Consider the following 461,373-nt stretch of genomic DNA (forward strand, 5'->3'; position numbering starts at 1 on the left):
GCTCTTTTTTAGCAGTCTCAACGTTCGCTTCAACTTTCTTTTGCATGGTCTGTGCTTGTTGCATTAATGCTTGGATATTCATAATGGCCTCTTATGTGATGAGATAATAAAAATTATTTGTCAGTGATATATAGGGTTTGACTCTACTGTTTTAAAGCACAATTATTTAAACCACTATTATTATGATGCGATTATAACGTTATCTTTACAAACTGTCCAAACCGCGTGCTAGATCCTTGATGATATCTTCAATATCCTCAAGCCCAACAGATAAACGAATCAGGCCATCTTTCACGCCAGCATCAGCACGATCTTTAGGCGTTAAGCGAAAGTGCGTCGTTGTGGCTGGGTGAGTGATCGTGGTTTTGGCATCGCCTAAGTTGTTAGTGATAGAGATCATATTGGTTGAGTCGATAACATGCCATGCTGCGGCTTTGGCATCGAGGTTATCAGTTGCGACAACTTCAAAGCCCATAATCGCCCCAAAGCCGTCTTTCATATGATGTTGAGATTTTGCCAACTCGTGCGCAGGATGACTTGGCAAACCTGAGAAATGCACGGTCGTCACCTTAGGGTGATTATCCAAAAACTGTGCCACTTGATTGGCATTAGCGCAGTGCGCTTGCATACGCAATTTGAGAGTCTCTAAACCTTTAGTAAATACCCAAGCGTTAAATGGACTCATGCTGATACCGCCTGAGCGTACTACGGTAAAGGCCTCTTGCATTAGCGCATCGTTACCGACCAATGCGCCGCCAAGCACTCGGCCCTGACCATCTAAGTATTTAGTTGCCGAATGAATCACCACATCCGCGCCCAAATCAAGCGGACGCTGAATAGCAGGCGAACCAAAGCAGTTATCGACGACTAACAGAATATCACTGGCTTTGCATAGCTTACTCAAAAATCTAATATCACAGATTTGTGCTAACGGATTACTCGGACTTTCGCAATAGATCAGCTTAGTATTAGGCTGAACGGCTTGCTCCCAAGCGTCATTATCGAAGCAATCAACGTAACTGACTTCAACGCCAAACTTAGCCATGTAATTGTTGAATAGACCAATGGACGAGCCAAATAGTTGATTTGCCGCGAGTAGATGATCACCAGATTTAAGATAAGCCAAGCACATCGTTAAGATCGCACCCATACCAGAGGCCGTTGCGACCGCGCGCTCGCCATTCTCAAGCGCAGCAAGGCGACGCTCAAAGGTGCGCACGCTAGGATTAGTATGACGTGAGTAGACATTACCCGTCTTAGTGCCATCAAAGTGTGCGGCAGCATCACTGGCTGAGGTATAAACATAGGAGCTGGTGGTAAATATCGCCTCTGAATGTTCGCCCTCATCAGTACGATGCTGGCCTGCACGTACCGCGATGGTTTGCATACCGTAGTCTAAGCTCAAATCTAGCGCATCAGAGCGCCAATTTGGATCTAAGTGGCTGGCATTATCTTGTTGGGTCGTATCTTGTTGGGCTGTGTTAGGCGTGTGTTTCGGTGTTGATTGACTCATAAATGTTCCAGTGCGGTTATAAGAAATGCCATTTATAGGTTAGGATTATTATTTTACAGAGGTCACTCGATATTTAATAGTTATAGGTCATACTCTTAGTCGATGTTGACTAAGGCGTATCTTTAATTTGACCGTAGCAGACTAAATGAGCTAAAAATGAGCAGCAAAAACAAGGTTTATCATATCATGGCACTGTGACTAACACAGCTGAATTTGATAGTCCCACTATTTGCAGTCCCACTAAAAGCCATATTGGAATAAAAGCTTAGATCTTAGCTATTTGGGCACGACATCCTCTAGTCAAATAGCTTGATTATATACTGGTTATAGTAAAAAATTAACGTATTTATTATAGGCATACCTTGCTGCACCTGTTAAGCTTGCGGGCATTGTCATCTACCCTATCAGCGGTGTTATTATAAGCGCTATATAACGTGAGTAATGATATCCATCTACAATAACGATAATAAGTTATAACCCGTTAAGCTCATCAAGGTAGACCCACTATGTTGACGTCCATCATATCAAACACAGTACCAAGTAAAGTACCAAACAAACTATCACTGAGTCTGGTACTTGGTATATCTTTAAGCTTGAGTGGCTGCCAAATTTTGCCAAAACAGCCGCACTTGCCAGATAGTAAAGCATTATCTGCGCGAGTCAATGCGTTGTATCAGACCAGCCAACCACAGCAGCCAAGCAATGGGCTAAGCTCGAGCGACAATACCGATTTGGTAACCGCTATCAGTGCACAAAACCAGATTCATCCTGATCTATCTGGCTACCATCCTATTGTCACAGGGGCTAATGCTTTTGCGGCGCGTAGCATCCTAACAGGGATGGCCAACCGTAATATCGATGTGCAATATTATATTTGGCATAACGATCAGGCAGGTCAGCTATTATTAAAAGATCTTTGGGAAGCTGCTGAACGTGGGGTTATTGTCCGTCTTTTATTAGACGATTTTAATAATACCGCCACATTTGATCAGCATCTCTTGCGTTTTGCCAGTCACCCTAATATCGCTGTGCGTATTATCAACCCACTTATGCATCGCAAATTTCAAGCGCTAAACTTTGTTACAGGCTTGCCACGTATCAACCGACGCATGCACAATAAAAGTATGACTTTTGATAAGCAAATCACTATTATTGGCGGCCGTAATATCGGCAATGAGTATTTGAGTAACGATCAAAGCAGTCAGTTTGCTGATCTTGATGTTCTGCTAATAGGCAAAGTGGTCGCGGATATTGATAATAGCTTTATAGATTATTGGTCATCGCCTATATCTTTTGATGTCCAGACTTTGGTGAATCTTGATAAAGACGCAAGTAGCGACTTTTTGAGCAATTTAGATCAGCTAGAGGATGATAAGAGTCAACCTCGCAGTAGTTTATCGATGTATCGATCTGCCATTGAGGACTCCTCTATTGATACCGATATTATTAATAAGCGTATCCCTTTTCGCTGGACAGATATGCAGTTCTTGAGTGACGATGTCGGCAAATTGACCAAAAGTGTATCTGCTGATACTAATTTAGTTGCGCAGCTACGCACGCTTCTAGGTCGTCCCTCAAAGCAGCTGACTATTATTTCTTCCTACTTTGTGCCAACCAAAGACGGAGTAAATACTTTAGTACAATTGGCTGAATCTGGTATCAAGATTAAGATTTTAACCAATTCATTCGATGCCACTGATGTTACCGCTGTGCATTCAGGCTACAGCCAGTGGCGACCTAAGATGCTGCGCGCTGGCATAAAAATATATGAGCTCAAGTCCACTGCCAGTGAAGAGAAGCGTGAGAATAAGCTGTGGCGCGCCCGTAGCCAGTCATCAACCAGTTTACATGCCAAAACCTTTGCTATTGACGACCATCAAGTCTTTATTGGCTCCTATAATGTAGACCCGCGCTCTGCTAATATCAACACCGAAATGGGCGTGATCATTAATGATGATGAGCTGGCACGACAACTGCACGAAGCGCTTGATGACGATCTGCTAAACCAAGCCTATGAGGTCAAGATATTAGAGGGCGGCGAGCTACAATGGCACACGATAGTAGATGGCAAACCGGTTATCTATGGCGCTGAGCCTAAAGTGGATATCGCCGATCACGCTTGGCTAACTATCATGTCTTGGCTACCTATTGATTGGCTTCTTTGAGCTTAAATTTTGAGGCTAACTTAACTTTAAATATTAAGACCTTAAAAGTTTAACATACCTTAAAATCATAACTTACTTTGCATCATAATTTTTTACAATAAACGCCCTCATTATTTCTATAATAGTGAGGGTATTATCATTCAACCTAGAGATATGTGACCTAATGCCCTCTCGTTCTGAATATGCGCTGATGTCCTCAAAGGATAGAAACATGATGTTATTCATCTGTTTTAGTAGCGCTATAGTATTTTTTGATTTTTTGATTTATTTATACATGGCAGACTTTATTTCATTGACCTTTTTTCCTGCTAATGTTGATCCTCGTATTACTAAGCTGCAAGGTTTAGGTCTTTTTGTCGTAGGCTATTTGGCTCGGCCTTTAGGCGGAGTAATCTTCGGTCGTTATGGTGATATTAAGGGTCGTAAACCCGTATTGTTATTTAGTTTATTGATTACTGCGGCTAGTATGCTTGCGATCAGCTGTCTGCCAACTTATGCTCAATGGGGCTTTATAGCACCCGTTTTATTTATTATATTGCGTCTGATACAAGGTATGGCTTTTGGTATCTTTGTTCCGGTCACTTGGATTTTCGTTGCTGAGCATGTGCCAAGACAGTATTTATCTATTGGTTGTAGCTACGTTTCAGCCAGTTTTTTTATTGGTGTGCTGTTGTGTAACGCTTTTTTTGCATGGTTTACTAGCTCTATGACGCCAGATCAGCTTATTAACTATGGCTGGCGTATTCCCTTTATAGTTGCCACAGTTTTGAGCTGTCTGCCCTTATTGGCATGGCGTTTTATCAAAGAGTCACCGTTTTTTATAGAGATGCAACGATCAACACCGCAAGGTTACGTGGCAAAACCACTTACTCTACTCTTTAAGCATTGTAAACACTCTATCTTTATAGGCCTAATGCTCACCTTAGTGATCTCTAGTGTTATTACCGTTATCGTCTTAATGTTGCCCGGTTTGATTGAGCTACGCTTTAGCTTAAATAACGATCTATTCGATTTTTCCCATAGCCTCGGTATAATTTTTCTGCTTTTTGGCTGTGTCTTTTATGGATTTATATCTAATTACGAGAACTTCGGTAAAATCTTAGTGATCGGTTGTCTATTACTAATCGCGCAAATGTTTGCTTTTTATTATCATCTGCAAGCAAGTGGCAATTATATTTTGATTATGTATGCCTTATTAGGATTTTGTGCGGGCATAATAGGCATGATCCCTGCTGTATTGTTACAGCTATTTCCAACCGATGTACGTCTGACAGGTTTTGCGTTTTCTTACAACGTTATGTATGGGATTGTTGGCGCTTTAGTTCCCTTTGGACTTACCTACGCTACGGTTTTTGTGAGCTTCTCACCAGCGCTTTATATTGCCTTTGTTGGTTTAATCGGCGTAATAATGGGACTGTACTTTTATCGTTTACCTGAGTTCAAGCGCATAAATGCGGTTTTACAGCAATAATTGTCTCTTACATAGAATTTATCAGTAAAAAACTATCAACAACATCTTTTAATTATAAAAATATAAAATTATAGAAGCATAGATAAGGACAATAATGATGAAAATAGATATGAGCAATAAGCGCCTGTCGGTCGCACCTATGATCGACTGGACAACGACAGACTATCGTTATTTTGCTCGACTATTTAATCCGCATGTCTATTTGTATACCGAAATGATTAGTACGGGTGCGCTGCTATATGGCAATCGCGCGCGGCACTTGCGTTTTGCCAAAGAGGAGCATCCTCTTGTCTTACAGTTAGGCGGCGCGGACACCACAGAGATGACGCAGTGTGCACAGTTTGCCCAGCAATATGGCTATGATGAAGTCAATATAAACGTCGGCTGCCCATCAGATCGCGTTCAGCATAATAAGATCGGTGCTTGCCTTATGGCTGAGCCAAATACAGTAGCTGAGCTAGTCCAGCATATGCAAGCGGCAGTCGATATTCCAGTGACAGTTAAGCATCGGATCGGTATCGATGACTTTGACAGCTACGAGTTTATGGCGCAGTTTGTCCAAACAGTCGCCGATAGTGGTTGCACGCGCTTTATTGTCCATGCGCGTACGGCTTGGCTACAAGGACTGAGCCCAAAACAAAATCGTGAAATCCCGCCCCTGCGTTACGACGACGTTTATCGCCTTAAGCAGGATTTCCCTGAGTTAACCATTGAGATCAACGGCGGTATCGAAACTGTTGAAGATATAAAGACGCATCTGCAATATATAGATGGCGTGATGATTGGTCGTGCGTTTTATCATAATCCTTATCTGCTAGCAGAGGCCAACAGCTTATGGAATCAGCCGATACCTAAGCGCTCAGAGATTTTGGCGCAACTGTATCCGCATTTGCAGAGTCAAATCGCTAAAGGTGAGCCGCTATCGACTATGGCAAGGCACTACCTAGGACTATTTCAAGGACTCAGTGGCGCGCGCAAATGGCGTCAAGCGCTCAGCGGTAAGCCAAGTTTGACCATTGCCGATATCGAAAAAGCTGCCAATGAGGTACTGCTGCTCAATCCTGATGCTTAGGCTATTTTAAAGGGCATCAAACACGCCCTAATATGTAAAATCAGAGCTTATCAGATAAATACAGCCACATTGCCGCACCATTATTGATGATATGCAAGAGTATTGGCAATAATAACGAGCCTGACTTATAGCGAGCATAACAAAATATTAAAGCCAGTACGACAATGGTACTAATCTCATAAAGACCATACTGCAAATGAATCATCGCAAAAATCAGACTAGTCACTATGCTTGCAATAATAGCGCCCCAAAACTTTATTAACTGCTTTTTAGGCGAAGTCGATGATTGCTCTAATACCTGCCCTGCAAACTGCTCGCTAATAGCACGCCATAACAACCCGCGAAAGATTAGCTCTTCATAAATAGGTGCAACTATGACTATTGCAAATACTAACAGCCATACTGAGCTTACCGACTGATATAACGGCTCAACAAAATCTGATGGCGCTTTATCCAGCCAATATGTCAACGCTTGACTGGCGATCATAAATAGCAACAACACCCCAAACATGGCTATGCCCAATGCTAGCGAGAACGGCTTAAGCGCTAAATAGTGACGGCTATTGCCGCCTTTTATGCTAATAATCGCTACACTTAGCAGTGATAGAATGAGCAAGCTGACTATGATAGATAAGCTAACTATCGTGCCATCACTACTGCCTATATAAAATATATCGCCAATGGTTAAGCTTTTACTATTCGCTAGTACTAACTTACCTGCTAAATAAACACCGACGAGTTGACTGGCAAAAAATGCAATCACTATGCCTACAATAAGGACCACTACCCCAAAGCGTGAGAATAAAGGCTCGGGGATTGCTTGCTTATTTAAAGCGTTTGGCCCGGGGCTGTTTTTTAAGGTATTTGGCATAGCAAGCTCATTCAAAAGATTACTTAATTAGTAAGAGGTTCTTATTATTAGTCATTTTTATCAAAGAAGCGGCACATAAATAGTAGTAAAAACGAATTACTCTAATTCTATACTTGCTGTGCGATAAGCGCTAAAACTTGCTCAGCTACTGACTCTGGATGCTCCAACGGGAACATATGGCCGCCCTTATGGGTTTGATAGTCTATCCCTAGACGAGACTTTATTTGTTGTGGGAAGCGACGTTTTAAAAAGATACTATCCTCGCCAATAATCAAAGTCACAGGTGGCTTTGGCGCTCGGTTCGGAGTGAGCCAGTACAGCGATGGATTAGTACGAAATACCGCAACTTCGCTAGACTTCGGAATAGCTAATGTCACTTTACCATCGGCACGCTCATCCAAACCATGCTCGATATAACCTACAAAGCTGCACTCATCAAAATGCTTAAAAAAGCCTTTGCCGCGTAAACTCTGGTAAGCGTCTGCCCGACTATCCCACACATCACGGCGATGCTTAGAGATACCCGCTGGCGAGAGTTTATCCATGAGCCGATGATTCATCAGGGGTAGTCTATCCGTGGTTTTGGCCAAATGCCATAGCAAACTTGTCTTGCCATACAGCCACGGCGGATCTAACAATACGGCTTGGCTAAAGTACTTGGGCGCACGATATAACGCCTGTAGCGTACACATGCCGCCGAGTGAATGGCCTACTGCAACTAGCTGCTCAACTCCGTGCTTGTCGCAAGCCGCTTGCACACTATCGACCACTTGCTGAGTTAAGCTGCGCCAATGATTATCAACGGGATAATCAGGATGATTGCCCAACATCGCAATATATTCGATAGTGAAAAAATCCGTTAAACCTATAAATAATGGCTCATAAACCGCACTTGGCATACCGTTGGCATGAGCAAAATGTAGCACAGGCTTATTGGTCAGTTTAGATTTAGGTAGCGCGGCAAAGCTCTGCGCGTCGATAGCACTCATAATTTATTCTCATTGAACTTTATTGGGGGCTGTCCGCTAGATAATAAAAAGCTGAGCCATAATTTATAGCCCAGCCTCATTGTTATGAATACTAACGCATCTGCGCGTTAGAATCCTCTTTAGGTAGAATATCAAAATTAATGCTAGAGCCTACTCCTGCGCCCATCTTAATAGCAAAGCGATCCATAAATAGCTGGAACGGATCTGCAGGCGTATAGTTGACAACATTATCAAGCTCTAATTGCTTCTCTAAAGTGCTGATACTGCCCGTCTTATCCGCTAAGCCTAACGCGATAGACTGCTCACCTGTCCAAAACAGCCCTGAAAACAGCTTATTTTCCTCGGCATTTTTGAGACGGTCGCCACGGCCTTCTTTTACTGCATCGATAAAGTGCTTATGAGTATTGGCCAACACATTTTCGACATGTTGCGCCTCATAATCTGTCAAGGGACGAGTCAAGCTTAAGATATCTTTATACTCGCCTGCGGTAATCGTGCGATCTTCGACGCCAACCTTATCCATAAGTCCTTCAATATTATAGCTTGGCATAATTACGCCAATGGAACCCACTAAGCTTGAAGGATTGACATAGATCTCATCCGCTGCTGAGGCGATATAATAAGCACCTGAGGCGCCAATATCACCGATTACTGCGTAGAGCTTCTTATCAGGATACTCAGCGCGCAGATCCATCATCGTCTGCCAAATCTCATCGGACTGTACAGGCGAGCCGCCAGGCGAATTGATATCGAGCGCTACTGCTTTGGAATTGGTGTTCTCAAAAGCACGAGTCAAAGCTTTATTAACATCATAAGCATTAGCTAAATCATTAGTACTGATGGTGCCTTGTAGCTCAACAACGGCTAAATGCGGCTGGCTGGTATTGACGCCTTCAATAGCAGAGGAATCATCGCTACTACAGCCACGACCAATGGTCAAAAACACCAATAGAATATAACCAAAGGTCAGGAGCTTAAAGAAGATACCCCAGCGCCGAGCTCGACGCTGCTCTTGGACACTAGCGAGTAAAGTGTTTTCAATAAGACGCCATTCTTGTCCCGTTGGCTGTTGCTGCATTGGTGCGGGCTGATTGACATTATCAGAACGTTTATTGGGATCTGGTGGCCAATTGGGCATATAACTTCCTAGGTTAGAGACAATATAAAACGCTGCAAATATAAGAGTATTAGCTGGCTAGATTTGAAGAGCTGCCAAAACAACCGTTAAAATTTTACTACTATTTTTATGCAGCTGGTTAGTTATGGTGTTATTTACCTTAAGGTTCAATAGCGCCAGCATAACAAAACTAAAAAAATCTAAAGTAGCTTTATTGTGCAAATTTATCATCATTTTTATTCTATGGTTTGCTCCTGATTGTTAGCATTGCTACCAGCATTATCATCAAGCGCAAATGCTGTCTCTAGCGTTTTGTTATCGTAGCTCAATACTTGCTGGACTTGCTGAGCTATTAATACAGTCTTAGGTACGTTTGAGCCACTATGCGCCAGCCACGTTGTCTGCATTGTATTGCTAATATTGTCAGTGCTATTTATCGCACCGCTTGCGCTAACTAATGATGTATCTACTGTACATAATAGTGACCATAATTGCCAAAGCCGCTGATGAGTGGATGCATCTAGCACTAGACGCGATTGATTCGTTACAGCTTGCGGATTTGCTAATGGACTAGCATCTGTTCGGCTATCAATGTTATCGGTATTTGACACACTAGCGTCCGTTAAGTGCTGACTTATTAGTACGGGCGATTGCAAAGGATCAGCCGCGTTGTATTGTAAGATACGAATAGGCTGGTCACTGTTTATAGCTAAGCTACAATCCCAAACGCTGGCATCATCTATAGTGCTCCAACCCGTTAGCGCTTGTATTTTTAATTTACTATCTCCTGACTGCCAAGTTTTATCTGCTATGCACTCCTGCATGCTAATCGAGGGCTTTTCGTCATTATTCAAACCATTTGCAACATGAGTTTTACCTGCTTGCCAATAGTGCTTAGTAGGTAGATTTTGGCTTAATTGCATAGCGGTTTCAGCCAACAATGTAGCGTCCGTTTGCACGACTATACCCTCTAAGCGTTTGATCGTTAGCGTGCCTAATTGCTGCTCCAATATAGCGGCAAGCTTATCTGAGCTTAGTGTACTTGCCATAGTACGCGTGTCTTTAGGTCTGTGATCGGCTAAAATTAGCCAACTGATACTTTGTGGCTTTGCTTTATTATCATTAGAAACGGTGTCGACAGGATATTGCATAACAGCAGCGCTTATATAACTATCGTTGGTCGGTAACACATATAACGTCGGCGTAAAGGTTATTGCTTGTTGATTGGCGTAGACGGTCATTATTAGCAAGCTAAGCGGTGGTAATGCCAGCCAACGACTGAGCAGTCCGCGTGGTAGCAGCCAAGGTATCAGCACTAGTCCTGCCATTATTAATATAGCGCTATTGACTGGGGTATAGAGCCAAGCTTTACTCAGCGCTGGCATACTGGTAAGCCAAATTATCAGCTCATGTAAGCTACTAACTAAGCTAATCACCAGCGCCCACAGACTTGTGGCAATACTAGGCGCTATCAGATAACACAGCCCTGCCAGTAGATTGAGTGGGACGATAACCCAGCCAAACAGCCCAATAGCGAACAGATTAATGACTAAGCCCCATAATGAAGCTTTGCCAAATAGCATTAAGGTAATCGGCAATAACGCTATAAATAACCAACATTGCAGCTTAAATAAGCGCTTAAAACTGACGTAAGCTTTAGCAAAATTACTATCTATCAAACCCTGCGGTTGCCTAGCTTTAAGGTCAGATCGCATATTACCCTGACTATCTTTATCGTTAAGACTAGCGTCATACTTTAAAATTAGCGCTACTGCGACAAAAGATAACCAATAGCCCGCTTGCCATAGCACGTAAGGATCAATCCATGCCATTATTACTGCAAGCGCTAGCAATACCCGCATAGTACTCACAGGTAATAGAGTCAAACGCATAGCACCAATAGCTAAGAGCATCCATGCAGTACGGGCGGCGGGTACATCAAAGCCTGTAAATAGTGCATAAACAAAAGCGGCGCTGATCATCACTACCCAACGCACTTGCCAGCGTGGTACATAACGATATAAGGTTGGAAAATATTTATCAAAAATCAATACCGCTAGCGCCGCCATGATAATCGCTAAAAATAAAACATGAGTACCCGAAATAGCCAGCAGATGCGAGATACCTGCCAGCTGATATAAGTCTTTAGTTTCGCGATTAATTAGGCTTCGATCACCAGTTAATAAGCTTAGAGTGACCGCACGAGCTTGCTGCTGATCAGGCGTAAATGATGACCAGTCTTGATAAAATGTCTGTCGTAATTGCCAGCGTCCTTGATCAATACGCGTGCGAATACGCTTAAGATAAGAGTCTGCAGAGGATAAGTTTTTAAGCACTGTGTTGCTTTCGTCAACACTATTACCAAATGGCTTACCAACACTTAGTATAGTGGCGGCCCCATCGATATGCCGAGCCCGTAGCCAGCGATAACTATCAAAGCCTGTTGGATTGTCAATAGCGTCCTGCGAGCTGGCAAGCGGTGCTAGAGCCATACTCATTAGTACTTGATCGCCTGGTTGTAGAGCATTGAGGGAGTCAAGGTTGCTAAAGTCAGTAGATTTTTTGGGATAAGCACTGAGTAAAATACGATGTTTTGACAGTGATGCGATATTGTTTTGGCTATTGCTATTTTGACTGCTATTACTATCATCGCTACTTCTAGCCAGCACTTGCTCAAGTGTTAGACGGTTCAAATCCTGCGCACTAAGTTCAGCTATTAGGGGCGCTATATAGCTAATGGTTGCAACCTGTCGATAGCCACTGTTATTAGCTGGGTCGTAAACACTATCGCTTATGCCCTCGATTGTGACTAGCGCTTGTACTCGCATAGCATTAGTCACTTTTGTATCTTCTGCTTGGCTATGGCTGTGCAGAACTTGCAAGCCGCTACCGACAACGAGTAGTAATGCCAGCAAAGCCATTAGTGGATAACGCAGAATACGAGACAGTGACTTTATGAGTGCTGGATTTTGAGAAGATGTTTTAGTTAAGATGGATTGCTTTTTGCCAGTTAATTGATCGACAGCTTGTACATTTATCTTGTCACTAGAAACTATACGCCATTTGCACCATTGACTGATGAATAGTAAAATCATAGCAATAACGATTAAAAAAGGCCAAATAGTAAAGTAAGCCGACGCCTCAGAGAATGGACTCATGGGCAATACTGAGTCGCCTGTAACAGCTAGTGTCGCCATCATCAGCACCAGAATAAGGATGCTCAGTAACCAGTACACTAGCGGCCCCCTTAACATAAGCTGTAGTCATAGCAATTGTATTTATATTACCCTATACTGATTAAGATTGTTGCCACGAATAAACCTTACAGTACCTCTATTTTTTTGTATACCCTATTCATTTCGACTATCTTTTTTAAATCATTTTAGACATGATCTACTTAGAGTAGTGCACTATGCACAATAATCAAAGGCAAGACTGTGCCCAAAAAACAGCTTAAAAATCTGCTGCCCACGCCTGAAAAGATTCTTGAGAGTCGTAGCCTAAAATTTTTTGCCCCGCATTTAAAAGATGCCAGATTATGGCAGTTCAATCGTCACAGCTTGAATAAAGCCGTCTATATTGGGGTACTCAGCGCTTTTTTCCCTTTGCCAGGACAGATGTTACTGGCCTTGATAGGTGCGTTGATTTTCCGAGCTAACGTGCCAATGGCACTTGGACTGACTTGGATTACCAATCCACTTACTACCCTGCCTATATTTTATGCAGGTTATTGTATAGGGGCAAAGATTCTAGATGTGCCGATGATCAGCCTGAGGCTGATTGGGCGGATGATTACTGACTTTAGCTTATGGATTATAGCAGGTGGCGCCAACCCTTTTGTCACTTATAAAGGTGTGGTATCGCTCGGCGCTTTTTGCTTGGGGCTGACGCTATTAGCTATTATCAGTAGTGTGATTTGCGGCTTAGCATTTAAGGCTATCTGGCGATATAAGACAGTGGTTAGCTGGCAAAAACGGCCACAAAATCTAGCCAAAAAGCGTAAGTTAGATCAATAAAAACCAGCCTCTTAGGAATATAAATTACTATTCCTAAGAGGCTGGTTTTATCTACAGAAAACATTTGGCATTAATCAAATTAAAAACTACTGATCAAACCTAATACTCTTCCCAATGACCATTACGTAGTAATAGCTGACGATCGGCCAAAGCGGCTAGACTACGATCGTGAGTGACCATGAGTAATGCTGTCTGCATCGTGCTTTGCAGCTCAGATAACATCCCAAATACACTTTGGGCATTATCATAATCCAAATTACCCGTAGGCTCGTCCGCTAATATAAGCGAGGGTTTTGTCACCAAAGCGCGTGCAATCGCCACCCGCTGACGCTCACCACCTGATAACTCACCTGGCCTGTGCTGCAAGCGATGACCTAATCCTACGTTTTCTAGAATCTCGACCGCCTGCGCACGTGCCTCAGTGGTCGACACTTTTGGGCGCATAAGCAGTGGCATTGCTACGTTTTCTATCGCTGTAAACTCAGCTAGTAGATGATGGAATTGATAAATAAAGCCTAAATGCTGGTTGCGCATTGCGCCGCGTTCAGTCTCATTCATATGATTGAGACATTTGCCATGTAGCCAGACCTCACCGCTCGTTGGTGTATCGAGTCCACCAAGTAAGTGCAACAAAGTACTCTTGCCTGAGCCACTAGTACCGACAATAGCAACACGCTCGCCAGGATTTATTGATAAATCTAGACCCGTCAATACTTGAGTGCGCACCGCACCTTCATCGTATATCTTACTAATATTAGTCGCTGTCAAAATAGCAGACATCGCGTTTCCCTTTTATTAATATTACTCGTTAACTTATTAGTGAACTATCTACTCACTCGCTACTTACCCACTACTTACTCGTAACGTAGCGTTTGCGCGGGTTGAATCTTAGCGGCCCTGCGTGCTGGATAAATGGTCGCCAAAAAGCTTAGTACGAATGAAGCACCCGTAATCAAGATCACATCAGTTAAACGTAGCTGTGAAGGTAGATAATTAATAAAGTAGGCATCAAATAGATTTAAACCAAAAGTTTGGTTAATAAAGCCCAAGATATCACTGACCGTTAGAGCAAAGATAATACCTAGAATAGTCCCTGCAATAGTACCGATAAATCCGATAACCACGCCTTGTACCATAAATATGTGAGTGATCAAGCGCGGAGAGGCACCAAAGGTCTTTAGGATAGCGATATCAGCTTTTTTATCCGTAACTAACATCACTAAGCTTGAAACAATGTTAAATGCCGCCACTAAAATAATTAAGAAAAGGAGCAGGCCAACCATCGCTTTCTCCATTTGTATCGCACCAAATAGATTGCCATGAGTTTGTGTCCAATCATTAGGATAAAGCTGGTCAGGTGCTATAGCTGCTGCTTTTTGCGCCGCTATTGGCGCAGTAAAAATATCATCTAGCTTGAGACGGATACCTTGTGCGCCTTCAGGTAGGCGTAATAATCTAGCAGCATCACCCATCGGAATAAAGGCCATTAGACTATCGACCTCTGGACTAATGCTAAATACACCCGTCAAAGTAAAACGCTTAAAGCGCGGAATAACGCCTGCGGGTGACGGTGATGCTTCTGGTAATACCAACGTCACTTTGTCACCGATACGAAGACCGAGCGACTGCACCATCTCTTCACCTAACACGATGCTAAAGTCGCCACTCTTTAAGGTATCAATGCTACCCTCAGTCATATGATTATTGATGATTGAGACATTTTTTTCATATTCAGGATCGACGCCGGTGACCATAATACCAGCGACTTGACCGTTGGATGTCAGCATACCCTGCAGTTGAATAAAAGGCGCAACTGCTACCACTTCTGGATCTTTTTTGATCTCATCCGCTAGCTGCTGCCAATCACCGATAACCTCAGTTGAGATAACCGTCGCTTGCGGCACCATACCCAAAATACGGGTTTTAAGCTCACGATCAAAGCCGTTCATCACTGACAATACTGTGATTAAAACCGCAACACCAAGGGTTAGGCCGATCATTGAGATTAAAGATATAAAGGAGATAAAACGGTTACTGCGCTCGGCTCGAGTATAACGTAAACCAATAAACAGGGCTAAAGGACGAAACATAGTTAAACTCTTTATCTTATCTAAGATTATCAATATAAAGCCATTAAGCTCTATTTGACTCTTAGATATGGTTTTGGACAGACTGATGACTAATACTGTTGTTTTTACCTTTTTATCATTGTTAGCTGAGAGCTAACTCTCATCGATAATGGCAAAAAAGGAGATAGTTTGACACAATTTAGTCAAAATGTACTATTGAATATGCTATTACCTTCTAAAAACCATGACTAATTTTTAAAAGGGTAACCAGCTTTGTTATTATTTTTTATGCAGGACTTGCTATTGCTGGTCACTATACCTATATATTATACGCAAAGGCGAATTGTCATTAACCCACCAGTATTGTTTGTTGAGCGTTTTGCATCCAGACGATACCGCTGACTTAATTTTGAGTATTTTCATGACTACCAATTATCATTATAAAATTCTACAGGCTCCAACCAAAATCACTTTAACCGATGCCCAAACGGCAGGTCACGCTGATCACTGGCGTATCTTAACTGATGATATGAGCCAAGATGTACCTGAATGGTTACAGCAGATGATCACCAAAGCCACAATGCCCAAAGGCCTTAATGATAACGTTACCGCGCAAGATAGTTGCCTGTTACTCTCTGAGGATCAGCCCTGTCATATCAATCAAGTATTGGCGATGAAAGATGGCAAGCCTGAGCGCTTCATCAATGCTTATCCCTGTGTTGACGGGCCTTATGGTCTCAATTGTAAGATTGAACGTATGATTGTCAATGACAATACTCATGATGCAGTACTGCGCCTGCGAACTGCGGATGGCAGCATTATTTATGCTTTTGATCAACTTCATACTGCTAACCGTCATCTTTATCAGCAAGGTCAATCCTACTTTGTCAATTTTAGTGCTTGGGCGCATGAGATTAGCATCAGTGAGCAAGATGAAGTCATCATGGTTGAGGATGCTGAAGCCATTCGCTATCATCGAGCCTTTAACGATATTGTAGCCGCTAATAACGGTCAAGTACCCACTGATATCCAAGAGCAAATCGCCAAATGGCAGCCAACAACTAAAGAGCAAATGGAGCCAGTAGAAATCAACTTAGGTCATATGTGCGCTTATTTATTTGGTGATACTTTAGGTCAAGAGGATGAGGCTTGGTGCCAAGGACAAGTATTAGGTAAGCAAGAAACGATGTTTAATGGTACGAATGTTATTTTGTTTGATGTGGTTATTCTGCGTGAGCAAGACTCTGATCCTTTCATTGTACGTATTGCTGCACCTAGTAATGCACAGACAAAAGCTATTAAAGTGCTCAATTACATACAAGCTAATATCTGGTTGCAAGCCGCTATCTATAAAGAAAACCAAAATAGCAGTAACACTAAAATCCAGATACAAACTCAACCGCAAGCCAGTTGATATGAATCTGCTGATATAAATCAGCCGACATAACCTTAATAGTTTATATCGCTATCACCTACAAAAAAGCCCTTAACTGAGTTAAGGGCTTTTGCTTATCTTGATATTATCTAAGCTAAATAATAGCTCACTAAGCCAGCGTTGTACCCGCTTTAATACGCTTAAATAGCTCTTTTTGCTCAGTGCTAGGACGTGCGGTTTGCAATGCCATCAACTGTGACATATCACCTTCAACACGAATTTTACCACTCATAAAGGCGCCCATAACTTCGTTCATATCAAAATCAGTAATGATAGACTGTAGGGTGCTACGATCTAATAATAATGTCGTCGTGGCTTTGTCATTTAAGCCTTTATGCAACAAACCATCAGCAAAATTGGCTTCGATATCTTGACCTTCATCAGCAACCTTTAGGTTAATTACCATATTCGCTAGCGCTGGTGGCAAGTTGAGCTCACCTGCTTCATTGCCAAATTGTTCCGCTTGTGCAAACCATGCATCTGTCAAAAAAACGGCCATACTCTAATCCCCTTAGAATAAAATAATGAACATAATAAAATAGTAAACGTCATGATTAAGGCTTGTAGATAAAACACCAAAAGCCTTAGTCATCTATAAGTATTATGGCTTGGAATCAGCAGAAGTAAAGACCATATATTGCAATATAGACTAAATTGTAACAAAACCTCTTCATTTAATTAAGACTATCTTCGTAAACTAGTCACAAAATAGCACCTACTTGTAGTGAGAAATTCTAATTCCTTACGATTCATATTGATATATTGATTTATTTTGTTATTATAGCTTCCTATAATCTTGCAACACGCTTTAGATAAGCTATTCGAATCTATTGATATGCATAATTCTAGATCAATGACAGTCAATTATTAAAAGCTATCAGTTAAAATATTTACCAAAGAGTTTGTATTTTCGCGCATGAGCTTGATGATATTTAATTATAATTGCGTTACAATACCTTAAACAGAATCATAAGTTTTAACTAAACATTACGTAACTATTTTTTATAGTATTTTGTTTTAATTTTTTTGTCAGCCGCCGCTAGCTTATCTTTTAACTAACAATTCTATCATCAGATTATATAGTGTTAGTTTTATAAAGATTAACGCACCTTATCAACTTGTTTTGATTCTCAGAGACGGCATTTTCTTATTATCCTAACCTTATTAATAATCCCACTATTTGCTAGCTATAGTCCTAGTTTGATAGCTAATAAGGTTACGATAATGATATTTGGCATTATTTTATACTGTGCATTTGTCGCTATAGAGCGTTTGTTATAAATTCTATCGAAAAGCGCTTATGTAAATACCTTATGTAAATTTTTGGTTATCACTGTTGATCATTCAGGCTGTAAAGGAATCATCCAATGAGTTTAAATAACACAGCAGTCGCCCCTGTTGACCGTGAGTATGAAATCACTATTGTTAGATTTTTTACTATCATGGCTGTCGTCTGGGGCATCGTCGGCATGAGTCTTGGTGTGTTCCTTGCCTCACAATTGGCATGGCCAGCACTTAACTTTGACATTCCATGGCTGACATTTAGTCGTTTAAGACCACTGCATACTAATGCGGTTATTTTTGCATTTGGTGGCTCTGCTCTATTCGCAACCTCTTATTACATCGTTCAGCGTACTTGTAAGACTCGGCTATTTGCCCCTTATCTTGCTTGGTTTACCTTTTGGGGTTGGCAAGCGGTTATCGTAGCAGCCGTCATTACCTTGCCATTAGGTTTAACATCAACCAAAGAATACGCTGAGCTTGAATGGCCTATCGATATTTTGATCGCTTTGGTTTGGATATCTTATGCCATTGTTTTCTTCGGTACTCTTATCAAGCGTAAGACCTCGCATATCTATGTGGCTAACTGGTTCTTTGCCGCCTTTATTATTACTATTGCGCTGCTGCATATTGTAAACAGTATGGCAATACCCGTTAGTGCTTTTAAATCTTACTCGTTATTTGGCGGTGCAACTGATGCGATGGTGCAGTGGTGGTACGGGCATAATGCAGTAGGTTTTTATCTGACTGCCGCTTTCTTAGGGATGATGTATTACTTCGTTCCAGTACAGATTGGTCGTCCGATCTACTCTTACCGCTTGTCTATTGTGCATTTTTGGGCATTAATTGCTTCATATATGTGGGCTGGTGGTCACCATTTGCATTATTCAGCGCTTCCTGATTGGACGCAGTCATTAGCAATGGTATTCTCTATTATTCTGTTTGCACCCTCTTGGGGTGGTATGATTAATGGCGTACTGACCTTGTCAGGTAGCTGGGACAAATTACGTACCGATCCGATCATTCGCTTTATGATTGTGGCTTTGTCATTCTATGCCATGTCTACTTTTGAAGGTCCAATGATGTCTATTAAGACAGTGAATGCCCTATCGCATAACACTGACTGGACGATTGGTCACGTACACTCAGGGGCACTTGGCTGGGTTGGTATGATTACTATTGGTTCGTTATACGTATTATTACCACGTATCTATAATAAGCCTAAGATGTATTCTATTAGCTTAATTACTACCCATTTTTGGTTAGCTACAGCTGGTACTATTTTCTACATCGTATCTATGTGGATCTCAGGTATTGGTCAAGGTATGATGTGGCTGGCGACTAATCCTGATGGTACTTTGGTATATAGTTTTGTTGATACCGTTGAGTTCTCACATTTCCCGTATATTGGACGTGCTTTTGGTGGTCTATTATATGTATCAGGTATGTTTGTTATGGCTTATAACGTTTATCGCACACTCAAAATGCCAGAGGGTAAGCCTGTAGATATCGCTGATCCAACGGATCATGAGCCTAGTGTTGATGAACCACGAACTGCTAACGTATAAGGAGCGATCATGGCTGGTACACCGCATGAGATTATTGAAAAAAATACAGGCTTGTTGGTCATCGGTATCGTAATCGCAATTAGCTTTGCAACCTTGGTTGAGATCGTACCATTGATTTATGATAACAAAGGACCTGAAGAAGGTGGAGTTAACGCTCCTCTTCCCGCCATGGAGCCATGGACAGCGCTTGAGTTTGAAGGTCGTGATGTCTATATCCGTGAAGGTTGTCACGTTTGCCATACGCAGATGGTACGACCATTACGCGCAGAAGTCGAACGTTATGGCCCTTATTCGCGCGCCGCTGAATCAACGTGGGATCACCCTTTTTTATGGGGATCTAAACGTACTGGTCCAGATTTGGCACGTGTAGGTGGACGTTATTCTGAGGATTGGCAAAAACAGCATCTAATCAATCCACGCTCATTAGTACCTGAGTCTGTTATGCCTGGATTCCCATGGCTTGCAGAAAATGAGATCAACGGTACTAACGTACAAGATAAAATGCGTTTATTCCGTGATCGTTTTGGTGTTCCCTATACTGAGGAAGACATTGACGGTGCTCCTGATGCCGTTCTTGGTGCAACTGAGCTTGACGCTTTGGTTGCCTATCTACAGCAGCTAGGTACAGCGATGGAAGGACAGCGCTAATGGGTATTGGTGAATTACAAACGATTGCAACCGTTTCTGCTTTTATTGCCTTTATAGGTGTTGCATGGTGGGCGTATTCCCCAAAAAACAAAAAACGCTTCGAAGAAGATGCACAGCTTGCGCTTGATGATGAGATGATTGATAACTTATCTGATAAGCCGCGCAATAAGGATAAAAAATGACATTTTTTTGGAGTTCTTGGATTACCATCATAAGTTTTGGGTGTTGGCTTTTCATCCTTGGTATTTTGCTGATGGTATTAAAATATAAGCCAGAGGTAGAAGAAGATGGTACTACTGGCCATGAATATGACGGTATTCGAGAATATGACAAGCCTTTACCTAAATGGTGGCTAGTAATATTTTTTGGCTCAATCGTTTGGGGCGTTGCTTATTGGGTATTTTTCCCAGCCATGTTTCCAGGATCGTGGGACGGTATTGCAACGGTAGAGGTCGATGGTGATGAAGTACCATGGACTTCACGCAATGAGTTATTTAGTGAGCTCGAAGCGAACGATAAAGTATTTACGGCCAACTTTGAAAAGAGCATATTAGTCAAGGCTGATGCTGCAAGCGCTGCTAAAACGCTCGGTCAATTGGATGAGCTACAGACGACTCTACGTCGTAGTGAATCGCCACCTGCTGATCTGCAAACTCAGATTGATGAGAAGATTGCAGCACTGGCTCCTGCTATCGAAAAACTGGCCGAAAGTCCAGAAGCACTAAAAGTTGGTAGCCGTTTATTCTTACAGAACTGTGCGGTTTGTCATGGCTCAAACGCCAAAGGTGCGATAGGATATCCTAATTTAACGGATAATGATTGGTTATATGGTGGTGAGGCTACTAACTTACTGACAACTCTACATAAAGGTCGGATCGGTGGGATGCCTGCATGGCGTGATCAGATCGGTGAAGAAGGCGTTCGCGCAGCATCTGAATATGTTTTATCGTTATCACCTAATAATGGTGATAAAGCCAACGGTGAGCTTGATAAGACTCTAGTGGCTCAGGGCAGTGCTATTTTTCAACAAAATTGTGCTTTATGTCACGACAAAAATGGCAAAGGTATGATCTCAGCAGGTGCACCAAATTTAACTGATAGTACTTGGTTATATGGTGGTGAGCGAGAAACGGTTCGTGATACGCTACGCTATGGTCGTGCAGGGGTTATGCCGCAGTGGGAAACTAAACTAGGTAATGAACGTATCATGCTAGTAGTCGCTTACGTTTACTCTTTATCGGATAAAAACCCGAAGCCTGTTACAGCTGCTGCATCAAACATTACTGCTAGCGCAAAAGCGCCAGTTGCTAATATTGAGGCTGCAAGCGCTAACTAAGCTCATAGTTTTATCTATTGAATAGTATTATACAACTGTAGAATCATTAAAAGGAGAGCTGTTAATGCAGCTCTCCTTTTTTATTATCTCAAAGAGATCAAAATCAGGCATGTGGTTCTGGACATAGATACTGTCTGGCTTTGAGCATAATATATATGAGAGTAATAATTGAATTATTGTAATATCTCCCCATCTATAGTAGGGAAAATGTTAAAATACTTATTGATTAATTGAATTTTATTTAGCGCAATTATTTTTACTTTATAAACCTAAAAATAGCGCATTCTGTCTCAACTATTTACTGACACTGATAACAGCACACGCTCATACATCTATACCTTGTATTAGAGATTCGTTACTCATGCCAGCAGACTTATTCTTTTTCTAAAGAGGCAAGTTTATGTCAGCACCATCATCTAATAAAATACCTGTACAGCAAATTGATCTTGATGCTACTAAGCATCGAATTCATCCTCGATTCGTTACAGGCTTTTATCAAAATATCCGCGTCGTCAGCATGTATTTTTTCTTGGCACTTTTTTTACTGTTGCCTTGGTTACGCTATGATGGCAGGCAGGCCATTTGGTTCGATGTGCCCTCTCAACATTATTATATCTTTGGCATGACCTTTTTGACCCAAGACTTTTATTTCATCGCCGCTTTTGCGCTCATTGCTGCGTTTACGCTGTTTATGGTGACTGTTTATGCAGGGCGGGTTTGGTGCGGTTATGCTTGTCCGCAAACGATTTGGACACATCTGTATCAGTATGTCGAAAAGTGGGTGATCGGTGATCGTAATAAGCGCATAAAGTTTGATAAGTCGCCTATGAGTGCGAGCAAAGCCTTCAAACGTGGTTTGATCTATTTTATTTGGTTTGTCTTGTCTGTTATCACTGCGTCGACTTTTGTTAGCTATGTTTCTGGAACTGAGTCTTTGTATAGCAGTTGGCAGATGATTGGGTTTATCCCTTTTCCTGATTGGCCAACATGGATATGGGTATCTATGTTTATCTTTACCTTTGCCACTTACGCTAATGCAGGCTACATGCGTGAGCAGATGTGTATTCAGATTTGCCCTTATGGTCGTTTTCAAAGCGTCATGTTCGATAAAGATACGTTGATCGTCTCATATGATTACGAACGCGGTGAGCCACGCGGTGCGCGCAAAAAAGGCACGAATCCTGAAGATTTAGGTGACTGTATTGAGTGCCAGATGTGTGTACAGGTCTGCCCTACTGGTATTGACATTCGTGATGGCTTACAGGTGGGTTGTATTCAGTGTGCTGCTTGTATTGATGCTTGTAATGAGATTATGGACAAAGTTGGCTATCCGCGCGGACTCATTCGCTATACTACCGAGCGTCAATTGGCTGAAAAAGAAGATACGCGCGTGTTTAGTAAACGTCTATTTGCTTATTTAGCGCTATTGCTAGTGTTATGTGGTGGTCTCGTTTATGCTTTGACCGATCGCGTACCATTAGAGATTGATATTCGCCGAGATCGTAACCAGCTGTCCTCTACTAATGCGCAAGGTATGATTGAAAACAGTTATGTGGTCAAGCTAACTAATAAGACTCAAGATGAGCATACTTATAAAATTACTCTAGCGCCGCAAGATGGATTGAGCTTACAGCTGCGTTTTAATGATGTGCCTTTAGCACCAGGTGAGAGCTTTGATATGTCAGTTAGTATCTATGGTGACCCAGCTATCATTGATAAGGGACAAACGCCTGTTACTCTCAATGTCGTTAGTGAAGATGGTCAGTATACCGTTAGTAAAGATAATGTCTTTACTACCCAAGGTCAATAAATGATCTTTACAAGTGCGTAGTTAATATCTCATCATTAACTGCGTCTATTTGCTTTAGTTTTGTAGATAATCAGTATAAAAGCTTATATCAAGTCTATATTTTATTATCTATCTTTTATTATTTATTATCTATCTTTTATTAATAGGTACTTTATGTCTACTTCAGCACCAGATTTTAAGCATCAAGACAGCCAGCCTTGGTACAAGAATTACATGGTTATTATCTTTGTAATTGGACTACCTGCTTTTGTCGTTGTGGCGTGTATTTATTTTGTTTATTACTCTTATCAGATTCGCGATAGCGTAGTGCGTGATGACTGGTATATGGATGGTAAGACTTTATATCATGATGTCTCACGCGATAAGCTCACTTATGATTTGGATCTACATGGTCAGATGCAGTTTGCTGATAATGGTGATATTACTTTTTACCTTAATTATCCTGAGCAAAGCCTGCAATCGGGTAAACTGCTCAACGGTACTCCTCTGACATATCCTGATGAATTGGCTTTATCCATCTCCCATGCTACGGATATCAAAAAAGATCGTGATGTTATATTGCAGCATAAAAGCGGTAATGAATATAGTGCTCAAGCACCTGATATCGATCCTCTAAAGGCTAAGTACTATCTGCAAGTTAGCCATGATGGGCAAGATGATTGGCGCATGCGTGATGTTGCTAAGCTACCTCGCGCTGAGGTAAGTTTTGATCCACTGCCTGTATTTGAAAAACAAAGCTAACTGTCCCCTTTAAAATAAAAGTTATAAATGGTTTGGTTATTATGCCTATTAATGAAAACGCCGTTGTACTATTATCAGGTGGCTTAGATTCTGTTACTTGTCTGTATTGGGCCAAAAAGCGCTATGCTGCTGTAACTGCGGTAAGCTTCGATTATGGTCAGCGCCATAATAGTGAGCTGATAGCTGCCAAAAGCATTGCTCAAAGTGCAGGCGTTGACCACCGTATTATTGATATCGATATTGCGCAGCTTGGCGGCTCCTCACTCACCGATCCTAGTATGCTCATTCCTGATGGTAATGCAGATAAATTCTCTACTAAAGATGATGAGCTAAGCGATAACGACGCTATTCCTAATACTTATGTCCCTGCACGTAATACTATCTTTTTATCTTATGCTCTAGCAGTGGCAGAGGTTACTGATGCTCGTCATATAGTCATTGGGGTCAGCTCCGTTGATTATTCAGGCTATCCTGATTGTCGCCCTGAATACATCAAAGCGTTTGAGCAGCTGGCTAATCTAGCAACCAAAGCTGGAGTAATGGGTCAGCATTTAGCCATTCAAACCCCTTTACAGCAGTTGTCTAAGGCAAAAACTATCGAGCTTGGTTTAAGCTTAGGTGTCGATTACGCTCAAACCATCTCTTGCTATAGTGCGGATAGCTATGGCTTGGCTTGTGGTATATGCGACAGCTGTACTTTGCGCCGTCAAGGCTTTGTACAAGCGGGTATCACTGACCCGACTCGCTATCAGTAATCTGACGCCATAAACATAGCGGTAACATTCGATTGCATCATCACAGCACAGGCAGAGTATTTTTTGCCGATTAAAATTGTTATGGTAGGAGCGATCATTTTAGTGTCTATACAAAATTTTTAGTTATTATTGATGAGAGAAAAGATATGAAGCTGTTGCAAATGATACCTCTAGTCGCTGTCGGCCTATTTGTTATACCACAAGCTAATGCTGTCGATATTAAGCAAGAAAATATAAATACTTGTATTGATGGCGCCGTCAAATACAAAGTTGCTGATAAAAATACAGCCTCTAAACTTTGCAATTGTACGATCGGTGTGCGTAGCAAAATGACTATCGGTCAGATGTGGGAAGTAGAAAGCTATGCTGCAAGCAACAAAAACCCATCAACCCTACCTTATGTCAAAAGCATGCAACAAGAATTGCAGCAATGTACTGTAGGACTTGATCTGAAAAAGCCGCAAAAAGTGGCTTAAGATAGATACCAATTCAACGTTAAAATACAAAGACTGGCTATTATTGTCAGTCTTTTTTTTGCTACTAGTTGCCAATGAAGACGCAAAGTGTAAGACTAACCAAGCTACCATTTGAACAAAAAAACAAACAGCACTTAATCGATTCATTATAAAAGGAATTTACTATGGCCAAGCCCACCACAGAAGTCATCGCGTTACCTACATTTCCAGTATCTTTGGTTCGCAAGCTCGATGGGCATTTTATCCAAGATGACATAAGCTTAAGCGAGCTGGTTTCTCATAAAAAGAAGGGTTTAATCCTTTACTTTTATCCCAAAGATAACACTCCTGGCTGCACCACCCAAGCGAATGATTTTACTCAGTACCTAAATGCTTTTGATGATCTTGAATACGATATCATTGGCGTCTCTCGTGATAGCGTAGAGTCACACAAAAAATTTATCGAAAAGTACGATTTACAGATTCCTTTAATTAGCGATACCAATGAACAGCTTTGCCAGTATTTTGAGGTGATTAAAGAAAAAAACATGTATGGCAAAACCACTATCGGTTTAGTACGCTCAGCATTCGTATTTGATAAAGAAGGCAAACTGACTCATGCCCAACGTAATCTGCGTGCCAAAGACTACGCTGAGCGTTTGCTGACGACCCTGACTCCTTAACCTTTGGTGAAGGGTTTTGACTGCTTTTGATTTAGCATTGATGCGCTAAACATTTTTGCAACAGCTCACTACGTTTATCTTGCTGCATGTCTATTCATCTTGATTTACTCTACTTATGCATATGCTCATCAAATAAACAGCACTGATGATATTTTACGGTGACTGGCAATACAATGACTAACTGTATACTAGCTCATAATGATGATTACTAATGTGCACTAAATACTTCTAATGCGAGAATAATAACTATGAGTAAATCTAAAAATAGCGCTGATACCGACCTATCCTCTGAGCAGTCCTCAATCCAAAAAATAACCCGTAGCGTAGATGTCGCGGTAATTGGTGCAGGTACAGCAGGTCAAAACGCCTTTCGTCAAGCGAGTAAAACCACCAAAAGCATCGTTATTATTAACGAAGGGTTTTGGACGACCACCTGTGTGACCGTAGGCTGCATGCCTAGCAAACTATTAATCGCGGCGGCTGATCGCGCGCATGACGCTAAGTACTCAGAGCAATTTGGTATTCATAGCGAGGTGACGATAAATGGCAAGCAAGTCATGGCTCGAGTACAAGCCGAACGTAGTCATTTTGAGAGCTACATCCATAAACAAGTCGATAGTTGGCCTGATGATAAAAAGATAGCCGGTCACGCCCATATTAATAAGCAAGGTTTAATCGAGGTCAATGACGAGCTGATTCAAGCGGATAGAATCATTATAGCTACAGGCAGCTCCCCTTTTATCCCTGATGGCTGGGATAAAAAGTTAGGCGATACCCTTTTCACCTCAGATACCATATTCGATATGTCTGATCTACCTGAGTCGATGGCGGTTGTCGGGACGGGCGCGATAGGCTTAGAGATGGCACAAGCTTTTACTCGTTTAGGGGTTGCCGTCACGGTATTCAATCGCGTAAACCGCGTCGGTGGACTCAAAGATAAAGACATTAATGCAAAGGCTATCGATTGCTTAAGTGCAGATTTGAAGATGCACCTTGATAGTGAAATAACAGAAGTAGGTACAGTTGTTGCTGATGACAGCTTAGTTGCCTTCATTGACTATACAGATAAAGACGGTAATCAGGTGCGCTGGGAAGGTAATCAGGTGTTAGTGGCTACTGGACGCCGCAATAATATCGATCAATTAGGCGTTGAAAACCTTGGTGTTGAGCTTGATGATAAAAACCGTCCCAAAAATCTGAAAATAGATACGGGTCAGATTGGTGATCTTGATGTCTATATCGTCGGTGATGCTAATGCCCATATCCCTCTATTACACGTCGCTAGTGATGAGGGTTATAGTGCCGGTAGTCGCGTCTGTGAGCAAGATGACGAGGTTTATATTCGTCCACCAGCTACCCCTTTCTCTATTATATTTACCTCACCACAAATCATTAATGTCGGTATGTCGCAGCAAGAGATTGAAGATGATCCTGATCTTGAGTACGTCATTGGTAAAGTAAGTTTCGATAATCAAGGACGCAGCCGTATCATGGGTGTCAACTGTGGTCTGCTGCATATTTATGCCTGTAAAGAGACGGATAAGATACTCGGGGCTAGTATGGTAGGTCCTGCTGCTGAGTACATTGGTCATATATTAGCGACTGCTATTACTAATGATATTTGTGTAAAGCAGCTGCTTGATACGCCTTTTTATCATCCTACTATACTGGAGGGATTGCGAACGGCATTACGTGATGTGCAACATAAAATGGCAATACCTTTTCAGTCTCTTGATACTCAAGAAGATGGCTTTTAACCAGCGCCTCAGTTAAACTTCTATGCTAAGTCTATTTTGAAACAGGCCTCTTCTAAAATAGGCCCCTTCTAAAACAAGCATGGATGATAAAATGGCAATCGCTACTGTTACTGATTTTTTTCAGGAAATCATTCATGATTTATATACCAGTCTTTATTTGGCGATTGGCGGTTCGATAGATGAAGATACCTTAGATTGGTCAGCTTATGCAGCAGAGCTAACCAGCACGGGTATCAAAATCCTAATCCTGCTCGGGATAATAGGATTTTTTTATTGGTTGGCGATATATTTTTTAAAACACAATAGCTCCCGCTTACATTTGAATGAACGTCGCGCGAAAATTGTTCGTTCTATACTGCGCTATGTTTGGGTAGTTGCCAGCTTGATTGCCGTTATGAGTCAGATTAATTTTGAGCCAGCCACTGTAAAGGCGACGGCTAAAGCCTGTATTTGGGCGGGTATCTACTACGTATTATGGGCCTCATCAGGACAGATCATTCACAAAGTATTGCAGCACTATGGTCTAAACGCCTCTATCGAACAGCTGCTCAAAAATATATTATCAGTGCTGTTATTAGTGCTGGGGCTTGCCAGCGTTATGGCGCAGTTTGGCTTTGATATTGTCTCTTTAGTCGCAGGTTTAGGTATCGCAGGTTTAGCCGTTGGTTTTGCTGCGCAGTCGACACTAGCTAACTTTATTGCAGGCATTACTATCTTGCTTGAGCAGTCGTTTCAAGTAGGCGACTGGGTGAATATCAATGGCAATGAGGGCCGAGTGGTCGTTATCGCCCTACGTACTACCCATGTACTCACTCGAGATAACATCACCGTCATTATTCCCAACTCTAATGTGGCCTCCTCTGAAGTCACTAATATTACCTCAAAAAACTTTATCCGCTTTGATATTCGTATGCGTATTGCATTTGAAGATGACATTGATACAGCGCGTAAAGAGATTTTGCAGATATTAGAGGATACTGAGGTCATTTTAAGTCGTCCTGAAACCTCGGCTACTGTCGCTGAGATTGGGGAGTATGGGGTGTTTTTTATTGTGCGTTTTTGGGTCAAGCCCGCCTCAGTCGCGCGTATACCTAAGATTAAAGAAAACCTGCAAGAGGCGATTAAGCTTGCCTTTGATAAGGCTAACATCTCAACCCCTTACCCCCATATGCGTTTGCTGATGCCTAAAGACGTTGACTATCCTATTCCCACAAAGCCGTTTGCTACGACTACTCAAATGCTACCTAATGATGAGCTGACCTCAGCCACAGCGACTAAAACTGATCAGTAATGTAAATACGTAGCACCTCTTTTAGAACCCGCTTAGTTTAATCATATTAAAACAAACCTAGCTCCTCATAAAATCAACTCCTATCTCCTGTACCTGTAGATATCTACAGGTACATTTTTGCTGAATCCTTGTTATGCTGAAACAGTAAGCAATAGGTCTAATCAACGTTCATTGATTACTGAAAGGGAGTTCTATTCATGAAAACTAAGTTAAAACTTATTCAAGCCATAAGTGCTATTGGCGTAGGTTTAATGCTTACGACAGGCGCATTTGCTAATGAGCTAGTCAATGGAGACTTTGAGCTAAATCCGCCTACCAGTGGGTTTGGTAACCATTTAGATCACTCGATTGCTCCTTGGGTGCTAGGCTCAGGTAATGGTTCTAACGTCATCAGAACCAATCAAGGGATTAACTCTACAGGACAAGGCCCTCGTAAAGATGCATCAGCGGCAGTATCGGGAACCATCAGACACTATCTTGATATTTATAATGGAAATAATGACTTCTATCAAACCTTTACAGCCACCTGTAATGGAGAAGCGACTTTTGGTGGTTATTTCTCTACCAGAGCCAATCAAGGTGGCACAGCTTCTGTCACCTTACGCAACGGAACAGGTACCAATGGATCAGTCGTTGGTCAGTCAAATCTTGTCAATCTGCCAGGTGGTACCTCTGCTACAGATCCTTGGACACGAGTATCCTACACTAGCCCAGTGGTGGCAGGTAGTACCTATTCATTGGTCATCAAAATGGATAATCAAATGAATTTTGATGAAGCCTTTGTTAAAGTTAAAGGTTGTAACTATGGACCAGGGCCAGTTAAGCCTGGTGAAGTTATTGGTCAAGTAGGACCCGTTATTATTGATTTTGAAGATGTGGTACTTCCAGTACCCGTGGATAATTGCTGCCCGCCTATCAATGAGCAATCTATCGCTCGCCAGTTAACTCCTGTTTTCCAGCCAGGTGGCGGATCAAACAGTAATTATCGACTGAATTTTTCAGCAACCTCGCAATTTAATAATCAAAATCAAAACTACCTAAACTACGTCAATAGCATGCAACCACCGATTAATGCGCTGATATCTACATGGCGTATTTACGATAAGGCACCTGGCGCTCTTGGCTCACCAGTTCCAACTTCAGGAGGTTGGGGAACTCAAATTGAAGAGTTTTTTACTACGTATCATATTACTAATCCAATAAGTCATGGTAATACTTCATCTAACTATTCAATGAAGCCAAATCATTGGTATCGTGTGCAAGTAGGCACCTACTTTAATGGTAATAATAAATTCTTTCCGAAAAAGTGTGAATCCTCTGATTATTGGGTTAATTGGCAAGTAGGCAATAAATCTGCAGGTTCATCAGGCAGCTTTGTCATCAGTGATGGTAAAAAAGAGCTTGCTCGTATCCAGTCAGAGCCTAGATCTATACCAATGAAGGCTGTACCAATGAAAAGAAGATAGACTCTAAAAATATTTAGAATTAGTTTGACCATGCTTCAAGAGCATTCGATAAGACAATGAAAACCCATAAAACCTTAGAGACGTTACTTTTAAAAACCAAAAAACCTGTCATTAGATGACGGGTTTTTTACGTCTATGCATTAATTTTTAGCTCACTAATATAAGTGAAAAGACGTTTTGTTAGCTCGATTATTCTTTTATAAAAGTCATATCGACAATGTACCTGTAGATATTTACAGGTACATTGTCGTTGAATAATTGTTATGCTGAATTCATAGGTCAAAAGTAGTTCATCAAAATGATTAATATAAAGGACGCTATCATCATGAAAAATTTAAAAATTTTATTTATTAGCCTAACTATTGCTCCGCTAGTTGTTTCTGTTGCTTATGCAGATGTTGGCGGTGGTGCTGGTAAGGCATACTTTCCAGATTTCTCTGTAAAACAAAAGCTCATTCCTCCACCTGCAATTTTAGAAGAACGGAGAGTTATTAGTCGGCAACGAGTAGATATACTAAAAGCTCAATCATTAGCTATAGCTACCACTAAAAACACCTCAGATGATCCTACAGCTCAAGAAAATAAGAAATTAAGAGATGACTAAATTGAAAAACCAGTAGATAAACGTATTTTTGAGACAATGCTCACTCAGATAAAAGGGTAATCCATATGATTAAACAGCTGATCTGCTTTATATGGTTTATTGTTTTGAGCTCAATCGCTTGGTCAAGCGACGAGCTTATCGCCATAGATGCAGATTGGCAGTTTTATCAGACCGATGATATTAGCCTTGATTACAACGCGATTCCTGCCAGCGACTGGCAAGCGGTTGAACCTTCACAATTACTCGCAACCAATGCCAATAATGGTATCTACGGCTGGTACAAAGTTAGCTTTGATTGGCAGTACAGCATGAGCGATGACTGGCTCTTGTATTTTGAGAACATTCGTTATGGTGATGAGACTTGGCTTAATGGGCAGCCAATAGGCGCGACAGGCAAGATTCTGACCCCTTGGGATTTTGTCACTCCTAATCCTCAGAACGTTGCCCGAAAATATCAGATTCCATCAAACCTACTCAAACCTCAAGACAATATCTTAGCTGTCAAAGTCAACCTCGGCATTGGCGAAGCTTGGGGCGCGATGTTCCCAGGTGGTGTTGGTATTGGTGGCGATACGATAGCTATCGGTATACCTGATGTCGTTCATGATATATACAATCAACAACTCATTAGTAATACTCGTTTTGATACGATATTAGTGACTTTAGGACTAATTGATCTATTTATTATTATCTTTTTATTTCGTACTTCTATTCATCATTTTCGAGAGTTTTGGTGGTTACTTATCAGTAGCTCAACCATGATGTGCGGCTCATTACTGTTAGATTATTGCTTTATGTTAGAAGAACGGCCTAACGGTCTTAGACTATTTTCTATATTTTTTATGTTAATTGTCCCTCTTACTAGCGCCTTGTATTTTCGAGCTATGTACCAAAACGTATCTGATCGTAAGGTTTATATACTAGTGACATGCTGGCTATTACTGGTCGCGTTTATAGTTACTCCCAATGTTGCTGTCATTATAAAAGAGATCAGTTGGTTACTATGGACAGCACTTGTGGCTATCGTTTATCTTTACTGCTTAATCTCAGTAATTAATGGTATCAGACAGCGTAGTAGTGGCGCGGTATTACAGCTGATCGGTCTGAGTATTTATATTGCCTCAATTCGTACTCAGTGGTTACCTTATGACTTTTATGAGCATCGCAATATTATTATAGGTACTTTAGTATTTCGTTATGCTCTACTGTTCTCTTACTTTCAACGTATTAGTCAGATGAGCAATAACTACAAAAAGCTCTCACAGCGTCTGTTAATAACGATTGAAAATCATAAAAAAGATATCGCCCGCGACTTACATGATGACTTAGGTCAACATTTATCAGCAGCCAAGCTACAGCTGCTATCGTATGACCAAGGTGAAACCAAACTATCTATGAGTTTTATTAAAGAAGAGATCAATGCCGCGATTTTGTCAACGCGCGAAATAATGGAGGGATTGCACCCTATGCTACTAGAGCGATATCGTTTCGATGAAGCGGTATTACAGGAAACTCGGCACTTGATGCGTTTGTATCCAGTAGAGATTGAACTCACTATAAGCAAAACAGGTTTTGATAAAGCTATAGAAAAACAGCTATTTCGCATCATTCAAGAGGCACTACACAACGCTATAAAGCATGGTAAAGCGAATCTACTTCATGTGCAATTGGCTGTTTATAAACATCAAATTCATTTAATCATAACGGACAATGGTGTCGGCTTTAATCCTAATGAGCTGCCTTTATCTTCAACCCATCAAGGTTTTGGTTTGATTAGTTTGCACGAGCGCGTTGCTCTAATTAATGGTAACTTGCAGCTGACTTCTATTAAAGGCGAAAGTACAACAATTAAAATAATACTACCTTATAAAAACAAAAGATTAGCTTTAAAATCTCTATAAAATAAACCGTTAGCTTTTGATGGTAACTCATAGCTATATAGTACTAATTGATATTAACCAAACCATAACTCACCGCTTTTACAATGGCTTGAGTGCGATTGGTTGCCTCTAGCTTTATAAAACAGTTCCTCATATGAAAACATACCGTACGCTGAGTAATACCTAGTTGATAAGCAATTTGTTTATTACTATTACCATCAACCGCGCAGATCAAAACCTCAACTTCGCGATCCGTTAGATGAGGTGCTATTGCTACCGTTTCTTGGGTTTGTATTTCGTCAAGTAATAAGGGCGATACAAAAATTTCGCCGATACTAACCTTTTCAATAGCAATTAATAAATCTTCAAATGCATTGTCTTTTAGTACATAGCCTGATAGCCCAAGAGATAGCAACTGCTGCGCTTTGTAGCCATCTTTCAACATAGTTAACGCAATCAATTGAGTAGGATAGTTTTGCGTCTTAACGGTGTCAATAATCTGCTCAATGCTCGCACCAGACATAGATAAGTCCATAAGAGCAATATCAGGCTGATAGCTGTTAATAATATCAAACGCCTCATCGCCATTCGTTGCACTTGCTAATAAATCAACCCAAGCCAGTTTATCAAACAGCATAATAAGACCTTCCAAAAATATTGGATGATCATCTGCAACAATCAATGTGATTAGGGTTTTCATTCATTCAGTATAGAGCATATAAAAAGCAGTATTAAGTTTTATTACTTAATACTGCTTTTTATTGATAATTTTTGTCAATAAAGATAATTATACTAGGGCGTCTTGATGACAATATAAGTGCTTTTATAATCAGTGCTTTTATAACTCAAGTAATTTTACTGTTTTAAACCTTTGAGCTTTAGACCTGAATCTCTAAAATTATGGTAAAATCGCGGGTTAACATTCCTGCTCAAATCTGCTTTATTTATTCAGCCTTATAGGTATCCGTATGACCGCACCAACCACACCTGCCTCTGTAGCACCCGCTTTATCATCAGACCTATCGCTTAACCTTGTTATCACTTGTGCTGATGGGCTTGAGATACCGCTACAGACTGAGCTGACCAGCTTCGGTATCCCCAGCGAAATCAAGAGTACTGGTCGCTTAACGGTTGTAGGGACACTAAAAGATCTATATACGATTTGTCTTTGGTCGCGGGTCGCCTCGCGGGTACTGATGCTGATTAAACGCAAAAACATCAATACCGAATACGATGTAGCAGAGCAGCTATATGGTCTGGCAAAGTCGATTAGTTGGACCGAAAAGTTCAATCTTGAGCAAACCTTTGCGATTCGCTTGTCTGTCGATAAACGCGTCGCTGTCAGTCAGCAGTTTGCTATGCTACGTATCAAAGACGCGATTGCCGATACCTTTAATGAAGTTTATGACAGTCGTCCCAATGTCGATAGTAAGAATCCAGACTTTGCTATTTTTGCGACAGTTAATGATAAGCAAGCTGAGCTATATTTAGACTTGTCTGGTACTAGCCTGCATCGCCGTGGTTATCGTGTAGCGATGACGGATGCACCACTCAAAGAAAACTTGGCAGCCGCCCTGCTTTATAGTGCTGGCTGGCATCTCCAAAACGCCTCTAATGATGCACCCTACTACAATGCACTGATCGATCCGATGTGTGGCTCGGGTACTTTTATCATCGAAGCCCTGCTCATGCATTGCGATTATGCGGTCGGTATCGATAAAGCCGCCAACCAGTTTGGTTTTTATCAGTGGCAGCATCATGATGACACGCTGTGGACAGCGATGATTGATGAGGCACAGACCCGATTCCGAGAGGGCTTAGCTATCGCTATTGAGCAGCCTGATACCCTACCGCTTATTCTAGGCTTTGATGCTGATAGCGGTGCTATATTAGCGACCCAAAAGAACCTAATAGCCGCAGGCCTGCAAGACTTGTTGCCGCTAATAGATCTTGAGACTCGCGCCCTTGATCAGCTCAAAGCTACTTTGCAGCCGATGGTTAAAGATGGCAGATTGAGCAATCCGCTAGTCATTACTAACCCGCCTTATGGTGAGCGCTTAGGCGATGAAGATTATATTCGTCCACTTTATCAAGCATTAGGACTGATCTTACAAGATAGTTTCGCAGGTAGTGGTGTTGATCCGATGATAGGTATCCTTGCCGCTAACGTTGAGCAAGTCGACATCTTACCTATTAGTGAGCCTAAGACTTTGCGCTGTCACAACGGTGCCATTACCGTTTATTTCCGCTATGGTCAGCTTATCGCTGGGCAAGTTGGCTCTCTGATGAGCCGCTTTGAAAAGCGTGAGATTGAGGTTGAAGAAGGCCTAGACTTTATCAATCGCTTGCAAAAGAACTTGGGTAAACTTAGAAAACAGGCGTCGAGAGAAAACGTCAGCAATATTCGTGTCTATGACGCTGATTTGCCTGATTTCAAAGTCGCCATCGACTTGTATGGCGATTACGTGCATGTGCAAGAATATGCGCCGCCCAAAACGATACCACCTGAGACCGCCAAAAAACGCTTTAATCTAGCGCTAATGGGTATCCGTGAAGTATTGGATATCAACCGCGAGCAAGTGTTTATCAAGACTCGTGCCCGTCAGTCGGGTAATGATCAATACAGCAAGCAAGGCAATACCGAGAAAAAAGGTAAATTTTATATCGCTCGTGAGGATGACGCTTACTTTTATGTCAATTTTACTGACTACTTAGATACGGGGTTGTTTATCGATCACCGTAATATGCGCGCACGTATCAAAGCCAATAGCCGCAACAAATCAGTGCTGAATTTATTTGCTTATACTTGTACTGCAAGCGTTCATTCGGCTTTAGCGGGTGCTAAAAAAGTCACTAGTGTTGACTTGTCACAGAATTATCTAGATTGGGGTAAGCAGAACTTTGTACTGAACGGTCTTGATGTCAGTCGCAATAACTATCAATTCGTCGCCGCTGATATATTTGAATGGATTAAAGATAATACTGAACAATTCGATATTATCTTTATCGATCCACCGACCTTTTCAAACTCCAAAAAGTTTCAAGGCACCTTTGACGTGCAGCGTGACCATGCTGCTCTAATCAACCGCGCTATGAATCGCTTGACGGCTGACGGCGTATTGTATTTCTCTAACAACTTTACTCGCTTTGAATTGGATGAGCAGTTAACTGAGCGCTACGATATCACTGATGTTACGCACCAAACCATAGGCTTTGACTTTAATATCAAAAAACCGATCCATCAGAGCTTTGAGATTCGTCATCGCTAAAGCAAGTTATTGCTAAGACGATTATAAGATGATCTGACTTTATTATTAGAAGGGTCATTTATATTAAAACAACATAAACGGGTACAATAATGACCTTATCGGCTTTGATTGGGTCATTTATTGTTGTTATGATAGAGCGCTATTACATAATATTATGTTAGTTAATTCTAAAATAATTTAATTCTAATAAAAAGGATAGTCCTATGGCTTTATCATTAAATAAAGGCGGTAATTTATCGCTAACCAAAACCGACCCAAATCTAACTAAGCTATTGATAGGGTTAGGTTGGGATGAGCGTGCAACCTCTGGTGCTGAATTTGATCTTGATGCTAGTGTGTTTTTATTAAGCACTGCGGGCAAAGTGCGCGGCGACCATGATTTTATCTTCTATAATCAATTAAAATCAGACAATGGCGCAGTCGAGCATACAGGTGACAACCGTACTGGCGAAGGTGATGGCGATGACGAGCTCGTAAAAGTTAATTTGACTCAAGTACCAGCCGATGTCGACAAAATCGTCGTTACAGTGACTATTCATGATGCTGCTGCGCGTAGTCAAAACTTTGGACAAGTTGCCAATGCGTTTATTCGTGTAGTGAACGAAGAGACAGGTACTGAAGTGGTACGCTTCGACTTAGCAGAGGACTATTCTGTAGAGACTGCTATGGTCTTTGGTGAAGTCTATCGCCATAATAATGAGTGGAAATTTCGTGCAGTAGGTCAAGGCTATTCAGGTGGCTTGCAAGCGATGTGTCAACAGTATGGCGTTGATATCTAATATTTTTTAGTGAATTTCATAAAGGGTTTAAGCTTATCATATAGGTTTAAGCCCTTTAATTTTGAGCGTTAATCCCTATAATAGGAGGGTTGATAATCAAGCGCTTATTTATTGGACATGAAGTTATTAGTAGTAAATTTTCCTACAATGCTTTATCTTCTTATTGTTTTTATAAATGGTATACAAAGCAAATTTTTATTATTCAATACTTTTTCAAAACCAGCTTACTTTGTGCTATTAGACAGGATATGTCATGAGACATTTTTATTTAGATTTTATCTTCACTGCTATCGCTTTAGCAGTAGCCGCATGGTGGGGATACTCTCACAGTGGCATAAGCGGGATGTTATCTACGCTATCGATTACTGCTATTTTGGCAGTAATGGAGATATCATTATCGTTCGATAACGCGGTAGTCAACGCTTCGGTATTGAAGCGCTGGGATGCCTTTTGGAAGATGATATTCTTAACCATCGGTATTTTAATCGCCGTATTCGGTATGCGTCTGGTGTTCCCTATTGTCATCGTCGCGGTCACCGCTGATCTTGGTATGATGGAAGTTATCACCCTTGCGCTAAACAACCCAGCAGAATACTCAGCGAAATTGCTGGCTCATCACGCTGAGATATCAGCGTTTGGTGGTATTTTCTTACTGCTTGTATTCTTGAACTTTGTCTTTGATGATAAAGAAGTCCATTGGTTTGATTGGCTTGAGAGCCGCTTGGCTAAATTCGGTCAAGTCGATGCGATGAGTGTATTTGTCGCGCTTATCGTGCTGATGGTTGCTGTCTCATTTGCCAATGAGACCCAAGCTGGTGCGGTGTTGATCGCAGGTATTTGGGGTATTTTGGTCTATCTTGGTGTGCAAGTGATATCAGGGTTGCTCGAAGGTGACTTGGAAGAAGAGCTGGACGAGCACGGTAATACTACTGGTCAGACCACTAGTGCTATCATGCGCGGTGGTATTATCGGCTTCTTATACTTAGAAGTACTCGATGCGTCGTTTAGTTTTGATGGCGTTATCGGTGCCTTTGCTATCACTAACGATGTTATCGTCATTATGCTAGGTCTAGCTATCGGTGCGATGTTCGTGCGTTCGATGACGATCTTTTTGGTCGACAAAGGCACGCTCGATGAGTTTATCTATCTTGAGCACGGTGCGCACTATGCTATCGGCGCATTAGCGGTTATTATGCTGCTATCGGTTAAGTTCCATGTACCGGAGCTGATCACAGGTCTTATCGGTATCGCCTTTATTGGTTGGGCGCTGTTAGCTTCGCTTAAACATCGTAAGATGGAAGCACTAAACGAGGCGAACAATCCTGAGCTAAAAACTCGGCAGTTAGACTAGTTCGTTAGTTTGAAATAGTTAGATAAGCAGGCCATAGCAATTAGTTGTTATGGCCTATTTTTATGCGGTAATTAATTTAGCTAATTCCTGCATATTATGCTGAGATTAACCTGAATATCGTAAGCTTCATTCAACCAAGCTCTACTTCCCTGCCAGCATCTTTTGCAACTTCGCTAATATCACACCGTACAAGGGTAAAAAGATAAGTATGCCCATTATCATCTTAAATAGATAATCTATAGTGCCGATCTCGATCCAATTGGCCGCCATAAAAGGGTCTGGACTTTTGTAGAAGGCAATGGCAAAAAAACAAAGACTATCGATTAAGTTACCAATAAGCGTCGATGCTAGAGGCGCAATCCACCAAGTTTTAAACTGGCGCAACTTATTAAAGACTCGAATGTCTAACAGCTGCCCAATGACATAAGCACTAAAGCTAGCTAAGACAATACGAAAGACAAATAAATTAAAATCTAGTAGCTGCTCATGACCGACGAATACCCCATTAGCAAACACTACTGAGAAATAATAAGAGATTATCAAAGCAGGCAACATAGCAAAGAGAATAATTCGTCTTGCTAATTGCTGACCAAACATACGCACGGTCAAATCCGTAATCAAAAAGATAAAGGGAAAGGTAACAGAGCCCCACGTAGTAATAAAGCCAAATAAGCTCACGGGTATCTGTACTAGATAATTACTAATAGCAATGACAAAAATGTGCAGGCCTACTAGCCAGAATAAAGCACGGCTGTAGCGAATGGATTGAATTGGAGTAGTTAAGATAGTACTGATGCTCATAGAAGAGTCCTTTTTTTAAATCAGGGTTGAGGGAACCTGAGCGCGCATATTATAAAGCAAAATGTTGATAATGGCTAACATGATTATGACGAAAGCGTTCAAATCATTTACGTTACAACTAAGATCCAAGTGTAATAGCGAGTGTAATATAGACACACAAAATACGACTTGCTTAGTCTGCACACGCTTAGTATAGTAAAGCTTGAAGATATATAGGGCTTAGGTTATGGTCAGTGTTACGACTGAATAATTTAAGCAAATATTTTATATATTTAACAGCTCAAATGCTTGAGTTTTTAAAATCCCAATTGACTTAATCGAACAATAAACTTATCTAATAAATCAAAGGACAATTTTATGGCTATTAGCTTATCGAAAGGCGGCAACGTAAACTTATCAAAAGAAGCACCAGGTCTGACTAACATTACTGTTGGTCTTGGCTGGGATCCACGTGCGACCGACGGTCAAGAGTTTGATTTAGATGCGATTGGCTTTTTGGTTAATGAAGGCGGTAAAGTGCGTAATGATCAAGACTTTATTTTCTTTAATAACTTAAAGTCAGATAATGGTGCTGTTGAGCACACAGGTGATAACCGTACTGGCGAAGGTGACGGCGATGATGAAGCTATCAAAGTCAATCTAGCAAGCATTCCAGCTGATGTGAATAAAGTCGCGCTTTGTGCCATTATTTATGAAGGTCAAGGTCGTAATCAGAACTTCGGTCAAGTAGGTGAAGCATACATTCGTATCGTCAATGATAATGGTGGTTCTGAGATTGCCCGTTATGACCTATCAGAAGATGGTAGTACAGAGACGGCTATGATCTTTGGTGAGCTATATCGTCATAGTGGTGATTGGAAATTCCGTGCCGTTGGTCAAGGCTTTAGTGGTGGATTGGGTCCATTAGCAGCATCATACGGTGTCAATGTATAAGTCTTACTAGACTACATAAAGGTAATAACTGAAATCTAAGCCTATTGGTTAATACCTATAAAGCTATCACGTGTGAGTTATTGACGCACCTGATAGCTTTAAAATTAATGACTACTTAATTTATAGAAGTATCTCACTTTATAAGAGCATCTCAATTATTAAACGATAGTATCATGAGGATCTATTCACTATGGCAGCGACTTTTAGCTTAATCGGTACAATTGAACCTTTTTTGCATTGTAATTTGCAAAAGGGCGATTCGATATATTGCGAAGCCAATGCGATGGTGATGATGGAGTCAAACCTTGAGCTCAAAGGTAAATTGCAAGGCGGACTTATGCAGTCGCTCATGCGCCGTTTTGCCAATGATGAATCGTTATTTCAGCAGCAGATTGAGGCGACGGGTGGCGAAGGCGATTGCTTGCTGGCCCCTACTCTCGATGGTGATATGCAGATACTGGACGTTGGCGCTCAGCAATATACTCTAAGCGACGGCGCCTTTGTTGCAGCGCAAACAGGTGTCGATATCAAGGCCAAGATTCAACGTAATCTTGGTGGTGCGGTATTTGGTGATACGGGCGGCTTTATGGTTATGCAAACTCAGGGCACTGGTCAAGTAGTGGTGTCAGGATTTGGCTCACTGTTTGAGATTGAAGTTACGCCAGGTAAAGATGTGGTTATCGATAACGGTCATGTGGTGTGCTGGGATTCCAACCTTGAATATAAGTTATCGGTATCAACTAGCAAGAAAAAAGGCTTTATGGGTAATATTATAAACTCTGTCACCAGCGGCGAAGGTATGGTATTGAACTTCTCGGGTAACGGCAAAGTGATTATCTGCTCACGTAATCGTGATAGCTATCAAGGCTGGCTACAAAGTATCCTCGGAACAAGCTCAGGAGGTCGCGGTGGCGGCGGTGGCTTTTTAGATAACATTTTATAATTATTAGCTATTTATAGTTATTGGCCGTAAGTACTCACTGCAACTCTAAACCTAGCAAAAATATTTTAAAGCTTTCATTATTTATAACTCATAAAAGGAATATAACATGGCAGTTAGTCTACAAAAAGGGCAGAAAATATCCCTGAGCAAAGAAGCAGGCGGTACGCTCACTCAGGTCAAGTTAGGTCTAGGCTGGGATGTTGCTCAAAATCCACAAGCACAAAAAGGTGGCGGTTTTTTAGGTAAACTGTTTGGCGGTGGTGGCGGTAGCGATGATTCTATCGATCTAGATGCCTCTTGCATTATGTTTGATAGCAATAAGCAGGCGGTTGATGCTATCTGGTTTAGCCAATTAAAATCAAAAGACGGTAGCATTGTGCATACGGGTGATAACCGTACCGGCGCAGGTGACGGCGATGACGAAGTCATCAATGTTGATCTCTCAAAAGTCCCAGCCAATGTAGTGTCGCTAGTCTTTACAGTGAATAGCTTTACGGGTCAAACTTTTGAAACTGTTGAAAATGCCTTTTGCCGTATTGTTAATGCCAATAATAACAGTGAAGTGGCACGTTATAACCTCTCCTCGCAAGGGACACACACCGCGATGATTATGGCAAAAGTATATCGTCATAATAATGAATGGAAAATGCATGCTATTGGCGAGACGGCCTCTGGTCGCACTTTTCATGACTTGATGCCTGCTATTGCTCCGCATGCTTAATTAAGCCGATACCATAACTCTATAAGACAAAAAAGCCCAGCTATTTAAATAGCTGGGCTTTTTCTTTTGAAAACATAAACCCTAGTTTTAAAATACCTATCTCTTTCATAAAAAACTAAAGTGGGTGTAGGGTGCGCCCCGCGCACCGATTACTTATCACAATATAGCTATTGGTGCGCATGGCACACTCTACAAAGGCTATCCCGTCCTGCAATAATTTTATGTAAAACAATCTACTTACGGCCACGCTTCCAGCTAAAACCCCAGTTAAAGGCTTTATCCATTTCTTGATGGCCTTTAAAATATTGGTTGATGCGCTCAACGTTGATACTGCCTTGTTGATTGACTAAACGTGCAATCGCACACATCGGCAGATTACCAGCGCCTTCGGTCAAGCGCGTCTCAATAGGTGGCTGCTCTGGGACATGCACCGTCACTACCCCATCAGTCTGCGCCCAGTTCGGTGCGCCCTCGTAGATAAAGGCAAAGATAAATACTTCTTCAATCTGTGCCCATTGCTGACCGTTAATATCGAGCCACTCACCGCCACTGACTTGACCTGTTCTATCATCAGCTCGCAAGCAAACAAAAGGCGCAGTCTGCAGGCTACCAAAGCGATTTCCCAAGGCTTGAATCAAGGTTTTTTCGCCATTTTTCAGGTGTATCATTGCGCCCACATCAAGATCAATACCGCTAGCACCATGTGACTTAAATAAATCGCCTAGCAAGCCTTTTTTCGGTGCGGCTTTGTCTACATTAGGACGCTGATTCCAGTTTAAGTTAACCGATATCTTGCCAAAATCATCACGTTTGGTCAGGTTGATACTGGTTTGGTTTTTGGTTAAAGTGATTTTGCTAAGATTAATATTTGAGGGTGTAGCAGTTGTCGAAGAATTAGTAGTAGGAATCGGTGGCGGTGTACTTGTCTGATTTGCATTGCCTGCTCTTGTAGTATTAATCAGCTGGGGCTTTTGCGTATTAATCGAATGATTGTTAACTGGTGGCGTGGTTGCTTCATCGGCAATCTCAACACCAAAGTGCTCAGATAATGGCTTCAGTCCGCCTGCAAAACCTTGGGCGATAAAACGGAACTTCCAACTGCCCTGACGACGATAACATTCGGCTAAGATAATAGCTTTTTCATCGCGTCCACTGCTACTCAGCTGACAGGTCAATAGCACTTGACTGCCCTGCAATACTTGAATATCGACATCGCCAAGCTGCGATAAGGTTTGATCACTTGAGAACGCTAAGGCAATTTTATCGATAGCAGCAGGCTGGCTCGATAAATTAATATCAAAAAATCCATCGCTGTCATGACCACGAAAGCTAACACTATTATCATCACTACTCTTTTGACCATAAAAAATCATATCGCCATCACCGCGCACTTTGCCATCAGCGGTTAAGCGATAGGCGGCGCAGTCGATAGCGTTTTGGCTTAATATACGAATGCTGATATTATCGGTTGGCAGTGGCGCATTGGCGCCAGCGATTAGGGTTTGACTCATAGTATTTGTCCTTAAATTTATAATAATTAATGCGGGTCTATTGATGCCTGTTTCACTATTGTCATATAGTAGCATGGATAAAGAGCTACTTTTATAGCGACTTCTAAGCTTTATAACTGCCTGTCAAACCTACATCCAAAAACGAGCTTTTAATCTTAGCAGGCTATAAACATTTATATTTTGCCGCAGTTGTATATAATGACGATGACTTATATTTAGGGTGTTTTGAGAATATTATGGATACTATTAATAATAGCGATATACAAGAAAAACCAGTTGCTGCATGGCTCGCCGAAGGTCAGTCCAGCCAGCGTGATATGCTCGCCAGCTTACAAAGCCTAAAAGCTGACGCTGCAACGCCTTTTTCTATTATCGCCTCACATCGTCATAATCGTGCTGAGATTTTTGAATATGCTGACGAGGTCTATTTAGAGCCTTATGTTAGCAATGATGGTAGTGAAGACGTGACAGCTGAGCCTATCGGACCACGCTGGCAGTTTGTACTAGAAAATGCTCGGCAGAATAATGTCAAAGTATTATTGACTGGTCGTAACGGTATCGACTATGAAATACATAGAGAGCAGTTCACTGCGGCCGGTATTCGGCTATTAACTGGTGCAACTAGCGTAGAGGCACTGGCCTCAATTGAAGACAAATTTGCCTTTATGCAGCATTGTCACCTACATGGTATTCCAGTGGCGCAGGCTTGGCGTTTTGATACTACTGATGAGCTCAAATCTTTATTGACCAAGCACGATTATCAGCCGCTATGTGTCAAGCCTGTCACGGGGATCTTTGCGCAAGGGTTTTGGCGACTTGATACAGGTAAAGAGACTGGTGAGCACTACGATAGCTTTGAGCACCTGTATTTTACAGAAGAGAAAAAGATTAATACTGCGCAGTTTATTGAAGCTTACGATAATAGTCAGATCATCAAAGAGCGCCCGATTCCGATGCTACTGATGCCTTATTTATCAGGACGTGAGTATTCTATAGATGTGGTCTGTGAATATGGCGAGGTACTTGCCGCTGTCACTCGCTATAAGACGGGAAAAATTCAGCATATCGGCTATGATGAGTCGGTCATGGCGGTAGTCATTCCCTTAATAAAAGCCTTTGGCTGTGATGGAATCGTCAGTGTGCAGACTAAACAAAATGATGACGGTCAGCACTGTGTGCTGGAGATAAACAGTCGGCCTGCTGGTGGGATCAGTTATACCACTCATAGCGGAGTTGACTTAACGCAAATAGCGTTTGGCTATTGGTTAGGCTTAACGGCTAAGCCCAGACTAGAAGACATTATTGAGCAAATTACACCCTGTCAGGTACGCTCAGTGATGACTAGTGTAAAGATTGAGGGAGAAATAGTTGAGTGAAATTTAAACTGTGTTAACTTCTAATACCTAATTTATACCCAAAACAACTTTTTAACCGATCACAAATAATTAATAAAATTAACTGGTTATGAACAGGTGATCTAGAAATCGTCCAATGTAAATAATGCAATTTGGGCATGCTTATTCACCGCACAGGTGACTTGTGAGAACCGTCTAAAAACTGCATGTTAATTTACTCTAAGTACAGCTTTTCGTCTTGCGCTTCGGGTAATGATCTCCCAGACACTTACTAATCCTAGCTCATTGCAAGGGAAATGCTTTATAGAGTGCTTTCACAGAATACAGAGGTTTATTTATATAGCCATAAAATATGAAGATAAACGTTTTATTTTACGAATACCGTTAATATGATTTATATTATTAATAATTAAGTTGATGTTCTATCATTTTTAGCTAAGGTAAATAAATTCATGAACCCACCCAAAAAACATCATTATGTACCACAGTTTTTTTTAAAGCCTTGGCTTACCAATGGAATGCTTAGTTGTTACATTATAAAAGAAGATAAGACTTTTAAAAGCCCAACTAGGAAAACTGCTCTTGAAAACAATTTATATATGTTTGATGGTGATGAGATAGAGTCTCAATTTCTTTCTCCTTTTATAGACAATCTTTTAGACAATGATGTAATAAAAGTTAGAAATAAAAGTTGGAAAGATTTATCTTCTCGTACCAAAAGTAACTTTTTCAAGTTTCTAGTTCTTCTTGATGCTAGAAATCCACAATCTTTAAAATCAATATCAAGTGGCTATGAAGAAATTAAAAACAAAGTAGAGTTGACAAAAATAGAAGATGGTTTTGAGGATTTGATAAATAATGAACATTATGTATTCCTATGCATAGCTATTCACGAACTCAACCTTAAAGTTAAAAAACCTTTGCCAGAAGAAAATAACGTTTTTAAGACTAGTTTATACAATATGTATATGAAAATTAGCAGTTTAATAGATGCTAATGAGTTGTTTCCAAGCTTTCAATCCATATTAATAAAAAAAAACTTACATTGTTTAGAAATAAATATAGAGCGAGATAGGTTTGTTACGTCAACAGTGCCTGTTAGAAAAATGGGTAACTATAATGGTAATTATTTAACAAATGTAAATATCAGTCCAAGAAAATCTTTAATCTTTAGCAACAATATAGATTATATAAATAAATTTGTAGATCTAACCACAGAACAAAAAATAAATGAAATAAATTATTTTAATATCAATAAAATGCCTAATTCTTTTCAACCAGAAAGAATTATACTGCCTAGCGATATAGAACTTAGCTACGTAAAAAACATGCTTAAACGTAAAGCATAGCTTCTATTGATATCGTTGAAGCTATCGTTATTAATTTACCCCATCGTAAAGGTTATCTATTAGAGCTCTAAAAACTGCATACAAATCTTAAGTTTTTAATTTCTACTTAAAGTATAGCTTTCTGACCTATAACTCAAGCAAAGCTATATTATCCATCTGTCTGCCCTCATTAAAGCTTTTTCCATATCTTAACTTTCAATTCAACTCATCAAAGCGTTTTATCATATAAATCATCAACAACAGCGCGACAAAGGCAATAGCTGCACCGACGAAACCGACGCTTGAAATTGAGATATAAGTAACCGCATATCCACCGAGCAAAGCTCCCATGCCTATGCCTAAATTGATAACAGCAGAGAACATCGCCATCACCATATCCTGCGCATTGATATCAATCTCAATGACTTTTGATTGAATGGTGAGCATCAGTAGTAGCATAGCAGTGCCCCAAATCACGGTAATGATACTGAACCACCAAATTGACGTCACCGTCCATAGCATCAGCAGCATAGATACCAATATCAGTATTGTAGAGACTAACATCATTATTACAGTGGATGTATCGCTCCAACGACTAAAGATATAGCTGCCGATAAGCCCTGCACAGCCGAATAATAGTAGTATAAAAGTGACTGAGTTTTCGCTAAGCGATCCGACCCGATTCATAAAGGGTTCGATATAAGAGTAAGCGGCATAATCAGCGGTAAATACGACGAAGCAAAATAGATATAAACACACCAACAAGGGGTTTTTTAATAGTTCTGGAAGCTTTTTAAACGACCCATCAAACATACTAGGCAAGTTTGGCAGTAGCTTTGCCTGTAAAACAAACACGATAAAAGCAATAATACCGATACCTGCAAAGGTGGTACGCCAACCAAACCATTGACCTAGTATCCGCCCAATAGGCACACCTAATACTAGCGCTAGTGACGTACCTGTCGCTAATATGCTCAGTGCTAAAGCCCTTTTACCTTCAGGTGCTACGCGCAAGGTTATAGCGGCGGTGATTGCCCAGAATATCGCATGAGAAAAAGCGATACCTACCCGACTAATAAGCAAGACCTGAAAGCTCCAGGCAAACACTGATAACGCGTGGCTGGCGATAAATACTACAAATAGCGCCAGTAGTAAGCGCTTACGCTCAAGTCTGCTAGTCAATAACATCAAGGGCAATGACATCGCAGCGACGACCCACGCATACAGAGTCAACATCCATCCTGTTTCAGCGGTAGTGATAGAAAAATCTTTGGCAATATCACTGAGTAATGCTACAGGAACAAACTCTGTGGTATTAATAACGAACGCGCTAATCCCCATTAAGATGACGCGAAAGTATTGGGTGCGTACAGAGACGGTATCCGCTTCAAATTGAGCTGTCATATGATCTACTCAAAAAATGCTAATTTAATAAAATTAGCTTGAGATTGGCGATAGGAGCTTAAACGAAACTTAATATTTGTACTCATTGATTTTTGATTATCTAACAGCTTAGTATGAATGGCAATGAATAAAATAGTGTTCAGAAGTCTTATGCCAAGCCCATAAAGAAAAGCATTAGAATAAGCCAATGTTATCGGTCTATAATAACGACAAAGACTCTACAAAATATCGATAACCGCTCCATAAGATATCGATAATAGTATAATTATGCAGTATATTTTGATTCGAGGCGCGCAATGACAGTACAGAATACTTTAGTATTAGGCGCTAATACCGTTATTGAGCAAGCGCAGTGCTCAGTTGCTTTTACTACGCCTGATAATCTTAGCTTTGGTCAGCAGCTAGGACTGTTATGGTTACCTTTAGATGCCAGTCGCAAAGCGGCTTGTAGTCCTGCTTATTTGCATGAGCCAAAAGACTGGGCGAAGTTGGATAGTACTGATACGCCAAGCGCGTGGCAACTTAACTTACAAGACTTATTTAACAACCAAAACGTCAGCTTTTTACAGCTCATCGCTTATGCTTATCATGAGCCAACGCTTAACTTGCCAGCCGTTGAGCTAAACAAAGTCAATTTGCGCTTAAATGATGGCGCTATCACGTACGACTTTGCTACCACCGAGCGCCATGTAAAAGCCGCTATCGTACTGGAGATCTACCAGCGCAACGGTCAGTATAAATGCCGTGCCTTAGGTGAGGCCTCTACTCAAGGGCTAAATAGTTTAGAGCAGCGGGTACAAGTCAGTCTCGATATCAGGCCGCCCAATGTTCATGAGCTCATTCAAGATGCTCAGCGCCAGCAAAACCAGCCTGTCAGTAATAATGATGCGCGTCCGCCAAGACAAGTTCAAACGGGCGAAACGTGGACGGGTACGGCATTTGCCATTGATGAATATCATTTATTAACTTGCTATCATGTGATCGAATCAGCCAATCTAGTCGGTATTCGTCAGCAGGGTCAGCCCGATCGCGAGGCGCAAGTGGTACTTAGTGATATCGGCAGCGACTCAGCGATCATTCGAGTCAATGAGTCACTTCCCCACTACCTTCCATTAGTACAGCGCTGTAGTGATATCTTGGGCGAGACAATTACGACATTAGGCTTTCCGCTGTCTGGACTTAGTAGTCAACTGCAAGTGACTCAAGGCTGTATCTCAGGCTTGACTGGCTCTGGCGATGATATTCGTTATATACAGTTTACCGCGCCGATTCAGCCTGGCTCTAGTGGCAGTCCACTGCTATTGCCAACGGGCGAAGTAGTCGGTATGGTGACGTCCAGCTTTGTCCATGAGCACGCGCAAAACTTAAACTATGCGGTAAAATTTCAGTTGTTATCAGCGCTATTGGCCAGCGCTGGTATTAGTTTGGATAATGCATCTACTAATAAAACAACTTTATCAAAAATGAGTGCATTATTATCAACGCCGCAGCTCAGTAAACAAAGTCGCAGTGCGCTATGGCTCGTCGGCTGTGAAGGTTAAGCAAGTTTTAAAACTATAAAATAGTCAAAGTTTCACTGAGGAATAAGATGTCAGATAAGCAAAAAAGTACAACCATTACCCTACCACGGGGTACGCTTGATTTAACCTATCAAACCAATAATGTGGCTGGTAGTGATAGCGCTTATGAGTTAGAAGACCTACTCGGTTTCGCTCAACGCATTAATCCTAAACGCGCATTTTTATTCGTCTCAAAAGTATTAGGCCGTCATATTCCCGTTGCGCCAAGTATCATGCGTCGTGCTTTTACCGATTTAGCTAATTTAGTACCTGGTGATTTACCTGAGCCAATTTTAGTGATTGGTATGGCAGAGACTGCTGTAGGACTATCCGCTGGTGTGCATCAAGCATTGCAAATGCGCTATCCCAATGCACTATTACTAAACTCTACTCGTCACGCACAGCATGATGATGCCAGCGATGGGAATAATACTGAAACACTGCTTACCACCTTTAGCGAAGACCACAGCCATGCCAGCCAGCATTTGATTTATCAAAGTGCTGATAAAGTGACCCAAGCGCAATTGCTCGCTAGTAAAACGGTCATCATGGTCGATGATGAGGCCTCAACAGGCAATACTTGTATCAACGTAGTCACTGCCTTACGCGATGCAGGACTGACGCAATTAGAGCAAGTGCATCTGACCACTTTGGTCGATTGGTCATTAGCTCAAACTGGTATGGATGATACTGTTTCTGATAAGATCGCTTCACGTTTGCCGAATATTAACTTTTATCGGCATCATCTATTATCTGGTGCTTGGCAATGGACTGATGCTCCCAATCCTGAGGCGATTACTATGCCATCGGTTGATACTACTGCAGCAGGCTCTCAACCTATATTATCGACTGGCAATTGGGGCCGCTTCCCGACTGTAGATAGTACTGATGGATTTGGTAATTATCTAAATCAATTTAAAAAGGCTTTTGCGCTTTTTCAAAATATAGACAGTGATTCGCAAGCCAGTTTCGACCAAGATCAGCTACCAAAGAGAATTTTAGTATTAGGCAGTAACGAATTTGTCTGGTTGCCATTTTTATTAGCAGAATGGTTAGAGCAGAATACAAACGCCAATCATGCAAAACATGATATCAAATTTAGTGCGCTTACTCGCTCCCCGATTGCGCTTGGTGGTGCGATTACGACTATGATGAGCTTTACCGATAATTACGGGCTAGGTATGACCAACTTTGTCTATAACGTAGACTCAAAGGATTGGGACTTGATTGTATTATGTGTGGAAACGTCAGCAGATAGTGTCGATGCGATGTGGCAGGATTTGGATAATGTGTTGGTGGTGAGTGCTGATATATGACTATCCCATTCTTCCAGCCAAACCCAAACATTATCAAACCCTACGCGCTAATGGATTTGGATGATACGCTGTTTCAGACCCAGCGTAAGATTGACGCTTGGGATTTAGTAGCTAACGATTCTGAGAGTTTAGTTTGCGCGACGGTTAATAAAAAAGATGAACCGCTTAGCTTTATGACTACTCGCCAAGCTAACTTTTTTAATTGGTTACTCGTCAGCACTGAATTGATAGTGGTAACCGCTCGTGATACTAGCGAAATTAAACGTGTAAAACTACCCTTTAGCAGCTGGCAAGTACTGACCCATGGCGCGATTGTTCTAATGCCAAATGGCGCGCGACTGGACGCTTGGCAACAGCATATTTATAATGAGCTTGAGCCATTACAGGACAAACTCAATCAGCTTAGCGAACTGTTTGCTAGTCATAGTAAAAACGATACTAGTCAGCTAGTATTTACGCCACATAAAGATACTTTTAATGGTGGTAATAGCAATAATAATGGCTCTAGCGAGCACGAATTAACGATTTATTTAGCAATTAAGCACGCGCAAAAAGATCATCAAGCGCTGATTGAGCTTGCTAATAAATTACCCTCGTTAATACGTGATTTTGATCAGCATTTTTATGTGCATGTAAATGCTAATAATTTAGCGATTCTGCCGCATGCTATTCATAAGCGCCATGCGGTACAATTCTTACTAGAGCATCATTTAGACAATACGCGACCCAGTTTTGGCTTTGGTGATAGCTTAGCAGATTTGCCATTTCTACAATTATTGGACTGGTATGGCATGCCCAATCATGGTCAGTTACATTCAGCTTTAAATAATTTTTAATACTTATACATAATTTTAGCATCTCTATCTTTAGCCCTACTGATCACAGAGCCTTCTATGACACATTCTAATTTGCCGCCTATCGAAAGCTTTGGTTCAGGCAGCTATCTGCCATCCGATGTCACTGTACTGCTAGACATAGTCGATAAAACGACAGTCGCTGATGTTCCTGTGAGTGAAAAAGAAGCCTTGATTCAAAGCGGTCAGCGCCATTATTCAGATATGTTGACCTTGGAGCAAGCGCCAAGCGCCATGCACGATCAGCTTTATAAGCAAGCATTGGATCAAGGAGCGCCACGTACTGCCACTGACATTGCAAATTTAGCTTTTACGCTACATCACATTTTTAATGATAAAGTTAATAGCGAGCATCCTCTAATATTAGTCAGTTTAGTCCGTGCAGGATTGCCCGTTGGGGTATTATTACAACGCGCCCTAAAAGATGCTAACCGCACTTATCATCTGCCAAGTCAGCATTATGGCATTAGCATTATTCGTGACCGCGGCCTCGATAGTATCGCGTTACAGCTTATTTTAGACAAGTATCCAGATAGTCCAATCGTATTCGTTGATGGTTGGACAGGCAAAGGAGCTATTTATCAGGAGTTAGCGCGTAGCCTTGAGCCGTTCAACGACTCTACTCATGCCAATTATAATAACTTTTTTCATCAGGGCACGGACATCATTCCCCTATTGACCCTTGCTGATCCTGCTGGCGTGGCTTGGCTTGCTGCCAGTACAGATGATTGGCTGATACCATCAGGATTATTAAATAGCACCGTATCAGGATTGATCTCGCGCAGTCTTTATACTGATCCTGAATCAGGTCTACATCGCAGCGTGTTTTATGACAACTTAGTAGAGAGTGATAATAGCTTAGCATTTATTGATACTATCGATACGCTAAGGCAGTCATTGGCTATGACCACTCGATTACTAGCGAGATTTGAGCATCCACGTTACCAAACGGCTGATTTAATTGATACTTTGGCTGATCAATATAAGATAACCAATCGCAATCGTATCAAGCCAACTATTGCAGAGGCAACAAGAGCGATATTACGCCGTGATCCTGAGCAAGTATTGTTAGCCTCTGCCGATCATCCTGACACCAGACTGTTACGTCATTTATGTGCCCAGCGTAATATTGAAATTACGGTATTAGGTGATAAAATACTGCCTTATCAAGCCATTACTATTATCAAACAACGTACGGCTCATATTTAAAATTCGGCTTTTATGCTAACTTTACCTTACTATTTATCACACTGATTATGGATGATATGACAGACAACGAATCCAACCTTTATAACTCTACTCAGTCTTACGCTACGCTTATCACTGAGCGTCATGCGATGATTAAGCCACACGCCCATCATCCTTATCAATTGGGTGCCAGCCTATATATGCCTGCTACTCGCCAAGATATCTGGCAGGTCATCAAGCGCGATAAGCTGCCAACGATCAATAGCATTATCATCTGCTTAGAGGATTCGGTGAGTCATAGTGATGTTGAGCTGGCGCTTACTCGGCTGCAAATCTTGCTCGATAATTGGGCATTGCATGTGCATAGTATTAATGAACCCTCAAGACAAGATGCCACTCATCTACAGCAGCAAAACAATCAGCCGACGCGACCTCTAGTATTTGTGCGCGCGCGAAACCCTATGATGCTACAAAAGCTGGCTGATTTTAGGCATATCGAGCTACTTGATGGTTTTGTACTGCCCAAAGTTGATATGTATAGCTTGTCAAATTGGCGTATGGCTTGTCAGAACTTGAGTGCTGAGCAATTATTAATGCCAACGCTTGAGACCGCCGCGTTGTTCAACCCGCATCATAATCAAGAGCTGGCGATTGGTTTTAAAGAAGCCTTTAGTCAGCCTATTTTTGCGCTACGCATCGGTGGCAATGACTTATTTGCCGCATTGCGTTTGCGTCGCCCCAAAAACAATATTATTTATGACACCCCCATCGGTACGCTGGCTTATCAGTTACTTGGCTGCTTTGTGCCCCATGGCTTTTATTTGAGTGCGCCTGTGTTTGAGTATTTGGATCAGCCAATGCTCTTTATGCAGGAGTTAAACCGTGATGTCAGCTTAGGACTCGTTGGCAAAACCGTCATTCATCCGAGTCAAATCGCTTTAGTTCAGCAAGCTTACTGTGTGCCGACTAGCATGCTTGATGAAGCGCAAGCAATACTACATAGCGAGGCCAAAGCCGTATTTAAGTATAATAATACTATGCTAGAGCCTGCCACTCATCGTGCATGGGCGGATGAAGTCATCAATCGAGCTCAAGTATTCGGCACGATCAATGATGGTAACAGTGACTATAAACCACTGCTTTGAGCTCATAGATTTCAGATAAAAAGCCGCTCTCAAATATTTGAGAGCGGCTTTTTATTTGCTTAGATTCAACTTATTAGCATAAATAATTAAACACAGCTGTTCAAGAATTTACTCATTACCGTATTCACTTGTTCAGGCTCTTCAACGGTTGAAGTATGACCTGAGCCTTTAATCACTGCCATCTTTGATCCTTTGATCGCAAAATGCATACGTTCAGCCTTAGTATAAGGGGTGGCAACATCTTCATCACCTACAATGACTAAAGTTGGCGTGGTAATCTCACCGAGCCGATCATAAATACCCTCTCGCTCTATAACGCCCATAGTCGCTTTGACGACCCCCTCTTTACGGTTGCTATTTAACAGAGACAGCCATTCTTTGTTATCGACCTTGCGGGCTTTATCTGCCAAAAAGGTACTACCAAACATAATAGGCATCACCTTTTTGCTCACCCGTTTCATGCCCAGCCACTTGATGGCCGTCACTAGTTTCTTATAATTTGGGATATTAGTAGGGTCTTCGGCATCAGCTGAGGTATCTATTAGAGTAAGCGAATTCAATAACTCTGGTCGTTTTATAGCGACACGTTGCCCGACAAAACCACCCATCGACAGACCTACATAATGACAGCTATCAATATCTAGCGCCTCAAGTAATCCAATGGCATCATCGGCTAAGGTGTCCATGTCATAGCCGTCTTTGGTAATCTGAGACTGCCCTTGCCCGCGAAAATCAAACGCGATACAGCGATAATCCTTGGCAAAATGCGCGACTTGCTTATCATAGATTTTGGTACTCCACAGCAAGCCATGGGCGAATAATATGACGGGCTTAGTAGTATCGCTTGGCGCACTGTCTTCGTAATATATAGTGGTGTTATTTAGCTGAATATTGGGCATGATGACTTCCTTGTTGTTATACATTGTAGATAAAATAATGGATTAATAAGTTGAGTGCTTATACTTGCATCAAGCTTTTAGCATAAGTTAGAAACTATCCATTTGATAGCAAAATTTTTGAATACCAAGTTCTAGGATCTGAGTTCTAGGATTTATATTGATACCCTAGAGGTTCATAGAATCCACTTTTATAATAATGCCAAACTGCTATAGTTGTTAGCACCAATCATCAGCATGACACCAGTTATTATAATCACTTAAACAAGGATACATTGTATGCCGCAGCCTACTGTCGATTATCAAATGAAAGATCATATCGCTACTATCACTATGAACGATCCTAAGACTTTAAATGCCTTTAGCACTACTCTAAAAGACGCCATGATGAATGCACTCAATAAAGCGGATGACGATAGCCAAGTCCGTGTGATTGTCTTGCAAGGCGCAGGCGGCAGTTTCTCCAGTGGCGGTCATATTGGTGAGATGCTTGAGAACGGTATGGAAGGTGACGCCTTATCTGACAAACTCAACTTTATGGTCGGCGAAGTTGGTCAAATTAGCCTAAAGCTACGCGCTATTCATAAGCCAATTATCGCCAAGTTAGAAGGTGCGGTCGCAGGTGCTGGCATGAACTTAGCGCTTACTTGCGACTTTCGTATTGCGGCTGATAATGCCAAATTCGTACAGGCATTCGTGAATATTGGTCTAGTACCTGATGCAGGTGGTATTTATTTATTAACTCAATTAATCGGTGTGGCAAAAACCACTGAAATGGTCATGCTCGGAGACAAGCTTAAAGCGGAAGATATGGCACGCTTAAACTTAGTCAATCAAGTAGTCAGCATGAATGAATTGGATGCCACCGTACTAGCATTGGCAACGCGTTTGAGTCAATTACCTGGTAAGGCGCTAGCCTCTATGAAGCATATGATTAATATCCACAGCTTTATGGGGCTGAATGAAGCACTGGATATGGAAGTGGAACAGCAGACTATGCTCGCCAAAACGGATGACTTTAAAGAAGGAATTAGCGCCTTTATGGAGAAGCGTAAGCCTGTTTATGTGGGTAGGTAGAATAGTATTTATGTCATACTGCTGCGTGTTAAGTACTGAATTATAATAAAACTCAAGAGGTTATTTTTGGCAAAATTAATAGCTCCTCCGTTTACCATTAGCGACGACACGCTCAACTATATCATTGAAATCTCTCAAAAAATTGGTCAACTGCAAGTGCAGTATGATCGGCAATTACACTTGAGAAAAAACAATCGATTGCGCTCTATTCAGTCATCGCTAGCGATTGAAAATAATAGTTTAAGTCTAGAACAAGTCACCGATATCATAAATGGTAAGCGAGTATTTGGCGCTCCAAAAGAGATTCAGGAAGTAAAGAACGCTTACGACGCTTATGAGCGTATAGATCAGTTTGATCCCTTTAGCGTTGATGATTTCTTATTAGCGCATCAATTAATGACTAATAAGCTTGTAGAAGAATCAGGACAGTTTCGCTATAGCGATGTCGGAATTTACGACTCTCAAGGTCGAGTCATTCACATGGGAGCACGCCCACAGTTTGTACCTAAATTAGTTAGTGATCTTCTAAAATGGGCACATCAAAGCAATACTCCTGCACTTATAAAAAGTGCTGTAGTACATTATGAAATAGAAGTTATTCACCCCTTTGCTGATGGTAACGGACGTATGGGGCGCTTATGGCAAACCATAATATTAAACTCTTGGAATCCTATTTTTGCATGGTTACCCATTGAAACTATGGTTTTTGAACACCAAAATGAATATTACGAGGTTTTAGGTAGGGCTGACAAAAATAATGATTCAACTGTGTTTATTGAATTTATACTTGAGATGATCATCAAAACGCTCAATAGCTATACTACAGATAAAGTGAGCGATAAAGTGAGCGATAAAGTGAGCGATAAAACTGAAATCAAACTTAATAAGACTGAACAGAAAGTTTATGATCTACTCTATCAACACCTTATTATCAATGGCGATATAGATAATCAACAGGCGCAAGACTTGTCAAACCGATCATCCGCTACCGTCAGACGTTATTTGACTAAGTTCGTTACCTTAGGATTGTTACAAGCCGAAGGTGAGAGAAAAACTCGTAAATATCGATTATTAAAAGATTAGAATTATCGTTCAACATTCTTAGCACATACATTTAGAGTTTCACCATAAATAAACCCCGCATCATTACGACACGGGGTTTATTTTTAAATATTCAAAATTTTCAAACCTAAAACTTAGGTCAACTGAGCAACGCTAATTTTATCAGCCTCTTCAGTGTATTCTTCCATACGGTCGAAGTTCATGTACTTATACACTTCATCGCCCATACTATTCAGCATACCAGCGTACTGCTGATACTCTTCGTTCGTTGGCAGTTTACCTAATACTGCTGCAACTGCTGCAACTTCAGCAGACGCTAGATAGACGTTAGCGCCTTGACCTAGACGATTCGGGAAGTTACGCGTAGAGGTAGATACGGCGGTAGACTTAGGAGCGATACGTGCTTGGTTACCCATGCATAATGAACAACCTGGCATCTCAGTACGAGCGCCCGCTTGCGCATAGATGTTGTAATAGCCTTCTTCCATCAACTGACGCGCATCCATCTTAGTCGGTGGCGCAATCCATAGACGAGTCTTGAGGCTACCTGCTGGCACGTCTTGCAGTAGTTTACCTGCAGCACGGAAGTGACCGATGTTAGTCATACAAGAACCAATGAACACTTCGTCAATGGTATCGCCTGCGACATCCGCTAAAGTCTTAGCATCATCAGGATCATTCGGGCAGCACAGGATCGGCTCTTTGATCGTGCTCATATCGATAGTCATATCAATAGTGTATTCAGCATCTTCGTCAGCACGCATTAGGCTTGGATTAGCCAGCCACTCTTGCATCTGCTCAACACGACGACTAATAGTACGTGCGTCGCCATAGCCTTCAGAGATCATCCACTTAAGCAGCGTCACGTTAGAGTTTAGATACTCAGTCAGAGACTCTTCAGACAAGGTAATTGTACAACCTGCGGCACTACGCTCAGCTGAGGCATCAGATAATTCAAACGCTTGCTCAAGAGTTAAGTCTTCTAGACCTTCAATCTCAAGGATACGACCGTTGAACTCGTTGATTTTGCCTTTTTTATCGACAGTCAATAAGCCATCTTTGATCGCTTGATAAGGAATAGCATGGACCAAATCACGTAGCGTGATACCAGGCTGACGCTCACCTACGAAACGCACACGTACTGATTCAGGCATATCAAGTGGCATAACACCCGTAGCCGCAGCAAAAGCCACTAGACCAGAACCTGCTGGGAATGAGATACCCATTGGGAAACGAGTATGCGAGTCACCACCAGTACCTACGGTATCTGGCAGTAGCATACGGTTCAACCATGAGTGAATAATACCATCGCCTGGACGTAAGCTGACACCGCCACGGTTCATGATAAAGTCAGGTAGCGTATGCTGAGTCTCGACGTCGACTGGCTTTGGATAAGCAGCCGTATGACAGAAAGACTGTAATACTAGATCTGCTTGGAAACCTAAACACGCTAAGTCTTTTAGCTCATCACGGGTCATAGGGCCAGTAGTATCTTGCGAGCCGACTGTGGTCATTTTTGGTTCACAGTACATGCCTGGGCGTACACCTGGTAGGCCACAAGCTTTACCGACCATTTTTTGTGCTAAGGTATAGCCTTTGCCCGTATCTACTGGCTCTTCTGGCTTGGCAAAGACGTCAGAATGCTCAAGACCCATATATTCGCGAGCACGATTGGTCAAACCGCGACCAACGATCAATGGAATACGGCCACCAGCACGGACTTCATCAAGCAATGTTGGTGAATTTAGCTTGAAGGTTGATAATACTTCATCAGAGTCATGGGTAGTGATTTTGCCTTCATACGGATAAATATCGAACACATCACCCATGTTTAGGTTATCAACGTTGATTTTTTCAATAGGTAGTGCGCCTGAATCTTCCATGGTGTTAAAGAAGATAGGAGCAATATTATTACCCAGTACTAGACCGCCACCACGTTTGTTTGGCACGTTAGGGATATCTTCACCCATTAGCCATAGTACTGAGTTAGTCGCAGATTTACGGCTAGAGCCTGTACCAACCACATCACCGACATAAGCTAATGGAAAGCCTTTTTCTTTTAGAATTTCAATCTGCTTCATTGAGCCGACCACACCCTCGTCATCAGCGACAATGCCATCACGAGAGTTTTTGTGCATAGCTAAGGCATGTAATGGAATATCAGGACGGCTCCACGCATCTTGCGCAGGAGATAAATCATCAGTATTGGTCTCGCCTGTGACTTTAAACGTCGTATACGTTGACTTCTCAGGTACTGCCGCGCGATTAGTGAACCACTCAGCATCAGCCCAAGACTGGACGACTTCTTTAGCGATAGTATTGCCCGCTTCAGATTTTTCAGTCACATCATTGAACGCATCAAATACTAGCAAGGTTTTCTTTAGTGCCTCAGCAGCCTCTTGTGCAACCTCTTGGTCATCTAAAGCGGCAACTAATGGCTGTACGTTGTAGCCACCCTGCATCGTACCTAAGATCTCAACCGCTTTTTTCTTATTAATAAGTGATGATGTCGCCTCGCCTTTCACGATAGCGGCCAAAAATGCAGCTTTGACATAAGCCGCTTGATCAACACCTGCTGGAATACGATTTTCAAGCAAGTTCATTAAGAACTCATCTTCGCCCGCTGGTGGGTTTTTTAGGAGTTCAACTAAATCAGCTACTTGATGCTCGTTAAGGGGAAGGGGTACAATTCCTAGCTCGGCACGTTCTGCGACATGTTTACGATAAGCTTCTAACACAATAGTCATCCTCGTCAATGAATTACTAGCGCAACACGTGGGTAGTCGGAATGACCGCCTGCGTCGATACGCTAAAGGGGATATTATGCCTGCTAATATAGCTCAAAACGCCCAAAATGTTAATGACCAATCTATAGTTAGCTTATATTAAAGGCCATATTGAACATTTATTAGAAAAATAGTGTCATAAATAATGTGATTACTACACCTTTAATAATAGTGCTTAACACCCTAACCAGCTGACGATGAGCGCTTAAATAAAGACAGAACGACTGCTATACTCTTTATCATTTAAGATTTATCTCGTTACATCTGATGGTTATATCGTTTTTTATACTATTTTTAGTAAGACTACTTTTTGACACGCCTAATTATAAACTCAAGGATAATCTCATGGAAAACAAGTCGATAAAAGAGAGTAATAATCTAAGCCATAATGAAAACTATGAAAATGGATTAAAGGTTCGTACTGACGTTATGGGAGCCGCCCATGTACAGCGCTCTCTTGATGCAGCAACACCATTCACCCAGCCCTTGCAAGATTGGATTATAGAACACGCTTGGGGTAGCACTTGGCAGGATGAGTCGATATTACCGCGCAAGTACCGCTCGCTGATTACTATTAGTTTTTTGATTGCGCAAAAAAGCCCTACTGAGCTTAAAGGACATATCCGCGGTGCTATTAATAATGGCGCTAGTGTCGCTGAGATCAGAGAGGTATTGATGCACAGTCTGCCCTACTGCGGTGCCCCTGCCACTCAAGAAGCATTCCGCGCCGCTATAGAGGTGCTCAATGAGATGGATATTGATATAAACAAATAGTAAAACGTTAATCGATAATAGCTTTAGCAAGAATGCTGAAAAATGATGTAATTTTTGTTATAATCAATCTATCAAAAACCCTTTCTTATTTTTTAAAAACAGTCAATAAAACCCCTATATTATAAAGGTTTAGATTATAAGGATTTAGGATAAGCCTATGAGTTCACTAGCCGTACAAACGCATGTTCCTGCTGCCAAAGCTAAACCCAAAAAAGCCATTCAAGGCGAAAAGTTACGTGGCTACGATAAGGTTGCGCGTATCCCAATTAAAGTCATCCCGACCGTCGAGGCGAAGAAAAAGCCAGACTGGATTCGGGTCAAGCTATCCTCTCCTGCTGAGGTGGCACGTATCAAAGCCAAACTGCGTGAGCAAAAGCTCTATACTGTCTGTGAAGAGGCTGCCTGCCCTAATCTAGCGCAGTGCTTCTCTGATGGTACGGCGACCTTTATGATTATGGGTGATATTTGTACTCGTCGTTGTCCGTTCTGTGACGTCGGTCATGGTCGCCCTAATGAGCTGGATAAAGATGAACCGCGCCATACTGCTGAGACTATCTTAGGTCTTGAGCTTAAGTATGCCGTTATTACCTCTGTTGATCGTGATGATCTAAAAGATGGTGGTGCTAATCATTTCGTTGAAGTGCTAAACGAGTCGCGTGCGCTAAGTCCGAATTGCTTAATTGAAATCTTAGTGCCTGATTTTCGCGGGCGTATGGATATCGCGCTTGATTTGCTAACAGAGACGGCGCCCGACGTGTTTAACCATAATATCGAAACTGTGCCGCGTCTGTATAAAGCCTTCCGTCCAGGCTCTGATTATCAGCATTCCTTAGATCTGCTTAAGTTATATAAAGAGCGTCGTCCTGATATCGCCACCAAATGCGGCTTCATGGTTGGTTTGGGTGAGACCGAAGAAGAGATTTATAAACTACTTGATGATTTAAAAGCGCACAATGTCGATATGATTACCGTTGGTCAGTACTTGCAACCTAGCAAAAACCATGCGCCTGTTGATCGTTACGTGCATCCTGATGAGTTCCAGCGTTATATGGACTACGGTAAAAAGATTGGCTTCTTTAATATTTGGGCAGGGCCTATGGTGCGCTCTAGCTACTTTGCCGATCGTCAGTACTATGGCGAAGATTGCCCAGCACCGATTCGCAGCAAAAAAGCGCTTGAGGCTGAAGGTAAATTGGGTTGTTAGTAAAGTAAAATATTTGTAATAAATAAGAGGTCAACTATGACCTCTTTTTATATAGTCTTTTTACTGACGTCTTAATTTTTTATTTATGCAACAAGTCCAATTGTCCAGAATGATTAAGAACCGATAGTTAGTAGCCTATACACAAAATAACCCCCTCTCAAGTCATCAAAAGAGGACTATTTTATAGTGCTTTATTCTTTTTCTCTCAAGACTCCTTAAATCTAAGGCGTACCCGCATGAGCTACTTTTACTTGGGTAGAGAGCATTCGTGCTTTGGTTTCAGCCTTACGTGAAGCTTCATCCCAATCAGGTGCAGCGCACATATATAGTGTTTTACCATCAGGCCCGCCAAGAGCCACTGCAAATACACCTTCAGATTCGGTATTGACAGTCTCTAAGATTTCGCCACCCTCCGCTATTCTCAGTGCTTGCTGATTGAGGGTATTAGCAATCCAAACCGCTCCTTCACTATCTAATGCTAGTCCATCAGGTAAAATTTTGGCATTGCCAATACGCACGCCAAGATCAGGCTCAGCGCCAAGCTCTCCATAGTTAGCAAAATCGCGTCTTTCACCTAGCGTGCCATCTTCTAATATATCGAATTGAGAGATTTTATTACCAAATAGCTCATTGACGATTAAAGTCTTTTCATCAGCAGAGATCACCATCCCGTTGGCAAACGCTAAGCCCTCTGCAACCACCTGTGAGCTACCGTCTGGCTTAACGAGTACTAGACCAGCAGCTTTATAACCAGCACCGCCCATTAAGTCAAAGCCAAAATTACCGACATAAGCATTGCCATTGGGAGCGACAACCATATCGTTAGCATGACCGCCACAATGATCCCAGATATCTGCATGCACTACCAACTCACCATCATTCTCTAAGCGCATTACTTTACGGTCTCTCATTGATACTATTAGCATACGTCCATCAGGTAACCAGCCTAATCCAGATGGCTGCTCATCAATGCGAACGATTTCTTCTGCGGCACCGTCATCGTTTACTCGATAAACGCCTTGAGTATAAAAATCAACGAACCACAAAGCGCCTTCATGCCAGCGCGGCCCTTCTAAATAATGAAAACCATCGACTACAACGTCGAGTTTATATTCTGATTGAGCATTTTGCATAGCGACTATCCTTAAGTGACTGTTTAACTTCCTTGTTATGATAAACACCAACAATAACGTCATCTAAACCGTCTTTATGGCGAAAAACCTTACATTATCTCCTTATAAATAGCGGTAACTTGTTCCAAATCTATATCTTTAGGGTTAGTTTCGATGAGACGCATATAAGTGTTGATGACGATATCTGCTAAAGCGGGAATATCATCCTCAAAGATATCCAGCTCACTAAGACGATATTTGAGACCGCTCATTTGTAAAAAGTATTTTAATTGATCAATAAGCTGATTCGCAGCGGCTAAATCGGATATATCGTTTGTTTGCACAGGCATAACTGCGCGAGCCAGCTCGGCATAAAGTGGCGCTGCTTCTGGCAAATTAAAAGCAAATACAGGGCACATAACTAAGGCATTACCATGACCGTGTGGAATATGAAAGGTGATACTAAGCGGGTACGAGAGACCATGTACGGCCGCAACAGACGAATTGACAAAGGCGATACCGGCAAGGGTCGAACCTAATAACATATCGGTACGAGCTCTGATATCATCGCCGTGGTTAAGCACTTGCTCAAAGTTATTCCATAGCAATTGTAGGCCTTTGATAGCAAGCGCATCAGATATAGGGTTCTTTTTGGTACGGCTAGTATAAGCTTCGATACAATGTACCATTGCATCTAAAGCGGTAGCCGCTGTGATATGACGAGGTAGCTTCAAGGTCAAGGTGGCGTCTAAGATTGCGACATCAGGTAGGATTTTGGGCGTATAAATAGCTTTTTTACTGCCATCTATAGCAGTAATTACTGAGACAAAGGTAGACTCTGCACCAGTACCAGCGGTAGTAGGAATGGCAACCAGAGGTACCTTTTTGAACTCACTCAAATCGGTATCTAAAATATCGCTAATTGAGTCAAAAGCATTGGCATGTAAAGCAACAATTTTGGCAGTATCGATGGAGCTGCCGCCCCCTAGACCGATAATTAAGTCGCATTGATGATATCTTGCCGAACTTATAGCTTCGTTAACCATATCAACGGGTGGATCTGCAATCACATTATCGAAAACAATCACCTTGATGCCAGCTTGTTGTAGCGACTGCTGCGCGATGTCAACATAGCCCAACTGCTTGATACCAGCGTCGGTGACGATCATCGCTGACGTAGCTGCATACTGTTTCGCCAAGTTGCCAAGCTTATCGCGCATGCTGTTGACTTCGCTAATAATATGACCATTGCTATAAAACTCAATCCCTGTCATTTTATATACCCTTATTCGCTAAACTTCAATCATCATATAAGTACTTAGTCTATTAATAATACAGCTTTCCAAGCTAATGGCTAGCAAGTTTTATAAATTTCTACTCACAAAAGACTTCAAGCAAATAACGACTTAAGATGACAACTATATTGTGTAGTGTCTACATTTGGTATTTTGAGTAGGCCGTTGATCTTTGAGCATTATTACTTTGCAACAAGTTAAGACTTTCGGGCAAACAATATAGGCTAGTTAAGATACAGTCACTAAAATTACCGCTAAGCTTTTGAGTACTGTCGTCATGAGATTGCTACACAAGGAAGCTGAGATGATGCTATATTTTCAACTAATAAATTATGATTACTTTTATATTAAGGATTGGTCAATGAGCAATAAATTTACTCCGCAACAAGGCTCGTGCTCCTGTTATAGCAACACTTACAATATTAAAAATAAGCCTGTTGCCCGCTTTATCTGTCACTGTACTATTTGCCAGGAGTTTACAGGCGAAGATTTTAATGATGTGACCGTTCTACTTAAATCTGATGTCGATGATTTGAATCTAATTAGAACTAAGTTTCGTCGCTGGAAGCTGCCACCAAACATCAAACGTGGCCTTTGCACTCGCTGTAACAAACCAAGCATAGAGATGGCGGTATCTGGTAACCTTATCTTAATACCGACAACTAATTATCCTGATGTAGCTGCCCTACCCAAGCCTAGTATGCATCTATTTTATAATCGCCGTGTCGAAGATATCGATGATGATTTGCCCAAGTATAAGGGCTTTTTGCAAAGTCAGACGATGATGGCTAAAGCACTGGCTAAGGGTATTTATAAAAGAGCTAAGCGCTAGTAATAATAGCTAAAAACCTAAAAAAAGAGGTCTTAATAGACCTCTTTTTTATTCAAAACTATATTTTAAATGCTTACTGTTGGCGTGGGCTCGCCACTGTTTTTAATATTTAGCACAGCAATGGCGATAACGATTGCCCCACCTGCTAATCCAGTCGTTAAGCCAGGGTAAATCAATAACAAGGCACCAACGGCCAAAATACCACGTATCATTGGACTCATCTCACTTTTAAAATAGCCTTCTAACGCTGCACTAAGCGCCAATACACCAGCAATCGATGTCAAAACGACGGTGATAATATCGATAATGGGAGGTAGCGGAAACTCTTTGACTGTGACTGCAAGTCCTGTAGGATCGATCATCAGCATCGCAGGGCTATAGATAAACATAAACGGTATAATAAATCCTGCTAGAGCTAGTTTTAGTGATAAGAATCCCGTCTTCATCGGATCACCACCTGAAATACCAGCACCAGCGAATGCCGCTAGACACACTGGCGGAGTAATATTGGCAAAGATACCAAAATAAAACACAAACATGTGCGCGGATAGAATAGGAATATCAAATCCTGCCAGTGCTGGCGCTGCCATAGTCGCAGTAATAATATAGGCTGGGATAGAAGGCAAGCCCATTCCTAACACCATTGATGCTAGCATAGTCAATATCAAGGTAAGAAATAGCGACCCTGCGCCAAGCGTCACAATCGATGAAGTCATCACTGTACCAAAGCTGGTCAAACTGACCACACCAATGATAATACCAACTACCGCACAAGCGGCCATGACGGCTAATGATTGACGCGCGCCATCTTCTAAAGCACCTAAAATATCAGCCAGCCCCATTCGGGTCTCTTTACGTAGCATGCTTATCACTACTGTAAAGCCAATAGTATAAGCTGCTGCATACCCTACTGGTACGTTTTGGATCAAAAGATAAATCAGAAATACGATAGGCAGTAGCATATGTCCACGCGCTTTTAATACTTCTTTTACTTGCGGTAGGTTTTCTTTAGCGATACCTTTTAGGTCGCGACGCCCTGCCCGAAAATGTACTTGGGCAATCACGCCCAAATAATAGAGTATTGCTGGTAATAACGCGGCTAATGCAATGGTACTATAAGGTAAGCCTGTAGTCTCCGCCATGATAAAAGCGCTAGCACCCATAATAGGCGGCAAAATTTGTCCACCGACTGATGCACTAGCTTCCACAGCACCAGCGAAATCTTTATGATAGCCAACCTTTTTCATTAGCGGAATAGTAAAAGCGCCAGTACTTACGACGTTTGATAAAGCTGAGCCATTAATACTGCCCATAAAGCCACTTGATATGACTGCAACTTTAGCTGGGCCACCCTTTTTATCGCCTGCCAGCGCTAAGGCTAAGTCATTGAATAACTGTCCCATACCAGAACGCGCTAAAAATGCACCAAATAGAATAAATAGAAAAATGAAAGTAACGGACGCACCAATCGCGACAGAATATAAACCTTCGGTTTTTAAAAAGAGCTGACCGAAAATATCGCCAAAATCATAAGGTCTTGTAAGTAGTCGATTCGGCATAAAGGCCATATGACTAATGAATGGATATAACAAAAATATAGACGCCAATATCGGCAAAATCCAACCTGTAATACGTCGGCTGCCTTCGAGTACACAAATCACAGTGATAATAGAGAATATAACATCGGCTTGATTGGCGATACCACCGCGCGAAGTCACGATGTCTTGGTATTCATAAATAAGATAAGTCATACCAGTTAAAGACAGTACAAACCAAATCCAGTCATACCAAGCGACTTTTTTGCGGCTGCTGGTTTTGTTGGCAGGAAAAATCAGAAAGATCAAAGCAAACCCAACACCGACGTGAACGGAGCGTTGTAGTAATGCTGGCATAGGATTGAAAGTTATGTATAAATGAAACAACGAATATAGAATGCAGATAAGCGCGATAAAATACTTTACAGGTCCATGAGTAATATGACGAGTAATAGATTCTCTATCATACTTTTCTAATATAACTTGAGTGACATTAGGATCAACATCATCACTACTATTACTAGCAGTATTGGGAGTGGTAGATACATCAGTTAAGCGCGCGTCTTCATTGAGTACAGAAGACTTGCCATTATTAGCCGTCACTTGAGAGGTCATGACAAAATTTCCTGTTTAGTCTGTCCATTAGATTATAGGCTTTGGGTGTAATCTTCACCTCAGAATAGTCAGGCACCCATTGATGAATCAATAATCGATGGTCTGCATAATTTAGTTCACCCTGAGTTAATCTTGAGACCACCCAGTTCAAATTGGGTAGGCTTTCATTAATCTGATAGCCTATATATCCTGATTTTTGTATTGATGAGAGCGCCTCAGTTGAAGGTGTACCTGCTCCAAATGCTTGGAAATAAGTATTAGTTAGCAGTAGCTCATCACGCTGACGACTATACTGCTCCTCCCACCATTGTTTTTCTACAGAGTGAATCCAGCGTAGCTGAAAGTCAGGTTCGATGAAATAACAAACCACTGCTTCAGCACTATCAGAGTCTCTAAATCTCTCAGATTCTCCAATGCTGATCTCAGTGACCCATTGCTTTGCTGTGAATACCCATATCATGAATAGACCTAGCGCAACAAATACTGCTGCGCCAATTAACCATTTAAGCATTTAGAAGATGATATCCAGTGCTTACTTAGCAGCTTGCTCATCATAATATCTTTGAGCACCAGGATGTATAGGCGCAACCATCCCATCTTGGGCTGTTGCTAAGCTGATATCATTAGCCGCTTGATGCGCAGTTTTTAAACCTTCTAAATTCTCAAATAAGGCTTTGGTTAATTTATAACCATCATCTTCAGAAATATCAGAACGTATTAATAAAGCATTCATGATAGCGGCAGTTGGAATAGCGGTTTCATTACCGTAAGTACCTGCTGGAATCTCAAAGTTTTTGAAATATGGTTTGGTTGCAATAATTTCATTTAATTTGTCTTGATTAATGGTGACTAGCTGCAGATCCAAGCCTTGCTCTAATTCTAGTAGCGACGAATTAGGTAACCCACTACTAAAAAATGCTGCTTCAATTTTACCCGCTTTCATAGCGTCAGCGGCATCAGCGAATCCTAGATAATCCACTGTAACATCATCATAAGTCAAACCAAAGCCTTCTAGTAGCGTGCGAGCATTGACCTCAGTACCAGAGCCTTGGTCACCAACGGCAATACGCTTCCCTCTCAAATCTTCGATATTCTTGATACCAGAGCTTTGGGTTGATACCAGTTGAACCACGTTTGGATACAGTACAGCGATTTGTTGGATATTGTTGATAGGAGTGTCAAAGTTGTTTTCACCATTGACAGCATCAGTAACTACGTCACTTAGCGCCAGTACCATATCGACTTTACCTTGCGTCAATAGATTGACATTTTCTACTGATGCACCCGTCGTCTGCGTTTTAGAATTAACCCCAAATGTTTGGGCATATATCTCTGCCAATGAGGTACCAATAATATTATAGGGACCCGATGCGCCACCCGTCGCTATAGTAACGAATTTAGTTTCAAGCGTATCAGCAGACACTGCAGCATCTACTGCCGTAGCATCCGTTTCTGAACTGGGCGATGAGCAAGCACTAAGCCCTAAAGTAACCCCTAGCATGACTGATAATAGTAATGGGGATTTGAGGTGAGTAAGCGTTGTCTGGAACATTGAATTCATCCTTGAGTAATATTGGCTCTGTATGATAATAAAACAGATTAAAGTGCACACTGCAATACTATAGCAATATTATCAATGAATAAATAGCATTGTAATTTGGATCAACATTGAAAATTAAAACTACGTTATGGCTAAGAAATATGGCGCGCTAGCTGTTATCATTGACAATCAAAATTTTATGCTCTTTAAATGGAAAACCTTATGACTACCCTCGAAAACCAAGACCACAATCAAGACTCAGCGCAGCACTCTGCCGACATCGCCATTATCGGCGGTAGTGGTCTGTATCAAATGCAGGACTTAACCAATAAGCGTAGCATTAGTATAGCGACGCCTTATGGCAAGCCCTCTGATGGCATCGTATTGGGTGAACTTAATGGCGTAACCATCGCTTTTTTGACTCGTCACGGTCATGAGCATAGATTGACCCCATCAACAGTGCCTTATCGTGCTAATATTTATGCGCTAAAAACGTTAGGCGTACGCTATATTCTCTCAGTATCTGCGGTGGGCTCATTGCAAGAGGAGCTTAAGCCGTTAGATATGGTCATTCCTGATCAAATGATTGATATGACCAAACAACGCGCTAGTAGCTTTTTTGGCAAAGGCGCTGTCGCCCACGTATCGATGGCTGATCCTGTGTGCCCTGCTCTCGCCGATATATTGACCCGTGCTTATAGCCAAGCCAATATTAGCGAAGGACAATGTCATGATAAGGCGACTTACGTCTGTATTGAAGGGCCGCAATTCTCAACTCGTGCGGAGTCAAACTGGTATCGTCAAATGAATGCCGATATTATTGGCATGACCAATATGCCAGAAGCCAAACTCGCTCGTGAAGCTAGCATCGCTTATGCCACCTTAGCTTTGGTGACGGACTTTGATAGTTGGCATCCAACCGAAGAAGATGTCAGCGCGGATTATGCCATCCGAAATCTGAAGAAAAATGCTAATAACGCGCAACAAGTGATTAAGCAAGCGGTCGCCTTAATTGCCGATGAGCAGCCAAAATCAATCGCCCATAACGCATTAGCGCAAGCATTAGTTACCCCTATTGACGCGATGAGTAGCGATGTCAAAATGAAGCTTGAAGCATTGTTATCTTAATTTCAAAATGATCTTTGTATAAAAAAAGCCAGCTTATACTTTGCTGGCTTTTTGCTATCGTACTTCATTAGTCTTAACAACAACCGCCTGCATTACTAGATTCGTTAACTATTGGCGTTATGCTTGTTTGCTGATTGGTTTGTTGGCCAGCTCCCTGCTGACCAAACGGTATTGTCTCACCGCAGTTTTTAAAAATACCAAAATGCTGGCTTTTATCACCGATAAATTCAAAATGAGGTGCAAACCGTGATTCTTTTAGCATCTGATAGGTATTAGCGCAAACGGGAAACACACGGCCTGTCTCTATACTATGATGCTTATCCAAGTCAAAGCGTTGTGGTAGCTGCTCAATGGTGCCTTTATAAATCACCGCTTGCCCATAATCCTCACAAGCATCCTCAAGCTCTGCACTTTTAAATAGACGATAGGTCGCAGAGAAAAACTGAATGTTACCCAGTTTAGCCGATAATGTAGGATCAGTAATCTCTAGAGGACGGTCTTCAACCAGCCTTGGATCTAGAAATTGCGCATCGCGTGCTAAACGCTCAAAGTCCTTCCAGTATAATGCCCCACTTAGGCACTCTCCATATAGCACAGGATCCTCTATCAAATGCTGTGGAATACGACGATCTGCGTAGACATCCGAGAAATAAAACTCGCCGCCAGGCTTTAGCAGACGCTGCACGCTCGCCATAACCGCCGCTTTATCAGTCGATAAATTAATCACACAATTAGAGACGATAATATCAAAACTGTTATCTGCTAGGTTTAGCTCATCTAAAGTTTCAAGATAGCCTTTTATAAAGGTGACATTATCATAGCCAAATTTATTGGCATGATACTCTTGATGCTCACGTGCAATGGCTAGTTGCTCATCTGTCATATCGATACCGACAACATGACCTGTGCTACCGACCAATTGCGCTAGCGCATAGACGTCACGCCCTGAGCCACTGCCTAAATCTAAAATACGACAGCCCTCTAATAACGCTGGACACACTAACCCACAGCCATAGTAACGACTGAGTACGTCATCATGAATATTGACCAATAAAGGTTTTAGCCAGCTTGGCATGTTACTGATATCGCAACAAGCCGACGTCTTTAGATCAGCGGTACTTTGTAGTTGCTTGCCATAATAATCTTGTACCACGTCCTGCATAATCGTTTTCCTTTAAATATAATAATGGTAGAAATAAAAACATCTTTAGCTTAGCATTCAATTAACCAACGTATAGTCTGCTAGCCAGCCTGTTGGTAAATACTGCAAGTCATCAGGCTCATCTATATCTGCTAATGGCTCTAACAACGCTAGCGACCAGCCCAAATCATTTATGCGCTGTTTGGTCACGGCTGCAACATCGCTCACGCTCCATGTCATATTTGAAAACAGGTGCGCATTAGCTTGCTGTAATCCAAGTAATACATAACCCCCATCGAAAGCTGGAATCATAGATATATCATATTGCTCTAATTGCTGGGCAGCACTTTGCATTCTTTGGGCAGTTAGATCAGGGCAGTCGCTACCCGTTAATAGGACTTTATCGAAATTGGTTAATGCATTCTGACTGGCGATTAGCATACGCAGACCCAGATCACCTTCTGCTTGCGCTGACCATCGTAAAGGCTTTGGCAAATCCAGCGCTTGCCAGCACGGATCCGTCGGCGCTGGGCTGACGCACATCTCAACGCTAAAACCTGTGGCTAGCGCTTGCTCAACACTGTGCAACAATAGTTGCCGTGCTATTTTTGCCGCACCATCGATACCAAGCGCAGGTTGCAAACGGGTCTTTGCCATTCCTTGAGATGGATATTTGGCAAAGATAATAATGCAAGTTTGTGATTTTTTATTCATGATAGGTTCAGGTTCTTTTATTTATAATACCGCTGCTTAATACTCTCAGCCGACTCTCCGCGCCAGTAATCAAAGCGTAGCTGCCACATTAGCAGTATTGTCTGCCATGTGCCATATTGCTGCCAACGCCGTGCCGAAGTAATGACTTTGCTTGTTAGACAAGCAGGCTTAGCGATACCTTTTAAGCTTTTGCATAGCTCAATGTCTTCCATCAACGACTGTTTAGGGAAACCACCTAATTGTTCAAACAGCGCTTTGCTTATAAAAATAGCTTGATCGCCTGTAGCGATACTTGTCAGTCTTGAGCGACCATTCATCATAGCACCCACTAACCAGAGCATCGGGTTGCGACTGTCTAGCCGCACATTAAAACGCCCCCACTCATAATTATTATCAGCTCTTTTCATTGCTAATGAAATATCATTGATAGCAGTCATAGGCAATTGAGTATCCGCATGCAGGAACAACAATATATCGCCAGTCGCTTGCGCGGCGCCTGCATTCATTTGTACTGCACGTCCAGAGGGTGACTCAATAATTTGCCATTTTATATTCGATTTCTCACTGCTAAGAAAATCATTTATCAACACTTTAGCGACTGTAATTGAGCGATCAGTTGAGCCACCATCGACCATTATTATTTGCTGTGGCGCTGGCTTTAAGCTAATAATGTTCTCAAACAAAAGAGGCAGATTGTCTGCCTCGTTGAGTATGGGAGTGATGATAGAAACGGTGTTCATATTTAGCGACATTGCCTCTATTTTTTATTACCATTATTTTTTATTTAAGTTCCAATCATAATTAGTATAGCTAATTTTGGTTTTGCCATCTTTTAGATCAGCCGTTTGGGACTTATTAAGACCTAGTGATGAGCTATAACGACCTAAAAAACCTTCTAAGTCTTTAGTACCGCGCCAATTGGTTTCAAAGTCCTCTTTATACCATTTGAATATTGGCGATACCTCAAGAGTACTGCCTTTGAGGCGGTTACGACTGCTATCAGCTAGGAACTTACTAGTGACTTGCTCTAGCTGCTTATCGAGCTTACTAGCTGTAAAGGCATCATCTAACAACGCTGGGCAACCGATGCTAGCGCAGTTGACGGCAAAGTGAATACGAGGTTCGTTATAGCGCTTAGAGCCACGAATGAGATTATGCTCGATATCATCAAGCGAGCGCGTTTTACCTAATAATGAAATGAAGTTCTGTTTCCAAGGTGAGCCAAATACCCCGCCGATATCCTTGATCGATTTGATACCTGGGTATTTAGTTAAGACCAGCTCAACGGTACCTGCGTTATAGACATTGATCAAAAATGCCAGTTGCTCATCCTTGCTCCATTTATTGAACTCAGACTGGCTGACTTTACTAGTGGCGGCCATATAGCTATCGAGCTTGGCTTGATCCGCTTTCATGCCAGCGTAATTGACTACAGAGGCCTTACCACCGTTAGTCATCGTGACGTTTTTATTAAGTAAACTATCCCAGCTGCTGTGGTTAAAGTCGGCAAAGGCAGCCGTACTGGATAACAAGATAGCGGCTGCAATAACAGGCTGTACTACTAAGCCTTTAATTGAGCGCTTAGCAAAACGTTGGGTTGATCTATTCGATATTGACATAATCTTAACTCCGTTTAAATTTATGGAATTTTTCTACCCAAGTTAAAAGCTTTTCGGGTGCATGATTGCGTTTCCACTCTCCTGCCACGTATTTATTAGCTTCACTCATAGTAGGATAGGTATGAATAGTGCCAAGGACTTTGTTGAGTCCAAGGTTATGCTTCATAGCGAGGACGTATTCGGCAAGTAACTCGCCAGCGTGATTACCGACGATAGTCACGCCTAATATTTTATCTTTATTGGGTACCGTTAATACTTTGACCCAACCTGTCGCTTGGCTTTCAGTAATCGCACGATCCAGATCGCTGATATCGTAGCGCGTGACTTCATATTTGATATTTTTCTTATTGGCATCGATCTCATTCAGGCCAACGCGCGCGACTTCGGGATCAATAAAAGTGACCCAAGGAATTACCCGATAGTCCGCTTTGAACTTTTTAAACGTGCCAAACAGCGCATTAACTGCCGCGTACCAAGCTTGATGCGCGGCGACATGAGTAAACTGATAAGGGCCTGCCACATCGCCTGCCGCTAAAATATTAGGAAATTTGGTCTCAAGGTAATCATTGGTGACGATGGTCTTTTCGGCATCGATGCCCAGATTATCCAGTCCATAGCCGGTCAGCCGCGACTGCCGACCCACTGCTATAATTATCTCATCAAACTCGATAGCAGACTCAATACCGTTGTGTTTAAGCGTTAAACGGTTACTGCTCTGTCCGTCAGCCTCAACACCAGTACTGACACGTTCGCAACGCACCGCATCATGTTCAAGTAGTACTCGTACCCCATCAGCTTCTAGACATGCCTTGGCGTACTCTGCTACCTCTAAGTCTTCTTTATTGAGCAGTTGCTCGCCACGCTGTACTTGAGTAACCTCTGAACCTAAGCGTGCAAACGCTTGCGACAACTCACAGCCGATAGGGCCACCACCGACAATCACTAAGCGCTTAGGTGGACTTGACTGATGGCTAAGCTTTTCCCATAAGTTATCACTGGTTAAATAGTCAATGTTTTCTAAGCCTTCAATAGGCGGAATAAACGGCTTACTACCTGCCGCAATAACGATACTACGAGTGCTTAGACGTTGAGTGCTGTTTGTGTCATTAGCATCATTACTAGCGATTTCTATCGTCCACGGATCGATAATCGTCGCATAACCTTTGATGACATCGACGCCAAGATCGGTATAGCGCTCCACACTATCATGCGGCTCGATAGTCTCGATAATTTTATGAATACGTGCCATAACTGATTTAAAATCATATTCAGCTTCTACATTTTGCAGACCGTACTTTTCACCATGGCGCATGCTATTGGCCACTTTGGCACTTTTGATTAGTGATTTACTGGGTACACAGCCATAATTCAGACAATCACCGCCCATTTTATGCGCTTCAACTAGTGTGACTTTGGCCTTAACCGTAGCCGCGATATAAGAGGAGACTAAACCTGCTGCACCTGCGCCTATCACGACCATATTGCGATCAAAAGATTTGGGCTTAATCCAGCCTTTATAGACTTGACGCGCTTTATACCAGTTGAGTGCTTTTTTGGCGATTAACGGGAAAACAGCTAGTAGCGCAAATGAGGCAAGCAATGTCGGTGAAATAATATCGCCAAGACTCTCAATCTGCGCCAGCTGCACGCCCGCATTGACGTAGACGAAAGTACCTGCCAGCATGCCGATCTGACTCACCCAGTAGTAAGTCCAAGTCTTAATGGTAGTCAAACCCATCAAGATATTGACAATAAAGAATGGAAATAGTGGCAGCAAGCGTAAGGTAAATAAATAGAAACCGCCGTCTTTTTCAATACCCGCATTGATGCTATCTAGCTTACTGGCAAACTTGCTTTGGAAGCTTTCTCGCAACAGGTACCGCGCTGCAAGAAAGGCAAATAACGCGCCAACACTAGAGGCAAATGAGGCTAGCAGCAGACCCCACCATAGCCCAAACAAAGCGCCTGCGAGCAAAGTCATTAATGCGGCACCAGGTAATGAAAACGCAGCAATAAGTACATATGCTAAGAAAAATAGTCCACCTACCAATAGTGGAGATTCATTGCGCCACTCGTAGAACTGCCCTAGACGTGCTTGAATACCTTCTAAGGTTAATAAATCGTTAAAGCCAAATAAGAAAAATCCAGCAACGACCAAAACGACCACTAGGACAATGAGTACCTTTTTCATGCGTTGTCCTTTATAAAAAACATAATTAAAATTTTGTGAACTCATTTAAATAGATTAAATGCTATTTTTTAAACTTGCGCTTGTGCCTCAACTTCATCGAGAGCGCCGCCACAGCTACTACCTTGCCCTGCGGTGCAGCCGTAACAGTGGTCACCAATAGCAATCTCATCACCACGCGGATTTTGAGTTAATAAATCGCTTAACTGTCGGCGTGATTTATTCGGTACGGCAATCTCTAACTGCTGATTAAAGTCGCAATCGAATAGCTCCCCGAGCCAATTAACGCTAATAGTCTCGCGGCACATCACGTCTTTTAGATTGGCAGCGACATAATTGTCCTTTAGCAAATCCATATAAGGATGAAACTCATTCTTGGCGAGCAATACCGCGCCAAAGCGTTGAATCGGCATATTGGTTAGCGCAAACAATTGATTAAACTCAATATCGAAGTGCTCTTTTAGCTCACTTTTATAATCGGCCTCTAGCTGTTGCTGATCAGGCGGTAAACTTGCGCCTTGCGGGTTATAAACTAGATTTAAGGTCAAACCGGAGCCTTCTCTGCCATAACCCTTTCCATAACCTAGGGCATTGAGCTTATGCAATCCTAAAATACTGTCATCAAACGCGCCTTTACCGCGCTGTTTATCGACGTTCTCTAGCGAATAGCAAGGCAATGAGGCGACTACTTCGACTTGATTGTCTGCCAAAAACTGCGCCATATCTTCATAACCTTCTTCCATAAGGATAGTAAGATTACAGCGGTCAATGACGGTGACACCCATATCGCGTGCAGATTTGACTAAATATTTAAAATCCTCATGCATCTCAGGCGCACCGCCCGTTAGATCTAACGTATCAATACCTTGCGCCTGCAGAACTTGTGGTATTAGCTCAACCAGCTCGCGTGACATCATCTCAGTACGGTACGGGCTAGCAGCCACATGACAATGAACACAGGACATATTACATAAATAGCCCATATTGACTTGCAGCGTCGTCAGCTCACGACGTTTGATAGCAGGAAAGTCGGTGAATTCAAGCAGCTCAATAGTAGATTTCATAATAATTTAGAATCCTTTCATTCGTTCATTTACTTTTTTATTTGGCTTGCTTATGGCTTATAAAATCTTGCTCTATATAGTTTATCTAATCAATAATACAGTATTGATTATAAATATTTATGATTAAAAACGTTACTTTTTCTATCTAGATGAATATATTTACCGATTAGCTGACTTAACAAAACGCTTATCAATGTGTCGTTTAAGAGTCCAAACCCAGCGCCCCTGAGTGCTGTATTTCCCCCAACTACCAATCGCATATTTATCACCGCAAGATAATAAATAAAGCGTACGATTTTTGGGTTTATATCTCTTTAAGGGCTTATCTGCCAAATACGCTAATAAGTTATCAGCCTCGACAGCACCACCGAATACCGCATGTACTCCTGAGTGTGCCATATCTTGATCGACACGAGTGGCTACATCACCAACGGCAAATACATTAGAATGAGAGACGCTTTGCTGCATCTCATTTACTGCAATAAAACCATCATCTACCGTTTGCAGATCGGTATAATCCGTCCAAGCCGAACCTGTCACACCAGTAGCTGCTATCACCGCATTCATAGACAAGGCATCGGTATTCGTATATAGCTGACCCTCGCTATAGCCTTTTGCTTTAGAATAAATGATTTTGACGTTGTGGCGCTCAAGCTGACCGATAAATTTTTGTCGAAAACGCTCATTAAAGCTCGGTAATAAATGATCACCACAAACTAAATAGGCTTGATGATTGTTATTGTTATTGCCATTGATTTGTTGCAACCTATATTGCGCCGCTAATACCAGCTCCACTGCTGCCGCGCCTGCCCCAACGATTGCCAAATGATACTGATCGGAACCCTTAGCGTCTACAATAATCTGCTGCCAACGCTCAACGAATGGATAGATTGGACGAATAGGGATAACTTTTTTAGAGATATCAGCTTGCTCTTGATCATTATTCAGCCAGCGTATATCCGTATCGGCACCGGTATTTAGGGATAACAAGTCATAATCAAAGGTATTGTTTTTAGTCGTGCTCAATAAAGAGGAATCAGCCTCTACTTTAGCTAATTTTTGCTGAATAAAGCGCACGCCAGCCCTTTTGCATAGTGACTTAGCATCAATACTGATATCGGCAAGACTATAATGACCCGCCATCCACCCAGGCAACATGCCTGAATAAATCGTTTGTGGCTGCTCAGTGACTAAGGTTATCTGTAAATTGTTCAAGCTATTTAAGCGATTCTTGGCATCAATAAGCTGACGTAGCAAACCGATATGAGCGTGACCTGCTCCTACTAGTAATAGTTTTCGTGGTAGCGACTTTTGTGATGGTGGCTTCGGTGATGGTGAGTTTTTCATAAATAATGCTTTTATTCGTTTAAAAGAGTGGTTCAATTCTGTTGAAAAATATAATCGGTTAAGATTAAACCATAAGTTAATATAATTTTGGGTCAGTCTATTGTACGATGCTAGGGCGTGTTTGATAATTTGGTTACTTGACAACCGTCTCAAGGATGAATCTGTGAGCTTTTTAGCAAATCAATCAGTAGCAAAAAACTTATTTAAACCCACCTTTTTGAGCGTGGCACTGCTCGCTATAGTCGGGTGCAGCCAGATCGCTGATACGACAGCAGAGACTCCCAAAATTACGGCATTAAGCGAACCTACAGAGGATTCAGACTCATCAGCCGTCGTTTATTACAATGGCGATATCATTACTATGGAAGGTGATAAGCCGCAAATGGTTGAAGCGGTAGTGACTAAAGGTGGCAAAATTGCTTACGTTGGTAGCCTAGATGAGGCGCAATCGAAATACGCTAATGCCGCGCAAGTCGATCTCAAAGATCAAACCTTATTGCCAGGCTTTATCGATCCGCACAGCCATTTTGGCATGGTGTCCAATACGGTAGGACAAGCTGACCTCAATCCGCCACCTGTCTGCAAAATCGATAGCATCGACAAGATTCTCGCGGCATTAAAGGCTTATAAAAAAGATAACAATATCGCAGATGGCGAATGGATATTTGGTTGGGGTTACGATGAGACGCAATTAGCGGAAGATCGTCATCCGACCAAGAATGAGATCGATAGCGTACTGCCTGACAATCCTGTCTATCTGCAACATACCAGCGGTCATATGGGCGTGGCAAACTCCAAAGGCTTAGCCGAAATGGACATCACAGCCGAGAGTAAAGCACCAGAAGGTGGCAATATTGCTCGAGTCAAAGGCTCAAATGAACCTAATGGTCTCGTGCAAGAAACTGCGATGTATCCCTTCGTGCGCAATTTGCTAGAAGTGCTAGCGCCCAAACAAGCCGAGTTTTTTGATCGAACGCAAGACTACTACGCTGAGAATGGGGTTACCACTGCGCAAGATGGCTCGACCACCCGTGATGCCATTAAGTTCTTTCAATCACAAGCAGATGCAGGCAAGCTCAAAATTGACTTAGTATCCCTAGCTGGCGTTAGCGACTTAGATGAGAATTTAGCCGATAATGACTTTGTCTGGAAAACCTATCAAAACGGCTTCAAAGTACAAGGGACTAAGATTATCGCTGACGGCTCACCGCAAGGTAAGACCGCCTACTTTAGTCAGCCGTATCTAGCACCAGTGCCTGATTGTGATAGTGACTGCAAAGGGTCTTTAACCGTAGGTAAACTCGCTGACTTGGTTATTTTGGACGCCAATCCATTAACGATTGAGCCAAGTAAGCTAAAAGACGTCAAAGTGATGCAGACCATTAAAGAAGGTAAAACGATTTATCAGCGCTAATACGATAGAATAGATAAAAACAGCTATAATCGTTTGAAAGATGGTTTATAGTCCTATCTATAGAGACGTAACTATAACTCTTTTTAAATTTTATTGATTGCAAGATTTTAGGAATCTTTTATGAGTACAACCGAGCAAATCACCTCCTCAGATAACAGTCATTATCTGCATCATACCTTTTTTGAGCCCGCTGCTAAGCCCGCGGATACTACAAAAGATAGCAAAGTAAAAGCAACACTGCTTATCGTGCATGGTATGGCAGAGCATAGTGGTCGCTATACTGAATTTGCCCAGTTTTTAGCAGACAATGGTATCGCTGTTGTTACCTATGACCAGCTAGGTCACGGGCAGACCGTCAAGTCAGAAGATGAGCTGGGGTTTTTCGGTCATGAGCATCCGATGCAGTCGTTATTAAAAGACGCTATCATCATGGCGGATAGCATCAAGTCGCGTCACCCTGATGTGCCACATTTTATTATGGGTCATTCAATGGGTTCGTTTATCGTGCGTACGGTGCTCAAGCACCATTCCCATGACTTTTCAGGGGCGATCCTTATGGGCACAGCGGATACTAACCCTCTCATCAAGCTCATATTACCTGTCAATAAAATACTGGCAAAGGCCGCTCCCAAAAAGCCTAATACGCTATTTGCTGAGACGATGAATAAGCTACTCAATAGTAAACTACTAGATCGCAGCTCATCATCATCTTTCGCTTGGTTAAGCAAAAACGAAGCTAATATCGCCGCGTACGAGGCCGATCCCCTTACGGGTTTTGAATTTACTAATAATGGCTTTTTGACTTTATTTTCATTGATGCAATCAGGGCTGAATAAAGGTTGGGCAACTACCTTTAACCAAGACTTTCCACTGCTATTTGTCAGCGGTAAAAACGATCCTATCGGTAATATGGCTCGCGGTATACGTGCTGTGGTTAAGCGCTTACAAAATCAAGGCTTTAGCAAAGTGAGCAGTCAGCTGTATCCTAATATGCGTCATGAGCCCTTACATGAGCAAGAAAAAACTATCGTTTATCAAGATATTTTAAACTGGTTAGACGAAGTAAGTCACTCAGAGTAAGCCCTTATTCTATGACGCAATTTGCTAAAGACGGCTAAATTAGCGACAATAAGCCTGCATTTAGTCAAAATTTTACTTAATAACTTTTCAAGGATTTTTATGTCATTACAACAGACCATCGAACAAGCTTTTGAAAACCGCAACGAGTATAGTCCAACTACCATGCCACAGGATGTACGTAGTGCTATCGAGCAAGTGCTTGAGCAGCTAGATAACGGTAGCTTGCGAGTCGCTGAAAAGAAAGATGGCGAATGGGTTGTCAATCAATGGGCCAAAAAAGCGGTTTTATTATCATTTCGCCTAAATGACAATTATGTTCAAGCCGCTGGTGACCACGTACAGTTCTATGACAAAGTACCGACTAAGTTTGCTGACTGGACTGAAGCACAGTTCAAAGAAGCTGGCGTGCGCGTCGTACCGCCAGCAGTCGCCCGCAAAGGCTCTTACATCGCAGCAGGCGCAGTACTAATGCCGTCTTATGTCAATATCGGTGCGTATGTCGATCAAGGCGCGATGGTAGATACTTGGGCGACGGTTGGCTCATGTGCGCAAATCGGTAAAAACGTCCATCTATCAGGCGGTGTCGGCATCGGTGGTGTATTAGAACCCTTACAAGCTAACCCTACTATTATTGAGGACAATTGCTTCATCGGCGCGCGCTCTGAGATCGTTGAAGGTGTGATCGTTGAAGAAGGCGCGGTCATCTCTATGGGCGTCTACATTGGTCAATCAACCAAAATTTACGACCGTGAGACGGGCGAGATTCATCGTGGTCGCGTGCCAGCAGGCTCAGTAGTAGTGCCTGGTAGCTTACCTTCAGAAGATGGCACACATAGTTTATATGCTGCTATCATCGTCAAAAAAGTCGATGCGCAAACTCGTGCAAAAACAGCGGTCAATGAGTTATTGCGTTTGGACTAGTTTGTATTAAAAGTTATTTATTGCTTATTAAAAGGTGCTTAGATTATTCTAAGTACCTTTTTTTTAGACGAGGACGCTGCTTTCATGTTATAAAGGCGAAATATCAGATTAAGAGCGCTAATCTGCAACAGTTTTACTTGGCTTAGAATAGGGTCTGTTGAACATTCACAAGAGGGCACTGCTGATAGCTAAAATGGTTCTAGTCTAAGTAAAAATTGCAGGTAATGCAGATGCCTTAGCTAGCTGATTTTAGTTAGACGGTTACAACGAATAGAGCGATTTTAGCATCAGCCCTGAGAACGGATCGAGCAAAGCACTGCTTTGCCCGTTCGCAAGACGAGAGCTGTGCTCGAGTGGGACAGGACTCTTTTTTGCCGCTTCATTGCTAAAAATAGACGCTTAGAATGACTAAACTTATAATTTTTATCTGCGAAGCGCCTAAAAAAATAGTCTCTGTCAGTGCCACGGTCGAATGATCAAACAGACCCTAAATAATTAAAAATCAAAAATACTTCAAAGCTACAAGCGCAAGGGTGCAGTAATGATCAAACTGATCTTATTAGGTTTATTAGCAGGAGCGCTGTTTAGTTCTACTTTTATCTTAAATGAAGCTATGAGCTCGGCTGGTGGTCATTGGTTTTGGTCAGCCAGTTTGCGTTACTTGTTTATGTGGTTGATGCTCACTGTCATTATTACGATGCAACACGGTTTTGGACGTATTAGAGCGCTAACCACTATCTTTTTTGCACACTGGAAGTTTTGGTGTATTACGGGCAGTATCGGTTTTGGTGTGTTCTATACGGGTATTTGCTACGCCGCTGATCATGTCGCAGGCTGGGTGGTTGCGGCAACTTTTATGTTCACTGTGGTTACCAGCTTGCTTGTGCTATTAGCCTTTGATCAACGCTTTGATAAAAAGTTTATTATCTATGCCTTCTTGGTATTCTTAGGCGTATTACTAGTTAACGTTAGTGAAGGTCTGCAAGCTGCTGAGGCCGTAGATATAGCTGCTACGGTATCGATGACAGATATGCTACTCTTTGGTGCCCTGCCTGCATTGCTGGCTGCTTTTTGCTACCCGATTGGCAATCAGCTGGTTTGGCAAGTGTCCTATAATACGCGTATGCAAAATGCCGAGCGCCGCAAAGCTCATGAAAACTCTGTTAATCAGAATGCTGATCATCAGGATTTTGGTGATGATCATTTGAGTAATTCAAGTATCACGCCTCGTAACAACGCTATTCACGCTGCTATACCAACTCAATCGCCATTACAAAAGCTGATTAGCCGTATTCCTGCTATCGACACTGACCTACTGCAAAACGCTTTTAATAAAGTGTGGCTGATGACCCTTGGTAGTTTGCCATTTTGGCTCATTTTAGGCATTATAGTGCATCCAAAACTGCCTGATAGCGCGCAACTATTTAATACCTTGCTGGTAGCATTATTAGCAGGGGTTGGTGCAACCAGTATATTTTTATACGCTCGCGAACGTGCTGTGACGTCGAGCGAAGTCGCTGGCGTAGACTCGACCCAAGCCAGTGAAGTGATATTTGCGCTGATCGGTGGGATGTTATTGCTGAACAATGCCTTACCATCAGCGATGGGACTGCTAGGTATTGCCCTGATTATCATAGGACTAATATTATTTGCTAAAGACGGCTGATTTGCATTAGCTCATTTAGATTGTTAACTATTGATTCAACACCCCTCATCTACGCAAAAAGCTACCAGAAAATCATTATGACCAATAATTTAATTTTTCCTGATATTTTGCTATATTTACTAGATATGATTGGTATTATTGCTTGTGCAGTTGCCGGCACCTTGCTGGCGCAGCATAAAGGTTTTGATATCGCAGGTTGCATCTTAGTGGCTATGGTCAACGCTATTGGTGGCGGCACACTACGCGATATGGCGCTGGATCGTCATCCGCTATTTTGGATGACCGATCTCAATTATGTGTTGGTGATCACCATTAGCTCACTTGTCGTACAAATATTCTTTCATCTTTCTCCTAAAATCGATAATATGCTCAATCTATTCGATGCGATTGGTCTGGCCGCTTTTAGCGTTATTGGCTTTAAGATTGCGCTCAATCAAGACTTATCGCCTGTTATTGCGATTATGATGGGTGTATGGACTGCTATTTTGGGTGGCCTCTTGCGCGATATTATCTGTAATGAGTTACCACTACTGTTGCAACGTGAGATCTATATCTCTGCTAGTATCGCAGGATCAGTGACCTACCTATTATTAGCGCATTACGGTATCAACTCCAGCTTGAACGAATTTATTATGCTTGGCGTCATCTTTGCGGTGCGGATACTTGCACTGCGCTTTGATTGGCATCTTCCCTCCATCCGCTTGGTCAACTGACATTAGCTTAATTGTCCTTGTGGGTTTCCTATGTGAACGCTTATGATCAGTATTATCAGTGTCAATCTTTATGCCTGGCTCAACGCTTGCTGCATCACTTTATTTGGTAAATCTTTTGATATATTATCTGCCCCAATCAGCACCACTTTAACCTCTGCTTCCGCTACTATTGCTCCAGCTGTCGATAAACTTGCTGAAATCCCGCTCGCTCTTACTCCTGAGTTTGTGACTCGCTTTGAGCCCACCTCATTTATGTTTTGGCTTGAGATGTTTGGTATTTTTGCCTGTAGCGTCTCGGGAACTATCTTAGCTAAATTCAAAAACTTCGATGTATTCGGCTGTATATTAGTGGCGATGATTGCCGCTATTAGTGGCCCTACCGCGCGTGATATTATTCTCGATCGCTATCCCCTATTTTGGATGGTGAATATGAATTACCTGTTGATTATCACTATTACTTCGGTGGGCTTTCAGATGTTTTGTAATCCAAAAGCGCGTCACGTCGATGGTTTACTGAAGCTGTTTGACGGATTAGCGCTAGCGATCTTTACCTTAATTGGTATTCAGGTGGCGCAAGAGATGGGCGCGAATATTCCTGTTTGTATTTTGCTTGGGGTACTCAATATTTTGTTTGGTACTGTGATTCGCGATATGCTCTGTAATGAGATTCCGCTGGTATTGCAGCGTGAGATTTATGTCACCGCAGCTATTATCGGCGGTATCGTTTATTTTATTATGGAAGGTATGGGCATCACCTCTTGGGTTACGGAGTCAACAACCATGCTAACCATCTTTGTGATACGTATGCTGGCAGTGCGTTATGATTGGCACTTTCCAGATATTGGCTTGATAAAAAAGCATAATTTATAGCCTTTAGAACGTGCCTAATGTTGTTTAAAAAATGTCGATCAAAAAAAGGGCGCTTTGATGATTCAAAACGCCCTAGTCATTATTCTAATACATCGTTAGCAGTGTGTAGACATAGATTGTCTAAGCATTATCATGCAGTGGTATAGCGTTCAATAATAACAAAATCTCAGAGAGACTGCTCTATGCCGACTATCGCATTAGACCCTATATTGATTACCACCTTTGATCCGCGCTCCTTATTATATTTATTCGATATGATAGGTATTGTGGCTTGTAGTGTTTCAGGTACCATACTAGCTAAGCATAAAAACTTTGATGTTTTTGGTTGTCTGCTAGTGTCTATTGTAACCGCTATTGGCGGTGGTACTGTGCGCGATGTCATCTTAGATCGGCATCCTCTGTTTTGGATGGTGGATATGAGTTACTTGCTGGTTATCACTATAGCCTCTTTGATAACACAAATATTCTTTCATGCTAATCTAAAACGCGTCGATACGTTTCTCAAGCTCACTGATACGATAGGTCTCTCTGCTTTTACTTTGATAGGTATTAAAGTTGCCGATAGTATGGGTGCTACCGTTCCAGTAGCGCTGCTGCTTGGTGTAATTACCATCATTGTAGGGGGTATCATTCGCGATATGATTTGCAATGAGATTCCGCTAGTGCTGCAACAAGAGATTTATATCAGTGCCGCATTAGCTGGCGGTATTTTATATTTTGCCTTATATAACTTAGGCGTGACTGAATGGGTAACAGATATCTCTACTATGGCGACTATTTTTATCATAAGGATGCTAGCCATTCGTTATGATTGGCAATTTCCAAAGATTTCATGGAAGTATTAAAAAAGCGCCACTTCTTTAAGAGGTGACGCTTTTTATAACATATTCTACTTAAGCTTATCAGCAGGGTTAGTCAGCAATAACCGCTAAATCCTTCACCATCAGCTGTAAGTTTTGTTTTCCATTCCACTCATTGATATCCAGCTCAAATAATATATGTACTTGCTCGGCTCGATAATCCCAAGCTTTGCTATCGTAATTGAAATAGATAGCATCGATAGGATATTGCACATCAGGATAGTGCAGCGATAATTTCAGATGCTTGTCTTTGAGTACTTTAAAGCTGAGCACTTCGAACACCCCGTCAAATATCGGCGGCGCAAAGCCATGACCCCAAACACTAGCATCCGCTAGACCATCGGCAAACCCTAAGCTAAAGTCCTGCGCTTGCAGTGGCCCATCGGTATATTTTTGCTCAGCAAATACCTCATTATCAAGGGTGCTCATGACCTCATTAAAGGCGCTAACAAAGCCCTCAAAGTTGCTACGCTTTAAGGTCAAGCCTGCTGCCATCGCATGACCGCCAAAGTGACTGATTAAATTCGGATGCTGCTCAGCAACTTGCTCAATAGCATCACGAATATGCACGCCTGCGATAGAACGCGCTGACCCTTTGATCGCATCGTTAGCGCCAGTACGCTCGACATTAGCAGGTGCAAAAACGATACTCGGTCGATAGTGCGACTCTTTTAAACGACCAGCGACAATACCAATAACGCCTTGATGCCAGTTGTCTTGATACAGCACAATACTACGCTTATCACTTGCGCTAGTATCGGGTACCTCTTGGTCAGCTTGTTCAACAATAATGCTATCAAAGTTACCGTTTAACAAATCATCTTGCTCATCATTAGACTGACTATGAACCCTACTATCAGCAGCTAAAGCGTCAATGATACTATCCGCTTGACTACGCATCTCACCTTCAACCTTACGTCGATTACGATTGAGTAGCTCCAGCTCGTGCGCGAGACGCTGAGCGGTGCCCCAATCATCGGTAAGCAGGCATTCAATACCGACGCGCATATTATCCATGCGCCCTGCGGCATTAATACGTGGCCCTAATACAAAACCAAAATCTTGCGCATGCAATTGCTTGGGATCACGTCCTGCTTGCTCTAGTAGCGCTAATATTCCTATACAGCAACGCCCTTGACGAATAGCAGCAAGCCCATGATGCACCAATATGCGGTTATTTTTATCGAGTACGCCTACATCCGCAATCGTACCCAGCGCGACTAAGTCCAAATAACGGCTGACTTGTACCGTAGACTTGTCCGCTTCGCGCCGTAGTTTTGCCAGCCGTCCAAGCACATAAAAAGCCACGCCTACCCCAACCAATGCTTTGCTACTAAAGGTACAATCAAGCTGATTCGGGTTTACCACAGCTTCAGCAGGGGGTACAGGTTTAGTCGTTAGATGATGATCGGTGATAATAACGGTGATGCCATCCGCTTGCGCCCGTGCGACACCCTCGGTACTTGAGATACCGTTGTCTACCGTGACAATCATTTGTGGCTGATAAATCTCAATACCCAGCTCAACAATCTCAGGAGTAAGACCATAGCCGTACTTAAAGCGATCAGGCACTAAGTAATCGACCGTTGCGCCCATAGCGGTCAAGGCACGCATCATCAACGCGGTACTGGTCGCCCCATCACAATCGAAGTCGCCTACGATTAAGATCCGCTGACCCTCATCGATAGCGACATCTAATAAGGCTACTGCGGTCTCAACACCATACAGCATCTCGGCCGACAGTAGACCTGATAGGCTTGTTTCTAACTCATCAGGTTGCAAGATACCACGCCCAGCATACAGGCGAGCAAGGGTAAATGAGTGAGTAGCAAGGGGTTGTAGCGCGGTGGGCAGCTCGTCGATGCGAGTGCCTGTATATCTAGAGGTTAAATTTAGCATGAAGCTATTCTACTGACTTTGGCAATGCGCCACAATACTAATTTATAGCGACTGTGTTCATTGAATCCTGTTGTAACACGTTTCAAAACAGCAGTCGGTAAAAGACAGCCAGCGATTAATAGCACTTATAAAAACCATAGTTTACAAAAACGGTGCATAGATAGCCAAATCTCCTATATCTTGATACAAAGCTATGATTGCATGATGCCCATAAATCCCTAGAATGAATAATAGTCAATGACCCTATTAAAATAACGTCATTATTAAATCACTTATAAAGGAAAAATTAATGAAGACTACTCCAGCTGCTGAAAAACTACCGAACACTATAGATCCAAGTCTAGATCTTGAACAAGTCAAAAAAGAATGTATCGCTCTAGTCAAAAAACGTGCTAAATACTCTGCTGGTGTTGCCGTTGTACCAGTGCCCTTCTTTGATGTTGCGGTTGATGCAGGCATGTTGACCCAATTACTTCCTGATATTAGTGAGCGCTTCGGATTACTCAAAGATCGTCAAGGCGCTGTAGATTTAGGATCGCGTGAAGTGCATTGGAAAGAGCTAAAAAATCGTACCGTTGATTTTGCAGGCTTAATGGCGACTCGCGGTATCGTTAAAAAGACCGTACAAGGCTTTGGTGGTCGTATCGCTGCCAAGCAAGTAACGAAATTTATTCCACTTGGTGGTCAGCTAGTCGCAGCGACTATGGGTTATATGATCTTTAAAAAGATTGCCACCGATCATGTTGAGGAGTGCTATAAATTAGCCAAAGAGATTCAACAAAGAGATCATGGCAAAAATGTATAAAATTTAGCAATGACTTTAGATAAAAAACCAGCTAGGACTACTTGTCTTAGCTGGTTTTATTTTGGTTACAGCAGAACCTTAAATTGAAAATATTATGACTCAGACACTTATGCATTACTTTTTGCATTTCGGCATGCCTTTGATTATTGCCTATGTGTTTTTCCGTAGTGATTATAAACGTGTGTACCTGATACTGTTAGCGACTATGTTAGTAGATTTGGATCACTTGCTAGCCACTCCTATATTCTCGCCCAATCGCTGTAGCATTAACTTTCATCCATTGCACACCTATTATGCGATGCTAGTCTATGTAGGCTTACTAATCTCCAAAAAACCTTATCATATAATAGGTTTGGGACTACTATTGCATATGCTAACTGATCTAAATGACTGTGTAATAACTTATCTTAGCTACCCACAATATTTGATTGACGCGCCTGCTAAAGAGTTAGTAGTCTGGCTGGCTGAGCTGTTTAGATATTAATAAATTAGCATTATTCCTTCTGCTTCATAGTCTGGGATATGCATTAGTGAGTTGATATAATCTAAATACCTATGCCACCATACATTAGACAATTTATACCCATAAAATGTATCATAAGCGCAAATTTTGCTAGTACATTAAAATGTTTAGTGTTATAAGCTTTAGAGTCAATATCCGATTTCACTGATCCAATTAACAGGAAAGAATTATGAAAAAATTATTAGTTTCAACCGCTATGCTTGCCACACTTACTCTAACGGGCTGCGCCACTTCTGGAGGAGCCAATACTAACGCAGGTACAGCTATCGGTACGGCTAACGAGATCGGCATGAATGTCTTTAAAGCGGCTATTGATAACCAGTGCCGCAGTCAGATCGAACAGCAAACGGCATGGCGCGTCGCTAGCGTCGCTATGACCGAGACGCAGCAAGAAGCGGTCAAAAGTAATGTCTGTGGCTGTGTAAGCGAACAAGCTCCTCAGCAAGTCACAATCGTTGAACTTGGCAACGCAGCAATAGATTCAAACTATCGCACGCAGCTCGTCGCCAAAGTAGTAGCAAAGTCGCTACAGACTTGCTATGCAAGTTTTACTAAATAGCTATTAAAATAAAAAGTTAAATAGCAAATAAAAATCCCAGTATGCTATTTAAATAACGTACTGGGGTTTTTTATATAAAAGTAGCATTACATCAGAAATAATTATTAAAAAATTTAGTATTTATCTGCATCTGTAATGACGTTATTGCTACCTAGAGCTGCGGCCATCGGTAATGTTTTATTGATACGGAAGTATTTGGAATGACTATTAATAATGTCATTCACGCTATCGACGATGTCTTCAATAACGTCATCATAAATACCGTGATGTAGCTCAGTATCAAAAGCGGTAAAAGGGTGCTTGCGAGCAGCAGCTCTGACGTCTGTGATGCCTGACTTAGTATAAAAAATATTGACACTGCCATCACTGTTTAGTACACAGCTTAGCTCGCCATCATCGACTTGCATATCTATACGTTCAGGCTTAAAGATATAGTCATCGACGTCCAGTAATTGTTTTTCTACGCCCTTTTTAAATAACGATGCGACATCCATTATAATTATATCCTTGTGGTTTAAACTTCGTAAATTTGATGAGCTAAAATCGCTCTAATTGACTTTATTTATCGTATAAGAAAGTTTAATAGCTTTTAAGATGAAATGTGTAAATGTGCGTTTATGGTTGGTAAGGGATAAATTTTATCTAAGCTAGTAAACCCTTAAAAATAGCTCATTTAAAATTCGACTAAGCATCTCTATATGGACACTTTTGAACTTAAAAATCTCAGTAAAAGTTCCTTATTATTTTAAACTTATAATCTATCTTAAATTTCATGTAATCATTTAATTTGAACAAATGGTAAGAAAATAATTTAGTTTTAGAACATTATTCGTGTATTATTAGATTTAGAATCAAATAACCAAATGAGTGGAAGGAAAATATATATAAATACTCTATCTTGTTACTTCTCGCATTTTCTACTTTTTCATTCAATGTTAATGCAAATGATGCTTTTATTGAGAAGGCTGCTGTTGAATACTCTAAAAGCTATAATGTTACGATACAGGAGGCAACTTACAGATTAAAAATCATGGCCGCTCAAGAAGAAATTATCGGCCTGATAAAAGAAAAGTTTGGAGATGACATTGCAGGAATATATTTCGATAACGAGGGTAATGAATTCAAACTTGTAGTTCGCACCTCTAAGAAAGGACGATTAGAAAAAGATATTCTAGCCTTGTCTAATCAACTTTCAGCAAAATATAAGCTACCTATAGATGTCGTTGCTAATTCTCCTAGAAACTTCAAATCAATTGAAAACATTTTGCAGAATCAAAGTTCAAGATTAATGAGGAGTATCGAAGGTATACAAGGTTTAGGTTATAACCCAAGAAAAGATATAATATCTATTTATGTGTATGAACCTGATGAATCAAAAAAGCAGTCCTGGTTGAACAACCAGCAATTAAGTAAATTATCAGGAATGGAAACAGAGATAGTATTCGATGATGGTCCTGTCAAAACAACAAGTCTTATTGGTGGGGGATTCTTAGAGACATCACCAGTTAGCTCTTCTTATCCGAACAAGCCTATGTGTACAGCTGGCTTTCCAGCTACAAAGAATGGTGTAGCTGGCGTCATCGCAGCTGCCCATTGTGGAACGCTTAATAAGGAACTTGGCACAAAATCACGTTATGTTGGTCGAAATAATGAGATATACCAGCTAACCTTGACAGGATACGATAAAAATCCTGATTCTGGTAAATATCATGATCTTGCATTTTTTGAGACAAATGATAAAACAGTAAAAGCATTGCCATACTATTATCCAGATATCAGTAGCTATACAGAAGAAGCTTATCCCTATAGAAGCGCCCAAGTTGGCACATATTTATGTCATTACGGTCGGACAACGGGGACTTCTTGTGGCAATGTAATAGATGTTGCCTATGCGAATGTTAATAATTCGGCATCTGGTGGCGCCAATAAAGGATGCGCATCATCTTTACCTTGTGGCAGTACTTTTGTTAGGATTGAAAGTAAGGGACTGAATTGTCTAGTAGGAGATAGTGGGGGACCAGTTTATGGCTCTGTGCCATATGGAATAGCAAGTGCATGCGTACTAAGCAATAGCGGCAATGCTGCTCTAATGTACTCACCTCTAAGGTTTGTTCATTATACGGGTGCTCAATTATTAACTACTCCATATTAAGATTTAGTAAAAGGATATTGATCAATGACTAAAACAATATACGTTGTACTGGTGTTATTTGCTTCAACATTATTGACTACAGGCTGCCAAACCACAAGTGTACCTAGTGCTTATAGCGAAGCTGAACTAGGAGCTGGTTTATTTTTTAGCTATCCTCCTCAAGATCCTCAAACACCTATAACAGCTTCTGCAACATCTGCAACATTATTGTATCAAGATGGCTGTCTACTGGCTTATAATGGTACTTATATAATGAACCCGATATTTGAACATGGCACTACAACCTTCGATTTAAATAATCATGAGTTAACTATAGATGGTAAAGTCTTTCAAATTGGAGATATAATAGAGGGCGGTGGCACTGTAGGAAAAATATTAAAGTCTGATGAAGCTTCTTTTTTCGTCACCAAACCCTTAAATAGATGCATACAAGAAAACATCATCTATTTTTTCAGTGTAGATGAATAAACACAGGTTTAGGCACAAGGTGCGCCCCGATTAAAACCCCTAAAGCAGATGCGCTTTCAACTCAAGCACTTTATCACGAGTCTTCGCCGCATCCTCAAACTTCAGATCACGAGAGAATTGCTTCATTAGCTTCTCAAGGCGATTGATCTCTTTTGCCAATAGATCAGGACTACGCAAGATACTGATATCGACGTTAGGCAGATTACTCTTAACGGGAATCGCTTGATTATCATTAGCATCCAGATCTTCACCCGTATCTATCTTATCCGTGACGTTTCGACGTGCACCTCTTGGAGTAATATTATGCTCAATATTGAACTCAATTTGCTTTTCACGGCGGCGATCGGTCTCCTCTATCGCGCGCTGCATACTGTTAGTAATACGATCCGCATAGAGTATGGCTTTACCATTTAAGTGACGCGCGGCACGACCGATAGTCTGAATCAAAGCACGTTCTGAGCGCAGAAAGCCCTCTTTATCGGCATCAAATATCGCCACTAGCGACACCTCAGGCATATCCAACCCTTCACGCAAGAGGTTAATGCCGACCAGCACATCATGCACGCCTGTACGCAATTCATGGATAATTTGCATGCGCTCAACGGTATCAATATCCGAATGTAAGTACGCAACCTTGACATCGTACTCTTTAAGATAGCTGGTCAAATCCTCTGACATACGCTTGGTCAAAGTGGTAATCAATACTCGCTCATCTTTGGCACTGCGCTTAGTAATCTCGGATAACACATCATCGACCTGCGTTAGAACTGGACGGATTTCAATCTCAGGGTCAATCAGACCCGTAGGACGTACGAGCTGCTCGACCACTTGCTCGCTGTGCTCCAGCTCATAAGCAGCAGGGGTCGCACTGACAAAGATAGTCGTCGGCTTAATACGTTCCCACTCTTCGAACTTCATCGGGCGATTGTCCATCGCACTTGGCAAACGAAAACCGTAATTAACTAAGTTTTCTTTACGGGATCTATCGCCTTTATACATCGCGCCCACTTGCGATACCGTCACGTGCGACTCATCGAGGAACAGCAAAGCATCATCTGGAATATAATCAAACAACGTTGGTGGCGCTTCCCCTGCTGGACGACCCGATAAATGCTGTGAGTAGTTTTCGATGCCGTTACAGTAGCCAAGCTGTTGAATCATCTCTAAATCATATTGCGTACGTTCTTTAAGGCGTTGCGCTTCAATCAGTTTATTATTCTCACGGAAATACTCTAAGCGCGGCTCCAGCTCTGCGCGAATCGTTTTGCTCGCAGCATCTAGCTTATTGCGCGGGGTCACATAATGCGACTTGGGATAAATCGTAATGCGCGGCACACCGCGAACCGTCTTGCCCGTTAAGGGATCAAACCAAGAAATCTTCTCGACTTCATTGTCAAATAAATGTACGCGCACCGCTAGCTGCTCAGACTCTGCAGGATAGATATCCAATATCTCACCGCGCAAACGATAAGTACCACGGCCAAAGTCCAGCTCGTTACGGGTATATTGCATCTCAACCAAACGCTTAATCATCGCGGTACGGTCAACCATATCACCCACTACGATATGCAGCAGCATTTTTAGATAGCTCTCAGGATCGCCTAGACCATAAATACAAGATACTGAGGCGACGATAATCGCATCGCGACGCTCAAGCAGCGCACGCGTAGCTGATAGACGCATCTGATCGATATGATCGTTAATTGCGCTGTCTTTTTCAATAAACGTATCACTGGCAGCCACATAAGCTTCAGGCTGATAGTAGTCGTAATAACTGACAAAATACTCAACCGCGTTATTCGGAAAGAATGCTTTAAATTCACCATAAAGCTGCGCGGCTAACGTTTTATTATGCGCCATAATAATAGTTGGACGCTGACATTCAGAGATAACCTTTGCCATGGTAAAAGTCTTACCAGAGCCGGTAACTCCCAATAAAAGCTGCTCTTTCATTCCAGCATCAATACCCTTTACGAGCTTTTCTATAGCCTGCGGCTGATCGCCTGCAGGCTCAAAGTCAGTCACCATCTCAAAAGCGCGACTCGATATTTGCGTACCTGACGCATTAACACCAACGATTTCAGCTTCGCCTTGCAGCTGAGTGGCCAACTGATTTAACTGACGCGATGAACGCGGTTCGGGCATACGCATAAGCAGTTTCTTCCTGACGTTTTTAATAGGATAAATATAGTGAAGCTTTTATCATTGAAGCTTATAACAATATGGGGTTAATGGGCGATTTTTAAAGGTCAATATCATCACCAAACGCTTGCAAAAACATGCAATAAATCTACAAAAACTTAGGTATAGTCCAAAGCAAGTAGTTAATAATAATCATTGAAGGAGTGCATTATGAAAGGTCATTGTCTGTGCGGTAATGTGACGATTGAACTAGAAGATATTAATACTTTTGAAGCTTGTCATTGCGGTATGTGCAGGCGTTGGGGCAGCGGTCCATTAATGGCTATACATAGTCATAGCAAACCTGATATTGCAGGTGAGGCGTCTATGACCATTTACCCTTCATCAGACTGGGCAGAGCGCGCGTTTTGTCATACTTGTGGCACTAACCTTTATTATCATCAGCTTGGCTCTGAGACTTACGTGCTCTCATTAGGCCTATTCCAAGATCAACCTAATTTAAAATTTGAGAGTCAGATATTTATTGATAAAAAGCCAAAGTATTATGAGTTTGCTAATGACACCGAGAATTTAACCCAGCAGCAGCTATTCGATAAATTTGAAGAGAAGGGAATTACTACACCCTCAAAGTAAAATCTATAAGCAAGGCTTAGTCAATATGCCCTATCTATTTACAAAGCTTTTCACGATTAACAAAGCTATTACATGACCACCTAATAAAGCCTAATAGTCTAGGGTTCAATCATCAATTCAAACTGCTATTATAAGTACTGAAATTAAGCAAAACCCAGATCAAAATAAGTTAAATCACATAAATATTTTAAATTTAAATTCTAATAAACAATGGAGTAAAATATGAGAGAACGTTACGCAAGTGGAATAGATGATGCTACTGCAACCAAAATGGTAGATCTATTGAACGCTAATCTAGCCAACTTAATCGACTTAAGCATGGATAGCAAACAGTGCCATTGGAACCTACAAGGTACAGGCTTTATTGGTGTGCATCAGTTATTAGACGATACTTATGACCGCTTAAACGAGTCATTTGACACTGTTGCTGAACGTATCGTCATTCTTGGTGGTAAGGCAAATGGTATCTCAAAGCGCGTTGTTGAAGATTCTATTTTAGAGACTTATCCAACTGATATTACTGAAGTTGAGCAGCATGTTCGTGAGCTGACCAATCGTTATAAAATAGTAGCAAAAACCTTACGTGAAGGTATAGATGTCGCTGGTGATGCTGGTGATGAAGACACTGCTGACTTATTAACAGAAGTTAGTCGCGTAGTAGACAAAGACGCTTGGTTTATCGGTGCTAATGCGCCAAAGAAATAAGCTGATTTCAGAAATAATAACTTAGAATAAAAAATAAAAAGTCACCTTAATGGGTGACTTTTTTTATATATGCTATTTCTTACTCTACTTGTTGAGTTCAAATAGTTGATTAAAACCTCTTGATCATTATAGTATTATTTTTCACTCATTATATCTTCAATATCTGTTTGCATACGCGGTATGATGCTCTGCATTTTTTCTATACTCGCTTGCATCATAACAGGCATAACTTGCGAAGTAATTTTCTTCATGTAGTCTGCCATCATAGCTGGCTGTTTATTAATAATACTCTGACCTATTTCACTGCTATAAAAAGTGACTTGCGCATCAACTTCTTGCTGATTAAAGTGCTGTTTTGCAGACTCTATATAAAGGTCGATAATTTGCTGGTTATAGCTTTGCACATTCATGCTACTAGATATCTCTTTACTATATTTGCTTATAATGGCATCGTACTGTTGCTGCTCGTTTTTATTTAGCTCTTTGTTTGGTAATGCCGCTAGCATACCTTGCATGACTTGTTCAGTCATCGCGCTACTGCTAGTCATATCATTCATCATCTCAAGCGTTTTTGTTACTTTGATGAGTTGCATTAATGAGCTATCAGTCGGTACAGCAGCTTGTGCAGATAAGGTTGGCACCGCTATCATTGCGCTTATACTCAAAGACATAGCAAACATAGTGTTTTTCAGTAGAGATTTCATATTTTCGCCTAACTTATAGTTCCAAAAGGTTTATTAATTGCTAATTTTTATCCATAAACTTTAAATACAAAAAATAAAAAAATCACTCCTGTATCTTATAATATATCTTTAATGATTTGCTTCATTCGTGGTATCAACTCATTCAACTGCTCTTTAGTCCCTTTCAAATCCATATCTTTAGGTAGCGACTGCTGCAAAAACGCAGCAGTGACTTGCGGCTGCTTATCCAAAATACTTTGCCCTATCGGTGTATCATAAAATGCAATCTGTGCATCGACCTCTGCCTGAGTATAGTACGTTTTTGCCACGCTAATGTAAGCCTGAGTCATTGTCTCAACGTCAGTTGCCTCATCAATGTCCCCTGTAATTATTTCTCCATACTGTCCTAAAATTTGTTGGATTTTGGTCTGTAGCTCACGTTGACGCTTATTTAACTTATCACCTGCGCTCTGCTTGTTAGCATTATTGGTTTGAGCAGTAATCACGTCAATAGCGGCTTGCTGACCGTTGATAATAGCGGTTATTTGCTCATCGATATGCAGCACTTGCATCAGCTTGATGATAGATGTCTCTGATGGCAATTGACTGTTAATAAATTGCGTATGATAAACTTGACTTTGTGAGCTAGTATTTTGCAATGCGCTACTAAAACTCTGATTTGGCTCGCTAATGACTAATTCAGCATGAGCTTGAGTTAGAGCTAGCGTCATTGCAGTCGATATGACAGCGACTGATAATGTAGTTTTAAAATGAAAATTCATATCCTACTCGCATTATTATAAGGTTGATATCTTAGCTAATTAAATAAAATCATCGATCAATGCTTTAAAACTATAATTTTGACATTATCAAAGCCATGTTTTTTCTTATTATCAGAACTAGCATTATCAGGATTTTTATCGAGCTTGACTCTACGAGCGCTATAGGCTGATGTGGTAGGTTTAGCATGCGAGTGCGGATTGGCGACGGATGGCTTTAGAGTCGTACTTGACTCAATAATAATAGGCAAAAATAACTTAGCCTAAAATAATGCATTCAAAATACCAGTAACATTTCAGTTAAACAATAATTATCGAGTGAGCTTTTGCAAGCATAAACGACTTAGATGCTATCTTTGTCAGTATTTTTTTCGTGGTCATTGACCAATTCACCAACCATAGTCGATATCTCGCAGCTAGTACGAGCTGAGCCTTCCATATGCATCTTTTTACGATCTAGAGCAGCATCAAAACGGCATTGCTGCATAGGGTTCTTTATTTCAAGTGGTGGAATAGGTGTTGGCTTGCCATTATCGTCGATTGCGACCATCGTCAAATAACAGCTATTGGTATGGCGAATAGTACGCGCGCGTACATCTTCTGACTCAACACGAATACCCACCTCCATCGAGGTTCTGCCGACATAATTGACACTAGCGGCAAAGGTCACCAGCTCACCCACATAGATAGGCTCGCGGAACATGACTTGATCGACTGATAATGTGACAACATAACTACCGCTATAACGACTAGCGCAAGCATATGCGACCTGATCGAGCATTTTGAGTAAATCACCACCATGAACATTACCAATGAAGTTAGCCATATCAGGCGTCATTAGTACTGACATATAGAGTTCATGATTGAGTGGCGCTTTTTTGGCACTGGTTGAAGTGTTAGCTTGTGACATAATGTTCCTTACCTGTTTTAGCTATATTTTGACTATGCTTAGCCAAATTATAGCTCTAGACCTAGAGTAGCTTGTTTTGAGTATTATTTATACAGTAGGACGCCATATTGCGCAAATGAAACTGCCATAAAAAACGGCTTAACCTAAGTTAAACCGCTCTTATTTATAGCTAAAACACTTAAGCTGAAGTAGGCTTCTGCAACCAGCGGAAACGGTATGCTAACCAAGCCGTGCCAGCACTAACTGTACCTGTTAAGATGCCACCCCAAGCAAAGTCTACCAAAGCAGTATCAAGGGTAAAGCCTTTATATAACGCCAAATTAGTAAAGTCGTAAGTACCATAGGCCATTAGGCCTAGTAAACCGCCCAATAGAAAAATATGCCCGATTGAAGCCTGTGCTTTTATCTGTGGATAGAGAACGATAATACATAGCGCTAAGATATAAAACATATAGAACACGGCAGCCGCCATCATATTAGGTTCATCCGCTAAAAGATGACCTATACGCTCTTCATAAAAAGCCCCTTTCATCGTCGACAGCCAGACGAAGTCGACGCCTAAAAACATAGCAACGGCAACAAGATAAACAAACGTATAGCCCATAACAATATCCTTTTATAATGACTAAACACGGGTTCCAACTATCTCTGTGCCTAGACTGTCTTATTAATGTTTTAACTGTACTTCAATATGATGAATTTATGCTTAGTAATCGTTATGACTTTAGGTAACTCGATTGTAAAGCTATTTAGCCATTGACTATAAGCATTTTATCCTTAGCCAAATGCAGCAGCACTGTTAGGCACACTACGCTTGTTAATGGCATTATCAATAGGCTTATCTGATATATCAGCAGCTGGTAAATCTGAAAAATGTAAGGTGTCTATATTATCTGGCTTAACTGCTGTGACCTGAACTACACCGATAGTACGCTCCAAAAACCCACCTTCACAATAGCAAAAGTAAAACTCCCATAGGCGGATAAAGGCATCATCATAGCCAAGCGCTTGAATCTCTATACGCTGCGCCATAAAGGCCTCGCGCCAATCGCGTAAGGTATAAGCATAATCAAAGCCATAATCATGCAATTGCTTGATGACCATATCGGTCTGCTCAGTGAACTGAGTATTCAGCTCTTGGTTAGATAGCAGGCAACCACCAGGGAAAATGTGGGTCTGAATAAAGTCAACAGAGCCTAGATATTCTTGATAATTTTGATCATTAAAGGTAATAGCTTGTAGTACCATTAGTCCTGTAGGCTTCAGCAGATCATTACATTTGGCAAAGAACGTCGGCAGATACTCATGACCGACCGCCTCAATCATCTCAATGCTCACCAGCTTGTCATAGTGTCCCGTCAGCTCACGATAATCTTGCTTGAGTAAAGTGATTTTATCTTCTAGCCCTGCAGCATTAACCCGTCGCTGTGCCTCTTGATACTGAGCATCTGAGATAGTAGTCGTAGTTACTTGACAGCCGTAATGCTGAGCGGCATAAATCGCAAAACCGCCCCAGCCTGTACCTATTTCGATCACATGATCGTCCGCTGTCAGTTGCAGGCGCTGACATATTAGCCCCAACTTATGCTGCTGGGCATCCCTAAGCGCAGTCTCTGGCGTTAAATAGACGGCAGATGAATACATCATAGTGGCGTCTAAAAACCGCTCGTACATCGCATTGCCCAAATCGTAATGCGCCAAGATATTAGATTTTGCATTGGTCTGATCATTATTGCGCAGTTGATGCTTGGCCTTCTCGAACGCTTTGCTAACCCCTGCAAAACGGTTCTCAAGTTTATTAAGCACGGCAAGGTTACGCGCGGCCAAACGGATAAGACCCGTCAAATCATCCGTATCCCATTCGCCATTGATATAGCTATCAGCAAGGGCAATTGAGCCACCAAACAACAGTTGACGATAGACACTGATATCATGAATAGTTAAGGTGACTTGCAGCGAATGTCGACCTACTGCTGAGCTGCTCTTATTATAGCTATCAACAGGATTTCCACTATCGATGCCAGCTTGATTGCCAAAGGTCTGTGTATTAGGCATCGCTTCATCGAAATCTTCGATTAGTGTTAAGCGGCCAAATTGCAGATGCTTTAATGCTTGAAATATCGCTTTTCGAGCCAAGTGATTAATACTAAGGCTGACAGGGGCTAACACAGCACTATTATTGATAGTTTTACTCAAGCGAGCATTCAATTTTGCAAGTTTCGAGCTGGGCTTACGATCGGTTGGGCGTGCTGGCATATAGATATGATCCTGTCTAAGTCTGGATAGGCATGAAAGTACAGTTTATAAACCTATTGTAGGTTAAAGACGACATCAAACAACTGCTATAAAATAAAGTAATCAATAAAATTATAATAGATAAAAATAAGTGGCAATTTCTCTAAATTATTAAAATATGGCTTATTTTTATGAGTTTGAATGTAACATTCAAGCTCATAAAAATGAGTCAAAAGCATACCTGATAACTGTTTAATTTTTATTATTAGAAATGTAAAGACTGTAAGTATAGCTAACAAATAAAGCTTTTATCTTACTGATGTCTTTCTATACCTTAATCTGTCTTACCTTATTCACTACCTGTTCACTGATTAGTGTTCTGTTTACTATCCGCCAGCTTTTCATCATAACCCACATAAGGTACTTTTTTGATAGCGTAGAGCTTAAAAGCATGCCAATAAATACGCGTTAATGAGGTTAGGTTCATGAGCGGGTTTGCTCTTAAGCTTTGACGTATCGTGTTGGCAGTCATCGGCACACCCGTCATCTTGATGCCAGTCTTCAGCACTTCACCGCGCGCATCACTAATATCGATAGCAATGCGTACATTCAAGCAATCTTGCAGTAAACTATCTTGCTGCCGATTCACCTTAACCTGCCAGCGATATAACTGATCGATAGGATTGAAAGGTGACACATGAAAGTTTTTATCGTGACAAAACTCGCTATCTGCACCATCTAATAAAAAACCATAATAATGGCGCTTATCCCAAGGTGTATTCGACACCTCAGCCAGTAGATGACTGGGATTCTGCTCGCTATCAAAGCCTAAATAAAAGTTTACGGGGCTAAAATACATCCCTGCGTTACGACAAACCAGCATCCCTATTATATCGCCTGTTGGTGCACTGTCTGTTTGCGCGATAAACACCTCATTTAAGCGCCCTAGTAATTGCTCGTTGGCTAACTGTAATGAGCCAGCTTTAGACTTATTACTACTGCTACCTTTGTCACCATTCTCCTTATACTTACTATCGTCTTTGTCAGGGGCTTGCAAATAGTCACTAGCGCAAAACTGTTGCACAGCCTTATGCTGCGCTGAGAATAAAGGCAGCTTTCGTAATAACTGATGGTTCAACATACGGCTATTTAATACTTTGGACTTTAAAGAGCTATTATTCTTAGTTGGCTTTTCTATTGATAAAGCGACCTCTGGCAATGCTTGTCCAGCAGCTAGAGCCGTAATATTGACACCCCAATAACGATACGGATAAGCAAACTTGTGCACGCTAGGCAACAGACGACTGTGCCACGTCGTCCCGTGAAACAGCTGATGTGGTAAAGCTTCTAAACTATTTAGTGATGAGTTATTAGGTGACTGGTCAAGCAAGGCGACATCAGATGAATCAGCAGGCATAAAGGTCTCTTATAACTATTTATAAAAACTAAATTAGGCGTAAAGTGCATTTTATGCACCGACGATTAGTGATAGCGGCATTATCGGTGCGATGGAGTACACCCTACAAAATCTATTTTAAAGATTAATGAGAACTTCAAAGTAGTAGCCGTTCTATTGTGCAGACTTCCTTAAGCTAAATCTTGATAACAGCCCTTGCTTTTTTTGCGCAATATATTTATCGGCAGTAGGCTGTAAAACTTTCACATAGTCATTTAGCTCTTGATTGGTGCTAGCCGTTATAACTTGGCGCTTATCGAGTTTACGATTGGATCTGTCCGCTTTTACGGGTAGATCACGATAGCGAAATGGCGTATGAGCACTATCAGCATCAGGCAGATGGCTGACGTCTACTTCATCTTCGATAGTGACTGTGCTTCCTAGTGCCTGACAAACCCGCAGCCCGCTACGCACACCGTCTTCATGAAAGCCATTAAACCAATACGCGCCACAAAAATGGGTGTGCAAGCTACTGCCTGATATTTGTGACCATTGCTTTTGCGCAGCGATCATTGGCTTATCAAAGACAGGATGACTATAATCAATACGCTTAATCACTTGAGCCTCATCAATATCAGTATTTAAGGTAACCAAATAATTATGCTGTTTGGTCAAACGCTGTAAGATATTCATATGATAAGTGAGCACGGGTTTTGCAATTTTATCTTTGTCTGTTTGCTCTTGCCCTGTGTTGTCTTTATTTGCTTGCTCGTCTATCAAGTAGTTCCAACTGGCCCATGCTAATGACTTCTTAGGCAATATGCTGGTATCAGTATGCAATATTGCCGTATTAGGCGTAAAACGGAAATGGCTCAATACTTCTGACTCTGTACTGCTGGCATCTTTTAACAAGCGTAGCGCAGTATCCGCATGACAAGCAAAGATAACCTCATCGAATTCTAATTGCTGCGCTTCGCTATCAGTACTTATATTGACAACTACTTTATCGTTTTGACGGATAACCGACTGTACAGGTGTATTAATCCGTACTGTGCCACCCGCTTTGATAAAGCGTGGGATCAACTTATTGACGTACTGTTTAGAGCCGCCTTTTATAGTAAACCACTGCGGACGGTTGACCACATCCAAAAGACCGTGATTATCAAAGAACTGGGCGAAGAATACTAACGGAAAGTCCTGCACCTCCTCCAAGCTCGTTGACCAAATAGCCGAGACCATAGGCAACAGGTAGTTATCGGTAAATAGCTTACCGTAGCGCTTACTATCTAAATAACCGCCTAGCGTCTGCTCTGTATACTGGCTGATGTCCTGCCCTGCTGCACGCGCTGCATCAAAGTCTTTACGCAGTTGTTGTATGTGCTTATTGAACTGCAAGATATCTTTTAAAAAGCGCCAGAATTTAGGATTCATTACATTTTTACGCTGCGATAACAGAGTATTAATCGTATGACCATTATATTCAAAATTTCGCGCGGTGTTCTTTACCGAAAAACTCATATCCGTTGCTTGAAACGGTACTTGTAGCTCATGTAGCAGACGAAAGAAGTTAGGATAAGTGCGCTCATTAAAGACAATAAAACCCGTGTCGATGGCGCTATTCTCTACAAACTTAGCTTTTGACTTTTTGCCCTGTTGCAAGGTGACATCGATCGTATTGACATGACCACCGATATAATCGTTAGCCTCAAATATCGTCACCTCATGCAGCTTAGCGAGATAATGCGCGCAAGTTAGTCCTGACACCCCTGAACCAACGATAGCAACACGTTTGCGAGCTACCGTATCACTGGTACGATGCGAATTGGCATCAGCGCTAGCCGTCGCTATATTATCAGGCTGGTTTGAATCATTGGACTTAGCAGATTTAGCTGCTGATTTACGACGGATAAATGCCATTAAAGCTTTCCTTTATTATTCTAAGAATGATTTTGTAATTTAGAATTGCGATTTTAAACTTATACCATTTTCAAAAAGCAACGTAACAGTAACGCGGCAAACTTGTGCAAGTACTACATTTAGTAGACTTAGCAAGTTCAAGAAGGTTAATCGTACTTTTTGAGTTTGATGTTATTTTTTATTCAGCTTTTGGCTCACCTGCTGCCAGACCATATCAGGCAGCGTGCCTAACGTTTTTAGCGGCAGGGTAAGCTTTTTGGGAAATTCAATGACTTCGTCACCATTTTCAATCCCATGACGTATAGCACGACTGGCCTGTTCAGGGGTCTGCAAAAACGGCATTGGGAAATCATTTTGCTTAGTCATCGGCGTCTCAACGAACCCTGGCACCACTAAGCTGACCGCGACATCATGCGGTGCTAAACTGATCTGCAAGGTCTTCATTAGATAATGAATCGCCGCCTTTGAGCTACCATAAGCCTCAGCACGCGCAAACGGCACATAGGCTGAGGCCGAACCGATACCGACTAGGCGACCTTTTGAGGCAATCAGCTTCGGTAATACGCCTTCAATGGCATGTGATAATGTACCCATATTTATTGACATAACCTTCATAAATACTTCGCTATCGAAGTTTGGCATATCCAAATACTCACAAGCACCCGCACCGCATATCGCCAAATCAATATGCTCAATCTTGGCAAAAGCCTCAATCACTTTGTCACGATCCATCAGGTCCAAATCAATCGGCGTCGCACCTAACGCTTTTAGCTCTTTTAACGCTTCATCGTCACGACCAACCGCATAAACATGATGATCTGCTGATAAATAATCTTGGGCGAGCTGCTTACCAATGCCCGAGGTCGCGCCAGTGATGACAATGTGCAGCTTTTTATTGAAATCAGCTTTATTTGAATTAGTCATACTAAATATCCTTAAATTATAATTTAAAGTTTGTTTTGATATAATTTATCATAACCAACTATTCTCATTTTAAGGTGACGATATTGTACTAACTTCGCAAGCGAATCGTAGCTATACTGTGGCGATAAAAGTCATATTTTAGATTGAGTCTTAAAATGTCCTAAGCAAAACTGACTTTATTAAGATAGAGGGACAGGCTAAATTACAGTTATTTCCTATGCATAGCGGCATAAGACAGCGCACTATCTACATGCTACAATATGGCGACCTAAAACTATAAAATGCTTAACTGAGATATCGCCTCGACTATAAATTCGATCTATTCTTAGCAAATAGTTAAGCTTACTATAGCTTTTACGGTCCTCTTCAAATAGCTACCGCTATGCAAGCCGTACCTGAACTATCCCAACTTATCTAACTCGTTTATAAAGGATTTCACATGAGCGAACTGCAACTATCTGACCGCGTTAATAGTATCAAACCATCACCAACCCTAACGATCTCTAATAAAGCCGCAGAGCTAAAAGCAGCAGGCAAGGACATTATCGGTCTAGGCGCGGGCGAGCCTGATTTTGATACGCCGCAGTATGTAAAGCGAGCGGCAATCGACGCCATCAACAGTGGTTTTACCAAATACACGGCGGTCGATGGTACTCCAGGGCTCAAAAAGGCCATTATCGACAAATTTAAAAACGATAATGATATCAGCTATGAGCCAAATGAGATCTTAGTATCGGTAGGCGGTAAGCAGTCATTTTTCAACTTATGCCAAGCGTTTATCAATGCTGGCGATGAAGTTATAATTCCAGCACCATACTGGGTCAGCTATCCTGACATGGTCATTATTGCCGAAGGCAAGCCTGTCATCGTAAAATGCCCTGAAGATCAAGATTTTAAGATCACCCCTGAGCAGTTAGAAGCAGCGATCACTGAAAAAACCAAGATGCTCGTGCTTAACAGTCCTTCTAACCCAACAGGTATGATCTACAGCTTAGATGAGCTAAAAGCGCTAGCTGAGGTGCTCAAAAAGCATCCGCAAGTCTATATTGCCTCTGATGACATGTACGAGCACATTCGCTGGACAGGCGAGAAGTTTTACAACATCTTAAATGCCGCGCCTGAACTCAAAGAGCGCGCTATCATCCTAAATGGGGTCTCAAAAGCCTATGCGATGACAGGCTGGCGTATCGGTTATGCGGGTGGCCCTGCCAAACTGATTGTCGCGATGAAAAAGGTGCAAGGACAGTCGACCTCATGCCCAACTTCTATCAGCCAAGTAGCAGCAGAAGCCGCTATCAATGGCGATCAAAGCGTCCTTGATCCTATGATTGAGGCGTTTGAGAAACGTTGTGACTTAGTGGTAAATGGCCTAAATGCTATCAAAGGCATCACCTGCTTGCGTCCAGACGGTGCGTTCTATGTCTATCCTAATATCAAACCGCTGATAAAAGCTGCTGGCCTATCGTCTTGTACTGAGTTCTCAGAATGGCTACTTGAAAAAGTTGGCGTTGCTGTAGTGCCTGGTGATGCATTCGGTCTTGGCGGCTTTATGCGTATCTCTTACGCTACTGATGAAGCCACGCTAAAGGATGCCTTACAGCGTATTGAAAGCGCAGTTGCAGAATTAGATGTAGCTGAATAACTTGAGCTGCTCATCATAAACGGCAAATAGTAGTCATAAAAAAGACGTCCAACTGCGAGCATAGCTCTTGTCTTGCGGACGGGCAAAGCAGTGCTCTGCTTGTACCGTCCTCAGGACGTTTTTTTATATCAGGGCAAAAAAAGAGCATAAATGAGCGAATTTAACTAAAAACAAAAATTTATCATCATAAATTTGCTAAAAACAGCAAAAAGGGCTTGACCTATTTTTTATCTTTGCTAGAATACGCCCCACTTAGCAACAACTCGTAAGAGTAATTGCCGGGCTAATTATAAAGTGCTTTTTATATCATTGTTTTATAAAGTCACTTTTATAATTTACTATTCCTCAATAGCTCAGTTGGTAGAGCGTCGGACTGTTAATCCGTGTGTCCCTGGTTCGAGCCCAGGTTGAGGAGCCAAATTTAGTCAGTTATTAATTAGCTGCATTGAATCATCTTTGATTCGATTATGGCATATGCCAAGACCCTCATCACTTTGATGAGGGTTTTTTTATGGCGGCTAGGATGCGTTATGAGTAAGCTATAGGTCTCAAAACCTTGGTAAATATGAACCCTTTATCGATAAATTTAAAAATTTAGCTTATATTGATAATTAATAGAGTATTAAGGTTGACAGGCTTAAGCGACTTGGCTAAAATGTGCCTCACATAACGCGGACTAGCTTAATGTTTTAAGCACATCTTTAGTTATAATCATCTATTCCTCAATAGCTCAGTTGGTAGAGCGTCGGACTGTTAATCCGTGTGTCCCTGGTTCGAGCCCAGGTTGAGGAGCCATATTGTAGTCATCGAAAAGGCCTTTATCAGTATTTGATAAGGGCTTTTTTGTGGGTGTTAAATAGTTTTTTGACTATTGAGTTATGTTCAGAACAACTGCCGCTGTATTTCTTATTGCACTACAGATAAGCGTTGGATAATGCTATCATGGCAAGGTGTCAGACATGTAAGAGTAGACACAGTTATCAATCACGCAGTTTATCTTATCCACTAAATTAATGGTTTGTTATGATACCTACTCGTATAAAAAATAAATTCTCTGATCACCCACAAAAGGTCACCCGCCCTATTAGTATCCGTCTGTCTGAGGAAATGATTGAGCTATTGAACGCTACGTCATCAGAGCTAGGGTTTAAGCGTATTCAAGGTCTGATTCGTCTATATATCCGTCAAGGTCTTGATCGTGATCATCAGGATTATACACTCGCGCATGATGAGCTGTTTATCGAGACGCTACGTAAGCGCGGTGTCAGCCAACGTATCATCGATGAGGCTATTATCAAGACCCATAATAACAGTATTAGTCATCCACTATCTGAGCTACAAGATAACTAATATAGTAGCTACTTAGCTGCTTATAAGTCCAGTAACTACTTATGACTGATATTTTTGTAGGCTAAGTTTGCTTAATAGCGCTTAGCCTTTTTATTGGCCTCATTTTCTCTCGTTCTTTTTTTAGCTGTTGGCTGACTGATCAACTTTTTAGTAACACCAGCTGCTAAAAATTATTATCTTGCAAAATTTAACACAATATTAATGATGGTTAACTTGCGCAAACACGGTATATTAAAGATTATTATTTCGATAAATGAACGATCTGATGTAGTTTTTATATATTTTGTATAGATGATAAGGGAGAGCAACAATGGTTGTAATAAGACAGCGTTTGAGTGCGACATTACTTTTAGCTTTTGCTTTAGGTACGACAGCTATTATCAGTGGCTGCTCTATGCCGCAAGACGACCCTGTTGAGCAAACCATTCCTACCGACTCAAATCAATGGCAAAAAAAGCTTGGTGATACTTTTGAGCAGCTGCCTGAGGCTGATAGAAGCTTGCTGAGTCGTTATATGCTACGTATGAAGCTGAGCGACGCTTATGAGTCAGGCGCGATGCCGCGCACGACAATCAAGCAAGCTTTGATACAGCAGCGCGAGTATGAACGCCTGCACCCTAATAATCCAACGGGCGAGAAAAGTCCTGTAGTGGCTAACCAGCAAAAAGGCACTATCAATGCGCAGACTTATCCTGTCGCCCTACTACCTGTCAAAACCAGCGATAGCGATAGTCTAAATCAAGTGAAAATGCAGTTTATATTATCTAATCATGGCACTGTCCCTATTGAGAGCTTTAAGGGTGATCTAATGATGAAAGATGCCAAGCTAACTAAGGGTAAGCGATTCAATGTGCCTTTGACCCAGTTTGACAACCCTATCGTCCCTGAACAGTCTGGCAAGTTAATCATCGAGAGTAGTATCGAAGATATCAACGTTATGCGAGCGATCAAAAACTCACAAAATGTGTCGGTTGAAATTCTTAAAGGCACGTTGACATTAACGGATGGTCAAAAGATAGAGTTTGCTGAGAAGCTGGTGAAGTGAGTTATAGTCATTGTTTGAAATTGATATATAAAGTGTCTCACATTAAAAAGCCCTAGTTATTTTAAACTAGGGCTTTTTAATACAAGGGTCGAATAATATCTACAGTCTATTAATACTAGCTACCAAAATACATGCCTCTACCTCCGCTACCATTAGTACCGAGAATCAATAGATCAGTATTACCGTCATCTAATATTGACACTCCAGTGAGTGTCTCTCCAGCAGCGACACATTTTATTTGGTTAAATGTTACACTGGTCGTATAGTATCGTTCTGAAACAGCTGGAGTAAATTTACCTGATATTTTGCAGCCTTTGCTATCCTCACCAGTGAAATTACCATCTGTAGTGAATTTAATCGTTGCTTCAGCTGCGCCTGTACCACTCGTCACATATAGAGGACCTGTAAATGTTTTACTATCAATAAGATTCAACGTATGTTTTTTAAAAGATGCCGTGTTGAAATTTAGCGTATATTTTATTGAGTTCGAAGCCACTTCAAGAATTGTTCCTGTAATGACATTTGATTTATAAGTACCATTAATAGTAGTCTCTTGAGAGCCGCGGTTATCATATGGGTAATTTCTAGCTGCTACCGAAAAGTTGCTATTATTGAGCAATACTGGGCCATTAGTAGTGAGAAAGCCTATTACTTCTTCTTCGGCATCTGCAATCTCTGCATAGGTGAACCACATCCTGCTATCATCATCAACTAAGCCCTCTAGCACTTCACCTTCATCTGTAGTACCTGTATAAAAACCTGGCATTAACTTGACACTAGTATTCGGATCAGGATTAGGGTTAGGATTAGAACTTGAGTTAGAATCAGAATCATCACCGCCACAGCCTAAAAGGGCAGCTCCCACTACTATATACAACGCTAGTTTTTTCATTGCATTATCCTCTTGTTGGCCTACAAAAAAATAAATCAGGTAGCATGAAGCTAATATCCGCCTTAACAGATATTTATGTCTAGTATTTTTTTGTTGTATTAGTGTTCAAAAGATAACTACATTAAGCTATACTACTGATCTCAAATAATATTTAGGATTATTTTTCACTTAATAATAATAATTAGCTAGAGTTATCATCAAAACATCGCGCATAAAAAAGCCCCAATCAATTATGATTGGGGCTTTTTATCAGTACTTAGTAGCACTTAAATTTGGAGGAGACGGAGAGATTCGAACTCTCGAAGGGCTACAAACCCTTGTCGGTTTTCAAGACCGGTGCATTCAACCACTCTGCCACGTCTCCATTTGTGCATCATTATAGCGATCTGAAATAAGAATGCAAGTACTTAACGAAAAAAAATTAAATTATTTTGCAAAGACACTATTTTGGATTTTTAGTGATCCGAAGACTGCCTATTTAGTAGCCTGTTGGTTAACAGATAAGTGTAGACACATATCTAATAAACGATTGGCATAGCCCCATTCATTGTCGTACCAAGCAAACACTTTATACTGATTACCAACTTGCATCAATTGTTGACCATCGATGATAAGTGACTCCGTTTGATGAATAAAGTCACTTGAGACCAGCGGCTCATCGGTATAAGCCATAATAGTGTCCAAATAGCCTTTACTGGCAGATTGCAGCACTTCACGCATGGCCTCAATACTAATGTCAGGTGTGTTAAATACAAAAGTCACATCGATAGCGGCCACATCGATAGTGGGTACTCGAATAGAGTGACCATTGATTTTACCTGTCATATTAGGCAGTACACGCTCAGTGGCAGCAATGCTGCTAGAAGTCGTCGGGATAATATTATAACCAGAAGCTCGGGCGCGTCTTAGATCACGATGCGCTTGATCGAGTACCGTTTGATCCGCAGTGACGGCATGAATCTCAGTCATCATCGCCGACTCTACCCCAAAGGCTTTATCCAAGCTATCTATCAGTGGCACTAGCGCTTGAGTAGTACAAGAGACACCAGAGATAATCGGTAGCTCACAAGTTAGCTCATCGCTATTGACGCCCATGACAATACAAGCGTCAACATCATCGAAGGGTGCAGCTCCTATGATAACCTGTTTGGCTCCTGCGGCAATATGTAAGCTTGCTTGGCCATAAGAGCGAAAATGTCCTGTACATTCAAGCACTACATCGACATTTAAATCCTCCCAAGGTAGATCTTTGGGGCTCTCTCGAGATAACAGGCGAATACAATATATTTTGTCTTTTTTAGTCAAGCACAGCTGAATATCAGATTTGGCACTGGCAGAAGATTTTTGCTGCTGATCGGTGATACCATCTTGCACAATATGGGCACTAACGCCTAACTGGCTCAAACGCCCGTGAGTGCTGTCAAACTTTAATAGATGTAGTAAGGTTTCGGCAGGTGCCAAGTCATTGATCGCAACGACATGTACCCCCCGACCAAGTACCTCAAAGCGCTCAAGTAATGATCTGAGTACATTGCGACCTATGCGACCAAAACCATTAATAGCGATGCGCAGAGGCTGAACATCATCACCCGAATTATGGACAATTAAGTTATCAAAGTCGCGATTTACAGGGTGATAAGTGGCATTGGCAAAATCAGACATAACAAGGTATCACTGTAGGTAGAAAAACGAAGTTTAGCAAAAGGTGAGAATCAGAGTTAAAACAGATAAAAGACTATTCGCTTATAAATTAAGGGCTAATAAAAATTAGCGCTAAACGTATAGTATTATAATCGACGTTTTGTTTGAGATAGTCGTAGATAGGGCGTAATTTAGCACTGCCATCATCATTGAAATCATTGGGATTATTAGCGACTTTTATGGCGACATAAGCCGTGCCAACCGCTGTCATTATTTCATCATCAGGGCGCAAGTGATCGCAAGCAAGGCTTGGATCTTGATGTTTGAGCTCACTAATATGGCGCATAATAGTCGATTGTGCAAGCTCGCGCGTCTGCGCAATCTCGGCAATCGTTAGGCTTTCCTCTAGTAATCGCTTAGTCTCTAGCAAGGTTGTGTCTGATTTATCAGCGACTTGGCTACCCTTTGACTGCTTTTTATCTTGTAGTATTTGCTGCTGCTCGCGGCGCTTTTTTTGTAGGGTCGCGTAAGCATCAATGATAGTTTTACTGTTGGTACCGCCTGACTGAGTCACAAATTTTTCATGAGCTTGCTGCATGCTTTTTGCGTCTAACATGGCATAGTTGGCATCTGCTTCTTCTGATAGCGCTAAAAAGCGCTTATCAGCACCGCGCGCGAGTGGATCAAGCTGTAAGCTCATAGTATTCATACCGAGTAGCTGTAGACCTGCCAGCGACTTCAGCCTCGATAGCGCGACATAGCCTTGTCCCAGCTCAAAGGTACGCGATAGATCAATCTCGGCCGCATCCAAGGTCATACCTTGCGACTTGTGAATCGTAATCGCCCATGCCAAACACAACGGCACTTGACTATAGCTTGCAAGCACGTCGCCCGTTTCATCTTCAATGATCCACTCTTCTGGCTCAGCAATGACTTCTCGCCCTGAATTAAGCCGTACTACGGGCATCTTTTGTGTGCTTGTTTTTTTGTCCTCAGCCTTAGCTTTTTCTTTTGACTTATCTTTTGTTTTAGCATTAATAGCTTTATCATCGTCAGCTTCATTTCCAAAAGCAATAGCTTCATCATCACTCATGTCTGCTTTGGCATCGCTCTTAGCTTTTGTCTTATTAGCGCTGTCATCGACTTTTACAGCGGCAAAACCAATCAGCTCACCCATCGTACCGTTTGAGACATTAAGCTCAGTGTTGTTTTTAATAAACATGACTTTTGCGCCGACTTTAAGGATCAGCTCATCTTGGGTTCGTACTGTTTTTTTGAGCGTATCGACCAGCTTATCCTCACCAATGGAGGTTGCATCAAAGCGCTTCATCTCACCATTTAGTTCAGCAAGCTCTTTATCATTGATTTTATTAACGTTCAAGTTATGGGTATAGAGTCGTGTACGCTTGATATCGACATCTTGATCATAAGTCGCCTCAAGTGCTGCAATAGCTTCAAAACTGACATCCTGACGACGGATTTGATTCAAAATATCATCTAAATCAAGACCACCCTCTGCCACCGCACTGACCTGTCTGTGCTGCTCACTCAAATAGCAGATATGAAACTCAGCATCTAGCCACGCCTCAGACATAAAAGCAAACTTATCGCGATTACTCTCTCCCTTACTACCAATAGGAGGCAGCTGAAAAAAGTCTCCCGCGACTACTACCTGAATACCACCAAAGGCTTTATCGCTCTTACGGACGTGCTTGAGCACTTGATTGACCAAATTGAGCTGCTTGGCATGCAACATCGATATCTCATCAATGATTAGCACAGCAGTATCTTTGAGCCTATCTGCCAAAAACTGCTTGCGTGACAAATTGGTCAAATCACGATCCGATAGCTCATCTTTTATACCGATGCCTGACCAGCTATGAATCGTTGTCCCATTCATATGCGTGGCAGCAATACCCGTACTGGCTGTCACTGCAACAGGCACCCGACGCGCACGCAAGTAATTGATATATTGATTAAGAGTATAAGTCTTACCAGAACCTGCAGAGCCTGTCAAAAATACATTTTGACCCGTTTGCAAAATATTAAGAGCAGAAGATTGACGCATAAACTTAAACCAATTTGTAGATTTTTGAATGAGCAGGTATTAACGCTATTAAGCGCTACTCCCTAAAATATTGGCAACAATTATAACAGCTACTCGCAGATTACAAACCTTTTAAACCGTTAAGCTTTACAAACTATCAATTATAGGCGAGCAATAAAAATATACTAAAAAATAACTATCAGTGTGGTCAAAAGTTCAGTATGATAGAACAGTCATCAGATCAAGAAGATCGGCTGGCTAGGTTAGCTAAGTTATAAGTCATTACTATTTTTAGTAAAACCGGCTTATGGCAAGACTAGCAAAAGTAAGTCCATAGCAAAAGTGCTTAAACAATAATCCGACAAGGAGTGTTTTATGTTATACCCGTATCCGAACACCAACGACAGCAGCGTTCAATTTAAAGAAAAATATGACAACTTTATCAATGGCGAATGGACAGCGCCCGTCGATGGTGAATACTTTGACAACACTAGCCCTATCGATGGCAAAGTCATCTGTCAAGTAGCACGCTCTAAAGAAGCCGACATCGAAAAGGCATTAGATGCCGCTCATGCCGCCAAAGACGCTTGGGGCAAAACCAGCGTGACTGAGCGCTCCAATATTTTGCTTAAGATCGCTGATAGTATGGAAGCCAACCTAGAAGCAATCGCTATCGCTGAATGCTACGAGAACGGTAAGCCCGTACGCGAAACCTTAGCCGCTGACATTCCACTCGCCATTGATCACTTCCGCTATTTTGCAGGTGCCATTCGCGCACAAGAAGGCAGCCTTAGTCAAATCGATAACGACACTGTCGCCTATCACTTTCATGAACCCCTTGGCGTCGTCGGTCAGATCATTCCCTGGAACTTCCCAATCTTGATGGCCGTATGGAAGCTTGCGCCAGCTCTTGCTGCAGGTAACTGTATCGTCCTAAAGCCTGCTGAACAAACGCCTGCCTCTATTCTATTTATGCTCGATATCATTGGTGCAGCAGATATTCTTCCCAAAGGCGTCCTTAACGTCGTCAATGGTTTTGGTGTTGAAGCCGGTAAGCCGCTCGCCTCTAACCCACGCATCAACAAAGTCGCCTTTACAGGTGAGACCACTACGGGTCGCTTGATCATGCAGTACGCTAGTGAGAATATCATTCCCGTCACCCTAGAGCTTGGTGGTAAGAGCCCGAATATCTTCTTTGCCGACGTTATGGATGAAGATGACGAATTCTTAGACAAAGCTATCGAAGGCCTCGTGATGTTTGCGCTTAACAGCGGCGAGATCTGTACTTGTCCATCACGCGCGCTCGTTCATGAGAGCATCTATGATGAGTTTATCAAACGTTGTGTCGAACGTGTCAAAGCGATCAAAATGGGTAATCCACTAGACACCGATACCATGATCGGCGCACAAGCGAGCTCAGATCAGCTAGAGAAAATCCTATCTTATCTCGATATTGGTAAAAAAGAAGGCGCTAAAGTGTTAGTTGGTGGTGAACGTGCCAAACATGATGGTAGCATTGCAGAGGGCTACTATGTACAGCCGACTATCTTTGAGGGCACGAATGATATGCGCGTGTTCCAAGAAGAGATCTTTGGACCTGTGCTCTCGGTCACAACCTTTAAAGACGATGATGAGGCGATGAGTATTGCCAATGATACGCTATATGGTCTAGGCGCAGGTGTTTGGACCCGCAGTGTACACAAGGCCTATCGCTTTGGACGGGGTATTCAAGCAGGTCGTGTCTGGACTAATTGTTATCACCTCTACCCTGCTCATTCTGCATTCGGTGGTTATAAGCAGTCTGGTATCGGGCGTGAGAATCATTTAATGATGCTCAATCATTATCAGCAAACTAAGAATATGCTGGTCTCTTATGATCCAAAAGCGATGGGCTTCTTTTAAGCCTATCACAAAGGCGCTGTGCCATTAACTAGGCGCGGCGCGTTAATGATGTTTATAGAACATCTAATCCCAAGATCGTTACAAGGAGAAAGTAACATGGCTAATAAAATGAAAGCGGCTGTACTACATGAGTTTAATCAGCCCTTGCAGATAGAAGAAGTCGACATCCCAACCGCAGGCCCAGGCGAGATCGTCGTCAAAATGCAAGCCTCAGGCGTCTGTCACACTGACTTACATGCCATCGAAGGTGATTGGCCTGTAAAACCTAGCCCGCCATTTATCCCAGGACATGAAGGGGTTGGACTAATAACAGAAGTTGGCGAAGGGGTTACTCATGTCAAAGAAGGTGACCGCGTTGGGGTGCCTTGGCTATACTCTGCCTGTGGTCACTGTACCCACTGCCTAGGCGGCTGGGAGACCTTGTGTGAGCGTCAACAGAACGCAGGCTATTCAGTCAATGGCAGCTTCTCAGAGTATGTACTCGCCAATGCCAACTATGTCGGTATCATCCCTGAAGGTGTTGACTCTATTGAGATTGCACCCGTGCTGTGTGCAGGCGTTACCGTATACAAAGGTCTAAAAATGACCGAAGCTAAGGCTGGCGATTGGGTGGTCATCTCAGGTATTGGTGGACTCGGTCACATGGCCGTACAGTACGCCATTGCGATGGGACTCAATGTCGCAGCGGTCGATATCGATGATGAAAAACTTGAGTTTGCCAAAAAGCTTGGTGCAACTATTACGGTCAATGCCAAAAACACTGATCCTGGTGAGTATCTAAAAGAGGAGATCGGCGGCGCTCATGGTGTCCTTGTAACCGCAGTATCTGCTATCGCCTTTGATCAAGCGCTAAGCATGGTGCGACGTGGTGGTACAGTGGTATTCAACGGCTTGCCAACAGGTGATTTCCCAGTCTCTATCTTTGATACGGTATTGAACGGTATTACCATCCGTGGCTCAATCGTCGGTACACGCCTCGACTTGCAAGAGTCATTAGATATGGCAGCCGCTGGCAAAGTCAAAGCCACCGTAACCGCTGAACCACTTGAGAACATCAATGATATCTTTGAGCGTATGCGTAAAGGACAAATCGAAGGACGCATCGTCATCGACTACGCTATGTAATCCATCGTTTGTTATTGAGGCATTGCTCCAAAGACGTCTCAGTAACGAGTTTGTTTAATAAACACTAGGTCGTATTATTTTCAGTAGCATGCTATAAATGGTGTCACTGGATATGATACGACCTTTTTATTTTTAGTAAAAATTCCATAAAAATCATTTTATGACAAGGAGATTATTATGAAACTTGAAGCCACCCAAGCTGGTATCGAATTAATCGAGCTATTAAAGTCTAAGCATGGCAAGCTGATGTTCCATCAATCAGGCGGCTGCTGTGATGGTAGCTCACCGATGTGTTATCCGCTCGGTGAATTCAAAGTTGGCGGGCAAGATGTCTTGATCGGTGAGCTGGCAGGGTGTCCGTTCTATATGGGCAAAGCGCAGCACAAGCTCTGGCAACATACGGATTTGACGATCGATGTGGTCGATGGGCGCGGCGCGAGCTTCTCACTTGAGATACCAGAGGGCAAACGCTTTATTGTGCGCTCTGATATCTGCGAGATTTAAGTCAAGTCATCAAAGCATTATCCGCGTTTTATCTTGCCGATTTTATTAGGTACTCAAAATCCGCTTAGTCAGATTTTGTACAGGTTGACCGATGATTAAAACGGCAAAGAAAGCAGCTGGTAACGCTATTTTCCAAGCATTAAAGAAATTTACAAAGAAGGTTTCTGACCATCCTAAGTTTATAAAGGTAATAAACATTGTCATCATAAATGACAATAACACGGACATAATCGCTGTATTAACGATTCTAAATTTGATATTCATAGTTAACCTACAAAGTGAGGTTCGTTGTATTTTATTAATAGGCTTAAATGATAACCCTACCAAAACTTCATATTTATTATATATAAAAGTATAATGTATATGAAGTTGATAAAACTAAACATGACCATTGATTGTTCCAGACAACTTGGTTTCGTACTTAGTCCTAGATGGTCGTCACCACCCCTGATAGTAGTAGCGCCATAATGGCCGTACTCGTAATACGAAACTTACGATTAACTTAATTCATAGGTAACTAAGTAATAGGTAACAATATTTTGCTTCATTAAGTATTTTAATGATATAAGTACATTTACAAATTATTCGCTAAATACAATAAGCATGGATGCTAAAAGGAAGACAAAATGGACTTTGATTATGTCATCGTTGGCGGTGGTTCAGCGGGCTGTGTCCTTGCCAGCCGCCTCACAGAAGACCCAGATATCAGTGTTTGCCTATTAGAATATGGCGGCGATGGCAAAGATTTAGCCGTTCGTGTCCCTGCTGGGCTGATTCTGCTCGTCCCTGGCAAGCCAGTTAAATTAAATAACTGGTGCTTTCATACTGAGCCACAAACTCATCTTAACGATCGACGTGGCTTTCAGCCGCGAGGTCAGTGCTTAGGCGGCTCCTCTGCCATTAATGCTATGGTCTATACTCGCGGTAGCCCACTCGATTATGAGCGCTGGGTTGATCGGGGATGTACAGGCTGGGGTTTTGACGATGTGCTGCCCTACTTTATTAAGTCTGAAAATAATGTACGTGGCGGCAACGAGTTGCATGGCGATAGCGGCCCGTTAAACGTTAGTGATTTGCTCAGCCCTCGTGATATCTCCAAAGCTTTTGTAGAGGCTGGCATCGCTAACGGACTTGATCATAATGCGGACTTTAACGGTACTAAACAAGATGGCGTAGGCTTGTATCAAGTCACCCATTTTCATGGTGAAAAACAAGGTCAGCGTTGCTCAGCTGCTGCGGCCTATTTGCATCCAGTAGAAGAGCGTCCGAACTTAACCATTATCACTCACGCACAAGCCAATAAAGTTATTTTTGATAACGACAACAATGATGATAACGGCTCTGATAATAAAAAAGCCACTGGCGTCATTTATGAAAGACATGGCGTTAAACAAACCGTTATAGCCCGTCACGAAGTAATTCTTTGTGGCGGTGCGTTTGGCTCTCCTAAAGTCTTGATGCTCTCCGGCATTGGCCCTAAAGATCAGCTGCAAGACTTAGATATTGAAGTCATCGTCGATGCGCCAGAGGTCGGTGAGAACTTGCAAGATCACTTAGATGTGGTGTTCGATTATGAGGTCAATACCACCGATGTATTCGGGGTTGGCGCCGTCGCTGGCTTTAACTTTTTTAAAGCTATGCGTCAATGGCGAAAGGATGGGACAGGTATATTATCGACAAATTATGCTGAGGGTGGCGCATTCTTCAGCGTAGGGAACGCGCCCAAAGAGTGGCCTAATACCCAGCTACACTTTGCTATTGCGCGCGTCATGAATCATGGTCGTGATCTAAAGCTCGGCTATGCCGTCTCCGTTCACTCATGCTATCTACGTCCTGAGAGTCGCGGCACGGTTAAGCTGGCATCAAATAATCCTGCAGCAGCTGTATTAATAGATCCAAACTATCTATCACATCCTAAAGATGTCGAGAACATGATCGCAGGCGCTGAACGTACTCGCGCTATCATGGCAGAGACGCCAATGGCGGATTACATAACTGAAGACTATCCAGCGCCTTATCTAGAAAAAGACGGTATGCTCGGCTTCATCCGCAATAGATCAGATACGATTTATCATCCTGTCGGCACTTGCCGTATGGGGCCTGATAAGCAATCGGTGGTTGATTTGGAGCTTAAGGTAAGAGGCGTAAAAGGGTTACGAGTGATCGACGCATCCATTATGCCAACGTTAATCAGCGCCAATACTAACGCACCGACGATTATGATTGCTGAAAAGTTGGCGGATATTATCAAGGCTGAGTTTGCGAGCAATCAAGCTGTTGATCAAACAGAATTGGCTTAGTTCTTTTTAGTTAATTCAGCTCTAAAATAAAAAAGGTTTGTCATAATATGGCAAGCCTCTTTTACTTCAAGATACGCTGTTCACAACGCCACGGCATTTGGGAAACTGGCTGCAACCGTAAAACGTTTGCCCTTGCCGTGCACCTTTTTTGGCGATACGTTGTATCATTTCGCTATGGCATTTAGGACAACTAGGCTCTGACGTAATACTGGCTATGTCATCGACTTTTTTAGAGCTAGTAGATCTATCTATAGGAGAACTTGCTTTAGCAGGCTCACTGATTTTGATTTTAATCTCACTACTCTCAGAATCTAAAACCTCAAACGGTGTCATAAAGACCGCGTTTTTGCTCGTAAATGGCATCGACAATACATCGTCTTGCTTCACTTGGCCTGACCACTGCTCATACTGTTTTGCAGTAGCTTTTATTTTTACTTGTTTATCTGGTTCAGCAGGTTTTTGTTCTTGATTTAAAATCACTTTATTGTCAGGTTTGCTATCTGGCTTGTTAGCTTTAGGCGCATGCTTGTCTTTTAAGTAGGCTTTATGCGCACGATTCGTACGCCATGACTTAGTAAAGCGCTTAGTTTCTATTTGCTCAACAATTGACGTGACTTCTTCAAGCGTTAATATCTCATCTTGCTTGCTCTTGATATAACTGACTATACCGCCTTTTAATACGTGTGCTGGTAGCTCATCGCGGGTCTTAAGCTCGCACTCGCCAATAAAGGCAATCATAGAATGAAAATAGTTTGTCTCTAATGCTAATAGCTCTGCTAGCGTCTTAATATGTAAATAATTCTGCCGTAGTGGGTTCTGAAATTTATATTTACTGCCATTAGCAAAAGCTTGCGTCCACTGTTTTTGCTTCTCACTACCGTATATCCAGCCTTTATAGTTCTTGGTCTCAATGACAAAGATACCGTACTTTGAGACGATAACATGATCAATTTGGGTACTACCGCCATTCGCTAACGGCAGTGTGATATTATTTAAGCGATGATAACTCTCTTTTTCAAGCTTGAGCCAAGTGGCAATATTGATGACACTCTCGCCTAAAAACCCCTTAAAACTGGACATCATGGACATTGATTTTATCTCTGAGATATGTAGGTAATAAAACTTTAAATGTACAAGGTAAAACGATAAACGAGGTATGCTACCGAATCTTTATATGTGGCAAAATATAGCGGAACTTTGTCCCCTTGTGAACTACTTTTTAATTTATACTCATTTTAGAACTGCTTTTTGGATTATAACTATGAATAGCTTTACCACTACTTTACTCAAAACCACCCTAAGCGCTAGTCTGCTACTGTCATTACCAATGCTGGCATCAGCTGCAACACCGCAAAAATGGCAACTAGATGTACCCAAAACTAACGTGGATTTTAAAGTAGCCTATCTCGGTAATGGCACCGTTGAAGGTCAGTTTCATAAGATGGATGGCTCTATCCATTATGATGTCAAAAACCCTACTAATACTAAGATCAATTTTACCGTGAATACTAACAGTATCGATGCAGGTGGCAATCTACGCAATGCCTTTTTGCGCCGTAAAGAGCTGCTCAACAGCGCACAGTATCCGACGATGACTTTTGTGTCTAAAAAGGTCAGTATGATTAATGCTAAAGAAGCCAACGTCACAGGTAATTTTACGGTACTAGGTCAAACCAAACCGCTCACAGTAAAGGTAAAGCTTAATAATGTCGAGACGGATCCTACCACGCGTCAGCCTATTATCAAATTTAAGGCAACGGGCACTATCAATAGATATACTTATGGGGTAACAGCCTTTCCAAGTATAGTGGGCACGATGATACCGCTGGAGATATCGGGAAATTTGGTTGCAGCTAATCAATTGAATAACCGGTTAACTGATTAACAAAAAACCCAACTAAGAATTGTAATTTCTCAGTTGGGCAAATCAATATGTTTTAAGACTTTCTTTATAAAAGCAATCAACTATCTAAAAAAGTATGGGCCAAAGACTATCAAAACAATAGCTCTTTGATGTTCTTAGTACTGCCACGGTTGATCTTGTGCGATACCAGCGGTATCTACTTTATTTCTTCTTTTTTGAATCTTAGTATCCATTTTTTCTTGCTTTTTTAGCGCTTTTTGGTTGATATCATCAACCATACCCTGAATCTTCTTATCTACTTTATCTTGCTCTTTTTGACGCTGCTTATCTACTTTATCTAACTCTTTTTGACGCACCTTGTCTATTTTACCCTGCTCTTTTTGACGCTTCATATTCAGCTTACTTAGCTTTTTTTGCACCTTTTTGCTCACAGTAATATCATCTTTTGCCTTGTTATCAACTGATTTATTTGACATAACAGCTCTCCTTAATTGGGTTTATAGAATGCCTAGGTACTTGATACTAAGCCAATATTCTTAGCTAAGCAATGTACTAGTACAAAAGCCGTACACATCTTAAAGTACCTGTAAAAATGTTGTGTGAGATTTATTAAATGATTCATGCTATCGTCTAATGTAGCCGATTTCCTGCTCTACTGTCTTTAGACTCTCTCATATTTTACACTAGCAAACTGGCATTAGTTTAACTAGGATTAAGACAGACTAAAACCTACTTTGGTCTTAAACTAGAAAGTGTCATTTTCAAAAAACAGGCAGGTATGAAGTGAAAGACAATTATAATAATATATTCAAAAGCTATTTTGTAATGAGCACTAAATTAGCTTGCACAGCGCTACTCATTGTAACTACAGCCCAAGCAAATGACTCTACAGGCTATGTCGCTACAGGTGGCGTTGAGTACATCAAGAATAAAAACATCAGTATGCACAGCGAAGACTTATATATATCTAAAGATAAAATCCGCGTTGATTACGAGTTTAAGAACTTAACTAATGAAGACATTACCGAGACTGTTTTATTCCCTATGCCAGCTGTCCCTAGCTTTCTAGAATCAGACTATGCCGATACCAATGCCACTTATAATAACTTTCAAGTGTGGATCAATGATCAATCCATTACGCCTGCTGAACACGTGCGCACCTTTATGTATCCGATTATCATAAAAGATGGCGATAAAACTTATGCGGACAACGCTGTTGATACTACTGAATTGTTCAAATCTTGTGGTCTTAGCGAGGCTGACATGATGGGGCCTTGGACTTATCAAGTAGATACTGAGTACGTTAATCAGAAGCTTTTAGATTGTAATAATAAGGCGCTAGATAAGTTTATCGATGATAGAGAAGACCCTTATATCTTCTGGGATTCGCAAGTCATCTATAGCTGGCAGCAAACCTTCAAGGCCAATACCATCACTAAAGTCAGACATGCGTATAAACCATTAGTCGGTGGCTCGGTACATTTAGATGAAGAAGAGTTTGCAAATTTCTGTGTAGATAAGTCAACCCAACAGGGCTTTAATAAGAATGGTGGTCGTCCCTATCAAGCTCTAAGCTATATCCTAACTACGGGCGCGAATTGGGCTAAGCCAATAGCCAACTTTAAACTCACCGTAGAGCGCGATCTTAATGAGCTAGTATCGTTTTGCTGGAAAGGCAAAGGTAAAGTCAAAAAAGTAGGACCGACGACGTTTGAAATTAAAGAAACTAACTTTGTGCCCACCCATGACTTTGATGTGGCTTTTATTTGGCGGTAAAGGTTGGTTTGCAAGCAAGAAGATAAAAAGATGAGCCTCTAGATGTGAGTTCTTTAATAGTCGTGAAATATGCGGAGTATGGGCTATTGATTTTTAATAGTTTTGCTCGCGCCTCGTCCCTCAGCAAAAGCCTACGTCTTGCACTCGTTTGAGGCAGTGCTTCGTTGTTTCCTCGCTCACCCTCGGCGAAAAATAGCGGGACGTCGATTGTGCACACCGATATGATGGTCAAGTCTGAATTCTGGTGCGCGGGGCGCACCCTACGGAAACTAGATTAGATTAGTTCATTTCAATATGATTATTTTATCAGCACAAGTTTACCTGTCTTATCAAACAGATACGTTTTATCTCCTTGTGTTGCTTTGATATAAGCTTGTGGTAACTCAAAGTCATAAAAATCAGTCCTCTGGAGAGTATCTTCAATGAATCTATAGTTTATTGGCACGATTAGTTTACCTGTGTTGTCAATCACCCCTACTTTATCCTGTTTACCGACTACCAATAAATTTGTAAAATAAATAGCCTTGATAGTATCATACTCAAAATCGGTGATCGTCTGATTGTCTTGGTCAATCAAAGCGTAATCATTTTTTAATTTTGCACTAAAAAGTAACGACTGATTTGTATCCTCTCTATTTAAGTTATTTAGTAGATCAATACCTTCATATTCAAAAGGAATTATCGTTTTGTTTTGACGATCAATTATTCCGAATTTACCTTCTTTACTCACGCTGACTAAACCTTCTTCGAAACTTTGAGCATAATCATATATCAAAGGTATGGCTACTCTGCCCTTAGTATCAATAAAGCCATACTTATCATTTTTAACCACGGTAAATAAGATTTTGTCTCCGTTGCTATAAGGCATTTTTATATCGTCATACGTACCAAGTGGCACGATGAATTCGCCCTTAGGGTTGACTAAACCGTACTGATCTTGCATGCCCAAATTCCCAAACATAGCGTTGTTTTGTAAATCGCGCTTCGACACTAAAATCAGTCCATCAGGTAGGTCATCTAAATAGCTGTCATGTTCCCATTGTAGTGGATAGTCGATTTTGTGATAGTCAACAGGCAGTATAATTTTACCGCTTGCATCAACCAATCCCAGTGGATATGGAAAATCACCTAATGCCGTTTGTACAATATTACCCACACGAGAAACGCCTTTTTTATTAATGCATTCAACGTAGTCAAATTTTTGCTGTGTGACAGGTTTGATGCAGTCATCATCAGCATGCGCAGTGAATATAAAAGTTATTAAAAGTATCCATCTATTCATTTTTTGTCCTTTTTATATTTTTTATACTTTAAAGCTTTAGTAACATGCTTTGGACTTATCAGCTATAGACAGCACTCTAATGCTAGGGCGTAAGCTCCAAAAGCGCTATCTACAAAAAAAGAGCTGCTAGATGATTCTAGCAGCTCTTTTAAAACTTAAAACAGATTATATAGCTCTCTTAGAAACTTAAGGCTTCGCATATAATTTTAGCTTGAATATCACCAATCGAACCTTTTGATATATTACTAAAATCTGACTGTTGAAGATTATTGCCAGTATTGAGTTCAGGTGCCATCACTACATTACCTTCACTATCATAATTATACATCGTGTAAACTGCACTTTGATAAGTGTCACAATTAACAACTAACTTATACTTATTAAAAGCTATAGCATTATTTTGATATTCATCAAGCGTATAAGGTATATAAGGTGAGGTATATAATACATAAACCCAAGCTGAATTATAGGTCTGCATCACTTTATCGACTGTATAAACCTCTTTAGCAATACTCTTTGAATCAATAACCATATAATAGTCACTATTATCATCGACTACTATTCGGTGCTCGATTGGAGGTAAGAAATCAATCATGTCAAACTCTGCACAGCCTCAACCACAGCATCAGAGGTAATACCAAACTCTTTATACAGATCCTCAGCAGGGGCCGACTCGCCATAAGTGGTCATACCGATGACTTTACCATCTAGGCCGACGAACTTATACCAGTAGTCCACATGGGCGGCTTCTACAGCGACACGAGCGCGGATATTGCTTGGTAATACCGACTCGCGATAATCGCTCTCTTGCTCTACAAATATCTCGGCACACGGCATAGACACGACTCGGACGCCAACGCCATTTGCGCTCAATGTTTCGTACGCTTGCATAGCTAGACCGACTTCTGAACCCGTAGCGATGATAATAGCTTGTAGCTCGCCTTGCTCTTTAGCTAAGACATAACCGCCTTTAGTAATGTTAGCAACTTGCTCACTATCACGGGCTTGATGTGGCAAGCTCTGACGGCTAAAGATTAATGCTGATGGATTATGTGCAGACTTGATAGCTTCGACCCAAGCGCTAGCTGATTCGGTGGCATCACACGGACGCCAAGTGCGCAAGTTTGGCGTCGTGCGTAAGCTGGTCAATTGCTCAACGGGCTGATGGGTTGGGCCATCTTCACCCAGACCAATTGAGTCATGCGTATAGACATGGATGATGCGCTGGCGCATTAAAGCGCCCATACGCACGGCGTTACGCGCGTATTCCATAAACATAAGGAAGGTTGCGACATAAGGGATAAAGCCGCCATGTAATGCGATACCATTGGCAATCGCGGTCATACCGAACTCGCGCACGCCATAATAGATATAATTACCATCAGCGTCGGTCTCGATGCCTTTAGCATCTTTAAATAGCGTAAGGTTTGAGCCTGCAAGATCCGCTGAACCGCCCATAAGTTCTGGTAATAATGGCTGCAAGGTATTGATGGCATTTTGACTGGCTTTACGGCTGGCAACATCACCGCCTTGCTCTTGAGTTTGCTGGATATAAGCTTGCGCTTGGGCATTAAAGTCTGCTGGTAGCTCGCCCTCTAAGCGACGTAATAATTCTGCCGCCAGCTCAGGATAGGACTTTTTATAATTCTCAAAGTCTGCTTGCCAGTTCTTTTGTAGCACATCGCCTTTTGGCTTGGCATCCCACGCTTCGTAGATCTCATCATCTAAATCAAATGGGCCATGTTTCCATGATAGCGCATCACGAGTTAGGGCGATTTCATCATCACCCAATGGCGCGCCATGGCTAGACGCTGAGCCTTGCTTATTGGGGCTACCTGCACCGATAGTAGTTTTGCAGATAATTAGGCTTGGCTGAGTCGTCTCTGCAATCGCTGCATTAGTGGCTTCGGTAATCGCACCGGTATCATGACCATCGACTTTGATAACTTGCCAGCCATAGGCTTCAAAACGTGCTTGGGTGTCATCAGTGAACCAACCATCGACGTCACCATCGATTGAGATACCATTATCGTCATAATAGAAGACTAATTTGCCTAGCTTAAGCGTGCCTGCTAATGAGCAAACTTCATGACTAATACCTTCCATCAAGCAACCATCACCCAAGAACGCATAGGTATGATGATCAACAATATTATGACCGTCACGGTTAAACTGGGCAGCTAGAGTCTTCTCTGCAATAGCAAAGCCTACCGCATTAGCGATACCTTGACCTAGTGGGCCAGTAGTCGTTTCAATACCTGGCGTATAGCCAAGCTCTGGATGGCCTGGGGTTTTTGAGTGCAGCTGACGAAAGCCTTTTAAATCATCAACGCTAACGTCATAACCTGTCAAATGCAATAGTGAGTAAATCAACATTGAGCCATGACCGTTGGATAAGACAAAGCGGTCGCGGTTATGCCAGCTTGGATCAGCAGGGTTATGCTGCAAAAACTTACGCCATAATACCTCGGCAATATCCGCCATACCCATCGGCGCGCCTGGATGTCCAGAATTGGCTTTTTGTACCGCATCAAACGATAAAACGCGAATAGCGTTGGCAAGTTTGCGTTCATTAATTGGGGTTGGCATAGCGTGTCCTAGTTTGGAATGAGAATTATGGCGATAAGAGAAATATTTGGTTGAAGTCAATTCTATGAAGATGTAGCGTCGTAATTACAAGATAAGCGGTAAATTTTAGGCGTTATATTAACATAGTTGATATAACGCCCGTTAAGAAATAGCTATACCTTATAGTTGACTATCAGTAACGATAGTTGGCTTATCAAATTCACCTGTTATATCTTTAAATTGGCCTACATCTATATATTGCTTGTTATAAAAATTAGAAAAGTATGTGATGACTTCAACAGCGTCATTAGTAGCTATATGATAGTGTTTAAACCCAACATCTACAGGTTATCTATAGAAGAACGAAAAAAATTTAATCGTTAAATTCAGCCGTTATATCTCTATACCAACTAGTATCTATCGGCTTACTTTTATAAAATCGGGAAAATTCATCGATAACCTTAAAGGCATCATCAGTAAAAGCTTGATAATGCCTAAAGCCATTGTCCGTAGGAATCCGTACTTCTAAGCAGTACGACCCTTCGGTTTGATCGGTTGCCTGATTAAAGCACGTTTGCATATAATCTTGTTCATTATCGCTATTCATCAAAACCATAAAATCTCTATCTTTAGCCACCAAGTCGACGATTTGATATTCTATAGATAACCACTCAGGGTTCGGTGTTTCTGAATGCTCAGTTATGATAGAAAACTTCTTCATGATAAATGCCCTTGAATGCTGCTACTTTTAGATCTTGACGCTTTTGAGGCTAGGACGGTCTAAGCCGAGATAGTATCCACACCACCCATGTACGGGCGCAACACTTCTGGAATAGTGATACTGCCATCCGCGTTTTGATAGTTCTCCATGATGGCTAGCAGCGTACGTCCAACCGCAAGTCCCGAGCCATTCAAGGTATGCGCAAGGCTGGTTTGTTTACCGTCTTTGACTCGCGTGCCCATACGTCGTGCTTGAAAGTCGCCACAGTTTGAGCAGCTAGAGATCTCACGATAGGTATCTTGGCTTGGCAGCCAGACTTCGATATCGTAGGTTTTTTGCGCGCTAAAGCCCATATCACCTGTGCATAACATCACCGTACGATACGGTAGATTAAGCTGCTGCAAAATGTACTCTGCTTGTCCTGTCATCGCCTCAAGTAACTCATCTGATTGATCGCTGGTTGCAATATTGACCATTTCAACTTTCTCAAACTGATGCTGGCGAATCAGACCACGGGTATCGCGACCGTGTGAGCCTGCCTCACTACGAAAGCATGGCGTATGGGCAGTGAATTTTAACGGTAATTCGCTAATATCCAGACGCTCGCCGCGGACCAGATTGGTCATCGGTACCTCAGCGGTTGGAATAAGATAAAAGTCGGTATCTTCATTATTAGTATGATTGGTCAATTTAAATAAATCGTCTTCAAACTTGGGTAGCTGGCCTGTGCCTCTTAGACTCTCAGCATTGACGATATAAGGCACATAAGTTTCAGTATAGCCGTACTTGATCGTATGGGTATTGAGCATAAATTGAATCAAAGCGCGGTGCATTTGTGCCAGCTGGCCTTTGAGTACGTTAAAGCGACTGCCTGTTAGTTTTATAGCCGCCTCAAAATCGAGCATACCTAAAGTCTCACCAACAAAGGTATGATCCTGAATATCAAAATCAAACTGACGCGGTGTGCCCCATTTGCGTACTTCTACATTATCATCCTCTGACTCGCCTACTGGTACGTCGCTTGCGGGAATATTAGGAATTTGCATCGCCGCCGTATTGATACGCTCCTGCAAGCTACGCAAATTATCTTCAGCAACTTTGATTTCGCTACTGATGCCTTGCATCTCGCTCATCAGCTCGCTGGCATCGCCACCTGATTTTTTGAGTGCGCCAATCTCTTTGGCTCCCGCATTACGCTTAGCTTGTAGCTCCTCGGTTTGCATCTGCAAGGATTTACGCTCAGTCTCGATAGCCTGCCAAAATTCCATATCTAATGTATAGCCGCGCGTGGCTAACTGCTGCTTTAAGTCAAGTAAGTCACCGCGTAAGCGTTTTGAATCGATCATAATAATGGCCTGTAGCACTAAATGTGGATAATCAAACGGCAAGAGAGCTGTCTAAAACTGCTGCTATGATACCAAGACCAAATAGATTTGACTATATTTAGCGCAGGTTTTCTAGTTTATAGCGCCTCATTACCTATTTATTACTTTTATTAAAAGCCTCAAGTAGGCTTATATGTTTCTTTTATAGACGCTTTTCGGTAAGATAAGCACACGTCAATTATAGGCAGTGTATTGTTTCACTGTCACCATCATATTTTATTCCAATATTTGAGCACTCTTTATGGCCTTGTACCCTTATACCTTGCAACCTGTCGCTCTAAATTTATCCGAGGCTGAGTTTCAACAAGCCCAGTACGAGCTCTTCACTAACGCCAGCCCCAGCTTTGGGCTCAAAAGCCTAAAGACCAAAGAGTGGATTATCATGGCGGTAGTCGTCATATTAGCCATTGCAGGATTAGTCTTTTTGACAGGTTACTCAACAATCATCTTTTGGTTAATGCTCGTGGCCGTCGTGATATATTTATTAGTGCGTACGCTGGGCTTTAAGTGGTATGTCAAAAAGCAATTTGAGAAACAAGTGGCTGAGCAGGAGATGCCTGACGAGATGCGCCAAATGAAGCTTGGTGTACAAAAGCATGGCTTAGTGATGGCAATGCCCGTTAATCAGCCTGATCTAATCGCTAATCCGCAGATGCGCGGCATGCAGATGCGGGCAGGTCAAACTCAACAAGCGGTTATTCCGTGGAATGCGGTAAAAAGCTGGGATGAGACGGACGACTATATCTTTATGATGTTTGAGGTAAAAGGTCAACAGGGTAGCCAAATTATTCCTAAGCGTTTGCAAGCGCAAAAATTCCCGATAGATACTATTCGTCAACATCTGACGGAGGTCGTGCCTATTCGCGGGCTTAATCCTGAGAGCTTGCAGCCACCAGCTTAATTTAACCGCTTGAAATCTTAACTTTTCATCTTCTCGGTAAATGGTGTTACTTTATTATATAAAACCTATCGTAATAGTTAGTTTAATTAATTTAACTTATCTACCAAGTTTTGTTATGATGGGTGTCATTAGAGGTAACACTGTTATTGACTAGTTTATATAAAAATAACGATGTAAAGCTAGCAGGTTGTCAATGCTAAGATCAGTGCTTAGCAAATCTACTATTAATTATTTTTAATTTAACACTCACTTAAAAGGATAATATTATGAGTAATACAGATACTACTATGAACCAAATTGGTTTAGAAAGAGCAGATATGAAAGCTGTTGTTGAAAAACTTAACCATTTGTTATCAAGCTATCATATATTTTATATTAACGTACGTGGCTACCATTGGAACGTAAAGGGCGAGCATTTTTTCTCACTACATGAGCAGTTTGAAGACTTGTATACCAACCTGCAAGTAGAGATTGACGAAATTGCTGAACGTATTTTGACACTAGGTAAAACTCCGCTGCACGCTTATAGTGACTTTGCTCAGCATACTAGCATTAAAGAGGATAAAAACGTCCATGATGGCAATGCTTGTGTAAAAGGGGTTGTCACAGGTCTGCAAGCTCTTATTGAAGAGCAACGTTTAGTATCAGCGCTAGCGGCCGAAGCGGAAGATCAAGGTACTGCTGACTTGCTTGATGAGTATGTACAACAGCAAGAAAAGCTAGTTTGGATGTACAATGCATTTTTAGGCTAGTACATTTTTAAATTAAACCATAAAAAAGCACTCTATATTGAGTGCTTTTTTTGTGTCTTTGCTTAAACTTAAATACTTAAATCAATTGACTATATTACTTTTCAGCCCACTGACGCATTTTTTCACGCTCAGCTGGGGTTGCTTGTAGCCATAACTGCATAAATTGATCTAGGGTTGATGTAGACTGAGTCGCAATAGTTTGACTTACACTGCTCACATTAGACGTAGGGATTGCACTATAAGTATTGGTGTTCGCGCTTACGATAGCAGGGCTTGTGTTGACAGTGTTGACTTGTGTGCTGGTCTGAGTATTGACTGTAGGCTGACCTAAAGCAGCAATAGCTTGTTGGTTCTGTAATTGCGCATCACCGCTACCGCCGAATACCCCACCAATTGCTTTGCCTAATCCTGAGAATATACCACCTTCATTGCCAGCTACACTCTGTTGGCTTGCGATAACCGTGTCATTTTGTTGTACTGCTAGTGTCGGCTGCTGGGCATATTCTTTCGCCGCGCCATAATCTTCTGGCTGACCCGGCATAGTCAAACGGTAGGTCTGATTATCCGTTAAGTCTGCGGCCACACTGATATTGCCTGAGCGCAGATAGTCGTGTTCATCACGCGGCAAATTGTAAAGACGATCATACTTTGCAGTGAGCACATGCTGCCCAGGTTGCAAAGTAAACTGCTTGGTTAGCGGCTGAAATATGCTTTGCTTAAGCTCTTGACCATTAATAGCGGTGACTTTGATATTGTCATCTACCAATAACGTTACCTCTGCATGCGATAGCACAGAGACTGATCCTACGCTCATTAATAGTGCGGCAGTAGTGAGTTTTTTTAGCTTAGAGGTAAAAAGGGTCATAAGATATCCTATCAATAGTAGAAGGTTTCGATATAGTTCAATGTAGGTATTGCTAGCATAGACTAATTTGCTAGCAATCAGTACATTCTTATTCTAAAAATCAAACGGCATAGTATGTTGATCCTGATTGGCAGCGTCATTATCAACTTGTGTCTCTATAGAGATATCAGCGAGCTCAGCGGCTAAAGTCTGCTCATCAATAGTCAATAGTGCATCACTGATCACCGCTTTGGAGATATTACTTCGGCCTAAGTTTGAGAACATCGGCTGAATATAATTTAGCACCTCCATCATCGCACCGATACGATGCGGACCTTCATTAAGCAAGTAACTCAATATACGCTCATCAAACTGCCAACCACGCCGACGCAAGATAGACTGCATAAGCGCTTGACGATCCGCTAAATTGTGACCGTTTGGCACTTTAAAGGCAGGTGCTTGCGCTAATCTAGTCAGCAGATCTCTCAGTTTAAAGGGCAAGCTACTGGCAGGCATATTCGCGGCGAATAGCAACTGACGTTGCCCTTCACGGCTACGATTTATTAGATGAAACAGAGCTTCTTGCCATTGGCTACTACGTTCAAGTACTTCTAAATCGTCGATAGCTATTAGATCAAAATTCTCAAGAGAGGATAAAACATCGACATCAGCATGTATCAGCTCATCTAAAGATAAGCAGATCGCTGTCTTGTCCATTTCAATAAAAGACTCACAAATAGCGGATAACAGATGCGACTTGCCAGTAGCAGGACTGCCGAACAGATACAGCTGACCGATTAGGCCGACATGTAACTGCCGTACGGCATCAATAATCGACATCCAACCAGGACCTGAAAAGTCGCTGAGACTTGCATCATGTTTAATATCCAGATTGAGACTTAGCTGTACTTTTGCCATGAATCGTCAACTTAGGTTGCACAGTGCAATCAAATATAAAATGCTAGATATTAGCGTTACTGATAAAGAGTAGGTTTTATGGCTATCAATAGCCAAAATATTAGCTACCACGCCTATATATACCATATTTGCAAAATGACTGACAAGTCCTTTACGGTTAGCAGAGCTTAAGTGGCTCTCAATAAACAAAATACTATCAAAGAACATAACACGCTATAACTGCTCTTATGGCGTGTTATAAAGTTTGCTTTTTATCTTATGTCTACTTTATTTGTTATACCTAGTCTAAGGCTCCAAACAAGCTACCGCTATTTTTTCTCGAACAGCTCTAGCTGCTTACGACCTCTATAAAAGTCGGTAGTCTGATAATAAGCATACAAGTGACGGAACAACACATTGAGTACCGCGGATACAGGTAGAGCGATAAGCATCCCGACAAAACCTAGCAAACTTGCTCCCGCTAATACGGCAAAGATAACCCACAGCGGCGATAGACCGATTTTATCACCTAATAGCAAGGGCTGTAACACATACCCTTCGGCCGCCTGACCCACCAGAAATGCCCCAGCTATCAAAGATAAATGAAACCAATCCAAGCCAAATTGAAACAAGCCTGCGATAATTGAGGCAATAAACCCTAGACCAAAACCCAAATAAGGGACAAAGCTGGCAATACCTGCGCCCATGCCAATAATCAGTCCAAGTTCAAGACCGATCAGCTGCAACTGAACCGCATAAATAACCCCTAAAAGCACCATAACCAGCAGCTGCCCTTTGACGAACTCCATCAAAGCCCGATCACACTCTTGTGCTACAGCAATAACCTTTTTACTATAAGCGGTAGGTATCGCCATTTTCCAACTGAGTAGACGCTTGTCCCAATTAAATAAAAAGTAGAAGGTGAGAATAGGCACGAGCACTATTAGGCCCGCATTATTGACAAAATTCATGCTTGAAGCTAATACTTGATTCATCCAGTTACTGGCATCTGAGAACTGATAATGCGTTTGCATGTACTCAACTAAGGTCTCAGACAACCCCTTAATCTCCAACTCAGGCATCTTAATACGGGTATTACTAGCCAGCCATTCGCGTCCGACCTCATTATACCAAATAAATATTTTTGGTAAATAATTCCAAGCGGCTTGCAATTGATACCACAAGGTTGGTACCAGCCACCATAATAATAATGCCATCCCTAAAGTGATAGTGGCATAAACGACAATAATCGCGATCCAGCGCCTAACATATCTTGATAGCTTTTTTACTAAGGGATTAAACAGGTAAGCCAGTACAAAAGCAAAAACAAAAGGCACGATTACAGGTAGCATCATGTTCAATAGCAGCAAAGCTATGACAACAGCTATGACGATAAACAACCGTCTGAAAAAAGGATCTATGGTTTGAGTAATCATTAAAAGTAATCCTAAGTTTGAGCTGATATTTGTATGACAATAATTGAAATAAAAAAATATTGAATATCTAGGGTCTGTGCAGTGTAAATTCCTCATTATCGCAGAGTAAATAAAAAAAGCAGTCTTTTTTTGTGTTTTAGTGCTTATTCATTCCTCTAATCTATATCGTCATTGTGAGTGAGCGGCTATATCACTGACAATCATGTAGATAATGACCCTGCTTTGCTTGCTATTATTGAGTGCCGTTATTGGTTATAATGCGCCCACTATTATGAATTATGAACTATTCATTACTAATTCCCTATGTAACCCAATTCATTATTTAACGGTGAGATGACCATGAGTGATAAGCCCTCTTTAAGCTACAAAGATGCTGGTGTCGATATTGATGCAGGCGACGCCTTAGTTCAGCGTATTAAGTCGGTAGCAAAAGCTACTAGCCGTCCTGAGGTGGTCGGTGGACTTGGCGGCTTTGGCGCTCTATGTCGTATCCCTACTGGCTACACTTCTCCCCTTCTAGTCTCTGGTACGGATGGCGTCGGTACTAAGCTCAAGCTGGCACTACAGTTAAACCGTCACGATACGATCGGTATTGATCTGGTCGCTATGTGCGTTAACGATTTATTAGTTTGCGGTGCTGAGCCGTTATTCTTCTTAGATTATTATGCCACAGGTAAACTTGACATCGACGTCGCAGCAACTGTAGTCACAGGTATAGGCGCGGGTTGCAAGCTTGCAAATTGTGCGCTTATCGGTGGTGAGACCGCTGAGATGCCAGGTATGTACCAAGATGACGATTATGATCTTGCAGGGTTCTGCGTTGGTGTCGTTGAAGAGGCAGAGGTCATCACTGGTGACAACGTCAGCGAAGGCGATGTGTTAATCGCCCTTGCCTCTAGTGGCGCACACTCTAATGGCTACTCGCTGGTGCGCAAGGTGATAGAGGTTAGTGGTATCGATGTAACCACTAGCACTGAGCAGCTGGATGGACAGCCTATACAAGACGCGCTAATGGCACCAACTCGCATCTACGTGAAAGCTATTAAAGCCCTGCAAGATAGCCTTGGTAGTTCTGCCCTTCATGCCATGTCACATATTACCGGTGGTGGCCTGACAGATAACTTGCCACGGGTATTACCGGATAATTTAGCCGCTAGCATTGATACCAACAGCTGGCAGTTTTCAGAGCTATTCACATGGCTAAAAACCCAGGGCAATATTGAGCGAAGTGAGATGTACCGCACCTTTAACTGTGGCGTCGGCTTTGTTATCGTCGTACCAAAAGATAAAGCAGAAGCTGCTATCCAAACCTTGAATGATGCTGGCGAAAAAGCATGGAAATTAGGTGAAATGGTTAGTCGCGAAGCGGATGCTGTGGTGTACCGTTAATGTCAGACAGCCATACAAAAATTCATAACAAGCCGTTACGCGTTGCCGTTTTGGTTTCAGGTAATGGCAGTAATCTACAAGTTCTGATAGATGCGATGCAAGCAGGTGCGCTACCGATTGAGATAGTCGGCGTCATTAGTAATCGTGATGATGCCTTTGCTATCACCCGTGCTCAAAGGGCGGATATTCCCGTTGCTGTTTTATCCCATACCGATAGTGGCAAGCGCATGACGATTAAAACTTTTGAGCGTCACGCCAGCACGCAGCTTGATGAGTGGCAGCCCGATTTGATTCTTTTGGCTGGGTTTATGCGCGTATTAAGTGCTGATTTTATCAATAGCAGTATTGCGCCGATGATTAATCTACACCCTTCCCTATTGCCTGTTTATAAGGGCTTGGATACTCATCAGCGTGTTATACAAGCAGGTGAGCGTCAGCACGGCTGTAGCATTCACATTGTCACCGCTGATCTCGACGCGGGCGCTGTCCTCACCCAAGCCCTGCTAGAAGTTCTTCAAAAAGATACTGCTAATAGCCTGCAAACGCGTGTGCAAAAGCTTGAACATCAGCTACTGCCTTGGACCATTTTGTTGTTAGCTAAAGGTGTATTGCCGTTGCACAACGAGCAATTATCTAATCAGCAACACACCTGTATGCCGACACTACCTTGGAAGCTATATTTAAACAGTTAAAGTAATGTCAAAGAGCAAAGAAAAGTAGTAACTATTTAAAACTATCGACCACAAAAAAGCCCAGTCACTCAATTTATGAATGACTGGGCTTTTCGGTATTCAATATTTAAAGCGTTTTAACTTTAAAATCTGTACGTGTTCTTAACTATTATGAACGTGTACACCTTTTATGTTTACAAACTCTTTAATACCGAAACCACCATGCTCGCGACCATGACCCGAGTTTTTCACACCACCAAAAGGTAATGCTGGATTTGCGAGGCCATAGCCATTGATATAGACCATACCCGTATCAAACTGCTCATTAGCTAGACGGATGGCTTTGTCTTCATCTTTAGAGAAGATAGCACCACCCAATCCATAACGGCTGTCGTTAGCAATACGCATAGCATCATCTTGATCTTTGGCACGTATTAGAGATGCTACTGGACCAAACAGCTCATCATCATAGGCTGGTTGACCTTTTTCAACATTCTCTAGAATAGTCGCTGGATAAAAGCTTCCTTTACCTTCTGGTAATTTACCACCAACTGATATAGTAGCGCCTTTACTTACGCTCTCTTCCACTTGCTCATGCAGTTTTTCTTGCAGATCTTTACGCGCTAGTGGGCCAAGATCAGAGCTGTCATCCATTGGGTCGCCTGCTTTTTTACTTGCAAACTCTTCAACGATACGCTTACGGAACTCATCATATAAGCTGTCAACGACGATAAAGCGCTTTGCAGCAACACAAGTCTCGCCATTATTGATCAGACGCGCTAGCGTACAAGTTTGTACTGCAAGCTCTAAGTCAGCATCTTCTAAAACAATAAATGCGTCATTCGAGCCCAACTCCAGAACTGCTTTTTTGATTGCTTTTGCTGCTTGCTGACCAACGATACTACCTGCACCATCACTACCAGTAAGCGTCACGCCGCGTACTTTATCATTACCAATTAATTTTTCTGACTGGTCGTGATCAATTAGAATAGTACGGAACAAATCATTCGGTAAGTCAGACTCATGGAATATTTTTTCAATTAATAAGCCAGAACCAGTCACGTTTGCTGCGTGCTTAAGCAGAACGCTGTTACCTGCCATTAGATTGGCAATCGTATAGCGGAACACTTGATAAGCTGGGAAGTTCCAAGGCTGCATACCATAGATAACGCCAATGGGCTGATAGGTAACAATACCTTTTTTCAAGCCTTCGATGTCACGTTCATCATCAGCAAGCGCGGCCACACCTTTCTCTGCAGTGTAATCACAAATCGCTTTACACAAATCAATCTCTTGTAGACTCTGACTGTAAAGTTTACCGCGCTCCTCAGTCATAAGACGAGATAGCTCCTCTTTGTACTTCATCAAAGTCTCGCCAATAGAGTTAAGAACCTTCGCACGCTCTTCATGGCTGGTAGTGCGCCACTGCAAAAATGCTTCATGAGAAGCGTCAACGATCTTACTGACCTCATCATTACTCATATAGTTATATTCTTTGATGTCTTCGCCTGTTGCTGGGTTTACAGTAGTAATATCTGCCATGGTTATTATCCTAATATTGTTTTGAATTAGTGTTATTTTAAATTAATTTCATTATTCACATGCATTTGTGCAGTTATCGAACACTGCTTATCAAAAGCGATATATGATCTGCGTTTTTATTTAACTAAGTAATCATAACAAAACATTGTCCTTACACTTTTACAAGATATTATAAAATGTGTGGAAGATGTTAACAATGTGACCCGATAATAAAGATTACCTAACTAATATTACTTATTAGTTAGGTTTTAAAGTCAAAAAAAACCAGCACTAAGGCTGGTCTCATACATTTTTAGAATACTCAAAAAATCTGATTAATGACTGGTATGTCTTCTTCTTTATTTTCTTCATCAGCAACGACTTGACGTGCGACATGCATGATAAGTTGTCTTAACCATCTATGCGCAGGATGATGTTGCAATAATGGAGACCACGCCATAGTCAGCTCAAACTCAGGTATAAAAAATGGCGGCTCTCTCATGATAATACTGTCATTAGTCGCTTGCATACGTGCCACACGCGTCGGCAAAGTTGCAATCAAGTCTTTATTAGCCGCGAGCATTGCAGGCATCTGATAGTGACGAGTAAATACACTAATCTGACGCTTTTGCCCTAAGCGTTGCAAGGCTTGATCAATTGAGCCAAGTCCGCCTGACTTTTCGGGATTGACCCCAAAGCCGACACCCATACCTGTCTTTGATACCCAAACATGCTGGCTTTTTAGATAATTCTTCAAATTAAAACGACTGGCATAAGAGTTATCAGCAGATAATAAACAGCTAAAAGTATCACGCCACACTAGTACTTGATGGAAGCTTTGCGGTATTTCATTAAAACGGTTGATAGCTAGATCGACTCGCCCCTGCTCCATATCACGATAAGAGACGTCTGATGGGGTCAAAAAATCTAATATTACATTGGGTGCCTCAGAGCGCAGTGCCTTGACTAACTTAGGTACCAGTGTTGCCTCGGCATAATCAGAAGTCATAATCCGAAATACGCGCGAGGTACTATAAGGACGAAATTCGGTACGCGGCTCAAGCACTTGCGTCAGATCAGCTAATATCTCACGAATACGCGGCTGTAGCTCAAGCGCACGTTCCGTTGGTGTCATACCCTCTGATGAGCGTACTAGCAAAGGGTCATTGAACAACTTTCGCAAGCGACGTAAAATATTACTCATCGCTGGTTGAGTGATGCCCAATTGCTCTGCGGCACGGGTCACGTTTTTTTCTCTGAGCAATACATCTAGATGTACCAATAAATTTAAATCAACGCGCTGCAAATTCATACGTATGTCTCTTTGCCTTAAAATAACTGCCATTTAAAGGTTTGGTGATGTAATTTATTACTAGAGCTACTATAGTTGCTAACTGCTTTACAACTACTAAATAGGTCATATAAAAAGGTATTCAAATAAATAAAGCTCATTATAAGTTGCATTATTAGCGGTAAGTCTTTGATATCTATCAACTATAGATAAAATAAATACTCAAGATAATTATCATAAACTAGATAAATCTCAATTGAGTGGTTATAGTGAGTCTTATAAATAAGCAACAGCAAATGAGTCAAAATTAAACCAACATTAGAATCGTCACTCAGCCATTTTGACTGACAACACGACAGCTCTTATTGTAGCATCTCTGACGAGTAAGTAGTGACACCTACTACTGATAACCTCTGAAATAGCTAAAATGTTATTAGCTCAATACTTGTCATATTTTTGTTCGTTTATCAATGTATTGTGATTTTTATGATAACTGGCAGCACTGATAGGCTCTAAGTACAGTTACTAGGCAATCACTAAGCAATAAGCGCTCTAAACTACTTTTTCTACATTTGATTGCTTAAAACGCTTGTATTTTTGCTCAACTTTGTTTAGGGTATTAAGCCTAAGAATTATGATGAGCAAATATCTTTTGTTTTAGCTCAAAAATTTTTAGCTCCAACTGCACCACATACTTAGAACATTATTTAATTTTTAAATTTATTCTGAGTTTCGATATCACTATTACCATCGCCGTTGCTACCCTTATTTATCTGTATCAAATTTTTGATACTTACTCGATAATGCAACAATGAAAGCCTAGCAATACCCAGTAAAACTTAGTCAGCAGCGATAAGTAATAAACTAAATAGTGCCTGTCTCTACGACGACAGTTACAACAGCATTTACAACGATAGTTTTTCGTTAGTCTTTTTACACCCACCAAGGAGAGTTTGGATGTCTAATTATACATCTGCGTTAGAATTAGTACGTAATCTAAAGAAACAACATGGAAACTGGAACAACATCAGTGAAAATGATGCTGCCCGTATGATGGTGCAAAACCGTTTTAAGACTGGTTTAGATATCGCAAAATACACCGCTGACATCATGCGTCAAGACATGGCAGAGTATGATAACGATACGTCTCAGTACACTCAGTCTTTAGGTGCTTGGCATGGTTTTATCGCTCAACAAACCATGTATGCTAACAAAAAATACTTCAATACTACCTCTAAAAAATACATCTACCTGTCAGGTTGGATGGTTGCAGCGCTACGTTCAGAGTTTGGTCCATTACCTGATCAATCAATGCACGAAAAAACATCAGTACCGAAACTAGTAGAAGAAATCTACACTTTCTTACGTCAAGCAGATGCTAAAGTATTAAACGATTATTTCCGTGAGCTAAACGCTGCTGAAGAAGCGGGCCAAGATACCAAAGCTATCGAAGACAAAATCGAAAACTTTGAATCACATGTTGTACCAATCATCGCTGATATCGATGCCGGTTTCGGTAACGAAGAAGCGACTTATTTGCTAGCCAAAAAGATGATCGAAGCAGGTGCTTGTGCCCTACAGATCGAAAACCAAGTATCTGATGCCAAGCAATGTGGTCACCAAGCCGGTAAAGTAACAGTACCGCATGAAGACTTCATCTCAAAAATCAATGCGCTTCGTTATGCATTCTTAGAGCTAGGCGTTGAAAACGGTGTTATCGTTGCCCGTACTGATTCTGAAGGCGCATCATTAACGCAAAAAATCCCAGTATCAAATGAGCCAGGCGATCTAGCTTCCAAATACATCGACTTCATCGAAATGGAAGAGATCACTCTTGACCAAGCCAATGAGAACGATAGCTTACTTAAGCATAACGGTAAGTTGGTTCGTCCTAAGCGTTTAGCTAACGGCCTATATAGCTTCCGTGAAGAGACTAACATCGACCGTGTTGTCCTTGACTGTGTAACCGCTCTAGAAAACGGTGCTGATCTACTTTGGATCGAAACCCCAACGCCAAACGTTGAGCACATCAAAATGATGGTTGATCGCATCAAAGAGCAACAGCCAAAAGCGAAGCTGGTTTATAACAACAGCCCATCATTCAACTGGACGTTGAACTTCCGTAAGCAAGTTATCGCTGAGTGGGAAAAATCTGGTAAAGACATCTCTAGCTACAACAAAGATGACTTAATGAGCGCAGATTACGACGGTACTGATTTGGATAAAGCAGCTGATGAAGCGGCTAAAAACTTCCAAAAAGATGCAGCGCGCGAAGCTGGTGTTTTCCATCACTTAATCACGCTACCTACGTATCACACTGCGGCTCTAGAAGTACATAATCTTGCAAAAGGTTACTTCGGTGAAGACGGTATGCTTGCTTATGCTGCTGGCGTACAACGTAAAGAGATCCGTGAAGGCATCGCTTGTGTTAAGCACCAAGCCATGGCAGGTTCTGACATCGGTGATGATCATAAAGAGATCTTCTCAGGTGACAACGCTCTAAAAGCTGGTGGTGGTAAAAACACTATGGATCAGTTCAAATAGGCTCAAGCCTTTAACTGATTTATTAATCGCTTTTAAATATTGAAAAACCGCCCTGCGTAATGTAGGGCGGTTTTTTTGTGGGCTGAAATATGATCATAGGCTTAGTTAGGGTGCGCCCCGCACACCACTATCAAGGTGACGATCAACCTAATGGTGCATAAAATGCATTCTACGCTTACTCACGCTAGTAGTTATTTTATATCGCCATCTTTATCTTTTTCATCCTTGCCAAACCATTCTTTACGTTTGGCAGCGCTCATAGGCGGTCTATTTTTAAAAAGCTTATGGTACAGCGCTTTGATAATTCTATAGATGAGGTAGAAAACACCAAATAGTACAACCAACCACCACAGCTGTATAATGCCAAGAGCTACTGCCCTGAGCATATTCCAGCCTTCTCTAAAGGACTCACCAACTTGCGCGCCAAAGCTTGGACGCTCAGCATCGATGATTACATCCAGATTTTGGGTGGTTTCTTTATAGCTGCTATTGGGCTGGCTAAAGGTTAAGTCTATCGTGCTATATTTTACCTTATCTGCGATATCCATCTTTTCAAGCTGGGCATATTCTTGTTGTTGACGCGCGGCATAAGTTGCGGCAATCGTATCGACATTACTATTTTGATCTTTGTCATTTTTACTATTGAGGCGCTCTTGTGCTAGATCAGCCGCCATATCGCTATTGAGTTTAGCTGCCAGCTGCTCACGGTAAATATCTAGCGTTACATCTTGCGCGCTAAATGATTGCTCATTTAAAAAGGCCACTTGCTGCTGAACTTGCTTTAAAAAGCTGCTGACTTTTTCGCGAGGAATACGTACAGTCATAGTCGCTTGACGATAGTAAGTGGTCAAAGTAACGTTCTGATCGCCTTTAATAAAGGTACGGCTGCCATTCTCAATATTAGTGGTTTGGCTTAGCGCTACGTAACCGCCCTGCTGACGGGTTAAGCTCTCAATAGCGTTAGTACTTTTGACTACATCTTCGACTTTGAAGTTAGCATTAGCGGTTATTAGCAGCTCTTTACCTTTAATTTGAATATCTGAGACTTGACTCCCGAGAGTCTGCTCGCTATCGCCTGCTTGGTTTTCGACCTTTAGTTTGATAGGTGAGTTAGCAACGTCTGACTCTAATGACTCGTCAACCGACTGCTCAATCTCTACAGCGTTACTCATATCCTCACTAGCGTATTCTGAGGAGTCACTACAACTACTGATTAATAATATAGACCCTAACACCGCAATAGTTAACGATGTCTGCAAATGACTTTTTTTAAATAAGTCATGCTCAGCTTTAAGTATCTCATTATTCATGCTCGTTACTCTTTTTGATATATTAGTCTAATTATAAAGACTCCTAAATAAAAGTACATCGTTTAGCAAGTGATTCGCTTATAAATCTGTAGAAGTTTTACTTGTTATTCACAGTGGCCTCTCATACGATAGTAGTACTATCACTTTTATTATAATAAAGGAGCTTACTGTGCAAGAGATTGAATTAAAGTTTTTGATACCAGAGTCACGACTAAAAGGTCTGATGCGTCAGGCAAAAGTTAAGTCCTCTCAAACCACTCAGTTAGCTGCTCATTATTACGATACCCCTAAGCAAACGCTGGCAAAGGCGGGCATTGGCTTACGTATTCGTCAAGAAGGTGACCAATGGGTACAGACTATCAAAGCGGGTGGCGACGGTATCGCAGCACGTTTAGAGCACAATGTGATACTGGATAGTGAGCAAGTGCAAACTATGCTTGATGAAGGTAAGCTGTTTCCTGATTTATCGGTTTATAAAGAGACGGCCATTGCCCCTGCATTGGCTGACTTTAAGCTAAAAAAACTAGCCAAAAATCTAACTCGGCAATATGTGACCGATGTACAGCGTGTTTCGCGTCTATTAGAAGATAAAGAAAGCAGTCAAAATGAAGAAACTAATAATACCATTGAGGTTGCTTACGACTGTGGCGAGATCATTCATGGTATCGATGCAACCCTACGCTACCCTATTCATGAGATCGAATTTGAGCTAGTCTCAGGTGAGCTTGAGTTTTTATTTGCGACCGCTAAAGTGTGGTGCAAACGCTATAAGTTATGTCTATCTACCGTGACTAAAGCTGAGCGCGGTGGCTTGCTCATTCAACAACAAGACTACAGCCCAGCAGTAAGCGCCAATCTTGCTCAACTCAATGTCAACCCTGACAGTAGCATGGCTGAATTCATCCGTGCCACTGTGCATAACTGTCTATTACAAATACTCCCTAATAGCAGTGCTATCGTCGCAGGTAGTACGGACAACGACCATGTTCTACAGTTACGTATCGGTATTCGTCGTCTACGTACTGCGCTTAACGTCCTCAAAAAATTCTCAGATGCGCCTAACCCTGATTGGCAGCCGATCCTCAAACAAACGGAGCGCTTGCTTGGTGACTACCGCACGCTTGCCTATCTAGCCTCAGATATTGAATGTAAGTTGCAGCAGCAAGGGGCACCTAAAGTCGACTGGAGCACAGAGCTTACCCGTTTGAAAGTTACCCCGACCAATGCAGTACGGGCTAATGACTTTCAGTTGACTCTACTTGAGCTGATTGAGTTTACTATGAGTGACGCTAGCAATGAGCCGCAAGCAAAAATGCTAGCCATCGATATACTGCCAAAACTACTTTCTAAAAAACATATCAAGCTACTCAAAGCTGAGCAAAAGCTTGCTGATCTTAAAAACCCTGACGCCATGCCTAATAAGCTCGCTAGTGATGAATTGTCTGGTGATGTCAACATTGATGATGCTGATAATGAAGCTGATAAAAGAGTTAAGCTTACAGATCAAAAGGCCTTGCACGATACCTTACAACATAAAGCACATCATAAAGTGCGCCAGCATCTCAAAGACTTACGTTATATCAGTGAGTTTGCAGCCCCACTATACAGCGATAAGAAAAACAGCAGTAAGAAAAGCCGACGTTTAATTGAACAGCTAGTCAAAGCACAACGAGCCTTAGGGCAGTATAATGACCATCAACAGTACCAACAGCATTATGAGAAAAAGGCTTTAACAGATACGAATGCGCTATATGGGGCTGGCTGGTTTGCCGCTTTAACAAAAAGTGACTTACAACGCTGCCAAAAACGCTTGGCTAAAGTGAATGACGTTACTATATTTTGGTAATTAAGGCTTAGTCGTTCAGCTACTTCGCTATAAACTTTGCATAAAAAAGACAGCTTATATACTTATGAATATATGAAGCTGTCTTTTAGTCTCAAATCGATTAGCTACTAGTGATTGGCTTTATTTTGACTCAAGCCCAAGCACCTTCATACGCTCGTTAAGCGGTTGATACGTCTTCTCGCCAGCAGGCTCTAAGATATTGCCAAACGGCATTTGTGCAATCAAATCCCAATCGTCATCGATCGAAAAAGCTTTGGCAATAGCCTCATTGATTAACGGATTATAATGTTGCAAACTAGCGCCAACTTCTAAAGTCCGTAGCTCTGTCCACAATGCATATTGATGCATCGCTGAGGTTTGCTCGGCCCAAATCGGAAACCTATCGGCATATAGCGCGAACTTATCTTGCATGGCTTTGATAACTTTCTTATCTTCATAGAATAATACGGTGCCTGCCGCTGCACGAAAGCCATCCATCTTTTGTTTAGAGCTAGTAAAATCGCCATCGCCCACTTCATCGCGTAACTTAAGCTCAGTAATATCCCAAAGCTGCTGGTGCTGATCACCAAACAAAACCACTAATCGTGACGACTGGGAATTAAAAGATGATGGTGTATGTAATAGTACACGCTCGGCCATATTGACGATAGCTTGTGGAGCTGTAGGTAACTCATTACCCAAGGCATAGATAGAGCGACGCTCATTAAAGGCTTGTTGTAGCGTTTCAAGTGTAGCTTTGGACATTGCATTTCTCTTTATAGTTTTGGTTAGAATTTTCGCTGTTAGATTTTTTTCGCACTCTTTATAAGTGTACATTTTATAAATGTGATACTTATAAATGTCTTATATTCGATAATATTATAACAACCAGCTTAACAATACATCGTTAATGTTGAGTTCGTTTTATCAATAGCCTTGTAACTATATCTTGTCGCTATATTTTTCAACTATGACTAATTCAAAATAAAAGAGATACATTATTTATTGAAGCGGAACTGATATAAATTTTTCTTGCTTGCTGTGTCTACGCTGACAGAGGCTGCGCAAAATTAATATCAGTTCCGCTGTATTTTTTATATTAGATTGACTATATAATTTGCAGCTATATTTTTGATATAAGAGTTAGATTAGCTGGCGATTATAGTGACAGCCACTCCTTCCTCTATTTTATCGTATAGCTCAACAATATCTTGATTACGCATGCGCACACAACCATGTGAGAGTGGTAAATCCATAGACTCATTATCAGGTGTACCATGAATATAGATATAGCGCTGATAAGTATCACAGCCACCTTTATCATTGCTGCCTTTATTGATGCCTTCTTCTAAGCCTTGTAGCCATAGAATGCGAGTTAATATCCAGTCGCGCTCAGGATAATTAGCACCAAATTCAGCGCTGTGTATCTCACCAGTAGGCACACGCCCGACAAACACGGCATTTATAGGCTCGTGGCCGCCAATTTTTTGTGCAATAATATGCCGACCTAACGGCGTACAACCACTATCTTGCTGACTGCCGATACCGTTTTTTGCTGTTGATACCCCATATTGGCAAATTTTAACATCATGCTTATATAAGCTTAAGCTTTGTTTAGCAATATTAATGATAATGTGTTTATCAAAGTCTTTCATGACACCCAACCCGTTATTTCTTTAGTCAGTCGTTAAAGGTTATTTTATCGATATCTCATTGTATTTAAATGTATTTTTATTAGAATCTTTAATAGTTGGTAAAAATATCTATCCTTAAAAGATTGTATCAAATGCACAGGCACCGTAAGATAAGAGCCATATTCTTTAATGCTAGCAAATTATGACTACTGTTTCACCAAAACGCGTGTCGATGTATGATTTTTTATCTCAAGACTTGCAGCCTACTGTTTCACTACTGGCGGATGCCACTCAGTTATCGCTACCACAAACGCGCTTAGGGCTATCTGCTAGTCTACAAGCTATCATCACCGCTTTACTCGCTTACGAGCAACGCAATCAGGCCTCGGTAGTCCATAAAAAGCTATTTACTCGTGGCTCAGTCAAAGAGCTACGTCAGTACAATGCGATGAACTTTGCTACTATCAGTGCCAGCTTATACCATCGCAATGATGTCACTGATGCTATTTTCGGTGATGTCGCAACCGTAATGAAAGCTTGTCACTATATAGCAGAGCAAATTTCGGCCAGACCGATGCAGGTAAAGACACTACTGACCTCTTTGTCTATTCTAGTGTTGCGTGAGCTTGCAGTCTTAGCCGATTATAGCCAACTTGATAGTGATGAGCTGGCTAAATGGTTTGAATTGCAGCCGCAGTTTTTATCGATAGCCTCTATTGATGATTATTGGTACACATTGACTCAATTTCAGGCGGTACAGACAGCACCTGTTCAGGGTACGCATCAAGCCACTCCCAAGTATATAAAGGCTATTGGACGTGCACCTGAAAATGTTCAACAGGGTCGTCATAATGATATGCTAGTGTTTGAACCGATGGCAAATATCGTCTTACCGCACCAACGCTGGTTACTACAGCTGGCAAAGATAGCTGATATATACTTGAGTCGCAATCGTTTGCGTATTACCTCGGAACCTGCTACAGCGCCTATCGCACCTTTAGTTAGTATAGGACTGCTCGGTGTCAGTAGCGATGACAACGACGATACGCAAGTCACGACTCGCGAGCAGCCTATCAAACATGACAAATCAGTACCACTATGGAAAAACCCTGTCATTCTTATTATTATTCTAGTGATCGGTGTTCTTGGCGGTCTAGCTATGCTCAAGTATCAACAGCAGCAGTCTGATGGCGTACTGACAGCGTCAGATGCGGTGTATGAGCATAATCACCCTAATGAGCGCCAGCAACAAGATATGGCGACTGTAAAAGTTGATGATAGTATTGATAATAATAACGGCGCAAGAGTTGCTGATTGAAGCTAGCTATTAAAGTGTACTAAGTATAATGATTTTTATATAAAGAAATTTAGACAATAAAAAACAGAGACTTAGCGCCTCTGTTTTTTATTGTCTAAAATAATTATGTTTAACTACTTTCATAGCTGACTATTTAGAGCTGACTATTTAGATAAGTCACGTCCACGACTGGCTTCGATAGCCAAACGTAGTCCGTTTAGGCGGATAAAGCCTTCAGCGTCTTTTTGATCATAAGCGCCCGCATCATCTTCAAAAGTGGCAATTTTTTCGTCAAACAGTGAGTCATCTGACTTACGACCGACTACGCTGACACTACCTTTATATAACTTCACGCGTACCGTGCCATTGACATACTCTTGCGACTTATCGATTAGCGCCTGCAACATAAGACGCTCAGGACTGAACCAATAGCCGTTATAGATAATCTTAGCATAGCGTGGCATCAGCTCATCTTTTAGATGTGCCGCTTCGCGATCTAGGGTCAGTGATTCAATACCGCGATGCGCTTTTAGCATAATCGTGCCTGCTGGCGTCTCATAACAGCCGCGTGACTTCATACCCACATAACGGTTTTCGACGATATCTAAACGACCGATACCATGGTTGCCACCAATTTCATTAAGCTTAATCATAATCTCGTACGGCTTAAGTGCTTCACCATCGATAGCAACGATATCCCCTTTTTTATACTCAAGATCCATATATTGCGGTGTATCTGGCGCTTCTTCTGGGCTGACTGACCAGCGCCACATATCATCTTCAGCCTCCATATACGGATCTTCTAAGATGCCGCCCTCATAAGAGATATGCAGTAGATTGGCATCCATAGAGTAAGGCGATTTGGTCTTATTACCGGCATAGTCGATAGCGATATTATGCTCTTCGGCATACTGCATTAGGCTTTCACGACTCGACAGATCCCATTCACGCCAAGGGGCGATAGTCACTACATCAGGCGACAAAGCGACAGCGCCTAGCTCAAAACGAACCTGATCGTTGCCTTTACCTGTTGCACCATGACTGATCGCATCGGCATTATGCTCAGCGGCAATCTCAACTAAGCGTTTGGCGATAAGTGGGCGCGCGATAGAAGTACCTAATAAGTACTCACCTTCATAAATGGCATTGGCACGAAACATTGGGAACACATAATCACGAGCAAACTCTTCACGCAGATCTTCGATATAAATATTTTTGATACCCATAGCTTCTGCTTTGGCACGGGCAGGCTCAACTTCTTCGCCTTGACCAAGATCAGCGGTAAAGGTAATGACTTCAGCATCATAAGTCTCAGTCAGCCATTTAGCGATGATTGAAGTATCAAGTCCGCCTGAATAGGCTAGAACAATTTTATTGATATTATTTTTATCCAGTTGTGCCATGAATAGCTCCTAGTTGATAGTTAGGGTTTTGGTTTTAAAAAATAAGATAGGAATATAGAGCAGAATAGATAGTAAAAATAGATTTTGCCTAGTTAGTGTACATCATATTTAGTCAGGCAACCAAATCTGTTATTATAGCAACAAAATAAATGCTTTGATTAGAGCATATCTTCTTATTATTGCCGCTGTTTAGTTGCCCTTTATTTATTAATTACTCTTACTTATCTGTCTTTTTCTCAATCTAACCCTATAGAGTGCTATAACGCTTATGACTGATTCTATTGCTCAGCTTACTATTATTCAGCCCGATGATTGGCACATTCATCTGCGAGATGATCAAGCATTAGCGACTACGGTTGCTCATGCAGCTACTAGTTTTAATCGGGTTATTTGTATGCCAAATTTAGTACCACCTGTCAAAACGACTACTGACGCACAGGCTTATCGAACGCGCATTATGCAGCATTTACAAGCTTGTGATATCCCAGCTGAGCGCAAGGCGACTTTTGATCCGCGTATGACCTTGTATATGACCGATCATACTAGTGCGCAAGATATCGAAGAGGCCGTAAAATCAGGCATCGTTCAAGCGGTCAAACTCTACCCTGCTGGTGCCACAACCAACTCAGCTGATGGCGTGACTAATATTAATGCGCTGGCTGATGTATTCGGCGCTATGGAAAAGTATCAATTGCCCTTATTATTGCATGGTGAAGTGACACAGGATCATGTCGATATTTTCGATCGTGAAAAGCGTTTTTTAGATGAAGTGTTAGTGCAAATTATAGCTAAATTCCCTGCATTAAAAATCGTTTTAGAGCATATTACTACTAGCGATGCCGCTGACTTTGTTTTAGCACAAGGTAATAACATTGCCGCAACTATTACCCCGCAGCACATGATGCTCAATCGTAATCATATGCTGTTAGGAGGCATTAAACCGCATCTATATTGCCTGCCTATTCTAAAGCGAGAGTCGCATCAAAAAGTGCTATTAGATGTCGCAACTAGTGGCAGTCCAAAGTTCTTTTTGGGCACAGACTCAGCACCGCATCCGACAGATAAGAAAGAAACGGCCTGTGGCTGTGCTGGCTGTTATAGCTCACCGACAGCGCTAGCTTTATACGCTACTGCCTTTGATAGTGTTGGCAAAATTGACAAGCTTGAAGGCTTTACCAGTCGCTTTGGTGCACAGTTCTATGGATTGCCTCTGAATACTAATACCGTAACTTTACTTAAATCACCTATGCAAATACCCACCTCTTATCCGTATTTTGATGGCTCAACACTTACTCCGTTGATGGCTGGTGAAACGCTACCTTGGTCGATTAAAGCGTAAGCGTTTTAGTTGAGTTTAACTTTAGCCAAGCTTGGTTGCTACTAAGCTTGGCTTAACTAAATTTGATAAGACGACTGGACTTGATAGTATGACTGGCATATCGACAGTCTTTATACTCTTGATCTTTGATGTGCTATCAAGCTTTAGTATACTATTAAGCTTTAAAATTTTGACCTTTAAAATTTTGATTTATTATTACCGACAAAGTGATTTAACTGTCTATGAGTACCCAAAACAACACTATTAAACCTGCTGAAGTAGGCTCCGACAAGGTGTCAGTTGATAACGACCAAACTGATAAACCTATGTCTTTAAAACAGCGCTTTCGTAAATTTTTGCCAGTCGTGGTTGATGTAGAAACCGCTGGTTTTAATGCACACACTGATGCACTGCTAGAGATTGCCTGTATTCCTATCCTACTCAATGAGCAAGGGGTGTTTTATCCAGGAGAGGCGCAAAATGCTCATATCGAACCTTTTGAAGGCGCTAATCTTGAACCGCGAGCTTTGGCATTCACAGGTATTGATCCTAATAATCCTATGCGTAAAGCGATTGCCGAAGATGAGAAGGTCGCACTACGACGCATCTTTAAAGGCTTAAAAGAAGTTCGAAAATCTGAAGAATGTCGTCAATGTGTGCTGATAGGTCATAATGCTCATTTTGATTTGGCATTTTTAAATGCCGCAGTAGTACGAACCAATAGCAAAAACCTTAACCCTTTTCACCAGTTCTCAGTATTTGATACCGTCACTTTATCTGCGTTAGCTTTTGGCCAAACTGTATTGGCACGCGCTTGTAAGGCTGCTGGGCTCGAATTTGATGGTAATGATGCACACTCAGCGCTTTATGATACGCAAAAAACAGCTGAATTATTTTGTCATATTCTAAATAACTATCCGATGCTGCCTAATGCGATGGTCGTTGAAGAAGCTGAAGCAGTAGTGACAGAGGACAACAACTCATAAACAGCAATTAGCTGAATATTACTTATAATAAAATGAAGTCGTTTATTATAATTGTTGTAGATTACTACGAGGGCTTCTCTAATGGAACTAGAACCACAACATATGTTATGGGGTACTATTATTGGTTATATGCTGCTTGCTATAACCATCAGTGCGTGCACTTCGCTATGGATTCGCCATCATTTAAAGAGTAAAAACTTACATCCACACCGGGCCTTGAAAAAAAGGTATTTATTGCTAAAAAAACGTAGAAAAAAGCTTGACAGTAAACACAGACGCTATTAGAATGTGCACCTCTTCAGCATAAATGGTGAAAGCAGCTGAAGCGCTACTACTTTATTTATAAAGTAAATAGCTCCTAGTCCCCATCGTCTAGAGGCCTAGGACACCGCCCTTTCACGGCGGTAACGGGGGTTCGAATCCCCCTGGGGACGCCACATATAAAAGTATTATTGGTTTCAATGGTAATATTTTAAAACTCTGCAAAGTCTAACTGATTTTGCAGAGTTTTTTTTGCAACTAAATAAAGTGTTTTACTACGGAACATTAAGAGTTACTGATTAATAAAAATTAATAAGCAATAAAAATCCAGCGTAATGCTGGATTTTTATTTTTCAACTTTAAATATTACAATATATCCACTCTCAACGATTTAGAACTTATCTGACAACATAAACCATAACAAGGTTAGGATTATAAGCGACCCTAATACAGTTTGAATCAAGAAAAAAGCTTGATGCTCGCCAACTACCTTGCTCAAAGTTAAACCCAAAGCATTATACTTTATAGGCTGACTATCATTATCACCGCTATCACCACTCATCTTTTGCTCTTCATAATAATCTTGTAAGACATCCAAAAATTGATGCCATTGATTGCTGGCCCACTCATAAGGCTTAAAAGGCATGAGTGCTTTTATCTTAGAGTCGCTAAGCATCCAGCGCTCAAGCGTCATTGAACGTAGCGACCACCCTGTAAATCGTCTTTTAGAAATTGCCGAAAAGCCTAGAGTCTGCATATCTTTATGGCGATCATCCATCAATATACGGTTTTTGAGATTCGTTAACGCCTGCTCTGAGCCTTCAATACACTGAAAAAAGTATCCATTGCCGTAGCAAAGTATTCCTGTTACGTCATCGGCTGTATTATTTTTTATAGCAGCCTTGGCGATATCATTAAGCGTACTCGCACCTGATAAGCCTATTGAGGTAATGCGACTTATATACACCAATTGATAAAGATCTGAGGTTTCTAAGATCGTCGGAGTAGTAGCTGATAACATTTGCCTCTCCTTAAAATAGTCAATGACCTATGCCAATGATATTGGAAATAATATAGAGACAAGATTAGTAAGATCTAATGATGGCTTTATAAATTATCAGTATTTATTGTTATAGTTAATTGTATTAACTTGGTTACAGAATAGGGTATATTGTTAGACATTGCAAACAAATAGTTATAAATAGCAGAATACATTGTAACCAACTGATATTTATGCCTATATTTGTATTTCAGCAATATTAAGGTAATAAAATAGTAATAATAGGAAGATAAAACAGAGAAAAAAAGATACTAGCTTTTAGACAAGCTAGTAATTGACTTGCATATTGATAATAGCAGTAATCAAGAGCGCATCATCAGGAAAGGTAAGTTTGATGTTTTGTCGACTGCCAGATATCAGTCGAATAGGAAGGTTGAGCTGTTCAAAAGCACTAGCCTCATCGGTAATATTAAAATTGTGTTTAGCGACTTGCGATAATACTTCTCGCAATTGGCCTAATCGAAATACCTGTGGTGTCTGTGCTTGCCATATACAACTACGATCGATAGTGGCTTGGGTGTAGTAGCTATCGTTTTTAGAATGATCTGAAATAGATCGATTTGTTGATGTTAAAAAATGATTGTTTAAGAGGTGATTGTTTAATAGATGGTTATCAAGCTTTTGCGATTGCTTAAGCGTATCTGCAGCTGGCACTGCTAATATAGCGCCATAAGGCTCACTCATAGCTGCTACTATAACTCGCTCAATATCTCTCGTTGGAACGCTGGGACGCGCAGCATCATGAATCAGAATCAGATCATCATCATCAGCGCCTTGCTTAATAATAGCGTCAACTCCCAAATGCACTGACTGCCAACGCTCAGCGCCACCTTGAGTGAAAGACACAGGCATAGCAAAATCTAAGGTTTGTGCGGTAGTGTCATCAGCAGCAATCACTAATAAGCAGTTGTTAACATAGGTACTGGTCGCCAACCTTGCCACACTGAGCTGTAATAAAGTCTGTCCACAAATATGCACATATTGCTTGGGTTTGGATGCACCAAAGCGACTGCCACGACCTGCTGCGACAATCATACTGTGTACTTTGGGGACAGATTTATTATTAATAATATAGCCTTATTAAGATGATTTCAGCACTCTTGCACTTATAAGAATACTGTTGGCTGAGAATGACTACTGACTACTGACTACTGTAGGTGAGGTAGATATTTGCACAAAAGTTTCATTAGGCTTGATAAGCCCTAAATCTAGACGAGCATGCTCCTCTACCGCCTCCAAGCCATTTTTGAGATCATGGACATCGGTACGTAACAAGTCATTGGCAGCTACTTGATTATCATTAGCGCGCTGCTGATCCTCAATCTGAGTTAACAGCTCACTATGCTCAAAGTGACCATTGCCACCTAGCCAGTACTGATATTGCAGTCCTAATAGCGCGGCAACTGCTAAGGCAAGTAACATAAACTGGCTAAAGTACTTCATAAGCGTAAAATATCAACCGAAATAGTTTTTAGAGTATAAATTTATAGTATAAATACAATAGGGTAAGCGATAAGAAACCACCTTATATTTGATAGTTTCTTATACCAGATCTTTCCTTACTCGTTAACCACGCAGACCGATAAACTCATCCGCACCGCGATAGCTGGCGCGTACTTGTTGCTCGATACGCAATAGCTGATTGTACTTTGCGACCCGATCTGAGCGGCATAATGAGCCTGTCTTAATTTGTCCAGCGGCAGTACCGACAGCTAAATCAGCAATAGTGCTATCTTCCGTCTCGCCTGAGCGGTGCGAGATAATAGTCGCATAGCCGTTATTTTTGGCTAAATAGATAGCATCCAAGGTCTCTGACAACGTACCGATTTGATTGAATTTAATCAAAATAGCATTAGCAATATGCTTGTCTATGCCTTCTTGCAAGATAGCAGGATTGGTCACAAATAAGTCATCACCGACGAGCTGCACTTTATCACCGATTTGCTCAGTCAAATACTTCCAGCCGTCCCAATCTGACTCATCAAGACCATCTTCGATAGAGATGATAGGATATTGACGAGCAAGGCCAACAAGATAGTCAGAGAAGCCTTGACTATCAAAGCTCTTATTGCCCTCGCCCGCTAAGATATATTTGCCGTCTTTATAAAACTCACTAGCGGCGCAATCAAGGGCTAAATGAATATCCTTGCCAGCTTTGTAACCGACTTGCTCAATGGCTTGCATGATAACCGTAATCGCTTCTTCGTTGCTACGCAGGTTGGGTGCAAAGCCACCTTCATCACCAACAGAGATACTTAATCCTTGTGATTTGAGTACTGACTTTAGACTATGGAAAATCTCAGTACCCGCACGTAACGCCTCTGAAAAGCTAGTAAAGCCAACCGGCTCAATCATAAACTCTTGGATATCAACCGTGTTATCCGCATGCTCGCCACCGTTTAAGATATTCATCATCGGTACAGGCATCGTCAGTGACGTCTGATTGCGCAGATTAGCAATATACTGATGCAGAGGCAGGTTTTGCGATTTTGCAGCCGCTTTAGCAGTCGCTAGTGACACCGCTAGCATCGCATTAGCACCTAAACTATCTTTATTATCTGTGCCATCGAGCTTGATCATAGCGTCATCAATTTGCTGCTGCTCAGTCACATCTCTATCCATGAGCGCGCTACGGATCTGACTGTTGACATTAGCAACGGCTTTTTTGACCCCTTTGCCCATGTAGCGAGCTTGGTCGCCATCGCGTAGCTCTAAGGCTTCACGCGAGCCTGTTGAAGCACCACTTGGCGCAGCGGCGCGGCCTAATGTGCCATCCGCTAAGATGACGTCAGCTTCGATGGTTGGATTACCGCGCGAATCTAGAATCTCACGAGCACGAATGTCTTTAATTGCGGTGACGTTGTTAGTTTCTTCAGCATACATAATGTGGATTAATTCCTTTGGTCATGCCAAGTTTGTGGGATAAAAAGAGGAAGATTAAAACTAAAATGATTATAAAATAAGCTTATAGCTTTACCCTTTTATAGTAGCTATTACTGACATCAAAAGTATCGATGCTAGCGGGTATAAAAAACGAGCTATAGTGCTTGGCATCATAGCATAATTTTGCTTAAGAATGACTATCAACTATGACACTTTTGCTAAGCCTTACTTTTCTATTACAGGATCAGATACCGTATTATTTAATTCTACATCTGTTTTAAATCGCGTTAGACGCAGGGCGTTCATCAATACAGAAATAGAGCTCAGCGCCATAGCAGCGGCGGCTATCATCGGGTTTAAAAAGCCAAAGGCTGCTAATGGTATGCCCAAACAGTTATAAATAAAGGCGAAGAACAAGTTTTGTTTGATATTGCGTACCGTGGCTTGCGCAATTTTTTGAGCCGCATCGATATGCATCAGCGACTCACCCATCAGACGTGCTGAGGCACTGTGCTGTGCTACATCCGTTCCTTCAAACATCGCAAAGCTGGCATCAGCGGTTGCCATAGCTGGTGCGTCATTAACCCCATCTCCTGCCATCGCCACTTTGTGTCCTGCAGTCTGCAGCTTGGCGATGGCACTGGCTTTATCTCGGGGACTCATTCTGCCATAAGCGGCTTCGATGTTTAATTGAGCCGCAACATGATCAACGACCGACTGCTTATCGCCACTCATTAAGATTACAGTAGTACCTGCTGCTTGTAGAGCACTGATCGCCTGCGGAGTATCGCTTTTTAGATCGTCCGCTAGAGCAAATGCACCCAACGGCTCATCATTGATACTGACTGCTACCGTGCTAGCAATTTGCCATACTTTTGGCATCATTTTAGGTAAATTTAAATTGGCAAATTCAGCGGTACCGACTTTTACCACGCCAAGGCCTTCAATAGTAGCTTGAATGCCTGCGCCTTTGATCACACTGATATCAGTGACATTCAGTAAAGGCAATCCGTGCTCATGAGCGGCATTAATTAGTGCCGTAGCTAACGGATGGCTAGCATGTGCCTCAACACTGGCGGCGATTTGTAGTACGTCATTAGCGGCTAGAGATTTATCGACCATGACTTGATCTACGATAGTCGGTTTACCGATGGTTAGCGTTCCTGTCTTGTCTAGTACTACCGTATCGATATCGCCTGCCGCCTCCAGACTTTGCGCGTCTTTAAACCAAACCCCGTGACGCGCCGCCACGCCCATACCCGCCATAATTGCCGCTGGTGTAGCCAGACCTAAGGCGCAAGGACAGGCAATAACTAATACTGAAACTGCGTGCATCAAAGCGGTATCGACCATGCCAGTCAACCACCAAGTGATGCTGAAGGTTAATAGTGCAATAGCGACGACCACAGGTACAAAAATAGCAGTGACTTTATCAGCCAAACGCGCCAGCTTGGCTTTTGAGCCTTGAGCATCGCTCAGCGCTTGTACCATATCACCAAGCTTGGTATCACTACCCTTAGCAGCGACGCGATATAATAGACTACCGTTTTCCACCAGAGCTCCTGCCAATAAAGTATCACCCGCTACTTTTTTGAGTGGTACGGACTCACCTGTTAAGTGACTCTCATCAGACCAGCCACTACCCTCGATAACTATACCATCGGTTGCGACCCGACTGCCTTGCTTGGCACGCAAAATATCGTCTATCTGTACCTGTTGTAGCGCAACGTTAATAAACTCACCGTTAGGTTGCTGCTGCTCGACTTCATCTGGGGTCAACGATAATAATAAATCGATACTGTTCAGGCTATGCTTTTTGGTGCGCTCTTCTAGATACTTACCCGTACGCACAAAGGCTATGACCATAACCCCTGCTTCAAAATAAACCTCAGGGCCATGGTTAGCCATGCCTTGCATCATAGCGTCTGCACTACTATCACCATGAGTGAGCCAGATATAAGTCGAATAAGCCCAAATGGTCACGGTACCCATGACCACCAATACGTCCATATTAGCAAGGCCACCTTTGATAGACGCCCACGCACTACTATAAAACGGTAGTGCTAGACCAAACTGTACAATAGTCGCGAGTACGAACTGTATCCAAACTGGTGGCATCCATGCCATGCCAAAACCCGTTAGCATGCCTGCCATACCGACTAAAAACGGTAGCAGACAGATCCAAAGTCCAATCAAGCGCCAAGGCCACTTAGTTGCTGTATCTTCATCCGTTTGAGCAAATAGACTATCCCCTGCCTGCAAATTAGCGACAAAGCCAGTCTTATCGACCCACTCCTTGATTTGCTCTGGACTGGCCTGATTTGGATCATAATCAACATTGGCAGTCTCACCTGCAAAGTTGACGCTCACTTCATAGATAGAGGGCTTTTTATTCAACACTTTCTCTATTCGCGAGGCACAGGCTTGACATGACATACCATCAATTGCCAGTTGCAGATGCGCGCGCTGCGGCGACAGCTGATCCTGCTGCTCAATACCAGTTTCAACATCATAAGAATGATCGGTTGCACGATTAGAAGTAGTCATAGGTGAAACTCGTTATTTATTATATAAAAGAATATATTAATATATATCTTAGATGGCTGTCATTGACATTAATTCAAGAGACAAGTATTTACTAAAATTTATCTGCTAAAAAACCAGCCATGACAGCTGGTTTTATCTTATTGATTTGACAAATCAACAATTTATATTAAGTATTAGCAACGCTAGCATCAAAGCCTGCCTCATCAATAGCGGCAGCAATTTTTTCAGCGCTGGTTTTACTGTCATCAAAAGTGACGGTCGCTTGATTATTTGCAAGCTCAATACTGATATTATCTAATCCATCGATATCAGCTGTCGCGGTATGTACACTGGCAACACAGCCACCACAGGTCATGCCTTCAATATTAATAATTTGTGTTTGATTGGCCATTGTGGGCTCCTTATGATCATTGGTTTAGTCAATAGTTAAAAGTCTAAGTTTTCTCGTTTTTTAAGAGGTTCGTTTTATCAGATATTGTCTCTGTGAATGTATAACGCGCCCTAATGATTATATGCATTAATCATAGCGTGGGTTTTGTGGCGCATCGATAGGAAACGGCTGGGTAACATAATCCACCATGCTAATCGCGGCGGTAAAAGCGTGGATACTCGTATCGGTATCGTCATAGCGAATTAGCGCGATATTAGTAGCAGCGTCAAGATCAATCGCTTTAACGCCAGTAATATTTTTGAGAGCGACCATCACGCTATCTAAACCTTCAGCATCATCGATATTTTCGATACTAACTTGAGCCACTTTAATCGCCATGATCCTATCCTTTTATGGTTACCTGATAAATCTCTAAGTTAGCAAGTATATAAGTTCTTAGCTATTTAAATTATTGCGTATCTAAAACCTCAAAGCCTTTTACTAGCTCATCAAGTTGCTTTAATTGCTGTAAAAACGGCTCTAACTGGCTCATACGTAGTGCGCAAGGGCCATCACACTTTGCAGTCTCAGGACTCGGATGCGCCTCTAAAAACAGCCCTGCAAGACCCGTTGCCATACCAGCGCGCGCAAGGGTGGTAATCTGCTCACGACGACCTCCAGCGCTATCGCTACGGCCACCTGGCTGCTGCAGACTATGCGTCACATCAAAGAATACAGGTACATCCATCTGCTTCATGGTATCAAAGCCGAGCATATCGACCACTAGATTATTATAACCAAAGCTACTTCCGCGCTCGCACAAGATAAGCTTATCATTGCCTGCTTCAAGGCACTTATTCATAATATGGCGCATCTCGTGCGGCGCTAAAAACTGTGCTTTTTTGATGTTAATAATTGCGCCTGTTTTGGCCATCGCCTCTACCAAATCTGTCTGACGGGATAAGAACGCAGGCAGTTGAATGATATCAGCAACTTCAGCAACAGGCTGTGCTTGATAGGGCTCATGGACATCGGTAATAATTGGCACGCCGTATTTTTCTTTGATTTGACCCAGCCAATCAATGCCTTTATCCAACCCAGGGCCACGAAATGAGGTCAGGCTTGAACGATTGGCTTTATCAAAACTGGCTTTGAACACATAGTCGATCTGTAGGCGCTCACAAATATCGATATACTGTTCAGCAATCTCAAAAGCCAGCTCCTTAGACTCCAGAACGTTCATCCCGCCAAATAACACAAAGGGCTGATCGTTACCAATAGTGATAGCACTATCGCCACTAGGAGTACTAAGCTGAATATGTGATTGTGCGGTTAATAAATTATCCATAAAAGTGATCCTGTTTATTGTTATTAGTGATTATTAGTTATTAGTCATTGTAGCTTATTCAATGCCTATAGCTATTGTAACGGATAGCATGATTAAAAAAAGGGGGTAGACGTAACTTTACGATAAACCATAACGTAAAAAAGACCGATCCGTAGATCAGTCTTTTTATTATTACTTAGCTTTGCTGAACTCTAAATCTGTTGCTTAAGCCTTACTTAGCAGCGCTATAATTTTTAGCCGCTTTTACAAAGCTGTTAAATAACGGATGACCACCACGTGGTGAGCTAGTGAATTCTGGGTGGAACTGCACCCCGATAAACCAAGGATGCTCGGCGATCTCAACCGACTCGACCAAATGCTGCTTGGCAGAATAACCAGAGATAGTCATACCCGCTTGCTCTAATGGCTCGATATAACGATTATTCATCTCATAACGATGGCGATGACGCTCAGTGATGTTGGTTGCGCCGTAGATCTGGCTCAGCTTACTACCAGCCACTAATTCTGCTTGCTGAGCGCCAAGACGCATCGTACCACCAAGGTCTGAATCATCAGAACGTATCTGCAACTCGCCGCGCTCATCTAACCACTCAGTAATCAGGCCAATAATAGGCTCAGCGGTCTTACGATCAAACTCAGAGGAGTTGGCATTGATGTTAAGCACATTACGCGCATATTCAATAACAGCCAATTGCATCCCTAGGCAGATACCTAGATACGGAACATTATTCTCGCGAGCATAAGTAATCGCTTTAATCTTACCTAGCGTACCGCGCTCACCAAAGCCGCCTGGTACTAAGATCGCATCGGCTTGCTGCAATCGCGCTAACAAGCTGTCATCATCCTCTAAATGCTCAGCATCGATATAATCGATAGTGACATCCGCTTTATGAGTGATACCCGCATGCAATAATGCTTCGTTGATAGACTTATAAGCGTCAGGCAACTCAACGTACTTACCGACCATAGCGACCGTAACCGTCGATTCAGGGTTAAGCTGAGCATCAACGACTTTATCCCAATCGCTCAAATCCGCCTCTGGCAAATCAAGACCAAAGCGCTCACAAATCAAATCGTCTAAGTCTTGCTCGTAGAGAGTGCGTGGAATTTGATAAATGCTCTTGGCATCCTCACACATGATGACTGCGCGCTCTTCGACATTAGTAAATAGTGAAATCTTACGACGGTTATCTAATGAGATTTTATGCTCAGAGCGACAGATTAAGATATCAGGTTGCAAGCCAATAGAGCGCAGCTCTTTGACAGAATGCTGAGTCGGCTTAGTTTTAGTCTCGCCAGCACTGGCGATGTAAGGAACCAGTGTCAAATGCATCAGCATGGCTTTATTGCGACCAAGCTCCACTTGCATCTGACGCACCGCCTCCATAAAGGGTAAAGATTCGATATCACCAACCGTACCACCAATCTCGATAATGGCCACATCATAGCCCTCACCACTGGCTAAAATTTTGCTTTTAATCTCATCCGTAATATGTGGGATAACTTGTACGGTACCGCCTAAATACTCACCACGACGCTCTTTGTTCAAGACGTTTTGATAAATACGGCCACTGGTAAAGTTATTGCTTTTACTCATCTTAGAGTGACGTAAAAAACGCTCGTAATAACCCAAGTCCAAATCGGTCTCAGCACCATCGGCCGTCACAAACACTTCACCATGCTGAAAAGGACTCATGGTGCCTGGATCGACGTTAATATACGGATCCATTTTGGTCATTGTGACATTGACGCCACGCGCTTCTAATATGGCAGCTAAGGAGGCTGCGGTAATACCTTTTCCTAGCGAGGACACTACCCCACCGGTCACAAATATAAACTTGGTCATAGCACTCTGTCAGTAATTGGTAAAGAAGGATTTTACTAAAAATACGCCATAAAATATAGAGCAAAACTCAAACTGGGCTAAATAGTTCAGGTTTAGTCACTGATAACGGTAATAAACTTGTCAATAAGCTATGCCCAGCTTAGCTGTAGACTCATTATAAATCAATAAGTCAAAAACTCACCTCGAAGGATGAGTTTTTGACTTAACCTTTGATGAGCATAATACTAAAACAAGTATTCTAACCCGCCACCGATAGCCATGACATCAGCATCAGTACCATTAAGGTCAGCTGAGTTATAGCCTGCGTAACCATGAGCAATGATATTGTCTTTGTAAGCGTATTTAGCACCTACTACCAGCTGATCTGAATCAAAATCTGTCATACCGCCAATATTTTTAGTAGTGTCATACTGCACGTAAGCAACGGTTGGATGATTGAAATTATCCAAATTCATCTGCGCACTTACTGCTAATCCTTTTTCTTTATCAAGACCTTGGTAGTCAGCCTGTTGGTATAAAACGCCCAAAGTAACAGGATAGCTAGTATAAGCATCAAGATTGACAGTTCCGCTACCACGCAATATATCACCATCAATACTCATGTCTTGATCATAAGCGATACCTACCGTCACGCCTAAGTCTGCATCAAACAACATTGAGGCGCCAAACCCGCTACTCTTATCATTATCAAAGCTCTCATCAGCGCCGTATTGCAGGGCTAGCTCTAATGGCAAGCTCTCATATTTGGGAGCAATCCAGACAATCGAATTATTAATACGATCACCATCTGTAAGGGTCAAAGCATTGGTGATCGAATCATCTTCATTGACGCCGCTGGCACCGATATTATCCCAGTAGCCTTCATTGACGCTGACATTATTGACATAGTCAGTAACGGAATAGTTACGGCCAAAACGAAACTCACCATACTTTTTATTGAGTAGACCTAGATAGGTGTCTCGACTTGTAAAAGCTGGCTCATTACTTTCATTACCATCAACAGCGATGCCGTACTCTAACTGATAGATCACATCAGTATTGATCGTTACTGCTTCAGATCCTCTAAAGCCGATACGTGACGTTGTTGAGTTGATCTGAACAGAGTCGCTGCTAGAGTCTGCACGACTATTAGCGACATTATTATCATAATCTAAATCAATATCGACATAATCAACAGTAACGAAAGCTTTGCCATATATTGTTGGTGCTGCTTGCACAGTAGCTATAGATGCTGCTGCAATGGCTGAGGCCAAAAATAATTTTTTCATAGATAGTCTCCCTAGTATAGTTTTGTGATAAAGACACTAACATTTGTTATTGCTTAGCATAAGCACATCATACAATTGCAAAAGTTAGCATCTAAATTTAGTACTAGATATTGAATTATTATATAAGACTTATACAAAAAAACTCACCTTGAGAGGTGAGTTTTTTATTTTGAATCTTAAATTCTAAAATCTAAATTAGAATTTATATTCTAGACCACCACCTGCTGCGAATAGATCATAATCTTCAGCACCCAATTCGGCTGAGTTTTGACCAACATAGGCATGAGCAATCATGTTGCTTCTGAACTGATACTCACCACCAACAACGATCTGGTCAGAATCAAAGCCATCAACACCTAGTACATCAGAGGTATTGTTGTATTGAACATATACAGCAGCTGGCTTAGCAAAGTTGTTTAGACCCATCTTCGCGCTAAGAACCATACCTTTTTCTTTTTCGTCGCCTCTAGCTGCAGCACCACTATCAAAGTCAGCGACTTGGTATAGTGCGCCTACAGTCACAGGATAAGCAATGAACTTGCTCATATCGACAGTAGCCGTACCACGGATAAGATCACCGTCTAAGTTAACATCGTTATCATAAGCAAGACCGAAAGTGATACCAGTACCAGCGTCAAACATCGCTGCTGCTGCAAAACCTGCATCGCTGTTAGTAGCACCATTTAGTGACTCATCAGCTTTATACATAAGCGCGACATCTAATGGTAGGCCATTGTACTTAGGCGCTTTCCAAACTACTGAGTTATTACGGCGACCGCTATCAGTCATATTAACGCCAGTCTCTTCTGACTCAAGACGGTTTGAACCTAAGTTATCCCAGTAACCACTACCAGAGGTGATAACGTTGTTGACATAGTCAAGAACTGAGGTGTTACGACCAAAACGGAATTCACCGTATTTGTCGTTATTTAGACCTAGGTAAGTATCACGGCTAGAAAAACCACTTGTCTCACCATCAACGCTGATACCTACTTCATACTGATAGATAACATCAGTATTAGCGCTCAATGCTTCAGCACCTTTAAAACCAAGACGTGAAGAATATGAGTTAATTTGTACTGAGTCTTCATCTGTATCAACAAGTCCGATCTCATTGTCTACATTAACATAGTCCATACCAACGAATGCTTTACCATAAATAGTCGGTGCGGCATTAGCTGCAGATACAGATAGAGCAGCAATGGCTGTAGCTAAAAGTAGTTTTTTCATGGGTATATCTCCACTTCACAATTTTAGTAATGAGCGCGCTATTATTAGCTGTTACTCACAATGGTATCGTCACAAATCCTCAAAGATATAATGTGTAACTGGCTACCGAGATTAGTCAGAAACAAGTATGGCAGAGGTTTATTACGGTAAGATGAAAAAACTAACCTTTACATAAACTGAATCAGAAACATTTAAGTCAATGTAATCAATATGTAAAATTTGGTATTAATCATTGTATCGCGTAACATCCGTTACCAAACTCATACTTCAGCTACAAGCATAACAACTTTGACATAATTTGCAATATATTTTTTGGTATTTATTATCATAAATAGCTTAGAGTCACTGCTAGTATTACTATCAACAAAAATCGCTATCCACAAAAACATCTCTACCTTATTAAAAAGATAGAGATGCAGTTTATCTAAACAACTAATTTAGTAATACAAACTAGTTATTAGCATTATTTATAGATTTTTGCCATAAATAGATGACCTAATTCATAGGTTGTCCTGTTTATAGACTACCTTTGAGCTCACGACGAGCATGGTGTAGCAGTGGCTCGGTATAGCCGCTTGGCTGTGTACGACCTTTGAATACTAAGTCGCAAGCCGCTTTGAAAGCGATAGAGCTCTCAAAATCTGGTGCCATAGGCTGATATTCAGGATCATCAGCATTTTGACCATCGACAACTTTTGCCATACGCTTCATGACTTCCATAACCTGCTCTTCGCTGACAATATTATGATGCAGCCAGTTGGCTATATGCTGACTTGAGATACGCAAAGTGGCGCGATCCTCCATTAAGCCAACATCATTGATATCTGGCACTTTTGAACAACCAACGCCTTGATTGACCCAACGCACAACATACCCTAAGATACCTTGTGCATTGTTCTCAACCTCTTGTTGCTTCTCTTCATCGCTCCAGTTACCGTCTGTCGTCAAGGGAATCGTCAAAATATCATCGACATTGGCGCGACTACGAGACTTGAGCTTGTCTTGGACATCTTTTACGTTCACTTGATGGTAGTGCATGGCGTGTAGCGTTGCCCCTGTTGGTGAGGGTACCCAAGCAGTACTAGCACCAGCTTGAGGATGCGCAGCTTTAGTATCCATCATTTCCTGCATTTCATCTGGTTTTGCCCACATACCTTTACCAATTTGAGCTCGACCTTGTAGACCGACTTCTAAACCAACATCGACGTTCCACTGCTCATAAGCGGGTTGCCATGCTTGTGACTTCATATCTCCTTTACGAACAAATGCCCCTGCATTCATGCTCGTGTGCATCTCATCACCAGTACGGTCCAAAAAGCCTGTATTAATGAAAATGACGCGATCTTTAGCTTGGCGAATGGCTTCTTTTAGGTTGACCGTCATGCGACGTTCTTCATCCATAATGCCAATTTTGATAGTATTGCGCTCAAGACCTAATAAGTCCTCTGATGCATTGAACAAATCATTAGCCATTTTGACTTCATCAGGACCATGCATTTTTGGCTTGACGATATACATAGAGCCTTTACGTGAATTTGATAGCGCACTCTTACCTTTGAGGTCATTGAGGCTCAATAACGGCGTTACTAGAGCATCCATCATGCCTTCAAATATCTCCTCAGAGCCATTACCCAAGTCGACTAAGATAGCTGGATTCTGCATCAAATGACCGACATTACGGATGAGTAATAGTGAACGACCAGGAAGAATCAACTCACTACCATCTGGAGCAGTATAAGTACGATCTGGGTTTTGCTTACGCGTACGAGTCTTGCCACCTTTTTCAAAGGTTTCTTGCAAGTCACCATTCATAAGACCAAACCAGTTGCGATAAACTTCAACTTTCTCCTCGGCGTCGACTGCTGCGATAGAGTCTTCGCAATCTTGAATGGCAGTAATGGCTGATTCGAGTAGGACGTCTTTGATACCAGCAGCATCGTCTTTGCCAATTGGGCTATTACTATCTATTTGAATCTCGGCATGCAAGTTATTATTTTTCAGCAATATGCCAGTTGGCTGACTCGCTTCACCAACGTAACCTGCAAATTTACTAGGATCTGCTAATTCAATGTGATTATCACCTTGGATAACCTCAAGCTTACCTTCTACTACTTTAAAGCCTGTAACGTCGTTGTATGAGCCTGACGCTAACGCGAAGTGCTCGTCTAAAAACTGCTTAGCGTAAGCGACTACTGCTGAACCGCGAGTCGGATTGTAACCGCCTTTAGCTTCTTGACCGTTTTCACTGCCAATCACATTAGTACCATACAGTGCATCGTACAGACTTCCCCAACGCGCATTGGTTGCATTTAAGGCGTAGCGAGCGTTGCGGACAGGTACGACTAACTGCGGACCTGCAATATGTGCAATTTCGTCATCGACGTTTTCAGTTGAGACTTGGAAAGCCTCGCCCTCAGGTAGCAAATAACCAATATCTTGCAAAAACTGCTTGTACGCCTCAAAATCAATTTTGCCGTTTTCAGTAGGGTTGTCCAGATGCCATTGATCAATCTGCTCCTGCATCTCGTCACGCGTCGCTAATAATGCTTTGTTACGTGGGGTGAACTCCTTGACGATCTTCTCAAAACCTGACCAATAGCTTTCTGAATCCATACCAACTTTTGGAAGTACCTCGTTTTCGATAAAGTCATACAGTTGTTGATCGATTGCAAGAATACCCTTTTGGATACGATTGTTTTGAGAAGTCTGGCTCATAGTGGTGTCCTTATCTATACATGAGAAGTATTAATAGTAATTTATAGCGCTAACGGTACAAACTTACCATTATCAAGAGCAATTATTGGTAACAATAATTAAGTAGTAATCAAACGATTATCAATAGTAAGACAATATTGCACAAAAGCAAAATGCATCCTACTATCAAATAAAGAAATAAACAATAAATAGGTATTCACTAGATAAATAGTGAAGTTTTATAAATTTTATAATTGAGAGTGCGTATACCTTTGATTCTATAGTAGCAGATCAATGAGCAAGTGACTTGGGCGTCTAGATAAACTGTAAGTAATCATTACGGTTTGCTGTTATCTGCACTTCACTTATACTTTGAAAAACTAACAGACCTTAGTCAAGGCTGATATAATTAATATAAATCACCTTTACCTTGTTAATAAAGCTTGGCCAAATTATGACTCAGAACCACGTTACAGCCGCAAAAATGTTAACTGATGATCTGCAATTACAGTCCATTGCTAAGACATCCATCGATAAAACGTCTGTCGATAAAATATCTATAAATAAAGCTCCTGATAAATCTTTTGACGATAGCGTTGACATTACTCAACTGCGCACACCGCTAAAAGTAGATCTGTCTGATATTTATGCGTTTTTGGGGTGCCGTACTAGCCAGTCTTGGGTAGAGCAAGCCCTAGCTAACTTACCACTGATCATTCAAGATCATGCAAATTGTGAAAAAAAGGCAGCAGGTACCGCAATGAACCTTATGTTTCGCTACGAGTTTGCCTATGACTTACAGTGCAAGCTTGCGCAATTGGTGCGTGAAGAGATGCTGCACTATGAGCAAGTGCTAGGGATTATGGCGGATCGCGGGCAGGAGTGGCAGTATTTGAGTGCGGGACGCTATGCCAAAGGTATGCTCAAACATAAACGCACCTTTGAGCCTGCGGCAATGGTAGATGTATTAATAATAGGGGCATTTATTGAGGCTCGCTCTTGTGAGCGTTTTGCTGCCTTAGCTGAGGTCATAGATGACGCGCGCTTAGAAAAATATTACCGGTATTTATTAAAGTCTGAGAGTCGTCATTTCAAGGACTATCTGGCACTAGCTCAGTCTTTATCTGAAGACAATATCGATGAGCGTGTGATCTTATTTAAAGAAGTAGAAAGTGAGCTGATATCGAGTCGTGATGATGAGTTACGTTTCCATAGTGGCACGCCAGCTTAAAACGCGTCAACTTTAGTCTTTGACGGCATAAAAAAAGCAATGAGTAAAAACCGATAAAAGCTCTACTCATTGCTTCTTTGTATCAATCACAAACCAATTGCAATTCGTTACTTACGCTGCGTTATTTGTCACGGGTCGCGTCGGTATCATACTGCTTATTATGCTTAGCAATATTATGCGGATCATGATCTTCGGTAACACGTTCGGCCGCTGCTGGGTTGACTTTCTGTAGGGCATCATCTGGGACAATACCTTTGTTATCATTAGCATCCCTTAACTTATAGCTCTCATCTGTCGTATTTAACTCTTTATCTTGGTCATCAGGGGTAGTCATAGCTTATCCTTACAAAAATTTGTTAGTCATAATCTTAGAGCCGTTGCTACTGATAGCAAGTACATATTAATCTTTTTGATCAGGATTCAAAATACGGGTTTGCGCATTATCGACACTGGCGTAGCGATTCATATTATTGATACCTTCGCTTTTAGGTGCTTCGCTACCGACTGTCTCATCATTAATGCCTTCATCAAACGCTGTACTGCCTTGTTGATCGCGACGATCAGGCTGACGTGCTGGGTTGTCGCCATCATTAACATGCTTGGTATCTAGCACTTCATCTTCAAAAGTATCTGTATAGTTGGTAACAGAGGTTTCAGATTCTAGTTCATCATGATTATAAGCAGGCATAGGCTTCTTGACCGCCTCGTTATGATTAATGACATCTCGCTGGGCCAGCTCTTCATCTACAACTGTCTTCTCTAATGGATCTTCATGAACAACGCTCTCACCAGCTATCTGTCTTTGAGTGCTTCTATTAGCCATACTAGCATCAATAGGATCATCTAAGTTTTTAAAATCATCAATCAAACTTGAGCCTATTACTGTCTCTTGCAACGTTTGCGTGCCCTTTCTTTCTTCTTCCGCATGAGCAGCAGATTTGTGAGTATGGTCATGATGTTCAGAGGTAGTATCAGTAATAATCTCTGCTATGGTGTCATGACTACTGATTGGCGTTTTGGTTAATGCAGGATCTTTGGTTTCCATTTTATTATCCTTAATAAGCTACAAATATTTAGTGGACGAGCAGTTAAAACAGTTAAGAACATAACGCTCTTTTTATATTTTATTACCATCTTGGCTCAAATCATGAGCGTTAAGATCAGCGACGTTTTTGCCACCTGCTGGTAAATCCTCACTTTTACGAGGGTCAGCATATACTTCGTCAGTCTCTTGGGAAGCCTGCTGAGGACCGTCAATTTCAGGATCGTGCTTACGACCTTCATAGCTGTCTTTTGGGTTTTCTGGCGTATTGGGAATAGGATTATTTACTGGTACTACCGCTTCATCATTAGGCTGCTCGTTATCTACAATAACTTTTTCACTACTACTGGTTATATTAGAATTAACTGTCATGGGTCATCCCTCTCATAATCATATCGGTTTATATTTGTCATTATTTATAAGTAGTAAGCCTACTTATCAGTACGTTGTTGCTCATCTATAAAAGGAGTCTTTTCTGCATCAGTCAAGTCTTCTGGTTTGTTCGCTGCTTTATCCTGCTGTAAGTTTTTATCGATCTGTTTAGCATCTACTTTTTTGATAGCTTCATTGATCTCTGATTTGACGTCTTGGTTATTGTTTGAGCTACTCATAAGGTCTCCTACACATAGTTGAGGGACATAATTTAGGTCGATGTCAATCATCGCTGTTTCACTAAGTATAGATAATTGCAAGATAAGCATACTAGTGTGCTGCGGTTTCAATGTGTGTATATATGTGAGCTAAAACCAACGTTTGTAACGGGTTATTTTTGACAAAAAAAACTAAGCACAGAATATATCTATGCTTAGCTGGCTGTTATCTATCTAATCTTATGCTACTTTTTAAGTATTGGCTTGTAAACGAGGTACTAGGACTCACCTACTCTGTTAATAGTTTTAAGTAAATAGTCTTGAGCGATGTGAGGCGTTTCATCGGCTTTTGGTTGCAACTGCTGCCAATTCCCTGCGCTATCCAAGGTCCATGCTTGCACATTGTCTTGTAGATAGTTTTGCAGCCCATCTTCAAAAATTTGCTTAAATATTTTTTTATCTTTTATAGGAAAGGCGACCTCTACTCGGTGAAATAGATTGCGATCCATCCAGTCGGCACTAGCACAGTACATACGCTCATTACCATTATTATGGAAATAATAAACTCGCGTATGCTCCAAAAAGCGACCAACGATAGAGCGTACCGTAATATTCTCAGACAGGCCTGCTACTTGCGGACGCAAACAACACATAGAGCGCAATATTAGTTCAATCTTTACCCCAGCTTGTGAGGCATCGTAGAGCTTGTCGATCAGACGACGCTCTGTCAAGGCATTGGCTTTGATAATAATATGTGCCCGCTTGCCCGCTTTGGCATAAGTGATTTCGTCATCGATAAACTGAATAAGCTGATCATGCAAGGTAAAAGGGGCATGAAGCAACTGTTTCAAGTTAGCAGGCTTACCCATACCCGTCAGCTCTTGAAATATATTATGCACATCCTCTGAGATATTAGGGTCAGCGGTAAATAATCCATAATCAGTATAGACTTTGGCATTGGCTGCATGATAGTTACCTGTGCCTAAATGCACATAACGGCGAATCTTGTCATCTTCACGACGGACGATAAGAATCAGCTTAGCGTGAGTCTTATAGCCAACGATGCCATAAACCACTACTGCCCCTGCTTCTTGCAAAAAGTTGGCTACTGCAATATTTGAAGCCTCATCAAAACGGGCTCGCAGCTCAATAACTGCGGTCACCTCTTTACCGTTACGCGCGGCTGCGGCCAGCGCTTGTACAATTTCAGAGTTGGTACCAGAGCGATACAAAGTCTGCTTGATGGCTAATACTTTGGGATCATTGGCAGCTTGCCAAAGCAGATTGACCACAGGCGAGAATGAATAAAAAGGATGATGAACTAGGACATCGCCTTTACGCATCGCACCAAACATACTAGTGCTGCGATCTAATTTATCAAACTCACGGCGAAAGGGCTTGGGCAGTATTTGAGTAAAAGGCTGATAGCGTAAGTTTGGAATATTGAAGTCAAAAAGCAGTCGCGTTAAGTTGACAGGACCATTGACGCGGTAAAGCTGATTGTCATGCAGCTCAAACTGATTCAGCAGATAATCACTGATAGGCGTTGGACAGTCCGTTGTCACCTCAAGTCGAACTTTATCACCAAAGCGACGGTTTTCAAGCTCACCCTCAAGCGCCTTGGCGATATCATCCACATCATCCGCTAAGTCAAGATCAGCATTACGAGTCAGTCTGAACTGATGACAGCCCGTAACATTCATCCCAGGGAATAGATCACCGATATGCTCATGGATCACCGCTGAGAGCATAACATGATGCTCTTTACCGCCCGTCAACTCATCTGGCAGGCGAATGACGCGGGGCAAGCTACGCGGGGCTGGCACGATTGCCAAATTAATATCGCGACCAAAGGCATCTTTGCCCTCTAAACTTGCGATAAAGTTTAAGCTTTTATTGACTAGACGAGGAAAAGGGTGCGCAGGATCAATACTGATCGGTGTCAGCACGGGTGAGACTTGCTCGATAAAATAACGCTTCATCCAAGCAGACTGCTTGGCATTTAGCTCATCGCGCTTTAGGTAGCGGATATCTTGCTTAGCCAATGCTGGCAGTATATCTTCGTTCAAGATACGATACTGTTCTTCAATCGCTTGGTGCGCAATCGTTGAGATTTCGTTCAAAGTCTCGCTTGGGCGCATACCATGGGGACTATGAGGCGCATCACCCAGATTAAGCTTTTGCATCAAGCCTGCGACACGAATCTCAAAAAACTCATCCAAATTAGATGAGAAAATTATTAAGAAAAACAAGCGCTCAAGCAGCGGATGTAACGGACTAGCGGCTTGGGATAAGACCCGCATGTGAAACTGTAAAAGAGATAAGTCACGATTGATATAACTGCTTGATGAATAACTGCCATCATCGAAGCGATGCCAGTTAATTTGGGTGATATTATTTTTTGTGGTATTCGAGGATTTAGTTGCTGTTGACACGGGTGTACTCTTTATAAGTTTGGTTTCAGGGGCGGCTGGGTTTTTACTTGCGCTAGTCGCTAATTTTGCGTGAGCAACTGATGTATCGTCAACACTTGGATTCGTTTTTATTGTTTTATCAGCATCATTACTTTGGGTCATGACCTAAGCTCCTCTTTATTAGGGTCTGTTGAGTCAGTTGATTGAGGTAATTATTGTATTTCTAGCTGTATTCCTAAACGCTACCATTAACCAATTAGCCGGCCAAGCCACTTATGGCAAAGCGGCATTTTTTAGGCGTTTTTTAATAATGCGTTGCTTGTTACGCAAGCGCTTGTCATTACGATTATCTTGATAATATTTTGGATTAGTTAAAGAGGCAATAAGCAGCGCTGACTCATCACGGTTGAGATCATTGGCTGATTTGTCAAAATAGTGCTGGGCAGCGGCTTCAACACCATAAATGCCATTGCCAAATTCAGCCACGTTAAGATAAGCGGTCAAGATACGTGGCTTATCCCAAAACGTTTCTATCATAAGAGTGATAACGGCCTCTTCACCTTTACGCACATAAGAGCGATGCGAGGTTAAAAATAGATTCTTAGCCAACTGTTGAGTAATCGTTGAGCCGCCAGCTGACATCTTACCCGTTGCTTCATTCTTTTTTTGCGCCGCTTTTATACCATCAAAATCAAAACCACCATGCTGACTAAAGGTTGAGTCTTCACTGACGATAGCGGCTTGTTTGGCTGACTTGGCAATCTGATCGTACTCAACCCAAGTCTGGGTGACATCGCCACCGGTCAGCCTATGAGTGAGCATAAACATACTATTATTGATAGGTTGAGACTTCCATAATAATAGTAGTCCTGCTACTAACACATGAAAAGCCACTATCAGTATAAGGACTGCCCATAATAGCCGTTTGATGAATCCGCCAAAACTTGTCATGTATCAGGTGTCCGATTGATGAATGGTGCTAAGTAGTAGGATATATTACCCAATCTCGCTATCGCTGTCACGGCTGCTGTTATTATTTACCTGATTTGTTTATGATATAAAGCTGATTTTTTATACAGTAAAACTACTTTTAATATAAGTCACTACTATGAAAAACCTTGACCTTGCTAATAATATTCGAGTCCTGCGAGCTGACATTATTGCTGCTATACCTAACTTAGCTCAGCATCATGAGCAGTGGTGGTTATTGGGTACCTCTGGCTGTCATTTGTGTGATATCGCCACACAGCTAATGGCGCGCTTGCAAGCAGTGCAGCCTCTCTCTTATCAGACCATTGATATTATTGAGTTCGATGAAGATTTGATGATGCTATTTGCCACTAATATTCCTGTACTGTTAACTCAAACTCAGCGTTTAGATTATCCTTTTTCAGTATTGGATTTGCAGCAACTATTATAATTTTTCGATTTTTTTCTCTTTTGTTTAAATCATTCTGTCTTACTTAAGATAAATATTAAGCCTAACTTCTTGCTCACACAAAAGGTTACATTTCATTTTATTGATTATTGATATACATGATTGTTGCTAAATCTTTGATCTTTGTTATATCCTATCATTTACCTATTTGTTAACATAATGACTGGTATCTTGTTAACAAAATGACTAACATCAGTTCAGTGAGAAAAAAGGAGAGCTAAATTGGAGCACAACTCAAAAATAGATAGAGCAACGCTAGTTCAGATGTTCCGTGAATTTATTGAATCTGAATATGTCATTGATGATCAAGAAACCCAAAAGCCTTTTGAGTGTGATGGCTTATCAGTATATTGTGATATGCCCCTTATCGTAGCCATACCCGAAACTGTTGAACAAGTTTGTAAAGTGATGCAGATTTGCTATCGCTATCAGATTCCAGTAGTGGCGCGCGGCGCAGGCACAGGCCTTTGTGCAGGGGCAATGCCTAATCCTGATGGTGTGTTACTGGTCATGTCAAGGTTTAAGCACATTCTTAATATCGATCCGCTTGCTCGTAGTGCTCGTCTGCAACCTGGCGTTCGTAACCTTGCCATCAGTGAAGCCGCGAGCTTTTATGGTCTTTATTACGGTCCCGATCCCTCCTCACAAATTGCCTGCTCAATCGGTGGTAACGTCGCTGAAAACTCAGGTGGTGTTCATTGTCTAAAATATGGTTTAACCACTCACAATTTACTCAAAGTTGAAATGGTGACGGTTGAGGGCGATCTGATCAGCATCGGTAGTGAAGGACTTGACAGTAACGGGTTTGATCTAATGGCTCTCATTACGGGCTCTGAAGGTCTACTTGGCGTCATTACTGAGGTCACTGTTAAGCTACTGCCGAGTCCTGAAAAGGCACAAGTTATTATGGCAGCCTTTAGCGATGTTCAAGCAGCAGGGGATGCCGTTGGTGCTGTCATTGCCAAAGGCATCATACCCGCAGGGCTTGAGATGATGGATAGCCCTGCCATTATCGCAGCCGAAGCGTTTGCTCATGCTGGCTATCCAATAGATGCCCAAGCCGTGTTGCTCTGTGAACTAGATGGTAGCGAAGCTGAGGTTCAAGAGCAGATTGCAGAGGTCGAGCAGCTGTTTATTGAGCTTGGGGCAACTTCTACGCGCGTCTCGCAAAGCGAAGCAGAACGCGCGCTATTGTGGAAAGGTCGCAAGTCGGCGTTTCCAGCGGTAGGTCGCATCTCCCCCGATTATTACTGTATGGATGGCACTATTCCACGAGGTCAACTGGCTTATGTCTTGACCGAAATGCAAAAACTCTCTGAACACTATGGTCTAAAAGTTGCGAACGTATTCCATGCTGGTGACGGCAATCTACATCCGCTTATTTTATTTGATGCCAATGTACCAGGCGAGCTTGAAAAGACCGAAGAATTCGGTAGTAAAATTTTAGAGCTTTGCGTAGCAGTCGGCGGTTGTATCACAGGCGAGCATGGTGTCGGTGTCGAAAAGATTCGTCAAATGGCTGTTCAATTCAACGATCAAGAGCTGACACAGTTTCATGCCATCAAACACGCTTTTGATCCTATTGGCACCCTAAACCCAGGTAAAGGCATTCCGATACTCAAACGCTGTCAGGAGTACCGAAGTCTTGATGATATAAAATTTGAATCGGAAAACCAGTTAAAAGGAGATCTGGCATGACAGACATCAGTCAGATGCTAATTGAGCGAGTAAAGCAAGCTAATAAAGACGGCACTAAGCTACAAATTATCGGCGGTGGTAGTAAAGCTTTTATGGGTCGCACTCCTACGGGCGAGCCTATCAATCTGAGCGAACATCGTGGTATTACCAGCTATGAGCCCGTCGAATTGGTGCTTACGGCTCGAGCTGGAACACCATTAATTGATATTCACAAAGCACTAGCAGAGCATAATCAATGTTTAGCGTTTGAGCCGCCATTGTTTGACAACCAAGCCACCTTAGGCGGTACATTAGCCTGTCATTTATCAGGACCTGCGCGACCTTGGAGTGGTTCAATCAGAGATCATGTGCTGGGCGTGCGTTTGATCAATGGGCATGCAGAGGAGCTACGCTTTGGCGGTCAAGTCATGAAAAACGTCGCAGGTTATGATGTCTCAAGGATGCAAGCGGGTGCTATGGGCACGTTAGGTATTATCACTGAAGTCAGTCTCAAAGTTATGCCTAGACCTGCTGCTACTGCGACTATCAAGCAACCAATGCCTGCTGCTCAAGCTATTGAAACCATGAATCGTCTCTCTGCTCAATCCAAGCCATTAACAGGTGCTTGCTGGCTTGATAATCATCTTTATCTACGAGTAACAGGCGCACAAAGCGCTGTCGACAGTGCCGTTGATCAATGGCAAGGGAAGATCTTACAAGAAGCAGAGGTCTTAGCAGACAACAATGACTTTTGGCTAAATCTGCGTGAACAGCAATTGGATTACTTTTTGGGTTCAGAACCCTTGTGGCGATTCTCAGTCAATAGCAATGCCGACCATAGTCTGCCCAATGAAAACTGGCTTATCGACTGGGGCGGTGCTCAGCGTTGGCTCCGTGGCGACTTTTCTACAGTAGAGCTTGAAAGCATTGCTGAGCGTATGGGCGGTCAAGTGAGCTGTTACCGTGGTGGCAATAGAGCGCAGGAAGTGTTTCATACTCAGCCAACAGCGCTACGCCAGCTTCACAAAAGACTTAAGCTTGCTTTTGATGCCAATGAAGTTTTTAATCCTGGTCGCTTGTATAGCTGGATGTAAGTAAGCCTAATAAAAAGGAGCGCATGATGCGAACCAAAATCAATGTTAAATATTTAGATCATCAAGATATCCAAGAAGCAGATGCTATTTTGCGTAGCTGTGTTCACTGCGGATTTTGTAATGCTACATGCCCCACTTATCAAGAATTAGGTGATGAACGTGATGGGCCTCGCGGTCGTATTTATTTGATAAAGCAAATGCTTGAAACTGGCTCAATTAGTGAAAAAACACAACTACATTTAGACCGTTGTCTGACTTGTCGTAGCTGCGAGACCACTTGCCCTTCTGGCGTAAAATATGGTCGTTTAGCTGAAATTGGCCGCGATATTATGGAGACTGAAGTAGCAAGGCCTGCTGATCAAAAACTAACGCGCTGGCTACTTAGACAGATACTTCCTTACTCAAATCGATTTGGATTTCTGCTACGACTAGGGCAGCTGTTTCGCACGTTTTTACCACGCGACTTAAAAGCTAAAGTTCCTGTCAAGCAAGTTAAGCTTTCTATGCCTGCGCCGCAGCCACAGTCACACTTACGCCGTATGCTGGTATTAGAGGGCTGCGCGCAACCTTCAGCGACCCCTAATACCAACATTGCAGCCACTCGCGTATTGGATAAACTTGGCATTAGCTTGTTTTCCGCTCCTAAAGCGGGATGCTGTGGTGCTGTCAGCTATCACATGACAGCTCACGAAGAAGGACTGGGCTTTATGCGGCGAAATATCGACGCCTGGTGGCCAGATATTGAATCAGGCATTGAGGCCATTGTCATTAATGCTTCAGGATGTGGCTCTATGGTTAAAGAGTATGGTGAAAAACTAAGTCACGATACTGTTTATGCAGCGAAAGCCAAGCGGGTCAGTGAATTAACTTGCGATCTAAGTGAGATATTGATCAAAGAGGATTTAAGCAAGTTAGGATTAAAAAAATCAGAACATAAGACAGCGGTTCATTGCCCCTGCTCTTTACAACATGCCCAACAGTTAGGCGGTCATGTCGAGCAGATTTTACAACAAGCAGGTATTGAGCTTTCTCGTACACAAAACGGACACTTATGCTGCGGTTCAGCGGGTACTTACTCTATCCTGCAACCTGAATTGAGTCAGAAACTGCTGTCTAATAAATTGACCGACCTTACCGTGGGCAATCCTGATCAGATCGTCACTGCAAATATTGGTTGCCAGCTTCACTTAGAAAGCCGATCTACAATCCCCGTTAAGCACTGGATTGAATTATTAGATGTGTCATAACATTAAATAGGGATCAGTTGTGATAATTATGAGCTAAAAGTTAGATATGTAGATAGACTCATATAAGTAAAATTATATTCGGTTAACGGGATACTGGTAAAAAACTCTTATTAAGTAAAAATCAACTATTAATATCCTTCAAATATAGCACTGGCATAGCTTTCAGAATATTTAATTTGTATTCTTTAGCTAAATACCTATTATATATTTTACCAATATGCTAAAAGATAGTTTACTAAAATCTTATATTTTTCTAGGATTTGTAAATAAATTTTGCTACATTGAATAGGAATATTAAGTACAAAAGTAAAAGACCTCATTTGATCTTTTAAATGAGCCTCACTCTCTGTAGTCACTATTATTTACCTTAATAAGCTACAGATTTTTTATTTCAAAAAAAACGAATAAACATATGTTTTGATTACATTTTTTGATAATGCTCAAACCATAATTTTAATTATCTTTAACAAGGATGTTGATGATGTATACCCTTCTGGCCTTAGCGCCAATTATTGTGGTTCTAGTTTTACTAGTGATCATGCGTCTACCAGCCAAAATATCTATGGGCGTTGCCTATCTCGTGACCGCGCTTCTGGCATTGTTTGTTTGGCAAGCCAGCGGTGCTCAAGTTGCCGCTGCTACTGTAAACGGTGTCATTGTCGCCCTCACGCTGTTGTTTATTGTATTCGCCGCTATTTTATTGCTGAATACTTTAAAGGAGGGTGGCGCTATTGTCGCTATCCGTAAAGGCTTTATGGACATCTCACCTGATAGGCGCATTCAAGTCATTATTGTGGCTTGGTTATTCTGCTCGATGGTAGAAGGCTCATCAGGATTTGGTACGCCTTCTGCTATCGGTGCACCGTTGTTGCTCGCTTTAGGTTTCCCAGCGATGGCGTCAGTTATGGCTGTATTAATTATTCAATCGACACCCGTATCATTTGGTGCTGTTGGGACGCCGGTATTACTAGGTGTTTGGACTGGTATTAATGATAAGCAAGATATAGCACAAGCGATTGCGCCACTCTCGCCTGAGAATTATCTACTGCAAATTACAGGTAATATCGGCCTGATACATGCGTTAGTAGGTTTTTTAATTCCGTTACTTTTAAGTGGGTTTTTGACCCGATTCTTTGGTACAAATCGTTCTTTCGTTGAAGGGCTCAAAGTATGGCCTTTCGCTATATTTGCTGGTCTCAGCTTTACCATTCCTTATTTTTTAGTGGCCAAGTATCTAGGTCCTGAATTCCCGTCATTGGTTGGCGGTTTTATTGGTCTTATGATTGTGCTTCCTGCAGCAAAGCGTGGCTTTTTAATGCCTAAAAACACTTTCGATTTTGCGCCACGCGCTAAATGGGATAAAGACTGGCTCGGCTCGTTACCTGAAGAAAAGTTTGATGACTCTATTGCACCAAGATTTTCTTTAGTTAGAGCGTTTTCTCCTTATCTTATCGTTATTGGCTTATTGATCATCACGCGAGTCATTGCACCGCTTAAAGCATTTTTGACAGGTAGCTTGACTACTGTAGAGTTTACCAATTTGTTTGGTACGACCATATCTAGTAAAATACAACTTGCCTACTCTCCAGGTACTATTCTTATTATTGCCTCTTTAATATGTATTTTGTTATTTAAAATGAATGGTCAAGCGGTAAAACGTAGTTGGAGCAACTCAGCAAAAACGATGGTAGCTGCTGCTCCAGCTTTGCTATTTTCGGTACCTATGGTACAAGTATTCATTAACTCTGGCTCAGCTGCTGATGTTGTGAATTCGCTACCTGCTATGCCTATATTATTGGCTGAGAGCGCTGCTGGTGCCTTTCAAAATGGATGGCCAATTGTGTCTCCATGGATTGGCGCAATGGGTGCGTTCATTGCAGGTTCTAATACCGTCAGTAATATGATGTTCTCTTACTTTCAGTGGTCAACAGCTAGTCAAATTGGTTTCGATACTAATCTTGCAGCACAAGTAGTCGCACTACAAGCAGTAGGCGGAGCCGCTGGTAATATGATTGCGGTCCATAACGTCGTTGCTGCATGTGCGGTGGTTGGACTGATGGATAAAGAAGGCTATGTTATTCGCAAAACCTTAGTAGCAATGACCTACTATGTTATTCAGGCAGGATTGATCGGCATGGGTATCATTTTTGGCAATCTATTATGGTGGATCTTAGCAGTTATTTGGCCAATCGCTTTTTTTGGAATCATGGCAATAACCAGCAAAAAAGCTACTGCTTCAGTAACGGATAGTTAGATTTATACGACGGTTAATAGTAGATTATTAATGGTCAGTTATTAATAACATTTGAGCTGACGCTATCCTAATATTTGTGATAGCGTCAGCTTTATATTTAGAACACCCTTGTAGATATGTACTAAGAATAGATATGTACTAAGAACTGTTATTGCACGATTTATTTAATTGATCAGGAAAACCTCATGACAGACTTAACAAAAATAACTGAAATTGAAGACTTGCGACGAGTAGCCGAGCGCAAAGTACCGCGCATGTTCTATGATTATGTCGATTCAGGCTCATGGACTCAGACCACTTACCGTAATAACGAGACTGACTTTGATCGTATCAAGCTGCGCCAGCGTGTGCTAGTTAATATGGAGAATCGCTCGCTGGCGACTACGATGATCAACGAGCAAGTTTCTATGCCAGTCGCCATTGCACCAACAGGCTTCACGGGGATGATGTGGGCGGATGGCGAGATTCATGCCGCACGCGCGGCTGAAAAGTTCGGTGTGCCGTTCTCACTCTCGACCATGAGTATCTGCTCAATTGAAGATGTCGCTGAGAACACCAGTGCGCCATTTTGGTTTCAGCTGTATATGATGCGCGATCAGGATTTTATCGCCAACTTGATTCGTCGTGCAAAACAAGCCAATTGCTCAGCGCTGATCTTAACCGCTGACTTGCAGGTGCTCGGTCAGCGTCACAAAGATATTAAAAACGGTCTATCCGCGCCACCAAAACCAACCTTGGCTAATATCCTCAATCTAATGACTAAACCGCAGTGGTGCATGAATATGCTCGGTACCAAAAGACGCACCTTTGGTAATATCGTCGGTCATGCCAAAAATGTTGAAGACCTCTCATCGCTATCAGCATGGACAGCTGAGCAGTTCGATCCTGCGCTGAGCTGGGATGATGTCTCCCGTATCAAAGATATGTGGGGCGGCAAGCTGATTATAAAAGGCATTATGGAGCCAGAGGATGCGATATTAGCCGCGCGTAGTGGTGCCGATGCGCTGGTGGTCTCCAATCATGGTGGCCGTCAGCTCGATGGTGCGCCCTCCTCTATTGCCGCGCTCAGCGATATCGTACAAGCAGTGCGCGCGGAGAATAGCCAAATTGAGATTTGGCTCGATAGTGGTATTCGATCAGGGCAAGATGTGCTAAAAGCTATCTCATTAGGAGCAAATGGCACGATGATTGGCCGAGCATTCCTATATGGGCTTGGTGCTTATGGCGAGGATGGCGTACGCCGAGCACTGGAGCTAATCTATAAAGAGTGCGACACAACTATGGCGTTTTGTGGTCATACTGATATTAATGATGTCACTCAAGATATCTTAGTCAAAGGCTCGTTTGAGCATCTTAAAACTGCAGCGCCTTTTATAGCGCCACCCCCTTGGTAAGCGCTGATAGCTAGTGCTAATAGCTCGTTATATTAATGCTTTGTTAAACCTGACTTTTAAGTAGGAGTATGCTTTTTAAAATAAGAGATACCCTTTATACTCTACTTCATGTTTTATAACTTAGCTGCCTTATGACTATTAGCCAATTATTCAAGACCGCGCCTGTTTCCACGCTATTGCTAGTCAGCTTTATCGGGCTTTATGTATTGCAAGTATTGACAGGTGTCGATGCCAATGATCCTACTACTGAGCAGCTGCTACATTGGGGCGCAAACGCACTGCCTTTGACGATGGTTAATGAGCCTTGGCGCTTGATCAGTAGTGGCTTTTTGCATATTGGCCTGATGCATCTGTTGTTTAATGGTTTTGCCATGTACTTTTTTGGACAAGTTGCCGAGCCGATGTTCGGGTCGGTTAAATTTTTGGCGCTATTCTTATTAGCGGTAATCGGTGGTAATTTACTCAATAATCAGATGACGTGGCTGGGTATATTAGATGGCACGGGACAGCCTGGTCTATCGGCTGGCGCGTCTGGCGGTATTATGGGCATCGGAGCTGCGTTGCTCATCGCAGCGTTATTTAAAATCTCTGTCAATGGTATGGTGCTCAATCTAAAAAGCCTCATATTTATTATGGGGATTAACTTAGTTTATGGCTTTGCCGTGCCCGGTATCGATAACGCCGGACATATCGGCGGGGCTATCACTGGCTTGCTCATTGCCTCAGGTTTTGCGCTAGCTTATCGTCAGCGCTTAATGGCTATGCGTAGCTCTACGCCCTCTAGCGCGCCTTATCATACTGAGTATGTTGACTATCAAACCAAACCCAACTTTGACAGTGCCCATAATCTTGATGAAAGTAATTTTGATGAAAGCAATCCTTATGAAAACATTAATTATACCGATACTGACACGCATAACCCTGTAAACTCGTATGAGAGCTATGACGGTTATAGTTCTGAAAATTATGATAGTACGGCTATAAAATCTCAGTTCGATAATAGATATGCGACTGTTACTGACTTTGATACTCTTGATAATACTTCTAGCGAGCCGATCAAACACACTCAGAATATTATTATTAATAAAGATATAGCCACACCTAAACCTACTGTCGTTTGGCAACTACTGCCTTGGCTAGTTATATTAATAGTCGCTATCGGCTTTACTGGCTGGTGGCTAACTATTCACAATCAAATATTACAAGTACTGGCCGCTCAATAACCTATTGCTTTGCCTAACTTTACTTACCTGCTTACGAGACCCGACTATGTTTAAATCATCTGTGTCATCCGCTATCAATACTCGCACTGTGATCACCACGCTGACCGCTGTTACTCTACTAGGCACTGCTGGCATAGCAAACGCAGCCCTATTTAAAAACTTGCCGCGCGATCAAGATGCCGAGCTTAGCGTCGGTGTTAACGTGCTGTACGCTAATACTGCTTATGATACTGATGAGAACGAGATTCGTGTCTTGCCAGGGGTGTTTTATGATAATAATAAAGTATATGCACGTGGTGCGACTGCGGGTGCTTATCTGATCAATGACGGCACTAACCAGTTGGCCGCAACGGTGCAACTCGCTGGTAATTCGTTCGATCCTGAGGATGCTAATGGTGCATTACAAGGTCTTGATGAGCGTAAAATATCAGCTGCGGCAGGCTTGAGCTATCAGCGCCGCACCCCTGTCGGCGGATTTCGCTTGCAAGTAGCCACTGATGTCTTAGATCGTAGTGGTGGTAATACTGCCCGCTTAACCTATCTGGCACGCATTACCAAGAATAAGCTAACCGTTTATCCAAGCATAGGCTTTGAGTATCAGGACGCTGACTATAATGAATACTATTATGGCGTCACTCCTGAGGAGTCAGCCCGTACTGGTATTGCCGCTTATGAGTCTAATAGTAGCTTGAACCCTTATGTCAATGTCAGTGCTAATTATGACTTTAGTGATAAATGGGCAGGATTTGCCAATCAAAGCGTCAGCTATCTAGCGAATGAGCAATATGATAGCCCGATGGTTGACTCGCGTGTCGAATCAACCACGACGCTTGGATTGCTTTATAAGTTCTAGAGTTTGAGATACTAGATTCGCACTTCTTCTTTGTGCAAGAAGTTAGGATAAAAAATGATTTCTGTAGTAGGTATGGGTGTTATTTTAATCTCAGTGCTGATATGGAGTATATTTATTTGGCTTAACTATCTTATTGTACAAGATATCATAGGGGATCAGATAGAAGGTGTGGTAGTAGGCCAAAGTGAGCAATGGGACAGTGATGACGGTAAAGTGTATTTTCCGATTATCGAATATCAACGCCAAGGTATCACCCAACAATTTCAATCCACTATTTATAATCATAAACCTTTTGTTAAGGGTACTCAGATTCGGCTGATACAACACGCAAGTTCAGGAGTAATCGAACGTAACGAGACAGGAAGGTTATTCATGGGGTCAATGATTGTATTGTTTTTGGCGTTATTATGGACAGTAGGTGGCATTGCAATAGTGTTTCCAAATTTTGGATAATAGTTGGCGTAGGCTGGGCTTTTAGCCCAGCTTTTTGTTGAGTAGGTTGCCGAGCCTTAATATTTGAACTAGGACATTGCGAATGCAAAAGCTATATTTATATAGGAATAACAGAGCTAAGTGGCGTGAGCTTGATAACTTCCCCAAAAACCCCGAATCTGTAGATTGCTTTGATGCCAATGAAAAAGTACGTTATGCGCTACTTATTGAGCTTCAATATGACTTGAAAGATGAAGATAGGGATTTGATTAGATATCTATTGCAACAAGAGATTACAGCTCGTCAAAACTTTTCAATCAGGGGTGGTGAAGATGCTTTGTTATTAAGTGCTTATTTACTTGCTACGTTTAAAAATCCTAATGATATTCTGCTTTTCTATAACACCAAACATTCAAATTTCGATGCTAATTGTACGATTGATACCGAATTTTTATTCTATGCTTTAAGAGATAAAACCAAAGCTTATGTGCAACAGCATTTTCCAGAAATTTATGATGATCTTGGCGGCTATGACTCAAAAGTAGATTGTGAAAGCTGTGTAATGGATTGGTGGGAACGCTTATCATATGATTATCCTGACAAAGAAGAAGACGAAAGCCCATATACTCTGTATCAGCGTAATATTTATTTTAATAACTACGCTATAGCTAGAGAATATCTTGAACAATGGAAAGCAAGCACACCTGATTCAGCTGATAAAAACAGCACTTTAAAGCATATGTATATCGAGCTAGAAGATTATGCAGAAGTTATTGAGTTATTAAAACAAGAGTTAAAATTCAGTGACTCTCACTGGGATAAAACCAGTTGCTATCGAGACTTATTAGAATATTATACGAAAACTCAGCAATCGACTGATGGTCTAAAAATAGTTGAATTAATTGACGATGAGCTAAAACAATTTAGTGATTGGAAAAATACTGGGCTAGGTCATATGACTGTTGAACAGATTTTTGAGTTTAGTGTGTCGACTAAAAATGTTGAATTTGGTGTCAAAGCATTTAACGTAGCTTATAAATGGTTAGGTAAAATCAGAGGCGATATCTCATATATCGGTCTTAAGACTGCATTAAATGCTGCAAATAAATTTGGTTTAATTAAAGAGTCGACCGAGTTAGAAAAATTGGTTTTAACTAAAAAAAGAAATATAGATAAAGACTTTGAGTCGGATAATTGGTTTAAGGCACTTTTAAAACGGTTCTTTAAGTAGCTTTAGAAACGTAGATACCATCTTAAAAAAGCCAAATCAAGTACTAATTAGCCCAACTCTTGCTTGGTAGGGCTGCTGGTGTTTAATCACACCGAAACAGATATGCACAAGCTTACGCATAGCCGCACAGACAGCCTGCATTTTGCACTTACCATTGGCAAGCAGTCGCTCATACTGCGCCTTAATATCAGGATTATGCTTAATAGCGACTAGCGCTGGCATATACAGCTTGGCTCTTATAGCACTTGAGCCATTCTTTGCTAAGCGAGACTTGCCCTTAAATAACCCTGATTCATGATGCTTGGGCACCAAGCCTAGAAAGGCTGCCATTTGCGAGGCTTGACTAAATTGTTTGTTGTGCATCAGCGACACCATCTGCTTTGAAACCACAGGGCCAACGCCTTTAATCGTTTGCAATAGATCTTGGTCTTGCTTTAAGTTAGGATGACGGTCTATATGGTCATCAATATCATTATTAAGCTTAGCAATAGCCTCTTGCAATGAGGCTATCATTTGTTTAATAGAGGCGGTAACAACAGGGGCAGTATCTGTCGCATTCGCTTTCTCTAATCGATTCAGCTCACGTTGTAAGTCTTCTTGTAGCGCGTATGAACGCGACAGCAAAGACTTAAGGTGACGCGCCTCAGCGGGCGGCGGTGTCCATAGCTTAGGCTTAGCACTATGGGCGTAGCGGGCTAATAATACACTGTCTTTTTTATCCGTTTTGTTACGACTTCCTAAACTTGCTCCATAGCTTTTGATGTAAGCAGGATTGATAATACTGACCTTGAGTCCTTTATCAAATAGGTAGTAAGCAATGTTCTCATGATAAACACCTGTGGCCTCTAGGGTGACATGGATATCCTTTAAGTCATCAGCGAGGTTAGCGCTCAGCCAGTCGATAAGAATGGCGTAGTCACTGTGATCATTTTTAAGGACTTTGGTTTTGAATTTGAGTTTGTCAGTGTCTTTGAGCCATGCGATATCTAGTTTGTTTTTACTAACGTCTATGCCAATATAGTGTGTCATCTTTATGTCTTCCCTTGTCTATGCAGTGTCACTCATGGCATCTTAAAAGACGACGAGGCACTCGGATACCATTCAGAATATGAAGATGATAGGGTGAGCATTGGGCGTAATCTACGTTTCAGTGTCTAGGCACTAAGGGTGCGTTCACGCTGCCAATGCTCGTGAATATCCACTACAGTTTATCAACTTTCATCGATAGTATTAAGCAGTTATTCAGGATACAAGGGTGTCGCCTTGCGCATCAATTGAAAAGATAGCTCGCGATAATGGTACGTGGGGCGACACCCTACCAAAATTTTTTAATTCAGGCCTTTATTAAATATCCAGCAATTCCCATTTTTGGCATTTCGTATAAAGGAACAACTTGCTCATCAAATCTGGAAGGGTCTTTGTCTGTCCATTTAATACACATTTCAATAACATGATCTTCGTCAAAAATAGTTACTATACTTTCGTCATTCGCATTCTTATCTTCAATCATAGATTCAATAGCTTGCTCTTCATTCAGTTCTGAAAGATTAATAAAATCTAAAATATATTCTTCTTCTGTTTGAACTCCAATATTCGCCAAGACCTCGCCATCCGCATAAGCAAAATGTCTGATTGCTTTATTATCTTTAACTTGTTTCCAAGCGACATAATCTACAACCCGATAACTACCAAAGGCATAATAATTTTCCACAATATCATTTAATAAATTCAGCTCTGATTCTGTTGAATTGATGAGATAAACCCAACCTTCAAAAGGCGATGAAATATAGATTTGTTTTTCATTGTCAAATCTATGTTTATAGCCAAACCCAACACCCTCATTCCAAGGCATTAGACTTTGTTTTTTTAGACCTATTGCATCTGCAATATCCTGAATTGACCAGTCTTTGGCAATTAATTCGTATTCAGGAATCATATACCAGTTCACTTTATAGCCAAACCCTGCTAATCGTTGCTCATCTTCATAATTTTTTATAAGCGTTGTAGCTTCTACTTCAGTATAACTCTCAGAATTGTTTATTAATTTTTTCAGCCAAGTGAGCATGATTCAATACCTCGTGAGAATTGCCTTAACCAAGACAAATTTTACCAATATTAGATGCAAATTACAGCATTAATGTATGAAGTCGCAAGCTCCTTCCAACATATAAATTTAACATCAAATTATCGATAGTATAACGTAGGTTGGCGTCGAGGAACGAGACCCAACATCTTGTTATAATCTTCCTCATCAAATAGTTGGGTGTCGCAAGCTCCACACCAACCTACAATTAAGCATTTTTAGTTTCAGAAGAACATTAAAGCCTAAATTACGATAAATATCTATAAAATCGAGATGTCACCATTAGCCCTGATTGCAGCGGTATCCTGCTGGTTTGGATGAGTCGCGGAAGCTAGGTTTTGGCGTGGCTCGGGGAGCAAGAGACACTCCAAACTGTAGCCACCGCCTCAGCCAGACTAGCAGATACAAGCGAAAAGCAGGATTAGCTCCCTTATTAAATCACATGCAAAAAAGACCTTGCCATATCCTTATATAAAGGCGACAAGGTCTTTTTATTAAACCAAAAACAAGCTTCTAAATTAAGAAGGATGCACCATATCCGCTGGTGTCACCCACTCATCGAACTGCGCTTCAGTTAACAGCTCTAGCTCAACCGCGACTTGCTTCAAAGTTTTATTTTCTTTATAAGCGGTCTTCGCAATCTTTGCCGCATTTTCATAACCGACATGACGGTTCAACGCCGTAACCAGCATTAATGAGTTGTGCAAGAAGTCATCGATTTTGTCTTTTACTGGCTCGATACCAACGGCACAGTTTTCATTGAAGCTGTTGCAGCCATCACCCAATAGTTTGATAGATTGCAATAAGTTAAACGCGATCACTGGCTTATAGACATTTAGCTCAAAGTTACCTGACGCACCAGCCATGCTGATTGTCACATCGTTACCCATGACTTGAGCGACAACCATCGTCAATGCTTCTGACTGAGTTGGGTTTACTTTACCCGGCATGATAGAAGAGCCTGGCTCGTTCTCAGGAATCGTCAATTCGCCTAGACCACAACGAGGGCCAGATGCCAACCAACGTACGTCATTAGCGATTTTATTTAAGCTAGCTGCTAGCGTTTTTAATGCGCCTGACGCAAATACTTCTGCATCACGAGCCGCTAGTGCTTCAAATTTGTTCGGTGAGGTTACGAATGGCAAGCCAGTCAAAGTCGCTAATTGCTCAGCAGCAGTTACGGCATAATCAGGATGGGCGTTTAGACCAGTACCAACCGCAGTACCACCTAATGGCAATTCATATAGACCTTGCAAGGCATTATCAATACGTACCAATGAGTGATCAAGTTGGCTAACATAGCCGCTGAACTCTTGACCTAACGTCAAAGGCGTGGCGTCTTGTAAATGCGTACGACCGATTTTTACGATGCTATCAAATTCTTTGGCTTTAGCCGCTAATGTGTCGCGTAGTGCTTTTACTGCTGGAATCAATAAGCTGTTGATCTGACGAGCAGCGGCAACACGAATAGCGGTTGGGAAGCTGTCATTGGTCGACTGCGCATGATTGACATGATCATTAGGATGAATCGGCGTATAACTACCGCGCTCATTACCTGCAATCTCGTTAGCACGATTGGCTAGTACTTCGTTCATGTTCATGTTCGACTGGGTGCCAGAACCTGTTTGCCAAACGACTAACGGAAATTGATCCGTAAGACCACCGTTAATCACTTCGTCAGCCGCTTGCACGATTAAGTCACGCTTATCGCCATCGATACGTTCAAGGCTAGCATTAGTGATTGCAGCGGCTTTTTTGACTAGCGCCATCGCCTCAATCATCGGGCGTGGTAAGGTCTCGCCACCAATCTTGAAGTTCTCACGACTGCGCTGTGTTTGCGCGCCCCAATAAGCATCAGCGGGCACTTCTACGTTGCCCATAGTATCTTTTTCAGTACGAGTTGCCTGATTCTGTGTCGACATAACTACCCTCTTTGCTGGTTCGTTAACGGATGCGGTATCCGTAAAAAGTGCAACAGACGCTGCACATAAGGAAAATAGGAGGTAATGCGTCATTATGATAGCATGAGTTATGATAAATTTCTCATTTGCCATAAGGACTATAGATGTCCAACAATCAAATATCAGCAGCAGTCAAAACAGCTGTAACGCATGCAAGGCAGGACTTAGCAAGTAAGCAGCCCGAGCAAAAAATCAGTAGTGCTATAAATGTTACTGAAAATATGATAACCAGTATCACTGATAATGATAGCTCTAATACCAGTATTGCTGATTCAATAAAACCCGTCAGCAATCCTCCAAGACGTTACTTTACCCGTCAGCGTCGACAGTTGACTAGCAATCAGCGCCAAAGACTTGCCCGCGATGCTAGTTTGCATCTGCTCAAATTGCAACAGCGCTTGCCTGCCAATGCACGAATTGGGCTCTATTATGATGGCTTCGGAGAGCTGCCAACACAACCACTATTGGATTGGTGTTTGCGCTTAAACTATCAGCCCTATTTGCCCGTAGTTGGCTCACTTGGCCGTACTAGCAATGGATTTGAAGATAAACATCTACGTTTCGTACCTATTTATCATACGAAACTGATAAACGTACCGACCCGTATTCATAGCTTAGGCATGAAGCAAAACCATAGCCGCAAACTATTATGGGCGCGGGAATTGGATGTCATTATCTGTCCGTTAACCGCAGTAGATAAGCAAGGTAATCGCATGGGAATGGGCGGCGGATTTTATGATACGACGCTTGGTAAAAGCTATCGATCTGGCGCGTCAAAGCCATTAAAAATTGGCTGGTGCTATGATTTTCAAGTGGTAAATGAGTTGGCACGTCAACCTTGGGATGTACCGCTTGATGGCTTGATTACCCCTAATGGCATACGGTGGTTTTGATGAAAGACGATTTTAAGAAGAATAATGACAATAAGTCTAGCGCGGACGGTGTTACGGAGTATTTGCAAGCGTTAGAAAATACAGACGCGGAACGTGAGCAGCTTTATTATAGTCAAGAGCAAGCGTTTGACTCTGATGAGCTAGCGACTATTATTAATGAGGCGCGTTTAAATAAACTGCTTACGCAGAGTGATGAGTTTTTGCATAGCTTGAGTGGTGAGATTGCGGATTTTGAAGATTAATGATCTTCCTTGTTTTAAATACACACTTATACACACAAAAGTATAGCATTAACTATTTTTGTGTGTAATAATACACATGTCCAATTAGTATCCTTGAGGAGAATCCATGAAAAGTGGTGAATTAATCAAGTTGCTTAAAGAGGATGGTTGGATAGTTGATAGAGTTAAAGGAAGTCATCATATTTTGAGAAAGGAAGGCGTTGATAGCATTATTTCAATAAGTTACCCTGAAAAAGATGTGTCTCGACATCAATTGGCTCAAGCAAGACGTATTTCTGGTTTGAAACTTTAAGCAACTCCAACCTTTTAATAGAGGTTGGTTTTTACTCTTCATAAAAACATTCTCTATCATATTTAAATTTATTAATAAGCTCATATTCATAGGGGGTTATATGTTAAATTATCCCATCGCTATATTCAAAGACGAAGGCATGGACAACTATGCAGCTATTGTTCCAGATGTTGACGGCTGTTTCCCTTTAGGAGATACCATCGATGACACCGTACAAGAAGCGCAGTCCTTAATCTACGATCATATCGAATATATGGTAGATAAAGGTATGAGTTTTGAGTTTCATACTAGTGATATAGAAACATTAAGAATGAAAGCAGATTTTCAAGATACTTTGGCCTGGGCAATTGTAAGTATTGATGAAAGCAAGTTTTCAACTAAGCAAGTACGCTTTAATGTCAGTTGGCCTGAATATTTATTAAAGCGTGTTGATAGTTATGCTGAGCAGCATCACGAGACTCGCTCTGGGTTTTTGGCAAAAGCGGTACAAAAAGCTTTAGTATAAAACTATCAATTTAAAATAAAGAAGCTACCTATTTGGTAGCTTTTTTATGGAATATCGTTCTATAAAACGTAACCTACAACACCATCGCCGCAATCCAACCAAACGCGAGTAGCGGAATATTATAGTGTAAAAAGGTTGGCACGACGCTGTCCTTGATATGATCATGTTGCCCATCGACGTTTAGACCAGACGTTGGGCCAAGGGTCGAATCTGATGCTGGCGATCCTGCATCTCCTAATGCGCCAGCGGTCCCGATAATAGCAACCGTTGCCAGTGGTGAGAATCCTAGTGAAATACACAGCGGTACATAAATAGCGGCTAGAATAGGAATGGTCGAGAATGACGAGCCAATACCCATCGTCACAATCAACCCTAGCGATAACATCACCAGAGCCGCAATCGCTTTATTACCTGCAAATAAATTGGTCGCGCCATCAACGAGCGGCTGAATCTGCTCAGTCGCTTTCATAACTTCTGCAAAGCCTTGGGCGGTAATCATGATAAAACCAATCATCGCCATCAGCTTGATACCATCATTAAACACGGTATCAGCCTCACGCCACTTGACCACGCCCGTTGCCATAAATACGCCAAAGCCAAACATCGAGCCGAGCAATAATGAGTCAGTATAGAGCTGCACTACAAACGCGGTGACAATCGCTGCAAGGGCTATCAGCGTTTTTAGCTTACTTTGAGTTTGAGCGCTAGTAGCGGTTTTGTTTATATCATCATTATCAACGGCCTCATCATGTGCTTCTTTGTCGATTGCGAGCTGTTTATATTGGCGTGGCTTGCGATAGCTGATAAAAACTGCAACTAATAAACCAACGAACATACCTAAGGCTGGTATTGCCATGGCTTTGGTCACTGAGATATTACTAATATCAATCCCTGCTTCACCGGCGTTTTTTAGCATAATTTGATTGAGATAAATATCTCCAAAACCGTAAGGAATAAACATATAAGTGGTGACAAGGCCAAAGGTAATTAGACAAGCAATCAGGCGTCTATCAATTTGCATCCGATTAAAGGCTAACAATAACGGCGGCACTAATAGCGGAATAAAGGCGATATGTATTGGGATTAAATTCTGACTAAAGCAGCTCATCATCACTAGCGCTGCAAATAGCGTGTATTTAATCATTCCGCTAGTGCCACCTGCATCAATACGCTTGATCACTGCGCCTGCTAAAGATTGCGGCAAGCCTGAATGAGCAATCGCAACCGCAAAAGCTCCAAGTAGCGCGTATGACAGAGCAATTTGCGCCCCATTACGGATACCTTCTTGAAAGGCATTTAAGGTATCAGTTATCCCAAGACCTGCCAGCAAGCCGCCCGCCATCGCACCAATCAGCAAGCTCAGCACCACATGCACTCTAGCTAATGATAGCCCGAGCATAATCACTACAGCTACTAATACAGCATTAATCATCATTCTCTCACCCTTACTTTATTACCGCTATCGTTACCGCTACTTTTGGCGGCTTACTTGTAACGGGCGCAAGTTTACCTGATTTTTTACCCAAAGCCTATCCAAGACCCAAGCAAAACTCAGGCAAAACCTAGGCTGGTCACTAGCAAGCCTTTATCACTCCTCTGCCATTTATAATCTCCATTGTTTAATTCATGCTTTTTATTAGTACTCAAACTCTAAGCCTTGCAATTTTTCTCACGGTCACCATTTATCTAAACATGAACCCAACTTGACTTAACAAGTCTGGTTAACAAGGAAATAAAATAAATGACTGACTATAATATTGATAAAGACAACATCGACATTGATGTTAATGTATCGACGTCTGAAACAGACACACAAGCCGATGCTCCAGATAACACTGAAGCCAATGCTCAAGACAATACTCAAAGCCATGAGCAAGACGAGACTGTCACTAGCCAAGTAGATAACCACTTACCCTTGCTGGCTCTACGTGATGTTGTTGTTTACCCTCATATGCAGATTGCTTTATTTGTAGGCCGCGAGCCTTCGGTAAAAGCCGTTGAATTGGCGCAAGCGAACTATGGCGATAAAGTGCTCGTTGTCGCGCAAAAAGACTCATTAACCGAAGATATAGATCAAGATAACTTATATCAATACGGTACAGTTTGTCGCATCGTCAGTACGATGCCACATGATAGTGATGACAATTGCATCAAAGTATTGATTGAAGGTCAATACCGCGCGCGCGTCGATAGTATAGAAGCCCATGATGATATCTTGATGGCGACTTTTGAGCAGGCTGATGTTGCTGTGCCAATGGATGAAAGTCAGCAGAAAAACACGATTAAGGCCTTAACCAGCCTGTTTGAAAGTTATGCTGAGGCCCGTTTACGTAACGCTCGTGAGCTGACGCGCGTTGCTAAGCGCATCGATGATTTGCTTGAGCTGGTGTATTTTATCTCGACTCGGGTATCGATGGATCTAGAAATTAAACAGTCGTTTTTAGAAAATGACGATATCAAGACCCATATCAATACGTTGACCGAGTACTTAGTCAAACAAAGCGCTGAGCAGAACATCGAACAAGATATTCAAGATGCGGTACGTCAGCAGATGGAAGACAATCAGCGTGAGTACTTCTTAAATGAAAAGATGAAAGCGATCAAGAATGAGCTGTCCGATATGAACGAAGGCGCATTCGATGGTGACGATGATGTAGGCGAGCTTGAAAAGCGTTTAGATGAAGCTGACTTGCCAGAAGATGTGCGCAAAAAGGCTGAGCAAGAGTTTAAAAAGCTCAAAATGATGCCACCTGCGTCAAGTGAATCATCAGTTGTACGTAACTATATCGAATGGATTTTAGATACGCCATGGAATGTCACGACTAAAGTTTCTATCAATTTAGACAAAGCTAAAAACGTCTTAGATGAAGATCATTACGGTCTACAAGATGTCAAAGATCGCATCTTAGAATACTTAGCGGTACAGTCGCGCGTTAAAAAGCTACGTGGCCCAATCTTATGTTTGGTCGGCCCTCCAGGCGTTGGTAAAACCTCATTAGGTGAGTCAATTGCGCGAGCTACTGGTCGTAAGTTCGTGCGTATGGCGCTTGGTGGCGTACGTGATGAAGCGGAAATTCGCGGTCATCGCCGTACTTATATCGGTGCAATGCCAGGTAAAATCGTCCAGTCATTGGCAAAAGTAGAAGTCAAAAACCCGCTATTCTTACTCGATGAAGTGGACAAAATGGCGCAAGACTTCCGTGGTGATCCAGCATCAGCCTTGCTTGAAGTGCTTGATCCGTCACAGAATGATAAGTTTAACGATCATTATCTCGATATGGATTTAGACCTATCGCAAGTGATGTTTATCTGTACCGCTAACAGCATGGATATTCCAGCAGCACTGCTTGATCGAATGGAAGTTATCCGCTTGCCAGGCTATACCGAAGCAGAAAAAGTCAATATCGCGCAAAAATACTTAGTACCGAAAGCGATTAAGCAAAACGGTCTAAAAGAAGGTGAGATTGAGATTGTAGAAGCGGCATTGCATAGTATCGTTCAACGCTATACGCGTGAAGCAGGCGTGCGTAACCTTGAGCGTGAAGTCAATAAAATCTGTCGTAAAGTGGTTCGCGGTTCGGTTGAGAGTCATGGTGCACGCGCCCCGAAAAAAGATGAGCGTCGGCTAGTGGTGGTTGATGATAGTAATATTGACGATTACCTAGGCGTACATCAGTATGACTTTGGTCTCGCTGAAAAAGACCCTGAAGTCGGTCGAGTTACTGGTCTGGCTTGGACGCAAGTCGGTGGTGAGCTATTAACGATTGAAGCGGTCGCTATGAAAGGCAAAGGTGAACTTACCTTTACAGGCTCACTTGGCGATGTGATGAAAGAGTCCATTCGTGCCGCTATGAGCGTGGTTCGTGCGCGTGGTGATAGCTTAGGTATCGATTACGAAACCTTTAAAACTACTGATATCCATGTGCATATGCCGGAGGGTGCGACGCCAAAAGACGGCCCATCAGCAGGTGGCGCACTGACCACTGCGCTAGTATCAGCAATTACAGGTATTGCTATTCGTCCTGATATTGCGATGACGGGCGAGATTACCCTACGCGGTAAGATCCTACGTATTGGCGGTCTAAAAGAGAAGCTACTAGCCGCCCATCGCGGTGGCATCAAGCATGTCTTAATTCCAGCGACTAACGAGCGCGATTTGGCTGATATTCCTGATAACGTCAAAGCAGGTCTGACCATTCAGCCAGTGGCGACCATTGATGAGGTGCTAAAAGCGGCATTAGTCAGCATGCCAACATCACTCAAACCTGCTAAAGCTGTGGTAGATACAACGTCTAAAAAGGCGCTACATAGTTAATTGAACTGTTGATAATTCTATCTTAGTCATCAAAAATCCGCTCATCAATCTGATGGGCGGATTTTTTGATATTATTCTGTCATAGTCTTACCGTCATATATCTATAAAGCTACTCTATCTCTATGGTAATAATTAATTTACATATATTAACCCTTTGTTGCGCATTTGATAAATATATAAGTCTCATCCTTAGTTATACTTATGGCGAATCAAAAATTAAAGTCAGTTATAAATGGCTTATAAATATAATTACTAATGGAGATAATATGAACAAGTTAACGATAGCAAGTGCCCTACTATGTGGTTCAGCCTTAGCCATGAGCGGTTGTCAAACCGTCCAGGGTCAGCTAAATACGGGTAATCCGTTGAGCCAGCCTGTACTCAAGTCAGCTATTATGACTACTGATGGTGAAGATAAAGAGATGGGGCAAGTGTATTTACGTCCTGTTGATAATGGCGTGCAAGTCTATGGTAAGTTAATGGGTTTGCAAGCTGGTGAGACTGTCGCTTTACATATTCACGAGACAGGTAGCTGTGGCAATATGGGTAAAGATGCAGGTGACCACTTTAACCCTGACAACTACCCACACTCAAACCCAGATGACTTAAAAGGTCATGCAGGTGATTTACCAAACGTGACTGCCGATGAAAATGGTGTTGCTCCTATTAACTACGTCAATAAGCAGATATCGGTCGAAAAAGTAGGCAAATACAGTGTTAATCGTTTGGCCTTTATCGTCCATTCAGGTGCTGATGACTATGTCAGTCAGCCTGCAGGAGCATCAGGCGACCGTATCGGTTGTGGTATCATCGTAGCGAATTAATTTACTAAAACTAATTTAAAAAGATACTTTAGCCACAAATAAATAAAAACCTCTTAGCTAGCTAAGAGGTTTTTATTATGCTGATAAATAACTATGTTGATAGATAACTGAACATAAATACAGAGCTATCTATTCTTCGATCCACTCGCCTTTACGCCAGTACACACCCCAACGTGACGCTTTGCCATTTTTTTCAGAGCCGATATATTGCTCTTTTTTCTTACGTGACCAGCGTAGGATAGTTGCATTACCCTCAGGATCTTCATCTGGACCCTCAAACAGATACTGGAACTTGTCTTCCATTTTATCTTTGATCTCTCGCAGCTCAGCCAGCTTTGGCGGACGAGTCTCGCGTACCTTTGGAAACTTCGATGCTGCTAGGAACATACCAGCCGCGCCTTCACGTAAGATAAAATAATCATCATGTTTGAGTGACTTTAGCTCAGGCAAGTGAATAGGATCCATACGCGGTGGTGCTGCTTCACCTGTCTTCAATACTTTACGAGTATTATCACACTTCTGGCAAGCAAAATAAGGACCGAAACGACCGGTCTTTAGCTCCATTTGTCCATCACACTTATTACAGTCGATGGTTGGAGAGTCAGAACCTGGTACTTCAAATTTGCCTTCTTCTAGCACATAGCCATCACAATCTGGATTGTTACCGCAGATATGTAGCTTTAGACCACCATCGACGATATAGCCATTCATAGCAGTTGCGCATTTTGGGCAACGTTTTTTCTCCATTAAATCTCTGACTTCAGCGGCTTCATCATCAGTATCGCTATCATCAAGATTGGCAAAAGCTTCTACTGGCATTAGGTTTTTGGTGCCTTTACAGCGCTCCTTTGGCGGTAGATTATAACCTGTACAACCTAAGAAGACGCCTGTTGAGCCCGTCCGCAATTGCATGGGACGCGCGCATAGATCGCAATGCACATCAGGCACATCGGTTGGATCATTAGGGCGCATGCCATCAGCGTCTTTGGCGTGCTCGACTTTCTTTTTAAAGTCGCCATAGAAGTTATCGAGTACGTCTTTCCAATTGGTGTCACCTTCAGCGACATGATCGAGCTTGTCCTCAAGCGCAGCGGTAAAGGTATAATCCATTAGATCAGGAAAGCTTGCCGTCAGCCTGTCTGTGACGATATCGCCCATTTTTTCAGCGAAAAGGCGCTTATTCTCAAGCTTGACGTAACCACGGTCTTGAATCGTTGAGATGATAGAAGCATAAGTCGAGGGACGACCGATACCTTTTTTCTCAAGCTCTTTGACTAAGCTTGCTTCAGTAAAGCGCGCTGCTGGCTTGGTAAAGTGTTGACTTGGATCAAGCTTATCAAGATTGAGCTTATCACCTTTTTTGACATCAGGCAGTAGCGTATCGTCGGTCTTAGCAGGTGATAATACCCGTGTAAACCCATCAAAAACCATGGTACGACCGCGCGCTTTTAATTCGACGTTGCCCGCTGTCACTAGCAGATTCACAGAGAGATATTTAGCAGGCGTCATCTGACAGGCGACAAACTGACGCCATATCAGCTCATAAAGGCGGATAGCATCGCGCTCCACGCCTTTGAGCTGAGTTGATTTCATATTAACATTAGAGGGTCGAACCGCTTCATGCGCCTCTTGTGCGCCTTGCTTATTACCATAGAAGTTTGGCTTTTCTGGTACGTATTTTGCGCCGTAACTATCCTCAATAAAACCACGGGCAGACGCCAAGGCATCCCCTGATAAAAAGGTCGAATCGGTACGCATATAAGTAATATGCCCCGCTTCATACAAACGCTGCGCTAAGATCATGGTTTTTTTGACTGAAAACCCTAAACGCGTACTCGCTGCCTGTTGCAATGTCGAGGTGATAAAGGGAGCACTAGGACGCGATTGAGTCGGTTTTTCTTCGCGCTCTTTGACGATAAAGTCATTGGCTTTGAGTACTTCTAAAACTTTATCAGTCTGTTCTTTATTGACTAGTTTGAGCGTCTTATCGTTTTGCTTATTTGCCTCTAGACGAATGTTATCTTCACGAGTCTCATCATCCGCTTTTTTAGTCGTTTTTTTGCCGTCATCGATGTGCGTATCCGCATGAATCTGCCAGTATTCCTCTGGAATAAAGGCACGAATCTCATGCTCACGCTCAACCACCAGACGCATCGCAACCGACTGTACGCGACCTGCGGATAGACCACGAGCGACCTTTTGCCAAAGAATTGGCGATACCATAAAACCAACCACTCGATCCAAGAATCGTCTGGCTTGTTGGGCGTTGACGCGATCGATATCGAGCTTGGAGGGTTGCTTAAAAGCATTTTGAATGGCGTTTTTGGTAATCTCGTTAAAGACCACGCGCTCGTATTTACTATCAGCGCCACCGATAACTTCTTTTAGATGCCAAGCGATTGCCTCCCCTTCGCGATCCATATCCGTCGCTAGATAGATTTTGTCAGCGTCTTTGGCCAAAGCTTTTAATTCTTTAATGACCTTAGTCTTATTAGGCAGTACTTCATAGACAGCCGCCCAATCATGCTCAGGATCAACACCCATTCGCCGTACTAGTGCTTGTTGAGCTTTTTCTTCTTTTGATAGCGTCTCATCTTTATTGGCGGTGGCTTTTTTAGCGCCTTTGCTTGCGCCAACCGGCAAATCGCGAATATGACCGATACTTGAGCGTACAATATAATCATCGCCCAAATATTTATTGATAGTCTTAGCCTTTGCTGGTGATTCAACGATCACCAAAGATCTGCTTTTATTGCTTTTGGCAGTGGTTTTGGCAGCGGTCTTGGCAGGTGCTTTCTTAACGGCTGTTTGTTTAGCAACTGTTTTCTTAGCAGCAGGTTTTTTAGCAGAGGCTATTTTTTTTGTTGTGGTTTTTGCCATATTTGACGACACCATAATATAGGAGGTAAAAGGAGGTAGAGCTTAACAGCTAATGGTTTTATTATAGAAAATAGTCTGTTATCAAATAGTCTGTTATAAATAGTAGCGGTTGTTGATAACACTATTAACTACCATAACCGCGCTTTAATTATCTCTTAAAGCTTGATAAATGACGGTTGAGTAGCTCTAAAACAGCGATAAACTTATCAAGACGTTACACTGCTAGGCATTAAACTGTCAACTGTAAATAACTTGATTCAACGATAAGCTATTTATTTGATGCAGATCTCAAAACAATAAGCTGATTGATTTAACATCCAGAAGTCTTTATTAGCTAGCTTGTCTTTTATGATGAGGTATTCGCTAAGATCGTACTATTTATATCCTTGCTGGGTCGCTTTTGCACTTGTAGTGCCCATTGCTCCAGCTGAGTCTTTAGTACCAATAGATCAGCTTCAATCGCCGCGGCTTTGTAGCTTGGGTTAGTGATAGGACGCACGTAAGCGATATCGTCCCAGTAGATCACGATGCTATTAGCTTTGATTAATAGCGCTTTTACAAACGGCTCAATCGTCGCAGGTAATGCCAAAGGTATTTTGTCTAGGTTGAAGTTAGCCTTCATAGCCGTGCTTTTAGTTAACGGGCTCTTTAGGACTGTACTAGTGGCAGTAGCATTATTTTCGGTGTCTGGTCGCCATTTACCTTCTATGACTTGGTAACGAGTCTGCGGCAGCTGCATATTATCGAATACTACCCCATATTGACCCATCATCCCGCGCCCATATTCATTATCGCGACCACGTACCCAATCAGGGCAAGCAACCAGCTTAGGATTGAGCTGCAGGCGGCGCGCTGTCATGCGCAACTTATCCAAACGCTGATCGATACCGCTGGGTTTGAGCGCCATCATACTCCCTAATACAAAAAGGACAATAGCAATAGCGATCCACATTCCCATGACAACCAACCTTGTTAACGACATTAAAGTTTATAGATGACAACGATTTTAGTTGCGTGCCCGCTGTCTTTAATGAGTGCAAACCAGCAGAAATCAAGCATGAGCAAAACCTTATCGCTTAAATGATAACGGTCTGGCTAGAGCGATCTACACTATTGACTCAGTATTTCTACTGTTATATCAATTGCTTAAATGGAATAATCATCTTGCTAATAACAAGATGCCAAAAGTAGTTCTGCCAAAAAATGCTATGATAAACCATAATTTTAGACTTGCGCAGGTTTATTATGTCTTATTTTTTAAACGTAACCACTATCAACAAGCAAAGTCTTGGCTTAGTAGCTATAGGTACGGCGATGTTGGCGCTATCTGGTTGTGCTACTACTCAAAGCCTAACCCCTCAGCAGTGTCAAGTTAGTAATTGGCAAGATATTGGTTATGCAGATGGCTTGCAGGGACGTTCTGGCGCCTATTTTGGCAATCACGCCAATGACTGTGCTAGCGTAGTCGGTGCAACCCCAAATCGTATGCTGTGGGAGCAAGGTCGTCAAGTCGGTCTTAAAAGTTACTGTACGGAGCTCAACGCCTATAAAGCAGGGCGCGAAGGTTACGACTGGCAGCCTGTTTGTCCACTCGAAGGTATTGAAAAACTAGAAGAGGCCTACTCTCAAGGTCGCTATTATTATATTCGTCAGCGCGATCTAGATTATCTGCGCTCGCCCTATCCTTTTGGATATGGTGGCCGTTTGGGTTATGGTCGCTATGGGTATACACCATTTGGCTATGGTCCTTACAATCATGGCTGGTAAGTGCATTTTTATGAGTCGATGAAGTAAGCTATCAATAAAAGAAAACCTTGCAAAAGTAATTTTGCAAGGTTGGAGAAAAAAGCTATTATTTTATTTATTTTTCTTATTATCTTAGTTATTTTTTTAGTGGTTGGGCTACTGGTTTATATCGGTGGTTTGCTTTTATAAGTAAATCTCTAGACGTTCATGAATTAATTATCAAACAACCTTTATTCATTCACAAACGCAATCTTAGTCAATCCTGCGGTACTCGCCGCTGCTAGTACTTGCGCGACACTATCGTATTTACTGTCTTTATCCGCGCGTAGCTGCACGGCTGGATTTTTTCCCGTACTGGCCTCTTGTTGCAAGCGCGTCTGAAGCTCATCCATACTAATAGCCTCACTATCCCAGAATATCCCAGCGTCCTTATCGATGCTGATTTGAATAGCCTCTGGTGGCTGCTCATTCACTGCGGCACTAGTCTTAGGCAAGTCTAATGGTACGGTTGGGTTCAATACCGTTGCCGTCAATAAAAAGATAATCATCAACACCAACATAACGTCGATAAGCGGGATGAGATTCATCTCATTTAACCCTTGAGCGTCATTATCCCCTAGCTGAAATGCCATAATTTTCTCACTACTTTATTAATATACTTGGCTCATATCGTTGATCAATGAGTTTGCTATCGTGCTCATAAAACTAAAAATCGCAAAACCACCATTCTTTAGAGCTGTGAGCTTGAAACCTTGCGATATTGATTGTCAGCTTTACTCGTTTGTGCATGCATAGGCTTTGCGAGCGCATTAGTACGTGCATTTCCTATGTGTGCAGATTCTGTAGCCGTTAGATTAGCGGAATTAGCTAGTAAGTCATGCGCTTTATCATTGGCAAAGTACATAATACGGCGATTAACGCGTACCGCGAGGTTATAAAATACTACGGCTGGAATAGCGACCGCTATACCAAGCCCTGTCATAATAAGGGCTTCACCAATCGGTCCTGCAACTTGTCCAAGTCCTGCTTGACCCGTCATACCGATATTATTTAGCGCATGAAAAATACCCCATACCGTACCGAACAGGCCAATAAAAGGCGCAATCGCAGCGGTTGTCCCTAAGATTGGCAATCCGCGCTCGCTGATATACCGATAACGACTGATGTGCTTAAGCAGTACTTGCTCAGTCACCAAGCGACGCGTGTCTGCATCCGACTCAACAAGTTCAGCACGCTTAGCTGCAATCTGCTGAGTCAAATCAGCAGCTACAATAGTTGCCAGCTTACGACTTTGAATCACCCGCACAATACCGGTCACCCAAGAGATAAGCGATAATCCTAGCAATAAGAAAAATAAACTCTTAGTGACTAAATCGCTAATTTGCCAGTAGTTCATAAAGTCCATTTGGGACTCCTTAATTTTTTGTTTTATATCTTGATAAGGTTAATTTCGTTTAAAGTTAATGGCTAGAATATAGTTATTATTCTCTAAATCACTGTATAGGCATTTTGTAATCTATAGGCATAGTTACTTTGCCTACGACTGCAGCTCCACTAACACCTGTAAATGGTTTTAATTTACCAGATCGAACTTGACGACTAGCCTCTCTATCCAACTTAATGTTTCCTGATGATTTATTTATGACTACATTTTTAATATCACCTTTAGTAGTAACTTCAAATCCTACTATAACTCTTAAAGTTTGACCTGAGTTACTACCGTTTTTTGCACTATCTGGAATATCAAGATTAGGTTTTTTTAACCAGCTAGCATTGCTAGCATTTACAGTAACATTTACCGGCTTATCATCTGCAGCTTCTTTAGCCTTAGCATCAGCTCTATCTTGCTTAGCTTTAGCATCAGCATCTGCTTTATCCTGCTTTACTTTGGCGTCAGCATCTGCTTTATCCTGCTTAGCTTTAGCATCAGCATCCGCTTTATCTTGCTTAGCCTTAGCATCCGCTATTTCTTGAGCTTTCTTAGCATCCGCTATTTCAGCAGCTGTAGGTTCATCAACTATAAAATCTTGCTTATCATCATTAATAGTCATCAACGTTTTTGCTTTATCTTTTTCTATTATTTTTGGCTCATCTTTTTTTACTACTGGTTCTACCGTCTTTTGCACAATGGGTGCTATGGGTTTTACTGTTTTTTTAGCTATAGACTTAGACTTATCTATTGGCTTAGACTTTTTAACGACCTTTGGTTTAGCAGCAGCAACAGGCTTAGCTTTGGGTTGAGTCTTAACTTTTTTGACTGGCTCTTCTTTTATCTCTTTAATGACAACTTCTTCGATCTCGATAGGTGGGGGCGGTAGTAGCTGTATTTCGATAGGTGGCGTGATTTCGATAGGTGGCTTAACAGGCACAGGTGTCTTTACCATCGCTAATGCCATAGCCGTTAGCACATGCAGAATTATTACTACTCCGATGACTGTCGATATCAGCTTAGCTGGTGACTTATTAAAGTTCGTCGTGCCCATAACATCCTAACAATTTGACAACTAAAAAGTAGCCTAATGATAATATAAACGATAACCATTATCAATAAATATAATGAGCTTATTGCATCAACAATAAAATTATCGTCATCCAACTTAGGCTATCCATACCTTTAACAGTAGTAATCTCAATATAAATTTAGCTGAATATTCATCACACTGTCACAATTGTTAACACAATGTTAATAACAATCATTATCATCTCTATTGATAAAAATTCTTATTTGCCTTATCATTAACGCTTGTCTATTTAGCTAAACTTTTATCATAAATAATCTTTAAATTTTATCATCCTATACCTATGAGCTATTTGCATTGTTATAGCGTCTTTCATCAAAGCGCTTAGCAAGCTCTTTTTCTTTTCTGACTAACGATAGCTTTTATTTATTATCAATAAACGATGTTATACCGAGTTTCTTATGTCTATCAATACCAATTCTAATCCTTTAATTAAACGCTCACTATTGACCGCTATGACTACATCGCTGCTATTAAGCATCGGCTTAGTGGGGTGCTCTTCAAATGATGCTAATGAAACTGATGATACTAAAGTCGAAAACAAAACGGCAGATGCCGCCTCTAACGTAGCTGATAACGATGCAGTCTCGGTGACTACCATCGATGTCGATACGGTAAAAGGCGCGGTCAGCTTACCGATTAATCCCTCACCGATAGTCGTCTATGATATGACGCTTTTACAAGATCTAGCAGCACTCGACGTCGCTGTTACTGGCATGCCCAGTGGTCTAAAATTAAACAACTTATACTCTACAAAACAGCCCGATCCAAAAGAAGTCGGTACCGTGTTTGAGCCTGATCTTGAGGCCTTAAACGCCATGCAGCCGCAAGCTATCTTAGTCGGCTCACGTATGGCTGAAAAATATAATGAGCTATCAAGCATTGCGCCTACGCTAGATATGACAGTAGATACGGCTAATATATATGAGTCAAGCAAGCGTCGTCTGGCAGATTTGGGAGCCTTATTTGGCAAGAGTGATGAAGCGCTCAAACTGCAACAAAACATCGACGGTCTAATTGAAGAGACCAAGGCTGTCACTAAAGATAGCGGTACAGGTCTAGTGGTCATGGTCAATGGCAATAAGATGTCTACTTACGGGACTGATTCACGTTTTGGCTTTATCCACAGCGTGCTTGGCGTGCCAGCAGCAGACCTTGAAATTGGTGATTCACGCCATGGTCAGCCTATATCTTTTGAATATATCCAAAAAATTAATCCAGATTGGCTGTTTGTCATCGACCGTAGCGCGGCTATTGGTGAGGATGGCGTCGGTGCCAAAGCGGTATTAGACAATCCACTGGTCGCACAAACTAGTGCGTGGAGCAAGGATCAAGTGGTTTACCTCAGTCCAGACTCCTACCTTGCCTTTGGTGGATATAACCAGTGGATGCAAGATTTGACGACTATTAAAGCAGCTTTTAGTAGCGCTAACTAGGGCATAACTCTTGACTGTCCAACTGTATGGTATGAGAAAATTCTATTTAAAGAATTTTCCTTGCAAAGCTAAAATTACAGTGCAATTTTTTAACGCTTTTCAGGGCTAAAATCCAGTCTATAACAGCTTTTAAGCCAGTAACCCTATGTCTTTATTCTCCAAGCGCTTTAATAATGATAGCCCAGTTGGATCAAACATAGCATCATCTTGGCGCTCAGGTTATGGTAACAGCAGCCATGCTAAAAAAAAGCAAGCAGCATTGTCACCATGGCTGATCAATAGCGCAAGCTTTATAGTGATGACGCTATTAGTGTTGTTAAGCTTGTCTATCGGTGTGGCAGACTTTTCTTGGTCAGGAATGCTACAAAGTCTATTCAGTCAAAGCGCTAATGCCGACAGCTCGCTGATGCTCGTTAGCCGCTTGCCCCGTACGATAGCAATTATCTTAACGGGCATTGCGATGGCGGTTGCAGGTTTGATTATTCAAGTGGTACTCAAAAACCGCTTCGTCGAGCCGTCGATGGTTGGTGCCACGCAAAGCGCCGCGCTTGGCTTATTAGTCGTCAGTCTATTCTTTCCTGCCAGCGCATTAATTGTAAAAATGAGTGTAGCAACCATCACAGCGGTATTTGGCATGATGCTATTTATGCTGCTGATTCACCGTATTCCGCCGACTGACTTTTTGATGATTCCGCTAATTGGTATCGTATTTGGTGGGATTATTGATGCTATTACGACCTTTATTGCCTATCAAACTGAAACCTTGCAGATGCTCAGTGTTTGGCAATTTGGCGACTTCTCTAGCGTGTTGGCAGGACGTTATGAGCTGTTATGGTTGACAGGCGGATTGTGTGTCATTGCTTATATTATTGCCGATAAACTGACTATTATAGGTTTAGGAGATAATATCGCTTTGAACTTAGGTATCAGTAAGCGTCAAGTGACTTGGATTGGCGTCGGTATGGTCGCCATGATGAGTGCCGTTGTAGTAGTCACGGTTGGGGTAATACCCTTTATTGGTTTGGTCGTGCCGAATATCGTCAGCCGTATTATGGGTGATAAGCTCAGGCGCAGCTTACCTGCCGTTGCCTTGCTAGGTGCTTCTGCGGTATTGATTTGCGATATTATCGGGCGCTCTATTCGTTATCCATTTGAGGTACCAGTAGCGACCGTATTTGGCGTGGTCGGTACGGTCATATTTTTATGGCTGTTATTACGTGCGCCTGCTGAGACCTAAGCGATCTGTATTGTTTAGATGAGCGTTATCCTACTTGCCATTCTCTTTTATAAGACTAGCGTATGCCTTTGCCGTCTACTGTTGAAAGCTCACATATCGAAAGCTCGAACACCAATACTAGTCATAATGATCATTCATGGCTTGGCAAGCTCTCACGCTTACGATTAACGCTAGCATCCCACCCCTGCTTGATTGCTACGGTTGTTTTGCTTATCTCAGCAATACTGTTTTTAACGATTAATGTGCATGGTTATTGGGATTTTGCCCTGCCTTTGCGTGGTAAAAAGCTAATGGCATTAATGGTTGTCGGCTATGCCATTGGTGTCTCTACACTACTCTTTCAAACCTTAACCCATAATCCTATTTTGACGCCGTCCTTACTGGGCTTTGACTCGCTTTATGTGCTACTGCAAAGCTTATTGGTTTTCTTTTTAGGGGCGGTTAGCTTTACTAGCATCGATCCTGTTCTGAAGTTCGGGCTTGAGATTGTATTGATGTTTGGTGCGTCGTTGCTGCTATTTAAAGTGCTGTTTTCCAAAAGCAGTCAGGATTTAACACGGCTGATATTAGTAGGGGTTATTTTTGGGGTGTTATTTCGCAGCTTATCGGCATTAATTGCACGGCTGATTAATCCTGATGATTTCGTCGTTGTACAATCAGCGAGCTACGCCCAATTTAATACGGTGAATCCGCAGCTGCTCGGTATTAGTCTAGCGATTTGTGCTATTAGCGCTGTATTCGTCTGGCGCTGGCGCTATCAATGCGATGTATTGATGCTGGGTAAAGCGCAGGCCGTTAATTTAGGTATTCATTATCAACGCTTAGCACTTGGGCTATTGACCGTTATTGCTGTTTTGGTAGCGACGGCGACAGCATTAGTCGGTCCAGTGACTTTTTTTGGTCTACTAGTTTGCGCCTTGACCAATCGACTTGCCAGTAATATGTATCACAGTCAACGGCTCATATTAGTCAGTCTAATCGCCATGATTTGTTTAGTACTCGGCCAAACGCTTTTTGAGCAAGCGCTCGGTATGGCGGGCGTATTATCAGTGGTCATTGAGCTGGCAGGCGGCTTAGTATTTTTAGCCTTGATATTTATGAGCCAACGTCGCTTAAGATAATAATCATATTAATTTATTAAAATTTAGCTCACAGAGAATCGAAATAAAGTAAAAAATCATGATAAAAATAACAGGCGTATCGCATCATATTGGCAAACAGCAAATTCTACATGATATTGGCTTATCGTTGCCACCCTCGCAAGTTATCGCCTTGATAGGGCCTAATGGCGCGGGGAAATCGACTTTGTTCTCAGTCATGGCGCGCCTGCAACCACTGCAAAGCGGACAAGTAAGCTTTACTGTAGGTAATGAAGAGCAGGATATCATTCAGTGCGATGCACGGACGCTATCTAAAACAGTCGCAATGCTTAGTCAAGACAACCAAGTACAAGGGCGGCTGCGGGTGCATGAGCTACTGATGTTTGGGCGCTATCCGTACCATCAAGGACAACCTACTGCAGAAGATCAGCAAAAAGTCGATGAGATTATCGAGCGCTTTGAGCTACGACCTTTAGCCGATCGTTTTTTATCTGCCTTATCGGGTGGGCAACGGCAACGGGTGCTTATTGCGATGATTGTCTGCCAAGATACGCCCTATTTACTGCTAGATGAGCCGTTAAATAACCTTGACATGTATCATTCGGGGCGCTTGATGCGTGAATTACGGGAGTTGAGTCATAGTCAACAAAAAACTGTCGTCATTGTCTTGCACGATATCAATCAAGCCGCACAATTTGCCGATACTGTGGTCACTATGAAAGATGGTCAAGTACAAGCTATTGGTCATCCTGTTGAGGTCATCACCCGACAGACTATGAAGGATCTCTATAACGTCGATGTGACCGTACTTAATCATCAAGGTCGTCCAGTGATTGTAGATGCGGTTTAATGTAGAGCTATAAGCTCTCTTCTGCATCCTGACGCTTGATGACTTTATGTTCATCTTCGCTATTATCCAATTTCCAGTAGCTTGAGATATATAAATGAGTTTTACTGACGTCTTTTTGCTTAAAGTATTGGCGTAGTGCGCGCATACCATTAAATTCGCACGCTGCCCACACTGCAGGTGTACCGTCTAACCAGCTAAGCGCTTTAACACGCTCAAGTAGTGGATAATGACAGTCACTTGCCTGCGCATTAACGACCCATTCAATCTCGATATTCTTTGGTTTTTTCAGAGACTGGATATCGTCTGCGCTTAATACCTCTATGACTGCATAACCAACGGCATCGGCTGGCAGCTGTGCCAAATTGACCGTGATGGCTGGTAGTGCGGTCATATCACCTGCTAACAAAAACCAATCTGCTTCGGAATTAATGTATTTTTTGGGACCTGGACCACCGATCATAATACTGTCACCAATTTTAGTCGTTTTTGCCCACTCGGATGCTGGCCCTTCAGCGCCTTGATGATTAAGACCGTGTAATACAAAATCGACATCTATCTCATGATCACGCTGCTGGATAATAGTATAAGTGCGCATGATAGGTTTTTGGCCTGTATCTTGCGTGAATATAAGTTTGATGTAGGCGCTTTCTTGCTCTGCTGGAAAATCTTTTATGCCTTCTCCTCCCAGCGTAATGCGGCGCATATTGGGCGTAATGTCAGTGATATTTTCAACTTCTAATATTCTTGGGCTAGGTTTAGTCATTTTTAGATCCTTATATTGATATAAGCATATTTGTTTGTTGTATCGTCGATATCAAATAAAATACAGACACTGTGTTAATAAAGGAGATAAGTACAAAGTTTCTTGCATGCTGCGCTACGCCGACATGAAGCTACAAAAATTTATCCTAGTCTTACTGTACTTTGGTATGCTGACCTAGCTATAAAGAATCCAATTAAAACATAGGCTCTTTAGTGCCTTTCAACTGGTTTACCTTTACTTAGATTTTGTATGGCATTTTGGCGTCCTCTCCACCACAGATAAACACCAGTAACTGACAATATTGCCACTGCCAAACCAACCATTACTAAGAACACCTGATATAGCAGATGACCCGCCCCTTGACCAATGTGCCCCATATGTAATGTCGATAGCCACTGATCGGTTTTGCTACCAAATGATGAATTCTGATAACCGAAATTCACTTTTTCAACTTTACCAGTGGCGGCATCAACGGTTATGGAAGACGCACCGCCCTTTTTACCAATATCTTTGTCAGTTTTAAAACGCATTTGCCACTGGCCGTCATTCTCAACCCAGCGAATGCCTAACAACTGCTGTACCTTTACACTCTTCTGTTGAGCAACGATATTAGCCTGCGCAGTTAAGTATTCGATACTGTTCGCTTTATCAACCACTGCGGCTGTATTTTTCTGGTTAAGCGTCTCTTTATTCGGCTCAGATGTGGATGCTTTTGGCCGACCTTCTCTTGTTTCAAGTCCTACAACTACTCGCATCGTAGGCTGATAAACCTCTTTTAAATTAAAGCCGACACTCGACCACGCGATGATGAACAGTATGACCCAAAGCCATAACCCAAAAGCATGATGTAGGTCATAATTGAGCTTAAAGGTATTGGTCTTAGTACGGATTTTCCACGCGGGTCGCCAGCGCTTAAGCCATGAGCTGCGTTTTTTATTAGGTTTTTTTTGCTTGGCTTGAGTGTTTTTGACTTTTCTTGGCAAAGTTAAATAAAAGCCAATAAAACAATTGATCGTCCATACCAATGAAACGATACCTAAAATTAGCTTACCGATATCACCGAGTAATAGATCACGGTGTAGCCAAAATACCTTGTACATGGTATTGCGCCATGCCCACTGTTCTCTGTCACGAGTGCCGATGATAGCGCCTGTGTAGGGATCGACATAGACCTCATGAAATGGCGCTGTTACTTGAGCACTCACCTGTTTGCCATACGCTCTATCAACTGCAAATACCGCTGAGCGTGCAGGCTCAATTGAGGTTGGCATAGAGGAGAACTTATAATCAGGATAAGCGCTAATGACACGGTCGTGAAGCATCGCTATGGGTAATTGAGGTGTATCTACAGCTTTAATATAAGCCAATTTATGATTAAATCGCTCATCGAGATCATCATAAAACGCTAATAACGACCCTGTGATACCCGCGATTATTAAGAAGCCTGCTATTACAAGTCCAGTATAACGATGTATCAAAAGGCAGGCTTTACGAGGACTAAATGTCATGGATGACTCTATTTATAGTAATTTTTACGAAAAAATACCAGCCCTTCTTATTAGAAAAGCTAGTATGAAATTTCAGGATGGCGTTTGCTTAAAATTGATAGCTCAGAGATGCCTTAATATTACGACCAGCCTCAAAGTCAGTAGAGGCATCCGCTGTCGTATTAAGACGAGAGGAATGGCTAGCATAAGTTTCATCAAACAGGTTATACACCCCAAGCGTTGCGGTGACATTATCAAGCTGACGCGGTGCATAGTTCATATACACATCATGCACATCATAGTTTGGCTTGGTATCTCCCTGATTATCGGTAATGGATGCGACATAAGTACTGCGCCATCCTAAACCTACGATATCGCTTGGCTTATAATTTAAGTTCACCATATAGCGATCACCTGAGTCGGCACTACCGCCACTCACTGAGGGAATACTATCACCGGTTTGGTCGCCCTCGCTACGCGCGCGTGAATAGCTCAGTCCCATGCCAAAGTTAGCAGTACTATAGTCAGCTGCCAGCTCAACGCCCTTGATCTCATAATCTTCATCGCTATTGATCATACCTTGACAGTCTTGCAAGTTACCAGACGCGCCGCGCTCACCAGTCGTACAGTTAAGACCATAGCGACCAGCACGATCGCCGGTTCTGACAAATTGCTGATAGTTTTCGATATCAGTTATGAAGTATTTGGCACTCAATTGTAGTGCGTCATCAGCTACTGTCAACCCGCGTAGCGTTGTTGCAATACCGACCTCAGCATTAGAGCCTTCTTCTGGCTTTAGATCATCATTGACATAAATACCAGCACCATTACTATTGAAGACGGCCTGCCCTAAGTCAGGACCATTGAATAGTTGCGTATAGCTGGCAAATACTTGCGTACTAGGGGCAATCTCGTAACTGGCCGCTAGTGCGCCAACGACATTGTCATACGTCTGACCGCCCGAGATAAATTCTGGTGATTTATAACGATCATAGCGTACGCCAGGAGTTAAGGTGAGTTTGCCTATATTCCATTGATCCTCGACGTATACAGAAGTATTAGTTGCTTCATCACCCCCTCTTTTCTGAAAATCTCTAGATAGATCGGATTCTTTTTTATAGTGCTCAACACCTGTGATGAGCTTATGAGTGCCTTTAATACCTTCAATAACGCTACTGTCAATCAAGCTAGTATTCTGAATTTTACCGCCTGTCGTTTTTACCGTTGCATCAAACTCATAGCGCCCTACATTATCAGAGTCACGTAATATTTGCGTCTCTGTCTGGTAGAGGTTGGTGTCGATATCAATCAGTTGACTTGCAGGATTATAGCTGTGATCAAGCGAATAAGTATCACGGCTTACCTTTTGCGGTATAGGATCATCGGTTAAGCTTGGAAAGTCAGGACGAAACGGAAAGACACCTTCTTTGTCTGTACGGCTAAAGCTTGCGCCTACGTGGTGATCATTGCCAATGTAAGCGCCCGCTTTTAATAAAATATTCTCGCCTTCACTATCTTCAAAAAGCTCACGGCCGCTACCATCTTCGCCAGAATTGGCATCTCGCTTACTATAATAAGCCAATAGATCGATGTTATCAGTCGGCGCGCCATAGATAGTGACTGCGGTTAGTAGCTCATCGTTATTGCTGGCATAACCTGCTTTTAATTTAGCCCCTACTTTTTGGCCTGGCTTAAGTAAGTCTGCCGCATCTACTGTTTCAAAAGCCACAGCGCCGCCCAAAGCATCGTTGCCAAGCGTGACGGAATTATTACCTACTGAGACTTCTGCTTGTTTTAGCAAATCTGGGTCAATCGTCACATCGCCCATGTGATAAAACAAAGCGCCCTCTTGACGTGCGCCATCGATCGTCACTTTTAGATTGGTATCATCAAGGCCGCGTACTCGTACTCGTTGATTGATTGTTGAGGTGCCCCCTACTGTGACACCGGGTATGACATCCAAAAAATCACTCAAGTGATCGGCTTGTGCCGCTGGTGTATAGTCATCTATGTACACAGAGTCCTCTTGCACTTTATCACGTACCGAAGTATTGGCTGTTACTGTGATGGTCTGCAGAGTAGTGTTAGGCATAGTATTGGCTTCATTGGCACTGGCCGCTTGTGAGACGAGCGCTGCCGCTATAGCCATGGATAATACGCTTAAACGATTAACTTTTACATTCATAATTAACTCACTGATAGTATTTATTGACAATCACAATAGGTATCAACATTAATATTATTTAAATATAGCTCCCTATCAGTAATACTTATCGACAATAGGACTCTTAAATATTAACAATAATGTTAATGATAATTATTACTATTTACATAAAGAACGTCATGATAACTAACTAAGTATAATTAAGCAACACTGCTAAAGAATATTTTGGTCTTTTTATCTAGGTCATATCTATAATCTGAACGTATAGGACTAAATGAGCTAAAAAGGCTAAATGTTGGCAGGGATGTGTCAAATAGCTCATCAATATCTCGATATTAATAGCGCTATTATCCTAGCTCTGCTGCAATTTCGCTCTATAAATAGCAGCATTTTTATCACTATTTTCAAATTGAGGACACGCCCTAGGGTCTGTCATTTCATTCAAAACTCTCGTTTTTATTTAACTTTTGACTTTTTATCACTATTTTTCAGAAGAAAAACTTTGTATGACCAGATTTTTATAAACCTCTCATTACTATTACTATAAGCAACGTTTTATATCTTTACTTTTGTAAAATAACTGCATTTTGAGAAAAAAAACATTGCAATCACTTACCTTTTCGCTATACCCTAGAGATAACTGACCAAATGGTCAGCTTTTATATACGTATTGATCAATAAAATTAGCCAGTGACAGTTGGTTTATTTTATTAATTAGCACAAGGACAAGTGTGATTCTTTACTGGCTCTACATTCAGATAGCCAGCAAAGATAGGACTGCAAAGTTACTTTAAAAGGAAGCAATTATGAGTGAAGTCAAAGGTAATCCTGATCTGCTGTATGGTCTACATGACCGTCCAGCGCCAATGAAAGCTTTCTTAGGTGCTGTTCAGCACGTTTTAGCTGCTTTTGTTGGCGTTATCACACCCTCATTAATCATCGGTGGTGCTTTAGGTTTAGGGGAACATATTCCCTACCTTATTAGTATGGCGCTGATGGTATCTGGTGTTGCTACTTTTATCCAAACCCGTACAATTGGTCCTATAGGTTCAGGGCTTATGGCACTGCAAGGAACCAGTTTTGGTTTCTTAGCTGCGGTATTAGCCGCAGGTTTTGTCGTAAAAAACCGCGGCGGTAGTCCAGAGGAGATTCTCTCAGTTATCTTTGGCGTCACCTTTTTAGCCGCTTTTGTCGAGATATTCTTGAGTCAGTTCATCACTAGGCTTAAATCCTTGATGAGTCCTATCGTTACCGGTTGCGTTATCGTCACTATCGGGCTGTCGTTAACTAAGGTTGGTCTAACCGATCTAGCAGGCGGGGTTGGTGCCGAAGATTTTGGTAGCATACCGAATTTGTTGCTAGGCGGTGGGGTATTAATTAGCGTCGTGCTTATTAGTATTGTCCCTAATAAAGTGATTCGTTCTAGCGCTATTTTTATTGGTCTAATATTAGGCTTAGTTGTCGCCGCATTTATGGGTCGCATTGACTTTTCATTGGTATCACAAGCGCCATTGTTAACAGTACCTGTGCCATTTAAATTTGGTTTTGCTTTTGATTGGCAAGCTTTTATTCCTATTGCCTTTATGTATATCATTACCAGTATTGAGACCGCAGGTGATCTAACGGCAACATCCATGATCTCAGGCGAGCCTATCAAAGGCCCACTCTATGAGAAACGCATTAAAGGTGGGGTGTTAGCCGATGGTGTAAACTCTGCCATTGCGGGTATATTTAACAGCTTCCCTGTTACTACTTTTAGTCAGAATAACGGTGTCATTCAGATGACGGGTATTGCCAGTCGTTATGTTGGCTTCTACGTTGGTGGTATCTTGTTCTTTATGGGTCTGTTCCCCATTCTTGGTGCTATCTTCACTCAGCTACCAAAGCCTGTCGTTGGTGGAGTTACGCTACTCATGTTTGCAACCGTAGCTACTGCTGGTATTCGTATTTTATCAACGGTTAACTTTACTCATCGTAATATTCTGATCATTGCCACCTCTTTGGGTCTTGGTTTGGGCGTCGCTTTTGTGCCTGACGTGTTCGCACAAATGCCACAGATGTTCCGTAATATCTTTGGTTCAGCAATTACGATGTCAGGTGTCATCGCTATTGTTCTTGATACGATTTTGCCGAAGAATTATGGTGTTGAGTATGATACTGAAGAGCAGCATTTAGAAGATGGTCTTAAACCACCTAGACAAAAGGTATCTTAATTTAGAACCTTTGCTTTAAAATAATAGTGTGAATAGGGCGCAGTAAATATATCTTTACTGCGCCCTAAGCTTATCTAGATTGGTGTATAACGACTAGGAGGCTTGCAATTGTCAAAACGAGATAAAATATTTTTTAGTTATATGAAATACATAACTGATGCATTGGTTTTATAGATCAACATACAAAATCAGTATATTTGCTTAAACTTTTATAAGCTTATCAATCTATCTGAGCTAACTTATCGTAGTTTTCGCCTTTATCTCTTTGATAGGTACTGTTTTATTCAATACCACAACCGCGCAAGATAAACGGTACCAAAAAGTCAGCGGCTCGTGCTTCATCTTCTTTATCGTAAGCTTCTTTTTGCATTAAGCCGACGATTTCAGTTTCGAATTCAGCATAACGTTGGGTAGTGGCCCAGATCAGTATTAGTAACTGTAGGGGATCAGCAATACCAATCTTGCCTTGGCTGTACCATGACGTCATCACTTGAGTCTTGTCAAGTGCCCAATCTCTCATCGTTGTTGACATAAAATCATGTAAGTGCGGTGCACCGCCGATGACCTCAATAGCAAATAGCTTATGACGATTGGGGTGGGCAAAAGCTTGATGTAACTTAGTACGTACAAACTTCTCTATGACTGTCTTGGGATCACTATCGACCGTCATAGTGACTAGGCCATCATTCCATTCTTCAATGATGGCGCGCAATACTACTTTGTAAAGATTGCGCTTATTCTTAAAGTAATAGTGAATATTGGCTTTGGGTAGCCCTGCTCGATCAGCGATACCTTGCATGGTAGCACCGCGATAGCTTTGCAGGACGAACTCTTCTTCAGCAGCATGTAAGATAATTGCCTGATTATGGGCGCGTATACTGTGCTGACTTCGATGAAGGGATGTCTCTGTTGCATCTGAATCTTTGAGGTGATTATTTTGAGTCATAACAGTCGTAACCTAGATTATTTCAGGATTTTTACTAAGAATATACGGCATTATCTCTAATATAGAAAATAAATATAACTTTTTTTGGCATATACCGCGACAAATGGAAGTTTTTTGTATAAAATAGTTGACCAAATAGTCAGGTTTTAGCACAATAGACAATATTAGACCAAATATGATTTGATTAATATCACTTTGATAGATGATTTTTCGGTTTAAACTGTCATCAATTAGCAAATGCTAATTTTATAAATTATAAATGATAAGAAAAGGATGTCACTATGAGCTTAACCTTAGCGCAATTCAATCAGTTAGACAATGCAGAGTCTACTGCAACGCTGCTGACTTGCTGTACTAGCAGTGCTTGGGCGAGCAGTTTAGCTGCTGAGCGCCCTTTTAGCGATATTGATGCTATGTTAAGCGCTAGTAATGAGGCGTGGAACAAAGCACAGGCTGATGAGGCCAATTTATTAGAAGCTTTTGATGGTCATCCGCAAATCGGTAATGTTGCTACGCTCAAAGAGAAGTACCGCAATACGCAAGACAGTGCCGCTCACGAGCAATCAGGAGCTAGCGAAGCGGATGATCAAGTCTTAGAGGACCTTGCGCAAGGTAATCAAGACTATCTTGATAAGTTTGGCTTTATCTTTATTGTTTTTGCGACGGGCAAAAGCGCTCAGCAAATGCTAGACCTATTGATGGCTCGTCTACCAAATGATCGTGATATTGAGCTGGCTAATGCTTCAGCTGAGCAAAACAAAATCACTCGCTTACGTATTCAAAAGCTATTTGGTCAAGCATGAATGATCTAAGCACAACCGTTTTACTATAACTAAGCAAAGCTTGCTTGTCGTTATACACTTATTTATGAAACTTAGTCATAAAATCAAATTATTATAAATAAAGGAAATACTATGTCAGCTACTCTATCATCACATATTTTAGACACTCATCTTGGTAAGCCTGCGGCTGATATTGCCCTCACCCTACATCGTATCAAAGATGGTGGCGCAAGTACTTTATTAGCTAATGGTACCACTAACGACGATGGTCGCGTTACCCCAGACAGCTGGCAGTTTGATGCTGCTGTTGATAGCAGCGAGCAGAATCTAAGCGCTGGTCGTTATACCATAACTTTCGATACGCAATCTTATTTTGACACGCAAAAGCTAAAAGCTTTTTATCCACAAGTTATCATTGATTTTGTGGTGAGCGATGACGGTCATTATCATATCCCGCTATTACTTAGCGCGCACGGCTATGGTACTTATCGCGGCTCATAATTAAAAAGCCTTGAGTAGTTAGATGCTCAAGGCTTAAGTAAGCGGCAACAGCCATAGATTAGTACAGATATAAAAAGGCAAGGAAGCGCTTGTAACACCGAGCACGTAAGCAATAATCGTTACAAGTTACCAAGACATAGCAACAAAAAAGGACACTGCCACATGGGCGCATATCTTCTCGATTGGTTAGCATTATTTTTCCGCTGGTTTCACGTTATCGCTGGGGTGGCATGGATTGGTGCCTCATTTTACTTTGTATGGCTAGATATGAGTCTGCAGAAGCCACCCGAATGGAAGGCCAAAAAAGGTATTTCAGGTGACTTATGGGCAGTACATGGTGGTGGGTTTTATGAAATCGCTAAGTACAAGCTTGACCCTGAAGAGATGCCAAAGACTTTGCATTGGTTCAAATGGGAAGCTTATACGACATGGCTGACTGGTGCAGCGATGATGGCTATCGTTTACTACGCCAATGCAACGGCTTACTTAATTGATCCAAGTAAGGTTGATTTTGGTAGTAATATCGGTGCTATTGCTACAAGTATTTTATTCTTACTTGTCACCTACGCTATTTATGAAGGGGTTGTCCGTAGCCGTATCGGCAAAAATAAGATGGTTTTTAGTATCACTATCTTTGTACTGATGATTATTGCCACTTATATTTCATATCAGTTATTTAGTGATCGCGCCTCATTCATTCACGTTGGTGCCATTTTGGGTACGATCATGGCCGGTAACGTATTCTTCGGAATTATGCCCGCTCAGCGTGCGCTAGTAGACTGCGTCCGTAAAGGTGAAAAACCAGGACCAGAAGTCGCAGATTTAGCATTAATGGCCAGAAACCGTTCAGTGATGAACAACTACTTTACTCTACCACTCATCTTTACCATGATTAGTAATCACTATCCAATGATGTATTCTCATGCACAGGGTTGGTTGGTATTGGTATTCGTCGGTGTAATTACCGCAACAGCTCGTCACTACTTTAACCAAAAGCATTTGGGTCATCATCAACCAAAATACTTAATTATTCCAGCAATAGCGACTGTATTGCTCATTATTTGGATGCGTCCTGCACCGATTGAGCCGCTACCTGTTCCACCCGTAGCGGCGGCTCAGCCAGTAGCAGATATTGCGCCACCTACTGGTGAAGCTGTCGTCGCTGGAGCGGCTCCAATTGCAGGCGCTGCGGCTGTTCCTGTAACTGCCTCAGCTGATGATGCGGTGATAGGTGTTGTACAGGCAAAATGTAGCGTTTGCCATATGGCACAACCCACACAAGCAGGATTCAATGCGCCACCAGCGGGTATTATTATTCAGACTCCTGAAGACATGAAAACTTGGAAAGCTAAAATTGTAACTGCAGTACAGACGGGTTATATGCCGTTAGGTAACATCACTCAGCTGACTGATGAAGAGCGCTCACAGATCGTCGCTTATGCTTCAGGGCTATAATATTAAATCTTGACATTTAAATTCTGATAACTCTTATATCTATAAAATAGCCAGTCCATGACTGGCTATTTTTATGGGTAAATAAGCTGGTTTTGATTCTATTTACCTTCATTTTATCTCCCTCTTATACTGGCCAACTAGACACAGATTTGTCTTAATCTCAAATATTATTCATTATTTTGCGTTTTAATAGGTCATTTCTGCCCATTTTCATTGAAATAAGTGAATAATTCTCTTGACCAATAACTGATATATCCTTAAAGTGTTAACAATTAATATATATAATTGTTAACAATATACTATGTGAAGTGTTAATAATATCGTTTTTAGTTGATTTCACTTCACAAGGAGAAAGGGATGTCTAGTGTCAACAAGCAAGGAAATCAGCTTAATAAACAATATGATGGTCAACTCTACGACTGTAAAACTTTTAATCCAGAACGTAAGAACTCAAGGCTCTATAACGAAGACTTAGCCCCTTTGCAGCCTGAGCAGCGTAACTGGGGCTGGTTCTCTATATTTAATGTCTGGTCTAATGATATTCAAAGCTTGTTTGGCTATACCCTTGCTGCCTCATTATTTTTGAGTTATGGCTTGAGCGGTTGGTGGGTGATGGCTGCTATTATCTGCGCAGGCTTTATTGTCATGTTGATGGTAAATTTGACTGGTAAACCTAGTGTCAAATATGGCGTCCCCTTTCCTGTACTGATACGTGCAAGCATGGGAGTCAATGGCGCTAACTTGCCCGCTGTACTACGAGCGATTATCGGTATTTTTTGGTACGGGGTGCAGACCTATTTTGCTTCAACCGCCGTTGCCATCTTACTAGCGGTATTTATGGGTAGCTCAGATAGCACTTTTTTAGGCTTAAACGGTACGGCATGGTTGGCCTTTGTCATCGTCTGGGTTTTTCAGATTATGCTGTTCTGGGCAGGTATAGAGCCTATCAAGCACTTTTTGAACTGGGCAGGTCCACTAGTCTATGTGGTGATGGTCGTATTAATGGGCATGATTTGGTATCAATCAGGCTCAGAGCTGATACCAGCGATCAACTCTATCTTTACTGGCGGTAGCGACTACGCGGGAACATCTCTTCAAGCCTTTACCGCTATTGTTGGGACTATGGTGGCCTACTTTGCCGCTGTGGTGATTAACTTTGGTGATTTTTCACGCTTTTTATGTAGCGAGCGTGATATGCGTAAGGGCAATTTGATTGGTCTACCCATCAATATGCTATTTTTCTCTTTCATTGCTTTAATCATTACCGCAGGAACTTTAGTATTGTTCGGTGAGGCGTTGACTAATCCATCAGATATTGTTGAACGTGTTGACTCACTACCTTTGACTATTATTGCCGCTTTAACGTTTTTTGCCGCTACAGTTGGTATTAACATGGTTGCCAACTTCATTCCACCCGCTTATGATTTAGCAAACTTGTTTCCAAAGCATATTAACTTTCGTCGTGGTGGTTTGATCACCGCTGTGATTGCATTTTTTGTAGGGGCGCTTTGGTTGTCTTTTATTAGTCAGATTGGCATTGTCGGTTTTGTGAATACGGTTGGGGCTATTATCGCACCGTTCTTTGGAATTTTGGTCATTGATTACTATATTATCAGACGCCAACACATTGATATGAATGATCTATTCTCAGACCGTCCAGATGGCGCTTATTACTATACGAAAGGTTGGAATATTCGTGGGCTAATTGCTTTTGCAATCGGTGCACTATTCTCTGTCGCTACCGTATTAATACCTGTATTTGCCAAATTTGAAGGCTATGGCTTTTTACTAGGTGCAGCTATTGGCGGTATTGTTTACTGGGTATTGATGCGGCAGTTCACAGTTGAACCCAATCAGCTGACAAAATAGCTAAAATAGAGAGAATATTAGGATAAATGATATAATATTCTCTTTATTTTTACTTTTATCAATACAAGCTGATAATTTACTTGACCAAATGGTCAGATGCCCTTAAAGTAAAAGCCATAACTGCATTTTGTATCTGCTTATGAGTGTTTAACACGCTTGAGCAACATTCAAAGATTATTCGGCACCTCTTTGCCACCTCATTATCTTCAAGTAACCTCTGTAATTGCTAGATGAAAGCTAAGCGTCTACTATGATGCTTACCATTTATACGCAAGTCTAAATAATTAATTGCTTATTAGAGTTAGGGTCTGTTGAGCATTCATAAATGAGCACTGCTGATAGCTAAAATGGTTCTAGTCTAGGTAAAAATCGCAGGCAATGCAGATGCCTTGGCTAGATTTTTACAACGAATAGAGCAATTTTAGCATCAGCCTGCAAGGACAGGACTCTTTTTTGTCGCTTCGTCATTAAAAAGATCCGCTTAGAATGACTAAACTAGATATTTTTAATCTAGAATCGATTAAAAAATAGTCACTGTCAGTGCCATGATCGAATGTTCAACAGACCCTAACCTCTTACCAATCTAAGCCTAAAAAACTACCGAGTCCTGAGCATAATGACTGCTCTTCATATAAAGGAATATTGACCATGAGCCAAAAAATCACCAGCGATTTTGATCAAGACGCTTATCCTCGCGACCTAAAAGGCTATGGCGAAAATCCGCCTGATCCTAAATGGCCAGGTGGTGCAAAGATTGCGGTACAGTTTGTATTGAATATCGAAGAAGGCGCCGAAAACAGTGTGATTCATGGTGATGGTCAATCAGAACGGTTTTTATCAGATGTACTAGGTACGCCAGAGTTTACCAACCGCCATCAGTCTATCGAGTCGGCATTTGAATACGGTAGCCGTGTTGGTGTATGGCGTGTACTCGATGTATTCAAAGAGTATGGCTTGCCGATTACTACTTTTACTTGTGCCGCGGCAGCTGAGAAAACGCCGCATATCATTGAGCGCGTATTAGAAGATGGTCATGAAGTAGCTAGCCACAGTCTGCGCTGGATCACTTATCAATACATGTACCGTGAGACTGAACGTGAGCACGTGCGCCGAGCGACTGAAATATTTGAGCAGATGTTAGGCAAGCAGCCATTAGGATGGTACACGGGGCGCGATAGCCCTAACACACGCGAGCTAGTTGCTGAACAAGGCGGCTATATGTATGACTCAGACTCTTATGGTGATGAGCTACCGTATTGGTTAGACGTCAAAGTACAAGATGGTGAGGTTATCACTCGTAAACCGCATTTGGTGATACCGTATACGCTAGAGACTAACGACATGCGTTTTTCTTCAAGCCCTGGCTTTACTTATGCTGAGCCTTTTTACCAATATCTAAAAGACAGCTTCGACACTCTATATGAAGAGGGCGATAAAGATGGTAAAAACCAGCCAAAAATGCTGACTATCGGTTTGCATTGCCGTATTATTGGTCGTGCCGGTCGTATCACTGCGCTTAAACAATTTTTGAAATATATCACCAGTAAGCCCGACGTTTGGGTATGCCGCCGCGATGAAATCGCCAAGCATTGGTATGAAAACCATCCAGCCACAGCGGATAACACAGTCAGCTGGATGTAACGTTAACCCTCTTTTATCTTAGCGATTTTACTGCCTTTTTGATAACGGTTTAAGCCGGATATGCATCTGCAGTAAAGTAGCTGATACTGACAATAAGTAAGGCAACATTATGAAAACGACAATAATTGCTCAACCTCTAACTAAAGCGGCATTCGCACCTTTCGGCTCAGTCATTGAGCCTTATGATGATGAAGAAAAATGTCCTGAGAACAGCTGGGATATCAATCGTGGCTACGCTTGTCGTCATGATGCTATCTCAAAAGTTCAAAATGATGGCGGTGAAGTTGGTTTTAGTATTTTTCGTACCAAAAGACGCGATTGCCCTATTACGCTATCCGTTATGGAATACCATCCGTTTGGCAGCCAAGCCTTTTTTTCTATGAACTCAACAGACTATCTAGTTGTTGTAGCCAAAGCTGGCGAGCCACCAAAATCAGCGGCTGATTTAGAAGTGTTCTATGCCTATTCGCATCAAGGCGTGCAGTATGATGCGAATGTTTGGCATCATCCGTTACTGGCACTAAACGCTGATTGCGACTTTTTAGTAGTCGATCGCATCAATGGTGATGGTAATAACTGCCATGAATTGGAGATTGACGACTGGGAAGTTTGCATTGATGTCTCAGCTGAGCAAGCTAAGTCAGAAAGAGCAAAGGCTAATGCTGTTTAGAAGGTGTTCATTAATGTTAAAGCCAGCTAATATAGATTAGCTGGCTTTTTTATGCTCTCAATTTCTAACTATGACCTCATCAAAAAGCGTTAAGCCCATATTGAATCGCTCAGCCTAAACATTATAAACAACTTTGTTCGAGTTGTCTTTTATGGGTTAAAACTCTATAATCCGCCGTTATTTAGATAAGTGCAGTAGCACTCATTTTGTTATTGAAACCCGCTATTCAGATGAGAGTCGTATGATAGACAATAATAGCTTGATATCAGCAAAGCAGTCTTGGATAGGGACTATGCAAATCATTACCGCTGCGATCTGCTGGGGAACCCTTGGTATATTTTCTACTTATCTTAATCAAGCAGGATTTAGTGGTTGGCAAATTACTATTTTGCGTATCGTTACCGCCGCTTTATTAATCCTAGTAATGCTCCCAAAATTATGGTTCTATCTGCGCAAACTAAGCCCAAAACAGTGGGGCGGATTAGCACTACAATCTCTCATTGGTGTGCTCGGCATGTCGCTATGTTACTTCTTTGCCGTCATTTATGTCGGTGCAGGTGCCGCCGTTGCTCTGCTATATACCGCTCCAGTCTTTAGCTTATTATTTTCAGCCATTTTTCTCAATGAATCGATCACTCGCCAGTCTGCCCTATTGGCATTGGTAGCGGTATTCGGTGTCGGTTTGACGATGCTCGGCGATGAAGCTAGGCTCAATTGGGGCGTAGCTTTGGGGTTGTTAGCTGGCGTTTGTTATTCTTTATACGGCGTGCTTGGTAAGCGTGCGATGCACTACGCACATCCTGCCCCTTTAGTGTTTTTTACCTCGATCATTATCAGCGCTGGCGTGCTGTTGTTACTACCTGAAACTTATCATACTTATACTAAGTTATTGAGCTTACCGGTACTGACTTGGGGCTATGCTTTAGGATTAGCGCTCATCGGTACCGTCGTACCCTTTGCACTGTATATGAAAGCATTGGAGAAACTGCCTGCCTCTCGCGCCTCAGTGTTTACTATCTTTGAACCTTTGACCGCTATTGCTTTAGCTATCTTGTTATTGAGCCAGTCGCTATCTGCTATTCAGTATTTAGGTGTATTACTCATTTTACTCGCAGCACTACTCAATGCGCTCCTCAATGGCACTTCTACTCGCGTACCGCGCTGGCTGCAAAGAAGAAAAAGAGTAAAATTGGAGTAAAATTTGTTTTATAATTCAGAAGTCACACTGGAGAATGGTTATGCACGGCTCAAAACTTAAGTTAAGCGTTTTACTTAAGCGCTCAATTACCATCCTACCTCTGCTAATACTGTCACCATTTGCTGTAGCCGTTGCTCCTATACAAGCCAATTTTATACTAGGCATGGATGTGCAAGGACAACGCTTAAACCTTTATAGAGGATGCGGTGAAGGTTATGTTACTTGTGAGAATATGCTGCTAGTAGCCCCAAATTTAGGGCAGCTTTTGCAAATAAGCGAGTATGGCAAGAGGCTAAGCAAAAAGCAGAATACTATCGACCTCTATCCTGCCAAAACCAAGCATAGTATTTGTAAAGACGGCGTCACGCCTTGCGGCTTTCAAGGCTATAACTTTGAGGGCGAGGATTTTAACGGTTTTATAGATACCTCGAAACAGAAGATAACCGTAAATGGCAACTGGACGACGGACACCGCTACTCTGTCTTACCAAGAAAATGCCAGTTATCTGCCGCTAGTTTCACAATCTAAAAGAATCGATCGCTTATACAAGGCCTCAGACAAAGCTTTGAATGACAGCTATCAAACGACTCTCTATGAAATTGGACGACTTTATGGTCAAGGTCAAGCGACTGTGTTAAAAAATGAGCAACGCCAATGGCTCAAAAAACGCTCTGAAATTTGCGGTGCGGATGTCGACCATCTGCCCAGAAACCAAGCGGAGGAGGTCTGCTTCATCCAAAAAAATGACAGTCGACTGAATGATTACTTCTTATGGATTGATTGAAAGCATTTTTATTAAAATATCAGGACTCAATCCGCTGTAAAAAAGCCTGAGTTCGTGGATGAACCGATAACTCAAACATCTGCTCAGCGCTGCCCTCCTCAACCACGTGACCGTCTTCGATCAATACCACATGATCGGCGACATCGCGGGCAAACTTAATCTCGTGAGTGACCACCACCATTGTCCAGCCCTCTGATGCTAGCCGCTTCATCGTCTCAAGTACATCTTGTACTAGCTCTGGATCGAGTGCAGAGGTTGGCTCATCGAATAACAATAATGACGGCTCAATAGCGAGCGCCCGCGCAATACCAACGCGCTGCTGCTGACCACCAGATAGCTGAAACGGATAAAGATCTGCTTTATCGGATAGCCCAACCTTATCCAGCAATGCTAGAGCTTGACTTTGCGCATCAGCTTTACTAGTGCCTTGCACGACTGTCGGACCAAGCATCAAGTTTTGCAAGGCGGTCTTATGCGGAAATAAATTATAAGACTGAAACACCATCCCCGACTTACGCTGCAAGGCGAGCAAAGCTTTTTTATTAGGCTTAGTACCAAAATCTACGCTTAAGCTACCATCATCAAAAGCAATTACACCTTGATCGGGAATCTCAAGGGCATTGATACAACGCAAAAAGGTGGTTTTGCCCGATCCTGATGGCCCTAATATCACCACCACCTTACCTTTATGAATGGTCAAATCGATGCCTTTGAGCACTTGATTATTACCAAAGGCTTTGTGAATATTAGTGACTTGAATCATGACCGCTCCTACTATGCTGGCTGTGCTATTACTTCAAAAATATAAAGTTTCGTATTAACGATTACTTAGCGACGTAACGATCAAGGCGTGTTTCGAGTCGACCTTGGATAGAGGTCAATACTAAACAAATACCCCAATATATAAAGGCCGCTTCGGTATACACCAGCATAAATTCATAGTTACGCGCGGTAATGATTTGCGCTTGTTTAAACAGCTCGGTGACCAGCACTAACGACGCTAATGAAGTATCTTTAACCAAACTAATGAAAGTATTCGATAACGGCGGTACAGATACGCGCAGTGCTTGCGGCAAGATTACATGACGAAAGGTCTGTAAGTACGTTAAGCCAACCGTCGAACCAGCTTCCCATTGCCCTTTTGGGATGGATAAAATAGAAGCACGTACCGTCTCTGAAGCGTAAGCCCCAATATTAAGCGAAAAAGCAATAATCGCCGAAGGGAAAGGATCAAGCTTGACCCCGACACTTGGCAGACCATAAAAGATGATAAATAGCTGTACTAACATCGGCGTACCGCGAATAGCCGACACATAAATACGCGCTAGGCGATAAGCAATCCTATGCAGCCAGCCCGTGCGAGGCACAATACGAATCAGTGCCACACTTAGCGCAATAGCCATGCCTATCGCAAACGATATCAGCGCCAGCGGTATCGAATAGTAGATACCGCCTTTAAGCATGGGCCAAAATGAGCTAATGACAATCTGCGCCCGATCTGGTGTCATAAAGGGCAGTAATGACAGTAAATCAGCGAGCATTGAGAGGATAGATGCTAGCATTACTCTTGCTTACTTATATCAGCGCCGAAGAACTCTTGGCTGATTTTGGTTAAAGTGCCATCCGCTTGTAAAGCTGCCATTGCTTCATCTAATTTTGCCACCACCGCATCATCGCCCTTCAATAACACCAATCCTGAACCACGCTTTTCACTGGCTGGCGCTACTAATTTGATCTCAAGACCACTATCTGGAAAGTTTTTGAGATAATCGAGTACCGCTAGATTGTCATTCATCGTAAAGTCAGCTCGATCTTGCTTAACCAGCTGCACCGCTTGTGCCATACCATCGACTGGTACGATTTCAGCCTCATAGCGCTCAGCAAGCTCGCCATAGTTACTCGATAGTGATTGAGCAGTGCGCAGACCTTTTAAACCTTCCCACGAGCTATAACGGTTATCGTCGGTTGGCGCTAGCACAACTGCACCTGACCAGCTGTAAGCACTAGCTTTATCATATTTAGCTTTACGCTCAGGTGTGGTCAGACTGACTTGATTGGCCACCATATCAAAACGCTCGGAGTCGAGTCCCGCCAGCATCGCATCCCACTGAGTTTCTTTAAACTCAACCGTAACGCCCAACTTGTCAGCGACGGCACGCGTGACCTCAACATCATAGCCAGTAAGCTTACCGCTGACATCATGATAAGTGAACGGCGGGTAAGTACCTTCAGTACCGACATTGATAGTACCGCCATTACTAATACGTTGTAGTAGATCTGATTCACCATTAGCCGTGTCAGCAGCTGTTGAATCAGTAGTATTAGACTGACCACAAGCACTTAATAGTAGCGCACTGACAGCGAAAGTTAACAAAGCACGACGTTTCATAGGATGTCCTTATACAAGTAAGTAAATGGTGTGATAATTATAACTTATAATCTTTATAATTCTAAAAATTGCAAATTGTAGAGGGCAGTTCTGCCTGCATATAGTGTTGCCTATAGACGGATGCTGCCCATAAACGATATGAGTAACCTCATCACAATGTCACAATGTCACAATGTCATAATTTCATAATGTTTGAGTCTGGGTGCTCGATTTGAGGATAGCGAGCGTATTTTTCAATGCTGTTTTTATATAACACTTTATTCTACGAGATTCTTTACAGTAAATTTTGAGCTTATTAGCTGGCAGCTCTAATAGCAAATAACTCATATACTATCGCACATTAAAAAGAATAAACGTACAAAAATAGTGATTACGTAGCAGGGCGTTATAATTCGCCAGAGAACTGATAGCGATCCCCTGCATGCCACATTTTGACAAAAGTCACGACTTGACCTGCTGAATAGGTCTGACGGCATAGTACGAGTGTCGGGGCGTGTAGTGAGATTTGTAATGCCTGAGCAACCTCTTCTGAAGCGGCTAAAGCTCGGATAGTATAGCTACCGCGCTCTAGTGGGCTCTTTGCAATCAAATAGTCACTGGTATTTACCACACTAAAGTCTTGCTCAATAAACTCTGGTACTTTTACCGCATCGACCCAACGCTCTTCGAATTGCATCGGCTGACCATCAGCAAAGTGAATAATCTTTACTTCATATAATATTGGCGCTTCATCGCTATCCTCACCGTTATCCGTAGCTAGTGGCATGGTTGACGCCTTGGCATCAACTATATTGATGTCAAGTGCATTGGCATCAAGCGCATTAGCATCAGACACATCGATATCAAACTTACGGCGTAGCTCACCGTCCAGCATGCTAGCGGTAATACTGCGCTTACTCACGACTTGTGCTTGGTAGTCACGATTGGCTGACTTTAAGTCTTGAGCGATATTGCGTACTTCGACAAAAGTATGATTGAACTGCTGCTGTGCCACAAAGGTTCCCGACCCTTGCCGACGCTCTAATACACGCTCCTCGCTCAACTCTTTTAAAGCGCGGTTCACCGTCATCCTTGACACCCCAAACTCTTCAGCCAATGCCATTTCTGTAGAAATCGCATTACCAGCTTGCCATTTACCGCTATGTATATTATCCAATATCGCATTTTTAATACGTTGATATGCAGGCGTTTTCTTTTTCATAGCGCTCTTCATCTTTGTCATGCTTATCTTTTAACCGTCAGCGTCAATCATAAAAGTATCGCCATAATATCATGCGTATTCACAAAACAGTTTTGTTGATGTCACAACACAACAAATAATTCAAAAAAACCTTGCATGAAAAAACTATCTTTGATAATTTGTATATACAAATTAATTATTGTTTAAAAATTGGCTCAAATAAATAATGGTATCGATATAATCATAAGGAATGATAATGACTGATTCTAAAACAACCCCGATTAGTAAAATGACTCGCCGTGATGAAAGTCGCGATATAGCCGCCCCTACTGGCAGCACCTTAAATTGCAAAAGCTGGCTGACCGAAGCGCCTTATCGTATGCTGCAAAACAATCTACATCCTGATGTCGCTGAAAACCCAAAAAGCTTAGTTGTGTATGGTGGTATCGGACGCGCTGCCCGCAACTGGGAAAGCTACGATCAAATTTTAGAATCGCTTAAAGAATTAGAAGATGACGAGACATTATTAGTGCAATCAGGCAAGCCGGTTGGCGTCTTTCAGACTCACGAAAATGCCCCGCGCGTATTGATTGCCAACTCCAACCTTGTGCCGCGCTGGGCCACGTGGGAGCACTTCAATGAGCTAGATCGCAAAGACTTAATGATGTATGGGCAGATGACTGCGGGGAGCTGGATCTATATCGGCACCCAAGGCATCGTCCAAGGCACTTACGAGACCTTTGTCGAAGCAGGTCGTCAGCATTATGATGGCAGCTGGGCAGGACGTTGGATTTTGACCGCTGGTCTTGGTGGTATGGGCGGCGCGCAACCATTAGCCGCGACCTTTGCTGGTGCGACGTCTCTAAATATCGAATGCCAACAATCCAGTATTGATTTCCGTTTGCGTACGGGTTACGTCGATGTGCAAGCAGACGACCTTGATCATGCTTATGAGCTGATTAAAAAGCATACCGATGCAGGCGAAGCCGTCTCAATCGCGCTACTTGGTAATGCGGCAGATATCTTGCCTGAGATGGTCAAGCGCGCCAATGCAGGAGAGATAAAGCCTGACTTAGTCACTGACCAAACCTCCGCTCACGACTTAATCAATGGCTATCTACCAAGTGGCTGGACCGTTGACGAGTGGAAAGCAGCACAAGAAAATCCAGATCAACACGCTGCCTTAACCAAAGATGCGGCGGCGTCTTGTGCCGTACATGTACAAGCAATGCTAGACCTACAAGAAATGGGGATTCCAACGACCGATTATGGTAATAATATTCGTCAAGTTGCCTTTGATGAAGGAGTTAAAGACGCCTTTAATTTCCCAGGCTTTGTGCCTGCTTATATTCGTCCGCTATTTTGCCAAGGTAAAGGGCCTTTCCGCTGGGTAGCGTTGTCTGGTGATCCAGAAGATATCTATAAGACCGATCAAAAGATCAAAGAGCTGTTCCCAGAAAATCAGCATATTCATCGCTGGCTAGACATGGCGAAAGAACGCATTCAGTTTCAAGGCTTGCCAGCGCGTATCTGCTGGTTAGGTCTTGGTGAGCGCGACAAAGCAGGACTTGCCTTTAATGAGATGGTTAAGAACGGCGAACTCAAAGGCCCAATCGTTATCGGCCGTGACCATTTAGATACAGGCTCTGTTGCCAGCCCTAATCGCGAAACTGAAAGCATGAAAGATGGCACAGACGCTGTCTCTGACTGGGCACTATTAAACGGTATGCTCAATGTGGCAGGCGGCGCCACTTGGGTGTCCTTGCATCATGGCGGCGGCGTTGGTATGGGCTATTCGCAGCACTCTGGTATGGTGATTGTCGCTGATGGTACGGATGCAGCCGCCAAGCGCTTAGCGCGAGTACTAGTCAATGATTGTGGCTCAGGAGTCATGCGCCATGCCGATGCAGGCTATGAGCTAGCGATTAAAACAGCGAAAGAATACGGCTTAAACTTACCAATGATTAAATAGCTTAAGCGATTTCTATTTTATAAGAATAAATAACTCTATAACATATGACATTAGGAATACCATCATGACTACTATTAAGAAACTTGTTCTAAACCCTCGCCAACTTAGCTTCGAGATGCTGCGCGATATTTATGAGCGACCTGTCATATTGACGCTACCCGATAGTGCTTATGAAGCAATAGATGCCTCACACGAAGATGTACAAACGATTATTCGTCGCGACAAAAGTGCGTATGGTATCAATACCGGCTTTGGCTTGTTAGCAAAAACTCGTATCAGCGATGATCAGCTTGAGCTACTTCAGCGCAATTTGATTGTGTCGCATTCTGTTGGTACTGGTGAGGCGCTACCAGACGGCGTGGTACGATTAATCATGGTCATGAAAGTGGCTAGCTTATCGCAAGGTGTGTCTGGTGTACGTCGCGAGGTAGTCGATAGCCTATTGGCCTTGATTAATAATCAAATTACGCCACACATTCCAGTGAAAGGCTCTGTCGGCGCATCAGGCGATTTAGCACCGCTATCACATATGACACTCGCTATAATGGGTGAAGGCGATGTCTATGTTAATGGTCAAAGTGTACCCGCGGCTGACGCGCTAGCTCAGCATGGTCTTGAGCCAATTACCCTTGCGGCTAAAGAAGGCCTTGCGCTCATTAACGGTACTCAGGTGTCAACGGCACTGGCATTGCGCGGATATTTCCTAGCGCGCGATTTGCTTGAGACGGCAACTATCGTCGGCTCCATGTCTATTGATGCCGCTAAAGGCTCAGACTCGCCATTTGATGCGCGTATTCATGACGTTCGTGGTCATCATGGTCAAATCGAAATCGCCAAAGCACATCGTCAGCTGATCAAAGGCAGTGCCATTCGCGCCTCGCATGATGGTGAGCAAGACGATAGAGTACAAGATCCTTATTGCTTACGTTGCCAGCCGCAAGTTATGGGCGCATGCCTTGATATCATCAATCAAGCCGGTCAAACTTTATTAATAGAAGCCAATGCGGTCACTGATAACCCGCTGATTTTTAACAATGAAGATGGTCCTGTTGCTATATCAGGCGGTAACTTCCATGCTGAGCCAGTCGCCTTTGCCGCAGACATTTTAGCCTTGGCGATTGCTGAGATTGGCTCTATGTCTGAGCGCCGTGTGGCTTTACTCATTGATGCAACCTTGTCAGGTGGCTTGCCGCCATTTTTAGTTGACAATGCTGGGTTAAACTCAGGCTTTATGATTGCCCATGTGACGGCAGCCGCACTCGCCTCCGAGAATAAATCTATCGCCCATCCTGGTAGTGTCGATAGTATCCCGACTTCTGCCAATCAAGAAGATCATGTGTCAATGGCGACTTATTGCGCACGACGTCTCTATGAGATGGCGCATAATACCGCAACGATTATCGGTATTGAGCTATTATCTGCAGGTCAAGGTATCGACTTCCATCGCGGACTAGATACCTCAGAGCCGTTACAAACAGCGCATCAGAAGCTACGCGAGCACGTGACTTTTTATGATAAAGATCGCTACCTAGCACCTGATATTGAAGCCGCCAAACAGCTGGTATTAAATGGCATCCTTACTGAGCATTGGCAGTCATTGCGTAGCGATTGGTATCTGTATAAATAGCTCGTTGATGAAGAGTAGAGAGATAAACGATGATAACGACTTCCGTAAACCACAACCATGCTGATATGACCCGATGGACAGGACGCGCAGAGCCGTTTGAGACTGCTCGTGCCCGCTATTGGTATCAACTAGCACAACCTTATGCGTTTGCTACTCTTGATAATAAAGGGCAGCGCATTGGGCTGGTTGGTTTCGCCTGTGATCAAGGTGTGCGTCGCAATCAAGGACGCGTGGGTGCCAGAGCAGCGCCGCCTTTGATTCGTAGCGCATTTGCGGCATTGCCCATTATCGCTGAGCTGCAACAGCGCTTTGATAGTGAGATGCCAACCTTGCTTGGTGATGCAGGTGATATTCATTGTCACGATAGCGATAGTTTTGCCGCGCAAGTTCTTGAGCAAGCCCAGCAAACCTACGCGGATGTCGTCAGTGATATTATTAAGCGAGGCGGTCTGCCTATCGGTTTAGGCGGTGGTCATGCGATTGCCTTTGGTAGTTTTTTGGGACTGTGGCAAGCGTTACAGCAGATAGACGCCACAACCCATAAAACATCTACACCTAGCAAATCTACACCTAGCATTGGCATTATTAACTTTGATGCGCATCTTGATATTCGTCAGTCTGATGTCGCAACGTCTGGTACACCATTTCGTCAAATCGCAGAACATCTTACTGATCATGAGCAAGCGTTTCATTATTGCTGTATCGGCGTTAGTCGGTTTTCCAACACTGCTGCTCTCTTCGACCGCGCTGAGCAGTTAGGCGTACATATTATTAGTGATGAAGACTGCACCAATAAGAAATGGAAAAAAATTGCAGATCAAATTGAGACCTTTATCGACCAAGTTGATGTGGTCTACTTAACTATTGATATGGATTGCTTGCCCTCAAGCGTGGTGCCTGGTGTCAGTGCGCCAGCAGCGTATGGCATTGCACTTAGTTTCGTTGAGCGTGCGGTCAAGATTATCATGGCATCAGGCAAAGTAAAAATGGCCGACATTGCTGAAGTCAACCCCACTTATGATACTGACCAACGCAGCTGCAAAGTCGCCGCTCGACTATTGGCAACCATCATTGAGCAGCATTTATTCACCTTATAGCTGGTTTACAAATACCCAGCGCCTAGCAGGAGCCTATTATGACTACCTCTACCGTACAGACCCCTATCGATAGCGCCACGATGACCTCGTTTGATAACGTGATTATCAATGCTAATCTCGCCACATTCTCCAAACAATACGGCTTTGATATCTATAGCGACAATCAAAACGACAACCAAAGCAATAATCAAACTAAAAGTACACCTTATGGACAGCTAGAAAATGCGGCTATTGGTATTCAAGATGGCAAAATTGCATGGATTGGCACTCATGAAGAAATAAAGACACACCTTGCTCATTATAAAAACGATCAAATCAAAGATGTCGATGGCAACTGGGTAACGCCCGGACTCATCGATTGTCATACGCATCTGGTTTATGCTGGTAATCGCAGTAATGAGTTTGAAGCGCGTTTGCATGGTGCCAGTTATCAAGATATCGCAGCACAAGGCGGCGGTATTGTCTCGACCGTTAGCGCCACCCGCGAAGCTAGTATCGATGAGCTATTTGCGCAAAGTGAAAAGCGACTTTTGGCACTACTTAAAGAAGGTATAACCAGTGTCGAAATTAAATCTGGTTATGGCTTAGATTTGGATACTGAGCGCAAAATGCTAACGGTTGCGCGCCAGCTCGGCGAAAAGTATAACATCGAAGTACGTAAGACTTACCTAGCTGCGCATGCCCTGCCGCCTGAGTATAAAGGTCGGATGGATGACTATATTGAGCAAGTTTGCCAATGGCTGCCGATTTTACATAGTGAAGGTTTGGTCGATGCAGTAGATGGTTTCTGTGAAAATATTGCTTTCAGTACTGAGCAGATTAAGCGTGTGTTTGAGGTTGCACGCTCATTAGATTTACCTGTCAAGCTGCACTCTGAGCAATTATCTGATATAGGTGGCAGTGCTTTAGTCGCTGAATATCAAGGACTATCAAGCGATCACTTGGAGCACTTAGCAGAAGTCGATATCGAAAAAATGGCCGCCAGCGACACCGTAGCGGTACTATTGCCAGGGGCGTTTTATACTTTGCGTGATACCAAGCTGCCACCCATTGATAGCTTACGTAAGCATAAAGTAGCTATGGCAATTTCTACCGACTGTAATCCGGGTACCTCACCACTCACCTCATTATTGTTAGCAATGAATATGGGTAGTACGCTATTTTTTATGACGCCAGAAGAGGTACTTGCTGGCACGACTACTCACGCTGCAAAAGCACTGGCGTTATCCAATAAAGGCCGTATAGAAGTCGGCTGTGATGCTGATTTGGCATTATGGGATATCACTCGCCCTGCCGACTTGAGCTACCTGATCGGCTTAAACCCTATTATTGGTACTATGATTAAGGGTCAATGGCGCAGATAACATTTCTATAAACCGCTATGAACTCTTATAACGTGAAATGAACGCTAAACGAATAACTAACGCAAGTCATCAACAACTGCTAACATAGCAATTAACGATGCCTCACCTAACTGAATACAGCGCTCTGGTGACCAACCCATTTCCAAATCGGGCAAGTTATCATTATCTTTAAAAGGCATTTCTAGAGTATTGGCGAGGCAATCAAAACGTTCGGCAACCCAGTTGGTGGCGAGAGTCATATTTGCTTTGCCTGGCGCATTAACCTTATAACCAACCTCAGACTGAAAATCGGCACTGGCTAACTTTAATACTTCTGAGAACCTATTACGTAGATGTTCGAGGCGGTCGTTATAACTTGGTGTACCTTCAGAGCCAGCAAGGAAGACGAAAGGTAGTGTTTCATCACCATGCACATCATAAAACAAGTCTACCCCAGTTTTCTGCATTTTATCAATTACGTGGAACACCTCGGGGCTTTTTTCTAAGCTTGGATTTGACCATTCACGATTAAGATTAGTGCCAGCCGCGTTAGTCCGCAAGTGACCGCGCACACTACCGTCAGGGTTCATATTAGGTACGATATAAAAGTTAGCTTTCTCTAGTAGTAGCTTGCCAGTGGCGTTATCACTATCGAGCAAGCTATGCATCAAACCCTCGACTAACCATTCAGCCATCGTCTCCCCTGGGTGCTGACGCGCTGTGATCCAAATGTTGCGTTTACTGACATCACCATCGCCAATTTTGACCAAAGTTAAATCGCGCTTATCAAGGGTTTCACCTAAATGCTCTAAGCTCACTAAAGGATGCGTTTGTACTGCTGCCAACAGATCTTGATGGCGCTCATAGCTGTAAGGAGCAAAATAAGCAATTTGAATAGTCTCACATTCCATATTCGCCATTATGGTTAATATGCCATTTTTATAGGAGGTTGGCAGTCGAAACCAATGCTGACGATCGAATGACGCAACCGCTTGGTAATCGTCCCACCCTTTGGCATACGCTGCCTCCCCTGCATTAACAATATTAAGCACGTATTGCTCACCAACTTGACCTGTCAGTCGAAAGTTAAACCACTGAAAAAACTCGCCACCAACATCGGGACGAATAGCCAATTCAATACTCTTTTTATCATTCAAACTGATAACGTCAATATTACCTGAATCGAAATTAGCAGTGATACGCATAAAACCTCCTTAATTATTTCTTATAACGTTAATTGCTTTAAATAATAGCACGTCCTAAATTTTTATAAAAAAATCCATGAAAAAAAACTTAGCCTTAATACAGTCATTTTTTGACACAAAAAAACCGCGCTTATCAATAATGATAAACGCGGTTTTAGTGACTTAGCTTTCAAATAAAGCGATTAGTTTAGGATACCAAACGCCACTAGAGCGTCAGCGACGCGCTTAAAGCCCACCATATTAGCCCCAGCCATATAATCGATATAGCCATTATCTGTTTGACCATACTGCTCTGAAGCACCCGCGGCACTATCATGAATATCTTTCATAATGACTTTTAGACGCTCGTCTACTTGCTCAAAAGTCTTATATTGACGCACTGAGTTCTGTGACATCTCAAGCGCTGATACGGCAACGCCGCCTGCATTAGCCGCCTTACCTGGCGCATAATGTACGCGATGATCACGCACATAATCGACAGCATCAGCAGTTAAAGGCATATTAGCCCCTTCAACGATATATTTGACGCCGTTATCGACTAACTGCTTAGCTTCATCTTCGTTGACTTCGTTCTGAGTCGCTGAAGGAATAGCGATATCCGCTTTAAACTGCCAAGGCTTTTGACCCGCTAGCCATTTACCGCTGCCAAACTTAGTCACATAATCGGCCAAGGGCTTATTCGCAGCTTTTTGTGTTTTTAGCCAGTCGAGTTTCGGTTTATCAAAGCCGTTTTTATCATGCAAAGTACCTTGCGAGTCAGATACGGTAATTACTTTAGCACCTAATGCAATGCACTTTTCAGCAGCATGTAGTGAGACATTACCAGCGCCTGAGACTAGCACGGTTTTGCCTTCAATAGCTTCGTCTTGCGCTTTTAGCATGTTCTCCAAAAAGTAAACCGCGCCGTAACCTGTGGCTTCGGTACGCATCAAGCTACCACCAAACCCAACGCCTTTGCCTGTGATAACACCAGTAGACTCGCGAGTTAGGTTTTTATACATGGCAAACATATAGCTGACTTCGCGACCGCCAACCCCAATATCGCCCGCGGGTACATCCATGTCTTTATTGATGTAATGATAGAGTTCACGCATAAAGGCGTAACAAAAGCGGCGAACCTCAGAATCTGACTTACCTTTAGGGTCAAAATCAGAGCCACCTTTACCGCCACCAATTGGCAAACCCGTTAAAGCGTTTTTGAAGATTTGCTCAAAGCCTAAGAATTTTAAGACCGATTGGTTGACAGTGGGGTGAAATCTCAGACCGCCTTTATAAGGCCCTAATGCATTACAAAACTGTACGCGCCAGCCACGGTTAACCTGTACTTCGCCTTTATCATTTTCCCAGTTAATACGGAAGTTAAAAATACGATCAGGTTCAACCAAACGCTCAAATACTTTGAACTCTTCGTATTCAGGATGAGCGTCGTATAAGGGTTGGATAGTAAGGGCAACTTCTTTTACCGCTTGAATAAATTCATACTGATGGGAATAGTGGGCTTCGAGCTTTTCGATGGCTTGACTTATACTCATATATTTTCCTTAACCATAAAACGTGGGATTAAAAGAGCGTGGGATTTTATTCGCATACGTCCGCGCAACGGACCATCACAATATCTAGGGTCTGTTTGATCATTCGACCGTGGCACTGACAGAGACTATTTTTTGAATGTTCAAAAGACCCTAATAATATTGAGGCAAAATCATTTTTTTAGTGATGCAATATAATAGGTACATAAAAACTGGCGGGATTGAATACTAACACTCTAAACAACCGATAGGTCATGCTCAGTTAGATATTAGGATCTACTAGAAATAGGAGCCGCGAACAATATTACACCAATAATGTCTAATGTGCATAATTTTACGCAAAAACGGCTAAATGCTCAACTTATGGTATTTAATCTACCTTGCCGCTCAAAAAAGTCAATAGCTTATGTTAATAAAGTTATTTTTCGGCATGACAACTAATTAGAATAGCTAGAGCTTAAGCGGCATAAGTAGTGGTATAAGTATCAAGATTGGTCATCCTTGATTAGCTACTTAAGCAAACTGCCACTGCTCCCGCGTTATCTTATATAACACATGCTCAGCGAGCCTGTGATTAGGTTTGAGCATTGGATGACAAAAGTTGTCTTGCATATCTGTCATACCTAGGCGCTGCATAACCTTTTGTGAGGGCTCATTAATCACTGAGGTAAAAGCTACGACTTCGTTTAGTTGTAGCGTCTCAAAAGCAAACTGTAACGCGGTTTGTGCCGCCTCAGTAGCATAGCCTTGACCCCAATAGTCTTTATGCAATCGCCAAGCAATCTCAATACTGGGTGCGAATGGTAGGTCAGCGTGAGTGTGATTAAGACCAACAAAACCTATAAAGCGGTCAGCTTCGCTTGCGCACTCTTTAAGACTTACTGCCCAAAAGCCCCAACCTTTATCTTTTATGAGCTGTTGGCATTTATTCGCGATCGTATCGCTTAATTTAGGTGATAATACTTTAGGAAAATAGCGCATCACCTCAGGATCGGCATTAATCTGAGCGAATATCGCAAAGTCGCTGGCCTGCCATTGACGCAGATAAAGGCGTGGGGTTTGTATTGTATGTATTTTCATAATCACTCAATCAAATTTAACTTACACATTCACTTTATACTTTAAATCTTGGACTTCATCGCCCGTCATACCTCGAAAACCCCAACAGTGCGCAGGCTGCTCTTTTATAGTAATTTCAATATCTATCGACGCAATATTCAGCTGCGCTTCGATTTGTGCAAAGAGCGCTTTAATCAATGCCTTTTTGGTCTCAATAGTGCGCCCCTCCATCATATTTATCTCAATCACAGTATAGGCCGCGCTTCTATCGGCAGGATAATAGAAGTCCTCAGTATCTAAGGGTATAAAACGCTGCGCGCGCTTATCTTCAGGCAGACCTAATATAGACTGCATACAACCATGAATCACCTTAGATAACTGGCGTTTGATAGGATTTAGTTGCTCTTTGATACCGTAAATTATGATCATAGTCGCTTTGGCTATCTTATTTAAATAAAAAAATTAATTCACTACCGTAACATTCATAGCTAGCGCCCAGTCTCTACCGTTATCCTCACAGCGTGGGCACAAGTAGTCGGCCTCTGATAAATGAGTCACGTAACCACAATCCATACAGGCATAACAAACGGTTGTCTCTACTTGCTCGACTGGCTGATACCGCTTAGGAAATAGCGGTAGACCGTAGCGCACTTGCTCATCGGTATAAAGCAAAATGCTTAGCTTGCCATCGGTCTCTAGCAATCCTGTACGCACTTGTCCTAAATGCTCTACCCCTTGCTGGCGCATCTCTGCAAAGAACTCATCGTGCGACATTTTACCTTTTTTGATTTTATCGAGTACCAGCTGCCCGTCCTCGACGATATATATTGATCTGCCCTCTAATAGATCTTCAAAGGGCTGATACTTCATCATGATCCAAGTGCACAATCGATAAAGTGCAATCACCGTGCTCATGATAATGACTGCTTGAATAATCGGTAAGTCTTCGGTAAACATCGGATCGCCTGCAATAGAGCCAAGCGATAAAATGATGGTCAATTCAAAGATGGAGAGTTGACGGACACCGCGTTTGCCCGTAAAACGCAGAAATATAATAATCATGCTAAACATGACAACTACACGGATAAATATCTCAAGAGCAAACGCCCATGTGGTGTCATGAATAAAGATACTGACCCAATCCATATCAATCCTTCTCAATTAACTGTAGAAATTCTCGCTCTGCAAGGATTTGAATTTCGATACCCTCATTAATTAGCGCCTCTACTTTGCGCTGTTTACTACTTTTCTCACTATCCTTTAGCTCTACTGAATCATTGGACGATTCATCTTGGCTACCGACCACTAGATAATTAAGCTTTTTAGAAGCGCCTGCTTTTACCGTAAAGCCTTGTTTGGCAGCCAACTCTATGATTTCCTCGCGACTGATACCTAAGCTGCCTGTAAAACAAATATTAAGACCTGCATAGCGTCCAGAGGTATTGCCTTGCATCGCATTGACTGTAGGATAGCTGTTATTGACATAGTTAACTTGACTAGCAGTATTGGCTGAACTTTGCTTGATATTCGCTCTAGAGCGCCCACGCCTGTTGTAACTGCGTTTAGATTGGCTAACATTGACATAGTCTTTTATAGAGTCGCTATTCTCGCGCAAAATAGTGATGACGACATATCCGCAAGCTTTAGCATCCGCTAGCGCATCATGATGCTCGAACTGATAGTTGAGTAGATTACAGACATTAGCCAGATTATAGCCTTTATAGGCAAACTGGCTAAATGTTCGACGCACCAGTACTGTAGCATCGACCCAAGGCCAATTAGGATTCGGCAAATGATAACGAGTAAGACATTCTTTTAGCGCCCGTTGATCAAACAAGGTATAGCTCACTACTATAGTGTCAGCCACGAAGGCCAATATCTCATCGAATACTTCAATAATAAAGGGCGCATCCGCTACTTGCTCAGCAGTGATGCCATGGATACCGATATTAAGCGCGTCAAAGTCAGCTTGTGGATTAACAAGCGTGCAGTAACTATCGATAAGCTTGCCATTAGCATATTTAGCTAGCCCTATCTGGCAGATAGAGCCAACATTATTATTAGCGGTCTCGACATCAATGGCAACGAAATCCATTATCCTTATCCTTACTTAAACGCTTTAAGAGCGCTGATTGAGCTTGTTAACGCTACTGGCGATCAAACTCACCATAACCATGCCCATGATAATTAAAATCAGGGACATCGTATGCGCAGCTTCATAATTGAGCGCTTCTACTTGCTCATAGATAGCGATGGATACCACTTTGGTCTCGCCAGCGATACTGCCACCGATCATCAGTACCACGCCAAACTCGCCAATAGTATGGGCAAAGCTAATCAAGCTGCCAAGCACAATACCAACGCGAGCTTGTGGTAGCGCTATAGTCATAAAGCGGCGTAAACGATTGGGTTCTAATAGGCTGGCAACCTCCATCACGCTTTTGGGAATACGTAAGAACTGCGCATAGACTGGCTGAATATAAAACGGTAGGGAATAAATAATAGAGCCGACCACCAAACCCTCAAAGGTAAAGACTAGCGCGCTAATATTATGCTCGCTTAGCCATTTGCCCATACCGAAATTTGGACTTAATAATAGCAATAAATAAAAACCGATAACCGTTGGCGGTAACACTAAAGGCATTGCGATAATGCCCATCAATATAATCTTAAGGCGTCCTACTAGCCATCCTCGGCTCGGCTTGGCTAGCCAATAAGCTAACGGCGTGGCGAATAATAATAGTAACAAAGTGGTGACGCCAGCAAGCTTAAGACTGACCCAAAATGGCGTCAACATCGCTGAGATAAGAGTTTGATCTATCATAGGGTCACTGCTAGGGTCTGTTGAACATTCATAAATGAGCTCTGCTGATAGCTAAAATAGGTCTAGTCTAAGGAAAAATAGCAGGTAATGCTCATTGCATTGGCTAGCTGATTTTAGTTAGACGGTTACAACGAATAGAGCGATTTTAGCATCAGCCTGTAAGGACAGGACTCTTTTTTGCCGATTCGTCATTAAAAAGATCCGCTTAGAATGACTAAACTAGATATTTTTAATCTAGAATCGCCTAAAAAATAGTCACTGTCAGTGCCATGATCGAATGTTCAACAGACCCTAGTTATTCAGGGCTACTTTATCATACTGGATTTTGGCGCTATAAAACCAATACGGTATATAAGGTAATATATTTATGCAAAGATATGGCGCTTCTAGTATAGATTTTGCACAGTTTCTATCCCACTTACAGACAACCAATCAAAAAATTATCCTAGCGACATTTTAGGTTCTATTTAACTTCAAGATGATTATATCTTAAAAGCTAGCCTTTACTTAACTGCCAAATATCCTGCATCCGCAAAGTACTGTTGTCCAGCAGGTGATAATAAATAACGGGTAAAGTCAGTTGCCAGTGCCGCATCACTAAGTACGATACCATCTTGCAAAATAGCAGGATAAGACTCTACTGGTAGGGTATAAAATTGCTCGGGCGTGGCTTTAATAGCTGTAACTTGAGACTGCGCGACAAAGCCATAATCGACGCTGCCTGTATTAGCGTATTGAAAAGCTTGACCGATGTTTTCTGCCTGGATAATTCGCTTTTGAGTGTTTAGCAAGTCATAAATATTTTGCGTTTGTAGATAGGCTCTTGCAGAAGCACCATAAGGCGCAAGATCAGGGTTGGCAATCGTTATCTTCGCCTCTGACTGCTCTGCTAATAACGCGGTGAGTGTAGTCTCATTTAGAGTGCCAACAGGCTTATGAACATTATTAGTAGTGCTGTAAAAAGCCAGCTGCCCTTGCGTATAAGTAAAAGGTTTAGTTTGAGCAGCATCTTCTACTCTCTCGCTAACCCATCTAGCGGGGAAATCTTGATTCGCCGAAAGATAAATATCATAAGGCGCACCTGCGATCATCTGTGCATATAGCTTACCAGATGAAGCAAAGGTCAGCTCAATATCTTGTGCTGTTAAGTTATTCTCAGCGTTATAAGCTTCTACTATTTTAGGTAATACATCAGATAGATTCGCAGCAGCAGCGATGCGTATTTTCTCAGGCTGGCTGGTCGTTTCATTAGCAGCAGCTTCATCTTTAGAAGTATCTTGGGTGCTACACGATGCTAACGTAAAGACTAAGCAAGTAGATGCAGCAAAGATTGATGCTATTTTAATACTCAAAGCCTTGCTCCTAAATTTTATTATCATTGGTTATTTTTATAATTTCTTTCTCAAAAACCGCACTTTTTGAAAATCAATGCTAAAACGACTAAGCAAAAATAGTCTCAAAACTATTCATGCTTAGCCGTGATAATCTATCTCTACATTTATTTAAAGTTCAAAATTTAGCTATAACAATCGGTGCGCTGGGCGCACCCTACAGCTATTCTTGCTAAGCTGTTTCAGCTTATTCATCAAGTTAAATATAAGTAACGATAGTAAACCTGTAGCGTGGGTGGCAACTCACGATTTATAACTCAATCATTAACCGTTGTTACTCAGCCATTGTTACTCAGCCATTTCGAAGGCTCATTGTCGTAATACTCTTGCTTCCATACAGGTATATCCGCCTTAATGGTATCAAGTATCCAGCGACAGGCATCAAAGGCTGGATATCGATGGGCTGATACCACGCCAATCCATACCGCTATATCGCCAATCTCTAGCTCGCCAATACGATGAAGAGCAATAGCATGAGTAATCTCAAACTTACGCTTGGCTTCTTCTATTATCAGTCGACCCTGATTAATCGCTAAATCTTCATAGCCGTAATAAGTCAGACGCTCAACGCTCGTGGCATTATTATGATTGCGCACCCGACCTTCAAAACTGACAAACGCGCCGCAGCTATCACTGTCTAGCATGGCTTTGAGTCTATCTTCATCAATGGCGATATCTAATAGCGCAAAACCATCGCGTTCAGCTAGTGCATAGATATCATCAACGCTCCGCTTAGTAGTCATTGACTGACTATGAACATTTTGCTTATCGTCTTTTATAGAATCTGTCATTTAACCACCTGCTACTGGCGTAATAAAAACCACGCTGTCGCCATCATCGATACTATCTGACCACTTGGCAAAATAATCATTTACCGCGACTTTTAGCTCCGACTGCTCACGACTAAAATTATATTTTTGATTTAGTTGCGCGTATAGCTCAGTTAACGATGTTGACTGCTGTACAGTGACTTTTTCTTCATGACAATTGGCTTCATCTGCTAAGCTGGCAAAGTAGAGGACGTTAATCGTTTTAGTACTATCTATTGCTTGATTCTCTTCTATAACACTCATTTTATTTTCCCTTCTGTACAACCTTTAAACCAGATACTTTATAAATCTTAACCATGTTGATAATCAGACTTACCACCTGTCTTAGTAATCAGGCGAATATTATCTATAGTAATATCGTGGGAGATCGCTTTAGTCATATCATAGATAGTCAAACAAGCGACGCTTACTGCCGTTAGGGCTTCCATCTCGACACCCGTTTTATGAGTCACTTTAACACTGGCATTGACCGTAATAGCGTGCAAATTATCATCATAGTCAAAGCTTAAACCAATCTTATCTAACGGCAGTGGATGACAAAGCGGGATCAAATCATGAGTACGCTTGGCTGCCATAATCCCAGCGATATGTGCCGTTTGGGTGATACTACCCTTTTTCGTCATACCATCAGCGGCTTTAATCTGCTGATAAATACCACTGGGAAAGCTGACTTGCCCTTGCGCATTAGCCTCACGAGTGCTGGCGGTCTTACTACTGACATCGACCATATGAATATCGCCATCGCTGTCTAAATGCGATAGCTTATGCGGTAGCTTGGAATCAGCTAAGCTGGTTTCATTATTATGTTTCAAAAAGAGCTCTCACTTTCTTATTAGCGATAAAATTTATAAATCGTATAAAGCGCTGCAGGCACGCTTAAAGTCTGTAGGCGTATTAAAATTGGTCAATAACTGTTGTTTTTCTAACACTGGAACGGTTTGAGCGATAGGCTTAATAAAGCTCATTACCTTGCGCTCGCCACTATCAATATAAGCACGCAGAGCAGGCTCAATACTTAAGCGATAAAGTCCTAGTAGCGGATATAAATGCGAGTCATCAGTTAGGCAAAGTACTGACTTACTATTATCAATATTTAAAGCAATGTCAGGGTTAAGTTGCTGCCATAGCTCATGCGCGTTGATTAAGCTATCGCAACTAATCACCAGTAACCATGACTGCTTATGCTCTAGATTGACATCGCGGGCATTATTCAAATTTTGTAATGCAGATTCAATCGCGACAAGTGGCCCTTTCGTCGCCTCAGCTTTATCGTTATCTACAATAGATATAGATTGATAATCATCAATCTGAGTAATCGACAACTCTGGGTTACTTGCTAATAACTTAACATCGACTGCAAACTCACGACCATTATCCGCAATCATAATCGGCACGTTAAGCTGAGCCGCTTGGCGCACGTGGTAATCGAGCAATCGCTCATCGGTAGGCAAAGTTAGTAAAGCTTTCGGCGACCCCATACGCTGAGACGCCCCACCCGCTAAAATGACTACGCCTGCCAATTTATTTAAGCTGTCTGAACTATCTAAATTATTGCTCACCGATTATACCTTTCATGAAAACTCGAATAACAAGGAAAACGAGCATAAGTACTACTGATTGTAGGCTAAACGAGTTTGACACCGTTAATCGTGTTCTTTGAACTTGGTATTAATTATGGCTAGGGTTAGCTCTCATAAAGTGCGCCACAAAATTACAGGGCCGAGTACGGCTATCAAACTGCTCTTTAAGTATCTGCTCCCAACCCGTGCGACACGCGCCTGTCGAGCCTGGTAAGCAAAAAATACCTGTGCTATTCGCTATGCCAGCAATCGCCCGCGACTGTACGGTTGACATACCGATATCATCTTTTGAGATCAGACGAAACATCTCACCAAAGCCATCGATAGACTTATCAAATAATACGCTAACCGCCTCAGGCATACTGTCGCGAATAAAGAAGCCCGTGCCGCCCGTGGTAATAACCGCATGGACGTCAGGATTAGCAATCCAGCCACTAATAACCGCGCGAATCTGATAAATATCATCCGTAATGAGCTGACGATCAGCTAAGTTATGACCCGCTTCAGTTAAGCTATCCACTAAATATTGCCCTGAAGTATCTTGCTCCAAAGTACGACTATCAGAAACTGTTAAAATTGCAATATTAAGCGGAGTAAATTGGGCAGCAGGCTTAGACATAATTTTTCCTAATAATTCTCTATAATTTATAACTAGTTGTAATTCAAAATGAAGCGTTTACTAACCACCGATAATCGATAAGTTGTGCATAATGCCACTGTTGGACTCGTGCAAATGATGGTGTTCAGGTTTAATTGGCATAAAGCTGTGTAGCGTATTGACTAGACCTGGTACATCATTATTTTGTAGAAATGGACGAATATCGTAGTTGCCCTCATCGAATAGGCAGAGATGAACTTTGCCCTGACTACTAACTCGCAAGCGATTACAATTGTCACAAAAATGCGCAGCATAAGGCGCAATCATGCCGATGCGTCCTAGATAATCGGGATGGCTGTATTCAATCGCAGGGCCATCAGCGCTACCTCGCGCATGCGGCTGCCAGCCATGCTCAAGCAGGTAATCAGTAATTAATTCAGATTGTGCATGCTGGGCAAAAAACAAATCGCTATTATCACTAGTCTGCATAAACTCTATAAATCGATAAGTCACTGGACGCTGTTTGACATAGTCCATCGCTGTGACTAAATTCTCAAAAGCCGTTTCTGCCATTAAGATACTGTTTATTTTTAGCTTGATATCGGTGGTTTCTAACAGCTTATCCATATCAGTAATGAGCGCGGGCAAAGTATTAAAACCTGTCATTTTATGAAAAGTCGCGGCATCAAAGCTATCCATACTGATATTAAGCTGGTTCAGCCCTGCCGCTTGCCAATTGGCTAGATGTTTACCTAGCTTGTAACCGTTACTAGTCATCGCAACTGTCTTGATACCCGTTGTGCTTTTAATCGTATCGATAATATCGACCACATCACGGCGGATAGAAGGCTCACCACCTGTGATACGTACCTTTTCGGTACCGACTTGTGCAAAACCTCGTATCAAAGTAGTAATCTCAGGTACGCTTAATTCATCGTCAGGGCGCTTGCCTTGGTAGCCATTGGGCAGGCAATACTCACAGCGAAAATTACAGAAATCGGTGATAGATAAGCGTAGATAAGTCAACTGCCGAGCGAAGCCATCAGTAAGCGGCCGCACATGGTCCGTAGATGACATCGTAGGTGCTGTTGAGCTTAATGCGCTTAGGGTAGGATCGCTACGATCTGGCGTTGTCGTTGGAGAATGCAGCTGAACACCTGCTGCTATTGAATTATGATAAATCATATAGGGTTACCGCCACTATCTTTTAGCTGATATTACATCATTGTCTTCAGCTACTCATTACTTCCTGTCATACTTTGCTTATTAGTATTTTGCTAATTGTCTAAAAGTATAGTCTACTCATCATCTAATGCATATTGAGTATAACAAACTATAGCACGCCTCAACCCTAGATTTGCTAAATATACAGCCAAGAAAAAGGTTGAACATCAACGATGCTGCCAGAGGCTACATTACCGCTATCCTTATCTATTACGACAAAGCAATTAGCGCGGCTAAGCTGCTTGATTCTATGTGATTGCTGGCTGGTAAAGCATTCAACCTGATAGCCTTCAGACGTCTGCGTCAAAAACCCACGCTGAAAGTCTTTACGACCGACTGACTTTTTGACGTCATTGGTTAAAGTAGCTTTTAGATTTAGGGTGATTGGTTGCTCTGATAGAAGCGCTCCTGACATCTGCCATAGCGCTGGTATCACGAACTGTAATGCTCCGACAATGGTAGATAAAGGATTACCTGGCAGACCAAAATATAATACGGGCTTATCAATATCTTTACTCGATTCGCCAAACAACTCACCAAAGACAAATGGCTTGCCAGGTTTCATCGCCACTTTATAGTGACTGATTTGCCCTAGCTGCTCAATGACCGTAGTCAAAAAGTCATAATCCCCAACAGATACGCCAGCAGTCGAGATAAGTACATCGCACTCCTGCATAGCCTTAGTTACCGCTGCAGTCGTGTCCTCTAAATTATCGGCAATAATGCCGTAATCTTGGATAGTAATAGGTAGATTGGCGAGCAAAGTCTTTAGCGTTGGGGTATTAGAGTTATATATTTGTGCTAAATGCTCAAGCTCACGCCCAAGCGCAACCAATTCATCGCCAGTCGCCAAAATACCTACTATCAACGGCTTAAATACGCTGACCTTATCCACTCCTAAATTTGCTAATAAGCTGATATCACTAGGATTTAAGCGCTTGCCTCGTTGCAGTACGATTTCTCCTGACTCAACCTCTTCGCCTTGCTCACGAATATTATCATCAGACCTACAAGCTTGGGTTAAGGTAATATCATAAGGCTGAGACTTATCAATGCTGTCACGTATTTCGGCGAAATCAGTATTTTCTTGCATGATAACGGTATCACAGCTACTAGGCACGACTGCGCCCGTAAAGATACGCACCCCTTGCCCTGCTTGCAGCTTGTCTGCTAATTCTTGATCATAAGGATTACCCGCTTGCGACTCCCCTACTATTTCGATAATGCTATCTTTATCAAGCTTACTACCTGTAGCAATACTATAACCATCCATCGCCGAGATATTTTGTCTAGGCACATTAAAAGGTGAAGTAACATCTACCCCTAATATCTGATTGAGACTGTTTAACAATGAGATAGTGCTCAGTTCTCGACTCACGAGCGGCGCATCACTTTCATTATAAGTATTAATCCGTTCTCTAATTGCTAACTGTAGCGCTTCCATCGTAATCATAGATTTAAACTCTCGTTATGGATATATTTTTCTTATAGCTTGATACTTTGTTTAACTTAGACTAACTATCCAACCACTGCTGCTGTTTGGCATAGGTGAGCTGTTCAGGTGTATCAATATCATAACTGAGTTGCTGGTTAATAACAGTACTGATTTGCTCAGTTTTTAATCCTCTGATTAAATGCCGTAACCCTTTATCACCTGTGAGCGCTGACTGCCATTGTTTTAATAATTCGTAGTCAATAGTGATAGGCAAACCGACGATATTCAGTTTGGAATTATCAATAGTAAAATCTCTATTTAATTGCGCATAGCGGCTAGCAACAACGAAATGCTGCTCTATCAATAACTCATTTAAATGACGCTCGTCTAAAAGAAACTGGTCAATACCCATAATTACCACTCGTTTAACAGACGAATCAATATTAGAACTATTTAAAGCGTCAATAGCTAAAGATAAACTATGCGCCATACCCATCTCAGGGGTTTGATTACATAAAATAGTCACGTTCGAATTCGCAGCAACCAACTGACTTACTGCATCCGCAATCGCTTGATTATGTTCAGGAATAACGACAACGACAGTTTGTGGTTGCGTGTCTAAACCCAATTTAAGCATATAATGAATTAAGGGCTTATTGTCTTTACTAAGCAGCTGCTTGGAGTGTCCTAAACGCTGACTAAGTCCACTGGCTAAGATAATAACCGCATGAGTGTTAGTCATGAGCATAGTCATTTGTATAATGGTGAGTAAAATTTTCTTTAGCTGATAATTGCAAATTGGATTTATTATTAATAGAAGGTACTGGCTGTACTTGCTCATTCATCACCGCGCTTACTTGCGCCATAATACTTAATGCTAAAGCTTCTGGACCATCACCGCCTAATTTTAAACCAATAGGATAGTGCAACTTTTTAATCCCTGCTGTTAAACAATCAGGATTAGACTTACTATTGCTAACCTCATTAATTAAACGCTCAGTACGATAGCGTGGCCCTAGTTGTCCAAGGTATTGATAATGGTCTGCATGCTCTAATAGTACGTTAAGTCGCGCACGGTCTTGGCTTAAGCTATGTGACATTAGCGCTACCGCAGCATTATCACTAAGCTCAAGCAAAATTTTGCTATCTTCTAAAGACACGCATTGCACAACATCTGCCTGTGGAAAACGCATACTCGTCGCATATTGCGCACGACTGTCTATCACGGTCACATGCCAGTCTTGCAATTTTGCCATAACCACTAATGGCATTACGTCATTACCAGCCCCACAGATTAGCAGACGCTTTTGCGGTTCAATGCATTGTAATAACCATTCGCTTGGTACTTTTTCTTGGCTATCGATATTTTCATGGTTACTTTCTAAATGACTGCCTTCTAAATAGCGGCTTTCTAAATCGCTATTCAAAATAACGTAATCGGTATTTCGTTTCTTAAGTTTATGGTTAGATAACTGTTTAACGGTATTTATAAGTATAGGAGAATTTGAAATATATTGCTCTGAGCCAATAAACCTAACTTGTCCAGTTTTGTTATAAGTTCCTAAACTAATTCTTGCGCCTACTGAAAATATATTTTGCAAACCTAAAGGTTCAGATTTGATCAAAGTCGCTATAGTGGTAGGTTGCCCGTTTTGACGGACTTGAGTAATTAAATTTAGCAAAGGATTTGCTGACGTTAAACGTTCAAATAGAACATGTACTTTGCCATTGCAACCCAAGCCAAAATTTAGCTCATCTTCTGATTCAATATCTAACCCATCAGCAGTATTACTATCACTGTCATCATCTCTTTGCTCATCGCCCGTTTGATAAACTTGGACATTAGCGCCATTGCGAGTGAGCCAAAAGGCGCGTTTGATGATGTGCGGCTCAAGGCAGCCCCCACTAATCATACCAACCGAACGTCCATCCGCGCAAATCAGCATCATCGCGCCAGCACGCCGATACGCTGAACCTTCAGTACGCACCACTGTCGCCAATACAGCATCAACGTTTTGTTGAGCGGCCTCGCCTGCCAGCTTAAGAATGTCAGCGATTTGATTCATAACGCCTCTTACTTTATTTGTATTATAAATACTCAAGTTGTGAAAACCCGCTACTTAAGCGGGTTTCTTTAATATAATAACTTCTATGGAAAATTACTCTGGCATCTCAGCTAGCAATTTATCAAGCGTAATCGGAAAGTCATAAACCCGTACACCAACCGCATTGTAGACCGCATTGGCAATGGCCGCAGCAGCACCCGAAATCGCCGTTTCGCCAATACCTTTGATATGCATAGGGTTGGTATATGGATCGTCTTCTTCTACCAGAATAACATCGAGCTGAGGGACATCTGCATTAACAGGGACATGGTACTCAGCAAGGTCGTGATTACATAGGCGACCATCGCGCTTATCATGGATGACCTCTTCCATCAAGGCAGAACCAATACCAAATATCATACCGCCATAGCACTGCGAAGTAGCTGTTTTGTGGTTTAAGATACGCCCTGCTGCAAAGGCTCCCGTCATACGTTTAAGACGAATCTCCCCAGTAACTTTATGCACGGCAACTTCAGCGAAGTTAGCACCATATGACGATTGACGATATTTTTTACCATTTTTACCCGGTTTGATCTGACCTTTAGCACTGACCTTTTGATCGTCGTATTTAGCGATAATATCTGCCAACGCATAAGACTGAGAATTACTAAAATCATATGCTTCCGTTTTAGCTTTGGAAATCGGTAAGCCTGTTTTTTCAGCGATTTTATCTGCTAGTCCCGTTGCTTTTTCTGTCAAACCAGAGACCTTATCTGCCAAACCAGATACTTTTTCAACTAATTCTGCAGCTTTTTCTTTACCCATTTCAAGCGCCTCATCAAGAGCAACTTCTGTCATGCTCGGATCATGCTCACCTACTTGCTTGATTTGCCCATCGTCTAACTGAATGGTATCAGGATGAAGACCAACCTTACCTGCAATAATCTCTCGCAATTGCTGACAGGCTAGATAGACACCACTGCCGGCACTAGCAGCACCCCAACTACCGCCTGAACCTGACGCCGCTGGTAGATCACTATCGCCCAACTTCATCTCGATATGGTCAATAGGTAGCCCTAACAGATCCGCGGCAACTTGAGAGAATACCGTATAAGAGCCAGTGCCGATGTCAGTCATATCGGTTTCGATAATAGCTTTTACACCAAGCGTTTTTGAGCTATCTATCTCTAGTGTGGCACGAGCTTCAGAAGGCTGTAACTGGTTGCCACGAGCAGATGCCGCCATGCCTGTACCTATCCACCAATCGCCCTCTAACTGGCTGGCAGGTTTGCTATTACGTTGCTCCCAACCGAACTGCTCAGCGCCCTGTTCCATACAAGCAATGAGCTTACGCGAGGAGAACGGAATATCTTGGCTAGGATCTTTTTCAGGTTCGTTACGGCGGCGCAGCTCAATGGGATCAATATCCAACTGCGAGGCCAGCTCGTCCATCGCACATTCAACCGCAATCATACCAACGGCTTCGCCTGGGGCGCGCATAGAGCCTGACAATACTTGGTTCATATCTACTTGTTTATAATTTACACGGCGGTTTTCACCACGATATAAATACTGGGTAGATAAGGCAGTTGGCTCAAAAAATGCCTCTTCTGGCAAATTACTAGTCACCGTATCGTGAATCATAGTATTGATAATACCACTTTGGTCAGCGCCAATAGCGATGCGCTGACGGGTATTCGAGCGTCTGATTGTCGCCTCCATCACTTGCGGACGCGTCATCGTAATTAGCACTGGGCGACCCAGCTCTTTTGCGGCAATTGCTGCGGCAATAGACTCTGGTGCAATACCAAGCTTACTACCAAAACCGCCACCCACGTAATAGGCAATGAGCTGTACCTGATCTTTCTTTAAATCCAAGGCATCCATAACTTGCTGCTTGCAAGAGGCGAGCATCTGATTAGCCGTATACAAAACCAGCTTATCGCCCTCCCAATGCGCCAATGTCGTATGAGGCTCCATAGCGGCACTATTTTGGCTAGGCGTATGATAAAAGCGATCAACAGTCACCGCAGAATCAATAAGTCCTTGCTCAGGATCACCCAGTACAGAATTTTTGTCTGAGCCTTTTTTCTCATCAACCTCATGAGCATTAGATAGCTCTTTGGTAAAATCGACAGCGGCTTTATCAGTCTGATCTTGGTAAGTGACTTTAAGTGCTTTTGCGCCTTCTGTTGCGGCCTCAAAAGTTTCGGCGATTACGACCGCTATGGGCTGACCATGATAAAACACTTCACTCACACCTTGAGTGGGTGCTTTTGTTGCCCCGCCCTGCTGCGGATTGCGTAAAAAATGCTCGGGATCTGTCACCACTTTGATAATGCCAGGAATATTATCTACAGAGCTATTGTCGATATTATCTACTTTACCCTTAGTAATAGTTGCTCCAACCAAGACGCCATAGACTTGGTTCTCTAGGTGAATCTCTGCTGAATAAGGGGCTTGACCGCTGACTTTCAATGAGCCATCAACGCGATTAATAGGCTTGCCAACCAATTTGCTTGCCGTTTTGTCAAATAGGGTTTCGACAGGCTTATCCATGGTCATTTTTTTGGTCGATTCTGCTGGAAGTACTGAGTCCAATAATGACATGATTATGCTCCCTCATTCGATAGTAAACGGCTTGCTAGTGCGCGCTGAATAACTTGTTTAAATAAACGGCGTGTTAGCGGTATCTTGAAGTCATTTTGACCACTACCTTTAGCCTCTTTTAATAATAAATCTGCCGCCTGTTTGATGACCCCATCATTACCGTCAGTACCTATTAATAACGCTTCGACTGCTTCGTTGCGCCACGGCTGAGTACCAATGCCGCCAAATGCTAAGCGAACCGTGTCCAAATTACCGCTATCATCAACATCTATGATAGCTGCACAAGATAACAAGGCAAAAGCGTATGAGGCGCGATCACGTACTTTGTCATAAGTATGCATGCCTCTGATCGGTGCTGGCAGTACCACATGGGTGATTAGCTCACCTGACTCTAGTACCGTTTCGATATGTGGGGTGTCTTTTGGCAAGCGATAAAAATCTTTGACATTAATTTTACGAGTTGAGCCATCTGCTTTTATAGTTTCAATAGTAGCGTCTAACAGGCGCATCGCTACTGCCATATCAGAGGGGTGCTGAGCGATACAAGCGTCGCTCGTGCCTAATATTGCCAAAGTGCGATTCTCACCACTGATAGCGGGACAACCAGAACCTGGATTACGCTTATTACAAGCGCTATCAGTCTGATAAAAATAGTAGCAACGCGTACGCTGTAAGAAGTTACCGCCTGTCGTGGCTTTATTACGCAGCTGACCGGTTGCCCCTGCCAAAATAGTACGCGATAACACAGGATAATTGGCGATGATCTCAGGATGAGCAGCCAGATCACTATTGGTAACGAGCGTACCGATTCGCAATCCGCCATCGTCCGTCATCTCTACTTGCGCAAGCTCTAAACGGGTCACGTCAACTAATTTGGTTGGCGTTTCAATCTCAAGCTTCATTAAATCTAAGAGGTTGGTACCGCCTGCGATAAATGAGGCCTCTTTAGGAGTTGCAAACATAACCGCTTGCTGCGGCTCAAGTGCGCGAATATATTCAAAGCGTTTCATGAGCGTTCTCCTTGCAGGCTAGCATTGGTTTGCTTATCTATTGACTGAGAAGTTGATGATTTGCTTAACTGAGTTTCACTGGGTGGCGGTGACCAAATACCTGTGATAGAAGTGCCGTTCATTGCAGCTACAGACTTATCTGAAGCTTGATTTGACAGTACTTGATGAATAGCTTTTATGATATTAGGATAAGCAGAACAGCGGCAGATATTACCACTCATACGCTCAGCGATTTCTTGTACTAGCAGTCCATCTGGGTTTTGCAGATCAGTGCTCACATAGCTTGGCCAATTTTGCTGAATCTCATCTATTAAAGCCGTCGCTGAGCAGATCTGTCCTGGCGTACAATAGCCGCATTGAAAGGCATCATGATCGATAAAGGCTTGTTGCAACTCAGATAACGACTCAGGCATACCGATGCCCTCAATCGTCGTAATCTCGTCACCATCGTGCATAATCGCTAGCGTCAAACATGAATTCACACGCTCACCATTGATCAAAATAGTACAAGCGCCGCATTGACCATGGTCGCAGCCCTTTTTGGGACCGGTAATCTGTAAGTGTTGACGACATAGATCAAGGATCGTCGTTCGAGGATCAAGGTCATCAAAGTGATGCTCTTGTTTATTGATATTCAAAGTAAGCATGCTGGCTTCTCGCTGGCAGGTGATAAGGGCTATCCATAAAAGTTAATAGTTTTTAGTTCTGTTATTACTAAGCATAGCTATTAAGCTTGGTCATTAATTAAAATTATCAGACATGATTAACTGCGTCAGTAATAATGCAATTTATTATGACTTATTAGGCAAATAGGTTTTGTTTTAGCTTTGTAGTGCTTAGAGTGGAGTTTTTTGACTAGAATATGAATGATAATTATTTAATACTCCGTATAAAAAGTCACTCTATTATCCCGTAAAAATCCACCCAGCCCTAAACCATAGCGTTCAGCTACTCTTACCGCAGTACTTGTCGGGGCTGACATGCCCACTAGCCATGGCAGGCGCATACGAATAGATTTCTGTACTAGCTCAATAGATAATCGTGAAGTCATAACTACGCAGTGAACTTCTGCCTTGTGACGTAACTGCCAGCCAATAAGCTTATCCAGCGCATTATGACGCCCAACGTCCTCAAATAAATGCAACGTATTACCCTGCATGGTCGCTGCAGCATGAACCGCGCCTGTTAATTTATGGGTATGTTGAGTTGCATCGATTTGTGCGCGTATAGCTAGTAGCTCATCAAGACTAGGTTGACTTATATCGATATTCTTTTGATTATGTTGTAAATAAAAACTTAAATCAGGTAATGCTTGGGTGATTCCTGTAATACCACACATTCCACAACCTGTACGCCCTGCCAGCATACGCTTTTGTGCTTGAATACGTTGATGACAGCGTTGGCTCAAGGTCAGCTCAATAACATAAGTGTCGTAATCTAGTAGATGCTCAAAACTATTAAGTTCAGAATGATCGTCATTATCATTTTTACTATTTATAGCGTTATCTTGAGTAAAAGCGTTCAGTTTTGCTTCATCGCTTAACTGCATCACCTCCCAATCCAATAGCTCAAAGCTGTGCTCGATAAGCCCTTCACTATATAAAAAGCCGATAGCTAAATACTCTAGCTGATGTGGACTTGCCATCAATACTGCGTAGTGAATGCCATTAATCACGATAGCAACCGCAGCTTCTACCGCTAGACTGGCGGGCTTATCTTCAATAATCAAATTTTCTACGTTTGAATTTTCGACGTTAAAGTTTTCAAGATTTGAATTTTTAATAATTGAGTTTTCATCATTTAATAAAGTAGCTGTTGGACAATAGTGTCTTAGAGTAGGATGAATGCGTGCAAGTGGGGTCGATTCAATTGGTTTAGTCACTTTATCAACCTTTATACTTTTAGATATTATTTGAGTGTCGCAATCGATATTAAATAAAATAGGTGGGTTAACCTTAAGCCAACCCACCCTGAAATCATTATAAAAAAATCACTTTGTACTAAGCAAAAGCAGCTTGCGGGCTGACCTCACTATCGACTTCTTTAGCGCTCTTCTCTTTTACTTTAACGGGCTTGGCGCGCTCCAAAATAACCGTTGATGACTTATAGGCAGGGATATGCGAGTCTGGCGCATGGGTATCTAAGTCGAATAAATCATTGCACTCAGGATAGTAGGTCGCCACCGCGTTAGCCGCGATATCCATCTCTGTTAACACTAAAGGCCCAAGGGTACGCATCTGACCATGACTGTCTTGACGCGATACCGTAACGCTATCGCCTTTTCTCCAACCTATACGCTGGATCTCATCAGGATGCATAAATAGCACATCACGGCGATCTGTTTGACGGTAGCGATCCTTGTAGCCAAAAATCATAGTATTAAACTGATCGTGACTACGTACACTAGTCAATTGCCATACTTGTTGATGAGCTTCAATAGCACTATTGTTATCATCGTAATCGACATTGCCCAATTGTAGATCGGCATTTGCCTCGGTCATTTGTGCCGCTACAAAAGTGATCGGATATTGTGGTACTTCAAACTGCGCCTTGCCACTATCTGTATTCCAAACCCGATGGCGCGCGGGATGATATAGATGAAAACCTCGATCAGCCTCGCGGACACGCTTATTAAAGCTTTCAAAGCCTTCAATAGCTTCAGCGACGTAATCACGAATAATATCAAAATCCTCACTCATGGCCTGCCAATCAATTGGGTCATCCGTGCCTAATACATGGGTTGCCATATCAGCGATGATTTGCACCTCAGATTTTATCATACCGCTAATCGGTTTAAGACTACCCTGCGAGCGCGATACCTGACACATTGAATCCTCGGTCGTTGCAAACTGCTCACCCTTTTTGGTCATAATGCTCTCAGTACGGCTAATACAAGGTAGAATCAAATTGTTCGCCCCAGGATATAGCATAGTACCGTTGAGCTTAGTGCCAACAAATACGTTAAGCTGAGTGGTTGTCAACGCTTGTTGTATAGCACTCATATTAGGCGCGGCTACGGCATAATTGCCACCCATACTGACAAAGGCTTTGAGCTCACCGTCTATCAATGCTTTCGCGCCAGCTACCACATCGAAACCGTCCTCTTGTGGCATAGGACGGTTAAATACTTTCTCTAAGCTATCGAGCAGCTTTTGCCCAGGCCGCTCATGCACACCCATTGTCCGATCACCCTGTACATTAGAGTGCCCGCGTATTGGTGATGCGCCGCCGCCATCAACGCCGATCATGCCCATTAGCAGCAATAAATTGGTAATCATCGCCACATTGTCATCGCCTTGCACGTGTTGAGTGATTCCCATACCCCAAGTGCAAATGGTCTTTGGACTGTTGGCGACTAACTTCGCAATGCTGACAATCTCATCTTTACTAATTCCAGAGCCACGCTCAACGTCGCTCCAAGATTGTTGGCGTAACCAATAATCAAGCTCTGTATAACCAGAAGTATGCTGCTCTATAAAGTCGTTATCGATTTTATTATTCTTAGTCAGCCATTTGGCAATACCTGTCAATAGCGCTGTATCACCACCGATTTGAATTTGAATCACATTATCGACCAGATCATCGCTCTGACCCATTGCCATGTGCGTAGGCTTTTGTGGGTTTCTAAAAGCGCTTAGCCCTTGCTCACGCATCGGATTGATCGAGATAATTTTGCAGCCTTGCTTGTGTGCATGAGCGAGCATCTCCAGCATTCGCGGATGATTCGTCGCAGGATTTTGCCCAAACATTATAATCAGTTTGGCTTGCTCAAAATCCTCTAGCATTACCGTCGCTTTACCAACGCCTAATTGACGACCTAACATCACTGAGGTTGGCTCATGACACATATTTGAGCAATCTGGCAGGTTATTAGTACCAAAGCAGCGCACAAATAATTGATATAAAAAGGCGGGTTCATTGGTCACGCGACCTGAGGTATAAAATAGCGCCTCATCAGGAGAATTAAGCGCATTTAACTGTTCAGCGATAATTTTATAAGCATCCAACCAAGCGATTGGTAAATATTTATCTTGCGCAGCGTCATAACGCATCGGCTCCGATAAACGCCCGCTATGCTCAAGCTCATAACCATTCCAACCTTGTAGCTCAGTCACGGTATGTCTAGCGAAAAACTCCGCATCGGCTTTGGTCGACATCGTCTCGCTTGCCAGCACTTTTATTCCCGTCTCACAGACATCTAGCGTCTTATGAGTCTTATGATCAGGCCAAGCACAGCCTGGACAATCAAAGCCACCATTAGGCTGGTTACTACTGAATACGCTTAAACTACCACGAGTAAAAGCCTTATAATCCATCAGCTTACGAGTTGAGGCAATTAGCGCGGGCCAACCAGCGGCTGGGTGGGAATAAATAGGAATCTTGCGCATAATAGACCTCATTGATGAATGGCTATGGACTCTGAGTTTGCAAAGTAGCTACATCTAAATCATACTAAAAGCACGGTGCAGATAACCAGTAAAAACTTGTTAATAGAGATGTTTTTAAAGATGTTCCTATTAATGTGTGAATATGGTCTGTAAAAGGAGGCTATTAGTAAAATAATTTCAATCCACGCGCCCGTGATGGACGCGATGCTTGGGGCGAAGGTCGAGCCAGCACATTGCAAGTTTCAATCCACGCGCCCGTGATGGACGCGATAAAGAAAATCAATGACAATAAGAGGTAGTTATGGTTTCAATCCACGCGCCCGTGATGGACGCGATTTATACAAGTATTGATGAGTTATATACGTCAATTAGTTTCAATCCACGCGCCCGTGATGGACGCGATCAAATATTTAGCGGCTATTTCACCTAACTTGCCGTTTCAATCCACGCGCCCGTGATGGACGCGATTTAAACAAGGAGAGTAATGTGAGTGATATACGAGTTTCAATCCACGCGCCCGTGATGGACGCGATAACAAGTGATGATCGCTATCTCTGGGATGAAATTGTTTCAATCCACGCGCCCGTGATGGACGCGATGCGAACGAGTATCGCTATGATTTGCCGTCACAAGTTTCAATCCACGCGCCCGTGATGGACGCGATACGGCAATCTAGGCATCGTGGTCTACGATCCTGTTTCAATCCACGCGCCCGTGATGGACGCGATGGTATCAGCCTTAAGCGTTCGGTATATCGGCAAGTTTCAATCCACGCGCCCGTGATGGACGCGATGTCTATCGCTACTATAAAAACAACATACAGGTCGTTTCAATCCACGCGCCCGTGATGGACGCGATTATCAACCCTACCAAACTAGGAGTCAATAACATTGTTTCAATCCACGCGCCCGTGATGGACGCGATCATCAACGCCATCGGCGTGATTGGTCACGATGCGTTTCAATCCACGCGCCCGTGATGGACGCGATATGGCGGCGGCGATGAAGATGGGTTTTGGGTAACCGTTTCAATCCACGCGCCCGTGATGGACGCGATCAGGCATGGAAAACCCAGAACATGATGTTATCGTTTCAATCCACGCGCCCGTGATGGACGCGATTCATGCCTTGGATATTAGCGGCATTTGCAATTTGTTTCAATCCACGCGCCCGTGATGGACGCGATAAAAATCTAAAGGCAAAAATATCAACGTTCCAGTTTCAATCCACGCGCCCGTGATGGACGCGATAAAGTACGAATTATTGTTATTTGCTGTTTATTTGTTTCAATCCACGCGCCCGTGATGGACGCGATCAATTAGATAGAAATTGCGCTCAAACCATCGCTGTTTCAATCCACGCGCCCGTGATGGACGCGATATATGCGGCGGATATACAGTCGCTGGCATCGAGTTTCAATCCACGCGCCCGTGATGGACGCGATATAAAATACTTCCCAGTTCGGTTGGCTAAGACGTTTCAATCCACGCGCCCGTGATGGACGCGATAGAAAGCTAAAATCCATCCTAACAGTGACGATGTTTCAATCCACGCGCCCGTGATGGACGCGATTAAGTGATAATATCACGGCAACCGATGATCAAGTTTCAATCCACGCGCCCGTGATGGACGCGATTTGCAACTTGATAAATAGCGCACCATCTTTGATGTTTCAATCCACGCGCCCGTGATGGACGCGATGGCATCGATCGCGACGTTAGAGAGCGACTTGACGTTTCAATCCACGCGCCCGTGATGGACGCGATACATCCGCTGATCTAGCAAAAGCTTTAGGGTATGTTTCAATCCACGCGCCCGTGATGGACGCGATTTACAGCGTTTTACTTGTTTCTAATTTCCACGCGTTTCAATCCACGCGCCCGTGATGGACGCGATCCTGAAAAGTACTGGAACTAGGAGGCTATCATGGCTCGTGTTTCAATCCACGCGCCCGTGATGGACGCGATTTTGAATACACGCGCAGTAGCGTACACAGATAGTTTCAATCCACGCGCCCGTGATGGACGCGATTAACTAACTATGTCAATTGCCTATCAATGCATTGTTTCAATCCACGCGCCCGTGATGGACGCGATTGATGATGCACACCATAGCAATTATTTGTAAGACGTTTCAATCCACGCGCCCGTGATGGACGCGATAGGGCTTTTCAATGCATATCAATATACTGTTTCGTTTCAATCCACGCGCCCGTGATGGACGCGATCCGTACCGCTTGAAGATGAAAACGTCTCTATCACTGTTTCAATCCACGCGCCCGTGATGGACGCGATCCTAGTGTTGATAGCGCGTCTGATACATGAGCTGAACTGTTTCAATCCACGCGCCCGTGATGGACGCGATTTACCCCCTATTGGCTCTATATTCTTTTACGATGTTTCAATCCACGCGCCCGTGATGGACGCGATAACGTTACCATTTCCACTAATAGGTACAGCAGGTTTCAATCCACGCGCCCGTGATGGACGCGATTTACCCCCTATTGGCTCTATATTCTTTTACGATGTTTCAATCCACGCGCCCGTGATGGACGCGATATAATGTCGCCCTTTTTCTTTGTGTGAAGATTAGTTTCAATCCACGCGCCCGTGATGGACGCGATTATGCCCCACTCTTCTTTTTTCATTTTTGACTTGTTTCAATCCACGCGCCCGTGATGGACGCGATCCCATATCTCGCAGCCCTTGCCAGCCTATAATGCGTTTCAATCCACGCGCCCGTGATGGACGCGATAAAAGATAGTAGCTGCGGCTTAATATTATCACCGTTTCAATCCACGCGCCCGTGATGGACGCGATGCACCTACTCACGTTAAGCTTGATGAAATGTGGGTTTCAATCCACGCGCCCGTGATGGACGCGATTAAAAGAGATCCAACGTTATACGGTTGGCGCTAAGTTTCAATCCACGCGCCCGTGATGGACGCGATCGTACCGCCCCACATCGCCGCACTGAGACACGGTTTCAATCCACGCGCCCGTGATGGACGCGATAAACGACATTGCAATACAAGATTCGCATTATGGGTTTCAATCCACGCGCCCGTGATGGACGCGATTATACAAGCACGGCGATGTGATGCAAGGCGAGGGTTTCAATCCACGCGCCCGTGATGGACGCGATGTCGCTGAGGCGGTGTTTTGTACTGCGCGCCGCGTTTCAATCCACGCGCCCGTGATGGACGCGATATCTAAAATTTACAGACTCGTTTGAGATTGGCGTTTCAATCCACGCGCCCGTGATGGACGCGATGTGCGCTCACTAACTACGCAACAGCGCAAGCGGTTTCAATCCACGCGCCCGTGATGGACGCGATACCCAATCGCTTTATGATCTTAGCGACGAAATAGTTTCAATCCACGCGCCCGTGATGGACGCGATTAGCTGCTTGAGTTTTGGTTCGCTTGGTTCGTAGTTTCAATCCACGCGCCCGTGATGGACGCGATTTACTTTCTATAACTCCAGCAAGCTGTTTATAAGCGTTTCAATCCACGCGCCCGTGATGGACGCGATCAAATACAATGTACCAGCCAGATCGTATCGCTGGGTTTCAATCCACGCGCCCGTGATGGACGCGATGTCTGGCAGTTCTGGACCGGTTGCCGCCCTGGTGTTTCAATCCACGCGCCCGTGATGGACGCGATGCTATCAGCGCACGCACAATATCAAACTGCCAGTTTCAATCCACGCGCCCGTGATGGACGCGATGTTTATCGAGCAGGACGAAAAGGTAGTATCGTTGTTTCAATCCACGCGCCCGTGATGGACGCGATGTCATAACTACTGCTGAGTTCTCAGCATCATTTGTTTCAATCCACGCGCCCGTGATGGACGCGATACCATTTTTGGTAGACGCTTGCCTCACCATAGTAGTTTCAATCCACGCGCCCGTGATGGACGCGATTAAAAAGGATGGGTAATTATGTGCAAATATGATGGTTTCAATCCACGCGCCCGTGATGGACGCGATCCGTTTGCTAGGCGACACGCTCTATTCACTAGACGCGTTTCAATCCACGCGCCCGTGATGGACGCGATGCGACGCTGGTGGATCAAGTAAAGATGAGTACGTTTCAATCCACGCGCCCGTGATGGACGCGATAATACAAAGGTAATCCAATGCCAAATTCAAATAACGTTTCAATCCACGCGCCCGTGATGGACGCGATTTAATAAGCTTGAAAACTCCGAAGGTGCAGCTAAGTTTCAATCCACGCGCCCGTGATGGACGCGATGAGTTACCAAAGTTGATGTTAAAGCCTTTTCGTGTTTCAATCCACGCGCCCGTGATGGACGCGATGCGGCAATTTGGTATCAGTATTTAAGCGCACTGCTGTTTCAATCCACGCGCCCGTGATGGACGCGATTGCGCTGGGGGATTTGCAATGAGCCTAACGCCTGTTTCAATCCACGCGCCCGTGATGGACGCGATAGCCCCTAGTCTAAGTCGCTAATAAGGTTAAGATTAAACCTTGAAATTTGCGAACGTCCAAACTATGAGCGAGTTTGGCGAGCGTATCACTCACCAAGTTTTTATTGCAAAATAATAAAGGTAGTAAAATCAAGTTGTTAAATAGCATTACAATCCCTTTGCGAGTCTCCTAGAGATTTTATGTACGCTATGGGTTCGCATTAACCTTATAACCGTCAAATAATAGGTTATAACAATTAGAATAGCAGTACATCATTTAAGTCTAACACAGGTTTTGCCCCAATGTGTTCCACTTTATTTTGCCAGTTTTTACCAAGGTAATAATAGCGTAAGCTATCCACATCATGATTAATAATGTCCTCAAGTGTGGCTCTAAGTGTCGTCCACTGAGCAGGATTGACCTCGATTTCAAACACAGAGTATTGCACCCGCTGTCCAAAGTTTAGACAGTGCTTGGCGACATGGCGCAGTCGTTTAGCGCAAGTTGCATCCTCTGAGCTAATATCATAAGTGACCAATACCATCATAATATAAATCCTTTTTATTAGCGTTATTATTTCCACAAAAATGGAATATAAGCATCAATATCGCCTCTGATGTGACGCGCCATGATAGTCGCTTGCAAGTGCGGCAGTAAGCCAAATGGTACGGTCTCCTCAAACCAATCATGATAAATGGTCTGCTGCTTACGATCATGCCATGCCTTAAAAAAGGTTTGTCGTGCTTCGTCCTTGAGCCAAACCGCCCCACTCGCTTCTGTCTTAAAGTCCGACTTGCTCAATTGCTTTTTATTGATAAGAGATAACACAAAGCGATCAACGATAGGTCTAAACTCCTCAACCAAATCTAATGCCAATGAGGGACGACCAGGGCGTAATTGATGAAATACTCCGCAAGCAGGATCAAGTCCTACCGTTTCAAGCGCACTACGACAATCATGGGTCATCAGCGTATAAGTAAAAGACAGCAATGCGTTGACCGCGTCAGTAGGCGGATTGCGCGTGCGTTTAGGGAAGCTAAAGTCAGAATTACGAATGAAATGTGGAAACACACTAAAATAAACGCTCGCCATCTCACCTTCGCGCCCTAATAAGTCAGGTAAGTTTTGAGTCGCGAGTATTTTGTTTAGACCATTCTCTAAACGCTGTTGTGCTGATTCTAATTTATCAATAGTTGGCTCATCTAGCTGATTTTTATAATCCCGTAGGTAGCGGCGAATCACTTGGCGCTGATTGTGAACTTTGCCTAAGATGACGCTGTGACAGATGGGCTGCACACGCTCAGGATCATCGCTGATGCGATACTGCTCACGGCGCAAGAGCACATTACCACTGACCGCGCCTTCAATACGAGCTTGAAACTTACCATAGCGATTGAGATGGGTAATCGTTATAGCGTTGTCAGTACAGTGCGCCATGAGTGCTGGTGATATCGACACTTGCCCAAAGCAAACGATAGCATCAAGCTTATGTATCGGTACACGTCCTTTGACTTCATGGTCAATATTCATGACCACATTTTCGCCTTGCTTATTCAGCCACGCGCCTTGAGTCTGCACGAATAAAGTGTTTTTGAGTGGGCGCATGATTTTCCTTATAGAGGCTAAAAAGTAGAAATACTAAAAAATTAGCTGGGTTAATAGTCAACCAAAGCGCAAATAACGCTAATCCTCTAAGCTCATATTAATTTTTTTGCTAAGCCAAGCCTTAGCATTTTTATTAAAAATCTTTGGATGACAGATATCTTTAAGCGAGCAGTTACGGCATTTACTGGTGCTGTAGGTCGGCTTTGGCGTTTGACCACTTTCTATAATATGCCGACAATCATTAATAGCGTCCAAAGTAATTTGCCGCAGCTTATCATCAAAATCTACCGCGTGACGGCGACGGGTTTTACCATAAAATAGCGCCCCTTTTGGTACGACACAGCCATGCATATCTTCTAGGCATAAGGCTTGGGCGCAAAGTTGCACCTCATCAGCACGATGTGATTTGGGCTTACCACGCTTGTACTCAACAGGAAAAGGGGTCTGCGTACCAGCGTCATCGGTATGATACTCGACGACATCAGCCACGCCTTCTAATCCCAGCGCTTCGTGTCCTAATCGCAAAGTACGCACGGTCTTTATATTACCGCGCGTATCATGACCGCCCGAGTTGACCTTTTCATGCATGACTTGACCTTCGGCGGTAAAGATATTCTCCTCCCACGCGCACTCCAGCTCTATCAGCGCAAACTGACGCGGACAGAATAGATAGTGTTGTAAGCGGGATAGGTATAGGGTTTGCATGGTCAGCTTTACTCTGAATTAATAATAAGTCTTGAGCAAACTTTGATAAACAAAGTTTACTCAAGTGATAAAAGACTAATTGGCGTTTAAAATCCATCAATAATCTCAGGCTCTAATCCTTCTAACGCTGACTTTAACGCGTCTTCATCAAACTCACCATTATTTTCGTTTAGCAACTCTTTTAAGCTACGATGCACTTTAGCAGACGAATATTGACCCGACTTGCTACTATGCTCCCACCAAATCACTTTTTTAACCTGCATACTACCTTCAGGTCGAGCCGATGACGCATCACCTTCAAAGAGTTTAGGCAAAATCTGTTTTATCTTTTCGGCATCGCTATCACTAAAGCCAGTTCGTTCTGCTAATTGCGGCGTAATCGCACCATAAGTCACATAAACACCTTCATCTACGCGGTGCTTCATACCCATAGTATCACTACCTTTTTTTGTGCCGTCACCCTCACCGCTGACACTTTTAGTAATTTGGGTACTGGTAATATCGACAGGTTGCAGGCTAAACGCTGATTGAATAGTAACAGGTCCGCGAATAGGAATAGACACACCATCCGCGCCTTTGGTATCTGCTTTAAAAGCAAATACTTGACCAAAGGCACGGACATCGAACCATTTATCACAAGCTTTTTGCGCGGTTTCATCACGCTTTGCCTCGATATTTTCTTTTTTATTGGCTTCAAAAGCATTCTTACCCAAGCCGACTTCTTCATCATAGGCACGGTTTTTTAGACTGGTCATACCGTCAGTTTTCTTCTCATCCGACTGTACAAAGATGTTCTCATCAGACTCTTGCAGACGGTCACGAATTTTACGCTTTAAGCAAACATCGGTAATTTCGCCATTACCTGCAAAGTCGGTACGCGGACGGTTACCATTTAGCGGATCACCATTGGGGTTGGCATTGTTGACCCCAATAATGAGAGCGAAGTCAATTTTGTTACTGATAGGGTTTTGGGTAGAGGCGGTCATGATTTATCCTTTTATTAAGTTTTGAATACATAGATTCTAAAGTCTAAATTAAGCGGTTTCGTCAGTAGTTTCTAAATGCTTTTTATCTTCACGGGCCTTCTTAGACTGCTGCTTATCCAGTTTTATTTGCATTTTTTGACTATGATAACCGAGCAAGAACTCACCTGATAAAGCTGCATCACTATTGAAGTCTTCAACGTCGAAGCGACTCATAATTTGGTCTAGTAAGTCCTGCATATTCGCAAGATAACCTGCACGGTTAGATTTTAGACGGTTCTCATAAGGTTTGAGAGCCAGCTCAATATTGCGCCATGTGGTAAAGGGTCGATTGGCAAACTGCTGCATATAGCGCTGTGCTGTTGTATTGCGCTTTTCGCCAGCGATATATAACGCCAAACTCTCAATATCTTCGGCAACTGCCAGCAAGCGACCATATAAATAATCTCGGCTGTTATAGTCTGTTTTTAATGCCACGGTATAGCTCCTTTTTTTATGGTCTGATTGACGCAAATGATATCCACGATATAAAGCACAGGCGACGCCTAACGCTTGCTCCCATTCCCAGTGTTCTAATGTCAACGGATTACAGGCACGCTTAATACATAAATCTACCAGCTGCCAAGGGAATCGCCTCGACTCTCCCTCCACGATACACGGCAGTACTTGTGAGACCACTTGTTTTTTAAGCGCATCTGATACACGAGAACCGTAAGCCACTTGCGCTATCAGCTTAGGTATTGGCGCTTTGATGGTCAGCTTACGCTCGTTGGTATTATTATCCTTATAAGTGGCATACCAAGAAAACTGCTGATACCAACACTCTAAAGCATCAATATAATCATCTGGCATGGTTTCATGATAATAGGTAACCGCCATGCGCCCAGGGGTAGCGGCATCTAAGGTAATAATTGAGATTTGATCGTGTTTATCGAGTCGTTGACGATAGCCTTGCATGGTATTGTTAAGGTGCGTAGCAAAGGTCTGACCTAGATTATTGCTATGATTAATTGGAGATATAGAGTCATTGTTAGAGGTGATATCTTCTTGCACATCGTCTTCATTTTCCATCTCTTCAAAACTATCAGCATTTATTTCCTCAGAAGTGTCGGAACTATCTTCTATATCTTCTTCAACTGATACTGTATGGTCTGACACCTCAAATGTCACATTTTGGTCAAATGATTCAGTAGGTTGTAGGGTTTCTTTACCCGAGATTGCCCAAGCAACGACGGCTTGACCAGCTTCTTCGCGTCCTTGACGGGTCAATAACCATGACAAAGCAGCATGAGCTTTTTCAGTGACGACCGCACTGATATTTGCCCCTTGTAGACCATGCGCTTTAATAGATTTTTCATCGTCGGTAAAGCGTCCTAGGAAGGTAAAGCTGGATAAATCATTGGCTGATATAAGCTTAGCATTGGTGGCGCTACGCAGAATGCGATTGGGATGTTTGCTTGCCAGCGGACTGTCTTTGCCAGTGATGTAACAAAAACCATCGGTGCTATCGAGCGTGGCATAAAACTGCTGCCATGACTCAAACAAACTCTCATCTCGCCATGTTTCAGATTTACCATGCTCAGCTTGTTTGCCCAGTTTTGTGGCAGTAACTCGCCAAGCGATAAATGCCGCTCCTTGGTCAAATACCCCTTTGTTCTTATTCAAAGATGACAAAAGGCTATCAGGATAATCACTGGCTTGTTCAGGGTAGGCAAGTTTGCTGGTATTATCAGGGTCAGCAATCAAAACATTCGCCTCTAATAAATCTTTGACTAGCGTGCCTTTTTGTACATAGTTGAGGACAGCTTGCGCTTTTGGATGATTATACTTAGAGTTGCACCAACCACTTAATTCTTGCTGATAAAGATAATAGTAATCATCTTTATCGCCATTACCGTAGTCGTGAAAGTCTTTACCAACATATTGCAACTTATCGGATAATGGATGAGCAACTGGTTTAGAAGTACGATTAGCAGAAGCATTGGTCGCTGGAATCACTAAGTAGCTTGATTTAACCTTGCCGTTGCCATCTCGGCATACCTCAGCGTTAACAAAGTCGCTTTTATCGTTGATAGTCACGATAATTTGCACGTTTTGATTGACATGATAATAGGGCATTAAGCTGCTTTCTTGCGCTTGAATCTCTTCGTTTTGGCTTGCCAGCTCATAGGTTTGATACAGTCGTTGCAACCAGCTCATAGCGACTCCTCCGTACTGGTGACGGACTCAATATTCTCATCAAGCGTAAAGGTCTTGGCGTTCATAGCGCGGACAAATCGATTGGGCATACCGTTACTACTATCGGCTTGCAAGTCATCAGTGGGCTTGGGAAACTCTATAACCCCAAAACGCATCACAGCGTGCCAAAAGCGGCTGTGCAATTCATCTACACCAGTCTCATCAGGATAAGCGAAACTATGAAACATCAGCCCGTAGCCTAACTCATCAGTATGATCGTAAGCGCCTTTACCACTACCAAACTCACAAGGTTCGACATAACCCTGACATTCTCTGGCACCTAAAAATATATCTTGGCGACCGCCTTTATCGACCATACGTTTGGCAATACTATAATGCTTGCCATCTATACGGTCAGCTTCAAGCTCTGGGCGGTGCATATTCCATTCAAAGTGCGCCTGCACTTGATAAGCGACGTCATGAAGATAAGTATAATAAGCCAAATCGTTGCCGTCTTTATGATATCTAATCGGCTTCATACCTTTGGTTTGTGTACGAATGGGATTTATCACACGTACTTTATCGATGTACCAAATGATGCTAGGCTTCCAATAGATACTTTTACAAACACCTTTTAACGCTTCATAAGTAGGCAAGTGATAACTGGTCTTTTCACCACCGATACGAGTGATGGGATCAGTGAATAAAGCGTTTCGTCCTGTGAGGAGAAATTCGATTAAGTTTTTTGGTTTTATATTTTGCGACATTTGATTTCCTTTCATGACTTAAAATAATTTTGGTTGTTATGACTCTAGAACATCTACCTTGTTTCAAAACCCTTCTATAAAATCAAGCTTGCCATCTCCCGCTACATCTAACCCCATATGCTCATCGTAGAACTTCTCCGACAAAGTAAAGATACCTGTATCTCTAACCTGTTCTATAGCGTGCTCTTGCTGTAATTTATCAAACATATAAGGAAAAACATTGACGCTATATTGCTGAGCTTCTCGCGCCAGCTTATAAAATTCTTTGTCACTAACTTGCGTCCCGTATAAAGCAGTAATTAAATCACGACCTTCATCTTCATAAGGTACGATAATGGCTTTGGTTGGTGCGTCAATAGCTTTAAAGGCACGTCCTGCATCCATAAATGATTGCCATAACTTAGGGAACTGACCGTTTTTAAGTCTGCTGACGTTATCATTATCGACCGCAGGATTGAGACTATTATTGCTTGTCCAACCAAAGATAGTGTCACTACCAAAAGACTTGCCATCCGTCTGTTTAATGGGATAAGCCATTTGCTGCCTGGCAAAATCTGTTGTATAAAACACTTTAAAAAAGTCAGTCATAATATCGGGGTCAAGCAGATGTTTATCTTGATTTTCGGGTCGAGATAGCAGCGGCAAAATATGATTCTCCATCTGCTCTTTACCAAGCTTAATGGTAGGTAGCTTACTGAGACTTTCCTTATCAGGCTTCACAATAAAAACCTGCCCTTTGGTAGGATTATCATTCTCATCCTTCATTTCGCCATGACGATTACAACGTCCTGATGCTTGCGCGATACTATCTAGCCCTGCTAGGAACCGAATGACCGATGCAAACGACACATCGACACCCGCTTCAATAAGTTGGGTTGAGATAACCAAAGTCGGTAGACCTTGTTTTAGGCGTGCTCTAATTTGCGCAAGTAAGTCTTTACGATGACGCGCACACTGTCCTGTACTCAAATGATATAGCTCATCTTCGGGCAGACTCTCTGATAATGTCTGATAGAGCTGGCTTGCCCAAATCTTGGTATTTACAATCACTAAGGCGCTGGCATACTCATCAAAATTCTCGCTGATATAACCCGTCATACTATTTAAATCTTTTGCTTGTTTAGTATGGTCGTGAATCTCTACTCGCTTTAAAGTATCGAATAATTCTGTCAACTGGTCACGATTACCAATGATTTCTGTCGCTGGATTAAGGCTACCGTTATGTGCGATAGGCAAATTATTCAAGACAGGCTGGGTTGCGGTACACAGCACCGCAGTAGAACTAGCATAACTAGTCAAAAAGTTAATGGCGTTACAGAATAAGTAATAGCAATTGATAGGTAAGGTTTGAACCTCATCAAATATCAGTACTGCACGGCTCAACTGATGTAGACGTCTGACGCCTTTGGTACCGCCGCCAAAGCAGCTTTCCAAAAACTGCACCATCGTAGTAAATACAATGGGCGCATTCCAGTTGTCCATGATGAGTTTGCTTTGCCATGTCTGCAAATCAGGCTCTAAATTAGAGTGTTGCTCCAATATCCAATCTCCAGCATAACTGCCATCAGCTAGCTTTTCCTCTAGGATATCTCGTATTTCTTGAGCGTTTTGCTCAATAATACTGGTAAAGGGAATGATGTAGATGATACGGTCGAGATTATGGCGTTTTGCGTGTTGAACAGCAAAGCGTAGGCTAGCAAGCGTTTTGCCGCCACCTGTCGGTACGGTTAGGGTATAAATACCTTGCTCTTTTTGTCCTGTCTCATAGCAAGTACTAGCAATAAGGTTACGCTGATAATTGATAGGGTTAGGAGGACTATGTTTGGCTTTATCGACAAAACCATCGTATAGCGCTTCGACTTTATTTATAGCGGTTTGCCAATCAGGATGAGAATAATCTAAGAGGTGAGCTTGGCTCGGATATTCGAAGGCAATGCTGTTGCTGCGGTCAGCATCTATAAGGCAGCTAAACAGCATCCGTGCGTAAAAGCCGATATAAAAGTCTTTTTGTTTGGGTTTGGAAATGTTATCTTTTAAGAGCTTATCAATAACATGGTTAAATTCTACAAGTGTGTTGCCCTTGAATTTTTCTTCTAAATCAGCAAATAAAGTGTTATTGCTAGCATTTGCTAAAGACTCCTGATAATGTGATTTGTCTTCTGTTTTGAGCTTACGGTTGTGTAGATAACGATTTCCTTTTTGGTCAACGACATTAATCATCCCGCTATGGTGTGAGGCAACGCAGATAAATAATATATCGGCAAGCAGTTTACCTTGACCAATGGTTATTTTCTCTTGATTAACTTTGTTGATGCAACTAGTTGATAGACGTTTAAATTGTTCATAAAGATAAATGGCACCAGCTGTAGAATGATCAACAGAACCCCTTGTGGGCTTATCTTGTAATTTTAAAGCTTCGAAATCATCATCTACCGTTTCGCTTCCAGACTTAGCTTTGTCATGAGCCACACATAGTTTAATATAGGTCTGAAACGCTTTACTATATTTACCTAAATCATGTACCAGACCTATTAACTCACCTGACAATGGTAAGCCAATTTTAGCCGCTAGAGTTTTGGCTATTTCTGCTGTACCTGTTAAGTGGTCATAAAGCAATTGTTCGCTACCATCACTCTTTCGCACATGTGCGATAAACGCGCCACTTCTCTCGTTCTCTTTAACACCAAAATTAGATTTATTTTTCATTATTTATAATCCAAACAAGAGTTCTTAGATTCGCTAAAACAACCATAGCCTAATCTGCCTAAAGTAACAAGACTCTATACAGTAAGAAGCGACATCTAATGTCGTTGATTTATACTAGCTATTTTTCTATACCTACCAAGTGAAAAAATACGCCCTAATCTCTCCCTCCAAAATTCCGATTAGTCAAATAAGAAAAAAGCAGCCAAAGTTAGAGTAACTTGACTGCCTTGACAGCTTGTTAATTTAAGATAAGTCATGAGCACCGATATGATTGGACTCAAAAAACTCAGTAGTTGATGCTTGTAGCATTGACAGCAGTGCTTAATTTTTATAAAGTTTAGTAAAATTAATCACTTATAATGATCTTTATAAGCATCTATAAAACTTTATACACAGCAGCTAAAACCGTCAAGGATGACATTATGCAAAATGAGTCAGTATCAAATGTTAGAGAAAACGTCACTGAGGCTGAATGGAAAATGCGCGTCGATCTCGCCGCTTGTTATCGACTGATTGCGATGTATGGCTGGGATGATCTAGTTTTCACTCATATATCCGCCCGTGTGCCAGACACCGAAGATGCATTTTTGATTAATCCTTACGGCTTATTGTTTGAAGAAATCACCGCCTCAAATCTCGTCAAAGTCAATCAAGCGGGTGAAAAAATATCGCCATCAAATTACGATATCAATCCAGCAGGATTTACCATCCATAGCGCTGTACATGGCGCACGTCACGATGCCCACTGCGTACTACATTTGCACACTGGCGATGGCGTCGCGGTATCAGCGCAAGAGCAAGGTTTGCTACCTATCTCGCAGCAGTCGTTATTTCCTCTGTCTAATTTGGCCTATCATGACTATGAAGGCATCGCCTTAAACCCTGAGGAAAAGGTGCGATTGGTGGCGGATCTTGGTGATGCTAATTTTATGATACTACGCAATCACGGCTTGTTGACTTGTGCTAGCAGCGTCGCTGATGCCTTTTTGTTTATGTATATTATGCAAAAAGCTTGCGAGGTGCAGATAAAAGCGCAGAGTGGCGGCGCTCCTTTGACCCAAATACCCGCGCAGATATTAGCAGGTATTCAAGCGGCATCGGCACAGGTAACCAAAGGCGCTGGCGGTGATATTGCTTGGCCTGCTCTGTTAAGAAAACTACGCCGAACTGACTCTTCGTTTGAGGAGTAAGCCAATAAAGGAGCTGCGATAATGGTCACTTTGAGCGATTGGCAAAATCAGGGACAATATCAGTTTATTAATGGACAGCAGATTTTTACTCGCTTTGCAGGTGATAAAAACGCGCCAGCCTTAGTATTGATTCACGGTTACCCTAGTGCTAGTTGGGATTGGGAGGGCATGTGGGATGAGCTGACACAGCACTACTATGTGATCACACTTGATATGCTAGGTTTTGGCTTGTCGGATAAACCTAAAAATGCAAACTATCTGCTCAGCGAACAAGCCGATCTTTTTGAGACTGTACTAGATGGACTTAATATTGATAGCTATCATATTTTGGCGCATGATTATGGCGATACCGTCGCGCAAGAGCTACTAGCAAGGCAAGTTTATGATAGCGATATTAATAAGAAACACATCGCCAGTGTCTGCTTTTTAAATGGTGGTCTATTTCCTGAAACTCATAAGCCAATACTCATTCAAAAGTTATTACTCTCACCATTAGGTTTTTTGATCTCAAAGCTCATCACCAAGCAGAAATTTGCCACTAATTTGCAAAAAATATTCGGTCCTAATACTCAGCCAACATCTGAGACTATTGATACGTTATGGCAGCTGCTTAGCTACAATAATGGCTTGAGGGTAATGCACAAATTAATCAATTATATTCCACAGCGTAAACAGTATCGCGCGCGTTGGGTAGGTACAATTACTGACAGCTTAATACCGATCAAGCTAATCGCTGGCGCAAAAGATCCGATCTCAGGTCAGCACATGATCGATCATTATCGTAAGCTGATTCCTAATGCCAATATTACGACAATGCCCATGCTAGGACATTATCCGCAAATAGAGGATGCGGATGCTATTACCAAGGCTTATTTAGCATTTAGAGAGGGTATTGATTGATAAGTATAAAAAAGCAGCCAAATAACGAATTATTTGGCTGCTCTAAAAAGGTATAAGCTATTTCATAATAACTTTAAAAAATTATAGCGAGATATGCTGAGCTTCGCCTTTTTCGACCGCAAGTTTGGCAGCAGCAGAGGCAACGGCTAAATCCTGCAAGCCAACGCCCGTACCATCAAATAAGGTAATCTCATCATCATTGCTACGACCCGCATGGTCGCCATTGATGACCGCACCGATTGGCGTGATGTCAGACTCTTTGATCGTGCCCGCTTTGATCGCGTGCTGGGTTTCACCTAAGCTAATAGACTGTGCAATTTCATCAGTAAATACGGTCGCAACTGCCATCAGATCAGCATCTACTTCTTGCTTACCGACCGTATCCGTACCCATGCAAGCGATATGCGTACCTGGTTTGATCCAATCTTTCATCAATAATGGCTCAAACGCTGAGGTAATCGTGATGATGACATCAGCCTCGGCACACAACTGCTCACGATCAACTGACTCAAACGGGATACCAGCCTCATCAGCAACGGCTTTTAAGTTGCCAAGTTGATCAGCATCTTTATTCCAAGCGACTACCTTTTCAAAACTGCGTTGCTCAAGAGCCGCACGTAACTGAAAGGTAGACTGGTGACCTGCACCAACCATACCGATAACCTTGCTATCTTTGCGAGCTAAATGGGCGATTGATACCGATGATGCCGCGGCAGTACGAACCGCAGTTAGATAGTTGCCGCCGACGAGCGCACGTAATTTACCATTATCAGGATTGAATAAAAAGATGGTGGATTGATGGTTAGTCAAGCCTTTAGCCGCATTGCCAGGCCAGTAGCCGCCTGACTTTAGACCTAATGACTTACCTTTTTTATCAAAGCCTGATTTGAAGCCATAAAGCGCATCAGCATAGCCGATAGCTTCACGAATAACAGGGAAGTTATAAGCATCTCCGCTTGCCATTGAAGCGAATACGTTTTCAACCGCAATAAATGCTGAAGGGCGATCAATGACTGATTTACAGGCCTCTTCTGAGACAATGATTAAGCCTTCGTTATTGGCATCGTTGTTATTAACATCGTTATTAGCTGTACTCATCATAAATTCCTTTTATTATTGATGTTTATCAAATTCTTAAAAAATTTTAAATATTTTTTATAAAATTAGGGGCCGCTGTAGGCTAAAGCTACAACAGCCCCTGTTAAACTAAACGGATAAAATTAAACGAATGGCTAGTAGTTCTAGCTTTGCACTAATTAGTATGCGCGACCACGTGCAGATACTGGCCATACAGACTCAACTTTGCCGTTACGTACGCCAATGTAGAAGTCATGAATGTTACAAGTAGGATCACAATGACCTGGTACTAGTTTTAGTTTTTCATTAATTTTTAGCACAGCATCAGGATCGCTTACTACGCCATGCTCATCTGAGCACTTAACATATTCAACGTCATCACGACCGTAGATGAATGGTAGGCCACTATCTACTGATTGTGCTTTTAGACCTGCATCAACGATAGCTTTGTCAGGTTTTGCATGGCTCATCACAGAAGTCAGGATGAATAAGGCATTTTCCCACTCACCAGCATCAATACGGTTACCGTCTTCATCTAAGATGCGACCATAGTCAGCATCCATAAAGGCGTAAGAACCACACTGTAATTCGTTGAAAACACCTGAATTACTTTCGAAGTAGTAACTACCTGTACCACCACCTGAAACGAATTCTGGCTTTAGACCAATCTCAGTTAGCGCATCGATAGCTTCTTGTACTTGATCGATAGCGATTTGAGTTTTAGCTTTACGATCACTGTAACTGTCCATGTGCTGCATCGCACCTTGGTAGGCTTGAATACCCGTGAAATGGATATTTTCAGCAGCATCAATCGCTTTAGCAATCTCTACTACTGCTTCAGTAGTCGTCACGCCACAACGACCCGCGCCACAGTCAATTTCGATATAGCAGTTAAGCTCAGTGCCAGCTTCGGTTGCAGCAGCTGATAACTCGGCAGCGCTATCGACATCATCGACACAGACGGTGACTTTTGCACCTAGTTTAGGTAAGTTAGCTAAACGCTTGAGCTTAGCAGGCTCACGTACTTGGTTTGATACTAAGATATCTTTGATACCACCGCGTGCAAACACTTCCGCCTCTGATACTTTCTGACAGCATACGCCGATAGCGCCGCCCATCTCTTCTTGCAGTTTTTGTACGTCAACTGACTTATGCATTTTACCGTGGCTACGATGACGCATACCATGGTCTTTAGCATAGTCGCCCATTTTTTTGACGTTACGCTCAAGGGCGTCAAGATCCAAGATCAAGCAAGGGGTTTGAATATCAGCTTCATCCATACCAACTTCAGCAGGGACGTTAAAACCAACTTCTAATTCTTCAGTAATCATTCTCATGCTCCATTTATTTTGATTGATTGTATGTGACTATAAAAGGGTCATTAACTTGCGCATAACTTACGCTTAATCAATGCCCAGTTTTGTTGCGCCAAGTATTTAAAGATCATACTTAGCATCAATACCTAATTAGTGTTGCTTAGTTGCTATTGTTTCTTAGCTGCTAACACTTAATGGCTTAAGATTAGTTCCAAGGCAGTTTATCAAGATCTACGTTACCACCTGTGATAATAACCCCAACCTTCTTACCTGCAAACACGTCTTTGTTCTTCAAGATAACCGCAAGTGGTACAGCACAGCTTGGCTCAATGACAATTTTCATATGCGTCCAAGTCAGTTTCATCGCTTCAACGATTTCTTCTTCGGTCGCGGTCAGAATATCAGTGACATAGTTGCTAACAAAATGCCAAGTCAAATCTTTCAATGGCACCTTTAGGCCATCAGCGATAGTATCTGGGGCATCATCAGCGATAATATGACCGGCTTTAAATGAGCGCGCTGCATCATCAGCATTGACAGGCTCAGCGGCATAGATTTTGACATCAGGGGCTAAGTTCGACAAGGTCAAGCAAGTACCTGAAATCATACCGCCGCCACCGATTGGGGCAACAACCATATCAGGTGTTACGCCGCGCTCTTCCATTTGCTCCAAAAACTCACGTGAGCAAGTCGCTTGTCCTGCGATAACGCGTGGGTCATTGTACGGATGGACAAAATCACCGCCAGTTTCTTCTTGAATCTTAGCAAACACTTCTTCACGTGAAGTCGTTGATGGCTGACATTCAGTGATAATACCGCCGTAACCACGTACTGCCGCTTTTTTGGCTTCAGGTGCGCTATAAGGCATGACCACATTACAAGGTACACCGCGCTGACCTGCCGCATAAGATAAAGATAGTGCATGGTTACCTGAGCTATGCGTACAGACACCATTTTTGGCTTCTTCATCACTCAAGCCAAATACGGCGTTTGAAGCACCACGAACTTTAAAAGCGCCTGCTTTTTGAAAGTTTTCGCACTTAAAGAACATCTCACAGCCAGCCAGCTCGTTCAAAAACGATGAGGTCAAAACAGGAGTACGATGAATATATGGCTTAATGCGCTCATGCGCCTCAAGCATATCGTCAAGGGTTGGAATTGTTAAACCATCTTCATTAGTAATCATAAAAAACTCCTTGTCTATTTTTTATTTGTCTTTCTACTATCTATTCGCCATTCGGTTATTGCGCTAGTTAGTTATTGCGATAATTAGTTATTTTGATAATTAGTTATTGCGGTAATACTCTTGGGCAGCAGCAACGCCTTGACCTAGGGTGATTGGATAATCCAAGTCAGCCATTGCCATCTCAAGCGTAGCAAGTCCTGATAACACCATTACCTCAGTAAGTGATCCTAAATGGCCTATTCTAAATGCTTTACCTGCCATCTCACCTAAGCCGACTCCAAAAGAGATGCCGTACTTGTTAAAGGCGTGATCGGTCAGCTCATTACTGTTAAAGCCTTCTGGAACATAGATCGCGCTTACCGTTTGAGAATATAATTCAGGTGATTTTGCCGCAAGCTTAAAGCCCCATGCGCTAACTGCTTGGCGCACACCTTCGGCTAAACGATAATGACGTGCGTAGACATTCTCAAGGCCTTCTTCAAACAGCATATCAAGACTGGCTCTCATGCCATAAATCAGATTCAGTGGTGGGGTATAAGGAAAACCACCATTAGCATTGGCTTTTAGCATGTCACGGAAGTCAAAATAAGTACGTGGCAGTTTTGCTTGATCCATAGCCGCTAGTGCTTTTGGGCTAATCGCTAATACGGCCATACCTGTAGCCAGCATAAAGCCCTTTTGTGAGCCTGCTACTGCAATATCAACGCCCCACTCATCCATTTTAAAAGGTACAGACGCGATTGAGCTGACACCATCAACGAATAACAATGCTGGATGATCACTGCTATCCATGGCGGTGCGAACCGCGCCAATATCACTTAGAACACCAGTCGCGGTTTCATTATGGGTGACCATCAGTGCTTTGATTTCGTGATTGGTATCGGCTGCTAAAATAGCCTGAAACTGATCGGCAGGAGCGCCCTCGCCCCAAGCACATTCGATAACTTGTAGATCTAGACCATGACGCTGGCACATATCAATCCAGCGATGCGAGAACATACCATAACGGGCGATGAGCACTTTATCACCTGGTGACAAAGTATTGCTGATAGCCGCTTCCCAGCCACCTGTGCCACTAGAGGTAAATAAAAGTACTTCACCATCTTCGGTTTCAAATACCTTTTTGGCATCAGCCAGCACGGGTAAAAACGTTTGGGAAAAATCAGGAGCGCGATGATCTTGAGTTGGCACGTTCATCGCATGACGAAGTCTTTCTGGTATGTTGGTAGGACCAGGAATAAAAATAGGGTTCTGTAACGACATGAGTCACATCCTTGTTAGTGTATATAGAAGGTACACAAAAATTGCATATATAGAGTATCAGGGCAAAATAAATGCAAGAGTCTTCCTGACTCATACAATTTTTTGTGTTGTGCAGATTTAAGTATTTTATAGATTTTAAAAATTAACCATGTCAAAAAAAGAAGTTGCAGGTGACTTATCACTAGGCTGCTTACTGCTTTCTTTTTATGGTGTGTCTTGCGGTAACGGTTTGTACGAATAATACGAATGTTTTGGGACTGTTCAACGAAGGAGTTTGGGTTGAAAAAGTTTAGGTACTGAAGCGTAGATACTGAAGCCTAGATATTTAGCAACCAATTAAAGCCAGCATCATTGAAGTTGTTGTTTAACATACAGGCAAACACATTTTTTTACAAGTGTAATTTGCATGATTTTATCTTTACCCGGCCAAAAAGCACTCTATTGCTATCAAAAACTTTATAACTACTAAATCCAACCTTCTTCTAACAATGACTCCGTATTACTGACTTTAAACTCATGATATAAGTTAAAAAACGTCATCGGGTCTTCGACACCATCGAGCAATTCGCGTTTACTCAGCGCTACAAACATAGCTAGTGCATAGGCTGAGCAATGAATGGACTTTTTGGGATTAAACTCAATATTAGTAAAAGCTTGATACTGCATAACCTGCTCGGCAAGCATAGGGTTTTGCTTTAGAGCCGTCACATAGAGCCAATCATAAAAGGTAGTTAATGGCTCTACGCTCCACTCTAGACCAAAATAATTATAGCCAATTAGCTCACCTGAAGTGACCAAGCGCTCATCTTTTTTGGCTTGTCTTGGCGCTACCGTTAGAAGATCAGTAAAGGGACCTCCGTATTCAAATACCATGCTGCTTTGAAAGGCGTTTTCGACACTACAGTGCTGACCACTATGCTCATTGTACTCATTCGTTAGCTGTAAACTCAATGGACTGAGTGAAAAGCTCAACTTATTACCTGATTTGCTAGAGAGCTCTAAGACATTACTAAAGCCATACTTCTTACGAATCACTTGATGCAAGTCATTAATGGATTTTTTCTTCTGACGACTGGCAAATCCTACATGCCGCTCAAATCGAACCATATCAGTTTTTACCAGATTATCACTGTTAACTCTGGGCATGAATACAGGTCTTTGTTCGATAGTGCTTGGTGTTTGTTCCATATTCAAAATACCTTGTATAGCTGGTTTTTTAGAAATAATTTTATAGATAGCTAGAATACATAGCTAAAACACTTTGAAAGCGACACAGTGTTGCTAGTGTATTTATATTGCTTTTTGCCGTATAGCTATTAGGGCGTATCGCCATTAAAAAATGAGGATAAAAACTGTCGTCAGTTGGGCGTGTTGATTGTCTTAAATGATGACAGACCCTAGGTTGAATGAGCCATTCGACGGGCATTTTAACACAAATAAAAATTGCAAAACCACAGTACAGTACTAAAAGCACAATCCATGAAAATATGTACTTGATACGGACAGTAGAATAACACCAATTGTTAATTAACAATAAAATCTCACTTCAAAATAGCAACCTTATAATAATAATTTGGCTTTTCATAAATAAACGCTTGCAAAGTCGTCAAAACTTGCTAAAATGCTCAACCTAAATAGGCGTATAGCTCAGTTGGTTAGAGCGCTACCTTGACATGGTAGAGGTCAGCAGTTCGAATCTGCTTATGCCTACCAAATATTTAGAAAGCCCCAGTCTAACGACTGGGGCTTTTTTTGTCTGTTATAAACCATTTATCATCATTATTCAATCAGCTCTGAGTTATATTGTAAAATTAAAATAAATGATTTGTTTTAAACAAGGTAACTTTTTTAGATTAGTGCTTCCCTACCCACACTCTATAGATATGATAAGGTGGTTGGCCTTGATCGACAGTGCCAGTGAACGGCGGTGTTTTATGTAATTGGTTTGCCACAACGTATAACCAGCCATTGCTATCTAAAGACACGTTGTCAGGCCAATCAAATCGACTGTCTCGCACTAACGAGGTTAGCTGGCCTTTATTATCAAGCACATCTACGCCATTGTCATTTAAGTTGGTAAAGTAGTGGTTCCCGTGACTGTCTGTAGTAGCACCATCAGATACAGGCTTGTCACCAACACGGATAATGCTCTTACCAATCTGCTCATCACTGGCTTTCGCTCTGAACAAGGTAGCATCTAAGCTGTACCAAGATTTACCATTCATCGCGCCAAAATAAATCGTATTATTATCAGCTGACATCGTAATTGGATTGATACCATTGTTTGTCGGCTGACCACCTAGCATGATATCCACGCCATTAATCACCATTTTTGCGTCAGCTTCCGGTTGTAAAGCGACGTGGTTGCCAAAACGACGCATTTCATTGGTGTTCATATTAATAGCAATAATGGCTGGATTGGGGATATCGGCTAAATAAATCCATCCATTTTTTCTATCGACCACTAAGTCTTGTACAAAGCTGTTTTTTGGTGCGATGTCTGTGGGTATCTCGATTTTACTAATCAATGCACCGGTTTTGATATCAAAGCCCCAAACACGAGTTTTACCGATGTGCTGACCCATATCGACAATCCATAACCCACCTTGATTGTCTTTGGTGATACCTAGTGGCGTATCAATGGTCGCTTCGCTATATTGACCTTTAGGTGATTGAAATTTATTTGAAGGCCAAGGCTGATAACTGTTGGCGCCAGTCACTTTAAATAACTGCACGCCCTGCTCACCGTCGTTCGGATGTACGGTAGAAAATACTCGACCATCGCTAGTAGCCATGACGTTACCTGGACGAATAGGTAAACCGACAACGTTTTCTATCTGTCCCACTGTCGCAGCAGCGCTTTTTACTTTCGTCACGGGCTTTACTTGCGTCACAGACATAGTGTCGCGCTCAAATGAGCTACAGCCTGCTAGGACAGTAGCCACTAACCCAATAATCAAAATATTTTTCATCGTGAATTCCTGAATATTCGAAGAAGCCTATATTGGCTTCTTTATCTGATAATGTTGCTCTAATTAAAGGTGCTCATAGGGTTTCTACGGATTTGACAGCATAGGTCACTTTACTTGTCTTTTCTCAGCATATCAATCAGCTTGCCTGCTAGTGGGAATGATACCAGCTGTGTCAAGGGCACAAGTATGATGGCTTCGATTAATACCACCACTGGTAGGCTTAATCCTTGAGTCACAGGCTTCAATAACGTTAATACGATTAGGAGCGTTGGATAAAGTCCAACATACCCTACCAATATACGTATCAATCTTTCTTTAGTATTCTGATTCATTGCCTACTACCTATTGATAAAAAATCTATACGCGACAAAAACGATAATTGTCGCTTGATGATTGACTGTTTGGGAATATCCTACAAGTCCCAAATTTATAAACAAAAATAAGGCCATTAGTATTAATGGCCTTATCTTGTTCACTGTTTATGTGCTTTGCTATTCTTGATAGTAAGGATAATCACTGTAGCCCACATCAGTACCACCATACATAGTGGCAGGGTCTGCCTCATTCAATGGCCAGTTATTGGCAATACGCTCTGGTAAATCCGGATTGGCAATAAATGGGCGACCAAACGCAAATAAATCACCGTAGCCTTTTTCTAAAATGTTCACAGCTTTTTGTACCGTGTACTTGCCAGCATAAACAATACGGCCTGAAAACGCTTCTCTGACCGCTTGATAAAAAGTGTCTGGTAAATCAGGTGCCTTGTCCCAATCGGCTTCGGCTATGGACAAGTAAGCAATGCCAGCTTGCTCAAGCACTTTGACCGCTTCAATATACGTATGATGGGGATCTGATTCTACCAAGCCCAAATACACACGTGTCTCAGTGGTACTGGCAAATAATGGCGCAAAACGCACGCCCAAACGATCAGCACCGACCACATCACTGACAGCAGCGACGATTTCTTTTAAGAAGCGCAGACGATTGGTCAACGACCCACCATATTGGTCATCACGGTGATTGGTATGCTCAGAGATAAACTGATTGACCAAATAGCCATTGGCACAATGTAGCTCTACCCCATCAAACCCTGCCTCCAATGCATTGCGCGCAGCTGCCACATACATATTTACCAGCTCACCAACTTCATCGGTACTGAGTGCGCGTGGCGCACTTGGATCGGCCAATGCGCCTGTACCTGGACCTGTTTCAATAAATACTTTTACATTATCAGCAGCAATCGCTGACGGACCTACAGGCTGAGCACCGTTAGGCTGCAAGCTGGTGTGCGACACACGGCCCACGTGCCAAAGCTGAGCAAAAATAATACCGCCTTTGTCATGTACTGCTTGCGTGACTTTTTTCCAGCCTTCAACTTGGGCTGGTGAATGAATACCTGGCGTCCAAGCATAGCCTTGGCCTCTTGGTTCAATTTGTGTGCCCTCAGTCACCATAAATCCAGCTGACGCGCGCTGTGCATAGTATTCTGCCATTAAGTCATTAGGGATATTGTCAGGTTGCGTACTGCGAGAGCGTGTCAACGGTGGCATTACGATGCGGTTTTTAAGCGTATAAGGCCCAAGTGCTACAGAGGAAAATAGTGTATTTGTGTTGAGAATGGTTTGTGTCATAGATGTCTCTTTTAAAGCAGCTGTTGGCTTATTATTAAAGGTATTTGGCCTGTTTTTATGCTTAATAGCTCATTTAGTGGCTACTTAAGCAATGTTAGTCAGCATAGCGTTTAGAGGGTACAATTAGAAACAACCACTTATTGTTTAAGATACAACTATTAATGGTATGCATTATGAATGGAATGAATCGGCTCGATATTAAGCAACTTAGAGTATTACAGGCGCTGCTTGATCTAAAAAACTTGTCGCAAGTCGCACGCAAAATGGGGTTAACTCAACAAGCCATCAGTGAGCAGCTGCGTAAGTTACGTGAGGTGTTTGATGATCGCTTGTTTATTCGTCAAGGCAATAGCATGGTGGCAACGCCAAAGGCACTATCGATGCAGCAATCCCTTGACGATATACTAAAACAGTTAGAAGATTTGTTAGAGCCAGAGGTTTTTATGCCGCACACATACAAAGGCGTATTTACGATTAGTGCGACCGACTATGCAACGCAGGCACTATTACCGCAATTGTTTAATATTACGCGACGCGACGCGCCAGATCTGAAGCTGATCGTCCGTGATTTTGCCTCAGACAATATCAATCAGCTGATTGCAGCAGGCGAGCTTGATTTATTGATTACCTTTCCCGAATTCATCCCAGATAACTTATCGTATGTCACTCTGTTTGAAGAGCAGCATTCATGCATTACGGGCTGTGAAAATACCTTTGCAACAGAGGCATTAACACTGGCGCAAGTGGCCGCACACGCGCAGCTGGTCGTGTCACCCTCGCGTGCTAATTTACGCGGCTCTCATGATCAATGGTTTGCTACAAGAGGCCTTAAACGCAATATTGTGATGTCGGTGCCTAGCTTTTCAGCCGTACCAGATATTTTGCACACGACCGATATGATTGCGTTTTATCCTTCGCGGCTATTGCCGAACAGCAAAGTCAAAGAGCTTGAGGTTGAAGCATTACCGCCCACTTTTAAAGTCATCGCGGCATGGCATCCACGTACCAGCGACAGTGGTATACATCGTTGGTTAATCGAGCAGTTAAGAAATCTATAATAAGTGATGTTAGCTGTCACCATTTTTGATCTTGTATTAAACCTCTATAAATTTGATATAAATATAATGCCAGCTACGTACATACTTTGATAAAATCTTGTATTGGCTCACATAACCCAACCACCTTAATGACGGCCTCTTAAATTTATTTTAATACTTGTTTTTTTGAAATTCTTAAATACAATTCTCGAAAAATAGGAGGCTTTTTTGTCCGTAACACATGTGCTGTAGCGGAAATAGAGACTATATATCGATTAAAACCTTCTACTTTCGCATTCTCAGAAGACGTCATCAGAAAATGTATGTACCTAAATTGTGCCTTCTCACTATTTTTCCTTTCTTTCAGAGTAGCACTTTCGACATCTACTCTAACTTTATGTTTTTTAAACAAAGTCTGGGTTAAATAAAAGCTCAGGCAGACCGTCTGGGATAATACAAACCACAGCATTCTTTTTTAAAAGATGATACAAACTTAAGCTAGTATTTTTGTCAACTGGATAAGCAAAGAAGCTGTCTTCTTGACATTGTCCATCAGGATTCTTGCTATAATCATCAATTATATTTAAACCTTGCTTGATAAGGTTGAGCTATGCTGAAGAAACCGTAGAGATAAACTTGGTAAACTAAGCGTATTAATCGGAGTTTATCATGGTCAAGAAAATTAGAACCTATAGTGAAGAATTCAAAGCCGAAGCTGTCAAAAAGATATCAGATAATAATGGCAATATTTCAGCGACTGCAAAGCAGCTTGGCATCGCCATGCAGACCTTATCTAATTGGAATAATAAAGCCAATCAAGGCAAACTTGCAGGAACAGCTCAATATGATCCTGATCTTATGACGGCTCTTCAGGAAATAAAGCAGCTCAAACGACAGCTTAAAGTAGCCGAAGAGGAACGAGAGATCCTAAAAAAGGCGACGGCGTACTTTGCGAAAAACAGTTAGCGAAGTACGCCTTTATAAAAACTAATAGACAGGTCTTTAGTATCGTCTCTATGTGCCGTGTATTAAGGATTGAGCGTTCTAGCTACTATGACTGGCTGGGTCGTGACATCAGCGACCAGCAGATATATCGTAACTATTGTGAACTACTTGTCAGAGCTACTCACAGTGAAACTAAAGAGCACTACGGTTACGAGTGACTGCATGCAAAGCTGACTGAGCAAGGCCATGACATTAGCTTGTACATGGTTCGACGCATCAAAGAAGAGTATGATATCAAATGTCGTCGCCACAAACGCTTTAAAGTCACTACGGACTCAAACCATAATAAAATGGTTTATCCAAACGTGTTGGATCAGCAGTTTGATGCTAAGCGTCCTAATGAGTCTTGGGTCAGTGACATCACCTATATCTGGATCCATGAAGGCTGGCTGTATTTAGCAGGGGTCAAGGACTTATATACTAAAGAGCTGGTTGGCTACGCCACAAATAAGCGCATGACCGCAGATTTAGTCTGTAAGGCATTGAACATGGCCATCAAGAACAGACGTCCAAGCCAAGGGCTAATTGTGCATTCTGATAGAGGCAGTCAGTACTGTAGCCATGCCTACCACAAGATCATTAAACAGCATCTGTTTACAGGCTCAATGAGTGGCAAAGGTAATTGCTATGGCAATGCACCAATAAAAAGCTTTTGGGGCGTGTTGAAGAATGAGCTGGTATATCATTAAGACTATGAGACCAGATTTGCTGCCATTACCGATATCATTAGATATATCGAGCTATATTACAACCAGACTAGGATTCAAAAGGGCTTGGGCTATAAATCGCCAAGACAGGTGTGGTTTGATCATTATCGTCAAGCTGCGTAACTAAAATCTCCCAAGTTTGATTCTACGGGATTGACAGCAAGGGTCAGGCTACTCCAAGCATGAAAAGCCAGAAAAGCGTAAAATATTCTCATTTGATCAAGCAGCATTCAAGGTGGTCTATCTATCAACCCAATAGGCCTTCAGAAAGTGGTCAAAGCCGGTTCGTAACTAGACGGCTGCTCTTAATGGTTTTATGGCTATGTTTGATGACCGTATTAGTAAGCATTTAATCTAAATGGCAGTTACACAGAGTTTGTGATGCTCTCTTCGTTAAAGAGTAAAATACCAACAGTTAATGTTAATGTCATGCTTTTCTCTCAATTTTACTTCGTAAAATGAAACACCGTTTATCTATACATCATAAGTTTTATAATAGGTATTCTATAAAACAGCACTTTCAAAACCGGATACCACTCCTTTAGTCGTCATCGATTTTTCAACATTAGAAAACACCTTTTTACCCAACCCCCCAAGGTTATAATCTGCAAATTCGCTATGCAAGCTGACCACATCGCCCATAATCAGTAATGCAGGTGTTGGTAGGTTCGCAGTCGCTTGCTGATCAGCAATACTATCAAGTGTGCCGATGAGCACTTGCTGTGTGGGTAAGCTGGCATGACTGATAACCGCAAATGGCGTATCACTAGCGCGTCCTGCCTCTATAAGCCCTTGTGTCATCTCCTCCAATCGATGTAATCCCATATAGAACACAACTGTCTGCGTGGTATCGAGCAGTTCGGCATAGTCATCGTTGGGCGCGCCAAGCTTTTTGCAAGCGGTCACAAACTTGACGGACTGCGCATGATCGCGATGCGTCAAGGGAATACCTGCTCGATTAGACGCTGCACTCGCTGCGGTCACCCCAGGGATTGACTCAAAGTAGATACCATGACGCACGACTTCTTGAAGCTCTTCGCCGCCGCGCCCAAAGATAAAAGGATCACCGCCCTTTAGTCTGACCACTGTTTTGCCTGCCTGCGCATGTTTTACGAGGAGCTCATTGATGTTCTCTTGCGGCAGCGCATGATTGGCACGGCGTTTACCGACGAATATTTTTTCGGCTGTTATCGCGCACATATCCAGGATATCTTGCGATACTAAGCTGTCATAGAGCACGACATCAGCACGCTGCATCACTCGCAATGCTTTGAGCGTCAATAGCTCAGGATCACCTGCGCCTGCACCTACCAAATAGACTATGCCTGTACTTGTGCGGCTGCGTCTATCGGATGACTTGGCATTTTGCGCACAACTTTGATTCGTTAAATCATAAGTGGTATGGCTTGGCATAATTTCAGATGAATCGGTCATGGCGATAGCTCCTAAAAACAGCATAAATATAGAAAAGTAGACATTTATCCGTTAGACGATTCGATACAAGTCGTTTAAGCGGTGACTACCTTTGAATGATAGCTCGCTATAAGCTGCAAGCGATGTGCCATGTACTTGTTTAAGTCTCTGCAAGCGGCGCGTGTTGCGCAATCAATTCATTAATCTGACCGACACAAGAGCCGCAATTGGTACCTGCTCGGCACTGTTTGCCAACCGCTACAGCACTCGTGCAATCATGTTTAGTAATCGCATTAATAATGATATTCTCTCCAACCGCCATACACGAGCAGACTAGCTTACCGGGATCGATATAACCGCTGGCAGGACGCCCTGCTAATAGCCATTTATAGCGCTGCTCTTTCGGTATCTGAGTAGTATCAGCAAAACAGCTATCAAGCCAATGGACGCTAGGCAATGACTGTGGTATTGGTGCTAGATACACAGCCATCATGAGTTGCTCAGACGGATCAACCTCAGTCGCCATGCTGTCTGTGGCAGACTGATCTACTGCTGTACTGTAGTCCGATTGAGTCACAATAAAGCGCAATTGATTGTGCGATTTATCAATCGTAAATGCGGTGTTGATCCCTGCTTGTGGCAGTGCGTTTGATGATGGATTAAGTGATGATTTTGATAATGAGTTAGAAGGCATTTGCATAGACGCTACAAACTGCTGCCAAAATTCGGGGTCGCATAGTATGTCGCTACTCTGAGCCATCGGGCTTGCAATATGAAACAACACGCTGTTGGTTTGATGGCTTAGATTCCAAGTGAGTGCGGGAGGCTGACTTGATAAAGGCTGATTAAATTGGGCATCAAAACTAGCCAAAATAGTACGTAGCTGCACTATAACGGCGTCTTGCCAGTCAGGATGCACCAAAATCTTGCCAAAAGCTTGCATCGGCACTGGGATGATACTAATGGCGGAGTTTTTGAGCTCAGGCTGTCCTGAATGCGGGTCCACTACGGTTGGTACCAGTGTACCCATACGAGCAAAGCTGGCAAAAGCATTGCTCCAGTGCATTGGCATAAACGCATCGCCCGCGCGCATCGCATCACTAATCGACACTTGTACCAGCACTTGACTGGTTGCTGCCTCATTAGCAAAAGATGCCTTATCAGTCGCAGCAGTCGCATCGTTATTGGCATTGTTAGTAGCTGGCACGCTATTGTCATACTTGCGGTAGAGCTGTACAAAATCATCATTCGATAAATTTAATCGCTGTGCATCATCAGGATGTATGGTGACGGTTGGTACGGATTGGTGTTGATTGAGCTGCGGGGCAAGGCCAGTACGCGTCATCGTATGCCACTGATCACGTAGTCTGCCAGTGATGAGGCGTAAATCAATAGCAGGCTGATTGAGCGGTTGCTGATTTACACTATTATAATCCTCTTTATAGCGCTGGTTGCGCGGCTCTCTAAGCTGATGCAAATTAGGTAGACTGGCATCATCAGCGGGCGTAATCGCTATCAGTTGAGCTTTAGTGCAAGAGTTAGTTTGTTCAGAGGAATTATCGGTTGAATCATCTGCGGTATTAATCATCGAGATACGCGTGCCACCCCATTGAAAGGGCAGCAACTCATCATAGTCCTTAACGCTCAGCGCACCCATCGGGGCTGTATGACTAGGTTGATTACTCTCTTTTATATCGGTAGTAAATGCGGTCAAATCGTTCGCAAGGTTAAGAAAACGAGGTTGATTATTAGTAGATACAGTAGCGCTTGTACCTTGTTCTTGATAGCCGTCATTGCGATAAGCTGTCAATGCCACATGCTCATTGAATATCTCGCTAGGATCTTGATAGTTAAACCCTGAAAACCCCATGCGTGTGGCGACTTGTGACAGTATCCACCAGTCAGGTTTTGCAACCCCTGTCGCAGGCATCAAAGGGCGCTGACGAGAGATACGTCGCTCAGAGTTGGTGACGGTACCAGATTTTTCGCCCCATCCTTGCGCGGGCAAGACGATATCTGCGCAGTGCACCGTATCACTGTCCACTGAGCAGTCAGACACTATGACCAAATCGCAGTGCGCGAGCGCTTTTCGGAACTTATCCGCCTCTGGCAAGCTGACCACAGGATTGGTCGCCATGATCCAAATGGCTTTGATACGACCATCCAAGATCGCATCCGCAGCATCACACGCCTTAACACCAACTTCTGGGGTGATAGCCTGAGGCGACTCCCAAAAGTCAGCGACCAGTTGCCGATGATCGGCATTATCCAAGTCCAAGTGCGCCGCCAATAAATTCGCAAGCGCCCCAACCTCTCGTCCGCCCATGGCATTAGGCTGCCCTGTGAGCGAAAACGGACTGGCGCCTACTTTGCCCACACGCCCAGTGAATAGATGGGTATTGATGATGGCATTGACTTTATCAGTGCCACTTTTGGATTGATTCACGCCCATACTAAAGGCGGTCACTGTTTTATCAGTAGTCGCAACCGAGTCATAAAACTGGCGAATACTCTCGGCTGGCACTTGGCAGGCGCTCGCCACCTTATCAATGCTCCATGGGTTAGCAGCGCTCAAAGCGGCGGCTATACCTAGGCTTTGTTCGACGTATTCGTCATCTTGGCACCCATGCTGCGCTAGATAATGCAACAGACCATTGTATAAATGGGTGTCTGTGCCAGCAGCAATCGGCAAGTGCAAATCGGCAAATTCACAAGAGTCGGTACGACGCGGGTCAATGACGATGAGCTTTTTATTAGGATCGGCTTTTTTGGCGGCTAAAAAGCGGCCAAATAAAATAGGATGACACCACGCCATGTTTGAGCCGACGAGCACCAATAAGTTACAAGCCTCCAAATCCTTATAATTGCCCGGCACTAAGTCTGCGCCAAACGCTCGCTTATGCCCTGCAACCGCTGATGACATACACAGTCGAGAGTTGGAATCGATATTATTATTACCGATAAAACCTTTAATGAATTTATTAGCCACATAGTAGTCTTCGGTCAATAGCTGCCCTGAAACATACAGCATGATGCTATCTGGGCCGTGTTTGTCGATGGTGTCGTTTAGGCGATGAGCAATATCTCCTAACACAGTCTCCCAGTCGGTGTTTGCAATGCGCGGTTTGGTAGCCGACATCTCTACAAGGCTCTTGTCAGAGGCTGTCTCTAATGGGTTTACTAGCATCGGCTGCTGCTGTTGCTGTTGCTGTTGCATAGCTGCTAGCTTGTTTTGATAGTAAGGCTGGGTCAATCGGCGCGCGGCGCCCAAGGTTTGCGCGAGCGCACTACCTTTTGAGCATAGTTTACCAAAGTTGGCAGGATGCTCAGGATCGCCTGTTACACTGATATTACCCGTTGTATCGACACGAGCTAAGACTCCGCAACCAACACCGCAATAAGGACATGTGGTGCGAATAGTCGTTGCTAAATTTTCATTCAAAGCCTCTAGCGGATTCGTCTGAGTCGCGCTTATGTCCTGTGTTGCAATAACTTGGCTGTTCATATTTTGGGTATCTTTAGAGATTTCTAGGGGTTTTTCGATGAGGGTATCATTCATGAGGCTTCCTCTACTAGATCACATACTCTGCTATTGTTTTTATCATCACTTGTCGTACTCTTTTGCGTAGTGCTTAAATTTAAGGTTTCCAAATCGCAATAAGCCGCGCCAAAAAGCAAGTTGTCTTTTATAGGAGTGATATCGACATTATCCATAATCAGCTGACTATAGAAGCTACCTTCATTGACGTCACCGTATAGCACTGCGCCGATAACCTTGTTGTCTCTTAGGTAGAGACAGTGATAGTGATTGAGGGCAGGCTGACGATAAACCAAAGTATCGATGTGCTCAACCGTGCTATCGTCAAAGGCGATTTCACCCGCTGAGAATGCTGCCACGCCAGATACTTTTAATTTCAATGACAACGGTTTGCTGACGAAGGGTTGCCAGTGCTCTTGTGAGGGTGCATTCGATACAATAGCAGGATCTGGTATGACGGTATCTCTTAGCACAGTCACGAGTGTATCGACTTGCTGATTGACGGGCGCGACCATCCCAAACAGCTCGCCATCAAGCTCCACACACTCGCCGATTGCATAGACATGCGGGCAACTGGTATGCATACAGTTGTCAACGATAATACCGCGATTAACCTCAAGGCCGCTGTCTTTGGCTAGCACCGTATTAGGCATCACACCGACTGCCATGACAATAAAATCAGTAGCTAAGGTGCGCCCGTCTTTTAGAGATAATCCGCACACCTCGCCGGTCTCATTGATGACAATCGCTTCGGTATTGGCAGACACCTCAAGCCCAACGTTGCGGCGACTCAGCTCAGCTTGTAGTAACTCTGCAGCAGGTAGATCCAGCTGGGTGTTGAGTACGTAAGCGTCCACATGAATGACCGTCATGCTCGCCCCTTGTCCTGCTAGAGCACACGCCACCTCCAGTCCCAATACCCCGCCGCCAATCACGAGTCCCGTTTTGCCTTGACGAGCGTATTCAGTCAGTGTGCTGACATCCATAGAATCTCGAAAGACATGTACCCCTTTAGCCTTATGATTGGGAAACGGTATCACGCGAGCCGTTGATCCTGTAGCGATCACTACCTTGGTATAGTGTAGCGTCTGCCCGTTATCAAGCTCAATACACTGCTGATTGGTATCCATCGTATCCACGCTGACCCCAGCCAGCACCCTAATGCCCAACTGCTCATAGTCTGATTGGTCATATAAATAAGTATCATCAAACGCGGTATCTCCCGCCAGTACAGGCGATAACATAATGCGGTTGTAGCCCACGTGGCTCTCTTTGCTAATCAAGGTAATTGGCGGATGGACGTCAGCATCATTTAGCTGCTGCGCCCGTGCCAGCTCAATAGCAAAACGGCTGCCTGCCATACCAGCCCCAATGATGACTATACCAGCGTTATCATTGGGGCTGTCATTATCAGCTGTTTGAGAGACACAAGTGTCTGTTAAATGACTATCGTATGGTGCGCCTGTGTTTGATTTATGAAGCGACATAGAGAGTATCCTTAGCCGCGTGGTGCAGCGTAAAATAAATAGTGATCTGTCATTGATAATGTATGTTTTGAGCGTAGGCACTTATGCCAGATAAGCCCACAACAATAAGACAATGACGACAAACTGTATAAAGCAAATGCTATGCCATACCAGTAAAGGGTTACGCTGAATGAGGGGTTCAGGGTCACGACTATTCGCCCTATTATCAGGGTTAAAATCCTGTAAGAACTCACCGATGGCTTGATAGCGCGCATTGGTATTAGCATGTAACGCCCGCATAAGTGCCTGTTGACTGATAGCGGGTATGTTGTTTTGGCGTAGCGGCTGGGCGGGCATCACTAAAGCCTGCTGCGGATTCATCAGATCTTGTGTGCCAAACGGCAGCTGTCCTGTCAATAGCTCATAGCCGATCACCGCGATTGAAAAAAGATCTGAATGCACGCCTTTTGGTGCATCGGTGTAATACTCTGGTGCAGCGTAGTGCAAGTCGCCATTAGGCGGGCGCGTACTATCTTTTAGAATAGAGGAGCTTGCCGAGCCAAAATCAATCAGCTTGACCGCGCCTGCTTGGGTTAAGAGCACGTTTTCAGGTTTGATATCTTGGTGCAATAGATAATGGCGGTGCATCACGCGCACCGCCATACCGATCTTGGTGAGCAGATCATAGGTTTGCCAGACATCACACGGCGCATTACGTTCAATAAAATCGCGTAAGCTCTCGCCTTCAATATATTCAGTTAAGTGATACAGATAGGTGGTACTGGCAGGTACAGGGTAGTAACGCAGCAGTCCTGATGCACTGAGTCCAGAACCTATACTTTGACTTTGGGTGCTGCTACCGTTTGGGGCTACCGTGTGCAACCGATTAGGATCAGCTTGATTAAAAGCGGACTCGCCTGCGCGTCGATGTTTTGAGAGACTAAGGCCAATCTTGCGCTCTTTCAAAAAATCACGCAAATAATGACCATCATCGATAGTATCAAGGCTAGGCGACTTTAAAACAAAGTCGTTGTTATGCTCATCTTGTACCAAATACACATCACTGCGAGCCGTACGCGCGATAATAGTCATCACCGTAAACCCGTCGATACTATCACCGACTTCTAAGCCTGTCGGTAGCCGATAACGAGGCATATCGCTATCGCTATTACTTTGGTCTGGGCTATCCAAATGATCTGAGCTACCCAAAGCGCTTACTTGACCAGATTGGCGTGGCGCTGCATCCATGCTAAGCATCATCATGCTCAAGTTATCATGACTACCTTCAGCAAAAGCATGTTCGCAGATTGTCTGACTGGCGTTAAACCCAGTAGGTAACTTGTGCTCGGCTGCGACCGATTCAAACATACTGGTAGCTGCGGCACACAGCTCAAACTGTAGCTCTGTGGCGTCGATATGCTCATACACGCCATCAGTCATGATCGCTAAAGATTCGTCTTGATGTAATGTAAATACCGACTGTTGCAGATCCAGTTGCGTATCCGCCCCAATCGCCGCTGAGAGCGCTCCTTTGTCTTGACCGCGATGGATACGATGATCTTCACTCAGTACGGTCAGACTGTCTATCCCGATACGATAAATACGTGAATCACCCGTATGAAACAGATGAATACGATCGCCAATACATAATAAGCCTGACAATGTGGATAACAAAGGCGGTACGCGCTGATAGGCTTGCGGGATGCACAGGGTATCATTAGCCTTATTGACCGCGATCTTGATGAGACTAGCGATTTGATCGTCGTCAAAGCCCGTTATTAAAGCTTGATGATTCTTGTTATTGATTTGGGTCTGTTTCTGTTTTTGATTGTCAGTATCAGAGCGCTCTGGCGACTCATATTGTATTCGGGCCAATTTTGACAAGGCTAACGTGATCTTGTCAGCGACGGTATTAATAACCAGTTGACTGGCTTGCTTTGGAAACTGACAAGCGCTTACCCCATCTGCCATAAGCACTAGCAAGGGCGCAGGAGGTGTTGTTATCGCTTCAAAATAGTTGGACTCGTTCGTGCTATCTAATGTTTTATCTAAAAAATGATACGGCAAACAAGTGGTTATCAAAAGACTATCTTGGTTTTGTGCTTTACGCCCTTTCATCGTACAAAAATCAAGCCACCACAAGGCATGATCTGCCTTAGAGTGATTGGATGTTGTAGATGACAATTTTGGTGATGAAAGTAAGAATGACTGACCGCCAGACTCAGTGCTAGATTCAGCATCAGTGCTTATTTGAGCACTCACAGCGCAATCGTCTGGCTGATTATTATGAGTGTCTTGCTCATTAGCACTTTGACTGGCTTTTTGACTGGCTTTTTGAGTAGTATTCAAAGTCATTCCTATTTGGTTTTTTAGTTCTTTGGCGTTATTTATGACTCACTTGAATCTCAGCAAACGTGCCATCTGGCATCTCTTCGATAATGACGCCTTCTGGCTCTTTGAGTAAAAATAAAGCAAAGAACCCAACAACTGCTGTTGCGGCAATGACAAAGAAAAACACTTGATAAGAGACGAGACTCAGCACCGTAAGATAAACGACGGAACCGACATTACCGTAAGCACCCGTCATACCAGCAAATTGTCCTGTCATACTGCGCTTAATCAGTGGAATGACGGCAAAGACCGCACCCTCGCCTGCTTGGACAAAGAACGAGCAAAACATCGTGATTAGTAGCGCTAGCGCGAGTGGCCATGTTGAATCTAAAAAGCCCATCAATAGATAACCAACGGCTAGACCTGCGGTTAGAATAAGCAAGGTAATCTTGCGGCCAAACTTATCACTCAGCCAGCCGCCACCGGGACGTGACATTAGATTCATAAAGGCATAGCTCGATGCCAATACACCCGCCATGACAATCGATAAACTAAAGGTCTCTTGATAGAACAGTGGCAACATAGAGACGACGGCAAGCTCTGAGCCAAATGTCGCAAAGTATAGAACATTTAAGATACCAACTTGTTTGAAGTCATAACGATGCGCCTCAGGAACAGATGTGGTAAACACCTCTTTATTAAAGCGGTAGCTACTGATGAACTCATAGACATATAAGAGCGCTAAGCCAATATAGACAATCGTAACACTCGACTGGCTGAGCAAACTGACACCCGACGGTGATAGCTTCCACGCTAGCAGTGCCAATGCCAAATACATCGGTAATTTAAAGACCATCATCAGCCAAAAATCCCCTGATGAGGTCACCATCATCGCGCCAGACTTCTTAGGCTTAAAGTAAGTTGCGCCTTTAGGGGTGTTACGTGCCATTCTATAAAAAACAATACTATAAAGCGCCATCACAACGCCCGACATAGCCGTCGCATACCGCCAGCCCTCATCGCCGCCAAATATAGCTGCGGCAATGATAGCAATGGTGGGTAATAACAGCGCCGCTGCCGCCGAACCGAAGTTGCCCCAACCGCCATAGATACCTTCTGCCGTACCCAACTCATTGGTAGGGAACCAATCGCTCATCAAGCGAATACCAACCACAAACCCTGCGCCCACAAACCCAAGTAAAAACCGAGATAACGCTAAGGTGTTGTAATCCTGCGCAAAGGCAAAGGTAAAACAGGGAATGGCACCAATGGCTAAAATTGCCGTATAGACGATGCGTGGACCGAAGCGGTCGGTGAGCATTCCGATGATGACGCGAGCCGGAATGGTCAGTGCGACGTTTAGAATAAGTAAGGTTTTGACTTGATCTTTGGTTAGATTAAGGGTCTCGCCAATCGCTGATAGGAACGGCGCATGGTTGAACCATACAAAAAAGGTGAGAAAAAATGCCATCCAACCTAAGTGAAGGATTTTATTTTTACCCGCAAACGATAAGACATTCAGCTTATCTTTGGTAGGGGTAGCGGGGCTTGATGATGACATAGGCAGCTTCCTTAAAGGGCTAACTTTGGGATTATTTTTAAATAAAGGTAACAAGTTAAGTTTAAAGAACTTATCGGTTTAGACCCTAAACGCGGTGCAATGGCTATGCCAGTTGTCTTTATATAAACCTATAAAAAAGTGAATATTAGCCTACTAATATAGTAGTTACACGTTGTTCTATAAGGCACAACCGTTGTGATGAATAGCTAATACTATATAAATATTGATAGTACTGACCCGACCTTGTTAGAGCTTTCACTGTGCATTAATAATTGCAATGAACACTAATTTGGTGCGCGGTGCATCTAATTTGGTGCAATCAAACTTGACTTAAAAATAAAACATCTGCTTATCGCTCTACGATTAGTCATCTTTGATAATTGTGCTCCTGTGTGTCCAATACCTTTATAAGGTCTGATGCAACCCTGCACTTCTGTCAGTAAAAACCCTATAGATATGGCAACTTACATTTGTGCTTGGCACGATTATTGAAGTCTTATTAACAGTAGGTATCTGAATGCTTTTTTGGGTGATGTCGCCAATAAAAGCTCCTAAAACATCTTGAGCTATGTTGAGCCATATTGAGCCATATTGAGCATAGTCATTATCGAGTGTAAGCAAATCCCGTGTTTATACAGAGCATTCAGTCAATCCCCCTTTTAAAAGGACAGACGCATGAGTAGCACTACAATGAATACAAGTAGCAAAGGCAACTTAGTAGTAATTGGCAATGGTATGGTCGGACATCATTTCGTTGAGCGCGCCATTGAGCAAGGGCTCCATGAGCAGTTTGAGATTCATGTTTTCGCTGAAGAGGATCGCCCTGCTTATGATCGCGTTTATCTATCCAGCTATTTTGAGCACAAAGATGCCAGTAAGCTCAACCTTGTCGATCTCAACGTTTACGAATCCTCAAAGGTGAACTTGCATCTTAATCAGCGCATTATAGATATCGATTCGACGACTCAATCCATCACCACAGAAGCAGGCGAGCAGATTCACTATAGCGAGCTGGTTTTGGCAACAGGCTCCTACCCCTTTGTGCCGCCGATTCCTGGTCGCGAGCATCCGCACTGTCACGTATATCGCACCATTGCTGATTTGGATGAGATTTTGGGTATTGCCGAATTACCTAAGGTAAAAAAAGGCGTGGTGGTCGGTGGTGGTCTGCTGGGACTTGAGGCGGCAAAAGCACTCGTGACCCTAGGGCTTGAGACTTATGTGGTCGAATTTGCGCCGCAACTCATGGGTGTTCAGCTTGATGTGGCTGGCGGTGAGATCTTAAAACGCAAAATAGAGGCACTGGGCGTTACTGTCTTGACAGGTAAAAACACCAAAGAGATTATATCCAATCCAAATGGCGCGAGCGATGAGGAGTGCTATTTGACCATGCAGTTTGCGGATAATACGTCGCTCGACACCGATATGATTGTGTTCAGTGCCGGTATTCGACCGCAAGATGGCATTATCAAAAGCAATCCTGAGTGCGGTATTGAGATGGGCAGTCGTGGCGGGATTTTGATCGATGAGCACTGCCGTACTAACGCTGATCACGTCTACGCCATTGGCGAGTGTGCGGTATGGGACAACAAGGTATTTGGTTTGGTTGCGCCAGGCTATAGTATGGCGAGCATTTGCGCGGCGCAAATTGCAGGTGATAGCGAGCAAATATTTGCTGGTGCTGATATGAGTACCAAGCTCAAGCTCATGGGCGTAGACGTCGGTAGTATCGGTGATGCCCACGGTACGACTGAGGGTGGACTGAGTTATCTGTATCAGAATCCTGCCGAAGGTATCTACAAGAAGTTAGTAACGACATCTGATAACAAGCGCTTGCTTGGTGCGGTACTGGTCGGCGATACCGAAGACTACAATAACTTATTACAGCTGTATCTCAATGATATTGACTTGCCTGCGCATCCTGAGAGTCTAATCTTACCTAATGTCGAAAAGCCCGTCATGGGCATCGATAATCTACCAGATACCGCCATGATTTGCTCTTGCTATAACGTCACCAAAGGCACTATCTGCGCCGCAGTCGAAAATGGCGCCTACTCTATTGCTGATGTAAAAGCGGTGACAAGCGCAGGTACTGGCTGTGGCGGCTGTGCGCCCATGGTCAAGGACACCTTAAGCTATCAGCTGACTACATTGGGCTTTGAGGTCAATAACAATTTGTGCGAGCATTTTGCCTACTCTCGTCAAGAACTTTATAGCTTGATTCGCGTCCATGGCATCAGAACCTTTGATGAGCTACTCACTGAACACGGTAGCGGTCATGGCTGTGAGATTTGCAAACCGACCGTCGCCTCTATCTTGTCCTCATGCTGGAATGATTATGTACTCAAACCTGAGCTGACCCCACTACAGGACAGTAATGATTACTATCTAGGCAACATCCAAAAAGACGGCACTTATTCGGTCGTACCCCGTGTACCGGGCGGTGAGATCACCGCCGACAAGCTCATCGTACTCGGACAAGTCGCCAAAGAGTTCAATCTATACACCAAGATCACTGGCGGACAGCGAGTCGATCTGTTCGGCGCGCGTATGGAGCAATTACCTGATATCTGGACACAACTGGTAGAAGCAGGCTTTGAGACGGGTCATGCCTACGGTAAGTCGTTACGCACGGTCAAGTCTTGTGTGGGTAATGACTGGTGTCGATATGGGGTGGATGACAGTATGGGTCTGGCGATTAGATTAGAGGATCGCTACAAAGGCGTACGCTCACCGCATAAGATCAAGATGGGCGTATCAGGATGCATGCGCGAGTGTGCTGAGGCGCAAAGTAAGGACTTTGGCATGATCGCAACCGAGAATGGCTGGAACTTATTCGTCGGTGGTAACGGCGGCATTACTCCGCGCCATGGCGAGCTGTTCGCAACCGACCTTGATACTGAAACGATGGTCAAGTATATCGACCGTATTATTATGTTCTATATCAAAACCGCCGATAAGCTACAGCGTACCTCAAAGTGGCGTGAGAGCTTGGATGGTGGACTTGAGTATCTACAAGCGGTCATTATTGACGACACCTTAGGTATCGCAGATGAGCTTGAGGCACAAATGCAGCTGCTGGTCGATAACTATGTCTGTGAGTGGAAAGCCACTATTACTGATAGCGAAAAGCTTAAACGCTTCCGTCATTTTGTGAACAGTGAGCAAGGCGATGATAACGTCATCTTTGTCAGCGAGCGCAATCAGATTCGCCCAGCGACGGACGCTGAAAAAGCCAAAATCCAAGTGACTGAGTTGGCATAAATACTTTACTGCTTTCTTCAAACACAGCGCTAACCCCTTTTAATGTGGCTGTGTTTGAAGTCTTATGTTTTATTTGCTACTCGTTAAATACTAAGGACACCCCATGACTCAGCACACCGTTTGCCAACTGCAAGACATTCTCCATGAAACTGGCGTTTGCGCGCTAATAGATGGTAAGCAAATCGCTATTTTTCGCACCAAGCATAATCACCTATTTGCCCTTGATAATTTCGATCCCTTTAGTCAAGCCAATGTACTCTCTCGCGGTTTGATTGGTGGCACTACTATCGTAGATGATATCGGAGGCACTGAAGAAGTGCTTTATGTCGCCTCGCCCATTTACAAGCAGCGCTTTAATTTAGTTACTGGGTACTGCTTGGATGATGAGAGTGTCAAACTCAATACATATCAAGTAGCGCTTGAGAACAGCAAGGTGGTGGTTAGTACTCATCAGGTTTAGGTAGACCGTGACGAGGTGACGGCTATCGGAGTTATTGAATAAACTTAACAGCTATACTGAGTCTTAGTAATTTAGCCAAACAGAAGCTACAAAACCTCTACAAGCCACATTATCGCTTTTCTAAAACCTACATGCTATACGTTTAGTTAATCTCTATGAAATAACAAATCGAATAACAGCTACTGTATTTCTACGGAAATTGATATCTCGTAGTGCGGTGTCTGTAGAACACTTAGTCGTAATCGCCAATTAATCTGACCAGTAGCAATTGGCATACCGCACTTTTCTACCCCTAAATTTCGCGCTACTGAAGAACGCACTTGTTCATTATTCAATAACTCATCCTCGATTTCGGGTGTTTTGACGATCTCTAAAGTTACCACGTATATAGTTAAGTCTTTATAAAATCGATACAGCCCATATTATGAAGTAGTTTAGGTAGATTATTCTCTATCCAGCCTTGACGCAGAAATTTTGCCTGTGCCCACTTTTTCTCGATAGGGTTTAAATCAGGACTGTAGGGTGGCAGCCATATAATGCGATAACCCTATCTATTGAGTAACTTTTGAATGCGTTTATTTTTATGGAACCTAGCGTTATCCATGACAATCACGCACTTGCTCTTAAGACTTGGAATAAGCGTGAACTTGCACCAGTTGTAAAATATATTCCCATTGATATTCTGCTCAAAGTAATCAAGCGCAAACAGCATCTTTTCATACAGAGCACCAATGACATTCGTACGCTTTTTTGCTTGCCAGTTGTAGCGATCAATGCAAGGTTTACCTATCGGTGCATAGCCGCAAGGTCTGATGGTTTCAGCCTCAAAGCCGCTTTCATCCATATAAATAATGGGATAGCCTTGCTGCTTAAAGCTATCAAGCCTACTGTGATACTCAGCTCTTTTTATTGGACAAGATTTCGGGTGGTCTAGTGTCTTTTTTTTGACTGATGCTAAGGCGTTTTAATGCGGCTTCTATACCTGACTTGCTACAACCTAAACGCTGTGCTCGCTCGTACATATAATCGTCTGGATGCTGCTCAACATCTTTCAATAAGGCTTCATTTGATATTTTAGTCGGTGCTTTATTTCTGGCTGTTTTAGGAGTTAAGCTCTGCTGCCAGCTGTGAATAGAGCTTGTACTAAGCTGATAAAAGTTAGCGGCTTCTCGAATCGTCATCCCGTCTTTAATGCTTCGTAACACTTGTTTGCGAAAGTCGATTGAATAGGTCATCGTTTATTTCATTAAATGTGGTTGTTAATAGGATTGTATCGATTTTATATAAGATTAACTATAGTAAGCCTTTAATCTAAACAACAATTACACAGAATCTGGAACAATCCCTCCAAGTTAAAAAAGCCATAAAAGTCATGACTTTTATGGCTCTACCATCCTGTTTTGTATATTGAAGCTTAGATCTAGCTTTGAGTTAAATAAGCGCCTTTAAATCAGTCAGCTTGTCTAAAACGGCATCAGGTGAATATTTCACCAGCTGCTGCTCATTTTGTGCACCAGATAGCACACCTAAAACCAGCCCACACCCTGCATTCCTACCTTCTTCAATATCGATACCACTATCCCCTGCTTTTAACACCTGCTGTGAATTATCAACATTGAACTGTTTCATCGCAAGTATAATCATATCAGGACCTGGACGGCCATTATCTACATCATCGGCTGTTATTAGTGCATCTACTTGATTCCCCACAGACCAACCTAAGATAGTCAAAATTTTATTAGCAGTCTTAGCATCATATCCTGTATTTAATACCACTTTACGACCGCTCGCCTTTAACTGCTCGAACAACGCTGACATGCCTTCAAACTCAGATAAAGTGTCCTTGCTATAAGCAATTTCAAGGCTTTGTTTAAAAGTTACAAATGCAGTATCCGTTAACGATTCAATGTCAGAATCAGATAAATCTAGCCTGTTTAAAATATCATAGATAGCGTTGCGTTTTTCTTTACCTGCACCATATTCCAAACACAACTCAAGACTAACTTGCTGATCTGACTTGCCAGCGCTCTTTAGTGCTTCATTGACGGCATTACGTACGGTTTTATAGACTAAGTTATCTTCATCTACTGTCGTGCCAGCCATGTCGAAAACACATAGTTTAATATGATCAAATTGCTCTTTAATACTATTAATAGTTGTACTCATTATTTTGACTCCAATACTAAATTAATTAACTCTTCACCAAATGCAAAGCCTGTCGATGCGCCAGTGCCGCCAGTCACAGTGCCGACAACCACGCCTTTTTCAGGTGATGTCTTAAATACCACCTTATCCGCACTTGGATACACACCCAACCAGTGCTGAGTAATATCTATCTCACCAATATCCATAACCTGCTTAAACTCATTAATGATTAACTCATCAATTCGAGTGTCTCTAAACGGCAGCTCTCTATCACTATAATCATGACTATCGCCAAGGATTAGTGAACCATCTTCAGACTGAACCACAATTAGGTGAACGCCTGCTTGACGCTCTACACTTTGAATATCGTCAAGTAAGCTCTTTAGTACCTTAGCTTCAGGTAACTGAGCAAATCCATCGTAACGGGCAAAGCTCAAATCTGACATGACAGCGGCATTTAATCTAAATGCTTGTTTAGGCATGACTCGCATCATATTCAGCGTGCACATTTTAGCTTTGGTCTTAGCGAGTACTTCTGGATATAAGCCAGTAAAGTCAGCTCCTGGGCAGACCACACAATGCTCAGCGTTAAGGACACCACGGCTGGTATGCACTTTTGGTAATTCCACCGAAGTCACCGTGGTATGATTATAAAAGTCCACACTCTGCGTCTCTTGTAACCAATGAGCCAGCTTAGCAATTGCAGTATTGGACTCCACTCTAAGCTCATGCGGGCTATATAACACCCCTTCTCCCTTGTTCAGATAAGGCGCGGCTTCATTAATTTCAGACTGTGTCAGTAGTCGGCACCCTTCACCCATTTCCGTCTTTAAAAAGGCTCGTGCAACATCTACCGCTTCAGGTCTCTGCATTAACATATGCAAACCGATATGCTCTACCTGAATACCTGCTTTTGGGGCAATTTCGGCCCAAACATTACGCGAGTGCATGGCGCGTTGCCAATGCTCGCCGCGCAGTTGACCACTGACGGTCACAAATCCAAAATTACGCACAGAGGCATCTTTGTTCTGCGATTGGCGTTCTACAACCGCGACACTCAGCCCCTTTTTAACGGCGGCGTAGGCGCTTGCCAGTCCAACTATACCCCCACCTACGACGACGACATCGTATGTTTTATCAGAAAGTATTTTGCTCATTGTCATATCTGCTCTTCCCATACATCTTTATTAATTAGCCCTTTACTTGCTTAACCTATGAACTAATATAGCTAAGCATGAATGGGCATTATTTTGATTCAATTAAAATTACTCACCATGGAAAAAAGCACGGTGCTTATCTAACAGCTCGGCAGTTAATAGCTCTGGATAGGTCTTAGAATTATCAATCTGATTCTCAGCAGCTACTGTCTCGCCGTCATACACAATATTTGGATAAATCTCTAATAAACCTGGGCGAGCTTTAGTGACAATTAATTCAGCCATTTTCATTGCTTTAGGGTTGGTTTTCTCTCCTTTATCAATAACAGCAACCGATTCAGTCAATGTGTAATTACCTTCACTGGGATCCACAAAATCAATTGGTAAACCTTTTGCTTTATTAGCGACTGCCTGATGACGTAGTCCGAAACCGATAGGCACCTCACCTGCCATTACCTTTTTAAGAGGACCAGAGCCAGATAGCTCTAAATTAGGTCCTGCATTTTCACGAATAGCATTCATGATTTGTTGACCTTCAGCATCGGTGCCATATTCAGCAGCAATATCCTGTACAAACAACCAACCGGTTGATGAACCATTTGGATCAACCATAGAAATTTGGTTTTTATAAATAGGATTCGCTAAGTCTTTGGCACTGGTAGGTATGGGAAGATTATTGGCTTCCATCTCTTTGGTGTTGAGTAAGATGGCACCCGTAAAGCTGAGAATCGGTGCGTAGTAATTAGGCGTCGCAATCTGTGGATTTGCCGTAAATGCTAACGCTTTAAACATTGGGTTCTTTGCTTGAGCACTTTCGATATAAAACGAGCTCATTGTCACCATATCAGCTTCAATATTTTTTCCTTCTGCTAATAGTCGTCCACCAAGCTCACCTGTTCCGAATGATTGAAATATGTATTGACCTTCAAAGCCTGCCTCATCAAGCACCTCTTGAATAACCTCGACTGCCTCTTCATCAGCATTACTATAAATAATCACCTCCTCGCCAGCCTTATCTCCCGAGCTTGACGACCCACAACCTGCTACTAAAACTCCACAAGTTAATCCCGTTATTATCGTTTTAAATAAATTCATTGTTTTCCCTGATTATTTGAGTGATTAAAGGTTAAATTAGTTCTCGTAACATCAACGCCTAAACTGTGTTGAAATATCTAAGCGACCGTCGTCACTGTGGTTTTTTTCACTTTTATTTTTGTTGTGCCGTTGATGCTTCTGGTATAAAGGTATCGAACTACTGCGAAGAATATTAATGCCGTGATATTTGTGAGTAGCACCATCAGCGACAAGATAAAAATCTCATCAAAGCGGGCGAAGTGCTGTAATTCAACAATTTTTGTAGTCAGCACCATCGTCTTCGCACCTGAAATAAATATCACTGCACTGATGCTGACCATCGCACTGATAAAGAAGTACGAGGCCACTTCGATAAGTGTAAATATTGAGTTGGGTACAACAATTCGGCGTAAAGACTGTAGCCATGAGTCTCCAAGTAAAGAGGCAGTAGTCTCCCAACCTAGATTCATTTTTGATAGTGCATTTTTGCTCATGAGATAAGGTGTTGAGAAGTAATGAATGATATTACTAATCACAATAATAAAGATGGTGTTAGATATAGATGAGCCTGAGAAAACCATCAGATAAGCAATACCAATAACCATACCTGGCACTGTATTGGTCACTAAAGCTGAGCTTTCGATCGTCAGCTTTCCTATCTTGAATAACCCTGAGCGCTCGTATACTAATGCGGCAACATAGGTAATAATGGTGCCAAAAACAGCCGTTAAGGTCGCAACAATAAGTGAGTTCTTATACACTCGCATTAGGTTCGAGGACTCAATCACCTTAGTAAATGTGTCTGTACTAAACGCCATCTCGTAAGGCCATGTCTTAATCCATGGAATGATGAAGATCACAGCAAATACGAATAACAGTGAAATCAAAATGCCACTGGACAACACACCCAGAATCCTGTCTTTGACTTTAGAGGTGGGCAAGTCAAAATGCTCTACTGAGTCATATCTGACATTAAATCGAGCCACATACCAAAGCAGTAGAATGCTCAAGACAGAGGGGATTAGCATAAACAGGGCAACCACAGAGCCCTTTTCAAACGAGGGAGATGCACCCAGTATTTGGGTATAAAGCTCAGTGGCGATAACCTTGTACTGACCACCAATAGAGGCTGGAATACCAAAGTCAGTAAAGGCTAAAAAGAAGCATTGAATGATAGCGGCTGCAAACGTACCAATTAAAGGACGAATGACCGTCATATCTATCTGGCGTAAGCGTGAATCGCCCATCAGTTCTGATACGATTACGAACTTCTTATCCAAATATTGAAAGGTATTGTTAAGCAGTAAAAAGGCTATTGGCAAGGTATAGATGGTGTAGCCAAGCCACATACCATAGAAACCATATATGTCTTCAAACAACTGAAAGCCAATTATCTTGGTGAGTAGACCTTGCTTACCAAAAGTGTAAATAATGGCAAATCCATAAGTCACTGTTGGCAATAGCATAGGGAACAGTGATGCAAGCTTAATGGTTTGTTTAAAGCCCTTTGGCAAGTTAGTCCAGTGCACCGTATAGGCAAGAATAAATGCCAAAAAGGTGGCACTCATCGCACTAACAATGGCGACAAAAAAACTATTTAACATCACTTGTCTGAAGTCATTACTGCTGATGATATCGACATAGTGGCTTAGACCTAATCCATCAGCCACATTAAATGACAGCATCAACATTTTGCCCAAAGGCACAAACATAAAGACGAGAAATAGCGCACCAATAAAAAGCCACAAGGCTTTCATTAGCGGTGAGTTATTAAGTTTCATAATGACCTACGCGCGAAATAAGTAAGTTTTGAGAGACCAGTGTTGGCCTAGTGCGATCAACCTTTATTAACCTTTGGAGGTATCTTTAATGGATTTAGCGGCTGTGCGCTGGATTATGGCGTTGATATCTTCAGTAACTGAGCTACCAGTTGGTGTAGGTCTCATTTGAGTGTATTTTTCTAAAGGGTCAGCTGGCGCATCGTCCGCTTCAAATAGGCTCAAGATATTACAACGTTTGATATTTAGCTGATTTAAGATAAAGCGCTTAACAAAATCATTGGCAGGGTTTTTGATGATTTCTGATGGTTTAGCATATTGAGCTACTTTGCCGTCTGATAACAACAAAATGCGATCAGAGAGTGTCATCGCTTCTTCAGGATCATGTGTCACAATCAACGTGGTTAGCTCATAACGCGCTGCAATCTCGCGAATACGTGCCTTAATGGTCTCTTTAATAACCCCGTCTAAGGCAGATAAAGGCTCATCTAATAATAAAATTTTAGGCTTCATCACTAAAGTACGTGCTAATGCAACACGCTGCTTTTGCCCACCAGAGAGCTGGCTGATTCGCTTGTTCAAATGCGGCTTAATCTCCAAAAGGTCAACCAGCTCATCAACCTCCGCTTGTGTGCTGACGTTAGGTCTATTACGTAGCCCGTATTCAATATTCTGCTTCACATTCAAGTTAGGAAACAAAGCATAGTCTTGGAATACAATATTGAATCCTCTGTGCTTCATAGGCACACGGGTGATGTCTTCATGATCATAGGCAAGTCGACCAGAACTAATATCGGTTAGACCTAAAATAATATGCAGTAATGTGGTTTTCCCACAGCCAGATGGGCCCAATATTGAAACAATCTCACCCTTATTCACTTTTAGGGAGATATCCTCAAAAATAACTTTGCCATCATACTTCTTAGTCACATTTCTTAGTTCTAACATAATTCAAGCCCAAACTTATATTTTGGTATTGGCAGTGAGTGATAGCTCAAGCAAATACATTTAGGTAAATTGTTCAATGCTTTAATCGTTTACATGTAACTAATATAGAAGATGAATATGACAGTTTGGTGTCAAATATAAGGTTAGCTTATACATTTAATCATTCAGTCTTATTTATCGTGTATAACTTCTCGTACTTCCCAGAGATAGACCTGACAATCTCTGCAACCGAAAACCGATACGAAAGACGGCGGTCATATGACGAAAAAGCCCTACACCTATAGTCAACTAAACATCTTAGACTCTGTGCTTGAGGAAGGTAATTACACGCAGGCAGCTAAACGTTTAGGCGTATCTCAATCTGCCATTAGCCAAGCACTATCTACGCTTGAAAACAATCTTGGGTTTAAGCTATTTATGCAACGTGGCAGGCACCTTGTGCCAACAGATTACTGCTTAGAGCTTGGGTCATTGACGAGTAAAATACGAGCAATTGAAGATGATCTAGAGCAGCTGATTCAAAGAAGTAAAATCTTTGAAGCGGCTATATTAAGGGTAGCTCTATGCAGCCCGCTGCCGGGCACTGAAATTATCAGGCAGTTTAGTAAGCGCTATCCCAAGCTACAGACTGAAATCTATTTTGGTAATTTCTATGAAACGTTCAGTAGAGTCGTTAACGGTCAAGTAGATGTTGGCATTCTTGCAAATGTGCCAAAAGATGACAGGTTACAGTTTAAGAAATGTGCTACCCAAAGGCTTGTTGCCTTATGCTCACCGAACCATCCTTTTGCATCAAGAGAGTCTATAAGCTTAACTGAGTTGGCGTCGGAAACCGTTATATTCCGCACGCACGGCTCTACCACTCAAAAACTTATCAATGAGGCACTAGCAAAAATTAATTTAGAGATAATCCCTACATATATCGTAAACACCCAAGAAAGTGTTTACGATGCGGTTTGCCAAAACTTAGGAGTAGGATTTGCATGGAACGAAAGCGCAATAAGAAAGGATGGTTTTGTGAAGGTGCCCATTGCAGAGCTACCTTCAAATTATGATGAGGTGATTTTTTCACTCAAAAATGTAAAAAATTTAGTGGTGACTGCTTTGATGAACTCTTTAGATACGTCTACGTATGAATGAGAGGCTTACAAAGATCATGGCGCAGCTCTGTTTATTGAGTTTGGGAATGTGAATTTGTTGGCTAATGCCATACTAACAGGTATATTTTGTAGAGCTTGGTTCGGTGACTTTTTACCTCGATTTTATTTTCATTTTTAAAGAGAACAGGTCTTAGTTTACTTCACTCGATTAGACAAAATGACGCCAATTGTGCTCAACGCTATGCCGCATATCATTGCGATTGATAAGGCTTCATGAAGTATCAATGCTGCGAGTAAGGCAGTTAATCCGGGAGACAGGGAGCCGAGCAACAAAGAGCGAATAGAACCAAGTTTATTGACCGCATAAGAAAATCCAATGGTTGAGATAACGCCAACACCAACCCCTTGTACTAAGATAAAAGGTAGAGCCTCGTCAAAAGAAACAGCACCTAGGTTTGTCTGCAAAACACCAGATAGTACCATCACCAATGTCACAAAAAATGAAGTATAAGAAAGCACGATAGCAACAGCTATTGGACTCAATTTCGTACTCTTTAAGCCTAAGGTGTAACCCGCCCAAACCAGACTCGCTATCAGTAAAAAGGCTGCACCATATAGAAGACTGTCAGGTATTGACCTTGCATTCCCGACAATCATAGTGGCTATGCCAAACAGAATAAGGAGAAATGCCAAAAATTTACTTAGCGAGATCCGTTGGCGAAAAAGAACAAAAGACAAGATTGCGGCAAAAAATACTGGCGTCCCTGTCAAAATAGTACCAACGTAAGCTGCAGGAGCAGTGCTCGCGCCAAAAGTGGCTAACAAGAGAAAAGGAACACCGCCAAGCATAATAAACGTGATATCAGACCATTTAATATTTTTGATTTCATGCAAGCTAGACAATACCCACGGCGTTAATAAAAGCAGGGGCACGCTAAATCGAATGAGCATGACATCAGCAATACTTAACGACGACGCCCCAACAGCCCGCACAGTCAAGGCAAAGCCTGACCAGATAAATAACACAATAATCATAGCCACATAGCCTTTCATTAGTGGCGACATTATGAACAAGGGTTTTTTGCGTGATGAGGGCTGAAATGCTGTATTCATATTGATTGCTTATGCTTATATTTAAAAGCTAATTATCAATCAAAAGCCACGCCTTTATCTCTATTTATTGATTGCAATTTCACAGTTAATTGATGGATAATAGCAAATAACTGTGAAATTTTAGCTGAAAGTGCTAAAGAGGTAATTTATGGATAAAATCGACCGTCATATTTTGGAAATACTTCAGAAAGAAGGACGTTTATCAACGGCTGAATTAGCCGAGCGTATAGGATTGTCAGCGTCACCTTGTGCCAGACGCTTGAAACGTTTAGAAGATGAGTTTTATATAGAGGGCTACCAAGCGAACGTAAACAAAGCTAAAGCTGGTATTACGATGAGCTTTTTTGTGGAAGTCAGCCTGAGCAATCATCAAGAAGAATCGATTACCGCGTTCGAACAAGCGTTATCTGAGATGGATGAGGTGATTAATGGACATGTTGTTTCGGGCTCTTACGATTATTTGTTGGAAGTGGTAAGCCCAGACCTTAACGGTTATGAAGAGTTTACTCGTAAACTACATAAGCTGACTAGCGTTAAAGACATACACACCCATTTATCAGTTAGAAAAGTGATCGATAAAACGACGTTGCCTATTTTTATATGATGCTTTTTAATGCTTCTTAGGACGTGTGCTCGATTCAAGGTATCAAAGTTACTTACTATAAAGTTATAGTTTCCAGTGTTAGTTAGCTACTTATTTACTTAGCGACTTAGTTAATTGGCTTCTATATTTTTAATACTTCTCATAAGCTTCACAAAAAACCGCCTCTAATAATGAAGGCGGTTTTTTTACGTTGGAGAAATTGTTAAACAATATTAGATAACATGCACAGTAGTATCAATATAGATCTGCGTCGAGGTATCATTGATGGACTGCCATACATCATACACATCAATGCCTGAGGTCGTTTGTCCAACAGTAGACCAATCGTCACCTTCTAGGTTGACCGTATCATCATTATCCCCTCTGACATAGATAGCAGCATCAATATCTTTAGCAGCGACATTCAAGGTATTTGCACCTATACCGCTAATGTCAATGATATCGATACCTTCAGGTTGGATAAGATCAGCTAAGCTAATAAACTGATCTGCACCTTCAAAACTTAGGACATCAAGTCCCTCGCTTGAAATCGATAATGATATCTCAGGTAATTCGATAGCGTCATCGTCAGCAAGGGTGAAACTCGTAAACACACCACTTGCGACTGCTTGCCACTCAATGCTGCCCAATAGCTCATTAAGATCAGTTGCGCTTACCGTCAATAGATTTTCAAACTCAGCATTACCATTACGATCAACCATCAGTACGCCGTTTTCGTACTGTAAATAGTCACCAATGTTACTCACAGTTTGATTACCATCGAGTAAGCCAGTAATGTCGATCCTGTCACCTTGTGCTGCATCAAAGTCAGTCCAACTATCAGTACCATTATTACCATTACCACCTGTCGTATCACCTAGGTTTTTGAAGATTAAGGTGTCAGACCCTGTACTCATCATAAAGCTATCGTTTGCAGCAGAGCTAACTGCGATATCATTATAAATAGAAGCAGTGATGGTCTTGCCAACATTAATCTTTAATGAAGCGGTTTCTTTGACACCTGTTACAGAAGTGGTTTGATAAGTAAAGCTCTCAATGCCAAAGCTCTCACCATTTGGTAGATAGCTATAGCTACCATCTTTAGAAACAGTCAAAGTGCCATATAAGCCTTCGATATCAATCGATTGCGCACCTTGATTGGGATCACTGATAAAGACCGACTTACTGCCGACTTTGAGCGTGCTAATATTACTCAGCCCTTGATCATTATCATTACCAGTAATTAAAGAGCCAGTAACAGCAGTGACCGCAGTGGCTGAATAATCTTCTGAATGGATAACGGTGGTATCGAATTTTATACTCTGCAAGTTACCTTTATTAGTAGTAATCGTCAGCTCATAATTACCTGTAGGTAAATCAGGTAATGAAGCGTTCAATGAGGCACTGGACTTTGTACCTTCCACTGATCCAGTAAAGCTCTGACCAGTTGTGGTATTTAGTAAGGTATAAGTAATAGTTATCTTATCACCTAAAACATTAATAGAGCTAGCGGTCGCTTCTATAACAATTGGGGCAGCGGCATCATGTTCAGCGATCTCAAATTCTTTTGAATAAGATTTGCCATAATCAACTATTTTGTCTGGTTCATTAATACTGATATTGGTTACCGTATTTTGCGTTTGTACTGCCACTTTATTAAAATCATCAACCGCAGTATGAGTGCTGATCTTGATATTTAGAGTTTCAACCGCAGCTTTACCATTGGCGTCTTTAGTCACCAACCTGAATGAGTCAACCTCACCATACGGCGGCTGCCAATTAGGATCACTAGCATTATTATTTACGCTATAGGTGTACTCGCCATTGGCATCGATGGTGAGCTGTCCGTACTTACCTTGATAAGTCATAGGCGAGCCTGAAGTGACCAACGTTTCGCCAACTTTGAGTATCACGGTACTAGCATCTGGGGTGGCATCCCCTGCTATCTGACCCATAAAACTAGATGGTGAGTTGTAGTCATAGATTTTATCGTAATCTACATATAAGCCATTGCCACTGAGTACTCCGACACCGCCTGCGGTTAATAAAACGGCTTTATAGTCACCTTCGCCAAACTGCAAAGTCAGAGGACCCGAGCTTCCACCAAGGAATGGGACATTGAACCAGTTTTTCTCAAAGTGCACTTGTACATATTGTCCGGTGTCTTCGTCTAGCTTATAAACCGCCATGCTGTAAGTTTTTGCAATATCTACCCCGCCTCCACTACCATGTAAGGTGAGCTCACGCACTTGGTTATCACCGACAGTAAACTCAAGTGGCGGCTTGCCTCCTAATAGCTCAAGATCTAGCACTGACGACGATCCAAGACTTAAGTCAAGAACCCCAAAGCCGACAGCGTCCTTAATCTCAGAGTCAGCTGTATCTAAGATCAAGCTTGGCGCAACATCAATCACTAGGCTTGCATCTATCTTCACTGGTTTGTCAGCAGGGAGAATATTTAACTCAATAGTGAGATCTGCAGATGCAGTATTACCATCAGGTGATGCGATAGTATAAGTAAAGCTCTCCTCACTACCATAAGGCCCACGGAAGTCTTCATTGACGTTATATTGATAAGTACCGTCGGGGGATATGGTCAATGTTCCATACTGCCCTGCAATGACAGTATTGTCTGCTTCAAGCGTTTGTGCGCCATTAAATGATGTAATCGCGGTAACTGTAGTACCACTGGGTAATTCGTCATAACTAAAACTTGCGTCGCTATCATCTAAAATATTTCCTGTAACAGAGCCACTGACCGCTGTTGCTTGGGAATAGTCTAAAACGACATCCTTTTCAAATTCAAGTGTGTAGCCTGTTAGCGCTGTGACCCCTTCACCACTAGACATCACAAACAGCCACTGACCTTCATCTAAACTAAAATTAGTATCTTTGGACACGCCACCTAATAAATAGGATACCACCCAGTTTTCTTTGACTTCCTGAACTTCCCATTGATTTGTAGACTCATTCAGCTTATATAAGCTCAAGTCCATAGTACCAACAACCTGTATACCGCCAGCATTGCCTTTGACAGTTACCTCACGGACTTGATCCTTACCTACTTCAAGTACCACTGAGTTTTTTACGATATCAGAGACAACGCCTGCACCTAACACGGGACCTAAACTTGCACCGACAACGGTAAAGCCTGTTTTATTTAAGTCTGATGGGGTGTCATTCTCTGTTTGTAGTGGTGTAGCATCTAGTTGTAAATCGATAAAATTATCAGCAGCAGCGATGATCTCATCTGTATTGACGATATAGTTCTTAGTAGCAGTAACCAAACCTACATTACCCGTGGTATCGCTCACAGCGACGCTGACGCCTACTTGACTATCACTATCAGCTACCAAGTTGCTACCAGAAACTAATATACTAAAGGTACCGTCTGCATTGACTGACCCTACAGAATCGACATCGTTGACAGTCACTGTAACCTTGTCTCCCTCTGTAAACTCGCCGGTAACGGTACCGGTAACTGCCACATCACCCACCGCCTCAATCGCATTGATAACAGAATCGTCAGTCAACGCATCGAGGACAATGCTAGTCTCAGGCGCGTCTGGGGCGATAGTATCTAGCGTAAAGTTAGTAACCGCACTTGCATCACTGACATTACCCGCCGCATCTTTTACAGTAGCCACGACGCTATAATCACCGTTTCCGCTAATGCCAGTCACACCATTTGGAATGGTAACTTCAGCGATACCATTACCTAAGGCACTATCTAGGTCATTTGCAGTCACCTTATAGTTAACGGTTATAGCTGTGCCACTATCAGGCGTGACGGTTAATATAACGGTATCACCAGCGACAGTGCCTGTTGGCAGCGTAACTTGCACTTGAACACCATCAGCGAATTCATTAGCATTCACACCGTTAGCTGCTTCGGCAATGGCTACTATCGGCGCTACTTGAGCCGCGTTTGCACCACCACCAGGGGCAGTCGTATCTACTATGACGGTCACAGCAGGAGCATTACCACTGACATTATTGGAGGTATCTTTAATGTTGTAGCTAAGGTCATGATTACCATCTGCACCTTTTAAATAGGTGATCAGATTAGCGACGGTAGCGCCTGTTGGTAATTCACCTGCGTCAATCAACAACTCAAGCGCTGACTTACCATCTGTACCATTCGTGCCGTTTGCACCTTTTAAATAGGTGATCAGATTAGCGACGGTAGCGCCTGTTGGTAATTCACCTGCGTCAATCAACAACTCAAGTGCTGACTTACCATCTGTGCCGTTTGTTCCATTAGTGCCATCTGTGCCGTTAGTGCCATCTGTACCATTCGTGCCGTTAGTACCTTTTAAGTAGGTGATCAAATTAGCGACGGTAGCGCCTGTTGGTAATTCACCTGCGCCAATCAACAACTCAAGCGCTGACTTACCATCTGTACCATTCGTACCATTAGTGCCATCTGCACCTTTTAAATAAGTGATCAGATTAGCGACAGTGGCGCCTGTTGGTAACTCACCTGCGCCAATCAACAGCTCAAGCGCTGACTTACCATCTGTACCGTTAGTACCATCTGTACCGTTAGTACCATCAGTACCGTTTGCACCTTTTAAATAGGTGATCAGATTAGCGACGGTAGCACCTGTTGGTAATTCACCTGCGTCAATCAACAACTCAAGCGCTGACTTACCATCTGTACCATTCGTGCCAGCTATCGAGTCAATAAAGTCTGCTACCGTTTTATCCGCATTACCTGCTAAACCTTGCCATACCTCAAACGCTGAAAGTCCATTTTTACTATCATCGCCATCAGTATCAGCGTCACCCGTATCTCCATTTTTATCATCATCTGAGGTTGAACTCTTTGCGACTGTTAATCCTGCGCCAATAGTACCCAAACCCGCCAACCAAGGCATAGCATTAAAACCACTGATCCCGCTTGCTCCGACCCACCAAGGCGTAGCGCTTGAAGCTCCGCCCAACATTTGGCCTTCAACTGCCCCCTCTGTCATTACTTTTAAATAATCTGAGTATTCACCTGACTCTGGAATATAGTTACCCCACTCTCAACTTGAAATAAGCAAATCAAACTGAAGTGGCGGATTACCCAGTTTTTGATTGAGTACAAAGCACAGATTGTGCGACAGAATCTTACGAATCAATCGATGAGACAAATGCCATAAATCTCTTGCTCGTACCCTTTGTATATTAAATCGTTCTGATAGCTGACCAATGACTGTTTCAACGATACGGCGTGCTTTCATTAGCCGTCTTACCACAGGTTTGGGTCTATTCTCTTTCATGTTAGCTCTGAGTGGCGTTTGTAAATCTACTCCTTGAGCGTCGTAGTACGATCTCAGACTAGGACTGATATACCCTTTATCAGCGCCAAGCAGCCCATGAATATGAGTGGTGATTTCTGGGGCAACCGCTCTTTCATCAACATTAGCAGGGGCAAAAGTAAAACCTTTAATCATGCCCGATAAATTAACAAGCAAATGTCCTTCAAAGCCATAGTACCTCTCTTGCTTAGCTGCACAGTAGCTAAAAGCCGCTAAGTCTTGATAGTTTTTATGCCGATAAGCGCGTCCATAATGACAGACAGGTATCGGAAAGCCGTCCATAAAATGGATGTTGTCACAGCCCTCAAGCTGACTGACTTTATCTTGTATCCGCTGTTTGACTTGCCACAGATTCGCGCAATGCTTTGCGAAGTTAGGATATGATCCTATGGCTGGAAACCAAGATTGCCAATGCTGGGTAAAGTATTGCCAAATCTGTTTGTCTTGGTCTAGGTTTAAAAATTCACCGACCAGTTCCATGCAAATAATCTCAGGATCACTCAGCTTTGGCGCGTAACCTGCACTTCGCAAGGGTTTGGTGACGACTATTTTGTAATATTGCTCTACCATTAAATAGATATTGATGATAAATTCGTCTATGGGCATCTCATGACTCCGTTGTATTCTTGGTCGAAAACAATAGATTAGTGAGATGCTCTTCTTTTTTCAATCACTTTTAAAGTTGAGAGTGGGGTATAGTTATAAAAGTTACCATCCTCAGATAGTCCAATTAACTGACTATTGAGATTATTATAAAAACCTTCAATAATTAAATCTGGACTTCCAATATCATCATTGAACGACACTTGTAAGTCATTATTAATGCGTTTAGTTGCTACACGAGGCGGTGCATAACCAGTGGACTCGTCAATAACTTCATAATTGACATTATTATTATCTTGAATAATAGTAGGATTACTATTTTGAGTAATTACTTTATTTTCAGTAATCATTTCGTTTTGGTTGTGCACTTTAACAATAATAGAATTCATAAGATCATCCTTAATTATCCGAATCCAAATAAATAAATATATTGCTATATTTCAATTCAAGGCCATTGCCTGTACAAATATGAGGTTATTTCTCCAAATTTTTCCAACTAAACCAATAAATAGCCTTGAGCGTTTCCGACTGTTTATGTATGTTTTAATTTTGAAATACTTGGTGTTTGTAATCACGTAGTAAGTAATATTCACATAACTATACTTAATTACTTAATAATATCACCTTCCATATCTATTACTATACCGTTCGTCGGATAAAAATCAATATAAGTACTTTTTTATTGACAAAACAATCATTTAAGCGATTTTATTCTTTTACTAAGGCAATTATCATGCCATTATCTTAGATATCTGTTTTCACAACAGTCTTTGTAGTAAAGGTTTATGAGGTAATATTTTTTCTGCATTAAAAATTCCATAATAAATTGACCCCATAAGTTACGATTAACTCATGGGGTCAATTTATTATGGAATAAGATATGAACTTTATTCTAAAGGTGATGGCTTTTTATTAGTTTTAAGTTTTATGGTTTAGTATTAGCGCTCTCCTAAGCCCTCAGAAAAGGTTTTGGTAATTGGCTTAGTCAAGTATGATAAAACTGAGCGCTGCTGCGCTTTGATATCGACGGAGGCGGTCATACCAGGCTTGATGACAATCTCGTCACCACGACCTGCAAACTCGGCACCCGTTATTCGTATTTGTGCGCGGTAATAAGGCTCATCTCCCTTTGGAGTTTGCTCTATTAGGGTATCGGGGCTGATATACACTACTGTCCCGTTCATCGCGCCAAATATAGAGTAGTCATAAGCATCTAGCTTGACCGTTGCATCCTGATTCTCTTTGACATAAGCAATATCTATCGGACTTATCTTGGCCTCAACGATCAAATCACTACTCGTTGGCAAGATCTTCATAATGATCTCACCTGGCTTGACCACGCCGCCAATAGTCGTAATCAAGATGTTGTTGACCTTGCCATTAGTAGGAGCGAATAAGTTTTTCTCTTCTAATACTTGATTGTAATCTCGTAGCTGCTCAAGCTCCACGTTCAGCTCTTCTTGCGCTTTGGTCATCTCTGCTTGCGCCTCTTCAAAGTACTTATTACGCTTGTTAGTAATTTGCGCTTGAATGTCTGCCACTTGCCGACGCAGCTTAATCACATCCGCTTGACTGACATCACCATAGGCCAATAAAGGCTCATTCATACTAAGCTCTTGATTGGCGAGTACCATCATTTTCTCTAAGGAGCTAACATCTTGATCGATGGCTTGACGACGACGATTGTAGAGTTGCTTTTGGTTTTCTACGTACTTGGTATAAGCTTTAATGTCGTCAGGGAATACCAATTCACGCTCAAATATTTCAGCCTCTAGCCTTGCTAGTCGAGCTTTGAGCGCGGCTATTTTGGAGTCTGAGTTAGCCACCGCAGCTTGAGCCCGCTCCTCCTCTAAAGTGACGATTAACTGGCCTTTTTTAACATCCTCGCCTTCTCTGACCAGTATCTCAGTCAAAACACCCCCTTCCACCGCTTGAATATCCTGAGTACGAGCGCTCGCGATGACTGTTGCTTTAGCACGCGTCACTTGATCAATCTGAGCAAAATAGGCCCAAATCACTAACGTAATGATACCTATCAGGGCGCCCCAAATGATAATACGAGTACGCCCTACTTTGGGGTCGTGGGTTTTGTGCTGGTATTGATTCATCGTCCTGACCTACATTTTAATATTAATAGCATCATTCATCAGCTCCTGACTCGATACTTTTGGTCTTTTGGCTGGTTAGACGTATTTTTGGCTGACTAGCCTTGACCAAGGTTTTAGCGTTGCTCTTTTGATTTTCATTGGCTGTTAGCTGACTGAGCACTTGATCTTTAGGGCCATCGATGACAATTTTTTGATTATCCATGATGATGATACGATCAACCAGTTGTAATAAAGGCATCTTATGAGTAGACACAATGAGCGTATGATTTTGACCGAATTCTTTTTTGAGGACCTCTATGCACTGTAGCTCTTGACGGTTGTCCATGGATGCCGTGGGCTCGTCCATGAGCAATATAGAAGGTTTGGTCAATACCAAACGAGTAAAAGCGACCAGCTGTTTTTGACCACCAGATAAGCCTTTACCGCCCTCACTAATAGGCAGATCCAAACCACTGGAATGACTAGTGACGAGCTTGATAAGCCCAGTCTGCACTAGTGCATCACGCATGACATCATCGCTAGGTGCTGGTAATCCAATCAATAAATTCTCTCGTAACGTCCCTTCAAATAGCCGATGATCTTGTTGTAGATAACCGATCTGCTCGCTTAGCGACTCACGGCTGATCTGCTGAATGTCGAGCCCATCGAGTAGTATGCGACCTTGCGTTGGTGCATATAGTCCAGATAACACTTTGAGCAGCGTCGACTTGCCTGAACCAATAGAACCTAGTACTGCGATACGCTCGCCAGCAGTAATGGTAAGCGTATCAATAGATAAGGCAGGCTGATCATTGTTCTGATAATTGAAGCTGACTTTATCTAAAACAAAATGTCCAGCGATATGGCTGGGTGATAAAGGATGACTGACACCATGATTATCTTGCTCTAATGAAAACAGCTGCTCGATATTGAGCTTGGCCGCCTTTGCGTGAGAGTGTTGTACCAGTAGATTAGGGATTCCCATGATTGGGGCTAAGATACGACCGCCCAAAATAGAGCACGCAATTAAGCCACCCATGGTCATATCGCCAGACATCACCACAAACGAGCCTACGATGACGATACCGACATAACTGGTCTGCTGGATCATCTGCGATAGATAGCTCAAATTATCGTTAGCGTGCTTCATATCAAGATCGTTTTTGGTCGTGATAGTCATCACATCAAGCCAGCGTGACAAAAACTTCCAATTGCCAGCGCCCGCTTTGATAGTCTCGACCCCTTCTACTGCTTCAACTAAGATACCTGTCTTACGATAAGAGGCTTGAGCGCCAACGGAGGCGATATTGTCGATTTTTTTGCGGGCGCTAAGACCTAATAAGATAGCGATAACAGCTGCTACCATAGGCACTAAAGCGACTAAAGGGTTACCGATAATGACGATCAAGGCCACAAAGATAATAGCCATCGGCACATCGACTAAGCCAAATAAAGTACTCGCTGTATAAAAACCACGAACTTGCTCATAACCACGTAGCTGCGCTGCCATTGACCCTACCGATCCTGGCATTTGGTCGATACGCACATTCAATAAGCGCTGAAACACCTCACGTGATAAATACTGATCAAGATTGACCACGACTTTATCCATAATCTTAGAGCGTGCAAACTTCATAAAAGTTTCAAACAAGATAACTAAACCTACCCCACTAGCGAGAATAACGAGTGTGTATTCGCTGCGAGTAGGAATCACGCGATCATAAACTTGCATCGAAAATAAGGATATGGCAAGCGCTAATATATTAATCAAAAACGAGGCGACTACCGCTTCGATCACAATACCGCGATAGTTTCTCAAGTCTTTTTTGAGAAGCTGATCAAAGGAGAATTGCTTACGTTTGCTTGGCTCTTCCTCCAAACGAACGCGTAGCAATGTCAAAAAGGTATTGCTGCTATAAGAAGCAGTTTTATCAGCTTGCTGAAAATTCCACAGACCTTGTGGATTCTGTTGATGAATGACGCCCCACCCTTCTGTAGAATGTAATGCAAGTAGAGGCAAAAATGCCGCATCAGGAGCTGCTAGTGCCTCTGGCAATTGCTCAATACCTAGCTGTTGCAGCACATTGATAATACCAGCTATCGTCTGCAGGTTCTCACGCTGTTGCTCTATAACGCTATATAGGCGTATCTTGTCAATGGGATAGCCTTGCTGAGTCAATAAGGTATGCAGCGCCACTGAGAGCTGAGAGGCTAGTACAACCGAAACATCATCTTCTTCTATGACTCCAGGCTTAGTCAATATGCTCATTGTCTCTGACTTATGGTTACGCACTTGACTATTTGAGTCAGGTAAAGAGGTGCTCATAGCGGTGGTCTCTCGTTCATCGACTACTTATAGGGAGTTTTTTATCGAATGATAAAAGTGTTTTTTTATTCGGTATCATCTTTCGGTACGACGGCTGACTGCATTGGTTCAAGCTGCTCATCATACAACATATCTTCTTCATCGCTACTATCACTAGTTGTGCTAGTGTCAGATGAAGGATATAACTGAAAACCATCACTATGATTAACCATCGCTGTAGTGTTCCATTCATTCACTGGTACGATAGCTGGTTTAGCTATTATTGAATTAACCTTCGCAACATTATGCTTGTTCAACCAATTTTTGACAGGATCCAAGGGTTTGAAAAGTGGCTCTGGTTGGCGACTTTGATCGAACTGTTGCCAAGACATCAGACCAAAATCAACTTGTAGCTTATAATAAGCACCAATAATAGAAGCTCTAGTTTCGACCAGTTGTATCTGATACTGAGAGTGCTCACGTACCGCATTTAACACCTCAAGCCAAGACTTACGTCCAGCAATGAACTGTCGACGATAGGAGCTGACGACGATTTGTGCGCCAGCCACTGCAGCAATCAATGAACGCTCTTGATCTTTGGCACTAGCAAACTGTTGGTATTGGGTTTGGATGGTTTCAAGCACTAATCGTCTAGAGGCCTCTTTTGATTGCACTAAGCTCTGTACCCGAGATTCTGACGCTTTAGCTAATGCTAGATTAGATAGCCCTGCTCCTGGATCGTAGCTCATACCTACTGAAAAATCGCCATCACTATCGTCAACTTCACTATCATGATAATAATCATATTGATATTGAGCATAAACGGTAGGATAGCGTGCAGACTGTAGAGACTTAACTTGTTGCTTCGCCGCTTCAACTTGATAGTGCTCTTTGACCACTGTAGGATTATAAAAGCTGGCTTGATCAAAAGCCATTTTCTCAAAAGTCGCTGAATAGCTTTTGGCTTGACTGACAAGATCTGCTAAGTTTGGCGCTGGCAGGTCAGTATCGGTAAGCTGTAGCCCCGTAATTTGTTGCAAACGCGCAATAGCAATACGCTGTTGCTCAAGGGCTGATTGATAAGCGTTTTGTTCTTGCAAAATACGGTTGGTGACTAGATCCAACTCGATTCTAGCAGATACCCCTTGTGAGACTCGGCGCTGCATCATGGATTCAAACTCGGCAAGCAGTTTCAGACTGTCATAATAAACCGCTTGCTTGGTGAGCGCTGTCATATAGCTCTGCCAAGCTTCGATCGTAGTCTTGGCGACTTGATTCTGTTGCTCGTACACGTATTCTGTTGCCGCTTTGTCATCAAAAACTGCCTGATTAACATTAGCGGTGAGCTTGCCACCCGTCCATAACGATTGCCTAACTTGTAGCTGCGAGACCATACCGTCATCGCGATCATAGCCTGAAGATACTGTCGGAGATGGTAATAAATTGAGCTTAGCTGCACGAATACTCTCAGCCGTAGCTTGCTGCTCAGCGCGCGCTGATCCTACTAAAGGGTGACTCTGAATCGCTTGGTTAATCAACTGACTCATATTGGCATCGGCACTGCTAGCGCTTGCAAAGGTTGACGTTAGCCCGAATAAAAATAGACACAACATACCTACTAACGGTAGCTTCCAGTGACGTTTAACTATTACTGTAATAATAATAGACACTTTTATAAGTAGGTAATAGTTATAAATATTCATTGTGTTGTGCTAAATTCCATTTTAAGCCAATAATAGAAATACAGAGGATAGGCTCACTTATTTGATTTTATGCTTTACGAAGCGTTTTTATACGGCAATACTATGTACTATCGATATAGTAAATAGTATCTTACGATAGATCATCGTCTGCTCAAAGATCGTTTATGGATCAAAACTTATGTCTTCACCCTTACCATCGACTCGATATAGAACATTGAAGAACAAATCACTGCAAGCCATCGTATTAGCGATACTGCTGCACATTTTGATTGCCATTGTTATCTATTTTTCAATATTTTATAAAAGTTCGTCAGTAGTTACACCAACTGCTAAAGTTGATTATCAGCGAACAACCTTTATATCCAAAACAAAAAGCGATAATAACACGCCTTCTCAAAACTCAGAAAAATCCACAAGTGAAATTGCAACGGTTAGAGACGTTACTAAAAATATAGAGAAAGATAGTATCATCGATACTGATCATAAAACAGCTAATAAAGAACTCAACATTAATCAATATTCAAAAGCAGCATCTAAGAGCGTTGGCGATATTGCCGTAGAGCCTACCTCAACACCTATATTAGACGATAGTAGCGTAAACACCGTCGAGTCAATGACTGACAAACCATTGATCCAACCTGAATATAAGCTTAAACAAACTCAAGAGTATAAGCAATTAGATGCTGACATTGATAGAGATAGCGAACAGTTATCTAAGCTTATCAATGAAATAAAGCAGCGTAATCAGGGTCAAATAGAAGAGCATCATTTGCCTAAACCTACTCTAAAACCGGTGAACAATATAGCAACAGTGCCACATGACTATCCTATTACACCTATTAATAGCCAATAAAAAATGAGAACTATGAGGATAATGAGAACCCAGTGACTTCGTCTTTCAATCTTTTAAACGTCTGCTGATACTCTACATCTTTTTTATCAGCCACACTCAAGCGCCCATAACGCAGCTGGCGATAATAGCATTTGATACTATCAATAGACTGCTCGACCTCTTGCTGTCTCTCAGAGCTATTATCAGCTGTTCTAGAGGCGATTGCCAGCCGCTCAAGCCATGCCAGCTGCCATTCGCTATCCTGTCGACTTAGTGCTTGATCCTGTCGAGCTATGCGCTTAGACAGTTTGATAAGCACCAGATCGACAGGATGCCAGCGCTGGCGACGACGCTGCCAAATCATCAGGACTAACAGTGACATTACTAAAATTGCCGTGCCAGCGAGCCAGAGCAATTGCTGCTTTATCGAGCTGATATTAAACCATTTGAGCAGTGATCCTGCTTGCTTGTCCTGATCGTAGCCGACGATGTCCTTTTGCCAATAGTAGCTGGCCTGATCAGATAAACGGCGCAGTGTTTGTAGCATCTGGTACTGCTGGTAGCTTATCTGCGCGCCAGCACCTTGTCCGAACATAGCCGCGCCCTGCGCTTGGGTCAGCGCATCCATGCCCTGCTCGACACGTTCAGGTGCAACAAAGGCTGTCGGATCGATACGTACCCAGCCTTGACCCTCAAGCCACACCTCAGTCCATGCATGGGCGTCCATTTGCCGCACCTCCCACACATTACCGCCATTGCTCAGCTCGCCGCCCTGATAGCCTGCGACTACTCTTGCAGGGATACCAGCCGCTCGTAGCATAAAAGTAAAGCTGGACGAATAGTGCTCACAAAACCCTGCTTTGGTATCGAATAAAAACTCATCGATACGGTTTTGATTGAGTTTTGGCGGGGATAAGGTATAGCGAAACTCTGTTTGATTAATCCAGCGCTCAATAGCTGCCATGTAACGCTGCGGATCTGAACCTGAATCCTCAAATAATTGCTGAGCCAGCGCGCGAGCTTTAGGATTGCCCTGCGCAGGTATAGCCAAATTGATAGCTCTATCTGCATCGTTAAGCGTAGGATCAATGCGCATAGGCGCGTAACGCAGAACGTTATAACGCAGCTGCTGAGTGACGGGCTGATCTTTTAGTAAGGTAAAGTCTGAAGTAATACTAATCTGTTGACGCTGCGCAAATGGATAATCAAGGCCAAATAGCCAGCGCTGCTGTGTTGGCTCCAAAATAACTTGATAAGTGCTTGGCGCAAGCTTGTCTTTGTCCTCAGCGGTAGCTAGGGCATCTATCAGCCACTGCGGGCTTTGACGATTGGTCTCCCATTGCCATTGCTGCTGTTGTTTAAGAGAATTGCGCCGCCACGTCACTCCGTCAAAATCACTAAATACTAAGCCGCGCCAATAAAGATCGCTTTGAGCGGGGCGCGCATTATCAAATTCAACTCGAAAAGCCAGCTCAGTGGATTGACCCAAATTAGCAAAGTCGCCGGGTGACATACTATCGGAGACGCCCGTCATCGCGCTTTGCCCTGACAGCTGTACCGACCATAATGGCGGCAGACGCGGAAAGAATAAGAACAGCACGACTAGTAGCGGTAAAGCGCCAATAGCCAATACGCCCAAAGTACGCACGCGACCATCACCGACCCTATTGCTATCATCATTGAGGGCAATAAAAGCCAGCAAGATCGCCAGTACGCCTATGATAACTTCAAGGGTCGTTAGCAGACCTTGATCCATCAAAAACAGCGCTGCCAGCACAAACAACGATAGATTAAGTACCACATAAGCATCACGGCGTTTATACAGCTCCCACAGCTTACTGACCAGACATAGCACCAAAAAAGCCACGCCCATATCGAGGCCAAAAGCAGTATTGTAAGTCAGCCATAGACCTAGCAGTCCTAATAGGAAGCCAAGCATTTGCATACCTTGATAAAAGCGCTTACGCTGCACGGAGCGCTTGAACTTGGCTTTTATAGCAGGCAGCTGGGCGATAATACTGATAAGCGCAAAGCCGATCAACCATAGTGGCAGATGCGCGGCATGAGGCAGGATGACCACAACTTGAGTAATGAGCACCCAATAATACGCTGGTAGAGCCAATAGTTTTTTATACCAGCGCTTGTCGGTGCTCAGCTCAGTATTTAGATAGCTGTTTGACTTATCAGGTTTGATGATAGTCACAGTAGAATGGATAGCATTGAGATTAGCATTAGTATGCTTGCCTGATGCTAATTGCTCAAAAGTAGGCTCTGCTATGGCATCAGATTTTGCTATTGGATCTTTAATGTTTTTGGTGAAGCTTTTAGAAGTGCGTTTAGAGTTAGTCATGGCGTTTTTGCCAACCTTAACAAGCAAGCCTGTGCAAATACTTCGCCTTGACCTAGCGTAGCGGTTTTAAAGATCTGATCATCAGCCAGTTGCATCTTAAAGGGTACGTTGAGCTGTCCAAGCGTTAATGCACCATAAGCCAATTGAGCTAGCTTTTGCTCGTGAGTCGCCGCTGGCATATCACTATAAGCTAAGAGCTGCTCGTGGCCGATAGGATCGCTAAAGTGCTTGGTCAGCATACCCTGCCCACGTGCCACATGCGCCCAAGACACTCGGGCTAATGACTCACCTTCGATATAGCTATCAAGGCGATCAAAATCATCTTGCCCTTGAGTGTATTGCCCGCCTAACGGCAGATCCTCACTATTAGTTTGACTGTATTGAGTTTGCCAATCAAAAGGTAACGGTTTTGGATAAACCCAAGCTATTCGCGCAAAATAAACGTATGACCAAGCGCGCATAATACCTAAAGGATAGACCGTTTTGACTTGTAGACGCGGTAGCTCAAGCTGACCGCGAACTCGAGTTTTGATAGGCAGACGGATAATTTGCTCATCTTGCAGGCGTGATAACAGCACTGATTGTTGCGGGTTTTTACCAGAATCAGCGTGTTCACTTCTATCACTAGTAGTCGCTTTTTTATGCTTTTGCCCAGTACTTAGCTTAGTACCTAATTTACTATCTTGATCAAAACAGAACAGAAGCTGTCGCCTAGGCTGCCGACTCGTATTAAGCACTTTTAGAGTGACCCATACAGGCTTGCCAACTTCTGCCATAGTGACATCGATCAGCTGTACCTTTAGACCTGATATATGAGCAAAAGTCACATGAAAGCTAATCAGCCAAACACTAATCAGATAAAAGCACAGACCCAGCACCAGATTATTACCATAATTGATACCAGCAATAAAAGTAATAGCTAATAGCACGGCAAACAACAAGCCCTCACGACTAAAAAATATATAGACGTTACGCAAATGAAGGGTCGCACTATCACTTTTGGGCGCGCGCTTGGCGAACCATCGCGACATCGTTGTCGTTAGCGCTTGATTCAAAGGTTTTGGTAGAATGCTCATAACGGGCCTATTATTACGGTATCAAAACTTTAACCGAGCACTTTTACTTCTGTCAAGATACGCTGAGCAAGGGTCTGAAGGCCTTGAGATTGACTATTGGCTGCCGCTACAAAACGCTGTCCTAGTCTATGATCGACTACTGCCGCAAAGACCGCTTGGATATCTTCAGGCGTCACCTCCGTATGTCCTGACACATAGGCATAAGCTTGAGCAGCACGCTGCAATGACAGCACACCACGCGGTGACAGGCCATGATACTCTTGACTAATACGGGTTTGCGCCACTAGCTGCTGTAGATAATCAAGCACGACTTCGGCGACATACACTTGCTGCACGCCTTGCTGGGCCAATAGCACCGCTTCGGTATCCAAGATGGCGTCTAACTGCACCATCAGTGCTCGCCGATCTTGACCTTGTAGCAACATACGTTCGGCGGCAGGCGATGGATAGCCTAGCGATAAACACATCAAAAACCTATCCAGCTGTGATTCAGGCAAAGGATAGACCCCTGCTTGTTGCATGGGGTTTTGGGTCGCAATGACAAAGAACGGCTGCGGCAACGGGTAGCTTTGACCATCTTGAGTCACTTGCCGCTCCTCCATCGCCTCCAGCAAGGCGCTTTGGGTCTTAGGACTAGAGCGATTGATCTCATCAGCGAGTAATAGCTGAGTAAAGATAGGCCCGCGCCGAAATTCAAAGCTGAGCGTGCTTTGATTATAGATACTCATACCCAAAATATCAGCAGGCAGCATGTCATTAGTGAACTGCACTCTGTTAAAGCTCAACCCTAATAGCTGGGCCAGCCCTTGCGCTAGCGTGGTCTTACCCATACCTGGCAAATCTTGCAACAATAAGTGCCCACCAGCTAACATACAGCTAAGTGCCAGCTTGGTCACTGATGATTTATCGAGCACTATTTGATTGAGCTGCGCTAGTAGCTGAGCTACTTGCCGCTGATTGGTTGAATAATCGATAGGGTTTTGGTTGGGCTGAGTCATTGAGTGTGGCTGAGAAGTATTAAAAGGTCTAGTAGACGAGTCGTAGGACGAGCTTTGACGCATAGGTAACTACCAAAGTATTTATGATAAAAGACTAGGGCCTGTCCTCATGCAATGGAGGACAGGCCCTAGATTGACAATCTTGATAAATAGAATACTACTATTGGTGTTCATATGTCCAATTAGCAAAAATAAAATTGCTAAAATTATAGCCACTAAAAACATGGTTGCTAAAACTATAGCTGCTATCAATATTACTACTAAAAAATACCGCTATTGAAAATCTGCTGCCGGCTTATTTTCAGCGCCTGCTGGTATTTCAAGCGCCTCATCACGCAACGGCTTACTTTGCTCATCTTTATTTGTTGCTACTGGTGGCTTAGATGCATCCGCATCGTTAATAGGAAACCCCTCTTCATCGAGAGCAGGTACAGGCGCGCGCAAGGTAGATAGATAAGCAATGACATCAGCACGCTCGCTGGCATCCGGCATAGGGTCAGCAAGCATTTTTGAGTTGGCTATCACCTTTTCATTATCTTCGATATAAGGGTCAAGCTTTTCGGCAGTCCATTCCCACCCTGCGGCTTTTAAGCCATCGCTATAGTCAAAGTCAGCCAACTGTGCCGATTTAGCACCATAGATATTCATCAGCTGTGGACCTTTTTTATTGAGCCCTGGAGTGATCTGATGGCACTGAGCGCAGGCTTCTTCATAAATTAACTGACCACGTTTAGCGTCACCCGCCTCATAGACAGGCAATGTAGCCTCTGGACGATAATCAGGCGGCGTACTACGCGAGCAACCATTGAGAGAGACGAAAGCAATAGTGCTTAAACTCAATATAGTTACTATCTTCGTAAGAGTAGCAGAGATTTTAGGAATAATTATATCAACTTAAATATTAGAAAATTGTCGTCAAGAGCTACTCAAAAATAGAGTTTTGAAAGTATAATTCTCAAAAGTACAGTTTTTAAAAGTATGGCTCAAGCAGCATCAAATCGCTTATCAATAGGCTAGCTGTACTTAAAAACACACTTAGAAACTATGCTATGCCAGCTTATGCTTTAAACCACATTCATGCTATCGCTTGGCTCTTCTAAGTAATAGCCTTGTAGATAGCGTGCGCCTACACTCCAAGCCACTGACATTGTAGCAGCATCCTCAATAAAAGGCATCAGCACATCAATATCCAGCTCGTTCGTTTTTGCAATAAAAGATTTGATAGTTTCTAGATTATCACTATTATCAATACCTTCTACATAATTGCGGGCCAACCGAGTCATATTTGGTCGCACAAATTCAACAATATCAAAAGATTTGGCAGAAGTACCAAAATTATGAATGCCTAATTGACAAGTCGTTTCACTCAATGCGGTAAACTGACTCTTTGCTACGGTTAAATGGTTGGATATGTCTTGCTCATTGAACTGTAAGGTGAGTGCGCCAGGTGCGCCGCCTACTGCTTTGATTAACTGACTGGCAACGTTCGGCAGTTTTTTATCGACTAAAGAGGCACTAGTCAACTGCACTAATATACGGGCTTTCGGGTGAGTTTTGCGTAGCTCATTAACTTGCTTACAAGCATTAATCAACACCCAGCGATCTATTTTTTCAAGAAGATTATTATTTTTGGCAACGCCTGCAAACTGATTAAATCTCAATATAGTATTGTCAGCATCGGCCAATGGTAGTCGTAAATATACTTCAAAAAAGTCACTACTATCATTACTGATGTCATATATAGGCTGGAAGAGTAGCTTAAAGCGGTCATGTTCAATGGCGTTGATTAAGGTTTCAGCCAATGCATTATCATCACTACTAGCATGCTCTCTTGGGTCATACAGATGATAAGCGTTGCCTTGGTTAACCGTCTGAATTCTGACCCGATTGATCGCCTCAAGTGCGCGCTCAAGGAGCACCTGCGTATTAGGAGCGTTTTGTTCGATAATAACTGCACCGATGCTGGCTGTGGTCGTCGTCGTTCTCTGACCGACTTCTATTAGCATCTCGCTAATGCTGACGCGAATCTTTTCAGCCAAGTCTGTTAGCTGTTGTAAGTCAGTACTCTCTACTAGCACCGTAAATGAGGTGTCATTGAAGCGGCTGACACAATCGGTAGTCACTAGATCCTCTAAATTTCTAGCCACTTTTTCGATCGTAGTATCAATACCTTGCAGCCCTAAGCTACTGCTTATCTTACCAATATTATCAAGCTGAATATATAACAGCCCTGCGTTATGTTGGCCTTGCAAAGCTTGTTGATACAATAGCTCAAAACGCTCTTCAAACCCACGACGGTTGCTGAGACCTGTCAGACTATCTTGACGCTGCGCTACTGCTAAACGCTGCGCAATCTCATTAGCACTATTGTCGTTTTGCTGGATAATAATCTGAGTAACGGGATCTCCATTTAAGGTTGCGGTCGCCAGCTGTAATTTAGCTTGAAAAGTACTGTCATCAGTACGCCGACTCTCAAAATTAAACTCAACTTGTTTGCGGTTTCCTTTATCGAACTGTCGTAAGAAATGCTTAAAGGCTTTGACGTTGTCTACGCTGCTAATCAAATCAATAACAGGCATCCCCATAATGTCATCTATAGACTTAAAGCCAAAGAGCCTTAGATAAGAGTCATTAGCAAATATATGAATACCTTGGTCAATATAAGCGACAGCGCTTTTTGAGTTTTTGATCAAAATATTAGCACGCTGTTCGGCCTCAGAGAGCACATCACGTAGTTTTTTGAACTGTCGGCGGGTCCTTAAGTTATCATGTTGCAAGAGAATAGCCATGATCACAGGCCCCTCTTTATCTGGCATCAGTGCCTTGATCATCGTACTATCGATAACCGCTGGAAGACCATCATCGTTGCGACCTGTGTCTGCGGTATCATTACTCATCAGGCAAATCATAGGCAGATCAATGCTACGCTCTTGTACGATACCGACCACATCGGTGAATATTAAATCATAAGCCTTACCAAAGACCAATACATCCCACTGCTGACGCAAGGTTCTGAGCAACTCTTCTTTATCATCCAAGAAACCCAAATTGACTTTATCGTAGTAAGCCGATAGCAGCTTTACCAAACGTTCAGCGTAGAGCTGATCATCGTCTATTACTAATAAGTTTAGAGTAGTGTCAGGGCGCATAATATGCCTTTTTTATATTAGTTTTAATTATCTAACTGCTACTTTTGTCACAATCAGAGTCAAGGTATCGGATTACTTTGTGTATAACACTCAAACGCTAACACCCAAATGCTACTAAAAATCGAGCTATAACATGACAAATTCGTACTGGCTAAACTCTTCGGTACTGAGCAGACAGCGCTGCAGACGCACTGATTGCTGTTCATCATTCATACGAACTATGACTCGATCTTGCTCTTGAAAGTGATAAGCGGGCACTAATAAGCTGTTGCCTGTTTGCAAATCATTGTCATCCGCTACAATAAAGCCTGATACAAACCTTAAATTCTTACTTTTAGGGTTTGCCAAGCGTAGTCCACAAGGATTGAGTTGATGTCCGAGCACTTGCCATTCCATCTCAGTCATCACCTCATCTCTTATTAACCAACGGGCAACACCGATAGACCATTTAAGCTTAGTTTCAACCTTTGGTCGGCAGAGCAAAAACAAGCTCATAATTTGTAATGAATAGCGCTCATCTTTGTTATTTGCTATCTGTTTGGATAGCTGTAGTAATCGATACTGTGACATGACATCGGTACTATCAAAGGTTTCAACGCTAATGCCTGTGACGCTATTAGCTTTAGCAGCTGCTTTTGGTAAATACTTAGCAGGTAGATCTTGTTGACCTATGATATCGAGTAAATCTCGCTGTTTTGCCACGTGATAGTGAATATTATTAAAGCCTGTGAGAATAGTCGCTTGCTGCTTGGGACTAATTTTGGACGGCATCGTGAATATAACGGTAATTAATAGTCAATAAAACATTATTAGTTAGGCGGTATTCAATAGCGTCATTATCACTGTGTTTCAGATCAGCTATACGTAGATTCAAATAATCCGCTAATGGCTCTAAATCAAGGAATAAGCAAGCATGCTGCCCATCAAAAGGATCAATAGTAGAGCTGGCGGTCAAATAATTAGGAGGCCTGTCGCTATTGAGATCTACGAACACGCGAGTATTGGTTTTTGGGCCTATACTGGTGTCAATATATTCTGCCCAATCAGGGAGCAGGCGCTGAACCAATAAGATACTGGATCGACGCATAGCGCGTGCATTTAGCAGGCTGTGCAGACACATCTGCTTATAAAGCTGATGGATACTTTTGGCCTGCCGCGTCACCACTTTGTTGCTCAAGTCAATATAGGCTATTTCGTAATGATGCGACTGACCAAAAAGCTTATTCATCTGTGACCAAATATGCTGGGGTGGCTCTTGCGACAAATAGGCGGTCTCAAACAATAACTTTTGATAAGCAACTAATGACGAATAAACCGCTTGAGCTAATAGTAAAGGTGGCGCTTTACTCGTTGGCAAAAGCCTGCGCCAGCTACCATCCATCTGACTAAAATGTTGAAAATCCAACGCTTGGCCTTCGCGTTCAACAATGCCGTCGTAGACCAAAACCGTCAAATAATATAGAGACTTAACTTGCTCAAAATAGCTTATCTGCTCGTGATTAAGTGCGCCCATCTCATATATATAGTGCTTACGTAGTGAGGTAATCAGACGATCGGTAGCACTGCTCATTATACTCATAAGCTCTAAGCACAGCTTGTCATTCAAACCTGGTAAAGTAAGCTCTGTTAGTATGCTCTCAATCTGCCGAGCTTGTACTTTTTCGCTCTGGGCAGGCAAGCTTGCAGTCCATTGTAATAGCTGCTGCTGTTGCTGTTGCCCCTCTAGATATCTAAAACCATCTTGTGGTAAAGGCTCTTTATTAGCTAGGTGCTTTTGGAAGGTCGATAGAGTTATCACAAGGGCTCCTAAATGCAAATATATTATGGCGGCTGTAAACAGTTATTGACTTAGCTATCGTTACTTCAAAAAAGCTTGCGCCAATATAACACAACTAGTGTTTGATATTAATAGATCGTTATAGAGGATCTAGGTGGTTATAGTGAGATATTTAAGAGACTTTGTAAATGTCAATCGGCACCTTAAACGGTCTACTCGTCAGCTCTCTGACTAACTTGGGGACCAAATAGCCAGGTAATTGCTTTAACAATGCCCAATATAGCTCAATCGCCAACTGTTCGCTCAAATCAAAATGTGCGCCGCCATCTACTTTATCAAGTACATGCAGATAATAAGGCAGCACGCCTGCACTGAATAAACGCTGACTAAGCGCAACTTGCAGCTCAACACTATCATTGATATCTTTTAACAATACCGTCTGATTGAGCATGGTGATACCTGCATTATTAGCCCGTTGCAGCGCTTGAGCCGTCAAGGTATCAATCTCATTGGCATGATTACAGTGCACGACCATAACGATGCGACAGCGACTTTGCGCCAATCTATCTAATAATTCGTTATCCAAACGCTCAGGTATCACAATAGGCAATCGGGTATGCAACCTAATAGTGGTAAGCTGCGGGATAGCCTCAAGCGCATCAAGCCATGCAAATAGACGCCTGTTGGAGACGCTTAGCGGATCGCCACCACTTAAGATAACCTCATCAATCTCGGGATGAGCGCTAATATAAGCTTTATTTGCAACTTGTGTGCCAGAATTTGGCATATTTGCATTATAGTCAAAATGTTGACGAAAACAATAGCGACAATGGATAGCGCAGGCACCTGTTATCGTTAATAGTACGCGCGACTGATACTTGTGTAATAACCCACGGCTTGGGTTATGATCACTCTCACCTAGTGGATCAGTAACGTAGCCCGTCACTGCTTGTTGCTCACGCTGGTCTGGTAGTACTTGTTTAAGCAGGGGATCATTGGCATCGCCAACGCTCATTTTGGCAACAAATGCACGAGGGACACGCAGTTTGAAATGAGTCGGCACATATACTTGCGCGCGCAGCGACTCAAGCTGCAATATAGCCAATAGCTCATCAATTGAGCTTACCGCCTCGGATAATTGTGTTTGCCAGTTTTTTTGTGTGATTAAATGGTTTATCATGACACTCTAGTATGTCTGCTTAAAAATCAACATTATACGTAATCTCAGCTTACTATCAAAACATACCTGTCAAACTGCTCAGGCCTTATATTAGAAACAATTGTTAAAAACAATCATTAGGAGTATTTTGTGGCAAGTTTTTCTACCAATGAATTTAAAGCCGGTCTAAAAGTCATGCTCGATGGCAACCCTTGTGCCATTACGGAAAACGAGTTTGTCAAACCTGGTAAAGGCCAAGCCTTTAATCGCGTTAAGCTACGTAACTTACGTAGTGGTAAAATGTTAGAGCAGACCTTCAAGTCAGGTGATAGCTTGGAGGCCGCTGATGTCATCGATACTGAAATGAACTATCTGTATAACGATGGTGAATTTTGGCACTTTATGCATCCTGAGAGCTTTGAGCAATTACAAGCAGATAAGACTGCGATGGGCGACTCAACACAATGGTTAAAAGAGAACGGTAACGATCTGTGCACTATTACCTTATTTAATGGCGTCCCTTTATCTATCACTCCGCCAAACTTTGTTGAATTGACCATCACCGAAACAGATCCTGGTGTTCGCGGTGATACTTCAGGCGGCGGCGGTAAGCCTGCTATCTTAGAGACTGGTGCGGTAGTACGAGTCCCTTTATTTGTCCAGCAAGGCGAAGTCGTCCGTGTTGATACGCGTACCAGCGACTATCAAACTCGTGTCAGTTGATATGACTGTCAGTTAATATAATAGTGCTTCAACAGACCCTAGTTACCAAAATTTAAAATGACTACAGTGTTCTAAGCAGTAATGAAAAAGGCGCATCGATTCTCTAATCGATGCGCCTTTTTCATTACTTATAATACCGAACTATAGCTCATCTAAGGTATCGTCCATTTGATATTGAATGACAGCTAATACCATTAAAATAATTATGATCTTTTTCTCAATGCCTGTCTATGCATCAGCCAATACTGAACCAAAGCGTTGAGCTGATCCTTCTTAAAAGGTTTGGTACAATAATCTTGCATACCTACTTGTAAGTACTTTTTGCGCTCACCGTCCATTGCATTGGCAGTGAGGGCGATAATTGGAGGCAAGGTATCCGCATCATATAGCTCACGTAGTCTGAGGGTCGCTTGTACCCCATCCATAATCGGCATAAAGTGATCCATCAATATAATTTCATAGCGCTGTGGGTCAGCGGCAAAGGTTTCAAGCGCTTGTTGACCATCCGTGACATGGGTAACGGTATGACCGCTATCAACAAGGGCCTTTTTGGCTATTAGTGCATTAACATTATCATCCTCAACGAGTAGAATATGTCCAACCAGCTCTGAGACTGACTTGAGCATACCACCATTTGACTGCTGCCATGCGTTGTACTCTTGCTGCTCAAGGGTCGGTAATGGCAGTAAGACCTGAAAGGTAGTCCCTATCCCAAACTCACTACTGACCGAGATATGACCGCCCATCAGATTCACTAAAGATTTGCATATTGACAAGCCTAAACCTGTACCACCATAGAGCCGATGGGTTGATTTATCCGCTTGATTATAAGCATCAAATATGACACCCAATGACTTAGGCTTGATACCGACTCCATTATCAATCACCTCAATACATAATGTCATCTCTTTGGAATCTACGCTATAGTCGCCAGCAGCATCAGCGCTTTGCTCAACTGTTTTCATCTCACCAAAATTGTAATGAGTCATTAATTTTGCAGGATTCTGGGTGCTCGTTTTATCTTTGTTAATACGGGTACTATGAGCGGGTATCTGACCATGAGCTAGTCTGGCATGCGTGACATTGATACTAATGCGCCCGCCCCTGCGTGTGAACTTGACTGCATTACTGACCAAATTTGCCAAAATTTGCCTGAGACGTACGGGGTCTCCGAGCATGTAAGGCGATAGCTCTTCGGTATAATGGAAATCCAGCGTTAAACCACACTGACGGGCTTTCATGGCGAATAAATTAATAACATCATGACACACTGTCGCCAAATTTATAGGTACTGCTTCAATAGTCATTTTGCCTGATTCGACTTTTGATAAATCCAAAATACCATTGATTACCGACAATAAGTGCTCAGTGGATATGTCTATATTATCCACGTAGCTTTTTTGCTCATCATTGAGTTTAGTATCATTGAGCATCTCAACCATGCCTATGATGCCATTCATAGGAGTGCGAATCTCATGACTCATATTAGACAAAAAATCTGACTTCATTTGATTGTCTTGTTTGGCTTGATGCTGCTTTTTTTGCAGACGTAAAGTGTCTGCTACTATCTCTGCAAATTGTGCTAATTGCTCGGCTTTTTTATCATCAAAATCGAAATTGGGTTCAGTGTCAATGACACATAACGAGCCTAAACGATACGTGGTATTACCATCACGTATGATAATTGGTGCGCCGGCATAAAAGCGAAAGAAAGGCGCCTCTGTCACTAACGGGTTGCTTGCAAAGCGCTCATCTGCGGTTAGATCAGGGACAATAAACACTTTGTCAGATAACACCGTATAGTTGCAAATAGCCACTTCACGAGTTGTCGTACAGACACTCCCTAAGCCATGGACAGCTCTTAAGTATTGCGTGTCTTCATCCATAAAGGTAATGGTAACTATTGGAAAGTCAAAAAATAGTTTTACCAAATCAGTGAGCCTTGCAAAAGCAGGCTCATGGTCATTATTGAGCACTTCATATTCGTGCAATTTTGCAATGCGGTATTTTTCATCTACTGCTGATGGGTACTGTAAAGTAGACAAAACTATCTCCCTCAATTAGTGTAATAACGACCCTGTCAGTGCCACGGTCGAATGTTCAAAAGACCATAACTCAATTTAATGAATAAATTGAGTTATGGTCTTTTGAAAACTTAGTTAACATATCTAGCGCTTCACTAACCATAATCATCGCCACAACTGAGGTGACTGTAACTGCTGAGCCGTAACCGCCACAATGTAAGCCACCCGCTTGACCCGCTTTATTGACCTTTGGCGGCTGAGTTGAATAAACGCATTTGATACCGAACTTCTCTTTTAGTGCTTTATTGATGCCTTTTTCAAAACGCAGCTTATAGCGCAGTCTTGCCAGCAAAGGATCTTGATAACATTCTTTTAGATCACTCACTGTAATCTGTCGTGGATCTGTTTTGCCACCCGCTCCGCCTGCACAGATAAGCTTGAGCTTATTGAAGCGGCAGTGCAATGCGATAGCCAGCTTAGCACTCATATCGTCAACACAGTCCAAAACGATAATAGCTTGTCCCTCAAGCGCTGCTTGTTTAGCAGTATAGCGACTGGGTAGTAGATCCGCCACATTTTCAGGAGTCAAAAAGTCATCTATTAGTTCGAGCTGTATTTTTGGGTTAATCTCATGCATTCGCTGACCCATAGCCGCAATTTTGCTTTGACCAAAACTGCTATCAAGCGCGGGCAGTTGTCTATTGACGTTAGAGGCGACTAGCACATCCATATCCATCAGCGTCACCTGACCTACCGCGGTACGCGCGAGCGCTTCAGCTACCCAAGAGCCAACACCGCCAACGCCAATCACATAGATGTGAGCAGAGGCAAAAGCATCAAAAGCACTATCACCATATAAGGTTTGTGTGCCTTTAAAGCGGCGCTGATACTGCTGGGTATCCTCATCGATCGTTATTTTTGGAGACTGATTTTGACTCATAATAAATGCATGTCTTGTTGATTAATAAAATATAGTGCTAGTAGCCCCAATTAGTTTGTAGCGCCTCACAACTGTTTTGCAATAACTGCTCGGCTAACTTGGCAGGATCTACTGCTAATAATTCGCTCAACGCACTCAATACCCAAGGCAGGTTAGCAGGTACATTTCTATGATGATTATCCGGCCTTTGCCATTCGTCATCTGAGCTTTGCAACTGTGACAAAGAAGCAGCTGAAGACGGCGCGGTTATAGAGTCCTGAGTGTCACTATTAGCGACAGTATCAGCGCCAACTTGGCATTGCATAGGTGTCATATCAGGACAGTCCGTCTCAACTACCAGGCAGCCTATACCATATTCACTGACCACCGCTTGAATAGCTCGCCGTAGCTTTTTGGCATTGGGGTTACTCACTTGTCCTGTAACCCCAAGCTTAAAGCCTAGTTTTACAAAGGCCTTGGCCTCTTGCTCGCCGCCACTAAAGCTATGGGCGATACCACCGAGTTTATGTGCGTCATAGTCATGAGCTTTTAATATCGCCAGCGCCTCTGCATGAGCTTTACGGATATGGAGCATCACAGGCAGTCGATGGGTCACTGCCATATCAAGTTGCGCTCTAAAAAATTGCTGCTGCTTCGCAAATTTTTCAGGGGTTTTCATGGCGTCCGTGAAGGTATCTAAGCCAATCTCACCGATAGCTAGAGGTCGCGATTGATCCAGCATCTGCGCCATTTTCTGCAAGTGTGCGTCGGTATGCTGCTCAATATAGAACGGATGCAGCCCAAGAGCAATATGCGCTTGTGGATAGCCTATTGCTTTAGACTCTTCATGAATAAAGGTTTTAGTAGACTCAGGGTCATGTTGATTAAGGAAATTATAAGTACTATACAGTCGATCAAAGTGCTGATATAAATATCCGACTAATACTAAATGCTGCACGCCATTAGCATAAGCTTGTGCCGCTTGCATACCTCTATCGCTATCAAATACAGGCGCATCAAAATGAGTATGCGTATCAATTAAATGATAGCTATTCGATAGAGTTAAACCCTTTAAAGGAGATTTTGGCATAATAGATTGCATGACAGACACTAATAGTTTCTTGTATTGATTAAGGTTATTATTAATCTGGTTGCTATTGTATCAAATGACAAGCGGCGACTGATAGACATTTAGCGTGAGGGCTTACAAGTTGAGTACAGGCTTAAGCTGCTCTTTTTGCACGATGCTAAGCTCCTTGTACTACTAATCCTCTTGTACTATATAATAAGTCTTAATCAGCCCTTCTAACAAATCATAAGGCACTATGAGATCTACGGCAGTAGTGTGCGCGTTGATCAGCTCTCCTGACTGATAAACCATATGTAAACCCTGATCATCTAAATACCACTGCTTGGACAATTGCAGCGGCCTGTCATCAAGTTGATTTTTTGCGACGCCTTGGCTAATTAGCCAATTCTTTTTTGCCTTTTGCAAGCTCGTTAGGAGCTGATTTTTATTGACCTCAGGTAATAATACATCTTCGATAGTCAGCTGTAGCTTTTTTTCGACATCCAGCATCACGTAGCTTAGACGCTGAGCACTACTATCACGCTCTTCGGTCGAACGCACTGAGAGATAGCCCGTTGCGATCGTTGCAAGAACGCCCTGATCGTTAGTATTACTATTGACTGAATGTAGCACTAATTCTGTATCAATGCGCTCATAAATGGGTAGCGTATCGGTCTCATTATCACCATATTCGACTTGTTTCAGTAACCTCAAAATCGTATTTTTAGCAATTTGATCTTGACTTGCCAGCGGCGCTTCTGGTGCTAGTACTTGCGCGATGGTCTTCCACATGATGCTCGTGAGCCACGGCTGCTTAGGTATAAATTCCAGTACATTTAGCTCAAAATACTGGCAGATCTTTTCGTTAGCATCACAATTAGGCTGGCGCGCGATAGCTTGTTGTTTATTAGTTTTAATAGCGGTGACTTGTTGATTCTCTGAATCATTATTCAAACTGCTATCAGCGATAGGTGCTGTACCTTGTGTGTTTACAGGTGCAACGGTGATTTTGTCATCGATATCAGTAGCTAACTCATTGTTGGATTTGATCTCAGCTTGTTGCTCAAACATAGACTTTGGCTGCTGCTCACAACTTAGTAAGCCACCCGTAGCCGCTATTAGTATACTCAATGCTAACCAATTTGCCTTGAGTTTTGGCACGCTTGCTTGAGCTTTCATAATCTTGAGCTGCCATAAAAGTTATCGTAAAAGTTTTAATACCGAAGTTTTCAATAGTAAGGTATTACAATTATAGAATATTGTGCAGTTTTAGACTAGCTAAATACATTGATAAAGACAACTTTTAAACATTTACTGATTAGGATTTTCGACTTTGCTGTTAACCTGCTCACTTTGATCACCACTGGCTTTACGACTACTGCGCCTTGGAATTAACAATAAAGCAACGCCAACTGCCGTCAAAGCTAGCCACTTTTTTTTACTATTCATTTTACTATCTTTTCTACTCTCATGTTGGTTAGCCATGGTTTTGCTGTTTCCTTTTTAAAACAAGCTGACTATATTTATACTTTACTCACAGCTAAATTCAAGACCTTTTATACAAAAAATGTTATGACTCTATATATCTGCTTTCTGGGCTAAAGTTGCAGCCTACGCTACGAGAAGTTAATTAAATCTTTGATTACTCGTTGAATGGCTTTATATATTAAAGGCTACTGCTAGAAGCCATTCAATCAATACTTAAGGATTTAATGGGAAAGTAGTAATGCCCGTACTTGGACTATCTACTCTCGTAAAGCCTTGGTTGGTCGTGGCAGGTTTAGGCGTTTGATCGCGTTTGGGTATCAGCGGATTCAGATTCATCAGCTCATAATCTTGACTGATATCGCCATTCCAGCCCTCAGTACCGCTTAGAGGCAGCTGCTTGATCGTACCGTTTTTATCTATGACCAACTGCAATACACGCATTTGGTTAAATTTGCGTTCGGTCACACTAGCCACCGCCCCACCATCGCGTAAAATAGTCGGCTGTAAAAATATAATCAGATTACTCTTTTGCGTATTATCGCTATCGGAGCGAAACAGACGCCCGATGATAGGTACATTACCTAAGCCAGGTACTTTTTGTTGATTGGTGGTACTGTTTTCACGCATCAAGCCACCAAGCGCAATAGTCTGTTGGTCATCAGCTAGGATAGTAGTATTAATTAAGCTCTTATTGGTGATTAAACCGCTTGAATTACCGACACTGCCTGGCACGACCGAGGATACCTCTTGTGATACCTCTAAGCGCACCGTACCGTTGTCACCGATATGCGGGATAACATTGAGATTGATACCGATATCTTGGCGCTCAATGGTCTGAAAAGGATTATTAGAATTGTTGCCGCTAGTGGTAAAAGAGCCTGTCACAAAAGGGACGTTTTGACCCACTAAGATGCTGGCTTTTTCATTATCTAAGGTCAAAATCGATGGCATAGACAACAGATTAGCACTGGTCGAGGAGTCTAAGGCTTGTAATATCGCACCATAAAACTGCGTATTGCCACTGCTGTCTTTACTGCTACTGCCTATCCCTAGCAGTGCTCCTGCAATAGAGCCTGCAGCGGCGCTAATACCTGCACCGCCCGACAAGGCCGCTGCCGCAAGCGTCGTAGCACTAGCGCCAACATTATTGAAGTTCACGACCCCATAGCCACTATTGGCATTACCTAACGCCCACTGCACCCCTAACTGCGTCGCATCATCACCTGATACTTCAACGATAGCCGCTTGGATCAGGACTTGCGCGCGGCGATTATCAAGCTGACTGACTGCATCTTCAATCTCAAACATCAGCTCAGGCGCAGCGTTTACAATAACGGCATTTTGGGTTTCATCAGCGATAATACTAAAGGGGCGACCACCAGTACTGGTATTAGCAGCGCCTGTGCCAACTGCAGTATTGTTATTGCTAACGGTTTGTGCAGCCTCAGTATTGAGCGTTGCCCCAGTGGTGCTAGCGTCTGTCAGTGAGGCGGACTCTAATGTAGACGTTGCGCCTGAGCTGTTAATGGACTGATTGGCCAATAAGCCACGCAGCATATCTGCAATATGATTGGCGCTGGCGTACTTGAGACGAAACACTCGTAGTCCACTCAGTCGCCGTGTGGGCGTAGTATCGAGCTGATTGACCATCTCTTGCACTTTGGCGATCATCTCAGGACTGCCTTTGACCAGCAGCCTATCACTTGAGGTATCTGCGATAACCTTGAGCTGATCGCTGCCTGCCCCAGCGCCACCTGCACTGCTAACTAGCGCACTGATCAGATCCATCATGCGCTCAGCATCGACATGGCGCAGTGGTATCACGCGCAAGCTATCATTGACATTGCTGTCCAAATCGCGGATCAGAGCCGTCAATTGGTTCAGGCTATCCGCCCGATCAGATAACACCAGCGCATTAACCCCAGGCACAGCAGCGGCATGGGCTGACTGCGGCATCAGAGGTCTAATGACTCCGAGCACTTCTGCGGCCTGAGTATTGGTCAAATAAATCACCCGTGTCGCTAAAGCCTCACCAACTGTCGTGCCGCGCAGATCCACAGCTACCCCAGTCTGCTTGGCGACGTTATCAGGGACTAGCTTAATAGTCGTCCCCGAATCAATCGCTGCAATACCATTGACTTGCATCACACTTAAGAACAGCTGATAAATCTCATCGCGAGAAAGTGCACGGTTGGATATCACAGTTACATTGCCATTGATACGTGGATCAAGTACAAAATTCTGCTCGGTGATAGTCGCCACTTCATTAATAAAAGCTTTTATGTCCGCATCTTGCAAGTTCACTTTCCAGCTTTCAGCAGTAGCCAGCCCACACATCGCCGCCCATAATGGCAGTGCTAGACACAAAGGTCGGCACACATACAGCAAACTCTGTAGAGAACGACGCAAAGGCGCTACTGAAAATTTAGATAAACTTACCATGCTGATGGTTACTCACTTTAATATTAGAGCGGTTATAGGCTAAAGAATTTGGAATAATACTTATAAGCAATTATCTTTAAAAAACTTTTGAACTATTAATTTTAAAACTGCTGGCGGATAGTGATCACTTGCTCACCGCGCTTAACTTCTATCTGCGCCTCACCAGACTTTTGCACTTGCTGTAGCACATTAGCGTCTTGTCCTGGATTGTTACCGACACTTTGACCATTAACAGACATCACGCGATCTCCTGGCTCAAGCCCTAAGCGATTACGCAGACCTGAAGGCATCGCGGCGGTCACTTGATAGCCTTCACCTGATGCCATCACGCCCATACGACTCAAGTAGCCAGCAGGATTCTCTTGCAGCTCATTTACCGCCTTGTCGATTGCTGAATTGGTATCGTTGCTCTTATTGACATCGCTGTTATTGGCATCACTATTATTGTTGGCATCGATATTACCAAGGTTAGGAATATCTACAGGTTGCGGTAGTCCTGAGGCAAGCCCGTTATTATTGTTATCAGGTAGGCGCTGATTGCCAATAGCGTTGGCAGCCATACCTCTTTGATCAAGCGGCATAGCATCTGCCATACTGATAACAGACTGCTTAGCTGCACCGTCAGCGATAACCACGGCATTCCAATCTACGGCAACCAAGGTATAGCCAGTCTCTTGTAAGCTATCACCGATACGATAGTTTTTGACCATGCCGTTGACATCTAATAACGCTGAAGACGAGCTTTCAGGATCGGCTAATAATACGCCCTTTAAGATCACATTCGGCGGCGGTTGCACTGACTGCGCTACTGGATCAGGCTCAGCAAAGATCGCAAATAGACTGCTATTGTCCGTCACCGACCCTGTGAGATTCTGCAAAGGTAGTACGGGTAAGGCTGGTGCAAGTGGCGGCGCCAATACTAGCCATAATAAGCGTGCAGCACTCCAGCATAGCCAGCCCAGCGCCAATAGCAGTAGCCAGCCTGAAAATCGATTGAGGATATCTAATAGCGGCTTGAGGCGATTCATGACTAGGCTCAATTAGCGCCCCCAAGCCCTGATAATAATGGCTGACGTACGCTAACTACAGGTGTATCTTGTGGCGCTTGACCTTTATACTCTGGCATATTCTCAAGTAAGCGCTGGGTCAAGCTGACATCGAGCATGTTATCGCCATCGACATACAGATCGCCCAAGCGTTTGTCTTGATTATCTAGCAAATTAATATGCAGCAGATTATTACTGTTTTTTTGTTCAGTGCTCAGCTCAGCACGTAGTGCAGGCATAGTGATATAAAACACTTTTCCTGCGCTAGGGTAGCCGACCTCCCCGCCAACCCAAGTGAGCTGCCCCTCGGCGGCTTTAAAGCCAGCAGAGCGCTCGCCCTTAGCGGACTGGCGTTGTAGCGAGACACTATTGACCTGAATAGGAGTACTAGGCAGCTGCCAGTCAACCACTTGTCTTAGGGTATCGGGTGCAATCCTGCCAGTCATATCCGCTACTTGCCATGAGCTGCGAGATACTTTGAGCTGACCGTCAAGCTGTGTTTGACCACTACTGATATCGACATCAGCGCCAAGCTTACCTAACAATAATTGCCAAGGCTGCCAATGCCAACTCAAAGCCCCTGTCAGCGGCGCTTTTGACACTTTTGACACAGGCACCTGCCAAATAGCCGCGCCTTGCCATAAGTTACCAGAGACATGCTGTACATAAGGCGACTGCGGCGCTACCTTTTGCAACACCCACGATGCTGGCATCTGCAACAGCGCAAATATTGCAAATACCAGCAGTCCTATGAGCCACCAGAGCTTACGCGGACGCTTATTAGACGATATAGAAGCTTGCGACACTGATCACTCACTCTCATAGAAAGATTGAAACGTCATTATCATAACAAACAATGACCTAAAGATGACAGCAAAAAAAGCCAGTATCTTTTAGGCGCATGATAGGCGATAAAAGATACTGGCTTAAATAGCTATTCAACCCTTGTAAGGTAATAAGCTCAAAGGTCTATAAACAGTAGGTAGCAGAAAAACTATATAGCAAAGTCTTCAAGGTTTTTACCAGCACTCAAAGCCTCTACTAACCACGTCGGCTTGCGACCACGACCTGTCCAAGTCTCTTGGCTGTTGTCAGTATTACGATATTTTATACTACGTTTTTTCTCTAGACTCTCACCTGCCTTTAAGATTTCATCAATGCTACTATCGCTGTCTTTAGCAATTTTTTCGAATTGTACATAAGCATCGTGCAAGCGTTGATGTTGTTTTTGACTGATTAGCTGCTGCGCATTCTCAGTAATGGCACGTAGTTCATCTACATTGAGACCATCTAAGTTAATGGCATTATTATTGGACATGGTTACCTCTATAATTAAAATTGAAATATAAAACGATTACAATATAAACAAAAATTTAATCGATAACAACTCTTAATTAATATTCCTATTTTTATTGAGAAATACAAAATAATCTTAAATATATTATATTTAGAGTATGAATAGTTTTTCTAAATATAATCATTTAACATAATTTCATTTAACTAATAAAGTAAAAAAGAGCCTATAAATATAGACTCTTTTTAGCTTCAATCGACACTATTATTTTACACTTACTTTCTTACGTCTTATTATTTTACATCCTAAAAAGGAATGTCATCATCAACAGGGCCATCAGGCATCGCTGATTTGTTGGCGACACTTGGCGCATTGTTAGACTGATTGGGCTGGTTAAATTGGTTACCTGAGCCCTGATTGTTAGCGCCTTGATTATTAAAACCGCCCTGACCACCTTGGCCGCCTTGATTATTGTAGCCACCGCCTTGGTTGTTGTTATTATTACCCTGATTACCGTAACTCTGTTGGCCACCTTGATTGTTGCCATAGCCGCCTTGACCACCATCGCCTTGGCCACCACTAGCACCGTCTAACATTTGCATTTGATAGGCTTTGATATCAGTAGCATAACGGTCACTACCGTCAGGCGCTTGATACTTGCGCGTTTGCAAACTGCCTTCAATATATACTTTACTGCCTTTACGTAGATATTGAGCGGCGATTTCACCTAAGCGATTATAGAGTGCAATACGATGCCATTCGGTTGATTCTTTTTTCTCACCGCTTTGCTTGTCTGTCCACTGCTCGGAGGTCGCGACAGAGATATTGGTGACGCTACCGCCATTACTGAATTGACGAACCTCAGGATCTGCACCGAGATTACCAATGATGATAACTTTATTAACTCCACGCATGATGTTGTCCTCTTATGATAAATAATTTGATTTGACAGATAATTCTATTAAAGTTCAATAACTTGTCAAAATATTGAAGGCATTAAGAATTACTGTAAAAACCACAGTTTTATATTATAGGGTTTTTACGCTAATATCCAGTAAAGGCAGGCGATACACGACAATCTATGACGCTTAAAACCTATATATATATTTATCCGATTATAATGGAATAAAAAAGTAAAATCTCTTTACTGATAACTTTTTGTTAATAGTTTTATTTATTGTTGATAGTTTTATCGTTTTTACGCTGCATGCTTAGCGTTACGCTACCCAGCTCAACCCCAAGCTTACTCATTACTGCGCGATTGAGCATAACGTCATCGCTAATGAGATACATCCAGTCATCAAAGTTGACTTGATAAGTTTTATCATCAACCGGTAAATCTAGTACGTATTGCCAGTGAAAAGCATTGCCAACCACTTCGCCATTGGCTTCACCGATCACATCACCCGCTGTGCCTGTCCATTGACCATTGGCTTGTTCGGTCAGCCGCCAGATACGTTGCGACTTAGTGCCATCTGCCCATGCAAACTTCTCGTCTAATACGATCACATCATCGCCTTCATGTGTGGCATCAATATCCACGGTAAAGCGTCTTTTGATCTCGCCGCTACGACCTTGAAACATACCATAACCGTCGATCTGCCCTGAGAAAAACTCATGCATATCAAGGGCGGGCTTAGCCTCTTTATAAGTCTGAATATTTTGCGTGGCGCAGCCTGTCATCAATAGTATCATTGATAATCCAGCGCCAATCCCAAACTTAGTTATTAATTTACTCATCTTAATTCCTTTTTAGATGCCTGATAAAGGTTAAATATCTAACGGGCTTTGCGCCAAGTCCAATAGCGCCTGCCGTGAAGTATCTGTAAGCTTAGTTTTATCTAACTTTAAATAAGCGACTTGCTCTTTTGCCATGACGACTAACTCATCAACACCGTTGACCGCCATCATCTGCTGTGACCAGTCCTGAATGTCAATGTTTTTTGGGATAGTCACAGTAGTACTAGAGAGATACGGCGGATCAGCAATAGGAATAATAAGCACCAAAGCTATCGCCATGACCGCCGCTAATATGCCCCAAGCTAGCAAGTTGGATTGAGTGAGTAACAAGCCGCCCATCGCCCCACCAATAAAAGCGCCAAAGAACTGACTCGATGAATTGAGTCCCATCGCCGTTGCTTTATTCGCGACTGGGGCGCGCTTAGATATCCATGACGGAATAGTCGCCTCAAGTAAATTAAAGCCCATAAAATATAACAGTAACCCCAAGATAATACCAACGCCAACTTGGCTACCTAACGCTAATACTACTAGCGCTACCGTCATCAGAGCAATCGCTCCTAGGAACACTTGACGCATCATGCGCTTCTTTTCGGCGATGATAATAAAAGGTATCGCAACCGCAAAGCCGATGAATAATAGCGGCAAATAAACTAGACCTTGTTGACGCACAGATAGGCCCATTACCTCGCTAAGCTGATGTGGCAAAATAACAAATATTGCCGTCATGGTCAGATGCAGGGCAAAAATACCAAAATGCAAACGATTGAGATCACCGATTTTGAGGACAGTAGCGAGCTGCTCACCGATCGACTTATTATCCAAATTATGTTTGAGCACCCGCATCGGTGAGGGCACGATCCATAACAACACCATAGCCAAAACAGCAAAACCTGCCGTCAGCCAAAACAGTCCTGATATACCTAATGAGCCGACTAATAATGGCCCAAAAGCAAACGCTAGCATAATAGAGGTGGCGATAGTCAAGCCCATTGTAGCCATTGCTTTGGTGCGCATCTCCTCGCGGGTGACATCGGCTAGTAGCGCCATCAATACCGCCGACACCGCACCTGCACCCGCCAGCGCCCGACCGATAATCACTTCATAGATATCGGTCGCGTTGGCCGCAATAATACCGCCGAGTGCAAACAATACTAGCCCGAGCATAATAATAGGCTTACGCGGGAATTTATCGGCGGCAAGGCTCATCGGAATCTGAAATATCGCCTGCCCAAGTCCATAAATACCGACAGCTAAACCGATCAAAAAAGGCGTAGCATGCGCATAATTATCGCCATAGACAGAAAACACTGGCACAATCATAAACAGGCCAATCATCCGTAGCGCGAAGATACCACCAACCCCTGCAATTGCCCGTTTTTCTACGCTATTCATACTTGCCTCACAGCTCTATTACTACTGACTTATCATTTGGCCTTTATCGCCTAGCTCTTATTACTTAACGGCTGACACGCAGCATTACTTAGCGTACCAATTAAGCTCCTTAGCATAAAACCCTTAGTATAAAACATTCACCTTAGCGTTGCCGACACTTTTATCTGCTCACAGGTTTGTGCTTGCTGTCTATATGCCCTCTACCTATGTGCTTGCTATGGCGCGCCGTTTCAAGCTGATTGGTTTACTCTATTCTATCGACTCATGCCAAGCTCATTTTGAACGCTCAATAAATTTGTTACTAAGTGCAGTCAATCTGTGCTTATACCTTGAATAATTTGTCAATGATAACAATAAAGTAAGTCGTTACCCGCTATATGGCTTTAACATTTTTTATTGACTTACTGTTTCTATTTTTTCTATCGGAGCAAGAATTTATTGAAACAAGAATTTAATAAATTCTAAAATTTCCGGTGCATATAGTGCTTAAATTATTAAACCAATATTCTAATAACCTTTTAGCATTATTATTCGTAAACTGTTTTTGCTAAGCAGCGTAATAAAAACTTATCTTTTTGAAAAAAATTCTGATGTTTAATTCATATTAAGAACTGCCTACTGTTTTACTTAAATGATTGTATTTAAAATTTAACTGCATTTTTAACCAACGGCTAAGTTGGTTTTAACTTATATTTAGCTAATAGGAAATCAATTACCGATGGCACATGATCATATCGCAATACGCGGCGCTCGTACTCATAACCTAAAAAATATTGATCTAGACATTCCACGTGATAAATTCGTGGTCATTACTGGTCTATCAGGCTCTGGTAAATCATCATTGGCATTTGATACGCTTTATGCCGAAGGACAACGTCGCTATGTCGAGAGCTTGTCGGCTTATGCGCGTCAGTTTTTATCGCAGATGGAAAAGCCTGAAGTCGATAGTATCGAGGGTTTGTCACCTGCTATCGCCATCGAGCAAAAATCAACCAACCATAATCCACGCTCAACGGTTGGTACGATTACCGAAATCTACGATTATCTGCGTCTATTATATGCGCGTATCGGTACGCCGTTTTGCCCTGAGCATAATGAGCCTATGGTCGCCCAGTCAGTGACTGAAATGGTCGATCAAGTCATGTCGCTACCTGCTGATACTAAGCTGATGATCCTAGCGCCTGTGATACGTGAGCGTAAAGGTGAGCATACCGTATTGCTTGAGCAGCTGATTGGTCAGGGCTTTGTCCGCGTGCGTGTCGATGGTGATGTCTATGATACCGATGAGCTACCGACGCTTGATAAAAAGAAAAAGCATACTATCGAGGTCGTAGTCGATCGCTTTAAAGTCCGTGATGACTTGGGCAACCGTGTGGCGGAGAGTCTTGAGACTGCGCTACGTTTAGGTCAAGGGCTAGTGACCCTACACTTTATGGATGGTAACCCAAAAGAAGATGGCAGCGACAATCAAGTGATGTCAGCTAAGCACTCCTGCCCCGTCTGCGATCGGGCGGTATCCGAGCTTGAGCCACGCATGTTTAGCTTTAACAATCCGTATGGTGCCTGTCCAAGCTGTGATGGCCTTGGTAAGCGTCAATACTTCGCCGCTGAAAAGCTGATTACCCATCATGAAAAATCATTGAATCAAGGTGCGATAAACGGTTGGGATAAGCGTCATGCTTATTACTTCGGTCTGCTCTCTACCGTCTGCAAGCATTTCAAAATCGATATGGACGCGCCTTGGCAAACGCTTTCAAAAGAGCAGCAAGATCTGATTATGCAAGGCTCAGGTAAAGAGAAACTAACTTTTAACTTTACTGATGAACGTGGGCGCAAAACCAATAAAACCATACCGTTTGAAGGGGTCTTGCCTTATCTTGAGCGTCGTTATGCTAAGACCCAAAGCAATCTAGTCCGTGATGAGCTGGCCAAATACCTAGCCGATACCACTTGTAACGTCTGTGATGGCGCACGTCTAAATGAGATATCGCGCAATGTGCGTGTTGATGATCAGACCATCGCTGAAATCGTCAAGTTATCTATTGGCGATGCAGCGGACTACTATAAAACGCTTAAAATCGGCGGTCATAAAGGCGAAGTCGCGGAGAAAATCTTTAAAGAGATCAATGAGCGCTTAAACTTCCTAGTGAGCGTCGGTCTTGATTATCTATCACTTGCCCGCTCTGCGGAGACTTTATCAGGTGGTGAAGCCCAGCGTATTCGCTTAGCCAGCCAAATTGGCGCCGGTTTAATGGGCGTGATGTACGTGCTTGATGAGCCGTCAATCGGTCTGCATCAGCGCGATAATGATCGCTTGCTTAAAACTTTGACTCGCTTGCGTGATTTAGGTAATACGGTGCTCGTCGTTGAGCATGATGAAGACGCCATTCGTCAAGCCGATCACGTTATCGATATCGGTATTGGTGCCGGTGTGCATGGTGGACATATCATCGCGCAGGGTACGGTCAAAGATATTATGGCCAATAAGGAATCGCTTACTGGACAATATATGTCGGGTAAAAAGCGTATTGAGATACCCAAAATTCGTCATAAGGCCAAAACGATAGACGTCGAAAGTAAAGGCAAAGCCAAACCTAAAAAAGTACCTATGACTATCGAGCTCAAAGGCGCAACGGGCAATAACTTAAAAGATGTTGATTTGACGCTACCTGTTGGCATTATGACTTGTATCACTGGAGTATCAGGTTCAGGTAAATCGACTTTGATTAACCGCACCTTAATGCCATTAGCAGCAACCCAGCTCAATAATGCCTCAACACTAATTGCTGATAAACACGAAAGCATCAGTGGTCTTGAGCATTTGGATAAGATGGTCGATATCGATCAAAGCCCTATCGGTCGTACGCCGCGCTCGAATCCTGCCACTTATACAGGGGTATTTACGCCAGTACGCGAGATGTTTGCGCAAACGCAAGAAGCGCGCGCCCGTGGTTATAAGCCAGGTCGCTTTAGCTTCAACGTCAAAGGTGGACGCTGTGAGACTTGCCAAGGTGATGGTCTGATCAAAGTAGAAATGCATTTCTTACCTGATATGTATGTGCCGTGTGATACTTGTGAGGGCAAGCGCTATAACCGCGAGACCCTAGAGATTCACTATAAAGGCAAAACTATCGCTGATGTGTTAGATATGACCGTCGAAGATGCCGTTGAGTTCTTTTCAGCGATACCCGCGATTTATCGTCGCCTGCAAGCGCTAATGGATGTCGGTCTAAGTTATATTCGTCTTGGTCAGTCTGCGCCAACGCTATCAGGTGGTGAGGCGCAGCGGGTTAAACTAGCGCGTGAATTGGCTAAACGTGATACCGGACAGACGCTGTATATCTTGGATGAGCCAACGACTGGTTTGCATTTCCATGATATCAATAAATTGCTAAATATCCTGCATGCGCTACGCGATAAAGGTAATACCATCGTGGTCATTGAGCATAATTTAGACGTTATCAAAACGGCGGATTGGGTTATTGATCTTGGCCCTGAAGGTGGTAAAGGTGGCGGTATGATTATCGCGGAAGGTACGCCTGAGGAAGTGGCGGAGGTAAAAGGCTCGTTTACGGGTGAGTTCTTAAAGCCAATGCTTGAGCAGGCTATGTCTGAGGCGAGTTAGATTGATTTGTGTTTAGGTTTGATATTGAGGCTATCCTTTCGAGGGTGGCCTTTTTTGTTGGGTGGGTTTACAGACAGCGTCTATTCTAAGCCAATCAAACCTTCTTCATATAAATCGTTTAAATTTCTTATAGCTTTATAACTACCATTACCCGCAGCCTTTTTATACCAATAAACCGATTTTTCCAGACTTTCTTCCACACCGATACCAAACATATATAAGAGAGCAACTTCAGTTTGCGCTTCTACATGCCCCTGCCTTGCAGCCGATAGTAACCATCTATAGGCTTCATCCGATTCTTGAGTTGAGCTAAAATATATTTCACCAAGTTTATATTGTGCTTCAACATCACCGCTCATAGCTCTTGTCTCATACTTAGCAATAGCTCTACTTACAGGTATCAGAGTGCAGTCATCTGTTAAATAAGTTCCTTCTAAGCTATCTTGAAACTCACAAGTATCACTATTTGATGCCATACTTGAAGAAGCAACTCCAATTGATAAGCCTATAATGACAAGTTCTATTAATTTTGATAATTTACTCATATTTGAACCTATAGTTGATTCTTTGAAGGTTATATTTAATCTATTAGACTGTAGTTGAGTACTTATGCAGCAGTCTAATATGAAGCACTGCTTCTAACACAAGAAAAAGCCATTACTTTTTAAAAAGACCATAGATACCATTAGAAAATTGAATTTATATGCTTTAATTTGCTTATCGGTAGCGTAGAAAACGTTTTCTAAATATAACTTATTCAACACTGTGTTTTCTAAAAAATATCTTCATTTGATGCTGGCATCTCTAATTTAGTACCATCCTCAAAAAGTATTTGTTCAGGTTCAAACTCATACTTCATGCCCTCTAACGAGGTATTAACGAATTTATTATGCTCGTCCATAAACTGGTTGTAATCCCAACTGAAAGTATTTTTCATACTATCACCTGCAGGAATATCAAACGTATCATCACCGAAACCGAAAGACACAATTAAATCACCAAATTTATCGAAAAAATTGATAGCTCCTTTTAAACCAGCTATCTCTTTACTTGAGTTATTTTTTACGTCAACATCAAGAGTAATATAAGATTGCCAGTCTGCTTCTACAAGATTTTTATCAAATACAGTAATTGCTACAGCTTTCTTAAATTCAGCAGTTTTTGTATCTTTTTCAGCTTTCAGCTTAGCAGCTCTTTCAATTTTTGCTTGTTCTTCAACTTTCTTTTCTACTTCCCATTGCTTTTGATTTTCGATAGCTTCGCCGACTGTCGTACCAGTTGATGCACCTTCCCCACCAAAAGCTTTTGAAATTTCAGAGCGCATCAAATAGCCAGTAAGCAAGGCTTTGTCCTCCTCACTCAAACTCTTAACTTTCTCTGCTAAAACTGTCATATCCGTTTCATTCAAATTAGGTGGTAATACCTCATCTTTTGGATTGCTACATCCTGCAATGAAACTGCTTAGCATAAGAGACAAAAGTATTTTTTTCATTTTTTAACCATTGAAACTAATTTGGTTTCAAATATAACTCAAATAGAACAGTACAGCAATATTTAGTGATATTAATTTGTACTAATGTCTACTGCTTACTATTAGTACAGGTATATAAGCTATAGTATTAAGTGAAATATTTGAATACTATCGAATTTTCTGCTTAATAAATAATTTTAAATTTAATTTAAGGAGTCTCAATATGGTAAAAAAAAGCGTACCTATTACTACATTATTAATTATTTTATTAGCGAATACAGTTATGGCAGAGCCTCTTAATTTTGAATACGACAGTGCTATAATTTATGGTTCATCTTTTTATCCTTCGGATTTTGTACCTGAGATAAACGTGTATGCTCGAGATGTAAAGAGCGGGAAAACATATCAAGTGACAGTTCCTACTGAAACCTACGAATACCAATTGAAATTACCTGCACCTGCCACTTATATTTTTTTCTCGTGGACGAATATTGAAGATGAAACACAACAAATGGGAGCTGTTCTGAGTAAGTGTGATGGTAGCTCACAAGATATATGTGAAGGCTTTGACAAACACTTCCCTACACCAATTCAATTAGAGCCATATCAAATAATTAGTGATTTAGAAGTAGCAAACTACTACTATCCAATCGAATTTACCCATCTGTTTGTACCAAAGCCATGAGTTAGTTCGTAATTTGGATTCACGAAGAAAACCCAACAATTCATATAACGCCAAATTATTTGTTGGGTCTCTTCCTAGACACTAGCCTACAAATCGCTCGTCCATTTGTACACCATCCGTAGTTAAGTGAGATTTAGTACACTCGTCAAATTCTTTAAACCCTCACAAAAGTGTTGGCATCGTAGATATACCTAATTTTGACAAATTTTTCTCCGAAACAAAGTTTAAGTTATCGTATAGCCAATTTATAAAGTTCATCCCTGCTAAGACGGTCACATTATTAGATTCAGCCTGCTCTTTGTTTTTAAATTCAGCCGTCGTTAGTAAAACCTTTTCAACGTATGAAAACTCATCATCATCCATCTTATAAGCAATCAATTGATTGAGGCCATGTATTCCTGAAGTACCTGTATGATGTTTCACTTGGATTAATAAACTCTCTCTGTTATTTGAAAACTCAGACATTCGAGTAGCAATGACATCGACATCCTCTACGCCAGACCTCTCATTCTTTGCAGGGATACGAACATCATAACCTTTAGATTCTAGAATATCTTCTATTAAGTATTCTAGTCCTAAACCTCCAGATTTTAAGTTAATTTGCTTATTGTTTTGGAGTCTTTTCAGCATATCAGTCTTAAAAGCATTAGCCTTTTTATTTAGTCTTAATTCTTGTTCATTATTCCAAGTATACAAACTACCATTTTTTAGCTGTTCAACATGCTTGTCTAGTTCTTCAGAAAACTCACTCAAATCACAAACAGTCATTCTTATTTTCATTCTATTCTGTAAAGCAGTAGATAAACTGGCTCTAGGTATAAAATAGCCATTTTCATGTTGCAAATATTTTGCTGATATTCTGTTTTCTCCGTAAGGTACTTGCTTAATTATAGGGTGGTGGCTTCGATCTCCTATTACCTCTGCAATAGCAAAAGAGCCAGAGAATGGCACAATAACGTAGTCGCCCTTTTTTAAGTTAAAAAAACGTTTGATTTGGTTAGTCTGACGTCCTATCTTTTTACCTGCAAAACCTTTTCCTATCAGGTTTTTAAAACTATTAAATGCAGAAAAATCCACACTACCCCATCCGTAACCTACTTGACTTCCTTTAATCAGGTTTGGGCTTCTAACAAGCATATACTTTGATTCTGACATATTGTTTTCCTTTATTATCTTTGATTCAAAGAATAGCACATAGGTTGATAATATTTCTATTATCCATAATGATAGTAAGGTTTATTTATAATTGTAATATTTGCTATAGGAGCGGTTTAGCCCCGATTGCAGCGATTATCCTGCTCAACCAAACAAGTTGCTAGGACTAAGTTTTGGCTCTCCTATTTATCTAATATTGCCATTACTACGTTACCTTTCTTAATCATTCGTTAAAGATAGTTATAGTCCAGTTGTATTAAGATCTAAAGGTTCAACGTCGTTCATGAACCACTACAACTAATACGTAAATATCTGATTAAGGATTCCGCATGAAAAAATTATTATTCATAATTTTGGCTTCTAGTCTTGGTATTACCGGTTGTGTTTCAACTGGAGCATCAGATAACATCAATAAGTCTAGAGATTACAATAAGCAAAAACCAGCTAAGTCAGCTAATATGAAGCAAGCCATGGATGCTTGTGCAAGAAGTACTGGCGTACAGATGACTAAAGAGAGTCGTCCAAGCAAAAGCGATATGCAAAAATTAGAGTCTTGCATGAGCGCAAAAGGCTATCAAATGCCTCAAGGTCAAGGCCGTCCATCAAAACGCAGTTAGTATTTTTAGCAGCTTTATTTGATAAGCTATTATGACTAAATCCATAGTAGCAAAATGAGTGGTCATAGTTTTGTCACTAAATCTATGACCACTCTTTTTTTATGTTTTTAACGCTTAAGTTTTGAACATTGTTCCTCGGCACTCGCCTACCTCATATCAATGACGCACGACGTTAAGCCTCTTAGCTGTGATCGATGACCAAGATAAACTTTCACCTTTCAGTTATTATCCATTCAAATGAGCGACGTTCTGTTTTACCTATGACATTTATAGGTTTATCCTTTAAAAAAACACCCTAAGTTGTGCTATCGTGAGCTCATACCATTCTTACTATCTATAAATTTGATAGCTAACATGCCTAATGTGAAAATGAACTCTATTAGCTATATACAGCAGCAGCGCATCACTCGATTATGCGTACGCTGTGGCTTACTGCTGATGCAATATGGTGCTGAGTCTGCGGTGGTAGTTGATTTGTCCAAACGCTTAGGGATCGCCCTAGGTGTGAACAGTGTAGAGTGTTCGCTTAACTTTAATGCGCTAACCTTGACGACTATTTATAATGAGCGCTGTATCACCACTACGCGAGATACGGTCAATCAAAGTATTCATGTCAATTTACTGGTACAGATTCAGCAAATAGTCAATAAAACGGAAGCCGCTATAGATAACGATGCGCTCAACGGTAGATTAACTGAACTGACGACACTAGCCTTTGATGAGTTGGACAAGACCGTATATCCAGCGTGGCTAGTTAGTATATTTGTTGGGGCTTCTTGTGCTGCGTTTGCGTATCTCAATGGCGGTAGTTGGTCGATTACTGCTGTGACCTTTACAGCTGGTATGGTAGCGATGCTAACCCGTATTTATTTATCTAGGCATCATTTTAATGCTTTTATCGCCGTTATTGCGACGGCATTTATCGCCTCTTTAATTGGCGCGACCACTTATTATTTCGATGTGGGTAATAATGCTGATATTGCAGTCGCCTCTAGCGTTTTACTATTAGTACCCAGCTTTCCTTTGATTAATTCTTTTTCTGATATCTTAAAAGGCTATGTCAACATCGGCATTGGACGCGCTGTTTACACCTATATGTTGACCTTATCTGCTTGCGTTGGTATTGTTATGGCGCTAGTGCTACTAAGAATACAGCACTGGGGATTTTGAGATGTGGTTCATTGAAACTATTATTCTATCTTGCATCATTACCCTCGGTTGGACACTGATGTTCAACGTCCCTAAAAGGTATATTTTGCCTTGTTTATTGATGACTGCTTTTGGATTTGGATTAAAAACAGCGCTAGTGTACCAGCATGTTCATCTGGTGGTTGCCAGCTTCTTTGGTGCAATGCTTGCCAGCTTTTTGGGCGTGTATTTTTCTAAAAAATATACCCTACCGCCCAAAGCCCTCATCTCGCCAAGTGTCATTTGTATGATGCCCGGTATTGCCGCTTATAAGGCAATGGTCAGTATGGTACAGATTGGCTATTTTGGCTTTTCCGACGAATTATTTAGCCAAATGATGGTCTATTTATTTGAGGCGTTATTTGTCACCTCAGGACTGGTGCTAGGCTTGTCTATTCCTGGACTGTTATTTTATAGACGTCGTGCCATTGTTTAAAAGTGTGCTACCTCTATCCTAACACTGAGCACACTGAAACGCCTCACCTTACTTGAACGATAAATAGCATCTCAGATTAGCCACAACATTCATTACAACAGCACATCAACCATCACAGCAATAATAATTAAATACAGGGATCTCTTAATGACCAAACATTATGATTACATCGCCATTGGCGGCGGTAGCGGCGGTATTGGCTCGATTAACCGTGCGGCCAGCTTCGGAAAAAAATGCGCGATTATCGAAGCGGAGCAACTAGGCGGGACTTGCGTCAACTGGGGCTGCGTACCCAAAAAGGTGATGTGGTATGGCGCTCATGTCGCCGAAACCATTCATAAGTTCGCGCCAGACTACGGTTTTGATATTGAGCTAAAAGGTTTTGACTTTCAAAAGCTAGTACAAAGTCGCCAGCAATATATCGAGAATATTCACCGCGCTTACGATAATAATCTTGCCAAAAACGGCGTCGAAGTTATAAAAGGCTTTGCCAAGTTTGTCGATACCAATACCGTCGAGGTCAATGGCGAACATATTACCGCTGACCATATCTTAATCGCTACGGGTGGTCATCCTATCAAGCCCAATATCAAAGGCGCGGAGCACGGTATTGACTCGGATGGGTTTTTTAAATTAAATCATCTGCCAAAACGAGTGGCTATCGTAGGCGCAGGCTATATCGCGGTTGAGATCGCAGGCGTACTCAATAGTCTTGGCTCTGAAGTGCATCTGTATGTGCGCAAACACTCGCCACTACGCACCTTTGACCATACGATTGTCGAAACCTTATTGATAGAAATGGAGCAAGCGGGTATTCATTTGCATACCAATAGCTCAATAAGCGAGGTCAATAAAAACGCTGATGATAGCCTGAGCTTATCTATCAACGATGATAACGAAGATCATGTCGACACCGTAGACTGCTTAATTTGGGCGATAGGTCGTGCGCCCTCTATCGATAATATCAATCTGCAAGTGACAGGCGTTGCGACGACTGATGACGATAAAATCAAAGTCGATAAGTTTCAAAACACTAATGTCGATGGCATCTATGCGGTCGGTGATATTATTGAGAATAGTGTTGATTTGACCCCAGTAGCTATTGCGGCAGGTCGCAGGTTGTCGGAGCGCTTATTTAACGGCAAAACTGACGAGCATCTAAGTTATGAGTTGATCCCAACGGTTATCTTTACTCATCCGCCTATTGGCACGATTGGCTTATCTGAGATTGATGCTGTCAGTCAATTTGGTAAAGAGGCTATCAAATGCTATAGCTCGAGCTTTACTGATATGTTTAGTGCGGTCACTCAGCATCGACAAAAATGCACGATGAAGCTAGTGTGTTTAGGTGAAGATGAAAGGGTGATTGGCTTGCACGGTATTGGCTTTGGCGTTGACGAGATGATTCAAGGCTTTGCCGTGGCTATAAAGATGGGCGCGACGAAGGCGGACTTTGATAATACGGTTGCTATTCATCCGACGGGTTCAGAAGAGTTTGTGACAATGCGTTAGGCACTAGCTTATTGGCGCTACTCGCTGGATAGACTGTGGTTAACACTAGCTTATATGTTGATTAAAGCTTACAACAGTTAACCTACAAGCTGAACCATTAGTTTGATAACGATTAAAAAGGCGATAACTCAAAAGTTAACGTCTTTTTAATTGTTTAGAAGCTAGTAATAGAATCATCTAGTAACTATTTACTACACTTACCTTTAACTCCTAATTTTAAGTCACTGATATCTTGCTTCCCTTCTGCTTCAGGAACCAATTTTAAACCCGCACCACCAACAAATACACCTGGCTTAATATATTGTTTGATAAAATAATTTTGCCCTGCTTGCGTCTGCACGATCAAGTCATTAGGAGAGAATTCAGATTCAGTTGAGACTTTGTGTTCAGCGTTGCCTATAACTTCTTCATAAAAGAAAGTTCCTCGTGCGGTTTCACCAATACATTTATCATCCACCCATACATCTTTTTTTAATGCGCCGCCTACTACAGTAGCCTTTCGATAAATGTATAAGCCTGCATTGTTGGCAGAAGGCGTATTATACTGTTTGATTGCGCTCGTTACCTGAGCTTGTTCTGTAGGAACAGAAGCACAACCTGCAAACAAAACTGATATAGCAGTTAAAAAAACGAACTTCTTTAGCATATATTTCTTCCATAATTCATTTAATGTTAAAGTTTTTGGTAAGTGCTGATGAATTAATAAAAACAACAGTCTACTCAAAGCTAATACTTGACGTGAAGACTGAAATATAATCTAATCAATCAAAAGATACAAACTTTTATATTCAAAATCTTATTATTTTATAAACTAATACTATTGCCTATAAAAAAAGCACTATAAAGTGCTTATGCTCTTTCGTTAAAAATACTAAGTTTTTAAAGAATTACAGCGTCAAGACCCACTTACCATCAATATCTTTGACTTTAAAATTACCCTTATCAGTGCGACTATTGCCATCGATAGTTTGAGTCACATCAGCGCTGCATAGATACGTATTATCGCCCTCAGCCACGTCACAGCTGACATTTTCCACTTTGTCCAGTTTAGGTATCATGCCGCTCATTGCCTTCACCATCTCAGCATTGCCCGCTTGCGCCATGACATCATCCATCATGCTATTAGCTTGATCATATTGGCCTTGAATCAGACCCTCAACGTCACTCTCGGATGGACCGCTAGAGCAAGCGGCAAATAACGGCGTTAACACTATCAAAAACCCTAATTTCTTTAAATTTTTCATAACAACCTCAACCGGTAGCCAATGTATTACATAAACAATGGTTCGAACTATACCTAATTCATTAACAAAAATCAGCTCAATTCATTTATATTTGTCCATTGCTATATAAGTTCAGTGCTATGCCTAACGAAAACAATGCTTCGTGAAAAATAATAGCGGCTACAGACAGTAGAATAGCGATACTGTTATGATGCTAGTCATACGGTTGGTTAAGAGACAAAAAATGGCAATATGGCAAATATATTTATTCATTCTACCCATTGGCCTAGGTATTATGACTTTGGTCGCCAGCCTCATGTGCCTATTCGCTTATCTAACAGCCAACGAAAATGCTACGCGCTTGCCTGCGCTTAAGTGGTTTAAACGCTTACTGGTGGTAGCGTTTTTATTATTAAGTATAGGGTTTTTCCTAACCTTTGGGCATTTTTGGGGTAGGAATCGTTAGTTAATAGATAATGGCTAGTTAATAAAGGATACATTTATTCTAATTTGGCTGATACTTTCTCTAACTCTAATAACTGCAAATCTTGACGCTTTGGCTCACCATTATTACCATCATCTGGAAACGGCATTTTATTGCCATTCAACTGATAGCCACGGCGCTGATAATAAGCCAATAGCTCAGGTCGATGGCTTAAAATAGACATGGTAAGACGAGCAGATTTTCCATCGTACGCCTGCGTGCTTGATTGCAAGTGCCTTGCTGCAAAAGTCTCGGCGGCCTCTAAAATTATATTACCAACGCCCTGCCCCTGCAGCTCTGGATGTACTGCAAACATGCCGATATAGGCTTTATTGTAATAGTCGCTTTTAGTTTGATCATCTCTATTTAAGTTGGCATCGACTTTTATATCGACCGCAATACAACCCAATAGCTTACCAGTCTCGATATCATCGCGAGCACCGTTCGTGGTTTTTGGATAAACGAATAGGTAGTGTTTTGGATTATCGATGACGCTTGCCAGCTCGGCTTGAGTGATACGAATGCCATCGACCAAATCTGCTTCATTGGTCCAACCTTCCGTCTGCCGATAGCAGAGGTTTAATAACTGTTCGAGTGCGTCAATATCATCCGCTTTGGCTTGTCGTAAAAACACATTATCATTATTCATATTATTATCTTCTTTATTATAAAAGCAATAAAAAGGCCACCAAAAATTTTGGCAGCCTTTATAGTAGCTTGCTCTATCTTAACTTTCTACATTATTCTAATAAATTTAGTTTAGCGCGATAACGTTTGAGCTTGAGCAATAATATCAAATCCTGCATTGATCTGTGCCCTTGTTGGTGCAATCCCGCGACGTAGCAGCTCACTAAAGGCAACCAGTTCTTGATCACGGCCTAAAGTGCTGGCTGCTGTAGCACGACTGTCTTCGCCTTCATCATCAAAATAATATTCGATATAGTTGAGCGCATCAGGCTCACCGAACAATATATTATGATCAGGGGTTGTCGCATGACCTGAATACCGCAAGCTTTTGCCATATTGCATCGTCCAAAAGAAAGGTATGCGCGACTCTAATGACTCAACGCTATCGTCTTGCAGTATTGCAGCGGCAGTCACTAAACCGTGTTGCATAGCCACACGCCAATGCTCAATACGCAGACGTCCCAAACGACCGTCAGCTTTGGCGATATCGCCTAAGGCATAGACGCCATTACGCAGTTGTAAGTGACTATCAACTTGCACGCCATTAGGATCGTTGACCTCAGCGAGCAGCTCAGTCCGTGGTGATACGCCTGTGCCTAAAACAACCATATCAGCGTCTAATTGCGTGCCGTCTGCTAAGGTAACACCACTGACTTGTTTATTATCATTAGTAATAGTATTGACCGTGTCACCTAAAATAAAAGTAATGCCATTATCCTCATGTAGCTTGATCAGGGCATTGCTGACTGTCTCTGAGACGATGTTTTCCATAACCCGATTGGTCTGACCAATCACAGTAATAGAAGTAGGCGTGCCTGCTTGCGCTAATGCTGAGGCGACCTCCATACCAATAAAACCAGTACCGACGATCACTATATTCTTATCGTGACTGGCAGCTTTGATGGCTTTGGCATCCTCCATACTGCGTAACGTATAAACGCCATCGGACTCAGCGCCTTTGATCGGTGGCACGATAGGCTCGCTGCCCGTCGCCACGACTAAGTAATCAGCGCTTATATTTTGGCTTGTATCGTTTGCATCATTAATAACGACAGTGCGCTCGTTTGGTAACACTGCGCTGACGGTTTGATTTAAACGCACCTCAATGTTATTTTTCTGTGCCCAATCTGCGCCGCCAAGTAGTAGTTTTTCTTCTGGCATATTCCCTGCCAAAAATGCCTTAGATAACAGCGGTCTATTATAAGGCGCACTGCGCTCTTTAGTAATCAAGGTAATCTGTCCGCCATAGCCACTATTACGCAACTGATGTGCCGTCATAAAACCTGCACCGCCACCACCGACGATAAGGGTATGAGTATCACTGAGTTTATTATTTTCAACGGCTTGATTAAGCGTCACTGCGGTATTGACCGTCAGGCTATCGCCGTTATCCGTCAGCTCATACTGAGTCAGTCCGTGGGTCGCTATTGGCTCCAAAAGCGATCCATCTGTACTATCAAAAGTGGCGTGATGCCAAGGACAGACGACGCGGTTGCCACAACGTAGTCCTGTACCCAAATCTGCACCTGCATGAGGACATTTACCATCAAAGGCGTGAAAGGTATTGTCATCACGGGTAATTAAAATGATACTATCGTCGTCTTGTTTATACGACTTCATTCCGCCGTCCATAATGTCGACTTTATCGATAGTAATAGTATGAATGGTCTGATCAGTCATGAGTTATCCTTAACGTTGGCGATTGCTAGCTGATGAATTCAAGGCTGGCTTTTGTTAAATATTAGCGACTATTTAGGGCGTACTTAATTACAGATTATTAAGTTACGCTTTTGACGCTGTATTCACATATAAGTATTTTTAAAAGTATAGTCTTATTGATAATAGCAAGAGCAAGGCGCTTGCGATGTTTTATTGTATATCTAGCGCGTTGCAAAACGTAACACCTCGTTTTTTGGCTATAATAGTAACTATAAAAGCACTACTCTTTAAATTATGACTTTTTGAATAATAACTTTTAATAAATGAGCCTTCAACACAACACTTTTTAAAACAGCAATATTTAAAATCGACTTTATACCAACTCCTACCTTCTATTAAATGACTTTTTTATGACTATGACCAGCGCGCCCTCTTTTGACAATAACGAGATTGATTTTGCGGCTATCACTGATACCTCAAAGTTGCCACAGCCTACTCTACCACCTCTTAGACAGGCGGTTTATAAAGCAGTTCCTGAGGACTTTGTAGTCAATGAGATACTTGAGCTGGACTTTACGGGCGAAGGCGAGCATCTATGGTTGCATATTCAAAAGTCTGGCATCAATACGGCTTATTTGGCCAAGTTGTTGTCAGAATGGGCGGATATCCCGCTACGTGATGTGGGTTACTCAGGGCTCAAAGATCGTCAGGCGCTGACGACGCAGTGGTTTAGCCTGCGGATACCAAAAAAGCAATTGCCAGAGTCTGAGTTTGTGCCGATAGATATTAGCGACAACGAGTCGGTCATTATCCTCGCCCAACACTGGCATAATAAAAAGCTCAATCGTGGTACGCATAGGGCCAATCAATTTATCATCACCTTGCGTGATATTGAATTGGCAAGTGACGATAAGTCATCTGTAGAGCAGCATTTAACCAATATAAGTACCACGGGCGTGCCCAATTATTTTGGCCCACAGCGTTTTGGATGGAATGGCAATAATATTAGAGAAGCATTGTCTTTGTTTGCACGTCCAGTGCCAGAGAACCGACCACAGCCAAAGAAGAGCAAACGCAAACGTGCACCGCGCGAGCAAAACTCAATGGAGCTCTCCGCTGCTCGTAGCCTGATATTTAATGAGATACTTGCAGCGCGAGTGCGTGATTGTAGCTGGAATACTGGACTGACAGGAGAAGTGTTCAATCTTGATGGATCAGGATCTATATTTGCCGCTGAGCAGCTGGACGATACATTACGCGCGCGCCTTGCTAGTGGCGATATTCATCCAACCGCAGTGATGTGGGGTACAAGCAACGATAAGGTGACCAGCGCAGCGGCTGATATCGAAAACGATACCGTTCAGCACAGTGTTTTATTATTACAACTGGCAACAGGTCTGGAGCAACGTGAAATTAAAGCGCAAAGGCGAGCGCTACGTTTGCCGATAGAAGCATTAACATGGCGCTGGATGGATGAGCAGACTTTGGTGTTAGATTTCACCCTAACTACAGGAAGCTTTGCCACTAGCGTATTGGCAAGTTTAGTACAGAGTTTACAGAGCGCTTAAAACGATTATAAAGACCGCTTAAGCATGATAACTCGGCCGCGTCATAGCCTGCACGTCAATCAGCTCATTAGCGCTTACGACCTGATTGCGATTACGTGCTTTGGCTACATAGAGAGCTTCATCAGCTATGTTGATTAAGCATTGACAAATACCGTCAGGTAAAAGCTGAACCTCTGTCGCCTGCACTGTTTTGGTACTTCTCAACCTAAATAACGGTACTGTATGACGGCTTTGAGGGGTTACTTGCGTTGTATCCTCTGCAAATTCTTGCTTAATACGATTTCGTTCTGCCGCGCTAAACGTATATAACCCTAGACTGGCGGTGACTTGAAAACTTGGCTTATTACAGGTTTGTACCACATGACTACTAATATTATCTCGCAGGGTCTCAGCGATAGCCATCGCTTCTTTATGAGCCGTATCAGGCAGTATAATCAAAAATTCTTCACCACCATAACGGCTGACGCTGTCTAAATCTAATGTATTCTTTAGTATTGATGCCACTTCGCGTAATACTTGATCCCCTACTTGATGACCATAATTATCATTAATGTCTTTAAAAAAATCTAAATCAAGCAAAATAACACTATAGTCCTGATTATCAGGCAATGCATCTAGTGTTTGCTGCATTTGCGTCAGACTATATCGACGATTATATAGAGTAGTCAGCTCATCTTGAGTGGCATGCTTTACGATCTCTCTTTTACTATCGTCTAAGATGAGGAGCAGCATGCGAAAGGCGTAGACAATAAAAATAGCTTTAGGAAGCGCCAAATATATGTGGGTCAAACGCCAAAAAAAGGTAGAGGAGCGTTGTATCTGATTAAAGCCCTCCCAACCTAATGCTTCATTCTTGTACAAGGAGGCGGCAATAGCATTTTCGATAACCATGATTTCGTTATAGCTTAGATAGCTAAAAGTATCGAGCATCGGATAGGTAATAGTCAGTTGGCGCAGATTAGGCAAAAGAATACCAGAATAAGGCGAAATAATAGCCAACAAAACCAGTGCAATTTGCGTCAAAAACATATACCAAACGTACTGGCGTTTAATTAACATCATGCTAAGCACTGCACCACCGACCAATGATACGCCTGCGAACAAGCTACTATAGCCCATCATTACTATGACGACGGTTAAGTAGATCGTATAAGGGACAATCAAAATGATTTGCCACTTATACAAGTCTTTCTTATTATCTTTGATACGGGCTAACTTCCCTATCATCCACCAAAAAAACAAAGCCGCGACAGTAACTCCTATCCATAGGGGATACAAAAGATGTATATAGACATAATCATCAATCGCATCCTGACGTATCCAAGCTAACAAACACCATAGCCAGTGTGCCGTCACTTCTATAGTGATAAACAAAGCTAGTAGTGACGCCTTATCCGCAGCGTGCCACTCAAAAATTATTTTTGAGAGTTTTTTATAGCCGAGCTGATAGGTTGGGGTGGTCATATAAGCGCTACTGTATTTGTTTTCTTAAGGAAGTGTTACTGTACTTTACAGATAAAGTGTGCCGATTTATATAGGAATTAGCAATAGTATATTTAATGTTCATTTATTCTAACGAAGAAGTAGTCAATAGTTTATGGCGTAAAAGACTGCCAAATACCTTGTTGCTCTGAGCTTGTAGTTGGTACGTCACCAATACGACGCCACGGCATAGTGCTACCATGAAAGTCACTACCCGTTGATACTGCTAAACCATGCTCAGCGATACTGCGATCAACCATTCTACGTGTGCTGGTCGGCTCACTATCTGCGGGCAGCTCGCAACCGTCACCGCCGAGCGCAGCAAACTCCTCAATGAGTTTACGTACCCGAGTTGCCGATAGCTGATAGCGGGTGGCATGTGCTAATACTGCTCTACCGCCGCAAGCATGGATAAGCTCAATGGCATCCACCATACTCAAGGCATCGATAGCGACATAAGCCGCCTTGTTATCTGCCAAATACTTATCAAAGGCTTTTTGTACGGTTTTGACTTCTCCGCGCTCAAACAGTACTTGACCGATATGTGCCCGCCCTACTGCTTGCGGATTGTTGCCAGCCTTAGTGAGTATCTGTTGCCAAAGCTCATCATAGTCGATAGCTAACAGCTCACTCAGCTTTTCGGCAATGCGTTGACCACGCGTCGCTCGGCTGTCTTGTAAGTGCTGTAAGGTCTCATGCATACGCGCCCGATCCGTAAAATCAAGTCCTAGCACATGGATGATCTTAGTAGTGGATTTGTTTTTGCCATAACCGCCGCTCAACGTATGCTCACAGCTGATTTCGACGCCATTAATCAGTTGCATATTATGAGATTTGGCCGCAATTCTTGCTTCATCGATGCCCAGCAAGGTATCATGATCCGTTAAGGCAAGTACCGTCACACCAGCGCTATGTGCGCGGTTGACGACTTCTGTCGGCGAAAAAGTGCCATCAGAGCGCGTACTATGACAATGCAGATCAATTTTCATGGGTTTGGCCTTATGTAGTGATAGTTATTTTAGGATTTATTAGGGTGCTTCAAGGTATATAGTGTCGCTAGGAATGCTTATGTGCATACCAGCGCTTGTATTACTGTATTTACATGCGTTACGTTATTATAATAGATAATGATTATAGCCGCTGTTTGCTTTTTTTTAGCCTCGTTGCAGTGTAAACTACCGCATACGTTTTTGTAGGATATTTTAGCTGATATGAAAGCCTTATTAGACTTCATTCCCTTGATTGCATTCTTTATTGTGGCGCGTCAAAACGGTATTTTGGCTGCCGCTGGTGCGTTGCTCATTGCCACAATTATTGTTTATGCTATTCACTTTGCTCGGCAAAAGGGCAAATTAGATAAACAGCAGTGGGTGGTACTGTTATTGACTATTGTTTTTTGTGGCGGAACCTTGCTGTTGCGCGATGATATCTATTTGCGCTGGAAGTCCCCTATTATCAATGGTGTTTTTGCGCTGACTTTATTGATAAGCGCCGCGATCAATAAGCCTTTGATGCGCTTAGCGATGAAAGATGTCTTTAATCTGACCATGAGCGGCTGGAAAAAGCTGACGGTCGCATGGGCGTTATTTTTTGCCATGATGGGTATACTGCATTATATTACCGCATTTACGATGTCCGATGAGGCATGGATCAACTTCAAAACCTATGGCTGGATTCCGATTATGCTAGTGTTTGTGGTTGCTCAGTTTATAGTACTAAAAAAACACCTTAATCCTGCGTTAACCGATAAAACGGCTAAATAAACAGTCGCGCTTATCATTTAGAGTTTTATTACTTATACCTTCAATACTAAGGAATAAAAATGCCATCATTTGCCATTATTGGTCATGACGTCGCTCATAGTAGCGCGCAACGTAAGCTAACTCGTGCTGAGCATGTCGCACGCCTGCAAGCTCTTGATAGTGAACAGCGCTTACTACTTGCAGGTCCAACGCCTATTACGCACGGCGAAGCTGAGATGTCAGGCAGTATTGTCATCGCTGACTTTGACTCTTTAGAGGCTGCGCAAGCATGGGCAGCAGATGAGCCGTACCTGCGCGATGGGGTGTACAGCCATGTTGATATCAAGCCCTTTATTCATGTGCTACCTAAAGCTACAGACGAAGGCGCATCATCGTGAGTCAGCTGTTATTCCTTGTTATCCAAAATTGTAAAAGTATTATTACAATCACTGCTACAAGCATTTTATCCAGCCTACTGTTACTGGTGACTATCTCAGCGCAGGCATTGCCACTGCTACCTGTGGATGAGTCCTTGACTCCAACATCACCTGTGGTGATTCGTGACAATACAGCTCAAGCTACAGGTGCGATAGATACTATCGATAATACTTTAGCGGCACAATTAAAACCCTCCAATGAAGCGCTATCAGCGGCCAATCAAAAACTGCTGACCCAAAATGCACAGTTGCAGCGCCAAGCCAATGACTTGCAAACTCAAGTCAATGTCTTAGTTTATGAGAGTCAAGGACAGCTGTTTTTATATGGCGCTTTTACGGTATTAATTAGCTTATTGGTCGGTATATTTGTCTCGTGGCTGGTATTTGTACGCCGCGAGCGTTGGTAGCTGTCCGCCTCAAAACCTAAACGTCTCAAAACCTAAGCTAAGTGCTATGAGTTTTTATGTCTAAACCTAACCGTCGTGAGCGGCAAGATCAAAACAATATAGCTGACGATCATAAGCGTATTATGCCCGCTATTATCGACTGGCAAATCGATGATAGCGGTAATAGTGTGCCCGTATCGCGTGAGTTTGGCGATGTCTATTTTTCTCATGCGGATGGTTTAGCTGAGTCACGCTATGTGTTTATTGATGGCAATAATCTACCTGAACGCTTAGCACAGCTAAAAGCGCAGCAGAGCTTTACTATCAGCGAGCTGGGCTTTGGTACGGGGCTCAATTTGCTCGCTGTTTGGCAGCTATGGCGACAACTGCGTAATACCAATCCGCATCTGGCAACGGCTCGCTTGCATTTTATTACTACTGAAATGCACCCGATAGCGCTTACGGACTTAACTCAAATCTTAGGATTATGGGCGACACGCGCACCTGAGCTTAGGGATTTAATTGAGCAGCTACTAGCTAATTACCCTACTCTTATCGCAGGCGCACATCGTCTTAACTTTATCACAGATAATCTTATTGTCGATATTTGGCTCGGCGACGCAAGCGAGAGCTTAGCTAAATTAGCAACTGACATAGCTGGTCAAAACAGCACTAATCAAAGTAGTGCAAAAATCGATGCATGGGTTTTAGATGGTTTTGCGCCCTCTTGCAATGAGTCGCTGTGGGCGCAGTCTATCTTTGCACAGATGCAGCGCTTATCAAGACTAGGCTCAAGCGCGGCCACTTATAGCTGTGCAGGCGTGGTCAAACGTGGTTTGCAAAGCGCGGGCTTTACCATCAAAAAGATTAAAGGCTTTGGCCGTAAAAACGAGATGCTAACAGCAGTCGTGCAAGACGCTATGCTGATAGAGAAATTGCCATTAAGTAACCCTTTATCTGCTGCAATAAAAAATTTCGAACACAGCATCGTTATTGGCGCTGGCGTTTCAGGGCTGATGACGGCATGGTCGCTTGCTAATCGTGGTATTAAAGTCACTTTACTCGATAAAACAGCACCGTTGGCAGGTGCATCAGGCAATCCACGTGCCCTACTCGCACCAAAGATGACCCCTATTCATCATGTCGATGAGCACCTGCATACTATCGGCTATTTATATAGCTGCCGCCTTTATCGTCAGTTCAATGACTGCCTATTAAAAGATAATGCCGCTTACGCCAATATCGCACCCATATTAAAACCCACAGGCGCATTTGATTTGCTGATAAAAGCTAATGTCAACGTCGAGCAAATTGCAGACTACCCTGATGATTTGGCAACTACGCTGAGCATTGCTCAAGCGCAAGACGCTACCAATCTTACCGAGCAAGATTTAGCTGATAATCTCTATCTACCGCAGTCGGGCTTAGTCAATCCACAGGCATTAAAAGAGATCGTACTTAGGCATCCGTTAATTAATTTTCAGCAATTAGCAGTCTCTGCCATTCGCGAGACTGCATCAAAAGTCTGGGTTGAGGGTTTAAGTAATGGTAATGAGCAAAGCATAACTATCGAGGCGGATAACGTAGTCATTTGTGCCGCTTTTGAGAGTCATTATATAGACGAGCGTATTTTTGATTGCCGTAAGATACGCGGGCAATTATCTTGGTTTACGCCGACCGTAGCTCAATGGCAAAAACTACCAAAACTACCCCTTAAGTACAGTGGTTACTGTGCGCCTTTTACCGCACAAGCTGGTGATGCTCAGCTCAATAATGTTAATGAGGGTCAGCCGCAATTATTATTAGGGGCAAGCTTTGTGCGCAATGACATCAGCACTGCTATCAAAGATAATGAGCACCAAGTCAGCCGCAATAAGTTGATTGCCGCTATTCCTGAACTGGCAGCGGTCATCTCAGAAGATACTAGTGGCTGGCAGGCGCGCGCCGGTGTCCGTACCCAAACCCCTGATTACCATCCTATATTAGGACAAGTGGCAACAAACAGTCGTGTTTGGACGCTAACCGCTATGGGTGCAAAGGGCTATGCCTACGCCCCTATCTGTGCAGAGGTCTTAACCGATATGATGCTGGGCAATTTTGCGCCTATATCTACTGCTATGCTCGCCAGATTATTGCCACAACGTACGAGATTGCAGACACCGTTAGCTTAAAAACATGAGAATATTTTTACTCATAATCTAAAATCTGTATTTAAAATATATAAATCACTTCTAATAAAGAATATTTTATGACAACTAATAATACTCAACTATTCAAATCCAACTCCCGCTTATCGCTTGCCATTATTATAAGTCTAAGCGGTATTGTTTTGCTAAGCGCTTGTCAAAAAGAGCCTGAGCCAGCGGCTGAGGTCGCTGTGCAAACCGCACCCGTAACAACTGATGTTGAAAGCACCACTGAAACTATAACAAACGACAGTATAGAAGCAGAGACGGAGATTGATCTTGCCGAGCTTGAGAATAACATCGGTGCAGCAGGCATGACGCCTAATGTTAATACTGATGCCAACACCGCTACGCCCAGTCCAGAGCAGGCGATTAAAGGCACGCAGATTACTGACGTACAATATCGTAGTGCATCAGGAGCGACGATGTCTGTTGTGTTTGAGACCTCAGCGACTGGTGTTCTCAATGCTATTATTAGCTTGTCAAACAAACCTAAGATGACTCTAAGTGCGCCTGAGGGTCAAGGCAATAATCCAACTTATCGCTCAAAGGATGGCACTATCGAGCTGATCAGTCATGGCGGCGGTGGCAATATAGACTTGATGCAAAATGGTCAGTTAACTAGTTTTGAGGCGGTTAGTGTCGAAGCTGAAGTGATTACCCAGATATAGAGCATTTCGTGAATTAGAGGTTTTATAACTAAAAAGGCGACAGTAATAAGTTCACTGTCGCCTTTTTAGTTATAGCTACTATAAGATCTTCTAGTTCCAATCAATATCAAACGATTAACTAAATAATCTAACTAGCCAAGCGATTATCGACCACAAACCCCAGACCAGTGAAATCATCACGATCATGCCTAAAAAGTCAGGAATATGCAGATAGACCCAAGCGACGATAGGGTTGCGCCAAAAGCGACTATTTTGTTGCTTATCTTCTAGCGACTGATGTAAAAACGGTCGATCCATATGAATAGTATCAGTGATCCCATATTCTTCGTGAATATGCTGATGAACAATACCGAGCGTCTTACGGCTAGGCCGAATAAAAACATCTAATAAAGTCCCAATACCTGGCACGATACCGACCACCATATCAATCAGTGCTAGACGTACCGCTGGGGTCATTTTATTGGCTGGCACACCCAACTGACGCCCTAAAATGAAAGCATAACTCGTCAAGATAAGCCCTGCAATATCACCTGCCAGCGGTATCGTAGATAGGGCTGCATCAGCGCCTACCCCTTGCTTAGTAAAGGGCACGCGCACTAGAGAATCCATAGTGTTAGCGAATTTTGCTAGCTTGCGCTCGGTCTCGATAACTTGTGCACGAGTGAGGCCATGCTCGGCTAACCTAATTTCATAGACCGTTTGCACCTCATTGACTACTGGCTTCCTAACCGAGTAACGCTTTAGTGAATCAGATAATTTACCCATTAAAAGTAGTCCATAGACAGGATATAGCGATTAAAACAAAAACATAACGTCCGACCCAAATATTGGCTAAAAATGCTTGGAAACAGGCCATTGCTTGACGACTTACGCAAGCGCTATTTTGTTTGGCAAACATCATCGCCACCAGCGCTAAGCCAAAGATAGGAAACAGTCCTAAGCTAGTTGGCGCAAAATAATGCCAGAGCACTACGCCCATTATTAGTAAAAACAGCGTTTGTAATAACGAAATAATTATTAAGTCATACTGACCAAAAAGAATAGCGGTTGATTTGACCCCTATCTTCAAATCATCTTCTCGATCCGCCATCGCATATTGAGTATCATAAGCGATAGTCCAGCACATATAGGCGGCAAATATCAGCCAGCACCAAATATCAGGAGCACCTGCTATCGCAACATAAGCCATCGGTATCGCCCAGCCAAAAGCTGCGGCCAAAAACACTTGCGGCAAATGAGTATAGCGCTTCATAAACGGATAAATAAAGGCGAGTACCACTGCACCAATCGACCAGTAAAATACAGCGACAGGTAAGAAAAATAGTAAACTAGCACTCAACAAGACTAATATCAAAAAGGCAGCAATTGCCTCACGGCCCGTCAAGCGACCATCGGCAAGTGGACGACCTTTAGTGCGCGTCACATGCCTATCGACTTTACGATCAGCAAAGTCATTAATGGCGCAACCTGCCGCTCGCATGAGTATTGCCCCAAGCGCGAATACTATAAAGACTTTTAAAGGTGGCAAACCTGCCGTAGCACCTGTACTTTGTGCTTGACCCATCGCCGCCAGCATCACGCCCCACAGCGTCGGCCATAGTAGTAGCTCAATACCGACAGGCTTATCAAAGCGCGTCAGCTGCATATAGGCGTACAGCTTGTCTTTAACTGTCATTTTCAATGCGCTAGTAGTCATAATATAAAGTAGTCATAATATAAAGTACCCATCAAAGCGTAATGCGGCATTCTGCCAGCTCTCATCAGCTGCTTGATTAGCAAATAAAGGTGCCTGTTGTGGACGTTTGATAATAACTCGCCCTGATTGCTGCTCGCCATTTTTAATAACCGCTTGTGCACTTTGTAATAACTGTTGTTCTTGTTCTACCGTTGGCGGTGCGGCTAGCTGATGCAAAGCTTGCATTTGCTTATTAACCTTTGCACCTTTACCCGTTTTACTATTTTGATAGCTGTCCATCGGAAACATTGGATCTAAATAAATAACGTCAGCAGACTTATTGATAGCAGTATCTCTAGCATCTACAGTCACATCTTGCAGATAGGCAAAGTAACTTAGCGCATCAGTATTGATAATATGCAAGCGTGCCATGAGCTTTTGCCAATTAGGCTCGTGGCTCATCCGTTGTTGCTCAGCCAGCAGTAACAGCGCCATTATAGGCTGTTGCTCTAGCATAGTCACTTGTGCGCCTGTACTCGCCAGTATCAAGCTATCATGACCGAAGCCTGCTGTCGCATCAATAACTTGGCTATCGGTAGTGATTTTTGCTGCTTGTAATAGCAACTCAGACTTACGTCCTGCACTTACTACACGGCGTTGCAACTTATCCCATTCTGGTGCAACGCTTAAGCCATCAACGAGTAGTGATAACTGATTTTTATTATCTAATAGCACTATTGCCTGCGCGCTATCTGTGCTCAGCTGTTGCAAACGTTTTTGATTGAGCCTGTCTGTTATGAGCTCAGGCGCTAGTATCAAAGATAAATTATGCTGAATAACTAAATCTTGCAGCGGCGCAACTTGCCCTTGCTGTGCTTCATCAACATAGATTAATCTATAGTGCTGTGACGTGGATGATACTGATTGCAAAGTACTCATAGCCATCTCTAACCTGCCATTTGATAGCCAAATATCCAAGCCGCAACGAGTACCACGATACCTGTGATAATACGTAACCAAGCAAAAACCTTAAAGTCACGTTGGCTAACCCAAGCGACCAGCCAGCGAATAACCAATAGCGCGACGATAAATGAGACTAGCGTTCCTATACCTAGCACTAACCAATCCTCACTACTCGCCAATACCTCATGATGCTTAAGCAAATCAAGCAAACCTGCACCGACGATCACAGGAATACCTAAAAAGAAGGAAAATTCAGCCGACGCTTTACGTGAGACCCCAAGCCATAGCGCGCCAATAATAGTTGCGCCTGAGCGTGATGTACCTGGTATTAACGCTAGACATTGAAACAGTCCAATCATCAAAGCGGTCTTTATACTGACCTCTTCGGCCTCATGAGCGATGATAGTCTTGGGACGATTTTCAACATAAAAAATCAATAAACCACCGATAATAAGCATAATAGCCACAGTGATAGGATTAAACAGATAAGTCTTAATCTCATCAGCGAAGGTAAAGCCGAGTATCATCACCGGAATAGTCGCCACAATCAGGCTTAGCCCTAGTTGGCGCGGGTTACTCATCGTATCAGACTTACCTGTGATCAGACCCATCAAGGCCTGCCACAAGCGACCCCAATAGTCGTAGATAACCGCTAAGATTGCGCCAAGCTGCACGACGACGACGAATAGATCGACTTTATCTTTAGTCCAAAAGCCCATCAAATCAGCCGATAAGATCAGATAGCCCGTACTTGAGATCGGCAAAAACTCAGTGATACCTTCGACGATACCCATGATGACGGCTTGAATTAGTAAAATAATATCCAAAATACTCATCCTAAGAAATAATATTCCAAAAACGTTAAAACAGACTTGACGCCTGTCTTATGTTGCTATAGTACGTTTGTAATAAGCGTTTAAGCCTTGCCTTGCTCTTTAAGCGTTTTCCAAGCTTGATTGCGCAGATACTTTGGCAAGGCCAATGCGGCATCTGTACCGCCTATGACATTAAACTGAGCGATACCTAACTGACCAATGATAGCGGCATCAGGAGTGATATCTTCATAAATAGCTTGTGCATCTTGCAACGTTAATAGTGCTGCACCGTTGCCTGCAATAGCTAAGTTAAGAGAGGTTTGACTTTCATAATCTAGCAATTGCTCGGTATCAGCATTTTGCTTATCAAAGACTGGCTGCATGATACCTTCAACTAAAGTGTATTGCCCAAAATAGACTTGCTGCATCCGCGCATCAAGTGCGCTATAAACTTGCTCTACACTATACTGCTCATAGGCAGACTGCGCTATCGCTTGTAAGCTAGATATGCCAACACAAGGGATGTCATGTGCTACCGATAAGGCTTGCACAACGGCGGTATTAATACGAATACCACTAAAAGCGCCAGGGCCACGATTGAATATCAGCGCTCGAATATCAGTAAGTTTGAGCTGAGTCTCAGTTAGAGCAGCATCTATCATCGGCAGTATCTGCTGGGTTTGCATGCGCTTGCCCGTTTCAGTCTGACTTGATATGACAGTGCCATTGCTATCTAAAATAGCAATCGAGCATTGATCAAATACGGTATCCATCGCTAAAAACATCTTGACCTCAGGTGTACTCGTAAAGTATAAAAAGTAGCGTTCATAAAATAGTGGCTATAATAGCATTTAGGACTAAAAGTTTTCTTATTTTCTCTATTTTTCATGGCTTATTCATGTAGTAAATATAATGAAAGGGTATCTAAGATGTCAGTGTTTTCTACAAGCTATATAACAAGTCCTAAAGAAGGCAATAAGTGCATCTCTTTTAATTACAGCGAGTTCGCTGGTAGAGGGTTTATTGAGCTTTTAGAAAAATCTGTATTAGTTTCACATCCAAATATTTTTAATAAAATTATTGATGGTGAATGTGTTGAATTTTTCCCTTATCTTGAGTTTTATAGTTTAAGTAATGATGAAGTTAAACTAGTAGTAGAAAATGTGGATAATTATTTATGTAAGAATATAGCTACTACTGAAGCAGAATTGTTTGCAAAAACCATTTGGGAGGGAGATATACGTACTTCATTAATTGAGATATCTTTCTAGTATATAAGTTGGACGGAACATGCGACCCTCAACATTTTGACTCATTAGTTGGGTCTCGTACCTCGACACCAACCTACGAACAACATACCTTAAACAACAAATGCTAGCGCGTAAGATGGACTGTATCACACCGATAATAAGGTAATGACTCACAATCGGTGCGCTGGGCGCACCCTACAAAAACTGACCACACTCCGTAAAATCAAAAAAAGCCCCAAAACCATCACTAGCCTTGGAGCTTTTTCTAAAAAACTAAATCACTTTAAAACCGCTTCTTAAAACCTTTTGGCGCTTGGTTTTGCAGCTCTTGCATCTCTCTTTGCATGTCTTCCGCGCTTGGCATATTATTTGGATCAAGTCCCATTTGCTTCGCTATGTCTGCTTGGTTGACATTTTTCATGCCCCCGCCTTGCCCTTTAGCATTGCCACCGCCACCGAATAATGGTCCACCACCGCCGCCACCTGCACCGCCGCCACCCATTAGTCCTTGCATAGACTTCATCATTTTTCCGATGCCTTCAGGCTTGGAGATCATTTTCATCATTTTTGCCATTTGCTTATGCTGCTTGAGCAAACGATTGACGTCTTGAATCTCGCGTCCTGAACCTGCGGCAATACGACGCTTACGGCTAGGATTGATCTTATCAGGATTCTTACGCTCAAACGGGGTCATAGAATTGATCAACGCCTCCATCTCCTTAACTTTCTCTTCAGGCTTAGCATCTTCAACGGCCTTTTGCATATCAGAGCCGCCCATACCTGGCATCTTATCTAAAAACCCTGACATACCACCCATACTTTTCATTTGTTGAAACTGAGTGAGTAGATCCTCAAGGTCGAAGTCGCCGCCCTTTTGCATCTTTTTCGCCATTTTTTCGGCTTTATCACGGTCGATTTTTTGCTCGACTTCTTCCACTAAGCTGAGTACGTCGCCCATACCAAGAATACGCTGAGCGATACGATCAGGATGGAACAGCTCTAGCGCATCTAACTTCTCACCGCGACCTAAGAATTTGATTGGCTTGCCCGTAATAGCACGGACGGATAGTGCCGCTCCACCACGAGCATCACCATCAGTCTTAGTTAAGATAACACCTGTTAATGGTAGCGCATCATCAAAAGCCTTTGCAGTATTCGCCGCATCTTGCCCTGTCATCGCATCGACGACGAATAGCGTCTCTGATGGATTGACAGCGGCGGTCAAAGCTTTGATCTCAGCCATCATCGCCTCATCGATAGCTAGGCGACCTGCGGTATCGATGATCAAGATATCTTGATATTGAATCTTGGCTTCTTCGATAGCGCGCATGGCAATATCGATAGGGTTTTCATCAGCGCTTGAATTGACAAATTTGGCATTGACCTGCCCTGCTACTTGTTCAAGCTGCTGTATCGCTGCTGGACGATAAACGTCAGCTGAGACTAGCATGACTTTCTTTTTATGACGCTCTTGCAGATATTTAGCCAATTTACCAGCGGTGGTGGTTTTACCTGCACCTTGCAAGCCTGCTAATAGATAGACTACAGGTGGCTTACCGGTCATCTCAAGCTGCTGATTGGCACTGCCCATCATCTCGGTCAGCTCGTCATGGACGATTTTTACAAAGGCTTGGCCTGGTGCTAGCTCTTTAAGTACTTCTGCACCCAATGCTTGTTCTTTGACGCGCTTGACAAAGTCACGAGTCACAGGCAGTGCCACATCCGCTTCTAACAGCGCCATGCGTACTTCACGCAAGGTGTCTTTAATATTATCTTCGGTTAGCTGGCCTGTACCTGCGATATTGCGCAGGCTTGAGGATAGACGTTCGGTTAAAGTATCAAACATAAATAGCTCTCATGGGGTGATGAATTTTTAAATTTTTACAAATAGTGTTTTGGTCACTGGCTTTTAAGCAGTATTTAGTGAATGCTATAACAGCATCTTTATACGATTGATTTTAATTATCATTTTTTAGCAAATCAACTTTAATAGCGTTTTTACCTTTTTAGTATTAGTCGCAACTCTCACAAATAATAATGCAGATGATTCTCAATTAAGCTCTATTTTATGATAAATTGGAAGATTATTCTAATCATAACATTTTAGCATCACCTTGAGCGCGGCTATGTAATATTAGCTACTAATACTAATATTGAGCTGTGCTCAAATAATCAATGAGGCTTGCCTGTGTTGCTTGCATTTGTGATAGCCAGTATCGCTTATATCGCGGTCACTCTCTATATCGGTTGGGCACTGACAAACAATAAGACGATTCATAAACGCACTAGTCTTGGTCTTTTACTAGTGGGGATGCTTGCCCATGCCACGCTGCTATATCCTTATATCTTTACGCTTTATGGATTGAATTTTAATCTATTCAATGTATTTAGCCTTATCAGTTTATTTTTCTTATTCTTTTATGTGCTGTTCTCATTATATCGCCCTATTGTCAGTTTGGGAATTTTGGCTGCACCTACCGCCTTTTTAGGTATGATTATTGGCTACATAGGTCGTGCGCCTTATCAGCCTTTGACTGATGTCAGTGTAGGGCTTGAAGCACATATTATTCTCTCATTCGCCGCTTACTGCGTGCTACTCATGGCAGCGGTTCAAGCGCTGTTTTTACGCCTGCAGATCCGTGAGCTCAAACAAAATACCTTTCACCGCTTTTGGGTCAATAAACTCCCCTCTCTACAGACTATGGAGAGTTTATTATTTGATATGATTTTAGTCGGCTTTGTACTACTCAGTATCGCGCTGGGGATAGGCTTTATCTATGTAGAAGATTTATTTGCTCAGCATATTGTTCACAAGACCGTATTTAGCGTCTTATCATGGTTGCTGTTTGGCTTGCTATTGCTAGGTAATTGGCGGGGTGACCTGCGCGGCAAACGCGCAGCTAATATGACTTTTTATGCTTTTATACTGTTAGCAATCGGCTTTATTGGTAGTAAGTTTGTGCTGGAGTTTTTGGTTTAAGCTATTAGAGTAAGGATTATTCGCTAATTAAAAACAACGGTTTTATTGCCAGCGACGATTACCCGATTTTGTACATGCCAATTCACCGCGCGTGCTAGCACGTTACGCTCAATATCGCGGCCTATAGCTCGCAGCTCTACTACCCCTTGTCTGTGAGTCACTCGGTGCACATCTTGCTCAATGATAGGCCCTTGATCGAGCTCTGCTGTCACATAATGCGCAGTAGCACCAATCAGTTTTACGCCTTTTTCATAGGCTTGCCGATAAGGATCTGCGCCTACAAACGCTGGCAAAAATGAATGATGAATATTAATGATTTGCATCGGCCAACGCTTAACAAAATCTGATGATAATATTTGCATATATCGTGCTAATACCAATAAATCATTATCCGCCATCAGCTTATCAATTTGCGCCTCTGCCTTAGCTTTATTGTCCTTAGTCACTGGTACATAGTGAAAATCGATACCGAAGTTTTCCACCGCTTGTCGCAAATCTTCGTGATTGCTAATCACCATAGTAATAGTGCAATCAAGCAAGCCGCGCTGATGTCGCCACAGTAAGTCTAGCAAGGCATGATCAAACTTCGACACCAAAATACCTACTTTAGTCTTAATCGCATTATCGTGCAGTCGCCAAGTCATGTCATAGCGCTTGGCCACAGTATGAGCGAAGCTGGCCTCAAAGTTATCAATAATCTCGCTCAAGCCTGCCAAAGCAAACTCTAAACGCATAAAGTATTGCCCACCTTCATGCGCGGTTGAATACTGATCTAGAGTGATAATATTACCGCCATAGCGATGAATAAACTCAGAGACAGCTTGCACAATGCCGGCTTGGTCGCGGCACTTGATTAGCAAGGTAGCGGTATCGGTAGTTATCGCTTTATCTAAATTATTATCTAAAGTAGTGTTTTGGTTTTTAGTATTGTCTAACATAGTGCGCCCAATATAGATGTAAAATGCAGCCTGCCATCGGTGAAATATGTTTTTGATGGCACAGTAGGCCGACTATTTTAATCCTTTTTACGAAAGTTTGCTGATTGGGTTGCTTGTATTTTGTTATTTAGATTCCTCATACAAAAAAACCCTCAATCATTGAGGGTTCTTTGGTTTATATATGATCAAAAATTACTGAATAACATAAGTCTGAGTAGTGGTGCTATTCTTAGGCGAGGTTGCAGATATCTTGAAAAAGTCACCCGCTTGACACTTATCTAGAGCATAAGTATTAACGGTACCTGTATTATCACCAGGTTTGCCTGGATTGACTAGCCCAGGAACTTTATCAAAGCCTGCGACGAATTCTACAGTACAAGTCAAATTCTCTTGTTCGATGCTAATATCGCCATCTGGTATTGCAATGAACGCTGATGTTCTGCCATTCCCTTGTGCATTGGTATTGACTGTAAACTCAGTATCACCTTTTTTAACCTTTATGGTAGCATTAGAGTTTGCATCAGTGATACTGATGACAAAACCGTTAGTAATAGGTGTAGCTGGAATAATTGTAGCTACAGGATTACTTTTTGTTTTATCAACAACTGATCCAGTTATAACAGTGCCTGATGGCATTGGGTTTAGGTCATAAAACCCACCACTATTAATGCGCACACTAACCATCTTATCTGCGCCAGTTATAACCTGTGAGCTAGGCTGTAATAGCATAAAGCTTGCATTACTGCCATTCGATAATAATTGAATGGATTGATAGCGTACAACAGCATTGAGACCCTTGCTACAGGTACTCGGTTTATTTGGTGATACGAAAGTATTAAAGAAATTTTCTTCGAAAGCTAATTTTTTTGGTTCAGTCAGCGTAGGAAACTTAAGATTTATAAACTGTCTAATATTATCCTCACATTGCCCAGTGGCTTGGGTAGTTAACGGATAAGTAAACTCACCTATATCATAGCCACCCTTGATATGTGACGTTTTATAACCACCGTTCTCATTATCATCACGGAAAGTATCACCAATATTATGCACTAAGGTATCAATACCTTCATCCCATGCGTTATTTTCATTCTGATCGATATAGGTCTTTTCACCTTCAGCTACGGCTAGTAAGCTTACGCGACCGTCACCTGGACGTGGGTTTTGGGTAGAGAACTCAACGCTACACTCACCATTGATAGTCCCGCAGCTAGAGGGGAATACTTTACCACCTTCAGCAGTAAAGCTGACTATTGTACCATCAGGTACTTTATTGCCATTGCGATCAACCATGCGAGCAGCGACAGACGTCTTGTCACCATCTGCACCCCAGTCCAATACATTTGCACCAAATGACAAGCTCAATCCATCTTGAGTCACTCGGGAGCTATCAATAAAGATACCTTTAGATAAAGCATTGATATTAGAATCACTCACTAAAGTTGCTTTAATCTCTACTGGCCCTGGAGTTGCACCAGGATATATCTGTATAGAAACCTGACCATTCTCATCGGTCGTAACAAATCTTTCAGCTCTATTGCCCAATACGCCGAATGTCAAATCAAAAGGTGCTTTATTTAAGGTGAGTTTGACCGCTTGATTCGCTAGAGGGATGTTGTTTGAATAGACCGTAAACTCTACTATTCCCGTGGCTGATGAGCCGCTGTTTTGAGCGCCTAATCTAAAGGAATCTGAGGTAAATACGATAGAGTTTGCCTCAGGTGCTTCAACCGTTATATTAGCAGACTGAACTTTGTTTCCTGTACTTGCTGAAATACGCACATTACCACTACATAGCGTATTATCGCTATTAATCGCTTTATACACTACTTCGATCATGCCATCAGAATCTGAGCTCATTTGCGTCGGCAACTGACCACAACTGCTGTTTAAGTTGGTGAGTATGCCACTCAAAGGATTACCTGCTGTATCACTAACCTTGAAGGATACTTTTGTCTGTCCACCTGATGGTAATAGAGGCTCCTCTACTGTTAATGCACTAAACGTCACATCTGTTGCTTGTACAGAAAAAGTTAAATTATTAACCGCTGTATTACTCTCATTCGTAGCCGTTGCAGTAATAGTATAAGCTCCTGACACCTCCGGCGCATTAGGCTTTAGAAAAATACGCGCCTTGCCTTCACTATCAGTCAAACTAGAGCCTGATGTCGTTTGTGATAAAACAATACCTTGTGCATCGATTGAGAAGCTAACTTTAGTATTTGCTATTGGATTACTATTCGCATCAGTCACTATCACTTCATAATAAGCGCCATCTAGGTTTACAGTAGTGACGGTATCACCATCTGCATTAAGCAATTTGCTACTAGTAATATTCAGCGCTTCAACAGGCTGCCCACTACCATTATCCCCACCGCCTGTCTGACCACCATTATTACCCCCATCAAAGGGAGGCGCAACCGTATCCGTGCCGTCACCGCCACAACCTGCTAAGGCTAACGCTACTGTCAGCGCTGTGAATTTGAACAACTTAGAAGTAAGTGGGCTATAGGACATGTTTGGAGCTCCAAATCGACAAGATTTTATTAAATATATAGGTTGAAATGACTATACAAAAAACTGCACTTCTTCATTAAAGTACAATTCCATGGCGATAATTTTTATATTACAGCTTGTATAAAATTTCTAACAGTAACTTTACTGCCTTTTACACGCGCTTACAACAAATATTTAGTTTTAAAGCTAAATATTGAACAACATTGCTATGCAAATTCAGGGTATAATAAGCACCGATAAAACAGCCTATATTTATAAAATAATTTGAATATTTATTGATTCTGTGGTATAAATGTCGGCTTTAAAATTTTCTGAATTGGTCACTCTGTTATTTGCCTTTATATGACAGTTTTATCAGCTCAACCTTCATATAGTTTTGTTTAGCAAGATGTTGCTTGCTGCGTCCATGCCGTAAATGCGCAACTTGCCTAAACGGGTATAATAGCTTATACCGTATAGATTAGGAGTTCACCATGTCTAAAGTTTGCCAAGTGACTGGAAAGCGCCCTATGGTTGGTAATAATGTTTCGCACGCAAACAACAAAACCCGCCGTCGCTTCCTACCAAACCTTCATAACCATCGTTTTTGGGTAGAGTCTGAGAATCGCTTTGTGCGTCTACGTATCTCTACTAAAGGTATGCGTATCATCGACAAACTAGGTATTGATAAAGTGCTTGCAGATTTGCGCGCACAAGGTCAAAAAGTTTAAGCCGAGCGCTTCACTATTCAAAGGAAAGCTGTCATGAGAGATAAAATCAAGTTAGTATCAACTGCTGGTACTGGGTATTACTACACTACCACCAAGAACAAACGTACTATGCCTGGCAAAATGGAAATGAAGAAATTCGATCCAAAAATTCGTCAGCACGTAATGTTTAAAGAAGCAAAAATCAAATAATTCGTTATTTTTGATATAATGTTTTGAATAATAAAAAAAGGGTTTATCAATTGATAAACCCTTTTTTTATGCGCTAACTATATTTACCCTCTAACTACTCACTGGCTATTAACTATCAGCTATTAACTATAGTTAGCCGGCTCTTTATCATACACATGAGCATGCCATTGGCTCATCTGCTTTTGCATAATGACTTGAATGGCGGCATGAATCATATGCTGCCCTATCGACTGCGTATCACTACCTAGCAGATCTTTTAGCTTATCAGAGAAGTCTATGGTCATCAGTGGCTCATCATCTTTCTCGGTATCGCGTAGTAGCAAAGTACCATTTTCAGCTTCAACTAATTCAAGAGTGGTCTCTTTAGCAAAGCTTGCAAACTGATCACCGCTATCGTGATCGACTTCTATCTCATTATCAATGTCGTATGGCATTCAATGTCTTCCTTATTATTATACCGTCTTTTATCAACTGCTAATAACACAGTCGAAATAGGTGTAACTCCTACAATGGACGCTTTACGAGCAAATTTCAAGGGTCAAGATCTAAAGCATGTCTAAGTTTAGATAATTGGATTGGCTTTATTAGATTTTAAATTAGCGCCGGTAGCGTAGTTCTTAACGCCAATAACGCAATTTGCCTATCGTAAATAATAGTGCGACAAACATCCCCATAAAATATGCCAGTTTCAGCTCAAAGCTGGGGTCACGATACTTGACAGGTAAAGCGACTACTGTGATCGCTGTTGGTAAAATAATTAACATCAGCAGCCAATTTTCGATAACGTTGAGCCAGCCCTGAAGACCAGTACCATTACGCAATGAGGCTAATCCTAACAATAGACAACCCACAATCAGACTAGTAAATAGGACGTTTGGTAAGTCTTTTGGATAGATAGTATTAGCGATTTTGGTGGGGACAATTTGCATGCAAAATTCCAGTCAGCTCTAAAGCGACGACTTCATTAATAAATAAATTAAAAAACAGCTTAACTATAAGTACCCATCAGCCATAGCAGAGAAATACAAGAGGTCAAATATCCCAAGCTGATCGCGTTCCAGCCTGCAACGTCAGCGCCTTTTACTTTATTAAAAAGGCGCGAGCCGAGCCAAAATAATAACGGAATACCGACCACGAATCCTGGTACTAATACTGCGGCGTGACGTAACACTTCTGCAGTGTCGTGACCGGCGATAATACGAGCCACATAGCCTGCTACGCTCAATATCAAGGCAAAGATAGCCAAGCCGATAGTAATCCCTTTGGGCACTAAGCTACGCGGACTTGCTTGATTATTATTACCATCAGCGCTGACTGACGTAGCTGACGTAATGTTCAAGTTTTGGCTATCCATAAATCACCTCTTTTTTATACTCATAAAAAACAATGGGGTTAGCTTTAAATGGAGTCAAATACTAATAAAGCAAGCCGATCATTAGGCTTATCAGTTACTATTGGCTAGAGCAAGCTCATCACGCATAGCACTGATTGCTACTGTATAGTCGCCTTGATTAAAGATAGCCGAGCCTGCTACAAACATATCAGCGCCCGCCTCGGCAATAGCGCGAATATTACTAGCCTTAATACCACCATCGACCTCAAGGCGAATATCACGACCACTAGCGTCTATTAGTTGACGCACCGCACGTACTTTATCTAAAGTGCTATCAATAAACGACTGACCACCGAAGCCTGGGTTGACGCTCATCAGTAAGATTTGGTCGACTTTATCCATAACGTAATCTAGATAATGTAGCGGGGTCGCAGGATTGAGTACTAAGCCGCATTTAGCGCCGCCATCCTTAATTAACTGCAAAGAGCGATCAATATGCCCACTTGCCTCAGGATGAAAAGTAATCACACTCGCGCCAGCTTCTAAAAACTGCTCAATCATACCATCGACAGGCGACACCATTAGATGTACATCAATCGGTGCATCAATACCATAATCGCGCAGGGCACTGCATATCATGCTACCAAAGGTAAGATTAGGCACATAATGATTGTCCATGACATCGAAGTGAATCACATCTGCGCCAGAGGCTAACACTTGCTCAACTTCTGCGCCTAAGCGTGCGAAATCAGCGGAAAGAATAGAGGGCGCGATCAGATATTTTTTATCGGGAGAAATCATAATAGATATTATCCAATTAGCTGGTATTGAAAATTAGTTAAAGACTAAATCGTATAAAGTATTAAGTCGTATAAAGTCTAGCGCGGCTTATATTGGGTCTTGCAATAAGCACGGCCGACTTCAAAGCTGCGCTTGGCTTGGTGCTTGGTATCGCGGCCGGTTACCCGCTCACGCCATAGTCTAAATGATGACGACTTTAGCTGTTGACGCATCAGCTTAATAACAGCAGTCTCATCGAGACCATAGCTGTGCTCTATTGCCCCAAAGGTCGTTCTATCCTCCCAAGCCATCTCTATCACTCGAGATAGCTGCGACTCATCGAGATCGTTTATATCCGCTTTGGCAGCAGGTTCTGATATATCGGCTGAGCCTTTAGATTCAGTATCAATCTCAGTACTAACCTCAGTATCTAAGTTATCTTTTGCTTGTAGCGCTTTATCCATATCAGCCTGCATAATAGCAAGCGATGATTTGGCGTGTTGGTTTTGAGATTCTGTCATAAGTAATAACCTTTTGATGAGTTACTATTCTAAAATTATTTGTTTTTATATTAGTGCTTATTCATTGGGCGACGGCTACTCGCCAAATCAGCCGCTTTACAATGATGCTCGATATGATCATCCATCATGCTTTGAATGAAGTAATAGCTATGATCATGACCAGCCTGATAACGTAACGTTAAGGGCTGCTTGGCTTTTTGACAGGCTTGCTGTAGCTTAGGCGTTTGTAGCTGGCCGTCCGCTAAAAACTCATCACTAGCACCTTGATCCACTAAGATACTAGAGTATTGCTGGCCAACTTGCTCAATAGTGAAGCTGGCATCAACGTCCTGCCATAATGATTTATCTTCACCGAAGTATTCTGTAAAAGCGGCTTGTCCCCATGCTGATTCACTGGCAGCGCAAACGGGTGATAATGCTGAGACGCTGACAAACTTACTAGGGAATTTAAAGCCTAATAGCAGTGCACCATGACCGCCCATAGAGTGACCCATAATCCCTATACTGCTGATCGCAAACTCTGCCCGCAGCAAGTCATAGAGCTCATCGACGATATAGCTTTGCATATTAAAGTGAGTCGACCAAGGCACGCGCGTTGCGTCCACGTAGTAGCTTGCCCCTTGTCCTACAAAGTAACGCTCATCATTAGGAACTTCAAAATCCGAATCTGGATCACTACGCGGCGAGGTATCAGGTGCAATAAATATCATCCCAAGCTCGCTACATTTTTTTTGAAAGTGTGCTTTGTGCGTGACATTATCCGCATTACAGGTTAGACCTGATAGATACATAATCGCAGGACAGCGCTTACCACTAAGCGCCTCATCAGGCAAGTAAATACTAAAGCTCATCGGTGTTTTAGTAGCATCTGATTGATGACTATAATAATACTGCTCACCCTCAAAGCAGCGATTGCTACTGACTTTAGTTAGCTGAGTATTAGCAGGCAAACTGTGCGCATGATAGTTATTTATCATCGAAGATCCCTTCATGTTGTTAATTAATAAGTGTTGGCTTAACGCTTATAGCGGCTCAGCTCATAATGCTCTACACCACAGCTGTCGCTAAGCGCCCTGCTTGCAAGACCTGTTGCTATTATACAAACTTAAAACAGAGTCTCTATGGGTTTTGTATGACAGTTTGTTAGGGCTTGTTGGTTTCAGCAATCCTATCAATATCAATTGGCAGGAGCAATAGTAACGGCCATATCCCCAAGTGCATTATCATCAAATTCACTGATATTAAGTGCAGTGCCATTAAGTTCACTGCCATCATTTATCAGTTCTATAGCAGGACGCGACTTATCAAATAGCACTTGCTCAAAAGCTGGCAACGCGGTTTTCATCAAGCTACCTACTATCATTTGCGGCTCAGATGGCTCGAAACCCATGAAGCCTTCGCGCGCGCTTACCCGCAATTTTGCGGCCTCAAAAGCGGCTTCAAAGCTAGTGTTTTCACGCAGGCTCTCGGCAAAAAACGCTTGACCAAAATAAGTCATCTCAGCGCTATTGGTACAGCCAAACGACATCTTGTCCGCAGCTGACGCAGTAATAACTACTGTAGTTGGCGAAGCTAAATCATCGATAAAAGAGCCAGCATAACAAGCAGAGACGACGATGACGCGCCAGCGAATACCTGAAACATCTAGAGCCTCGCGTAGCCAAGCAGCGTCTAAGTTATCCATCTCTAAAGGCGGATTTGATAATTGCACGATATCTTGATCGCCATGCGAAGACAAAGTAAGAAACAATACATCCTCGTCGCTATTCATCTGTTGACCGATTCTTTTCAGGCCTCGCAAGATACTAGTCTTAGTCGCGATAGGCTCATCGAGCCAGCTATAAGTGTTATTAATTAAAGACAAGGATCGCCCACTCGTACCAAAACGGACATCGAATAATTCACGCACTTTGTTAATCTCTGAACGAAAAACATCTTGTTCTGAGAAGCCTGCCACACCCATAAAATACCAATCACTAGCGCCAGACTTGCTGACATCAATACCATTTAGCGCTTGTTGCAATAGGCGTGGTTGCTCATATAGAGCGTCCTCCGCGAGTACAGGCTGTACTGGTATCTGCTTAAATATAGGCTGATCCGCGACGTTGTTTTGCCAAATCGTCAATAATCCCACAGCACCAATCAAAACGATGATACGTTCCCACCAAGGGATACGTAGACGGCGACTAAATATCCATAGCAGGGCTAGCGTCTGCCATAAAAATAGCACCAAGAACAGCATAGGTAAGAATGAATAACTCCATTCGGGTAACCAGCCTTGATGACCAAAAAACTGTACTATGCTTTGTAAAAGCGCTGACAAGGTATCAGCAACCAGCCATAGGACAACAGGTACAAATAATAGCCCCTGATTGCCTGCCCGACGCGCAAGAATAATACCCGCCAGTAAAATAATGGCTGGCCAGATGAGGTAACTGACTAATCCTTGCTCATTAAAGACACTACCGCTCTCGGATGCAAGCCAAGAGAACAGTACGTTGCTACCAAGGGCTAAAGAAGCGAATAGCGCAAACTGTATAAAGGTTGGTTTTACCCAAGAAAAAGCACGGGTTGACCCTACCAGCATCCACAAGGCAGCGATAATATTGGCAGCGAAATTAAGCGAGAAGCGCTGAAGGGAAATAGTTTTTAATGATGCAAGTGACAAAGACTTAGACCTCTATCCAATCGAGCCATTAATAGCACGGCAATAGCAGGTATTATAGCCTAAATAATAAGTCTATTTTATTAATCTCACGCGATTGTAACGGATTGTCAGTTAAGACGATAAGACTGATTTGTAAAAGCTGTAGGAAAATCACAAAAAAAGAGGCCTTAATTCTAAGACCTCCTTTATTATCACTCTATTAAGCTTACTTGACGATCCATTAACGCATCAATAGCTCGTTAACTCGCTTAAGATACGCAGCTGGATCTTCTAACTGCCCGCCATCAGCGAGCAGAGCTTGATCAAATATCACTTGCGCCAAGTCATTAAAATGCTCACTGGTCTCAAGCTTCTTAATCAATGGATGATCAGGGTTGACCTCGAGCGTGGGCTTGCTCTCAGGCACCTCTTGGCCCATTTGCTTGAGCATCTGAATCATCTGCGGTGACAGCTCGCCCTCGCCTACGACTAAGCAGGCTGGACTATCAACCAAGCGCGTCGAGACTTTGACATCTTTAGCGCGCTCACCTAAAACGGTTTTGAGCTTATCAACGACCGGCTTCATGGTTTCTTCAGCTTTTTCAGCCTCAGCTTTTTCAGCTTCGTCTTGCAAGTCGCCTAAATCGACAGCACCTTTGGCGATATTCTGTAGAGGCGTCTCATCGAATGAAGTCAAGAAATTCATCGCCCATTCATCAACGCGGCTGGTCATCAGAATAACTTCGATGCCTTTTTTCTTAAATAGCTCTAATTGCGGGCTGTTCTTAGCAGCTCCCAAGTTATCAGCAGTCAGATAGTAGATGGCTTTTTGGCCTTCCTGCATGCGCGACTTATAATCTTCAAAGCTAGTCTCGACTTTATCATCAGTACTAGTCGCATAACGAAGCAGTTTGGCAATACGCTCTTGATTGCCCATGTCCTCGCCAAGACCTTCTTTGATCACATCACCAAACTCGCTATAGAACTGCGCGAACTTGCCCTGTTTATCACTATCTTCACTATTGGCAAGACTTGCTAGCATCGTTAAGATACGACGCGCGTTACCATCACGGATGGATTTAACATCGCGAGACTCTTGTAATAGCTCACGGCTGACATTAAGTGGCAAATCAGCTGAATCGATAACGCCTTTAACAAAGCGTAGATACATCGGTAATAGCTGCTCAGCGTCATCCATGATAAAGACGCGCTTCACATAGAGCTTAAGACCATGCTGCTGCTCACGCGTGTATAGATCAACAGGTGCCGTCTTAGGGATGTATAGCAGCTGAGTGTATTGTACGCGGCCCTCAACACTATTATGCGTCCAAGTCAGTGGGTCATTCATGTCATAAGTGATGTTTTTATAAAAATCAACATACTCATCATCTTCAATCTCAGAGCTTGAGCGCGTCCATAAAGCGCTGGCTTTGTTGATCGTTTCCCACTCATCGGTAAGTACCATCTCGCCATTAGGCGATGTAGCCTTGTCATCAGAGTCAGTGCCTTCTTCGACTTCGTCTTCTTGCCAGACTTCTTTACGCATCTGAATCGGCAGACTGATATGGTCTGAGTACTTATTGACTAAGCGTTTGATTCTGGCGCGATCAAGATAGCTATCTTCACCCTCGCTGCCTTCAACTACGCTGTACTCCTCTTTTAGGTGTAAAGTAATCGCTGTGCCGCGCGTGTCTTTATTGATAGGCTCAACAGTAAAGCTACCTGTGCCATCAGAGATCCAGCGCACGCCTTGATCCGCAGCATCGCCTGCTTTGCGTGATTCAACACTGATAGTGTCCGCGACAATAAAGCCTGAATAAAAGCCTACGCCAAATTGGCCAATGAGCTGACCGTCTTGCTTTTGTGATTCAGATAGCTTATCTAAGAATGCTTTGGTGCCTGATTTGGCAATAGTTCCTAAATTCTCAATGGCATCAGCTTCATCCATGCCAATGCCATTGTCAATAAAGGTAATAGTCTTAGCCGCTTCATCAACGGCAATACGAATTTTTAGCTCGCCATCATCTTCATAAAGACTGTCATCATTAGTGGCTTCAAAACGTAACTTATCACAAGCATCAGAGGCGTTAGAAACTAGCTCACGCACAAAAATATCAGCGTTAGAGTATAGCGAGTGCGTGACTAAGTGCAGCAGTTGCGCCACTTCCGCCTCAAACGTATGTTTTTTTAGTTCTGGGCTTGAATCAGTAGCATTTGACTTAGTAGCATTGTTATCGGTGCTAGTGACGCCAACGTCTTTTTCATCAATGCTTTGCTTATCAACTGGTTCACTCATAAAAAACTCCATTAATTTTAATTGAATAACTTATTATAAAATAACGACTATAAAACTTGGTAGCGCGGGCGCTAACTCACAGAATAGAATAACTCATTCAAGTCGTGGGTTAGCACTCATGCCACAACCTCAGTTTTAAATATCGCTAGACTGCTTATACTAATAGGGTCATGAGAAAATTTTTCAAGCTCAAACCAGCCAAAAATAGCGGTTAAATAAAAAACACCGCCTTAATTTTTAAGACGGTGTTTGAGATGACATAGATTTTCAGTCAATTAATAAGTATATAGATAGCCGTATATAGCTAATGTGGCATCGGGCGAATAGTCAGAATCTGCTCGCTACGACCAAACGGCCCATGAACATCATGAAGTACAGCACTAGTGACGCCAATACCGTCCTCTCCATACTGTTGAACTGCTTCGATACCCAGCCACTTTCCTACTGGCTCTCGGTGCATATGAATCTGTAAGTCAGTGTTAGGAAACATCCACTCAAGTGTTGAGAGTCCAAGTCCAAGCCTTGGTACTACTCCGTTGGCAGTATCTACCATACCCAGTAGGCGTACCACATCACTTGTTGGCATGCCTTCTACTATGTCAACATCATTAGTGATCCAGACCATACCGCGACCTGCGCGGCGATCAGCATCAGAGACCAAGTGTACCGTTTCAATAAAACCGCCTGGCCAGCCCTTCATCCCATCCCAGCTTTGCAAATCATCAGGCTTATATTTGGCGGACGCATCTTCTAGACCTGCAATGACACTAGTATCTTGAGTCATCAGTCGCCATGCTCGAGCGATAATACAATCACGACCCTGACTACTCATTACCGACTCTATTAGCTCGATAGTTCTACCAGGACGAATGCAACGAGTAGTAATGATAAAATCGTCGAGTGGTATTAGCCCCAAAATATCAAGGCTAATACGAGCAACGCGCATATTATCTTGGGGTGCAAATTCGATCAGCTCAGCGGTGAGTAGTCCTGTCGCTGGTGCCATGTGTTGCTCGTGCTCATTCCAAGCACCTTGAGCATGTTTGGTGGGATGATAGCGAGCAATACTGCTACCATCTTCTTGTTGCTTGCGTTCGATAAACTGGTAATACGCACTCATAACAGTCCTTTTAGCTGCCTAGATTTATCTATTGCTTTCGTTGGGCTTCAAGTTCTTGCTTTTTGATTTTAAGAATCTCACGGCTCTTAGCGATTAAATATATTAAGGCAATGATTACTAATATCAGTGCTACTGAAAAGAAGCTTTTTTCTTGACTAAAATATACCGTGTTTAACCCCAGCAAAAGCACCAAGCCGATAATAACCAATAAGTTTATTTTTAATTGTTTGCTGACCTCACTAAGACTCGCATCAGCTAATACAAATTTCTTTTTTTGCTTTTCCATGCGCTTAACTCTTAGAGATTTGGGCATACCTCAATTGAATGGTGAGCATAAAATTAAGATATTTATTGTGTCGAATGAGGACATGCCCTTAATTAAAAGATGGTATGTTATAAACGTTATTTACCGACTTGCGTCACTGGGATACGTAGCGCTTTGGGCAAACTAAACGTCACATTTTCTTCTATACCTGCTAGCTCATCAGGCACTTGCCCGCCCCAATCTTGCAGCTGCTGCAATACTTCTTGGATCAGCACCTCAGGCGCAGAAGCGCCAGCAGTGACGCCAACGCTTTGGATGCCATCGAACCATTCGGGCTGTATTTCACTAGCATTATCGATCAGATAGGCTTGGCAATTCATGCGCTCGGCCAGTTCGCGCAACCGATTAGAATTTGACGAGTTGGGTGAGCCGACAACCAGTACTACCTCGCAGCGCGCGGCTAAATCTTTTACCGCATCTTGACGGTTTTGGGTAGCATAGCAGATATCGTCTTTGCGCGGGCCTTGTATAGCAGGGAACTTATCCCGCAAGGCATCGATTACTCTTGCTGTATCATCCATAGATAACGTCGTTTGAGTCACAAAAGATAAGCGCTCAGCGTCTTTTACTATCAAATTATCAACGTCATTTTCGTTTTCAACCAAATGGATTTGACCACCGAATTTGCGGTTAAAACGCCCCATGGTGCCCTCGACCTCGGGATGTCCTGCATGACCGATCAGTATAGCGTCCATACCATCTTGAGCAAATCTTGCCACTTCGATATGAACTTTAGTGACGAGCGGACAAGTAGCATCAAATACGGTAAGGTCGCGGCGCTCAGCCTCATCTTCAACCGCTTTTGATACCCCATGCGCTGAAAATATTACGATTGAGCCATCAGGAACTTCGTTAAGCTCTTCGACGAATACTGCACCGCGATTGGCCAAATCTGATACTACAAACTTATTATGTACGACCTCATGACGCACATAAATGGGCGGCTCAAAACGCATCAAAGCTTCGTTGACGATCGCAATCGCGCGATCAACACCAGCACAAAACCCACGTGGATTGGCAAGATAAATTTGCATAAGGCAGCCTATCGTTAGATAATTTGGTTTAAAAATTAAATTGGGATAAAAAATTGTTAGATCAAGTCTGATTGGATCAATATTTATTGCTTAAAAACTAGACTCAAAACTTAGCGTGAAAGATAATGGCTCTACTTTAGCATAATTTGCTTTTATTGCCCCTTAAAATACTATCGGTTCAGTTTTCTTAACCTAGTTTTATTGCTAAAGCAAACAGGCTGTATAATAGAAAACGATAGCTCCTGCGACTACTCTTTTATCATTAGGACATTTTGTATGATAGGTTCATTATTTATTATTACCGCCGCCTCAGGCACTGGCAAGACCTCATTGGTAAAGCAGCTCCTTGCGACGACTAATGAGTTGAGCGTTAGCGTCTCACACACGACTCGCCCGCCGCGTCCTGGTGAAATTGATGGCCATCATTATCATTTTATCGAAAAGGACACCTTTACTACGGCTATTAATGAAAATAAATTTTTGGAGCATGCCGAAGTCTTTGGTAACTATTATGGCACCTCAGAACAGAGCGTGCGGGCTCAGCTTGCCGCAGGTATCGATGTTATCTTGGAGATTGACTGGCAAGGCGCACAGCAAATTAAAACCATATTTCCTGAGGCGACTATGGTATTTATTTTACCGCCTAATATTGCCACTTTACGACAGCGCCTCTCAACACGCGCGACTGATAGTGTTGAGGTTATAGAACAACGCTTGAGCGGAGCAGTCACTGAGATGGCGCAATATGTACATGCTGATTATGTGGTGGTGAATGATAATTTTGAAGTGGCGCTGGCTGAGCTAAAAGCGATTATTATAGCGGATAGACAGACATTGGCCCGGCAACAGCGGCGCTATCGTCGTACTATCGCTGCTTTGCTCGATAATCAGGCGGATGGCTAGAGCATATCCTCAACATAGCGAATAAAAACACAACGATTAAAACAACTAACCCCATAAGTTAGAAACAACTTACGGGGTTAATTCAGTTATTGAATACAGATTTTTATAAGCTAGAGGCTTATATCTGATTACCAAATCTTATAAGAAAGGCCTCCGCCAATAGCTGTGCCTCCTGTATCCGTATAAGAGCCACCAACTTTGTAGCTAAACTTACCTGAGCTAGTAGCACCAGATAACCCTATAGCGATAGCAGCTTCGCCATTATAATAACCTGTACCACCTGTGATGCGACCTTCACCTGGTGTCATCGCGCTAGGCATTGAAGCAATGGCAATCGCACTGGCGATACCGCCGCTTAGCTCATCTTCTAACTCGTCAACTTTATATCCTAAAGCAGATAACTGACCGAAGTTAACAGCATGATTAGGCGCAGTACCATTGGCAACACCCGTTATGACTTGATTACCAGCATTGATACCGCCTGTCGTCATACTAGGCCCACCTGCAATAGTAACACCAGTACCATTAACCGTAGTACTACCATTGGTCAGGCCATTAGTGTTAATAGTGGTATTACCATTTACGAATCCACTATTATTAATGGTGGTGTTGCCTGTTTTTAGGCTACCATTTGCGCCTAAATTAACATCTTTTGCAAGCTTAATAGTTAGATTATCAGTACCGTTAGCGACCACACCGACATTATTGCCAGCAGCTAGATTCGCGCTATTGGTTTCGCCACCTGTGATAGTAAGCTTGTCACCTAGTTGACGATTGACATCAGCACCACTATCACCACCAAAGTCTAAGCCCTTAGCAATATTAGTAGTATTAGCTGCAATATTAGTCACGTTAGTAGCGATACCTGAAGCATTAGTAGCAACGCCTGAAGTGTTAGCTGCGATATTGGTTACGTTAGTAGCGATACCTGAAGCATTAGTAGCAACGCCTGAAGTGTTAGCTGAGATATTGGTCACGTTAGTAGCAATACCCGAAGCATTAGTAGCAACGCCTGAAGCATTAGTAGCAACGCCTGAAGTATTAGCTGCGATATTGGTCACGTTAGTAGCAATACCCGAAGCATTAGTAGCGACGCCTGAAGTATTAGCTGCGATATTGGTCACGTTAGTAGCAATACCCGAAGCATTAGTAGCAACGCCTGAAGTGTTAGCTGAGATATTGGTTACGTTAGTAGCAATACCCGAAGCATTAGTAGCAACGCCTGAAGTGTTAGCTGCGATATTAGTTACGTTAGTAGCGACGCCTGATGTGTTATTCGCTATAGTAGTTTTAGTAGCAGGACTAAGATCAACAACAAAGTCAGTGACATTAGTGATATTGTTCAAGTTACTACTAACAGCGACATCACCAGAACCTGCAGAGACAGTCGTACCATTAGCATTGACGGTATAAACATTTTGACCACTACCGCCTGGCGTATTGGAAACGTTATTGACATTAGTACCTGCCACAACTTCTGTTTTAGCATCAGCAGCTGCAAGACTGACCTGCTCTTGCGTGGCGGCTTGCCCACCAGTATATGTTGTAGTTGTACTAAAAGTTGTATTAGTTAATCCTGTAATCGTACCTCCAGTTGGACCTGCATCCGTATCTACAGTGATTGGATTAGCTCCAGGGATAGTGAAAGTTACTGCTACCGCTTGCATACTAAGACTAGCCGCAGCTAATCCCATACATAATGTGCTTAAGCGCAAAATACGGGCGCCTACGGTTATAGTGTTTCTATTAGAACTGACTGCTGTACTAGATGACTTATTTTTGCCTTTAGCATATTCCGTGACAGCCATAAAGCAGTTTGAAGCCTCGTTCCAGATAACTTTATATGTGCGATTCATAGTATTACATCCTGTAGTAGTTTTACTATTGCTCTATATTTGAAATCAATAGGAGCAATTGTAAGAGCAAATAAATAAGAACAACGGTATGTATTTATTCTAAAAGCCTTTACAAGAAGTGATGTATTAGGCAGTTGCTTCGCTCAGCTTCTTCCATAAAGCTGCTAAGATTAGCAATCGTGATCAAAACTGATCATTATTAAAAATTTCTAAATAATTTTTCGATCACAACTTCATCATAGCAAGGCGCACTCTAAAATGTACCTGTAGATATATACAGGTATATGGATTAATAGACGGATTTGTAGTAAATAATCTACTCAATTGAAATTAAAGCCATTTTTTCGGGCTTATAATCGATGAAATGATGATTAAAACAATAAAAATTGATATTTAGTAAAGACATTTCGTAGTGCTGTAAGTTAATAATGTATGAGTCAGTAATAAAGGTAACTATATTTTTCATCAAAATTCGATTATCTTAATATTCTGAAATAGTTAAGTTTATGGTCCAGTAATAGACTTAAACTCAATCTATTAATTGATGAGATACTTTAGCCAAAAATTAATGTTATAATTACAAATTATCTTCTTATACTATATTTATATTTCCGTTATCACTATGCGGATTATTCGCGTTTTTGACAGAAACAACAGAGGTAGCTTGCTATGGCACGAGTCACGATTGAAGATTGCTTAGATAATGTAGATAACCGCTTTGAATTGGTATTGGTCGCCAGCAAACGCGCCCGTCAATTGGCCAAAGGTATTGCCGAGCCGATGGTAGAGGTCGATAATGACAAGCCTACTGTATTAGCTTTACGTGAGATTGCGGCAGGTAAAATCACTCGTGATATCTTGAACCAGCCAGAGCATAACTTTGCTACTAGCTCATTAGACTTAGCGTTATCGGGCGATCATAGCTTTTAGGTTTTAAGTGGCTTAACTTAAGTGACTTATTGTAAGTGATTTAAAAAATAAGCTTATGAACCCATCATAGACCACAGTGTAGCGCTGTGGTTTTTGCTGTTTATAGTGGTTAATTTTGCTTTTAACGACTTAAGTTTATTGCGACTGCTATATTACTTTCGATTTGAGGACGATAAGTAACATGCTTTTATAGCTATACCCTTACTATCCTTAAGTTTTTAAGTCGTCTATACGCTTAGCGGTTGACATTTACTGTAATTTGCGATTAATTAGAGGATGGTTTAAACAATATAAGCGGTTGCGTATTAGCGCCTTTATTCAAGGCTTACTTTGACACCATACAACTACGCTGGCGTAAAATTATAATAGGATAGCCATTTTATGAGCCAAACTTTACCTAAACTCAGTCATTATCTGGTTGATGAAGCTCAGTATAATTTATTACGTTCTGTTGGTTATTTATCCGTTGATGAGCGCCGTGACATTATTGATGCTTGCGCGTTTGGTGATGTGGCACATATAAAGGATAAGCGTAAATCTGGTGAGCCTTATATCACTCATCCTATCGCTGTGGCTGAGATATTGGCAGGATTTCGCTTAGATCGCGATACGATTATAGCGGCTATCTTGCATGATACTGTTGAAGATACAGAGGTCAGTGACGAGCAGATTGAGCAACGCTATGGCAAAGTTGTGGCACGCTTGGTTGATGGAGTGACTAAGCTTAAATCCTCCAGCCATAATAAACAGCAAAATAAAGCAGCTACTTTTCATAAAATACTAACCGCAACACTCAATGATCCGCGCGTGTTAATTATAAAACTCGCGGATCGTCTGCATAACATGTCAACGCTCGATGCAGTGAGACCCGAAAAGCAGCGAGCTACTGCTCAGGAAACCTTAGATTTTTACGTGCCCTTTGCTCGTCTGATGGGTATCAATGATATTGCTGATTATATTGAGGTGCTGTGCTATCGCAACCTTGATTCAGATATGTATAACAAATTATCTGACAAGCTTTTACAGTATGGACTAGGACGTAACTTTCAAAAAGAAGCTATTCATCGTTATTTAATTATTGTACTGAGCAGTTTAGGTCTGACAGGACATGTCAAAATATTAGATAATCGCGTCACTATGTATCGCCAGTTTTTTCGTAATCGTGGTGAGATTAACACGTTACTCCGTCAGTACTCGTTTGAGATTGTGCTAGATACCATTGAAGCATGCGATAAACTAGCTTATTACCTGATTAAAAAATACCAAATTGCAGATGACAATATTGCAGATAACATTCGTCGGCCACTACCAGGTGGTAATCAGTCGCTCACCTTGATCTATGATCGTGATAATGATTCTATCAAAGTCACTATTATGACTAAAAAGATGCAACGTGCCGCCCTGCTTGGGGTCATTGGTGCAGAGCATGCCTCTGATATTAGTCAGTCGGTGATTCAAGCTTCACTGCGTAATATGAAAGAGCTGATTGATGAGGATTCACTAGATGATAATAGTCCTGACTTCTCAGCAGCAGTCTCAACTATTAATGAGCTGATGGATTACCTGCATTCAAGTAAGATAATTTGCTATAGTCCACAAGGCCGCGCTTATGAGCTGCCACAAGGTTCAACCGCGCTTGATTTTGCTTATGCCGTTGGACCTATGGTTGGTAATGTGGCCGTTGGCGCTAACATCGATCATAAGCATGCCAAGCTTGGCACAGTGGTCACTAATGGTCAAACGGTTGAAATTGAAGTCGATAAAAGCTCTGAACCTAAAGCGGAGTGGCTTGGATTTGTAGCAACTAATAAAGCTCGACAACAGATACTACGCTGGTTTAAAGATTTATCTCATGAAGATAAGCAGCGCCATGGTCAGCAGGCTTTAGATCGTGCCCTTAAAACCTATCAAAAAAGCCTCGATGACTTAAGCGTCAGCGATTGGAATAATTTATTAGAATGGCGAGGTGTAAGTCAAAAGCAAGATCTATTTGAGCAAATTAGTTCAGGAACGCTGCTACCTCAGCTGATCGTATCGCGACTATTCAACGACGATATTACTAACATGTGCGCCCAAGACGATAATGAACAAATGGTACAGCCGCAGCAACTCATTGCCAATGCGGCGGGTGTAGAGCTTGATTTCGCTAATTGCTGTCACCCTATTTACGGTGATCCTATCGTCGGTCATTTATCACGCCACGGTTTAGTCGCCCATCGACACAAATGCTTCTCGTTGGATGATATTCGTAAAGACAACCCTTATCAAGTTATTCAATTGCGCTGGCGTGATGATAAAGCGGTTAAGCAGACCGAGTCAGAAGAATACGGCGGCAAGATTCGCTTTTCCGCTTATCTAAAGCTATCCATTATATTAAGCGATGAGCAAATTAGTGAAGTGGTTTATCATTTACGCCAGCTTAATATCGGCGTTGAAACCGTTGATGTACGTAGCACAGATACGGTATTACAAGTAGTAGTACGCAGTCGCAGTCATCTAGCGCAGGGTATTCGTGAGCTACGATCCCTGTTAGGATTCCCTAATATCATGCGTCTTTATCAGTTATAATTTTTAATTAACCAAAGCTTATTATTTGCAGAATTTTGCATTTATTAATTCTACATTTACTAATAACGATAACAAGGATAAATTATGAGTCGTCAAACCATTCAAACCGACAAGGCCCCTGCCGCTGTAGGCACTTACTCACAAGCGGTAAAAGTGGGTAACACAGTCTACATCTCAGGACAGCTAGGTTTTGATCCTGATACTATGGAACTAAGAGAAGGTTTTGAGGCACAAGCCAAGCAAGTATTTGAAAACATCAAAGCGATCTGCACGGCAGCTGGCGGTACGATCAATGATGTAGTCAAATTTAACGTCTCTTTAACAGACTTAAACGACTTTGCAGCGTTGAACGAAGTGTTTATCGCAAATTTGACTGAGCCTTATCCGGCGCGTGCTGCGGTGCAAGTCGCGGCATTACCAAAAGGTGGTGTGGTTGAAATTGAATCTATTATGTTTATAGAGTAAGTTTTAAACCATTGATAGATAAAAACATCTCTCTTAAATTTTGAGAAAATACAGTAAGCCCAAATAGTTCTACAAGAACCAATATTTGGGCTTACTTGTCTTAGTCGTTTTTATTACCCTCTTAATTATGAGCTGTGAGCGCACTTTATGTTGCTACAAGTTGCCCTACCTGTACCTCTTTATCGGGTATTTGACTATCAAGCACTAGCAGATAAGGCCATTTTACCTGCGGTTGGTAGCCGTGTAGAAGTGCCTTTTGGGCGACAAACCTTAATAGGTATTGTGATTGCGCATATAGCCGAAGCTAACAGCGATGTCCCTAGCAACAAGCTCAAGCCTATTATCCGCCAATTAGACGATGAGCCTATCCTCAACTCGCAGATGCTCAATTTGGCCTATTGGCTAGCGCGTTATTATCACTATCCACTTGGTGATGTCATCGCTGTTATGTTGCCAAGCTTGGTGCGCCAAGGCAAGCCACTGGACCTGCTGATTACTCACTGGCGCATTTTGCCCCATGTCGCTGATGGTGATTTTCGTGCTAATGCCATTAAGCAAAAGCAGCAGTTTGATATGCTCAAATTGCATGGCGAGCGCGGAGCTAGTGAAGAGGTATTATTATTAGAAGGTATGCAACGTTCATTCTTAAAGACACTAGAAGAAAAAGGTCTTATTGAGCGTTATATCGAGCCAAAAGCGGCTCCCAAAGCGGTAAGCCTTGCTAAGATGCCGCTGGATCTAAATTCTGAACAAGCCCAAGCGGTTGATACCATTATTGCAGTACACAAGGCCGAAGAATATACTGGGTTTTTGCTCAATGGTATTACGGGTAGTGGCAAAACCGAAGTCTACCTGCAAGCGATGCAAGCGGTACTAGAAGCAGGCAAGCAAGTGCTTATTCTGGTGCCAGAGATTGGACTTACCCCGCAAACGCGAGCGCGTTTTGCCAGTCGTTTTGCCGCACAGATTGTCTTATTGCATTCAGGGATGAGTAATACTTATCGGATGCAGGGCTGGCAGGATTGTCGAACAGGACACGCACAGATCATCATTGGTACGCGCTCAGCAGTGCTTTATCCTTTTGCTAATTTGGGGCTGATAGTGGTCGATGAAGCGCATGACGTCTCCTATAAGCAGCAAGATACGCTACGTTATCATGCCGCTGATGTGGCTTTATATCGCGGCTTTCAAGAGAGTATTCCCGTAGTATTAGGTACGGCAACCCCTACCCTTGAGCACCTAAAGCTCATCGATGATGGTAAGCTTACTGAGTGTCAATTGCGTACACGTCCTGGCAATGCTGAACTGGCTACTATGCAGCTGATTGACGCGCGACTGCAAAGCACACATCAACAAGCGCAAGATGATGGCGCGCGTTTTGACACAGGTCTGACTGACGTGCTCATCGGTGCAATCAAGCAAACCTTAGAAGCTGGCGATCAAGTACTTATATTTCTCAATCGTCGTGGTTATGCACCCGTCCTACTTTGCGATGCTTGTGGTTGGCAAGCCGACTGTCCGCGCTGTGATGCGCATTTGACCGTGCATTACAGTAATTCATCACAACAACATTCATCACAAAACAGTGCCTCACACAGTAGCGCTTATAACAGCAACTATCTAAAGTGTCATCACTGTGATTGGCAAGCTTATATTCCAACGATCTGCCCTGATTGTGCCAGTCAAAACTTAGACGCTCGCGGTATGGGCACTACTCGTCTTAGTGAGAACTTACACGCTATCTTTGCTAATCCACAAACCAGTAAAGAGCTGTATCCTATTATTCAAATTGACCGTGATACAACGCGTCGTAAAGACAGCTGGGAAAATATTTATCAGCGGATCAATGAGGGCCGTCCTGCTATTCTAGTCGGTACGCAAATGGTCGCCAAAGGACATCATTTTCCTAATGTGACGCTGGTTTGCTTGCCTAACGCCGATAGAGGGTTTTTATCAGCAGATTTCCGCTCACCCGAACATACCGCGCAGTTAATGATTCAAGTGGCGGGTCGTGCAGGTCGCGGTGATAAAGCAGGACGAGTACTGATTCAGACCTTACAACCTGAGAACGAGCTATTATTAAAACTCGTCAAAGATGGCTATTTATCCTTTGCCCGCCAGCTTCTAGCGGAGCGTAAAATAATGGGGTTGCCGCCTTATAGCCATGCTGCCTTGATTCGCTGCGAGGGTAAAACCTTAGCCGCCACTACTCAAGCACTCAAAGACGCTATCGCCAATCTACCTGCTGGCCATAAACTAGCAGTACTAGGTCCTATCGACGCCCCGATGAGTAAAAAGAACAGTCGTTACCATGTGCAATTATTGCTGTTAGCCAAAGAGCGCCATCAGTTACACCGCGTATTGAGCATATGGTGGCAGCCAGTACTAGCGATGCCCAGTGTTAAATACCTTAAGCTGACTTTGGATATCGACCCTGTCGGCTGGTAAGCGCACTCTACTTAGACTATCTACACTATTGTTACGGCCTGATAACAGCGTCATTCCCTTAACTGTGCTAAATTCTTTAAAGTCGATAATCACCTAAGCAGCTCATTTAACGCTTATAAAAATAACTGTGGTAATGATTCCAATGAATTCTCCTCAAGATAATGACAGCCGTGCAAATACTAGCCATGCAAACCACAATCATGCAGACGAAAACCATGCAAGTGACAACCATGCTGAGCATACTCATAATGAGGAGCATAACCATGATAGCCACAACCATAACGACTCAACGCTAGCCGCTTCAACTTCAGCACAAAGCACTAAAGGCTATCAGCGCACTTTACTCATTAGCTTTGTTATTATTACTGGCTACATGTTTATTGAAGCTATCGGCGGCTGGCTGACGGGTAGCTTGGCTTTACTATCAGATGCAGGACACATGCTCAGCGACTCTATCGCACTTGGCGCTACGCTCATGGCGTTTAAAATAGGCGAAAAAGTAGCCACTCGGCAAAAGACTTTTGGCTATAAGCGTTTTGAGATTTTGGTAGCGGGCGTCAATGGTGCCACGTTGGTCATTATTGCAGTCATGATATTTTATGAGGCTATCAAACGTTTTAACTCGCCACCAGAGATTGCCACTCAAGGTATGCTTATCATTGCCGTTATTGGTATGTTAGTGAATATACTAGTCGCTTGGCTGATGCATCGTGGCAATAGTGCTGGCGACGGTCATGATCATGATAATAGTCATGGCTCGGCTGCAAATGAGTCAAAAACCAAAGAACCGACTAATCTCAATATGCAAAGTGCGTATTTGCATGTATTAAGTGACTTGATGGGTTCAGTAGCCGCTATTGTTGCCGCCTTATTAATGATGGGTTTTGGCTGGGTTTGGGCCGATGCGGCAGCTTCAGTGATTGTCGCTATTTTGATAATTGTCAGCGGTTATCGAGTAGTACGCGACTCGGTGCATATTCTAATGGAAGGTACGCCAAAAGGTATCTCGATTGAGATGGTCGAGGCGCAAATGGTGACTCATCCACAGGTGATCAAGATTCATGACTTGCATGTTTGGAGCATTACTAGTGGTCTAAATGCGCTCTCGAGTCATGTAGTCGTCGATGGGGAGATGAACATTCATGAGGCTAGTCTACTGATTAGCGAGCTTGAGCAGGGCTTACAGGAGTTGGGGATCAATCATGCCACCATTCAAATTGAAAGCCTATCGCACCCACAAACTCAAAGCCATAGCGATGCCCTAATTTGTAATATCTCAGAGCGCCCGATGAATGATACAGGCGGTCATATAGGTCATTCGCATTGATAATAGTTTAATAGACAACAGAAGATAATATCTCTGCAAATTTAGGGCTTTATTTAAGAAGAGTAAAATGATGACGCATTCTATAGATAGTAATAACAGTGTAGCCAGCGGACAAACTTTACTCCTATTTTTCCACGGTCTCGACTCAAGCGCTGAGACCAATAAGTTTACTTGTATTGAGCATCAGCTTAAATACTGCTTAACGGTCAATTACCGCCAAGGCTTCGAAAAGGCGCTAAAAGTGTATGATGAGTTAATCCAGCAGAAGATGCTTGAGTATCCACGGATAGTACTAGCAGGGCATTCGCTTGGGGGCTGGTTTGCCAATCATTTTGCTCATAAATATAATCTGCGAATTTTGTTAATTGCACCCTGTATTAATCCTAACGTTGTATTATTCAACAGAGCGCCCGACGCTAATGACTTACCTTTTCTGACTAGCAATAAACAGCTAACCAAAGTCATGGTTGAAGTAAGTGATGAAATTTTGAGCGTTGAGACAGCAAAAAGAGTACTCGTTGACCTGCCTGCAAGCTGGGAGGTAGTCTACTTTACAGGTGGTCATCATCGTATAGCCCGGTCAAAACAAATTAATGAGTCTATTGATATTTTATGTGCTGATAATGGCTCACTCTAATAAATTAAAATAACGTTAACTTATACTCTTGTGAGAGCCTATCAACAGAAATAACCACGTAAATTATTCCTCGTTACCCCTATAAATTATATATACTTGTTCGATAGAATCCTTTATTTGACGATGTAGCCTTATGTCTAGACGCTCAGCTCCTTTTGTCGCGCCTGATCTAACTGATCCGCTCGATCTTGATTCAAAAGAGAGTAAAAAACACGCCAAGGTATTGCTGTCTACCCTACAAGAGGATATTGCCAGCTTTCGTGAGCAGCAGTTTCCGCCTGATATCCTACGACAGATTCGCGATATGCCTATCTATGAGGGCAATCTAGCTGAGGTGCAGGCATACCAAGCGCGTTGGCAGAACCTGCTTGAACGCGCTATGGCTTTTTATCCAGCTGCCTACTTGCCCCCCGATCATCTACCCCTACCCGCCAGCCTTGAGATTCCGCAGTTTATCTTTAATGTCCAACGCTTGCATTTGACTAAAACTTTAGCCAAAGAGTCCAAGAGCTTTGGCTCAGTGACAGCTTTAACCGATAAATGCGGTGAATATAGCGTCCAAGAACTAGAGCGTATGGCAGCGGTATTCGAGAATGATGATGAAGCCAGATTAGTGGCCCATCGCGAGTTTATCGATTTGCGAGCTTATATATTCTGCCGCGATGCTAAGGGCGAGATGCTAGAGCCTGAGCGCGTACGATTTTATCGCACAGGATTAATTGTTCATGCCCTACCCGATTTTAAGATCGTTGATAGCCGCCAAACGCCGCGCAAACGCCGTAATGATGCTTATAGCAATCCGATCGCAAATAATGATATTTGGAAAATTTACCAAAAAAAATAGCTCAGATAGAAACCTTTAAACAAAAGCACTTAAATAAAATTTTATCGAATCATCATTACGCTTTTAGCGTTTGCTTTATCGATTGCTAAGGATTGACTATGTTCGCTGCCGCTGCCGCCGGCTCACCAAACTTAATGCTACAAGCGACTATATTTTTGGGTGCAGCGCTGCTGTTCGTCCCACTGGGTAAGCGCTTCGGTATTGCCACCGTGCTAGGTTATTTGATTACGGGACTTATTCTAGGACCAAGTGCCCTTGATGTTGCAGGCGATGCGGAAAGTTTATTGCATTTTTCTGAATTTGGCGTGGTGATGCTACTGTTCATCATTGGTCTTGAGTTGCAACCTTCACGGCTGTGGGCCTTGCGTCGCTCTATCTTTGTACTCGGCGGCTTACAGGTTGGGGTTACTGGCACGATCTTAATGGCTATTTTGTATAAAGCTTTCTCCCTACATCTAGATACCGCCTTTATCGTCGGCTTTGGCTTAGCGCTCTCCTCAACTGCATTTGTCCTGCAAATTCTCACTGAAAAACAACAACTATCAAGCACTCACGGCCGCGAAGCCTTTACTATTTTGCTGTTCCAAGATATTGCCGTTATTCCGCTACTTGCGGTTATTCCGTTTTTATCAGGGGTGCGCGAGCAAAGCTATGATCTGATTTATTTTGCTAAAGTCTTTGCCGTATTTGCAGGGCTTATTATTGCCAGTCGTTATATTGTTCGACCGTTTTTTAAGTTTGTGGCCTCAAGCGGTGCGACCGAGTTGTTGACTGCCGTTGCACTATTTATCGTTATGGGCGTGTCTATCTTGATGGGGCAGATCGGTCTATCGATGGCATTAGGCGCGTTTTTGACAGGGGTATTACTCGCGGACTCAGAATATCGTCACGAGTTAGAGGCAAGTATTGAACCCTTTAAGGGGCTGCTACTAGGGCTATTCTTTATGTCCGTTGGTATGCTGACTGATGTCAAACTCATTATCGCCCAGCCGCTGTTTATCATTGGCTGTGCGGTTGCCCTTATGCTGATTAAATTTGGGGTCATTGCTGCTATTGCCAAACTCTCTGGCAATCGCTGGCCGACTAGTATTCGTCTTGGGGTCACTTTAGCCCAAGGTGGTGAATTTGCCTTTGTATTATTTAGTGTAGCATCCGCTCAAAACGTCTTGCGACCTGAGCTGGCCAATATGCTCAACCTCATCGTGACTATTTCTATGGCGCTGACGCCAGTAGCATTTTTATTATTAGAAAAACTTGGCGAGCCATTTTTTGACAAGCGCAAGCCTAGCCGTGAATACGACACTATCCCCGACCATGAACATCCCGTCATTATTGCAGGGTTCGGGCGGGTTGGGCAGATCATCGGGCGCGTACTACGTATGCATAATATCGAATTTACCGCTATTGAGCGCTCTGCCAATCGCGTTGATTTTGTACGTAAATTTGGTAATCAAGTCTACTATGGCGATCCCAAAAACCCTGAAATCTTGCGAGCCGCTGGTATTAATAAGGCACGTATTTTTATCATTGCTGTTGATGATTTGGAGCGCTCAATCACTACCGCGCAATATTTAAATCGTAATTATCCTGATCTAATCGTTCTAGCTCGGGCGCGTGATCGTCAGCATTATTACCGTCTACGTGAAGTTGGTGTGCGTCATATCTGGCGTGAGACTTATTTGTCTTCACTCGATATGTCACGTGAATCGTTGCAATTATTGGGTATTTCACCTGAAAAAGCCCGCGAAACTATTCAGACTTTCCGTGATTATGATGATGATCTGATTGAGCGTCAGCAAGCTATCTACGGTGATGAGGCCAGTATGATTGCCTCAGCACAATCGGCTATGGCTGAGCTTGAGAGCTTATTTGACGAGGATATTGATAAATCACGCAAGTTAGATCTCAGCGAGTTTTATGAAGCGCTAAAGGGTCAAGCTATCCCTGTTGATGACAATGACAACGCAGCAACTGATCCTAAACCTTAAAGCTATCACTTTAAATCTATAGTTTCAGATTATTTATAGCTTTAGGGTATTTATAAATTTAGATTATTTTTAGATTCAAAGTGCTGTTTACTGTTTTAATTTTATCATTGATACGCGTTAATTATCCGCACAGTAAGCAGGCGCTTGTTTATCATTGAGGGATGTGGTGCAGTACCAGCTATTATCATCCATGTTATGATAAAAAATAAACTTTTGCTGATCAAGATAACGTATTGGAAACTTTATATTTTGAATGGTGGCGATAATTGCACAGTCTGAAGCTACGATACCATCAACTTGAGTCGCCATGCGTACTTGCACTTGTCTATTTTCAGTCGTTATCGGTAGCTGCGTAGGACAGCGATTCGTCTGCTCATAAAGTATCGCCACTTTGTTCTGCGCTGTTTTGCCACTATCATAAGCATCGAATACGACAGCATTCTCTTTGGGTTTAGCATAGATAGGCAAGAACTGTACATTGATAACGACTAGCGAAAATATAAAAAAGCCAAACCCTAAAGCCAATCCAAATAAGCTCACCCCGCCCTCACGCTTGAGATGCGCCTTTTGTAAAGCTTCATCACGCGGATGATCGTCAATAGCATCAGCGATTTCTCGGCGCGCCATACGATAGTAATAAGCATCTGTCCAGCGTGCCACCATATACGACCAAAATATCCAAATAATACCAGCGATACCCATGCGTACTAGCATCTGGTAAGCATCTGAAATCACCCACATAGCGGCAAATTCAAAGGTAACTAAAACGATGGCGACATTTAGCTGAATAAATGACCAGCCAGCGACGCTATAAACAATAGCGTCCATATAACGCTTGCGATACAGCAACCAAGGAAAGGTGATAAAAAATGCCGCCCAGTGCCACTTTGGTGATAAATAACCTTGCTTATCGAACTCCTCAAAGCGCTTGATATAATAGCTTTGCGTGCGATGACCGATAAACCATTGATCCAACTGTTTACGCCGAGCGGGCGTCAGTTTTTCTTGATAAAAAGGGGGCGGTGAATCGGTCTCGATAAATAACATGGCGATAAGCTCTGTTTTATTTTTCTCTTAGTCAGCCTTCTATTGTATTACAACTCAGCGTCCGTTACCTCGCCGATAAGCAAAAGTGTGATAACCATTCACACTAGAAACTATTTCGCCTATAATAGATCTATCTTTTATTGCAACTAAGCGTTCTTAATTCTATGAGTAACTCTTCTATTCCTGATAACTTTGATAACTCTGATCCCACTAACTCTACTGACCTTGATAGCCTTAATGATGGTACTTTGAGCAGTAATGTTACGGCTACTGATAATACCGTGGCTATTCAAGCTGACCCAACTGCTGTCAATGATAAGCATATACGTATCGTTAACACCTTTATGAAACGTCGCACCCACATGAACAAAAACGCTGAGCAAGCCTTAACGGATCCGGAGTTTGCGCAGTATTTAGTTAATAATAGCTTCGGTGATGGTGACCTTAATGGTATTACCGATTTGCGTGTATTGTTTGCTGACACCCCGAATGGTAGCGCAGCACCGCTGACATTAGAGATTGGTTTTGGGCTTGGCGATTCACTGATTGAAATGGCAGCAGCTGAGCCGACACGTAACTTTATTGGGGTGGAAGTCCATGAGCCAGGCATTGGCAAATGCGCTTACATGGCAGGCACGCAGAACCTAACTAATATCAGAATTATTAACGGTGATGCCATCCAACTGCTCAAGCAATTACCTGAAAACCATATCGACCGTATTCAGCTATATTTTCCTGACCCTTGGCAAAAAAAGCGTCACTATAAGCGTCGTTTTGTCAGTCCTGAGCGTATGACAATAGTCACGCGCGCGCTCAAATCTGGCGGCTGGTTCCATACGGCGACCGACTGGGAACATTATGCCTTTTGGATGGTTGAAGTATTAGATAATTTTGTAGGCTTGACCAATCAAGCAGGTACAGGTCAATTTACTGCTCGGCCCGACTTTCGTCCGATGACTAAGTTTGAGCGTCGCGGTATAAACAGTGGTCATGGGGTTTGGGATCTGATTTATACTAAAGATTAATCTAATATTATCAGAGCTTGAATTGAATGTTAAAGTGCAGTGAGTAAGCGACTATCTATATAGTCGCTTTTTTATTTTTGTACAAAGCTAAGTTCTTGAGATAATATTTTTTATTCATATGACGTGAAACCTTGGCTATCTAGTCAGCTTTTTTAGCGAATAATCCATGCTAAAAGCTCTTGTCGTAGTAAAGCTACTGTTTTGCAAACTGCGCAAACATTGATAGTATAAGGCTTTGCTAAGTTCTCCCCAGAAGCTGTGGATAACCCTGTGGATAACTCACTACTTGACAACGACCTACGTTGATAGCCTAACGCTTGAGGTAAAATTGGTTACTTTTTATACAATTTATTATTGTATAAAAATCAAATACTTACATATAAATTAAATATAAAAAATTTATTTTTAATTTATTTTAAAATAACTATTAGTCTGTATTATGTTTCACAGCAGCAAAATAAAATCATATTATTTGCTGTGGACAACTTGACAAACTATTAGCACACTGGTTTGAATTTATGGTGATTACGACAATATTATACTACTTATATACCATAGTTATCTCATACGACAATTACTGTCGCTTAGCATCTGCTAAGACTCATCGGAAGGCTTGGTTTTTGCTATAATTACCTTATCTAATAAAGAGGCAACGACAACGGCACAATGTATTTTTCATTGTTAGTCAGCGTTGTAAAGCCTGACTATTATTGGCTTTTTAACTGCTATACCTATTCACATTTACTGTATAGTAAGATTTACCACTCATATTAGCTTGTAACGGTTGTTTTACTCCTAATCCTCTACACCCCTTATCCTATTATCAAATATAAGCTTTAACCATGAGCTAAAGAAGAAGCGTTATTGATTACAGAAGCTCATTATGCGCTGTGTGAAATTTACACTCCTAAGATAATTTAGTAACCTATATTAACCATAAGGAGTCCATTATGGACGAGAATAAAGCCAAAGCACTCAAAGCCGCACTAGGTCAGATCGAAAAGCAGTTTGGTAAAAACACTATCATGCATTTAGGTGATGATTCAGCAGCGCTTAACAACGTTGATGTGGTCTCTACAGGGTCGTTAGGCTTAGATATCGCACTAGGTATCGGCGGTCTGCCTAAAGGTCGTATTGTGGAGATTTATGGCCCTGAAAGCTCTGGTAAAACGACGATGACTTTGCAGGCTATTGCACAGTGTCAAAAACAAGGTGGTACTTGTGCCTTTATCGATGCTGAACACGCTCTTGACCCTGTCTATGCACGTAAGCTAGGTATCAATACTGATGATCTACTTATTTCGCAGCCCGATAACGGTGAGCAAGCCCTAGAGATTACTGACATGCTAGTGCGCTCAGGTGCTGTCGATATGATCGTTATTGACTCTGTGGCAGCGCTCACACCGCGTGCTGAGATCGAAGGCGAGATGGGTGATTCGCACATGGGTTTACAAGCCCGTCTGATGAGTCAAGCCCTACGTAAGATTACGGGTAATGCTAAGCGCTCTAACTGCATGGTGGTCTTTATTAACCAAATTCGTATGAAAATTGGCGTCATGTTCGGTAGTCCTGAGACCACTACTGGTGGTAATGCGCTAAAATTCTATGCTTCGGTACGGATGGATATTCGCCGTATTGGTGCAGTCAAAAACGGTGATGAAATCATTGGTAATCAGACGCGAGTCAAAGTTATCAAAAACAAGATGGCACCACCCTTTCGTCAAGCAGAATTTGAGATTACCTATGGCGAAGGTACGAATCACTTAGCAGAAGTCATCGACTTGGGCGTTGATATCGGTGCCGTAGGCAAAGCGGGCTCTTGGTATAGTTATGGCGATGAAAAAATCGGTCAAGGTAAGGCCAATTCGGTAATTTATCTAAAAGAGAATCCTGCTATTGCTGAAGAAATTGAAGCCAAAATTCGTGCTGAAAAATTAGGTACGGTTAACGAAAATGCTGAGTCAGATGCTGACGAAATTGGGGCAGATGTAAACGCTGAATCAGAAGCACCTTTGTAATAATAAAGTGCTTATAGATCGTATAGAGGTCTTCTATGCAGATTAAAACCTTAGCCGAAATACTAGCCGAGTCGGACACCGACTCGGCTAATGCGGTTGGTGCAAAAAAAAAGCCCCGCAATAAAACCTACAATAAATCTCAGAACAAGCCTAGCAAGGCTAAGTTGTTTGAACGTATAAAATCAAAAAAGGTGAAGCGTTTAGATAAGCCTTCTAACGATGATTTTAACTATCAAGAAAAAACTCACGATCAAATATCCAGTGATAGCAATAGTGGTGACAGCAACAGGGACTATTTAGCAGATTCAGCTTCTGAGTCATATCAACCTAGCTCTCATTTTAAACCTCAGTCTAAACCCAAATCAAAACAAGGTACTAAGAAAAAAAAGCGTTTTCATCCTGCGGCTGCTTTTATTGCTGAATCGACTGATGCTCCCGTCTATACACCTCCTGAATCGCAGAGTATCAAACAGATGCTAGCAGAGGTAAAGGGTACTGTTGAGCTTAATGAAAATAGCGAGCAACCTGATGCTAATAAAGATATCAGTACAAATACGAATACCGATAACATACCCTCTGCTCTAAAAGCTTATCTGCGCACTCCAGAGCAAAAGCAAGCTGAGCTTGACGCTATAAAGGCCGAAAGTCGTTTGCGTTGGTTGGCGTTTTATTATCTATCGAGACGCGAGCATGGTAGAGCTGAGCTCAAGCAAAAGCTTATCGACAAGGAGCAAGATCCTGATAGCATCAATACGCTGCTGGATGAATTCGAGGAAAAAGGCTATCAAAGCGACTATCGTACAACTTTGATGCTCATTCGCGAAAATATTCGTAAGGGTCGCGGTCGCGGACGTATTAAACAGGAGTTTTACAAAAAAAAGCTCCCTATGCCAAGTAATATAGACGAGCTTATTGATATGGCAAATACTGAATCTGAAGAATTTAGTGAGTTTGTTGATGATGACGAGGACAGCTTAGTCGATGGTGTTGATTGGCTAAAGCTTGCCGTCACCGCGCGCATAAAAAAATACGGTGACGGTATCCCGACTGAGCAAAAAGAAAAAGCCAAGCAGTTGCGCTTTTTGCAATATCGTGGTTTTCAGGCTGATGTTTGCTTTGCTGCGCTCAACTATACTTTAGACAATTTAGATGAGCGTTTTTAGTATTTATAATGTCTCAAAACTTTAATTTTAAATACTTAATAGTAGCCCAAGAACTTCCACCATATCAGTCCCGCACCAATCCAAACCACTAAGTTCACCACGCTCATCACCGCTCCTACACCCCACCATTCGCCAAGGGTAATATAACCTGAGTTAAAGATAACAGGTGCTGTACCCGTTGCATAGTGGGTCAAGGTCATCATAATATTACCTGCTGCTGCTAGAATAAGCGCGTATAACATTGGTGGCGCGCCTAAGCTTAGTCCAACGGCATAAAAGGCGGCAAATAGCGCAGTGATATGAGCAGTAGTACTCGCAAAAAAGTAATGAATATAGAGATAAACTAAAGTTAAAATCGCCACTGCACCGACCCAGCCGACTCCTGTTATCCCTATCATAGATTCGATATTCTCTGAGAACCAGCTGATAAGCCCTAATTTATTCAAGTACGAAGCCATCATAATCAGCGCGCCAAACCAAATAATCGTATCCCAAGCCGACTTTTCCTTAAGGATATCATCCCAAGTCAATACGCCTGTCACTATCAAAGTAGATAGCCCAATAAATGCTGTGGTTGTGGCATCAACGCTGAATTGCTCACCAAAGATAAGCGCAGGAATGTTGGCCCATAATATAAGCATCAGAGCAAACACACCGAGCATAATTTTTTCCTGCGTACTGACATGCCCCATCTCAGTTAAATTATCTTTGGCAAAAGTCTTAGCATCAGGGGTTTGCTTAACCTCTGGCGGATAAATCAAATAAATAACGATCGGCATTAATATCAGACATAGCATACCCGGTATAAACATTGCCACAGCCCATGTCGTCCAAGACAATTGAATATCACCGCCAGTGGCTTTATTGACTAAATCAACGACTAGTGGATTAGGCGCAGTCGCTGTGATAAACATTCCAGAGGTAATCGGATTAGCATGGTAATTGACCATAGCTAAGTAGCTACCGATCTTTTTTTGACTACCCTCCTCTGGCGTAGAGTGAAAGCTTTGAGCGATAGACTTCATAATTGGATGAATAATCCCGCCGCCTCGTGCTGTATTAGAGGGTGTTATAGGCGCGATCATAAGCTCCGCTGCCGTTAATGAATAAGCGACACCGATAGTTTTTTTACCAAAGATCGAAATAAAATAATATGCAATACGACGACCTAGACCTGTTTTTATCAGGCCGCGTGAGATCATCACTGCAATACCGATCAACCAAATTAATGGACTTGAGTAGCTTGATAATGCATCAGCAATAGCTACTTTTGGACTCTCATTAGTGACACCTGTAAGCGCTACTAATGTCACAGCAATAATAGCAATAGCGCCAATGGGTAATGCTTTGCCGATGATAGCTACAATAGTACCTATAAATAACGCTAACATGTGCCAAGCTTCTGGGGTCACGCCAGCAGGTACAGGAATAACAAACCAGATGATCAAGCCTGCTAAAATAGCAATGGCCGTAGGTATAGGTTTAAAAGGCATAGCGCACTCACTTGACGTAGTTTTAAATATAAAAAAACCTTAAAGTCTATTAGGTTTTTTGAAATGAAGCCTAGTTGTATACTGAAGTAATTATAAACTAACTTTATATTTAATATAAAACCACTTTGTTACTAATGATTTTTTAATATAAAAAAAAGAGTATGTTGTCAAACATACTCTTCGATGACAAAACTTTAAAATAATATACTTATAACAATTTGACTTATTTCAAGCCGCCTAAACGACTAGATAACTGACCCATAATTTGATCAATCTCTTGATTGGCCTCAGCTTCATTATCTAAGTTGCCATTAGGAGTGAGCTGATTCATCACCTCAGGTAACAGCTCAGCCAGTCCTTGACGAACCTCGCTGTCATTTGCACCCGTATGAGCCGCCACTTGCTGAATCTCTTGCTCATCAAATAAGCGACTAATCTCATTAGGATCGAGGTTCTCGTTCTGCTCGCTGTTACTCATCCAAGAGCGTGCTTGCTGCTCATGACCCATACCGGTTATTTTGGACAAAGCCCCACCCAAACCGCCATTGCGTTGTACCCAGCTGAGCACCATTGGCATTAAAGCTGCTACTAGCATTCCTTTACCACCGAAGTCGCCTCGGCTTTTCTGCCCACCACCTAATACGCTACCTAAGATATCACCGAGCCCACCTGCGCCTGCGTTCATACCGCTGCGTTGATTACCACTCAGCATACCGCCCAATCCCCCGACGATGTCATCTAACCCAAAACCTTTGTCCTGTTGGCGTTCGTATTGTTGCGGGTTATAGCCCCCTGTTTGACCACCACCGCCAAGCACACTCCCTAATATGTCACCAAGCCCACCTGTACGACGTGGATTCACACCTTGATTGACTGGATTGCGCTGAGCATCATTGGGATCCATAGCGCTGCGAGCGACTTGTGCTACCAAATTTCCTAGTAAACTCATAACTTTATCCTTATGTTATTCATATAATATAGAATGCTGTTCATAGTTAAGATAGCAGATATTGCGAGGTTTCTAGATAGGCGTTTTGTTATGAGCTTTGTACATGAGTGACGGTAGCTAGTATGTTTATTGCTTGCCATTGCGTAGGTGTCATCTGATCGCGAAATATCGTGATAGAGAGTAATTTTGATCGAGGTTCTACGACTTTGAATTGCAAATGTATTAATAACTGATAACGTTGTACGCTGATAAGTTCCGCTTGCCATAAAGCATCACCGCGACTAGTATGCATTAGCAGCTGCCAGCCTTGATTTAAGCGCTGGCTAAGCGGAGGCTGGCTTAAATGCAGTACTATCGGCCGTGATAAAGCGAGATAGCTGACCACAAGCGCTGTTACTATAAAGACAAATAAGTACTGCCATAAGGATAGTTGAGCAAACAAAGCTAATAGTATTAACGTACCAATCAAAGTAATGTAAATCAATAAGCGTAAATAGCTCCTAGCTTTGACGGCAGCATCAATACGTAGAGAGGTCATAAGCGCTATATCCTTATAGTCCATTGAACCTTTATTAAGAGTCCATTTTAGACAAGCCATCATAATAAAATATTAGCCACTATAGCGCCATTATTAATACGACTATAAACCCTTACTATGACGCCATGTCTTGATCTTATTGACCAGCTCCCATACGGCTTTGTCCTCAGGCTGAGACTGATTGGTAAAATAATCAAGCAAGTCTGGGTCTTCATAAGTCAGCATTTCGGCAAACACTAATTGCTCAGCTGGTATCGCGTGTAAGTACATCTCCTTAACATAAGGATCAATATAAAAATCTAACTCTTTGAGACCACGACGCGCTTGATAAATAATCCGCCGCTGCTCAATGGTTGGCTCTGGCTGGCTTGGTTGCTGATTTTTCAGGTGAGTTGTAGTCATAAATAACGCTCTCAATATAGTAAAAATTAAAGTCAGCTAGTCAAACAGCTGTATTTTATTAGTCTCAATGGTTATCTTTATTATAAGTCGCCAACTGTTGCCATAATGATGTTGACTGTTGCATCATAGCGACATTATGGGTGCGAATTATACTAGCGCCTTGTTGCAATGCTAGCAGTCCTGCGGCAGTACCCGCAGCATCACGCTCTTGGGCTTGCGTATCGACCACTGTTGCAACACCACTTCTGTGTAGTACTTCTGCCAAAAAGCGCTTGCGTGAAATGCCAAACATTATAGGAAAACCAAGCGCTTTTAAGCGATCAAGCTGAGTCAATAAAATACAATGATGTTCGTAAGTCTTGGCAAAACCAAAGCCTGGATCAATAATTATCTTATCACGTTTGACCCCTAATGCCGTCACCTCTTCAATACGATTATTCAGTTCAGTACTGACCTCAAAGATAACATCTTTATAGTGCGCCAAATCATTCATCGTCGTCGGCTCACCACGCATATGCATCAGCATAACGGGTATATCTAGGTTTGCCGCCATGAGCGCTGCACCGTCACGTTTGAGCGCGCGCACATCGTTCCAGATGTCTGCGCCTGCTGCAAAAGCACTTTGCATAACAGATGGGTTACTAGTATCGATAGATAGCCAAATCTCATTGCCAAAATGGCTACGGATAGCCTCAACGACAGGCACTACTCGATCTATTTCCTCATCAGTCATCACAGCTTGCGCATTAGGGCGAGTTGATTCACCACCAATATCGATAATGCTAGCCCCTGCCTCCATCATCGTTTGGCAATGAGCCAGCGCTTCATCCACGCCATTGAACTGAGCACCGTCTGAAAAAGAATCTGGTGTAACATTTAAGATACCCATAATATGTGGCTGTGATAAGTCTAAAACCTTCTGACGACTCGTGACTGTATAGGCAGGTAAAGGGTTAAACAAGGGCATAATCAATCCTGTGTAGTTTTATATAAATACGAAGCCAACTTATGATATCAGTAAAGCTATACTAGCGCTAAGGCTCTCTCAACTTGGCTTGATTACTAAACATAAACTCAACTATCAGCCACAAAAAAGCCCTTTATGAAAAGGGCTTTTCCTACAAATAAGTTGATGTTAAAACTATACTCTACATCGCAGGTAATGGCGGCGGTATAGCAGTCGTCTTAGTATCATCTTTTGAGAGGTTAATCTCGTTATGCTGATACACTCTTGGTGGACGTGGTGCTTCACCTGCTAAGATGTCTTGCAACTGATCACGATCAATGGTTTCCCATTTCATCAAAGCATCAACCATCGCATGCATCTTATCTTTGTTGGCTTCGATCAGCTCACGGGCGATATCATACTGCTCCTCAAGCATGCGACGAACTTCATCATCGACCTTTTGCTGAGTAGCCTCTGAGATTGAGCGTCCGCCGCCACCAAAGTAACCTTGCGAGCTGTCATCATCTTCATACACCATGATACCAAGCGCATCAGACATACCATACTTAGTGACCATCGCTCGTGCCATTTTAGTGGCACGTTCAAAGTCATTAGAGGCACCAGTCGACATCTGATTGATAAAGACTTCTTCAGCGATACGACCCCCAAATAAAATAGCAAGATCGCTTAGCATTTTAGACTTATACATACTGGTTTGATCGTGCTCAGGTAGCTGCCAAGTGACACCAAGCGCAAAGCCGCGCGGCATAATAGTCACTTTGTGCACAGGATCAGTACCTGGTAGTAGTTCCGCAACTAGCGCATGGCCCGCTTCATGATAAGCAGTAGCACGGCGCTCCTCTTCACGGATGACCATAGATTTACGCTCAGGACCCATGTATAGCTTATCTTTAGCATCTTCAAAGTCATTCATATCGACGCTACGTTTACTACGACGAGCGGCAAACAGGGCAGCTTCGTTCACTAGGTTTGCCAACTGTGCGCCAGTGAATCCAGGCGTACCACGCGCGAGCGAATTGGCATCAACACCAGTGGTATTTGGCAATTTACGCAGATGCACTTTTAAGATCTGCTCACGACCTTTGATATCTGGTAAACCTACTTGCACCTGACGGTCAAAACGACCTGGACGTAGCAAGGCTTTGTCAAGAACATCAGCACGGTTAGTCGCTGCAATGACGATAACACCTTCGTTACCTTCAAAGCCATCCATCTCAACCAATAACTGGTTCAAAGTCTGTTCGCGCTCATCATTACCGCCGCCCATACCTGAGCCACGATGGCGACCTACGGCATCAATCTCATCGATAAAGATGATACAAGGTGCACTTTTTTTGGCTTGCTCAAACATATCACGAACACGCGAGGCACCAACACCGACGAACATCTCAACAAAATCTGAACCTGATATTGAAAAGAACGGTACTTTAGCTTCACCAGCGATCGCGCGAGCTAGTAGTGTTTTACCAGTACCTGGTGGGCCTACCATCAAGATACCACGTGGAATAGTTGCGCCTAATTTAGTAAATTTATCAGGATCACGTAAGAACTCAACCACTTCGACAACTTCTTCTTTAGCCTCTTCACAACCAGCTACGTCATCAAAGTTAACTTTGATCTGATCTTCGGTGAGCATCTTGGCTTTTGACTTACCAAAGCTCATAGGGCCGCCACCTTTACCGCCAGCGCCACCTTGCATATTGCGCATAAAGAACAGAAACAGGCCAATAATCAATAGAATAGGAAAGCTGGCAATTAACAGCTGCATCAATACACTTTGACGTTTTGGCGCTGTACCTTCGATATTGACTTGGTTTTCACGCAATAACGGTAATAGCTGTTCATCTGCTACCGCAGGGCGAATAGTCTCAAATGTTGATCCGTTTTTCTTCTCGCCAGTGATTTGCTCACCGTCAATTTCGATGCTAGCTACTTGGTTTTCTGACACTGCAGTCACAAACTCAGAGTAGTTAAGGCTATCAGGCTCAGTTGACTTATCGAAGCCACTGAATACCAGCACCAAAACGCCGATTACCACCAGCCACAATAAGGTATTTTTTACCATGTCGCTCACTAGTTTCCCCATCCCTTACTTATTGGTGTGTCAGTTTGACACGTGACGTCTGTAACCTATTAGGTTTCATCAGACGACTTTGCTTAAAATAGATAATAAAAACAAAGTTAATATACCATGTTATGTGGTTTTAACCCGCATTATTCAAGCATAAACTCATATTATTCAGTTAACTATTGTAGCAGTTTCAAACGACTGTAGATACTTGCCTACGCTGATGTCATAAGACAAAAAACCCATCATAACCTATTGAAAACATTAAAAATATAAATTATTTGGTTGCTATCCAGAATATCTCTTTGGAGCGCGCACGTGAAGCGGCAGGCTTTATACTGCGTACTTTACTAAAATCTTTTTGCATCTGTTGACGTAGCTCTTGCATGCCTACGCCTTCAAATACTTTCATAATCAAAGCGCCACCACTAGGTAGCGTGGCCAAAGCAAACTCCACTGCCAACTCACACAAGTAAATCATCCGCGGCTGATCCACTGCGCTATTGCCTGCGGTGTTAGGCGCCATATCAGACAATACGACATTCACTTGCTTGTTACCGACCTCGCGCATAATACTGTCGAAAACCTCAGCTTCACGAAAGTCACCCTGAATAAAAGTAACATCAGCTAAAGCGTCCATGGCTAAGATGTCAGAGGCGATAAGTGTACCCTTCTCACCAACTAATTTGCTCGCAACTTGTGACCAGCTACCAGGTGCACTACCTAGATCGACTACGGTCGCCCCTTTAGTAATAAGATTGGTTTTTTCATTGATCTCAAGCAGTTTATAAGCGGCGCGCGCACGATAGCCATCTTTTTGCGCTTTTTGTACGTAATGGTCATCGATATGCTCTTTTATCCAAGCACGGCTACTTTTTGTCAGTTTCTTATTGTCAATGCGGGTGGCCAAAACATTTGCTCCTGTTATACTTCTATAGCTTTACAGCTTTTTGCGAGCTGTGCTATTTACTGTGTGCTGCTCATTGATAGCTAATAGCTTTAAAAGCCTATATTAAGATCGTATTAAAGCATCATTTAACAGCTTTATTAGGCGTGAGCGTTTATAATAGATTCAAGACAATCATTTTAACATCATCATGATTAAAATCGTGCACAATACTGCCGATTTAATCCCAGATATGTTTTAGACAAACTGATTGTTAATTTTTAATTTGATAACGCTTAGGAATTTTATGCAACTCGATAACGCAACTATTAAACGCCTAAAAGGTATTGGTCACGAGCTAAAACCAATAGTCATGATCGGTAATAATGGTGTTACGCCAGCGATCACTGAAGAGATTGATCGTGCTTTGAGCGATCATGAGCTTATAAAGGTAAAACTACCAGCAGGAAGTAAGCACGAACGCGACTTGGTTTGTACTGAGCTAGCGGTTGCTGCTAAGGCTCAACTGATCCACACTATCGGACGTATGGCATTATTACTACGTCAAAATCCGAATGCCAACCCAAAACTGTCAAACTTAGCTCGCCATGCCGAGTAGCTTTAGTTTGACTATATAAGTAGATAAGCAAAGAAGGCTGCGAATGAATATCGTGGCCTTTTTTATCGACTATCATCCTACGTATTAGCTATGAAAGAAAAATTATCATGAGCCAACGCTTCAAACTACAGCTTGCTATGGATGGCTTGTCAATAGCTGCGCGACAGCTCAACATACCTGTAGAGCAGTTACAACTTATCCGAGTTATAGTTGATATATCGCTTATTCAACCGTCAACGCTGGCGCTAACTTATCAAATTCGATTACCCAATAGCCGTCTGGCGAATGTATTTGACTGGCCACAATGGCAACAAGATCAAGTCAGGTTTATCGATTATCTATGGGAGCAAACTTGTCTAGAGTGTTTTATAACGGGCGCTAACCCATCAAGTGATATCGACCAAACCACCCATTATATCGAGATTAATGCGAGTCCCAATGGACGCTACGCGTTATATCAATTTGCAGATTACCGTCAGCCTGACTGTATGCCGCCTGTGCCCTTATATAAAGCTAATAGTGACGAGCAGGCTAGTATAAATTGGATAGCTCATTTACCCTTGAATCGTTTTCTTAACACAAGCTCGCTTAATGTAGCTCAGTGTCCAAAAGTGACGCCCAACTCTTTGTCTGCACTGATGTTCACAGCTGTCTATGACTATAAACGTAGCTTTACTATCGATTTGGATCAATTGCCCCGAAGTTTACTTGCTAAGGGTATTGAGCAGCTGCACCCTTGCGTGATTCTTTACTTTGATAGCGTCGCTTTATACTTTGCAGCAAAGCACGCCTCCCCACCTGATTTTCATCAAAAACACTATTGGACAAACTTTAAGCCGTAAAATTATCATTACGGTCTAAACTACCGTGCATATTGCAAATAAAACCTAAAGCATAAGCATAAAAAACTCAGTAATACCATTCTAAGGCATTACTGAGTTTTTAGAGTGCTACCATCTTAGCTCATTATTCAGCCATAGCTAGATAAATACCACGATCTGAGGCATCATCAACGTATTGAGAATCGCGCCATGTAGTATAGCTATAAGTACCACTATACGGGCTAATGCTCTTCTGACGGAAATCTGATACCCAGTCCGTACCATCAAATATTTGGATATGACCATGTGGACGGCTTGAGGTACGGTTGTAAACAACAACATCACCTACTTGAGGTTGCATATCATTACTGATCTTAGTAAAGCCTGCATTGCTAAGCGTACCGCGAGTGGCATACTGATAAGCTGAAGGATTAGGAGTGAATTCATAACCTGCAGATTGCAGCGCTTTACGCACATAACGTGCACAGTAACCAGAGCTTCTAGAGAGCGCTACGCGTGAAGCACGAGCAGCAGCGATAGCAGGAGCTGAATTGCTATCTGGGATACTATTACTGATTTTTTGCTGGCGCTCATAAGATAAGCGACTGGTCAATGAGGCTAACTGATATTCTTTTTGTTTGGCATGAGCACTAAGGTTATCGATAGCTTGACTAATCTCGTCATTGCTAGAGACATAGGCACCACTATTAGTGCTATATATATTTTTGACAGAACCGTAATTTTGAGAGATAGAGCTATTAGTGATGGTATGACTCAAGGTATTGTTCGGTTGAAAGGTTGTTTCTACAGCACCGTTAGCCTGTGCTATGCCCATTCCCAATACTGACAAAATCAATAAAGCTTGTTTCATAAATTTACTACCTATTGTTAATGCAAGATTGCTCATCATCCATGACGAACATCAATTAATTTAGAGGATATAATCATCAAACAAACATGATAAAATCCTAGGTCAAGCAGTAAGCTCTTTAATCTTCAATGGAACATGGCATCATTACCATCATATTTATCCATCTCACAAATAGCTTACGATATATCTTAAAACCTTGAATAATCAACTCTATGATTATGCAATGCTTAGCAAACGAGTCTTCATCATGTCTAACAAACAACCTAATCAGCTCGCCAAACTTATCGATCATCAAATTTTTGCTGGTAGCGCACTACCTCAAACCCTTGCTGATAACATGCGTCTTTATGTAAAGGCGACTAATGAGCTAAAAGAGCTGTTAATAGACTGTTTACCTGATGAAATACTTGAAAGCTGCTGGGTAGTAGGTCTAACCTCTGAGAAACTAACACTGAGTGTGATTTCTACTACTGCTGCCAACCATATCCGTTATTTACAAAAGTCATATCTAGAAGTGTTAACAAAGCAGTCTTTGACCTTTCAACACCTTAATCAAATTCAGGTGATAGTAGCTAAGACATCTCAACCAAATATGACTTCTCAAGCACTCTCTTCAGTCTTATCGGAATCGTCTAAAGCTCATGAATATAAAGCCCTGACCCCGAACACAAAACGGACTATAGCACAGGCAATAGAGCATGTCACCACTGATAAAAACCTCAAAAACGCTCTTTTAAGACTCATTAATGACTAAAACTTACTACCTTACAATGTAAAGTTATGTAAATAAACTATAAAAAAGCTGACTGAAAATACAACTTTTAGCGGTTTTTATCCAAAAAAAAGTCTGAACACCTTTATATGCATAATATGAATATAAAGGTGTTCAGACTTTTTGCTTCTTCAAGCTCTTATTTTACTAAGGGTTGGAATGGATGATAATCTAGCAATTATTGAAATAATGACAGCAAAATGACAATTATCGCCGTCTACTATGTAATATTACGTAATTGTTGCGATACATCCTGTATATTCGTGTACTTATCCCTTAACCATTGTATTAGTCAGAGGTAAATATTCGATAGGACAGCTTACATTGTCATAAAAAGTTACAATTTCGTAGCAACTTTCATCAGACAGCACTTCCCGAACGAGTAAATTATTCAAAGCATGACCTGATTTATAAGCATTGAAACGGCCCACTATCGGATAACCAATAAGATATAAGTCGCCCAAAGCATCTAAAATTTTATGGCGAACGAACTCATCAGCAAAACGCAGTCCTTCAGCGTTAAGCACTTTTGATTCATCGATAACTATGGCGTTATCCATGCTACCGCCTAGCGCTAGATTGTTCTTACGTAAAGCTTCAATATCATTTAAAAAGCCAAAGGTACGTGCGGAGCTTAACTCTTCGATGAAGTTTTGGGTAGAAAACTGCAATTGTGCATGTTGATGATCTTTGTCAAAGGCTGGATGATCAAAGTCAATTTCGAAATTTAATTCAAAACCATCATAGGGACGAAGCTCTGCCCACTTGTCATCTACCCTCACCTTCACAGGTTTAATAATTCTTAAAAATTTCTTTGGCGCGTCTTGCTCTACAAATCCAGCTTGTAATAACAACCCTACAAAGGGTGAGGCACTACCATCCATGATAGGTATCTCGCTTGCTGATACTCGAATGAGCAAGTTATCAACGCCTAGACCTGCAACCGCGCTAAGCAGATGTTCAACCGTTCCTACTCGAGTACCGCCAAAGACTAGATTGGATGACATCATAGTGTCTTGAACCAAAAAAGCACTAGCTGGAATAGCAACACTATCTTCGATGTCTGAGCGCTCAAATACTACACCAGTATCGACAGGCTGAGGATAAAACTCTAAATTAACAGACTCGCCACTATGCAGACCTGTACCAGTAATTGATATCGCTGTTTTTATAGTTCGTTGATTCATGGCTACTCTCACATATTTTGTTACAATTACCCTAGTGTACCACTAGCCAATAGCAGTTCGCTATAGGCAAAAATTACTGATTTGTTTATTTATTATGTAAACTTATTTAATTGTTATTATTTTTTTAACAATTGAAAGGCATTTATAATTAGTATTAGAAGCTATTTTTTTTGTATGATTTGAATGAATCGTTCCTTATATACTTTAAATTCAATATCATACAAATAATCAAGACAAGAAAAAGCCAGCTCTATATAGCTGGCTTTTTTTCAAAACAAATGACGTTAATAAAAAGTTTCAGTAGCCATTAAATTATTAAATAATAGTTATAAGTAACATTCTTGATAATATTTATGATTTCATTTCTCAAAATCAACTCTATCTGTTTTGCTGGCGTCTCAAATAGTCCTGAATACTATTGGTTTGAGTAGGTCGCTTCTCTTGCTCTGAGCTTGGGCGAGCAACATTATTTTGAAACGACTGCGCCTTTGATTGCTTTTGACTATTTAAAGCACTGGTGTGCAAGTTAGGATCAACCGCTTGATTACTAGTAGCAGAAGGGACTGGTTGTACAGTTTCAGACCCTGATTGCTCATTCAGAGTCAGTCCAGTAGCTATAACAGTGACATGAATATCGTCACCCATATCTTCGTCTATCACTGAACCATAGAAAATATCAGCTTCATCCGTATCAGTAATAGCCTCAACGATCTCACTGATTTGACTAAACTCTTCTAGTGATAAAGATTCAGAAGACATAACGTTGACGATCAAGCCTTTAGCATTCTCTAAACGCAAATCATCAAGTAACGGTGATCTGATCGCTTTTTCTGTTGCTTGACGAGCACGATCATCGCCACTAGCGCGACCGATACCCATCATAGCATGGCCTTTGGCGGTCATCGCTGTACGGATATCGTTGAAATCAATATTAATGACGCCTTTGCTCGCGATAGTCCCAGCAATACCTTGTACAGCATGCAACAACACATCATCTGCCTTTTTAAAAGCGTCTTGCATTGAGATGTTACCGTAGATACTCATTAGCTTGTCATTGGGAATAGTGATAATAGAGTCGACAAAATTGGTAAGCTGCTCAATACCAGCTTTAGCTGCTTTGATGCGCTTACCGCCTTCAAACTTAAAGGGTGTGGTCACTACAGCAACAGTAGGTACTTCCATCTCTTTAGCAATACGAGCGATAACAGGAGCTGCACCTGTACCAGTACCGCCACCCATACCTGCCGTAATGAATACCATATCCGCGCTTTCGAGTAAGCTGCGAATCGCATCCTCTTCACTCTCAGCGGCTTCACGTCCTACTTCAGGGTTAGCACCCGCACCTAAGCCACGGTTGCTCTTGGCACCGAGCTGTAGTTTATGCGGCGCAGTCAGACGATCAAGTGCTTGTTTATCTGTATTAGCGCAGACAAACGTCACTCCTTGAATACCTTGCTGTACCATGTGCTCAACGGCATTACCGCCGCCACCGCCGACCCCGAATACGATAAAACGAGCTTGACCATTAGATTGCGAATGATTGTCATCTGGCATGGTGTATTTTGACATAAATAGGTTTCTCCAGTTGCAGATAGCATAATGATCGATAGGTAATGACGCCTAAAAAACGTGTTATCGACTGACTATATGTAAATATATTAAATAAAATAAAGACTAATTGTCTACAAGATTTTTTTGAGCATACTATTAAAGCGTTGACCAACACCGCGAAATGCATTCTTCACGCGTTTTTGCTCAGCCGCTTCCGGCTCACTTTGCTCACTATGACGAAACTGCTCACTTTGACTATATAACAAAGTACCAAAAGCGGTCTGATAAGCACGATCGTTGACTTGCGTATTCAGCTGTTTGAAAGAGTCTTCATTTTCAAAGTGGTTATAAGCGCTGATAGCAGGATGAGTATTCGTCATTACTACTGGCATCTTTAATAGCTTTTTAGCGAAAGGAACCATGCCTTTTATAGCACTACCACCACCTGTCAATACAAAACCGCGATCAATATAATGTAGCAGATCGGCATCATGAAGCTGACGCACTATTTCAGTAAATATTTGCACATAACGCGCTTCAATAATCTGCGCTAAACTATAAGTATGTACATTCAGAGCATCTGCCGCTCCCTGCGTCTTATAAAGAAAGAACACGCTAGGATCTATACTAGGCACATCAACAGTACCATGTAATTTTTTTAGCTTTTCAGCCTCTATCATAGAAATACCAAAATCTGCTGATATATCCATGGTCACCGCATGACTACCGCTTGGCACGCAATGAGTAAAAATTAATTTGTTTTCTTTATAGACACAAATACTAGTTGTGCTGGCGCCAATATCGATTAAGCAGACGCCTTGCTGACGCTCTTCATTTATGAGGCTGTATTCAGCACTGGTTATGGCATCAAAAACCACATGATCAACACCAACATCACAGCTTTGCAGTAGTTTTTGAATATTTTGGCGACTGACCACTGGTAGCATCATCATATGATACATAACGGTGATGTCTTTAGCCAACATCTCCATAGCATCATCAACGATAGTGTCCTGCTCATCGACATAGATGCCTTGTTGACAGCAATGCATCAAATAATAGTCAGGAGGTAAGTCCTTGGATTTGGCATTAGACAAAGCTTGTACCATATCTTTTGCCGCGACTGTACCGTCTTCAACAGCGACTTGTCCTATACTGTTTTTACTGGATAGCTCAGGTGTTGATAAAGTTAACCAAACGCTGTGCACCCGACAATTAGCAGTATCTTCCGCGTCTTGAATAGCTTGTTTGATGGCGCTTTGCAGACGTTCACGATGTATGATCTTACCTTGATAAAAGTCATTACTTTTGACTTGTCCAACACCCATAATGCGAATGTCTTTTTCGGACACAACACTACCTATCACCACATAGACTGCAGTGGCACTTAAATGAACAACGACTAGATTTTCAGTATTTTTCATGTTACCAGACAAATTATCATAAAACAGGAGACCATATGACGTCTCCATTAAATCATTAAAACGAACGTTTAAAGCCTTTAGAATAGAGCAAACTTATTTACAAATAATAAATCTAACAATTCAGTCATTAACTGGGTGTTATATAGCGACTATTATTATAGATATTATATAAAAACAAAAGTATAAAAATCCAAAACTTAGGCCATAAATATTAAGGCAAAGGTGCTACAGCTTCTAGCACTGGTTCTGCATTAAGCTCAACATTATGCCAAGCGATAGTAAAACCATTCTTATAACGCAAATCTACTGACTGAATGTTCTCACGACGACTGCTCAATTGACTTGCTAACAGCTGACTGAGATTAAGCAGTTTTTGCGCCGTATTTTCGTTATCGACAATCACTCGCAAACCATTATCAAAACGTATTAGCCAAGTCATACGTGGCGTCAAAATAATATCTTCTACCTGCATGTCCAAAGGAGCATACCAGTCATTTATCTGCTGCATTTGCTGCATAATAACCGGTGCTTGACTCACCTCACCTTGCAGATTTGCAAAACTTTGCTGCGTCAAATCCTTATTATCTACTGGAACAAAAACCTCGCCTTTAGCATCTACTAAGCGCTCAGTGCCAAAGTTAGCAACAGCTTGTTTGGGTAAGGCAGTAATCACTATGCCCTGTTGCCAGTCACGAGTGACACTCACTTGATCGACCCAAGCCATACCTAAGACGATATCACGTAGAGCTTGCAGGTCAGTCGTAAAAAAGCTACTGACTATCTGCTGATCCATCGCTTGCTGTAAAATCTGATTTTGACTGACTGTCAGACCTTTAGTACTTACCAGAACTGCTGCTGGCGGTGCATCGCGTAGAGCCTTGGCACCCATCAGTAATATCAATAGTAACAAGCCGATAACCAATGCTGTAAAAAAGTACTTAGCAGATGTTGGTAGAGAAAATCTAGACTCTTGGCTAAGACGATCATCACTCATCAAGTCACCCAATTCATTGACAGCTTGAGTCATGATAGTAGTCGTCCCTATATTGCTTTAACTGTAGTGTGTATTTGTTTCTGATTATTCAATATTAAAACATATAACTGATGCTATAAATTCCTAACTAAAACAACCTAAATATAAGGCCTGTCATTCTGAAATCAGCTGACATTAAAGCTAGTAAAATATAAAAACTAAATCAGTCATGACTATTGCTAGGCTTTGATTTTATGGTAAATATTAAAAATTGGCATATCATATGCTTAACTATTAAAATAAGTCAATCGTTATGAAATAAATTTCTAATCTCAATCTTAATGTTAACGTATTTTATCGCTAAACAATAGCTCAAGCCGCGCTAAGACTATTGAATTTACACAAGTTTACATGTTGCTGTTTTATAGCAGCTTCCCTGAGACATTATAGATCAGACCGTTTGCGCTAAAATATGCCAGCATAAGTGCTCAAAATCCATACCGCGAGCTTTGGCTGCCATCGGTACTAAGCTATGACTGGTCATACCAGGTACAGTATTAATCTCAAGCAACCAAAAATTACCCTGCTGATCCTGCATGGCATCGACTCGGCCCCAGCCTTTGGCATCTACTGCCCGAAAGGCTGCAAGACTCAAAGCCTGCAAGTGTTGCTCCTCACTCACGCTCAAGCCACAAGGTATGTAGTAGCTAGTATCATTGCGATTGTACTTGGCTTCAAAGTCATAAAAGTTAGTGATATCGGCAGGCTCTAGGCGAATAACAGGATAGGCTTCATCGTCAATAATAGCGATGGTAAATTCGCGGCCCGTAATCCAGCGCTCAGCCATAACTGCATCGCCGCAGCCAATAGCCGTTGCATAAGCGGCTGGCAATTCATCAAGATGATTTACTTTAGTCATGCCGATGCTAGAGCCTTCATGCACAGGCTTTATAATTAAAGGCAATCCGAGCATATTGACCACTTGCTGCCAGTCTGTATCAGCGCTTAGTAGTGCAAAAGGCGCGGTTGAGAGCCCGCAGCCTTGCCATAACTGCTTGGTACGTACTTTATCCATGCCTAATGCTGAAGCCAATATACCAGATCCCGTTTGTGGAATATCTAGCCATTGCAACATCCCTTGTAGGACGCCATCCTCACCGCCACGACCGTGTAATACATTAAATACTCGATCATAATCGCGAAGCTCGGTAATGTCTTGGTGCTTAGGATCAAAATGAGTAGCATCGACACCTTTATTCTGTAGCGCTTGCAATACCGCTGCGCCACTGTCTAACGATACACTGCGCTCATTACTACTACCACCATATACCACAGCGACTTTGCCAAAGACACTAGCGTCTTGTACTTTGCTATCAGTGATAGACATCAGGCGTTTAGGATCTGCTTGACTAGTATGACTTTCACTCTGCTCAGTTTGTGCAGCAGTCGCTAAAGCGGGCTCTGGGTTCTCTATTGCTGCTGTAAGCTTATCAGTGCTGTGGTTATTACTCGCATAGTTATCACTTTTGAGCTCACTGACAGCACCATTAATATTGCTTAACTTGTCTTTATTATTTTGATCGCTCATAAAATAGCCTTTGTGTTTAATTTTAACTCTACGCTTTTTGTAGTTTTTATTGATAGACGAAATTAATGGTAAACGAAATTAATTAAGGTATAAGTCATTCTCAATTAGGTCAATAGCGATCTGCCCCACATTACCTGCCCCTTGAGTAATTAGCATGTCATTAGCTTTTAATAAACGCTGCATGGTTGCGGCAATATTGTCTTTATCCACAATAGTAGGCTCGACCTCACCTCGCAGGCGAATGCTACGCGCAAGCGATTTAGTATCAGCGCCTGTGATCAGACTTTCACCTGCTGAATAAACCTCTAGTAATAGCAGCTCATCGACACTTGAGAGCACTTCAACAAAATCGTCAAAACAGTCGCGAGTTCGGCTATAACGATGCGGCTGGAACATCATGACTAAACGCTTGTCAGGGAAGCTCTGACGCGCCGCTTTGATGGTAGCATCGACTTCTTTTGGATGATGGCCATAATCATCAATGAGTAGCACATCGCCACCATCAATAGCTATCGGCCCATGCTGCTCAAAACGACGGCCAACGCCTGCAAATTTTTGTAAGGCGCGTTTGATTGCCTCATCATCAACACCTTCATCGCTCGCCATAGTGATCGCAGCTAGCGCGTTATAGACATTGTGAATACCAGGTATATTTAGCGTCAAATGTAGCGGCTCATTGTCACGGCGCAAGACTGTAAAATGAGTCTTAGTACCTTCAAATACGACGTCAGTCGCCTGAACATCGTTAAAAGGCTCAAGGCCAAAAGTTAGTACAGGGCGACCGATATCATCAATCATCGCATATAACTCTGGGTCATCACCACAAACAACAGCTAAGCCATAAAAAGGCATATTTTGTAAAAACTGAATATAAGCGGCTTTCAATTTATCAAAGCTATTATCATAAGTTTCCATATGATCTTGATCAATATTGGTCACAATCGCTGCCATCGGATGCAAGGATAAGAAAGACGCGTCGGACTCATCAGCTTCAGCAACGAGATAGCGACTACTGCCTAATGCCGCATTTTTGCCTGAAGCATTAAGCTTACCGCCAATCACATAAGTCGGATCAAGCTTACCCTCAGCCATCATCATGGTTAGTAAGCTAGTCGTTGTGGTCTTACCATGTGCCCCTGCGACCGCAATCCCATGACGATAGCGCATCAGCTCACCGAGCATATCAGCGCGGCGTACCACGGGCAGTCGAGCTTTGAGCGCCGCTTCAATCTCAGGGTTACTACGATCAATCGCTGATGACACTACGATCACATCGGCATTAGCGATGTTTATAGAATCATGTCCAATAAATATCTCAATGCCGATGCGCGCAAGACGTTGTGTAACAACACTTTGATTAATATCAGAGCCACTGACTTTATAGCCTTGATTGTTCATTACTTCAGCGATACCACACATCCCTGAGCCACCAATACCAACAAAATGCAGATGCTGAATACGACGCATTTCTGGAATTTCAATCAGACGTTTGGGTAAGGCTTTTGTGGTATTTGGCATAAAAATCTCTTTATCAATTTAATAAAATATGACTAAATAATTAACTAAAAGCTAGGATTATAACGCTTGCCATATAATCTCGGCTACTTGTGTACTAGCACTACGATTAGCAAGAGCATGACCTTTTTGCGCCATCGCAAGGCAAGTTGCGCGATCAAGCGCTAGCAGCTCATCCTTTAGGCGCTCAGGGGTTAGCTCATTTTGTGGCAATAGTATCGCCGCTTCATGTTCAGTCAAAGTACGAGCATTGGCCGTTTGGTGATCGTCAACAGCATGAGGCAGTGGGACAAAAATAGCTGCAATACCGACATTTTGAATCTCAGTGACGGTCAACGCTCCAGCACGGCACACGATAATATCTGCCCAATTATAAGCGTCTGCCATATCACTAATAAACGGCTGAACGCTAATATCATGCACTCCTAAATCTTGGCTATCATAAGCCGCTTGAGTCGCGGCCTCATTATTTCGTCCGCACTGATGACGTACTGCAAAGCTCTTATCTATCAGCGCTAAAGCTTTTGGCACTGTTTCATTGAGCACTTGTGCACCAAGCGAGCCGCCGACGACTAATAAGCGCAGTGGCGACTGATCGCTAACATCGTAACGCAAAGCTGGCGCGGCTACGCCTGTTATCGTATTACGCACAGGATTACCGACGGTCTCAAGCTTTGCATTACTTTGGCTATTACCAAAAGTATCTTCAAAGGCTTGTAGAACCTTTGCAGCGATTTTGGCTAAATAGCGATTACTCATGCCAGCGATAGCATTTTGCTCATGAATAATCAGCGGCGTACCTGTCATTCGCGCGGCAATACCGCCAGGCGCACTAACATAACCGCCAAAGCCTACAACAATATCAATATTATTACTGCGTATAATTTTGACAGCGGCCATGGTCGCAGACACTAGTGTCACGGGCATTTTCAACAGGCGTCCAATACCTTTACCGCGTAAACCTTGCATAGCAATAGGATGAAAAGCATAACCAGTAGGCTTGACTAAATCATTCTCCATTCCCGCCTCAGTCCCCAGCCAATGAATGACCGCCCCGCGGCGAGTTAGCTCTTCGCTCACGGCTAATGCTGGAAACACATGACCACCAGTACCCGCTGCCATCATCAATACATTTACTGTCTTCATAAAGCTGTGCCTGTCTTATCTTTGGACTCTTCAAGAGGGTAAATAGCTACTGGTTACCCATGCGCTAGCGCCTACCAAAACTCGCTTAGTATAGAGTAAAATACTAAAAAATATATAGCGTTTTTAAAGCTTACTAACTATTTTTTAATGCAAGTTAATACAAGTCTTATCATTATCCTAGCTGCTGCTGACGCATTTCCACTGCAAGGATAAAATCTGCAGCAATATCGGTGCCGCACTGATCGTCAATCTCACGTACGCACGTCGGACTAGTCACATTGATCTCAGTGATACGACCACCGATGAGATCTAAGCCTACGAACATCAGACCCTTTTCTTTGACGATAGGCGCGACCACTTGCGCGACTTTACGCTCAACATCAGTTAGCGACATTGCCACGCCGCTACCACCTGCCGCTAGATTACCACGAGTTTCGCCCTTAGTTGGAATCCGTGCTAAGCAGTAATCTACCACTACCCCATCGACGATCAACACACGCTTATCGCCATCGACAATCTCAGGTAGATAGCGCTGTGCCATAATCGGTAGAGTCTCAAGCTCCGTCAGCACTTCAATAGTCACGCCAATATTTGGGCTATCAGCTGTCAAGCGGAAAATACCCGTGCCACCCATACCATCTAAAGGTTTGACAATAACGTCTTGTTGCTCAGCAATAAACTGACGGATATGCGCCTGTTTGCTAGTCACAATCGTAGGACTCATATACTCGCTAAACCAAGTAGCAAATAGCTTCTCATTACAGTCACGTATCGCTTGTGGATCGTTCACCACCAGCACGCCAGCGGCTTTGGCATGATCGAGCATATAAGTGGCGTAGATAAAGCGCATATCGAACGGTGGATCTTTGCGCATTAATATCACATCGTAATCGCTGACTGGCAAAGTCGTTTTTTCACTTAACGTATAAAAGTTATCAGGATCACGCTGCACGGTTACTGGCTGCGCATCTATCTTTAATTGCCCGCGATCTAGCCACAAGTCATGAATCTGACAATAGCCTAGCGTATGCCCACGGTCCTGCGCCGCCCACATCATCGCCAGACTAGTATCTTTTTTATAATTGATACGCTCGATAGGATCCATGATAACTAGTATATTCAAAGCTTTAGAAGACTTCGCAGCAGATTGTGACATAACGGACTCGCTAAAATTAGTAATAGTGAATAAATGATCTAATAAATAAGTAGAAGATTTAATAAAATACGGTGAAAGGCTTTATTGCCAACTACACGCCATATTGTTGACGATAATGCTGCATTTTTGCGAGTTGCGTAGCATTGCTATCATCCGCTAGATAGACGATCAAATCGTCCATATCGACTAAGGTTAATACTGGAATCTGTAAGCTTGACGCTAGCTCTTGAATGGCTGACTGCTCGCCTTGGCCTTTTTCCTTACGATCTAAAGCAACAATAATGCCTGCTACTGTCGCGCCTGCTTGCTGTAAGATATCTAACACTTCACGCATGGCAGTCCCTGCGGTGATGACATCATCCAGTATCCAAACTGACTTACCGCTTACATCAGTGCCGACTAGATTGCCCCCTTCGCCGTGGGTTTTGGCCTCTTTACGATTATAGCCCCACTGAGCATTGATGCCATGATGTAGCCATAACGCCTGCGCAGTTGCAGCGACAAAAGGAATACCTTTATAAGCGGCACCAAAAATCACCAGCTCCTTATGCTCATCTTTATTGTTAGCTACTTGCTGCTCTGCTAACGCTGCGGCATAACCACTCGCTAATAATGATAGCATCTCACCTGATGCCAGCAGGCCTGCATTAAAAAAGTATGGGCTAATGCGGCCAGATTTGAGTACGAACTCACCGAACTTTAATACTTTATTGTTTAAGGCCAGCTCAATAAAGTGCTGCGGTGAAAATGAAGCGTTTTGTATGGTTGTATCATTTTGAGAGGTTTGGGTAGTAGGCATTGGTGTTCCTGTGGACGATAAATAAAATATAAATGGCATAACTATTGTAAGCGGCTTAACTATTATAGACGAGGGCGACTAGCTTGACCAACCATTGATAGCGTAGTCTTGCATATTGGCATAACGCGATAGCAAACGACAACGTGAGGAGATATTAAAATAGCAATTATCCTTACTACTTATTTGTAGCTCCCACCCTAAATGATAGGCTGCGACAATAATATGACCGCTAAATATTCTGATTTGCCGATAGTGATGACTACTGGCTGGCACGTGATCTAATTGACTTAACAAATAGCTACGTACGTACTGGCAGATTTGCTCAGCACTATAACTTTTGTTAATGGACTTGCGCGTATCGCATTGCTGCAAGGCATGTACCGCTACGCTACAAGCCATAATATCAGTGGCTAAGCTGCCCACCCCAGTTTCAAAATCTTGTGGCTGTAATATCACCTGCCAGTCATCAGCGTAAATACTGTTGAGTAGCTCATCAGGATTATAGTTTTTTAGTAGGCTTTTAAACGATAAGGTTTTATCGGCAAGCTTAGCGTCTGCATTAAGCTTAGTTTTAGATTTGGAATTAGGTTTAGGCTGATAGTCTACAAAGCCAAAACGAGTCAAAGTAGGATAGCGTTGTATCGCTCGTTGAATGTCAGCCAAATCAAGCAAAGCCATTTGCTCGATATCAGCCAATAGCGGCTGAGTACTATTATTGTGATAAAAGCTCTCAGGTAGCTCGATAAGCTTTGCGGCACTCAACAAGGCTAAATGCTCAGCAAACGGTTGAGACGCCATCAATGACCATTTCGATAATCGTAACGGATCAGACTGCTGTAGCCGTGCTGCACTGCCATACAATCGGCGCAACTGGCTATTCACTCGCCGCGCAGGCTCTGGAATATTAGTCAATGAGCGTGCAGGATCAAGCGGTGTCTGCTTGGAGTCAAAGTTAGGATGCACAATAGCAGGCGGCTTTGAGTGTGTTGGTTTTACTGACTCAAGGCTATCTTCTGCTTGCTGATCTTCTACCCTATTTAAATGAGTATTAGTTAGGCGTTTATCAGAAGTAGATGGCTGAGTCATGGCGTCTCCATAGAGCATAAAATATAAAGTAATAAATCTTGATTGATTCTTGATTAATTGGGGCGTGCTACTGATGCTGCAAAATGTCATGATAGCCTACTTGCCAATCTGGAAACTCAAGCCAAGCTAACGGAATATTGCTATGTAAGCGTTTACCCGTAGTCGCTGTCTTTTGAGTGTCAATGTCAGGTGCAGCCTCCCCTACTTGCGCGCTTAGCCAAGTCATCAATTCAAACGTGGTCACTGGCAGATAATCCGTGGCAATATACAGCGGCTTAAGCAACTGGAGCGCATCAATCGTCAGTACTTTAGTGATAATAGTGACAAGATCGCTATCCATAACCCGATTGCTCCAAGCACTATGAGCGATAAGGTCTTTTTTGACCTCGCGAGCCTTACGCAAGCGCATCAAACGCTCGCGACCATAAATGCCACTGGGACGAATGATGATAGCTTTATCACCAAAACCTTGCTGTAGGGCTTGCTCGGCTTGCAAGATAACTTTTGAGGCATCGCGCTCAGGGGTTATAGGTACAGTATTCTCATCAATCCACTCGCCATTATCTTGACCATAAACGCCCGTGGACGAGATAAATACGACTCGCTCAAGCTTAGGTAATCGCTTAGCAAGATCAGCTAAGTGCTGACAAATACTTAAATAACTAGCATTATATCCACTAGTTGAATACTCATCAGGGGTGACAATGATAGCAATAGCGGTAAAGTCTTGTAGCTGCTCCGTGCTAAGCTTAAGCGCGTCAAGCTGGATAAACTTAGCACGATCATCAAGCGCATAATGGCTACGCTCACTACGAGCCAGTCCTGTTACATTGATTCCTTGATCGGCCAGTTTATTAGTCACAGGCAACCCTATGTCACCTTGACCGATAATTAATAACTGCTCAATACTTATATTAGTGCTCATATCAGTGCTCATAAATTATCCTTATTCTTATTATTTAGCGCTTACTACTATTTGAACACCTATTGCAAATCAATGTTTAGAAATAACGCATATAGGCTAAACTTAGATCATCATTGGCATCAACGCGATCTTGCCACTCGTAGCTGGCATTGATGCGTAGCGCTTGCTTTTTATCTATGTCATATTGTAGTCCAAGCGTGGCAATCGGTTGCCAGTAGCTGCCTTGCACATCCGCCTGATCGCTGCTGCCATGATACCAATACGGCAGCTGCAGTTCAGCCTGCGCTCGCATGCGATTGTTAATCTGATAGATACAGCCTGCATTGACTCCTACGCCTGCACGATAGCCTTTATTAATACCGCGCCCACCTTGCAGCGCACCTGTCGCTAGCGTATAACACAGCTGCGGCGGCATCTCGCCTGTCATCAGACCTGACGCGTCTGTACGCGGCATGCCAAATGCCCATGATTTGCCATATTCAAACGTCGTACTAGCAACCAAATGACCAGTGCCGCCTTGCTGTGAGCCATCATTGATACGAGTCGCCTCTATAGTTGCGCCCCATGTCTGACCCTTCTCGGCAGAGTTAACAGGATTATAAGAGCGCCCACGAAGCAAGGTAAAGTTCTGCAATTCAACGCTTTTTGGCTGATTGTCTTTATCGCTATCAGTATCATAAAATCGTAACGTCGCCGCAAGACCTTCTAAATCAAAGAACTGATCGAATCCTGCTGTGCGATCTAAGGTATCGTGAAAGCCTGCCCGCAGTCCGAAATCGATATAACTATTATCACCACTATTACCGATACCTATATGCGCGCGCTGTAAAGAATGGCGATCCAGCGGATTATTATCAGATGGTGCAATAGTCAATGGCGATAATGTTTTGCCATCAGCTGACATACTAGAAGATTTATTAAGATCCGCTGATTTTATAGTTTTAATTTTATCTTTATCTATCGTTTGATAACCAAACTGCTTGGAGGCAAGCTCGATAGCCTGATTAGCTTGATTAAGCTGAGCTTGACGTACGCTACTATCCGCTGGTGTATAACGACTGCTCGCTAACAGCTCTTCTTTTTCAAGCAAGTTGATCACATCTGAAGGAATCACCGCATAAGGCAATTTGCTTAATAGATGCTGATTAGGACGCACCACATCGATCAAACGCAATATCTCAGAGGCGCAGTTATCAGTAGCAAAGTAATAAGGTATTTTTAAATCCTTAGTTTCCCAAACATGCAGCATGATTTGTTGCACCTCGCTTGGCGTTAGCGCCAATTGATAAGTCCAAGTATCACGCTCGTCATCTTTTAGGTACTCAGCCAGCTTTTTGGGGTACGGGTCAATCTCAATCCGACTGTCATAGCCACCACTGGCCGCTTTTATAGCATAGAGCACAAAGTTATCGGCTGCATCGCCATCGACCGTATAATTAAGCGCATAGGCATGATGGATTTGGGTGAAATCTTTGCTACTTGCTGGTGAGTCAATACGTAATAGCGTATGACCAAAGGCGGAAATCGGATTGTCCAAATACTCTGCGGCAAACATAACCGACAGCTGCTGGGGTGCAAGTTCCGTCATCCAAGCATTGAGCTTTGGACAGTCGATTTGTAAATTAGTATCGTCTATATTTAAATGGTTCGTCAGCCACTGTACTCTCGCAGGAAAGCGACAAAGCACTGAATCATCCGCCGCGACTCGATTATTATTGATGGTAGGCGTCGTCAACTCTTGCGCTAAGGCAATCAAAGTCGCGTCCAGCTCAGCTGCTGAATCTTGCTGTCCATTAGCTGTTAGATAGAACGCTTTACTATCGATTAGACTTTTATTAGTATCTTTGGCAAGCAGCCCCTTTTTATCATCAATAAAATATAATAATCGTCGCCATGTTGTATGCTGAGCTAGATTGTCTGCTTGCGCTTGCTTACGCCAAATGTTTAATAGCTGCTCCGCATTAGCGGTTAAAATCTTACTGCTGGTCTGATCCATGGCTTGCGAATTTGGCGTAATAGCGCTAGCAGCAGCCATGGTAGGATTTAACTCAGCTTTCGGCTGTGCTTTATCTGACAGAGCGCCAGTTGTCACCACTGATTCTGGCGTTGGCAAAAACGCTTGCGCCTGCGCAGAGAGTAATAAAGCCGCTATAGCCAATGGCAAACGTGCGTAGTCGTTAAAAGCTTTTGGTAGCTTGATTGTCGATGGGCTGTTCTGAGTTATTGACATGACTTAATATCTCTTTTTTAATAAGGTCAGGTTTTTGATAAGATCAGATTTTATTGTGCTGCAAACCTTTTTATACCGCTGTTGCCTTCAATAATGCTATGAGCATTTATATACTGTTTCTAAAAACTATATACTACTTCTAAAAATCAATGAATAGAGAGTTTTATGTCTAATGCTATATCTAAGGCTTTAATGACTATCACCGACGGTCAATTATCTTCAGCTCACAAGTTGCCTTCACCCAATTGCAATACTCGCCCTGATGGCGTCACTATTGATACTATTGTTATCCATAATATCAGCTTGCCACCTGATGACTTTGGTGCCACAGATAGTCACGGCTTGCATTATGTCAAAGCCCTATTTACCAATCAGCTCGACTGGGATGCGCATCCTTACTTTCAGACTATTCGAGGGGCAGAGGTTTCTGCACATTTATTGATCGAGCGTGATGGCACTATTACCCAATTCGTCAACTTTAATGAGCGCGCTTGGCATGCTGGTAAGTCAAGCTACTTTGGGCGACCCAACTGTAATGATTATAGCATTGGTATCGAGCTTGAAGGTTCAGATTTTACGGCTTTTACCAATCAGCAATATGACGCGCTAGCTACAGTGATTAGCGCGCTATATAAAGCCTACCCTAAAACTCGCCGGCACTTAACCGGACATAGTGATATTGCACCAAATCGCAAGACCGATCCAGGGGAGCACTTTGACTGGGCACGGTTGCGGGGAGTGGTTGCTCAATTAGCTCAAACTACTTAGATCGTTAGACTCTATTTTTATATTGCTTGTACAGCTCATTCATTTATCTATGTTATGGATAGGTTATGAAAATGCTATAATCCGTCAGTTTTTGACACCCGTCAGTTATCAGACAAATTAGTGAATAGGTTACCATGGCAAAAAGTCGATTATTCCGTTCAACGATGGTGGTCAGTAGTATGACCATGCTCTCGCGTATTTTAGGCTTAGTGCGCGATATCATCTTACTAGGCGTGTTCGGTGCAGGAGGGCTGATGGATGCCTTTTTAGTCGCCTTTAAAATTCCTAACTTTTTGCGTCGCTTGTTCGCAGAGGGCGCTTTTAGCCAAGCTTTTGTGCCTGTATTATCAGAATACAAAGAAAAGTACAGTCTGCAACAAGTACAGGTTTTGGTGAGTCGTACCTCAGGCGCGCTGCTACTGATATTATCTATGCTAACGGTTGTGGTTATATTACTTGCGCCTTGGGTCGTGACTTTGTTTGCGCCAGGGTTTGCCGATCAGCCTGATAAATTCGCTATCACTGCTGAACTGCTGCGCCTAACCTTTCCCTATCTTTTATTTATTTCCATGACCGCCTTTGCTAGTGGTATCCTGCAAAGCTATGGCCGCTTTGCAGCACCGGCCTTTGCCCCTGTACTATTAAACCTATGTATGATCGGGGCGGCACTAGTATTTGCGCCAATGTTTGAGACCCCTATTATGGCGCTCGGCTACGCTGTTGCTATCGCAGGCCTATTGCAACTACTCATTCAACTGCCACAGCTATCGCAGCAAAAGCTATTAGTCATGCCTAAGATTGACTTTCAGCATGAAGGCGTCCGTCGTATTCTAAAGCTGATGCTACCTGCTATCTTTGGGGTGTCAGTTACTCAAATTAACTTACTATTGAATACCATATTTGCCTCGCTCATGATCGGTGGCTCAGTGTCATGGCTATATGCCGCTGAGCGTATGAGCGAGCTACCATTAGGGCTTATTGGCGTGGCTATCGGCACGGTTATTTTGCCTAGTCTATCCAAAAGTGAAGCACAAAAAGACGATGCTAACTTTAAGAGGACGATCGATTGGGCGGCGCGGTTAATTGTCATTGTCGGACTGCCTGCTGCAGCTGCATTATTTATGCTAGCGGATGTGCTAATGCAAGCGCTGTTTATGCGCGGTGAGTTTACCTTGCGTGATGCGCAAATGAGTGGTCTGGCGCTGCGTAGTATGGCAGGTGGCATCTTAGGATTTATGCTGATTAAAGTCTTTGCGCCTGCTTTTTTTGCGCGCCAAGATATCAGAACACCCGTCAAAATAGGTATTATTTCAGTATTTGCTAATATGATTTTTAGTGTGATATTCATCGGTATTTTCCATTGGCTTGAGATACCGTTACATGGTGGTCTGGCTCTAGCTACCACAGGCGCCGCTTTTGTAAACTCTGGATTACTGTATTATTTCTTACATAAACGTGATATTTTTCGTTTTGGTAGTCACTGGAAAAAGCTATTTGCGCAGTTTATAGGCTCAACACTGGCGATGATCGCGGCTCTGTACTTTATGATTCCTTACTTTCCAACGGATTCAGCCCAGTGGCAACGCTTAGTTGCGCTACTGATCATGTGCGCGGTAGGTGCATTGGTGTATGCTGTCGTCCTACTTGCCAGTGGATTTCGCCCGCACCAGCTCAAGCATGGCTAAACCAGCTTACTACATTAGAGATCTTAGGATTTATTATGAGAACTGATATTTTAAATGTGCAATATTTGCCCAAATTACTGACTGCTGTGCTAGTGAGTAGCAGTCTATTATTGAGCGCCTGTAATAATAATGATGTCAATGAGATAAATACTGACTCTACTATTGACAAGGTAGATACTGATGATATCGATACTAATAACACTATGGCTAGTGAGCCCAATGCTACGCTAGCTGATGAGGATCAAACTCTTGAGCCTGCTAAGCTTGTAGAAGAGGAAGCGGTAGATGTCAATGGCAATGCCGTTGATAGTAATGTTATCGACTCGACCTTTATCAACGCCAAGCAGCCCAGCTTAGTGACCAATCCTACTGAGGCTGGAACGCCAGAAGACACCGTCAAACAAGCGCTCGATACTTTGTATTATGGTGAGGTAAAAGACGCGGTCAATTACTACAGAGTTGATATCGATAATTTTGAACAAGAGCTTGCTAATACCCAAAGCGCCTTTCAGCAAACGGTCGAGAGTGTCACTATTACCCATACTCAGTATAGCGTCGATAAGATACGCGCCACCATTACTGGTGAGCTGAAGCTAAAAGGTCAAAGTGAGCCAGCACCTCTAAAGTATCAACTACGCAAAGTGGGCAAAGAATGGAAAATATTAGGTTAAGCGATCGCCGCTAAAAATAAGCTAAGTCGCTAAAGCTGTTGCAGCATTAGCGTTCACAGCGATACCAAGTATCACCACATCAGCGATAAACCCATCCATATCACAAACTTGCGGTAGATAACCCCATTGGGTAAACCCAAGCTTGCCAAATAGCCTTAAGCTTGGCTGGTTATGAGCAAAAATCAGGGCGGTAATATTACGAATACCTAAACTGGGTGCTTGTATGATTATCCAACGCGCCAGCAAGCTACCTAGCCCTTTGCTCTGATAATCGCTGTGCAGGTAAATACTGATCTCGCTACTGATATGATAAGCGCTGCGAGCATATAAATCGCTAAAGCTACCCCAAGCGACAATAGGGGCTGTGTCATCTGTATCACCGTTTTGCTGATGAGCACTAGTCTTGAGTACTTTGACTACTCTGACCACATAGATAGGACGCTTAGGATTATTGATATGCTCGCTAAACCAAGCCGCACGCTCATCACAGCTGACCTCTGCTAGATTGGCAGTGGCTTGCTTACCTGCAATGCTTTGATTATAAATTGCTAAGATAGACGCTAAGTCACCCGTGCCTGCACGCTGAACTATAAATTGATCATTAAGCGATACCGCGTCGATAAAGGTGTCGGACATAACTATCCTTTTAGTTGGGTAATTTAAGTATTTTATTAGAGAGTAACCATAAGTCATGAGGCTATTATAATTAAAGTATAAAAAACGACTGGCTGTTAACAAAGCGTCGCTAATGATAAACGGCTGAATGCTGTTACTGGCGCTATTTTACTCTATAATGGCTAAGCCGTAAAAACTCAATTTATCGATATTTTATTATTCGCTTTTATTCAGATACTTTTTATATAAACACTTAGCATAGCTGCCAATTTATGAATACCTACTTTCTTGAGCCATTAATTAGCGCCTCGAACGCGGCGCAAACAGACAGCAGTATACAAATTCTGCCGCCTTGTGTACTGACTATCGGTAATTTTGATGGGGTGCATTTAGGACATCAAGCGATGCTAGCGCAAGTGCACGCTTTAGCTGATGAGCTAAATATAAACTCAGCAGTGATGATATTTGAGCCACAGCCAAGGGAGTTTTTTGCACCACAAAAAGCGCCTGCTCGCTTGACCAATTTAGCAGAAAAACAGGCACTACTAGCAGAATATGGCATTGAAAATTTAGTAGTAGCCAGCTTTGATAGTGAGTTTCGTGCCTTAAGTGCTAAAGAGTTTGCTGATAAATTAGCGCTACAGCTCAACGTGCAAGCGTTAGTGTTAGGCGATGACTTTCGCTTTGGTCACGACCGCACAGGTGATAGTCAGTTTTTGCGTGATTATGGCTTACAAGTGACTACTCTAGATACCGTTACTGATACTGTAGACAATAGTAGTCATAGTAACAATCAGGATAACAGTGTTGAGAGAATTAGCTCAACCCGTGTCCGTAATTTGCTATTAGCGGGTGATATAGAGGCAGCCAATCAGCTATTAGGCCGTGATTACATGATCACAGGGGCCGTAGTACGTGGCGATCAGATCGGTCGTACCATGGACTTTCCGACCGCTAATATTGATTTGGCACGCATTAAGCCTGCGCTGCATGGTATTTTTGCCGTCGATGTCGTGGCGCTTGATGATGATGGTCAAGTGATAGCTAATGGGCTTGATTCATTAGCGGTTGATGGCAAACAGGGAATTACAGGTTTGCGTGCGCATAGCTTATTTGGTACGGCTAATATTGGCACTAGACCTTCGGTAGATAAACCCCATGAATGGCGTCTAGAAGTGCATTTCCCGCAGCTGCAAGCCGATCTTTATGGCAAAACCCTACAAGTGCGCTTTTTGCACTTTTTACATGGTGAACGTCATTATGATGGTCTGCAAGCCCTAAAATCAGGTATTCATAATGATGTGGCGGATCTATTAGCTTGGCGAGAACAACAGCTTGATCAGAAATTTTGAGATTATCATCTTAAGACTGATTAAACTTAAAAACCCATGACATTTGCGGCCATGGGTTTCTTGCATTCAATATAGTTAAATTAATCTAAAACCAATTATGCTGTCGGATGCATACGTACATTCAATTCATCAATGATCTCAACCCATACTGCATCTCTTTTCCACTCTTCTTGCAAGAACATACGCTGCTTGTCACTCCAAATCTTGGCATTGACTAATTCTTCGTCCGCAGATAATTTGTTTGCTTCAATAAAATTATCAATAGCTTCATCTGAGCTATCTAATCCTAGCTGCGCAAATAAATCATTAATACTATAATTCGGCTCACCTAACATAGTGTCTCTCCTTAATGTTGTTATTAACTTTATCGTTTAAATTTTAATCTTTACAAATAAACCTCAATGCTTAAATACTTACTCAGTGTAGCAAGCTGACTTTTAAATGCTGTTATCCATCGTTATTAATTGTGTTAACAACAGGTTTTATACTGCAATGGTAATAATAATTTATAGCACAAAAAAAGCCCTACTATAACTAGTAAGGCTTTTTTCATACGCTATACAATAATCAGCTTATGGCAGCAAATGCGATACAGCATCACGCTCTTCGCTAAGCTCTTGCTCTGTAGCTGCCATCTTCTCTTTTGAGAAGTCAGAAGTTACATCAACGCCTTCAACGATAGACCAGTCACCGTCTTTACAAGTACAAGGGAATGAGTAGATCAAGCCCTTAGCGATACCATATTCGCCGTTTGAGTAGACACCCATAGATACCCAATCATCGCCTTCAGTACCCATTACCCACGTACGTACATGTGCAATAGCAGCGTTAGCAGCAGAAGCTGCAGATGAGGCGCCACGTGCTTTAATGATTGCCGCACCACGTTTTTGTACTTCTGGGATATAAGTGTTTTCGTACCAATCACGATCTACTAAATCTAACGCAGGCTTACCGTTGACTGTACAAGCGGTTAGGTCAGGATACTGAGTCGATGAATGGTTGCCCCAGATGATCATCTTTTTCACATCATTAACGGTGCTTTCAGTCTTTTCAGCTAACTGCGCTATACCGCGGTTATGATCTAAACGAGTCATTGCCGTAAAGTTACGTGGATCTAAATCTGGTGCGTTACGCTGAGCAATAACCGCATTTGTGTTTGCAGGATTACCTACAACTAACACTTTTACATCACGGCTTGCAACGTCATTCAAGGCTTTGCCTTGTGCTGAGAAAATCGCCGCGTTGGCTTCTAATAAGTCTTTACGCTCCATACCTGGGCCACGTGGACGTGAGCCTACTAATAAAGCATATTCGACATCTTTAAATGCAACTTTAGCATCATCAGTCTGAACAATATCTGTCAATAAAGGGAATGCACAGTCTTGTAGTTCCATAACCACACCCTTTAGGGCGTCAAGTGCTGGGGTAATTTCAAGCAAATTTAAAATAACTGGCTGATCTTTACCTAGCATCTCACCTGAGGCAATACGGAATAACATTGCATAACTGATATTACCAGCGGCACCGGTCACGGCAACACGTATAGGCTGTTTCATAAAATACTCCCTAATTGATTATTAGATATCTTTTTAAATAGCAACGCTTTTAAATAGCCATTCTCTAAATCAAAATTTCTCACAATGATTTTGGATGACAACTCTTGACCACCCTTTGATGGGCTAATTTACATAACATCAATTGCAAATCGCAGCTAGTGTAGCACCTCAAATGCTGCATCGTCTAGGGACATCATGGGGCTTAATACAGATGATATTGTTACATTTTAATTGTTAACTATTAAAAGTAGTGAAATATATTACCGAGCGCTACTTGCCACCTGAGATTATAAAGTTGCTACCGCAATTATTTACGGGTTGACTACAACTACTAAACTGGCTGCCCTCATAGCAAATATGTACATCAGTCAATATAGGCTGGCGACGATTGCCATCTTGGCAAATCAAATCGAGACTTGATGATGACATTCCACTATTAAGGCGAGTCATCTGTCCGATAAAACGAGATTTAGACACTGTATAGCTGTTACCAGTATTGAGCTCACTAGGGAGCTTTAAATCACCTGCAAGGCTTACAATTTGACGGAAATAGCTGTTAGCACTAAACGGGCTACAAGCGCCATAGCGTTGCCATGCTTGGCTGCGCACGGCATTATCTGGCATGATACGATTGACCACTTTTAATTGTAATGGCGTCAAATCAGGTTCACTACCCCGCCCACAGCGAGTGCCATAACCCAAATTCAGACCTGACACTGTCAGTGAATAACCCTCTAGACATTGACGCATACGCGCACGCGTCGGTTGCAGCTTACATAGCGCAGGGGTCATCTCAATCATCAGAACGCGCTGACCCGACTTAGCCACGCTAGCAGCCTGTGCTGGCATCGCCATAAATGCAGATATAGATAATAGACTGACTACCCGACTTGCTGTATGAAATGCTGAATACTGTTGCTGTAAGCATCGAGGTTTTTTAGTAAAGCACAGACACGCTTGTCTAACCAGCTGACGATCAGTGGCTATATATCTCAGCGCTGCTCTACACTTTGGCAACGTCGGCAATTTTGGATATTTATTTGTCATAAGTAATAAAACGGTCAAAGGTTATTAAACAATGGCAATAGTCTTATGTAGCAATACTTGGAATAAGCATAGTTACTATTATCATGTTAACAAAACGCTTTTTTTTATATATAGCAAAATCGTAAGCTTACTAACAAATAACGACTAAATATCTTTATAAGCTTAGCCCATCACAACAAAGCCATTAGCAAATAATCGCTAATGGCTTTGTTAGATCTTAATATCATACTGACTAAGTTAAAAAGCGGCTGGAATAGTACCCATACGCTGAGTGATAGGCTGAGGACGACCTAACAAACTACTATAGACAGTGGCGTTTTCCATCACATGCTTGACATAATTACGAGTCTCAGGATAGGCGATTGACTCAACATATTGATCAGCATCTAGCGTGCCATAAACGGGCTGCCAGCGTTTGGCTTTATTAGGACCTGCGTTGTACCCTGCTGTTGCTAGTACTGGCTGATAGTTAAGCTTCGCTAGGATATCGCTCATATACCACGTGCCGTAACGAATATTGGTATCACCGCTATTAGCATTACTTGAGCTATAGGATTCACCAAGCTTACGAGCGATGTATTTTGCCGTATCGGGCATAATCTGCATCAAGCCACTAGCCCCAACACCTGAGCGGGCATTAGTCACAAAACGGCTCTCTTGGCGCATAATGCCGTAGGCCCACGCAGGATCAATACCGGCTGACTGGCTATAACGAACTACTTGCGATTGGTGCGGCATCGGATGCGATAGCGCCAAGCTGCTCGCTCTATCAGTGTTATCTGCGGCATAAACCGCACGATCTAGCCAGCCCATATCATGAGCTTGCAAGGCGGCGGCAATAACCAAATTGTCATCACGATTATCACGCGCAACTTTTACTGCCCAGTTCCATTCGCGATTGGCATAGGCACGGCTGGCATCACCATTATACAAGGCAAAGGCGCGAGCAAAGTTGGGGTCTTGCATAGCGCGATTGCGATCAGCACCGCTGACATTCGGTAGATTACTACCTCCCAAGCTACTGACATCAAAACGCTGACCGACTTTGTCTTTTGCCATCAAGCCGTAGTATTCATTACTCTTAGCTAAGTTTTGATACATTCTCTTCGCAGTGCTCTTTTTATTATTATCACCTGATTGCTCGTAAGCGCGCGCTAGCCAATACTGCCATTGATTATCCTTTTGGGTCTCAGCATCCATCTTAGCGATCGCTTGGGCCACATCATCCCAGCGGCTAAAACGAATAGCGGCCATAGCATAATCTTCGGCTTCTTCAAAATTAAAGTCAGCGTCTAAGCTATTACGGAACCAGTCTACCGCCTCGCTATTGAACCCATCATCAGTATTATGACCCATGCGCTCTACACCAAGAATACGATAGGCATAGCGGCGTGTGTCATCATCTAGTAAACGCGTAGCGCGCTGGTTGTCTTGTTTAACATCAAAGTCCAGCTGTATAGCAGCCTCACGATAAGACTTATCTGCCAAACGCCCCATCGCATACAAATACAAGTATTGATTCATCTGGCTATTAGGCTGCATACCAAAACGACTAAAAAACGAGGTCGGACTTAATTGAATTTCACTAAGCGCTGAATAAGGAATTGAAACCCCTAGACGTGAAGACAACGACATTATATCGCCCGTTTTGCCTTTACGTAGCATACGCTTGAGACGTGCCACGCGATCTTGATTGCTAATAAGCGCATTATTATTCATCTCGCTCGCTAGCTGCTCGCATAATGCAGGTTGCTTAAGCGTTTTGAGCCAAACGTCAGATTTGGCCGCCATAGCACGCATAGTATCGCCACCATTATTGAACCCGAGGGCAATCGCACAGCGCTCACTAGCATCAGCATTAGTAATCAGGTTTGCCACTTGACGTACCGCTGCATAATCGCCTGAAGCCGCTTTGGTCTCGGCAAAGTCAGCGGCTAGCTTTTCTGCCATAACGGTATTAGGGTATTGACGGACAAACTGTGAAACGCTAGCAGCGCTTTGAGAGCCTATATCCAAATTCATGCGCCAATATGTTGGATACATCGCAAACAAACCACCGCTCATCTGCTGCTCATAACCATAAAGCGCACTAGTATCACCGCGATTTTCCGCTTGGGCAGCGGCATTAAAGGCGCTGACACTACTGTCTTGGTTATAGCTATTGCCTGACTGATAGCCAGTCTCTCCTTGATAGCTCTCATTATCGCCCCATGTCAGCTCCGCACAAGCCACTTGCGATAACCCAAGCGCACTCATTGCCGTAGCTAAGCTCAACGCACTCACTCTTAAAGTACTGGCATTAAAACGCTTATCAAAACGCTTAGTGAACGTGTCACTTTTTTGCAAAGTATTAGGCTGGTGCTGCTTTGGCATACGGACTCTCTTTATAATATATAATGATCAATGATTCGGTATAGATAACTTAATATAGATAGCGCTATAAAATTTTATAAGCTGCTCAGGCGCTTATCATACTATATTAATTTCACTTACCACTATCCCCTTTACCTTTCATCAATAAAGAGGACAGTGGCGAGCAACACAACCGTGATAGGACTGACAACACTTAGATAAATCGTGCTATTCATAGCGATAGTGTTGTGACAATTACTAACAGTCAAAACAAAGCAATGGTTTTGAAGCGTTATGATTGTTTTAACTTTTAATGAGATTAACAGTTAGATAAGCAATTGATACTATTGTAATTAATTTATCATGATTGTCGCTGTCAGTCTAAGCTTCTTTTTCACTTTATCAGCCAATTATGATAAAATGCGTCACCATTAATGGCCTGTTGCCGCTATATTTGTTTATTAATCATGGATCTTCTTTATGAGTGTTACTGTATTTAATCCGCGCACCAATGATAATGCAGATACCGCACCTGCTGTCTCTACAGTCGTAGCGCCCTCTTTCATGGAAATATCAGAACCAGCTTCAGCGACAGCGCCAACCAGCAAAAAAGTTTTTATCGCCACGCAAGGCTGTCAGATGAACGTCTATGATTCTGATAAAATGCTCGACGTGCTTGGCGATTCGCACGGTATGCAGGTCACTCATAATATCGATGAAGCTGACGTACTCTTGATGAATACCTGCTCAATCCGCGAAAAAGCTCAGGAAAAGGTGTTTTCTGAGCTTGGACGCTGGCGTAAGCTTAAAGAGAAACGTCCTGATCTAGTGATTGGTGTAGGCGGCTGCGTGGCATCGCAAGAAGGCGATAACATTCAAAAGCGCGCGCCTTATGTCGATATGGTCTTTGGCCCGCAAACTTTGCATCGCCTGCCAGAATTGTACGACCAGTCCAATGAGCAAAAGGACATCGCGCCCAAGAATCGCATCGGTACGATGGATATCTCCTTCCCTAGCATTGAAAAATTTGACTTTTTACCTGAGCCAAAAGTTGACGGGTTTAAAGCCTTTGTTTCTATTATGGAAGGCTGCTCAAAGTATTGCTCGTTTTGTGTCGTGCCTTATACGCGCGGTGAAGAATTATCACGTCCACTCGATGATGTATTGGCTGAGATCGATAGTCTTGCCATGCAGGGTGTACGCGAGATTAACCTATTAGGTCAAAACGTCAATGGCTATCGCGGCGAAAAAGACGACGGTAGCATTTGCCATTTTGCTGAGCTACTGCATTATGTCTCGCATGTCGATGGTGTTGAGCGCATTCGTTATACCACCAGCCATCCGCTAGAATTTACCGATGATATTATCGATGCTTATGCGCAGCTACCAGAGCTAGTCTCGCACTTGCATCTACCTGTGCAAAGTGGATCGAACGCGATACTGGCGGCTATGAAACGCAATCATACTATCGATGTCTACACCACTCAAATTGAAAAACTCAAAGCGGTGCGTCCTGATATTCATTTATCGAGCGACTTTATTATCGGCTTCCCTGGTGAGACCGATCAAGACTTTCAGGATACGCTTAATTTAGCAAAAGACTTAAACTTCGATCATTCTTATAGCTTTATTTACTCTAAGCGTCCCGGCACGCCAGCCGCAGAATTGCCTGATGATGTCAGCTTTAAAACTAAAAAAGCGCGCTTAGCTGAATTTCAAAAAGTAATTATCGACTCTACTCTACAGAAGTCGCATGAGATGGTTGGAACTACTACACGCGTCTTAGTCGAGCAAGTCGCTAATCGTCATCCTGATTGCTTAATCGGTACGGCTGATAATACCCGTACCGTGATGTTCCCATATGACGAAGATAAAATGGCTGAGCTACTGGGCAAAATCGTTAGCGTACGCGTGACTGATTTTGTCAGTCCGCATATGGTTAAGGGCGAGTTAGTTGAGGTTTTGGCTTAAAACTTTAGAAGAAATTTAAGGTAATAAAGAAAGCCGTTCGCTATTAGATAGTGAACGGCTTTTTCGGTAAATATTAAAATTAGTTATCATTACTCTGATAACCAATCCGTTTGACGCAATCGCTGCTTAGTCTCGCGACGGCGTTTTTTGCGGACGATATCGATATCCTCTTTTTCGTGAATACCGCCTTTTCTTAACAACGGATCTAGCGCCAAATAATTGCGTGGTTTGACAGCGCCCAACGTTTGCTGACTTGCATTATTATCGGCATCATTTTTCTGTTCTAACTGGCGCTCAATTTGTTTAGCTTTTTTTAGAGTTTGTTCTAAGCTCATTTTTTTATCCTAATTTTCTATTTTTAATCAGTTCTCTTACCATTTTTATTCACGTATGGATAATTCATAAATTTCTCCTAAGTCTTTATATGTGAAGAGCTTTGCTTTAACTGAATAACAAAGCTCAGAACACAATTTGAAATGCTATTAACCTTTGATACACATCACTTGCTTGAGCGTATGCACCACTTCAATCAAGTCCGTCTGATTAGCCATTACCTCGTCGATATCCTTGTACGCGCTAGGTATTTCATCGATGACACCTTTGTCTTTGCGACATTCAACGCCATCGGTTTGCGCCTTTAATTCATCGATGGTAAAGGCACGCATCGCCTTGCCTCGGCTCATCTTGCGCCCTGCCCCATGGGAGCAAGAACAGAACGATTCACTATCACCAAGTCCACGCACGATAAACGACTTGGCGCCCATTGAGCCGGGGATAATCCCTAACTCGCCTGCATAAGCGCTGATTGCGCCTTTGCGCGTGACATAGACTTGCTCACCAAAATGCACCTCTTCATTGACATAGTTATGATGGCAATTAATCGCCTCTTTGGTTAATTGAAACCTAGGCAAACCTACTTGTGGTGACTGCAAAGCCTTAATGACCAAACGCATCATCTCGCGGCGGTTTTCTAGTGCGTAATCTTGCGCCCACTCGACCGCTTCGAGGTAATCGTCAAAACTGTTCGAGCCTGCAGCAAAGTAAGACAGATCACGATCAGGCACATGACCAAAGCGCGATTGACGCTCTTTTTTGGCAAGGTTAATAAAGTACTGTCCGATGCAATTACCGATGCCGCGACTACCAGAATGTAGCATAACCCAGACATCGTTGTTCTCATCTAAACACAACTCGATAAAGTGATTACCACCGCCCAGCGTGCCGATTTGCTTGGCCCACGTGCGCTCAAACCCTCGGAGCATCTTGAGCAAACCTGGATGCTTGTCAGTGATAGGCTTGAGGCGTTTCGCAAGCGGGTCAAGGGTCGAGGTTTTGGCTTGAATTTGCTTATGCATATTAAAACCGACAGGCACTTGCTGCTCAACCGCCAAGCGTACTGTTTTTAAGCTATCAGGTAAGTCACTTGCCGTCAGTGACAAGCGCACTGCATTCATACCGCAGCCAATATCGACCCCAACGGCTGCTGGGATAATGGCAGATTTGGTCGGAATCACGCTGCCGACCGTCGCGCCTTTACCGACATGCACATCAGGCATAACTGCGATGTGGGAATGCACAAACTCAAGCTGTGCTAAATTGCGCAACTGCTGTAAAGCGCCTTGCTCGACATCCGTGGTATAAATTTTGACAGGGACGCCGTGTTTGCCACTTTTATTTAATACTAATTGAATACTCATTCAGTAATATTCCATTTTTCGTTGTTATTTTTATTTGATTATCTTTTATTAAAATAAAGACATAACTTCTCTGTCCTAATTTAATAAGAATTTTTATATTTAATAAAATTTAGACAATAAAATACCATTATCTTTATTTAAGCCAAATAAATGACATCAATAAAAATATAAATTATTTTGATGAGTTTCAAAGAATAGAATAACTAAAGAGATGACGCTATTTCATATAACTGAGTAATTACGACACAACAAAATAGGCTGTCGATAATACTCAATACCGTATTTAAGAGAGCGCTTACTACTATTGAGTAAAGCGAGTCTACTATGCAGTTAACTTTATAGAGAGTGCTTAGAATAGATAGCTAAGGGTAGCCAAACCTCTGGAAGTCATTACTGCTGTCATTTGCTTAGTACATTCAATCTTTAAAAACATCGTATTATTGGAATGGGACATAGTAATTCCTCCGTCAGTTATGGCTAATGGTCAAAGGTTGACCCTAGCAGATTAGATAAGATGTGTTATAGCAAAGCACTATAACCTTGTCGAATAATAATAACGCTTTAAAAATTAAAGTCAATATTTATTTTTAACTATCTCATAAATATATAATATATTTTTAAATTCATATTATACACTTAAAACTACCTCAAATTTTATGCATGTTCATAAAATCAATGTTCAACTATTTATTATTAACTTATAAAATGACTAATCACTTCGAATAATAATGCCGCTGCAATTAACATAAAAATAACACCACACATTCTATTGAGCCAAGCCAAACGGTTGCCAATATCGAGCCAACCCGCCAGATTTTTGCCACCAAGGGTATAGATAATTTGCCAAATAGTTTCGCTTAAGAATAGCCCTACAGTGAGCAATATGTATTGCGGCCAAAGCGGCGCGCTAAAATTAATAAATTTAGGAAAAAAAGCGGCAAAGAATAAAATAGCCTTTGGATTAGACAGTGATACCCAAACGCCCGTACGAAACAAAACCATATTGCTAGAACTAGATTTAGTCGCCGCGCTGGATAAACTACGGGGTTTAGGGTGCGACTGAGAGCTGTAGACAGCACTATCTTTTGCTTGGTCCAAATAATCCGCAGCGACCTCTGCACTCATTTCGCGAGCATCCTCCATCAAGCTACTATCACCACTATCACGCCATGAGCTTATCCCTAAATAAATAAGGTATATCGCACCGACTGTCTTGATAACCTCTAACAACCAAGGCTGTTGGCGACTGATAACATCCAGTCCTAGTAGCGTAGATAGAAGCAGCATAAATAGCCCAAGGCTTAGACCTGCTAGCGTCCATATAGTACGCTTAACCCCATAATTCATGCCATATTGAAACGCCAACAGCATATTAGGACCTGGCGTTGCCGATATAAAAAATGTGCTAGCAAAGAACACTGCAAATAGATGCCAAGACATCGACGAACCCCTAGTTTATTGATTAAAAATACTATAAATATAAAAAAGTAAACACCGCCATAATGACGGTGTATTTCACAGCAATAACTCTATCTAAAACACTTGGCGTAAGGTGGGTTAGCTCAAGCGTAACACACCGATTCCAAAGTACAAATCAATCAACTATACAACTCTCTAGCAAACGTTGCAGGAAAACATCGCAGCGCTCAAGCTCACTAAGCGCAACATACTCATCGGCTTTATGGGCTTGCTCAATACTACCTGGACCGCAGATGATCGTTGGAATACCTGCACCAGTAAACTGCCCGCCCTCAGTGGCATAAGCGACTTTATGACGCTTGTCATCGTCAACCAATGCAGCTATCAATTTTTGCAGCTCATCATTGGTATTATCAGTCATGGCAGGCACGCTCTCTAGATGCTGTAGCTCAATACCTGTATCGGCCGAGCGCGCTTGCATCTGTGCGTTCAGCTCAGCGATTCTACTTTGAATAGGCGTCAATATATCGTCTTGCGTCATATGCGGCAGATTACGATAATCAAAGGTAAACTCGCATAGATTCGGGACAATATTAGTTGCCGTGCCGCCTTGTATTGTACCGACTGATAGCGTCGAGTACGGCACATCAAACAGCGCATCGCTATCATCACGATGGCTTAATTGCTCAGCCAAATCATCGACAAAGCCGATCATTTTGCTAGCATAACTTATGGCATTGACGCCTTGAGTAGTCAATGATGAATGAGCAGACTTGCCATGGACGCGACAACGATATACCGCAATGCCTTTATGCGCCACCACCATTGTCATCAAAGTTGGCTCGCCCACGATACAGTAATCAGGCTGGATACCACGCGCAGCCAAATCAGCCAAGATGAGTGGCGCGCCCAGGCAGCCTACCTCTTCATCAAATGATAAAGCCAAATGAATAGGACGTTTTAACTTACCAGCCTTAGACAGCTCAACAGCTTGAGGTAATAGCATTAATGCACAAGCGATAAAGCCTTTCATGTCGCATGATCCGCGCCCATAAAGCTTGTCACCACGAATAGTAGCGGTAAACGGATCAGAGCTCCAATCTTGCCCATCGACAGGTACGACATCGGTATGACCCGATAGCACCAGCCCGCCATTTACCACATCGGCATTTTTACCTGCTGGTACGGTGACGAATAGATTGGCTTTATCTTGCGCTGCATTAAAAGTTAAATCGACTGCTAAGCCTAACTGCTCACAATAAGCCTGCACATCTTTAATCAAGGCTAGATTTGAATGACGACTCACGGTGTCAAAGCCAATCAAACGCGTCAGCCAGTCGATACTGTTTTGAGGATAATTTTTCATATCATTGCATAGGTTTTCTTCAATTTTACTAGTTGTTACAGCCATTGGACGTCCCTTTTAACTTATCAAATCTAACAAACATAAGTAGTGCTTAGACTCACTAATTTCGCTTTTGAGCGCGTATTTGCAACGCTTTAACTTGTTCATCTAAGCCTGCAATCGGCCCTTCAACTGGTATATTAGGTGCAACTTCTTGGATAGATAAACTACTAATTGGTGAGCTCGATGTTGCGCCAATCTCCGCCATCCACTCGCCTAACTGCTTAGAGGAGCTGATATAGACGATACGTCCAAGACCTGCCCAAGCATGCGCCGCCGAGCACATCGCACAGTGCTCACCTGAGGTATAAACCGTCGCTTGCGTACGAGCATCGGCAGTCATATTTTGCGCCGCCCAGCGCGCCACCGCAATCTCTGGATGATAAGTGGCATCGACCGTATTAGCACGATTACGATCCTCATTCATCACTGTGCCATCAGCGTCCACCAGTACGCTACCAAAAGGCTCATCGCCTGCTGCTAAAGCTTCGGCTGCCAGCTCAATACAGCGCTGCAAATGCTTTTTATCCTTATCGTTTAGCATTTTATACTCCCACTTATGATTATCTACGTCCATACTGTAATAGCCAATATTAAGACGGATTATGCTGATTCATAACATCTAACACAGGCGGTATAGATTTTGGCTTATTATTTGGCTTACCATTAGCGACTTGACTTTCTGCTTGCTGCTCTTTGGCCGTTTTGGCATCGATGGCTAGGCCTGCAATCAACGCGATATCTTTTACAGGTTTGCGGGTGCGGGTAGCAAAGCTGACAGGAACCATACGCGCGAACTCATAAATATGCAGGTAGGACTCCTCGCCACCCTCAAAATCTTCTTCATCTTCTAGTCTAATAGCGCCAATCTTTGCCAAATCAGTCAGCATTTCATTCTCTTCAGCCGTCAAACGACAATCGGTAATGCCAAAGCCGGTCATAAAACCATTCGCCCACTGTTTCAGTGCCATTACGCGCTCGTATAAATCATGTTCATCATCAGGAACCAAGGGCGTAAAGGCATAAGCATCGTCTTTATCTTTGAGCTGAAATACGGTGTCCTCAGCCTCTTCCGTCAATAGCGTCAAGGCAGGCTCTGGCAGCGGCGCAAAGCTTAGCTCCTCAAGTACTCTCGCCCAGCCTTCACTATCTGGCGCATCACAAGCCGTCATAAGGCCTGTCATCAGTCCATGCAACTCACTGATGCTCACATCCGTCCACTCTTCAAAGACTGTTAACCAAGTATTCCAGCCTGAAATGTTATCATTCATAAAATTATCCTAATTATTATTAATTACCCAATAGTGACTACTAAAAGTCGCCAAAAAACACTTATAACAAATAAGCTATCTGCTATATAAAGTATTATTGGCAATATAGAGGGCTGTGAGTTTGTTGATGAATTACGGTGTTGATATAGCTATTATGCGGTCACCTATGGCATTATTAAACGGATAACTATAAATTCATTCACACCCTACTGGTTAAGGATAGAAACTGACTATGTATGAACACCTAAAAGTCTTAGAAAAAATGGTACTCAATATCAAAAAGCAGTATCAGCTGGTCAGTGATGAGCTAAATACCCTCAAACAAAAGCCTAATACTGATCCAAAAGAGCTATCCGCGCTAAAGGCTAAGCTTGATACTAGCTTTGCTGAACGTGATGCCAGTAAAAAACAACTCAATGATCTGGATAATCGCTATCAAAGCCTAGCTGAAGCTCATCATATGATAGGTGAAGAGCAAGACAAGCTGCACACTCAATTGGCTGATTTGCAGCAAAAAAATAAAGATTTGCAACAGAAAAATGAGTCACTTGCTCAACAAAATGGTGAGCTACAGCAGCAAAATCATGACTTGCAAGAAAAAAACCAACTGGCGGCTGAACGTACTCAAGTGGTGCTCCAGCGTCTAACCCGTATCGATCAGATGGAGAGTTAAGCTTAGATTAACAACTACTGACTTAACTTTATTCCCATTATATTTTAAAACACTGTAGGATTTTTTATGACTGATAATACTTTTGACGATAAAAAAATGCCGCCGACAAAAACTGTGGCATCAGATCAAACTAAGGCTAATGAGCCAAAAACAGATAATGCTAATAAGTCAGCGTCTACTACAAGCTCGGCTACTAATGCTTTAGCGAGTAAAAATAAAGCTGATAACAAAGCTAATAGCAGTGCCACTTCTAAAACAGCACCAAAGCCTGAAGCGGCAATGAAAAAAGTCGATATCGCCATCGCTGGAGTCAATTATAGCGTATTTTGCCCTGCCAATGAGGAGAGCGAATTACGAGAAGCTGTCTACTATATCAACGACTTTACGGTCAATATCAAGCGAGAGTCGCCAAATCTAAAGCAAGAAAATCTATTGGTATTAGCGTGCTTAAACTTATATGAAAAGATTCATGCCAATAATAAAATGGATGTCACACGTAAGCAAGATTCTGATCAAACCGAAGCTTTATTAAATAAAGTAATAGCGGACGCTCAGTCTATATTATAAATAGTATTTGCTAAGCTTAAAGTGCTCTCCAGTGAATAATGCGCTTAGGGCTGATAGCTCCTACCTGCATGAAAGTCGGCTTGATGCTCATAATTGCAGAAAAACAGCGTATTATCTGCCCTATCATTAGTATCCGCGTCAATGATAGTAGACTCAGGTACTATAGCATTGGTCTCTAGTACTCCGCGATATTCGGCTAAGCTGTGACCACAAAAGTCGCAATGACGCGGCTCTGTCACATCGCCTTTTTGCGGCATCATACTCCTAGGCGCACGCGGGTACATGACTTTATAAAAGAGCCACATGCAGATCCAGACTATGATAATTATAATAACAACAGCAAACACGGCAATGCTCCTTTGAATACCTGTTAACGATTATGACCATAGCTTAAAGTTTACTGTAAATTGACCTATCAGCACAATTATTAGCTCAAATAAAACCATTTGCTATAAAAAACGGCGCGGCCTTGATGATAAGTAGCAGCGCCATTTTTTATGCTCTGCAATGTGAGCTATCAGAGTCAGTGAGTGTAGCTAGCTTATACCATTCCCAAAAATTAGAGTGGCGCGGCAAACTTGTGCAAGTAATACATCTAGTAGACTTAGCAAGTTTAACAATGTCAATCGTACTCTTTGGTTTTGGTATTATTTATAATTGTAGCTCACTAATATCAGCCACAGTTAAGAATAATGCACGTACTTGTTTGAGCAGTGCTAAGCGATTGCCTTTGAGTGCAGCATCTTCACTATTCACCATCACATCATCAAAAAATTGCGTCAGTGGCTCATCTAGACTCGCAAGCTTTTGCAAGATTTGGGTGTAATCAGCCTCTTTAAGTAAAGGCGCTAATGCTGCCTGTGCTTGGTTCACTGCACGATACAGCTGTTGCTCGGCAGGCTCAGACAATAGCGACTCATCGATATTATCAGCCACTTGCGCCTCAGACTTAGCCAAAATATTAGCCACACGCTTATTAGAGTCGGCCAGCTTAGAGGCTTGCGGCAATTCACTAAAGGCTTGCACCGCGCGAATACGCTGATCAAAATCTAGCGGCATGTGCGGATTAATCGCTTGTACTGCCTGAATAGTATCGACACTGACACCCTGCTCAGTGTACATCGCCCGATAGCGTGAATTCAAAAAGGTGATGACTTGAGTAAAGGTATCACCCATCTTGATAGTGGCATCATTATCAGCGCTAGAGTAATTCTTAATCGCCTGCTCAACGAGTGCTACTAAGTTAATGGGCAGCTGCTTCTCTATTAAAATGCGTAGAATACCAATGGCTGAGCGACGTAAACTAAACGGATCTTTTGAGCCTGTTGGCGCTTGGTCGATAGCAAAAATACCTACTAGCGTGTCCAAACGGTCTGCCAGTGCCAGACAGATACCAATTGGCGTTTGTGGTAGCACATCACCACTGAACTTGGGCAGATACTGCTCTTGCAAGCTGGCAGCAACGGCTTCAGGCTCATTATTTAAGCGGGCATAATAAGTACCTGCAATCCCTTGCAACTCAGGATATTCGCCGACTAGCGAGCTTGCTAAGTCAGCCTTGGACAGTATAGCTGCGCGTACGGTCTCATCGATATCGATCTGCACACCTTGCTCTAGCATGAGGGTCGCGATAAAAGCAGCTAGCTTGGCAATACGCTCGGACTTTTGCCAGATAGTGCCTAACTTATCTTGAAATACTCGTGTCTTGAGGCTCTCAGTTAATGCAAATAAAGGCTGTTTTTGATCTTGCAGGAAGAAAAACTCTGCATCAGCTAAACGAGGACGGACGACTTTCTCATTACCTTCAACAATTTGGTTGGGGTCTTTGGATTCGATATTAGTTATAAATATAAAGTACGGTAGCAGCTTGCCTTGTTTGTCGGTCAAGCAAAAATACTTTTGATCGGCTTGCATAGTTGAGATTAGTGCCTCTTGTGGCACTTGCAAAAACCGCGGCTCAAAACTTGCGCGCAATGCAATAGGGAAATCAACTAGCGCGGTCACTTCATCGAGCAACTCTTGTGGCACGATTGCCTTTGCATTCACCTGATCGGCTAAAGTTTTTACTTGATTATTAATCAGCGTTCTACGCTTATCAAAATTCGCAATAACTTTTAAGCTTTGCAGCAGCGACTCGTAATTATCGGCATGGTCAATAGCGTGATAATCAGGGCTATGAAAACGATGACCGCGCGTTTGAGTGCCTGTTTGCTGACCTTGAATCGTCGCTTCAACGAGCTGGTCATCTTGCATCAAGACCGCCCACTGTACGGGACGCACGAACTCCTCTCTTGAGCTGCCCGAACGCATACGCTTGGCAATCGGCAGATTATCCAACACGGTTTGCAATATCTGTGGTAGTAGCTCAGTGACCGCTTGCCCGTGAATGGTTTGCTCGTAGCCGACGTAATCGCCTTTATCCGTGTTGATAGTGATAAGCTCACTTGGATCAATACCTAAACCCTTGGCGAAACCAATGGCGGCGCGGCTTGGATTACCCTCCGCGTCAAATGCCGCTTTTATCGCAGGTCCACGCTTTTGCTCGCTACGATCAGGCTGCTTTTCACTGATACCTTGAATTTGTAGTGCCAAGCGACGCGGCGCGGCAAAGGCTCTGATGCTCTCGAAGCTAATGTCAGCATTTTTTAACTGATCCGTAACGCTGGTTTGTAGCGCATCACGTAGGGGTTTTAGACTTTTTGGCGGCAGCTCTTCACACCCCAACTCAAACAAAATCGTACTCATGGGATGCTCCTATTTATCGTTGTTGTTTTTGGCAGGTTTGTTATCATTATTTTGTTTATCAGCTTGCTCATCAGCTTTTGGCAAGTACTTATCCAAAGCGGCTTGGCGATGTTCATCATCGGCTAGTGGGAAGCCAAGCTTAGCGCGCGCCTCGACATAGCCTAATGCGACTTTACGCGCTAGTGTACGTACTCGCAGAATAAAACGCTGACGTTCGGTAACTGATATCGCGCCACGCGCATCCAATAAGTTAAAGGCATGTGAGGCTTTTAGCACCATCTCATAAGCAGGCAGTGGTAAACCCTCAGCCACTAACTTATCAGCTTGCGCCTCATAAAAGTCAAAAAACTCGCTCATCTTCGGTACATCAGCGTGTTCAAAGTTATAGGTTGACTGCTCAACTTCATTTTGATGAAACACATCGCCATAAGTGACTCGCCCAAATTCACCATCCGCCCAGACTAGATCATAAACGCTATCGACGCCTTGCACATACATTGCCAAGCGCTCAAGACCATAAGTAATCTCACCCGTTACTGGGAAGCACTCAATACCACCGACTTGCTGGAAATACGTAAACTGGGTGACTTCCATACCGTTAAGCCAAATCTCCCAACCTAAACCCCACGCACCAAGCGTCGGCGACTCCCAGTTGTCTTCTACAAATCGTATATCATGTATCAGCGGATCAATGCCGATCGCCCTCAATGAGTCCAAATACAGCTCTTGAATATTAGGCGGATTAGGCTTGAGTACCACTTGAAACTGATAATAGTGCTGCAAGCGATTCGGGTTATCACCATAGCGCCCATCTGTTGGACGGCGTGAAGGCTGTACATAAGCGGCGTTCCAGCGCTCAGGACCTAAAGAGCGCAAGAAGGTTGCGGTATGAAAAGTACCTGCACCGACCTCCATGTCATAAGGCTGCAAGACTACGCAGCCCTTGGAAGCCCAGTAATTTTGTAGCGTTAAGATCAAGTCTTGAAAGGTTAAAGTTTGAGAGTTTATAGCTTGGGAAGTCATAGGAAAATCGCTGTGGAATGAATAGAGTGAGACAAAGCTTGAATCAACATTATTAAAAACTATTTAGCTCTGTATGGCTAAGTATTGGTTTAACTGCCTACCTTACTAAAAAATGGCTATTTTAGCTATATTTACCCTAACTAATTTTTACGAAGGCAGCAAAAAAATACCCAAATGAATAAACATTTGGGTAGGAGGAAAAGTGTAATACAGTATCCTGTTTGAACAGGCTTTTTGTTTTTGGTGAAGCTTTTTTCTAAAACGTTAACTTTGCTTATAAGACACGACTATTGATAAGATTGACTAGTCGCTTTGGGCATGACGAACCACAATACGATATAAATTAAGATACCTGGAACTGCCGCACTTAACGATGATATCACCACAAATAAAATTCGAACCCAAAACGGTGACCATCCCACGTATTCTGCAATACCACCCATAACCCCTGCTAAAATACGATTGTTCCTTGAGCGATGTAACTTTGCTAACTTGTTTGAAGAGTTGGTCAAATTTATACTCCTATCGGTTCTGCTTAACTTACGACTAAGTATAGCAACTTATGCTTAATTATCTGTTGATAGTGTAGGCATGCTTTGTGAATTTATGCTAACTAAAGTTGCTCTACCCTGTCATTATCGCTTGTAAGCTGCTGATTTTAAATAGTTATTTCAAAATGTTTCAAGAATGACTTTGTTACCTGTTTATTGCCGCAGTATAATTGCCGCAAATTGTACAAAGGGTTGAAAATCAACATTTTATAGTGGTCGTGATTGTATATTTTTTAACTTTTACGAATATCTATAGTCAAAGTAGCCCTATTTACAATAACCTACCTGTATAAATACGCAAACCTTTATACCATGCACATAAATTATTAATCTTGTCTATTGCTAACAATTATTAGCAATAGACAAGATTCACGCTTAAAGTCTATAGTCAAAACTCGCATTTAAAACATAGGAAGTCGTATGTACGATACTGGCATAATGATAGGACATTTTGAACCGCTACATTTAGGACAGATGCGTAGTATTCTAGCGGCAGCGGGACAAGCTAAAGAGCTGCATATTATCATCACTAAGCACCCTTCCCCGCATCTAGACTTTCATATTACTTTGCAAGATAAAGCACGCTGGTTGCAGATGGCTTGTGCTGATCTGCCTTTTATCCATATTTATACGACAAAGACAATAGCGCTGCCACTACATGAAAGCTTTGATAAGGTGGCTGTCGATATAGCAGCAAGCAATGCCAAGCTGCAATTGATAACAGCAGAGTTGAGCTTGCCTACAGACGCAGTGCTGTTTATGGCAGAGAATCATCCCTTAGCACAAGATGGTGTACGCGCGCAGCTATCAATGCAGATCATCACTACCCCATTGCAATCAGAGTTTGACTCTTATGCTATCGCAAAAAACCCAATAGCGCATTGGTCAGCTATTCATCCAGAGGCGCGTGGCGACTATACTAAGACTGTAGCTATCGTCGGTGGTGAAAGCTCAGGCAAGACCACCTTAGTGCATAAACTGGCGAACTTCTACGGGGCCAGCTTTGCCTTAGAGATGGGACGGCTCTATGTTGGGACGGATTTGGGTGGTAGCGAGGTTGGGCTGCAATATAGCGATTATGCGCCGATCGCTCTTAATCATGCGCAAGCTATACGGGAGGCCAAGGCCCGTGCTACTGCGCCTATAACGATTATCGATACGGACTTTGTCACCACGCAGGCATTTTGTGAGGAATATGAAGGGCGCAATCAGCCTTTCGTTGGTGCTTGTATTAATGAGTTTCGCTTAGATTATACGATTATGCTCGATAATAATACGCCTTGGGTCGCTGATGGCATGCGCTCATTAGGAGGCGTGGCATCGCGTGGACGCTTTGAGCAGCGACTCATTGATATCTTTGATCGTCATAACATTGAGCCACATCTGATAGATAAGCCAGATTATGATGCTCGTTATTTCGAGGCAGTAGCTTTTATTGATGAGTACGTTTATGGCAAATCAATTAGTAAATAAACCATAAAACTATAATTAAAAGATAACCGTTGAAATTTTGAGGATAATAAAAAAAATGCGCATTCAGCTATTGGATAATATTACAGGGAAGTGGGCGCTACAATGGATAGTGGCTTGGTTTATTGCAGGCGTACTAGCGTTATCGGCAGGGTTTTGGCTGACCACTGAGCATACTGGCCTTGATTGGTTCTATTTGGGTGTGTCATTTGTAGGGCTAGTCTGCGTTGTATCGCTATCGTTTCGTAAAAACATACTGGGCAACGGCTTTGGTATGGGTGCGACCGCTGGTGAGGTGATCGTACAGGGGACAGCGGGTTCAGTCGGCTTGATGCTAGCGCCATTATTTAACTTTTTTACTCACCTTTATGGGCTATTTTATTGGACTAAGAATACTGACGCTGATGGCGATATGATACCTAAATCGGCCAATAAGTGGGTTTGGCTGATTACGCTTACCTTTATGGTCATAGGTTTAGCTTTATTCCCTACGATTAATGATTTACTCGCCAGCTATGGCTACGGCGTCGTTGAAGATGACAATAGCTTATTTTTAGGTTTTATCTCGTTTTTTTGGATTAACGTTATCGCTTTTATATTATCGATTACTGCGCAGGCGGCGATGATATTACGCTACTCCTTTAACTGGTGGCTGTGGATTATCTCTAACTTTGTATGGCTGGCCGTGAACTTAATGTCAGGTAATTATATCTTTGCTATTCAAACGATGGTATATCAGGTCAATTCTTTCGTTGGGCTGTATGAATGGTATCGAAGCGAGCAGGATGCCCTAAAAACAGCGTGATAACAGAGCCTTATGACTGCGCGGTTTACGAGATAAAATGGTATGCAGACTGAAATAGTGCTACAACTAATCGATAGCTAAATTCATTTTTCACTAACAAGGAGGTTAGTATGTCTCGTAGCCGTCAATCCAGAATGTCCAAACGCTCCT

Annotated in this window: 390 protein-coding genes, 5 tRNA genes, 3 pseudogenes and 1 CRISPR repeat array (2 of these 399 only partly in view); of the genes and pseudogenes, 162 read left to right on the plus strand and 236 right to left on the minus strand. The window is 42.5% G+C overall.

The features are described 5' to 3' along the window. Positions 1-82, minus strand: the 5' end (the start) of a protein-coding gene (locus tag ACR63T_RS09020) for a YbaB/EbfC family nucleoid-associated protein (RefSeq protein WP_305898516.1). Its footprint begins 248 nt before the window's first position; the window shows 82 of its 330 coding nt (coding positions 1-82); its start codon is at positions 80-82; the stop codon falls past the left edge of the window. 123 nt (positions 83-205) lie between these two features. Continuing rightward, entirely contained in the window at positions 206-1,387 is a 1,182-nt protein-coding gene (locus ACR63T_RS09025) for an O-succinylhomoserine sulfhydrylase (RefSeq protein WP_472785263.1), read from the minus strand. Positions 1,388-2,019: 632 nt separating this feature from the next. Between ACR63T_RS09025 and ACR63T_RS09030 the strand changes: the two genes are divergently transcribed. From ACR63T_RS09030 to dusA, 3 genes are all read left to right on the plus strand, one after another. Beyond that, positions 2,020-3,678, plus strand: coding sequence for a phospholipase D family protein (locus tag ACR63T_RS09030; protein WP_305898517.1), 1,659 nt, complete (start codon positions 2,020-2,022; stop codon positions 3,676-3,678). Positions 3,679-3,889: 211 nt separating this feature from the next. Beyond that, positions 3,890-5,149: an MFS transporter gene (locus ACR63T_RS09035; RefSeq protein WP_472783761.1), complete on the plus strand. Its 1,260-nt coding sequence runs from the start codon at positions 3,890-3,892 to the stop codon at positions 5,147-5,149. A gap of 97 nt (positions 5,150-5,246) precedes the next feature. Then, positions 5,247-6,221 (plus strand): tRNA dihydrouridine(20/20a) synthase DusA, encoded by a 975-nt coding sequence (dusA, locus tag ACR63T_RS09040; protein WP_472785264.1) that lies wholly within the window; start codon positions 5,247-5,249, stop codon positions 6,219-6,221. A gap of 40 nt (positions 6,222-6,261) precedes the next feature. Here the strand turns inward: dusA and ACR63T_RS09045 are convergent, their stop codons facing one another. From ACR63T_RS09045 to ACR63T_RS09060, 4 genes are all read right to left on the minus strand, one after another. Beyond that, positions 6,262-7,092, minus strand: coding sequence for a lysostaphin resistance A-like protein (locus tag ACR63T_RS09045; RefSeq protein WP_472783762.1), 831 nt, complete (start codon positions 7,090-7,092; stop codon positions 6,262-6,264). A gap of 107 nt (positions 7,093-7,199) precedes the next feature. Next, positions 7,200-8,081 carry an alpha/beta fold hydrolase gene (locus tag ACR63T_RS09050; protein ID WP_472783763.1) on the minus strand — a complete coding sequence of 294 codons (882 nt, stop codon included), beginning with the start codon at positions 8,079-8,081 and terminating at the stop codon, positions 7,200-7,202. Positions 8,082-8,172: 91 nt separating this feature from the next. Further along, entirely contained in the window at positions 8,173-9,219 is a 1,047-nt protein-coding gene (gene sppA / locus ACR63T_RS09055; RefSeq protein ID WP_472783764.1) for a signal peptide peptidase SppA, read from the minus strand. 215 nt (positions 9,220-9,434) lie between these two features. Continuing rightward, the gene (locus ACR63T_RS09060) at positions 9,435-12,434 is read right to left on the minus strand and encodes a ComEC/Rec2 family competence protein (RefSeq protein WP_472783765.1); all 3,000 of its coding nucleotides are present in this window, start codon (positions 12,432-12,434) and stop codon (positions 9,435-9,437) included. A gap of 201 nt (positions 12,435-12,635) precedes the next feature. Between ACR63T_RS09060 and ACR63T_RS09065 the strand changes: the two genes are divergently transcribed. Continuing rightward, positions 12,636-13,214, plus strand: a complete 579-nt coding sequence (locus ACR63T_RS09065; RefSeq protein WP_472783766.1) for a DUF2062 domain-containing protein — start codon at positions 12,636-12,638, stop codon at positions 13,212-13,214. A 99-nt stretch (positions 13,215-13,313) separates the two neighbouring features. Here the strand turns inward: ACR63T_RS09065 and lolD are convergent, their stop codons facing one another. Together lolD and ACR63T_RS09075 are read right to left on the minus strand one after the other, a co-directional pair. Beyond that, positions 13,314-13,994: a lipoprotein-releasing ABC transporter ATP-binding protein LolD gene (lolD, locus tag ACR63T_RS09070; protein ID WP_201569600.1), complete on the minus strand. Its 681-nt coding sequence runs from the start codon at positions 13,992-13,994 to the stop codon at positions 13,314-13,316. A gap of 74 nt (positions 13,995-14,068) precedes the next feature. Continuing rightward, on the minus strand, positions 14,069-15,304 hold the full coding sequence (locus ACR63T_RS09075; protein WP_472783767.1) for a lipoprotein-releasing ABC transporter permease subunit: 1,236 nt from the start codon (positions 15,302-15,304) through the stop codon (positions 14,069-14,071). Positions 15,305-15,704: 400 nt separating this feature from the next. Between ACR63T_RS09075 and ACR63T_RS09080 the strand changes: the two genes are divergently transcribed. Continuing rightward, on the plus strand, positions 15,705-16,697 hold the full coding sequence (locus ACR63T_RS09080; RefSeq protein ID WP_472783768.1) for a hypothetical protein: 993 nt from the start codon (positions 15,705-15,707) through the stop codon (positions 16,695-16,697). A gap of 130 nt (positions 16,698-16,827) precedes the next feature. On the opposite strand, the gene ACR63T_RS09085 is transcribed toward ACR63T_RS09080, so the two are convergent. Next, positions 16,828-17,217 (minus strand): SCP2 sterol-binding domain-containing protein, encoded by a 390-nt coding sequence (locus ACR63T_RS09085; protein ID WP_472783769.1) that lies wholly within the window; start codon positions 17,215-17,217, stop codon positions 16,828-16,830. An 868-nt stretch (positions 17,218-18,085) separates the two neighbouring features. Here ACR63T_RS09085 and ccoN point away from each other — a divergent pair. The 14 genes from ccoN (at position 18,086) to ACR63T_RS09155 (ending at position 33,014) form a co-directional block, all read left to right on the plus strand. After that, a complete protein-coding gene (ccoN, locus tag ACR63T_RS09090; RefSeq protein WP_472783770.1) occupies positions 18,086-19,567 on the plus strand; it encodes a cytochrome-c oxidase, cbb3-type subunit I in 1,482 nt (493 codons plus the stop codon). Between the two features lie 9 nt (positions 19,568-19,576). Then, the gene (gene ccoO / locus ACR63T_RS09095; protein ID WP_201569610.1) at positions 19,577-20,215 is read left to right on the plus strand and encodes a cytochrome-c oxidase, cbb3-type subunit II; all 639 of its coding nucleotides are present in this window, start codon (positions 19,577-19,579) and stop codon (positions 20,213-20,215) included. Continuing rightward, the gene (locus ACR63T_RS09100) at positions 20,215-20,397 is read left to right on the plus strand and encodes a cbb3-type cytochrome oxidase subunit 3 (RefSeq protein ID WP_305898527.1); all 183 of its coding nucleotides are present in this window, start codon (positions 20,215-20,217) and stop codon (positions 20,395-20,397) included. The genes ccoO and ACR63T_RS09100 overlap by 1 nt, the downstream gene beginning before the upstream one ends. Then, positions 20,394-21,551: a c-type cytochrome gene (locus tag ACR63T_RS09105; protein ID WP_305898528.1), complete on the plus strand. Its 1,158-nt coding sequence runs from the start codon at positions 20,394-20,396 to the stop codon at positions 21,549-21,551. Before ACR63T_RS09100 ends, ACR63T_RS09105 begins: the two co-directional genes overlap by 4 nt. Positions 21,552-21,951: 400 nt before the next feature. Then, a complete protein-coding gene (gene ccoG, locus ACR63T_RS09110; protein WP_472783771.1) occupies positions 21,952-23,361 on the plus strand; it encodes a cytochrome c oxidase accessory protein CcoG in 1,410 nt (469 codons plus the stop codon). A gap of 153 nt (positions 23,362-23,514) precedes the next feature. Next, positions 23,515-24,102, plus strand: a complete 588-nt coding sequence (locus tag ACR63T_RS09115) for a FixH family protein (RefSeq protein ID WP_305898530.1) — start codon at positions 23,515-23,517, stop codon at positions 24,100-24,102. A gap of 41 nt (positions 24,103-24,143) precedes the next feature. After that, positions 24,144-24,857 (plus strand): 7-cyano-7-deazaguanine synthase QueC, encoded by a 714-nt coding sequence (gene queC, locus ACR63T_RS09120; protein ID WP_472783772.1) that lies wholly within the window; start codon positions 24,144-24,146, stop codon positions 24,855-24,857. Positions 24,858-25,003: 146 nt separating this feature from the next. After that, complete coding sequence (locus ACR63T_RS09125; RefSeq protein WP_305898532.1) at positions 25,004-25,333, plus strand: hypothetical protein; 330 nt, start codon at positions 25,004-25,006, stop codon at positions 25,331-25,333. Positions 25,334-25,497: 164 nt separating this feature from the next. After that, positions 25,498-25,995, plus strand: coding sequence for a peroxiredoxin (locus tag ACR63T_RS09130; RefSeq protein WP_201569622.1), 498 nt, complete (start codon positions 25,498-25,500; stop codon positions 25,993-25,995). 248 nt (positions 25,996-26,243) lie between these two features. Continuing rightward, positions 26,244-27,752, plus strand: a complete 1,509-nt coding sequence (locus ACR63T_RS09135) for a dihydrolipoyl dehydrogenase (protein ID WP_472783773.1) — start codon at positions 26,244-26,246, stop codon at positions 27,750-27,752. Positions 27,753-27,843: 91 nt separating this feature from the next. Then, positions 27,844-29,043 (plus strand): mechanosensitive ion channel family protein, encoded by a 1,200-nt coding sequence (locus tag ACR63T_RS09140; protein ID WP_472783774.1) that lies wholly within the window; start codon positions 27,844-27,846, stop codon positions 29,041-29,043. A gap of 197 nt (positions 29,044-29,240) precedes the next feature. Beyond that, positions 29,241-30,509 carry a hypothetical protein gene (locus ACR63T_RS09145; protein WP_472783775.1) on the plus strand — a complete coding sequence of 423 codons (1,269 nt, stop codon included), beginning with the start codon at positions 29,241-29,243 and terminating at the stop codon, positions 30,507-30,509. Positions 30,510-30,834: 325 nt separating this feature from the next. Continuing rightward, positions 30,835-31,113, plus strand: coding sequence for a hypothetical protein (locus ACR63T_RS09150; RefSeq protein WP_305898536.1), 279 nt, complete (start codon positions 30,835-30,837; stop codon positions 31,111-31,113). Between the two features lie 65 nt (positions 31,114-31,178). Beyond that, positions 31,179-33,014, plus strand: coding sequence for a sensor histidine kinase (locus tag ACR63T_RS09155; protein ID WP_472783776.1), 1,836 nt, complete (start codon positions 31,179-31,181; stop codon positions 33,012-33,014). Between the two features lie 43 nt (positions 33,015-33,057). On the opposite strand, the gene ACR63T_RS09160 is transcribed toward ACR63T_RS09155, so the two are convergent. After that, a complete protein-coding gene (locus tag ACR63T_RS09160; protein ID WP_305898538.1) occupies positions 33,058-33,693 on the minus strand; it encodes a response regulator transcription factor in 636 nt (211 codons plus the stop codon). A 268-nt stretch (positions 33,694-33,961) separates the two neighbouring features. Between ACR63T_RS09160 and rlmKL the strand changes: the two genes are divergently transcribed. The 3 genes from rlmKL to ACR63T_RS09175 all read left to right on the plus strand — a co-directional run bounded on the left by rlmKL (position 33,962) and on the right by ACR63T_RS09175 (position 38,392). Beyond that, positions 33,962-36,262 carry a bifunctional 23S rRNA (guanine(2069)-N(7))-methyltransferase RlmK/23S rRNA (guanine(2445)-N(2))-methyltransferase RlmL gene (gene rlmKL, locus ACR63T_RS09165; protein ID WP_472783777.1) on the plus strand — a complete coding sequence of 767 codons (2,301 nt, stop codon included), beginning with the start codon at positions 33,962-33,964 and terminating at the stop codon, positions 36,260-36,262. 203 nt (positions 36,263-36,465) lie between these two features. Continuing rightward, positions 36,466-37,041, plus strand: a complete 576-nt coding sequence (locus ACR63T_RS09170) for a TerD family protein (RefSeq protein WP_201569638.1) — start codon at positions 36,466-36,468, stop codon at positions 37,039-37,041. A gap of 253 nt (positions 37,042-37,294) precedes the next feature. After that, positions 37,295-38,392 (plus strand): DUF475 domain-containing protein, encoded by a 1,098-nt coding sequence (locus ACR63T_RS09175; RefSeq protein ID WP_472783778.1) that lies wholly within the window; start codon positions 37,295-37,297, stop codon positions 38,390-38,392. Between the two features lie 141 nt (positions 38,393-38,533). Here ACR63T_RS09175 and ACR63T_RS09180 read toward each other — a convergent pair whose 3' ends face one another. After that, positions 38,534-39,193, minus strand: a complete 660-nt coding sequence (locus tag ACR63T_RS09180; RefSeq protein WP_472783779.1) for a 7-cyano-7-deazaguanine/7-aminomethyl-7-deazaguanine transporter — start codon at positions 39,191-39,193, stop codon at positions 38,534-38,536. Between the two features lie 357 nt (positions 39,194-39,550). Between ACR63T_RS09180 and ACR63T_RS09185 the strand changes: the two genes are divergently transcribed. The 3 genes from ACR63T_RS09185 (at position 39,551) to ACR63T_RS09195 (ending at position 41,790) form a co-directional block, all read left to right on the plus strand. Next, positions 39,551-40,126, plus strand: coding sequence for a TerD family protein (locus tag ACR63T_RS09185; RefSeq protein WP_201569644.1), 576 nt, complete (start codon positions 39,551-39,553; stop codon positions 40,124-40,126). 190 nt (positions 40,127-40,316) lie between these two features. Next, on the plus strand, positions 40,317-41,069 hold the full coding sequence (locus ACR63T_RS09190) for a TIGR00266 family protein (protein WP_305898541.1): 753 nt from the start codon (positions 40,317-40,319) through the stop codon (positions 41,067-41,069). A gap of 106 nt (positions 41,070-41,175) precedes the next feature. Further along, complete coding sequence (locus tag ACR63T_RS09195; protein WP_472783780.1) at positions 41,176-41,790, plus strand: TerD family protein; 615 nt, start codon at positions 41,176-41,178, stop codon at positions 41,788-41,790. A 233-nt stretch (positions 41,791-42,023) separates the two neighbouring features. Here ACR63T_RS09195 and ACR63T_RS09200 read toward each other — a convergent pair whose 3' ends face one another. Next, positions 42,024-43,301, minus strand: coding sequence for a TerD family protein (locus tag ACR63T_RS09200; protein WP_472783781.1), 1,278 nt, complete (start codon positions 43,299-43,301; stop codon positions 42,024-42,026). Positions 43,302-43,537: 236 nt separating this feature from the next. Here ACR63T_RS09200 and ACR63T_RS09205 point away from each other — a divergent pair, with 236 nt between their 5' ends. Both ACR63T_RS09205 and ACR63T_RS09210 read left to right on the plus strand, forming a co-directional pair. Then, positions 43,538-44,677, plus strand: coding sequence for an ATP-grasp domain-containing protein (locus ACR63T_RS09205; RefSeq protein ID WP_472783782.1), 1,140 nt, complete (start codon positions 43,538-43,540; stop codon positions 44,675-44,677). Between the two features lie 431 nt (positions 44,678-45,108). Beyond that, positions 45,109-46,005: a DUF4238 domain-containing protein gene (locus tag ACR63T_RS09210; RefSeq protein WP_472783783.1), complete on the plus strand. Its 897-nt coding sequence runs from the start codon at positions 45,109-45,111 to the stop codon at positions 46,003-46,005. Positions 46,006-46,200: 195 nt separating this feature from the next. Here ACR63T_RS09210 and ACR63T_RS09215 read toward each other — a convergent pair whose 3' ends face one another. Next, complete coding sequence (locus ACR63T_RS09215; protein ID WP_472783784.1) at positions 46,201-47,388, minus strand: sugar transporter; 1,188 nt, start codon at positions 47,386-47,388, stop codon at positions 46,201-46,203. A gap of 296 nt (positions 47,389-47,684) precedes the next feature. On the opposite strand from ACR63T_RS09215, the gene ACR63T_RS09220 reads away from it, so the two are divergent. From ACR63T_RS09220 to ACR63T_RS09240, 5 genes are read left to right on the plus strand one after another with little or no spacing between them, the layout of a single operon-like run. Beyond that, positions 47,685-48,929, plus strand: coding sequence for a S1 family peptidase (locus ACR63T_RS09220; protein ID WP_472783785.1), 1,245 nt, complete (start codon positions 47,685-47,687; stop codon positions 48,927-48,929). A 47-nt stretch (positions 48,930-48,976) separates the two neighbouring features. Beyond that, positions 48,977-50,263, plus strand: a complete 1,287-nt coding sequence (locus ACR63T_RS09225) for a phosphoribosyltransferase domain-containing protein (RefSeq protein WP_472783786.1) — start codon at positions 48,977-48,979, stop codon at positions 50,261-50,263. Beyond that, positions 50,260-51,099, plus strand: coding sequence for an HAD hydrolase family protein (locus tag ACR63T_RS09230; protein ID WP_472783787.1), 840 nt, complete (start codon positions 50,260-50,262; stop codon positions 51,097-51,099). Before ACR63T_RS09225 ends, ACR63T_RS09230 begins: the two co-directional genes overlap by 4 nt. A 57-nt stretch (positions 51,100-51,156) precedes the next feature. Next, positions 51,157-52,326: a cysteine protease StiP family protein gene (locus ACR63T_RS09235; protein ID WP_472783788.1), complete on the plus strand. Its 1,170-nt coding sequence runs from the start codon at positions 51,157-51,159 to the stop codon at positions 52,324-52,326. A 56-nt stretch (positions 52,327-52,382) separates the two neighbouring features. After that, positions 52,383-53,450, plus strand: coding sequence for an HpcH/HpaI aldolase/citrate lyase family protein (locus ACR63T_RS09240; RefSeq protein WP_472783789.1), 1,068 nt, complete (start codon positions 52,383-52,385; stop codon positions 53,448-53,450). Positions 53,451-53,536: 86 nt separating this feature from the next. On the opposite strand, the gene ACR63T_RS09245 is transcribed toward ACR63T_RS09240, so the two are convergent. Beyond that, positions 53,537-54,349: an alpha/beta fold hydrolase gene (locus tag ACR63T_RS09245; RefSeq protein ID WP_472783790.1), complete on the minus strand. Its 813-nt coding sequence runs from the start codon at positions 54,347-54,349 to the stop codon at positions 53,537-53,539. A 276-nt stretch (positions 54,350-54,625) separates the two neighbouring features. Between ACR63T_RS09245 and ACR63T_RS09250 the strand changes: the two genes are divergently transcribed. Next, positions 54,626-55,423 (plus strand): enoyl-CoA hydratase/isomerase family protein, encoded by a 798-nt coding sequence (locus ACR63T_RS09250; RefSeq protein ID WP_472783791.1) that lies wholly within the window; start codon positions 54,626-54,628, stop codon positions 55,421-55,423. Positions 55,424-55,489: 66 nt separating this feature from the next. Beyond that, a complete protein-coding gene (locus ACR63T_RS09255) occupies positions 55,490-56,506 on the plus strand; it encodes a Fic family protein (protein ID WP_472783792.1) in 1,017 nt (338 codons plus the stop codon). A gap of 113 nt (positions 56,507-56,619) precedes the next feature. Here ACR63T_RS09255 and acnB read toward each other — a convergent pair whose 3' ends face one another. Continuing rightward, positions 56,620-59,223: a bifunctional aconitate hydratase 2/2-methylisocitrate dehydratase gene (gene acnB / locus ACR63T_RS09260; RefSeq protein ID WP_472783793.1), complete on the minus strand. Its 2,604-nt coding sequence runs from the start codon at positions 59,221-59,223 to the stop codon at positions 56,620-56,622. A gap of 393 nt (positions 59,224-59,616) precedes the next feature. Between acnB and ACR63T_RS09265 the strand changes: the two genes are divergently transcribed. Together ACR63T_RS09265 and lipA are read left to right on the plus strand one after the other, a co-directional pair. Next, positions 59,617-60,045, plus strand: a complete 429-nt coding sequence (locus tag ACR63T_RS09265) for a carboxymuconolactone decarboxylase family protein (protein WP_305898559.1) — start codon at positions 59,617-59,619, stop codon at positions 60,043-60,045. A 157-nt stretch (positions 60,046-60,202) separates the two neighbouring features. Next, a complete protein-coding gene (gene lipA / locus ACR63T_RS09270) occupies positions 60,203-61,249 on the plus strand; it encodes a lipoyl synthase (protein WP_305898560.1) in 1,047 nt (348 codons plus the stop codon). 221 nt (positions 61,250-61,470) lie between these two features. Here lipA and ACR63T_RS09275 read toward each other — a convergent pair whose 3' ends face one another. After that, a complete protein-coding gene (locus ACR63T_RS09275; RefSeq protein WP_201569680.1) occupies positions 61,471-62,382 on the minus strand; it encodes an SMP-30/gluconolactonase/LRE family protein in 912 nt (303 codons plus the stop codon). An 89-nt stretch (positions 62,383-62,471) separates the two neighbouring features. Continuing rightward, positions 62,472-63,635, minus strand: a complete 1,164-nt coding sequence (locus ACR63T_RS09280) for an iron-containing alcohol dehydrogenase (RefSeq protein WP_472783794.1) — start codon at positions 63,633-63,635, stop codon at positions 62,472-62,474. 382 nt (positions 63,636-64,017) lie between these two features. Between ACR63T_RS09280 and ACR63T_RS09285 the strand changes: the two genes are divergently transcribed. Next, positions 64,018-64,488: a GFA family protein gene (locus ACR63T_RS09285; RefSeq protein ID WP_201569684.1), complete on the plus strand. Its 471-nt coding sequence runs from the start codon at positions 64,018-64,020 to the stop codon at positions 64,486-64,488. A gap of 65 nt (positions 64,489-64,553) precedes the next feature. Here the strand turns inward: ACR63T_RS09285 and ACR63T_RS09290 are convergent, their stop codons facing one another. From ACR63T_RS09290 to ACR63T_RS09300, 3 genes are read right to left on the minus strand one after another with little or no spacing between them, the layout of a single operon-like run. Continuing rightward, positions 64,554-66,638, minus strand: a complete 2,085-nt coding sequence (locus tag ACR63T_RS09290) for a TRAP transporter permease (RefSeq protein WP_472783795.1) — start codon at positions 66,636-66,638, stop codon at positions 64,554-64,556. Continuing rightward, complete coding sequence (locus ACR63T_RS09295) at positions 66,616-67,149, minus strand: DUF1850 domain-containing protein (protein ID WP_305898564.1); 534 nt, start codon at positions 67,147-67,149, stop codon at positions 66,616-66,618. The genes ACR63T_RS09290 and ACR63T_RS09295 overlap by 23 nt, the downstream gene beginning before the upstream one ends. A 21-nt stretch (positions 67,150-67,170) precedes the next feature. Continuing rightward, a complete protein-coding gene (locus ACR63T_RS09300; RefSeq protein ID WP_472783796.1) occupies positions 67,171-68,190 on the minus strand; it encodes a TAXI family TRAP transporter solute-binding subunit in 1,020 nt (339 codons plus the stop codon). Between the two features lie 210 nt (positions 68,191-68,400). On the opposite strand from ACR63T_RS09300, the gene mtnP reads away from it, so the two are divergent. Continuing rightward, a complete protein-coding gene (gene mtnP, locus ACR63T_RS09305) occupies positions 68,401-69,306 on the plus strand; it encodes an S-methyl-5'-thioadenosine phosphorylase (protein WP_472783797.1) in 906 nt (301 codons plus the stop codon). Positions 69,307-69,379: 73 nt separating this feature from the next. On the opposite strand, the gene ACR63T_RS09310 is transcribed toward mtnP, so the two are convergent. The 7 genes from ACR63T_RS09310 to ACR63T_RS09340 form a co-directional block, all read right to left on the minus strand. Then, entirely contained in the window at positions 69,380-70,468 is a 1,089-nt protein-coding gene (locus tag ACR63T_RS09310) for a methyltransferase domain-containing protein (RefSeq protein WP_472783798.1), read from the minus strand. Positions 70,469-70,525: 57 nt separating this feature from the next. Beyond that, positions 70,526-71,161, minus strand: coding sequence for a TIGR04282 family arsenosugar biosynthesis glycosyltransferase (locus ACR63T_RS09315; RefSeq protein WP_472783799.1), 636 nt, complete (start codon positions 71,159-71,161; stop codon positions 70,526-70,528). A 17-nt stretch (positions 71,162-71,178) separates the two neighbouring features. Further along, positions 71,179-71,901, minus strand: a complete 723-nt coding sequence (locus ACR63T_RS09320) for a TIGR04283 family arsenosugar biosynthesis glycosyltransferase (RefSeq protein ID WP_472783800.1) — start codon at positions 71,899-71,901, stop codon at positions 71,179-71,181. Between the two features lie 33 nt (positions 71,902-71,934). Then, positions 71,935-72,780 carry a DUF547 domain-containing protein gene (locus tag ACR63T_RS09325; protein WP_472783801.1) on the minus strand — a complete coding sequence of 282 codons (846 nt, stop codon included), beginning with the start codon at positions 72,778-72,780 and terminating at the stop codon, positions 71,935-71,937. Between the two features lie 4 nt (positions 72,781-72,784). Continuing rightward, positions 72,785-74,971, minus strand: a complete 2,187-nt coding sequence (locus ACR63T_RS09330; protein WP_472783802.1) for an FAD-dependent oxidoreductase — start codon at positions 74,969-74,971, stop codon at positions 72,785-72,787. Between the two features lie 68 nt (positions 74,972-75,039). Then, positions 75,040-76,032, minus strand: coding sequence for an arsenosugar biosynthesis radical SAM (seleno)protein ArsS (gene arsS / locus ACR63T_RS09335; protein ID WP_472783803.1), 993 nt, complete (start codon positions 76,030-76,032; stop codon positions 75,040-75,042). Positions 76,033-76,191: 159 nt separating this feature from the next. Further along, positions 76,192-77,379: an FAD-dependent oxidoreductase gene (locus tag ACR63T_RS09340; protein WP_472783804.1), complete on the minus strand. Its 1,188-nt coding sequence runs from the start codon at positions 77,377-77,379 to the stop codon at positions 76,192-76,194. A gap of 163 nt (positions 77,380-77,542) precedes the next feature. Between ACR63T_RS09340 and ACR63T_RS09345 the strand changes: the two genes are divergently transcribed. The 7 genes from ACR63T_RS09345 (at position 77,543) to ACR63T_RS09375 (ending at position 84,888) form a co-directional block, all read left to right on the plus strand. Beyond that, the gene (locus ACR63T_RS09345) at positions 77,543-78,793 is read left to right on the plus strand and encodes an amidohydrolase (RefSeq protein WP_472783805.1); all 1,251 of its coding nucleotides are present in this window, start codon (positions 77,543-77,545) and stop codon (positions 78,791-78,793) included. Positions 78,794-78,913: 120 nt separating this feature from the next. Beyond that, positions 78,914-79,873 (plus strand): alpha/beta fold hydrolase, encoded by a 960-nt coding sequence (locus ACR63T_RS09350; RefSeq protein WP_305898576.1) that lies wholly within the window; start codon positions 78,914-78,916, stop codon positions 79,871-79,873. A gap of 99 nt (positions 79,874-79,972) precedes the next feature. After that, complete coding sequence (gene dapD / locus ACR63T_RS09355; protein ID WP_472783806.1) at positions 79,973-80,794, plus strand: 2,3,4,5-tetrahydropyridine-2,6-dicarboxylate N-succinyltransferase; 822 nt, start codon at positions 79,973-79,975, stop codon at positions 80,792-80,794. 541 nt (positions 80,795-81,335) lie between these two features. After that, positions 81,336-82,460, plus strand: a complete 1,125-nt coding sequence (locus ACR63T_RS09360; protein WP_472783807.1) for a multidrug resistance efflux transporter family protein — start codon at positions 81,336-81,338, stop codon at positions 82,458-82,460. A gap of 77 nt (positions 82,461-82,537) precedes the next feature. Continuing rightward, on the plus strand, positions 82,538-83,173 hold the full coding sequence (locus tag ACR63T_RS09365) for a trimeric intracellular cation channel family protein (RefSeq protein WP_201569701.1): 636 nt from the start codon (positions 82,538-82,540) through the stop codon (positions 83,171-83,173). A gap of 42 nt (positions 83,174-83,215) precedes the next feature. After that, entirely contained in the window at positions 83,216-84,043 is an 828-nt protein-coding gene (locus ACR63T_RS09370) for a trimeric intracellular cation channel family protein (protein ID WP_472783808.1), read from the plus strand. A gap of 182 nt (positions 84,044-84,225) precedes the next feature. After that, the gene (locus ACR63T_RS09375; RefSeq protein ID WP_201569702.1) at positions 84,226-84,888 is read left to right on the plus strand and encodes a trimeric intracellular cation channel family protein; all 663 of its coding nucleotides are present in this window, start codon (positions 84,226-84,228) and stop codon (positions 84,886-84,888) included. Between the two features lie 66 nt (positions 84,889-84,954). On the opposite strand, the gene recJ is transcribed toward ACR63T_RS09375, so the two are convergent. After that, entirely contained in the window at positions 84,955-86,802 is a 1,848-nt protein-coding gene (gene recJ, locus ACR63T_RS09380) for a single-stranded-DNA-specific exonuclease RecJ (RefSeq protein WP_472783809.1), read from the minus strand. 289 nt (positions 86,803-87,091) lie between these two features. On the opposite strand from recJ, the gene ACR63T_RS09385 reads away from it, so the two are divergent. The 3 genes from ACR63T_RS09385 (at position 87,092) to ACR63T_RS09395 (ending at position 88,689) form a co-directional block, all read left to right on the plus strand. Next, positions 87,092-87,607 carry a hypothetical protein gene (locus tag ACR63T_RS09385; RefSeq protein ID WP_305898580.1) on the plus strand — a complete coding sequence of 172 codons (516 nt, stop codon included), beginning with the start codon at positions 87,092-87,094 and terminating at the stop codon, positions 87,605-87,607. A 94-nt stretch (positions 87,608-87,701) separates the two neighbouring features. Further along, entirely contained in the window at positions 87,702-88,091 is a 390-nt protein-coding gene (locus tag ACR63T_RS09390; RefSeq protein WP_472783810.1) for a DUF6122 family protein, read from the plus strand. 208 nt (positions 88,092-88,299) lie between these two features. Then, positions 88,300-88,689, plus strand: coding sequence for a hypothetical protein (locus tag ACR63T_RS09395; RefSeq protein ID WP_472783811.1), 390 nt, complete (start codon positions 88,300-88,302; stop codon positions 88,687-88,689). A 113-nt stretch (positions 88,690-88,802) separates the two neighbouring features. Here the strand turns inward: ACR63T_RS09395 and ACR63T_RS09400 are convergent, their stop codons facing one another. After that, positions 88,803-89,183, minus strand: coding sequence for a hypothetical protein (locus tag ACR63T_RS09400; protein ID WP_472783812.1), 381 nt, complete (start codon positions 89,181-89,183; stop codon positions 88,803-88,805). 536 nt (positions 89,184-89,719) lie between these two features. On the opposite strand from ACR63T_RS09400, the gene ACR63T_RS09405 reads away from it, so the two are divergent. Together ACR63T_RS09405 and ACR63T_RS09410 are read left to right on the plus strand one after the other, a co-directional pair. Further along, the gene (locus ACR63T_RS09405; RefSeq protein ID WP_472783813.1) at positions 89,720-90,841 is read left to right on the plus strand and encodes a chymotrypsin family serine protease; all 1,122 of its coding nucleotides are present in this window, start codon (positions 89,720-89,722) and stop codon (positions 90,839-90,841) included. A 24-nt stretch (positions 90,842-90,865) separates the two neighbouring features. Beyond that, the gene (locus ACR63T_RS09410; RefSeq protein ID WP_472783814.1) at positions 90,866-91,309 is read left to right on the plus strand and encodes a hypothetical protein; all 444 of its coding nucleotides are present in this window, start codon (positions 90,866-90,868) and stop codon (positions 91,307-91,309) included. Between the two features lie 39 nt (positions 91,310-91,348). Here ACR63T_RS09410 and uvrB read toward each other — a convergent pair whose 3' ends face one another. Further along, positions 91,349-93,460, minus strand: a complete 2,112-nt coding sequence (uvrB, locus tag ACR63T_RS09415; RefSeq protein ID WP_472783815.1) for an excinuclease ABC subunit UvrB — start codon at positions 93,458-93,460, stop codon at positions 91,349-91,351. Between the two features lie 201 nt (positions 93,461-93,661). On the opposite strand from uvrB, the gene ACR63T_RS09420 reads away from it, so the two are divergent. Beyond that, the gene (locus tag ACR63T_RS09420; protein ID WP_472783816.1) at positions 93,662-94,084 is read left to right on the plus strand and encodes a GFA family protein; all 423 of its coding nucleotides are present in this window, start codon (positions 93,662-93,664) and stop codon (positions 94,082-94,084) included. Positions 94,085-94,306: 222 nt separating this feature from the next. Continuing rightward, positions 94,307-94,789 carry a DNA starvation/stationary phase protection protein Dps gene (dps, locus tag ACR63T_RS09425; RefSeq protein ID WP_472783817.1) on the plus strand — a complete coding sequence of 161 codons (483 nt, stop codon included), beginning with the start codon at positions 94,307-94,309 and terminating at the stop codon, positions 94,787-94,789. A 134-nt stretch (positions 94,790-94,923) separates the two neighbouring features. Here dps and ACR63T_RS09430 read toward each other — a convergent pair whose 3' ends face one another. The 8 genes from ACR63T_RS09430 to ACR63T_RS09465 form a co-directional block, all read right to left on the minus strand. Then, entirely contained in the window at positions 94,924-95,493 is a 570-nt protein-coding gene (locus tag ACR63T_RS09430) for a DUF2059 domain-containing protein (RefSeq protein ID WP_472783818.1), read from the minus strand. Between the two features lie 95 nt (positions 95,494-95,588). Then, positions 95,589-96,254, minus strand: a complete 666-nt coding sequence (locus ACR63T_RS09435; RefSeq protein ID WP_472783819.1) for a DUF2059 domain-containing protein — start codon at positions 96,252-96,254, stop codon at positions 95,589-95,591. 340 nt (positions 96,255-96,594) lie between these two features. Then, positions 96,595-97,161: an acyl-CoA thioesterase gene (locus tag ACR63T_RS09440; RefSeq protein WP_472783820.1), complete on the minus strand. Its 567-nt coding sequence runs from the start codon at positions 97,159-97,161 to the stop codon at positions 96,595-96,597. A 178-nt stretch (positions 97,162-97,339) separates the two neighbouring features. After that, the gene (locus ACR63T_RS09445) at positions 97,340-97,765 is read right to left on the minus strand and encodes a DUF2177 family protein (protein ID WP_201569715.1); all 426 of its coding nucleotides are present in this window, start codon (positions 97,763-97,765) and stop codon (positions 97,340-97,342) included. A gap of 173 nt (positions 97,766-97,938) precedes the next feature. Next, a complete protein-coding gene (locus ACR63T_RS09450) occupies positions 97,939-99,417 on the minus strand; it encodes a class I SAM-dependent methyltransferase (RefSeq protein ID WP_472783821.1) in 1,479 nt (492 codons plus the stop codon). Positions 99,418-99,760: 343 nt separating this feature from the next. After that, a complete protein-coding gene (locus ACR63T_RS09455) occupies positions 99,761-100,813 on the minus strand; it encodes a DUF1365 domain-containing protein (protein ID WP_472783822.1) in 1,053 nt (350 codons plus the stop codon). Positions 100,814-100,966: 153 nt separating this feature from the next. Next, entirely contained in the window at positions 100,967-102,709 is a 1,743-nt protein-coding gene (locus ACR63T_RS09460; protein ID WP_472783823.1) for an NAD(P)/FAD-dependent oxidoreductase, read from the minus strand. Between the two features lie 171 nt (positions 102,710-102,880). Continuing rightward, entirely contained in the window at positions 102,881-103,633 is a 753-nt protein-coding gene (locus tag ACR63T_RS09465; protein ID WP_201569719.1) for an SDR family NAD(P)-dependent oxidoreductase, read from the minus strand. A gap of 439 nt (positions 103,634-104,072) precedes the next feature. Between ACR63T_RS09465 and ACR63T_RS09470 the strand changes: the two genes are divergently transcribed. The 5 genes from ACR63T_RS09470 (at position 104,073) to ACR63T_RS09490 (ending at position 107,670) form a co-directional block, all read left to right on the plus strand. Then, positions 104,073-105,275 carry a pyridoxal phosphate-dependent aminotransferase gene (locus tag ACR63T_RS09470; protein ID WP_472783824.1) on the plus strand — a complete coding sequence of 401 codons (1,203 nt, stop codon included), beginning with the start codon at positions 104,073-104,075 and terminating at the stop codon, positions 105,273-105,275. A gap of 342 nt (positions 105,276-105,617) precedes the next feature. Continuing rightward, a tRNA-Asn gene (locus tag ACR63T_RS09475) sits at positions 105,618-105,693 on the plus strand. Positions 105,694-105,994: 301 nt separating this feature from the next. Next, a tRNA-Asn gene (locus tag ACR63T_RS09480) sits at positions 105,995-106,070 on the plus strand. Between the two features lie 228 nt (positions 106,071-106,298). Then, a complete protein-coding gene (locus ACR63T_RS09485; RefSeq protein WP_201569721.1) occupies positions 106,299-106,625 on the plus strand; it encodes a CopG family transcriptional regulator in 327 nt (108 codons plus the stop codon). A 310-nt stretch (positions 106,626-106,935) separates the two neighbouring features. Beyond that, positions 106,936-107,670 carry a hypothetical protein gene (locus ACR63T_RS09490; protein ID WP_201569722.1) on the plus strand — a complete coding sequence of 245 codons (735 nt, stop codon included), beginning with the start codon at positions 106,936-106,938 and terminating at the stop codon, positions 107,668-107,670. A gap of 115 nt (positions 107,671-107,785) precedes the next feature. On the opposite strand, the gene ACR63T_RS09495 is transcribed toward ACR63T_RS09490, so the two are convergent. The 4 genes from ACR63T_RS09495 to ACR63T_RS09510 all read right to left on the minus strand — a co-directional run bounded on the left by ACR63T_RS09495 (position 107,786) and on the right by ACR63T_RS09510 (position 112,271). After that, entirely contained in the window at positions 107,786-108,562 is a 777-nt protein-coding gene (locus tag ACR63T_RS09495; protein ID WP_472783825.1) for a hypothetical protein, read from the minus strand. A gap of 273 nt (positions 108,563-108,835) precedes the next feature. Further along, positions 108,836-108,926, minus strand: a tRNA-Ser gene (locus ACR63T_RS09500). Between the two features lie 110 nt (positions 108,927-109,036). Further along, positions 109,037-110,224, minus strand: a complete 1,188-nt coding sequence (locus ACR63T_RS09505) for a type I glyceraldehyde-3-phosphate dehydrogenase (RefSeq protein ID WP_472783826.1) — start codon at positions 110,222-110,224, stop codon at positions 109,037-109,039. 88 nt (positions 110,225-110,312) lie between these two features. Further along, complete coding sequence (locus ACR63T_RS09510) at positions 110,313-112,271, minus strand: AAA family ATPase (RefSeq protein WP_472783827.1); 1,959 nt, start codon at positions 112,269-112,271, stop codon at positions 110,313-110,315. A 354-nt stretch (positions 112,272-112,625) separates the two neighbouring features. Here ACR63T_RS09510 and exaC point away from each other — a divergent pair, with 354 nt between their 5' ends. The 3 genes from exaC to ACR63T_RS09525 all read left to right on the plus strand — a co-directional run bounded on the left by exaC (position 112,626) and on the right by ACR63T_RS09525 (position 115,781). After that, positions 112,626-114,152: an acetaldehyde dehydrogenase ExaC gene (gene exaC / locus ACR63T_RS09515; protein WP_472783828.1), complete on the plus strand. Its 1,527-nt coding sequence runs from the start codon at positions 112,626-112,628 to the stop codon at positions 114,150-114,152. A gap of 96 nt (positions 114,153-114,248) precedes the next feature. After that, a complete protein-coding gene (gene adhP, locus ACR63T_RS09520; RefSeq protein WP_201569727.1) occupies positions 114,249-115,277 on the plus strand; it encodes an alcohol dehydrogenase AdhP in 1,029 nt (342 codons plus the stop codon). Positions 115,278-115,454: 177 nt separating this feature from the next. Further along, a complete protein-coding gene (locus tag ACR63T_RS09525) occupies positions 115,455-115,781 on the plus strand; it encodes a DUF779 domain-containing protein (RefSeq protein WP_201569728.1) in 327 nt (108 codons plus the stop codon). Between the two features lie 45 nt (positions 115,782-115,826). On the opposite strand, the gene ACR63T_RS09530 is transcribed toward ACR63T_RS09525, so the two are convergent. Beyond that, positions 115,827-116,045: a DUF2798 domain-containing protein gene (locus ACR63T_RS09530; RefSeq protein WP_201569729.1), complete on the minus strand. Its 219-nt coding sequence runs from the start codon at positions 116,043-116,045 to the stop codon at positions 115,827-115,829. Positions 116,046-116,407: 362 nt separating this feature from the next. On the opposite strand from ACR63T_RS09530, the gene ACR63T_RS09535 reads away from it, so the two are divergent. Then, positions 116,408-118,081, plus strand: coding sequence for a GMC family oxidoreductase (locus ACR63T_RS09535; RefSeq protein WP_472783829.1), 1,674 nt, complete (start codon positions 116,408-116,410; stop codon positions 118,079-118,081). A 66-nt stretch (positions 118,082-118,147) separates the two neighbouring features. On the opposite strand, the gene ACR63T_RS09540 is transcribed toward ACR63T_RS09535, so the two are convergent. Beyond that, positions 118,148-119,170 carry an NERD domain-containing protein gene (locus tag ACR63T_RS09540; protein ID WP_472783830.1) on the minus strand — a complete coding sequence of 341 codons (1,023 nt, stop codon included), beginning with the start codon at positions 119,168-119,170 and terminating at the stop codon, positions 118,148-118,150. Positions 119,171-119,342: 172 nt separating this feature from the next. On the opposite strand from ACR63T_RS09540, the gene ACR63T_RS09545 reads away from it, so the two are divergent. Continuing rightward, the gene (locus tag ACR63T_RS09545) at positions 119,343-119,966 is read left to right on the plus strand and encodes a YceI family protein (RefSeq protein WP_201569732.1); all 624 of its coding nucleotides are present in this window, start codon (positions 119,343-119,345) and stop codon (positions 119,964-119,966) included. Positions 119,967-120,100: 134 nt separating this feature from the next. Here ACR63T_RS09545 and ACR63T_RS09550 read toward each other — a convergent pair whose 3' ends face one another. Next, positions 120,101-120,421, minus strand: a complete 321-nt coding sequence (locus tag ACR63T_RS09550; RefSeq protein ID WP_472783831.1) for a hypothetical protein — start codon at positions 120,419-120,421, stop codon at positions 120,101-120,103. Positions 120,422-120,770: 349 nt separating this feature from the next. Between ACR63T_RS09550 and ACR63T_RS09555 the strand changes: the two genes are divergently transcribed. After that, positions 120,771-121,721: a DUF4424 family protein gene (locus tag ACR63T_RS09555; RefSeq protein WP_472783832.1), complete on the plus strand. Its 951-nt coding sequence runs from the start codon at positions 120,771-120,773 to the stop codon at positions 121,719-121,721. Between the two features lie 298 nt (positions 121,722-122,019). On the opposite strand, the gene ACR63T_RS09560 is transcribed toward ACR63T_RS09555, so the two are convergent. The 5 genes from ACR63T_RS09560 to serS form a co-directional block, all read right to left on the minus strand. Beyond that, positions 122,020-123,003 carry a WG repeat-containing protein gene (locus ACR63T_RS09560; RefSeq protein WP_472783833.1) on the minus strand — a complete coding sequence of 328 codons (984 nt, stop codon included), beginning with the start codon at positions 123,001-123,003 and terminating at the stop codon, positions 122,020-122,022. A 178-nt stretch (positions 123,004-123,181) separates the two neighbouring features. Then, on the minus strand, positions 123,182-123,598 hold the full coding sequence (locus ACR63T_RS09565; protein WP_472783834.1) for a hypothetical protein: 417 nt from the start codon (positions 123,596-123,598) through the stop codon (positions 123,182-123,184). Next, the gene (gene tkt, locus ACR63T_RS09570; RefSeq protein ID WP_472783835.1) at positions 123,595-125,592 is read right to left on the minus strand and encodes a transketolase; all 1,998 of its coding nucleotides are present in this window, start codon (positions 125,590-125,592) and stop codon (positions 123,595-123,597) included. Before tkt ends, ACR63T_RS09565 begins: the two co-directional genes overlap by 4 nt. A gap of 352 nt (positions 125,593-125,944) precedes the next feature. Beyond that, the gene (locus ACR63T_RS09575; protein ID WP_472783836.1) at positions 125,945-126,292 is read right to left on the minus strand and encodes a hypothetical protein; all 348 of its coding nucleotides are present in this window, start codon (positions 126,290-126,292) and stop codon (positions 125,945-125,947) included. A 59-nt stretch (positions 126,293-126,351) separates the two neighbouring features. Continuing rightward, positions 126,352-127,638: a serine--tRNA ligase gene (serS, locus tag ACR63T_RS09580; protein ID WP_472783837.1), complete on the minus strand. Its 1,287-nt coding sequence runs from the start codon at positions 127,636-127,638 to the stop codon at positions 126,352-126,354. A 280-nt stretch (positions 127,639-127,918) separates the two neighbouring features. Here serS and ACR63T_RS09585 point away from each other — a divergent pair, with 280 nt between their 5' ends. Beyond that, entirely contained in the window at positions 127,919-128,578 is a 660-nt protein-coding gene (locus ACR63T_RS09585; protein WP_472783838.1) for a YcxB family protein, read from the plus strand. Between the two features lie 266 nt (positions 128,579-128,844). After that, a complete protein-coding gene (locus ACR63T_RS09590; protein WP_472783839.1) occupies positions 128,845-129,330 on the plus strand; it encodes a Dps family protein in 486 nt (161 codons plus the stop codon). A gap of 94 nt (positions 129,331-129,424) precedes the next feature. Here ACR63T_RS09590 and ACR63T_RS09595 read toward each other — a convergent pair whose 3' ends face one another. From ACR63T_RS09595 to ACR63T_RS09605, 3 genes are all read right to left on the minus strand, one after another. Then, positions 129,425-130,195, minus strand: coding sequence for a DUF2057 family protein (locus ACR63T_RS09595; RefSeq protein ID WP_472783840.1), 771 nt, complete (start codon positions 130,193-130,195; stop codon positions 129,425-129,427). A gap of 93 nt (positions 130,196-130,288) precedes the next feature. Next, on the minus strand, positions 130,289-131,092 hold the full coding sequence (gene hda, locus ACR63T_RS09600; protein WP_472783841.1) for a DnaA regulatory inactivator Hda: 804 nt from the start codon (positions 131,090-131,092) through the stop codon (positions 130,289-130,291). A 308-nt stretch (positions 131,093-131,400) separates the two neighbouring features. Continuing rightward, positions 131,401-132,507: an AI-2E family transporter gene (locus ACR63T_RS09605; RefSeq protein ID WP_472783842.1), complete on the minus strand. Its 1,107-nt coding sequence runs from the start codon at positions 132,505-132,507 to the stop codon at positions 131,401-131,403. Between the two features lie 339 nt (positions 132,508-132,846). Here ACR63T_RS09605 and purM point away from each other — a divergent pair, with 339 nt between their 5' ends. Both purM and purN read left to right on the plus strand, forming a co-directional pair. Beyond that, positions 132,847-133,896 (plus strand): phosphoribosylformylglycinamidine cyclo-ligase, encoded by a 1,050-nt coding sequence (purM, locus tag ACR63T_RS09610; RefSeq protein ID WP_472783843.1) that lies wholly within the window; start codon positions 132,847-132,849, stop codon positions 133,894-133,896. Next, complete coding sequence (gene purN / locus ACR63T_RS09615) at positions 133,896-134,588, plus strand: phosphoribosylglycinamide formyltransferase (RefSeq protein ID WP_201569748.1); 693 nt, start codon at positions 133,896-133,898, stop codon at positions 134,586-134,588. Before purM ends, purN begins: the two co-directional genes overlap by 1 nt. Before the next feature lie 141 nt (positions 134,589-134,729). Here the strand turns inward: purN and ACR63T_RS09620 are convergent, their stop codons facing one another. After that, complete coding sequence (locus tag ACR63T_RS09620) at positions 134,730-136,109, minus strand: NAD-dependent succinate-semialdehyde dehydrogenase (RefSeq protein WP_472783844.1); 1,380 nt, start codon at positions 136,107-136,109, stop codon at positions 134,730-134,732. 301 nt (positions 136,110-136,410) lie between these two features. Then, positions 136,411-137,400: a LysR family transcriptional regulator gene (locus tag ACR63T_RS09625; RefSeq protein WP_201569750.1), complete on the minus strand. Its 990-nt coding sequence runs from the start codon at positions 137,398-137,400 to the stop codon at positions 136,411-136,413. Positions 137,401-138,336: 936 nt separating this feature from the next. Between ACR63T_RS09625 and ACR63T_RS09630 the strand changes: the two genes are divergently transcribed. Beyond that, entirely contained in the window at positions 138,337-139,923 is a 1,587-nt protein-coding gene (locus ACR63T_RS09630; protein WP_201569751.1) for an isocitrate lyase, read from the plus strand. A 191-nt stretch (positions 139,924-140,114) separates the two neighbouring features. Here ACR63T_RS09630 and ACR63T_RS09635 read toward each other — a convergent pair whose 3' ends face one another. Beyond that, a complete protein-coding gene (locus tag ACR63T_RS09635) occupies positions 140,115-141,233 on the minus strand; it encodes a DUF4349 domain-containing protein (RefSeq protein WP_472783845.1) in 1,119 nt (372 codons plus the stop codon). 169 nt (positions 141,234-141,402) lie between these two features. Between ACR63T_RS09635 and ACR63T_RS09640 the strand changes: the two genes are divergently transcribed. Beyond that, the gene (locus tag ACR63T_RS09640) at positions 141,403-143,079 is read left to right on the plus strand and encodes a CYTH and CHAD domain-containing protein (protein WP_472783846.1); all 1,677 of its coding nucleotides are present in this window, start codon (positions 141,403-141,405) and stop codon (positions 143,077-143,079) included. Positions 143,080-143,199: 120 nt separating this feature from the next. Here the strand turns inward: ACR63T_RS09640 and ACR63T_RS09645 are convergent, their stop codons facing one another. Together ACR63T_RS09645 and ACR63T_RS09650 are read right to left on the minus strand one after the other, a co-directional pair. After that, positions 143,200-143,823, minus strand: coding sequence for a nitroreductase family protein (locus ACR63T_RS09645; RefSeq protein WP_305898622.1), 624 nt, complete (start codon positions 143,821-143,823; stop codon positions 143,200-143,202). A gap of 383 nt (positions 143,824-144,206) precedes the next feature. Continuing rightward, positions 144,207-144,713 (minus strand): L,D-transpeptidase family protein, encoded by a 507-nt coding sequence (locus ACR63T_RS09650; RefSeq protein WP_472783847.1) that lies wholly within the window; start codon positions 144,711-144,713, stop codon positions 144,207-144,209. 181 nt (positions 144,714-144,894) lie between these two features. Here ACR63T_RS09650 and ACR63T_RS09655 point away from each other — a divergent pair, with 181 nt between their 5' ends. Continuing rightward, the gene (locus ACR63T_RS09655) at positions 144,895-146,010 is read left to right on the plus strand and encodes a hypothetical protein (RefSeq protein ID WP_472783848.1); all 1,116 of its coding nucleotides are present in this window, start codon (positions 144,895-144,897) and stop codon (positions 146,008-146,010) included. 143 nt (positions 146,011-146,153) lie between these two features. Here ACR63T_RS09655 and ACR63T_RS09660 read toward each other — a convergent pair whose 3' ends face one another. Further along, the gene (locus tag ACR63T_RS09660) at positions 146,154-147,392 is read right to left on the minus strand and encodes an argininosuccinate synthase (protein WP_201569757.1); all 1,239 of its coding nucleotides are present in this window, start codon (positions 147,390-147,392) and stop codon (positions 146,154-146,156) included. A gap of 268 nt (positions 147,393-147,660) precedes the next feature. Between ACR63T_RS09660 and pyrC the strand changes: the two genes are divergently transcribed. From pyrC to ACR63T_RS09675, 3 genes are all read left to right on the plus strand, one after another. After that, positions 147,661-148,731: a dihydroorotase gene (gene pyrC / locus ACR63T_RS09665; RefSeq protein ID WP_472783849.1), complete on the plus strand. Its 1,071-nt coding sequence runs from the start codon at positions 147,661-147,663 to the stop codon at positions 148,729-148,731. A 305-nt stretch (positions 148,732-149,036) separates the two neighbouring features. Next, positions 149,037-149,696 carry a ribonuclease T gene (rnt, locus tag ACR63T_RS09670; protein ID WP_472785265.1) on the plus strand — a complete coding sequence of 220 codons (660 nt, stop codon included), beginning with the start codon at positions 149,037-149,039 and terminating at the stop codon, positions 149,694-149,696. A gap of 361 nt (positions 149,697-150,057) precedes the next feature. Continuing rightward, positions 150,058-150,133: transfer RNA gene (locus ACR63T_RS09675), tRNA-Glu, on the plus strand. 215 nt (positions 150,134-150,348) lie between these two features. Here ACR63T_RS09675 and ACR63T_RS09680 read toward each other — a convergent pair. From ACR63T_RS09680 to ACR63T_RS09735, 12 genes are all read right to left on the minus strand, one after another. Beyond that, the gene (locus ACR63T_RS09680) at positions 150,349-150,978 is read right to left on the minus strand and encodes a BLUF domain-containing protein (protein ID WP_305898625.1); all 630 of its coding nucleotides are present in this window, start codon (positions 150,976-150,978) and stop codon (positions 150,349-150,351) included. 306 nt (positions 150,979-151,284) lie between these two features. After that, positions 151,285-152,052 (minus strand): IspD/TarI family cytidylyltransferase, encoded by a 768-nt coding sequence (locus tag ACR63T_RS09685; protein WP_472783850.1) that lies wholly within the window; start codon positions 152,050-152,052, stop codon positions 151,285-151,287. Positions 152,053-152,151: 99 nt separating this feature from the next. Next, a complete protein-coding gene (locus ACR63T_RS09690) occupies positions 152,152-152,439 on the minus strand; it encodes an FtsB family cell division protein (RefSeq protein ID WP_227680238.1) in 288 nt (95 codons plus the stop codon). A 144-nt stretch (positions 152,440-152,583) separates the two neighbouring features. Next, positions 152,584-153,900 carry a phosphopyruvate hydratase gene (gene eno, locus ACR63T_RS09695; protein ID WP_201569768.1) on the minus strand — a complete coding sequence of 439 codons (1,317 nt, stop codon included), beginning with the start codon at positions 153,898-153,900 and terminating at the stop codon, positions 152,584-152,586. A gap of 225 nt (positions 153,901-154,125) precedes the next feature. After that, positions 154,126-156,447, minus strand: coding sequence for a heavy metal translocating P-type ATPase (locus ACR63T_RS09700; RefSeq protein ID WP_472783851.1), 2,322 nt, complete (start codon positions 156,445-156,447; stop codon positions 154,126-154,128). A 166-nt stretch (positions 156,448-156,613) separates the two neighbouring features. Next, the gene (locus tag ACR63T_RS09705; RefSeq protein ID WP_201569772.1) at positions 156,614-156,838 is read right to left on the minus strand and encodes a heavy-metal-associated domain-containing protein; all 225 of its coding nucleotides are present in this window, start codon (positions 156,836-156,838) and stop codon (positions 156,614-156,616) included. Between the two features lie 126 nt (positions 156,839-156,964). Beyond that, a complete protein-coding gene (locus ACR63T_RS09710) occupies positions 156,965-157,216 on the minus strand; it encodes a hypothetical protein (protein WP_201569773.1) in 252 nt (83 codons plus the stop codon). A 70-nt stretch (positions 157,217-157,286) separates the two neighbouring features. Beyond that, on the minus strand, positions 157,287-158,165 hold the full coding sequence (kdsA, locus tag ACR63T_RS09715) for a 3-deoxy-8-phosphooctulonate synthase (RefSeq protein WP_201569774.1): 879 nt from the start codon (positions 158,163-158,165) through the stop codon (positions 157,287-157,289). Between the two features lie 211 nt (positions 158,166-158,376). Continuing rightward, positions 158,377-160,011: a CTP synthase gene (locus ACR63T_RS09720; protein WP_305898630.1), complete on the minus strand. Its 1,635-nt coding sequence runs from the start codon at positions 160,009-160,011 to the stop codon at positions 158,377-158,379. Between the two features lie 224 nt (positions 160,012-160,235). Then, on the minus strand, positions 160,236-161,279 hold the full coding sequence (locus ACR63T_RS09725; RefSeq protein WP_472783852.1) for a porin: 1,044 nt from the start codon (positions 161,277-161,279) through the stop codon (positions 160,236-160,238). Positions 161,280-161,474: 195 nt separating this feature from the next. Further along, the gene (locus ACR63T_RS09730; RefSeq protein ID WP_472783853.1) at positions 161,475-162,509 is read right to left on the minus strand and encodes a porin; all 1,035 of its coding nucleotides are present in this window, start codon (positions 162,507-162,509) and stop codon (positions 161,475-161,477) included. A gap of 516 nt (positions 162,510-163,025) precedes the next feature. After that, entirely contained in the window at positions 163,026-165,224 is a 2,199-nt protein-coding gene (locus ACR63T_RS09735) for a malate synthase G (RefSeq protein WP_305898633.1), read from the minus strand. Between the two features lie 433 nt (positions 165,225-165,657). Between ACR63T_RS09735 and ACR63T_RS09740 the strand changes: the two genes are divergently transcribed. Beyond that, complete coding sequence (locus tag ACR63T_RS09740; protein ID WP_472783854.1) at positions 165,658-166,434, plus strand: MiaE family protein; 777 nt, start codon at positions 165,658-165,660, stop codon at positions 166,432-166,434. Between the two features lie 121 nt (positions 166,435-166,555). On the opposite strand, the gene ACR63T_RS09745 is transcribed toward ACR63T_RS09740, so the two are convergent. The 6 genes from ACR63T_RS09745 to mtgA all read right to left on the minus strand — a co-directional run bounded on the left by ACR63T_RS09745 (position 166,556) and on the right by mtgA (position 171,431). Continuing rightward, entirely contained in the window at positions 166,556-166,768 is a 213-nt protein-coding gene (locus tag ACR63T_RS09745; RefSeq protein ID WP_305898635.1) for a hypothetical protein, read from the minus strand. Positions 166,769-166,834: 66 nt separating this feature from the next. Next, positions 166,835-167,479 carry a hypothetical protein gene (locus ACR63T_RS09750; protein ID WP_227680240.1) on the minus strand — a complete coding sequence of 215 codons (645 nt, stop codon included), beginning with the start codon at positions 167,477-167,479 and terminating at the stop codon, positions 166,835-166,837. A 72-nt stretch (positions 167,480-167,551) separates the two neighbouring features. Beyond that, positions 167,552-167,848, minus strand: coding sequence for a hypothetical protein (locus ACR63T_RS09755; RefSeq protein WP_201569781.1), 297 nt, complete (start codon positions 167,846-167,848; stop codon positions 167,552-167,554). A gap of 59 nt (positions 167,849-167,907) precedes the next feature. Continuing rightward, positions 167,908-168,087, minus strand: coding sequence for a hypothetical protein (locus ACR63T_RS09760; protein ID WP_201569782.1), 180 nt, complete (start codon positions 168,085-168,087; stop codon positions 167,908-167,910). 257 nt (positions 168,088-168,344) lie between these two features. Further along, entirely contained in the window at positions 168,345-170,642 is a 2,298-nt protein-coding gene (gene ppk1, locus ACR63T_RS09765; protein WP_472783855.1) for a polyphosphate kinase 1, read from the minus strand. A 111-nt stretch (positions 170,643-170,753) separates the two neighbouring features. Then, positions 170,754-171,431 carry a monofunctional biosynthetic peptidoglycan transglycosylase gene (mtgA, locus tag ACR63T_RS09770; protein WP_201569784.1) on the minus strand — a complete coding sequence of 226 codons (678 nt, stop codon included), beginning with the start codon at positions 171,429-171,431 and terminating at the stop codon, positions 170,754-170,756. Positions 171,432-171,588: 157 nt separating this feature from the next. On the opposite strand from mtgA, the gene ACR63T_RS09775 reads away from it, so the two are divergent. From ACR63T_RS09775 to ACR63T_RS09820, 10 genes are all read left to right on the plus strand, one after another. Further along, positions 171,589-171,900 (plus strand): glutaredoxin family protein, encoded by a 312-nt coding sequence (locus tag ACR63T_RS09775; protein ID WP_201569785.1) that lies wholly within the window; start codon positions 171,589-171,591, stop codon positions 171,898-171,900. A 240-nt stretch (positions 171,901-172,140) separates the two neighbouring features. Further along, positions 172,141-173,616 carry an FAD-linked oxidase C-terminal domain-containing protein gene (locus ACR63T_RS09780; RefSeq protein WP_318281933.1) on the plus strand — a complete coding sequence of 492 codons (1,476 nt, stop codon included), beginning with the start codon at positions 172,141-172,143 and terminating at the stop codon, positions 173,614-173,616. After that, positions 173,613-174,689, plus strand: coding sequence for a glycolate oxidase subunit GlcE (gene glcE, locus ACR63T_RS09785; RefSeq protein ID WP_472783856.1), 1,077 nt, complete (start codon positions 173,613-173,615; stop codon positions 174,687-174,689). The genes ACR63T_RS09780 and glcE overlap by 4 nt, the downstream gene beginning before the upstream one ends. Before the next feature lie 23 nt (positions 174,690-174,712). Next, positions 174,713-175,936, plus strand: coding sequence for a glycolate oxidase subunit GlcF (gene glcF / locus ACR63T_RS09790; RefSeq protein ID WP_472783857.1), 1,224 nt, complete (start codon positions 174,713-174,715; stop codon positions 175,934-175,936). 481 nt (positions 175,937-176,417) lie between these two features. Next, positions 176,418-178,190: an L-lactate permease gene (locus ACR63T_RS09795; protein ID WP_472785266.1), complete on the plus strand. Its 1,773-nt coding sequence runs from the start codon at positions 176,418-176,420 to the stop codon at positions 178,188-178,190. 185 nt (positions 178,191-178,375) lie between these two features. Continuing rightward, complete coding sequence (locus tag ACR63T_RS09800; protein ID WP_472783858.1) at positions 178,376-179,584, plus strand: alpha-hydroxy acid oxidase; 1,209 nt, start codon at positions 178,376-178,378, stop codon at positions 179,582-179,584. 131 nt (positions 179,585-179,715) lie between these two features. After that, positions 179,716-180,807, plus strand: coding sequence for a rhomboid family intramembrane serine protease (locus ACR63T_RS09805; protein ID WP_472783859.1), 1,092 nt, complete (start codon positions 179,716-179,718; stop codon positions 180,805-180,807). 46 nt (positions 180,808-180,853) lie between these two features. Further along, positions 180,854-181,660 carry a MipA/OmpV family protein gene (locus ACR63T_RS09810; protein WP_472783860.1) on the plus strand — a complete coding sequence of 269 codons (807 nt, stop codon included), beginning with the start codon at positions 180,854-180,856 and terminating at the stop codon, positions 181,658-181,660. A 54-nt stretch (positions 181,661-181,714) separates the two neighbouring features. After that, positions 181,715-182,113, plus strand: a complete 399-nt coding sequence (locus ACR63T_RS09815) for a hypothetical protein (RefSeq protein WP_472783861.1) — start codon at positions 181,715-181,717, stop codon at positions 182,111-182,113. A gap of 82 nt (positions 182,114-182,195) precedes the next feature. Then, positions 182,196-183,323 (plus strand): hypothetical protein, encoded by a 1,128-nt coding sequence (locus ACR63T_RS09820; RefSeq protein ID WP_472783862.1) that lies wholly within the window; start codon positions 182,196-182,198, stop codon positions 183,321-183,323. Between the two features lie 36 nt (positions 183,324-183,359). Here the strand turns inward: ACR63T_RS09820 and ACR63T_RS09825 are convergent, their stop codons facing one another. From ACR63T_RS09825 to fumC, 3 genes are all read right to left on the minus strand, one after another. After that, positions 183,360-184,352 (minus strand): IS110 family RNA-guided transposase, encoded by a 993-nt coding sequence (locus ACR63T_RS09825; RefSeq protein ID WP_472783523.1) that lies wholly within the window; start codon positions 184,350-184,352, stop codon positions 183,360-183,362. 304 nt (positions 184,353-184,656) lie between these two features. Further along, entirely contained in the window at positions 184,657-185,388 is a 732-nt protein-coding gene (locus ACR63T_RS09830) for a hypothetical protein (RefSeq protein WP_472783863.1), read from the minus strand. A gap of 536 nt (positions 185,389-185,924) precedes the next feature. After that, positions 185,925-187,328, minus strand: coding sequence for a class II fumarate hydratase (gene fumC / locus ACR63T_RS09835; RefSeq protein ID WP_472783864.1), 1,404 nt, complete (start codon positions 187,326-187,328; stop codon positions 185,925-185,927). A 143-nt stretch (positions 187,329-187,471) separates the two neighbouring features. Here fumC and ACR63T_RS09840 point away from each other — a divergent pair, with 143 nt between their 5' ends. From ACR63T_RS09840 to ACR63T_RS09855, 4 genes are all read left to right on the plus strand, one after another. Then, positions 187,472-188,260 carry a 5-formyltetrahydrofolate cyclo-ligase gene (locus ACR63T_RS09840; RefSeq protein ID WP_472783865.1) on the plus strand — a complete coding sequence of 263 codons (789 nt, stop codon included), beginning with the start codon at positions 187,472-187,474 and terminating at the stop codon, positions 188,258-188,260. Continuing rightward, entirely contained in the window at positions 188,260-188,502 is a 243-nt protein-coding gene (locus ACR63T_RS09845) for a hypothetical protein (protein ID WP_472783866.1), read from the plus strand. The genes ACR63T_RS09840 and ACR63T_RS09845 overlap by 1 nt, the downstream gene beginning before the upstream one ends. Positions 188,503-188,608: 106 nt before the next feature. After that, positions 188,609-188,794, plus strand: a complete 186-nt coding sequence (locus tag ACR63T_RS09850; protein ID WP_472783867.1) for a type II toxin-antitoxin system HicA family toxin — start codon at positions 188,609-188,611, stop codon at positions 188,792-188,794. Positions 188,795-188,894: 100 nt separating this feature from the next. Next, positions 188,895-189,299, plus strand: a complete 405-nt coding sequence (locus ACR63T_RS09855) for a type II toxin-antitoxin system HicB family antitoxin (RefSeq protein ID WP_305898653.1) — start codon at positions 188,895-188,897, stop codon at positions 189,297-189,299. Between the two features lie 73 nt (positions 189,300-189,372). Here the strand turns inward: ACR63T_RS09855 and ACR63T_RS09860 are convergent, their stop codons facing one another. Beyond that, positions 189,373-190,734: a Na+/H+ antiporter family protein gene (locus ACR63T_RS09860; RefSeq protein ID WP_472783868.1), complete on the minus strand. Its 1,362-nt coding sequence runs from the start codon at positions 190,732-190,734 to the stop codon at positions 189,373-189,375. 306 nt (positions 190,735-191,040) lie between these two features. Between ACR63T_RS09860 and lon the strand changes: the two genes are divergently transcribed. Both lon and ACR63T_RS09870 read left to right on the plus strand, forming a co-directional pair. Continuing rightward, complete coding sequence (gene lon, locus ACR63T_RS09865) at positions 191,041-193,614, plus strand: endopeptidase La (protein ID WP_472783869.1); 2,574 nt, start codon at positions 191,041-191,043, stop codon at positions 193,612-193,614. 266 nt (positions 193,615-193,880) lie between these two features. Next, the gene (locus ACR63T_RS09870; protein WP_472783870.1) at positions 193,881-194,438 is read left to right on the plus strand and encodes a superoxide dismutase family protein; all 558 of its coding nucleotides are present in this window, start codon (positions 193,881-193,883) and stop codon (positions 194,436-194,438) included. A 129-nt stretch (positions 194,439-194,567) separates the two neighbouring features. On the opposite strand, the gene topA is transcribed toward ACR63T_RS09870, so the two are convergent. Together topA and ACR63T_RS09880 are read right to left on the minus strand one after the other, a co-directional pair. Then, positions 194,568-197,318 (minus strand): type I DNA topoisomerase, encoded by a 2,751-nt coding sequence (topA, locus tag ACR63T_RS09875; protein WP_472783871.1) that lies wholly within the window; start codon positions 197,316-197,318, stop codon positions 194,568-194,570. Positions 197,319-197,664: 346 nt separating this feature from the next. Further along, positions 197,665-198,276 (minus strand): hypothetical protein, encoded by a 612-nt coding sequence (locus ACR63T_RS09880; RefSeq protein WP_472783872.1) that lies wholly within the window; start codon positions 198,274-198,276, stop codon positions 197,665-197,667. A gap of 287 nt (positions 198,277-198,563) precedes the next feature. Between ACR63T_RS09880 and ACR63T_RS09885 the strand changes: the two genes are divergently transcribed. Next, the gene (locus tag ACR63T_RS09885; RefSeq protein ID WP_201569802.1) at positions 198,564-199,085 is read left to right on the plus strand and encodes a DUF2799 domain-containing protein; all 522 of its coding nucleotides are present in this window, start codon (positions 198,564-198,566) and stop codon (positions 199,083-199,085) included. 209 nt (positions 199,086-199,294) lie between these two features. Here ACR63T_RS09885 and ACR63T_RS09890 read toward each other — a convergent pair whose 3' ends face one another. From ACR63T_RS09890 to ACR63T_RS09900, 3 genes are all read right to left on the minus strand, one after another. Further along, positions 199,295-199,696 (minus strand): ExbD/TolR family protein, encoded by a 402-nt coding sequence (locus tag ACR63T_RS09890; protein ID WP_472783873.1) that lies wholly within the window; start codon positions 199,694-199,696, stop codon positions 199,295-199,297. A 98-nt stretch (positions 199,697-199,794) separates the two neighbouring features. Beyond that, the gene (locus ACR63T_RS09895) at positions 199,795-200,469 is read right to left on the minus strand and encodes a MotA/TolQ/ExbB proton channel family protein (protein WP_472783874.1); all 675 of its coding nucleotides are present in this window, start codon (positions 200,467-200,469) and stop codon (positions 199,795-199,797) included. A gap of 88 nt (positions 200,470-200,557) precedes the next feature. Next, a complete protein-coding gene (locus tag ACR63T_RS09900) occupies positions 200,558-201,460 on the minus strand; it encodes an energy transducer TonB family protein (RefSeq protein ID WP_472783875.1) in 903 nt (300 codons plus the stop codon). A 524-nt stretch (positions 201,461-201,984) separates the two neighbouring features. Here ACR63T_RS09900 and ACR63T_RS09905 point away from each other — a divergent pair. The 4 genes from ACR63T_RS09905 to ACR63T_RS09920 all read left to right on the plus strand — a co-directional run bounded on the left by ACR63T_RS09905 (position 201,985) and on the right by ACR63T_RS09920 (position 206,206). Continuing rightward, a complete protein-coding gene (locus tag ACR63T_RS09905; protein WP_472783876.1) occupies positions 201,985-203,019 on the plus strand; it encodes a siderophore ABC transporter substrate-binding protein in 1,035 nt (344 codons plus the stop codon). A gap of 145 nt (positions 203,020-203,164) precedes the next feature. Further along, entirely contained in the window at positions 203,165-204,256 is a 1,092-nt protein-coding gene (locus ACR63T_RS09910; RefSeq protein WP_472783877.1) for an ABC transporter permease, read from the plus strand. A 62-nt stretch (positions 204,257-204,318) separates the two neighbouring features. Further along, positions 204,319-205,377 (plus strand): iron chelate uptake ABC transporter family permease subunit, encoded by a 1,059-nt coding sequence (locus ACR63T_RS09915; RefSeq protein ID WP_472783878.1) that lies wholly within the window; start codon positions 204,319-204,321, stop codon positions 205,375-205,377. Between the two features lie 58 nt (positions 205,378-205,435). After that, positions 205,436-206,206, plus strand: a complete 771-nt coding sequence (locus ACR63T_RS09920) for an iron ABC transporter ATP-binding protein (protein ID WP_472783879.1) — start codon at positions 205,436-205,438, stop codon at positions 206,204-206,206. 7 nt (positions 206,207-206,213) lie between these two features. Here ACR63T_RS09920 and ACR63T_RS09925 read toward each other — a convergent pair whose 3' ends face one another. The 3 genes from ACR63T_RS09925 to ACR63T_RS09935 form a co-directional block, all read right to left on the minus strand. Further along, positions 206,214-206,969, minus strand: coding sequence for a siderophore-interacting protein (locus ACR63T_RS09925; protein ID WP_305898667.1), 756 nt, complete (start codon positions 206,967-206,969; stop codon positions 206,214-206,216). 209 nt (positions 206,970-207,178) lie between these two features. Beyond that, positions 207,179-208,477, minus strand: a complete 1,299-nt coding sequence (locus tag ACR63T_RS09930) for a PepSY-associated TM helix domain-containing protein (protein ID WP_472783880.1) — start codon at positions 208,475-208,477, stop codon at positions 207,179-207,181. Positions 208,478-208,565: 88 nt separating this feature from the next. After that, complete coding sequence (locus tag ACR63T_RS09935) at positions 208,566-210,641, minus strand: TonB-dependent receptor domain-containing protein (protein ID WP_472783881.1); 2,076 nt, start codon at positions 210,639-210,641, stop codon at positions 208,566-208,568. 785 nt (positions 210,642-211,426) lie between these two features. On the opposite strand from ACR63T_RS09935, the gene ACR63T_RS09940 reads away from it, so the two are divergent. After that, a complete protein-coding gene (locus ACR63T_RS09940) occupies positions 211,427-212,833 on the plus strand; it encodes a uracil-xanthine permease family protein (protein WP_201569821.1) in 1,407 nt (468 codons plus the stop codon). A 280-nt stretch (positions 212,834-213,113) separates the two neighbouring features. Here ACR63T_RS09940 and ACR63T_RS09945 read toward each other — a convergent pair whose 3' ends face one another. Beyond that, positions 213,114-213,779: a TetR/AcrR family transcriptional regulator gene (locus ACR63T_RS09945; protein WP_201569822.1), complete on the minus strand. Its 666-nt coding sequence runs from the start codon at positions 213,777-213,779 to the stop codon at positions 213,114-213,116. Between the two features lie 281 nt (positions 213,780-214,060). On the opposite strand from ACR63T_RS09945, the gene uraD reads away from it, so the two are divergent. The 8 genes from uraD to ACR63T_RS09985 all read left to right on the plus strand — a co-directional run bounded on the left by uraD (position 214,061) and on the right by ACR63T_RS09985 (position 222,679). Next, the gene (uraD, locus tag ACR63T_RS09950; RefSeq protein WP_472783882.1) at positions 214,061-214,582 is read left to right on the plus strand and encodes a 2-oxo-4-hydroxy-4-carboxy-5-ureidoimidazoline decarboxylase; all 522 of its coding nucleotides are present in this window, start codon (positions 214,061-214,063) and stop codon (positions 214,580-214,582) included. Between the two features lie 111 nt (positions 214,583-214,693). Next, positions 214,694-215,062 carry a hydroxyisourate hydrolase gene (uraH, locus tag ACR63T_RS09955; RefSeq protein ID WP_472783883.1) on the plus strand — a complete coding sequence of 123 codons (369 nt, stop codon included), beginning with the start codon at positions 214,694-214,696 and terminating at the stop codon, positions 215,060-215,062. Positions 215,063-215,224: 162 nt separating this feature from the next. Further along, entirely contained in the window at positions 215,225-216,517 is a 1,293-nt protein-coding gene (locus ACR63T_RS09960) for a urate hydroxylase PuuD (protein ID WP_472783884.1), read from the plus strand. A gap of 357 nt (positions 216,518-216,874) precedes the next feature. Then, positions 216,875-218,386, plus strand: coding sequence for an NCS1 family nucleobase:cation symporter-1 (locus tag ACR63T_RS09965; RefSeq protein ID WP_472783885.1), 1,512 nt, complete (start codon positions 216,875-216,877; stop codon positions 218,384-218,386). A 648-nt stretch (positions 218,387-219,034) separates the two neighbouring features. Next, complete coding sequence (gene puuE, locus ACR63T_RS09970) at positions 219,035-220,027, plus strand: allantoinase PuuE (protein ID WP_472783886.1); 993 nt, start codon at positions 219,035-219,037, stop codon at positions 220,025-220,027. 109 nt (positions 220,028-220,136) lie between these two features. After that, positions 220,137-220,697, plus strand: coding sequence for an ureidoglycolate lyase (locus tag ACR63T_RS09975; RefSeq protein WP_472783887.1), 561 nt, complete (start codon positions 220,137-220,139; stop codon positions 220,695-220,697). A 241-nt stretch (positions 220,698-220,938) separates the two neighbouring features. Next, the gene (locus ACR63T_RS09980; protein WP_472783888.1) at positions 220,939-221,895 is read left to right on the plus strand and encodes a DMT family transporter; all 957 of its coding nucleotides are present in this window, start codon (positions 220,939-220,941) and stop codon (positions 221,893-221,895) included. A 40-nt stretch (positions 221,896-221,935) separates the two neighbouring features. Next, positions 221,936-222,679 (plus strand): lysozyme inhibitor LprI family protein, encoded by a 744-nt coding sequence (locus ACR63T_RS09985; RefSeq protein WP_472783889.1) that lies wholly within the window; start codon positions 221,936-221,938, stop codon positions 222,677-222,679. Positions 222,680-222,698: 19 nt separating this feature from the next. On the opposite strand, the gene ACR63T_RS09990 is transcribed toward ACR63T_RS09985, so the two are convergent. The 4 genes from ACR63T_RS09990 to ACR63T_RS10005 all read right to left on the minus strand — a co-directional run bounded on the left by ACR63T_RS09990 (position 222,699) and on the right by ACR63T_RS10005 (position 226,281). Then, complete coding sequence (locus ACR63T_RS09990; protein WP_472783890.1) at positions 222,699-223,442, minus strand: amino acid ABC transporter ATP-binding protein; 744 nt, start codon at positions 223,440-223,442, stop codon at positions 222,699-222,701. 61 nt (positions 223,443-223,503) lie between these two features. Next, on the minus strand, positions 223,504-224,241 hold the full coding sequence (locus tag ACR63T_RS09995; RefSeq protein WP_472783891.1) for an amino acid ABC transporter permease: 738 nt from the start codon (positions 224,239-224,241) through the stop codon (positions 223,504-223,506). Next, positions 224,241-225,068: an amino acid ABC transporter substrate-binding protein gene (locus ACR63T_RS10000; protein ID WP_472783892.1), complete on the minus strand. Its 828-nt coding sequence runs from the start codon at positions 225,066-225,068 to the stop codon at positions 224,241-224,243. Before ACR63T_RS10000 ends, ACR63T_RS09995 begins: the two co-directional genes overlap by 1 nt. A 385-nt stretch (positions 225,069-225,453) precedes the next feature. After that, the gene (locus ACR63T_RS10005) at positions 225,454-226,281 is read right to left on the minus strand and encodes a UTRA domain-containing protein (protein ID WP_371747941.1); all 828 of its coding nucleotides are present in this window, start codon (positions 226,279-226,281) and stop codon (positions 225,454-225,456) included. Positions 226,282-226,537: 256 nt separating this feature from the next. Between ACR63T_RS10005 and hutU the strand changes: the two genes are divergently transcribed. The 4 genes from hutU to hutI all read left to right on the plus strand — a co-directional run bounded on the left by hutU (position 226,538) and on the right by hutI (position 232,308). Beyond that, positions 226,538-228,220: a urocanate hydratase gene (gene hutU / locus ACR63T_RS10010; RefSeq protein ID WP_472785267.1), complete on the plus strand. Its 1,683-nt coding sequence runs from the start codon at positions 226,538-226,540 to the stop codon at positions 228,218-228,220. Between the two features lie 64 nt (positions 228,221-228,284). Then, complete coding sequence (gene hutH / locus ACR63T_RS10015; RefSeq protein WP_472783893.1) at positions 228,285-229,847, plus strand: histidine ammonia-lyase; 1,563 nt, start codon at positions 228,285-228,287, stop codon at positions 229,845-229,847. 29 nt (positions 229,848-229,876) lie between these two features. Beyond that, positions 229,877-230,944, plus strand: a complete 1,068-nt coding sequence (hutG, locus tag ACR63T_RS10020; RefSeq protein ID WP_472783894.1) for a formimidoylglutamase — start codon at positions 229,877-229,879, stop codon at positions 230,942-230,944. A 38-nt stretch (positions 230,945-230,982) separates the two neighbouring features. After that, positions 230,983-232,308, plus strand: coding sequence for an imidazolonepropionase (gene hutI, locus ACR63T_RS10025; RefSeq protein ID WP_305898684.1), 1,326 nt, complete (start codon positions 230,983-230,985; stop codon positions 232,306-232,308). A 56-nt stretch (positions 232,309-232,364) separates the two neighbouring features. Here the strand turns inward: hutI and ACR63T_RS10030 are convergent, their stop codons facing one another. From ACR63T_RS10030 to cas3, 29 genes are all read right to left on the minus strand, one after another. Next, positions 232,365-233,492: a M14 family metallopeptidase gene (locus tag ACR63T_RS10030; protein ID WP_472783895.1), complete on the minus strand. Its 1,128-nt coding sequence runs from the start codon at positions 233,490-233,492 to the stop codon at positions 232,365-232,367. A 182-nt stretch (positions 233,493-233,674) separates the two neighbouring features. Next, the gene (gene gdhA, locus ACR63T_RS10035) at positions 233,675-235,024 is read right to left on the minus strand and encodes an NADP-specific glutamate dehydrogenase (protein ID WP_472783896.1); all 1,350 of its coding nucleotides are present in this window, start codon (positions 235,022-235,024) and stop codon (positions 233,675-233,677) included. Between the two features lie 510 nt (positions 235,025-235,534). Then, positions 235,535-236,101 carry a GNAT family N-acetyltransferase gene (locus ACR63T_RS10040; RefSeq protein WP_472783897.1) on the minus strand — a complete coding sequence of 189 codons (567 nt, stop codon included), beginning with the start codon at positions 236,099-236,101 and terminating at the stop codon, positions 235,535-235,537. Positions 236,102-236,122: 21 nt separating this feature from the next. Further along, a complete protein-coding gene (locus ACR63T_RS10045; protein ID WP_201569848.1) occupies positions 236,123-236,509 on the minus strand; it encodes a tautomerase family protein in 387 nt (128 codons plus the stop codon). Positions 236,510-236,542: 33 nt separating this feature from the next. Then, positions 236,543-237,226 (minus strand): DUF421 domain-containing protein, encoded by a 684-nt coding sequence (locus tag ACR63T_RS10050; protein ID WP_305898689.1) that lies wholly within the window; start codon positions 237,224-237,226, stop codon positions 236,543-236,545. A gap of 1 nt (position 237,227) precedes the next feature. Beyond that, positions 237,228-238,175, minus strand: coding sequence for a 3'-5' exonuclease (locus ACR63T_RS10055; protein ID WP_305898690.1), 948 nt, complete (start codon positions 238,173-238,175; stop codon positions 237,228-237,230). A gap of 24 nt (positions 238,176-238,199) precedes the next feature. Further along, entirely contained in the window at positions 238,200-238,904 is a 705-nt protein-coding gene (gene modB / locus ACR63T_RS10060) for a molybdate ABC transporter permease subunit (protein WP_201569854.1), read from the minus strand. A gap of 503 nt (positions 238,905-239,407) precedes the next feature. After that, a complete protein-coding gene (modA, locus tag ACR63T_RS10065) occupies positions 239,408-240,256 on the minus strand; it encodes a molybdate ABC transporter substrate-binding protein (protein WP_472783898.1) in 849 nt (282 codons plus the stop codon). A gap of 317 nt (positions 240,257-240,573) precedes the next feature. Next, positions 240,574-241,086 (minus strand): molybdopterin synthase catalytic subunit, encoded by a 513-nt coding sequence (locus ACR63T_RS10070; RefSeq protein WP_472783899.1) that lies wholly within the window; start codon positions 241,084-241,086, stop codon positions 240,574-240,576. Further along, positions 241,087-241,368: a MoaD/ThiS family protein gene (locus tag ACR63T_RS10075; protein WP_472783900.1), complete on the minus strand. Its 282-nt coding sequence runs from the start codon at positions 241,366-241,368 to the stop codon at positions 241,087-241,089. It lies immediately after the preceding gene. A 47-nt stretch (positions 241,369-241,415) separates the two neighbouring features. Further along, positions 241,416-241,853 (minus strand): cyclic pyranopterin monophosphate synthase MoaC, encoded by a 438-nt coding sequence (moaC, locus tag ACR63T_RS10080; protein WP_201573555.1) that lies wholly within the window; start codon positions 241,851-241,853, stop codon positions 241,416-241,418. A gap of 117 nt (positions 241,854-241,970) precedes the next feature. Next, a complete protein-coding gene (gene mobA, locus ACR63T_RS10085) occupies positions 241,971-242,684 on the minus strand; it encodes a molybdenum cofactor guanylyltransferase (RefSeq protein ID WP_472783901.1) in 714 nt (237 codons plus the stop codon). Positions 242,685-242,793: 109 nt separating this feature from the next. Continuing rightward, the gene (gene moaB, locus ACR63T_RS10090) at positions 242,794-243,324 is read right to left on the minus strand and encodes a molybdenum cofactor biosynthesis protein B (RefSeq protein WP_472783902.1); all 531 of its coding nucleotides are present in this window, start codon (positions 243,322-243,324) and stop codon (positions 242,794-242,796) included. Between the two features lie 60 nt (positions 243,325-243,384). Further along, on the minus strand, positions 243,385-244,488 hold the full coding sequence (moaA, locus tag ACR63T_RS10095) for a GTP 3',8-cyclase MoaA (RefSeq protein ID WP_305898695.1): 1,104 nt from the start codon (positions 244,486-244,488) through the stop codon (positions 243,385-243,387). 175 nt (positions 244,489-244,663) lie between these two features. Next, positions 244,664-245,980 (minus strand): molybdopterin molybdotransferase MoeA, encoded by a 1,317-nt coding sequence (locus tag ACR63T_RS10100; protein ID WP_472783903.1) that lies wholly within the window; start codon positions 245,978-245,980, stop codon positions 244,664-244,666. A gap of 61 nt (positions 245,981-246,041) precedes the next feature. Beyond that, a complete protein-coding gene (locus ACR63T_RS10105; RefSeq protein ID WP_472783904.1) occupies positions 246,042-246,704 on the minus strand; it encodes a nucleotidyltransferase family protein in 663 nt (220 codons plus the stop codon). After that, a complete protein-coding gene (locus ACR63T_RS10110; RefSeq protein ID WP_472783905.1) occupies positions 246,697-248,028 on the minus strand; it encodes an XdhC family protein in 1,332 nt (443 codons plus the stop codon). The genes ACR63T_RS10105 and ACR63T_RS10110 overlap by 8 nt, the downstream gene beginning before the upstream one ends. Before the next feature lie 93 nt (positions 248,029-248,121). Beyond that, positions 248,122-250,617 (minus strand): molybdopterin cofactor-binding domain-containing protein, encoded by a 2,496-nt coding sequence (locus tag ACR63T_RS10115; protein ID WP_472783906.1) that lies wholly within the window; start codon positions 250,615-250,617, stop codon positions 248,122-248,124. A 2-nt stretch (positions 250,618-250,619) separates the two neighbouring features. Beyond that, positions 250,620-251,627, minus strand: a complete 1,008-nt coding sequence (locus tag ACR63T_RS10120; RefSeq protein WP_305898700.1) for an FAD binding domain-containing protein — start codon at positions 251,625-251,627, stop codon at positions 250,620-250,622. Then, positions 251,624-252,274 carry a 2Fe-2S iron-sulfur cluster-binding protein gene (locus tag ACR63T_RS10125; protein WP_472783907.1) on the minus strand — a complete coding sequence of 217 codons (651 nt, stop codon included), beginning with the start codon at positions 252,272-252,274 and terminating at the stop codon, positions 251,624-251,626. Before ACR63T_RS10125 ends, ACR63T_RS10120 begins: the two co-directional genes overlap by 4 nt. Positions 252,275-252,504: 230 nt before the next feature. Further along, entirely contained in the window at positions 252,505-253,509 is a 1,005-nt protein-coding gene (locus ACR63T_RS10130) for a formate dehydrogenase accessory sulfurtransferase FdhD (protein WP_472783908.1), read from the minus strand. 118 nt (positions 253,510-253,627) lie between these two features. Beyond that, on the minus strand, positions 253,628-256,015 hold the full coding sequence (locus ACR63T_RS10135) for an FdhF/YdeP family oxidoreductase (RefSeq protein WP_472783909.1): 2,388 nt from the start codon (positions 256,013-256,015) through the stop codon (positions 253,628-253,630). A 174-nt stretch (positions 256,016-256,189) separates the two neighbouring features. Continuing rightward, positions 256,190-260,467: a CRISPR direct-repeat array (repeat unit 32 nt; unit sequence GTTTCAATCCACGCGCCCGTGATGGACGCGAT). A 236-nt stretch (positions 260,468-260,703) separates the two neighbouring features. After that, complete coding sequence (gene cas2 / locus ACR63T_RS10140; protein WP_472783910.1) at positions 260,704-260,994, minus strand: CRISPR-associated endonuclease Cas2; 291 nt, start codon at positions 260,992-260,994, stop codon at positions 260,704-260,706. Positions 260,995-261,020: 26 nt separating this feature from the next. After that, complete coding sequence (gene cas1c / locus ACR63T_RS10145) at positions 261,021-262,052, minus strand: type I-C CRISPR-associated endonuclease Cas1c (RefSeq protein ID WP_472783911.1); 1,032 nt, start codon at positions 262,050-262,052, stop codon at positions 261,021-261,023. A gap of 78 nt (positions 262,053-262,130) precedes the next feature. Continuing rightward, entirely contained in the window at positions 262,131-262,757 is a 627-nt protein-coding gene (gene cas4 / locus ACR63T_RS10150) for a CRISPR-associated protein Cas4 (protein ID WP_472783912.1), read from the minus strand. A gap of 86 nt (positions 262,758-262,843) precedes the next feature. After that, on the minus strand, positions 262,844-263,743 hold the full coding sequence (gene cas7c / locus ACR63T_RS10155) for a type I-C CRISPR-associated protein Cas7/Csd2 (RefSeq protein WP_472783913.1): 900 nt from the start codon (positions 263,741-263,743) through the stop codon (positions 262,844-262,846). 48 nt (positions 263,744-263,791) lie between these two features. Next, entirely contained in the window at positions 263,792-265,939 is a 2,148-nt protein-coding gene (gene cas8c / locus ACR63T_RS10160) for a type I-C CRISPR-associated protein Cas8c/Csd1 (protein WP_472783914.1), read from the minus strand. Further along, a complete protein-coding gene (cas5c, locus tag ACR63T_RS10165; RefSeq protein WP_472783915.1) occupies positions 265,936-266,685 on the minus strand; it encodes a type I-C CRISPR-associated protein Cas5c in 750 nt (249 codons plus the stop codon). Before cas5c ends, cas8c begins: the two co-directional genes overlap by 4 nt. 63 nt (positions 266,686-266,748) lie before the next feature. Next, the gene (cas3, locus tag ACR63T_RS10170; RefSeq protein ID WP_472783916.1) at positions 266,749-269,391 is read right to left on the minus strand and encodes a CRISPR-associated helicase Cas3'; all 2,643 of its coding nucleotides are present in this window, start codon (positions 269,389-269,391) and stop codon (positions 266,749-266,751) included. Positions 269,392-269,813: 422 nt separating this feature from the next. Here cas3 and ACR63T_RS10175 point away from each other — a divergent pair, with 422 nt between their 5' ends. Beyond that, a complete protein-coding gene (locus ACR63T_RS10175) occupies positions 269,814-270,581 on the plus strand; it encodes a class II aldolase/adducin family protein (RefSeq protein ID WP_472783917.1) in 768 nt (255 codons plus the stop codon). 21 nt (positions 270,582-270,602) lie between these two features. After that, a complete protein-coding gene (locus ACR63T_RS10180; RefSeq protein ID WP_472783918.1) occupies positions 270,603-271,481 on the plus strand; it encodes an alpha/beta fold hydrolase in 879 nt (292 codons plus the stop codon). 81 nt (positions 271,482-271,562) lie between these two features. Here the strand turns inward: ACR63T_RS10180 and bhcD are convergent, their stop codons facing one another. From bhcD to ACR63T_RS10205, 5 genes are all read right to left on the minus strand, one after another. After that, positions 271,563-272,582: an iminosuccinate reductase BhcD gene (gene bhcD, locus ACR63T_RS10185; protein ID WP_472783919.1), complete on the minus strand. Its 1,020-nt coding sequence runs from the start codon at positions 272,580-272,582 to the stop codon at positions 271,563-271,565. Between the two features lie 155 nt (positions 272,583-272,737). After that, entirely contained in the window at positions 272,738-273,889 is a 1,152-nt protein-coding gene (bhcC, locus tag ACR63T_RS10190; RefSeq protein WP_201569883.1) for a 3-hydroxy-D-aspartate aldolase BhcC, read from the minus strand. Positions 273,890-274,079: 190 nt separating this feature from the next. After that, positions 274,080-275,060, minus strand: a complete 981-nt coding sequence (gene bhcB, locus ACR63T_RS10195) for a beta-hydroxyaspartate dehydratase BhcB (RefSeq protein ID WP_201569884.1) — start codon at positions 275,058-275,060, stop codon at positions 274,080-274,082. A 99-nt stretch (positions 275,061-275,159) separates the two neighbouring features. Beyond that, positions 275,160-276,323 (minus strand): L-aspartate--glyoxylate aminotransferase BhcA, encoded by a 1,164-nt coding sequence (gene bhcA, locus ACR63T_RS10200; RefSeq protein ID WP_472783920.1) that lies wholly within the window; start codon positions 276,321-276,323, stop codon positions 275,160-275,162. A gap of 465 nt (positions 276,324-276,788) precedes the next feature. Beyond that, complete coding sequence (locus ACR63T_RS10205; RefSeq protein WP_472783921.1) at positions 276,789-277,511, minus strand: DarT1-associated NADAR antitoxin family protein; 723 nt, start codon at positions 277,509-277,511, stop codon at positions 276,789-276,791. A 448-nt stretch (positions 277,512-277,959) separates the two neighbouring features. Here ACR63T_RS10205 and ACR63T_RS10210 point away from each other — a divergent pair. Next, a tRNA-Val gene (locus tag ACR63T_RS10210) sits at positions 277,960-278,036 on the plus strand. A gap of 140 nt (positions 278,037-278,176) precedes the next feature. On the opposite strand, the gene ACR63T_RS10215 is transcribed toward ACR63T_RS10210, so the two are convergent. From ACR63T_RS10215 to ACR63T_RS10225, 3 genes are all read right to left on the minus strand, one after another. Continuing rightward, a complete protein-coding gene (locus ACR63T_RS10215) occupies positions 278,177-279,295 on the minus strand; it encodes an L-dopachrome tautomerase-related protein (RefSeq protein ID WP_472783922.1) in 1,119 nt (372 codons plus the stop codon). A gap of 110 nt (positions 279,296-279,405) precedes the next feature. Continuing rightward, entirely contained in the window at positions 279,406-279,627 is a 222-nt protein-coding gene (locus tag ACR63T_RS10220; RefSeq protein WP_472783923.1) for a hypothetical protein, read from the minus strand. A gap of 159 nt (positions 279,628-279,786) precedes the next feature. Beyond that, a complete protein-coding gene (locus ACR63T_RS10225) occupies positions 279,787-280,926 on the minus strand; it encodes an alkene reductase (protein WP_472783924.1) in 1,140 nt (379 codons plus the stop codon). Between the two features lie 173 nt (positions 280,927-281,099). Between ACR63T_RS10225 and ACR63T_RS10230 the strand changes: the two genes are divergently transcribed. The 3 genes and pseudogenes from ACR63T_RS10230 to ACR63T_RS10240 all read left to right on the plus strand — a co-directional run. Then, a complete protein-coding gene (locus ACR63T_RS10230; protein ID WP_472783925.1) occupies positions 281,100-281,984 on the plus strand; it encodes a LysR substrate-binding domain-containing protein in 885 nt (294 codons plus the stop codon). Positions 281,985-282,632: 648 nt separating this feature from the next. Next, positions 282,633-283,798: pseudogene (locus tag ACR63T_RS10235) on the plus strand (IS3 family transposase). 73 nt (positions 283,799-283,871) lie between these two features. Next, positions 283,872-284,033 (plus strand): annotated as a pseudogene (locus ACR63T_RS10240) (IS256 family transposase); the annotation flags it as partial. Positions 284,034-284,179: 146 nt separating this feature from the next. On the opposite strand, the gene cobA reads toward ACR63T_RS10240, so the two are convergent. The 5 genes from cobA to ACR63T_RS10265 all read right to left on the minus strand — a co-directional run bounded on the left by cobA (position 284,180) and on the right by ACR63T_RS10265 (position 293,984). Next, positions 284,180-285,109, minus strand: coding sequence for a uroporphyrinogen-III C-methyltransferase (gene cobA, locus ACR63T_RS10245; protein WP_472783926.1), 930 nt, complete (start codon positions 285,107-285,109; stop codon positions 284,180-284,182). A gap of 139 nt (positions 285,110-285,248) precedes the next feature. Further along, a complete protein-coding gene (locus ACR63T_RS10250) occupies positions 285,249-288,647 on the minus strand; it encodes a molybdopterin-dependent oxidoreductase (protein WP_472783927.1) in 3,399 nt (1,132 codons plus the stop codon). Further along, complete coding sequence (locus ACR63T_RS10255; RefSeq protein ID WP_472783928.1) at positions 288,644-290,113, minus strand: NAD(P)/FAD-dependent oxidoreductase; 1,470 nt, start codon at positions 290,111-290,113, stop codon at positions 288,644-288,646. Before ACR63T_RS10255 ends, ACR63T_RS10250 begins: the two co-directional genes overlap by 4 nt. Positions 290,114-290,194: 81 nt before the next feature. After that, the gene (locus ACR63T_RS10260) at positions 290,195-292,210 is read right to left on the minus strand and encodes a protein kinase domain-containing protein (protein ID WP_472785268.1); all 2,016 of its coding nucleotides are present in this window, start codon (positions 292,208-292,210) and stop codon (positions 290,195-290,197) included. A 265-nt stretch (positions 292,211-292,475) separates the two neighbouring features. Beyond that, the gene (locus ACR63T_RS10265; protein ID WP_472783929.1) at positions 292,476-293,984 is read right to left on the minus strand and encodes a NarK family nitrate/nitrite MFS transporter; all 1,509 of its coding nucleotides are present in this window, start codon (positions 293,982-293,984) and stop codon (positions 292,476-292,478) included. 675 nt (positions 293,985-294,659) lie between these two features. Here ACR63T_RS10265 and nirB point away from each other — a divergent pair. Both nirB and nirD read left to right on the plus strand, forming a co-directional pair. Beyond that, positions 294,660-297,248 carry a nitrite reductase large subunit NirB gene (gene nirB / locus ACR63T_RS10270; RefSeq protein WP_472783930.1) on the plus strand — a complete coding sequence of 863 codons (2,589 nt, stop codon included), beginning with the start codon at positions 294,660-294,662 and terminating at the stop codon, positions 297,246-297,248. 103 nt (positions 297,249-297,351) lie between these two features. Continuing rightward, the gene (nirD, locus tag ACR63T_RS10275; RefSeq protein ID WP_305898720.1) at positions 297,352-297,708 is read left to right on the plus strand and encodes a nitrite reductase small subunit NirD; all 357 of its coding nucleotides are present in this window, start codon (positions 297,352-297,354) and stop codon (positions 297,706-297,708) included. A 179-nt stretch (positions 297,709-297,887) separates the two neighbouring features. Here nirD and ACR63T_RS10280 read toward each other — a convergent pair whose 3' ends face one another. The 8 genes and pseudogenes from ACR63T_RS10280 to ACR63T_RS10315 form a co-directional block, all read right to left on the minus strand. Then, positions 297,888-298,091, minus strand: coding sequence for a DUF4172 domain-containing protein (locus tag ACR63T_RS10280; RefSeq protein ID WP_371747875.1), 204 nt, complete (start codon positions 298,089-298,091; stop codon positions 297,888-297,890). An 8-nt stretch (positions 298,092-298,099) separates the two neighbouring features. After that, a pseudogene (locus ACR63T_RS10285) lies at positions 298,100-298,552 on the minus strand (transposase). Between the two features lie 52 nt (positions 298,553-298,604). Beyond that, positions 298,605-298,943: an IS630 transposase-related protein gene (locus tag ACR63T_RS10290; protein WP_305898721.1), complete on the minus strand. Its 339-nt coding sequence runs from the start codon at positions 298,941-298,943 to the stop codon at positions 298,605-298,607. Positions 298,944-299,139: 196 nt separating this feature from the next. Beyond that, complete coding sequence (locus ACR63T_RS10295) at positions 299,140-299,874, minus strand: phosphonatase-like hydrolase (RefSeq protein ID WP_472783931.1); 735 nt, start codon at positions 299,872-299,874, stop codon at positions 299,140-299,142. Next, entirely contained in the window at positions 299,874-301,016 is a 1,143-nt protein-coding gene (locus ACR63T_RS10300; RefSeq protein ID WP_472783932.1) for a TIGR03364 family FAD-dependent oxidoreductase, read from the minus strand. Before ACR63T_RS10300 ends, ACR63T_RS10295 begins: the two co-directional genes overlap by 1 nt. Positions 301,017-301,118: 102 nt before the next feature. Further along, complete coding sequence (locus ACR63T_RS10305; RefSeq protein WP_472783933.1) at positions 301,119-302,105, minus strand: ABC transporter substrate-binding protein; 987 nt, start codon at positions 302,103-302,105, stop codon at positions 301,119-301,121. 77 nt (positions 302,106-302,182) lie between these two features. After that, a complete protein-coding gene (locus ACR63T_RS10310) occupies positions 302,183-303,865 on the minus strand; it encodes an ABC transporter permease family protein (RefSeq protein ID WP_472783934.1) in 1,683 nt (560 codons plus the stop codon). Positions 303,866-303,931: 66 nt separating this feature from the next. Further along, positions 303,932-304,810 carry an ABC transporter ATP-binding protein gene (locus ACR63T_RS10315; RefSeq protein ID WP_472783935.1) on the minus strand — a complete coding sequence of 293 codons (879 nt, stop codon included), beginning with the start codon at positions 304,808-304,810 and terminating at the stop codon, positions 303,932-303,934. A 258-nt stretch (positions 304,811-305,068) separates the two neighbouring features. Between ACR63T_RS10315 and ACR63T_RS10320 the strand changes: the two genes are divergently transcribed. Then, a complete protein-coding gene (locus ACR63T_RS10320) occupies positions 305,069-305,950 on the plus strand; it encodes a LysR family transcriptional regulator (protein WP_472783936.1) in 882 nt (293 codons plus the stop codon). Between the two features lie 155 nt (positions 305,951-306,105). Here the strand turns inward: ACR63T_RS10320 and ACR63T_RS10325 are convergent, their stop codons facing one another. Then, positions 306,106-307,023 carry an EamA family transporter gene (locus ACR63T_RS10325; protein ID WP_472783937.1) on the minus strand — a complete coding sequence of 306 codons (918 nt, stop codon included), beginning with the start codon at positions 307,021-307,023 and terminating at the stop codon, positions 306,106-306,108. 148 nt (positions 307,024-307,171) lie between these two features. Between ACR63T_RS10325 and ACR63T_RS10330 the strand changes: the two genes are divergently transcribed. Beyond that, the gene (locus ACR63T_RS10330) at positions 307,172-307,627 is read left to right on the plus strand and encodes an Lrp/AsnC family transcriptional regulator (RefSeq protein ID WP_201569897.1); all 456 of its coding nucleotides are present in this window, start codon (positions 307,172-307,174) and stop codon (positions 307,625-307,627) included. A 212-nt stretch (positions 307,628-307,839) separates the two neighbouring features. On the opposite strand, the gene ACR63T_RS10335 is transcribed toward ACR63T_RS10330, so the two are convergent. From ACR63T_RS10335 to ACR63T_RS10360, 6 genes are all read right to left on the minus strand, one after another. Then, positions 307,840-312,582 carry a beta strand repeat-containing protein gene (locus tag ACR63T_RS10335; RefSeq protein WP_472783938.1) on the minus strand — a complete coding sequence of 1,581 codons (4,743 nt, stop codon included), beginning with the start codon at positions 312,580-312,582 and terminating at the stop codon, positions 307,840-307,842. A 54-nt stretch (positions 312,583-312,636) separates the two neighbouring features. Continuing rightward, positions 312,637-313,518, minus strand: a complete 882-nt coding sequence (locus tag ACR63T_RS10340; RefSeq protein ID WP_472783504.1) for an IS982 family transposase — start codon at positions 313,516-313,518, stop codon at positions 312,637-312,639. 38 nt (positions 313,519-313,556) lie between these two features. Beyond that, complete coding sequence (locus ACR63T_RS10345) at positions 313,557-313,904, minus strand: hypothetical protein (RefSeq protein ID WP_472783939.1); 348 nt, start codon at positions 313,902-313,904, stop codon at positions 313,557-313,559. 549 nt (positions 313,905-314,453) lie between these two features. Beyond that, positions 314,454-315,623: a beta-barrel domain-containing protein gene (locus tag ACR63T_RS10350; protein ID WP_472783940.1), complete on the minus strand. Its 1,170-nt coding sequence runs from the start codon at positions 315,621-315,623 to the stop codon at positions 314,454-314,456. Between the two features lie 31 nt (positions 315,624-315,654). Then, positions 315,655-317,928 (minus strand): type I secretion system permease/ATPase, encoded by a 2,274-nt coding sequence (locus tag ACR63T_RS10355; RefSeq protein ID WP_472783941.1) that lies wholly within the window; start codon positions 317,926-317,928, stop codon positions 315,655-315,657. Positions 317,929-317,993: 65 nt separating this feature from the next. Beyond that, complete coding sequence (locus tag ACR63T_RS10360) at positions 317,994-319,610, minus strand: TolC family protein (RefSeq protein ID WP_472783942.1); 1,617 nt, start codon at positions 319,608-319,610, stop codon at positions 317,994-317,996. Positions 319,611-319,788: 178 nt separating this feature from the next. On the opposite strand from ACR63T_RS10360, the gene ACR63T_RS10365 reads away from it, so the two are divergent. Continuing rightward, a complete protein-coding gene (locus ACR63T_RS10365) occupies positions 319,789-320,463 on the plus strand; it encodes a hypothetical protein (protein ID WP_472783943.1) in 675 nt (224 codons plus the stop codon). Positions 320,464-320,473: 10 nt separating this feature from the next. Here the strand turns inward: ACR63T_RS10365 and ACR63T_RS10370 are convergent, their stop codons facing one another. From ACR63T_RS10370 to epmB, 8 genes are all read right to left on the minus strand, one after another. Then, on the minus strand, positions 320,474-322,792 hold the full coding sequence (locus tag ACR63T_RS10370) for a transglutaminase TgpA family protein (RefSeq protein WP_472783944.1): 2,319 nt from the start codon (positions 322,790-322,792) through the stop codon (positions 320,474-320,476). Then, complete coding sequence (locus ACR63T_RS10375; RefSeq protein WP_472783945.1) at positions 322,789-323,868, minus strand: hypothetical protein; 1,080 nt, start codon at positions 323,866-323,868, stop codon at positions 322,789-322,791. The genes ACR63T_RS10370 and ACR63T_RS10375 overlap by 4 nt, the downstream gene beginning before the upstream one ends. Positions 323,869-323,897: 29 nt before the next feature. Then, positions 323,898-324,866: an AAA family ATPase gene (locus ACR63T_RS10380; RefSeq protein WP_472785269.1), complete on the minus strand. Its 969-nt coding sequence runs from the start codon at positions 324,864-324,866 to the stop codon at positions 323,898-323,900. Between the two features lie 273 nt (positions 324,867-325,139). Then, positions 325,140-325,706, minus strand: a complete 567-nt coding sequence (locus tag ACR63T_RS10385; protein WP_472783946.1) for a c-type cytochrome — start codon at positions 325,704-325,706, stop codon at positions 325,140-325,142. Between the two features lie 224 nt (positions 325,707-325,930). Continuing rightward, positions 325,931-328,015 carry an EAL domain-containing protein gene (locus tag ACR63T_RS10390; RefSeq protein ID WP_472783947.1) on the minus strand — a complete coding sequence of 695 codons (2,085 nt, stop codon included), beginning with the start codon at positions 328,013-328,015 and terminating at the stop codon, positions 325,931-325,933. A gap of 126 nt (positions 328,016-328,141) precedes the next feature. Next, positions 328,142-328,786, minus strand: coding sequence for a hypothetical protein (locus tag ACR63T_RS10395; protein WP_472783948.1), 645 nt, complete (start codon positions 328,784-328,786; stop codon positions 328,142-328,144). Beyond that, positions 328,770-329,813, minus strand: coding sequence for a hypothetical protein (locus ACR63T_RS10400; protein ID WP_472783949.1), 1,044 nt, complete (start codon positions 329,811-329,813; stop codon positions 328,770-328,772). The genes ACR63T_RS10395 and ACR63T_RS10400 overlap by 17 nt, the downstream gene beginning before the upstream one ends. A 151-nt stretch (positions 329,814-329,964) precedes the next feature. Then, positions 329,965-330,972, minus strand: coding sequence for an EF-P beta-lysylation protein EpmB (epmB, locus tag ACR63T_RS10405; RefSeq protein ID WP_472783950.1), 1,008 nt, complete (start codon positions 330,970-330,972; stop codon positions 329,965-329,967). Positions 330,973-331,101: 129 nt separating this feature from the next. Between epmB and efp the strand changes: the two genes are divergently transcribed. Continuing rightward, the gene (gene efp / locus ACR63T_RS10410; protein WP_201569907.1) at positions 331,102-331,674 is read left to right on the plus strand and encodes an elongation factor P; all 573 of its coding nucleotides are present in this window, start codon (positions 331,102-331,104) and stop codon (positions 331,672-331,674) included. Positions 331,675-331,877: 203 nt separating this feature from the next. Here the strand turns inward: efp and ACR63T_RS10415 are convergent, their stop codons facing one another. The 12 genes from ACR63T_RS10415 to ACR63T_RS10470 form a co-directional block, all read right to left on the minus strand. After that, a complete protein-coding gene (locus ACR63T_RS10415; protein ID WP_472783951.1) occupies positions 331,878-333,719 on the minus strand; it encodes a GAF domain-containing hybrid sensor histidine kinase/response regulator in 1,842 nt (613 codons plus the stop codon). A gap of 70 nt (positions 333,720-333,789) precedes the next feature. Further along, on the minus strand, positions 333,790-334,638 hold the full coding sequence (locus ACR63T_RS10420; protein WP_472783952.1) for a tRNA threonylcarbamoyladenosine dehydratase: 849 nt from the start codon (positions 334,636-334,638) through the stop codon (positions 333,790-333,792). Positions 334,639-334,675: 37 nt separating this feature from the next. Then, a complete protein-coding gene (locus ACR63T_RS10425; RefSeq protein ID WP_472783953.1) occupies positions 334,676-335,707 on the minus strand; it encodes a TatD family hydrolase in 1,032 nt (343 codons plus the stop codon). A 174-nt stretch (positions 335,708-335,881) separates the two neighbouring features. After that, positions 335,882-336,865 carry a hypothetical protein gene (locus ACR63T_RS10430; RefSeq protein WP_472783954.1) on the minus strand — a complete coding sequence of 328 codons (984 nt, stop codon included), beginning with the start codon at positions 336,863-336,865 and terminating at the stop codon, positions 335,882-335,884. Between the two features lie 132 nt (positions 336,866-336,997). After that, positions 336,998-337,171: a hypothetical protein gene (locus ACR63T_RS10435; RefSeq protein ID WP_201569911.1), complete on the minus strand. Its 174-nt coding sequence runs from the start codon at positions 337,169-337,171 to the stop codon at positions 336,998-337,000. Positions 337,172-337,387: 216 nt separating this feature from the next. Next, positions 337,388-339,616: a type II secretion system secretin GspD gene (gene gspD, locus ACR63T_RS10440; protein ID WP_472783955.1), complete on the minus strand. Its 2,229-nt coding sequence runs from the start codon at positions 339,614-339,616 to the stop codon at positions 337,388-337,390. Between the two features lie 101 nt (positions 339,617-339,717). After that, positions 339,718-340,644: a type II secretion system protein N gene (locus tag ACR63T_RS10445; protein WP_472783956.1), complete on the minus strand. Its 927-nt coding sequence runs from the start codon at positions 340,642-340,644 to the stop codon at positions 339,718-339,720. Between the two features lie 8 nt (positions 340,645-340,652). Further along, the gene (gene gspN, locus ACR63T_RS10450) at positions 340,653-341,468 is read right to left on the minus strand and encodes a type II secretion system protein N (protein ID WP_472783957.1); all 816 of its coding nucleotides are present in this window, start codon (positions 341,466-341,468) and stop codon (positions 340,653-340,655) included. Positions 341,469-341,656: 188 nt separating this feature from the next. Next, the gene (locus ACR63T_RS10455; RefSeq protein WP_201569915.1) at positions 341,657-341,980 is read right to left on the minus strand and encodes an H-NS histone family protein; all 324 of its coding nucleotides are present in this window, start codon (positions 341,978-341,980) and stop codon (positions 341,657-341,659) included. 281 nt (positions 341,981-342,261) lie between these two features. Beyond that, positions 342,262-342,870: a single-stranded DNA-binding protein gene (gene ssb / locus ACR63T_RS10460; protein ID WP_305898743.1), complete on the minus strand. Its 609-nt coding sequence runs from the start codon at positions 342,868-342,870 to the stop codon at positions 342,262-342,264. Positions 342,871-343,126: 256 nt separating this feature from the next. After that, a complete protein-coding gene (locus tag ACR63T_RS10465) occupies positions 343,127-343,696 on the minus strand; it encodes a DUF3833 domain-containing protein (protein ID WP_472783958.1) in 570 nt (189 codons plus the stop codon). 30 nt (positions 343,697-343,726) lie between these two features. Then, positions 343,727-345,091, minus strand: a complete 1,365-nt coding sequence (locus ACR63T_RS10470) for an MFS transporter (RefSeq protein WP_472783959.1) — start codon at positions 345,089-345,091, stop codon at positions 343,727-343,729. Positions 345,092-345,809: 718 nt separating this feature from the next. Here ACR63T_RS10470 and uvrA point away from each other — a divergent pair. Then, positions 345,810-348,716, plus strand: coding sequence for an excinuclease ABC subunit UvrA (gene uvrA, locus ACR63T_RS10475; protein WP_305898746.1), 2,907 nt, complete (start codon positions 345,810-345,812; stop codon positions 348,714-348,716). A gap of 80 nt (positions 348,717-348,796) precedes the next feature. Here uvrA and ACR63T_RS10480 read toward each other — a convergent pair whose 3' ends face one another. Continuing rightward, on the minus strand, positions 348,797-349,261 hold the full coding sequence (locus ACR63T_RS10480) for a tetratricopeptide repeat protein (RefSeq protein WP_472783960.1): 465 nt from the start codon (positions 349,259-349,261) through the stop codon (positions 348,797-348,799). 227 nt (positions 349,262-349,488) lie between these two features. Continuing rightward, positions 349,489-350,208 carry a hypothetical protein gene (locus ACR63T_RS10485; protein ID WP_472783961.1) on the minus strand — a complete coding sequence of 240 codons (720 nt, stop codon included), beginning with the start codon at positions 350,206-350,208 and terminating at the stop codon, positions 349,489-349,491. Between the two features lie 202 nt (positions 350,209-350,410). Between ACR63T_RS10485 and ACR63T_RS10490 the strand changes: the two genes are divergently transcribed. Beyond that, a complete protein-coding gene (locus tag ACR63T_RS10490) occupies positions 350,411-350,872 on the plus strand; it encodes a hypothetical protein (RefSeq protein ID WP_472783962.1) in 462 nt (153 codons plus the stop codon). Between the two features lie 162 nt (positions 350,873-351,034). On the opposite strand, the gene ACR63T_RS10495 is transcribed toward ACR63T_RS10490, so the two are convergent. Next, positions 351,035-352,027 (minus strand): restriction endonuclease, encoded by a 993-nt coding sequence (locus ACR63T_RS10495; protein ID WP_472783963.1) that lies wholly within the window; start codon positions 352,025-352,027, stop codon positions 351,035-351,037. A gap of 329 nt (positions 352,028-352,356) precedes the next feature. Here ACR63T_RS10495 and ACR63T_RS10500 point away from each other — a divergent pair, with 329 nt between their 5' ends. The 4 genes from ACR63T_RS10500 (at position 352,357) to gorA (ending at position 355,780) form a co-directional block, all read left to right on the plus strand. Continuing rightward, complete coding sequence (locus ACR63T_RS10500) at positions 352,357-352,644, plus strand: hypothetical protein (protein WP_472783964.1); 288 nt, start codon at positions 352,357-352,359, stop codon at positions 352,642-352,644. Between the two features lie 369 nt (positions 352,645-353,013). Beyond that, positions 353,014-353,814, plus strand: a complete 801-nt coding sequence (locus tag ACR63T_RS10505) for a threonine/serine exporter family protein (RefSeq protein ID WP_305900323.1) — start codon at positions 353,014-353,016, stop codon at positions 353,812-353,814. A gap of 1 nt (position 353,815) precedes the next feature. Beyond that, positions 353,816-354,268, plus strand: a complete 453-nt coding sequence (locus tag ACR63T_RS10510; RefSeq protein ID WP_305898749.1) for a threonine/serine exporter family protein — start codon at positions 353,816-353,818, stop codon at positions 354,266-354,268. Between the two features lie 147 nt (positions 354,269-354,415). Continuing rightward, a complete protein-coding gene (gorA, locus tag ACR63T_RS10515) occupies positions 354,416-355,780 on the plus strand; it encodes a glutathione-disulfide reductase (protein WP_305898750.1) in 1,365 nt (454 codons plus the stop codon). 184 nt (positions 355,781-355,964) lie between these two features. Here gorA and ACR63T_RS10520 read toward each other — a convergent pair whose 3' ends face one another. Then, complete coding sequence (locus ACR63T_RS10520) at positions 355,965-356,426, minus strand: DUF2846 domain-containing protein (protein ID WP_305898751.1); 462 nt, start codon at positions 356,424-356,426, stop codon at positions 355,965-355,967. A 241-nt stretch (positions 356,427-356,667) separates the two neighbouring features. Then, complete coding sequence (locus tag ACR63T_RS10525; RefSeq protein ID WP_472783965.1) at positions 356,668-357,024, minus strand: hypothetical protein; 357 nt, start codon at positions 357,022-357,024, stop codon at positions 356,668-356,670. 223 nt (positions 357,025-357,247) lie between these two features. Between ACR63T_RS10525 and ACR63T_RS10530 the strand changes: the two genes are divergently transcribed. Further along, positions 357,248-357,469, plus strand: coding sequence for a hypothetical protein (locus ACR63T_RS10530; protein WP_305898753.1), 222 nt, complete (start codon positions 357,248-357,250; stop codon positions 357,467-357,469). Between the two features lie 34 nt (positions 357,470-357,503). On the opposite strand, the gene ACR63T_RS10535 is transcribed toward ACR63T_RS10530, so the two are convergent. Both ACR63T_RS10535 and ACR63T_RS10540 read right to left on the minus strand, forming a co-directional pair. Beyond that, positions 357,504-358,136: a GNAT family N-acetyltransferase gene (locus ACR63T_RS10535; protein WP_472783966.1), complete on the minus strand. Its 633-nt coding sequence runs from the start codon at positions 358,134-358,136 to the stop codon at positions 357,504-357,506. A gap of 110 nt (positions 358,137-358,246) precedes the next feature. Then, the gene (locus ACR63T_RS10540; protein WP_472783967.1) at positions 358,247-359,854 is read right to left on the minus strand and encodes an FAD-dependent oxidoreductase; all 1,608 of its coding nucleotides are present in this window, start codon (positions 359,852-359,854) and stop codon (positions 358,247-358,249) included. Positions 359,855-360,243: 389 nt separating this feature from the next. On the opposite strand from ACR63T_RS10540, the gene truD reads away from it, so the two are divergent. Continuing rightward, on the plus strand, positions 360,244-361,401 hold the full coding sequence (gene truD, locus ACR63T_RS10545; protein WP_472783968.1) for a tRNA pseudouridine(13) synthase TruD: 1,158 nt from the start codon (positions 360,244-360,246) through the stop codon (positions 361,399-361,401). 18 nt (positions 361,402-361,419) lie between these two features. Here the strand turns inward: truD and ACR63T_RS10550 are convergent, their stop codons facing one another. Beyond that, positions 361,420-362,865: a GGDEF domain-containing protein gene (locus ACR63T_RS10550; protein ID WP_472783969.1), complete on the minus strand. Its 1,446-nt coding sequence runs from the start codon at positions 362,863-362,865 to the stop codon at positions 361,420-361,422. 131 nt (positions 362,866-362,996) lie between these two features. Continuing rightward, entirely contained in the window at positions 362,997-363,872 is an 876-nt protein-coding gene (locus ACR63T_RS10555; protein WP_472783970.1) for a PHP domain-containing protein, read from the minus strand. Positions 363,873-364,094: 222 nt separating this feature from the next. On the opposite strand from ACR63T_RS10555, the gene ispZ reads away from it, so the two are divergent. The 5 genes from ispZ to ACR63T_RS10580 all read left to right on the plus strand — a co-directional run bounded on the left by ispZ (position 364,095) and on the right by ACR63T_RS10580 (position 368,305). Next, positions 364,095-364,646 (plus strand): septation protein IspZ, encoded by a 552-nt coding sequence (gene ispZ / locus ACR63T_RS10560; protein ID WP_305898758.1) that lies wholly within the window; start codon positions 364,095-364,097, stop codon positions 364,644-364,646. Between the two features lie 59 nt (positions 364,647-364,705). Continuing rightward, positions 364,706-365,023 (plus strand): YciI family protein, encoded by a 318-nt coding sequence (locus ACR63T_RS10565; RefSeq protein ID WP_201569943.1) that lies wholly within the window; start codon positions 364,706-364,708, stop codon positions 365,021-365,023. After that, positions 365,020-365,469, plus strand: a complete 450-nt coding sequence (locus tag ACR63T_RS10570) for a hypothetical protein (protein WP_305898759.1) — start codon at positions 365,020-365,022, stop codon at positions 365,467-365,469. The genes ACR63T_RS10565 and ACR63T_RS10570 overlap by 4 nt, the downstream gene beginning before the upstream one ends. Positions 365,470-365,525: 56 nt before the next feature. Then, positions 365,526-367,619, plus strand: coding sequence for an FAD-dependent 5-carboxymethylaminomethyl-2-thiouridine(34) oxidoreductase MnmC1 (mnmC1, locus tag ACR63T_RS10575; protein WP_472783971.1), 2,094 nt, complete (start codon positions 365,526-365,528; stop codon positions 367,617-367,619). Between the two features lie 77 nt (positions 367,620-367,696). Further along, on the plus strand, positions 367,697-368,305 hold the full coding sequence (locus ACR63T_RS10580) for a hypothetical protein (protein WP_472783972.1): 609 nt from the start codon (positions 367,697-367,699) through the stop codon (positions 368,303-368,305). A gap of 114 nt (positions 368,306-368,419) precedes the next feature. On the opposite strand, the gene ACR63T_RS10585 is transcribed toward ACR63T_RS10580, so the two are convergent. The 5 genes from ACR63T_RS10585 to tsaB all read right to left on the minus strand — a co-directional run bounded on the left by ACR63T_RS10585 (position 368,420) and on the right by tsaB (position 372,543). After that, positions 368,420-369,070, minus strand: coding sequence for a DUF4112 domain-containing protein (locus tag ACR63T_RS10585; RefSeq protein WP_472783973.1), 651 nt, complete (start codon positions 369,068-369,070; stop codon positions 368,420-368,422). Beyond that, the gene (ubiA, locus tag ACR63T_RS10590; protein WP_472783974.1) at positions 369,063-369,980 is read right to left on the minus strand and encodes a 4-hydroxybenzoate octaprenyltransferase; all 918 of its coding nucleotides are present in this window, start codon (positions 369,978-369,980) and stop codon (positions 369,063-369,065) included. The genes ACR63T_RS10585 and ubiA overlap by 8 nt, the downstream gene beginning before the upstream one ends. A 33-nt stretch (positions 369,981-370,013) precedes the next feature. Then, positions 370,014-370,919 carry a class I SAM-dependent methyltransferase gene (locus ACR63T_RS10595; protein ID WP_472783975.1) on the minus strand — a complete coding sequence of 302 codons (906 nt, stop codon included), beginning with the start codon at positions 370,917-370,919 and terminating at the stop codon, positions 370,014-370,016. A gap of 8 nt (positions 370,920-370,927) precedes the next feature. Next, complete coding sequence (locus ACR63T_RS10600; protein WP_305898764.1) at positions 370,928-371,770, minus strand: undecaprenyl-diphosphate phosphatase; 843 nt, start codon at positions 371,768-371,770, stop codon at positions 370,928-370,930. 89 nt (positions 371,771-371,859) lie between these two features. Next, positions 371,860-372,543 carry a tRNA (adenosine(37)-N6)-threonylcarbamoyltransferase complex dimerization subunit type 1 TsaB gene (gene tsaB, locus ACR63T_RS10605; RefSeq protein WP_472783976.1) on the minus strand — a complete coding sequence of 228 codons (684 nt, stop codon included), beginning with the start codon at positions 372,541-372,543 and terminating at the stop codon, positions 371,860-371,862. Between the two features lie 144 nt (positions 372,544-372,687). On the opposite strand from tsaB, the gene ACR63T_RS10610 reads away from it, so the two are divergent. Continuing rightward, a complete protein-coding gene (locus ACR63T_RS10610) occupies positions 372,688-373,029 on the plus strand; it encodes a hypothetical protein (RefSeq protein ID WP_305898766.1) in 342 nt (113 codons plus the stop codon). 262 nt (positions 373,030-373,291) lie between these two features. On the opposite strand, the gene ffh is transcribed toward ACR63T_RS10610, so the two are convergent. Continuing rightward, entirely contained in the window at positions 373,292-374,854 is a 1,563-nt protein-coding gene (gene ffh / locus ACR63T_RS10615; protein WP_472783977.1) for a signal recognition particle protein, read from the minus strand. Positions 374,855-375,196: 342 nt separating this feature from the next. Between ffh and ACR63T_RS10620 the strand changes: the two genes are divergently transcribed. Further along, entirely contained in the window at positions 375,197-375,988 is a 792-nt protein-coding gene (locus ACR63T_RS10620) for a cytochrome C assembly family protein (protein WP_472783978.1), read from the plus strand. 23 nt (positions 375,989-376,011) lie between these two features. On the opposite strand, the gene purU is transcribed toward ACR63T_RS10620, so the two are convergent. Together purU and ACR63T_RS10630 are read right to left on the minus strand one after the other, a co-directional pair. Continuing rightward, positions 376,012-376,926, minus strand: coding sequence for a formyltetrahydrofolate deformylase (purU, locus tag ACR63T_RS10625; protein WP_472783979.1), 915 nt, complete (start codon positions 376,924-376,926; stop codon positions 376,012-376,014). A gap of 192 nt (positions 376,927-377,118) precedes the next feature. Next, complete coding sequence (locus ACR63T_RS10630) at positions 377,119-379,440, minus strand: Ig-like domain-containing protein (RefSeq protein ID WP_472783980.1); 2,322 nt, start codon at positions 379,438-379,440, stop codon at positions 377,119-377,121. Positions 379,441-379,913: 473 nt separating this feature from the next. Here ACR63T_RS10630 and rpmB point away from each other — a divergent pair, with 473 nt between their 5' ends. Together rpmB and rpmG are read left to right on the plus strand one after the other, a co-directional pair. Further along, positions 379,914-380,150 carry a 50S ribosomal protein L28 gene (gene rpmB / locus ACR63T_RS10635; protein ID WP_201569959.1) on the plus strand — a complete coding sequence of 79 codons (237 nt, stop codon included), beginning with the start codon at positions 379,914-379,916 and terminating at the stop codon, positions 380,148-380,150. A gap of 33 nt (positions 380,151-380,183) precedes the next feature. Next, positions 380,184-380,339 (plus strand): 50S ribosomal protein L33, encoded by a 156-nt coding sequence (gene rpmG / locus ACR63T_RS10640; protein ID WP_045444249.1) that lies wholly within the window; start codon positions 380,184-380,186, stop codon positions 380,337-380,339. A gap of 122 nt (positions 380,340-380,461) precedes the next feature. Here rpmG and ACR63T_RS10645 read toward each other — a convergent pair whose 3' ends face one another. From ACR63T_RS10645 to ispH, 11 genes are all read right to left on the minus strand, one after another. Continuing rightward, positions 380,462-380,773 (minus strand): hypothetical protein, encoded by a 312-nt coding sequence (locus ACR63T_RS10645; RefSeq protein WP_201569961.1) that lies wholly within the window; start codon positions 380,771-380,773, stop codon positions 380,462-380,464. A gap of 183 nt (positions 380,774-380,956) precedes the next feature. Continuing rightward, positions 380,957-381,268, minus strand: coding sequence for a hypothetical protein (locus ACR63T_RS10650; RefSeq protein WP_201569963.1), 312 nt, complete (start codon positions 381,266-381,268; stop codon positions 380,957-380,959). A gap of 59 nt (positions 381,269-381,327) precedes the next feature. After that, positions 381,328-381,693, minus strand: coding sequence for a hypothetical protein (locus ACR63T_RS10655; RefSeq protein ID WP_472783981.1), 366 nt, complete (start codon positions 381,691-381,693; stop codon positions 381,328-381,330). A gap of 90 nt (positions 381,694-381,783) precedes the next feature. After that, the gene (rpe, locus tag ACR63T_RS10660) at positions 381,784-382,473 is read right to left on the minus strand and encodes a ribulose-phosphate 3-epimerase (protein ID WP_305898772.1); all 690 of its coding nucleotides are present in this window, start codon (positions 382,471-382,473) and stop codon (positions 381,784-381,786) included. Between the two features lie 77 nt (positions 382,474-382,550). Then, on the minus strand, positions 382,551-382,763 hold the full coding sequence (locus ACR63T_RS10665; RefSeq protein ID WP_472785270.1) for a TIGR03643 family protein: 213 nt from the start codon (positions 382,761-382,763) through the stop codon (positions 382,551-382,553). Positions 382,764-383,023: 260 nt separating this feature from the next. After that, positions 383,024-383,950: an S-formylglutathione hydrolase gene (fghA, locus tag ACR63T_RS10670; protein WP_472783982.1), complete on the minus strand. Its 927-nt coding sequence runs from the start codon at positions 383,948-383,950 to the stop codon at positions 383,024-383,026. 200 nt (positions 383,951-384,150) lie between these two features. After that, complete coding sequence (locus ACR63T_RS10675) at positions 384,151-385,641, minus strand: C13 family peptidase (RefSeq protein ID WP_472783983.1); 1,491 nt, start codon at positions 385,639-385,641, stop codon at positions 384,151-384,153. 220 nt (positions 385,642-385,861) lie between these two features. Beyond that, entirely contained in the window at positions 385,862-387,916 is a 2,055-nt protein-coding gene (gene htpG / locus ACR63T_RS10680) for a molecular chaperone HtpG (RefSeq protein ID WP_472783984.1), read from the minus strand. A 304-nt stretch (positions 387,917-388,220) separates the two neighbouring features. After that, a complete protein-coding gene (locus ACR63T_RS10685; RefSeq protein ID WP_305898776.1) occupies positions 388,221-389,036 on the minus strand; it encodes a thioesterase family protein in 816 nt (271 codons plus the stop codon). 28 nt (positions 389,037-389,064) lie between these two features. Further along, a complete protein-coding gene (locus tag ACR63T_RS10690; RefSeq protein WP_472783985.1) occupies positions 389,065-389,322 on the minus strand; it encodes a hypothetical protein in 258 nt (85 codons plus the stop codon). A gap of 116 nt (positions 389,323-389,438) precedes the next feature. Continuing rightward, the gene (gene ispH / locus ACR63T_RS10695) at positions 389,439-390,395 is read right to left on the minus strand and encodes a 4-hydroxy-3-methylbut-2-enyl diphosphate reductase (RefSeq protein ID WP_201569972.1); all 957 of its coding nucleotides are present in this window, start codon (positions 390,393-390,395) and stop codon (positions 389,439-389,441) included. A 276-nt stretch (positions 390,396-390,671) separates the two neighbouring features. Between ispH and gmk the strand changes: the two genes are divergently transcribed. Continuing rightward, on the plus strand, positions 390,672-391,298 hold the full coding sequence (gene gmk / locus ACR63T_RS10700) for a guanylate kinase (protein WP_472783986.1): 627 nt from the start codon (positions 390,672-390,674) through the stop codon (positions 391,296-391,298). A 128-nt stretch (positions 391,299-391,426) separates the two neighbouring features. On the opposite strand, the gene ACR63T_RS10705 is transcribed toward gmk, so the two are convergent. Further along, positions 391,427-393,154 carry a YadA family autotransporter adhesin gene (locus ACR63T_RS10705; protein ID WP_472783987.1) on the minus strand — a complete coding sequence of 576 codons (1,728 nt, stop codon included), beginning with the start codon at positions 393,152-393,154 and terminating at the stop codon, positions 391,427-391,429. A 669-nt stretch (positions 393,155-393,823) separates the two neighbouring features. Here ACR63T_RS10705 and rpoZ point away from each other — a divergent pair. The 8 genes from rpoZ (at position 393,824) to ACR63T_RS10745 (ending at position 404,361) form a co-directional block, all read left to right on the plus strand. After that, positions 393,824-394,084: a DNA-directed RNA polymerase subunit omega gene (gene rpoZ, locus ACR63T_RS10710; RefSeq protein ID WP_305898781.1), complete on the plus strand. Its 261-nt coding sequence runs from the start codon at positions 393,824-393,826 to the stop codon at positions 394,082-394,084. Positions 394,085-394,465: 381 nt separating this feature from the next. Further along, positions 394,466-396,652 carry a RelA/SpoT family protein gene (locus ACR63T_RS10715; RefSeq protein ID WP_472783988.1) on the plus strand — a complete coding sequence of 729 codons (2,187 nt, stop codon included), beginning with the start codon at positions 394,466-394,468 and terminating at the stop codon, positions 396,650-396,652. 84 nt (positions 396,653-396,736) lie between these two features. Next, positions 396,737-397,117 carry a Rid family detoxifying hydrolase gene (locus ACR63T_RS10720; RefSeq protein WP_201569977.1) on the plus strand — a complete coding sequence of 127 codons (381 nt, stop codon included), beginning with the start codon at positions 396,737-396,739 and terminating at the stop codon, positions 397,115-397,117. A gap of 147 nt (positions 397,118-397,264) precedes the next feature. Continuing rightward, positions 397,265-399,565 (plus strand): primosomal protein N', encoded by a 2,301-nt coding sequence (locus ACR63T_RS10725; RefSeq protein ID WP_472783989.1) that lies wholly within the window; start codon positions 397,265-397,267, stop codon positions 399,563-399,565. Positions 399,566-399,707: 142 nt separating this feature from the next. After that, the gene (locus ACR63T_RS10730) at positions 399,708-400,892 is read left to right on the plus strand and encodes a cation diffusion facilitator family transporter (protein WP_201569979.1); all 1,185 of its coding nucleotides are present in this window, start codon (positions 399,708-399,710) and stop codon (positions 400,890-400,892) included. A gap of 67 nt (positions 400,893-400,959) precedes the next feature. Further along, entirely contained in the window at positions 400,960-401,529 is a 570-nt protein-coding gene (locus tag ACR63T_RS10735; protein WP_305898784.1) for a YqiA/YcfP family alpha/beta fold hydrolase, read from the plus strand. Positions 401,530-401,662: 133 nt separating this feature from the next. Continuing rightward, positions 401,663-402,373, plus strand: coding sequence for a hypothetical protein (locus tag ACR63T_RS10740; RefSeq protein WP_305898785.1), 711 nt, complete (start codon positions 401,663-401,665; stop codon positions 402,371-402,373). A 98-nt stretch (positions 402,374-402,471) separates the two neighbouring features. Continuing rightward, complete coding sequence (locus ACR63T_RS10745) at positions 402,472-404,361, plus strand: monovalent cation:proton antiporter-2 (CPA2) family protein (protein WP_201569982.1); 1,890 nt, start codon at positions 402,472-402,474, stop codon at positions 404,359-404,361. 117 nt (positions 404,362-404,478) lie between these two features. Here the strand turns inward: ACR63T_RS10745 and ACR63T_RS10750 are convergent, their stop codons facing one another. Continuing rightward, on the minus strand, positions 404,479-405,408 hold the full coding sequence (locus tag ACR63T_RS10750; protein ID WP_472783990.1) for a DUF2628 domain-containing protein: 930 nt from the start codon (positions 405,406-405,408) through the stop codon (positions 404,479-404,481). A gap of 164 nt (positions 405,409-405,572) precedes the next feature. On the opposite strand from ACR63T_RS10750, the gene trmB reads away from it, so the two are divergent. The 3 genes from trmB (at position 405,573) to ACR63T_RS10765 (ending at position 409,614) form a co-directional block, all read left to right on the plus strand. Continuing rightward, positions 405,573-406,433 (plus strand): tRNA (guanosine(46)-N7)-methyltransferase TrmB, encoded by an 861-nt coding sequence (trmB, locus tag ACR63T_RS10755; RefSeq protein WP_472783991.1) that lies wholly within the window; start codon positions 405,573-405,575, stop codon positions 406,431-406,433. A gap of 950 nt (positions 406,434-407,383) precedes the next feature. Next, a complete protein-coding gene (recA, locus tag ACR63T_RS10760; RefSeq protein ID WP_201569986.1) occupies positions 407,384-408,451 on the plus strand; it encodes a recombinase RecA in 1,068 nt (355 codons plus the stop codon). Between the two features lie 35 nt (positions 408,452-408,486). Next, positions 408,487-409,614, plus strand: a complete 1,128-nt coding sequence (locus ACR63T_RS10765) for a regulatory protein RecX (protein WP_472783992.1) — start codon at positions 408,487-408,489, stop codon at positions 409,612-409,614. Positions 409,615-409,649: 35 nt separating this feature from the next. On the opposite strand, the gene ACR63T_RS10770 is transcribed toward ACR63T_RS10765, so the two are convergent. From ACR63T_RS10770 to ACR63T_RS10800, 7 genes are all read right to left on the minus strand, one after another. Next, complete coding sequence (locus tag ACR63T_RS10770; protein ID WP_472783993.1) at positions 409,650-411,107, minus strand: anion permease; 1,458 nt, start codon at positions 411,105-411,107, stop codon at positions 409,650-409,652. A gap of 223 nt (positions 411,108-411,330) precedes the next feature. After that, positions 411,331-412,056, minus strand: coding sequence for a YidB family protein (locus tag ACR63T_RS10775; protein WP_472783994.1), 726 nt, complete (start codon positions 412,054-412,056; stop codon positions 411,331-411,333). 88 nt (positions 412,057-412,144) lie between these two features. Next, complete coding sequence (locus tag ACR63T_RS10780; RefSeq protein WP_472783995.1) at positions 412,145-412,594, minus strand: hypothetical protein; 450 nt, start codon at positions 412,592-412,594, stop codon at positions 412,145-412,147. Between the two features lie 102 nt (positions 412,595-412,696). Continuing rightward, positions 412,697-412,996 carry an FAD assembly factor SdhE gene (locus ACR63T_RS10785; RefSeq protein ID WP_305898794.1) on the minus strand — a complete coding sequence of 100 codons (300 nt, stop codon included), beginning with the start codon at positions 412,994-412,996 and terminating at the stop codon, positions 412,697-412,699. 64 nt (positions 412,997-413,060) lie between these two features. Then, on the minus strand, positions 413,061-413,963 hold the full coding sequence (gene folP, locus ACR63T_RS10790; RefSeq protein WP_472783996.1) for a dihydropteroate synthase: 903 nt from the start codon (positions 413,961-413,963) through the stop codon (positions 413,061-413,063). A gap of 181 nt (positions 413,964-414,144) precedes the next feature. Next, positions 414,145-416,037, minus strand: a complete 1,893-nt coding sequence (gene ftsH, locus ACR63T_RS10795; protein WP_305898796.1) for an ATP-dependent zinc metalloprotease FtsH — start codon at positions 416,035-416,037, stop codon at positions 414,145-414,147. Positions 416,038-416,308: 271 nt separating this feature from the next. Beyond that, a complete protein-coding gene (locus tag ACR63T_RS10800) occupies positions 416,309-416,941 on the minus strand; it encodes an RlmE family RNA methyltransferase (protein WP_201569995.1) in 633 nt (210 codons plus the stop codon). 283 nt (positions 416,942-417,224) lie between these two features. Between ACR63T_RS10800 and ACR63T_RS10805 the strand changes: the two genes are divergently transcribed. Together ACR63T_RS10805 and ACR63T_RS10810 are read left to right on the plus strand one after the other, a co-directional pair. Then, positions 417,225-417,536: a YhbY family RNA-binding protein gene (locus ACR63T_RS10805; RefSeq protein WP_201569997.1), complete on the plus strand. Its 312-nt coding sequence runs from the start codon at positions 417,225-417,227 to the stop codon at positions 417,534-417,536. Between the two features lie 107 nt (positions 417,537-417,643). After that, entirely contained in the window at positions 417,644-418,378 is a 735-nt protein-coding gene (locus tag ACR63T_RS10810; RefSeq protein WP_472783997.1) for a DOMON domain-containing protein, read from the plus strand. Between the two features lie 124 nt (positions 418,379-418,502). Here the strand turns inward: ACR63T_RS10810 and ACR63T_RS10815 are convergent, their stop codons facing one another. Beyond that, complete coding sequence (locus ACR63T_RS10815) at positions 418,503-419,228, minus strand: CHAP domain-containing protein (protein ID WP_305898799.1); 726 nt, start codon at positions 419,226-419,228, stop codon at positions 418,503-418,505. A 247-nt stretch (positions 419,229-419,475) separates the two neighbouring features. On the opposite strand from ACR63T_RS10815, the gene ACR63T_RS10820 reads away from it, so the two are divergent. Then, entirely contained in the window at positions 419,476-419,982 is a 507-nt protein-coding gene (locus ACR63T_RS10820) for a hypothetical protein (RefSeq protein ID WP_472783998.1), read from the plus strand. Between the two features lie 287 nt (positions 419,983-420,269). Here ACR63T_RS10820 and lpxC read toward each other — a convergent pair whose 3' ends face one another. From lpxC to ACR63T_RS10880, 12 genes are all read right to left on the minus strand, one after another. Next, positions 420,270-421,187 carry a UDP-3-O-acyl-N-acetylglucosamine deacetylase gene (gene lpxC, locus ACR63T_RS10825; RefSeq protein WP_201570001.1) on the minus strand — a complete coding sequence of 306 codons (918 nt, stop codon included), beginning with the start codon at positions 421,185-421,187 and terminating at the stop codon, positions 420,270-420,272. A gap of 378 nt (positions 421,188-421,565) precedes the next feature. Then, positions 421,566-422,756: a cell division protein FtsZ gene (gene ftsZ, locus ACR63T_RS10830; RefSeq protein ID WP_472783999.1), complete on the minus strand. Its 1,191-nt coding sequence runs from the start codon at positions 422,754-422,756 to the stop codon at positions 421,566-421,568. A 113-nt stretch (positions 422,757-422,869) separates the two neighbouring features. Further along, positions 422,870-424,162 carry a cell division protein FtsA gene (gene ftsA / locus ACR63T_RS10835; RefSeq protein ID WP_305898802.1) on the minus strand — a complete coding sequence of 431 codons (1,293 nt, stop codon included), beginning with the start codon at positions 424,160-424,162 and terminating at the stop codon, positions 422,870-422,872. 211 nt (positions 424,163-424,373) lie between these two features. Beyond that, a complete protein-coding gene (locus tag ACR63T_RS10840; RefSeq protein ID WP_472784000.1) occupies positions 424,374-425,189 on the minus strand; it encodes a cell division protein FtsQ/DivIB in 816 nt (271 codons plus the stop codon). A gap of 397 nt (positions 425,190-425,586) precedes the next feature. After that, complete coding sequence (locus ACR63T_RS10845) at positions 425,587-426,522, minus strand: D-alanine--D-alanine ligase (RefSeq protein WP_201573573.1); 936 nt, start codon at positions 426,520-426,522, stop codon at positions 425,587-425,589. A gap of 279 nt (positions 426,523-426,801) precedes the next feature. Next, positions 426,802-428,241, minus strand: a complete 1,440-nt coding sequence (gene murC, locus ACR63T_RS10850; RefSeq protein WP_472784001.1) for a UDP-N-acetylmuramate--L-alanine ligase — start codon at positions 428,239-428,241, stop codon at positions 426,802-426,804. A 57-nt stretch (positions 428,242-428,298) separates the two neighbouring features. Continuing rightward, on the minus strand, positions 428,299-429,384 hold the full coding sequence (murG, locus tag ACR63T_RS10855) for an undecaprenyldiphospho-muramoylpentapeptide beta-N-acetylglucosaminyltransferase (RefSeq protein ID WP_201570008.1): 1,086 nt from the start codon (positions 429,382-429,384) through the stop codon (positions 428,299-428,301). Positions 429,385-429,556: 172 nt separating this feature from the next. After that, positions 429,557-430,540, minus strand: coding sequence for a glutathione synthase (gene gshB, locus ACR63T_RS10860; protein WP_472784002.1), 984 nt, complete (start codon positions 430,538-430,540; stop codon positions 429,557-429,559). Positions 430,541-430,631: 91 nt separating this feature from the next. Beyond that, positions 430,632-431,339 (minus strand): orotate phosphoribosyltransferase, encoded by a 708-nt coding sequence (pyrE, locus tag ACR63T_RS10865; RefSeq protein WP_472784003.1) that lies wholly within the window; start codon positions 431,337-431,339, stop codon positions 430,632-430,634. Between the two features lie 78 nt (positions 431,340-431,417). Next, a complete protein-coding gene (locus tag ACR63T_RS10870) occupies positions 431,418-432,425 on the minus strand; it encodes a hypothetical protein (protein ID WP_472784004.1) in 1,008 nt (335 codons plus the stop codon). Between the two features lie 67 nt (positions 432,426-432,492). Further along, the gene (locus ACR63T_RS10875; RefSeq protein WP_472784005.1) at positions 432,493-433,362 is read right to left on the minus strand and encodes an SDR family oxidoreductase; all 870 of its coding nucleotides are present in this window, start codon (positions 433,360-433,362) and stop codon (positions 432,493-432,495) included. 64 nt (positions 433,363-433,426) lie between these two features. Then, positions 433,427-435,580, minus strand: coding sequence for an Lnb N-terminal periplasmic domain-containing protein (locus ACR63T_RS10880; protein ID WP_472784006.1), 2,154 nt, complete (start codon positions 435,578-435,580; stop codon positions 433,427-433,429). 165 nt (positions 435,581-435,745) lie between these two features. Here ACR63T_RS10880 and ampD point away from each other — a divergent pair, with 165 nt between their 5' ends. From ampD to ACR63T_RS10895, 3 genes are all read left to right on the plus strand, one after another. Beyond that, entirely contained in the window at positions 435,746-436,348 is a 603-nt protein-coding gene (gene ampD, locus ACR63T_RS10885; RefSeq protein ID WP_472784007.1) for a 1,6-anhydro-N-acetylmuramyl-L-alanine amidase AmpD, read from the plus strand. A 134-nt stretch (positions 436,349-436,482) separates the two neighbouring features. After that, positions 436,483-438,033, plus strand: coding sequence for a murein biosynthesis integral membrane protein MurJ (murJ, locus tag ACR63T_RS10890; RefSeq protein ID WP_305898810.1), 1,551 nt, complete (start codon positions 436,483-436,485; stop codon positions 438,031-438,033). A 35-nt stretch (positions 438,034-438,068) separates the two neighbouring features. Beyond that, a complete protein-coding gene (locus tag ACR63T_RS10895; RefSeq protein WP_305898811.1) occupies positions 438,069-438,704 on the plus strand; it encodes a hypothetical protein in 636 nt (211 codons plus the stop codon). A gap of 21 nt (positions 438,705-438,725) precedes the next feature. Here ACR63T_RS10895 and ACR63T_RS10900 read toward each other — a convergent pair whose 3' ends face one another. After that, positions 438,726-439,340, minus strand: coding sequence for a GNAT family N-acetyltransferase (locus tag ACR63T_RS10900; protein ID WP_472784008.1), 615 nt, complete (start codon positions 439,338-439,340; stop codon positions 438,726-438,728). A gap of 251 nt (positions 439,341-439,591) precedes the next feature. Here ACR63T_RS10900 and ribF point away from each other — a divergent pair, with 251 nt between their 5' ends. Next, positions 439,592-440,671: a riboflavin biosynthesis protein RibF gene (ribF, locus tag ACR63T_RS10905; RefSeq protein WP_472784009.1), complete on the plus strand. Its 1,080-nt coding sequence runs from the start codon at positions 439,592-439,594 to the stop codon at positions 440,669-440,671. 95 nt (positions 440,672-440,766) lie between these two features. Here ribF and ACR63T_RS10910 read toward each other — a convergent pair whose 3' ends face one another. The 4 genes from ACR63T_RS10910 to ACR63T_RS10925 form a co-directional block, all read right to left on the minus strand. Then, a complete protein-coding gene (locus ACR63T_RS10910; protein ID WP_201570022.1) occupies positions 440,767-441,006 on the minus strand; it encodes a DUF2789 family protein in 240 nt (79 codons plus the stop codon). Positions 441,007-441,243: 237 nt separating this feature from the next. Next, positions 441,244-442,227 carry a malate dehydrogenase gene (locus ACR63T_RS10915; RefSeq protein ID WP_305898814.1) on the minus strand — a complete coding sequence of 328 codons (984 nt, stop codon included), beginning with the start codon at positions 442,225-442,227 and terminating at the stop codon, positions 441,244-441,246. A gap of 270 nt (positions 442,228-442,497) precedes the next feature. After that, positions 442,498-443,274, minus strand: coding sequence for a T2 family ribonuclease (locus ACR63T_RS10920; protein ID WP_472784010.1), 777 nt, complete (start codon positions 443,272-443,274; stop codon positions 442,498-442,500). Positions 443,275-443,511: 237 nt separating this feature from the next. Then, positions 443,512-445,530: a lytic transglycosylase domain-containing protein gene (locus tag ACR63T_RS10925; protein ID WP_472785271.1), complete on the minus strand. Its 2,019-nt coding sequence runs from the start codon at positions 445,528-445,530 to the stop codon at positions 443,512-443,514. A 576-nt stretch (positions 445,531-446,106) separates the two neighbouring features. Here ACR63T_RS10925 and miaB point away from each other — a divergent pair. After that, on the plus strand, positions 446,107-447,597 hold the full coding sequence (gene miaB, locus ACR63T_RS10930) for a tRNA (N6-isopentenyl adenosine(37)-C2)-methylthiotransferase MiaB (RefSeq protein ID WP_472784011.1): 1,491 nt from the start codon (positions 446,107-446,109) through the stop codon (positions 447,595-447,597). A gap of 89 nt (positions 447,598-447,686) precedes the next feature. Here miaB and ACR63T_RS10935 read toward each other — a convergent pair whose 3' ends face one another. The 6 genes from ACR63T_RS10935 to ACR63T_RS10960 form a co-directional block, all read right to left on the minus strand. Further along, positions 447,687-447,932, minus strand: coding sequence for a hypothetical protein (locus ACR63T_RS10935; protein WP_472784012.1), 246 nt, complete (start codon positions 447,930-447,932; stop codon positions 447,687-447,689). Between the two features lie 147 nt (positions 447,933-448,079). Further along, positions 448,080-449,294, minus strand: coding sequence for an RtcB family protein (locus ACR63T_RS10940; RefSeq protein ID WP_472784013.1), 1,215 nt, complete (start codon positions 449,292-449,294; stop codon positions 448,080-448,082). 693 nt (positions 449,295-449,987) lie between these two features. After that, positions 449,988-450,734, minus strand: a complete 747-nt coding sequence (locus ACR63T_RS10945; protein WP_472784014.1) for a LysE family translocator — start codon at positions 450,732-450,734, stop codon at positions 449,988-449,990. A gap of 154 nt (positions 450,735-450,888) precedes the next feature. Beyond that, on the minus strand, positions 450,889-452,124 hold the full coding sequence (argE, locus tag ACR63T_RS10950; RefSeq protein ID WP_472784015.1) for an acetylornithine deacetylase: 1,236 nt from the start codon (positions 452,122-452,124) through the stop codon (positions 450,889-450,891). 55 nt (positions 452,125-452,179) lie between these two features. Continuing rightward, positions 452,180-452,662 (minus strand): nucleoside deaminase, encoded by a 483-nt coding sequence (locus ACR63T_RS10955; protein ID WP_472784016.1) that lies wholly within the window; start codon positions 452,660-452,662, stop codon positions 452,180-452,182. Between the two features lie 49 nt (positions 452,663-452,711). Then, positions 452,712-453,389 carry a UPF0149 family protein gene (locus ACR63T_RS10960; RefSeq protein WP_305898822.1) on the minus strand — a complete coding sequence of 226 codons (678 nt, stop codon included), beginning with the start codon at positions 453,387-453,389 and terminating at the stop codon, positions 452,712-452,714. 232 nt (positions 453,390-453,621) lie between these two features. Here ACR63T_RS10960 and ACR63T_RS10965 point away from each other — a divergent pair, with 232 nt between their 5' ends. Further along, a complete protein-coding gene (locus tag ACR63T_RS10965; RefSeq protein ID WP_472784017.1) occupies positions 453,622-454,062 on the plus strand; it encodes a hypothetical protein in 441 nt (146 codons plus the stop codon). 66 nt (positions 454,063-454,128) lie between these two features. Beyond that, the gene (locus ACR63T_RS10970) at positions 454,129-454,629 is read left to right on the plus strand and encodes a cell division protein ZapA (protein WP_472784018.1); all 501 of its coding nucleotides are present in this window, start codon (positions 454,129-454,131) and stop codon (positions 454,627-454,629) included. Positions 454,630-454,673: 44 nt separating this feature from the next. On the opposite strand, the gene ACR63T_RS10975 is transcribed toward ACR63T_RS10970, so the two are convergent. From ACR63T_RS10975 to ACR63T_RS10990, 4 genes are all read right to left on the minus strand, one after another. Continuing rightward, positions 454,674-454,934 carry a hypothetical protein gene (locus ACR63T_RS10975; protein ID WP_305898825.1) on the minus strand — a complete coding sequence of 87 codons (261 nt, stop codon included), beginning with the start codon at positions 454,932-454,934 and terminating at the stop codon, positions 454,674-454,676. A 346-nt stretch (positions 454,935-455,280) separates the two neighbouring features. Then, positions 455,281-457,374, minus strand: a complete 2,094-nt coding sequence (gene glyS, locus ACR63T_RS10980; protein WP_472784019.1) for a glycine--tRNA ligase subunit beta — start codon at positions 457,372-457,374, stop codon at positions 455,281-455,283. A gap of 9 nt (positions 457,375-457,383) precedes the next feature. Continuing rightward, positions 457,384-458,397, minus strand: a complete 1,014-nt coding sequence (gene glyQ / locus ACR63T_RS10985; protein WP_305898827.1) for a glycine--tRNA ligase subunit alpha — start codon at positions 458,395-458,397, stop codon at positions 457,384-457,386. A gap of 287 nt (positions 458,398-458,684) precedes the next feature. Beyond that, positions 458,685-458,840, minus strand: a complete 156-nt coding sequence (locus ACR63T_RS10990) for a PspC domain-containing protein (RefSeq protein WP_472785272.1) — start codon at positions 458,838-458,840, stop codon at positions 458,685-458,687. Between the two features lie 528 nt (positions 458,841-459,368). On the opposite strand from ACR63T_RS10990, the gene nadR reads away from it, so the two are divergent. From nadR to ACR63T_RS11005, 3 genes are all read left to right on the plus strand, one after another. Next, a complete protein-coding gene (gene nadR / locus ACR63T_RS10995) occupies positions 459,369-460,421 on the plus strand; it encodes a multifunctional transcriptional regulator/nicotinamide-nucleotide adenylyltransferase/ribosylnicotinamide kinase NadR (RefSeq protein WP_472784020.1) in 1,053 nt (350 codons plus the stop codon). Positions 460,422-460,476: 55 nt separating this feature from the next. Next, the gene (pnuC, locus tag ACR63T_RS11000; RefSeq protein ID WP_472784021.1) at positions 460,477-461,223 is read left to right on the plus strand and encodes a nicotinamide riboside transporter PnuC; all 747 of its coding nucleotides are present in this window, start codon (positions 460,477-460,479) and stop codon (positions 461,221-461,223) included. Between the two features lie 110 nt (positions 461,224-461,333). Next, on the plus strand, positions 461,334-461,373 hold the 5' end (the start) of the coding sequence (locus ACR63T_RS11005) for an Mpo1 family 2-hydroxy fatty acid dioxygenase (protein ID WP_472784022.1). 416 nt of this gene lie beyond the right edge of the window; only the first 40 of its 456 coding nucleotides appear in the window; it begins with the start codon at positions 461,334-461,336; the stop codon falls past the right edge of the window.

It is taken from the genome of Psychrobacter sp. M17(2026), from assembly GCF_055699815.1.

Bases quoted from the DNA above. Each gene is read 5' to 3' on its own strand.
- lolD (WP_201569600.1), bottom strand. From the start codon at position 13,994: ATGTCTGCTATTTTGACAGCGACTAATATTAGTAAGATATACGATGAA.
- ispZ (WP_305898758.1), top strand. From the start codon at position 364,095: ATGAAAGCCTTATTAGACTTCATTCCCTTGATTGCATTCTTTATTGTG.
- ACR63T_RS10580 (WP_472783972.1), top strand. From the start codon at position 367,697: ATGACAACTAATAATACTCAACTATTCAAATCCAACTCCCGCTTATCG.
- kdsA (WP_201569774.1), bottom strand. From the start codon at position 158,165: ATGGATAATTTATTAACCGCACAATCACATATTCAGCTTAGTACTCCT.
- ACR63T_RS10425 (WP_472783953.1), bottom strand. From the start codon at position 335,707: ATGCCAAAATCTCCTTTAAAGGGTTTAACTCTATCGAATAGCTATCAT.
- nirB (WP_472783930.1), top strand. From the start codon at position 294,660: ATGAGTAGCACTACAATGAATACAAGTAGCAAAGGCAACTTAGTAGTA.
- ACR63T_RS09855 (WP_305898653.1), top strand. From the start codon at position 188,895: ATGTTAAATTATCCCATCGCTATATTCAAAGACGAAGGCATGGACAAC.
- cas4 (WP_472783912.1), bottom strand. From the start codon at position 262,757: ATGCAAACCCTATACCTATCCCGCTTACAACACTATCTATTCTGTCCG.
- ccoO (WP_201569610.1), top strand. From the start codon at position 19,577: ATGGCTGGTACACCGCATGAGATTATTGAAAAAAATACAGGCTTGTTG.
- ACR63T_RS10715 (WP_472783988.1), top strand. From the start codon at position 394,466: ATGAGCCAAACTTTACCTAAACTCAGTCATTATCTGGTTGATGAAGCT.
- ACR63T_RS10780 (WP_472783995.1), bottom strand. From the start codon at position 412,594: ATGACCTCTCTACGTATTGATGCTGCCGTCAAAGCTAGGAGCTATTTA.
- ACR63T_RS10445 (WP_472783956.1), bottom strand. From the start codon at position 340,644: ATGAATCGCCTCAAGCCGCTATTAGATATCCTCAATCGATTTTCAGGC.
- ACR63T_RS10110 (WP_472783905.1), bottom strand. From the start codon at position 248,028: ATGAATCAAATCGCTGACATTCTTAAGCTGGCAGGCGAGGCCGCTCAA.
- ACR63T_RS10765 (WP_472783992.1), top strand. From the start codon at position 408,487: ATGCAGATTAAAACCTTAGCCGAAATACTAGCCGAGTCGGACACCGAC.
- ACR63T_RS09225 (WP_472783786.1), top strand. From the start codon at position 48,977: ATGTCAGATAAGCAAAAAAGTACAACCATTACCCTACCACGGGGTACG.
- ACR63T_RS09200 (WP_472783781.1), bottom strand. From the start codon at position 43,301: ATGAGTCAAACCCTAATCGCTGGCGCCAATGCGCCACTGCCAACCGAT.
- ACR63T_RS09605 (WP_472783842.1), bottom strand. From the start codon at position 132,507: ATGATTACTCAAACCATAGATCCTTTTTTCAGACGGTTGTTTATCGTC.
- ACR63T_RS10135 (WP_472783909.1), bottom strand. From the start codon at position 256,015: ATGCGCAAGATTCCTATTTATTCCCACCCAGCCGCTGGTTGGCCCGCG.
- folP (WP_472783996.1), bottom strand. From the start codon at position 413,963: ATGCCCTTGTTTAACCCTTTACCTGCCTATACAGTCACGAGTCGTCAG.
- ACR63T_RS09745 (WP_305898635.1), bottom strand. From the start codon at position 166,768: ATGACTACCCCTGATGACCAAGATAAAGAGTTAAATACGACAGATGAG.
- ACR63T_RS09375 (WP_201569702.1), top strand. From the start codon at position 84,226: ATGCCGACTATCGCATTAGACCCTATATTGATTACCACCTTTGATCCG.
- ACR63T_RS09825 (WP_472783523.1), bottom strand. From the start codon at position 184,352: ATGACACACTATATTGGCATAGACGTTAGTAAAAACAAACTAGATATC.
- ACR63T_RS10520 (WP_305898751.1), bottom strand. From the start codon at position 356,426: ATGCTAAAGAAGTTCGTTTTTTTAACTGCTATATCAGTTTTGTTTGCA.
- ACR63T_RS09320 (WP_472783800.1), bottom strand. From the start codon at position 71,901: ATGAACACCGTTTCTATCATCACTCCCATACTCAACGAGGCAGACAAT.
- ACR63T_RS10550 (WP_472783969.1), bottom strand. From the start codon at position 362,865: ATGACCACCCCAACCTATCAGCTCGGCTATAAAAAACTCTCAAAAATA.
- ACR63T_RS10750 (WP_472783990.1), bottom strand. From the start codon at position 405,408: ATGTTATTTATCGAGACCGATTCACCGCCCCCTTTTTATCAAGAAAAA.
- ACR63T_RS09135 (WP_472783773.1), top strand. From the start codon at position 26,244: ATGAGTAAATCTAAAAATAGCGCTGATACCGACCTATCCTCTGAGCAG.
- ACR63T_RS10100 (WP_472783903.1), bottom strand. From the start codon at position 245,980: ATGATTACGATGGAAGCGCTACAGTTAGCAATTAGAGAACGGATTAAT.
- ACR63T_RS09460 (WP_472783823.1), bottom strand. From the start codon at position 102,709: ATGGCATTTATCCGTCGTAAATCAGCAGCTAAATCTGCTAAGTCCAAT.
- dusA (WP_472785264.1), top strand. From the start codon at position 5,247: ATGAAAATAGATATGAGCAATAAGCGCCTGTCGGTCGCACCTATGATC.
- ACR63T_RS09485 (WP_201569721.1), top strand. From the start codon at position 106,299: ATGATACCTACTCGTATAAAAAATAAATTCTCTGATCACCCACAAAAG.
- ACR63T_RS09750 (WP_227680240.1), bottom strand. From the start codon at position 167,479: ATGGAAACCAAAGATCCTGCATTAACCAAAACGCCAATCAGTAGTCAT.
- ACR63T_RS09290 (WP_472783795.1), bottom strand. From the start codon at position 66,638: ATGACCTCTCAAGTGACGGCTAATAATGGCAAGTCTTCTGTACTCAAT.
- ACR63T_RS09550 (WP_472783831.1), bottom strand. From the start codon at position 120,421: ATGTCAAATAAATCAGTTGATAACAAGGCAAAAGATGATATTACTGTG.
- ACR63T_RS09220 (WP_472783785.1), top strand. From the start codon at position 47,685: ATGACAGTACAGAATACTTTAGTATTAGGCGCTAATACCGTTATTGAG.
- ACR63T_RS10230 (WP_472783925.1), top strand. From the start codon at position 281,100: ATGAATGGAATGAATCGGCTCGATATTAAGCAACTTAGAGTATTACAG.
- ACR63T_RS09100 (WP_305898527.1), top strand. From the start codon at position 20,215: ATGGGTATTGGTGAATTACAAACGATTGCAACCGTTTCTGCTTTTATT.
- ACR63T_RS09775 (WP_201569785.1), top strand. From the start codon at position 171,589: ATGAAAAACCTTGACCTTGCTAATAATATTCGAGTCCTGCGAGCTGAC.
- ACR63T_RS10530 (WP_305898753.1), top strand. From the start codon at position 357,248: ATGGCAATATGGCAAATATATTTATTCATTCTACCCATTGGCCTAGGT.
- ACR63T_RS09755 (WP_201569781.1), bottom strand. From the start codon at position 167,848: ATGACAGTTAATTCTAATATAACCAGTAGTAGTGAAAAAGTTATTGTA.
- ACR63T_RS10655 (WP_472783981.1), bottom strand. From the start codon at position 381,693: ATGGATAGCCAAAACTTGAACATTACGTCAGCTACGTCAGTCAGCGCT.
- ACR63T_RS09905 (WP_472783876.1), top strand. From the start codon at position 201,985: ATGTCTATCAATACCAATTCTAATCCTTTAATTAAACGCTCACTATTG.
- ACR63T_RS09620 (WP_472783844.1), bottom strand. From the start codon at position 136,109: ATGGCAGATATTACTACTGTAAACCCAGCAACAGGCGAAGACATCAAA.
- ACR63T_RS10055 (WP_305898690.1), bottom strand. From the start codon at position 238,175: ATGGATTTCGTTGCCATTGATGTCGAGACCGCTAATAATAATGTTGGC.
- ACR63T_RS10205 (WP_472783921.1), bottom strand. From the start codon at position 277,511: ATGGAACAAACACCAAGCACTATCGAACAAAGACCTGTATTCATGCCC.
- ACR63T_RS10740 (WP_305898785.1), top strand. From the start codon at position 401,663: ATGTCTAGACGCTCAGCTCCTTTTGTCGCGCCTGATCTAACTGATCCG.
- rlmKL (WP_472783777.1), top strand. From the start codon at position 33,962: ATGACCGCACCAACCACACCTGCCTCTGTAGCACCCGCTTTATCATCA.
- ACR63T_RS09565 (WP_472783834.1), bottom strand. From the start codon at position 123,598: ATGATTGATTTCTTACCTCCAATCGAGCACCGAATAGTAGTCGATGAT.
- ACR63T_RS09150 (WP_305898536.1), top strand. From the start codon at position 30,835: ATGAAAAATTTAAAAATTTTATTTATTAGCCTAACTATTGCTCCGCTA.
- murC (WP_472784001.1), bottom strand. From the start codon at position 428,241: ATGCCAAATACCACAAAAGCCTTACCCAAACGTCTGATTGAAATTCCA.
- ACR63T_RS10360 (WP_472783942.1), bottom strand. From the start codon at position 319,610: ATGAATATTTATAACTATTACCTACTTATAAAAGTGTCTATTATTATT.
- ccoG (WP_472783771.1), top strand. From the start codon at position 21,952: ATGTCAGCACCATCATCTAATAAAATACCTGTACAGCAAATTGATCTT.
- eno (WP_201569768.1), bottom strand. From the start codon at position 153,900: ATGTATGCTGAAGAAACTAACAACGTCACCGCAATTAAAGACATTCGT.
- ACR63T_RS09850 (WP_472783867.1), top strand. From the start codon at position 188,609: ATGAAAAGTGGTGAATTAATCAAGTTGCTTAAAGAGGATGGTTGGATA.
- ACR63T_RS09535 (WP_472783829.1), top strand. From the start codon at position 116,408: ATGGACTTTGATTATGTCATCGTTGGCGGTGGTTCAGCGGGCTGTGTC.
- ACR63T_RS09030 (WP_305898517.1), top strand. From the start codon at position 2,020: ATGTTGACGTCCATCATATCAAACACAGTACCAAGTAAAGTACCAAAC.
- ACR63T_RS09725 (WP_472783852.1), bottom strand. From the start codon at position 161,279: ATGAAAAAATTATTTTTGGCCTCAGCCATTGCAGCAGCATCTATAGCT.
- ACR63T_RS09870 (WP_472783870.1), top strand. From the start codon at position 193,881: ATGAACAAGTTAACGATAGCAAGTGCCCTACTATGTGGTTCAGCCTTA.
- bhcB (WP_201569884.1), bottom strand. From the start codon at position 275,060: ATGATTACTAATGAAGATGGTTTAACAATTCCAACCCTTGACGATATG.
- ACR63T_RS10320 (WP_472783936.1), top strand. From the start codon at position 305,069: ATGACGAAAAAGCCCTACACCTATAGTCAACTAAACATCTTAGACTCT.
- ACR63T_RS10420 (WP_472783952.1), bottom strand. From the start codon at position 334,638: ATGAGTCAAAATCAGTCTCCAAAAATAACGATCGATGAGGATACCCAG.
- cas1c (WP_472783911.1), bottom strand. From the start codon at position 262,052: ATGCGCCCACTCAAAAACACTTTATTCGTGCAGACTCAAGGCGCGTGG.
- ACR63T_RS10815 (WP_305898799.1), bottom strand. From the start codon at position 419,228: ATGAAACAAGCTTTATTGATTTTGTCAGTATTGGGAATGGGCATAGCA.
- ACR63T_RS09215 (WP_472783784.1), bottom strand. From the start codon at position 47,388: ATGACAGCTCAATTTGAAGCGGATACCGTCTCTGTACGCACCCAATAC.
- ACR63T_RS09915 (WP_472783878.1), top strand. From the start codon at position 204,319: ATGCCTTTGCCGTCTACTGTTGAAAGCTCACATATCGAAAGCTCGAAC.
- cas2 (WP_472783910.1), bottom strand. From the start codon at position 260,994: ATGATGGTATTGGTCACTTATGATATTAGCTCAGAGGATGCAACTTGC.
- ACR63T_RS10495 (WP_472783963.1), bottom strand. From the start codon at position 352,027: ATGTCAGAATCAAAGTATATGCTTGTTAGAAGCCCAAACCTGATTAAA.
- ACR63T_RS09885 (WP_201569802.1), top strand. From the start codon at position 198,564: ATGTCTTATTTTTTAAACGTAACCACTATCAACAAGCAAAGTCTTGGC.
- ACR63T_RS09920 (WP_472783879.1), top strand. From the start codon at position 205,436: ATGATAAAAATAACAGGCGTATCGCATCATATTGGCAAACAGCAAATT.
- truD (WP_472783968.1), top strand. From the start codon at position 360,244: ATGACTATGACCAGCGCGCCCTCTTTTGACAATAACGAGATTGATTTT.
- rnt (WP_472785265.1), top strand. From the start codon at position 149,037: ATGTCTTTAAAACAGCGCTTTCGTAAATTTTTGCCAGTCGTGGTTGAT.
- ACR63T_RS10725 (WP_472783989.1), top strand. From the start codon at position 397,265: ATGTTGCTACAAGTTGCCCTACCTGTACCTCTTTATCGGGTATTTGAC.
- ACR63T_RS10535 (WP_472783966.1), bottom strand. From the start codon at position 358,136: ATGAATAATGATAATGTGTTTTTACGACAAGCCAAAGCGGATGATATT.
- ACR63T_RS09295 (WP_305898564.1), bottom strand. From the start codon at position 67,149: ATGCTTAAATGGTTAATTGGCGCAGCAGTATTTGTTGCGCTAGGTCTA.
- uvrA (WP_305898746.1), top strand. From the start codon at position 345,810: ATGGCACATGATCATATCGCAATACGCGGCGCTCGTACTCATAACCTA.
- pyrC (WP_472783849.1), top strand. From the start codon at position 147,661: ATGACTGATTCTATTGCTCAGCTTACTATTATTCAGCCCGATGATTGG.
- ACR63T_RS10300 (WP_472783932.1), bottom strand. From the start codon at position 301,016: ATGACAATGAGCAAAATACTTTCTGATAAAACATACGATGTCGTCGTC.
- ACR63T_RS09630 (WP_201569751.1), top strand. From the start codon at position 138,337: ATGTCTAATTATACATCTGCGTTAGAATTAGTACGTAATCTAAAGAAA.
- ACR63T_RS10070 (WP_472783899.1), bottom strand. From the start codon at position 241,086: ATGACAGATTCTATAAAAGACGATAAGCAAAATGTTCATAGTCAGTCA.
- ACR63T_RS10220 (WP_472783923.1), bottom strand. From the start codon at position 279,627: ATGAATCAGAATACTAAAGAAAGATTGATACGTATATTGGTAGGGTAT.
- ACR63T_RS09575 (WP_472783836.1), bottom strand. From the start codon at position 126,292: ATGAAGAAGTTTTCTATCATAACTGAGCATTCAGAAACACCGAACCCT.
- ACR63T_RS10180 (WP_472783918.1), top strand. From the start codon at position 270,603: ATGGTCACTTTGAGCGATTGGCAAAATCAGGGACAATATCAGTTTATT.
- ACR63T_RS10945 (WP_472784014.1), bottom strand. From the start codon at position 450,734: ATGTCTTGGCATCTATTTGCAGTGTTCTTTGCTAGCACATTTTTTATA.
- ACR63T_RS10390 (WP_472783947.1), bottom strand. From the start codon at position 328,015: ATGCGCCCTGACACTACTCTAAACTTATTAGTAATAGACGATGATCAG.
- ACR63T_RS09900 (WP_472783875.1), bottom strand. From the start codon at position 201,460: ATGGCATTAGCGATGGTAAAGACACCTGTGCCTGTTAAGCCACCTATC.
- ACR63T_RS09650 (WP_472783847.1), bottom strand. From the start codon at position 144,713: ATGAAAGACTTTGATAAACACATTATCATTAATATTGCTAAACAAAGC.
- ACR63T_RS09530 (WP_201569729.1), bottom strand. From the start codon at position 116,045: ATGAATATCAAATTTAGAATCGTTAATACAGCGATTATGTCCGTGTTA.
- ACR63T_RS09450 (WP_472783821.1), bottom strand. From the start codon at position 99,417: ATGCCAGCACGCCCAACCGATCGTAAGCCCAGCTCGAAACTTGCAAAA.
- ACR63T_RS09025 (WP_472785263.1), bottom strand. From the start codon at position 1,387: ATGCAAACCATCGCGGTACGTGCAGGCCAGCATCGTACTGATGAGGGC.
- ACR63T_RS09445 (WP_201569715.1), bottom strand. From the start codon at position 97,765: ATGGGCTATACGTTTGTTTATCTTGTTGCCGTTGCTATGTTTTTAGGC.
- ACR63T_RS10870 (WP_472784004.1), bottom strand. From the start codon at position 432,425: ATGACTCAGCCATCTACTTCTGATAAACGCCTAACTAATACTCATTTA.
- ACR63T_RS10975 (WP_305898825.1), bottom strand. From the start codon at position 454,934: ATGTGGCTCTTTTATAAAGTCATGTACCCGCGTGCGCCTAGGAGTATG.
- nadR (WP_472784020.1), top strand. From the start codon at position 459,369: ATGTACGATACTGGCATAATGATAGGACATTTTGAACCGCTACATTTA.
- ACR63T_RS09300 (WP_472783796.1), bottom strand. From the start codon at position 68,190: ATGTTCCAGACAACGCTTACTCACCTCAAATCCCCATTACTATTATCA.
- exaC (WP_472783828.1), top strand. From the start codon at position 112,626: ATGTTATACCCGTATCCGAACACCAACGACAGCAGCGTTCAATTTAAA.
- lpxC (WP_201570001.1), bottom strand. From the start codon at position 421,187: ATGAATCAACGAACTATAAAAACAGCGATATCAATTACTGGTACAGGT.
- purM (WP_472783843.1), top strand. From the start codon at position 132,847: ATGAGTGATAAGCCCTCTTTAAGCTACAAAGATGCTGGTGTCGATATT.
- arsS (WP_472783803.1), bottom strand. From the start codon at position 76,032: ATGAAATCTACTATTGAGCTGCTTGAATTCACCGACTTTCCTGCTATC.
- ACR63T_RS09495 (WP_472783825.1), bottom strand. From the start codon at position 108,562: ATGAAAAAACTAGCGTTGTATATAGTAGTGGGAGCTGCCCTTTTAGGC.
- glyQ (WP_305898827.1), bottom strand. From the start codon at position 458,397: ATGACTTCCCAAGCTATAAACTCTCAAACTTTAACCTTTCAAGACTTG.
- ACR63T_RS09990 (WP_472783890.1), bottom strand. From the start codon at position 223,442: ATGATTCAAGTCACTAATATTCACAAAGCCTTTGGTAATAATCAAGTG.
- ACR63T_RS09980 (WP_472783888.1), top strand. From the start codon at position 220,939: ATGATAGACAATAATAGCTTGATATCAGCAAAGCAGTCTTGGATAGGG.
- ACR63T_RS10480 (WP_472783960.1), bottom strand. From the start codon at position 349,261: ATGAGTAAATTATCAAAATTAATAGAACTTGTCATTATAGGCTTATCA.
- rpoZ (WP_305898781.1), top strand. From the start codon at position 393,824: ATGGCACGAGTCACGATTGAAGATTGCTTAGATAATGTAGATAACCGC.
- ACR63T_RS09645 (WP_305898622.1), bottom strand. From the start codon at position 143,823: ATGTCCAAAGCTACACTTGAAACGCTACAACAAGCCTTTAATGAGCGT.
- ACR63T_RS10255 (WP_472783928.1), bottom strand. From the start codon at position 290,113: ATGTCGCTTCATAAATCAAACACAGGCGCACCATACGATAGTCATTTA.
- cas7c (WP_472783913.1), bottom strand. From the start codon at position 263,743: ATGACCGCCTCTACCCAAAACCCTATCAGTAACAAAATTGACTTCGCT.
- ACR63T_RS10900 (WP_472784008.1), bottom strand. From the start codon at position 439,340: ATGTCCGACACCTTTATCGACGCGGTATCGCTTAATGATCAATTTATA.
- ACR63T_RS10735 (WP_305898784.1), top strand. From the start codon at position 400,960: ATGATGACGCATTCTATAGATAGTAATAACAGTGTAGCCAGCGGACAA.
- ACR63T_RS09125 (WP_305898532.1), top strand. From the start codon at position 25,004: ATGAAGCTGTTGCAAATGATACCTCTAGTCGCTGTCGGCCTATTTGTT.
- cas8c (WP_472783914.1), bottom strand. From the start codon at position 265,939: ATGAGCTGGTTGCAACGACTGTATCAAACCTATGAGCTGGCAAGCCAA.
- ACR63T_RS09080 (WP_472783768.1), top strand. From the start codon at position 15,705: ATGACTACCAATTATCATTATAAAATTCTACAGGCTCCAACCAAAATC.
- ACR63T_RS09880 (WP_472783872.1), bottom strand. From the start codon at position 198,276: ATGGGAATGTGGATCGCTATTGCTATTGTCCTTTTTGTATTAGGGAGT.
- ppk1 (WP_472783855.1), bottom strand. From the start codon at position 170,642: ATGACCCAAAGTAATGATGCTGATAAAACAATAAAAACGAATCCAAGT.
- pyrE (WP_472784003.1), bottom strand. From the start codon at position 431,339: ATGCCTACTACCCAAACCTCTCAAAATGATACAACCATACAAAACGCT.
- ACR63T_RS10470 (WP_472783959.1), bottom strand. From the start codon at position 345,091: ATGAATAGCGTAGAAAAACGGGCAATTGCAGGGGTTGGTGGTATCTTC.
- ACR63T_RS10045 (WP_201569848.1), bottom strand. From the start codon at position 236,509: ATGATCATAATTTACGGTATCAAAGAGCAACTAAATCCTATCAAACGC.
- ACR63T_RS09660 (WP_201569757.1), bottom strand. From the start codon at position 147,392: ATGGCACAACTGGATAAAAATAATATCAATAAAATTGTTCTAGCCTAT.
- ACR63T_RS10335 (WP_472783938.1), bottom strand. From the start codon at position 312,582: ATGACAGAGGGGGCAGTTGAAGGCCAAATGTTGGGCGGAGCTTCAAGC.
- ACR63T_RS10540 (WP_472783967.1), bottom strand. From the start codon at position 359,854: ATGACTGATCAGACCATTCATACTATTACTATCGATAAAGTCGACATT.
- ACR63T_RS09705 (WP_201569772.1), bottom strand. From the start codon at position 156,838: ATGGCCAATCAAACACAAATTATTAATATTGAAGGCATGACCTGTGGT.
- ACR63T_RS09365 (WP_201569701.1), top strand. From the start codon at position 82,538: ATGACCAATAATTTAATTTTTCCTGATATTTTGCTATATTTACTAGAT.
- lipA (WP_305898560.1), top strand. From the start codon at position 60,203: ATGAGTTCACTAGCCGTACAAACGCATGTTCCTGCTGCCAAAGCTAAA.
- ribF (WP_472784009.1), top strand. From the start codon at position 439,592: ATGAATACCTACTTTCTTGAGCCATTAATTAGCGCCTCGAACGCGGCG.
- ACR63T_RS10355 (WP_472783941.1), bottom strand. From the start codon at position 317,928: ATGAGCACCTCTTTACCTGACTCAAATAGTCAAGTGCGTAACCATAAG.
- ACR63T_RS09910 (WP_472783877.1), top strand. From the start codon at position 203,165: ATGTCTTTATTCTCCAAGCGCTTTAATAATGATAGCCCAGTTGGATCA.
- trmB (WP_472783991.1), top strand. From the start codon at position 405,573: ATGAGTAACTCTTCTATTCCTGATAACTTTGATAACTCTGATCCCACT.
- ACR63T_RS10175 (WP_472783917.1), top strand. From the start codon at position 269,814: ATGCAAAATGAGTCAGTATCAAATGTTAGAGAAAACGTCACTGAGGCT.
- ACR63T_RS09680 (WP_305898625.1), bottom strand. From the start codon at position 150,978: ATGTTATCAGCTACTACTCCGACGATCTTAGAAACCTCAGATCTTTAT.
- ACR63T_RS09230 (WP_472783787.1), top strand. From the start codon at position 50,260: ATGACTATCCCATTCTTCCAGCCAAACCCAAACATTATCAAACCCTAC.
- gmk (WP_472783986.1), top strand. From the start codon at position 390,672: ATGATAGGTTCATTATTTATTATTACCGCCGCCTCAGGCACTGGCAAG.
- ACR63T_RS10365 (WP_472783943.1), top strand. From the start codon at position 319,789: ATGTCTTCACCCTTACCATCGACTCGATATAGAACATTGAAGAACAAA.
- ACR63T_RS10225 (WP_472783924.1), bottom strand. From the start codon at position 280,926: ATGACACAAACCATTCTCAACACAAATACACTATTTTCCTCTGTAGCA.
- ACR63T_RS10380 (WP_472785269.1), bottom strand. From the start codon at position 324,866: ATGACTCAGCCCAACCAAAACCCTATCGATTATTCAACCAATCAGCGG.
- ACR63T_RS09815 (WP_472783861.1), top strand. From the start codon at position 181,715: ATGATTTCTGTAGTAGGTATGGGTGTTATTTTAATCTCAGTGCTGATA.
- ACR63T_RS09895 (WP_472783874.1), bottom strand. From the start codon at position 200,469: ATGGACTTTATGAACTACTGGCAAATTAGCGATTTAGTCACTAAGAGT.
- ACR63T_RS09180 (WP_472783779.1), bottom strand. From the start codon at position 39,193: ATGAGCATCAGTACTATCTTAACTACTCCAATTCAATCCATTCGCTAC.
- ACR63T_RS10125 (WP_472783907.1), bottom strand. From the start codon at position 252,274: ATGCTTACTTTGAATATCAATAAACAAGAGCATCACTTTGATGACCTT.
- ACR63T_RS10370 (WP_472783944.1), bottom strand. From the start codon at position 322,792: ATGACTAACTCTAAACGCACTTCTAAAAGCTTCACCAAAAACATTAAA.
- ACR63T_RS09265 (WP_305898559.1), top strand. From the start codon at position 59,617: ATGGAAAACAAGTCGATAAAAGAGAGTAATAATCTAAGCCATAATGAA.
- bhcC (WP_201569883.1), bottom strand. From the start codon at position 273,889: ATGATTACTGAAGAATTAGAAGTTGGTTTTAACGTCCCTGCTGAAGTT.
- ACR63T_RS09420 (WP_472783816.1), top strand. From the start codon at position 93,662: ATGAAAGGTCATTGTCTGTGCGGTAATGTGACGATTGAACTAGAAGAT.
- ACR63T_RS09510 (WP_472783827.1), bottom strand. From the start codon at position 112,271: ATGCGTCAATCTTCTGCTCTTAATATTTTGCAAACGGGTCAAAATGTA.
- hutH (WP_472783893.1), top strand. From the start codon at position 228,285: ATGACTACTATTAAGAAACTTGTTCTAAACCCTCGCCAACTTAGCTTC.
- ACR63T_RS10350 (WP_472783940.1), bottom strand. From the start codon at position 315,623: ATGAATCAATACCAGCACAAAACCCACGACCCCAAAGTAGGGCGTACT.
- ACR63T_RS09735 (WP_305898633.1), bottom strand. From the start codon at position 165,224: ATGAGCCAGACTTCTCAAAACAATCGTATCCAAAAGGGTATTCTTGCA.
- recA (WP_201569986.1), top strand. From the start codon at position 407,384: ATGGACGAGAATAAAGCCAAAGCACTCAAAGCCGCACTAGGTCAGATC.
- adhP (WP_201569727.1), top strand. From the start codon at position 114,249: ATGGCTAATAAAATGAAAGCGGCTGTACTACATGAGTTTAATCAGCCC.
- lon (WP_472783869.1), top strand. From the start codon at position 191,041: ATGACTGACTATAATATTGATAAAGACAACATCGACATTGATGTTAAT.
- fumC (WP_472783864.1), bottom strand. From the start codon at position 187,328: ATGTCGACACAGAATCAGGCAACTCGTACTGAAAAAGATACTATGGGC.
- ACR63T_RS10775 (WP_472783994.1), bottom strand. From the start codon at position 412,056: ATGAGTTTACTAGGAAATTTGGTAGCACAAGTCGCTCGCAGCGCTATG.
- ACR63T_RS09960 (WP_472783884.1), top strand. From the start codon at position 215,225: ATGGGCGCATATCTTCTCGATTGGTTAGCATTATTTTTCCGCTGGTTT.
- uraH (WP_472783883.1), top strand. From the start codon at position 214,694: ATGTCAGCTACTCTATCATCACATATTTTAGACACTCATCTTGGTAAG.
- gspD (WP_472783955.1), bottom strand. From the start codon at position 339,616: ATGGTAAGTTTATCTAAATTTTCAGTAGCGCCTTTGCGTCGTTCTCTA.
- ACR63T_RS10915 (WP_305898814.1), bottom strand. From the start codon at position 442,227: ATGAAACAGCCTATACGTGTTGCCGTGACCGGTGCCGCTGGTAATATC.
- ACR63T_RS10960 (WP_305898822.1), bottom strand. From the start codon at position 453,389: ATGAATGATAACATTTCAGGCTGGAATACTTGGTTAACAGTCTTTGAA.
- purU (WP_472783979.1), bottom strand. From the start codon at position 376,926: ATGTTAGACAATACTAAAAACCAAAACACTACTTTAGATAATAATTTA.
- miaB (WP_472784011.1), top strand. From the start codon at position 446,107: ATGAGTGTTACTGTATTTAATCCGCGCACCAATGATAATGCAGATACC.
- glcF (WP_472783857.1), top strand. From the start codon at position 174,713: ATGATGCGAACCAAAATCAATGTTAAATATTTAGATCATCAAGATATC.
- ACR63T_RS09315 (WP_472783799.1), bottom strand. From the start codon at position 71,161: ATGAATAAAAAATCACAAACTTGCATTATTATCTTTGCCAAATATCCA.
- ACR63T_RS09105 (WP_305898528.1), top strand. From the start codon at position 20,394: ATGACATTTTTTTGGAGTTCTTGGATTACCATCATAAGTTTTGGGTGT.
- ACR63T_RS10685 (WP_305898776.1), bottom strand. From the start codon at position 389,036: ATGAGTGCGTATTACCAGTTTATCGAACGCAAGCAACAAGAAGATGGT.
- cobA (WP_472783926.1), bottom strand. From the start codon at position 285,109: ATGACCGATTCATCTGAAATTATGCCAAGCCATACCACTTATGATTTA.
- ACR63T_RS09545 (WP_201569732.1), top strand. From the start codon at position 119,343: ATGAATAGCTTTACCACTACTTTACTCAAAACCACCCTAAGCGCTAGT.
- ACR63T_RS09760 (WP_201569782.1), bottom strand. From the start codon at position 168,087: ATGAGTAGCTCAAACAATAACCAAGACGTCAAATCAGAGATCAATGAA.
- ACR63T_RS10940 (WP_472784013.1), bottom strand. From the start codon at position 449,294: ATGAGTATTCAATTAGTATTAAATAAAAGTGGCAAACACGGCGTCCCT.
- ACR63T_RS10875 (WP_472784005.1), bottom strand. From the start codon at position 433,362: ATGAGCACTGATATGAGCACTAATATAAGTATTGAGCAGTTATTAATT.
- ACR63T_RS09360 (WP_472783807.1), top strand. From the start codon at position 81,336: ATGATCAAACTGATCTTATTAGGTTTATTAGCAGGAGCGCTGTTTAGT.
- ACR63T_RS09635 (WP_472783845.1), bottom strand. From the start codon at position 141,233: ATGAATAATGAGATACTTAAAGCTGAGCATGACTTATTTAAAAAAAGT.
- ACR63T_RS09730 (WP_472783853.1), bottom strand. From the start codon at position 162,509: ATGAAAAAACTACTTTTAGCTACAGCCATTGCTGCTCTATCTGTATCT.
- uraD (WP_472783882.1), top strand. From the start codon at position 214,061: ATGAGCTTAACCTTAGCGCAATTCAATCAGTTAGACAATGCAGAGTCT.
- ACR63T_RS09935 (WP_472783881.1), bottom strand. From the start codon at position 210,641: ATGAATGTAAAAGTTAATCGTTTAAGCGTATTATCCATGGCTATAGCG.
- ACR63T_RS09385 (WP_305898580.1), top strand. From the start codon at position 87,092: ATGAAGACTACTCCAGCTGCTGAAAAACTACCGAACACTATAGATCCA.
- ACR63T_RS09275 (WP_201569680.1), bottom strand. From the start codon at position 62,382: ATGCAAAATGCTCAATCAGAATATAAACTCGACGTTGTAGTCGATGGT.
- ACR63T_RS10290 (WP_305898721.1), bottom strand. From the start codon at position 298,943: ATGACCTATTCAATCGACTTTCGCAAACAAGTGTTACGAAGCATTAAA.
- ACR63T_RS10325 (WP_472783937.1), bottom strand. From the start codon at position 307,023: ATGAATACAGCATTTCAGCCCTCATCACGCAAAAAACCCTTGTTCATA.
- cas3 (WP_472783916.1), bottom strand. From the start codon at position 269,391: ATGAAAAATAAATCTAATTTTGGTGTTAAAGAGAACGAGAGAAGTGGC.
- ACR63T_RS09860 (WP_472783868.1), bottom strand. From the start codon at position 190,734: ATGATGATTAATGCTGTATTAGTAGCTGTAGTGATTATGCTCGGGCTA.
- ACR63T_RS10690 (WP_472783985.1), bottom strand. From the start codon at position 389,322: ATGGAAAAGCAAAAAAAGAAATTTGTATTAGCTGATGCGAGTCTTAGT.
- ACR63T_RS10925 (WP_472785271.1), bottom strand. From the start codon at position 445,530: ATGAGTGCGCTTGGGTTATCGCAAGTGGCTTGTGCGGAGCTGACATGG.
- ACR63T_RS09720 (WP_305898630.1), bottom strand. From the start codon at position 160,011: ATGACCAAGTTTATATTTGTGACCGGTGGGGTAGTGTCCTCGCTAGGA.
- gshB (WP_472784002.1), bottom strand. From the start codon at position 430,540: ATGTCACAATCTGCTGCGAAGTCTTCTAAAGCTTTGAATATACTAGTT.
- ACR63T_RS09160 (WP_305898538.1), bottom strand. From the start codon at position 33,693: ATGAAAACCCTAATCACATTGATTGTTGCAGATGATCATCCAATATTT.
- queC (WP_472783772.1), top strand. From the start codon at position 24,144: ATGCCTATTAATGAAAACGCCGTTGTACTATTATCAGGTGGCTTAGAT.
- ACR63T_RS10395 (WP_472783948.1), bottom strand. From the start codon at position 328,786: ATGCCGTCCAAAATTAGTCCCAAGCAGCAAGCGACTATTCTCACAGGC.
- ACR63T_RS09800 (WP_472783858.1), top strand. From the start codon at position 178,376: ATGACAGACTTAACAAAAATAACTGAAATTGAAGACTTGCGACGAGTA.
- ACR63T_RS10455 (WP_201569915.1), bottom strand. From the start codon at position 341,980: ATGTCCAATAATAATGCCATTAACTTAGATGGTCTCAATGTAGATGAA.
- ACR63T_RS10075 (WP_472783900.1), bottom strand. From the start codon at position 241,368: ATGAGTGTTATAGAAGAGAATCAAGCAATAGATAGTACTAAAACGATT.
- ACR63T_RS09625 (WP_201569750.1), bottom strand. From the start codon at position 137,400: ATGAATTTGCAGCGCGTTGATTTAAATTTATTGGTACATCTAGATGTA.
- ACR63T_RS09205 (WP_472783782.1), top strand. From the start codon at position 43,538: ATGGATACTATTAATAATAGCGATATACAAGAAAAACCAGTTGCTGCA.
- ACR63T_RS10525 (WP_472783965.1), bottom strand. From the start codon at position 357,024: ATGAAAAATTTAAAGAAATTAGGGTTTTTGATAGTGTTAACGCCGTTA.
- pnuC (WP_472784021.1), top strand. From the start codon at position 460,477: ATGCGCATTCAGCTATTGGATAATATTACAGGGAAGTGGGCGCTACAA.
- ACR63T_RS09700 (WP_472783851.1), bottom strand. From the start codon at position 156,447: ATGACTACTTCTAATCGTGCAACCGATCATTCTTATGATGTTGAAACT.
- ACR63T_RS09440 (WP_472783820.1), bottom strand. From the start codon at position 97,161: ATGTCACAAGCTAACACTTCAACCAGTGCCAAAAAAGCGCCACTCAAT.
- ACR63T_RS10315 (WP_472783935.1), bottom strand. From the start codon at position 304,810: ATGTTAGAACTAAGAAATGTGACTAAGAAGTATGATGGCAAAGTTATT.
- ACR63T_RS10665 (WP_472785270.1), bottom strand. From the start codon at position 382,763: ATGGCTTGGGAGGATAGAACGACCTTTGGGGCAATAGAGCACAGCTAT.
- ACR63T_RS10965 (WP_472784017.1), top strand. From the start codon at position 453,622: ATGTATGAACACCTAAAAGTCTTAGAAAAAATGGTACTCAATATCAAA.
- mtgA (WP_201569784.1), bottom strand. From the start codon at position 171,431: ATGACAAGTTTTGGCGGATTCATCAAACGGCTATTATGGGCAGTCCTT.
- ffh (WP_472783977.1), bottom strand. From the start codon at position 374,854: ATGTTTGATACTTTAACCGAACGTCTATCCTCAAGCCTGCGCAATATC.
- ACR63T_RS09465 (WP_201569719.1), bottom strand. From the start codon at position 103,633: ATGACTAATTCAAATAAAGCTGATTTCAATAAAAAGCTGCACATTGTC.
- ACR63T_RS09555 (WP_472783832.1), top strand. From the start codon at position 120,771: ATGAGCACTAAATTAGCTTGCACAGCGCTACTCATTGTAACTACAGCC.
- ACR63T_RS10105 (WP_472783904.1), bottom strand. From the start codon at position 246,704: ATGACTAACACTCATGCGGTTATTATCTTAGCCAGTGGACTTAGTCAG.
- ACR63T_RS10005 (WP_371747941.1), bottom strand. From the start codon at position 226,281: ATGAAGAGCGCTATGAAAAAGAAAACGCCTGCATATCAACGTATTAAA.
- ACR63T_RS09490 (WP_201569722.1), top strand. From the start codon at position 106,936: ATGGTTGTAATAAGACAGCGTTTGAGTGCGACATTACTTTTAGCTTTT.
- ACR63T_RS10840 (WP_472784000.1), bottom strand. From the start codon at position 425,189: ATGACTCAAGCTGTCAATGAATTGGGTGACTTGATGAGTGATGATCGT.
- uvrB (WP_472783815.1), bottom strand. From the start codon at position 93,460: ATGCGTATGCCCGAACCGCGTTCATCGCGTCAGTTAAATCAGTTGGCC.
- ACR63T_RS10720 (WP_201569977.1), top strand. From the start codon at position 396,737: ATGAGTCGTCAAACCATTCAAACCGACAAGGCCCCTGCCGCTGTAGGC.
- ACR63T_RS09890 (WP_472783873.1), bottom strand. From the start codon at position 199,696: ATGGCATTTCAGCTAGGGGATAATGACGCTCAAGGGTTAAATGAGATG.
- rpmG (WP_045444249.1), top strand. From the start codon at position 380,184: ATGAGAGATAAAATCAAGTTAGTATCAACTGCTGGTACTGGGTATTAC.
- glcE (WP_472783856.1), top strand. From the start codon at position 173,613: ATGACAGACATCAGTCAGATGCTAATTGAGCGAGTAAAGCAAGCTAAT.
- ACR63T_RS09840 (WP_472783865.1), top strand. From the start codon at position 187,472: ATGTCCAACAATCAAATATCAGCAGCAGTCAAAACAGCTGTAACGCAT.
- ACR63T_RS10215 (WP_472783922.1), bottom strand. From the start codon at position 279,295: ATGAAAAATATTTTGATTATTGGGTTAGTGGCTACTGTCCTAGCAGGC.
- rpe (WP_305898772.1), bottom strand. From the start codon at position 382,473: ATGATTTCTCCCGATAAAAAATATCTGATCGCGCCCTCTATTCTTTCC.
- ACR63T_RS09145 (WP_472783775.1), top strand. From the start codon at position 29,241: ATGAAAACTAAGTTAAAACTTATTCAAGCCATAAGTGCTATTGGCGTA.
- ACR63T_RS10920 (WP_472784010.1), bottom strand. From the start codon at position 443,274: ATGACAAATAAATATCCAAAATTGCCGACGTTGCCAAAGTGTAGAGCA.
- murJ (WP_305898810.1), top strand. From the start codon at position 436,483: ATGGCAAAAAGTCGATTATTCCGTTCAACGATGGTGGTCAGTAGTATG.
- ACR63T_RS09930 (WP_472783880.1), bottom strand. From the start codon at position 208,477: ATGACATTTAGTCCTCGTAAAGCCTGCCTTTTGATACATCGTTATACT.
- ubiA (WP_472783974.1), bottom strand. From the start codon at position 369,980: ATGACAGTTAAAGACAAGCTGTACGCCTATATGCAGCTGACGCGCTTT.
- ACR63T_RS09235 (WP_472783788.1), top strand. From the start codon at position 51,157: ATGACACATTCTAATTTGCCGCCTATCGAAAGCTTTGGTTCAGGCAGC.
- ACR63T_RS09965 (WP_472783885.1), top strand. From the start codon at position 216,875: ATGTCTAGTGTCAACAAGCAAGGAAATCAGCTTAATAAACAATATGAT.
- ACR63T_RS09975 (WP_472783887.1), top strand. From the start codon at position 220,137: ATGAAAACGACAATAATTGCTCAACCTCTAACTAAAGCGGCATTCGCA.
- ACR63T_RS09210 (WP_472783783.1), top strand. From the start codon at position 45,109: ATGAACCCACCCAAAAAACATCATTATGTACCACAGTTTTTTTTAAAG.
- ACR63T_RS10505 (WP_305900323.1), top strand. From the start codon at position 353,014: ATGAACTCTATTAGCTATATACAGCAGCAGCGCATCACTCGATTATGC.
- moaC (WP_201573555.1), bottom strand. From the start codon at position 241,853: ATGGTCGATGTCAGTAGTAAGACCGCCAGCACTCGTGAGGCTAATGCG.
- ACR63T_RS09945 (WP_201569822.1), bottom strand. From the start codon at position 213,779: ATGACTCAAAATAATCACCTCAAAGATTCAGATGCAACAGAGACATCC.
- bhcA (WP_472783920.1), bottom strand. From the start codon at position 276,323: ATGTCGTTACAGAACCCTATTTTTATTCCTGGTCCTACCAACATACCA.
- bhcD (WP_472783919.1), bottom strand. From the start codon at position 272,582: ATGATGAGTACAGCTAATAACGATGTTAATAACAACGATGCCAATAAC.
- ACR63T_RS10555 (WP_472783970.1), bottom strand. From the start codon at position 363,872: ATGAAAATTGATCTGCATTGTCATAGTACGCGCTCTGATGGCACTTTT.
- ACR63T_RS10345 (WP_472783939.1), bottom strand. From the start codon at position 313,904: ATGAATTCTATTATTGTTAAAGTGCACAACCAAAACGAAATGATTACT.
- fghA (WP_472783982.1), bottom strand. From the start codon at position 383,950: ATGATAAATAACTATCATGCGCACAGTTTGCCTGCTAATACTCAGCTA.
- ACR63T_RS10050 (WP_305898689.1), bottom strand. From the start codon at position 237,226: ATGGATTGGGTCAGTATCTTTATTCATGACACCACATGGGCGTTTGCT.
- ACR63T_RS10115 (WP_472783906.1), bottom strand. From the start codon at position 250,617: ATGTCATTATTGGACTCAGTACTTCCAGCAGAATCGACCAAAAAAATG.
- ACR63T_RS09045 (WP_472783762.1), bottom strand. From the start codon at position 7,092: ATGCCAAATACCTTAAAAAACAGCCCCGGGCCAAACGCTTTAAATAAG.
- ACR63T_RS10895 (WP_305898811.1), top strand. From the start codon at position 438,069: ATGAGAACTGATATTTTAAATGTGCAATATTTGCCCAAATTACTGACT.
- ACR63T_RS10000 (WP_472783892.1), bottom strand. From the start codon at position 225,068: ATGAAACGTCGTGCTTTGTTAACTTTCGCTGTCAGTGCGCTACTATTA.
- dps (WP_472783817.1), top strand. From the start codon at position 94,307: ATGAGAGAACGTTACGCAAGTGGAATAGATGATGCTACTGCAACCAAA.
- modB (WP_201569854.1), bottom strand. From the start codon at position 238,904: ATGATAGATCAAACTCTTATCTCAGCGATGTTGACGCCATTTTGGGTC.
- ACR63T_RS10880 (WP_472784006.1), bottom strand. From the start codon at position 435,580: ATGTCAATAACTCAGAACAGCCCATCGACAATCAAGCTACCAAAAGCT.
- ACR63T_RS10745 (WP_201569982.1), top strand. From the start codon at position 402,472: ATGTTCGCTGCCGCTGCCGCCGGCTCACCAAACTTAATGCTACAAGCG.
- hutI (WP_305898684.1), top strand. From the start codon at position 230,983: ATGACTACCTCTACCGTACAGACCCCTATCGATAGCGCCACGATGACC.
- tkt (WP_472783835.1), bottom strand. From the start codon at position 125,592: ATGCCAACCCCAATTAATGAACGCAAACTTGCCAACGCTATTCGCGTT.
- ACR63T_RS09655 (WP_472783848.1), top strand. From the start codon at position 144,895: ATGACTACTGTTTCACCAAAACGCGTGTCGATGTATGATTTTTTATCT.
- ACR63T_RS09430 (WP_472783818.1), bottom strand. From the start codon at position 95,493: ATGAAATCTCTACTGAAAAACACTATGTTTGCTATGTCTTTGAGTATA.
- ACR63T_RS09330 (WP_472783802.1), bottom strand. From the start codon at position 74,971: ATGAAAAAGGTACTCATTGTCCTAGTGGTCGTTTTGGTCGTTGCTGGA.
- ACR63T_RS09250 (WP_472783791.1), top strand. From the start codon at position 54,626: ATGCCGCAGCCTACTGTCGATTATCAAATGAAAGATCATATCGCTACT.
- ACR63T_RS10040 (WP_472783897.1), bottom strand. From the start codon at position 236,101: ATGAAAATACATACAATACAAACCCCACGCCTTTATCTGCGTCAATGG.
- ACR63T_RS10650 (WP_201569963.1), bottom strand. From the start codon at position 381,268: ATGCAAATTGTCCCCACCAAAATCGCTAATACTATCTATCCAAAAGAC.
- ACR63T_RS10490 (WP_472783962.1), top strand. From the start codon at position 350,411: ATGGTAAAAAAAAGCGTACCTATTACTACATTATTAATTATTTTATTA.
- ACR63T_RS09075 (WP_472783767.1), bottom strand. From the start codon at position 15,304: ATGTTTCGTCCTTTAGCCCTGTTTATTGGTTTACGTTATACTCGAGCC.
- ACR63T_RS09035 (WP_472783761.1), top strand. From the start codon at position 3,890: ATGATGTTATTCATCTGTTTTAGTAGCGCTATAGTATTTTTTGATTTT.
- ACR63T_RS09740 (WP_472783854.1), top strand. From the start codon at position 165,658: ATGACTCAGAACCACGTTACAGCCGCAAAAATGTTAACTGATGATCTG.
- rpmB (WP_201569959.1), top strand. From the start codon at position 379,914: ATGTCTAAAGTTTGCCAAGTGACTGGAAAGCGCCCTATGGTTGGTAAT.
- ACR63T_RS10430 (WP_472783954.1), bottom strand. From the start codon at position 336,865: ATGAAAGCTCAAGCAAGCGTGCCAAAACTCAAGGCAAATTGGTTAGCA.
- ACR63T_RS09400 (WP_472783812.1), bottom strand. From the start codon at position 89,183: ATGGATGTCGCATCGTTATTTAAAAAGGGCGTAGAAAAACAATTACTG.
- ACR63T_RS09390 (WP_472783810.1), top strand. From the start codon at position 87,702: ATGACTCAGACACTTATGCATTACTTTTTGCATTTCGGCATGCCTTTG.
- ACR63T_RS09285 (WP_201569684.1), top strand. From the start codon at position 64,018: ATGAGCAATAAATTTACTCCGCAACAAGGCTCGTGCTCCTGTTATAGC.
- ACR63T_RS09340 (WP_472783804.1), bottom strand. From the start codon at position 77,379: ATGAAAAACTCACCATCACCGAAGCCACCATCACAAAAGTCGCTACCA.
- ACR63T_RS10910 (WP_201570022.1), bottom strand. From the start codon at position 441,006: ATGTTAGGTGAGCCGAATTATAGTATTAATGATTTATTTGCGCAGCTA.
- ACR63T_RS10845 (WP_201573573.1), bottom strand. From the start codon at position 426,522: ATGTCTATCACTGATAGCAAAGTACAAGACGCTAGTGTCTTTGGCAAA.
- ACR63T_RS09170 (WP_201569638.1), top strand. From the start codon at position 36,466: ATGGCTTTATCATTAAATAAAGGCGGTAATTTATCGCTAACCAAAACC.
- ACR63T_RS09245 (WP_472783790.1), bottom strand. From the start codon at position 54,349: ATGCCCAATATTCAGCTAAATAACACCACTATATATTACGAAGACAGT.
- mtnP (WP_472783797.1), top strand. From the start codon at position 68,401: ATGACTACCCTCGAAAACCAAGACCACAATCAAGACTCAGCGCAGCAC.
- ACR63T_RS10785 (WP_305898794.1), bottom strand. From the start codon at position 412,996: ATGACTACAACTCACCTGAAAAATCAGCAACCAAGCCAGCCAGAGCCA.
- serS (WP_472783837.1), bottom strand. From the start codon at position 127,638: ATGATCGATTCAAAACGCTTACGCGGTGACTTACTTGACTTAAAGCAG.
- ACR63T_RS09940 (WP_201569821.1), top strand. From the start codon at position 211,427: ATGAGTGAAGTCAAAGGTAATCCTGATCTGCTGTATGGTCTACATGAC.
- ACR63T_RS10485 (WP_472783961.1), bottom strand. From the start codon at position 350,208: ATGAAAAAAATACTTTTGTCTCTTATGCTAAGCAGTTTCATTGCAGGA.
- ACR63T_RS09710 (WP_201569773.1), bottom strand. From the start codon at position 157,216: ATGGCGATTAAAGTGGCTCAAGTTAGTATCGAAAATATCGATGATGCT.
- mnmC1 (WP_472783971.1), top strand. From the start codon at position 365,526: ATGTCTAAACCTAACCGTCGTGAGCGGCAAGATCAAAACAATATAGCT.
- argE (WP_472784015.1), bottom strand. From the start codon at position 452,124: ATGGCTGTAACAACTAGTAAAATTGAAGAAAACCTATGCAATGATATG.
- ACR63T_RS09525 (WP_201569728.1), top strand. From the start codon at position 115,455: ATGAAACTTGAAGCCACCCAAGCTGGTATCGAATTAATCGAGCTATTA.
- ACR63T_RS10955 (WP_472784016.1), bottom strand. From the start codon at position 452,662: ATGCTAAACGATAAGGATAAAAAGCATTTGCAGCGCTGTATTGAGCTG.
- purN (WP_201569748.1), top strand. From the start codon at position 133,896: ATGTCAGACAGCCATACAAAAATTCATAACAAGCCGTTACGCGTTGCC.
- ACR63T_RS09115 (WP_305898530.1), top strand. From the start codon at position 23,515: ATGTCTACTTCAGCACCAGATTTTAAGCATCAAGACAGCCAGCCTTGG.
- ACR63T_RS10120 (WP_305898700.1), bottom strand. From the start codon at position 251,627: ATGAAACGCTTTGAATATATTCGCGCACTTGAGCCGCAGCAAGCGGTT.
- ACR63T_RS09690 (WP_227680238.1), bottom strand. From the start codon at position 152,439: ATGTTACTTGCCTTAGCAGTTGCCGCGCTATTAGGACTGCAATATCAG.
- htpG (WP_472783984.1), bottom strand. From the start codon at position 387,916: ATGAGTGAACCAGTTGATAAGCAAAGCATTGATGAAAAAGACGTTGGC.
- recJ (WP_472783809.1), bottom strand. From the start codon at position 86,802: ATGCTAAATTTAACCTCTAGATATACAGGCACTCGCATCGACGAGCTG.
- glyS (WP_472784019.1), bottom strand. From the start codon at position 457,374: ATGAGTACGATTTTGTTTGAGTTGGGGTGTGAAGAGCTGCCGCCAAAA.
- ACR63T_RS09410 (WP_472783814.1), top strand. From the start codon at position 90,866: ATGACTAAAACAATATACGTTGTACTGGTGTTATTTGCTTCAACATTA.
- ACR63T_RS09595 (WP_472783840.1), bottom strand. From the start codon at position 130,195: ATGACCCTTTTTACCTCTAAGCTAAAAAAACTCACTACTGCCGCACTA.
- ACR63T_RS10585 (WP_472783973.1), bottom strand. From the start codon at position 369,070: ATGGGTAAATTATCTGATTCACTAAAGCGTTACTCGGTTAGGAAGCCA.
- moaB (WP_472783902.1), bottom strand. From the start codon at position 243,324: ATGTCTAAGCCTGCTGCCCAATTTACTCCGCTTAATATTGCAATTTTA.
- ACR63T_RS09995 (WP_472783891.1), bottom strand. From the start codon at position 224,241: ATGCTAGCATCTATCCTCTCAATGCTCGCTGATTTACTGTCATTACTG.
- ACR63T_RS09560 (WP_472783833.1), bottom strand. From the start codon at position 123,003: ATGAATAGATGGATACTTTTAATAACTTTTATATTCACTGCGCATGCT.
- cas5c (WP_472783915.1), bottom strand. From the start codon at position 266,685: ATGTCGCAAAATATAAAACCAAAAAACTTAATCGAATTTCTCCTCACA.
- ACR63T_RS09085 (WP_472783769.1), bottom strand. From the start codon at position 17,217: ATGGCCGTTTTTTTGACAGATGCATGGTTTGCACAAGCGGAACAATTT.
- gdhA (WP_472783896.1), bottom strand. From the start codon at position 235,024: ATGAGTATAAGTCAAGCCATCGAAAAGCTCGAAGCCCACTATTCCCAT.
- ACR63T_RS09435 (WP_472783819.1), bottom strand. From the start codon at position 96,254: ATGAATTTTCATTTTAAAACTACATTATCAGTCGCTGTCATATCGACT.
- ACR63T_RS09310 (WP_472783798.1), bottom strand. From the start codon at position 70,468: ATGCAGGACGTGGTACAAGATTATTATGGCAAGCAACTACAAAGTACC.
- ACR63T_RS10595 (WP_472783975.1), bottom strand. From the start codon at position 370,919: ATGAGTACTTTGCAATCAGTATCATCCACGTCACAGCACTATAGATTA.
- murG (WP_201570008.1), bottom strand. From the start codon at position 429,384: ATGAAGACAGTAAATGTATTGATGATGGCAGCGGGTACTGGTGGTCAT.
- ACR63T_RS09540 (WP_472783830.1), bottom strand. From the start codon at position 119,170: ATGTCCATGATGTCCAGTTTTAAGGGGTTTTTAGGCGAGAGTGTCATC.
- ACR63T_RS09685 (WP_472783850.1), bottom strand. From the start codon at position 152,052: ATGATTGTCGCAGCAGGTCGTGGCAGTCGCTTTGGTGCATCCAAACCC.
- ACR63T_RS10770 (WP_472783993.1), bottom strand. From the start codon at position 411,107: ATGCCTTTTAAACCTATACCTACGGCCATTGCTATTTTAGCAGGCTTG.
- ACR63T_RS10310 (WP_472783934.1), bottom strand. From the start codon at position 303,865: ATGAAACTTAATAACTCACCGCTAATGAAAGCCTTGTGGCTTTTTATT.
- ACR63T_RS09140 (WP_472783774.1), top strand. From the start codon at position 27,844: ATGGCAATCGCTACTGTTACTGATTTTTTTCAGGAAATCATTCATGAT.
- ACR63T_RS09185 (WP_201569644.1), top strand. From the start codon at position 39,551: ATGGCTATTAGCTTATCGAAAGGCGGCAACGTAAACTTATCAAAAGAA.
- ACR63T_RS09190 (WP_305898541.1), top strand. From the start codon at position 40,317: ATGGCAGCGACTTTTAGCTTAATCGGTACAATTGAACCTTTTTTGCAT.
- ccoN (WP_472783770.1), top strand. From the start codon at position 18,086: ATGAGTTTAAATAACACAGCAGTCGCCCCTGTTGACCGTGAGTATGAA.
- ACR63T_RS10435 (WP_201569911.1), bottom strand. From the start codon at position 337,171: ATGGCTAACCAACATGAGAGTAGAAAAGATAGTAAAATGAATAGTAAA.
- ACR63T_RS09795 (WP_472785266.1), top strand. From the start codon at position 176,418: ATGTATACCCTTCTGGCCTTAGCGCCAATTATTGTGGTTCTAGTTTTA.
- ACR63T_RS09370 (WP_472783808.1), top strand. From the start codon at position 83,216: ATGATCAGTATTATCAGTGTCAATCTTTATGCCTGGCTCAACGCTTGC.
- ACR63T_RS10935 (WP_472784012.1), bottom strand. From the start codon at position 447,932: ATGAGCTTAGAACAAACTCTAAAAAAAGCTAAACAAATTGAGCGCCAG.
- ACR63T_RS09585 (WP_472783838.1), top strand. From the start codon at position 127,919: ATGGCCTTGTACCCTTATACCTTGCAACCTGTCGCTCTAAATTTATCC.
- ACR63T_RS10330 (WP_201569897.1), top strand. From the start codon at position 307,172: ATGGATAAAATCGACCGTCATATTTTGGAAATACTTCAGAAAGAAGGA.
- ACR63T_RS09830 (WP_472783863.1), bottom strand. From the start codon at position 185,388: ATGCTCACTTGGCTGAAAAAATTAATAAACAATTCTGAGAGTTATACT.
- tsaB (WP_472783976.1), bottom strand. From the start codon at position 372,543: ATGTTTTTAGCGATGGATACCGTATTTGATCAATGCTCGATTGCTATT.
- ACR63T_RS10610 (WP_305898766.1), top strand. From the start codon at position 372,688: ATGTCAGTGTTTTCTACAAGCTATATAACAAGTCCTAAAGAAGGCAAT.
- ACR63T_RS09925 (WP_305898667.1), bottom strand. From the start codon at position 206,969: ATGACTAAACCTAGCCCAAGAATATTAGAAGTTGAAAATATCACTGAC.
- ACR63T_RS10500 (WP_472783964.1), top strand. From the start codon at position 352,357: ATGAAAAAATTATTATTCATAATTTTGGCTTCTAGTCTTGGTATTACC.
- ACR63T_RS10265 (WP_472783929.1), bottom strand. From the start codon at position 293,984: ATGTCATCATCAAGCCCCGCTACCCCTACCAAAGATAAGCTGAATGTC.
- ACR63T_RS10565 (WP_201569943.1), top strand. From the start codon at position 364,706: ATGCCATCATTTGCCATTATTGGTCATGACGTCGCTCATAGTAGCGCG.
- ACR63T_RS09130 (WP_201569622.1), top strand. From the start codon at position 25,498: ATGGCCAAGCCCACCACAGAAGTCATCGCGTTACCTACATTTCCAGTA.
- ACR63T_RS10705 (WP_472783987.1), bottom strand. From the start codon at position 393,154: ATGAATCGCACATATAAAGTTATCTGGAACGAGGCTTCAAACTGCTTT.
- ACR63T_RS10810 (WP_472783997.1), top strand. From the start codon at position 417,644: ATGAGCCAACGCTTCAAACTACAGCTTGCTATGGATGGCTTGTCAATA.
- ACR63T_RS10820 (WP_472783998.1), top strand. From the start codon at position 419,476: ATGTCTAACAAACAACCTAATCAGCTCGCCAAACTTATCGATCATCAA.
- hutG (WP_472783894.1), top strand. From the start codon at position 229,877: ATGATAACGACTTCCGTAAACCACAACCATGCTGATATGACCCGATGG.
- ACR63T_RS10030 (WP_472783895.1), bottom strand. From the start codon at position 233,492: ATGCGTATCACTGCTAATTTCGATTCAGGTAATATTGACGTTATCAGT.
- ssb (WP_305898743.1), bottom strand. From the start codon at position 342,870: ATGCGTGGAGTTAATAAAGTTATCATCATTGGTAATCTCGGTGCAGAT.
- ACR63T_RS10305 (WP_472783933.1), bottom strand. From the start codon at position 302,105: ATGAATTTATTTAAAACGATAATAACGGGATTAACTTGTGGAGTTTTA.
- ACR63T_RS10340 (WP_472783504.1), bottom strand. From the start codon at position 313,518: ATGCCCATAGACGAATTTATCATCAATATCTATTTAATGGTAGAGCAA.
- ACR63T_RS09405 (WP_472783813.1), top strand. From the start codon at position 89,720: ATGGCCGCTCAAGAAGAAATTATCGGCCTGATAAAAGAAAAGTTTGGA.
- ACR63T_RS10250 (WP_472783927.1), bottom strand. From the start codon at position 288,647: ATGAATGATACCCTCATCGAAAAACCCCTAGAAATCTCTAAAGATACC.
- puuE (WP_472783886.1), top strand. From the start codon at position 219,035: ATGAGCCAAAAAATCACCAGCGATTTTGATCAAGACGCTTATCCTCGC.
- hutU (WP_472785267.1), top strand. From the start codon at position 226,538: ATGACTCGCCGTGATGAAAGTCGCGATATAGCCGCCCCTACTGGCAGC.
- ACR63T_RS09470 (WP_472783824.1), top strand. From the start codon at position 104,073: ATGAGCGAACTGCAACTATCTGACCGCGTTAATAGTATCAAACCATCA.
- ACR63T_RS09155 (WP_472783776.1), top strand. From the start codon at position 31,179: ATGATTAAACAGCTGATCTGCTTTATATGGTTTATTGTTTTGAGCTCA.
- hda (WP_472783841.1), bottom strand. From the start codon at position 131,092: ATGGCAAAAGTACAGCTAAGTCTCAATCTGGATATTAAACATGATGCA.
- ACR63T_RS10630 (WP_472783980.1), bottom strand. From the start codon at position 379,440: ATGTCCTATAGCCCACTTACTTCTAAGTTGTTCAAATTCACAGCGCTG.
- topA (WP_472783871.1), bottom strand. From the start codon at position 197,318: ATGGCAAAAACCACAACAAAAAAAATAGCCTCTGCTAAAAAACCTGCT.
- ACR63T_RS10510 (WP_305898749.1), top strand. From the start codon at position 353,816: ATGTGGTTCATTGAAACTATTATTCTATCTTGCATCATTACCCTCGGT.
- ACR63T_RS10805 (WP_201569997.1), top strand. From the start codon at position 417,225: ATGCAACTCGATAACGCAACTATTAAACGCCTAAAAGGTATTGGTCAC.
- ACR63T_RS09590 (WP_472783839.1), top strand. From the start codon at position 128,845: ATGAGTAATACAGATACTACTATGAACCAAATTGGTTTAGAAAGAGCA.
- ACR63T_RS09240 (WP_472783789.1), top strand. From the start codon at position 52,383: ATGACAGACAACGAATCCAACCTTTATAACTCTACTCAGTCTTACGCT.
- ACR63T_RS10970 (WP_472784018.1), top strand. From the start codon at position 454,129: ATGACTGATAATACTTTTGACGATAAAAAAATGCCGCCGACAAAAACT.
- ACR63T_RS10260 (WP_472785268.1), bottom strand. From the start codon at position 292,210: ATGAAAGGGCGTAAAGCACAAAACCAAGATAGTCTTTTGATAACCACT.
- dapD (WP_472783806.1), top strand. From the start codon at position 79,973: ATGTCATTACAACAGACCATCGAACAAGCTTTTGAAAACCGCAACGAG.
- ACR63T_RS09350 (WP_305898576.1), top strand. From the start codon at position 78,914: ATGAGTACAACCGAGCAAATCACCTCCTCAGATAACAGTCATTATCTG.
- sppA (WP_472783764.1), bottom strand. From the start codon at position 9,219: ATGCCCAATTGGCCACCAGATCCCAATAAACGTTCTGATAATGTCAAT.
- ACR63T_RS09395 (WP_472783811.1), top strand. From the start codon at position 88,300: ATGAAAAAATTATTAGTTTCAACCGCTATGCTTGCCACACTTACTCTA.
- ACR63T_RS09805 (WP_472783859.1), top strand. From the start codon at position 179,716: ATGACTATTAGCCAATTATTCAAGACCGCGCCTGTTTCCACGCTATTG.
- ACR63T_RS10375 (WP_472783945.1), bottom strand. From the start codon at position 323,868: ATGAGCATTCTACCAAAACCTTTGAATCAAGCGCTAACGACAACGATG.
- ACR63T_RS10465 (WP_472783958.1), bottom strand. From the start codon at position 343,696: ATGAGTAAATTAATAACTAAGTTTGGGATTGGCGCTGGATTATCAATG.
- ACR63T_RS09820 (WP_472783862.1), top strand. From the start codon at position 182,196: ATGCAAAAGCTATATTTATATAGGAATAACAGAGCTAAGTGGCGTGAG.
- epmB (WP_472783950.1), bottom strand. From the start codon at position 330,972: ATGATAAACCATTTAATCACACAAAAAAACTGGCAAACACAATTATCC.
- ACR63T_RS09845 (WP_472783866.1), top strand. From the start codon at position 188,260: ATGAAAGACGATTTTAAGAAGAATAATGACAATAAGTCTAGCGCGGAC.
- moaA (WP_305898695.1), bottom strand. From the start codon at position 244,488: ATGATTTATCATAATTCAATAGCAGCAGGTGTTCAGCTGCATTCTCCA.
- ACR63T_RS09325 (WP_472783801.1), bottom strand. From the start codon at position 72,780: ATGTCAATATCGAATAGATCAACCCAACGTTTTGCTAAGCGCTCAATT.
- ampD (WP_472784007.1), top strand. From the start codon at position 435,746: ATGTCTAATGCTATATCTAAGGCTTTAATGACTATCACCGACGGTCAA.
- ftsA (WP_305898802.1), bottom strand. From the start codon at position 424,162: ATGAAAAATACTGAAAATCTAGTCGTTGTTCATTTAAGTGCCACTGCA.
- ACR63T_RS09505 (WP_472783826.1), bottom strand. From the start codon at position 110,224: ATGTCTGATTTTGCCAATGCCACTTATCACCCTGTAAATCGCGACTTT.
- ACR63T_RS10990 (WP_472785272.1), bottom strand. From the start codon at position 458,840: ATGGGTGGTATTGCAGAATACGTGGGATGGTCACCGTTTTGGGTTCGA.
- ftsZ (WP_472783999.1), bottom strand. From the start codon at position 422,756: ATGTCAAAATACACCATGCCAGATGACAATCATTCGCAATCTAATGGT.
- ACR63T_RS09985 (WP_472783889.1), top strand. From the start codon at position 221,936: ATGCACGGCTCAAAACTTAAGTTAAGCGTTTTACTTAAGCGCTCAATT.
- ACR63T_RS10730 (WP_201569979.1), top strand. From the start codon at position 399,708: ATGAATTCTCCTCAAGATAATGACAGCCGTGCAAATACTAGCCATGCA.
- ACR63T_RS09455 (WP_472783822.1), bottom strand. From the start codon at position 100,813: ATGCCTGCTGATTCATCTGATGTCGCCTTGCTTGACCAGTCACCTAAT.
- ACR63T_RS09175 (WP_472783778.1), top strand. From the start codon at position 37,295: ATGAGACATTTTTATTTAGATTTTATCTTCACTGCTATCGCTTTAGCA.
- ispH (WP_201569972.1), bottom strand. From the start codon at position 390,395: ATGCAAATTTATCTTGCCAATCCACGTGGGTTTTGTGCTGGTGTTGAT.
- ACR63T_RS09280 (WP_472783794.1), bottom strand. From the start codon at position 63,635: ATGACAGGGATTGAGTTTTATAGCAATGGTCATATTATTAGCGAAGTC.
- ACR63T_RS09810 (WP_472783860.1), top strand. From the start codon at position 180,854: ATGTTTAAATCATCTGTGTCATCCGCTATCAATACTCGCACTGTGATC.
- ACR63T_RS10645 (WP_201569961.1), bottom strand. From the start codon at position 380,773: ATGCCATACGACATTGATAATGAGATAGAAGTCGATCACGATAGCGGT.
- ACR63T_RS09050 (WP_472783763.1), bottom strand. From the start codon at position 8,081: ATGAGTGCTATCGACGCGCAGAGCTTTGCCGCGCTACCTAAATCTAAA.
- ACR63T_RS10295 (WP_472783931.1), bottom strand. From the start codon at position 299,874: ATGAGTACAACTATTAATAGTATTAAAGAGCAATTTGATCATATTAAA.
- ACR63T_RS09195 (WP_472783780.1), top strand. From the start codon at position 41,176: ATGGCAGTTAGTCTACAAAAAGGGCAGAAAATATCCCTGAGCAAAGAA.
- nirD (WP_305898720.1), top strand. From the start codon at position 297,352: ATGACTCAGCACACCGTTTGCCAACTGCAAGACATTCTCCATGAAACT.
- gorA (WP_305898750.1), top strand. From the start codon at position 354,416: ATGACCAAACATTATGATTACATCGCCATTGGCGGCGGTAGCGGCGGT.